This window comes from Bradyrhizobium oligotrophicum S58 (assembly GCF_000344805.1).
Taxonomy (GTDB): Bacteria; Pseudomonadota; Alphaproteobacteria; order Rhizobiales; family Xanthobacteraceae; genus Bradyrhizobium; species Bradyrhizobium oligotrophicum.
In genome coordinates, this window is the sequence record NC_020453.1 from 2,172,669 (window position 1) to 2,630,878 (window position 458,210).

Sequence of the window (458,210 nt, forward strand, 5' to 3'; positions counted from 1 at the left end):
ATGTCGATCTCAAGGGCGGAGCGCACAAGCAGCCGGATTTTCTCGCGCTCAATCCGTTCGGCCAGGTCCCGGTGCTGGTCGACGGCGACGCCGTCGTGCCCGACTCCAATGCGATCCTGGTCTATCTCGCGACTCGCTATGATGCCTCGGGCCGCTGGCTGCCGCGCGATCCGCTCGGCCAGGCGCAGGTTCAGCGCTGGCTGTCGGCCGCTGCGGGCCCGCTCGCCTTCGGCCCGGCCGCGGCGCGGGTGGCGACCCTGTTCGGGGCGCCGCTCGACATGGCGAAGGCGCATCAGCTGGCGGATGCGCTGTTCGCCGTGATGGAGCGAGAGTTCGGCGCCCGGCCATTCCTCGTCGGCGAGATGGCGACCCTCGCCGACATCGCGCTCTACAGCTACACCGCCCACGCGCCCGAGGGCGGCGTGTCGCTGTCGCCGTATCCGAACATCGTGGCGTGGCTGGCGCGGCTCACCGCGCTGCCCGGCTTCGTGCCGATGCCGGCGAGCCCGATTGCCGGGGCGGCCTGATCGGGGCCGCCGGCCGGCCCGTCGCTTACAGGAAGCAGCGGCGCTCGTCGCGCAGCTTGAGCTGGATGTTGGTGGCTTCGACGAAGGTCGGCACCGGCTTGGAGACGATCTTGTAGGTCGACGGCCATTCGACCGGCTTCGACTGCAGGTCGGTGTTCCAGATCTGGCAGATGCCGGTGTTGTCCCAGCGGATCACGTAGTAGCCGCTCTTGGGCGCCGGCGCGGCAAAGGCGGGGGCAGCGATCGAGCTGGCCGCAAGCGCGGCGGCAGCAGCCAGAGTGGTCAAGCGACGCATCGTCAATCTCCTGAAACGAACGAACAAAAGCATCCACTGGCTGCACGCGGCAGCCTTGCTCGCTGGCGCGTGACAGCCATCGCGAAGTGGTGCGACAAAAGCGCACGCGACGCAAGCCACCACGATCGTCCGTTCACAGTGATGTCAGGGAGTTCGGGCAGATGCGCATCCGGTGTGGACATCGCGCATCAGCGCAATGCCTCACAGCGTGCACCGTCCCTCCCGGCGCAGCTTGACCTGCAGGGTGACGGCGTCGTTGAACGTCGGCACCGGACGGCTGATGACCTTGTAGCCCGACGGCCATGCGATCGGCTTGAACGCGAACGCCTCGCTCCAGACCTGGCAGACGCCGGTGTTGTTCCAGCGCAGGATGTAATAGCCGGCCTGCGCCGGCGCGGCGGCAGCGAGCATCGCGGCGACTGAAGCTGCTGCAAGAATGAGGGTGGTGAAACGAGGCATCGTGAAAACTCCGGCAACAAACTGGCCCCAGCCGTGGGGCGCCTTGTCGGAGCCGTCTCGATCAATTTGAAGGCGCGGACGATCACTTCGTGCGGCAAATCCGCGCGAGCAGAGGTGTCTGACCGTAGTGCATGGCAACGGTTGCCGAGTCTCGGTGGGATGCACTCACGATCGTGATGTCAACATGCGTCGCACTGGCAGCGGCGGCGGAACCTCCCGGCCGGCCCTGGGGCGGGACGTGAGGCCGAGATCCGTGCCGCTGATGACCGGCCGCGCCGCGAGCGGCTGCGCCACTGCGCGCCGGCGGAGGAAGTGCCGCTCCAGCAGGGCATAGGAGAAGGTTGCGGCGACGATCGACAGCGGCAGGCCGATCAGCAGCCGCAGTTGCCAGGACAGGCCGTAGTCGTTCAGGAAGTTCAGGATCGGGAGATGCCAGAGATAGACGCCGTAGAAGATCCGCCCGAGAAACACGGCTTCCTGCCGTTCGAAGATGCGATGGCAGATCGTGCCGCTGCTGCGGGCGAGCATGGTCAGAGCGAGGATGCCGGGGAGGACGCCGCAGACCATGCTGCCGAAATAATAGTAGTTGAGGTTCGGCCCATAGGCGGGCCAGAACAGGAAGGTGATCGCGATCCAGTAGATCAGCAGCGGCCATGCCAGCTTCGGCCACAGACGGTCGAGCGCCAGATAGGCGCCGGGCGGCACGAGCCGCAGCACCACGGCCATCGCGCACCCGGCCATCAGCGCGTCGGCACGGGTGTCGAATGCGGTGTAGAGACGCCGCCACTCTGCGCCGTCCAGCAGCAGCGACACCCGCCACGCCCAGATCGCCGCCGCAATGGCGCAGATCGCCCCGACCAGCCGCCAGCTCACGCCGAAGCGCTTCACCAGCAGCGCGAAGGTCAGCGGCCACAGCAGGTAGAACTGCTCCTCGGTCGACAGCGTCCAGGTGTGGCCGATGTCCTCGATGGTCTTGGGGTCGAACACGTACCAGTAGTTCGAGACGTAGGTGAGGGCGATCGCGACGCGGCCGAGCGCCGGCAGGAACGACGGCCGCAGCAGCCAAGTGAACAGCAGATAGGCCGCCAGCATCAATAGCAGCGGCGGCACGATGCGGGCGAAGCGCCGAGCGTAGAACTGCCGGAACGCGACGCGGCCGTGCCTGTCGACGTCCCGCAGCAGCAGGCCGGTGATGTAATAGGCGCTCGCCACGAAGAACAGATCGATATAGAGCACCGCGCCCGGCACGGTCTGGGAGGAGACATGGGCCGCGACCACGCCCAGCGTCATCAGCCCGCGCATGCCGTCATGCGAGGCGACGTATCCGAGCGGATAGACCTGGACCTGCCAGGCCTCGCGAACGGAGTTCCACAGCGGTGCCGTGGCTGCGCGCACCATGCGGGAGATCGTGTGGACCGGCCGGACAGCAATCATTTAATTTTTCGGGATTGTGAATTTAATGTGGTATTATATTTCAGAATATTCAATTTTAAATCGATGGCAAGCGATTAAATGTGGCAGCCGTGATTGCATGGCTGATTGCTTGGCGATGCAGGCGGAGTTCCACAGGCGAGCTTGTCATTGCTCGCACGCGCGCCCGCGATGAGCGAACCGCCGTAGGGTGGGCAAAGCCGCCGCCCGCAGGGCGGCAGCGTGCCCACCATCGAGCAGCGAACTCGTCGACGACGCGGTGGGAACGGCGCCACCGCGATCTCAAGGTTGGGAGAGAGTCGGGCTTCGCATTGCCCCCACTCGACAAAATTGAGGCTGCTCGGCGTGCTGCGCGATACAGCGCCCTCTCCCCTTGCGGGAGAGGGCATCTCCGATCCATCCACGCGCGCGGTTGGGTGAGGGGTGTCTCTCCGCGAATGACCGTGCGGAGAGATACCCCTCACCCAACCGAGCTTGCCGCGCTGTCATACAAGCCCTCTCCCGCAAGGGGAGAGGGCGCATTCATGCGCACCGCACTTGGCTTCCGAGCCAAGGGCAGCAGAATGACGAGTTCAACAATTGCTACGTCGGAGCGATCGCCGCAACGCCCTCGATCTCGATCAGCATCTTCGGATCGGGCAGCGCCGCGACCACGCAGGTGGTCCGCGCCGGGTAGGGCGCCGGCCCGAACGCCTCGGCATAGAGACGGTTCATGGTCGCAACGTCCGAGGCGCGCGTCAGCAGCACGTTGACCTTGACGAGATCGCGCAAGGTCGCGCCGCCTTCGGTCAGCACACGGGTGAAGTTCGTCACGACGTTGGCGAACTGCCCCTCGAAATCATCGGGCAGGTTGCCGTCAGCGTCGAAGCCGGGAATGCCGGAGACGAAGAGGAGATCGCCGATCCGTGTGCCGAACGACAGCGGCGGGGCCTTGATGTGTGGTGGGGCGGGGATGTGGTGGATTGGGGGCATGACGACTTCTCAATTTCGCTATTAGTCAGTATTGAGCTTCGGTCGCCCGTCAGCGGCGGCGAGCATCATCCAATGGGCCCATTCACGCCGAATTCGTTACTTTATTTCTGAGACGCGCCTGCACGCACGAGCCAAACTATCATTTACGGCAGATGCAGCTTTGACATCCCAATTGTTCTGGATGAATTCTGATATGCGGGCGTTGTATGCCGGACCAACCGGCGAAGTGTATCCTGAAGGTGGAACGAGATCCTGCAGTATCTCGCGGCTACGGCTTCGGCGAGCCAGTTGGATGAGTAGCTCCTTTGTGTTTCGAACCTTGTCTCCGACAACAGGTATTGCACTAGCAGAGACGTTCAGGAATGTCGCCAAATTGTGCCTGTCGGCCAGTAGCCAGCTCTCGACCTCATGAAATGCGAATCTAACATGAATGTTGTCTGGATGTCGTGTATGAAACCACTGCTCAATGGCATTGCCCGGGCAAATTGTTCCTAGTTCATCTCCATCTAAGAAGATCAAAAACTTGAGTGACACGGCTGATCTGCGGATCTGAGCAATCCGACTTTGAAAATACGAAAAGCCACGCCGTCCCATGACGTTTGAAACAGTAAGGGTGGAGTTTTCGACGGCGATAATTTTCTGAGCCGCTTGTTCTATAAGCGTATCTTCTGAAAACAGGATGATCTCAGTCATCTACTTGAGCAAACAAATCTATCTGAGTTGGGGCGGTTTTAGGGAGTACGGCCTCGCTAATGGGGAAGCCAGATTTTACAAGCTGGAATGCATCGAAAACCTCTCGAAGGTTGACTGCCTTGGTTGCCTCACCTGAGGTGTCCAGCAGTATCACTTCCTCGGCGGCTATACCTGGATCAGAGAGTAAGTCGACGCTATGAGTGCTGAGGATCACCTGCCGGCGACGTTGTCGCTGAAGCCGATAGATCAGCGGTGCCAATTTAGAGACAATAGCAGAATTTAGCGAGAGTTCGGGCTCTTCAAGTAGAAGCAGAGCGTCGTCTTCGAGAAGAGCCCACAGTAGCCCGATCAATCTCAAGGTGCCGTCAGAAAACTGATCCTCTCTCTGCCAACCTGCATTTGCACGCCAATGCTTGTAAAGAGCAGCAAGATGAGGGCGCCCGGTCGCTTCGTCGCGTTCGAACTTCAGCTGTTCCAGATTCGGTACCGCGATCTTTAGCGCTCGTTCAATTCGGCTGAGCCGGCTTTTCTGTGATCTAGCTGGGGTTTTCGCTACGCGGTCGAGAAAGCCTTGGCCAAATGGGTCTGTTTCGATAGTGCGACCTTGGATTTCATCATTAAATCGGAGCAATTGCGGAACTAGGTGGAGGTAGGTTGTTGATGCAAAAAATCGAGCTACATCGCGAAATTCGACATTGTTATTGACCTGTTCGATATGTGTTTGAATCAACCTCTCTGGGTCGGAGCCGTCGTCCTTGTCTGGACGCTCAAGGATCATTTTGCCGTCCTTGTACACGATCTCTTTTTGTACGATTGGTCGACGAAACCCGCGAGGCTCTTGCGCGATCGAGAGAATGTAACGCCAGCTCTCATCGGAGTCTAATGACGGCTTTAGCGTGACGTCGATCTCGATGTGGGGGTTTTGTCGTGCAGACAGGCATCTGACCTTCGAAAGATTGCCGCGCGATTGGATGGCCTTTTGTAGCCCGCCCCCTTGCGAAGAGCAGACATCTCGAAGAAAGCGGAATACGTCCAGAAAGTTGGACTTTCCGGAAGCGTTCGCGCCCAAAACAAAGGTGCGTTCGCTCAGGTCGACTTCCGATGTTCGGAAGTTGCGCCAGTTTTGTATAGCAAGGTGCGTGACTATCAAAGCGCCCTTCCTCAATCGACCCATAACACCCAGAGGTAAACCCGAGAAGTCTTACACCATGCCCCTATTTAGCCAAGGCAAATGTGGGGCATGGCGAAGGTCTTAAAGATCTATCGGTGACTTGATCTGCGAGGGGACGTCAGGACAACGCCTTGTTGCTCTCCTTCACCTTCTCCGCATCCAGATACACGCTGCCGCCCATTTCCTTGAACTTGGCGCTCATCTGGGCCATGCCGTCCTCGATGGTGCCGCTGATGGTCATGCCGACCGTCGCCGGATCGTTGAGCGTGGCGGCGTAGTCGCGGACGTCCTGGGTGATCTTCATCGAGCAGAATTTCGGGCCGCACATCGAGCAGAAATGCGCGACCTTGTGGGCTTCCTTCGGCAGGGTCTCGTCGTGGAAGTGTTTTGCGGTTTCCGGGTCGAGGCCGAGATTGAACTGGTCGGTCCAGCGGAAGTCGAAGCGGGCGCGGGACAGTGCGTCGTCGCGCAGCTGCGCGGCGGGATGACCCTTGGCGAGATCGGAGGCGTGGGCCGCGATCTTGTAGGTGATGACACCCACCTTGACGTCGTTACGGTCAGGGAGACCCAGATGCTCCTTCGGTGTCACGTAGCACAGCATGGCGCAGCCGAACCAGCCGATCATGGCCGCACCGATGCCGGAGGTGATGTGGTCGTAGCCCGGCGCGATGTCGGTGGTCAGCGGCCCCAAGGTGTAGAACGGCGCCTCGCCGCACTCCTTGAGCTGCTTGTCCATGTTGATCTTGATCTTGTGCATCGGCACGTGGCCGGGGCCCTCGATCATGACCTGGCAGCCCTTGTCCCACGCGATCTTGGTCAGCTCGCCAAGAGTTTCCAGCTCAGCAAATTGCGCGCGGTCGTTGGCATCGGCGATCGAGCCGGGGCGCAGGCCGTCGCCCAATGAGAACGAGACGTCATACTTGCGCATGATGTCGCAGATCTCCTCGAAGTGCGTATAGAGGAAGCTCTCCTTGTGATGCGCGAGGCACCACTTGGCCATGATCGAGCCGCCGCGGCTGACGATGCCGGTGACGCGGCTGGCGGTGAGGTGGATGTAGGCGAGCCGCACGCCGGCATGGATGGTGAAGTAGTCGACGCCCTGCTCGCACTGCTCGATCAGGGTGTCCTTGTAGAGCTCCCAGGTCAGCTGGACCGGGTCGCCGTTGCACTTCTCCAGCGCCTGGTAGATCGGCACGGTGCCGATCGGCACCGGCGAATTACGCAGGATCCATTCCCGCGTGGTGTGGATGTTGCGGCCTGTCGAGAGGTCCATCACGGTGTCGGCGCCCCAGCGGATCGCCCACACCATCTTGTCGACTTCCTCTTCAACTGAAGAGGTCACCGCCGAGTTGCCGATATTGGCGTTGATCTTGGTGAGGAAGTTGCGGCCGATGATCATCGGCTCCAACTCGGCGTGGTTGATGTTGCAGGGGATGATGGCGCGGCCGCGCGCGATCTCCGAGCGCACGAACTCAGGCGTGATGAAGGCGGGGACTTCCGCGCCGAAGCTTTCGCCGTCGGCGAGCGCGGCTTCGGCGCGCTCGAGCTGGGTCTTGCGGCCGAGATTCTCGCGCTCGGCGACGTAGATCATCTCCTTGGTGATGATGCCGGCGCGGGCGAATTCGAGCTGGGTGATCTTGTGGCCGTCGAGCCCGCGCAGCGGCTTGTGATGCGCGGTGAAGGCCTTTGCGGCCTTGTCGGCGCCGACATTGCCATTGTCCTCGGGCTTGATGTCGCGGCCGACATACTCCTCGACGCCGCCGCGCTCGCGCACCCAGGCGGTGCGGGCGCGCGACAGGCCGGCGTTGACGTCGATCGTCACGGTCGGATCGGTGTAGGGGCCGGAGGTGTCGTAGACCGGCAAATTGGGCTCGCCGGCGCCTTCGGAGAGGATGATTTCGCGCAGCGGCACGCGCAGGTCGGGCGCCGAGTCCGGGGTCGCGTGGATCTTGCGCGAGGACGGCAGCGGGCCGGTGGTGACGGCGGGCAGGGTGGTGTCGGGATTGGAGCGGATGTTCATGGGATCCTCCTTGTCAATTGTTGTTGTCGGAGTGAATGGGGAACGTCATTGCGAAGAGCGTGAGCGACGAGGCAATCCAGAGCGGCGCGTGGCTCTGGATTGCTTCCGCCTCCGTCCTGCGGGCTTCGGCGGACACGTCGCTCCGCTCGTACTGACGGAGAGAGCGCACCGCGCTTGCTGCCCGCTCGCATCGAGCCGAGAGTGGTGATGAGTTGTTGGCGTGAGGGGCGCACGCTGTTCAGGCTCCCTCCCCCCTTGCGGGGCGCGACGAGCTGCGCTCGCGCTGAGAGGGTTGGGGTGGGGGGTACAACACGGGCGGTCTTCGTGTGGACCCCCACCCCCGACCCCTCCCCGCAAGGGGGAGGGGAGTAGAGCGTGCGCATGGCTCGCCTCAGTGCGCAATCGCTCTCAGACGCATTCGCAAATGCTGCGCGCATCATGCCGGCTCCTTCACCGCATCGAGCCAGGCGCGGACGCGGGCGTCGGGGTCGGCGTTCTGGGTGACGTCGCTGACGACGGCGATGGAGTCGGCGCCGGCAGCGAAGATGTCCGCGGCCTGCTCCAGCTTGATGCCGCCGATCGCGACCAGCGGGATGGTGCCCACACGCTTCTTCCACTCGGTGATTTTCGGGATGCCCTGCGGCGCGAAGCGCATCGCCTTCAAGGTGGTCGGGAAGATCGGGCCGAGCGCGACGTAGTCCGGCCTGGCGGCGAGCGCAGTCTCCAGCTCGGCATCGTCATGCGTGGAGAGCCCGAGCGTGACGCCCGCTTCCTTGATCGCGGCGACGTCGGCGTCGGCGAGGTCCTCCTGGCCGAGATGGACGTGCTGTGCGCCGGCGACGATGGCCGCGCGCCAGTAGTCGTTGACGATCAGCTTCGTCGCCGTGCCCCTGGTGATGGCGAGCGCGTCGGTGACGATCTGCAGCGCCTCGCCGTCATTGAGGTCCTTGGCGCGCAGCTGCACGGTGCCGACGCCGAGTTTTGTCAGGCGCTCGACCCAGGCGAGGCTGTCGACGACGGGATAGAAGCGATCAGGATACGGCATGCCAGAACGGTGTCCCAACGACAGGGGTGGAGGGCGAGGCGAAATCGCGGGCGTCCATCAGCCCGGCCTCGTAGGCGGTGCGGCCGGCCTCTACGCCGAGCCTGAAGGCGCGCGCCATCGCGACCGGGTCAGCGGCCTTGGCGATCGCGGTGTTGAGCAGCACGGCGTCGTAGCCGAGCTCGAGCGCCTCGGCCGCATGCGACGGCGCGCCCAGGCCGGCGTCGACGACGAGGGTGATGTCGGGCAGGCGGTCGCGCAGCAGCTTCAAGGCATCGCGGTTGATGATGCCCTTTGCGCTGCCGATCGGCGCCGCCCAGGGCATCACGACCTTGCAGCCGGCATCGACCAGCCGCGTCGCGACGGAGAGATCCTCGGTGCAATAGGGGAAGACCTCGAAACCGTCCTTGATCAGGATGGTGGCGGCTTCGACCAGGCCGACCACGTCCGGCTGCAGCGTGTCGTTGTCGGCGATCACTTCGAGCTTGATCCAGGCGGTGCCGAACAATTCGCGCGCGAGCTTGGCGGTGGTCACCGCCTCGCGCACGCTGCGGCAGCCGGCGGTGTTCGGCAGCACGGTGACGCCGAGCTCGCGGACCAGCTTCCAGAACGCATCGCCGGACTTGCCGCCGGCGGCCTCACGCCGCAGCGACACGGTGACGATCTCGGCGCCCGAGGCGCGGATCGCGTCCTGCATGATGGCCGGCGAGGGGTAGAGCGCGGTGCCGATGAGCAGGCGCGAGGTGAAGGTCTTGTCGTAGAAGGTAGGCATTAGTTGTCTCCGTCATTCCGGACGGTGGTCGCCGCAACTGGAGGTGTCATCCCCGCGAAAGCGGGGATCCAGTATTCCAGAGGCAGCGCAGTTAAGCTGCGGCGCCGCGGCGTACTGGATCGCCCGGTCAAGCCGGGCGATGACAGCTGTGGATGGGGCGCGCGCTGTTTCCCCTTGTCGTCCCGGCGCACGCCGGGACCCATACCGCGTGATGTCGCATTTGGGCACGCGGGGAGAGATCGTGCGTCATTACGGTCGCCTGTGGCTATGGGTCCCCGCTTTCGCGGGGACGACAGCTGTGGGTGACGTGAGAGCGAGCACTCCGTCGGCATCATCACCCTCCCTGCCGCGGCGTGATGATTTCGATCTCGTCGCCGGCCTTCAGCGTGGCTTCGGCCCAGCGGCTCTTCGGCACGACGTCGTAGTTCAGCGCAATCGCAAAATGGGTGCCTTCGTAGTCGAGCTCGGCCAGCAGCGCGGCCACCGAGGTCGCAGCGATGTCGCGGGCCTCGCCATTGACGGTCACGCGCATCGCATCACCTCGTTGTCGATCTGGCCGTGCGCGACGTAGTTCAGCGTCGCCTGCGCTAGCGCCGGCGCGATCAGGAAGCCGTGGCGATAGAGGCCGTTGACGCAGATCTCGCAGCTACCCTTGATGGTGATGCGCGGCAGGTTGTCGGGATAGGCCGGCCTGAGCCCCGAGCCGAATTCGAGGATGCGCGCCTCGCCGAACGCGGGGTGCACCGCATAGGCGGCGCCCAGCAGCTCCAGCGCGGAGCGCAGCGAGACGCCGGTGTCTTCGGCCTCGAGCGAGGTTGCGCCCAGCATGAACAAATTGTCTTCGCGCGGGATCAGATACAGCGGCCAGCGCGGATGCATCAGCCGCACCGGGCGCGCCAGCTGCACCTCCGCGGTCTCGATCAGGATCATCTCGCCCTTGACGCCGCGCAGCTCCGGCTCGGCGTCGCGCGCCTCCAGCCCGCGGCAGTCGACGACGAGCCCGTCGAGATCGGACGCCTTGACGTCGCTGTTGAACACCACCCGGCCGCCGGCCTCGACGATGCGCTGATGCAGCTTCGGCAGCACGCGGCGCGGCTCGACATGACCCTCGGCCGGGAAGAACAGGCCTTCGCGGAAGCGGCCCTCGAGCGACGGCTCGAGCGCGGCGAGCGCTGCGGCGTCGAGCCGCTGATAGTCGGAGGTGCGCCGGGCGAAGCGGTCGTAGTCGCTGCGGTCGCGCGCATGCGCCACGACCAGCGAGCCGTTGAACGGCGTGTCCGGCAACTCGCGCCGCCACAGCTCGAGCGAGGCAAGCCCGAGCCGGCTGATGATCGGCTCGGCGACCTCGCTCTCGCAATAGGGCGCCAGCATGCCGCCGGCCCAGTGGCTGGTGGACAGCATCAGCTCGGCGTCGCTGCGCTCGTGCAGGGTGACATCGTGGCCGGCCCGCGCGAACAGCAGGGCTTGCCAGGCACCGGCAATGCCGGCGCCAATGATGGATACGGGAGAATCCCCGCGCGTGGTTGTCTGCTGCATCCCTGTCCCTTCGCCGGCATGACCCGGATCAGGTTCAAAGGGTCACCGCATCACGCTGCGGTATCTCAGCTCCCCCTCGGAGCTCCCCTCGGAACGCGCTTAAAATAGACCGATACGGCGCCGTGTCAACGGAGTGTCACGGAAAGACTGGGACGGGCGGTGAGGAACCAAATGCCGTCAGTGCGCCCGCGCGTGACGGCCGGTCGCGATCTTCGGGGTGATGTCGAGTGGCGCGCTGGTCCGCTCGGAGCGGCCGGCGGGACGGGCGTCGGCGACGCGCTGCCGCTTGGCCTCCTCGTAATAGCCCTTGGCGAAATAGTGCACGGTGCGATCATGATCGCCATGGGCGGCGCGGTAGGCGCCGGCGAGATAGCGCACGCCATAGGTGAGATTGGTGTTGGGATCGTGCAGCCCCTGCGCGTCGCCGGTGTAGCCGAGGCCGCGCGCGGTGCCGAGCTTGATCTGCATCAGGCCGATGCAGCCGCAGCTGCCGACCAGGTCCTTCTGGTACTTGCTCTCGCGCACGATCACGCGATGGATCAGCGCTTCGGGAATGTTGTTGGCGGCGGCGTGCACGGCGACCAGCGCGTCGATGTGCGGATGTCCGGTGTTCATGTGCTTGGGCCTCGCATCGGCCGCCTTGCGGTCGGTGTCGCGGGTCTCGGCGGCGGGCGCGTCGGCCGGGACGGCATCGGCCTCGGCCGGCGCGGCAGCATTGGCGTCCATCGGCGGGGTGGTGTCGGCGCCGCTCACGGCCTCGATCGCCTCGACCTCGCGCGCCGCCTTGGTGACGGCGCTGCGCGCGGCAAGCTCCTTGATGCCGTCGGAGCGGACATGGGCGAGCTTGATCGCGGTGCTGCCCTTCGCAGCGGTCTTGCCGGTCTTGGACTTGGCGGTATCGGACGCGGCGCTCGCATCTTCGGCCGCGGCAAACGGCACGTGGCCGGCCATGGCAAGGCCCGCGATGCAGGCCGTCAGCACAAGACGTCTCATGTGTCAGGATCCCCCGGGAACCACGCGCGTGCCAAGCAGCCCCCCGGCACACATTTACACTTTACGCACCGTAATTGGTGCGAACGCCGGGCGATAATGTGGCAGAAATGAGGCTCTCGGCGTTCGGGCGGGCCGGGCAGATACGGGCTCGGAGGCGGGTTTACGCCGCATTAGACCGGCCATGCTTGGCTGGAACGAGTCTACCACCACCGAGATCCACGCCAGAGATGACGCTGTCCGTCACCCACACCGAAGCGACCGCCCGGCCGGCTCATGCGCTGCTGCCGCTGTGGGTCGGCGCCGGCGTGTATGCATTGGTGCTGATCTCCGGCAACCGCCTGCTCAACGATCCCGACACGTTGTGGCAGGTCACGGTGGGGCAGTGGATCATCGATCACCGCGCGGTGCCCGAGGTCGACGTCTATTCCTTCACCATGCGCGGCGCGCCCTGGATCTCGACGCAATGGCTGGCGCAGGTCGCCTATGCCGGCGCCTACGCGCTCGCCGGCTGGAGCGGACCGGTGGTGCTGGCGGCCTCGGCGATCGCGCTGGCGTTCGCGCTGTTCGCGCGCGCGCTGGGCCGGCATCTGCGCGACGGCACGACATTGCTGTTCGTGGTCGCGGCGTTCCTGCTCTGCCTGCCACATCTGCTGGCGCGGCCGCATGTGCTGGCCTTCCCGATCCTGGTCGCCTGGATCGCCGGGTTGGTCGATGCGGCCGATCGCAAGGATGCGCCTTCCCCGGCGCTGGTGCTGCTGATCGCGCTGTGGGCCAACCTCCATGGCGGCTTCGTGTTCGGCCTGTTCTTCATCGCGCCCGCCGCGCTCGATGCGCTCGTCAATGCCGATGCCTCGGCCCGCCGCGGCCTGGCGCTGCGCTGGGCGGCCTTCGCAGCGCTCGCACTGGCGGCGAGCTGCTGCACGCCCTATGGCTGGAACGCGCTGCTCGCCTCGCAGAAGATCCTGGCGCTCGGACAGGCGCTGCCGCTGATCGTGGAATGGAAGGCGACCGACTTTCAGGGGCTCGGCCCGTTCGAGATCTGCGTGCTGCCGGCCCTCGGCTTTGCCCTGTTCCACGGCATCAAACTGCCGCCGGTGCGCATCCTGATGCTGCTCGGGCTGCTGCATATGGCGCTGGCGCAGGCGCGCGCTGCCGAGATTCTTGCGCTCGTCGGCCCGCTGGCGCTGGCGGCGCCGCTGGCTCGGCAGATTGGCACGCAGCCCTTGTCGATGATCGCGGGCGGGGCGCGCGCATCGCTGACGTCGGCCGTCGTGCTCATGCTCGGCGCTGCCACCATCGCATCGCTGCCGATCCTCAGCTACGCGCCCAATTTGCGCGGGACGCCGGTTGCTGCCGTCACCGAGCTGAAGAAGCTCAACCTGACGCGGGTCCTCAATGACTATGATTTCGGCGGCTACCTGATCTCGACCGGTGTTGCACCCTTCATCGATGGGCGCACCGAGCTCTATGGCGAAAAGTTCTTCGTCGATCACAACGCCGCATCCGGCCTGATGGAGCCGGACAATCTGTTCCGCCTGCTCAGCGACTACGACATAGAGGCGACGCTGCTGCGCACGCAGAGCGCGGCGACCAAGCTGCTCGATCACGTCGACGGCTGGCAGAAGGTCTATGCCGACGACATCGCCACCATCCATCTGCGCAAGGCGGGTGCCCGTCATCGTGCGGAACCGGCGGTCGATGCCGGCGGCAATTGAATCAAAGGCATCGATCGCATCCGCGTGAGGTCGGATGCCGCGCGGCATCCCGGCGCGTGCAAATCAGTCCGCGGGCGCTTATGATGGTCGCTGTCAGTTCGACAGCAAGCCTGACTCATTCAAAAAAACTGAACAGACAGGGAGCGCGTCATGGCCGTGAAGGCAGCCGGCATTCAATCACCTGACATTCAATTCAGTGACACCGACCACCCGGAGTTCGCAGTCCGCGTCCTCGACCTGCCGCGCAACAATCCCTGCGCCCAATGCGCCGAGCCGATCGCCCTGCCGTCGTGGGTCGAGAGGGATGGCCGGCGCACCGCCTATCTCTGGCACTGCCGCCTCTGCGACTACCGCTTCGAGACCATCGCCTTCTACGCCGAGCCCGTCGACCAGGATGGTGCACTGGCGGCGTAGTTGGTTCAGGCGTGCGCGGGGCTCAGCAATTCAATGGGACTCAAACGGAATACTGAACAGACGGTCTATCGTTGATGCCGATGTAAGCACGGCCGTGGCGGCTTGCTCCGCTCCACCTCGCCCCGCTTGCGGGGAGAGGTCGGATTGCATCGAAGATGCAAGCCGGGTGAGGGGGTACAGGTCTCACCACATACACTTCCCGTGCGGCTGCCCCTCACCCCAACCCTCTCCCCGTAAGAACGGGGAGAGGGAGCTGACCGTCACCGCGGCAAGTAGTGTGCATTGTTCGTCAAGAACTGAGCCAATGCCGTTTTCGCGACGTCAACCACATCCAGCAGAACCGTCACAGATTAGCACTGCCGCGCTGCGGTGAGGCGGCTTGTCGCGCAACGTGACGAAATCGTGGTTCCGGCGGAACGCCGAGTGTCGATTGCAGTTCTCTAGTCACCATTCACTGAGAGGAGACACCACATGGTGATGAAGACTGTTGCGGCCGGCCTCGCCGGTTCCCTGCTGCTCGCGACCGCGGCGTTCGCCGCGGAGAGCACCACCACGACCACCAGCACCACGACCCGTGCGGACACCACGGCGGCGTCCTATCAGGGGGACTGGCGCAGCTCGAAGCTGGTCGGCGTGAAGGTCTACAACAACAACAACGAGAATGTCGGCTCCATCGACGATCTGCTCGTTGACAAGAGCGGTAACGTCAAGGGCGTCGTGATCGGCGTCGGCGGCTTCCTCGGCATGGGCGAGCACCTCGTTGCAGTGTCGTTCGACCAGATCAAGTTCTCGGATCAGCCGGTGCAGTCGAACACCGCCTCGACCGCTCCGGCCGCTGGCACGACGTCGTCGACCAATCCGCCGGCCTCGACCACGACGACCGGCGCCGCCACCGGCACCTCGTCCTCGTCGTCGATGAGCTCGAAGAGCCGCTGGTATCCCGACCACGCGATGATCAACTCGACCAAGGACCAGCTGAAGGCGATGCCCGAGTTCAAGTACTCGGAGTAATCGCGTCACCGACGAACAGCTGATCGTCGACGCGGCGCGCCCGGCTTGCCCGGGCGCGTTCGCGCGTCAGGCTGCGGGACGCAAGGTGGTCTGGCTCAGCGGCAGCTCGATGCGGGCGATCAGCCCGCAGGGCTTGCGATCATGCAGCGACAGCTCGCCGCCATGCGCCTGAACGATGGCTTTGGCGATCGACAGGCCGAGCCCGAAGCCGGTCGCTTCATCCATGTTGCGGGCATCGTCGCCGCGTACGAACGGCTCGAGCATGTCGGGCTTGAGCGCATCCACGATCCCCGGACCGTCATCCTCGACGTCGATCGTGAGGCACTTGCCGGACACCGTCAGCCTGACGACGGTTTCCTTGCCGAACCGCGCGGCATTCTCCACCAGATTGGTGACCGAGCGCATCAGGTCGTCCGGCCGCACCGTCGCCATCGCATGTGTCGGGCCGACATAGATGACGTTGTGGCCGACATCCGCGAACTGATCGGCCACGAGCTGCAGGATGCTGGCGATATCGACCAGCGTCATCGGCTCGAGCTTGCGGCCGTTGCGCAGGAACGACAGCACCGAGCCCAGCATCGCATGCATCTGATCCAGATCGGCCAGCATGCGGCTGCGCTGCAGCTCGTCCTCGACGAATTCGCAGCGCAGCCGCATGCGGGTGAGCGGCGTCCGCAGGTCGTGACTGATGGCCGCCAGCATCTTGGTGCGGTCGTTGATCAAAGCGGAGATGCGCTGGCGCATCCGGTTCAGCGCCCGTGCGAGCGAGCGGATTTCTTCAGGACCGCGCTCGGGCAATGCGGGAGCATCGCCATCGAGGCTGAAATTCTCGGCCGCCTTGGCAAAGCTCGACAATGGCGAGGTCAGCGCGCGTGCGGCCCACAGGCCGAGCAGGGTCATGCTGATCAGCGCGAACATGATTGTCGTGAGCCAGGGCGCGCCCCAGAATGGCGGCCGGTGCGGCCGGTCGGGTGTTTTGGCCGAGATCATGTCGCCATCGGGCAGCGCGAAAATGACCCGGCGCACGCCTGGTCCCGGCGGCGTCATGAAGATGCGATAGCCGGGACCCAGGCCCCGAAAGCCGCCGGGCCCGTGAGGTCCGACCTCGGGAACGCCCTGAGGCCCGAAGCCCTGCTCGGCAGCGCGCGGTGCGCCTTCGGCATCCGCGCCCGGTTCGGGCGCTCGTCCTGGCGCGATCGGCAGCGGGCCGGAATGGGTCTTGATGTCGAACTCGGGATAGGCGTGCGCGATGTCGGCCATCAAGCGAGGCCGGTCGCCGGCAGGGGCGCGTCCGAGCACATGGACGACGGTTGCGAGCTGAAACGGGCCGGCCTCGTTCTCGCCTTCCGGCTGCTCAGCGCGATAGATCAGGAACGTCGCAGTGATGATGGCGTGGAGCGCGACGATCGAGATGGCCACCAGCGCCGTGATCTGGCCGCGGATTCCCTTGAGGTTGAGAAAGCCGAACGACATCATGACACTGCCACCCGATTCCAACCGGTCAATGGCTTTGCGGCGCCGTCACCACTTCGACGACGGGCGTGAACATGTAGCCGCCGGAACGCACGGTCTTGATCATGGTCGCCTCCTGCGGATCCGGCTCGATCTTGCGGCGGATGCGACTGACCAGCACGTCGATCGAGCGCTCGAACGAGCCGGCGCTGCGCCCTTGCGTCAAATCGAGCAGGCTGTCGCGCGACAATACGCGGCCGGGCCGCTCGCAGAAGGTGCGCAACAGATCGAACTCGGCGCTCGTCATCGCAACGCGGGCGCCTTCGGGATTGCGCAGCTCGCGCAGGCGGAAATCGATCTTCCAGCCGAGGAAGCCGAGGGCCGTGGCGCCTTCGGTCGCGCTCGCGGTCATCGCCGCGGCCTGCCGCCGCAGCACGGCGTTGATGCGGGCGAGCAGCTCGCGCGGATTGAACGGCTTTGGCAGATAGTCGTCCGCGCCCATCTCCAGCCCGAGGATGCGGTCGACGTCCTCGCCGCGCGCGGTCAGCATGATGATCGGCACCTGCGATTCCGCGCGCAGCTTGCGGCACAAGGTCAGGCCGTCCTCGCCGGGCAGCATCACGTCGAGAATCAGCAGGTCGATGCGATGATCGCCCATGATGCGGGTCATCTCGCGGCCGTCGGTCGCGGTGGTCACGTTGCAGGCGTTGTTGCGCAGGTATTTCGCGATCAGCGTGCGCGTCTCGCGGTCGTCTTCCACGACGAGAATGTGAGGTTGTGTCTGGGCCATGCTGATCAATTGACCTAGAATCGCGGCGTTTTGCGAAGAATTTTGTTACGGGATGTTTCCTGGCGGCAACGTCCGGCAAGGCCTGGACACCGCCTACATCCGTGTTGCGGCTTTCGTGTGGGCGCGTCAAGCCTGACGGGGGGCGGAGGGGTGCTGCGGTGGGGCTGACTGCACCAGACTACCGAAGCACTGCCGCAGTTCGCGCGCGGATCAGATCAACCTCCCGTAGCGGTGCGCCTTTAGACTCGTGCACCCAGCTTCCGACCCGAGCGACGCTGCGCTCCCTCTCCCCGTTCTTCAGGGGGGAGGGCTGGGGTGAGGGGACCCGCACGGGCGGTCTGAATCCATATTTGGGGATTTGTGACGAACGAGCCGGGGACGCTCGATCACCTCGGAGATGCGCGCGGCTGACTAGGGAAGGTGCTACTAACTAAGCCTGCCCGTGCGGCTGCCCCTCACCCCGACCCTCTCCCCGTAAGAACGGGGAGAGGGAGCCGACCGTCTTTGCCGCTCCGCTTGCGGTCTGAGGAGAGCTAGATGATCGTGCGCGCTGCGCTCAGATCAGTTCGACTTCACCAGCGGGCAGCCGCCCTTGTCGAGCGGACGGAAGGCTTCGTCGCCCGGTACGGTTGCGATCAGCTTGTAGAGATCCCAGTCGCCCTTCGACTCCTCGGGCTTCTTGACCTCGAACAGATACATGTCGTGCACCATGCGGCCGTCGATCCGGATCTTGCCGTTCTTGGCGAAGAAGTCGTTGACCGGCGTCGCGCGCATCTGGGCCATCACCTTGGGCGCCTCGTCGGTGCCGATGGCTTCGATCGCCTTCAGGTAATGCGTGGTCGCGGAATAGAGGCCGGCCTGGATCATGGTCGGCATGTGCCCGACCTTGTCGTTGAAGCGCTTGGAGAACGCGCGGGTCTCGTCGTTCATGTCCCAGTAGAACGCGTCGGTCACGATCAGCCCGGAGGTCGATTTGATGCCGAGCGAGTGCACGTCGGTGATCTCCATCAGCAGCGCGATCATCTTCTGGCCGCTCTGGGCGAGGCCGAATTCGGCGGCCTGCTTCAGCGCGTTCTGGGTGTCGCCGCCGGCATTGGCGAGGCCGACCACCTTTGCCTTGGAGGCCTGCGCCTGCAGCACGAAGGACGAGAAGTCCGACGAGTTCAACGGGTGGCGGACGTCGCCGAGCACCTTGCCGCCGGCCTCCTTGACGACGTTGGCGGCGTCGCGCTCCAGCGCCTGGCCGAAGGCGTAGTCGGCGGTGATGAAGAACCAGGTGTCCTCGCCGCGCTTGACCATCGCCTTGCCGGCGACGTTCGACAGCGCATAGGTGTCATAGGTCCAGTGCACGGTATTGGGCGAGCATTGCGTGCCGGTGATGTCGGAGGAGCCGCCGCCGGAATTGATGTGGATCTTGTTTTTCTCGCGCGTCAGCGCCGAGATCGGCAGCGCCACCGAGGAGGTGGGCACGTCGAAGATCGCATCGACCTTCTCGTTGTCGTACCAGTTGCGGGCGATGTTGACGCCGACGTCGGGCTTGTTCTGGTGATCGGCCGAGATCACCTCGACGTTCTTGCCCTTGACCTTGCCGCCGTAGTCCTCGACGGCCATCTGGACGGCCACCAGCGAACCCTTTCCGGTGGCGTCGGCATAGAGGCTCGACATGTCCGTGAGCACGCCGATCTTGACGACGTCGTCCGAGATCGTCTGCGCCCGAGCGGTTCCACAGAGCGCCGCGAGCGCGATGGCGGCAGCGATCGCTTGCACCGGATGTTTCATTGTTTCTCTCCCGAGATTATTGTTGTTGGTGCGGGGATGTCTAGCCGCGTTCGCGGGCGCGCGCAAAGCGGGGCGGTGCATGGGACCGTTGCGCGGTTGGGGACTACAGGCCCGGCAGCGCGTTGATCCGGACCGTCATCGTGCCCTCGGCCGATGCGATCACGCGAAGCACGCTGGCATCGAAGGCGATGTCGGTGAGGGCGAGATTGTTGACGTCGGTATCGACGCGGATGCCGTTCTCGTTCTTCTGCAACTCGGCGATGGCGCTCGCGATCTTCTCGCGGAGATTGTCGGCGAACGGCTTGAGATCGATCACCGACCGCTCCAGCAACGCGCGCTGCAGATGCGGAACCGCGGCGCGGGCGGCGGCGCCGAGCAGGCCGAAAGCGGCATCCGATTCGACCGCGAGCTGCAGATCTGCAAGACGCAGAATCTGCTGCGCCTGATCGACCACGGGGCGTCCCCAGATGTGCACGGTCGCCTCGGCGCCGAGGCCGAAGAAGCTTTCCTTCTCCTTGCCCTTGACCTGCAACGAGATCAGCAGCCGGTTGCCGGACGGGACGACGGTGGCGTGCTTGACGGTGACAGCGACAGGACCGGAGCCGTCCTCGGGAAACGTCCGCCCGGAGAGTTGCGAGTCGACGAGCTTGTTGAGTTCGGTGAATGGGACATCGATCGGAACGGCGACGTTGATGCCGCCCGCGGTAGGCGGAATGATGGTGATCTTGTCGGGGAAGGGGCACTCCGGCTTGGTCTCCGCCGCCGTCACCCGGGTCTCCGCTTCGATCCCCATCGTGACGCTCGCCGTCGTGGAGTCGATTGCAGGCTGCGCGGCCAGCGCGCGTGTCGGCTTGATCTCGAGCCAGACCGCCGGCAATCCCGGAGCGGTGCCCTGGAGCGGCACCGAGCGGCAGGCGCGCGCCCACTGCGCCTGCGCGCTGCGCCTCATCGTCGGGTCCTTGCGAAGCCTGTCGCTGAGCACGTTGAGCTGATCATTGACGGTCTTGTCGATGACCGGCTTCATCTGCGCGGGCACGTTGACCCTGGCTCCGGCCACGGTCAGCGCGGTGTCGCCGAGATTGACTTGGGCCGTGAAATTCGGTTCGACGTACCAGGAAGCCGCCAGCCGGGGCCGCATCGCGATGATGACGTTGCCCTTGATGTCGGCGGTGGCGTTCAGGTTCTTGATGTTGATGCCGCCGATCTGCTTGGCGGCATCCGATCCGAGCAGGCCGCCGATGGCATCGCCGAGCGCGCCGGTGGCCTTGGCCGACAACGACCCCGTGACGTTGAGCCGGCCGGAGAGCGGCGTCGCCAGCGACAGCGTGTCCTGGCTGCCGGTCGCGGCAATGGCGCCGCGGTTGACCGTCCAGCCGATGTCGGCGTTCTGCAGCACCTGGGCGGCGGGGTTGTCGGCCTTGCCGGCAAAGTTGCGCGGCGTTGCTCTCTCGGCGGCATCCCGGATCGCGCCGAGCGAGATCGAGACCGGCGCCATGATGATCGAGTTGCGCGTCGCAGGCGGCAGCGGCGCCAGTTGGGCCAGCTGCGGTGCGGGCGTGCTGCCCGAGAACAGGAAGACTTCCGCAATGATGATGCCGATGAGGACGACGGCGGCAAGGCCGGCGGCGCCGATCAAGATCAGCCGCAGCGGCGGCGAGCGTCGCGGCGGCTGTTGTGATTTCGGAGCGAGCGGATGCGGCCTGCTCTGCCAATCCGGTCGCTGCATCGGAAGCTTCATGTCGGATCCACGGACACCCGCTGCCGCGATGCCGGCTCGTTCCGGCAACGGCGAGATCGCGGTTAATGCGAAGTTGCCAAGCTTACAGGGCCGGACGGAGGCGCGCCAGAGCAACCGCTGACGGAAGCGAGCCATCAATCGGCCGTGATGGTGAATGACGCGGGCCGCGCAAAGAAGTGACCGCCGGGCTTGCGGCCACGGCGGTCCAGTCAGGGAGGATCAGGGAGGCGAGGAAAGGAACGTCAGGCGTGGGTCAGCGTGTGACTCGGCCGAGATCGGCGCGGCGCTCCATCGGCAGCACGATCACCTTGGCGCCGACATTGACGCGCGAATAGAGATCGATCACGTCCTGATTGGTGAGGCGGATGCAGCCTGACGACACATGCGTGCCGATCGTGTCCGGCGCGTTGGTGCCGTGGATGCGATAGACGGTGCCGCCGAGATACATCGCGCGTGCCCCGAGCGGATTGCCGGGACCGCCGGCCATGTGGCGCGGCAGATAAGGCTGGCGCGCGATCATTTCCGGTGGCGGCGTCCAGTCCGGCCATTCGGCCTTCCTGGTCACCGACTGAACGCCGGACCAGGTGAAGCCGTCGCGGCCGACGCCGATGCCGTAGCGCATCGCCTGGCCATTGCCGAGCACGTAGTACAAATACTTGTTGGGTGTGTCGATCACGACCGTGCCCGACGCCTCGCGGGTCGCGTAGTTCACGACCTGGCGGCGCAGGCGCGCCGGCAACTCATAGGGCGTCGCCTCGTCCTCGCGCGGCGTGATCAGCTGTGGCGCCACTGCAGGCGGCTCGTAGCTCGATACCGGCGGCGGCAGCAGGAATGGGAACGGGAGCGGCGCGGGAGATGCTGCCTGCGTCGGAGTCGCTGCCACGATTGCGCCCGCGACCAGCATACCGAAGAGAATGAGTGATTGCGGTCGGACTGTGCCTGACGTGAACATGAACGTCCCCTTGTTTGATCACTCTTTGCCGCGGCCGTAGTGCCGGCCTGCGATTTGAAATCAGTCGCCTGTCATCATTTTTGGGGCGCCTTGACCAGCGCCTGATCTTGCAACTGATAGGGGAGAAAAGTTTCGTTGCGTTTGCACGCTGCAGGCAAAACGGTTTCGTCGGCTTAACCGTTTGTTTCATGACGGTTTCAAGACAATTCCTGCGCCAAACGGCTGGAGATCGCGGGGAAAACGGCGGCAGGAGGCAAAAAGAACCTTCGACAGTTCGATGACGTCACACGCCTGAAATAACAATGTCGGAATTTGCGGACGTTCAGAATCGCTGCAACTTTCCGGATCGCCTTATGCGCATCTTAATCGCAACCGACGCTTGGCACCCGCAGGTCAACGGCGTGGTGCGCACGCTGACGTCACTGTCCCGCGCGGCTGCAGGATTAGGTGCCGACATCACCTTCCTCACGCCGGAGGGGTTTTCATCGTTCGGCGTGCCGACCTATCCGGGGCTGCGGCTCGCCGTGACCAGGGCCGGCGAGATCGCCCGCCGCATCGAGGCGGCCGCGCCCGATGCGATCCATATCGCGACCGAAGGCACGATCGGCTGGGCGGTGCGCCGCTACTGCCTGCGCCACGGTCTGCCATTCACGACGTCCTACACGACGCGTTTTCCGGAATATGTCTCGGTGCGCACCGGCATTCCCGATGCGGTCGGCTACTGGGTGATGCGCCGCTTCCACGATGCCGCCGCCATGACGATGGTGGCGACCAATTCGCTCCGGCAGGATCTCGCCTCGCGCGGCTTCAAGAAGCTCGGCTTCTGGACCCGCGGCGTCGATACGCAATTGTTCAATCCGGACGCGCCCGTCGCGCTCGATCTGCCGCGCCCGGTGTTCATGACCGTCGGCCGCGTCGCGGTCGAGAAGAACCTCGAGGCGTTTCTGTCGCTCGATCTGCCGGGCTCGAAGGTCGTGATCGGCAACGGCCCGCAGAAGGCGGAGCTGGAGCGCCGCTTCCCGACGGCGCATTTCCTCGGCGAGAAGACCGGCAAGGATCTGACCGCGCACATGGCCGCGGCCGACGTCTTCGTGTTTCCGAGCCTGACCGATACGTTCGGCGTGGTGCAACTGGAATCGCTCGCCTGCGGCACGCCGGTGGCGGCCTTCCCGGTGACGGGTCCGCTCGACGTCATCGCCGATCATCCGATCGGGGCGATCGACTGGGACCTGCGCGCGGCGTGTCTGAAGGCGCTGACGATGTCGCGTGAGACCTGTCGCGCGTTCGCGCTCGACCGCTCCTGGGAGAACAGCGCGCGCCAGTTCATCGGCAACCTCGCCGTGCTGCAGCCGTCGCGTGTCGTGCGTCCCACGCCGGTGCTCGCCGGTCAGAGCGCGGTGCGCGGCTGACGGCGGATATCGTGTCACTCGATCAATTCCAAAACCAAGTGAGATGTAACGATGGCAGACACCATGAAGCTCGACGGCGCGCGGGAGCTCGATTTCGACCGCGAGCAGGTCGAGCAGGCCTATGACCGCTGGGCGCCGATCTATGACCTCGTGTTCGGCGGCGTATTCGAGAAAGGCCGCAAGGCCGCGATATCGGCCACCAACAAGCTCGGCGGGCGTGTGCTCGAGGTGGGCGTCGGCACCGGCATCTCGCTGCCGCTCTATGCGCCCCATGTCCGCGTGTTCGGAACCGACATCTCCGAAGCGATGCTCGGCAAGGCCATGCGCCGCGTCGCCGATCAGCGGCTGAAGAACGTCGAGGGGCTCGCGGTGATGGATGCCGAGCAGCTCGATTTCCCCGACGATTCCTTCGACGTCGTGATGGCGCAATACGTCGTCACCGCCGTGCCGAACCCGGAGGTCGCGCTCGATGAGTTCGCCCGCGTGCTGCGTCCCGGCGGCGAGCTGATCATCCTGACCCGCGTCAGCGCCGACGACGGCATGCGCCGCGTCATCGAGCAGGCGCTGCAGCCGGTGGTCCGCCGGCTCGGCTTCCGCACCGCCGAGTTCGGCTGGTCGCGCTACATGCGCTGGCTCGCCGGCGCGCAGCGCATGGAATTGGTCGAGCGCCGCCTGATTCCGCCGCTCGGCCATTTCTCGCTCGTGCGTTTCCGCAAGCAGGATCTCGCTGCCGCAGCCTAAAGGCGCGGCAGCCTCCTACCGCCACGCGCGGCCACCCCCGTAGTTCCAACGTTTTCCTGCGTCCGATCGTGTGACATCTTGATGATGTCACGAGATCTACATCGAATCCCTGTACACGACCTGCAACTCATTCTTCGGAGCAACCATGATCAAGCATTTCCTGGAGCAGCTGCGGATCCAGCGCTGGGACGACCATCGCTACTATCACCACAGCCGCATCAATCAGAGCCTGCACTTCGTCAGCGCGGTCAGCTTCATGATCGCCTATGTGATGATGGTGTTCGACCCCTTGATCTCGGCCCTGATCGGCTGGCTGGTGTCGATGACCTCGCGCCAGGCCGGCCACTTCTTCTTCGAGCCGAGGGGCTACGACCACGTCAACCAGGCGACGCACGAGCACAAGGAAGAGATCAAGGTCGGCTACAATCTGCAGCGCAAGGTCGTGCTGATGTCGATCTGGGCCGCGGCCCCCGTGGTGCTCTATCTGCAGCCGACCTTGTTCGGCCTGCTGCCGCCCTGGACATCGGCGATGGATTTCGCCCGCGAGACCGCCAAGCTGTGGCTCGTGATCGGCATCGGCGGGCTGCTGTTCCGTACCATCCACCTGTTCTTCATCCGCGACGTCGAGACCGGCCTCGTCTGGATGACCAAGATCCTCACCGACCCGTTCAACGACTTCATGCTCTACCGCAAGGCGCCGATCGCGCTGCTGCGCGGCGAACTGATCGATCCGGGTCTGGATCTGATGGGCGAGGGCCTCGAGGAGCAGCACGCCTGACCCGGCCGATGCGTCAGAGTTGCGCGATGCCCGGGCCGGTCCCGGGCATCGGTGTTTTTGGGGAAGCTCTCGTGAGATCGATCGCGCACGAAGCCAAAGCGGCGGTGCTACCCTCCCCTGGAGGGGCAGGGTCGACGCGTGCGCAGCGCGCGTCGGGGTGGGGTGATCTCTCCACTTGCTCGCCCGCACCTCACGTGCGGAGGGGCTGTCACCCCACCCCGGCGCGCATTTCGCTTCGCTCATGCGCGCTGACCCTGCCCCTCCAGGGGAGGGTGGCAGAGACCTCAGCGTCCGAATGCGGCGCCGAGCATCTCTTTGAGGATCTGGCGCTTGATCGCCTTGTTGGTGAGGGTGCCGTCGTTCCACCACCAGCCGTCCTGCTTCATCTTGTCAGCGGCCGTGACGAAGCGCTTGGTGACCTCGGCAAAATCGGCGTCGGTGTAGTTCAGGCTGAAGATGAAGCGGCCGGTGCCGACCCAGCTCAGCGCCAGGCCCTCGGCGCGCAGATAGTATTGCAGCATCCAATTGTAGCGCGACGGCACGGTGTACTCGACCAGCCAGATCGACTGCAGATTGGACACGCGCACCGGCAGCTCGCGCTCCGTCAGCATGGCGTTGAGCTGACGGGCGCGACCGTTCCAGGTCTCGTCGAGACCGTCATAGATGGTGCGGAAATTCGGGCTGTCGAGCCGGCTCAGGAATTCGTCCATCGCCGTCATCACGTAAGGATGCGAGTTGAAGGTGCCGCGGGCGAAGCAGATGTCGGCGGGCCGGTCGTCGCGGAAGCGCCGCATGAACTCGTGCTTGCCGCAGACCACGCCGATCGGCAGGCCGCCGCCGAGGCTCTTGCCGTAGGTGACCATGTCGGCCTTGACGCCAAAATACTCCTGCGCGCCGCCCGGCGCGAGCCGGAAGCCGAGGAAGACCTCATCGAACAGCAGCACGATGCCACGTTCGGTGCAGACCTCGCGCAGCTGCTTCAGCCAGACCGTGTAGGCCTCGCGGTCGTACTTCCCCTTGCGCGAGGAGTCGACCAGCGCCGAATCGCCGGGCGCATTGCCGTTCGGATGCAGCGCCTGCAACGGGTTGACCAGCACGCAGGCGATGTCGCGCCGCGTCCGCAGGACATGCAGTGTGCGGTCGGACATTTCGGCGAGCGTGTAGGTCTCGTGCGGGGCGATCGGGTTGCCGACGCCGGGCTGCACGTCGCCCCACCAGCCGTGATAGGCGCCGGCGAAGCGCACCAGATGGTTGCGCCCGGTGTGGTAGCGCGCGAGCCGCACCGCCTGCATCACGGCCTCGGTGCCGGACATGTGGAACGAGACCTCGTCCATGCCCGACAGGTCGGTCAGCCGCTTCACGTTGTCGGCCACGACCGGATGATAGAGACCGAGCACCGGTCCGAGCGCACTCGCGCGCCGCTCGGCGGCCGCGATGCATTCCTTGTAGAAGTCGTAGCCGAAGATGTTGACTCCGTAGGAGCCGGTGAGGTCGTAGAACTGATTGCCGTCGAGATCCGTCAAGGTGACGCCCGACGAAGCCTGCATGAACGAGCCGGCGCCGAGTTGCTCCTTGACCAGTCGGCTGTACTGGAACGGCACGCGGTAGCTCTGGGTGAACTGCAGGTCGGAGATGCGGCTCGCGGCCTCGGCCGTCAGGGCGCGGCTCTTGGCGAACCTCTCCTGGAACAGCGCGCCGAGCCGGAAGAAGCCGTCCTGTCGCCGGGTCGCGATGTCGGTCGGCGCGCCGTCGGAGCGGAAGAACGTGTCGATCTCGAACTCATAGCGCGGGATCAGCTTGGAGATCCGGCGCGACATCTTGGAATGCCCGGCGAGCGAGCGGTGCTTGGCGCGCGACAGCGCGATCCGGGCGGTGACTTTCGGGGCGACGCCAGCCGTCACGGCGGCGCCGACGGCCAGCGATACATAAGGAATCGAGTTTTCCATCATGTCCACCAGCGCTAACCCCTCCTGCTGACAGATTCATGACAGTCAAAAGCCTGATCGCCTCCTTTACCCAACAGGAAGACCTCAACTTCCTGCTCACCAACCGCGTGCCGCGCGCCGCGCTGACCCGCTTCATGGGCTGGTTCTCCAAGATCGAGAACCCGATTGTAGCGGACGCCGCGATCGCGCTGTGGAAGCTGTTCTCCGACCTCGATCTCTCCGAGGCCAAGGAAACGCATTTCAACAGCCTGCACGCCTGCTTCACGCGCGAGCTCAAGCCGGGCCTGCGGCCGTTCGATTCCGATCCTGCCATCGTCACCGCCCCGTCGGACGGCATCATCGGCGCCCATGGCCTGATCAAGGACGGCGAGCTCTATCAGATCAAGGGCGCGCCTTATCGCTTGAGCGAGCTCGTCGCCGATCCTGCCGTGGTCGAGACCCATCGCAACGGCTGCTTCGTGACCTTGCGTCTGACGTCGAGCATGTATCACCGCTTCCATGCGCCCGCCGACATGACGCTCGAGCATGTCAGCCTGATCCACGGCGATGTCTGGAACGTCAATCCGATCGCGCTGAAGCGCGTCGAGCGGCTGTTCTGCAAGAACGAGCGCGCCGTCATCCGCACGCATCTTGCGTCCGGCGAGCCGTTCACGATCGTGCCGGTCGCGGCGATCCTGGTCGCGAGCATCCGCCTGCATGCGCTCGACCGCGTATTGAACGCGCAGACCGAGCGGCCGCTGGCCTACGCCTGCAACAACAATGTGCGCAAGGGCGACGAGCTCGGCTGGTTCGAGCATGGATCGACCATCATCCTGCTCGCGCCCGGCGACTTCACGTTCTGCCCCAATGTCGTGGAGGGCGCGCGCATCCGGGCCGGCCAGCCACTGTGGCGCCGGCGCGTCGCCGCCGGCGCAATGTAAGGAGCCCGCCGCCGAAATCTCGATTTCGCCGTTGCGCATCACCATATCGTAGCGTTGAACTGGCGAATCAGCGGGCTACAACCCGCAAGTGCGGGAGCGGCGATGGCGAGAGCGCAGATCATGGCGGCGGGTGGCATCGTGCTGCGGCGGGAGCAACCGCCGCGGGTCGCTGTCGTGCGCCTGCGCAAGCGCGACGAATGGGTGCTGCCGAAAGGCAAGCTCGACGACGGCGAGACGCCGCGCGACGCTGCCAAGCGCGAGGTGCTGGAGGAGACCGGGCACAAGGTCACCGTGCACGAGTTCCTCGGCACCCTGGTGTATGACACCGGCACGCGCGCCAAGGTCGTGCACTACTGGCGGATGGAGGCTGCGGATGAACCGTCGCAGCCGCTGATGAATGACGTCCGCGCCGTCGACTGGCTGCCGCTCGATGCCGCGGTCGCGCGGCTGTCGCGCGATCATGAGAAGACGTTTCTCGAGACGGTCGGGCCCTACGCACTCGCAGGCCTGATCCGCAAGACCAGGGCGAAGTCCGTGCCGGAGGTGGCGGCCAGGACGGCGGTCGAGACGGCTGTTGTCGACAAGGACGCCATCGAGAAGGACACGGCGGCGGTCGCTGCAAAGCCCGCGGCGGCGCGGAAGCGCCGCAGCCGAGTCGTTGAGGAGCCGGCTCCAGCGCAGGTTCCGGAGCCGGTCGGCGTCGCGGTGGCCGAATCCAACGAGCCGTCCACCGAGATCGCGGCTGCGGCTCCCGACCTCGATCAGTCGGAGCCGGTTGCTTGGGATGCGACCACGGCGGTGGCGGAGGCGGCCGAGACGGTCGCCACGCAGCCCGAAGAGCCTGAAACGAAGCGCGGGCCGGCGGATCTCGAACGCATCGAGGCCGTGGCGGCCGCGATCAAGTCGCTGGTGCCCAGCCCGGCTGTGCCGCAGGCCGAGGGCCGCGGCCTCGGTGAGCGGCAGACGGACATGCCGAACGCGGACGCAGAGACCGCACCGCGCGAAGATGCAGACGCCGACGCGCAAGACGGTCCGCCGCGCCGCAGCCTTGCGCAGAAGATGCGGGCGTGGCTCGGCCGCGCCGCCTGAGCCGCTCGACGAACATCGGTTGAACGCCAACGGGTTAGGCCGCACATTCGTGCGGGCGCCGGGCGTTGTTCGTTTGTGCCTCGCGCTGCCCGAAAATTGCTGAGAACCAATCGCGCCATCGCGGGTTGATGCCGGTCGTCACCGGAGACACCGCATGAGCACGCCGCCAGCGCGCGACACCGCCGCGCCCACCGCAAAGCCAGCACCGCTGTCCGTCACGCTTCGGATCAATGGCCAGCCGAGGACGCTGTCGGTGACGCCGTGGACCACGCTGCTCGACCTCCTGCGCAACCATCTCGATCTCACCGGGACCAAGAAGGGCTGCGATCACGGCCAGTGCGGCGCCTGCACGGTGCTGATCGACGGCCGGCGCGTGCTCTCCTGCTTGACGCTCGCGGTCATGAGAGACGGCGCCGAGATCACGACGATCGAGGGATTGGCCAAAGGCAATGAGCTGCACCCGCTGCAGCAGGCCTTCATCGATCACGATGCCTTCCAATGCGGCTATTGCACGCCGGGCCAGATCTGCTCGGCCGCCGGCCTGATCGCCGAGGGCAGGGCGACGACGAAGGAAGAGATCCGCGAACTGATGAGCGGCAACATCTGCCGTTGCGGCGCCTATCCCAACATCGTCGGCGCCATCGAGCAGGCGATGGGAGGCAGCCGATGAACAATTTCGATTACGCGCGCGCCAGCGACGTCGCGGAAGCCGTCAGGCTCAAGGCGGCGACGCCGGAGGCGAAGTTCATCGCCGGCGGCACCAACCTGATCGACCTGATGAAATATCATGTCGAACAGCCGCGCCAGCTGATCGACATCAGCCGCCTGCCGCTGACGAATGTGGAGGAGACCAGCGCCGGCGGCGTCAGGATCGGCGCGTTGGTGCCGAACAGCACGCTCGCCTATCACCCTGCCATCGAGAGCCGCTATCCGCTGCTGGCGAGCGCGATCCTCGCCGGCGCCTCGGCGCAGTTGCGCAACATGGCCTCGACCGGCGGCAACCTCCTGCAGCGGACACGCTGCGCCTATTTCTATGACGTCGCCACGCCCTGCAACAAGCGCACGCCCGGCGCCGGTTGCTCGGCGATCGACGGCCTCAACCGCGGTCACGCGATCCTCGGCACCAGCGCCGACTGCATCGCGACCCACCCCTCCGACATGTGCGTGGCGCTCGCCGCGCTCGACGCCACGGTGCACGTCGCGGGTGCCTCGGGCGGGCGGGTCATCGCCTTTGCCGATTTCCACCGGCTGCCCGGCGACCGGCCGGACCTCGACAACACGCTGCATGCCGACGAGATCATCACCGCGATCGAACTGCCGCCGAAGGGCTTCGCTGCGAACTACAGCTATCTGAAGATCCGCGATCGCCTGTCCTACGCGTTTGCGCTGGTCTCGGTTGCCGCTGCGCTCGAACTCGACGGCGGTCGTATACGGGAGGCGCGGCTTGCGCTTGGCGGCGTCGCCCACAAGCCGTGGCGCAACGAGACCGCGGAATCCGCGCTGCGCGGGCAGGTGCCGGATCGCGGCGCGTTCGGCCGCGCGGCCGACATCCTGCTCCACGATGCGAAGGCCTACGCGCACAACGCGTTCAAGCTCCCGCTGGCGCGGCGCGCCATCGTTCGCACCCTGACCCAGGCCGCGAGCGCGACGCCACAGATTCAATCCATCAAGTCGATCCGGTGATCCCATGACAGCTCACATCGGCAGCGCCACCTCACGCGTCGACGGCCGCGCCAAGGTCACCGGTGCCGCCAAATATGCCGCCGAGTTCACCGCGCCTGACCTCGCCTTCGGCGTCGTCGTCAATTCCACCATCCCGAAGGGGCGGATCATCAGCATCGATACCAGCCGCGCGCTGGCCGTCGACGGCGTCATCGACGTGCTGACCCACGCCAACCGGGTCAGGATGGCAGATAAGGATGACGATTATCGCGACGAGGTGGCGCCGGAGGACGGCTCGCCCTATCGCCCGCTCTACGATGACAGGGTGCACTTCAACTTCCAGCCGGTCGCGCTGGTGGTGGCCGAGGACGAGGACACCGCGCGTTTCGCGGCGACGCTGGTCGAAGTCGCGTATCAGGCCGAGAGCTTCGCCACCGACCTTCATGCCCGGCGCGAGCAGGCCTTCAAGGTCGACAAGCCGGTCAAGCCGCGTGGTGACGCGACCAAGGCGCTCGCCGGCGCAGCCGTGCGTCACGATGCCGATTATGGCGTGCCGATCGAGTATCACAATCCGATGGAGCTCTACGCCTCGACGGTGCTCTGGCGCGAGGGCGGCAAGCTCGTGGTCTACGACAAGACCCAGGGCGTCCAGAACGTGCAGCGCTACGTCTGCAGCGTGTTCCAACTAAAGGACGACGATGTCCAGGTGATGTCGCCGTTCGTCGGCGGCGCGTTCGGCTCCGGGCTGCGTCCGCAATACCAGGTGGTGCTCGCCGCCATGGCGGCGCTCAAGCTGAAACGCGCCGTGCGCGTCGTGCTCAGCCGCGCCCAGATGTACGGCCTGTGTTATCGCCCGGCGACGATCGAGCGGCTGGCGCTCGGCGCCAGTGAAGACGGCGCGCTGGCGGCGCTGACGCATGAGGCGATCGCGATGACCTCGCAGCACGAGGCGTTCTCGCGCAACGACATCGGCTGGGGCGACGTGCTCTACACCTCGGACAACTCGCGCGCCACCCACCGGCTCGCCAGGCTGGACGTGCCGACGCCCGGCGACATGCGTGCGCCCGGCGCGGCCAGCGGCGTCTACGGGCTGGAATGCGCGATGGACGAGCTCGCCGTGGCGCTGAAGATGGATCCGCTCGAATTGCGCCTGCGCTGCTATTCCGATCGGGATCAGGACAAGAACCTGCCGTTCTCCAGCAAGCGACTGCGGGAGTGTTATCAGCAGGGCGCCGAAGCTTTCGGCTGGTCGGAGCGCAACCCGGAGCCGCGGTCGATGCGCGACGGCCGTGAGCTCGTCGGCTGGGGCATGGCGAGCGGCGCCTGGGAGGCGCTGCAGATGCCGTTCGCGACGCGGATCGTCATGACGGCCAACGGTCATGTCGAGGTCGCGAGCGCGACCTCCGACATCGGCACCGGCACCTACACGATCATGGCGCAGGTCGCCGCCGACATGCTCGGCGTGCCGCTCGACAGCATCACTGTGAAGCTCGGCGACTCCACGCTGCCGAAGACCCCGGTCGAGGGCGGCTCGTGGACTGCGGCTTCGATCTCGCATGCGATCGTCAATGCCGCCGCCGATATCCGCGCCGAGCTGCTGAAGATCGCGCAGGGCATGCCGGAATCGGCGCTGGAGGGGCTGGGGACAGACGAGGTGACTCTCGCGGACGGAGCGATCGTGGCGATCGCCGACCGCAGCCGTTCGGTGCCGATGGCGGATGTCATGCGTCACGGCGGCATGGACCGGATCGAAAAGGAGCGGGGCTCGGAGTTCGAGGACGACGACGAGCACGCCCACAACACCCATTCGGCCATCTTTGCCGAGGTCAAGGTCGATGAAGAGTTGGGCGTTATCCGGGTGACGCGCATCGTCAATGCGGTCGCCGCCGGGCGCATCCTCAACACCAAGACCGCGGCGAGCCAGATCATGGGCGGGGTGGTCTGGGGCATCGGCATGGCTCTGCACGAAGAAGCGATGATCGATCACCGCTTCGGGCGCATCATGAACGCCAATATCGCCGAATATCACGTGCCGGTGAACGCCGATGTGCATGACATCCAGGTGATCTTCGTCGAGGAAGAGGACCGCATCATCAACAAGCTGGGAATCAAGGGCGTCGGTGAGATCGGCATCGTCGGCGTGCCCGCAGCGATCGCAAATGCCGTCTATCACGCCACCGGCAGGCGTGTGCGCGATTTGCCGATCACGTTGGACAAGCTTGTGGGGTGAGGTGAGGGCGGCTTGACCCAGCTGCGTCCGCGCACGAGGATCGCTGGACGGTTTGTCAGATCGTCCAGCAGTGGCGTCCAACATGCTCTCCGATCTGGCCGCTCTGGCGGCTGCCTTCAGCATCGCAGTCAGCAACGTCATCGCGCCGTCGGCGGTTCGCCACCTCGGTCCGGTCCGATTCAACGCCGTCCGTCTCGCGGCGGCGCTCCTGTCCATGCTAGCCCCGGTGACGCTGCGAGGCCGATGGGCCGCGCCGTCCCATCATCAGTTGCTGTTGCTGGCGGCATCGAGCCTGCTCGGCGTCGTTGTCGCCGACTCCTGCTTTTATGCAGCGCTGGCGCGGCTGGGGCCGCGCCTCACCGCGGTCGTCTATGCGAGCTGGACCGCATTCGCCGCCGTGCTCGGCTATCTCCTGCTGGATGAGACGCTGTCGACGATCAAGATCATCGGCGTCGGGTGCATCCTGGGCGGGGTCTGCGTCGCCATCATCTTCAGGCAGCCCGGCGCCATCTCTGACGAGACGCATGGCTCGCTGCGCACGGGACTCCTGTTCGGTCTCGCGGCGGCGCTGTTCGCGGCGGCTGCGGTCCTGGTCGCTCGTCCGGTGATGGCTGCGGGTCTGGATCCGGCGTTGGCCACATCCATTCGTGCTGCGATCGGATTGGCAGGCCTGCTCACCTTGTCCGTCATGCCGGGCGGCCGCAGTTCGCTCCCGGTCGATCGATCAGTCATGATACGCTCGGCGCTCAGCGGCGTGCTCGGGATGGGCGTCGGCATGACGCTCGTTCTGTTTGCGCTGACCAGCCGGCCTGTCGGCATCGTTTCCAGCCTGTCGTCGACGACGCCCGTCATGATCCTGCCGCTGCTGTGGTGGAGCACCGGGCTCAGGCCCGCGCCGGCAGCCTGGCTGGGCGCTGCGCTGGCCGTAACAGGTGTCATCGCCATCGTCAGCGGCTTGTGAGTCCACGGCCGCCGCCCACACGCGCGCCGTACTCTCTCCTTGGTTGGTGCGGTTTCGAAACATCTCTCCACGCTTCCGCCCCACGCTGTCCGAAATCCCGGAGGAGAAGAATGCGCCGCCCGCGACAGGGCGGCGATGGTCGGCGTGAGGCGAGAGAAGCATGGTCGAGATCGACGTCGCGGCTGTCGTGAGATCATGCACTCCGGGTGCCGTCCGCCTGACGATGCTGTGCGCGGCGCTCGGCCTGTCGGGCTGCGCCACGGCGCCGATGACGCAGAGCGGCGCGCTCGCATCCTATCAGTCGCTGGCGGAGTCGAACGGCGTGCTCGCCAAGTCGCTGCTCAACGTCGACAAGGACAATGTGCTGGCGGCGCAGACCGTGCGCATCATGCCGACATCGTTCTCGGGCGAGGCCGGCGCGGTGCTGACGGAGCAGCAGCGGCAGCTCGTGGCCAATGCCGTCGATCGCGCGCTGTGTCTCAATCTGAGTGAACGCCTCACGGTCGTGGCGCCCAATCAGAGGGCCGATTTGACGACCCGCACCTTCATCACCCAGGCGACGCCGACCGATCCGGTCGCCGCCGGCGCGTCCAAGGTCGTGTCGGCTGTGCCCGGCGCGCTCGGCGTTCCCGTCCCGGTGCCGCGGCTGCCGATCGGGCTCGGCAGTCTCAGCGTCGAAGCCGAGGCGCTCGACCGCAAGGGCCGCCAGCAGGCCGCGATGGTGTGGGCGCGCGGCGCCAACTCGTTCACCAACTCGCCGGTGCTGTCCCAGGCCGGCGATGCCTACGATCTGGCAAGCTCCTTCAGCGCCGATTTCGGCCAGATGCTGGTGACCGGCGAGACCCCGTTCGGCAAGGCCCCGAAGCTGCCGTCGATCGCACGGATCGGGGCGGCCCTCGGCGGCAAGCCGAAGAACGCCGCCTGCGAGGCGTTCGGCCGGGATCCCGGTGTCATCGGCATGGTCGCGAACCGTCTCGGCGCCCCGCCGGAATGGGTCGACAAGGGCGCGGCGGCAAAGGATGCACAGGCGAGCACGCAGATGGCGAAGCAGTAGCGGCGCGGACGAATATCGTGCGAGGCCTCCATCCGAGGGGCTGTGTTCAATGGCAGTCGGTTGAGTAGCCGATAGCTCGCTCTCACTTCTGCTCATGAGGTGTTCAAAGCTTGCGGCTTGCTCGGTGCACCTCGCCCCGCTTGCGGGGAGAGGTCGGATTGCATCGAAAGATGCAATCCGGGTGAGGGGGTACAGTTCTCACCACGAACACTTCCCGCGCGTCTGCCCCTCAACCCTCTCCCCGTGAAGAACGGGGAGAGGGAGCGCCCTGCCGTTGCTGCGACGAATCGACTCTCTCTTCCTTAGCGCTCATCGACGCCTCGACCTACTCCCTCGCCAGCGCGATCGCAGGATCTAGCCGCGAGGCGCTGCGGGCGGGCATGTAGCCGAAGCCGATGCCGATCGCCATCGAGGTGACGGCGGCGCCGACCATGGCGAGCGGCGAGTAGATCAGCTGGAAGCCGACATCGAGCGCGTTGAAGACCGTGCCGAAGCCGACCGCGAGCGCAAGGCCCAGCGCGCCGCCCAGCAGACACACCAGCACGGCCTCGATCAGGAACTGCATCAGGATGTCGCTGCGCCGCGCGCCGACCGCCATGCGCACGCCGATCTCGCCGACGCGCTCGGACACCGACACCAGCATGATGTTCATGACGCCGATGCCGCCGACCAAGAGCGAGATCACGGCGATGGCCGCCACCAGCAGGGTCAGCACCTGCGTCGTGCTCTCGACGGTCTTGCGGATGTCGTCGGTATTGAGCACGAAGAAGTCCTTGGTGTTGTGCCGCTCCGTCAGCAGCGCCGTCGCGGCGCGCTCGGCCGCTGCCATCGGCGTCGCCTCATCGACGCGGACGCTGATGCTGCGTAGCACCTGGTTGCCGAGGAAGCGGGCCTGCACCGTCGTGTAGGGAAGGTACACGATCGGGGTGGAGCTGGAGCCGAACCCGGCCTGCTGCTGCTTGGTGACGCCGACGATGCGGCAGGGCACCTTGCCGATCAGGATCACGCTGCCGAGCGGGCTGACGTCCGAATCGGGAAACAGCGCCTTGCGCGCATTGTCGTCGATCACGGCATCCTGGGCGTAGGAGCGCACGGTGTCGGCATCGAGATAGCTGCCTTCCGCGAGCTCGGTGTTCTTGACGCGGAAATACTGCTCGCCGACGCCGGAGATCTGGGCACTGACCTCGATGGCGCCGAACCGCAGCGTGCTGGTGGTCGAGACCGTCGGCGAGATCGCATCCACATAGGGCTGCTGGGCCATGACCTTGGCATCCGCGAGCACGAGCGTCCTGATCTTGCTGGAACGGGTGTCGCCGAAATCCTTGCCTGGAAAGAATTCCAGCGTGTTGGTGCCGAGCCGGTTGATGTTCTCCAGCACCCGCGCCTGCGAGCCGCGGCCGAGCGCCAGCACCATGACGACGGAGGCGACGCCGATGATGATGCCGAGCATGGTGAGGAAGGCGCGCAGCCGGTGCGCATTCATCGCGAGCAGCGCCATCCGCGTCGCCTCGCGGAAGCGGTCGAGATGACTGCGCCACCATGACGGCGCCGGCGATCCGGCGCCCTCGATCGCAGCGTCGGCCGCCGGCTCGGGCGTGCGTGGATTTGGCTTGTCCGAAATGACGCGGCCGTCCTGGAGCTCGATGATGCGGCGTGCGCGCTGCGCGACGCCGGCGTCATGCGTGACGATGATGACCGTGCGGCCGGAGGCGCTGATCTCGTCGAGGATGCGCAACACCTCCTCGCCGCTGGCGCGGTCGAGCGCGCCGGTCGGCTCGTCGGCGAGGATCACGTCGGGATCGTTGACAAGCGCGCGGGCGATCGAGACCCGCTGCTGCTGGCCGCCTGAGAGCTGCCCCGGCCGGTGGTCGGTGCGGCTGCCCATGCCGAGCCGCTGCAGCAGCGCCTCGGCCTTGCGACGGCGCGTGGCCGGGCCAAGCCCCGCGTAGACGGCAGGCACTTCGGTATTCTCGGTGGCGGTGAGCTCGCCGAGCAGATGATAGCGCTGGAAGATGAAGCCGAAATGCTCGCGTCGCAGCGCGGCCAGCTCGTCCGGATCGAGCGAGCCCATTTCGCGTCCGGCGATCCGGTAGCTGCCGGACGTCGGGCGATCCAGGCAGCCGAGGATGTTCATCAGCGTCGACTTGCCGGAGCCGGACTGACCGATGATCGCGACCATCTCGCCGCGCGCGATCTGGATGTCGACGCCGCGTAGCGCGTGGACGGTGCCTTCGCCGGACGCGTAGCGCCGCCCGACATTCTGCAGGTCGATCAGCATCTCCGTCATCACGGGCCTCCGGGCGGCGGCATCGTGGTTCGCTTCGCGCTCTCCTCGGGCGCCGATATCACGACCCGCTCGCCTTCGTGCAGGCCGGATTCCACCTCGGCCCTGATCTTGTTGTTGAGGCCGATCCGCACCGCGCGTTTTTGCAGCGTGCCCGCGCCATCGAGCACGCGGACGTTATAGCTGCCGTCCGCATTGGCATTGCCCAGGGCCGACGAGGCGATCGTCGGCACCTTCCGCGCTTCGCCGAGCAGGATGTGGACCTCGGCCGTCATGTAGGTCATCAGCCGCCCCTCGGGATTGGCGACATCGAACACGCCGTTGTAGTAGATCGCCGACGACGTCGAGGACGACGACGTGCTGCTGCTCGATGTCGTGGTCGAGCTCGAGGAGAAGCTCGAATCGCTCTTGATCGATTCCGGCGCCGGCTCGATATATCCGAGCGTGGCCTGGTAGCGGTGATCGGGGTCGCCGAGGATGGTGAAATAGATGTTCTGTCCCGGCCGGACCCTGACGACGTCGGCCTCGGAGATTTCCACGCGCACGGTCATGGTCTCGACCTGGCCGAGCACGACGATGGTCGGCGCCGACTGCACCGCATTCACGGTCTGGCCCTGCTGGGTGACGATCGACAGCACGGTGCCGTCGATCGGCGCGGTAATCTTGGTGTAGCCGAGATTGACGCGTGCGGTCTCGATCGCCACCTCTGCCTCGACGATCTGCGCATCGAGTTGCGCGATCTGGGCCTGGGTCTGCTTGGCGGTCGCCTCGGCGCTGTCGTAGTCGGCACGCGACGACGCCTTCTGCGCCAGCGTGACCTGCTGCCGCGCCAGATTCGCCTCGGCCAGCGCCAGGGTGGCGACCTTCTCGTCACGCTGGGCCCGCACGCTGCGCAGGCTCGCCTCGTTGGTGCGCAGCGTGTTCTGTTGCGTCAACGAATCGATCTCGGCGATGAGATCACCGGCCCTGACCTTCTGTCCGAGCTTGACGTTGAGCGCGACCAGCCGCCCCGATGCCTGCGCGCCGACCGCCACCAGCTTGACGGGCTTCAGCGTGCCGGTGGCGAGCACGGTCTGCTCGATGTCGCCGATCGTGACCGGCGCCGTCACCAGATTGGCGTTGGGATTGCTCGTGAACCGGGTGACGAGCAGGACCGCGAGCGCGAGCGCGACAAGCAGGCCGATGATCAGCACAAGCCGGCGGCGCGGCCGCTTCGGCTTCGGCGCGATGCTGTCCTCCGTCGCGACCGGTCGGGGGATGTGGGGCAGGGGTGCGTTCATCGTATCACTTGGGGATTCACCTGGTCTCGACGGTCTGCATCAGATGCGGGCCGGTGCTGTTGTCGACGATTTCGGGCACCGAGCTGTCGATTGCTCCCCTCCAACCGCCGCCCAGCGCCTTGGCCAGCGCCACGTAGTTCTTTGCCAGAGTGGCACGGCTCGCGAGCAGGCTGTCCTCGGCGGTGAATTGCGAGCGCTCGGCATCGAGCACGTCGAGGAACGTGCTGGAGCCGGTCTGGTAGAGTGAGCGCGACAGCCGCGCGGCCTCGCCATAGCGCCGCGCCGATTCGCTCAGGCTGCGAATGCGGATGCGCTCCTGGCCGAGGCTGACGATGGCGTTCTCGACGTCTTCGAGCGCGCTCAGCACGGCGCTGCGCCAGGCGACGTGGTATTCGTCGCGCTGCGCCTCGGCGACCTCGACGGCGGCCAGCAGCTTGCCGCCATTGAAGATCGGTACCGACAGGCTCGGTCCGATCGACCAGCCGATCGTCGAGCTCTTGCCGAGATCGCCGAGCTTGAGCGCCGTGGTCGACACCGTGCCGGTCAGGCTGACATCCGGGTACAGCGCCGCGGTCGCCTGTCCGATCTTGGCCGTGAACTGCGCGAGCTGCCGCTCCGCCTTGCGGACGTCGGGACGCATCACCAGCACGTCGGCCGGGATGCCCTTCGGCAGCGGCAGGCGCGGCGTTGGGATCGGCGTCGCGCGGGCGAGCGTCTGGCCGAGCGCGGTCGGGTCGCGGCCGAGCAGGACGCCGAGCCGGTGCACGGCCTGCTGATAGCTGCTCTCATAGGTCGGAATGGTCGCTTCGGTGCTGGCGGCGAGCGCGCTCGCCTTGGCGGTGTCGACGGCGGAGGCCGAGCCGGCATTCTGCTTGCGCTCGGTCAGTGCCGCGGTCTCGCGTTGCGAGGCCGCGGTGCGCCGGGCCAGCGCCGCACGCGCCTGATAGGCACGCGCATCGATGTAGTTGGAGGCGACGTCGCCGATCAGCGTGAGCAGGGTCGCCCGTAGATCGTCCTCGGCGGCGTCGACGCCGTAGCTTGCGGCTTCGACAGCGCGGCGGTTGGCGCCGAACAGATCCAGCTCCCAGCTCGAATCGAAGCCGGCCTGGTACTGGCTGTAGGTGCTCGGCGCGATGGCGATGCCGCTCGTCGAGCTGCCGGCGCTGCGGCTCTCCGTCGCCGTGCCCGTGCCGCTGATGGATGGAAACAGCGCGCCGACGGCTTGGCGCTGCGTCGCCCGCGCCTCGCGGATGCGCGCCTTGGCGGCGGCGACGTCGAGATTGCCGGCCACCGCTTCGCCGATCAGCTGATCGAGCAGGCCATCGCCGAGGTTGCGCCACCAATACGCGAGCTTCAGCGACTGCGCCGGCTGGTTGCGGTCGCTGCTCCAACGTTTCGGCACGCCGAAATCCGGCGTCACGTAATCGGGGCCGACAGCGCAGCCGGTGAGCAGCGGGGTCGCGAGACAGAGGGCGAGCAATACGGGCTTCACGGCGGGCTGATACTATCGCGGTTCGGAGGAGGCCGCGTCGGCCGGTCTGCCACGCCGCAGGTCTTCCCTGTTGATGTTTGTCTGATGTTCGAAGCCTAAGCTGGTTAACGATTGCCCGGGATTAAGTCGCGTCAAGAAATGTTTCCGCCTTAACAATACAGCTTACTTTCGCCACGATCGAACGCCGCTTCGGGCTGTTCTTTTCGACTCAAATCGACCATGTTCCGCGCATGATGTCGTCACACGATACCGCCGTGACTCTGGATGCAAACATACCGGCTGCGGCGCGCATCCTATGCGTCGAAGATGACCGGGAGATTGCGGCGCTGCTGACCGAGCTGTTGCGGGAGCACGGCTTCGCGCCGCGCTTCGTGTCCTCTGCGGCCGCCATGAACGACCTCCTGCAGCGCGAGCAGGTCGATCTCATCATGCTCGACGTGATGCTGCCGGACGAGGACGGCATGAGCATCTGCCGCCGCCTGCGCCAGATCTCGACCGTGCCGATCATCATGGTGACCGCGAAGGGCGAGGATATCGACCGCATCCTCGGCCTCGAGCTCGGCGCCGACGACTACGTGGTGAAGCCGTTCAATCCGCGCGAGCTGGTGGCGCGCATCCGCGCGCTGCTGCGCCGATCGCAATTGCATCCCGCGCTCATCGCCGCGCGCCAGGCGCCGATGACCTTCGAGGGCTGGCGCATCGAGCCCGCGACGCGCACGCTGTTCGATCCCGACCGCGTCAAGATCACCCTGACCAGCGCCGAGTTCGACATCCTGCTGGCGTTCTGCCGCAACGCTGGCCGCGTGCTGTCGCGCGAGCAGCTGATCGAGCTGGCGCATGGCGGGCAGGCCGGGCCGGTCGAGCGCAGCATCGACGTTCACATCAGCCGCATCCGCCAGAAGATCGAGCCCGGCGCCAAAAGCTGGACCCTGATCAAGACAGTGCGCCTCGGCGGCTACGTCTTCACGCCAAGAGTCGAGACCATCGATGATGCCAGATAGATCGATGACGCCAGATAGCAAGCCGTGCCCGCGCCTCGGCCTCACCACGCAGATCGTGACCTTGGCGTCGCTGTCGGTGCTGTTCGGCATGGTGCTGATGATCGCGGCGGCGCTGCTGTTCCTCGATCCGCCCGACGAGCAGGAATCGCCGGCCTATGGCATCGCGCGCGTGGCCGAGGCGGTGCACTTCGTGCGCGCCGCGAACGATCCGGTCGCCGTCGACAGCAGCCTGTCGAGCCTGCGCAGCTCGGGCATCCAGGTCGAGCTGGTGCCGCTGACCGCGCTCACGCTGCTCGATAAGCCCGTCAGGAATGTGCCATGGACCTCGCGGCTGGCCCGCCGTCAGCTCAGCGTGCTGCGGGACGTCACCCTGCTCCACGGCGTCAGCTATGGCGCGGCGCCGCCGACCCAGATCATCGTCCAGGTCGACGGCGAGCGCGCGCTGGTGTTCGACGACGTGCCGCGCCTCGACTTCTGGTCGATGGTGCTGAAGCCGACGGCGGTGTTCCTGTTCCTCATCCTGATCCTCGGCGTGCTGCTGTCGATCTACGCGGCGCGCGCGATCATCCGGCCGCTGTCGGAGATGGCGCGCGCGGCGGCGGCGTTCGGTCGCTCGCCGGCCGCGCAGGAGCCGCTGAGCCGGCGTGGCCCCCGTGAGATCGCCCAGGTCGCCGAGGCGCTGAGCGAGATGCAGGCGCGCATCCGCGCGCTGCTCGACGACCGCACGCGGATGCTGGCCGCCATCAGCCACGACCTGCGCACGCCGCTGACGCGGCTGCGGCTGCGTTCGGAGCGGATCGGGCAGGGCGACATGCGCAACGCGATGCTGCGCGACATCGACCAGGTCAGCCGCATGCTCGACGAGACGCTCGATTATCTGCGCGACGACACCAAGGCCGAGCAGCCGGCGCGGATCGAGCTGTCGAGCCTGCTCGAGACGATCTGCTGCGACTTCGCCGATGTCGGCCACGCCGTCAGCTATGACGGGCCGCAGCGCCTGGTCTGCGAGGGCCGGGCGCGGGCGCTGTCGCGCGCCGTCACCAACGTGGTCGAGAACGCCGTCAAGCATGGCAGCGAGGTCATCGTCAGCCTGTCGGCGCCGGCCGACGGCATGATCGCGATCGAGGTCGCCGATGACGGCCCGGGCATTCCGCAGGCGCTGCAGGCGCGCGCGCTGGAGCCGTTCGTCAAGCTCGACCAGGCGCGCTCGGCCGGCGGCTTCGGCCTCGGCCTGTCGATCGCGCAGGAGATCATGAAGAAGCATGATGGCGGCATCGCGCTGATGCCGAACGCGCCGCACGGCCTGCGGGTGCGGCTGTCGCTGCCGCTGCGCCTCGCGATGCCTGCAGCGATCCCAGCCAAGGTGGCTTGAGCTTGCACGATCGCAAAGCACAGACCCGCCGTGTCGGCGGGGCTGTGGGCGCGGGTGAAGCGACGGGGGTCAGCTGACGCGCTTCCAGGTCTGGCCGCCGCAGAACAGGCCGCCGAAGGCACAACCCTGGACCCGCAGCGTGTTCGGATTCCTCAGCACGACGGTGGAGTCGTAGTTGCCGCCGCCATCCGGATCATGGATGCGGCCGACCCATTTGCTGTCCTTAGGCTTCATGTTGATCAGGATCTTCTCGCGCGTCTTCTCGGCAAAGCCGCAGATGTTGGCGCCGCATGGCTCGATCACGACATTGCCCTTGCCGCCTTCGGTCGCCCACAGGCCGAGCGGCGAGGTCGGGTCGGCCGCCGGCGCCGGCTGTGCGGCGGGCGCGGCAGCGGTGGTCGCAACGGGAGCCGGAGCCGGTGCGACGGCGGCCGGCAGCGGCGGCGCGACTGTCGCGGTCGCTGCGACCGGGGCCGGCGGCACCGGCAGTTGCGCCGTCGCAGCCGGTGCGACTGGTGCGGGTGCTGCGGCCGGCGGCGGCGTGGCAGGTGTCGTGGCGATCGGCACGGGCGCGTTGACGACCGGTGGAGGTGCAACGGGCGTGGCCGCAGCCGGGGCTGACGCTGCGGGCGCGCTGCTCGCCGCCGCATCGTCGTCGTCGAGCTTTGCCGATTTCAGCCCGCTGAGATCGACGCCGGAGACCTGCAGGCATGACAGCGACTGACAGTTGCGGGGCACGGTGACGCGGATCTTGTGGCCGTCGAAGTCGAAGGCGATCGAGCTGCCGGCCTGCGCGGTGCCGCTCGCGATCAGAATGGCTGCAGCGGCGAGATACACGGTCTTCATGGATTGAGCTCCCTCGGGACGGCGTCGTAAACCTGAGGGGAACTCTAGGCGCACGTGGTGGCGCCATCTGTGACGAAGGTCACAGCCGTCGGAAGCCATGTTAGAAGATGACTTCTCTGAAGATGATGGAGCGGCGCGACGGCATGCCGCCGGGCCGACCGCAGCTCGTCAGCTCTCAAAATCGGATGGTGGTGATCAGAACAGGCCGACCACGATCGCGCCGACGAATGCAAACGCGACATACGCGACCATCATGCTCAGCCGACCGGCAAGGGTCATGACACGGCTCCGTTTCGCATCTCTTGCGCGTCTGACGTGTACGCGCTCCCGGCGCTCGCAGAGCGCGCGCGAGACATATCCGATCCGCATCGGCAAAAAAGACAGCGCGGCTGTCGTTCCCCGTAAAACGACCGCCTTTCACGTCGTGATGGTTTGCGCCCCGTAAATCGACGGCATTGACAGGTCCTTAAGCAAATTGCCGCAAACCTCTGCATATGACGCGCGGAGTTCGTTTGTATCTCGTCGGCTCCATCGTCCTTGTTTCGCTAGCGGGTTGCGGCCGTGGATTCTTCCAGGAGCGCGAGCCGTGGCGGGCCGAGGCCGAGATCGCCTGCCTAAAATCGGGTGCGGTGAAGGAGGGCGCGGACATCGTCCGCATCGATCCGATCTCCGGCCCCGGCATGTGCGGCGCCGACTATCCGCTGAAGGTGGCCGCGCTCGGTGAAGCGAGTGCGAGCTATGGCTTCGCCGATGAGAGCCTGCGTCCGCCGGCCGCGATCGGCGGCCAGCCGCGCTGGCCGGTCAATCAACAGCCGCCCGGCTATCCGCCGCCCGCGACCTATCAGCCGCAGGCCGCGCCACAGCCCGCCTATCCCGCCGCGACGTCGCAGCCGCCGGCCTATGGCGCCCCTCCCGGCGCGCCGCTGCAGCTCGAGCCGCCGATCGCCGAGGATGACGCCAACCTGCCGCCCGACGCGTCCTATCCTGCCGCGCCGTATCGCGCGCCGCGCACCGCCTATCCGTCGCAGCAGCCGGACGCGTCGCCGCGGCTCGGGCCGTCGCGCGGCGATGTGGTCGGCGCCGTCGGCCCGGTCGCGGTGAAGCCGACCGCGACGCTCGCCTGTCCGATCGTCTCGGCGCTGGACCGTTGGATCGCGGAATCCGTACAGCCGGCCGCCCAGCGCTGGTTCGGCACCAAGGTCGTCGAGATCAAGCAGATCTCGGCCTATTCCTGCCGCGGCATGAACGGCAATCCGAGTGCGCATATTTCCGAGCACGCCTTCGGCAATGCGCTCGACATCGCCGCCTTCACGCTCGCCGACGGCCGCCGCATCAGCGTCAAGGACGGCTGGATCGGCCTGCCCGAGGAGCAGGGTTTTCTGCGCGACGTCCAGGGTGGGGCGTGCCAGCAGTTCACCACGGTGCTGGCGCCGGGCTCCAACGTCTATCACTACGACCACATCCATGTGGACCTGATGCGCCGCGCCAGCCGCCGTTTGATCTGCCAGCCCGCCGCGCAGTCCGGCGAGGCGGTGGCGGCGCGCGCGCAGCAGCGGCGTTATGGCTATGGCCAGCGCGAGCCGGACGTGACCAGCTCGATCCAGTCGCGCAAGCAAGCCAAGTCGATTGGCCAGCTGATCAACGAGGAAGACGAATTCCGGGACTATTGAGGATGAGCGAAGGGCGAATCGAGAATCGCGAATAGGGCGCCACGTTCTGTTCGCGACTCCCGTTCGCCCCTCGCCGATCCTGTGCGTGGCTGTGGATTTCTTTCGCCGTCAGCCGCGCCAGATGGCGCTCTGTCCCGCCCCGAAACGGAAACGCCGCGAGCACGGCAAACGCATTAGGAGTTCGTTGACCAGCTTTGCCGTCCGCCATTGGCCGACACTAGACCTGCCACAGTCGCGAGGAACAAGGCGCGCGGGGTTCTGGTTGCTGCCGGATTGGGAGAGGCGGATATGGCATTGTATCGCATCAAGGCGATTGGCTCGGGCTTCGAGGTCGGCACCGAGGAGCAGCCCGTGCTGGTCTGCCGCTCGCTGAAGATCGCCCGCCGCGCCGTCGCCGATGCGCAGCGCCTGGCGCGCATGCCGCCGAAGCCGATCCCGTGGCGGGTGCCGCCGGAGAGCGAGACGACCGCTGTGGGAGCGGACGATGCCGCGCGCGGCGAGGATCCGGATTTCGAAATCGCAATCGTGGCGGATGGTCCGCCATTGTGCTGTTGACGAATCCTGTCGCATCATGGCCCAGGGCAAGGCCGCAGGCCTTGAACGGGGCATCTCGATATTGGCTTTCGTCATCTTGCCCAGGCGGCGGTGAGCTCCCCTCCCCCTTGCGGGGAGGGGTCGGGGGTGGGGGCCCGCGTGCGCCGAACGTCGTGCGGTGCACCTCTCAGATATCGACATTTGCATGTGTTCGGCGTCGTTAACCCGACGCACTATCGATCGCTGAGGCCTTTGATAGAGCCGTAGCTCTCATCACGAAGAGCTGGACTCGTGGACCCCCACCCCCAACCCCTCCCCGCAAGGGGGAGGGGAGTTCACCGCCGTCGCGGCGATAGCGGCGCGGATCAAAACGTCCCCGCCACCGTGACGCGGAACGTCAGTGGCTCGATCGGGTGCAGGACGCGGTCCATCACGCCGGTCTGGCAGACCTGGGCCGGCACGGTCGACGTTCCCCCGCTGGGGTAGCACGCCTGGTAGAGCTGATCGGCGGGCACCTTCAGCAGCGAGCCGTAGCCGTAGGAGATCTGGTTGGCCTTGGTGTTGAACAGGTTCAGCACGTCGAGCTGGATGCGCCAGCCATTGGCGTCGCGGAAGCCGATGCGGCCGTTGAAGACGCTGGTCGCGGTCGAGCGGAAGTAGTTGTCCTCGGTCAGCGGCGTCGCGCCGAGATAGCGCCAGCGCACGCCGCCGAACCATCCGGTCTTTTCGCCGAGCGTGATGCCGGCCGAAGCGATCATCGAGGGCGCGTTGGGGATGTAGTTGCCGGGCGCGTTGCCGCGCAGCACCTCGGCCGGCGCGCCCAAACCGACCAGCTGGGCATAGGTTGTGGCCTGGCCGTCATCGGTGCCGACGAAGCGCGCATGGGTCATCGCCAAATCGGCATCGATGTCGATCCACGACGCCGGCCGATAATGGTTGGTGAACTCGAAACCGTAGCGCCGGCTCGGCCGGCTGGGCTCGGTGTCGCCGGCATCGCCGGAGAACAGGATCTCCGAATCCTGGTTGAGCATGAACAGGCTCAGTGACGAGTCGAGCCTCGGAATGATGCGCGTGCGGACGCCGACCTCGGCGCCCTTGGTGCGCACCAGCAGCGGCGACGACTCGATCCGGTTGCCGGGCGCGTTCGGATCATCAGTCGTAGTTGCGCCGCGGGCGTCGTTGCTGTGCATGCCGTAGCCGGCGCCGAGGAAGAACTCGGTCTGATAGAACGGCCCGAGCACCATGCGGAATTTCGGGCTGCCAAGGCTTGCCGACGCATCGCCGGTGTTGTTGCCGTTGATGAGCGAATACACGTGGGTCTGATAATAGTCGCCGCGGTAGCCGACCGTGGTGCGCAGCCAGTCGGTCCAGCGCACGGTGTTCTCGACATAGAGCCCGACGCTGCCTTCGCCGACCTTGTCGCTACGGACCGAGCTCAGATAGGCCCGCTGCGCCGTGTAGCTGAGCGCCAGCGCGATGTCGTCATAGCGGGTCTGGACGCCGACGGTCGTCTCCATCGGCCGGCCGGCGAAGCTGCCGTCCAAGGTGCGCGACGCGTTGGCGCCGAGCATCAGCCGGTCGTCGTGCTGATGAAACTGGTCGCCATTGACCGGATCGCGCAGCGCATAGGTGAAGTTGTTGTAGAGATCGAGCTGGCTCTTCACCACGTAGGCGTTGGCCTTCCACGACCCCGCATCGTCTGACCCGGCGATGCGGCCGGACAGCGCGAAGCGGTTGGTCTTGCCGCCATCGGTCGGATCGACCGCGTCATAGCGGCCGAGCAGGCCGGAGGTGATGGCGCGCTCCGGCACCTGGTCGGTCGAGGTCCAGCGGTTCGCATAGGCCATGCCGGTGATGGAAAAGCCGTCGGTGGCGGTGCCCTGGCTGTAGCGCACCAGGCTGTTCAGCTTCTTGGCATCGTCGGGTGTGGTCCAGGGGCCGTCATAGCGGCCGGCTTCGCCGGCGATCAGAAGGTGGCCGTCGCCGACATGGACCGAGTCCATGCCGAAGAAGCGGCGATAGCCGAAGCTGCCCGCCGTCATCTGCGCGATCGCCTTGGGCACGCTGTCGACCAGGCCGATATGGACGCTGCCGACCGAGGCGAAGTCGCCTTCGTCGGCAAAATAAGGACCCTTGCGCACGTCGACGCGGCCGATCGTCTCCGGCATCAGCCAGTTGAGATCGGCATAGCCCTGGCCATGGGCATGGGTACGCATGTTGACCGGCACGTCGTCGACGAACAGCGCGAGGTCGGTGCCGTGGTCGAGATTGTAGCCGCGCAGAAAATACTGGTTGGCCTTGCCCTCACCCGAGTGCTGCGTGACGATCAGGCCGGGCACGGCTTCGAGCACCTCGCCGGGCCGGGTCGCCGGGCGGGCGTTGATCTCCTCGCCGCTGATGACGACCTCGCTCGCCATGCCCTGCGGGCGGGGCGCGCCGGAACCGACATTGGGTGCGCCGGACGGTGCCGCCGCCGCCGTGGCGGCCGGCGTCAGATTCGTCGCTGCACGGGCGGCGCCGGGCTTCGGCCGCTGTGCCGCGCGCCTGGTCTGCGGCTTCGGCTTGGCCGCGCGTCTGGGGGCATCGACGTCGACCGTCGGCAGTTCGGCGGGAGCGCGGTCCGGATGTGCGTTTGCCTGCTGCGCCAAGGCCGCCATCAGCACGCCAACACTCGCCCCACGCCACCGCATCGTCACGCCCCTCGATCTCGTCATCAGGCGTGCGCCATCATCTGCCGTGAGCCTTCATTGGCCCGCGACACGCTCACTTGGTTCGCCCTGATGTCGGGTGTTAAAGAACGCTAGGGTGACACCAGTATGATGTCAACGTAAAAACATCATACTCATCTGGTGGATAGGCGCTTGCCGCGCAACTCAGGGAGACGGGACATGCAGCGCCTGACGATCACCATCGACGACGACCTGCTCGCCGAGGTCGACGCCTTCATGGCCCGGCGCGGCTATGACAACCGCTCGGAGGCGTTTCGCGACCTGCTGCGCAGCGGCTTGGAGACGGCCGACACCGGTGCCAGCGACAGCCGCCACTGCATCGCGACCCTGAGCTACGTCTACGACCACGCCGCGCGCGAACTGCCCAAGCGCCTGACCCAGGAGGCGCACGATCATTCCGGCCTCGCCCAGGCGACCCTGCACGTCCACATCGACCAGGAAAGCTGCCTCGAGGTCACCGTGCTCAAGGGCGAGCGCCGCGAGGTCAAGGCCTTCGCCGACCACGTCATCGCCGAACGCGGCGTCCGCCACGGCCACGTCGCACTGATGCCGATCGAGGCGGCGCATGATCATGGGCATAATCACAGCCATTCGCACAGCCACAGCAGCAGTCACAGCCATTCGCATTCCCACACCACGAAGAGCGGGAAGAAGTAGCGCAGGCCGACACGATGGTTCGAGTTCGTAGGGCGGATTAGCGTTAGGGCAATCCGCCATCTTAAGAGCGACGAAGGAAGCAGTGCCGGACCAGGCTTCGCTGATCCGCCCTACGCGCTATTTTTGGGAGCGGAGACTATGGTGGAAAGATCATCGATTGGATTTCAACTCTGATCGGAAAGTATTGAAGGCGCCTCAGCTGTGTCGCCGGATTTGGTCAGTCGAGCCAATGTCACCAGTTGCCGCATCCATTGCATTCTCGGCCGGGCCGGATAGCCACCCCACGTTTTTCCCGGCGGAACGTCATTCATGACGCCCGAGCCCCCGGCCACGCGCCCACCCCTGCCGATCGTGACGTGGGACGCAATCGCAACCCTGCCGCCAAGCACGACAAAATCCTCGAGCGTCACGCTGCCACTGAGACCCGACTGCGCGACGATGACACAATGGCGACCAATGACGACGTTGTGGCCGATCTGACAGAGATTGTCGATTTTCGTCGCCTCTCCGATGATCGTGTCCCTGATGCCGCCACGATCGATCGTCGTCCCGGCGCCGATCTCGACGTCGTCCTGGATGATCACGCGTCCCGTTTGCGGAACTTTCTGCTGCCTGGCACCGGCAATGTAACCAAAGCCGTCCTGCCCGATGCGGCATCCGGGATGGATCACCACGCGCTCGCCGATAAGCGTATGCGTGATTGAACATCCCGCGCCGATTGAGCAATCGCGGCCGATCAATACGTCCGGACCGATGACGGCGGTCGCGGCGATGATGCTTCCTGCTCCAATCTCGGCCCGAGGCCCGATCACAGCTCCCGGATCAACCGTTATTCCGCTCCCGAGGCGTGCAGTCGGATGGATGGTTGAGCCCTGAGCGATGTCGTTGGCCTCGAACGGGGAGGTCGGACGCAGGGATTGAGGGTAGAGTTCACGATGGACGTTGACAAAGGCGCGATAGGGCCGCTCCGTGGGCAGCAGGATCAGGGTGCTTGGCGCCTGACCTTCGAAGCGCTGGAGCATGAGGCAGGCTGCAGCGCGCGTCGTCGCCAAGGCGCCGGCGTATTTGTTGCTTTCGATGAAAGTGAGGTCAGTCGGCCCGGCAAGTTCGAGGGGCGCAACATCTGTGATCACGTGCGAAAGTCGCGCAGCATCGTGGCATTCGGCGCCCGTCAGCAAGATGATCTGGGCCACAGTCAAACCCGCGGGGCGACCGAAGAATCTTCGTTTGTCCATATCCCAGCCTTGGTTGAAAACTGTATCGGGAGCGATACCGGGCATCTCGTTCGGGGGACTGGCGTCGCAGACCTATGATGTCACATGTTTCGGAGGAAGCGACGAGTCTAAACCTGCCGAGCAGCATGAAGTGAAGCAGCACGACGAGAGTATGACGTGAATGATGCGTAGCAACGTTGCGAAACGGAGCCATGGTAGATCTTGAGGTCGCTCTTCTCGTTCAGGGCCTTCGCGGACTCTAGGCTCCAGCCAGATTTCCAGTTTAGGAAGGTGTATCGGCTGAGAATGGTGGGCACGGCGCCGTTGCCTCGCGATGACGCCGCGCGGCTTGCGATCGCGCGCCGTAGCTTGGCGTCGCTCGTCCCGTTGATGACGATGGTGCGAGACGCCGCAGGTCCTTCGGCAGACGTTGGGGCGGGTTCACTCCAGAAACACGTCATCTGGTGCGTTGACGCAAACATTCCGCCGCTGCTGTGCCCTGCCAGCAGAAGCGGGTCAACTTGACCCGATCGCGAGTCCACAGATCGCCGTGCTGCCGGTGGTTAATCGAACGTCCGGTCATTCCAAGAGCGAACGTCGATGGAGGTCTCATGCTGCAGCCGTTGTGGACTTGCCTTGCCCGGCGGCCTCGTGCCCCTGTTCCGTTGCCCCCGTCGCTTCGACGCACAGCCTGACGGTCTCACCGATGCTCGTCGCGACGAGGTCGGCTTTGGCGCCTTCCCGCAGCAATTCCAGGGCAGCCGGGTCAATGTTTTCGACCCAGCAGCCCAGGATGATGATGGCCTTCGGCAATTTCCGCCTCAGACGTCGGACGGAATACCGCATGTGCGCCGCACCGCGGGCATCGAGATAGACCAGGCAAACGATCGCGACGCCGGTCGTATCGAGGCGGAAGACATTGGTCGTGGCAAGCGATGTTGCCGCTTCGACTCGCGCCGCGAGGCCGTGCTCCGTCGAAAGCTGAGCCAGCATGATCGCAGCCGCCTCGTCGATCAGGGTGCGCCCAGCGACGCACAGGACGGGATGCTCACCCTGCCAATCCGGCGCGAGAGCTTCCTTGCGCAGGTAAGGCAAGTGTTCATTGGTTGCATTTTCTGCAACGCCTTCCACCGCCGACCATGCTTCTGCATCGGTGGTCGAATTGCTCTTCACCGCCGGCCGGTCGTCCTGATCGGAAAGATCGCTCGCAAATTCGCTGACGGCGTCTCGAATCTTCGTGAGACGTTCCTGGTCGAGCGCATTGCGTTCGGCGTCGGCCTGCGCCAGTTGCAAACCCTTCAGGGCGACCTCGTCATAGTAGGATGCCAGCGAGCGCTCTTTCAAAAACTCTTCGGCCTTTTCGGCCGCTTCCGTCGGATCCCCCGCCAGCATCCGCTGATAGAATATTTCCGGAGGAGAAAGCGCTGGCCGATCGCCGAACATGACGTCGAGAAATTCCAATCGTTCAACATGCCGCCCGAGCACCACGAGGCAAACTGTGAGGGGGGTCGCGAGCACGAGCCCGATCGGCCCCCACAGCGCTGTCCAGAACGTTGCCGACGCGACCACGGCAACGGGAGAAAGCCCCGTGCTGTGGCCGTAGACCATCGGCTCGACGACATGGCCCACGACCGGTTCCACGACAAGAAACAGAGCGAGCGTCCAAAGCAGCATCGACCAGCCGGGATCGATCGCGACCGCCAGCGCCAGCGGAAATGCCGCCGCGATAACGGCGCCGATATAGGGGACGAAGCGAAGCGCACCCGCGAGGATGCCCCAAAGGATCGCACTTGGAATTCCGATGAGCCACAGGCCGGTGCCGATCACCACGCCGAATGCGCCGTTCAGGATGAGCTGTGTCAGAAACAGCTTGCTGAGGCGGCTCGCCGCATCGTCCAGCGCAGCCGTCGTACGCTGCAGATCCGACGAGCCGGCCAGGCGAATAAAGCGGTTACGAAGATCCTCGCGCTGAATCAGAATGAAGATGACGAAGATGATGATGATGCCGGTGGTCGCGAGCGGATGAATGAGCGGGGAGATCAAGGTCCGCAGACTTTCCAGTGCGCCGGGATCGGGCTGGCGCAGCTCGACCGGCACCGGTCGCGCGGGGGCATTCGGGCCGGCCACGGGCGCAGGCGCCGAGGCGGCGTCCTTCGGTTTATCAAGTTCCTTGCCGAGATCCTTCAGCATGTCGGAAGCGCGCTCCAGCGTGCCTCTCCCGGCTTTGGTATCCCGAAACGACTGAATCTTTTCGCTGATCGTCGACTGGTACCGGGGAAGGTCACCTGCGAGTTGTGTCAGCTGGGTGGCGAGAAGGCTCCCCATCGCGAAGATCAGCATAAAGGCAACGATGACCACGCCCACGACGGCCAACCCCCGCGGAACATGGATACGCTGCAATAGTTCGACCAGCGGCGCCAGCACGAAGCTGAGGAGAATAGCCAACGCAACGGGCACAAAGATGTCCCGGCCAAAATAGAGCATCGAGATGATGATGACGGCCAGAATTGCGGTCGCGACTGTACTGAGCAGTGCCATCAGTTCTTCAGTGCTGCGCGGCTTGAAGGGCTGTCTCGCTACAGGCCTCATTTGCTATCCCTGTCCCGGCGTCCGCTGAGCGCGCACTGATTTGAGCTGCAAGAGCGCCGGACGATACTGCGGAGGACAGCCGCTCAAGGTACTGGTCCACGCGGTCTTCATGAGCAGCGGCCGTACTCCGGACTCGCGGTCGAACGCCAACCGCTCCGCCCTGAAAAGGTTCCGGCTGCGAGCTATGAGGTTGCACGATGCTCAGTTCTCTCGGCCACTGTCTCCTGTTGGGCCCGGCTCGGCCGCTCGGTTCGGGCCGGACGTCCGATACAGGCAGGTGCAACGGTTTGGAACGATGGACACGGCGCCATTGCATCGTCACCCGCGGCTGCAGCGGAGTAAGGCGCCTTTGCCCGCCCTTACGCGCGTTGCATTGTCCACGTCATTGCGTTTCATGGCGGCCATATTGCTAAGGGTGGAGGGCGGTCGGGAGGCCTGATACCTTGGCGCAATGTTCGCTGGCGCAGACATGGATCGAGCCGATGGCTCCTTGAAGAGGTGACGTCATCATGAGCATGGGTTTAGACCGCAAGCCGCAGGTACGCCGGACGCCGCCGCCGTCGGAAAGTGTCGTTGCGAGCTGGTACGAGAACGCCAGTCTGCTCGATAGCTACAGCATCGACTTGAGTGCATCGGACCAGTCGAGCATGCGCGAGCTGGCGAGGCGGACACTCGTCAATCCACCCGCGTGGCAAAAGGCGTTGATCGCGCTGCGCGACGCCATGGTGACGCCCTTCGGCATCAAGACCTCCGATACGGTCAGGACGTCCCCGGACGGCCATGAACGGGTGGACTTCTTTCCGGTGCAATGGGAGGGCAAGGACGAAATTGTCCTCGGTACGGATGACCGGCACCTGGACTTCCGGCTATCTCTGCTCCGACGCCATTCTCCAACAGGCACGTTGCTCATCGCGACAACAATTGTGCATACCCACAATGCCCTCGGCTTCACCTATCTCAACGCGATCAGGCCTTTTCATTACCTCGTGGTCAGGGCCAACCTGGCGCGCTGTGCACGAACACAACTGCAGGTGCTTCGGTGAGAGCGGTGGGCACGCGCCGTCTGATGTCGACGCTTTGCTCGCCCTACGGACGTATGCCGATAAAGCACTCCGCTGTCATACCCCGCGAAGGCGGGGTATCCAGTACGCCGCGGCCTCTCAGTCTAGTCACAAGCGTCTCGGAGTACTGGATCGCCCGGTCAAGCCGGGCGATGACAGTTGAGGTCGTGACGCAGAGCTTGCCACCACGTCGTCATCGCGAGGAGCGAAGCGACGAAGCGATCCAGTCTTGCTTTGTCGCTCCTGTATCGCTTCGCTGCCGCTCGCGATGACGAAGATGCCAGCTAGCTCGCATGAGCCTAAGCGCGGATTCCGCTGCGCACGTCCGGCTACGCTCATCACGAAATCCCCTGCGCGCAAAAATTAATTTCTCTCGTCGCATCAAGCTGATTTGCCCTGTCCAGTCTCTCCGCGAAAAATATTCAGCTTCCATTTTTCAGAAATTAATGTTTGTCTATCCCCATCCCGCCTCGATCGAAGAGGGACGTTTCGCGGTCGTCACGAGCGTTGGAGGTGGGGAGCGGTGGCCTGTCGGCGCGGAGCGCGCTTGATCGCGAGCGGACGAACGCGACCGGCAGGACGGTGAAGTCGTATGGTCCTGGCGCCCCGATGCTGGCGTCAAGTTGGCGACGATGCGTAAGCATCGCGCCGACGACGGTGGCTACAAGCCCGGACACCGGGGAGAGTACGTATAAATCGTAAGCCCATCGCGCAGGGAGGGCCGGGTGATCTCGGCTGAACCTGTGGTACCTGCCGCCTGCATTTTTTTCCGCAGGCGGGCCACGGGCGCGGCCAGCGCCCGGCCTTCCCTGCACCCTCCGATCGATTCGAGGGTGACCTGACAGCAAGCCTCGGACGTCAGTCGTCGCGAGAAGGAGAGCGCATGTCTGATGTTGAGGTCACGGCGGGGCGGGGGTGCGATGCGGCCGGGTCGTCAGCGCTTCGTGCCATAGGCGGCGAGGAACATCCGCACCGCGCTCGCCACCACCCTCTGCACGTCGTGGGGCGGGGGGGCGGGCGCTCCCTGGAAGATGAAGGGCAGGAACAGCGTGGCCTGGCACATCATCTGGAATTGCGACGCCGCGAGATGACAGTCGTCGATGAAGAGTTCCTTCGCTTCGACCCGGGCCTGCAGATAGGCCGCCAGCCTGCCGATCGTCCCTTCGATGACGCAATCATAGTAGCGGTGGCCGACCTCCGGCATGCGCTCGGCAATCGCCATCACGGTGCGGATCGCCGATCCGCCGCCGGGCCGGCAAACCACCGCGATCCAGGCTTGGCCGAATTCGCGCAGCATCGTCTCGGCATCGCGGGCCGGATCGAATTGGACGTTCAAGGTGCCGCGATGCACGGTCTCGTCTTCGACAATGGCGGCGAACAGCCGGGATTTGTCGCTGAAATAGACATAGAGCGTGCCCTTGGAGACCCCGGCGACGCGGGCGATCTCGCCCATGCTGGCGCCGTCGAAACCCAAGTTCATGAACACCTTGCGGGCGCCCTCGAGGATCTGGCGCCGCTTCGAGGAATCCTCGTCCGGCATCACCTGGGTAGTGTTCGGATCTGTCTCAATCATTGGTTTAGATTGTTCCCGAAGATTGCGCCGGTCCCAACGTCGCAGAAGCAGGTCAACGACTATGTTGCACCGGCTAAGATATAGATTGACCGAACCGTTCGGTCAATGATAGTCATGGATTGACCGAACGGTTCGGTCAGATTTTACGGGGGCCTTGCGGCCCCGCTGTCATGGGTGGGAGTCTCTGATGGCCGCTGCGAGAGAACAGGCTGTGCGAGCACGCCGTCCGGATGCGGAGGACGTGCCGAGCCAGGCCACGCGCGAGGCGGCCCGTCCGCACGCGAACGAGGCTGCTCAGCGCAAGCCGGCCGATGCGAAGGCTGCCGATCTCAAGGCAGACGTCACCACCGAAGCTCCGCGCGAATTGCCGGCAGCGCCGGCTGGCGCCCCTGCCGGCGACAAGCCGCAGGCCGGACCCGCTGCTCCGCCAAAGTCGGGCAAGCGCAAGCGCGTGCTCGCCGGCATCGGCCTGCTGCTGGCGCTCGCCGCGGCCGGCTATGCGACGCATTATTTCCTGGTCGGCCGTTTCATGGTCTCGACCGACGATTCCTATGTCCGCGCCAACAACACCATGCTCGGCGCCCGGGTCGCCGGCCACATCCAGGAGATCGTGCCGCGTGACAACTCGGTCGTCCGCAAGGGCGACGTGATTTTCCGGATCGACGACGGCGACTACAAGATCGCGGTCGACGCCGCGCGCACCAGGATTGCGACCCAGGAGGCGACGATCGCGCGCATCGGCCGCCAGGTCGCCGCGCAGCAGAGCGCCGTCGAGCAGGCGCAGGCCAATCTGACCTCCTCCGAGGCGGCGATGAAGCGCGCCGGGCTCGACTATGAGCGCCAGCAGGCGCTGAGCAGCAAGGGTTTTGCTTCGCATGCCACCTTTGAGCAGTCGGAAGCCTCGCGCGACCAGGGCATCGCGGCCGTCAAGGCGGCGCAGGCCGCGTTCGATGCGGCGCGCGACAATGTCGAGGTGACCAAGGCGCAGCAGGCCGAGGCCCAGGCGCAGCTTGCCGAGCTGAAGACCTCGCTCGCCAAGGCCGACCGCGATCTCGAATTCGCCACCGTGCGCGCCCCGGTCGACGGCACCTTCTCCAACCGCCTCGTCAACATCGGCGACTTCATCGCGGTTGGCCAGCGCCTCGGCAACGTGGTGCCGCTTGATGACGTCTTCATCGATGCGAATTTCAAGGAAACCCAGCTCAAGGGCATCCGCCCGGGCCAGCCGGTCACGATCAAGGTCGACGCCTATGGCGCGCGCGGCTTCAAGGGCGTGGTCGACAGCATCTCGGCGGCGTCGGGCTCGGTGTTCACCCTGCTGCCGCCGGACAACGCGACCGGCAACTTCACCAAGATCGTGCAGCGGCTGGCGGTGCGCATCCGCGTGCCGAAGGACGTCGCACGGCAAAACCTGCTGCGCGCCGGCATGTCCGTCTACGTCACCGTCGACACCACCGACGCCAAGGACGCCGACGGTGACGCCGACCTCGACTCGCCGATGATGATCCATCCGCAATGATGCGGGTGAGTTTGAACTAACAGGATCAGGGTAGATAGGAGCGGCATCGGCAGTGAGCTCCCTCCCCCCTTGTGGGGGAGGGTTGAGGAGGGGGGTACTCCGGGCGAGACCGCCGTTGTCGGCCCCCTCCCCCAACCCCTCCCCACCTAGCGAAGCTCCGCTTCGCGCGGGGGGAGGGGAGCGCACCTCTCGCGCGGCGCGGTCCTCGACCCAAGCGGACTCATTCGACCATGGCCACCGCAACGACAGCCGACACCACCATGAGCGCGCCGGCGGACCGCATCGCGCCGCGGCGGCTGATCGCGTTCCTGATCATGGTGTTCGGCATGTTCATGTCGATCCTGGACATCCAGATCGTGTCGGCGTCGCTGACCGAGATCCAGGCGGGACTGTCGGCGAGCTCCAGCGAAGTGTCGTGGGTGCAGACCGCCTATCTGATCGCCGAAGTGATCGCGATCCCGCTGTCCGGCTTCCTGTCGCGCGCGCTCGGCACGCGGATGTTGTTCGCGATCTCGGCGGCCGGCTTCACCATCTCCAGCTTCCTGTGCGGCTTCGCCTCGTCGATCGAGCAGATGATCCTGTGGCGCGCCCTGCAGGGCTTCCTCGGTGCCGGCATGATCCCGACCGTGTTCGCCTCGGCCTACACGGTGTTTCCGCGCAGCAAATTCCACATCGTCGGTCCGATCATCGGCCTCGTCGCCACGCTCGCGCCAACGGTGGGCCCGACGGTCGGCGGCTACATCACCGACGCGATGTCGTGGCACTGGCTGTTCTTCGTCAACATCCCGCCGGGCATCCTGATCACGATCGGCGTGCTGGCGCTGGTCGATTTCGATGAGCCGCATTTCGAGCTGCTCGACCGCTTCGACTGGTGGGGCCTCGTGTTCATGGCGGGCTTCCTCGGCTCGCTCGAATATGTGCTGGAGGAAGGTCCGCAATATGAATGGCTGCAGGACAATTCGGTGGCGATCTTCGCCGCGGTCTGCGCCGTCTCGGCGGTCTGCTTCTTCTGGCGGGTGCTGACGGCCAACGAGCCGATCGTCGACCTCCGCGCCTTCGGCGACCGCAATTTCGCGGTCGGCTGCCTCTTGCAGTTCTGCATCGGCATCGGCCTCTACGGCCTGACCTACATCTATCCGCGCTATCTGGCCGAAGTGCGCGGCTACAGCGCGCTGATGATCGGCGAGACCATGTTCGTCTCCGGCGTCACCATGTTCCTGATGGCACCGGTGGTCGGCCGCCTGATGCTGAAGGTCGACATGCGGCTGATCATCGCCTTCGGCCTCGTGATCTTCGCGATCGGCTCCTACCAGATGACCGGGATCACCCGCGACTACGACTTCTGGGAGCTGTTCCTGCCGCAGGTCTTGCGCGGCGTCGGAATGATGTTCGCGATGGTGCCGACCAACAATATCGCGCTCGGCACCTTGGCGCCCGACCGGGTCAAGAACGCCTCCGGCCTGTTCAACCTGATGCGCAATCTCGGCGGCGCGGTCGGCCTCGCCGTGATCAATCAGGTGCTCAACGACCGCACCGACCTGCACATCTCCCGGCTGCACGAGCGCGTGAATTGGGGCAACGCCACCGCGGTCGAGACGCTCAACATGCTGCAGCAGAAGCTGCAGGGCATGGGCGACTCGGCGCTGATGGCGATGAAACAGCTGTCGCAGATCGTGCACCGGCAGGCCGTGGTGATGGGCTATGGCGATGCGTTCTTCATGCTGACCTGCTTCTACATCGCGCTGAGCTTCATGGTGATGCTGCTCAACAAGCCGAGCTCGCCGATGGCCGGCGGCGGCGACGCACACTGATCGGTGAACCCACGCGCGAGGCGCGTGGGTTGCCAAATCATGCCGCTGCTGCTATGAAGCTCGAATTGTCGCTCGAACCGGGGAGATTTGCATGACTACATCGCATCTGCAGATCGCATGCACCCGCTCGATGCCCGCGATTTCGACGCCTGTGCTTTTCACGCCCGCGCGTTCGATGCCGGTCCTGGTGTTCCGCCGCTCGCATTGAGCGCCACACCTTCACTTCCCAACGCCTAATTACTCATTCGCAGACCGCGCGCTTGGTGCGTCTGCTTCATTTGGAGCCGGCTGGCGCTGCGAGCGCGGCCGGATGATGCCATGACCGTCGAAGTCACCCGCCTGAAGGCCGACAAACGTCCCGCCGCGATCCGCGTCGTGATCCCGTTCGTGACCCGCCACTGGCTGAAGCAGCCGCGCATGACCCTCGGCATCGCCGTGGCGTTGCTCGGCGCCACAGCCGCCGACCTGTTCATGCCGCTATTCTCCGGCCGGCTGGTCGATGCGCTGACGCTCGGCCCGGCAAATGTCGATGCCCGGCACGCCGCGCTGATCTCGTTCGGCGCCATCGTCGCGCTGGGCTTCGCCTCGATCGTGCTGCGGCTGTGGGGGCTGCAGCTGATCGTGCCGTTCACCCTGCGCATCATGTCCGATGTCGCGCGAGATGCCTTCGTGCGCGTGCAGCGCTTCTCGACCGACTGGCACGCCAACAGCTTCGCCGGCTCGACCGTGCGCAAGATCACCCGGGGCATGTGGGCGCTCGACCTCTACAACGACACCATCCTGCTGGCGCTGCTGCCGTCGCTGTCGGTGCTGCTGGGCTCGATGGTGCTGCTCGGCCTGCATTGGGGCGCGCTGGGCGGCGTCATCGCAGTCGGCGCGGTGCTGTATGTCTCCATGACGGTCGCGTTTTCGACCCGCTACATCGCGCCGGCGGCGCGCATCTCCAACGCCTGGGACACCAAGGTCGGCGGCACGCTCGCGGATGCACTGAGCTGCAACTCCGTCGTGAAGTCGTTCGGCGCCGAGGCGCGCGAGGACTTCAGGCTGATGCGCGTCGTCAGCCGCTGGTCCCGGCGCGTCAACCGCACCTGGCTGCGCTACAACACCACGGCCGCGGTGCAGCTCGGCGTGCTCCTGTGCCTGCGTTCGTCGGTGATCGGCGGCGCCGTGCTGCTGTGGATGGCGGGCAAGGCCTCGCCGGGCGACGTCACCTATGTGCTGACCAGCTACTACGTGATCCATGCTTACCTGCGCGACGTCGGCATGCACATCAACAACCTGCAGCGCGCGGTCAACGACATGGACGAGCTGGTCGCGATCCACAGCGAGCCGATCGGCATCGTCGATGCCGAAGGTGCCAAGCCGATCGCAGTGACCGGCGGGCACATCGTGTTCGATGCGGTGACGTTCCACTATGGCGGCCATCGCACCCCGCTCTACGACCGGCTGTCGGTGGACATCCGGCCGGGCGAGCGGATCGGCCTCGTCGGGCGCTCCGGCTCCGGCAAGACGACCTTCGTCAAGCTGGTGCAGCGGCTCTATGACGTGACCGATGGGCGGATTCTGATCGACGGTCAGGACATCGCGCGGGTGACGCAGGACTCGCTGCGCAGCCAGATCGCGATCGTGCAGCAGGAGCCGATCCTGTTCCACCGCTCGCTGGCGGAGAACATCGCCTATGGCCGGCCGGGTGCCAGCCAGGCCGCGATCGAGCAGGCTGCGCGGCTTGCCAACGCGCATGAGTTCATCACGCGCCTGCCGAAGGGCTACGGCACGCTGGTTGGCGAACGCGGCGTCAAATTGTCCGGGGGCGAACGGCAGCGGGTGGCGCTGGCGCGGGCCTTCCTGGCGGACGCACGCGTGCTGATCCTGGACGAGGCGACGTCGAGCCTGGATTCGGAGTCGGAGGCGCTGATCCAGGAGGCGATGGAGCGGCTGATGAAGGGCAGGACGGCGATCGTGATCGCGCATCGTCTGGCGACCGTGCGCAGCCTCGACCGCATCCTGGTGTTCGACCGCGGCCGCATCGTCGAGCAGGGCAGCCACGCCGCGCTGGTCGGCAAATCGGGCGGGCTCTATCGCAGCCTGTTCGAGCGGCAGGCGATCGAGTTCGGCCAGCTCTCGGCGGCAGGATGATCAAAATGGTGAGGGGCCCGGCGCTGTCGGCGCCGAGCCCCTCATGAACATATCAGCCGGCCTGTAAGCCGGGTTCTGTAGGGCACCGCCACGCTTGCGCATGACGATACGCGACGGCCATTCCTCTGGGATCGCGCTTGCGCGAGACCTCGGGCAACCTACCCGGACGGCGAGCCTGACATCGCTCCCGCGGACGTCATCGCCTGGCGGTCGTCTGCCTGGGGCGATTGTCTCCGCGTGGCCGTCCCTATTCGGTTTTGCTCCCGGTGGGGTTTACCATGCCGGTTCCGTTGCCGGCCCCGCGGTGCGCTCTTACCGCACCTTTTCACCCTTACTGCCTCCCTTGCGGGAGGAAGCGGTTCGTTCTCTGTGGCACTGTCCCTGGGGTCGCCCCCGCCGGACGTTATCCGGCACCGCATGTCGATGGAGCCCGGACTTTCCTCCCCGGCGGCCTTTCGGCACCTGCCGGAGCGGCCGTCCGGCCGACTGATGGAGCCTGAATGGGACCTCCGGCGCGGCACGTCAAGCCATCGATGCGCCAGCGAAAAATATTATGCTCATCGTGTCGTTCCCCGGACGCGCCGTTCGACTGGATGTCGGCGACCCAGCCGAACGCAAGGAGCAAATCCCATGCAATATCTGTTGATGATCTATCAGAACGAGGTCGAATACGCGAAGCGTGACAAGAACACCGAGCAGGCGATGCTGGCCGAGTACCAGACCTTCACCCAGTCGATCATCGCGAGCGGCAATTACAAGGGCGGCGACCGGCTGCAGCCGACCACGACGGCGACGACGGTGCGGGTTCGTGACGGCAAGATGCTGACCACGGACGGCCCCTTCGCCGAAACCCGCGAACAGCTCGGCGGCTATTACATGATCGAGGCCAAGAATCTCGACGAGGCGATCGGCATTGCTGCCCGGATTCCGGGCGCCCGTATCGGCTCGATCGAGGTGCGGCCGATCTGGCAGTACGATCATTGAGGCGGCCGGCGCTACGGGCCTGCGAAAATGTCATCGATGACGCCTGACGCGATCGAGACGGTGTTCCGCGACGAGGCCGGCCGCGCGCTCGCGACCCTAATCAGGCTCGTCGGTGACTTCGATCTGGCCGAGGACGCGTTGCAGGATGCGTTTGCGGCAGCGCTGCTCAAATGGCGGGGGTCTGACGCCCCCGCCAATCCGCGCGCCTGGCTGGTCAATGTCGCCCGCAACAAGGCGATCGATCGGATCAGGCGACGGCGCAACTTTCGTGGCAAGGAACAACAGATCGTGCACGCGATCGAGCTCGATGCTGCGGACGAGGAGGAGGCCGCGCCGCCGGATCTCGACGACGACATGCTGCGGCTGATCTTCACCTGCTGCCACCCGTCGTTTGCGCCGGAGGTCCAGGTGGCGCTCACGCTGCGCACGGTGTGCGGCTTGACCACGGCCGAGGCGGCTCGCGCCTTCCTGAGCACCGAGGAGGCGATGTCGCAGCGCCTGGTGCGGGCCAAGCAGAAGATCCGCCTCGCCGGCATTCCCTACGAGGTGCCGGGACGCGACGCACTCGAGGAACGACTTCGCGGCGTCCTGACCGTGATCTATCTGGTGTTCACCGAAGGCTATCTCGCGACCTCCGGCACCGAGCTGATTCGCCACGATCTCGCCTGCGAGGCGATCCGGCTCGGGCGGCTGCTTCTTGGCCTGATGCCGGACGCAGGGGACATCAAGGGCCTGCTCGCCCTGATGCTGCTGCACGATGCGCGCCGGGCCGGACGCACCGATGCGGCGGGCGACATCGTCCTGCTGGAGGAGCAGGACCGCTCGCTGTGGAATCGTGAGCAGATCGCAGAAGGCCTTGCGTTGGTCGAACAGGCGCTTGGCGTCAAAGGGCGTCCGCAGCCCTATACGGTCCAGGCGGCGATTGCCGCACTCCATGCCCAGGCGCCCAGCTACGATCAGACGGACTGGCGCCAGATCGTCGGACTTTACGAGGTGCTGCTGCGGATCGCGCCATCGCCCGTCATCGAACTCAATCATGCGGCTGCGGTCTCGATGGTCGACGGCCCGGCGCGGGCGCTCGGGCTGGTCGATTCACTGGCCGCGCGCGGCGGCTTGAAGCAGTACGACCTGTTGCCGGCGGTGCGGGCGGACCTGCTGCGGCGGCTCGATCGGCGCGAGGAGGCCCGCGCAGCCTATCTCGCGGCGAGCGACGCAACGCAGCTTGCACCGCTCAAGCGTCTCTATGCCAGCCGGCTCGCCGAGCTCGATGCGGGGTGAATCAGACGCGTGGCGCCGAATCCTCTGCCGGCAGGCTCGTCAGCAGCGCATGCAACGTCCACAACGTGGAGCGGTCAGCGATGCCGTCGATCTTTTCGGGGCGGAAGTGCCGCTGGAATGCGGTGACGACCTCCATGGTGAGGCCGTCGAATTTGCCGGTGATCGGCACGCCATAGCCATATCTGGCGAGCGCCTTCTGCAGGCCCTTGACGTCATCGCCGATGCTGCCGAGCTTCAGCGTCTCGCCCTTGGTGATCGCCGCCGGCTGCACCCAATGGCCGACGCCCGAATTTGCCAGCGAGTGCCACGGGAATTTCTCGCCAGGATCCTTCTTGCGCGACGGGGCGACGTCGGAATGACCGAGCACGCGGTGGGCCGGCACGTTGCGGCGGAGCATGATGCCGCGGCACAGCGCGATCACGGCCGCGATCTGCCGCGGCGGAAAATCCGGATAGCCCCAATCGTGACCGCGATTGACGATCTCGATGCCGATTGAGCAGGAGTTGATGTCCTCCTCGCCGCCCCAGGAGGACAGACCCGCGTGCCAGGCGCGCAGCGCCTCCGGCACGCATTGCACGATGCGCCCGTCCTCCAGCACAATGTAATGCGCGGACACCTCGGTGCCGGCAGTGCACAGCTTGGTGATCGCGCCGTCGACGTCGGGCATGCCGGTGTAGTGCAGGATGACCATGTCCGGCTGACGCCCGCCCTTGCGCTCGCCGAAATTCGCCGACGGGATCACGTCGGACGCGATCGACGAGTCCGGCGTGAACAGGGGCAGGTCTGAAATGCCCTTGGGGATCGGCAGCGCACGGGGGCGCTTCGATTCCGGCTTGTCGGAGGAGCTTGGCATGAACGACTCGAAGCGGACGGCGACGGCAATGGCTCAAATCGAATAGGGCAGGCACTACTCTTTTACATGTGCCAGCCGCAATCGAAATCGCATCCCGACCGATCATATTGATCGAGAGGAGGAGAGCGGCTCATCCGCGATCGATTCTGCCGTCCCCACTCAGCCGTGCCCAACATCCGCCACAGACCGTCAACGGTTTGTTAACGCTAAACGCCGTTACTAAGTGGTGAAGAGCCAAGCCGGCTTTCGGGACGGCAGCGCCACCATGCAAGGTCCTGCACGGGAGATCGCGGTGACGAGCGGTGCCGGGAACACCCGGCGGCGCGCGACCGCTGTCGGATCGGGGATGCCGCCGGCACGACCAATGCGTGCCGGCGTTCGCGCATGGGGTTGGCGGGGCATCGACCGTCCCGGGAGATGGCTTGGCGAGTTGACGGGGCGCGAGGATCGAAGGCGCGATGGGCTCGCTGCCGAGCAAAGTCAGTCTGAAACAGCGGCATCCTCGCGGGGGTGGCGCGTGAGCACGGCTGACCAGCGGCACATCCCGGTGCTGGGTCCGGAAGCGGTCGAGATGCTCGCACCGCGCGACGGCGGAACCTATCTCGACGCGACGTTCGGCGCCGGCGGTTACACACGCCTGATCTTGCAGACGCCGGGCACACGCGTGCTCGGAATCGACCGCGACAGCACCGCGATCGCCGGCGGCGCCGGTCTCGTCGCGGAAGCGGGTGGTCGCCTGACCCTGGTCGAAAGCCGCTTCTCGGCGATCGCCGATGTCTGTGTGTCGCAGGGCCTTGCCCGGATCGATGGCATCGTCATGGACGTCGGCGTGTCGTCGATGCAGCTCGATTCTGCCGCGCGTGGCTTCTCGTTCAGGTTCGACGGTCCGCTCGACATGCGGATGGGCGGTGCGGGACCGACCGCCGCCGACATCGTCGCGCACGCCGCCGAGCGCGACTTGGCTGACGTCATCTACATCTTCGGCGAAGAGCGGCATTCGCGTGGCGTGGCGCGCGCGATCGTCGCCGCGCGCAAGGAACAGCCGATCACGACGACGCGGCAGCTCGCCGACATCGTCGCGCGCGTGGTGAGGTCCAAGCCGGGCGACATTCATCCGGCGACCCGGACATTCCAGGCGCTGCGCATTCTCGTCAATGAAGAGCTCGATGAGCTCGAACAGGCGCTGTCTGCGGCCGAGCGCATCCTGGCGCCGGGCGGCCGGCTGGCCGTCGTCTCGTTCCATTCACTTGAGGACCGGATCGTCAAGACGTTCCTCGCCGAGCGCAGCAAGACCGGCGGCGGCTCGCGCCATCTGCCGGAGATCGCCCAGGAGACGCCGAGCTTCCACCTGCTGAACCGCAAGCCGGTCGTGGCTGCGGAGACCGAGATCGAGGCCAATCCTCGCGCGCGTTCCGCCAAGCTGCGCGGCGCGGAACGCACGGCAGCGCCGGCGCACGTCCCGCCATCGTCGTCGCCCTGGCCGCGCCTGGCCGATGTCCTGCGAGGAGGGTGAGCGATGCGGCTCCTGCACCTCGTCGTGATCTGCTCGCTGATCTTCGCGGCGGCCTATGTCTATCGCATCAAGATGGACTCGACCGCGCGCGTCGAGCGCGTGCTGCAGCTGCGCGCCGAAATCCGCGAGCAGCGCGAAGCCATCGCGATCCTGCGCTCGGAATGGGCCAAGCTCGATGCGCCGCTGCGTTTGCAGGGGCTGGTCGAGCGGCATCTGCCGCTGAAGCCGCTCAATGCCACGCAGTATGACAGCCTGAAAAATCTGCCGGAGCGTCCGCCGCGGTTCACCCGTCCGGACAATCCGGATCCGATCGGATCGATGATCGATACGATCGACGCGATCAATGAAGAGCCGCCCGTGACCGGATCCGTGCCTCGTCCGGAGGATCAGCAATGACCGATCAGCTTCGGCCTCGCGTCAAGCCGCAGGAACCCTGGCGACAGCGACTGGTGCGCACGCTGCTGTACGGGCGCAATGTCGATCGCACCGCCAAGGCGCGCGCGCGCGTCGGCCTGGCGATCATCGCCTTCGCCGCCGTCTATGCCGTCATCGGCGGCCGGCTCGTGATGTTCGCAGTCGGCTCCGACGGCCCTAGCGCGCGGCGGGCTGCGCAGCAGGACGCCATTGCCACCGCGCGCCCCGATATCGTCGACCGCAACGGCGCCGTGCTGGCGACCGATGTCAAGACGCCGAGCCTGTTCGCCGAGCCACGCCGCCTCATCGACAAGGATGAGGCGATCGAGCTGCTCACCGCGACCTTGCCCGATCTCGATACGAACGAAGTGCGCGAGCGCATGATGTCGCGCAAGGGCTTCGTCTGGCTCAAGCGCGAGATGACGCCGAAGCAGCAGCAGGACATCCATCGCCTCGGCCTGCCGGGCGTCGGCTTCTTGCGGGAAAACAAGCGCGTCTATCCGACCGGCAACGAGGTTGCGCATCTGATCGGCCTGGTGAACATCGACAACCAGGGCATCGCCGGCATGGAGAAGTGGCTCGACAATCAGGGGCTCGCCGACCTGCACCGCGCCGGCTTCGCCACCGATCGCCTGCAACGGCCGATCGAGCTCTCGGTCGATCTGCGCGTCGAGCATGCGCTGCGCGACGAACTGCTCAAGGCCAAGGACAAGTTCAAGACCAAGGCGGCCTCCGGTCTCGTCGTCAACGTCAGGACCGGCGAGATCATCGCGATGGTGTCGCTGCCGGACTTCGATCCGAACAGCCCGAAAGAGGCGCATGATCCGGATCGGATCAACCGCCTGACGACGGGCGTCTACGAGATGGGCTCGACTTTCAAGGCCTTTACCCTGGCGATGGCGCTGGACAGCGGCAAGTACGATCTCAACTCGCTGTGGGATGCGCGCGGGGCGCTGCATTACGGCAAGTTCGCGATCCATGACGACGAGCCGAAGGGGCGCTTCCTCAACATGAAGGAGGTGTTCTACTTCTCCTCCAACGTCGGGGCGGCCCGGATCGCATTGGCGCAGGGCGTGGAAGCGCACAAGGCTTTCCTGCGCAAGATGGGCCAGTTCGACCGGTTGCGCACCGAGCTGCCGGAGAGCGCCTCGCCGATCCTGCCCAAGCGTTGGAGTGAATTGAACACGATCACGATCTCGTTCGGTCACGGCATGGCGGTGGCGCCGCTGCAGGGCGTGATGGGCGTCAGCGCGCTGGTCAATGGCGGCTACCTGATCCCGCCGACCTTCATGAAGCGCACCGAGGCCGAGGCGATGCAGATCGCCAAGCGCGTCATCAAGCCGGAGACCTCGGAGAAGATGCGCTACCTGATGCGTCTGAACGCCGAGATCGGCACCGCGAAACATGCCGACGTCAAGGGCTATTACATCGGCGGCAAGACCGGCACCGCCGAGAAGGTGATCAACGGCCGCTATGCCAAGAAGAAGGTGCTGACCCTCTTCACCGCCGTGATCCCGGCAGACAAGCCAAAATACCAGCTCCTGATCATGCTGGACGAGCCGCAGCCGCTCAAGGAAACCTACGGCTTCATCACCTCCGGCTGGAACGCGGTGCCGACCGCCGGCAATGTGATCTCCCGGATCGGGCCGTTATTGGGAATCGAGCCCCGTTTCGATCTGCCGCCGTCCGACCGCCAAATTCTTGCGGCATCGCGGCTGACACAGTAAGCCGTCTCGAATCGCAGGCTTTGGAGCTGCCGCCGACCGGGCGGAGCCAGGACTGGTACGGAACCAGGATGAAAATTCACGACCTCCTGGGCGATCAGGCAACGCTCGACGCCCGCATCGCCGCAGTCGAGATCTCCGGCCTCGCCGTCGACAGCCGCGCGGTCCGGCCCGGCGACCTGTTTTTTGCCCTGTCCGGCACCAAGACCGATGGCGCCCGCTTCATCGCGGCCGCTATCGCGGCCGGTGCGGTCGCCGTGGCCGGTGCGGCGGGCACTGGAACAGGGCTGGCCGTTCCATTCATCGCCCTGGCGAACCCGCGGCGGGCGCTCGCGCTCGCTTCGTCTCGGTTCTATCCACGGCAGCCGGCGACGATCGCCGCCGTCACCGGCACCAGCGGCAAGACATCGGTCGCGGCGTTCACGCGGCAGATCTGGCAGAGGCTCGGTCACAGCTCGGCCAGCATCGGGACCATCGGGCTGGTATCGGACAAGCGCACTGTCTACGGCTCGCTGACGACGCCCGATCCGATCGCGCTGCATCGGCAGATCGACGAAATCACGCAGGATGGCGTGACGCATCTGGCGTTCGAGGCTTCCTCGCACGGGCTCGATCAATTCAGGCTCGACGGTGTCAGGGTGTCGGCCGGCGGGTTCACGAACCTGTCGCGGGACCACATGGACTACCATCCCGACCTTGCACATTATCTCAATGCCAAGCTCAGACTGTTCCGCGATCTCGTTCCGCCAGGCGGGCCGGCGGTGATCTCAGCCGATCATGAATGCTCGCCGGAGGTCATCGCCGCGGCGGATGCGCGCGGGCTTCGTCTGATGACGGTGGGGACGCACGGCGACGGCGCGGGGGCGGGCATCCGGCTGGTGGCCGCAGCGGTCGATGGATTCGCGCAACAACTCGAAATCCAGCATTGCGGCCGCATCTATTTCATCCGGCTGCCGCTGGTCGGCGCGTTTCAGATCGAGAATGCGCTGGTCGCCGCCGGCCTTGCCATCGGCACCGGCAGTGATCCGCAAGCGGTGTTCGAGTCGCTGGAGAAGCTCGAAGGCGCCAAGGGCAGGCTCGAGCTGGTCGGCGAGCACAATGGCGCACCCATATTCATCGACTACGCGCACAAGCCGGATGCGCTCGCCAAGGCGCTGCATGCGCTGCGGCCCTATGCCACGCGAAAACTCGTTGTCGTGTTCGGCGCCGGCGGCGACCGTGACACCGGCAAGCGCCCCTTGATGGGCGCGATCGCGGCCGAAGAGGCCGACAGCATCATCGTCACCGACGACAATCCGCGCAGCGAGGATCCGGCCGCGATCCGCGCCGCGATCCTGGCAGCCGCACCCGGCGCGCGCGAGATCGGCGACCGCGCCGAGGCGATCCGGGTTGCGATCAGCGAGCTGCAGCCCGGCGATGCGCTGGTGATCGCCGGCAAGGGCCACGAGACCGGACAGATCATCGGCAGCAATGTTCTGCATTTCAGCGATCATGAAGCGGTCGCGGACGCGTTGGCATCGAGGGCATCATGACGAGGGCGCTGTGGACGGTGGCCGAGGCGGCGCGCGCGCTCGGCCTCGCCGGTGACTATCCGGAAACCCCGATCGATTTCGTCACGCAGGACAGCCGCGCGGTGAAGCCCGGCAGCCTGTTCGTCGCGCTCAGCGGCACACCGAGCGGCGGGTTCGTGTCGAGCTTTGCCTCCAGCCGCGACGGCTGGGAGTTCGCGGCGAATGCCGAGGCGGCCGGCGCGGTCGCGATGATCGTGCCGCACAGGATCGAGGGCATCACGGTTCCGCAACTCGTGGTGCCGGATACGCTGATCGATGGATTGTGGGCGCTGGCGCGCGGCGCACGGGCGCGCTTCCACGGCCCCGTGATCGGGCTGACCGGCAGCGCCGGCAAGACCTCGACCAAGGAGTTCATCGCGGCCTATCCCGGTGCCTCTGCAAGCCCGTCGAGCTTCAACAATTTCTGGGGCGTGCCGCTGACGCTCTGCAACGCCGATCCCAACGCTTCGGTCTGGGTCGTCGAGATGGGCATGAACCAGACAGGCGAGATCGCCCGGCTGACGGAGCTGTCAAAACCGACGGTGGCGCTGGTCGTCAACGTCCAGCCGGTGCACCTGGAGAAGCTCGGCAGCCTGGAAGCGATCAGGAAAGAGAAGGTCTCGATCGCGTGCGGCCTGCCGGCGGATGGCGTTCTCGTGCTGCCGGCCGATCTTGCGGCGCCGGAATGGACGGGCAAGGTGATCCGCTTCGGCGGCGATGCGGAGGTGCGCGAAGTCTCGCACATCGCGCGCGGCGAAAGCTGGGATGTGACAGCTGACATCGCCGGCCGCCGCGTCGCATTCGCGCTGACGCCGGGCGCGCCGCATCGCCTGCACAATGCGCTGGCGGCGCTCGCATCCGTGACGGCGGCCGGACTCGATCCCGCGTTGCTGGCGCAGGAACTCGGGCAGGTCGGCATCATGACGGGGCGCGGCGTCGAGCAGACCGTCGGCGACATCGTTCTGATCGACGACAGCTTCAACGGCAATCCCGCCAGCATGGCGGCCGCACTCGACAGCCTGCAGGCCCGGCCGGTGCGGGGACGTCGGATCGCCGTCATCGGCGACATGCTTGAGCTCGGTGCCGAAGCGCCGGCCTATCATGCCGATATGGTCGGGCATCTCGCTGATATCGACGGCGTCTATTGCGTCGGCCCGCTGATGCGTCACCTGTTCGACAACCTGCCGCGGGAGAAGCGGCTCGGCTGGCACGAGGATCCGGTGACACTGGATGCCGGGCAGGTTGCGGCACTGCTGGCTCCGGGCGACGTCGTGGTCATCAAGGGCAGCAAGAAGATCTTCTGGGTCAACAAATTCGTGTCGAAGCTCGCAGCGGCGCTGCCGGGCAGAAGTTGAAATCCGGCGATATCGCGGCGCGGCAGAGCGATTTCTTTTCACCGGTGGTCAGGGCAGCCATGCCGGACGGATCATTCCCGTCAGGCTATGATTCGCACCCCGGCCCCGATCATGGTTAAAGAGACCGGGCCAGATTCGCGAATGCGAATCCGTGTTCGCGGTCTCGGTGAGGCGGCATAGGCGGGTTGGATGTTCTACTGGTTGATCGAGCTGACGAATACGTTTCCGAGCCTGTCGGTGTTTCGCGGGCTGCTGAACGTGTTCCGCTACATTACGTTCCGGACCGGCGGCGCCGTGGTCACCGGCGCGCTGTTCGTGTTCCTGTTCGGCCCCTGGATCATCGATCACCTGCGCTTGCGCCAGGGCAAGGGACAGCCGATCCGCACCGATGGCCCGCAATCGCATATCATCAGCAAGAAGGGCACGCCCACCATGGGCGGCCTGATGATCCTGTCCGGCCTCGTCGTCTCTACCGTACTGTGGGCCAACCCGCTCAATCCGTATGTCTGGATCGTGCTCGCGGTGACGCTCGGCTTCGGCTTCGTCGGCTTCTATGACGACTATCTGAAGGTCACCAAGCAGTCGCATTCCGGCTTTGCCGGCCGTGCACGGCTGCTGATCGAGGCCGCGATCGCGCTGGTGGCCTGCTATGCGCTGGTCAGGCTCGGGCGCGATCCATCCTCGACCGGGCTCGCCATTCCGTTCTTCAAGGATCTCGTCATCAAGTTCGGCTGGCTGTACGTTCTCTTCGGCGCCTTCGTCATCGTCGGCGCCGGCAATGCCGTCAACCTGACCGACGGGCTCGACGGCCTCGCGATCGTGCCGGTGATGATTGCCTCGGCGAGCTTCGGCCTGATCGCCTATCTCGCCGGCAACGCCGTGTTCTCCGACTATCTGCAGATCCACTATGTCGCGGGCACCGGCGAGCTCGCCGTGCTCTGCGGCGCGGTGCTTGGCGCCGGTCTCGGCTTCCTCTGGTTCAACGCCCCCCCGGCCTCGATCTTCATGGGCGACACCGGCTCGCTGGCGCTCGGCGGCATGCTCGGCTCGATCGCGATCGCGGTAAAACACGAGATCGTGCTGGCCGTGATCGGCGGCCTGTTCGTGCTCGAAGCGGTGTCGGTGATCGTGCAGGTGGCGTCGTTCAAGCTGACCGGCAAGCGCATCTTCAGGATGGCGCCGATCCACCATCATTTCGAGCAGCTCGGCTGGACCGAGCCGCAGATCGTGATCCGGTTCTGGATCATCTCGGTGATGCTGGCGCTGGTCGGCCTGTCGACCCTGAAGCTGCGCTGACATGATCCCCGTCACCTCGTTTGCCGGCAAGACGGTCGCCGTATTCGGGCTCGGCGGCTCGGGGCTGGCCTCGTGCCACGCGCTCCGTGCCGGCGGCGCCGAGGTGATCGCGGCCGACGACGGCGCCGACCGGATGACGGACGCCGCGAAGGCGGGTTTCATCACCGCCGATCTGCGCACCGTCTCCTGGGCGCACTTCGCCGCTTTGGTGCTCGCGCCGGGGGTGCCGCTGACCCATCCCGTCCCGCATTGGAGCGTGCTCAAAGCGCGCGAGGCCGGTGTCGAGGTGATCGGCGATATCGAGCTGTTCTGCCGTGAGCGCCGGCGCCACGCGCCGGATGCGCCGTTCGTCGCCATCACCGGCACCAACGGCAAATCGACGACGACGGCACTGATCGCGCATCTGATGCGGGTCGCCGGCTACGACACCCAGATGGGGGGCAATATCGGCACGGCGATCCTGTCGCTGGAGCCGCCGCGGATGGGCCGCGTCCACGTCATCGAGATGTCGTCCTACCAGATCGACCTGACGCCCTCGCTCGATCCGAGCGTCGGAATCCTGCTCAATGTCAGCGAGGATCACATCGATCGCCACGGCACCATCGCGAACTACGCCGCCGTGAAGGAGCGGCTGGTGGCGGGAGTCAAACCTGCGGGCACCGCGATCGTCGGCGTCGACGACGGTTTTTCGCGCGCGATTGCCGACCGGCTCGATCAGTCCGGTAAGCGTGTTGTCCGCATCTCGGTCAAGAACCCGCTGGCCGACGGGCTTTATGTCGAGCACGAGGCCATCATGCGCAGCGCAGGCGGGGCGCGCAGCGAAATCGCGCGACTCGGCGGCATCGGCTCGCTGCGCGGCCAGCACAATGCGCAGAACGCAGCTTGCGCTGCGGCGACCGCGCTTGCGCTAGGCGTAAAGCAGGACGTACTGCAGCAGGGCCTGCGCAGCTTTCCGGGGCTGGCGCATCGGATGGAGCAGGTCGGTCGGCTCGGCAACGTGCTGTTCGTCAACGATTCCAAGGGCACCAACGCGGACGCGACCGCGCATGCGCTGTCGTCCTTCGCCGAGATCTTCTGGATCGCCGGCGGCAAGCCCAAGGCGGGCGGCATCACCAGCCTCGCAGGCTTCTTCCCGCGCATCCGCAAGGCCTATCTGATCGGCGAGGCGGCCTCGGAGTTCGCCGGCACGCTCGGCGACAACGTTCCGCACGACATGTCGGGCACGCTCGAGGTCGCGGTCGCCCAGGCGGCCGCCGACGCGGAGGCCTCGGGATTGAAGGACGCCGTGGTGCTGCTGTCGCCGGCCTGCGCCTCGTTCGACCAGTTCCGCAACTTCGAAATCCGCGGCACGCATTTCCGCGAACTGGTGCAGGCGCTGCCGGGCGTGGAGCGGGTGGTTTAATCGCTCTCCCACCAACCTCTGCTGTCGTCCCCCGCGAAAGCGGGTGACCCAGTATTCCAGAGGCCGATGTGCTTTCGCCGCGCTGCCGCGGCGTACTGGATCCCCCGCTTTCGCGGGGGATGACGAGTCTTTGTTGGATCACCCGCCTGCTCTAATTGATGGGAGTAGCTTAACCCTTCGATAACCATCCTGGGCGCCAATGGGCTGATTCCTTAAGGCCTCAGGTGGACGCCCGATGCTCTCCCGTGAAGAACGCAATCCGCTGTCCGACTGGTGGTGGACGGTCGACCGGCCGCTGCTCGGCGCGATCCTGGCATTGATGCTGTGCGGGGTGATCCTGTCACTCGCGGCGAGCCCGCCGGTGGCGACCCGGATCGGGCTCGACCCGTTCCACTTCTTCAACCGCCACGTCCTGTTCCTGCTGCCGTCCTTCATCGTGCTGATCGGCGTCTCGTTCCTGTCGCCGCGCCAGATCCGGCGCAGCGCGCTGGTGGTGTTCGCGATCGCGATCGTGCTGATCGTGCTCACGCTCGCCATCGGCCCGGAGGTGAAGGGCTCACGGCGCTGGATCACGCTGGTGGGTGTCAACATCCAGGCCTCCGAGGCGGCAAAGCCGGCCTTCGTCGTGGTGTCCGCCTGGCTGTTTTCGGAATCGGCGCGGCGGCCCGACATGCCGGCGACGACGATGGCGCTGACGCTGCTGCTGATGCTGGTGTCGCTGCTGGTCATGGAGCCGGATTTCGGCCAGACCATGCTGATCCTGATGGTGTGGGGCTCGCTGTTCTTCATCGCCGGCATGCGCATGATCTGGGTCGCCGGCCTTGCGGGGGCCGCGGCCGCCGGGCTGTTCGGCGCCTACCTGCTGGTCCCGCACGTCGCCGGCCGCATCAAGCGCTTCATGAATCCGGCCTCCGGCGACACCTTCCAGGTCGACACCGCGATGGAGGCGTTTTCGAACGGCGGCTGGTTCGGGCTCGGGCCGGGCGAGGGCATCGCCAAGCGCAGCCTGCCGGATAGCCACACCGACTTCGTGTTCGCGGTCGCCGCCGAGGAATTCGGGATCATTCTCTGCCTGGCGCTGGTCGCGCTGTTCGCCTTCATCGTGATCCGCACGCTGTCGCGCGCCTATGCCACCGAGGATGGCTTTTCGCGCTTCGCAGCCTCGGGCCTGGCGATCCTGTTCGGCATCCAGGCGGCCATCAACATCTCGGTCAACCTGCAGCTGATCCCGGCCAAGGGCATGACCCTGCCGTTCGTCTCCTATGGCGGCTCCTCGATCGTGTCGCTCGCCTATGGCGTCGGCATGATGCTGGCGCTGACGCGGCAACGGCCGCGGATCGAGGCCGAGGCGACCGACGCGGCCGGCTCACTGCGCAACTATGCGTAAGCCGCCTCGCTCGCATTGACGACACATTGCCTGTAAACATCAGCGCATGACCTCATCTGCGCCTCTCATTCTGCTCGCGGCCGGCGGCACCGGCGGCCATCTGTTTCCCGCCGAAGCGCTCGGCGTCGAGCTGATCAAGCGCGGCTTTCGCGTCCGTCTGGTCACCGACGCGCGCGCCTTGCGCTACAGCGGGCTGTTCACCAAGGACATGATCGACGTGGTGCCGAGCGAGACGGTGCGCAGCCGTTCGCCGATTGCGCTCGCGCGCACCGCGCTGCTGCTCGGCACCGGCACCGTGGCTGCTTTCAACCTGATGCGGCGGTTGAGGCCTGCGGCCGTCATCGGCTTCGGCGGCTACCCGACCGTGCCGCCCTTGCTCGCCGCTCGTCTTGCCGGCGTGCCCAGCCTGATCCATGACGCCAATGCCGTGCTCGGCCGCGCCAATCGTTTCCTGTCCTCGCATGTGAAGGCGATCGCGACCTCGCTGCCGGGCGTGCTCGACCGTGATCCCGCGTTGTCGGCCAAGACGACCACGGTCGGCACGCCGATGCGTCCTGCGATCCTCGAAGCTGCGGCCGTGCCTTACATGCCGCCGGAGACCGCGGGTCCGCTGCGGCTCCTCGTGGTCGGCGGCAGCCAGGGCGCGCGTGTGATGAGCGACATCGTCCCCGGCGCGATCGAGCGGCTGGAGCCGGCGCTGTGGAGCCGGCTGGTGCTGACCCAGCAGGTCCGCCAGGAGGACATGGCGCGGGTGCGCGCGGTCTACGACCGGCTCAAGATCAACGCCGAATTGCAGCCATTCTTCACCGACCTGCCGGCGAGGCTGGCGGCCAACCACCTCGTGATCTCGCGCTCCGGCGCCGGGACCGTGGCCGAGCTCGCCGCGATCGGCCGACCCTCGATCCTGGTGCCGCTGCCCGGCGCCATCGACCAGGACCAGTTCGCCAATGCCGGCGTGCTGTCGGACGCGAACGCCGCGATCCGGATCGTGCAGTCCGAATTCACGCCCGACCGGCTGGCCTCGGAGATCTCGGCGCTCGCCGCCGAGCCCGCGCGGCTGGCCGGGATGGCCCAGGCGGCGCGCGCGGCGGGGCGGCTGGATGCCGCAGAGCGGCTGGCCGATCTGGTGATCAGGACGGCCGGCCTCTGAGACTCCCCGGGCGGCGGGCTAGATGGCAGAAAATCGGCCAAAATCCGGCCGGAACTGCTGAAAATTCGTGGTTTTTCCGGCTTTTGCGGGCTTGTCCCAACCTGCCATGTCTTGCATGAAGGGCGCATGATTCGGAGCGCGCGGCCGGACCTCGGCCGGGCGTTCCGCGACACCATGGACGGGATGCCTCATGAGATTGCCGCGCGAGATCGGACCCATCCACTTCGTCGGGATCGGCGGCATCGGCATGAGCGGCATCGCCGAGGTGCTGTGCAATCTCGGCTACACGGTGCAGGGATCTGACGCGTCTGACAACGCCAATGTCGCGCGCCTGCGCGAGAAGGGCATCACTGTCAGCGTCGGCCACAAGGCTGAGAACGTCGCCGGCGCTGATGTCGTCGTCGTGTCGACCGCGATCAAGCGCGACAATCCGGAACTGATGGCGGCGCGCGCCCAGCGCATTCCCGTCGTCCGCCGCGCCGAGATGCTGGCCGAACTGATGCGGCTGAAGAGCTGTGTCGCCATCGCCGGCACCCATGGCAAGACCACGACCACCTCGATGGTGGCGACCCTGCTCGATGCCGGCGGCCTCGATCCGACCGTCATCAATGGCGGCATCATCAACGCCTACGGCACCAATGCTCGGCTCGGCGCCGGCGAATGGATGGTGGTCGAAGCCGACGAGAGCGACGGCACCTTCCTGAAGCTGCCGGCAGATGTCGCCATCGTCACCAATGTCGATCCCGAGCATCTCGATCACTTCAAGACCTTCGATGCCGTGCAGGAGGCCTTCCGCACCTTCGTCGAGAACGTGCCGTTCTACGGCTTCGCCGTGATGTGCATCGATCATCCGATCGTACAGGCGCTGGTTGGCAAGATCGAGGACCGCCGCATCATCACCTACGGCACCAATCCGCAGGCCGACGTGCGGCTGGTCGATCTGACGCCTGCGGGGGGCGGCTCGCTGTTCAAGGTGGTGTTCCGCGATCGCAAGACCGGCGCCACGCATGAGATCGCCGACATCATGCTGCCGATGCCGGGGCGGCACAACGCCTCCAACGCCACGGCTGCGATCGCCGTGGCGCATGAGCTCGGCCTGTCCGGTGAGGCGATCCGCAAGGCGCTCGCGGGCTTCGGCGGCGTCAAGCGCCGCTTCACCCGCACCGGCGAGTGGAACGGGGTCACCGTCATCGATGATTACGGCCATCATCCAGTGGAGATCGCGGCCGTGCTCAAGGCGGCGCGCGAATCCACCAACGGCAAGATCGTCGCGGTGGTACAGCCGCATCGCTACACCCGCCTGCAATCGCTGTTCGAGGAGTTCTGCACCTGCTTCAACGACGCCGATGCTGTGGTCGTGGCGGACGTCTACGCCGCCGGCGAAGCGCCGATCGAAGGCATCGATCGCGATCATTTCGTGCTGGGCCTGCGCGCCCACGGCCATCGCGAGGTGGTGCCGCTGCCGAAGGCTGCTGACCTCGCCGGCATCGTCAAGGACCTCGCCAAGTCAGGTGATCTCGTCGTCTGCCTCGGTGCCGGCAACATCACGCAATGGGCCTACGCGCTGCCCGGCGAGTTGAAGGCGCTGGGGTAGGGTGGTGACGTTCCCCGACATCACACCCGAGCTCAAGGCCGCCATGCCGGAGCTGCGCGGGCGGCTGCTTGCGAATGAAATCCTGGCGCCGTTCACCTGGTTTCGCGTCGGTGGCCCGGCGCAGGTGCTGTTCACGCCGGCGGATGCCGACGACCTCGCCTACTTTCTGAAACACCTTCCAGCTGAGTTGCCAGTGTACGTCATCGGCGTCGGCTCCAACCTCATCGTGCGCGACGGCGGGGTACCTGGCGTGGTGATCCGGCTGGCGCCGCGTGCGTTCGGCGAGGTCAAAGCGGACGGCGACATCGTCACAGCCGGCACTGCCGCGCTCGACAAGCGCGTCGCCGAGGTCGCGGCGTCGGCAAACCTCGCCGGCCTCGAATTCCTGTTCGGCATCCCCGGCACGATCGGCGGCGCGCTGCGCATGAATGCCGGCGCCAATGGCGGCGAGACCAAGGACATCCTCGTTGAAGCGATTGCGATCGACTGCCGGGGCGAGACGCACCGCTTCAACAATGCCGACATGAAGTTCACCTATCGCGCGAGCGGCGTCGATCCGGCGCTGATCTTCACGGCGGCCCGCTTTCGCGGCACGCCGTCGTCGCCGGAGGCGATCCGGTCGCGCATGGCCGAGGTGCAGGCGCATCGCGAGACGGCCCAGCCGATCCGCGAGAAGACCGGCGGCTCGACCTTCAAGAATCCGCCCGGACATTCCGCCTGGAAGCTGGTCGATGCTGCGGGCTGCCGCGGCTTCAAGGTCGGCGGCGCCCAGGTCTCCGAAATGCACTGCAACTTCCTGATCAACACCGGCAACGCCACCGCCGATGACATCGAAACGCTCGGCGAGACCGTGCGTGAGCGGGTCAAGGCGAGCTCGGGCATCGCATTGCAGTGGGAGATCAAGCGGATTGGAATCAAGGCGAGCTGATCAGTCCGCTGGTTCAAGTGACTTCAGCGCAGTCGCGATCGCGTTTGAGATCAACCGAGAAGACATTGATGCACACTACGATTCTGTTCGGCGGCTCCAACAAGGAACGGCTCGTCTCGGTCGCCAGCGCCAAGGCGCTGCACGCCGCGCTGCCTGAGGCTGACCTCTGGTTCTGGGAGGCTGACGATACGGTGCATCAGGCCAGCGGCAAGGCGCTGGTCGCGCATGCCAAGCCGTTCGAGGAGGCGTTCACCGCCGATGGCGCCACGGTCGGCACTCTCGGCGAGGCGCTCGATCGCGCCAGGGCCGAGGATCGGGTTCTGGTGCTCGGCCTGCATGGCGGCCGGGCTGAGAACGGCGAGCTTCAACTGATGTGCGAGCTTCGCGGCGTCCCGTTCACGGGCTCGAGCTCCGCGGCCTCGCACCTCGCCTTCGACAAGGTCGCCGCGAAGCGCTTCGCCGTGCTCGGCGGTGTGACGGTGGCGGAAGGCGTTGCGCTCGACGACGCCGAGGCTGCGCTTGCGCGCTACGGCAAGCTGATCGCCAAGCCGGTGAAGGACGGATCGAGCTTCGGCCTGATCTTCGTCAATGCGCTGCAGGACCTCGTCGCCGTCCGCGGCGCCGCCACGACCGAGGAGTATCTGATCGAGCCGTTCGTCACTGGGACCGAGGCGACCTGCGGCGTGCTCGAACAATCCGACGGATCGCTGATCGCGCTGCCGCCGATCGAAATCCTCCCCGCCGACGGCGCCTTCAACTATTTTGCGAAGTACCTCGCGGCGGCGACCAAGGAGATCTGTCCGGGCCGCTTCAGTCCGGAGATCACGGCGGCTTTGCAGGAGGAGGCGATCAAGGCCCATCGCGCCTTGTCCTGCGGCGGCTACTCGCGGACCGACTTCATCGTCTCGAGCAATGGTCCGGTCTATCTCGAGACCAACACGCTGCCCGGGCTGACCGCGGCCTCGCTCTACCCCAAGGCCTTGCAGGCTCAGGGGATCGCCTTTGTCGATTTCCTCAATCAGCAGATTGCCTTGGCCGAACGTCGCGTTCGCCGTGAGGGCGTTCGATAGACGCCCCGAAGGAACCCGGCCCGGGGTCCCCCGGTGGTTCCTGTAACCTGTAAAATGCTTAAGAATTCCGGGCAAGGTCCTCAAAAATCGGAGAAAAAATTTGTCTCTCCGGACCGATTTTACTTTTTGTTTACCAGGACGTCCGAAGGTTAACGCTGGCGCCTCAGTGGTGCTCGGCTGCCTTGAGCTGTCGTGACGAAACGCATCGCGGTGGTCATCACCGTATCGGGGGTCACCAGCGTCCTGGCGGGTCGGGGGCCGAGGAGCGCGGGTCCGCGACGTATTTGCGGGCGCAACAGTAATGAGCTCGTGCAATGGATGGTGCAGGACGCCTCGCTCGATCGCAGAGGCCCCAAGCTGACCTGAAGGCCGCTGCCCTTGGCGCGGCAATCCTGCTGCGCGAGTACGTGTCGGCCCGTCTTCCGCGCGTCAGGTTCGCGGTCGGTGGTGCCAGGCAGCGGCACAATGGCCGGTCGGCCCGCCGTGATCGTGCACCGATGCAGGCCGCACTGGCGCCGATGGTCGAGCGCGAGGCGCCGCCGCGCGTCGTCGCGTTCGTCGAGCGCTATCTGCCGCGTCGCCTCGGCACCGTTGCGACGGTGGCGCTGCTGTTCGGCAGCGTCTGGCTCGGCATCGTCAAGGGCGGCCACGCCCAGGACGTCAGCGCGGCCCTCTCCGACACCCGCAATGCGCTGGCCAATGCGGCCGGCTTCCGCATCACGGCGGTCGCGATCAACGGCCGAAAGCAGCTCACTCAGGACGAGATCCTCGCGATCGGCGGCGTCACCGGCCGCTCCTCGCTGCTGTTCCTCGATGCCGCCGCCGTCCGCGACAAGCTCAAGGCCAATCCCTGGATCGCCGAAGCGACGGTGCAGAAATTCTTTCCCAGTCAGCTGCAGATCGACATCGTCGAACGCAAGGCGTTCGCGCTCTGGCAGCAGGACGGCCGTCTCTCGGTCATCGCCGATGATGGCGCCGTGCTGGAGCCTTATGTATCGCGCCCCTTCCTGACCCTGCCGCTCGTGGTGGGGAAGGGCGCCGAGAGCCGCGCGCGCGACTTCCTCGCTTTGCTCGCGCGCTATCCGCAGGTCCGCGCCGTGACCAAGGCGGCGGTCTTCATCGGTGAGCGGCGCTGGAACCTGCGCACCAAGGACGGCCTCGACATCCGCCTGCCCGAGAACGACGTCGGCAACGCGCTGGCTTCGCTCAGCTGGCTCGATCAGGACGACAAGCTGTTCTCGCGCGACATCGTCGCCATCGACATGCGTCTGCCCGATCGCCTGACCGTGCAACTATCCGACGACGCGGCCAAGGCCCGCGAGGATCTGTTCAAGGACAAGGCGAAGGCCAAGAAGAAAGCCGGTGACGCATGACCGGCTTCGATCGCCAGACCCCGAAGACCCGCCCGATGGGCCAGAAGCGCACCGCGCTGGTGGCCTCACTCGACGTCGGCACCAGCAAGATCGCCTGCATGATCGCGCGGCTGAGGCCGGCACCGCCGAGCGATGCGCTGCGCGGCCGCACCCATGCGGTGGAGCTGATCGGCTACAGCCAGATCCAGTCGCGCGGCGTCAAGGCCGGCGCCGTGGTCGACCCGGTCGAATGCGAGCAGGCCGTGCGTCAGGCGGTCGCCCTGGCCGAGCGCATGGCGAAGGTGCGGGTCGAGTCCGTCCTGCTGCCGGTCGCCGGCGGCCGCGTGATGGGTCACCTGATCGAGGCCACCTCGGACATTCGCGGCGGCGCCGTTACCCAGGCCGATGTCAGCCGCGTCACCTCCACCGGTATGCACCACGCTACCGGCGACGGGCGGGCGGTGCTGCATGCTCTGCCGGTCGGCTACACGCTCGATGGCGTGAAGGGCATCCGCGATCCCCGCGGCATGCTGGCCCGGCAGTTCGGCGTCGACATGAACGTGGTCACCACCGACGCCACCGTGGCCAAGAACCTGATGCTCGTGGTCGAGCGCTGCCATCTCAACGTCGAGGCGATGGCGGCAAGCCCGTATGTTGCCGGGTTGTCGGTGCTGACCGACGACGAGGCGGATCTCGGTGCGGCCGTGGTCGAGATGGGGGCGGGCACCACGACGATCGCGATCTATTCCGGCGGGCGCTTCGTCCATGCCTCCGGTTTTGCGCTCGGCGGGCATCACGTGACCATGGATCTTGCGCGCGGACTATCAGCGTGCATTGCAGATGCCGAGCGAATCAAGACGTTATATGGCACGGTGCTGACTGGCGGGTCCGACGCGCGTGAGTTGATGTCTGTTCCGACGGCCGGTGACAACGAGCGGGATGTTCCGCAGATCGTGTCCCGCGCCACCATCGCGAACATCGTCAGGCACCGCGCAGAGGAGATATTTGAAATGGTCCGCGACCGGCTGAAGGATTCGCCCTTTGCGGCAGAACCCAAGGCGCGCGTCGTCCTCAGCGGAGGCGCCTCCCAGCTGACGGGTCTGGTCGAGCTTGCGACCCGGATCCTCGACCGTCCCGTGCGGGTCGGTCGTCCGCTCGGCTTCGGCCGTCTCCCCAATGAGGCCAAGAACGCCGCCTTTGCGGTGCCCACCGGGCTCCTGGTCTATCCGCAATACGCGCACCTGGAACATGTCGAACCGCGGCATACGCGGCAGGTCGGGACAGGAACCGACGGCTATTTCGGAAAGGTCGGACGATGGCTACGCGAGGGCTTTTGATGACCGAGTTCCGTCCCATGCGAATTTCAACAACACAACCCGCGGCCGGCGGCCGGGGCGAACCCACGCGCGCGTGATCGAGAGGCACCCATGGCACTCACTATTACACCTCCTGATATCCACGAGCTGAAGCCCCGGATCACCGTGTTCGGCGTCGGCGGCGCGGGCGGCAACGCCGTCAACAACATGATCACGGCCGGACTGCAGGGCGTGGACTTCGTCGTCGCCAACACCGACGCGCAGGCGCTGACGATGTCGAAGGCCCAGCGCATCATCCAGATGGGCACGCAGGTGACCCAGGGCCTCGGCGCCGGTTCGCAGCCGGACGTTGGAGCTGCCGCCGCGCAGGAGGTGATCGACGAGATCCGCGATCATCTTTCGGGTGCCAACATGGTGTTCGTGACCGCCGGCATGGGCGGCGGAACGGGCACGGGTGCGGCTCCGGTCATCGCCAAGACCGCGCGCGAGATGAACATCCTCACCGTGGGTGTCGTGACCAAGCCGTTCCACTTCGAGGGCGCGCGCCGCATGCGCACGGCGGAGTCCGGCATCTCGGAGCTGCACAAGGTCGTCGACACGCTGCTGATCATCCCGAACCAGAACCTGTTCCGGGTCGCCAACGAGAAGACGACCTTCGCGGATGCGTTCGCGATGGCCGACCAGGTGCTCTATTCCGGCGTCGCCTGCATTACCGACCTGATGGTCAAGGAAGGCCTGATCAATCTCGACTTCGCCGACGTGAGAGCGGTGATGAGAGAAATGGGCAAGGCGATGATGGGCACCGGCGAAGCTTCCGGCGACAAGCGCGCGCTGACCGCCGCCGAAGCTGCGATCGCCAATCCGCTGATCGACGATTCCTCGATGAAGGGCGCCCGCGGCCTCCTGATCTCGATCACCGGCGGCAAGGACCTCACCCTGTTCGAGGTCGACGAAGCCGCGACCCGTATCCGCGAAGAGGTCGACCAGGACGCCAACATCATCGTCGGCGCCACCTTCGACGAATCGCTCGACGGCCTGATCCGGGTATCGGTGGTCGCGACCGGCATCGAGCAGGCGCAGTTCAACCGGAACGTCACGACGACTGCACAGCCGGCGGCGGCTGTCGCTCCGATTGCCGCCGCCCCGACCGCTCATGCGGGCCTTCCCGAAAGCCGTCTTGCCGACCTGACCGCGCGCCTGCGCGCCGACAATCAGCGGCTGGCGGAACGTGCCGCCAAGCTCGAACAGCAGGCGTCTCAGGCCCCGGCAGCTCCGATGCCGGCGCCGATGGCTCCCGCGCCACGTCCGGCTCCGAATCTCGAGCGCGATACGCTGGCAGCCGTGGCCGCTGCGATGGCGAGCGAGCCTGCGCCGGCTCCGGTGCAGCCGACCTCTTATGGGGATGTCACGGTGCGCCCGATCGCGCAGAAGCCGTCGCTCTTCCCCGAGCCCGAGGCGCAGCGCGCAGCTCCGATCGAGCCGGCTGCTCCGCCGGAGACGTTCATCCCGCAAGCTGCTGAGCGGGTTCCGACCCGGGCGCCGCGCATGCCCAAGTTCGAGGACCTTCCGATGCCGGCTCAGGCCGAGATCCGGCAGGCCAGGGGAGACGAAGGCGACGAGCATCCGCAGAAGACCCGCATGTCACTGCTGCAGCGTCTCGCCAATGTCGGCCTCGGCCGTCGCGACGAGGACAGCGAGCCGCCGATGTCGGTGCGCACCGCGGGGCCTGCGATGCCGCAGATGCCGCCGCTGCCGGAACGCAAGCCGCAGCGGAACGTTAACCAGCAGGTTGCGAGCCACGAATCGCCTGTCTCGGAATATGCCCGCCGCCCGGCGCCTCAGGGCCTGGACGTCCATGGCCGCCCTGCGCCTGTGTCGCCCGCGCCACAGGGCGACGACCATTTGGATATCCCGGCCTTCCTCCGCCGGCAGGCAACCTGAGAATTGTTACAGCCCGGATGGTGCTGAACAGGCCCGGCTCGCGAGAGCCGGGCCTTTTTGCTGGGCTTCAGCGAGTCGTTGTGGACTGTTCAACTAACTGATTTTAAATGATTAATTATTCTTTCGGTGTTTGGATGGGGAACGAGGAGGGTTAAGGCCACGTTCCAGTTTGGTTAAGGGTTGGCGCGAATACGGCAGAGATGGGGTAACAATCCGTAAAGAAGCGTGAGTTGGCGCTCTTGGGGGCTCTCGTTAAGTTCTGCCGTGACTTGGGGATGCCTGAAACTGAGTCGGTTCGCGAGGGCGGCCGGTAAAGGGTTCAGGCGGGGGTCTTGGGCGATCGTCGATGAAATTCAGCCGGCAAACAACGCTTCGTTCGCAAGCCACCGTCACCGGTGTAGGCGTCCACTCTGGTGCGCCGGTCAGCCTGACGATGGGTCCTGCGCCGATCGATGCGGGGATCGTGTTCCTTCGGACCGGCCTTGACGGCGCTGACCGCGAGGTCCAGGCCGCCTTCGGCTCGGTCATCGCTACCGAGCTCGCAACGGTACTTGGCGACCGTAACGGTCCGCTGGTCTCCACCGCCGAGCATGTTCTGGCCGCGCTGCGCGGCATGGGTGTCGATAATGCCCTGATCGAGGTCGACGGCCCCGAAGTTCCGATCATGGATGGCAGTGCCGCGCCGTTCGTGGCTGCGATCGACCAGGCCGGGATCGTCAATCAGTCGGCCCCGCGCCGTTACATTCAGGTGCTCAAGCCGGTCCAGGTGACCATGGGCGCCTCGATGGGTGAGCTGCGTCCCAACAGCTCCGGCTTCCGGGTCGAGGCTGAGATCGATTTCACCAACCCCGTGATCGGTCGCCAAGCCTACCATTTCGAGCTCAATCCGGAACGCTTCCGCCGTGAGATCGCCCGTGCCCGGACCTTCGGTTGCATGAGCGACGTGTCGCGGCTGTGGAGCGCCGGTTTCGCGCTGGGCTCCTCGTTCGACAACACCTTGGTGTTCGACGAGGACCGCTTGCTCAACCCGGAAGGTCTCCGCTACGCCGACGAATGCGCCCGCCACAAGGTGCTCGACGCGATCGGCGATCTTGCGCTGGCCGGCCTGCCGATGCTCGGAACCTACCGATCGGTTCGTGGCGGTCACAAGCTGAACCACGCCGTGCTGACCGCCCTGATGGCCGATCGCACCGCTTGGCGGGTCGTCGAGGGTGAGACCGTGCGTCGTCCCCGCGTGGCGGCAGAGGCCGTCGGCGGAATGGTGGGTGGCATGGTGGCTCCGGCCTACGGCCCGGACGTGTCCTGAGTCCAATTGGACTGAACCAGCTGCGAATCTTTCGGCTCGACGGTCGTGAATTGGCCGTTGCGGTCCGGAATTACATCGTTGGCGGGTAGCCGCGTCGATGTTCCCACGATATTTTCGTTAGCGATCATTGCCGAGCGCTCGCGCCTCGTCCGGGGTGGTGGCCGCTTCTGTAGCTTTTCCAACGGCTTTTGCTGGGGTAACCATGATGCGAGGCGGTAGCCTCGGTGTTGCCTTAATCCGGACGGATTGGCTGCCTATGCGATTGGTTGACGAAGTGTTTTCGGTTAGAGAGGCCGGGGCCGCGGGATGCGTGCCACCAGCGGGGCTCTTCCTTCGCGCTCATGAGACGATGTTCATGGTGCGCGGCGTAGATCAGATCACAGGCATCGGGTTCTAAAGAAGCATGTCGAACCAGCGTCTCACGCGCGAACTCCGTCACCCCACACTATCGGCCGGCCGCGCTCTGCGTCTGAGCGCCTCGCTGGCGCTGTTGGCGCTTCCGTTGGCCGGCTGCGGCACCGGCGGCCTCTGGGACAAGTTCATGGCGAAGGACGACACGTTCGTCGATGAGCCCGCGGACAAGCTCTACAATGAGGGCTTGTACCTCATGAACGAGAAGAAGGACGTGAAGAGCGCGACCAAGAAGTTCGAAGAGGTCGACCGCCAGCATCCTTATTCCGACTGGGCACGCAAATCGCTGCTGATGTCGGCCTATGCCTCCTATCAGGCGGCGGATTACGACGGCTGCATCGGCGCCGCGACCCGCTACGTCACCTTGCATCCCGGCAGCCCGGATGCCGCTTATGCGCAATACCTGATCGCCGCCTCGCATTACGACCAGATCCCGGACATCAGCCGCGACCAGGGCCGGACCGAGAAGGCGATCGCCGCCCTCGAAGAGGTGGTGCGCAAATATCCGACCTCCGAATATGCCACCAACGCCAAGGCCAAGATGGAGGGTGCCCGCGACCAGCTCGCCGGCAAGGAGATGGATGTCGGCCGCTACTACATGCAGAAGCGCGACTACACCGCGGCCATCAACCGCTTCAAGACGGTGGTCACGCAATACCAGACCACCCGGCATGTCGAAGAAGCGCTGTACCGGCTGACCGAGGCCTACATGACGATCGGCATCGTCGGCGAGGCGCAGACGGCCGCCGCCGTGCTCGGGCACAACTTCCCGGACAGCAAATGGTACAAGGACGCCTATAACCTCGTGAAGTCGGGCGGCGTCGAGCCCGAGGAGAACAAAGGGTCCTATATCTCGCGGGCATTCAAGAAGCTCGGCCTGGGCTGAGCTGTCCCTGAGACAGACGATCTTGATCTCGTTATGTTCTCAATTCTTGTTTTGTTCTCAAAATACTGATAGCGTGGAGTCGTTCGCTCAGGGGCTTTCCGCCCCCTTACGAAGGACTCTGGCTCCATGCTGGCGCGACTGTCGATCCGTGACATCGTCCTGATCGAACGACTCGATCTCGAGTTTTCCCAAGGGCTTGCGGTGCTGACCGGCGAGACCGGCGCCGGCAAGTCGATCCTGCTCGATGCCTTTGCGCTCGCTTTGGGAGGGCGCGGCGACGCCAGCCTGGTGCGCCATGGCGCCGACCAGGGGCAGGTCACGGCCGTGTTCGAGATCGGCAAGGACCATCCGGCCGCCAGGATTCTCTCCGCCAACGGCCTGGACGCCGATGGCGAAATGATCCTGCGCCGCGTCCAGTATGGCGACGGCCGCACCCGCGCCTTCATCAACGATCAGTCGGTGAGCGTGCAGACCCTGAAGGCGATCGGCGCCACCTTGGTCGAGATCCATGGCCAGCACGACGAGCGCGCGCTGGTCGATGCGGCCACTCACCGCCGTCTGCTGGATGCCTTCGCCGGGCTGGAACGCGATGTTGCCGCGGTCGAATCGCTCTGGGCGGCCCGCCGGACTGCGGTCACTGCGCTGGAACAGCATCGCGCGGGCATGGAGCGCGCCGCCCGCGAGGCCGATTATCTGCGGCATGCCTCGGACGAGCTGAAGACGCTGGCGCCGAAGGAGGGTGAGGAGACGCAGCTCGCCGCCCGGCGCACCGCGATGATGCAGGGCGAGAAGATCGCGGGCGATCTGCGTGACGCGCAGGATGCGGTCAGCGGCCACCAGTCGCCGATCGCAGCACTGGCCGCGGCGGTTCGCCGGCTGGAGCGGCGCGCGGTCAGCTCGCCGGCGCTGGTCGATCCGGCGGTGAAGGCGATCGATTCGGCGATCAATGCGCTCGAGGAGGCCGACCAGCATTTGACGGTGGCGCTTGCGGCCACCGATTTCGATCCGCTGGAGCTGGAGCGCATCGAGGAGCGGCTGTTCGCGCTGCGCGCCGCCGCGCGCAAATATTCGACGCCGGTCGGCGGGCTCGCCGCACTGGCTGCCAAATATGCTGCCGACGTGGTGATGATCGATGCCGGCGCCGAGCAGCTGAAGAAGCTGGAGGCGGCGGCGACGGCGGCGGATGCCCGCTATGCCGCGGCGGCGGCCAAGCTGTCGGCGGCGCGGACCAAGGCTGCGGAGAAGCTGAACCGGGCCGTCCATGCCGAGCTCGCCCCGCTCAAGCTCGAACGCGCCAAGTTCATGACCCAGGTCGACAGCGATGCGGAGGCGCCGGGGCCGGAGGGCATCGACCGGGTCGAGTTCTGGGTCCAGACCAACCCGGGCACGCGGCCGGGCCCGATGATGAAGGTCGCCTCGGGCGGCGAGCTGTCGCGGTTCCTGCTGGCGCTCAAGGTGGTGCTGTCCGACCGCGGCTCGGCGCCGACCCTGGTGTTCGACGAGATCGATACCGGCGTGGGCGGTGCGGTCGCCGACGCCATCGGCGCCCGGCTGGCGCGGCTCGCGCACGGGGTCCAGGTGATGGCCGTGACGCATGCGCCGCAGGTCGCCGCGCGGGCGGACCAGCATCTGCTGATCTCCAAGGATGCGCTCGATCGCGGCAAGCGCGTCGTCACCCGGGTCAATACGCTCGCCACCCTGCACCGCCGCGAAGAGATCGCGCGCATGCTGGCCGGTGCCGAAGTCACCGCCGAAGCCCGCGCCGCCGCCGACCGGCTGCTGGAGGCGGCGGCCGCATAAGTTGAGGGTTCGGGCCGAACGCTTTGGCTCCGGCGCGCGCATTGTGTAAACCGTCGTTTCGGGGCGGCCCTTGGGCCGCCCCCGGTTTGACGAGCAGACAGTCCGCAGCATGCCCAAGACAACCAAGCCCAAGAAACCCGTCGACGTCGCCGACCTCACCAAGGCCCAGGCCAAGGTGGAATGGAAGCGGCTGGCGATCGAGCTCGAGACCCACGACCGGCTCTATTATCAGGACGATCAGCCGAAGATATCCGACGCTGCCTATGACGAGCTGCGCCGTCGTTTCAACGCGATCGAGAAGCGGTTTCCGGAACTCGTCAGCAGCGAGTCTCCGTCGCAGAAGGTCGGCGCCGCGCCCTCGGGGCGCTTCAAGAAGGTGCGCCACGCGGTGCCGATGCTGTCGCTCGACAATGCCTTTGCCGAGGAGGATGTGCGCGACTTCGCCGGCCGCATCGCGCGCTTCCTCAAGCTCGCTGACGATCGCATCGACTTCTCGGCCGAGCCGAAGATCGACGGGCTGTCGATGTCGCTGCGCTACGAGCGCGGCGAGCTGGTCACGGCCGCGACGCGCGGCGACGGCGCCGAGGGCGAGGACGTCACCGCCAACATCCGCACCCTGAAGGACGTGCCGCACAAGCTGCACGGCCGCGACCTGCCGGACATTTGCGAAGTCCGCGGCGAAGTCTACATGACCAAGCAGGCCTTCCTCGCGCTGAACGAGCGCCAGAAGGAGGCCGGCGATACGGTCTTCGCCAACCCGCGCAACTCGGCCGCCGGCTCACTGCGCCAGAAGGACCCGACCATCACGGCCTCGCGTCCCCTGGGCTTCTTCGCCTATGCCTGGGGCGAGATGAGCGAGATGCCGGCCGAGACGCAGAGCGGCATGATCAAATGGTTCGAGCGCTGTGGCTTCACCACCAATCCGCTCACCAGGCTTTGCCACTCGGTGGAAGAGCTGATCGCGTTCCACCATCAGATCGAGGAGCAGCGCGCAGAGCTCGACTACGACATCGACGGCGTCGTCTACAAGGTCGACCGCATCGACTGGCAGGAGCGGCTCGGCTTCGTCTCACGCACGCCACGCTGGGGCATTGCGCACAAATTCCCGGCCGAGCGCGCCATGACCGTGCTCAAGGACATCGAGATCCAGGTCGGCCGCACCGGCTCGTTCACGCCGGTCGGCAAGCTGGAGCCGGTCGGCGTCGGCGGCGTCATCGTGCAGAACGTCACCCTGCATAATGAGGACTACATCAAGGGCATCGGCAACAAGGGCGAGGTCCTGCGCGAGGGCCGCGACATCCGGATCGGCGACACCGTCGTGATCCAGCGCGCCGGCGACGTGATCCCGCAGGTGGTCGACGTCGTCATCGACAAGCGGCCCGCTGATGCCGGCGAATTCAAGCTCCCGAAGACGTGCCCGTGCCCGTTGCACACCGATGTCGTGCGCGAGGAGATCGCGACCGGCGAGGAGGGTTCACGCGCCCGCTGCACCGGCGAGTTCGCCTGTCCGTTCCAGAAGATCCAGCATCTGCTCCTGTTCGTCTCGCGCCGCGCCTTCGACATCGACGGCTTGGGTGAGAAGCAGATCGAATTCTTCTTCGAGAAAGAATGGGTGCGGGAGCCAGCCGACATCTTCACGCTTGCCGCGCGCAACGCCAGGCTGAAGCTCGAAGAGATCGAGGGCTATGGCGAGACCTCGGTGCGCAATCTCTTCAACGCCATCGATGCCCGGCGCGAGATCGCGCTGGAGCGCTTCATCTACGCGCTCGGCATGCGCCATGTCGGCGAGACCACGGCGCTGGCGCTGGCGCGCGGCTATGGCTCGTGGGACGCTTTCCACGATGCCTGCCTGAAGGTTGCCAAAGGCGACGAGGAGGCGATCGCGGAGATGGACGCACTCGACCAGATCGGCGACACCGTGATCAAGAGCATCGCTGCCTATTTCGGTGAAGACCACAATCTCGGCATCGTCGAGCGGCTGACGAAAGAGGTGAAGATCCTCGATGCCGAGAAGCCGAAGCGCAATTCGCCGATCGCGACCAAGACGGTGGTGTTCACGGGCACGCTGGAAAAGATGACGCGCGACGAGGCCAAGGCGACCGCCGAGCGGCTCGGTGCGAAAGTGTCGGGTTCGGTATCGAAAAAGACGGACTACGTCGTCGCCGGTCCCGGCGCGGGCTCGAAGCTGAAGGACGCACAGAAGCACGGCGTCCAGGTGCTGACCGAGGACGAGTGGTTGCAGCTGATCGGGGAGTAGCAGGTCCCGCGGTGCTGTTTGCTGCGGACGCCGGTTGCAACATCCACGGCTGTCATCATCCGCGAAAGCGGATGATCCAGTATTCCAGAAGCCGTACTGATAGAGTCGATAGGCCTCGGCGTACTGGAACCCGCCTTCGCGGGTATGACACCGAGAGGCACGCGAGTGCGTACAATCCCTCACATCACCCCGGCTTCATCCTCCTCCGCCGTCTCGATCAGCTCCTTCGTCACCTTCATCTGCGTGCGCGGGACCAGGAAGATCATGCTGCAGGCGCAGGCCAGGGACAGCGTGAGCATCGCCGATGTCAGCGGCAGCGTGCTGCCGAAATGGCCGCCGAGCCAGGCGCCGAGCTGCGAGGTCAGCGCGCCCACGCCCATCTGCAGGAAGCCCATCGCGCCGGACGCGGTGCCGGCCGCGCCTGGCCGGACGCTGATGGCGCCGGCGGCGGAGTTCGCCATGACGGCCGCGTTGGCGAACATCAGCAGCATCTGCGTGCCGAACAGCACCGAAGGCACCTGGTTGAAGCCGAAGATGCTCCACGCGAAGTTCAGCGCCGCGCTCGTGAGCTGCAGCACCAGCCCGAACCAGATCAGCCTGTCGAGCGAATGACGCGGCGCGTAGCGCACGCAGAACAGGTTGCCGACGAAATACGCAAAGCCGGTGGTCGCGAACCAGGCGCCATATTCCGCCGAGGAGCGTCCCATCTGCACTTCGACGATGTAGGGGCCGCCGCCGGCAAAGGCGAAGATGATCTGCGACGCCAGCACCTGGCAGAGCATGTAGCCGAGGAAGGCGCGGCTCTTCACCAGCATGGCGATGTCGCGGCGGAAGCTCGCGCCTTCGACCCGGGCGGGGCGTGTCTCCGGCAGCGCCAGCGTCACCGCCGCAGCGATGGCAATCGACAAGGCCGCGACGACGTAGAAGATCGCGTGCCAGCCGAGCGCGATCTCGATCAGGCCGCCGGTCAGCGGCGACAGCATCTGCGCGATCATCATGACCGCGACGACCAGGCTGATCATCGCGCCGATGCGCTCCCGCGGGTAGAGATCGCGAATGATGGCGCGGCTGATCACCATGCCGCTGGCGCCGCCGAGCGCCTGGAAGAAGCGCGCCGCGATCAGCTGGGGCAGGGTGGCGGCGAAGATGCAACTGACGCTCGCGACGATCGACAGCGAGAGCCCTGCGAGCATCACGGGACGGCGGCCGAAACGGTCGGACAATGGGCCGAGCAGCAACTGCGAGATGGCGATGCCGGCCATGTAGAACGACACCGTCATCTGCACGACGGACGCGTCGCGGTCGAACGTGGTTGCCAGCATCGGCAGCGCCGGCACCAGCAGGTACAGTGAGATTGGCGCCAGCCCGGTCATCACGACGAGGAGGATCAGCACCATGCGGGAGGGAGTCTCGCGCTGTGGCGCGGCCACGAGCGGTCTACTGATCATTCCGTGCATGAGAGGCGTTGCTCAGGTCGTTGGCTCGGGTCATTGCCGACGCCTTCGACTGTAGCGACCTGCCGCGCCGCGGAAATGCCTGTTTCCGCATGCGGCCATACCGGGAGCGGGACAGTTGCAACCCGGATCAATCATCGCGCCGCCCGGCATTTCTCAGTGAGCATCCAGAGACGGTAAGGCTCGGGCGAGCCGATGGTGTAGTTCGTGGCATGAGCCGTAGGGTGGGCAAAGGCGCAGCCGCGCCGTCTCCTCATCCGAGATCGTGGTGGCGCCGTGCCCACCGTCCAGCCGATGAATTCCGTGATCGGCGGTGGGCGCGCTGCCGCCTTCGGCGGCCGCCTTGCCCACCCTACAGCTCTTCGCTTGACGGCTAGAGCGGCGCGGTCGCCTGGTCGAGCCAATGCTGGTCGCTCTCGTCGAGCGCAGCTCGGACCGCCTCTCTCACACGCGCGTGGTAAGCGTCGAGCCACGCCCACTCGTCGTGGCTCAGCATCGCGACGTCGATCAGGCGGCGGTCGATCGGCGCCAGGGTCAGCGCCTCGAAGCCGTTCATCGGCTTCTCCGCACCCGCGACGTCCTTCGCCACCACCAGCTCGAGGTTCTCGATGCGGATGCCGAAGGCGTCGGTCTTGTAGTAGCCGGGCTCGTTGGACAGGATCATGCCGCGCTTCAGCGGCGTCGTGCCGAGCTTGGAGATCCGCGCCGGCCCCTCGTGCACCGACAGATAGCTGCCGACGCCGTGACCGGTGCCATGCTCGAAATCGAGACCAGCCTGCCACAGGAACTGGCGCGCCAATGTATCGAGCTGCGCGCCGGTGGTGCCGTCCGGGAAGATCGCGCGCGCGATCGCAAGATGCCCGCGCAGCACGCGGGTGAAGCGGTCGCGCATCTCGTCGGTCGGCGCGCCCACGGCGATCGTGCGCGTCACGTCGGTGGTGCCGTCCTGATATTGCGCGCCCGAATCGATCAGCAGGAGATCGCCCGGCATGATGCGGCGGTTGCTCTTGCGGGTGACGCGATAATGCACGATGGCGCCGTTCGGGCCGGTGCCGGAGATGGTCGGGAACGACACGTCCTTGAGTGCGCCGGTGTCTCGGCGGAAGCTTTCAAGCGCTTCGACGGCATCGATCTCGGTCAGCGCCCCCTTCGGCGCCTCGCGATCGATGAAGGCAAGGAAGCGCGCCAGGGCCACGGCGTCGCGCCGGTGCGCGCGCCGCGTGCCTTCGATCTCGACCGCGTTCTTGGCCGCCTTGAGCAGGCTGACGGGATCGGCGCCGCGCACCGGCTTGCCGCCGGCGCCCTGGATCAGGCGCGTCAGGGCGTCGGCCGCCGTGGCGCTGTCGAGCGCGATCGCCGCGCCTGACTGGGCCAGCTGGGTCAGGCGCAAGGTCAGCGCGTCCGGCTCCGCGACTTCGGCGCTCTGTTCGAGATGATCGCGCGTGATGTTCGAGAGCTTGCGGGAATCGATGAAGATCGTCGGACGCCCGGTCTTCGGCACGACGGCATAGGACAACGGCAGCGGCGTGTGCGAGACGTCGCTGCCGCGGATGTTGAAGGTCCAGGCCACATTGTGCGAATCCGACAGCACCAGCGCCTCGACGCCGAGCCGCTCGATCTCCTGGCGGATGCGGGCGAGCTTGTCCGCCTCGATCTCGCCGGAGAGGTCCGCGCCATGGATCGATACGGCGCCGAGCGGCGGCAGCGGGCGCTCCGTCCAGATGCTGTCGATCGGATTGCCCTCGACCGGCACCAGCTCCGCGCCGGCCTTGGCGCAGGCGGCGGCGAGACGTTCGGCCGCGGCGGTCGTATGCAGCCAGGGATCGAAGCCGATGCGGTCGCCGCTCTGCAGATGGCGGGTCAGCCAGCTCTCCGGCGGCGGTTCGATCAGCGACTCCACCGTCCAGGCCTTGCCGTCGACCTGCTTGCCGGCCTGCAGCGTGTAACGGCCGTCGACGAAGATCGCGGCCGCCTGTGGCAGCACCATCGCGAGTCCCGCCGAGCCGGTGAAGCCGGTGAGCCATGCCAGGCGTTCGTCGGAAGGCGGCACATATTCGTTCTGCTGCTGGTCGGCGCGCGGCACGATGAAGCCCGTGAGCTTGCGCCGGGCGAGCTCTTCGCGGAGCGCGGCCAGTCGCGCCGTCAGCGCGACACCGGTTTCAGGTTCTTCGAACGTCTGGAACACAGCTTCGAACATCGTTCTCATACTTTAGAAGTGGGACTCGTTAAGCGGACAAATACTCCTCCAGGGAGCAGTGCAGTGCACGAAGAATCTCCTTGCATTCGCCTGTGCAAAAAGATTTGCTGTCGTATGCCGGTCATCCAAAAGAGATGCGGCGGGGAAACGTATGGATGTGATGACCACGATCGTAAAGATCATCCACGGTCGCACAATCCGGGGAGTGCCTCAACTCAATGGCGAGGGGATGCACGATGCCTGCTTTTACCTTCGAGAAACTGTCGGCGCCGACGCCACGCGCACCGGCAAACGCGCCTGTCGAGAAGCCGCGCAGCGCGCTGGCAGATCTCGTCAATCGTCTGGTCGAGCCCCGTCTTCGACGCGCCGCTCGTGATCAGTCCGAATCCGGCTCTTCCAACAATCAGCCGAAGACGTAAAAGTCACAGTGCTTGAATTTACAGAACTCCGCCGACAGGCCCGAACCATTGCCGTGAGTTGATCCGCCCTCACTGCCGCTTCTGCAGGAGCAGGCTGCTCCAGCCCTCGATTTTCAGATGCCGCACCGGAACCAGGCCGCGCGCACGATAGGCGGCGAGGACGCCGCGCGCCTGAGGCGTCAACAGGCCCGACAGGATGACGAAGGCTCCGGGCGCCAGATGGCGCTGCATCGGGGCCGCCAGCTGGCGCAGCGGGTTGGCGAGGATGTTGGCCAGCACCAGGTCGAACGGGCCACGGCGGCCAAACTCAGCCGCCGCAAAGCCGGTGGCGCGGATCACCTGGACCAGGGGGCCAGCGCCGTTCAGCCAGGCATTGTCCCGCGCGACCACCACAGATGGTGCATCGATGTCGCTGGCCAGCACCGCGCGATGGGTCGCCTTGGCGGCGGCGATGGCGAGCACCCCGGTGCCGGTGCCGAGGTCCAGCACCCGCCGCGGCGGGCGAATTTTCAACACGTGGTCGAGCAGCAGCAGGCAGCCGCGGGTGGTGCCGTGATGGCCGGTGCCGAACGCAAGCGCCGCCTCGATCTCGATCCCCAGCTTGTTGCCGGGAACGCGCTCCCGGTCGTGTCCGCCATGGACCATGAAGCGGCCGGCCGGCACGGGGACGAGGTCGTCCAGGCTGGCCTTGACCCAGTCCTTGGCTTCGACCACCTCGAACGTGAGACTTTGGGCAACCTCCGGGCCTGCCGCCCCGCCCACCAGCTCGCGCACCAGCGCCTGATCCGGGGGATCGGCGAAGTGAACCGTGACATCCCAGCGCCCGTCCGCCCGCTCGAAGGCGGCAACCGCCGCATCGCCGTCGAAGAACACTTCGGTCAGGACGTCGACCGCCGGCCGCGCGGTGGCTTCATCCGCGACCGAGAAGCTGGCCTTGTGGGTCGGAGGTGGTGAAGCTGATGTCATCTGGATCAAGTCCGCGCTCATTTCACGGCGTGGTTAAGCAATTTGACCGCTGGTGCAAGCTTTTTGCCTGCAACGCGCGGAATTTGCGCAGCTTTCGGTTGTGATCCGGCCCGGGAAACGCCGCCGTTAAAAGTTGCGCGGTAATTGCCGCGAAATATTCGACGAGTTGAACGGGCGTCATTAGACGGCTTTTAGGATTTTACCACCTATGGTTCCGGCCGTGGGAACCGGACAATCCTCGGTTCCAGGCTGGAAACGAGGTACAGATGAAGACTGTTGTCTTGAAGTTCTTGCGTGATGAGTCCGGTGCCACCGCCATCGAATACGGCTTGATCGCAGCCGGTATTTCGCTGGCCATCATCGCGGCCGTGAACGGCCTGGGTAGCTCGCTGAGCAGCAAGTTCGACTCCATCAACACGTCCCTGAAGTAACCGGATCAACGCGGCGTTCTCGAAGGACCGGGCCTGGCGCCCGGTTTTTCGTGCCGGCGCGGACGATGCGGGGCAGCTGATCCGGAGGGCCCACAGGCTTATTCACAGCCTTTGGGCGGGTCTTCCACATGCTTGACCGCAGCTTTTGCACATCTTGCCGACAGACTTGCCCGCAAGCCTTTCCACGGCCTGTTCTCAGCCGAACAGCGCGCGGTGGTCGGTGAGGATGGCCTGCGCCGCGTTATGACCGGGGGCACCCGTGACGCCGCCGCCGGGATGGCTGCCCGACCCGCAGTGATAGAGCCCTCGCAGCGGCGAGCGATAGTCGGCGTGGCCGAGCATCGGTCGGGCCGAGAACAGCTGGTTCAAGCTGAGCGCGCCGTGGAAGATATCACCGCCCAGCAGGCCGAATTGCCGCTCCAGATCCAGCGGCGACAACACCTGCCGGCCGATCACGCTCGCCGCAAATCCGGGCGCATAGCGATCGACCGTCGCGATCATGAGGTCGGCGACCTCGTCGCGGTGATCGTCCCAGGACCGGCCGTCCGGCAGCTCCGGCGCGACATGTTGGCAGAACAGGCTGGCGACGTGCTGCCCGGGCGGGGCGAGCGTGGCATCGAGCGTCGACGGAATCAGCAGCTCGACGATGGGGTCCCGGCTCCAGCCATGGGCCCGCGCATCGAGATAGGCCTGCTCCATGTAGCCGAGGCTCGGGCTGAGGATGATCCCGGCCGACAGATGATCACCCTCGCCGGGCAGGGCGCTGAACGAGGGCAGGCGGCTGAGCGCCACGTTCATGCGGAACGTGCCGGAGCCGTTGCGCCAGTTGCGGATGCGGCTCAGGAACGGCGCGGGCAGGGCGCCGGCCGGCACCAGCCGCGTGTAGAGCAGCTTCGGATTGACGTTGGCCGCGACGTAGCGGGCGCGGATGGTTCGGCCGTCCTCGAGCACGACGCCCACGGCGCGGTCGCGCTCGACGATCACCTCGCGGACGCTGCAATCCACTTCGATCAGCGTGCCAAACTCGTGAAGCGCACGCGCCATCGCCTGCGTGATCGCGCCCATGCCGCCGATCGCATGGCCCCACACGCCCTTCTTGCCGTTCACCTCGCCGAAGGCGTGATGCAGCATCACGTAGGCCGAGCCGGCGGCGTAGGGGCTGGCATAGTTGCCGACGATGGCGTCGAAGCCGAACAGCGCCTTCACTAGGTCGGTCTCGAAGATCTCGTCGAGCATCTCGCCGGCGGAGCGCGTGAACAGATCGAGCAGGTCGCGCTGCTGCTCCAGCGACAGCGCCCGCAGCGTGTTGGCGGTGCCGAGCGCGTTGAAGGCCTCGCGAATCGCAGGCAAGCCGAACTGGGCAACGAGATTCGGCGGCGCCCGCAGCACGAGGCTGCGCAGCACGTCGGCGATGGCCTCGAGGCGAGCCGAGAACGGGCCGATTGCCTCGGCATCGCGGCTGCTGAGCCTCGCCACGGCGGCTTGCGTGCGACCTTCGCCGGTCAAGAGATAGCGGCCATCGGGCGAGGGCAGGAAATTCTGCGCGCGGCGCTCGACGATCTCGAGCCCATGCTCGTGCAGCTTCAGGTCCTTGATCACGCGCGGATTGAGCAGGCTCACCGTGTAGGAGGCGACCGAGTTGCGGAAGCCGGGGTGAAACTCCTCGGTCACCGCGGCGCCGCCGACCACCTTGCGGCGTTCGACCACGTGCACGCGCAGGCCCGCCATCGCGAGATAGGCCGCGCAAGTCAGGCCGTTGTGGCCGGCACCGATGATGATGACGTCGGTTTCGTTCATGTCCGCTTCAAAAAGCCCTGATTAATGACCAACACGTCTCGGCTGCGGGGAACTGCTCCTGGAGATCGTGCTGTCGCCCCGGATCGGCGCGCCGTCAAGGGAAACTCCATTTCCGTGGCTTCTCGCCATACCGCCCCGCGATCCGCTATGTGTCGTCGGCACGGCGCGGTCCGCCCCCACCTGAGGCCAGCCGAGCCGCTGCTGGAGTTGTCATGACCTCAATCGCCTCGTCCGCTGCCGTCGTACAGCCTTCCGCCGCCCGCAATCGGCTCGTTCTCGTCATCTATACCGCCGCGATCTTCGTCAGCGCGCTGCTGCTGTTCTCGGTGCAGCCGCTGTTTACCAAGATGGTGCTGCCGCGGCTCGGCGGCTCGCCGGCGGTGTGGTCGGTGGCGATGGTGTTCTTCCAGACGCTGCTTTTGGCGGGCTATGCCTATGCGCATTTCCTGACCCAGCTGCGCAGCCGGGTGCTCCCGATCGCGATCCATCTGCTGCTGCTCGGCTTCGCCCTCCTGACGTTGCCGCTGTCGATTGCTGGCCATTGGGGCGATCCGCCGACATCGGGCTATGCGCTCTGGCTGCTCGGCCTGTTCACGGTGTCGATCGGCCTGCCGTTCTTCGCGCTCGCCGCCAACAATCCGCTGCTGCAGGCCTGGTTCGTGCGAACAGGCCATCCGGCGGGGCCCGATCCGTACTTCCTCTACGCGTCGTCGAACATCGGCAGCTTTCTCGCGCTGTTGTCCTATCCCCTGCTGATCGAGCCGATCTTCAGCCTGCGCACGCAGAACCTGATCTGGACCGGCGGCTATGGCCTGCTGATCGCGCTGATCGCCGGCTGCGGCGTGCTGCTGCTGCGTTCGCCTGTGACCGTTGCCAGCCTGCTGCAGGGCGATGACAGCGACGCGCCGGCGCCGAGCTGGCTGTTGCGGGCACGCTGGATCTTCCTTGCCGCGGTGCCCTCCGGCCTGCTGATCGCGGTGACCGCGCACATCTCCACCGACGTCGCAGCCGCGCCCTTGCTCTGGGTGCTGCCGCTGTCGCTCTATCTGCTGACCTGGGTGCTGGTGTTCCAATCGCGGCCGCTGCTGCCGCACAAATGGATGCTGGCGCTGCAACCGCTCGCGATCGCCGGCGTCGTGGTGCTGCTCGCTTTCGGCGGGGAACAGAATCTCGCGCTGACGCTCGGCGGCCATCAGCTCTGTTTCTTCGTGATCGCGATGGCCTGTCATGGCGAACTCGCGCGCACGCGTCCGCCGGCAAAATATCTCACCGGCTTCTATGTCGCGCTGTCGTTCGGCGGCATGGTCGGCGGCCTGTTCGCCGGGCTGATCGCGCCCTTCACCTTTTCCTGGGTGGCCGAATATCCGATCCTGCTTGCGCTGGCGGCGCTGTGCCGTCCGGCCGACAAGGCCGAGCGGCTGCCGCAGGTCACGCGTTGGTACTGGATCGTGCTGGCGGCAGTCGCGGTCGCGTTGCTGGTGCCGGCCGGCATGACCGGCAAGGTCACAACCTATCTGGAAGATCATCGCGTTTATGTCGCCGGCGCAGTCGGCGTGCTCGCGGCGCTGCTCGCAGTGCTCTTGAACGGCGGCCGCTGGAAGGTGTTCGCAACGGCGGCGCTTGCGCTCGTCCTGATCCGCGCCTATCCGGCCGACGATGGCCGCGTCGAGACGGTGCGCAGCTTCTTCGGCGTGCACAAGATCGTGGTGACTTCCGATGGGCACTACCACGTGCTGATGCACGGCACGACGATCCACGGCGCGCAGAAATATCTCAATGCCGACGGCTCCAAGGTCGCGGGGCGGCCCGAGCCGATCACCTATTACCACAAGGACGGCGGCATCGGCCGCGCCATCACCGCGATCCGCGAGCGCAAGGGCGCGCCGCTGAAGGTCGCCGTGATCGGCGTCGGCGCCGGCACGCTCACCTGCGCAGCCGAGCCTGGCGAGAGCTGGAAATATTTCGAGATCGACCAGACCATGGTCGATACCGCCAGCGACCCGAAATATTTCAGCTACATCAGGAACTGCGCGCCCGACTTCAAGCCTGTCATCGGCGATGCCCGGTTGACCTTTGCCAAGGAGCCGGACGGCGCCTACGATCTCATCATCGTCGATGCCTATTCCTCGGATGCGATTCCGATCCATCTGGCAACCGAGGAAGCGATGGCAATCTACAAGGCCAAGCTGGCGCCGCAGGGCGCCGTCGTGATGCACGTCTCCAACCGCCATCTGGAGCTCGAAAGCGTCGTCGTCGGCATCGCCGATGCCAACGACCTGAAAAGCTGGGTCTACAATGAGGACTCCGGCCGCGACGACGAGTACATCTTTTCGACCGACGTCGTCGTCAGCGCGCGCGAGGATGCAGACGTCGGCAAGCTCGCATCGTCGGACAAGTGGACCGAGACCGAGCCGACCGACGGCGAGCGGGTCTGGACCGACGACTATTCCAACGTTCTCGGAGCCGTGTATCGGCGGCTGCGCGACGGCGAGTAGCGGGGCGGTCGCTCGTCGCTTCTCCCTCAGATCAGCTCGGCCTCGACTGCATTGAGCCGTGAAGACCGTATATGACCTGCGAGGTGCGTGCCTCGCGGGGGCGATGTTGTGTTGCGTTGCGGCATTGGTCTTCCCAGCCCGCATTTCCCTGAGAATGGCGCCGCACCGCAAAATGCAGCACTTTGGCGCTTTCTGCTCGGGCATCTGTTGCGGGCCGATGACCACCATGCTACCTTGAGGTGCGCCCCTCATCAGAAGTCGATGCTGAGCGTCTTCAGGTGGACGGCGGTTGGGGGACGTGCGCAGCAGAATGGGATGAAGATCCGAGCGGCGAGGCTTTGACTGGATTCGCCGCGCGATCTGTCACCCGATGCTGCCCAGTTTGAACTGAGATGTGTGTTGTCCGTCCGAGCCGAGCGTGCCTGCCGGACAACGACAGAGTGTGTGTTTCTCGATTGCAAAAATGCCGGCTGCATCAAGCAAGCTGGCTCACATGGGAGGGGTTCGATGAAGCGTCTTTGGATTGCCGGTGCGTCTGCCTTGTTGTCGATGGCGCTCGGTCTCGGCTCGGCGGGAGCCGCGGACAAGAAGGTGCTCGCCTTTGTGGTCAACGGCGCGTCCGACTTCTGGAAGATCGCCGAAGCCGGCGTCAAGAAGGCGCAAGGCGAACTGCCCGACTACAACCTGCAGCTCAAATATCCCGAGCAGGCGGCAGCCGCCGTGCAGCAGCGGATGCTGGATGACCTCGTCGCTGCCGGGGCTGCCGGAATCATGGTGAGCGCCGTCGATCCGAAGAATCAGACCGAGCACCTCAACAAGATCGCCGGGCAGACGGTTCTGCTCACCACCGACAGCGACGCACCGCAGTCCAAGCGCGTCGCCTATATCGGCTCGTCCAATGTCGAGCTCGGCAAGGACGCCGGCAAGCTAATGCTGAAGGCGCTGCCGAACGGCGGCAAGTGCGTCGGCTTCGTCGGCCTGCTCGGCGCCGATAACGCCCGCGAGCGCATCGAAGGTGTGAAGGAAACCATCAAGGGCTCGAAGGTCGAACTGGTCGACGTGCGCGGCGACGAGATCGATCAGACCCGGGCCAAGCGCAATGTCGAGGACGCGCTGGCCGCGATGCCTGACGTGAGCTGCCTGGTCGGGTTCTATTCCTACAATACCCCGCGCATCTACGAGGTGCTGAAGGAGGCCGGCAAGCTCGGCAAGATCAAGATCATCGGTTTCGACGAGGATCCGATCACGCTCGGCGGCGTCAAGGACGGCGCGATCGACGGCACGGTGGTGCAGCAGCCGTTCGAGTGGGGCTACCAGGGCATGAAGCTGATGGCGAAGGTGGTGCAGGGCGACAAGTCGGGCGTTCCGGCCAACGGCATCATCATCGTACCCGGCAAGGTCATCGACAAATCCAACGTCGACGACTTCATGGCACAGATGAAGCAGATGCTGAAGAAGTGACGCGACGGCCGGCGTGCGCGAACCCTTCCTCGAGCTCATCGACATCGGCAAGACCTATCCTGGCGTGGTCGCACTCGACCACGCCAGCCTGGCGGTCGTGCCCGGCGAGGTGATCGCGCTGCTCGGCGAGAACGGCGCCGGCAAGTCGACCTTGATGCGCGTGCTCGGCGGCGTCGTGGCGCCGAGCAGCGGCGAGATCCGGATCGATGGCGTGGCGCGGACGAGCTACACCGTGGCGGATGCGATCGCGGCCGGCATCGCCTTCGTGCATCAGGAACTCAATCTGTTCGACAACCTCGACGTCGCTGCCAATGTCTTCATCGGCCGCGAGCCGGTCTATGGCGGGCCGTTGAGGCTGATCGATCGCAAGAAGCTGCGGGCACAGGTGCGCCCGCTGATCGCGCGCCTTGCTGCCGATTTCGAGCCGGACACGCCGCTCGCCGAATTGTCGCTGGCGCAACGCCAGCTGGTCGAGATCATCAAGGCGCTGTCGCTCGATGCGCGCTGCGTCATCATGGACGAGCCGACCTCGAGCCTCACGCTGTCCGAGACCGAGCGGCTGATGCAGGTCATCGCCAGCCTGAAGGCCGATGGCGTCAGCGTCATCTTCATCACCCATCGCCTGAACGAAGTGATGCAATGTGCCGATCGTGCGATCGTGTTGCGCGATGGCCGCATGGTCGGCGCGCTCGCGCGTGACGAGCTCAATCCCGCAGCCATGATCCGGCTGATGATCGGCCGGGACCTGCGCTCGCTCTACGTGCCGCCGGCGGCGCCGCCCGGGGAAACTGTGCTCGACGTCGTGGAGGCCGTCACCGCCACGTATCCCAGCCGGGCCGTCAGCCTGCAACTGCGGCGCGGCGAGATCCTCGGGCTCGCCGGCCTCGTCGGCTCGGGCCGGACCGAGTTGGCGCGCGCCATCTTCGGCGTCGATCCGCTGCTGGCCGGCGGCATCAGTCTCGAAGGCGAGCCGATCCGCGTCTCGTCCCCGCGCGCGGCGATCGATCGCGGCATCTATCTCATCCCGGAAGACCGCAAGGGCTGCGGCCTGCTGCTCGATCTCTCGATTGCCGAAAACATCTCGCTGCCGGATCTCGCGTCCTATTCGAGCCTTGGATTGGTGGACACGGCGCGAGAGCACGAGAATGCCGACCGGCAGCGCGAACGGCTGAAGATCCGGACGACCGATGTGAGGACGTCCGTCAGCACATTGTCCGGCGGCAACCAGCAGAAGGTCGTGCTCGCCAAATGGCTGTCGATGCGGCCGAAAGTCCTGATCTTCGACGAGCCGACCCGCGGCATCGATGTTGGCGCCAAGCAGGAGATCTATGACATGCTGCGGCGGCTGGCCGATTCCGGCGTCGCCATCCTGATGATCTCGAGCGACATGGAAGAGGTGATCGGCGTGAGCGACCGCATCGCGGTGATGCATGAAGGCAAAATTTCGGGCTTCCTGGCCCGCGACCGGTTCAGCGAGCACAACGTGCTTCAGCTCGCCGTCGGCCATACCGTCTGAACGAGGCGCCCGTGCAAAAGAAAGATCTCAGCCTGCTGATCCTGATCCTGGTGGTCGGCGCCGTGGTGGCCTTCATCAATCCGCGCTTCCTGCTGGTCGGCAACCTCTCCAACACCGCCAACCAGGTCGGGATGTTCGGCATCTTCTCGATTGCCGAGGCGTTCGTCATCATCGTCGGCGGGATCGAGCTGGCGGTGGGCTCGGTGATCGCGCTGCTCGGAGTGCTGTTCATCGATCTGATCGTCAACCGCGACGTCGACTGGGTCGCCGCGCTGCTGCTCATCATTGCCGGCGGCGTCGCGATCGGGACCGTGCACGGGCTGCTCACCACCAAGATGCGCATCCAGCCCTTCGTCGTGACGCTGTGCGGACTTTTGATCTATCGTGGCGCGGCGCGCTACTACACCGAGGACGCCACCGCCGGTTTCGGCTATGGCGCGAGCTTTCCGACCTTGGAATGGCTCGCCGCGGGCCGCACCAACGTGCTCGGCTTTCCGTTGCCGCACAGCGTCGTGGCGCTTGCGATCGTGGCCGGGATAGCGTGGCTGGTGCTGCACCGCTCGGTGTATGGCCGCTATTTCTACGCGGTCGGAAAGAATGAGGAGGCGGCGCGCTATTCCGGCATCCGGTCCGATCGCGTCGTCATCGCGGCCTACGTGATCTGCGGCGGGTTGACCGCGCTCGCTGCGATCCTGATTGCGATGTACACCCGCTCGATCTCGCCGGCCGTGCACGGCTCGTTCTATGAGCTCTATGCCATTGCCGCGGCCGTGCTCGGCGGCTGCTCGCTGCGTGGCGGGGAGGGGTCCATCATCGGTGTCGTGCTCGGTACGGTCCTGCTGCAGGTGCTGCAGAACCTCGTCAACCTGCTGGGAATACCGAGTTCGCTGAACTTCGCGGTGATGGGGACGGTGATTCTGATCGGCGTGCTCGCCGATCAGTATTTCGTCCAGCGCCGCAAGCGGGCGCCGTCTGCTCGCGGCCAAGCCAGTTCCGAGGCCGCGCCCGCTTCGCTCGATGGCGTCAGTGCCGAGTGATCGGCATCGGCACAGGCGGAGCCGGGCGCGCCACAGAGGCGGCCCGGCAGCTCGGTTGATCCTGGATCAGTCCTGATAGGTATAGTAGCCGCGCGGCTGATAATATGATCGCGGCTGGTAGTAGCGCGGCTGCGCGTAGCTCGGATTGCCGTTGTCGTAGGAATATTGCGGCTGTTGCTGCGGATAGGCCTGCGCATCATAGACCCGACGGCTGGTGCCGCCCGGCGCCGGATAGCGTGCGCCGGTGTCGCTGCCGTCAGCCGGATAGATGTATCCGTCATCCGGCCGCTGCTGCGGAACGACCTGGCGTCCCGGCAGCAATTGCGGCTGCGGCGTCAGCACGACCGGCTCGCCGCTGTCGTCATATTGCTGGGGTGCCTCGCGACGCGCCACCGCCGTCCCGCGGCGCGGATTGCGCGCCAGCGCCACTTCGGCCGATCCGGTCAGGGTCACCGTGGTGTTGAGCACGCCGTCCTTCTGCACGAGGTCGTAGAGCGTCGTTGCGTTTGCCTTCGAAAGCCGGACGCAGCCATGCGAAGCAGGCGTGCCGAGCCGGCCTTCCGAATCGGTGCCGTGAATGGCGTGACCGACCTTCGTGAAGAAGATCGAGTGCGGCATCGGCGCGTCGTCGAATTCCTTGGAGAAGTGATCGGCTTCCATGCGGAAGGCGCGGAACGCGCCGTTCGGCGTCTCGCGCGAGGGAATGCCGGTCGACACCGGCCAGCGATAGCGCTCGACGCCATCGACTGCGACCGTCATGATCTGGTTGTTCTTATCGACCGTGATGTCGATCTTGGCCAGCGCGGGCGTCGCAGACAGGAAGGCAAAGCCGGCAACGGCAAAAAGAGTGGTACGCATCTAACCTCTGGCCTCCGGGCCCTCGACTTTGGAGAGACCTTCAAACGGGACTACAAAAACGCCGCGGCTCAATCGTCTCGGCCTGCACTATGTCGGAAATCCGCACTTTGTTCCAGCCAAGGGCAGCCTCAACCTTAATGGTGGCCGCTGATCAGGCATAGGCTTCCGCCCGTTCATCTGAGCTGACATTTTCGCGACCGCAGGGCCGCAGCGCCGGTGTTTAGGAGCTCTCTAATCCAGCCATTTTGTCATGGCCGCGCAACTTTTTGGCCGCATCTGCGTTTCAGGAATTCCCTCCATGCGGTTCCCAGGATTCAAAATGTTGACGATGAAAGCGAAGACGGCGGTGCTCGACGACCGTGCGCCGCAGCGGCTGACCTATCTGCTCGCCGCGCTTGCCCTGTTCATCCTGGCGCTGGCCTGGCTGGCGCTGCCGCAGTTCGCCCATGCCCAGGGCATCATCCGTGGCGCCCATGAAGGAGCTCACGAAGGCAATCGCATCGCCGGGCCGGTGGGAGGCGTCGTCGGGGGCGCGGTCGGCGCCGGCGTCGGCGGAGCGGTTGGAGCCGTCGAAGGCGTGCTCGGCGTCCCGCACCGCGCCTATTACCATCGGCACTATCATTGCCGCGGTTACCGCGACGGTTATGGTCGCTTCCATTGCTACCGCTGAGCCGCTGAGCTGAAAGACCGGCGGATCGGTTGCCGGCTCAGTGCTTGAGCCGGTAGCCGGTCTTGAAGATCCACCAGATGACGGTCATGCAGATGGCGAGGAACGTCAGCGTCATGGCGACGCTGATTTCCACCCGGACGTCCGCGATCTCGTAGAAGCTCCAGCGGAAGCCCGAGATCAGGTAGACGACCGGATTGAGCAGCGCGATCGAGTGCCAGGTCGGCGGCAGCATGTTGACCGAGTAGAAGCTGCCGCCGAGAAACGTCAGCGGCGTCACCACCAGCATCGGGATCATCTGCAGCTTCTCGAAACCGTCGGCCCAGATGCCGATGATGAAGCCGAACAGGCTGAAGGTGACGGCCGTCAGCACCAGGAACGACAGCATCCACAACGGGTGCATGATGTGCAGCGGCACGAACAGCCCGGCGGTGGCGAGGATGATCAGGCCGAGAATGATCGACTTCGTCGCGGCCGCGCCGACATAGCCGAGCACGATCTCGAAATGCGAGATCGGCGCCGACAGGATCTCGTAGATCGTGCCGATGAATTTCGGGAAGTAGATCCCGAACGAGGCATTGGCGATGCTCTGGGTCAGCACCGACAGCATCACCAGGCCAGGCACGATGAAGGTGCCGTAGCTCACGCCCTGGACTTCGCTGATGCGCGAGCCGATGGCGGCGCCGAACACGACGAAGTAGAGCGAGGTCGACACCACGGGCGACACGATGCTCTGCAGCAGCGTGCGCCAGGTGCGCGCCATCTCGAATTTGTAGATCGCGGCGACTGCTCGAAAATTCATTGCCGCACCAAGCTCACGAAGATGTCTTCCAGGGATGATTGCTTGGTCTCGAGATCGACAAAGCGGATGCCGGCCGTCCTGAGATCGCCGAGCAGGCTGGTGATGCCGGTGCGCTCGCCCTTGGTGTCGTAATCGTAGGCGAGCCGCCAGCCGTCGTCCGACAGCGCGAGATGATAGGGCGCGAGCGCCTCGGGGACGGCGTCGAGCCTTTGCTGCAGATGCAGGCTCAGCCGCTTGCCGCCGAGCTTCGCCATCAGCTTCGCCTTGTCCTCGACGAGCACGATCTCGCCCTTGTTGATGACGCCGACCCGGTCGGCCATCTCCTCGGCTTCCTCGATGTAATGCGTGGTGAGAATGATGGTGACGCCGGCGGCCTTGAGCTCGCGCACGATGTCCCACATGCCCTTGCGCAGTTCGACGTCGACGCCCGCGGTCGGCTCATCCAGGAACAGCACCTGCGGCTCGTGCGAGAGCGCCTTCGCGATCATCACGCGGCGCTTCATGCCGCCGGACAGCGTGATGATCTTGGCGTCCTTCTTGTCCCACAGCGACAGGTCCTTGAGGATCTTCTCGATCAAAGCGGGGTTCTTCGGCTTGCCGAACAGGCCGCGGCTGAAGCTGACGGTCGCCCACACGCTTTCGAACGAATCCGTGTGCAGCTCCTGCGGCACCAGCCCGATCAGCGCCCGCGCGGCGCGGTAGTCGCCGTCGATGTCGTGGCCGCCGACCGCGACCTTGCCCGAGGAGGCGTTCACGATGCCGCAGATGATGCTGATCAGCGTCGTCTTGCCGGCGCCGTTCGGACCGAGCAGCGCGAAGATCTCACCGCGCTCGATTTCGAGATTGACGTTGTTGAGCGAGGTGAAGCCCGAAGCATAGGTCTTCGACAGGCCGGAAACAGAAATGACGGGAGCCATCACGGGGGATTCGATGCAAGGGGATTCGAAAACGATTCGGGGGGCTGCGCGTTCGACAGGCGCAGGGCGGGCGAAGCGCTGAGATAGGAACGGCCCTGCGCTCCCGCAATCGCGCCAGCCGCGGTCAATCATGTCGTTTGTCGGACTTTTGTGTGGTTGATGTGGCGAGTGTTGCTGCACGGCCACGTCCACGACGCGAACGCGCCCTGCGATGCGGGACGATGTTGCGTCCGCGAGCATCTCGGGTACGGTCGCGCCGTCTCGACATTTCCGCCGCGGAGAAGGACCGATGTCGCCACGCGCCAGCACCGTTCGAACCAATTCGAAGCGCAGCCTTCCTGCGCGCTGGATTGGCATGGTCGCTCTTGCCCTCTCGCTGGCCTTGCCGCTCGGGACCGGATCGGTGCGCGCTGCGCCGAGCCCGTTGGCCGCAAGCGCCGCAAGCACGACCCATGTCTATCTGCTGCGCGGCGTGCTCAACATCTTCTCGCTCGGGCTCGACGATATCGCCGCCAAGCTGGATTCGCAGGGCATCCCGAACACGGTTGCCAATTTCGTGTCGTGGTCGTCGCTGGCCGACGAGGCGGCAACGGCCTACCGGGCCGGCCGCATCAAGACCATCATCCTGGTCGGGCATTCCTCCGGCGCCACCGCGCTGCCGGACATGATCAACAAGCTCGGCCAGCTCGGCGTCCCGGTGAAGCTCGCGATCGGGCTCGATTCGGTGTTCAAGACCAAGCTCGTCGGCGGCAACGCCGAACGCTACATCAATTTCTACATCGCCAGCGGCGCCGGCGAGCCGGTCCGCCGCGACGACGGCTTCCGTGGCAAGCTCGAGAACGTGGACGTCCAGGCGGTTCCCGGCGTCGGTCACGTCACCATCGAGAAGAACCAGATCATGCAGCAGAAGGTGATCGGCGCGATCGACGGGGTCGTGTTCGGTGGGCGGGGCAGGCCGGCTGCGCCGCCGACCCGCATGGCCGCTCCGCAGCGCGCCGCCAGCGCCACCGGTTACCGGTAGCTCGCGGCGGCGCCGACGGGCGCGCCCCAAAATGCTCCCATTCCACGGCGACAAGCGGCCCAGCAGGACTTACCTTTTCCTGCTGCGGATGAGCTTTGCAGGGATGCACGCATGATCGGCGGCAGGGCGCTGATGGCCAGGATCCACCTCGGCCGGGCCATTTCAGGGCCATTCCTGGCCGTGCTGCTTGCGGCCGGTCTCGCCATCTCCGTGCCGCAGGCCGCGGTCGCAGGCGCCGCTTCGGCCACCGCTCCCACCAGGTCGGCCAAGGCGGCCGCTACACCGACGCCAGCCGCCATCCGCCCGGTTCCGGCGCCCCCGCCGCCCGAGATCACCCAGCCGCTGCCGCCACCGCGGGTCTACCTGTTCCGCGGCGCCCTTGGCCCGTTCTTCTCGACCGGCATGGACCGCCTCGCCGAAAAGATCGAGAAGGCCGGGTTCTGGGCGAGCGTCTATGAATTCACGCTGTGCGACCTGATCGCACTCCAGGTTGCCAAGAACTACCGCCAGGAGGGCGGGCCGATCGTGCTGATCGGCCATTCGATGGGCGGGCTGTGCAGCGTCCGCATCGCGATCACGCTGCAGGAGCAGAACATTCCGGTCGCTCTCGTCGTCACCGTCGATCCGGCGCATGCGACCAAGAGCGTGCCGCTGAACGTGCAGCGCTTCATCAACCTGTTCCTGTCCGACAACATTCTCGGGGGCGGCGACGTCAAGCCGGAGCCCGGCTTTCGCGGTCATTACGCCAGCTTCGACATGAAGGATCATGACGAGGTCACGCACATCAACATCGACAAGATGGAGGATGTGCACGCCCAGCTGGTCGCGATGATCAGCCAGCTGTCGCAGACTTCGGCCACCGCCGAGGCCGATCCGGTCCAGCTGCGCTATCTCGTGCCGCCGAAAGCATCCGTGGAGCTGTGGGACAGCGGGGTTCCGGTGCCGGTGCGGCCGGGCGAGACCCTCGACCAGATCGCCGCCAATTATCGCGTTCCGCTGTGGGCCTTGCAGCAGTCCAACCGTGGGCTTGCCACCATGCCGATCGTCCCCGGCCAGCGCATCATCCTGCCGCGCCATCTGCTGCCGCAGGCCGCCAACCAGCCGGTGCCGCAGATGCCAGAGACGTCGGTCCGGCGCTGAGCGTCAGCCCGGCGGCAGGAACGGGATGATCATCGGCACGCGCTGGCGATAGGTGACATAATCCGGGCCGAGCTCCTGGCCCAGGAAGACCTCCTCCATCTTTGCCTTCCAGGCCATGCCGAGCGAAATCAGGAGGGCGCCGAGCACCGCGGTCACGGTGCCCACGGCAAGACCGGTCGCGAGCATGCCGAGGATCAGCCCGGTATAGATCGGGTGGCGGACCATGCCGTAGGGGCCGGTGTCGATGACCTTGTGGCCTTCCTTGTGGGTGATCGCGTTCGACCAGAAGCGGCCGAGATGGATGCGCGCCCACCAGGTGAAGGCGATGCCCGCCAGCGTGACGACGGTGAGCAGGTAGACGCCGGTCTCGCCGGGGTGCCAGAACGGCTTCTCGCCCAGGAGGCGCGAGGTCCAGGGCGTGAACAGGATACCGCCGAGCACGATCAGCGCGTGATAGCGGCTGGTCCTGATCACCGTGACATGCTTTCGGGTCTGCCCCGACCAGAACGAGGCTCCGACCCAGCTGGCGAGCCAGATCAGCCAGATGATGGCCAACAGCGACGTCGGCCAGGTGGTGGTCCATCCGCTGAACGCAACCGACGAGATGGGACTGGCATCACCGGACATGTCTTGGAACCGCTATGAGACGTGGGATCGGCCGCTCTTACCTATTCGGCCGCCGTGCGAAAAGGGTGTTGTTTCTCGTCGAGCCGTTTTCCCGGCTCGGCATCGAGCAGGAAGGCGATGGTCTCGCGCAAGGTCGGCTCGATCGGGCGGGGCGCGTAGCCGAGCTCCCGCTTCGCCCTGTCGATCGACAGGTCCGAGGCCGACCGGGCGATCCTGACGCCTTCAGCGGTGCCCGATGGCGTCTGCTTGGTCAGGTGATCGGAGATGAATTCGAGCATGCCGGCGGACAGCTCAGCCAGCCGGCCGGGCACGGAAATGGCCACATGCTTGCGGCCGCTGATCGCCGCCATCAGCTCGAGGATTCGGCTGAGGCGCAGGCTCTCGCCGCCGAACACGTAGCGGCCGCCGACCTTGCCGCGTTCCATTGCCAGGATCAGGCCTGTGGCGACGTCACGGACGTCGACCAGGTTGACGACGAAATCGAGGTAGAGCTGCACCCGGCTGTCCAGGAAGTGGCGCAACATCTGTGACGGCGGTGTCAGGTTGCTGTCATGCGGCCCGATCGGCATCGTCGGCGTGCCGATCACGACTGGAAAGCCGTCCGCCGCAGCCGCCATGGCGCGGGCCTCGGCCAGGGCCTTCGACCGGGTATAGGCACCCGGCATGGCCTCCGCCGGAGGCGCGGTCGCAGCTGACGCAGCGCCTGCCGACCCCGGATAGTCGAACAGGATCGACTCGGTCGAACAGTGCAGGAAGCGGCGGACCCGGCTGGCGCGCGCCGCCGCCAGCACCGTCTCGGTGCCCAGGCAGTTCACCCGGTAGAAGTCCTCGCGGTCCGGCATCCACATGCCGGGCAGCCCGGCCAGGTGATAGACCTGATCGACGCCGGCGACGGCCTGTCGCACCAGGCCCGCATCGAGCACGGAGCCCTCGAGATACTCCACCTCGGTGATCATGTGGGTAGGACAGCGGATGTCGAGCACGCGCACCTCGACGCCCCGGGTGACGAGCGCCGAGACGAGGTGATGTCCGATAAAACCGCTGCCGCCTGTGACGAGGACTTTCATTAGGGGCGTGAGTGCTGATCGCCTTGAAGATGGTCCGATGCGTGCCGATCCGACGACCAGTCCGGCGCGATGAGGTCGGCCACCGAAGGCCTGAAGCCGAGCGCCATGTACAATTTCGCCATCACGAACATTGGTCCGAGAAAGAGATGCGCCGGATGATCCAGCAGAGACGGATTGTTGCGCTCGAACAGCTTGTGGCCGACGGCTTGCGACACCAGGCCAAGGATCACGAGCGCGGCAAACAGAGCCCACAAGGCCATTCCGTGGACGTGATCGGCAATCATCATGGCCGCAGCAAGGAACAGCACGGCGAAGGCCAGGATGCCCGCACCGAGTGCGGCATCGAGCAGCAGCCAATACAGCAGGACGGGCAGCGCCAGTACGGCGCCCAGGCTGATCGGGATGCCGAACGCGTCGAAATGCCACAAGCTCAGCGGCAGCACCGCCCCGAGGAACAGCAGGATGATCCCGAGCACATGCATCAGGCCGTTGCGCGGATCGCGATGATATTGGACGTAGTCGATCATCTGGCGTCGGAACATGGCGTTCATGTCTGGCTCGCTCGTCAATGAGACCGACGACCGCTCAATCGACGGCCGTAAAGACGGGGCTATACCATCAAGCGGCTGCATCGACAAACCCGGCAATCGCGGCCCAGCCGTCCGCCGCAGGCTGGCGTTGCCGCGCGAGGGTGATAACGGGTTCCATTTGCGTCTCGCGGGCGGCCGATCGCGTCATGTGCTGAAGTGACAGTCGCGCCGAGACGGCCACAGGTTCATGGCCCCCGCGCAGGTCTTACTTGCATCAATTGCGATGCTTGCGCGGAGCCTGCTTGCCCGGCGCCGCCGGCGCAGGGGCCGGAGGTGGGGCGGCCGCCTCTTCGGCGGCCTTGGCGACCGTGATGATCTGGATCTGCTGATTGACGGGCGCGGTCGGCTTCGACGGATCGAGCAATTGCTCCTCGCCGAGCCCGACCGACTGCAGGCGCTTGACCGAGATCTTGAAGGTATTTGCCAGGATGTCGCGGATCGCGTCGGCCCGGCGTTGGCTCAGGATGACGTTGGACTCGCGCTTGCCGTTGGCTTCGACATGGCCGACGATCAGGAACGTGTAGGGCAGGAGGTCGGAATACACCATCGCGTCGGCGATCCGTCCCACGGCCTGGTACGATTCGGGACGCACGATCGGCGTGTCCTGGTCGAACTGAATGTCGACGTTGAAGGCCGGCAGATTCATCAGCTCCGGCGCGATCGGCGTGCGCTTCTGCGGCGGTGGCTCATTGCGGCTGCGAATTTTCGAGCGTTCCTGGGTCTGCTGCTTCAGCGCCGGCAGATCGAGCGTGGGCGCGCTCTCGAAGCGGCTGAGCTGGCGCACGATGTCCTCGCGGGTGATCTCCTGCGACCGCGCCGGCGCGCTCGCGACCATCAACGAAGCGGCAAGCAGGCTTGGGAGCAGTCCTGGCAGCAGTGATGTCGCCGTCCGCTGCATCAGCGATACCCCGCCTCGCCCATCGCCTGCTGGCACCGCGCGTTCACGCCGTTGGCGGTCAGCAGGCACGGAATCGACTTGCTGGTCTCCTTGGTGGAACCGCCGCACAGTTTGACGATCTCGCGCTGGCAGGCATTGGCAACCGTCACCCGTGCCGCGATGCGCTTCTGGATCGCCTCGAAGGCCTTGAAATAGGTGGCCTTGCACTGCGCGGAGACCACGTCCTGGTTGCGCGAGAGGCACTCCTTGAGCCGGTTGGAGTCGAGATTGACGCCGCGGCAATTGGCGGTGATGTCGGCGCCGCAGCTCGATGCGATCAACCCGGCGGAATCGCCGAAGCTCATCGTCTGCGCCATCGCAAGCGACGGTGCACCCAGCAGTACCGCAACAAGAAGCAGAATGTATCCCCGGACCATGGTTGCATCTCATACGACGCAAGCTGCCACGGTCAAGGCCTAACGAAGGCGAAGCTTGAAGTTCGATTGCCACGATCCGCTTGCCGCGCGACGGCAAGCGCACAGTGTCCCTCAGGTCACGCCCGCTCGACGAAGCTGTCGACGACCTTCTTCTCGCCGGCCTTGTCGAAGGCGATGGTCAGCTTGTTGCCGTCGATCTTGACGACGCGGCCATAGCCGAACTTCTGGTGAAACACGCGGTCGTCGAGTGCGAATTCCGACGTGGTGCCGGTCGATTTCGCGACCAGCTCGCCCTCGATGGTCAGCGGTCCGCGCTTGCTCCGGCCAAAATTACCGCCAAAGCCGCCGCCGAAAGGATCGCGCCCCGAGAATGGCGATTGCTCTTCCTTGAAGCCGCCTTCGGTCGCCCCGCGCGCTGCGCCGGGGCGACGCGCCTGCGCGCGCTGCCAGCCCGGCGTGGAATAGCTCGATCCGAAGGATTCGACATTGTCGAAACGCGACGGGCCATAGCCGCCGGCGCCGCCCCAGCCGGAGCCGCCCTTGGATTCCGTGATCTCGACGCTGCCGGCCGGCAATTCGTCGAGGAAGCGCGACGGAATCGTCGTGGTCCAGGTGCCGTGGATGCGGCGGTTGGTGGCGAAATAGAGCTTGGCGCGACGGCGCGCGCGGGTCAGCCCGACATGGGCGAGGCGGCGCTCCTCTTCGAGCCCGGCACGGCCCTGTTCGTCGAGCGTGCGCTGGCTCGGAAACAGACCTTCCTCCCAGCCCGGCAGAAACACGTTGTCGAACTCCAGCCCCTTGGCCGAGTGCAGGGTCATCAGCGACACCGCGTCCTCGTCCGCGGCGCCCTCGCGGTCCATCACCAGCGAGATGTGCTCGAGGAAGCCGTGCAAATTCTCGAACTCCTCCATCGAGCGGATGAGCTCTTTCAAATTGTCGAGGCGCCCGGCCGCATCGGCCGAGCGGTCCTTCTGCCACATCTCGGTATAGCCGCTCTCGTCGAGCACGATCTCGGCGAGCTCGGTGTGCGGCGTCACCTCGCGCTGGGCGCGCCAGCGCTCGAACTGCAGCACGAGCTGGCGCAGGCTCCCGCGCGCCTTCGGCTTCAGCTCGTCGGTCTCGACCACGGCGCGCGCCGCCTCGAACAGCGGGATACGGCGCTTGCGGGCGTGATCGTGCAGCATCTGCACGGTGGCATCGCCGAGCCCGCGCTTCGGCACGTTGACGATGCGCTCGAAGGCGAGGTCGTCGGCCGGCGAGTTGATGACGCGCAAGTAAGCCAGCGCATCGCGGATCTCGGCGCGCTCGTAGAAGCGGGGACCGCCGATGACGCGGTAGGGCAGGCCGAGCGTGACGAAACGGTCCTCGAATTCGCGCATCTGGTATGAGGCGCGCACCAGGATGGCGATGTCGTTGAGATGCTCGCCCTTGCGCTGCAGCTCCTCGATCTCCTCGCCAATGCCGCGGGCTTCCTCCTCGGAGTCCCACGCGCCGGTGACGGTGACTTTCTCACCCTCGACGTCCTCGGTGCGCAGCGTCTTGCCGAGCCGGCCTTCATTGTGCGTGATCAAATGCGAGGCGGCCGCCAAGATGTGGCCGGTCGAGCGGTAGTTGCGCTCCAGCCGGATCACCTTGGCGCCGGGGAAGTCGTGCTCGAAGCGCAGGATGTTGTCGACCTCGGCGCCGCGCCAGCCATAGATCGACTGATCGTCGTCGCCGACGCAGCAGATGTTCTTGGGTGGAGGGGTGGCGCCAGGAACCGCAACGCTCTTCTCGTCATCGCCGGGCCGACGCGCTGCGTCGTGGCCCGGTGATCCATCTTCGTCCGAAGCCGCGATGGATTGCCGGGTCGAGCCCGGCAATGACGAGCCGGACGACGATGGGGCCTGCGACAGCAGCCGCAGCCAGAGATATTGCGCGACGTTGGTGTCCTGGTACTCGTCGACCAGGATGAACTTGAAGCGGTTCTGATACTGCCGCAGCACGTCCGGGTTCTCGCGAAACAGCCGGATGCACTCCAGCAGGAGATCGCCGAAATCGGCGGCGTTGAGGATCTTCAGCCGCTCCTGATAGCTCGCATACAGCTTGCCGCCCTTGCCGTTGCCGAACACGGCGGCTTCGCCAGACGGCACCTGGGACGGCATCAGGCCACGGTTCTTCCAGCCGTCGATCAGCCCGGCCAGCATGCGCGCCGGCCAGCGCTTGTCGTCGATGTTCTCGGCCTGCAGCAACTGCTTGAGCAGCCGGATCTGGTCGTCAGTGTCGAGCACGGTGAAGTTGGACTTCAGCTGCACCAGCTCGGCATGGCTGCGCAGGATGCGGCCGGCGATCGAGTGGAAGGTGCCGAGCCACGGCATGCCCTCGACCGCCTGGCCGAGCATCTCGGCGAGCCGCGTCTTCATCTCGCGCGCGGCCTTGTTGGTGAAGGTCACCGACAGGATTTCACCCGGGCGTGCGCGGCCCTGGCTCAGGATATGCGCGATGCGCGTCGTCAGCACGCGGGTCTTGCCGGTGCCTGCACCGGCCAGCACCAGCACCGGGCCGTCGAGCGTCTCGACCGCGTCGCGCTGCTCCGGATTGAGGCCCGCGAGATAGCGCGCCCCGCCGCTCGCAGCGGCACGGGCGCGCGCGGCGATGCCGCCGGCGACGGGCTGGTGGTCGGGCGCAGGAAAAGGGCTCAGGCGGTTGGGCTCGGTCATCAGCGAATCAGTCTCATCCCTCTGATGCCACCATACGACGGCATCGAGAGGTCTGCAGGAAGGAGCCCTCATAGCAGGGATTGACGGCTATATGGGGCCGTCGGGCGCGTTTTACAGCCCTAAATCGGGCGCTGCGCCGGCTCCACGCGGCTTTTGTTCCTGCGAACCGCGAATTTTTAGCGGCGCACGCCGCCGGAACCTTTGTTCCCGGCCACGATTGTCCCGGCAACGGCGCAAGCTCCGCGTCGCTTTGAACCGCAATCGAGAGACAGAGGTCGTGTCATGTTAAGCTGGGTCGTTACCTTCCTGGTTATCGCATTGATCGCCGGCATCCTCGGCTTCGGCGGCGTCGCCGGTGCCTCCATCGAGATCGCCAAGATCATCTTCTTCATCGCCATCGTGCTGTTTCTGGTGTCGGCCGTCGTGGGCCTCGCCCGCGGCCGCTCCCGCGTGTAGTCGGCCTCATCCCCTGACAAATGAGGTCGGCGAAGGGCGCAGTGCCTCGCAAGGGGCGCTGCGCCCTTTGCGGCTCCTGCGACCCAGTTGGAGCCGGCGTGCCGGGCATCTCGGAGCGCGCGGATCGACTTGGGGGCGGTGCGGACGAAAGGGAGGATCCGATTGCGTCCGTTCGGGGCGTGACCTCGATCCTCGGAAGTGCGGTCCGTTTGCGCCAGCGGATCGATTCGGATCAGCTCGAACAATTGATGATCCTGAGTTCGACGCGACGGTCGAGTGCGTCGCTCGGATCGTCGCGGCCGGTACCGACGATCATTTCTCGAGATCCGCGGCCGCTGGCGATCAGCCGGCCCTCGAGGCTTCTGTCCTCGGCCAGGATCTGATCCCTGACATAAGCGGCGCGCAGGACGGACAGCCGGTCATTGACGCCGGCATATCCCGTCGCGCTGGTATGACCTGCCACTTCGAGGCAGACATGATTGGCGGCGGTTCGTTGCGCGATCTTGCCGATCCAGGCCTGATAGGGCGCGCGCACCTCTGGATCGGCGTAGAGCAACGTCGAGCCCGGCTTGAACAGAAACTTGATCGCGAGCCGATCGCTGTTCTTCAGCCCGAAATCGAGCAGCCGGTCGAATGCCTGCATGGCGAGTTGCGTGCGGCCGAGCTTGAGGGCCGAGAGGTAGATTCCGCTGTAGATGCGCAGCTGCTCGCCACCGTCCATTCGCAGCGCGGTCTGATAGAGCTCGAGCGCGGCCTTGTAGCGGCCGGCATTGTAGGCCTCGATTCCCTCGTTGACCTGAGCCGAGGCGAGGATGTGATTGGTATAGATCTGGTCGACGGCGTCGCCCGGCTTGGCGCCCTGGCAGCTTCTCACATAGGCCTCGGTGGCGGGGTCGTTGGTGTGGACCGGGCTATCCTTGAAGAAGGGGACCGGTGTCGGATCGACGTCGTCGGGCAGCGCGCGCGCGACGCCCTTTGAGACGACCGTGTTACTGTTCAGATCGGCGATCGCAAGGCAGATCCGGTAGGCGTCGCGGGGGCCCGTAGGCAAGCCGTCGTTATTGATCGGGGTGAGGGTGCCGATCAGGACCAGCGGCTTTCGTAACAGCGAGGCCACCGTGAACGGCAGGGTGCGGATCCGGGGGTAGTTGGCCGCGATGAGCGCGGTGATGCGTTGCTGCTCCAGCAACGTTGCTGCCGATTGCACCCGGGTGACGCCGTCGATCAACGGGTCGATCACCAGTTCGAGTTGGCCCGGCGCAGCGTCGTCCTCGAATTTGGACAGCAGGTCATGGGCCGCTTTCGACAGCGCATTTTCGAGCGGCACGGGCGTTGGAGGAGGCGCGATCGCTGCCAATGGCGGCGTTGCCTGTGCCGACGGCGAGATCTCCAGCGCCCGGATCGCCGGAGCCGGACACGCGACGATCAGCCAACAAAGTGCGAGCCCGATCGGGCCCTTGCGAAGAAACACGACGTGCTCTCGTCAGAAGACAGATTTCAACCCATGGAATGATTGAGGAATTTCTTGTCGAAAGCAGGTCGCTCAACCGTGGTTGGTGGATTTTCAAGTTGCACGAATCTTGCGCCCAGCGGGGGGTCTGGCCCAGACTCGCCACACCTTCGCTGGATTTCGAATGCCCCACGGGCGTCCCACTGCCGCTCCTCGATCGCCTGATCCTGTTGAATGCATGACGATCGCGGCGGCTGCGCATTGCGCCGGCGATCGCATTTCGTCGCCTAGATTATGGCGGTCGGATCCAAGGCGTATGGAGGCGCCGCCCAGGTGTTGTCCGATGTTTGCTGAAAGTGTGGCTTGGGCAGGGTCCGTGAATCGTTTGCCGCGTGAGGATGTCTCGGCCGGCCCGCAGCTGTATTCCCAGTGAACTCGTTCGTGCAAGCGCGCTGCCCGATGAACTCCGACGACGCGGTGCTGCAAGTCGAGAACGACCCGCGCGACGCGATGACGAGGCATTGCGGCCTAGCCAGAGGTCCTCCGGGAGCGATTGGCGCGTCGTCTGCGCCTCGCGTTCTGATCGGCGGAGTTCGCACGTCCCATATCCTCTCGTTGGCTCGACGTAACTAACAATGAGCAAGGGAGGTTGGCACCGGATGCCCACGTCGATCTCATTTCGGAGGAAGCTCCGCGTCGCTGTGAACCGCAATCGAGAGACAGAGGTCGTGTCATGTTGAGCTGGGTCGTCACCTTTCTGGTTATCGCATTGATCGCCGGCATCCCCGGCTTCGGCGGCGTCGCCGGTGCCTCCATCGAGATCGCCAAGATCATCTTCTTCATCGCTCTTGTGCTGTTCCTGGTGTCGGCTGTCGTGGGCCTCGCCCGCGGCCGCACCCGCGTGTAGTCGGCCTCATCCCTGACAAATGAGGTCGGCGAAGGGCGCAGTGCCTCTTGCGAGGCGCTGCGCACTTTGCGTTTTGGGCCTGAGCGTTTTGGGCCTCAGTCAGGCTGGTGCGGTCAGGGCCACCTGGACCTTGGCGAGCGCGGGATCGAGCGCCACGGAGGCAAGCCGCGCATCGTTGGAGAGTGCGGTCAAGGTGAGCGTCTGGTCCTGGACACGGAAGATCCGGCACAACGTCGTCGCCTCCGAGGCATCGCGCAGCATCACCGACAGCGGCGCGATGTGGTTCTCGTCGGCGATCTTCTCCGCGACGAGCGCAAGCCGCGTCGCCGCGGCTGCAAGCTGCTCGGTGTGATGGGCGGTGGTATTGGCGGCGAGCGGCAAGCCTTCCTCGTTGGTCAGCAGCACGGTCTCGAAGCGTCCGACATCGGCGATCTTGTCGAGCAGCGGCACCAGCTCGCGCCGCCGTCCCGGACGGCTTGCCAGTTGCGCGAGATCCAGCGAGATGCGCTCGCGTTCGACCAGCGGCGCCAGCACATCCTCGATCGCGCTGCGCAGGCTGGTTTCCCGCTCGGTCGCGTCGAGGCTGCTCCGCTCCTGCAACTGGTCGAGGCTCGCGGCCTGCAACTGCACCTGCCGCCGCAGCAGGTCGCGCGCCAGCACGCCCTGTCGGGCCCCGAACAGATAGCCCGAGGTGAGCAGGAGAATGGCGGCGCCCAGGCCGCTCACGATGGCATAGATCGTCATGGTCGTTTCGCCGCTGTGAGTTGATCGCAATCGTCGACGCCGGCGATGCGCAGCACGGCCTTGCGATCGCCTGCGACCGCACCGGCATCGCCGCGCGCCTCGCCGGCTCCGGCGGCCCGCACCGAGATCCGCCGCGCCGGGATGCCGTCGTGCTTCAGCAGCTCCGCGATGGCCTTCGCCCGCGAATAGCTCAAGAGCACGTTCAGCTCCTCGCTGCCGCTCGCATCGGTGTGCCCCTCGATCACGAGCATCGCGTCGCCGTGTCGCGACAGCGCCTTGTGCAGGATGGCCAGCGACCGCTTCACGTCGGCCGGATCCGGTCGTGCGCTGCCGCGCTCGAAGCCGATCGCCAACGGTGCGAAGCATTCGGTCGTGGCCTTGCGCATAGGGCTCGGCGGTTCTGGAATCGCAACTGTCGGCGGGGGAGCTGCCGCCGGCTCCGGCGGCGCAGCAGGTTTGATCGGCGCCGGTGCTGGTACCGGCATGTCCTGCAGTTTCGGCAGCGGGTCCGCGATGCGCTCCTCGCGCACGGGCACGGGCGGTGCCGCGAGAGGTGTGCTTGCGATCGCGACCCTTGGTGGGCTCGCGAGGCCCTGCTGCCAAAGCGCGGCCGACATCACGGCGATGAGCGTGCCCGCCACGCCGAAGGCAACAGCGAGCCAGGCGGGCGCCTCTTCGCCTGATACGGCGCAGGCATCGACCCGCGCTGCGGCCGGAGGCAACGGCACGCTCCGCGTCAGTGACGCCGCGGACGAGGACAGGTTCGGGGAGGGCGCCAGCATGTCAGCCCGCAGGCACCTTGAACATCGGCGTGATCAGGTCGATGCCGCATTCGAGCCCGGCGCACCACTCGATGAACTGGCGCGACATCGCCGCGTCCGGAAACAGCGCGCCGTGCTGCGGGGCGATGATCTCGATGTCGAGCGGCCGCACCATCTGCGCCCACGCCTTCATGACGCGGTTCGAGCACATGTAGCGGCGGTGGAAGCCTTCCATGAAGCGGATATGCGCCTTGAAGTCGCGCGTGACCGTGTAGTCGATGCCGATCGAAGCGCCGAGGTCGCCGCTGTAGAGGATCTTCGACACGGGATCGTAGAGCTGGAAATTGCCTTCGCTGTGCAGGAAGTGCGCCGGCAGCGCATACAGCTTGCTGCCCGCGAGATCGAACACCATGCCCTGGTCGGGAATGGGCTTCAGCCGGTCGGCGACGATATGGTCGAAGCCGAAATGCGGCACGAAGCGGGTCCATAGCTCGGAGATGTAGGCGTCGGCATCGGTCGTCATCAACCATCCGTTGATGGCGGCCACGATGTCTGGATCCTGGTGCGACAGGAACAGATATTTTAGCCGCCCGCCCGAGAGCTGGCTGAAGGTCTCGCTAAGCACTCTGGAATAGACCTTGTGGCCGCCCGGATCGAGCAGCATGCCGACACGGTCGTGGATGATCAGATGCTGGTTCGCCTGCACCGCGAGGTCGCCGGCGCCGAAATCCTCCAGCAGGATGTTCTTGTGAACGCCGTCGTCATAGAGGACGGTATTGGCCATGAAACTACTCCCGCCGGCGCCGCGCTATCGCAGCGCGCCGGCTCTTTGACTGTGCTACAGCACCTTCTGCAGCGACCTGACGGCTTCGCGCATGTCGAAGAAGGTCAGCCCGAGCTTGCTGTTCTCGTTGGTGAGCGCGAGCAGCAGCGCGCCGCGCCCGGCGCTGACCAGCACCGCATAGCCGGACTCGCCGCGGATGATGACCTCCTGCAGATGGCTGCGCCCGAGCTCCATCGCGGCGCGGCCGCCGAGCGACAGCAAGGTGGCCGTCATGCCGGCGACCCGCGTCTCCTCCATGTCGGCGGCGAGCACGCTCGCGATCATCAGCCCGTCCTCCGAGATCAGCGCGCAGGCTTCGACGCCGAAGGAGTCGCTCTGCAGCTTGCGCAGCACGCGGTTGATTTCATCGAGACGGGACATCGGCTTCTCCTCGACGGCGCGCGGGGCAAACTTGGAATGAAACTGACTTTGAGCCATGGCGGGATCCTGGACGTCATCGACTGTTGAAAGGGAAACGGGGGGACTATCGGCACGTTCGGCAAAAGAAGGGAGCGGATCGTCGGGCACCAGCGCCGTCGGGAGCGCCGGACTGTCCTCCGGCACCGTCAGCGCGCGGGTTTCGATGGTCTCGACGGCGTCGTCGAGCGCGCGTTGCTCCGCCTTGATGCGTGACCTGGAGACGGGCGGATCCATCGCCTGGAGCTGGGTCACCAGCGCCTGGCGTGCCGACTGATAGACTTCGGCCCGACGTTCGGGACGGGAGTCCGGAAGGTTCTCCATCGCGCGCGACAGCAGGATGAAGTAGTCGGCGGTGGTCGCGGGGACGGTCGCCACATCGTCCTGCGGGTCGTGCGCTCTGCTGAGCAGGCTTGCGAGGCGTCCCATCGCTCTCTCGTCAACTCTATGCAACTAACGATGCGTAAGGTTAGGTCGGCACCAGAGACGGCGCGAATGATCTGAATCAAATTAACTAAATTCGTGATGAGGCGGCGCATTCCCGCCTTCTTGTCAGCCGGGTCTGACCATCGTACCGCCTTGCTTGTCTCCGATGCGCCGTATTGCCGCCGCGATCGGCGCAACTGCGCCTCTGTTGCAGCCAGAATCAGCTACGATGACGTTCGGCTGATTGCGGTGCGGGGAGGGAATTGTGAACGTCCTGGAGTATCTGCAGCGCGATGCGGTCGCCCTGGCCGAAGCTGTCCGCGCCGGTGAAACGACCGCCGCCGAGCTCCTGCAGCTCGCCCTCAAGCAGAGCGAGCGGGCGCAGCCGCGGACCAATGCGATCTGCAGGCTGATGGAGCACGAGGCGCGCGGGCAGCTGGCCAAGCCTGCGACCGGCCCCTTCACCGGCGTGCCGTTCCTGATCAAGGACTGCGCGCAGGACTATGCGGGCCTGCCGACCGCCTATGGCAGCAAGGCGCTGTCTGGCGTCGTCGCGGGCGCGCATGCGCATGTGGTGCGGCGGTACCTCGACGCCGGCCTCGTGATCTTCGGCAAGACCAATCTGCCGGAGCTCGCGCTCAAGGGCGTCTCGGACTCGCGCGCCTTCGGGCGCGTCAACAATCCCTGGAATCCGGCGCATACGCCGGGCGGCTCCAGCGGCGGCGCCGCGGCAGCGGTCGCCTCGGGCGTGGTGCCGATGGCGGCCGGCAATGATGGCGGCGGCTCGATCCGGATTCCCGCTGCCTGCTGCGGCCTGTTCGGCTTGAAGCCGTCCCGCGGCCTGGTCTCGTCCGGTCCCGGCTTCGCCGAGTATTGGTATGGCGCGTCCAGCGAGGGCGTGATCTCACGCAGCGTGCGCGACACGGCGCTGGCGCTTGACGTCATCGCGGGCGCAGAGCCCGGCGATCCTTTCCTCTGCGCCGAGCCCGGCGTGGTGTTCGCGAACGCCGCGCTGCGCGATCCGCCGCGCCTGCGCATCGGCATCAGCACGGCCTCGCCGATCGGCACCGAGGTGCATGCCGAGGCGAAGCTTGCGGTCGACAACGCCGTGAAGCTGCTGCAGAGGCTCGGCCACGAGGTCGAGGAGGCCACGCCCGACATCGATGGTGCGGCGCTGGCGACCTCGTTCCTGCACATCTATTTCGGCCAGGTCGCAGCGCTCGTCGCCGATGCACGCGCCAAGGGCGCCAAGCGGGAGGAGTTCGAGCTGCTGACGCGGGTGCTGGCGACGCTCGGCAGCGCGATCTCGGCCGGTGCGCTGACCACGCAGCTGCTCAAATGGAACGGCTTCGCCCGCGCGCTGGCGCGCTTCCATGCGCGCTACGACATGCTGCTGACGCCGACCTTGGCGCATCCGCCGATCCGCCACGGAGAGGGCGATCCGAGCACGGCCGAGCAGACCTTGCTCGACATGCTCGACCGCGTCGGCCTGCTCGGGCTGTTGACCCGCTACGGTCTGCTCGACGGCATGATCGACAAGATCGCCCGCGACAGCCTGCAATATGTCCCGTTCACGCAGCTCGCCAACCTGACCGGCACGCCGGCGATGAGCGTGCCGCTGCACTGGACCGCCGACGGCCTGCCGCTCGGCGTGCAGTTCATAGGCCGGCTCGGCGATGAGCTCAGGCTGTTGCAGCTCGCCCGCCAGCTCGAGCAGGCGCAGCCCTGGTTTGCGCGGCTGCCGGACTGGGTGATGCCGAGCTAGCTATTTGTTCGCCGGCATGCCGATCGCGCGACCGAGTCCCTCGGGGCGCGGCAGTGCGGCGTGGGCCTGCAGCGCGCGGGCGATGTTGTCCTGGATATCCTGCGGGAACGGCGCGACCTTGCGCTTGCTCATGTCGATGTGCACCGACATGCCCTCCGAGGTCGCCGAGACCCAGCCTTCGCCGGCATGGCGCAGCTCCTCGAAGGTGTGCAGCCGCTTCTCGTCGGCCGCGATCAGCCAGACCGCGACCTGCACCGGGTCGCCGAGATGAATCTCACGCAGGTAGCGAACGTGGCACTCGGTGATGAAGGTCGAGCCCTGGCGCTCCTTCATGTAGGCCGGGCCGATGCCGAGCTCGGCCCACAGCTGGTCGATCGCGCGGTCGAACATCACGTGGTAATAGGCCATGTTGAGATGGCCGTTGTAGTCGATCCATTGCGGCTCGATCTGCATGATCGACGACAAAAACGGCCCCGCGGCGGGTGAAGTGGGCACTGCATTATCGCTCATCGGCTCTTCCGTTTGCTCCCTTGACCCCTTGGTCGTCCTTTGCCACGGTCCGCCCAACTCGCGGAGGACATAGTGGCGACGACGATCCCCCATCACGATTTGAAGCGGCCCGCGCCGGAGGCGCTGAAAAGCGCGCTCGACGCGCTCGCGGCCCGCTTCGGCAACAAGCTCATCACATCGCAGGCCGTGCGCGAGCAGCATGGCCATACCACGACCTGGCTGCCGACGCAGCCGCCGGATGGCGTGGTGCTGGCGCAGGAGACCGCCGACATCCAGGACGTGGTCCGCATCTGCGCTGCCCGCGGCGTGCCGGTCATTCCGTTCGGCACCGGCACCTCGCTGGAGGGCCAGGTCAACGCGCCCGCCGGCGGCATCTGCATCGACATGCGCGACATGAACAAGGTGCTGGAGGTGCATGCCGAGGATCTCGACTGCGTGATCCAGCCCGGCATCACCCGCAAGACCCTCAACGAATATCTGCGCGACCAGGGCCTGTTCTTCCCGATCGATCCCGGCGCCGACGCGTCGCTCGGCGGCATGGCCTCGACCCGGGCCTCCGGCACCAATGCGGTGCGCTACGGTACCATCCGCGAGAACGTGCTGGCGCTGAAGGTCGTGCGCGGCGACGGCGAGATCATCAAGACCGGCACCCGCGCCAAGAAATCCGCCGCGGGCTACGATCTGACGCATCTGTTCATCGGCGCCGAAGGCACGCTCGGCATCATCTGCGAGATGACGATCCGCCTGCGCGGCATTCCCGACACCATCGCGGCGGCGTCATGCTCGTTCGAGACCGTGCGCGGCGCCTGCCAGGCGACGATCCTCGCGATCCAGACCGGCATTCCCGTGGCGCGCATCGAGCTGCTCAATGCCGCGCAGGTCAGGGCCTGCAATGCCTATTCGAAGCTGACCCTGCCGGAGACGCCGCTGCTGCTGCTGGAGTTTCACGGCAGCGAGGCCGAGGTCGCCGAACAGTCGAAGAACTTTGCCGAGATCGCCGCGGAGTGTGGCGGCGGCGCGTTCACCTGGACCACCAAGCCCGAGGACCGCACCAAGCTCTGGCAGGCGCGTCACGACGCCTATTGGTCGGTGAAGGCGATCCGCCCCGGCGCAGGCGTGGTCGCGACCGACGTCTGCGTGCCGATCTCGCGTCTCGCCGACTGCGTCGGCGAGACCGAAGAGGATCTCGCGCGGTTCAATCTGACCTCGCCGATCGTGGGCCATGTCGGCGACGGCAATTTCCACTGCTCGCTGATGTGCGACGTCGACGATGCCGACGAGATGGCGCGCGGCGAGGAGTTCATGCATCGCCTGGTCGAGCGCGCCCAGGCGATGGACGGCACCTGCACCGGCGAGCACGGCATCGGCCAGGGCAAGCAGAAGTACCTGAAATCGGAACTCGGCGAAGAGGCGCTCGACGCGATGCGCGCGGTGAAGGCCGCGCTCGATCCGCAGAACATCTTCAACCCCGGCAAGATCATCCCGGCGGGGTGAACGGTTACGGCAGTTCGGATTCGGCGTTTGGCTTGCAGGGCTCTCGCTGCGCGGTCGGTGTCCACCTCGCTCCGCCTGCTCCCTCTCACCGTGAAGAATGGGGAGAGGGAGCGCAGCGTGATCGAGGCGACAGCTCAGATCCAAGGCATTGTTGGCGAACCGCCCAACAAAAAACGCCGCCGCATTCTGGATGCGGCGGCGCTGGTCGTCAGTGCATCAATCAACGGCAGACGCGGCGCGGTCCCCACGGGGTCGGGCGCACCCAGCAGGTGCGCGGGCCGTAGCCACCGTAACCATAATAGGGGCGCGGGGCGGGGCGGCAGCGGCCCCAGCGGTCGGGGAACCAACCGGGACCGCAGCCGCCGGCAACGCGCTCGACATTGCTATCGGCGGCCGCAGGTTGGGCCGGCAGCGTGAAGGCATGAGCTGCCGATCCGCCCAGCATGACGGTCGCGGCGAGCAGGGCGGAGGTGAACAGATTGCGCATTGCAGTGCGGTCCTCTCGTTGGTTTCGAATCAGTGCAGTCCTTAGACGTCGTCGGACAGGTTTTGGTTTCGCAATTTTTTCGAGGCAGCGAAACCTCGTCCTAATACCATAGACCTGTCCATGACACCGATCGTGCGGCGCAGCTCTGCCGATCATGTGGCGCATCGCTGCAGTGTCGCTGTCGTGCAGTCTCTAGCAGATGTTCGCTGCAAGGAACATGAACGGCGATCGAGGTGTCCCGCTGGTTTCTGTCGCAGGCGGCATCACTTGCCGCTCTGTTGCGCCTTTGCTTCCTTCAGGGCCGTCTTGCAGACGTCGGAGAGCTTGTCGAACTTCTCGATCATGCACTGCTTGATGCGGCCGCCGCCCGGCATGATTCCGGAGCAGAGCGTGCGCACGTCGTCGCCGCAGGCCTGGCGCATCGCGCCCGTGCCTTGGGCCCGTGCAGTCGTGATGGACATGGCTATCAACAGCAGCGAAAACAGCTTGCGCATGAACGACGATCCTTGCCTTGCGCCGCGGCCGACGGGCCGGGCGTCATGATGCGGATGTCTCGCCGACAAACTTTGCGCATGTGTGTCGATCGCCACTGCGTTGCGTATCGTTTTGTATCACGCGGTCACACGCAGAGCTTCAAAGCGTCGCCGGTCCCTTCTGGTGATCGCCCTGCAACTTCCGCAGCGCGAGGTCGACGCTGTGGAACACGCGGTCTCTCGGCAGCACGTCGTAGAGGCCGAACCGCTCGAAGGCCGCCTGGGCCCGCAGCGATTCCAGCCGCGCCACGGCGAAGATCGTTCCGGCCTCGTTGCAGAGGCGGATCACCTCGCGCAGCGCCTGCGCGGCGGTGAAGTCGATCTCGACGATGGCGCTCGCCTCGAATACGACGAGCCGCGGCTTTCGACTGCGCAGCATGTGCTGCAGATCGGCGCGGAACGTCGTGGCGTTGAGAAAGCTGAGCGGCGCCTGGAAGCCCACGACGGCAATGTCGGACAGCACTTCGCCCTTGATCTGCGGGTGCGCCGGCCACCAGATCGTCGTCTCGGGCACGCGTTCGAACGCGATCAGATGCGCGCGCGTCGTGCTCCAGATGCCGTGCAGCAGCGACAGCGCAATGCCGAGCGCCACGCCCTGCTCGATCGGCAGCACGACGATGGCGGCGGCCGTCGCCACGATGAGCAGGAATTCGCCCTTGGACGCGCGATAGACGCTGACGATCTGCGACACACGGATGATGCGCAGTGCGACGAATAGCAGCACCCCGCCGAGCGCCGCCTCCGGCACATGCGCCAGCAGCCGCGCGCCGAACAGCACCAGCAGCAGCACGATGACGGCGGCGAGCAGTCCGGCGAGCTGCGAGCGGCCGCCGGTCTCGACCACGATGCCGGTGCGCGGCGGACTGGCGTTCACCGGAAACGCGCCGAACAATCCGCCCAGCAGGCTGCCGGCGCCGGCACCGAGAAAGTCGCGGTCGACATCGGCCGGGCGGCTCGGATCGGAAGGGAACGAGCGCGTGGTGGCCGAGGTCTGCACCATCACCACGACGGCGATCAGGAAGGCGAGAGGGACCAGCTTCGCCCATTGTTCCGGCCCGATCAGCGGCACGGACGGCATTGGCAACGCGCCGGAGATTTCGCCGATGACGGGCACGCCGCGCGTCTCCAGGCCGGCCGCGATCACGAACAGGGTCGAGGCGGCGAGCGCGATCAGCGCGCCGGGAATGCGGGCGCTGATCCGCTCGCAGACGGTGACGGTCGCGAGCACGCCGAAGCCGATGATGATCGTGTACGGGTTGGCCTTGCCGAGCTCGCCCGCCAAGGTCACGATTCGCTCCAGCGTCGGCCCGCTGGGAGAGGGCAGGCCCAGCACGCCCGGCAATTGCGAGACGATGATGTGGACGGCGATGCCGGCCAGGAAGCCGACCGTGACCGGTACCGACAGGAGGTTGGCGATTCCACCCAGCCTGAAGCCGCCCGCGAGCACCAGCATGACTCCGACCAGCAGCGCCAGGCCTGCGGCCAGGCTGCCATATTCGGGCGAGCCGCCGGCTGCGAGCAGCGCCAGCCCGCCGGCGAAGATCGGCGTGATGGTGGAATCGGCGCCGCAGGACAGGAAGCGGTTGGCGCCGAACAGCGCGAAGCCTAGGGAGCCCGCCATGAAGGCGAAGAAGCCGGTCTCGGGCGTGAAGCCGCCGAGTTTGGCGGTCGCCATCTGCTCGGGGATCGCGATCGCCGCCAGCGTCAGCCCGGCGGCGAGGTCGGCGGGCAGGGCGCTGATCCGCCATCCCCGCAGTGAGCGAAGCATCGGCCAGTGATGGTCGCCGTCGTCGGGTGATTGCTCAGTCATGTCGATGTCTCCGCGCGCACGGCAGGAAAGCTGTCCGTCCGCTTACGCAAGGTCGCGATCCCACGGTGGCTGCGGCGCAAAGGCCGCGGCGAGGTAATCGATGAAGGCGCGCACCTTGGCCGAGGGCGTGCGGTCCGGCAGGTAGACCGCGTGCACCGCCAGCAGGTCCGATGGCGGAACGTCGAGCGTCACCGGCACCAGTCGCCCCGCGCGCACCTCGTCGCCGACGATGAAGGTCGGCTGGTAGATCACGCCCTGTCCGGCGAGCGCCGCCGCGAGCAGCGCATCGCCATTGTTGGCGCGCAGATTGCCGCTCACGGTGACATCGACCGCTGTCTTGCCGCCCATGCGCCAGCGCGACGGGCCAGCCGCCGCCAGCGTGTAGCCAAGACAATTGTGGCCGGCGAGATCGGCCGCGCTGCGCGGCGTGCCGTGGGCGGCGAGATAGGACGGCGCGGCGCAGATCATCATCCGGCACGGCGCAAGCCGCCGCGCCACCAAGGTCGAGTCCCTGAGCGTGCCGATCCGGATCGCGAGATCCCAGCCTTCCTCGATCAGGTCGACCAGCCGGTCGTTGAGGCCGAGCTCGACGCTGACGCCGGGATAGAGCGCGGCAAACCGGGCCATCAGCGGCGCGATCTGGCGGGTCCCGAAAGCGAGCGGGACGTTGAGCCGCAACAGCCCGCGCGGCTCGACGCGATCGGCCGCGATCGCGTTCTCGGCCGCCTCGAAGTCGCCGAGCACGCGTTCGGCCAGGTCGAGATAGCGCCGCCCTGCTTCGGTGATCGTCAGCCGGCGCGTTGTCCGATGGAACAGCCTCGTGCCGAGCCGCGTCTCCAGCGCCGCGAGGTGTTTTGTCACCATGGTAGGCGACATGCCGAGCACGCGCGCCGCCGCTGACAGGCTGCCGGAGCCGGCCACCTTCGAGAGCACTTCCAGCCCGGTCAGCCGGTCCAGCAATCGGTTATCTCACTCTAGGGGTACGAGGTGAATTTCCCTTGTACCGGATTATCGCCTGCTGGGGAATGATCCATATCCTGGGGGTCCCCACGGAGGTTTAGATGATCGATTCCCGTACTGCGCCTTATGCTGCGCTCCTGCTCCGCCTCACCCTCGGCGGCCTGTTCCTGGCTCATGCCAGCCTAAAACTGTTCGTGTTCAGCCCGGCCGGCACCGCAAAGTTCTTCGGCAGCATCGGCCTGCCGCCCGAACTCGCCTACCTCGTCATTTCAGCCGAGATTCTGGCCGGCATCGCCCTGATCCTCGGCCTCTACACCCGCTGGGTGGCGCTCGCCGCCGTGCCGATCCTGCTCGGTGCCATCTTCACCGTGCACGGCTCGGCCGGCTTCTTCTTCAACAATCCCAAGGGCGGCTGGGAATATCCGGCGTTCTGGGCCGTGACCTTGGTGATCCAGGCCCTGCTCGGCGACGGCGCCTACGCCCTCGGCGGCCTGCGTGCGAGCCTTGCCGGCGGCCAGCTCCGCAGCGCACATTGATCGTTGTCATGGGTGGTTCACTACCGCCACAATCTCGCTGTCATCCCCGCGGACGCGGGGATCCATAACCACCGGCACAAATGAGTTGAGCACGCTGGTCGACGCGCAGCGTGCCTCAAACCTCGATCACGCGGTATGGGTCCCGGCTCAAGGCCGGGACGACAGTTGTGGTTGGTGCGCGACCTGAGATATCTCTCGAACGAGGAGCGATGACATGACCCTGCCCAGCATCTTCCTGTCGCACGGCTCGCCGATGCTGCCGCTCACGGACTCGGCGGCGCGTGACTTCCTCCTCGGCCTCGGCGGCAGCCTGTCGCGGCCGAAGGCCATCCTGGTGATCTCGGCGCATTGGGAGACCGACATCCCCGTCGTCAATGCCGTCGCCACCAACGAGACGATCCACGATTTCTACGGCTTTCCGCGCGAGCTCTATCAACTGAGCTATCCCGCACCTGGTGCGCCCGATCTCGCAATGGCCATCGCGGCGCGCCTGCAGGCCGCAGGCCTTCCCGTCGGTGTCGACCGCGAGCGCGGGCTCGATCACGGCGCCTGGGTGCCGCTGCTGCTGATGTATCCGCAGGCCGACATTCCCGTGCTGCAGCTGTCGATCCAGACCGAGCGCGGCCCCGCACATCATCTCGCGCTCGGCCGCGCGCTGGCGCCCTTGCGTGACGAAGGCGTGCTCATCATCGGCAGCGGCAGCTTCACCCACAATCTCGGTGAGTTCCGCAAGCGTCGGCTCGACATCGACGATCCCGCGCCATCCTGGGTGGTCGACTTCGCCGACTGGGTGCACAAGGCCGCGATCGAAGGCCGCATCGACGACCTCGTCAACTATCGACGCCTTGCTCCGCATGCCCGCGACAATCATCCGACCGACGAACACTTCCTGCCGCTGTTCGCAGCACTCGGCGCCGCCGGCGAGGGCGCGCGCGTCGAACGCCTGCACAACAGCGCCAATTACGGCGTGCTGCGCATGGACGTGTATGCGTTCCATGGCGCCGACGAGGCGAAGGCCGCGGCTTGAGATGCCGACTTATTAGTTCGACGTGCATCTGCCCGTCGGGCCAATTTGCCCGTCGGGTTACTTTGTCGCAGCAGATTTCGCTTGCGTCGTCGGGCAAATCACCGCGATCTTCTCCCGCATCCCGTCTCACTTCGGAGGGGCGTTGCGCGCGATCGTCACGACACGCGAGGCGGGGAGCGGTGGCCGCGAGACGTCGCAGCATGTCCTTGGCAACATGTCCTGGATGTGCGGACGAACGATGTTCTTGCGGACGTGAAGTTGCAGGGTTCTGATACCTCGACGCTGGTATCCCGCACGATGCGCGAAGGCGCATTGTCGCGCATGGCGGCCAACAAGCCCGAGCGCCAGGAAGCCTGCATATAAGCGTGAAGCCCATCGCGCAGGGAGGGCCGGGTGATCTCGGCTGAACCTGTGGTTCCTGCCCCGTGCAATTTTTCCGCACGGGGGCCACGGGCGCGGCCAGCGCCCGGCCTTCCCTGCGCCCTCCTATTCAGGAGGGGGAGCGGACCTTACATAGTCCGGGCATGTCATGCCGCGGAATTGTAGCAGCGCGTCGGTCCGGTCGATGAATGCGAGATATCTCAGCATCGTCATTGCGAGCGCAGCAATCCAGAATCCCGTCCACAGCCCTGGATTGCTTCGCTGCGCTCGCAATGACCGAGGAAAGGCCAGCGTTTCCAGAGGTGCGCTGCACACATGACCTCGGAGGTAGCTGACATCACCGTGTGCTGCGCAGAAAATCCTTGACCCGTTCGTACGCAGGTGATGCGAAGGATGCACCAGGGAGTGAAAACAACAACAATGCGCCTGCCGTTCTATTATGGCTGGGTCATCGTCGCCGTGACCTTCGTGACGATGGCGATCGGCGTCAATGCGCGCACCGCGTTCTCGCTGTTCTATCCGCCGATCCTCGCCGAATTCGGCTGGGACCGCGGCGTCACCGCCGGCGCCTTCTCCTTCGGCTTCGTCGCCTCCGGCATCGTCAGTCCCTTGATCGGACGGCTGATGGATCGCACCGGCCCGCGTGCGGTGATGGAGATCGGCGTTGCGCTGATGGGCGGCGGGCTCTTGCTGGCGCCGCTGACCACGCAGCCCTGGCATCTCTACGTCACGATCGGCGTCATGGTCGGCGCCGGCAGCGTCTGCCTCGGCTATTCCGGCCAGTCGCTGTTCCTGCCGAACTGGTTCATCCGCCGCCGCGGGCTCGCGATCGGCATCGCCTTTGCCGGCGTCGGCATCGGCTCGATGACCTTGCTGCCCTGGGTGCAGCACATGATCGCGCAGACCAGTTGGCGCGCCGCCTGCACTGCCATGGGCATCGTGGTGCTGGTCGTGCTGGCGCCGATCAACCTGCTGCTGCGCAAGAAGCCGGAGCAGCTCGGCCTGCGGCCCGATGGCGATGCCGCGCCGCTTGCGAGCGCCGCCAGGCCTGTCTCCAACGTCGTCGACGTCGGCTGGGCCGGCATCGATTGGACGTTGCCGCGCGCGCTGCGCACGAGCCGGTTCTGGTGGCTCGCGCTCGGCTATTTCTTCGGCCTCTATGTCTGGTACGCGGTACAGGTGCATCAGACCAAATACCTGCTCGAGATCGGCTTCAGCTCCAGCGTCGCGGTGTGGGCGCTCGGCGCCGTCAGCCTGCTCGGCATTCCCGGGCAGATCGCGCTCGGCCATCTGTCGGATCGGCTCGGGCGCGAGGCGGTATGGGGGCTAGGCTGCCTCGGCTTCGCGATCTGCTTCGCGGCGCTGATCGCGCTCAAGGTCGCGCCGTCACTGCTGCTGATCTATGTGATGGTGGCGACGCAGGGCGCGCTCGGTTACGGCATCACCTCGGTGATGGGGGCGGTCGCGCTCGAAATATTCCAGGGCGCGCATTTCGGCAGCATCTTCGGGACGGTCATGCTGATCGGACTATGCGGCGGCGCTGCGGGCCCGTGGGTGACCGGCGTGCTGTATGATCTCACCGGCAGCTACACGCCGGGCTTTGCGATCGCGCTCGTCGGAAGCTTCGTCTCCGCAGCCGCGATCTGGATCGCGGCCCCGCGCAAGGTCCGCCTCGTCGCCGGCCAGTTGCACAGGTTAAGGACGGCGGCGGGGGCTGCGGCATGATGTGTGGTCTGGCCGACTTGCCATGGCGGCGCGGCCGTGAACTAATCGGCCAACGATCCGGGAGAGGGTGACCAATGAACGAACATGTTCAAGCCAACAAGGCGGCGCCGCTGTTCAACCCGCTGTCGCCGGAATTCATCCGCGATCCCTATCCCTTCTACGCGCAGCTGCGCGACAACGATCCGATGCATGTGACGCCGTTCGGGGCGTTCCTGGCCAGCCGCCACGCGGAATCGAGCCTCGTGCTGCGCGACAAGCGGTTCGGCAAGGATTTCGTCGCCCGCTCGATCCGCCGCTACGGCCCGGACATCATGAACGAGCCGGTGTTCCAAAGCATGAGCCATTGGATGCTGCAGCAGGATCCGCCGGACCACACCCGGCTTCGCGGCCTGGTCGTGAAGGCGTTCACCGCGCGCCGGGTCGAGGACATGCGGCCGCGGATCCAGGAGATCGTCGACCGAACGCTCGATGAGGTCATCCCGCAGGGACGGATGGACCTGATCGAGGACTTCGCCTTCAAGCTGCCGGTCACCGTGATCTGCGACATGCTGGGCATCCCGGAGGAGCATCGCGAGGCGTTCTACAAGAGCTCGCGCGAGGGCGGCCGGCTGCTCGAGCCGGTGCCGCTGTCGAAGGCCGAGATCGCGGAAGGCAATGCCGGCAACGCGGTGTCCAAGGCCTATTTCCAGCATCTGTTCGAGCTGCGCCGGAAGCAACCCGGCGACGACCTGACGACACAGCTGCTGCAGGCCGAGGAGGACGGCGCCAAGCTCAGCCATGACGAGCTCACCGCCAACATCATCCTGCTGTTCGGCGCGGGGCATGAGACCACCGTCAATTTGATCGGCAACGGCCTGCTGGCGCTGCACCGCAATCCGGACCAGCTGGCGCTGCTCAAGGCGCGGCCCGAGCTGATCACCAACGCGATCGAGGAGTTCCTGCGTTACGATTCCTCGGTGCAGCTCACCGGCCGGGTCGCGCTCGAGGACATCGAGGATCTCGGCGGCCGCCGGATCCCGAAGGGGGAAACCGTGCTGTGCCTGCTGGGCTCGGCCAATCGCGATCCCGCCGTCTATCCGGACGATCCGGAGAAGCTCGACATTGTCAGGGCGAATGTGAAGCCGCTGTCGTTCGGCGGCGGCATCCATCATTGCCTGGGGGCTCAGCTCGCCCGGATCGAGGCCGAGGTCGCGATCGGAACCCTGCTGCGGCGGCTGCCGGAGCTGAAGCTCGACGATCCGGACAGCCCGGAATGGCGGCCGACCTTCGTGCTGCGCGGCCTCAAGCGGCTGCCGGCGCACTGGTAACCATCTTCGTTAACGGACTTGTGCAACGGGCGTCGAAATACCGACAGCGCTGTGACTTCGCCATACTTAATCCTATATGATGCAGCGCTCCGGTATCGATGCCCGTGGGGCCAAGGCCGCATCTGTTGGAAGGTTGGGACGCCGGAGCGTTGTCCTTTGAGGGAGACCCCGTGCAGACGACCCTGCTCGGCTTGGCGATTGCCTTCATCCTTGCGCTCCTTGCCGCGCTGATCGGCCCGTATTTCGTCGACTGGAACCAGTTCCGGCCGCAATTCGAGGCCGAGGCGGGCAAGGTCATCGGCGTGCCCGTACGGGTCGCCGGTGCGCTGGATGCACGGCTGTTGCCGACCCCCACCTTGCGGCTGCGCCAGGTCACCTTCGGCGGCGCCAACCATCTCGGCAAGCTGCGGGCCGACAAGCTCGACGTCGAGTTCAGCCTCGGCGACATGATGCGCGGGCAGTGGAAGGCCAACGAGCTCACCATCGGTGGCATGGCGGCCGATCTCGGGCTCGACGCCAAGGGCCGCGTCGACCTGCCGGCCGCCTCGGGCCGGTTCAATCTGGCTGCCCTCTCGATCGACCGTTTCAACCTGACCGGCCGGGTGGCGCTGCACGATGCGGCCAGCCGTTCGACGCTGGAGCTGACCGACATCGTCTTCTCCGGCGACGTGCGCTCGCTGGCCGGCTCGCTGCGCGGCGACGGCGCGGTGTCGATCCGCGGCGCCCGCTACCCGTTCCGGGTGTCATCGAGCCAGGACAAGGACTCCAACGGCCTGCGCGTCCACCTCAACGTCGACCCCGGCGAGCGTCCGGTCATGGCTGATATCGAGGGCCTGATCAGCTTTCCCAACGCCTCGCCCAAGTTCGAGGGCGCACTGACGCTGTCTTCGCCGTCCAGGGAGCAGGGCGCCGACAAGGACAAGCCCGCCAACGATCAGGTCACCAAGGGGCAGGTCACCAAGGGCCAGGCCGCGAAAGAGCCTCCTGCGAAGCCGTCGCCGGCGCAGCGGGCCATCACCAGTCCGGCGAGTCGGGCCGAATCCACACCTTGGCGGATCGCCACCAAGGTCGTGGCCGATCAGGCGTCCGCCAAGCTCGAGCAGATCGAGGTCACCTTCGGCCAAGAAGATCGCTCGCTGAAATTTGCCGGCAATGGCGACGTCCGTTTCGGCGCTGCGCCAGTGCTGAAAGCCTCGCTGTCGGCGCGCCAGCTCGATGCCGACAAGCTGCTGGCCGGTGGCGACGAGGTGAAGGACCGCCGGGCGATCGCGCCGGCGCTGGTGCTGCCGGCGCTGCGCAACTGGATCGCGCAGCTGCCGACCCTGCCGCTGCCCGCCAGCGTCCAGTTCACGACCGAGCAGATCATGCTGTCCGGCCGCCCGGTGCAGAATTTCACGGCCGACCTGCACAACGAGCCGACGGCGTGGAGCCTCGAGAAGGTCGATCTGCGCGCCCCGGGGTCGACGCATCTGACATTCCGGACCATCGGCATTTCCACCTCGGTCACGGCAGGCTTCACCGGCGCGCTCGATCTCGACTCGTCGGAGCCGGATACGCTGGTGGCCTGGCTGCAGGGCCGCAGCGACGGCAGCTACCGCACCCAGCGCCCGCTGCGCCTGCGCGGCGATCTCAACGTGGCGCCGGACCGGGTCGCGATCGACGGCCTGAAGGCCGACATCGATGGCGGCTCCGTCGACGGACGCATCGCGCTCGTCAACCGGTCTGCCGGGCCCGGCTCGCGCTTCGAGGCGGTGCTGAAGGGCGACCGGCTCGATCTCGACGCGGCGATGGCCGTCACGCGTTCCCTGGTCGGCGTCACCGGCGAGTGGCCGGCCGAGGCCAACGTGGCGCTCGATGTCGGCCGCGCCAAGCTCAGCGGCCAGGAGCTGCGTCCGCTCACCGCACGCTTCTCCTACGATCCCAAGACGATTGCCGTCGATCAGCTCAAGTTCGGCCAGGGCGGCGGGGTGACCAGCGAGGGCTCGGGCCGCTTCGATCGTGCTGACGCCACCGGGCGGCTCGTCGTGACCTCGATGGCAGGCTCGCTGAAGGAGATCACCGCGCTGCTGCAGCCCTTCGCACCGCAGATCGCCACGCGTTTCGATGCGCTCGGCACGCCCGCCGGCGCGGCGCGGTTGAAGCTTACGCTGGATATCGCCAAGGATCCCGCCAATGCCGACCGCAGCCAGGCGAAGGCAGTGCTCGATCTCGATGCGCCGCAATTGAAGGGCTCGGCCACGTTGACGGCGAAGCCGTCGGCGGCGGCGCTGCGCAGCTTCGAGGTCGACGCCATCGATCGCACCGAGCTGGGGATCGAGAGCCGGGTTTCGGCCGAACAGGGCAATGTCGTGCTGGCGCTGCTCGGGCTCGATCGCATCGCGGCGGCCGGCAACGGTCCGGCCCAGTTCGACGCCAGCGTGACCGGCAGCTGGCGGGCGCCGCTGCGGGTGAATGCAAAACTGTCCGGCGGCGGCCTCGATGGCGATGCGCAGGGCACCGTCGAGCCATGGGGCGATGCCACCAAGGCCAATGTCAATCTGCGCCTGCGCAGCGCCAATCTGGCGCCGCTGCTCGGATTGAAGCCGCAGGATGCGGCGGCGCAGAACATCCGACTGTTCGGCCGGCTGGGCCTCTCCAACAATCATGTGACGCTCGACGACATCGACAGCACGGTCGGCGGCTCGCGGCTGCGCGGCCGGCTCGCCATGAATCTGGACGACGACAAGCAAGTCGATGGCGAGCTCGGGCTGGACGCGCTCGACGTCCCGCAGGTGTTTTCGGTGCTGGTCGGCGCGGCCGGCCGCGAGCAGGCCGAGCCGCTCGGCGCCGGTCTTCTGAAGGGATGGCGCGGCCGCGTCTCGTTCCAGGCGCTCAGCGGCGCCATCCTGACCGGCATGGATCTACGGCCGCTCGGCGGGGCGATCAAGAGCGATGGCCAGTCGCTCACGATCGAGAAACTCAAGGGCAAGCTCGGCGGCGGCGACGTGAGCGCGTCCGTCGATGCGCGGCCCAATCCCAACGGCCTGGTCCTGAATGGCCGCATCGAGCTCGCCGGCGTCGACGGCGCCGCCTTGCGCTATCGCAGCCTCAAGATGCCCCCGGGCAAAGTCTCTGCGCAGATGACGCTCGCCGCCGAGGGCCGCAGCGTGCAGGGGCTGGTCAACGCGCTCTCGGGCAACGGCACCGTGACGATCGACAATGCGGCGATCCCGAACCTCGACCCCCGCGTCTTCGAGGCGGCGTTGCGCGCGGCTGATGCCGGGCAGGTCGGTGACGACGGCAAGCTCCGGCAGGTGGTCGAACCCATTCTGACGTCGGGCAGTCTGTCGGTCGCGTCTGCCCAGATTCCCTTCATCATCCGTGACGGCCGGCTGCGCGTCGGCGCCACCACGCTCGAGGCGCAAGGCGCGCGTGCGATCGTCTCCGGCGGCTTCGATATTCCGGCCGACCAGGCCGACATCCGCGCCAGCCTCAGCGCGAACGCTGTCGGCAATGCCAATAGCCGTCCCGAGGTTCAGCTGTTTGTCGTTGGCACACCCGACGCGCTGACGCGCGCCGTCGACGTCACCTCGCTGTCGTCCTGGCTGGCGGTGCGCGCGATCGATCGCGAGACGCGGCGGCTGGATGCGATCGCCCGTGGCGAGGTGCCGCCGGCCTATCCATCGTCGACGGCGTCGCTGCCGGGTGGTAATGATGCCGGCCCGGTCGCGCCCGCTGTGCCGGACGTGCCGCTGCCCGGGCGTGATCCGCGGCGCGATCCGCGCGCCAGGCTGGGCGGCCCGCGCGCCGCCGTTCCGCCGCTCGCCGCACCACTGTCGTCGCCGCCTGCAGCCGCGCCACCGCCGGTGCCGCCGGTCGCCGCGAGCCAGTCACAGGTCGCGCCGCTGCCGCCGCCGGTCGAGATCAAGCCGGCGCCCGGCGCGCTGCCGCCGCGTCCCCGGCCGGTGCCGCGTCCGCCCGTTGTGTTGACGCCGCCGGGCAACCCGTGATCTCGCCGCGCGTCGGGCAGGGGCCGCGCCGATGATGACGTTGCGCCAGGTCGAGGTCATCCGCGCGGTCATGGTGACGGGCACCATCAACGGCGCAGCCCGCCTGTTGAAGGTCTCTGCGCCGGGCGTCAGCCGCCTCGTGAAGTACACCGAACGCTCGCTCGGCATCCGCTTCTTCCAGCGCCAGAATGGCCGTTACTTCCCCACCCCCGAGGCGCAGAACATCTTCGAGCAGATCAACAGCGTCTACGAGAAGGTCGACGATCTCAGCTACATCATCTCCAACATCGGCCGCGGTGCGTTGTCGGAACTGCGCATCGGCTCGGTGCCCAGCATTTCCCAGGTGATGGTGCCGCGCGCGATCGAGCGCGTCCGCCGCCGCTATCCTGATCTCGGCATCGACATCAACATCCTGAAGATCGAGGAGGCGATCGACTATCTGATGCTGGGCAAGGGCGAGTGCGTGGCGATGAGCTACCGGCTCGACCATTCCGGGCTCGAATTCCTGCCGCTGGCCTCGGGCGAATTGTTCTGCATCGTGCCGCCGGGCCATGAGCTCGCCGGCCGCAAACAGGTCTCCGCCGCCGAGATGACGCGCTATCCGCTGATCGGCATCGATCCGAACGATCCCTACGGCCGGATCATGGCCGAGATCTTCGCGCGCAACAAACTCGACTACAACATCTCGATCAAGGCGCGCTTCGGCACCACCGTCTGCGCGCTGGTGAAGGCCGGGCTCGGCATCGCCGTGATCGACCAGTTCACCGTCGCCCATGGCGGCTATCCCGGCATCGAGCTGTTGAAGATTGCCGAGCCGACGCGGTTCGACACCTATATTGCCGTCAAGCGCGGCACGCCGCTGTCGCTCTATGCCGAGCACTTCATCGATTGCCTGCGCGCGGAGATGCGCGCACTGGAGCCGGGCCGACGCCAGGTGGCCAAACCGGCGAAAACTGCCCTCGGCAAAAAATAACATGATGTTAGGTTCAGCGGATATTTGGATAATTGTGTTAGCCGGCGGACGCGCTATCGTCCGCGGCGAGATTCATCGCTCGTGCGGCGATCGCGCGAAGCAGCAGCAGAGACTGAAGCCAACGTGCCTGATCTTTCCGCGCTCAAAGCCCGCAAATTCCTGACCGGCTTGATCGGTGCGCCGATCGCGCATTCGGCGTCTCCCGCGATGCACGAACACGCGGCGGCGACGCTCGGCGTGCGCTGCCATTACCAGCTGATCGAGGTCGCCGGCGCCGACCGCGCAGGGCTGGCAACGCTGCTGGAAGGCGTGCGCCGTCTCGGCTTCGCCGGTGTCAACGTGACCTATCCCTACAAGGAAGCCGTGGTCGAGCTGCTCGACGAGCTCGCGCCGAAGGCCAAGGCGATGGGCGCCGTGAATACCGTGGTGGTGCGCGACGGCCGGCTGATCGGGCACAACACCGATACCACCGGATTCGAGCGCGCCGTGGCGCCGCTGGTGTCCGAGACGAAGCGGGGCGTCGTGGCGCTGGTCGGAGCCGGCGGGGTGGGCAAGGCGATCGCCTTCGCACTTGCGAACCTCGGCGTCGCAGGCCTTCGCATCTACGACACCGAGCGCGCGCGCGCCGAAAAGCTCGCAAGCCTGTTGCCGGCGGGCAGAGCGTATACTGTGGTCGACAGCGTCGAAGCGGCGCTGCAGGGGGCCGTTGGCGTCGTCAACGGCACGCCGATCGGCATGCTGCCGAACCGCGGTACGCCGGTGCCAGATCAATTGCTGCATTCCGATCTCTGGGTCGCCGATGCCGTCTATTCGCCGCTCTGGACGCCGCTGCTGAAAGCCGCCAAGGCCAAGGGCGCGCGCGTTCTGCTCGGCCGCGAGCTTGCGATCTACCAGGCCGCCGACGCATTCGAGCTGTTCACCGGCCTCGCGCCATCGACCGAGGCGATGGGGGCGGCGTTCGACAACCACATGGCGGAGAGATATCCGGCGGTTGACGCCGCCTGAGTAAACCGGCCAATACGCGCCGGACCAGTCGTTCAAGCAAGAAACGCAAACAAGCGTTTGGAAACAGAGGAGGAAACAAAATGAGATCGATCATCCTGGCTGGCCTGTGCTCAGCCGTGCTGCTGTCCGGAGCCGCCTACGCGCAATCCGGCGCCCCCATCAAGATTGCCAACGTCGCCGAGCTCTCGGGCGGCGGCGCCACCGTCGGCAACAATTGGAAGAACGGCATCGACCTCGCCGTCGAGGAGATCAACGCCAAGGGCGGCATCCTCGGCCGCAAGATCGAGGTCAGCCACGCCGACTCGCAGTCGAACCCCGGCGTCGCGCGTGCGCAGGTGCAGAAGGCGCTCGACGGCGAGCCCTACGTGCTGCTCGGGCCCGGCTATTCCGGCTCGGTGAAGGTGACGGCACCGCTGGCGGCCGAGGCCGGCATCACCCAGATCATGGGCGGCGAGGCGGCCGAGCTGACACAGGCTGGCAACAAGTTTCTGTTCCGCACCTCGTTCGGCCAGCAGTCGTCGATGCCGAAGGTCGCCAAATACGTCAACGACGAGTTGAAGGCGAAGTCGGTCGCGGTGGTGTGGGTCAACAATGATTTCGGCCGCGGCGGACGCGACGTCATCACCAAGGAGTTCAACCGTCTCGGCATCAAGGTCGCAGCAGATCTCTCGACCGAAGCCGGTCAGGCGGACTTCGCCGCGGACGTCAGCAAGATCAAGGCGGCAGCTCCAGACGCGGTCTTCATCTACGTCAACGAGGAAGAGAGCGCGCGCATCCTGAAGGAGATCAAGCGTCAGGGCGTGACCGCGCCTTTGATCGGCGAGACCACGCTGGTCGGCCAGAAGGTGATCGAGCTCGCAGGTGACGCCGCCAACGGGGCCCGTGGCCATGTCGGCCTCACCACCGATGCGCCGGTGGAGGCCATCAAGGCGTTCCGCGACCGCTTCGTGAAGAAGTATAACTACGTCCCCGATCACAACGGCCTGAAGGGCTATCTCGCGATCTACATGGTCAAGGCCACCACCGAGAAGATGGGCAAGGTCGACTCCAAGGCGTTCGCCGACACACTGCACGGCCTGACCATCAAGACCGCGACCGAACCGAACATCCTGATGGATGTCACCTTCGACCAGAATGGTGACATCGATCGCCAGGGCTTCCTGGTCGAGGTGGTCGAAGGCAAGCAGGTCGTCAAGCAGGTCTTGCCGAAGCTGAACTGAGGACAACGGTCGACTGGCGGCGCGGGTGGGGATGCCCGCGCCGCCGTCACCCAAGGGTTCACGGGGAAACGATGTCCAATCTGCTCGATCTGATCGTGGCGGGCCTCGCCACCGGCGCCATCTACGCGCTCGTCGCCGTCGGCTTTACGCTGTTGTGGCAGACCTCGCAGACCATCAACTTCGCCCAGGGCGAGTTCGTGATGTTGCCGGCCTTCCTGATGCTCGCGGTGATGCATCTCGGCGTGCCGTTCTGGCTCGCGGTGCTCGTCGGCATCCTGCTGTCGGCGCTGCTGCTCGGGCTCGGTTTCAAGCTGCTGCTGGTCGATCCGATGCTGCGCCATGGCGTGCTGCCGCTGGCGATCGCCACCATGGCGCTGGCGATCGGGATCAAGGAGGCGGTGAAGCAGTTCTTCAGCGCCGAGGCCTCGCCGTTTCCGTCGATCGTCCCCGCCGGCGATATCAGCGTCCTTGGCCGGGCCATCTCGCTGCAGAGCCTCGGCGTGCTCGCCGTCGCGATCCTGGCCGTCATCGGCCTGACCACGCTTTTGAACCGCACCTCGCTCGGCCATCAGATGCAGGCGGCGGCGCAGAACCCAACGGTGGCGCGCATCATCGGCGTCCCCGTCGAGCGCATGATCCTGTTGACGTTCCTGATCAACGCCGTGCTGGTGGCGCTGGCCTCGCTGCTGATCACGCCGATCTATCTCGCAAAATTCTCCAGCGGCGAGGTGCTGGGGCAGGCGGCTTTCATCGCCGCGATCGTCGGTGGCTTCAACCAGGTGCGCGGCGCCATTGCCGGCGGCCTGCTGATCGGCATCGTCGACAACCTCGCAGCTGCCTATGTCTCCACCCAGTATCGCGCCGCCGTGCCCATGGTGCTGCTGATCCTGATGATCCTGTTCCGGCCGCAAGGCCTGCTCGGCCGAGCCGAGGAGCGCACGGTATGACCAAGCACAGCAGACTGCTTCTCGCCGCGCTGGCTGTCATCGTCATCGCCGGGCTGATCATCATCCCGATGAACTTCAACCGCTACGGCCTGTACATCCTGAGCCAGTGGGCGGTGATGACCATCGCCGCCATGGGGCTCAATCTCACGCTCGGCTATGCCGGTCAGGTGTCGCTGGCCCAGGGCGCGTTCGTCGGCATCGGCGCCTACGGGGCCGCGATCCTGACCACGCATGGCTGGCCGCTGATATCCGCGCTCGGCTTCGTGATCGTGATCTGCTTTGCCGTCGGCTGGCTGCTGGGTTATCCGGCGCTACGCGTGCAACATCACTATCTCGCCTTCGTCACGCTCGCGTTCTCGACCCTGGCCTTCCTGGTGTTCCGCAACGAAAGCTGGCTCACCAACGGTATCTATGGCATCAGCAACATTCCGCGGCCGGAGATCTTCGGCTTCCCGACCCGCAAGCCGCTGCCGTTCTATTATCTCTGCCTCGGCTCGCTCGGGCTCGTGACGCTCGCCATGTGGTGGCTGATCCGCTCGCCCTGGGGCCGCGCCTTCATGGCGCTCCGCGAGAACCCGATCCGGGCGCAGTCGCTCGGCATCGACACCAGGCGCTACACCTTGATGGCGTTCGCGATCGGCTCCGTGCTCGGCGGCATCGCCGGCGTGCTGTATGCGCCGCTGACGCAATATGTCGATCCGGTGCCGTTCAACCTGCAGCTCTCGCTCGATCTCCTGATGATGGTGATCGTCGGCGGCTCGGGCTTCATGTTCGGACCCTTCCTCGGCGCCATGATCGCGGTGCTGCTGCCGGAGTGGTTGCGCTTTGCCGAGGGCTATTATCTGATGCTCTATGCGGCCGCGGTGATCGTGCTGCTGATCTATTCGCCCTCCGGCATCCTCGGCATTCTTGATCGCTATCTCAGCTCACGCCGGACCCAGGCGGCGTCGGCGTTGCGCGCGGCGGCTCAATCCAAGCTGGAGGCCGCGCAATGACCGCAGTCCTCGACGTCCGCGACGTCAAGAAGAGCTTTGGCGGCATCACCGCCGTCAACGGGGTCAGCTTCGACGTGCAGGAGGGCGAGATCCTCGGCCTGATCGGGCCCAATGGCTGCGGCAAGTCGACCCTGTTCAACTGCATCCTCGGCCAGCTGGTGCCGAGCGCGGGCGAGGTCAGGGTCGACGGCAAGCTCGTCACCGGGCAACGGCCGTCGGATCTCAATCGCCTCGGCGTCAGCCGCACCTTCCAGCTTCTGCAGGTGTTTCCGAAACTGTCGGTGCGGGACAATCTGATCCTCGCCGGTCAGGAGCATCGCGGCAGCATGCTGTCGCGCCTGCTCGGCCCGTCGGATGCGGGCCTCACAACAACGGCCGACCAGATGATCGGCTTCTTCAAGCTGGAGCATCTCGCCAACGAGCCGGCCGGGGGCCTGTCCTACGGCCAGCAGAAGCTGCTCGATGCTGCGATGGCGTTCATGGGCGGACCGCGGCTGGTGCTGCTCGACGAGCCGGCCGGTGGCGTCAACCCGACCATGCTCGGCGATCTCAAGGAGCGGCTGATCGCGATCAATCGCGAGCGCCGCGCCACCTTCGTCGTCATCGAGCACAACATGGAATTCGTGATGTCGCTGTGCTCGCGCGTGATGGTGATGGCGGAGGGCAAGGTGCTGGCGATCGGCAAACCCGACGAGATCAGGGCGAACCCTGCCGTGATCGAAGCCTATCTCGGACATTGACGGAGACGGCCGTGAGCGATCCCATTCTCGACGTCCAGAACCTCGTCGGCGGCTACGGCAAGATGACGATCCTCAATGGCACCAATTTCTCGGTGCCCAAGGGATCGATCACCACCGTGATCGGACCGAACGGCGCCGGCAAGTCGACCGTGTTCAAGGCGATCTTCGGCCTGCTCAAGCTGCGCGAGGGCAAGGTGGTCTTCAAGGGCCGCGACGTCACCGGCTTGAGCCAGCGCGCGCTGCTCGGCGCCGGCATCTGCTACATCCCGCAGGGCCGCAACATCTTCGGCGAGCTGTCGGTCCGCCACAACATCGAGCTCGGCGGCGTTGCTGCTGCCCGTGACTTCGATTTGGCTGCGCGTGTCGAGGCTGCGCTCGACGTCTTTCCGGTGCTGCGCAAGAAGGCGGACCGCCAGGCCTCGACCTTGTCGGGCGGCGAGCAGAAGCAGCTCGAGATCGCCCGCGGCCTTCTGCTGGAGCCGCAGCTGGTGCTGATCGACGAGCCCTCGATCGGCCTGTCGCCGCTGATGGTGCAGCAGACCTTCGACATGCTGAAGCAGCTGCGCGACCGCGGCGTCTCGGTGCTGCTGATCGAGCAGAATGCGCGCTCGGCGTTGGAAATCTCCGACTACGGCATCGTGCTCGAGCTCGGCCGCACCCGGATCATCGACAAGGCCGACCGCGTGCTTGCCGATCCGCGTATCGGCCAGCTGTTCCTGGGCGGCGCGATGGAGGAGACGGCGGCATGAACAAGCGCTCGATCGCAACGGTCTCCATCTCTGGCGCCCTGGACGAGAAGCTCAAGGCGATCGCGGCCGCAGGCTTCGATACGGTCGAGATCTTCGAGAACGATCTGGTCGCGTTCGGCGCTCGGCCGCGCGAGATTGGCCAGATGTGCCGCGACCTCGGGCTTGCGATCTGCGCCTATCAGCCGTTCCGCGATTTCGAGGGCATGCCGGAGCCGCAGCGCGCGCGCACCTTCGTCCGCGCCGAGCGCAAGTTCGACCTGATGCAGGAGCTCGGCACGGATCTGCTGCTGATCTGCAGCAGCGTGTCACCGGCCTCGCTCGGCGGCATCGATCGCGCCGCCGCCGATTTCCACGAACTTGGCGAGCGCGCGGCGAAGCGGGGTTTGCGTGTCGGCTACGAGGCGCTGGCCTGGGGCCGCCACGTGCACGATTATCGCGATGCCTGGGAGATCGTGCGCCGCGCCGATCACCAGGCGATCGGCGTCATCCTCGACAGCTTCCATGCGCTGGCACCGGCGCTGCCGACCAACGCGATCCGCTCCATTCCCGCCGACAAGATCTTCCTGGTGCAGCTGGCCGACGCGCCCAAGCTTGAACTCGACGTGCTGTCCTGGAGCCGGCATTTCCGCAGTTTTCCGGGGCAGGGCGACCTGCCGGTCGGCGCGTTCATGGAGGCCGTTGCGGCCACCGGCTATGCCGGGCCGCTGTCGCTCGAAATATTCAACGACCAGTTCCGCGCCGGCTCGGCGCCGCGAACGGCGCTCGACGGCATGCGCTCGCTGCTGCTGCTGCAGGACGATCTCGCCGGGAAGATGCCTGCCGCGGCGGAGCCGCGCTTCGAGCCCCGCGTGAGAAGCCACGGCATCGGCTTTGTCGAATTCGCCGTCAGTGAGGACAAGGCCGAGTCTCTCGCGCGTCTGTTCAGCCAGCTCGGCTTCCGCAACACAGGGCGGCACCGCAGCAAGGCTGTGCAACGCTGGTCGCAAGGCGCGATCGAGCTGGTGATCAATTGCGAGCCGGCGAGCTTCGCGCATTCGCACTACGTCACGCACGGCCCGGGTGTCTGCGCGCTTGCGCTGGACGTCGACAGCGCCGATCGTGCCATGGCGCGGGCGCAGGCCTTGAAGACCCGTACCTTCGTGCAGCCGGTCGGGCCGGGGGAGCTGGAGATCCCGGCGATCCATGGCGTCGGCGGCAGTCTGCTGTATTTCCTGGACGCCAAGGGCAAGAACTGGGACGTCGATTTCGAAGCGGTCGCCGGCGATGAGGGCAACGACCGTCTCGTGGCTGTCGATCATATCGTGCAATCGATGCCGCATGAGGAGATGCTGTCCTGGCTGCTGTTCTATGCCGGGCTCATCGACTTTTCGCGCCTGCCGCAGATGGAGATCGCCGACCCCAGGGGCCTCGTGCAGAGCCAGGCCATCGTCAATGGCGATCGCAGCCTGCGCTTCATCCTTAACGGCTCCACGGCGACCCGCACGCTGTCGTCACGCTTCATCTCGGAATTCTTCGGCTCCGGCGTCCAGCACATCGCGTTCTCCTGCGACGACATCTTCGCGGCCGTGGCCGAGATGCGCGCCCGCGGCGCCGGTTTCCTCGACATTCCCGACAACTACTACGACGACCTCGAAGCCAAATACGATCTTGCGCCCGAGACCATCGCCGCGCTCCGTGCCAACGAGATCCTGTACGACCGCGACGGCGACGCGGAGTTCTTCCAGGTCTACACCCACATCTTCGAGGAGCGCTTCTTCTTCGAGATCGTGCAGCGGCGCAACTACCAGGGCTTCGGCGCTCCCAATGCCGCGATCCGTCTCGCGGCGCAGGCGCGCGAGGTGCGGCCGGACACGATGCCGCGGCTGTAGATCAGGGCTCCGGCCCGATGCCAGGCAGGCGCATGATCGTCTCGGCAAGATGCTCGATCACCAGCCGGACGCGCGCGATGCCGGCGCGCTCCGGCACGATCAGCATGTTCAGCGGCACCGAGGGCAGGCGATGCTCGGGCAGGATCACGGTCAGCCTGCCCGCAGTGATGAGATCGTCGACCAGCCAGCCATGCGCCGCAGCGATGCCGCGCCCGGCCAGCACGGCTTCGCGCACGGCGAGGCCATGATTGGTGCGGAAGCGTCCGATGAACGGCACCTCATGGTGCTGGCCATCAGGCGCCACCAGGGTCAGAACCTCGCTGCCGGCGACGTTGGGCATGCGGATGGCGTCATGGCCGATCAGCTCTTCCGGCGTGTGCGGCGTACCGCGCCTCGCCAGATAGCTGGGTGCAGCGACGAGCAGCCGGTGCGAGTGGCCGAGCGCGCGCAGCTTCATCGAGCTGTCGGCGAGCGGCGCGAGCCGCAGCGCGATGTCGACCCCCTCGCGCACCAGGTCGATGCGCTCGTCGGTCAGGTTGAGATCGACCGCGATGTCCGGATAGCGGTCCTGGAATGCGAAGACGATCCGGGTGACGTGCAGGATGCCGAACGCCGCCGTGCAGGAGATGCGGATCATGCCGCTGGCCGCGCCACGCGTGCCGCGCGCCTCGTCGCCGGCCTGTTCGATCAGCCGCAGGATCTGGACACAGTTCGCATAGTAGCGGCTGCCCTCGTCCGTCAGCGTCACGCGCCGCGTGGTGCGGCTCAGCAGCGGCACCCCGATGGAGTCTTCCAGCTCCTGCAGATGACGCGAGATCGTGGACTGGCCGACGTTGAGCTCGCGCGCCACCGCGGACAGGCTGCCGCGCTCGGCGACCCTGACGAAGCTGCGCATGTGGGCGATGCTGACGTCTGATTTATCCATAATACGGCATGATATTATCGATATACACTATGTAGTGGATAAATGAGGGCGCGTCTATGTCATGGCCTGCTCCAGCAAAGGATCGACACCATGAACGTCCTGCTCGTTTTCGCCCATCCAGAACCCCGCTCTCTCAACGGCGCCCTGCGCGACATCGCCGTCGCCGAGCTCAAGGCCCAGGGCCATGAGGTCCGGATCTCCGACCTCTATGCGATGGGCTGGAAGGCGGCCGCCGACCGCGCCGACTTCCCGCAGCTCGAGCCGGATGCGCGCCTGAACGTCGCCACCGCCTCCGGGGAGGCCTTCAAGACGCATGCGCTGACCGACGACGTCCGGGCCGAGCAGGACAAGCTGCTATGGGCCGATGCGGTGATCCTGCAGTTTCCGCTGTGGTGGTTCACGATGCCCGCGATCCTCAAGGGCTGGGTCGACCGCGTCTACTCCTACGGCTTCACCTATGGCGTCGGCGAGCACAGCGACAAGCGCTGGGGCAACCGCTACGGCGAGGGCGTGTTCGCCGGCAAGCGCGCGATGCTGGCGGTGACGACGGGCGGCTGGGACGAGCACTATTCGGACCGCGGCATCAACGGGCCGATGGACGACCTCCTGTTTCCGATCAATCACGGCATCCTGTTCTATCCCGGTTTCGACGTGCTGCCCGCGTTCGTGGCGCACCGGGTGAACCGCCTGGACGATGCAGGTTTCGTGAGGATCGCCGAACAGCTGCGTGAGCGGATGCGGACCCTGTTCACCGCCAAGCCGATCCCGTATCGGCGGCAGAACCACGGCGACTATCTGATCCCGTCGATGCAGCTGCGCCCCGAGCTTGGCACGCCAGATGCGCGCGGCTTCGCGCTGCACGTAGACGCCGTGCAGTGACGCCGCCGGGCGCGGGGAAAATTAGCCCGCGCCCATCGCGACCGCGATGTGGTAGGTTGCGTAGCTCGCGGCGTAAGCAAGCGCGAACATGTAGAAGAAGGTTACCGCCATCCAGCGCCAGCTGCCGGTCTCGCGCCGGATCACCGCCAGCGTCGAAGCGCATTGCGGGGCGAAGATGTACCAGGCGAGCAGCGACAGCGCCGTCGCGAGGCTCCATCGACTGGCCAGCACCTGGCCGATCTGCTCGGCCGCCTCCTTGCCGCCTTCGATCGCATAGACCGTGCCGAGCGCCGCCACTGCGACCTCGCGGGCGGCCATACCGGGCACCAGCGCGACCGCGATTTGCCAGTTGAAGCCGACAGGTTTCAGCAGGGGCGCGATGGCCTGACCGATCATGGCAGCGAGGCTGTAGTTGATCGCGGGTTCTGTTGCACCCTCCGGCGGTTGCGGGAAGGAGGCGAGGAACCAGATCAGCACCATCATCGCGAAGATCGTGGTGCCGGCGCGCTGCAGGAACATCTTGGCGCGGGTGTAGACGCCGATCGCGATGCTGCGCAGCCGCGGCATCTTGTAATCCGGCAGCTCGAGCATGAACGGTGCCGGCTGATAGTCGCGCATCAGGAAGAACTTGACCAGGAACGACACCAGCAGCGCGCTGATGATCCCGGCCGCATAGAGCCCAAACATCACGAGGCCCTGCAGGCTGATCAGGCCCCAGACCCTGGTCGGCGGGATGAAGGCCGAGATGATCAGCGTATAGACCGGGATGCGCGCCGAGCAGGTCATCAGTGGTGCGATCAGGATCGTGGTGAGCCGGTCGCGGCGGTTGTCGATCACCCGGGTCGCCATGATGCCGGGGATGGCGCAGGCGAAGCTCGAGAGCAGGGGGATGAAGGCGCGGCCGTGCAGCCCGGCGCCACCCATGATGCGGTCCATCAGGAACGCCGCGCGCGCCATGTAGCCGAAATCTTCCAAGAGCAGGATGAACAGGAAGATAATGATGATCTGCGGCAGGAAGACGATGACGCTGCCGACGCCCGAGATCACCCCATTCTGCAGGAAGCTCTGCAGCAGGCCTTCAGGCAGCAGCTCATGGACCACCTGGCCGAGCGCGTCGAACGATGCCGACAGCACCTGCATCAGGGGCTGCGCCCAGGCGAAAACGGCCTGGAACATGACGAACAGGATCGCCAGCAGGATGAAGAGGCCGCCGACCGGATGCAGCGCGACCGAATCGATCCGGGCGGTCCAGGTGTCGGGCCGTTCGGGGAGGCTGACGGTTGCGGCGATGATGCGATCGGCTTCGCGCTGGGTCGCGCGCAGCTCCGGCACGGTGAGGGGACGCCAGGTGTTGGCGCGATCCCCCGTGGCCGCGGCCGCCTGGGCCAGCAACTGGTCGGTCAGCTGCAGCAGATCGTCGGTGCCGCCCTTGCGGACGGCGATCGAGGTGACGACCGGTACGCCCAGCGCCTGCGACAGGCCGGCGACATCGACCGTCACGCCGCGCCGCTTGGCGATGTCGAACATGTTGAGCACGAGCGCGAGCGGGCGCCCGGTGCTCTTGAGCTCGAGCAGGAGGCGAATCGTCAACCTGAGATTGGTGGAATCGGCGACGCACAGCACGAGGTCGGGCAAAACCTCGCCCGTGGCGCGTCCGAGCACGAAATCGCGGGTGATTTCCTCGTCCGGGCTGCGGCCGCGCAGCGAATAGGTTCCAGGCAGGTCGACGAGCGAGACCTGGCGGCCCTGTGGGGTGACGAAGGCGCCTTCCTTGCGCTCGACCGTGACCCCGGGATAGTTCGCGACCTTCTGGCGGCTTCCCGTCAGCGCGTTGAACAGCGAGGTCTTGCCGCTGTTGGGCGTACCCACCAGGGCCAGATGCAGCAAGGAGCTTTCCATGAGGGAGGCTTTCCGCGGCCTACGCCACGATCACGGCCATGGCTTCGCGACGGCGGACCGCGACGGTGATGTTGTCCACGCGGACGGCGATCGGATCGCGCCCGACGATCCCTTCATGCAGGATTTCGACGCGGGCCCCCTCGACGAAGCCGAGCTCGATCAGCCGGCTCTCCAGCTCGATGTCGGGCAGGGACGACGTCGTGCCACCAGCAGCAAGATGCTGGATCGTTCCGGTATAGCCCCGCCGGGCCAGACCGAGCGGCAGAGGCGGCCTTGTATCGCAGATTTCGCTCATAGCCTGTATTTTCAATCGCGTGCCAAGAGGTCAAGCGCGGCATGTTCAATGCCGCGGCATCTTAGAGCGATTTTAAACAGGCCGGGCGGGCCGCCCTCTGATCTGCCTCAAGGAGCTGCGGCAGCGGCCGTGTGCCGGCTGTCCACCGCCGCCTTCGGCTCGAGGCCCGAGGAGGCCGCGGCGCGGCTCTTGAAGTGGTCGAGAACGAACAGCCGGATCGCGGATGACAGGTTGCCCTGCTGGCGATTGTTGTCGATCTCTCCGACCAGTTCGGACAGGGTCATGTTACGGAGACCCGAAATCTCCTTCATGCCGTTCCAGAACGCCTCTTCGAGGCTGACGCTGGTCTTGTGGCCTGCGACCACGATTGAACGTTTTACGACGGGCGACTTCATCACGCGTCCTCGCCATTGATACGATGTTGATCGAGTAATTCGTTCGCGCGCGTTTCGCGTTGTGCGTCAGTTGCGCGTTCGGACTTCGTCCTGCCATGACGAGCGCGGTTGCTTTCGGCGACCTTCGCTGCCTGATCGCGCTCTACGCGCTTTCTGAAACGCTTCAAGTTGATGACGTCTCCCATGCTCGCTCCAATCATCTAAGACATCGAACATTGCAACGAGAGAGTGCGCGTTGCGCAGATGAGCCTAGGCGTTATCCAGACAATCACGTCATCGCTCCCCTGATAGTTCGATCGCCATTCGCGTCATTGCGAGCGGGTCTTGTACTCACCAAACGCAGCAGAACTTGTAGTCGAGAGTATCCTTTAGGGGTTAACAGCGAGAATTGCATCACCCCCCGTAGTACTACGGGACTACCGTCAAGCTCGTCCGGGCTTGGTCATCTTTTCGGGCTGCACGAGGCGATCGAACTCGTCTTCAGACACGAAGCCGAGCCGCGTCGCTTCTTCCTTCAACGTCGTGCCGTTCTGGTGCGCCGTCTTCGCCACCTTGGCCGCGTTGTCGTAGCCGATCTTCGGCGCAAGAGCCGTGACCAGCATCAGAGAACGCTCCATCAGCTCACGAATCCGCTTTTCGTCGGCACGAATTCCGGCTACGCAATGTTCGCTGAATGAACGAGCGGAATCAGCTAGTAATTGTATGGACTGCATCATGCAATGTCCGAGCAATGGCTTGTAGACGTTCAATTCGAAGTGGCCCTGGCTGCCGGCCACGGTGATCGCAGTATGATTGCCGAACACCTGGCAGCACACCATCGTCAGCGCCTCGCACTGAGTCGGGTTCACCTTGCCCGGCATGATGGAGGAGCCCGGCTCGTTCTCGGGCAGAATCAATTCTCCCAGCCCCGACCTCGGGCCCGATCCGAGCAGGCGGATGTCGTTGGCGATCTTGAACAGACCGGTGGCCGCCGCATTGAGCGCGCCGTGCGCGTAGACATAGGCGTCGTTCGACGCCAGCGCCTCGAATTTGTTGTCGGCGCTGGTGAACGGCAGTCCGGTGATGCCGGCGACGTGCTTGGCGAACAGCTTTGCGAACTTCGGATCCGCGTTGAGGCCGGTGCCGACAGCGGTGCCGCCCTGGGCGAGCGGCAACAGGTCGCGGGCCGCCGTTTCGATCCTCGCGATGGCGCTCTCGACCTGTGCAGCGTAGCCCGAGAATTCCTGGCCAAGCGTCAGCGGCGTCGCATCCTGGGTATGGGTACGGCCGATCTTGACGATGTCGGCGAACGCATCCTGCTTGGCGCGCAGCGCTGCCAGCAGCTCTGACAGCGCCGGCACCAGATGGCCGGAGATCGCTTGCGCTGCCGCGATGTGCATTGCGGTCGGGAACGAGTCGTTCGACGACTGGCTCATGTTGACGTGATCGTTGGGGTGCACGGGCTTCTTGCTCCCGCGTTCGCCGCCCAGCAGCTCGCTGGCGCGATTGGCGATCACCTCGTTGAGGTTCATGTTGGTCTGGGTGCCGGAGCCGGTCTGCCAGACGACGAGCGGGAAATGATCGTCGAGCTTGCCGTCGATGACCTCCTGCGCGGCGTGGACGATCGCCTCCGCCATGCGGGGCTCGAGCAGCCCGAGCTCGCGATTGGTCTCGGCGGCTGCGAGCTTCACGAGCGCCAATGCGTGCACGAGGCCGGTCGGCATCCGGTCGCGGCCAATGCGGAAGTTCTGCCGGCTGCGCTCGGTCTGTGCGCCCCAATAGCGGTCGGCAGCAACCTCGATCGGGCCGAAGCTGTCGGTCTCGACGCGCGTCGATCCGCCGGATGATGAATCAGCTGATTTTGCCATGAAGCATGCCCATGATTGGTCGTGAGCCGGCCCGCGCCGGTTCAGCATGCTTCAATCTATGGCAGAGACCGCCGTTCCGCGCGCGGCGAATGCGCCTACTTCTTGCGGAAGCGGTCGAGACGGACGACCTCGGCGCCCTCTCCAGGCGTCGCCGGAGGGACTGGCTTGTCCTCATCCGCGTCCGTCGCCGGTGGAGGCAGCGCTGAAGCAATGGCCGCGGGTGCGGTCGACGTCGGAAGCTTCGGCGTGGGCGGGGTCTCGGCGATCGCTTCCGACGGCTCGAACTGCAGTCCAAACTGCACCGACGGATCGAAGAAGCTCTTGATGGCGTGGAACGGCACCACCAGCCGCTCCGGGATGCCGCCGAACGACAGGCCGACTTCGAAACGATCCTCTGAAACCACCAGATCCCAGAACTGGTGTTGCAGGATGATCGTCATCTCCTCCGGATATTGCGCCAGCAGCCGCGGCGACAGCTTCACGCCGTCGGCCTTGGACACGAAGGTGATGAAGAAATGATGCTCGCCGGGGAGGCCATGCGCGGCTGCATCGGTCAGCACCCGGCGCAACACCCCGCGCAGTGCGTCGCGCGCCAACACGTCGTATCGAATGTGATCCGTCGCCATGATCGGTCCTGTATCGTGATGGGCCGCGCCCCGCCCGTGTCGGATCGCCGCGCCTGGTGGGCAGCAGCAGTCCCGACTCGCATTCGGCACATCGTACCCCGGCCGGGCGCCGAGGTCAGCAGCCAAGCCGGTCCGACATATGGGAACGCGCACAAGCCCGCGGAAGTCCGGATGTCAAGGAATGAACGGGGAGGGTGCGAAAAGAGGGGGCAGAAGGAAACCGGTGCGGGTGAAAGTGGAGGCTTCTGTTGCCAGGTGCCTCCGAACCCCGCCTAACGGAGCTTAACCCGTTAGGACTTTAAGGTGGTCTTTCAAACTGCGTTACGCAGCCTGAGCAACCGGAGCAAAGTTGTCGTTGGCAACTATTGCAGTAGCCCGATAACGGCGGAACAATACCGGGAAAAAGCTCGCCCTTTACGCCCTCGTCGATCCTATTTCGCCCCCGCCAAAACCCGCGCCAAACATCAAGTCTGACCGCGGGCTTTGGTGGAGGCGCCGGGTACCGCCCCCGGGTCCGAATGGTTTATTTCGACGGCGATTTATTTCCATAGCCGGCAAGCCGGCACCCCCTATATAGGCCGCCCGCCGGCGGATGCACAGAGCGCAGAGGCTTTTGACCGCGACAAAAATGTGGGCTGTGGCGGGGAACCTGTCGTTCGACCTTGGCAGCCGCGAATTTGTGCTCCTAGAGTGCGGCATGACCGCCGAGACCGCGCCGGCCGCTCCCGTGACGGCCGACATCGCCAAACACCCGCCCAGCCTTCGCACGCTCTTCTTCGCATTTGCGAAAATGTCGCTGTCCGGCTTCGGCGGCGTGCTGGTGTTCGCCCGGCGCGCGATCGTCGAGGAGCACCGCTGGATGACGGCGGAGGAATTCAACGAGACCTTTGCGCTCTGCCACTTCATGCCGGGGCCGAATATCGTCAATTTGTCGCTGGTGTTCGGTTCGCGGCTGCGCGGCATTGCCGGCGGGCTCGCGGCCTTTGCGGGTCTACTCGGCCCGCCGACGCTGCTGGTGACCGGCTTGGCGGCCATCTACGGTCATTTCGGGCAGGTCGATGCGCTGAGGCGCGTGCTGGCCGGCGTGTCATGCGTGGCGGTCGGCCTGCTGGCCTCGGCCGTGTTCCGCATGATGTCGCCGCTGCTGAAGAAGCGCGACGTTCTCGGGCTCATGGTCATGCTCGCCGTTTTCGCCGCGATCGGGCTGGCGCGCCTGCCGCTGCCTGCAGTGTTGTTGGCGGCGGTGCCGCTCAGCCTTGCCGTCACCTACGCAAAGCTGCGGTGGGCGCGATGAGCGGTGACGACAATCCGCTGTTTCAGCTGTTCTGGACGTTTGCGCTGATCTCGTTGTTTGCGATTGGCGGCGCGAATGCCGCGATTCCGGAGCTCCATCGCATTGCTGTCGACGTTCGACATTGGATGACCGACAAGCAGTTTGCGGATGCCTTTGCGATCGCGCAATTGTCGCCCGGGCCCAACGTTCTGATCGTCACTTTGATCGGCTATTCCGTCGCAGGCGTCGCCGGTGCGGCGGCCGCCACTGTCGCGATGTGCGGCCCGACGGCAGCGCTCGCCTATGTCGTCAGCCGGTGGCTGTCGAATGTGCGCGACGCGCGCTGGCCCGCTGTACTGCAGGCCTCGCTGGTCCCGCTCTCGATCGGCTTGATGGCGGCGAGCGCATTGATCCTGGTGCAGGCCTCGGACCGGACGTGGCCGGCATTCCTGTTGACGGTGGTTGCCGCTGCCGTTGCATCGATCACGCGGGTCAATCCGCTCTGGCTCTTGGCCGCAGGAGGTTGCCTCGGTTTTGCTGGCCTTCTGTAGGTAAAGTCGCTAGGCAAAGAGTACGGTTGGCCGGAGACCGCTCCGGGCCAGCGAACGAGAACAATGTCGGCCGCCAAGGCCGATTGGGGAGGGCAAGGCATGGCCGACACCACGGGCCAGTTGTCGGGCGGGACGGCCAGTGTGCCGGCCGCACGCAACGTGACTGGCGCATCGATCATTCTGCTCCTTGCCTTCGCCCCGCAACTCGTCGAACTCGCCATCTCACTCGTCGGCCTCGTCGCAGCGGTTTCGGCGCGTTCGCCGCTGCAGGTCGTGGCGGCGCATGGCGCCGCCCTGGTCGAATCCTTGCCGATGCTGCTGGGCCAGTGGGCTGATGGCGGCAAGGTCACGCTCCGATCGGATGCGCTGCTCGCGCTGATCTACACCTACCCGCTCATTGCCATCGCGGTGTTCACCTTTCTCGCGCGGCCGCGCGCTCCGCAGGATTATTTCGGCGGCGTGGCGCTGATGGCGATCGCGCTGTTCGCGTTGTGGGCCGCGAGCGATCTGTCCGGCATGCGCGGATTCACGTTCGGCCCGGGGACCGCGCCGCGCATGCTCGGCGTGCTGCTGTTGGCAATGGGGGCTGCCGTCGCCGTGATCGGTCTGGTGACCGAGGGGCCGGCGCTTCAGGTCTATCACTGGCGCGGGCCGTTCTTCGTTTCCCTCGCCATCCTGACATTTGCCGTGGCGATCCGCCCCTTGGGGCTGATCGTCGCTGCGCTCGCGGCTTTTCTGATCGCCGCGCTCGGAACGTCGGAAACACGCTGGGGCGAGACGCTGATCGTCGGCGTCGTCCTGACGCTCGGCTGTGCGCTGCTGTTCCCCTACGTGCTCGGCCTGCCGATGCCGTTGTTCCCGCGTTTCCTGGTGCAGTGAGGCCGGCATGTTCGATCTGTTTCAGAATCTCGTGCTCGGCTTCAGCGTCGCCCTCAGCCCGATCAACCTGCTGCTCTGCCTGGTCGGTGCGCTCGTCGGCACGCTGGTCGGTGTGCTGCCCGGCATCGGAACCATCGCGACCGTTGCCATGCTGCTGCCGATCACCTTCGGCCTGCCGCCGGTCGGCGCGCTGATCATGCTCGCCGGCATCTATTACGGCGCGCAATATGGCGGCTCGACCACGTCGATCCTCGTCAACATCCCGGGGGAGGCGACCTCGGTCGTCACCACGCTGGACGGCTTCCAGATGGCCAAGCAGGGGCGCGCGGGTCCGGCGCTGTCGATCGCGGCGATCGGCTCGTTCTTCGCCGGCTGCGTTGCGACCGTGCTGATCGCAGTGCTCGGTGCGCCTCTGACGAAGCTCGCGCTGCTGTTTGGGCCGGCCGAGTATTTCTCGCTGATGGTGCTCGGCCTGATCTTCGCGGTCGTGCTTGCCAAGGGCAGCGTGCTCAAAGCGGTGGCGATGATCGCGCTCGGCCTGCTGCTGTCGATGGTCGGCGCGGACCTCGAGACCGGCGCCTCGCGCATGGCCTTCAACATCCCCGAACTCGCCGATGGGCTCGGCTTCGCCACCGTGGCGATGGGCGTGTTCGGCTTCGCCGAGATCATCCGCAATCTCGACGGCGGCGCCGAAGCCGATCGCGAGCTGGTGCAGCAGAAGATCACGGGGCTGATGCCGACGCGCAAAGACCTCCGCGACTCCGCGCCGGCGATCGTTCGCGGCACCATTCTCGGCTCCATTCTCGGCATCCTGCCGGGCGGCGGCGCCGTGATCGCCTCCTTCGCCGCCTATACGTTCGAGAAGAAGATCGCGCGCGATCCGTCGCGTTTCGGCCGCGGTGCGATCGAGGGCGTCGCGGCGCCGGAGAGCGCCAACAACGCCGCGGCACAGACCTCCTTCATTCCGCTGCTGACGCTGGGCATCCCGCCGAACGCGGTGATGGCGCTGATGGTCGGCGCGATGACCATTCACGGCATCCAGCCCGGGCCGCAGGTGATGCAGAAGCAGCCGGATCTGGTCTGGGGCATGATCGCGTCGATGTGGATCGGCAATCTGATGCTGATCATCATCAACCTGCCGCTGGTCGGCATCTGGGTGCGGCTGCTCCGCGTGCCGTACCGGCTGATGTTCCCCTCGATCGTGGTGTTCTGCGCCATCGGCATCTACTCGATCAACAATGCGCCGGTCGACGTCATCCTGGCCGGCGCCTTCGGCCTGTTCGGCTACTGGCTGATCAAGCACGATTTCGAGCCGGCGCCGCTGCTGCTCGGGATGGTGCTGGGCACGCTGATGGAGGAGAACCTGCGCCGCACCTTGCAGATCTCGCGCGGCGACTGGTCGGTCTTCCTCACGCGCCCGCTCTCGGCCACTTTGCTGGCGATCGCGGCCGCCCTGCTGGTCCTGGCTGTGCTGCCGGCGCTGCGCCGCAAGCGCGACGAGGTGTTCGTCGAGGGGTAGGGGGGAACTTTTGTTTCCGTTCCCGAACCGGCTTCGACAGAAGCCAGCTTCCTGGGTATAATCACCTGAATGTTGTGTCGGAGGAGCTGCTCCTCCGCTACAGCTTGCGCTTTCAACGGCAAGCATCCGTCATGCACCAATATCACGACCTGCTCGAACGCATCCTGGCCGACGGCGCGGAGAAGCACGACCGCACCGGCACCGGCACGCTGTCGGTGTTCGGCCACCAGATGCGCTTCAACCTGGCCGCCGGCTTTCCGCTTCTGACCACCAAGCGGCTGCCGCTGAAGGCGATCGTGCATGAGCTGCTGTGGTTCCTGAAGGGCGACACCAACATCGGATATCTGCACGACAACGGCGTCACGATCTGGGACGAATGGGCCGATGCCAAAGGCGATCTCGGCCCCGTCTACGGTTATCAGTGGCGCTCGTGGCCGACGCGGGATGGCGGCCACATCGACCAGATCGCGAACGTGATCGACATGATCAAGCGCAATCCGGACTCGCGCCGGCTGATCGTCACGGCGTGGAATCCGGCCGACGTCGAGAAGATGGCGCTGCCGCCGTGCCACTGCCTGTTCCAGTTCTACGTCGTGAACGGAAAGCTGTCGTGCCAGCTCTATCAGCGCTCGGCCGACGTCTTCCTCGGCGTGCCCTTCAATATCGCCTCCTATGCGCTGCTGACGATGATGGTGGCGCAGGTGACCGGCCTGAAGCCCGGCGAGTTCGTGCATTCGTTCGGCGACGTGCACCTTTATTCCAACCACATCGAGCAGGCGCGGCTGCAGCTGAGCCGCGCGCCGCGGTCGCTGCCGACCATGACGCTCAATCCGGACGTGACGGACATTTTCGGTTTTCGCTACGAGGATTTTACGCTCGCCGGCTACGATCCGCATCCGCATATCAAGGCCGCGGTCGCGGTGTAGCGCATGTCTCTGTCCATCCGCCGCGCCTGCCGCGACGACATCGGCGTCGTATTCGCACTGATCAACGAGCTCGCCGACTACGAGAAGCTCGCGCACGAGGTCGCCGCGAGCGAGGCTGACATCGCGACCGCGCTGTTCTGCGACCATCCGATGCTGTTTTGCGACATCGCCGAGTGGGACGGCGAGGTCGCCGGCTTTGCGGTCTGGTTCGTCAACTTCTCCACCTTCGCTGGAAAGCCCGGCCTCTATATCGAGGACCTGTTCGTGCGCCCCGCCTTCCGCCGCAACGGCCTCGGTCAGGCGCTGCTCGGCCATCTCGCACGCACCTGCATCGACAAAGGCTGGGCGCGGCTGCAATGGTCGGTGCTCGACTGGAATGCGCCTTCCATCACGTTCTACAAATCGCTCGGTGCTGAGCTGATGGACGAGTGGACGCCGTGCAAGGTGACGGACGCTGCGCTGGCCCGGCTTGCGGAGAGGGCGCCATGATTGAGACCGTTCTGATCGTCGCGATCGCCGATAATGGCGTGATCGGTGCTGAGAACGCGATTCCGTGGCGGCAGAAGAGCGATGTCCAGCGCTTCAAGGCGATGACGATGGGACGGCCGATCGTGATGGGCCGCAAGACCTTCATCTCGTTTCCGCGCCGGCCGCTGCCGGGCCGCACCAACATCGTGGTCACGCGCGACGCCGAGTTTCGCGCGCCCGGTGCGATCGTGACGCACTCGGTCGACGAGGCGCTCGTGATCGCCCGTGGTGATGCGCTGCGGCGTTCAGCCGCGGAGATCGCCATCGTCGGCGGCGCCGAGATCTATGCGGCGACGATGCCTTCGGCCGACCGGCTGGAGATCACCGAGGTGCATGCGAGCCCGCCGGGCAACACCCTCTTTCCGTCGATCGACCCCGCACAATGGGAAGAGGTGGCGCGCGAGCGCCATGCCTCGGGTCCGGACGATCAGGCCGAATATTCCTACGTCACCTATCGCCGGAAACGGTGAACGTCGTGCCCGCGGACGGACGCGGCGGCCACTTCAAGACCCTCCGTTAATGATGAAGTCGCGTCGTCGGGCCGCTCCGGTCCGTCCGGACCGCGGCAAACCAGCGCTTCGGCCGCTGTTTACATTGACAAAACCCGGTTCGGGCTTAGCTGGAGCGCTACATTGTAAGGGGCGTGGCCGTCCCTTATAAACCGGCCACTGTCGGGGGCCGGCGTTTGTACACTATCAGCCTCTCGGAGGAGATCGATCGATGGCGTGGAAGAATCAGGGCGGAGGCCCGTGGGGTCCGGGTCCGAAGGGGCCCTGGGGCTCGGGGCCGCAACCGGTCGGTCCAAGGCCACCCGACCTCGAAGATCTTCTGCGGCGCGGCCAGGACCGGTTGCAGCAGTTCATTCCCGGTGGCGGCTTCGGCGCCGCCGGTGTCATGCTGATCGTGCTCGGGGCGGTTGCGATCTGGCTGCTGTCCGGCTTCTACCGGGTGCAGTCCGAGGAGCTCGGCGTCGTCCTGCGCTTCGGCAAATATGTCCGCGACGAGCAGCCCGGCCTGCGCTACCACCTGCCTTATCCGATCGAGACCGTGCTGCTGCCCAAGGCGCTGCGCGTCAACTCGATCTCGATCGGCTTCACCGCCAATGACGATCCCGGCCGGCGCGGCCGCGGCGGGCGCGACGTGCCCGAGGAGAGCCTGATGCTGACCGGCGACGAGAACATCGTCGACGTCGACGTCACCGTGCTGTGGCGCATCAAGCCGAAGGGCGCGGCCGACTTCCTGTTCAACATCCAGAATCCCGAGGGCACCGTGAAGGCGGTGGCCGAGAGCGCGATGCGCGAGGTGATCGGGCGCTCCAACATCCAGCCGGTGCTGACCGGCGCCCGCACCCAGATCGAGCAGAGCGTGCTCGAGCTGATGCAGAAGACGCTCGATACCTACGGCTCGGGCATCCAGGTCGACAATGTGCAGATGCAGAAGGTCGACCCTCCGGCGCAGGTGATCGCGGCGTTCCGCGACGTGCAGGCGGCGCGAGCCGATCTGGAGAAGGCGCAGAACGAGGCCCAGACCTACGCCAACAAGGTGGTCCCCGACGCACGCGGCCGGGCCGCTCAGATCCTGCAGGTCGCCGAAGGCTACAAGGAGCAGGCGATCGCCGAGGCCAAGGGCCAGAGCGCGCGCTTCCTGAAGGTCTATGACGAGTACAAGAAGGCGCCCGACGTGACCCGCGAACGCATCTATCTCGAAACGATGGAACGCGTGCTCTCGGGATCCGAGAAGCTCGTGCTCGACAGCGGGCCCGGCGGCGGTCCCGTGCCGCTGCTTCCGCTCGGCGATCTCGCGCCGCGCCGCCAGGCTGCCCCGAGCACCGCGCAGCAGGGAGGCGTCCGATGAGGTCCCCCGTCACAGGCATCGTCGCGCTGGTCATCGCCCTCGCGCTGGTCGTCATCGGCTACAGCTCGCTGTTCACCGTGGCGCAGACGGAGCAGGCGCTCGTCGTGCGGTTCGGCAAGCCGGTCGACGTCGTCACCGAGCCGGGCCTGAACGTCAAGGCGCCGTTCATCGACAACGTGATTTCGATCGACAAGCGCATCCTCGACCTCGAAAACCCCTCGCAGGAGGTCATCGCGTTCGACCAGAAGCGCCTCGTGGTCGACGCCTTCGCCCGCTACCGGATCAAGAACGCGCTGCAGTTCTACCAGCGAGCCGGCACGATCCAGAATGCCAACGTCCAGCTCGGCACCCTGCTCAACGCCGCCCTGCGTCGCGTGCTCGGCGAGGTCACGTTCACCCAGGTGGTGCGCGACGAGCGTGAAACCTTGATGCGCAAGATCCGCGACCAGCTCGACAAGGAGGCCGATGCCTACGGCATCCAGGTGGTCGACGTCCGCATCCGCCGCGCCGATCTGCCGGAGGCCAACAGCCAAGCGGTTTACGACCGCATGAACAGCGAGCGGCAGCGCGAAGCCGCTGAATTCCGTGCGCTGGGCGGCCAGAAGGCTCAGGAGATCAAATCCAAGGCTGATCGTGAGGCGACCGTGATCGTGGCTGAGGCCAACTCTCAAGCGGAACAGACCCGCGGCTCCGGCGATGCCGAACGCAACCGGCTGTTCGCTGAGGCCTATGGCAAGGACCGCGACTTCTTCGCCTTCTACCGTTCGATGACGGCGTATGAGAACGGCCTGAAGTCCGGCGAGACACGCTTCCTGCTGCGGCCCGATTCGGAGTTCTTCCGTTACTTCTCCAACCCCTCGGGGAAGGTGGGCACGGAGACGCCGTCATCGGCATCCAACGCGACGGCGGCCGCGGCGCAGGCTCCCAAGCCCTGATCAAGCCCTGATGCCGTCTGATCTTCGTCCGGCGTGGCTGATCCCGGCGAAGAAAGAGTTGACACCGACGGGGCGAAGCCGTTGCTTCGCCCCGTCTGATATCAAGAAGGTCGAACGGGAGGTCCGGGTCCGATGAGGTCCATTGCGTTTTCCGATTTCCTCATCGGATTAGGTATCCTGTTCGTGCTCGAGGGCCTGATGTTCGCAGCAAGCCCGGAGTGGATGCGGCGAGCGATGAAGACGGCAATGACCACGCCCGACAATGTGCTGCGGGCGGTCGGGATCGGCTCGGCGGTGGCGGGCTTGGTCCTGATCTGGGTCATCCGGCGCCCGATCTGAGCCGGCCACCTCTGTCGCAGCGCCCTGGCGTCACGGGACCCCGGCTAGCCTCGGCCATTACGTTCCGCCGCCCGGCCAACGCCATTGTGAGGCGATAGCCGCGCCATTTTGCCGTATTAGGTCGCCTTCAATGATGAATTCGGCGCCCTGGCCGGCATGCTTGCGTCGTGGCCCGGTTCCTGCGCACTGTACCGATCGAATTTTGCCGACTTTCTGGAGATCCGCCTGATGACTGCAACCCTTGCTCTCAGCCGTCGCCTGCGTCCGATTCTGGCTGCGGCCGTTCTTGCCGCCGGCTGGGCGCTCGCGCCGGCGCCGGCCTCGGCGCGGGGACCCGAGGGGATCGCCGACGTCGCCGAGAAGGTGATCGACGCCGTCGTCAACATCTCGACCTCGCAGACCGTCGAGGCCAAGGGTGGCTCCTCGGAGAACCGCGGCGCCAATCCGCAGGTGCCGCCGGGCTCGCCGTTCGAGGAGTTCTTCGACGACTTCTTCAAGAACCGCCGCGGCGGTCCGGGCGGCCGCGGTGGTGCCGACAACTCGCCACGCCGCACCAACTCGCTGGGCTCCGGCTTCATCGTCGACGATTCCGGCGTCGTGGTCACCAACAACCACGTCATCGCCGATGCCGACGAGATCAACGTGATCCTCAACGACGGCACCAAGATCAAGGCCGAGCTCGTCGGCGTCGACAAGAAGACCGACCTCGCGGTGCTCAAGTTCAAGCCGCCGCGGCAGCTGACCGTCGTCAAGTTCGGTGACTCCGACAAGCTCCGGCTCGGCGACTGGGTGGTCGCGATCGGCAACCCGTTCAGCCTCGGTGGCACGGTGACCGCCGGCATTGTCTCGGCCAAGAACCGCGACATCTCCTCGGGCCCCTATGACAGCTACATCCAGACCGACGCCGCCATCAATCGCGGCAATTCGGGCGGCCCGCTGTTCAATCTCGAGGGCGAGGTCATCGGCGTCAACACGCTGATCATCTCGCCGTCCGGCGGCTCGATCGGCATCGGCTTCGCGGTGCCGTCGAAAACCGTCGCCGGCGTCGTCGACCAGCTGCGCCAGTTTGGCGAGCTGCGCCGCGGGTGGCTCGGCGTCCGCATCCAGGGCGTTACCGACGAGATCGCCGAGAGCCTCAACATCAAGCCGGCGCGCGGCGCGCTGGTCGCCGGCGTCGACGACAAGGGCCCGGCCAAGCCCGCCGGCATCGAGCCCGGCGACGTCGTCGTCAAGTTCGACGGTCACGACATCAAGGAGCCGAAGGACCTGTCGCGCATGGTCGCCGATACCGCCGTCGGCAAGGAGGTCGAAATCATCGTCATCCGCAAGGGCCAGGAGCAGACGCTCAAGGTCAAGCTCGGCCGTCTCGAGGACAACGAGAAGGTCCAGCAGGCGGCGATCAAGAAGGACGAGCCGGCCGAGAAGCCTCAGACCCAGAAGGCGCTCGGGCTCGATCTCGCTGCGCTGTCGAAGGATCTGCGCACGCGCTACAAGATCAAGGACAGCGTCAAGGGTGTCGTCGTCACCGGCGTCGATCAGGCCTCCGACGCCGCCGAGAAGCGGCTGTCGGCCGGCGACGTCATCGTCGAGGTCGCGCAGGAGGCGGTGACCTCGGGCGTCGACATCAAGAAGCGCGTCGACCAGCTCAAGAAGGACGGCAAGAAGTCGGTGCTGCTGCTCGTCTCCAACGCCGACGGCGAGCTGCGCTTCGTCGCGCTGAGTTTGCAGTAGGGCGGCACCATCATCCGTCATTGCGAGCGAAGCGAAGCAATCCAGAGTCACGTCCTCGGCTCTGGATTGCTTCTTCGCTTCGCTCCTCGCAATGACGGTAACTAATAGTCCCGTAGCCCGGACGAGCGATAGCGACATACGGGTTCGTCCGAACCGCCGGCGATGATCCCGGATATCGCTTTCGCCTTCGCTCTGCGAGCTTCGGCTGACGCTCATCCGGGCTACGGACCTGCTTCCACACGCATCGCTCTCGCGCGTCACGGCTTGTCCGGGACGACAGAGCAGGGGAGGATGGATTCACGCTTCAAACAGCTTAACGATCAATCAGGGACATAGCAGCGCGGTCTCGCGGCAAGTGATGCCCGAGGTCTGCGATCAGTTCGTCCCTCGCGAGAATGCAGAGGGCGCAGGGAATGCCGGGTGAAGGCCTCACCCATGGCCCGCCTGCGAAAAAAAATGCAGGCGGCAGGTACCACAGGTGGTGCCGATCACCGGCATTCCCTGCGCGACGGTCTTCACGCTTATACGCAGTCTCCCTGGTGCGCCGGGCTTGTTGGCCACCATCCCCAGCGCAATGCGCTAGCATTGCGTCGAGTTGATACCAGCGTCGGGGTATCAGGACGCTGCGACTTCACGTCCGCAAGCGATCGTTCGTCCGCGCCCTCGTGAGAAGACGCTGCGATCTCCCGCGGCCATCGCATCCCCACCTCGCGTGTCGTGACGATCGCGCGCAACGCCCCTCCGCAGTGAGGCGGGATGCGCATAGACAATCATGGTTTCTGTAAAATAGCAATAGATTTATTTTTATCAGAATCCATGCCCGCACTTTGCTCGCGGTCGGACAGCATCGCTGCTTCGCGGGCGAGCCAGTTCGCGAACAGTCTGACGCGCGCGTCGGTGCCCAGGATGGCCGGCCAGCGAATGACATGCACCTTGCTGGACGGCATGTCCCAGTCTGCCGAAAGCACCCGGGTCAAGCGGCGCTCCGTCAGCGCGTCGTGCACGAGCAGCGACCGTCCCAGTGCTACTCCGACGCCCTCGATTGCCGCAGCCAGCGCCAAGCTGATCGTATCGACCCGCATTCCGGCCGGAGCCTCCGTTCCCAGCCCGAGTCGCTCGAACCATACGGGCCAAGACCATTCCGCGCCATCATCGCGCCCGGCGCGTCCCTTGTGGATGATCGGAAGGTTGGCGAGCTGGCGCACGGTGTGAAGCGGGCGGCCGCGCCGCAACAACCGCGGCATGGCGACCGGGAAGACCTGCTCCCTGAACAGCAACCTTTGTGTCGAGCTCGCGCGCGCCGTCGCCTTCGGGAGCCACAGCACCTGAAGATCGACATCGGCGGCGCGCGCCTGGGCTTCGCTTTCGGCGACGACGAGTTCGACGCCGACCTTAGGATGCTTCGACATGAAGCCGGGGAGGCGTCGCACCAGCCAGTGGTGCGACAGCGCTGCGCCGACGCCGACCTTCAGCACGGCGGGCTGCGCTTCTGCGCGGTACCGTGCGCGCAGCGTCGCCATCTCATCGAGGAGACTCACGATGTCCGTGAGCAGCGACGCGCCGGCCGTCGTCGGCGACAGCCCGGTGCCGCTGCGGTGATTGAACAGTTTGGCACCGAGATAGGTTTCGAGCTTGCGCAGGCGGTGGCTCACCGCGCTCTGCGTCAATCCAAGCTCGGTGGCCGCCAGCGTCATGCTGCGGTGACGCGCGGCGGCCTCGAAGGCGACGAGGCCATCAAACGGGGGAAGCGATCGCATGCGCCCAACTATGAAGGAGATTCATGCTGACGTGAATGGGCAGGTCGTTCATTCCTGAGGCGTCGCCGATCATGAGTGAGGCCGTTCAATGCGGACTGAGCGTTCAGTGCTGCTCGACGCTGACAGCGAGATCCAGCCGTCGATGTGGCCGGCGGTCGCCGTGAGCCTGGCAGCGTTCCTCACGAATTTCGATGTGACGGCGGTGGTTGTCGCTTTGCCCACGATCGCAACCGAGCTTCGACTAGGGATCGCCGGCCAAGCCTGGATGATGGACGCATACAGTCTGGCCTTCACGGCGGCGCTCGTGGTGGCCGGTGGTCTCGCCGATGGCTTTGGCCGCCGGCGGGCGATGCTGGGCGGCAATCTCGTGTTTGCCGCGGCATCCGTGGCGTGCGCTTTGGCGGGCGATGGTCTGACCCTGGGGCTCGCGCGGGGTCTGCAGGGAGTCGGGGCGGCCTTCGTGATGACGGGTGGCATCGCGCTCATCGCGGGACTGTACCCGCAGGCGGGTGCGCGCAGCCGCGCCTTGGCGTGCCTCGGCGTCGTCTCAGGCATCGCGATGGCGCTCGGGCCGAGCCTTGGAGGCGCGATCTCCGGATGGCTCGGCTGGCGCTGGATATTCCTGGCCAATCTGCCGGCGTGCCTGCTGGCCGCATTGAGCATTCCCCGGCTCGTTCCGGAGACGCGTCGTTCGGCGCAGCACTCGCTGGACTACGTCGGCATGGGCCTCCTCAGCGCCGCGCTGTGTGTGCTCGTCACCACGCTGCTGCACGTCGATGGGCGATTTCGCATGGTTGCCGGCTGTGTCCTTGCTGCGCTCTTGCTGGCGATGTTCGTTTGGCAGCAGCAGCGCCGCGCGCAGCCGATCTTCGACCCTGCCATTTTCGCCAACCGCGCGATGGTCGCGGTCGCGCTGCTGTTGAATGCGGTGTCGCTCGGCTATTGGGCCATCCTGGTCTACCTGCCGGGCTTTCTCGGGACGACGTTCGGCTGGACCGTGGCTGAATGCGGATTTGCGATGCTCGCGGCGACCCTGCCGATGCTCGTCGTGCCGCCGATTGGTGCGAAGCTGGTCATCTGGTGGGGATGGCGACGGCATTTCAGCGTCGCGCTCGCCATCATGGCTGTGGGCAATCTCGTCTTCGTCGGCGCGCTGGCTGCACCCGATCCGGGGCTGCAGTCGTGGCTCGTGCGCGTCGCAATGGGGGTGATCGGGCTGGGGGCCGCGCTGGCCCATCCTCAGCTGTCGGGAGCGGTCGTTGCGCTGGTGCCGGCAGATCACGCCGCGATGGCGGCGGCGGTGACGGTGATCATGCGCCAAGCCGGCTTTGCGATCGGCATTGCCGTGCTCGGCGCGGTTCTGGGAAGGTCAGGCGCAGTCCTGGACTACGCGTGGGTCTTTCTGCTTGCTGCGTCGGTCTGCACCGCGGCCGGCCTGTCGGCACTCCTGCTGCTGCCTCCGGCCCCGGTCGTGCGGACCGGCGCGGAGAAGCAGCAGCAAGTGGCGTGATGGACCGAGACGTCGTGTCGCTTAGTTGCGTGCGCTGCCGACGGTGGTCGGAACGACGAGCGCGGCGCTGCGGCGGTGATGGGTGAGCACGGCGAGCTGCAGCGGGGTGGCGGGCATGCCGGCGCGGGTCAGATCGGCGACGGGAGCCTGCTCCTCGGCAGCCGAAGCGCCGACGACGGAGAGCTGATGCGGGGTCGCCGGGATCGAGGTGATTGCGTAGCTCGGCAGCTCGCCGGCAACGGCAGCGCCGCTCAGCAGCGCGAGGGCAACGAGGGAGCCGGGAATGATGTGCTTGATGGTCATCGGGAGGTCCTTTTGTGACGATGATCGATTGCATCACGTGCAACCGCTTTCGTTTCCTTGGACACTCCCTTGCGCTGTCAGCTTTATATGCGCTGCAGCATGATTTGACAATTCATCGATTGGTGATGCGGTTAAAATCGCAGCACTACCCCTGCCTTCATACGACGCGCGAATGATCTGATTTGCGATTCGAAATGAGATTGGAATGGAGTTGCGCGTGAATGTACTGGATTGAAACAAAATCCTGCGCGACTCCTCGTGAGACGAATGAGCTCGGGTTGTTGGATGGCGAGTCCCGCCTGAAATTGCAAGTCAGGCATGAGATACGATTGCTATCGTCGAGCATTCGCAATTTTCAGCTCGTTGTCACAATCGGCTGAGATCGGTCGATCCGTCGCGGCCGTAGCACGATCCCTGCTCATCCGGCCGTCATTCTGGGGCATCGCGCAGCGATGAGCCGGGAATAAAGCCGAGCGGTGATTGTCTCGAAGACAAGCGCCGCCGACACGTCGAATCCTCGTTGCCGCCTGGGGTTATGGATTCGGGGCTCGCGCCGCGCGCGCCCCGGAATGACGCCGGAGAGGTGGAGGGGGCAAAGACGCGGCAACGCTATCGTCGCCGGGTCCGCTCGATCATGCGCCGTGCCCGCCATTCGCTCCGTCCGCGCGGACCGACGGTGGGCACGCGACCGCCCTGCGGGCGGCTGCTTTGCCCACCCTACGCGAGACGGCTGTGCGGCTCTGTTACTCCACGAACTCTGCGCGCGTGTAGCCCTGCGCATAGAGCAAAGCGGTGAGATCGCCATGGTCGATGCGGGCTGATGCTGCGGCCGAGACAGCGGGCTTGGCGTGATAGGCGACGCCGAGGCCGGCCGCCTCGATCATCCCGAGGTCGTTGGCGCCGTCGCCGACGGCCAGCGTGTCGATCTCGTCGAGATCGAACGACTCGCGCAGCTCGAGCAGGGTGGCGAGCTTGGCGTCACGGCCGATGATCGGCTCACGCACCTCGCCGGTGAGCGTGCCGCCATCGACGACGAGCTCGTTGGCGCGGTTCTCCTGGAAGCCGATCTTGGCCGCGATCTGGCGCGTGAACAGCGTGAAGCCGCCGGAGATCAGGCAGGTATAGGCGCCGTGCGCGCGCATCGTCATCACCAGGTGGCGGCCGCCGGGTGTCAGCTTGATGCGCTTGGCCAGCACCTCGTCGACCACGCTCACCGGCAGGTCCTTCAGCAGCGCGACGCGCTCGCGCAGCGCCGGCTCGAACGCGATCTCGCCGCGCATGGCGCGCTCGGTGATGGCGGCGACGCGCGGCTTCAGCCCGGCGAAATCGGCGAGTTCGTCGATGCATTCCTGGCCGATCATGGTGCTATCCATGTCGGCGAGAAAAAGCTTCTTGCGCCGGAAGGCTTCCGCCTGCACGACGATGTCGATCGGCATGTCGCCGCGCAGGTCGCGCAGGCGTGCCTCGAGCTTGTGGACCTCGCCGTCATGGGCGAAGGGGATGTCGATCGCGACCTCGTCGAACAGCCAGCGCGGCGTGCCAGGCTGTGGCAGCACGGCCAGGAAGGCCTCCACGATCGTGGTATCAAGCGCGGGATCGGCGGGATTGCAGATGAAGGTGGCGACGAGAGACATCAGGTGACTTTGCCAGGGATCAACAAAGCCGTGCTTATCGCAGGGCCGACCGCCAGCGGCAAGTCGGCGCTGGCCATGGAACTTGCGCAAAAAGCGGGCGGGGTCGTCATCAATACCGATTCCATGCAGGTCTATCGTGATCTGAGGGTGCTGACGGCAAGGCCGACACCGGAGGAAGAGGCCGCTGTGCCGCATCGGCTCTATGGCCATGTCGATGCCGGATTGAACTACTCGGCAGGCCACTATGTCCGTGACGCCGCAGAGGTTCTCGACGAGATCAGGCGGGGAGGGCGGCTGCCGGTCTTCATCGGCGGCACCGGGCTCTATTTCAAGGCGCTGACGCGGGGGCTGTCGGCAGTGCCGCCCGTGCCGGATGCGGTGCGCGACGCCGTGCGTCTCCGGCTCGACCGTGACGGGGTCGAGGCGCTGCATGCGGAGCTTGCGAGGCGCGATCCGGCTGCGGGCGAGCGGCTGAATGCGCGGGACCGCACCCGTGTTGCCCGGGCGCTCGAGGTGATCGAGGCGACCGGTCGGCCATTGGCTGACTGGCATGCCGAGACGACGCCCCCGCTGCTGCCGGAGGGCAGCTATCAGGCCGTGTTCATCGCGCCGGAGCGCGAGGCGCTCTATGCGCGCATCGACGCGCGTTTCGACGCCATGCTGACCGGTGGAGCATTGGAGGAGGTGGCGCGGCTAGCCGCGCGCGGGCTCGACCCACTGCTGCCGGCGATGAAGGCCCATGGCGTGCCGGCGCTGATCCGCCATCTCCGCGGAGAGATCTCGCTGGAGGCGGCGGCTGTCGTCGGCAAGGCCGACACCCGCCACTACGCCAAGCGGCAGTTCACCTGGTTCCGGCATCAATTGCCGGAGTTCGAGTGGAGGACGCCGGAGCAGGCACGGGCGTGGGTGGCGTCCGTTTGATCGTCATCGCGAGGAGTGCAGCGACGAAGCGATCCACGCTGTCGCGTAGCCCTGGATTGCTTCGCTTCGCTCGCAATGACGGCAGCTATGACGAAATTACCGCTCGCCGAACGGCAAAATCCGCGTTAACGTAGCAAAATTGCGCTGACAAGCCCGGCTTTGCCTTGACATTGGGGCCGCCCCGGCTATGTTCGCGCAACCTTTGGGAAGCCAGATCGGCGTCATGCGCAACATTATTACCGCCCTCCTTATCGTAGTCGTACCCAGGCGCATCGCCGGGGATGGCTAGCGGCCATCCATGATCCGAGCGGTGCGCAGGGCCTTCCAGGGCCCTTTTTTATTGCCTGGAGCTCAACGACCCGAACTGAACGACCCTGACCGAAACGACCCTGAACCAAGCGACCGAACCGAAACGACCGACCCAGACGAAAGCCTCTGACAGAAGCGATCCGGAGCCCACCATGACCGACAAGAGCCACGATCCGAACCAGATGACCGGCGCCGCGATGATCGTGCGCGCGCTCATCGACCACGGCGTGCAGCACCTCTTCGGCTATCCCGGCGGCGCAGTGCTTCCGATCTATGACGAGATCTTTCAGCAGAGCGAGGTTCAGCACATCCTGGTCCGCCACGAGCAGGGCGCCGGCCATGCCGCCGAAGGCTACGCCCGCTCGACCGGCAAGCCCGGCGTCGTGCTGGTGACCTCCGGCCCCGGCGCCACCAACATGGTGACGCCGCTGGCGGATGCGCTGATGGATTCGATCCCGCTGGTCTGCATCACCGGCCAGGTGCCGACGCACCTGATCGGCAACGACGCGTTCCAGGAGTGCGACACGGTCGGCATCACCCGGCCCTGCACCAAGCACAACTGGCTGGTCCGCAACGTCAACGATCTCGCCAAGGTGCTGCACGAGGCGTTCTATGTCGCCACCACGGGCCGTCCGGGCCCGGTCGTGGTCGACGTGCCGAAGGACGTGCAGTTCGCGACCGGCACCTATCATCCGCCGCGCAAGTCGGACGTGCACATCTCCTATGCGCCGCGCGTCAAGGGCGACGCGATGCAGATCCGGAAAGCGGTGGCGTTGCTGGCCGGCGCCAGGCGCCCGGTGATCTATTCCGGCGGCGGCGTCATCAATGCGGGACGGGAAGCCTCGAGGCTGTTGCGCGAGCTGGTCGAGGTCACCGGCATTCCGATCACCTCGACCCTGATGGGGCTGGGCGCCTATCCCGCCTCGGGCAAGAACTGGCTCGGCATGCTCGGCATGCACGGCACCTACGAGGCCAACATGGCGATGCATGATTGCGACGTCATGCTGTGCGTCGGTGCGCGCTTCGACGACCGCATCACCGGCCGCACCGATGCGTTCTCGCCGAACTCGAAGAAGATCCACATCGACATCGACCCGTCCTCGATCAACAAGAACATCCGCGTCGACGTGCCGATCATCGGCGATTGCGGCGACGTGCTCGCCGACATCCTGCAGGTGTTCAAGGCCGAGGCGAAGAAGCCCGACATCAAGTCGTGGTGGCAGGAGATCGCCACCTGGCGCGCGCGCAACTCGCTGGCCTACAAGGCGAACCGCGACGTGATCATGCCGCAATATGCGATCCAGCGGCTGTTTGAGCTGACGCGCGGGCGCGACACCTACATCACCACCGAGGTCGGCCAGCACCAGATGTGGGCGGCGCAGTTCTACGGCTTCGAGGAGCCGCACCGCTGGATGACCTCCGGCGGCCTCGGCACCATGGGCTACGGCCTGCCGGCGGCGATCGGCGTCCAGGTCGCCCATCCCGACAGCCTGGTCATCGACATCGGCGGCGACGCCTCGGTGCAGATGACGATGCAGGAGATGTCGACGGCCGTGCAGTACGAGCTGCCGGTCAAGATCTTCATCCTCAACAACCAGTACATGGGCATGGTGCGGCAGTGGCAGCAGCTCTTGCACGGCAACCGCCTGTCGCATTCCTACTCGGAGGCGCTGCCGGACTTCGTCAAGCTCGCCGAGGCCTATGGCGGCGTCGGCTTGCAGGTGTCGAAGCCCGGCGATCTCGACGGCGCGATCAAGGAGATGATCTCGGTCAAGAAGCCGGTGCTGTTCGACTGCCGCGTCGCGGCGCTGGAGAACTGCTTCCCGATGATCCCGTCGGGCAAGGCGCACAACGAGATGATCCTGCCGGCGGAAGCGTCCGATCCGGCCGCCGCGTTCGCCGGCGGCAAGGCGCTGGTGTGAGGACTGACTGTGCGCACGACGCCAACCCAAAACTGCACTGTCATCGCCCGGCTTGACCGGGCGATCCAGTACGCCGCGGCCGCCGTGAGTCCCATGACGGCCGCGGCGTACTGGATGCCCGCGTTCGCGGGCATGACGGCTCATGTGAGGAGGCGGCTGTGTTCACACTAGCTGAGCTCGAAGCCGCCCATGCCATCGTCGGCGCCGCGGTGCCGGCGACGCCGGCGCATGCGTGGCCGCTGCTCGCCGAGCGGCTCGGCACTCATGTCATCGTCAAGCACGAGAACCACACGCCGGCTGGCGCCTTCAAGGTGCGTGGCGGGCTGGTCTATGTCGACGCTCTGAAGCGCACGCATCCCGGCGTGCGCGGCCTGATCACCGCGACGCGCGGCAATCATGGCCAGAGCATCGCCTTCGCCGGCCGCCGCAACGGCCTGCCGGTGACGATCTACGTGCCCAAGGGCAACTCGGTCGAGAAGAACCGCGCGATGGCGGCGTTCGGCGCCGAGCTGATCGAGCATGGCAGCGATTTCCAGGAGGCGCGCGAGGAGGCCGGCCGGCATGCCGCGCGCGAGTCCTTGCAGATGGTGCCGTCGTTCCATCCCGATCTCGTCCGTGGGGTCGCGACCTACGCGCTCGAGCTGTTGCGCAAGGCGCCTGCTCTCGACGTGCTCTACGTGTCGGTCGGGCAGGGCTCCGGCATCTGCGGCTGCATCCTGGCACGTGACCTGCTCGGGCTGAAGACCGAGATCGTCGGCGTGCAGTCGACCGAGGCGCCGTCCTACGCGCTGTCGTTCGCCGCGCGCACCGTCGTGACCACCAACAGCGCCGATACGCACGCCGACGGCCTCGCCACGCGCAGCCCGGATGCGGATGCGCTCGCCATCATCCTGAAGGGCGCGTCGCGCATCCTGCAGGTCAGTGATGCCGAGATCGCCGAGGCCGTCCGCATCTTCTGGACCGACACCCACAATCTCGCCGAAGGCGCCGGTGCAGCGTCGCTGGCGGCCGCGCTGCAGGAGAAAGGCAAGCTCGCCGGCAAGCGCGTCGGCCTGGTGCTGACCGGCGGCAACATCGATCTCGATCTGTTCAGGCGCTGGGTAATGCCGGCTGCCGCCCATGCCGAAGCGGGAGCCTCATGATGCACGCTCCGCTCACCACACACACCACTGTCATCGCCCGGCTTGACCGGGCGATCCAGCACGCCGCGGCCATCGTGAGTCTCACGACCGCCGGCGTCGACTGGATGCCCGCTGGAGCCTGTCATCGGGCTCGCCGAAGGCGAGACCGGTTGGCGGGCATGACAGCAGAGGGAATAAGGGGACACCAATGAACCAGCCAGCCTCCGCCTACTTCATCGAAGACCGCCACGATCCGAACGAGACGCATACGCTCTCCGTGCTGGTGCAGAACGAGCCCGGCGTGCTGGCGCGGGTGATCGGTCTCTTTTCCGGCCGCGGCTACAACATCGAGAGCCTCACCGTCTCCGAGACCGAGAGTCAAAAACACCTCTCGCGCATCACCATCGTGACGACGGGCACGCCGATGGTGATCCAGCAGATCAAGCACCAGCTCGACCGCATGATCCCGGTCTACCGCGTCGTCGACATGACCTTGACCAAGCGCGCGATCGAGCGCGAGCTCGCGATGGTCAAGGTGCGCGGCATCGGCGAGCCGCGCGTCGAGGCGCTGCGGCTGGCGGATGCGTTCCGGGCCCGCGTGATCGACGCCACCACCGAGAGCTTCGTGTTCGAGATCACAGGCAACACCGACAAGATCAGTCAGTTCATCGATCTGATGCGTCCGCTCGGCCTGGTCGAAGTGGCGAGGACCGGCATTGCGGCGATCGGGCGGGGACCGGAAGGGATGTGAGCCATGCTGGCGCGCGACTGGTACTACAACGAACGGAACCGGATCGGGCTCGATCACGCCGTGGCCTCGATCTACGGCTCGGGAGATGATGCCGACGAGCGCGCGCGCGCCGCATTGAAGATGCTCGGCGTCAAGCCGGGCTGGCGGGTGGCGGACATCGGTTGCGGCAACGGCGTGCTGGCGACGGAAGCGGCGCTGATGGGCGCTGTCGTGGACGCCATCGACATCTCGCCGGCGATGCTGGCGCTGACCCGGATCTACACCCGCGACCGCCGCACCGCCGTGCGGATGCATTCGGCGGGCCTGTTGTCGTTCGCCTACGAGCCCAATTCCTATGATCTGATCGCCAGCGAGTTCACGCTGCACCATCTGCCGGACTTCTGGAAGGCGGTGGCGCTGGCGCGCATCTTCGCGGCGCTGAAGCCGGGCGCGCAGTTCTTCCTGCGCGACATCGTCTATGTCAGCATGCCCGACGGCACCGAGCGCTCGGTCGAGCAGTGGGCCGACTACAACATCAAGAACCACGATCTCGGCCGCGACAGCGTCATCACCCACATGCGCGACGAGAACTCGACCTTCGCCTGGGTGATGGAGCGCATGCTGACCGAGGTCGGCTTCATCACCGTCTCCGCCGACTACCACGCCCCGATGCACGCGACCTATGTGCTGCAGAAGCCGGCGGGGCAGGGGTAGGCGCTGATGTTTCTGCGAAACGGTGAGGTGGCCACGCTGCCACCCTCCCCTGGAGGGGGAGGGTCGTTTCACATCGCGCGAAGCTGCGATGTGAAACGGGGTGGGGTGATGCCTCCACGCGCGAGCTGTGCCTGGGGCCCACCCCACCCCGATCGCGCATTGCATGCGCGATCGACCCTCCCCCTCCAGGGGAGGGTGAAGAATCGCCGTGAGGCGGGAGTGCACTAGATGTCCCAGCAGCTCCTCATCGCCTTCATCGCGTTCGCCTTCGTGATGGCGTTCACGCCGGGGCCGAACAACATCATGCTGCTGTCGTCGGGCGTGACCTACGGCTTCCGGCGCACGGTGCCGCACATGATGGGGGTCAGTTTCGGCTTCGCGTTCATGGTCGGCGCGGTCGGCTTTGGCCTTGCCGCCGTGTTCATCTCCTATCCGGTGCTGCAGACGGTGCTGAAATATCTCGGGGCCGCCTACCTGATCTATCTCGCGGTCGCGATCGCGCTGTCGGGTGCGACCAAGCCTGACGAGCACAATTCGCGCGGTCCGATGTCGTTCTGGGGCGCGGCGCTGTTCCAGTGGGTCAACGCCAAGGGCTGGGTGATGGTGATCAGCACCATCACCGCCTATGCGGCGATCGCGCGCTTTCCCGCCAATGTCGCGCTGCAGGTCGCGATCAGCTTCGTGATGGCGGTCGGCTCGACCATCACCTGGACGCTGTTCGGGACCGCGTTGCGGCCGCTGCTGAGCTCCGAACGCGCCGTGCGCGGCTTCAACATCCTGATGGCGGTGCTGCTGCTGGCCTCGCTCTATCCGGTGTTCATGGACGCATGAAGGGGGGCGCCGCCATGCGAGTTCGGGGTTTCCAAGCGCCCCCAAAATGCTCTAGACACGGGCCGGATTTCGTTCGGGCGTCGGCCGCCGTGCCCCACCCAAGCGCCTGACTCATCAGCCAATTCCGGCCATCTCAAAGAGGAAACGACAATGCGTGTTTACTACGATCGCGACGCCGATCTGAACCTGATCAAGGGCAAGAAGGTCGTCATCGTCGGCTACGGCGCCCAGGGCCATGCCCACGCGCTGAACCTGAAGGATTCCGGCGTCAAGGACGTCGCGATCGCGCTGTACAAGGGCTCGAAGTCGGCCAAGAAGGCCGAAGCCGCCGGCTTCAAGGTGATGGAAGTCGCCGAGGCCGCCAAGTGGGCCGACCTCGTGATGATGCTGACCCCGGACGAGCTGCAGGGCGACATCTACCGCGAGCACCTGCACGACAACATGAAGCAGGGCGCCGCGCTGGTGTTCGCCCACGGCCTCAACGTCCACTTCAACCTGCTCGACCCCCGCGCCGATCTCGACGTGCTGATGATCGCGCCGAAGGGCCCCGGCCACACCGTTCGTTCCGAGTACCAGCGCGGCGGCGGCGTGCCCTGCCTGATCGCGATCGCCAAGGATTCCTCGGGCAACGCCCATGACCTCGGCCTGTCCTACGCCTCGGCGATCGGCGGCGGCCGCGCCGGCATCATCGAGACCACGTTCAAGGAAGAGTGCGAGACCGACCTGTTCGGCGAGCAGGCCGTGCTGTGCGGCGGCCTGGTCGAGCTGATCAAGGCCGGCTACGAGACCCTGACCGAGGCCGGCTACGCCCCGGAGATGGCCTATTTCGAGTGCCTCCACGAGGTCAAGCTGATCGTCGACCTGATCTATGAAGGCGGCATCGCCAACATGAACTACTCGATCTCCAACACCGCCGAATATGGCGAGTACGTCACCGGACCGCGTATCATCACTCCGGAGACCAAGGCGGAGATGAAGCGCGTGCTCGACGACATCCAGTCCGGCCGCTTCGCGCGCGACTGGATGCTGGAGAACAAGGTCAACCAGTCCTCGTTCAAGGCGACCCGCGCCCGCCTGTCGCAGCACCCGATCGAGGAGGTCGGCGCCCGTCTGCGCGACATGATGCCCTGGATCAAGAAGGGCGCCCTGGTCGACAAGAGCAAGAACTGAGCTCTTGCGACGACGACTTGGAATGGAAAACGGCGGGCCAAGGCCCGCCGTTTTTTTGTTTGGCAAGTAGGTCTCCAGGTTCCGTCAGGAGGCCGCCCGGCGCGAGGCCGGCGGCGTGAGTAGACGGACGATCTCGCTGACGGCGACCAGGCCGACCAACCAGGCGGCGCTGGTCAGGCCGAGCCGTGCGACGATCGCGAGCGTGAAGCTCGCGGCGCCGCCGAGCATGGCCGTGGCGGCGAGCAGCACGAGCTCATAGGCGGCGTAGGCGCCGATGAGCGTGACGGCAAACGCGACCGGCGCTGGCGCTGTGCGCAAGGCCGCCAGCGCGATGCGTGCGACGATCGTGGCGCCGAGCGCCGCGACGCCGATCACGGCGCCCCAGGCCAGCGTGGTGGGATCGACCGGATAGTGCAGGGCGCCGAAGCCGATGCCCTGGTTGACGAGCCAGGCGCCGAGCACCGCCGGCAGTGCCGTGCGCAGCGGCAGCATCGCGGCTGCAACCACTGCGAAAGCTGCGAACGGCGTCGCGCAGGCGAACACGAAGCTGGCCAGCGCGCAGGCCGAGGTCAGCAGCGCGAAGCAGAACGCGGCGGCATGCCGCTGCGGAACGGGCGCGAGGCGAGCTTCGGAGCGGGAGGGCGTGAGGATGTCGAGAGCCATGGAACGTCTCCTTCTGTTGCGATTGTAGTCCATTTCGGCAGCTTCTGTCAGCCGCCGGAATTTCTGTCGGCGCCGTCACTGCACTCCGTAGCTCGCGACCCGGATGCCGCCGAACACGCCAAGGCCCGGCGCCAGGAAGCCGGTCGGGTTCTGGTAGTGGCGGTTGAACAGGTTATCGATCCGGCCGAACAGCTTGACCTGATCGGAGACCGCGTAGTCGCCGCGCAGGTTCACGACCGTGGTGCCGGGCGCAGTGAGCCCCGTGGTCATGCCGTCGCGACTGACGTCGAGCCAGTTGCCGAGGCGCAGCACGGTGGCCGATACGGTCAGCGCATCGAGCGGCGTCCAGACTGCGGTCGCGCTCCATTTCTCCCTGGGACGGCGCAGCAGCTGCTGGCCGGTGGTCGCGTCGATCGCGCGGGTGAACGTGTAGTCCGCGCGCAGCGAGATGCGATCCGTGAGCTTAGCCGCCACGAAGCTTTCGCTGCCCTCGGTCGTCGCCAGCCCGACATTCGCATTGGAGGTGAAGGTGGCGTTGAAGTCGATCAAATTGGTGATGCTGTTGTGGAAGTAGGTCGAACCGAAGCGGACGCGACCCTCGAACAGCGGCTGCTCGAAGCCGGCATCGTAGCCTGTGCTCTCCTCCGGCTTCAGGTTGGGATTGGCGAAGAAGTTGAACGCTGGAAAATCCCGGTGCAGCTGGCTCAAGGTCGGCGCCTTGAAGCCGGTGCCGTAGCTCGCCTTCAGCTTGGTCTCGGTGACCGGCAGGATCACCGCAGGTGCAATCCGATAAGTCCCATGCGCGCCGAACTGATCGTTGACGTCGTTGCGCAGGCTCGCGACCACGAACCAGCGCTCCGCAAACTCCGTCTGCAGCTCGATGAAGCCGGCCTTGTTGCCGTTCTCGGCCGAGAGATCCGTGGTTGTCAGCCGCTCGGTCTGCTGCTCCAGGCCGACGACCAGATTGTTGCGCGGCGCGAGCTCGGTCACCGCGTGCCAGTCATATTTGATGCGCTCGCCCGTCGCGACCGCCGCCACGGGATTGCCGGCGGTCAAATCGGATGACCAGTCGTTGACGTAGTTGACGCCAAAATAGTTCCTGATGCGGCCCCCGAGCAGCGACCACACGGCTTCCTCGCGCGTGGCCAGCTGATGGACGGTGTGGTTGCTCCTGATGGCGTCGGGAAAGCTCGGAAAGCCGCTGTCGCCGGTGAACAGCAGGGTCGCATCGGTGTAGCGGACCACCGAGTTCAGCGTCCAGGCGTCGTTGAGGTCGACGCCGAGCTTGGTCGAGGCGGTGACATTGTCGTAGGCGTTGCCGATCGCCTTCTGTCCTGCCGGCAGCAGTTGCCACGGCGTCACCGGCACGTCGCCGGCGTGCAGATGCGCGACATTGACCGCGTAGTTGACATTGTCCTTCGAGCCGCTCAGTCCCGCGCTCTGGTTGAAGGTCTTGAACGATCCGCTCTCGAGCGAGGCGGTCGCCCGCGCCGGGCCGTCGCCCTTGCGCGTGATCACCGAGATGACGCCGCCGATCGCGTCCGAACCATAGAGCCCGCTCTGTGGTCCGCGCAGCACCTCGAACTGCTGGATGTCAGCGGCGAGCAAATGGGCGAAATCGAACGCGCCGTTGCTGTTGGTGACGTCCCCGACATCGATGCCGTCGATCAGCAGCTTGGTGTGGTTGGCGTTGGTGCCACGCATGAAGACGTTGGTCTGGCCGCCCGGACCGCCGGCCTGGACGACGTTCAGCCCGGGAATGGTGCTCAGGATCTCCGGCACGCTGCGGAATTGCTGGGTCGCGATGTCCTTGTCAGTCACCACCGTGATCGCACTGGCGACATTGGCGGCCGGCGTGACGATGCCGGTCGGGCTGACCACGACGGGCGTGCTGGCCGGTGTAGCCGGAATCGGCGGTCGCGCGGCGGTGCGGGCCTGAGGCTCGCGCGCCCCGGCTGGCTTCGGAGCTGACGGCCTGCTGCGCGGCAGGTCGACCTCGACCGGAGGCAGCAGATTGGGCGAGGCGGATTGCTGCGCGATGGCCGGGCAAGGACCGAGCAGCGCAACCGACGAGAGGACGCAGAACGACGACAGAACGGCGCGATGGCGCCTGGCATAGGGAACGGGAGACACGAGTGACCTCGGCATGACGTCAGTGGCACGTCACCGCGAACGAGGCCTCATGCCGGCATCTTCATGCACGGCGTGAAAACGATGCCAATAACTCCCCGACCGGCATCTTCGCGTGTGACCACGGCTGACGGCAGGTCTCCTGGCTCGCGGGTCATCACCTCCACGCCGCCTTCCCGGGACCGAGATTTCCCAGTGGCCTATGACGCGAGATTCGCCGCTTACAGTTGCGGGGGCAGCTGCGGCTTTCGGATGGTCCCGGGTGGGATCCGTCCGTCACCGCATTCCCTTTTGAGCCCCGGTCGGGGGCACCGTCGCGATAAGCGTAGAAGCCGGCCGGAGCCGGAGTCAATCGATCCCTCGGGTTTTCCCACGACCGGCGGGGATTGTTGCCGAAGCACCACGCCGGTCTCGTCGAGGATGCGATGCACTTTCGACTTTCGGTTCGTGGGAGATCGCGGTTATAATGTTACCAGACACCGTCTTCGCGTTGGCGCGCCGTGTGGCGCGGCCTCGGCGAGCAGGACTTGCAATCAAGGAGCCTCATCGTGGCAACAGCGACGTCCCTTCCGGTCACTCTGCCCACAGCCATTCCCGTGCGCGAGATTCTGCCGTGGGCGATCTTCGGCGGCCTGATGCTCGCTTTGGGCATCTATTTCGTCGGCGTCGAGGAGGGCGCGGCTGCGCTGTTCAACAGCGCATATGTCCACGAGTTCGTCCATGACGGACGGCATCTGCTCGGGTTCCCCTGTCACTGAACGGCCAGCATCGGCACGTCGAAGCGGCGCTGTCGCACGCCGCTCGTGACGGCGAGAGCAGCGCATCTGTAAGAGACGATCGATGACGGGGCGACTGCTCCTGCGCGGAATGCTGGCCGGCCTGGTCGCCGCGCTGCTCTCCTTCGGCTTTCTCAGGCTGGCTGGCGAATCATCTGTCGCGCGCGCGATTGCCTTCGAGACGGTGCTTGATGAGGCGAAGGCCAAAGCCGCGGCGGAAGAGGCCGCGGCCAAGGGCCGGCCCGCGCCAGTCGCGGAGGCCGAGCCTGAGCTGGTCAGCCGGGCTATCCAGGCCGGTGTTGGACTATTGACCGGCGTTGCCGTCTACAGCACGGCGTTCGGCGGGCTGTTTGCCCTGGCCTTCGCACTCGCCTTCGGCCGCATGGCCGATCTCGGTCCGCGGGCGACCTCCGCCTTGCTCGCCGCGGCCGGCTTCGTCGCCGTCTATGTGACGCCCATGCTCAAATACCCGGCCAATCCGCCGTCCGTCGGCCTGGCCGAGACGATCGGGATGCGGACCAGCCTGTATTTCGCGATGCTCCTGATCTCGCTCGCCGCGATGATCGCCGCCGGCATGTTGCGCCTCCGCCTGCTGTCGCGGCTCGGCGCCTGGAATGCGGCCTTGATTGCCGCAGGCGTCTATGTCGTCGTCATGACCGGCATAGGCTTCGCGCTGCCGGTCGTGGACGAGGTGCCTGAAGGTTTTCCGGCCGCCGTGCTCTGGCAGTTCCGTATTGCGTCTTTCGGCGGACAGGCGATCATGTGGGCGACGCTCGGGCTGCTGTTCGGCGCCCTCGCTGAGCGCCAGATGGCGCAGCATGGCGCGCGCGCTTGAATGGCGCCGGTATCGGCAGGCATGACGACGCGCCTGCATCTGATCTGCGCGGCCGCGACGGCATCGACGGCTGCCGTTGCCTTCGCTGCCGATGAGCCGCTCGATCCGCGCGGACGAGACAGCCTCGCCCGGCTGGCCGGCCGGCTGCCGTCCTGTGAGGTCGTCCTGCGCAGCCCGGCCCGTTGCGCCGCTGAGACTGCCGAAGGCTTGGCCCTCGACGCCAAGCCCGAGCCTGCGCTGCGCGACTGCGATTTCGGCCGCTGGGCGGGACGATCGCTCGCGGAGGTCCAGGCGCAGGCGCCGGAGGCCGTTGCCGAATGGCTGCAGAATCCGCGCGCGGCTCCGCATGGCGGCGAGTCCTTCATGGACGTGATGACGCGCGCCCGCGCGTGGATGGAGGGCCTGCTCGCCGTCGATGGCGCGGTCCTTGCGGTCACGCACGCGCTGGTCATTCGTGCTGCGATTGCGCATGCGCTCGGCGCCGGCCCCGAGGCCTTCGGGCGCATCGACGTCGCGCCGCTGACGCGAACAAGGCTCTCGGGCGTCGGCGGGCGTTGGACGCTCGCAGCCCTGGTCCCGTTGAAGGACGACCGATGACGGCGCGCAGCGAACGGTGTGTCATCGCTCGCCGTTGGAGAAACGGTCTCATCGTCGCGGCCGCGATCTTCGCAGCCTCAGCGCCAGCCCATGCGCACCATCCGCGGCCGCAGCAGGGAACGCTGATCGGGGTCGAGATTCCGGCCATCGGCCATGGCGAGATGCTGGCGGTCGCGACCTATCGGTCAGACATCCTCGATCTGGCGCGGGGGCAGGTCCGGACCGATCCGACCTTGCGCCGGCTGATGGGCTTCGTCAGCCTGCAACATTTCGCCTGCCTGTGGGGTCTGGTCCCCGGCAGCCTCACCGACGAGGCGAGCCCGTTCAACGAATGCTCCCATGCCTATGTCGCCGGAGCGCGTGCGCTGCTGGCGCATATGGGCACGATGCCGGGCGATCAGTCCGCAGCCAAGGCGCTCGAAGCGAGGATCGCGGCGGATATCGCGGCAGATCCCGTCTTTGCCGCGCTGTGTGCCAACAGCAGCGAGACGTTCGACAGCGGCGTGATCATCGGGCCGGAGTGGGGGCTGGCGCCGTCTCATCTACCGACCGTCCTGACCGGTCTTTTCCTGCTGGCTCTCGCCGCCGGCGGAGCCTGGCTGCTGTGGCGTTGCCTGCCGGTGGCCAATCGTCCGGCGTCGTCAGGGACGAGATAATCTTAGCGCCTCATTGTGCTGCGTGGGCGTGGTCGTAGCGGGGATCCATAATCACCGGCGTTCGCTTTGCGACGGACGATGACTTTAGATCTTCTCCGCCAACCCACATCACGCGGTATGGGTCCCGGCTTTCGCCGGGACGACGGCGGAGTTTGGGGAGACGCCGCGGGGCCTCGCTGCGGTAGAAGGCGAGCAAGCCGCTCACTTCTCCACCTTGTTATGCACCATCCAGAACCGCAGGGTGCGCTGGGCGGTGTCGAGCGACAGCTTGCCATAGTCGCGCTCGGCGAGCTTGAGCGTGTCGGTGTCGATGGCGTGCTTGATCGGGCGGTGGGTCAGGATCTTCGCCACCACCGACCAGGCGAGCCCGGCTGAGCGGCAGGGAATGAGCACGATGTCGGTGCGCGGGCCTTCGAGCACCTTGGCCATCATCTCGGTCGGCACGTTGTTGAGCAGGCCGAGGGCGGCCGCCACCTCGCCGAAGCGGCGGGTCTCGGCGAAGAAGGCGATAGCGGTGTCGTTCAGCTCGTTCAGCCCCTTCATGCGCTTGACGGCCTCTTCGGCCAGAGTGAAGTCGCGCCCGACGAGGCCGCCGTCACTGCGCGCAACGTCGGCGATGGCCTTGATGACCTTCTTGATCTCCTTCTGCAGCGCCGGCGGCGCCGAGGCCATCAGCTTGGCACGGACGGATTCGGTGGCCCGGCGCAGCAGGTCGCGCAGATGCTTGTTCGGCAAGTCGACGCGCAGACCGATGATCTCGCTGAGTTCGTCGTCGTCCTCCGCGTGCGCCATCATTCCCGAATAGCCGGTGTCGGAGAAGCGTGCGGTCTGGTTGTTGGCGAGCTTGCGGATGACCTGGCGTTCGCCGCGATCGACGATGATGTCGGTCACGGCCTCGGTCAGATGCGGGCGTCCGGAGATCGCCATCAGGTGGTCCTGGCCCTTGGTCGAGGCGACCTCGACCAGCGTATGTTCGGTCAGCCGGGTCGAGTGCATCAGGACGTTCTCGGCGACGGAGATCTCGTCGTCGCGGGCCAACTGCTGGATCAGGTCGACGGGCGCATAGTCGACCGGCGCGAGATGCTTGCTGAGCTCGGCCCGCGCGCGGGTCTCGACCCGCGAGACCAGCATGCAGAGCACGTTGTCGAACACCTTGATCTGGTCCTCGCTGAGGCGTTCGCCATCGTGCAGGAACAGGTTGGTGACCTGGCGCAGCGTGTGGACGCGCTTCTCGGACGAGCCGCCGCGAACGGCCTCTTCGAGCTCGGCGATGATGGAGTTTTCTGAGTGTGGAAGCTGTTCTGGCTGATGCACGCTTTGCGCCCGTCTGGTCCGGAATGCCGGCGCAGCAGCGATGCACGTCTGCCACGCTGCAGGCTCTCGGCGGGGGCAGTTTTCGGCACGGGCGATAACAATGTGTTAGGCCAGCGGGAGGTAGTACTCCGGAGAAACACGGATACGGAAAATTAAGACGGAGCGTCTAAAGGGAAAGAGGAGCCGGACCTCGGCCTTGACGCGAATTGCCGGGAATTGGACGCAACGAGGTGCGAGCACCCTCGTCCAGCACGGGCCGAAGCGACGGCGTGTGACGGAAAGGTTAACGATCTCATAAGGTCAGACGCCTCTCTTCATCCAGTCTCGCCGTCGCCCTCGATCTCACGTCAGTTGTCATCCCTTCAAGGATTGAAGTTTAAATCACATTCTTGACGCGGTCGCCTTTGCCGCATCTCGGCCCGTCCTGCATGTCCGCGAGGCGCCGAACGACGTGCGCGCTCGTGTCAAAAAACAGCGCCAGCGTTGAGCCTCATCCCGTGCGATAATCGGTTCGCAAATCTTTGAGGTCGCCATGAAATCCGTCGTCGTCACCGGGGCATCCACCGGCATTGGTTTCGCCTGTTCGAAGCTGCTGCTCGCACGCGGCTTCCGGGTGTTCGGGAGCGTTCGCAAGCCGGCGGATGCCGAGCGTCTGCGAAGCGAGCTCGGTGCCAACTTCACCCCGCTGCTGTTCGACGTGACCGACGAGGCGGCGGTGAAGGCTGCGGCCGCCGAGGTGCGCGCCGCTCTCAATGGTGAGGCACTCGCTGGCCTCGTGAACAATGCGGGCATCGCGGTCGCCGGCCCCGTGACGGAGCTGCCGATCGACCAGTTTCGTCATCAGATGGAGGTCAACGTCATTGGTCCCGTGATCGCGACCCAGGCGTTCGCGCCGCTGCTCGGGGTTGATCCGGCGATGACGGGCGCGCGCGGACGGATCGTGATGATCAGCTCGGTCGCGGGTCGCAACGGCAATCCGCTGATGGCGCCTTATTCGACCTCCAAGCATGCGGTCGAAGGGCTGGCGGAGAGCCTGCGCCGCGAATTGATGCTGTTCGGCATCGACGTCATCATCATTGCGCCGGGGGCGGTGAAGACGCCGATCTGGGCCAAGGCGGAGGAGGTCGATCTGTCGCCGTATCAGAGCTCGCCGTTCTATCCGGCGCTGCAGAAGGTGCGCGGCTTCATGCTGCAGCTCGGCAATACCGGACTGCCGGCCGAGACCATCGGCGAGCGGGTGTACGAAGCCCTGACCGCGCCGTCGCCCAAGGTTCGCTACGAGATCGCGCCCGATCCGCTGCGGCAGTTGATCGTGCGCGCGCTTCCCAAGCGGACAGTCGACCGCATCATCGCCAAGCGGCTCGGCCTGACCTCGGCGACCAAGGCCTGAAGCGGACGATGACGACGAGCGGCAAGACCCAGGCGGAGCTCACGCGCCTGGTCGAGGACGCGATCCGGGCACAGCCGGGATGCGAGACCGCACGCGTGCCGGCCGTCCAGGCCATCGAAGTGCGCAGCGGCCGCAACTGGGAGATCCCCCACGTCGTGCTCGGCGACAGCCTGATCAGCGACGTCGACCGCGCGGTCATGAGCGTGCAGCGCCGGCTCGGGCGGGAGTTTCATCTGATGGGCGATCCCGACGCCGCGGAGCCCGCATCGGACGCCGCCGGGGCGCCGCACACCGCCTCGGAGGAATCCTGAGGCTGCGGCTCAATTCAGCAGGCCCTGCCGCAACGCCAGCCGCACCAGCTCGATATCCGTGGCGACGCCGAGCTTGTCCTTGATCAGCGAGTGCAGATTGGCGACCGTCTTCGGGCTGAGATGGAGCGCCGATGCGATATCCTCGGTGCTGCGTTCGGCGAGCAGCATCTGCATCACCTCGAATTCGCGCGCCGTCAGCACGTCGGCGGCCGCCCGTTCGCCGGAGAGACGGCTGAGCGCAAGCTCGTGATCGATGTCGGGGCTGATCGCGATGTGGCCGGCGAGCACGTCCATGACGGCGCGCAGGAGGATCTCCGGCGGGCTGCTCTTGGTGACGTAGCCGCGCGCGCCGGCGCGGATCGCCTGCACGGCGAAGCCTGCATTCTCATGCATCGTGAAAACCAGGATGCGCGCGCCGCGGTCCCATTGCCGGATGCGGCGGATGCCTTCGATGCCGCCGACACCCGGCATGCTCAAATCCATGATGACGAGATCGGGCCTGACCTCCTTGAACAGCCGGTAGGCTTCGGCGCCGTCGGCGGCTTCGGCGACCACCCGCAGGCCCGGCTGCTTCTGCAGCATCGCGCGATAGCCCTCGCGAACGACGGCATGGTCGTCGACCAGCAGGATGGTGCCGGCGGGCGTGCTCATGCGGCGCAGGCCGCTGCCGGCTGGGTTTGCTCAAACGAGGGGGCGGGCACTGCCGGGAGAGGGATCACGACGCTGAGCTGTGCGCCGCCATTCTGTCCGGCCGCGAAGCTCATCTTGCCTCCCAGCGTCGCGACGCGCTCGCGCATGCCGAGCAGGCCCATGCCTGATGTCCCGACGGTCTCGGAGGCTGGGCCATCGTCCTCGACGGTGAGTGCAATGGCCGCGCTGCCGTCGCCGGGCCGATCATGACGCGCCAGCTGCAGCCGCACGCGCGTCGCCCCGGCGTGCTTGGCGGCGTTGGTGAGCGCCTCCTGGGCGATGCGATAGAGGTTGATGGCGATCATGTCGGAGACCTGGTCGATGCCGCCCGACAGCTCGATCTCGAACCGGGTCGGTCCTTGCTGCCGCCTGTTCCAGCCTGCGACCAGGCCTTCGAGGCTGGCGGCCAGGCCGAGCTGGTCGACGTCGGGCGGGCGCAGCCGCACCAACGTGCCGCGCAGCATGTCCATCATGTCGGCGGCGGCGCGGGCGATGCTGTCGCATTCGCCAACCAGGGCCGGGCAATCCTGCGCGGCGCTGTGACGGATCGAGGCCGCGAGCGCGCGGATCGCCGCCAGCGACTGGCCGAATTCATCATGCAGCTCGCGCGCGAGGTGGCGGCGCTCGTCGTCCTCCAGCGCAATCAGGCGCCGGGTCAGTTCGCTGCGCTGGGCGAGCGCCGTCTCCAGGCCCTCCGCAAGCTGGTTGAAGGCGTCGCGGATCGCGGAGAGCTCGGCGAGGTCGAACGGCGGCAATCGCGCCGACAGATCATTGGCGGCGATCCGTTCCAGGCCGGCGCGGATCAGCCGAGTCGGGCGCAGCGCGCGCGCCAGCGCGGTGTAGGCCAGCACGCACAGCAGCACCAGCGCCGTTCCGAGCACCGGCAGCAGCCGGCCGAGCTCACGCCAGGCTTCCGCGGTCATGGCGCCGGCATCGGTCCAGACGACGGCGTCGCCGGTCTTGCCGTCGCGAAACACGACCGGCCGCGCCGCTTCCCGGCCGGGATCGAACAGCTGCCGATACAGCAGCGTGAAGGCGCGGGGCGGATCGTTCGTCTGCGCTTCGGCGCCGCCGCAGATGCGCTGCACGATCGCGCCGTCGAGGCCGCGATAGGCGATGCAGACGCCGGGTCCGATCGCTGCGGCCGCGACCGCATCGAGATCGGGAAAGCCGGCCTGCGGGCTGTTGACCCAGTGCATCTTGCTCTGCTGCAATTGCAGCGTCCGGGCCGTGATCTCGGCGATCCGTTCGTTGCGCAGATGCGCCGAGCGGTCGATGTCGAACAGGACATAGGCTGAGATCGCCGCGAAGCACAGCGCCGACACCACGGCGATGCGCAGGGTCAGGCGGTATTTGAGATCGTAGCGGGTCAACATTGTCAGCGCGTCCAAGCGAGCCCCGGCCCGAGCGGCATTTAACGTCAGAACATCGGGGGCAGAAAGCGCCACGGCCCGCTCGTCGCCACGCCGTGAAATTTTCCCGTGGCTCGCCGTGACCGCGCCCCGTTCTGCCGCAGGGCCGCGCGTCTAGCCTCGGGTGATGCAAAACAAGTCGCTCGGGGGTCCCATGTCGAACCGTCGCTTCCTCCATTGCCTCGTTCTCGCGCTCACCCTCGCGGCCGGCCCGGTCCGCGCCGAGACCGCCTCGAACCGCGTTCCGGCCGTGCTGGTCGACGATTTCAGCTATCTCGACACCTCCGGCGAGCCGGTCGACCAGACGGCAGTGCATCAGCGGCGGCTGGAGGCCTTCATCGCCGCGCTCCGGCGCGACGTCGCGGCCGACGCGCGGCTGCGCCTGGTCAGTCCCGTCTGCGGCGCCTCCTGTCCTCCGGCCGATGCACCGCCTGCCGTCCGGCTGCAGATGGCCGCCGGGGCCGGCGCCGACGTCGTGATCACCGGCGGCGTGCAGAAGCTCTCCACCCTGGTGCAATGGGCGCGGGCGTCGGCGATCGAGGTCGCGTCCAACCGGGTGCTGTTCGACAAGATCTTCACCTTCCGGGGCGACTCCGACGAGGCCTGGGAGCGCGCCGAGATATTCGTCTCGCGCCAGGCCCGCGACGCGCTGGCGCCGCCGGAGCCGATCCGGTTGGTGCTGCTGCCGTTCGAGCTCGAGGACACCAGCGCCGGTGCCGCGCTCGGCGAAAGCGAGTCCGACCAAAAGGGGCTGCAGGAAGCGACCGCTGCGGTGCGGCAGCTGCTGGCGCAGTCCGGCCGCTATCGCCTGGTCGAGGCGTCCGGCGAGATCAAGCAGGGGCAGCCGATGCGCGAATGCGATGATTGCGAAGTCCGGGCTGCCCGCGCGCTCGGCGCCCAGCAGTCGCTGCTCGGCATCGTCAGGCGGATCGGCCGCACCGAATACATCATCGGCTTCCGCGTCCGCCAGGCAGACAGCGGTGCGCTCGTCGCCGCAGGCGACAGCGGGCTGCGCCTCGGCGCCAACTATTCATGGAGCCGCGGCGCGGCGCGCCTGGTGCGCGAGCGGCTGCTCGAGACCGGCGGCGCGCAGCGTTGAACCGGCCGCGCCGACAATGTGCCGGAGCGGCGGCCGGGCCGCTTCGCGCCGCGAGACGACACGCCGCTCTCCGTGCGATTCCGGACTGTTGTTATTTGTGACGATTTCATTACGGTCGCATGACAGGGTAGGGTGTCCTTGAGCTGCCGGCATGCGCCGGCGAAGGGCGCCTCCTGTCGATCGCCTGATGTCACTGACCCCGAACCACGAACCGATCACGACGCTCGCCGCGGCCAGCGCGACACGTTCAGCCGCCGTGCGGCTATCCGCAGTCGCGGCGCCGCACGTGGCTGCGCTGGCCTTGATGCTGCACACCGAGACCGATTTCGGCTCGCGGCTCGGCTTTGTGCTGGCGTGGGGTATCCTGAACGGCTTCTGGCTGGTGCTGCTGCGGCGGCCTGCGGTGTCGGGCGCGCTGGCGCTGACCATGGTCGTGGTGCTGGTGCTGCTGTCGCAGCTGAAGCACGCCGTGGTCCAGATGACCGCGAACTTCGTCGACGTGATGCTGATCGACCATGACAGCGCGGCGTTCCTGTTCACGATCTTTCCGAACCTGAAGCTCTCGGTGCTGGTGGCGGCGGCCGTCGTGCTGCCGTTGATGGGATTGCTGTGGTGGGCCGACCCGTTCCGCGTCGCCCGGCTGCCGGCGCTCGCCGGCAAGCTCGCCTGCCTAGCGGCGCTGACGCTGTATTCGCTCAACTGGCGCGACGAGGCCTGGCGCGGCTATTACGACGACGGCTATCTGTCGAAGTTCGCGCGTTCCGGCGTCACCGCCGTCTCCGACTTCCTCGCCAACGGCTTCATGGAATCCGATGCCACGGCCGACCGCCGGCTGGCGGCCTTCGTTCCGGATTCCTGCCATCCGGCCGGGCAGCGGCCGAACATCGTGCTGATCCACGACGAATCCAGCTTCGACATCCGCTCGGCGCCGAGCATCAAGGTGCCCGCCGGCTATGGCAGCCACTTCAAATCGTTCGACGGCAAGGCGCGCCAGTTCATGGCCGAGAGCAATGGCGGGCCGAGCTGGTTCACCGAGTACAACGTGCTCGCCGGGCTGTCGTCGCGCTCGTTCGGCCGCTTCGCCTATTTCGTGACCCGGATCGCCGCCGGCCGGGTCGAGCGCGGGCTGCCGCTGGCGCTGCGCCAATGCGGCTACGACACCGCCTCGATCTATCCGGCCAACGGCGCCTTCATGAGCGCGCGCAACTTCCAGACCACGATGGGTGTGGATCGCTTCCTCGATGCGCGCGATCTCGGCGCCAAGGGCGTCGAGCCCGACGGCTTCTTCTACGACGCCGCGCTCGACCTGATGCAGCAGCGGCAGCGCGGCAAGCCGCTGTTCATGTTCGTCTATCTCGCCGCGAATCATTTCCCGTGGGAGACGACGTTCCGGCCCGACCTGACGCCGTCATGGCGCGCGCCCGGCAATCTGCCGGCGATCGATGAATATCTGCGGCGGCAGGCGATGAGCGCATCCGACTATCAGCGCTTCGTCGCCAGCCTGAAGAAGCGGTTCGGCGACCAGCCGTTCCTGATCGTGCGCTATGGTGATCATCAGCCGGAATTCTCGCCGCACATCCTCGATCCCAAGCTCGACGAGGCCGGCATCGGCGAGAAGCTCGAAAGCTACGATCCGCGCTACTACGCCACCTATTACGCGGTCGACGCGGTCAATTTCGAGCCGCGCCAGAGCGCGGTCGTGATGGACAGGATCGACGCCGCCTACCTGCCGCTGGTGACCCTGGAGGCGGCCGGCATTCCGCTCGATCCGTCCTTCGTCGAGCAGAAGGAGATCATGCTCCGTTGCAAGGGCGTGTTCTATGGCTGCGGCGACGGTGCCGAGGCGCGCCGCTTCAACCGCATGCTGATCGACGCCGATTTGATCCGGGGGCTGTAACCGGCCGGCGCAGACGCCGACCGGGCGGGGCGGGTTTCTGCGCCGCTGCTACTCCGTGGCCGCGTCGGTGACGATGCCGCCGATGTTCTGCCAGTGCGCGCCGTCGAACTGGATCATCTGCAGCTGCTTGTTGACGCGATAGTCGGTCGGCGAGGTCGTGATGCTGATGCCGGGCAGCAGCATGCCGAGCTCGACATGGTCGAGATGGGTGGCCTGCTTCAGCACGTTGTCGCGCGTCAGCTCGTCGCCGCACTGCTTCAGCACCTGGACCAGCAGCTCGGCGGTGATGTAGCCATAGACGTTGAAGTTCGAGCCCTTGTCGCCGTCGGGATAGTACTTCTCCATGAAGGCCAGATAGCGCTGCACGCCGGGGTCGTTCTTGAAACCTTCCTCGAGCGGGTCCTTGACGTAGCCGACGCTGATCAGGTCCTTGGCATTCTCGAGCCCGGCAGGCTTCAGGGTCGCGCCCAGCGAATTGGCATTGATGTCGACGATGTGAACCGGCTTCCAGCCGAGCTCGGCGACCTTCTTGATCGCCTGCGCCGCCTGCTTCGGCGTGGAGGCGCTGAACAGCAGGTCGGCGCCGGCGTCCTTCAGCTTCAGGATGTGGGAATCGATCGTCGGCTCGGTGATCTCGTACGATGATTCGGCCACGATCATCTTGGCGGCCTTGTCGCCGAGCCCGGCCTTCAGTCCGGCGAGATAGTCGCGGCCGAGATCGTCGTTCTGGTAGAGCACGCCGATCTTGGCGTCGGGATGAGTCTTGAGGATGTATTGGCCGTAGATGCGGCCCTCGACGACGTAGCTTGGATTGAAGCCCATCGTCCAAGGAAAGTTCTTGGGATCGGTGAAGCGCGAGGCGCCGGTGGCCGCGAACAGCTGCGGCACTTTCTTCGCGTTGAGATATTTCTGCACGGCGACGTTCGGCGCGGTGCCGATGATCTGGAACGTCAGCAGCACCTCGTCGCTCTCGACCAGCTTGCGCACCTGCTCGACCGTCTTCGGCGGCGAATAGGCGTCGTCATACTGGATCAGGTTGATCTTGCGTCCGTTCACGCCGCCCTGGTCGTTGACCATTTTCATGTACGCGGCCTGCGCCTTGCCGATGGTCGCATAGGCCGAGGCCGGGCCGCTCAGCGGCACGGTCTGCCCGACCTTGATCTCGCCGTCGCTGGCGCCGGTATCGTACTTCTTCTCGGCTGATAGCGCCGGCGCCGTCCAGGCGAGCGACAGCAGCGCGAGCGCGGCCAGCGCGGTGGTCCCATTCCTCATGACGTTCGACTCCCTTACTACTTTTTGTGAAACTCATTCGGCCTTGATGGCGGCGTCGCGGATGACCGCGCTCCATTTCTTGGTTTCGTCGGCGATGAACTGGCCGAACGCCGCAGCGTCGCGCGGCTGTGCGTCGAGCCCCTGGGTGAGAAGCTTCTGCTTCACGTCCGGCGCGGCGAGATCGGCGAGGATTTCGCGTGACAGAAGGTCGACGATGGCCTGCGGCGTGGCTGACGGCGCCATGAAGCCGTACCAGCCGGACGCGACCACGTTCGGCAGGCCCTGCTCGCGCAGCGTCGGCGCCTGCGGATAGATCGCGCTTCGCTCGGTGGCGGCGACCCCGAGCACGCGGAAATGTCCGGACTGGATATAGGGCAGCGCGGTGCTGATCGCGGTCAAGGTCGCATCGACGCGGCCGGCAAGCAGCTCGGTGTACGCCATCGAATCGCCGCGGAAGGGAATGTTGAGGCCGGTGACGCCGGCGTCGCGGAACAGCAGCTCGGCGGCGAGATGCGGCTGCGATCCGGCCCCCGGCGAGGCAAAGGTCAGGCCCTCGGGCTTCGACTTGCCGTAGGCGAGCAGCTCGGTCAGCGTCTTGAACGGCGCGTTGGCGCTGATCATCAGGAAGATCGGCGCGACGATGGTGCCGGCGACTGGGCGCAAATCCTTGGCCGGGTCGTAGCTCAGCTTGCCGAACAGCGCCTCGGCGGTGACGTAGGGCGCGGCGGCGTAGAGCAGGGTGTAGCCGTCGGGCGGGGCGCGGGCGACGACGTCGTTGGCGATGCGGCTGCCGGCGCCCGGCTTGTTCTCGACGATGAATTGCTGGCCGAGATGGTGCTCGAACTCTGTCGCCAGGATGCGCAGCGAGATGTCGCTGGCGCCGCCGGCCCCATAAGGACATATCAGCCGCACCACCCGTGCGGGCCAATTGGCCTGCGCCATGGCGCGGTGGCTGAGCGCCAGCGCAGCCCCGGCGCCGAGAAGGGCACGTCGCGTCATTCCAGGTGGTCTCATGGCGCTTCTCCCTGAATGCTGCATTTTCCTGCCTGTGTTGCTCCGGCGCGTTCTTCGCTGGCGCCTTGAGGTCGTTGTCGTTGCTCTGTCGGGTGGCGTCAGATCACCTTGCGCCGGGCGAGCTCTTCCATCTCCTCGTCGGACAGGCCGAGCCAGCCCTGGTAGACCTCGCGGTTGTCCTGGCCGACGTCGCCGGCGGCATGGCGCAGCGTCGCCGGATCGTTGCTGAAGCGCGGCACGACGTTCGACATCGCCACCGAGCCGAAGTCGCGGTCCGGCACACGCGTGATCATCTCGCGCGCCTTCGCCTGGGGATCCGCCGCGATCTGGTCGATCGCGTAGATCGGCGCAATCGTGCCCTTGGCCGCGGTGAAGCGGGCGAGGACGTACTCGAGGTCGTGCGAGGCGCACCAGGCGGCGAAGATCGCGTTGAGCTCGGTCGCATGCGTCACGCGCGAGGCGTTGTCGGCAAAACGCTCATCGTCGATCAGGTCGGGACGATCGATGGCGCGGCAGTTGGCGGCGTAGAGCGCGTTGGTCGAGCCGGCCAACGTCACCCAGCGGCCGTCGCGGGTGCGATAGACCGCAGCCGGCGCCGAATAGCCATTGGCATTGCCGATCCGGCTGCGGCTGAAGCCGAGCTGGTCATGCTCGACCGGCAGCACGTCGAGCAGACGAAACACCGCCTCGGTCAGCGCGAGGTCGATCTCTTCGCCCGGCGCCTCGGGATCAACAGCCCGCTTCCACAATGCGGCCAGCACGCCGAGTGCGCCGAACGCGCCGCCGATGGCGTCGCCGATCGGATAGCCCGGATGCGTCGGCTCGCCATCGGCCTCGCCGGTGATGTAGGTGAGCCCGCCCATCGCCTCGAAGATGCGGGCAAAGCCGGGGCGGTCCCGATACGGTCCATCCTGGCCGAAGGCGGTGGCGCGCAGGATGACGAGGCGCGGCTGGATCGACCACAGCACCTCCTTCGGCAGTCCCCAGCGATCGAGCGTGCCGGGACGAAAGTTCTCGATCAGCACGTCGAAGCGCGGCAGCAGCCGCTTGAACAGCGCGAGCCCGTCCGGCGTGCGCAAATCGAGCGTGGCGAAGCTCTTGTTGCGGTTGGCGGTCTTCCACCACAGCGGCTTGCCGTCCTTGAACGGCGGAAAGGTGCGGACGCCGTCGCCTTGGCCCGGCATCTCGATCTTGAGCACGTCGGCGCCGTAGTCGGCGAGCAGCGTCGCCGCGAACGGCGCCGCGATGATCGTCGCTATATCGAGAACCTGCAAACCCTGGAGTGGCCCGGCCATGGCGTCCCGTACCTGTCTCAGCCGAGTTCGGCAGCGAGCGCCGCGCGCGGCGCGATCTCGGGCTCGGCTTCGTTGATGAGGCCGCGGATGCTGGCCGCGAGCGCCGTGATGCGCGGGCCGATCTCGGCCTCGAGCTGGCCCGGCTGCAGGCGGAAGGCGGGTATGCCGCAATTGATCGCGAAGGCGCGGCCGGAGCTGGCCGCGTAGTGCAGCGGCGCAGCGACCGCGTGAATCGCGGGCATGTATTCGCCGACGCAGGTGCAGAAACCGCGCTCGGCACATTGCGCGATGCCGCCGAAATAGGGCTCGCGGAAGCTGGTCCATTGCTGCGGATGATCGGCAGCGAGCTGGGCGTCGAAGCGCGTGGCCTCGGCGCGCGGCAGGACGGCTGCCGCCGCGCGTCCCATGGCGGTCGCGACCACGGTGATCGGCATGCCGATGTCAGGAACATGCGGGCCGACGTCGCCGGAACGTGCCGTCTCGACATAGACCACGGCGCTGCCGTCGAGCAGGCCGATCGACACTGTGCCGCGCACGCTCGCTGCGAAATCCTGCATCAGTGGCCGTGCGATCTGCCGGAACGGCATGTCGGCGAGCAGCGGATGCGCCATCCGCAGCGCGCGGACGCCGAGGCGATATTTCGCGAGGTCCTTGTCGAAGGAGAGATAGCCAAGCTCGGTCAGCGTGTGGGTCAGCCGGGCGACGGTCGGCCGCGGCATGCCGATGCGTACCGATATGTCCATGTTGCCGAGCACCGGTGATCCGGTCCCGAACGCCTCCAGCACGAGGAGGCCCTTCGCCAGCGTCGTGGCGAAAGCGGCGTCGCCGGCACTGTCGGCCAGCATCGTTTCAACGGCACGGTCGCGAACGGGGAGAGGGGATCGTGAGGCAGCAGACATGAACGGCAGAATGATCGATCGTCTTGGTGGAGTCCATATATTTGTAAAAGATGGATACGATCGTCCACTATGTGGACAATTCCACGTGGTGAGCGCGTTCGCCGTTCAACCAGCCGGGTTTTCTCCCCCGATCGTGGGTTGTGGGGCAGCCGCAGGCCCGCTACCGCTGCCGCCTCAACGTGTGGGAGGCAAATCCATGTCGACGTCAGTCAAGCAGATGCTCGAAGCCGCCAACGCCGCGGTGCCGAAGATCACGCCCGCCGAGGCGCAGGCGATGATCGCCAAAGGCAACACGCTCGTGCTCGACGTGCGTGATGCGCCGGAGGTCGAGAAGAGCGGCAAGATCGAAGGCGCGCACCACGTCTCGCGCGGCATGCTCGAATTCCGCGCCGATCCGGACTCGCCCTATCACGACAAGAACTTCGCCAAGGACAAGAGCGTGATCATCTACTGCGCCTCCGGGGGTCGCGCCGCATTGTCCGGCAAGACGCTGAAGGACCTCGGCTACGACAAGGTGTTCAACGCCGGCGGCTTCAAGGACTGGGCCGACTATGGCGGCGCGGTGGAGAAGCCGATCGAGCCGGGGATGTGAGATCACGCGCGCTGCGACGTCTGCATCGCTGCGATGGCAACGAGCGCGGCAGCCAAACCTGACGCCGCGCCGACGCCGAGCGCCCAGCGCGGACCGAAACTGTCGGCCACCCAGCCGACGATCGGCGCGCCAATCGGCGTGCCGCCAAGGGCGACGCCGACGCGCAGCGCCATCACCCGGCCGCGCATGGAGGGCTCGGTCGCGAGCTGCATCAGGCTGTTGGTGGTGTTGGTGAACATCAGCGCAGCGACGCCGATGACGACGAGCGCGGCGCCGAACAGCCAGATGGTCGGAGCGAGCGCAGCCAGCGTGCAGCCTAGCCCGAACAGGCCGCTGCCTGCGAGCAGCGCGCCAAATCTCGGTCGGTGCTGGCTGGCGTTGAACAAGGCGCCGGCGACCGTGCCGACGGCCATGACCGAGGACAGCAGGCCATAGCCGCGCGCATCGCTGTTGAAGACCTTGATCGCCATGGTCGAGACGAAGATCTGGAAGTTGAGTCCGAACGTCCCGATCAGCGCCAGCATGATCAAGGTGGCCCGAAGCTCCGGCTGGGACCATGCATAACGAAAGCCGGCGGTGACGCTCGCCAGGACGTTTCCCTTGGCGTGCAGCGCGCGCGGGTTGGGACGCAGATCGGCGGTGCGGAGCAGGCTCAACGACGCCAGCACGGCCATGAACGACGCGCCGTTGATCAGGAAGGCCCAGCCGGTGCCGAACGCCGCGATCACCATCCCGGCGATTGCAGGGCCGATCATCCGCGCGGCGTTGAACGATGTCGAGTTGAGCGCGATCGCGTTGGGCAGATCATTGTCGCCGACCAGCTCGGCGACGAAGGTCTGGCGCACCGGTGCATCAAAGGCTGCCGCGCAGCCGAACAGGAATGCGAACACGTCGACATGCCAGAGCTGGACGACGCCGGTGACGGTGAGGACACCAAGGATGAGCGCGAACGCGCCCATCGTCGCCTGGGTGGCAATTAGTATCCGCCGCTGATTGAAATGGTCGGCCACATATCCGGTCAAAGGCAGGAGCAGGAGCTGCGGTCCGTATTGCAACGCCATCACCATGCCGACGGCGGAGGCGTTGTGCGACGTGAGCTGGATCAGCACCAGCCACGTCTGGGCGGTGCGCTGCATCCAGGTGCCGATATTGGAGACGAATGCGCCGGCCGCCCAGATCCGATAGTTGAAATTGTGCAGCGACCGGAACATGCCCGGCGCCGGGCCCGTCATGATCGCTCCCGCAGGTCGCCGCCATGGAGCGAGCCGAAATGTCGCGCGAGCATCAGGCCGATTGCGAGCGAGCCGAGGCCGAGGGCCACGACATCGCTTGTGTTCCTCAGTTCGAAATCGCCGACGCGGCAGACCAGCAGATAGCCGACGGCGACGTTGAACAGGCCCCAGAGCACGTTCACCGTCGACGAGGAGAGGCCGCGCCCGGAGGGTTTCGCGAACGGGCTCTGGAACGGCTGTCCCATCAGGCCGGCGACGACATGCGGAACAGCGTTGGCCAGGAAGACACCGCCGAAGAAATAGGAAACGAGATCGAGCCAGCTCATGTCAGGGGTTCCTCGCGCCGAGCAGTCTGATGATGTCCGCGGACGTGCCGGTCTCGCCCAGTCGCGGAAAGACGTTGGTGAGGCTGTACTGATGCGCCTCGGGGCGCGTGTCGGTCATGGCGTCGACGGCGAGCGTGACGTTGAAGCCCTGCTCGTACGCCTGCCGCGCCGTGGATTCGACGCCGGTGCCGGTCGCCACACCGGCGACGACCACCTGCGTCACGTCGCGCGCCCTCAATCGTGCTTCCAGATCGGTGCTGGCGAAGGCGCCCCAGGTCCGCTTGGTCACCACGATATCGTTCGGTTGTCGGTTCAGCTCGGGGACGAGATCGGTCCAGTCCGCAGGGAACGGCGCAGTGCGATGTGGCGTCCGCTCGGTCCGCCCCGGCGCGGTGCCGGCGACGTTGACCAGCACGACAGGAAGCCCGAGTTCGCGGAAGCGTTCCGCCATGGCACAGGCGCGCGCAATGATCTCACCGACCGGATGCAGCAGGGGCCCGCCGACGATGCCTTTCTGCAGGTCGACGACGATCAGCGCGGTGTTCGGATCGAGCTGCGTCAGCGCCATCACTCATTGCCTTTCGATGGAAGGGATTTGCGCAATGCGCGCCTCAGTCATCGACGAGCCGTCGGAGCAGCGCGATGGTTGAAGCGAGTTGCTGCTGCTCCGCCGGCGAAAGCCGTGCGGCGATGGTGCGCGACAGCCAGTCCTGCCGTGCGGCGCGTCCTTCGTCGATCCAGATGCGGCACGCTTCCGTCAACGAAAGAATGGTCTGTCGGCCGTCGCCCGGGTCGGGCGATCCGCGCACGAGGCCGGCGCGTTCGAGCGCCGCGATAATGGGGCCCATGGATTGCGGCCGCATGCCCTCGGTCCGCGCGAGGCTGGAGGCCGTCGCGGGCCCGTCTTTCTCGAGGCGAAGCAGCACGGACACCTGAGACGGCGGTAGATCCCCGGCGTCAGCCTGCTCGCGCAGTCGGCGTTTCAGTTTGCCGGCAACCGCACGCAACTCGCCAGCCAAAGCACGGGCAGCGGACGGGGGGACTTTTTGGGACGACTGTCGGTTCACGTCACAAGGCTATGGCAGTCCAACTATGAAGTCAATCTTATAAGTTTAACTGAACATATGGGCACGGTTCCGGGAGGCGTTGCGGCGAACGCGTTCGCTCTGCAGGAGCCTGGATGGTGCTCGTGACGTCAGGAAGCGGATGATCTACTTCCCGATCTTCGTCCACAGCCAGCGCGCCACCGCTTGCGGGGACGACTCGGCATCACTACCGGACGCGCGCAGATTGGCCTGCTGCATCGTCGCGATGTCGATGCGGCCGAGCAGCGGCCGGAGTGCGTCCTGCAGCGCGCGGTCATCACTGCGCTTCGGCGACAGCAGCAGGATCGCGTCATAGGGCGGGATTGCGTGCTGGGGATCGTCGAGCACCACGAGATCATATTTGGCGATCAGGCCGTCGCTGGTGTAGCCGGCGATGATGTCGACCTCGCCTGAGGCCACCGCCGCATACATGAAGTCCGGCTGCATCTGGCGCTGGGCGCGAAAGGCGAGCCCATAGGCGTCGCGCAACGCAGCCCATTCGGGGCGTGAGAAGAACTCGTAGTCGCCGGCGATCGACATCGTCGAAGTGTGGCGGGCGAGGTCGGCGATGCTGCGGATGCCGAGCGCCTCGGCCTTCTTGCGCGGCATCACCAGCGCGTAGGCGTTCTCGAAGCCGAGCTCGCCGAGCAGGGTGACCTTGTCCTTCGCGAGGTCCTGCTTCAACGCTGTGAGCAGCGCCTCGCGCGGCAGCTGCTCCTTGTGATGAAACTGATTGGCCCACAAGGTGCCGGAATAGTCGACATAGACGTCGATGTCGCCGTTCTTCAACGCCTCGTAGATCACGCTGGAGCCGAGCCCGGCGCGCGACGTCGCCGAAAGACCGGCGGCCTGCAGCCGCTCGCTGATCAGCGCAGACAGCACATATTGCTCGGTGAAGGTCTTGGCGCCGACCACGTAGCGCGCGGAGCCGCCGGCGAGGGAGGGCAGCAGGCTGGCCGCCACCATCAGCGCGATCGTTGCCGTCCCCAGGCCGACGCGAGCCCGGCTACGCGTACGCAGGCCGTGCTCGATCAGCGCCAGCAACTGATCGACCGCGAGCGCCAGCACGGCGGCGGCGACGCAGCCGAACACGACCAGCACCCAGTTCTGGGTCTGCAGCCCCGCAAAGATGTAGTTGCCGAGCGAGGTCTGGCCGATCGGCGTCGACAGCGTCGCGGTGCCGATCACCCAGACCGCCGCTGTGCGGATGCCGGCCATGATGACCGGCAGCGCCAGCGGCAGCTCCACCATCGTCAGCGCCTGGCGTTCGGTCATGCCGACGCCTTTCGCTGCCTCGATCAGGCTGGCGTCGACGCCGTTCAGCCCGGTGATGGTGTTGCGCAACACCGGCAGCATCGAATACAGCGCCAGCGCCAGCACCGCCGGCAGGAAGCCGAATGCCGAGAATGACAGGCCGAACCAGCGCAGCGTGAGTGCGGCCAACGCCAGCAACAGCGGATAGAACAGCGCGAGCAGCGCCAGTCCCGGCACGGTCTGCACCACGCTGGCCGCGCCGAGCATGACATTGCGCAGGGCAGGGCGGTTGCGCGCGAGCAGTGCCAGCGGAAAGCTGACCGCGAGGCCAAGCGCGAGCGCGGCGATGCTGACGCGCAGATGGCTGCCGAGATAGTCGGCGAGATGCGACAGCGCCTCGGCGAAGCGCGGATCGGACAGAACGCTCATGCCGCGCCGCCTTCGGGCAGTAGCGCCGCGAGCCGCGCGGCCTGCCGGCGCGGCGTCGTCATCAGTTCGGCGACATAGGGCTCGCGGCTGACGGCGAGCTCGGCCGCGGTGCCGACCTCGATCAGGCGTCCGCTGCGCATCACGGCGATGCGGTCGGCGAGCAGCAGCGCCTCGGTGATGTCATGCGTGATCATCACCGTGGTCAGCTTCAACCGCTCATGCAGGGCGCGGTAGTCGTTGCCGAGCGCATCGCGCGTCAAGGGATCGAGCGCGCCGAACGGCTCGTCCATCAGCACGATCCGTGGGCTGGCGGCAAGCGCTCGCGCCACGCCGACGCTGGCCGCCGGAGAGCTCGTGCGGCAGGCGGTCGCGATGAACCGTGCGGTCGAGCTGGACGAGGTCGAGCAGCTCGTCGACGCGGCTCGCGATCTCGGCTGGCGGCGTACCCAGCAGCCTGGGGGTGATGCCGATATTGGCGGCAACCGTCATGTGTGGAAACAGTGCGCCGTTCTGGAACACGGTGCCGATGCGGCGGCGCAGGCCGACCGGCTCGAGACCGCCGATATCGTCGCCGGCTATGCGGATCGTGCCGCTGTCTGCGTCGATCAGCCGGTTGGTGAGCCGCAGCAGCGTGGTCTTGCCCGAGCCGGAGCCGCCGACGATGGCCAGGAACTCGCCCTCGGCGATCTCCAGCGAGACGTCGTCGACCGCGGCCACCGCGCCTGCCGGGCCGGGGAAACTCTTGCGGACGTTGGCGTAGGCGATGAGGGGCGTGCGCTGCATGCGGCCTTGGTGGGCGAGGTGGCCTGGAGGGCTCAGGCAGACCACCTAGCACGTCCGGCGCTTGCGTTGAACTTCGCCGCGCAAGCGGCTAAGCCGTCCCGGCCATTTTCGGGGAGGAACTTGGACGTGACGCAGTCAACGGCCGCCGCGGTCTCGCTCGACGGGACCACGGTCGCATTCCGTCTCGCCGGCGGACGCAGCTACACCGCCGTCGAGACGGCGGATCTGGCCGTCGCCGACGGCGAGTTCGTCGCCATCGTCGGACCGACCGGCTGCGGCAAATCCACTCTTCTCAATGTGGCGGCGGGGCTGCTGAAGCCGGCCGCGGGAAACGTGCGCATCTTCGGCAAGCCGCTCGGCGGCCTCAATCGCGATGCGGGCTACCTGTTCCAGGCCGATGCTCTGTTCCCGTGGAAGACGGCGCTCGAGAATGTCGCGATCGGGCTGGAGGTCGCGGGCACGGCGCGCGCCGAGGCCACGGCGAAGGCGCAGCAATGGCTGACATCGGTGGGCCTCGGTGCATTCGGCAACCGCTATCCGCACATGCTGTCGGGCGGCCAGCGCAAGCGTGTCGGGCTCGCCCAGGTTCTGATCCGCAATCCCCGCATCATCCTGATGGACGAGCCGTTCGGTCCGCTGGACGCGCAGACGCGGCAGATCATGGGCAATCTGCTGCTCGACCTCTGGAGCGCTGATCGCAAGGCGGTGCTGTTCGTGACCCATGATCTCGAGGAGGCGATCGCGCTCGCCGACCGTGTCGTCATCATGTCGGCGGGACCTGCCTCGCGCATCATCGGCGACTGGCGCGTGTCCCTGCCGCGCCCGCGCGACATCTTCGAGGTGCGCATGAAGCACGAGTTCCACGAGCTGCATCGCGATATCTGGCAGACGCTCAAGGCCGAGGTCGAGAAGACCTACAAGCAGGCGGAGGCGGTGTGATGTCGCGTTCGGCTGTCCGCCAAGCACTCAGGTCGGACTCCCCTCCCCCTTGCGGGGAGGGGGCGGGGGTGGGGGTCCCAGGAAAGACTTCCCGTGTGGACCCGCCACCCCGACCCTCCCCAGCAAGGGGGGAGGGAGCACACCGCCCGTGCGGCGCGCACATTGTTTACGCCATCTACAGCGGAGCAGCCTGAATGTCGCGTCTCGGTCTGCTTGCGCTGCAGCTGCTCGTCGCGATCGTCACGATCGCGCTGTGGCAGTTCTTCGCCACGGTGCCGGTGTTCGGGCGCATCTGGCTGCCGCCATTCTTCTTCTCCAACCCGCAGGACGTCTTCACCCAGGTGATCAAATGGTTCGCGACCGGCACGATCTGGAAGCACCTCGCGATCACCTTGTGGGAATCGATCCTGGCGTTCGCGATCGGCTCGCTCGGCGGCGTGCTGGTCGGCTTCTGGTTCGCGCGCAAGCCGCTGGTCGCCGCCGTGTTCGATCCCTACGTCAAGATGGCCAATGCGCTGCCGCGCGTGGTGCTGGCGCCGATCTTCACGCTGTGGCTGGGCTTAGGGATCTGGTCCAAGGTCGCGCTCGGCGTGACGCTGGTGTTCTTCATCGTGTTCTTCAACGTCTACCAGGGCGTCAAGGAAGTCTCGACCGTGGTGCGCGACAATGCCCGCATGCTCGGCATGAGCGAGCGGCAGCTGATGCGCCACGTCTATTGGCCGTCGGCGCTGTCGTGGATGTTCTCGTCGCTGCACACCTCGGTCGGCTTCGCGGTGGTCGGCGCCGTCGTCGGCGAATATCTCGGCTCGGCGGCCGGACTCGGCTATCTGATCCAGCAGGCCGAAGGCATCTTCGACGTCGCCGGCGTGTTCGCCGGCATGTTCGTGCTGTCGGCCTTCGTGATTTTGATCGACGTCGGCGTGACACTGGTCGAGCGGCGGCTGTTGGTATGGCGGCCGGATGCGGCGGATGGCCGGTGATAGGCGTGTTGGCGCGCCACCCTCCGCTGTCGTCCCCGCGAACGCGGGGACCCATACCGCGTGATCTCGCGGTTGAAAAAGACTGGTCGTCCCGCGTGCCACAAACGACGGCCGGTGGTTATGGGTCCCTGCGTTCGCAGGGACGACAGCGAGTTTGTGGCGGCCTTCTCAATCCACGCGCACCGTCCTAATCTGACCGACAACATGAACGGAGGAAATCAATGAACAAGATGTTGGGCCGGGTCACCGGCGCGCTGCTGGCGCTGACGTTGAGCACCGGTCTCGCCTCGGCGGCATCCAAGGTCACGATCGCGATCGGCGGCGGCGCCTGCCTGTGCTATCTGCCGACGGTGCTGGCCAGGCAGCTCGGCGAGTATGACAAGGCCGGGCTCGACGTCGAGCTGGTCGATCTCAAGGGCGGATCGGATGCGCTGAAGGCCGTGCTCGGCGGCAGCGCCGACGTCGTGTCGGGTTACTTCGACCACTGTGTCAATCTCGCGGCCAAGAAGCAGCAGATGCAGTCCTTCGTCGTCTACGACCGCTATCCCGGCCTCGTGCTGGTGGTGGCGCCGTCGCACAACAAGGAAATCAGCTCGGTCAAGGATCTCGCCGGCAAGAAGGTCGGCGTCAGCGCGCCGGGCTCGTCGACCGACTTCTTCCTCAAGTACATGCTGAAGAAGAACGGCCTCGATCCCTCGGGCACCGCGGTGATCGGCGTTGGCCTCGGCGCCACGGCGGTGGCCGCGATGGAGCAGGGCCAGATCGATGCGGCCGTGATGCTCGATCCTTCGGTCACGGTGCTGCAGGGCACGCATCCGGACCTGAAGATCCTCTCTGACACCCGCACCCAGCACGACACGCTCGAGGTGTTCGGCGGCGAGTATCCCGGCGGCGCGCTGTATTCGACGGCGGCCTGGATCGCGGGCCACGACAAGGAGACGCAGGCGCTGACCAATGCGATCGTGGCGACGCTCAACTGGATCCATGCGCATACGCCGGAGGAGATCATGGCGAAGATGCCCGAGGAGCTCGTCGGCAAGGACAAGGCGCTGTATCTCGCGGCGCTGAAGAACACCATCCCGATGTATTCGGAGACCGGCAAGATGGACCCGAAGGGCGCCGATGCCGTGCTCGCCGTGTTCAGCACCGGCTCGCCCGATGTCGCCAAGGCCAATGTCGATGTCAGCAAGACCTTCACCAACAAGTTCGTCGAACAGGCGAAGGGCGCGAAATAGCGGATGACAGACGTCGTCATCCGCCGCGTCACCGCGCTCGACCTCAAGGTCGAGCCCTGGGACTGGCCGTTTGCGAACCAGCGCCGCGACGAGATCGCGGCGCATTTCGCCGAGCGCCAGCGCGAGAAGCCGGGCCTGTGGAACGGACGCGTGCTGCTCGGCCGCAATCCGCGCTTCACGGATGGCCTGTTCGCGGCGAGCTATTTCGAGACCGACTTCGCCAGCCTGTTGGCCTGGCGCGACTGGGGCTTTGCCGATCGCACGGCCTTCAACGGTTTCGGCATGGGCGCTCTGCGCGCCGCCGACGGCGCCTTCGTGCTGGGTGAGATGGGGGCGCACACCGCCAATGCAGGGCGGCTGTATTTTCCCGCCGGTACGCCCGATCTCGCCGACGTCAGCAATGGTGCGCTCGATCTCGCCGCAAACGTCGCGCGCGAGGTCGAGGAGGAGACCGGGCTCGCGCCGTCGGACTACCAGGCGGCAGCGCATTGGGACTGCGTCGTGACCGGCGCCACCATCGCGCTGATGCGCGTGCTCGACGCTCCGCAAGCGGGTGACGAGCTGCAGCGCCGCATCGAGGCCAATCTGGTCGCGCAGGACGAGCCGGAACTCTCGCGCATCCAGCTGGTTCGCAATCGGGGCGATCTGAGCGCGGCGATGCCGCGCTTCGTCACCGCCTTTCTCGAGACCCAGTTCAGCGACACAGGTGGCTGCTCATGACCAAGAAGGCGCGCACGCTCGCGACCGAGCTCGACGGCTTCATCTCGCCGTTCCGGATCGATGGCGGCCACAAGTTTCACCTCAAGTCGCACAAGACCAAGGTGAAGGGCGGCCTCGACAAGGAAGAGGGCGAGGCGATCATCGAGCAGAACCGCAAGCGGCTCGCCGACTTCCAGGAGAAGCTCTACGCGCAGGACCGCTGGTCGGTGCTGGTGCTGCTGCAGGGCATGGATGCTTCGGGCAAGGACAGCGCCATCAAGAGCATCTTCGAGGGCGTCAATCCGCAGGGCTGCGAGGTGACGTCGTTCAAGCAGCCGACGTCGAAGGAGCTCGACCACGACTTCATGTGGCGCAGCGCCATCGCGCTGCCCGAGCGCGGCCGCATCGGCATCTTCAACCGCTCCTACTACGAGGAATGCCTGGTCACGCGCGTGCATCCGGAGGTCCTCAAGGCGGAGAAGCTGCCGCCGAGGCTCGTCACCAAGAACATCTGGCGCGAGCGCTTCGAGGACATCTCCGCGTTCGAGCGCTATCTCTCGCGCAACGGCACCGTGATCCTGAAATTCTTTCTCAACATCTCCAAGGAGGAGCAGCGCGAGCGTTTCCTCGACCGGCTGGAGCAGCCGGCGAAGAACTGGAAGTTCTCGATGGGCGATGTCAACGAGCGCGCCAAGTGGCACCGCTACCAGGCGGTCTACCAGGACATCGTGCGCCACACCTCAACGCCTTATGCGCCGTGGCACGTGGTGCCGGCCGACCACAAATGGTTCGCCCGCGTCGTGATCGGCTCGACCATCGTCGCCGCGCTCGAAAGCCTCGACCTGCATTTCCCGCGCGTCGATCCGGCCGCGCTCGACGAGTTCAAGGCCGTGCGCAAGGCGCTGGAGACCGAAGGCAAGGGCGGGAAGAAGAGCTGAGAGTAAGGGGCAGGCTGAGGCAGACGGCCAACCACAGTCTCTCGTCATTCCGGGGCGCGCGTAGCGCGAGCCCGGAATGGCGGAAGAGAGACCGCGTGCGATCAACGAAGCCCTGCGTCGAGTTCGCTCCGGCTTGGCATCACCTCACGCCGCGCCGGCCTGACGTTGGTCGGTGGCATCCATCGCCAGGAACTGCCGCGCGAAATCCGCCGCCGGCATCGGCCTGCCGAAGTGATAGCCCTGGCCGTGCTCGCAGCCGAGGCGGAGCAGGAAATCGGCCGTCGCCTGGTTCTCGATGCCCTCGGCGATCACCGACAGGCCGAGCTGCTTGCTGAGGCTCACCGTCGAGCCGACGATCGCGGCGTCGTCGGCCTGGGTCAGCACGTCGCGGACGAAGGAGCGGTCGATCTTGAGGCCGTCGAGCGGAAACTTCTTGAGATAGCTGAGGCTCGCATAGCCGGTGCCGAAATCGTCGAACACCAGGCTGACGCCGAGGGCCTGCAGCCGGTTGAAGGTCTGCAGCACGCCGGGCTCGTCGTGCAGCAGGATGTCCTCGGTGACTTCGAGCTCGAGCAGCCCCGGCGACAGGCCCGTCACCGTGAGCAGCTTGCTGACGAAGGCCGCGAGGTCGCCCGACTGGAACTGTGACGGCGACAGGTTGACCCCGACGCGAATGTCATGGCCGGCGAGCTGCCAGTCCCGCGCCTGCCGGCAGGCGGTCGCCATGACCCAGGTCGCAACCGCCTCGGACAGCGGCGAGGTGTTGACGACGGGAATGAAATCACCGGGAGGCACGAGGCCGCGCGTCGGATGACGCCAGCGGATCAGCGCCTCGGCGCCGATGACGTGGCCATGCAGCAGCTCGACTTGCGGCTGGTAGAACAGCTCGAATTCCTCCCGCTCGACGGCGAGCGCGAGCTCGGCCTCGAGCGTCAGCCGCTGCTCGAGCTCATGGCGGATCGCGCTTTCGAAGATCACATGGCTGCCGCGGCGGTCCGTCTTGGCGCGACAGAGCGCGAGGTGGGCGTTGCTGAGCAGCTCGTCGGCATTGTGGCCGCCGTCTGGATGCACCGCGACGCCGAGGCTGACCTTGACCCGCTGCTGCCGCGCGCCGGTCTCGAGCGGCGATTCGAACAGCTGCGAAAGATGCCCGGCGAGCTCGGCCACGGTGCCGCCGATCGCGGAGCAGGGAATGGCGACCGCGAACTCGTCGCCGCTCAGCCGGGCGACGCGGCCCATGCTCCCGATCTCGGCCCGGAGCCGCTGGGCGGCGGCGCGCAGCACGCTGTCGCCGAAGGCGTGGCCGAGCATGTCGTTGATCTCTTGGAACGCGTCGAGCCCGATCACCAGCAGCACGACCTGGTCGGAGGCGGCGTCGGCCGTCTCGATCATGGCGGCGAGATCGGTCTGCAGCGTGTTGCGGTTGATCAAGGCGGTGAGCGTGTCGTGCTCGGCCAAATAACGAATGCGTTCCGCCTCGCGCTTGCGCACCGAGATGTCGCGCAGGATCACGCCATATTGCAGGCCGTCGGCGCCCTGCCAGGCGGAGAAGCTCGCCTCGACCGGAAACACCTCGCCGTCCTTGCGGCGGCCGTCGAACTCGACAGTGGCGCCGCCGGGCAGCAGTGTCGCCGGCAGCGCCGCCTCCTGCCGTGGAAACAGGTCGTGCGTGTCGCTGCCGTCGGCGCGCAGGCGCGCGAAGGGCTGGCCGATGATCTCGTCGGCGCCGTAGCCGAAGATCGCGACCGCGCCCGGATTCCACACCGTGATCCGCTTGTCCTGATCGGTGCACACCAGCCCGTCGCCGATCGACATCGCGATCCGCTCGAAGCGGCTTTCGGCGACGTGGCGCAGCAGGCCGCGAAAATCGATCTCGTCGAGCGCGGTCGCCGCGAGGTAGGCTATGAGCGCGATCTGCAGCAGAGAGGTGTCGAACACCAGCGCATAGCGGTCGTGCAGCACCAGCGCCACGGCTTCGATGACGATGCTGATCATCGCGATCAGGAGCGCGCGCCGGGCCGCCGAGAGGTGCCGCCAGCTCGCCAGCATGATCATGACGATCAGCAGCAGGCCGGCGACGGTGGCCGCAGTCGATGTCGCGAGCAGGGTGCGATGCTGGATGATCGACTCCGCCGCCAGCGCCTGCAGCACGACGCCGGGCAGAACGCGGCCATTCGGCACGCTGTAATAGTCGCCGAGCTCGATCGCGGTTGCGCCGACGATCACCCGCTTGTCCTTGAGCCGGGCCAGCGCCGTCTCGTCGCCGCGGAGGACGTCGACATACGACACTTTGGGCAACGACGACGGGTCGATGCCGTAGTCGACCAGGAACGCGTTGTCCTTGACCGCATCGCTGCCGGCGAGGAACGCTCCCATGGTTTGCAGGAAAGTCCTCCTGCCGCCGGTCTCGCAAAATTCGCCGAGAGCGTAGCTTCTGACGCGGCCGTCACGCGCGACCTCGATGTTCACGAAGGCCGACCAGGCCAGCTGTTCGAACTGCGGCAGCGGCCGGTTGACGTGAATGGACGTGTCCTTGCCCGCCGCGTCGAGCTGCTTGAAGGCCGGCAGCACGACCGAGCCCTTGGCATTCTGCAGTGCGTTGAGGAAGGCCTGATCGCCGGCGGCGTCGGATGGCGTGCTGAAATCGACGTCGAAGGCGACGTCGCGGACGCCGGCTCGCTGCAATTGCTCCAGCAGGCGCGCATGTTGGGTCCGCGGCCATGGCCAGACGCCGATGGCCTCGATCGAGCGCGGGTCGATCGCGACCACCGCGATCTCGCCGCTGGCAGGGCGGTCGTCGAGGCGAAAGCGCAGATCGACGAGGGCGTGGCTGAGCAGCTCGTAGCTGCCGGACAGGCCGACCGTCAGCAGCGCAACCACGACCAGAATATGCGGCATGAACCGCCTGAACATGCCCCCTCCCGAACGCCCGCGTGCCACGCCTACACCCGCTTTCGCGATCCCGAACTCATCTTGCCGCCAACTGCAGGGCTCCGCGCCGCGTGACGACGTGTGATGCCCGGGATGGTCACATCAATTCTTGTTATGGCCATAAGCGTAGGCGTTGCCATTGCCATGGCCGCTATTGCCATGGCCGCTGTTGCCATTCCCGCCGTTGCCGCTGTTTCCGTTGCCGTTACCGTTGCTGTTGTTGCCGCTATTTCCGTTGTTGCCGCTATTGCCACCGGCGCCGCCGTTCCCATTGTTGCCGCCGCTGTGGCTACTTCCATTGTTGCCGCTGCCGTTGGTCGTCGCGAGGTTGGTGCTGGCGGAGCCGCTCGGCGAGCCGACTGCCGCGGTCACGGCGGCTGCGACCGAGGAGTCGCCCGACGTGCCGCCTGCGGTCGCCGCATTGCTCGTCGAATTGCCGTTGTTGCCTCGCGCATCATTCCAGGCGGTGCTCCGCCCTGCGCCGACGGTCGGCGCATGGGCGCCATGGGCGAGGCCGCGCGTCGCCTTCTGGATGTTGAGATTGACCTCGCCGATCGACGCCGAGATCCGCACGACGTTCGGCCTTGCTGCAACGGAGGTCGTGGCGGAATGTTGCGGCGAACCGGCCAATGCGCCCGAGCGCACTGCGGCGCCATTGGCGTTCAGTGCGTGGATCACGCTGCCCTTGGCTTCGCGCGGCGCATGCAGGCCGTCGCGCGGCACCGGAACGCGATCGATCGTGGGCGTGCGCGGGCGGCCCTGCTCGATCGGGCTGAAGGTGCCGGAACCGGACAGGCTGAGGCCGGACCGGCCATTGGTGAAGGCGGTGGCGGCCTGGCCGGGCTGGACCTGGGCGATCTGCCCGGTCTTGAAGTCGGACACCTGCACCTGGCCGCGGCTGACCTCGACCTTGGTGCTGCGGCCTGAGATCGTGACACTGAACTGGGTGCCCTTGACCACGGCTGCGAGATAGGGCGTCTCGACCTCGAAATGCTGGACGTTGCGCTTCTCGACGTCGAGCAGAATCGAGCCGGCGCGCTGCAGGATGGTCGTCGCCAAACCGTCCTTCGGCGCGGCAGGCAGGCCGACTTCGGAGTTCGGCGCGATCACGATGGTCTCGGCGCCGCGCGTCAGGCGCACGCGCCCGGTCGGCCCGGTGCGGATCGTATCACCCGGCTTGAGCGGCTCCTCGGAACCGAGCGACACCTGCGCCGCGCCCGGCGTGGTCACCCAGACCTCACCCGAGGATTTGCTCAACAGCCACGGCTCACCGTCGGCGGCGAACGCGGCCGGCGCTGCGCCGAAAAGGCACGCAGCGATCAGTCCTGGTATCAGGAAACGCTTGGATGACATGGCACGAACTCGCGTCGTTGGCGGCTTTTGAAACTAATCGAAATGTTTCAAGAGACCCTTAGGAGTTGCGGCCGCGTTTTCTTCACGCATTTACGCTTCATTGACCTTAACAAACTAAAAACGGAGCATGCGTGCTGGGTGTGTCGAGGGAACTGGGAGGATTGCGGGCCGGCGCGACAGGGCGACCGTATCGCACGGGTTGCGACGGCTGCGTGGAACCGTGTTCGCCGCCGTCTCCTTGTCCGCGTCGCTGGTCGCCGCCACGGCGCATGCGCAGCAGGTCAGCCAGCCCGGCTTCGATCCGCGGCAGACCGAGAAATATTTCGACGATCAGCAGTCACGTTCAGCGCAGCCGGTGCCGGCGCGGCCGCGCGCGCCGCAATTCGCAACCCAAGAGGGCGGTGGCGATCGTAAGCCTTTGTTCACCATGCGTGGCGTCAGGCTGACGGGAGCCACCGTGCTTACGGCCGAACAGATCGCCGCCGCCTATCAGCCCTATCTCGGCAAGCCGGTCTCGCAGGCCGATCTCGCCGGCATCGCCGCCGGGATCACCGATCAGTACCGCGCCGCCGGTTTCCATCTCAGCCGTGCGATCATTCCGCCGCAGGACATCAGCGACGGCACGGTGCGGATCCAGATCCTCGAAGGCAGCATCACCGAGGTCAGCCTGAAGGGGGCGGGTGCGGAGGAGTTCGGCGTCCGGCCGATGCTCGGCCCCGTGCTCGCCGAGCAGCCGTCGCGGCTTGCGACGCTGGAGCGGCAACTGCTGCTGATCAATGGCCGTGGCGGTGTCCGCATCGCCGATTCCGCGATCGAGGAGATCGGCGGCACCACCGGCCGTTTCCGCCTGGTGATCGAGTTGCAGACCTGGCACGTCTACGGCTTCACCGGGATCGACAATCTGGGCTCGTCGACCGTCGGTCCCTGGCAGAGCTACGCCACAGCCGCCTTCAACTCCTATCTGCTGCCCGGCGATACGCTCACGGCCAACCTGTCGACCACGCCGGGAGATCCGCGTCAGCTTGCCTTCGGGCGGCTGGCCTACGACGTCCCGGTCGGTACCGACGGTGCTCAGATCGGCGCCTCCGCACTGTACAGCGAGGTGCGGCCGGGTGACCGGCGACGGCTGTTCAATGACAACACCGTCACCGAGACGTTCGAATTGCGCGGCGGCATCGCGCCGATCCAGTCGCAAAGCGCTTCGCTCAAGCTGACTCTCGCGGCGGCATTCAGCGATGTCACCGAGCGCGACCTGTTCGGCATCTGGTATCGCGATCGCACCCGCACGCTGACCTTCACCACCGACTATCGCTGGAAGGATGATGTCGGCGGCGACAGCTATCTGACATTGGCCTACCGCCAGGGGCTGAACGCGTTCGGCGCCACGCCGGCGGATGATCCGCTGGCCTCGCGCGCGGGCGCATCGCCGAGCTTCTCGGTCTTCAACGGCTGGTTCGCGCGCTATCAGACATTGTCGGACGCCTGGTCGCTGAAGCTTGCGGCCGCCGGCCAGATCGCCTCGGGGCCGCTGTACAATTCGCAGCAATTCTATCTCGGCGGCCTCGCCTATGGCCGCGGCTATGGCAGCGCCGAGATCAGCGGCGACAACGGCGTCGCCGGCACCTTCGAGGTCCGCTTCGAGCAGAAGCCGAACTGGCAATATCTCACGAGCTACCAGCTCTACAGCTTCTTCGACGCCGGGCTCGCCTGGAACGACGGCTTTCGTCCGGCCGACGGCGTCGCGCTGACGTCGGTGGGAGCCGGCGTCCGCTTCACCTTCCCGAACGACTGGCGCGCCGATCTCGGCGTCGCCGTCCCGCTCGGCTACCGTGCGCCGGACAACACGACGCGCAGCGCGCGGCTGCTGCTCTCGCTGTCGAGCACGCTGAAGCTATGCCCGCAGCGCGGACAGGGGCCGTGCATCTGAGAACTTGCGCGATGGGGGCGGCTGCAGAGGTCCACTTCTCCCATTGGGAGAAGTCGGATTGCATCGTCGGATGCAATCCGGGTGAGGCGCCAGGCTCAACGAACGGGACGAGATCCCTCGGCATAGAGGTTTCAACGGATTGGCGAAGCAGCCTTGCCGGGTCTCCAACGCGCGCACGGCCAGCATACCCCAGATTGCTGCCGACTTGCTGCGACGCCTAGATCGGCAGCCTCGGGTCACAAGCGGTCTTCCGGTCGACAGCCTACTTCTGGTTGAGTCTTGGGAGCGGACATCGCCGGGCGCCGACCGGAGGTCCGACATGGAGCCAAGAGGCGACATCGGCTCGCCACTCTTTCAGAGTGCTCCACATCAGGCCTAATCACCTCCTTTGGGATGGATGCGGCGATCATCCAGCCCTCCGTTCCAACGCTCCATGACTTTCTCGTTGAAGCGCGGCTTATCAAACCTGACCTGGCCGTTGTCCTCGATCAGAAAAATATCATCTCGGCGCGCGACAGCATCCAGGAAGCGGCTCGACCGAATGCTAAGATTGACCTCGCCGCGATGTTCAAAATGACTGTGCAGCATTTCAAATGAGAACATCGCAATACAATAATTGTCAAAGGTCTCGAATTTTGAGAAGTCGGTAGCTGCACATTCTTCCAAGGTCAGTACTGGGTAGAAATAAGGCCCGAACACGAGCGGCTTTGGTTGGAGAGGCTTGAGAATACCAATTTCCTGCAACGTACCGGCGGGCCACTCCCAGCAGCTCAAGTGTCCATGGTCAAAGGCCTCGCGTAGCGAGCCGTCCTTATCAGAAAGCGATTGCATCCATCCTTCTGCGCGGTCGAGATCCATTTTCCGATAAACCTCGAACAAAAACTCGTACACGAGCGCGGCTACTGTCGCGTTTCTCATTCCCGACCTCTAGGGACTTAGCCATCAGGATTATTTGGCTCTTACTAAGAAATGCGTTGTTATTTGATCTCAAATGTCCGCATGGGGTCGAAAGCAGCTTGGCGGTCCCCTACTGCTTACTTCCGGCCGAGGCCCGGCGGCCGACATTGCGTGCGCAGGCCAGACGGCCCGAGACGGATCGTAAATCGTTCCGAACAGGCAGGCATCGCGACTGCTGCGCCCCAGATAGCTGCCGACTTGTTGCATCGCGCGAGTTGGTGGAGTCGGGCAAAAGCAGGCTGTGCGCTCCACCAGTCTCATTTCGGCTGACAGAAGATGCGACGTAGTCTGCCCGGGGCGACCGATCGTGCCGAGGTGCTGGACCCGCCCCCGGCGCTATGCGCCGACCTCTCCCCGATGGAGCGAGTTGAAACGAAATCGCGGCTGACCGCTCGGGTCAACCGAATGCATCAGACTAGACCGGCTTGCCATGGCCGTGGAACAGCCGGCCCTTCTCGGTGATCAGCACGATCACCAGCGCGCTCGACGTGCAGGCCAGGAAGCCGGTCGCGAATGGCAGCGGCGTGCCGTCGAAGGCCTGACCGACCGCGGCGCCGGCGGCCATTCCGAGCAGGGTCGTGATCGAGCCGTACAGCGAGGAGGCGGTGCCGGCATTGGCGCGCTGCGGCTCCATCGCCAGCGCGGTGAAGTTCGCGAACATCAGTCCGAACGTGAACATCATCCCGGCCGACAGGGTCATGAACAGCCACAGCGGCAGCACGTCGAGCATCGCCGTCACGAAACATGCCAGCGCGATCAGCACGCAGCCGACCAGTGCACCATGCGAGATGACGCGCATGCCGAGCCGCCCGACGAGGCGGGCATTGAGGAAGCCGGCGATGGCGATGGTCACTGCGATCGCTGCGAAGGCCACCGGGAAGTAATGCCCGAGATGATAGACGCCGGTGAACAGCTGCTGCGACGACAGCACGTAGCCGAGGATGGCGCCGAAGATGCCGCTCGCGGCGAGCGCGTAGCCGAGCGTCTGACGGTTGGTCAGGGTGTTACGGAAGGAGGCCGAGATCTCGGCAACGGAGAACGGCTTGCGCTCATTTTCCGGCAGCGTTTCGGGCAGCCGTGCCGCGGTCCATAGCAGCGCGATGATGCCGTACAGGGTCAGCACGACGAAGATGCCGCGCCATTGCGTCAGCAGCATCACCGCCTGGCCGAACGAGGGCGCGATCACGGGGATGGCGATGAACACCATCATCGCCAGCGAGACCACGCTCGCCATCCGGCGCCCGGCATAGCAGTCGCGCACGATCGAGGTCGCGATCACGCGCGTCGCGGCGGTGCCGAGGCCTTCGAGGACGCGGGCCAGCAGCAGCAGCTCGAACGAGGGGGCGGCAAGTGCAAACACGCTGGCAATCGCATACACCACCATGCCGCCGATCAGGACGGGGCGGCGGCCGTAACTGTCGGACAGCGGGCCGATCACGAACTGGCCGAGGCCGAAGCCGATCACGAACGCCGACAGCACCGTCTGTAGCCGGTTGGCGACATCGATGTGGAACGAGGCGCCGATGTTCGGCAGCGCCGGCAGCATCATGTCCATTGCCAGCGGGTTGAGCGCCATGATGGCGGCGATCACGATGACGAATTCGGTAAAGCCCATCGGCCGGTGACGGACGATCTCGATGGTGTCGGCACTGGTATCAGCCAAGGCGCGGGCCTTCCATGGTGGGGTAACGCGGGAGATGATGCCCATAGGTATCGGGTTTGCTGCGTCGCACAAGGCGTGTTTCGGAATGGCTGGTCGTCGAGGCCTACCGTTGGCGCGATTGTGACCGGGCGTGACGCGCCGAAAATTGCGCCATTCTGGCGGCGATGGTAACGCCCGTGTGAACGAAGGCGGGTTCGCGCGCGGATGAAGAGCTACAAGATCGTCGTCTATGTCCCCGAAGCCGCCGGCGAGGCCGTGCGCAGCGCCATCGGCGAGGCCGGCGCGGGGCGCATCGGCAACTATGATAACTGCTCGTTTACCGTGAAAGGGATCGGCCGCTTCCGGCCGCTGGCCGGCGCGAATCCCACAATTGGCACGGTCGGCAAGCTCGAAGCCGTCGAAGAGGATCGCATTGAGACCGTCTGCGCCGAGGACAAGCTCAAGGCCGTGATCAAAGCAATCCGCGCCGTGCATCCCTATGAGGAGCCGGCAATCGACGTCTATCCGATCGAGGTGGTGGAGTAGCATGGCGGCGCTTGTTTCGATGTCGCGCGGCGCGCGCGCGGTGCTGGTCGCAGCGGTCATGGTCGCTGCGGTCATGGCGATGTCGTGTCAGGCCGCGATCGCCGAGGACGCAGCGCCCGCCGAGCAGATCTCGGCGTTCCGGCTCAAGCATGGCGAGGGCCGCGTGATGCGCGACGCCACGCTCGACCGCATCGCCATGGAGCAGGCGCGCGCGATGGCCGACAAGGACGATCTCAGCCACGAGGTGCTCGGGCCGTTCACGCGCCGGGTCGCGCCGTCCAACGCCGGCCGCGCCGCCGAGAACATCGCCTATGGCTACGACAATTTCGACAAGACGCTCGGGCAGTGGATCAACTCGGCCGGCCATCGCAAGAATCTGCTGCTGCCCAAGGCGACCAAGGTCGGCATCGCCAGCGCCAGAACGGTCAGCGGCAAGCGCACCTATTGGGCGATGGTGATCGCGGGCGACTACGATGCGGACAAGCCGAAGACCGGCCCCAAGACCAAGGGCAAGCCGGCGGTGGCGCAGACCGCGCCCAAGGCGGATGCAAAATCGGTGCGTTGGGGCGCGAAGCCTCCCGCTTCGAAGGACTGCCATCTCTCCATCAAGGTGATCGGACTCTGCATCTGAGCCCCTCAGCGCGGCTTCTTCAGGTGCAGATAGCCGGGATCGAACTCGCCGATCTCGCACAGCCGGCCCCAGTTGTGGACCATCAGCGTGCCGCTGCGGAAATTGGCTGCGTGGCTGGCGCGCAGCTCGACGAGCGTGCGGTTGACGGTCGCGATCGCCATCCCCAGGGCTTCGCCGAGCTGGATCAGGCTGACGGGCAGCTGCAGCTGATCGCCGTGGACGTGGCCCAGCGCGCGGGCGCGGTAGAACAGCTCGCAGAACAGATGCGCCATGCGCGCCGGCTTGGCCCGCGCGCTGTTGTTGGTGATCGCCTCGCGGAAGATCGCCGCGTCGATCAGCGTCTCGCGCCAGATCGCGAAGCCGAGCGCCGGCCGCCGGGTGATCGCCCGGGTCAGCTCCTTGTGGCCGATGCCGGCCACGGTAGCGGGCCCGATCGCGCAGACCGCGTGGTCCATGCGATCGAGGAACAGCGCCTGCGCATCCGGCCAGTCGCCCGCCATGTGAAACGAGAGATATTGCCGGCCGCCGCCGCTGAGCAAATGATAGCGCGCCACCCACCCTGACAGGACCACCATGGATTTCTCGGGCTCGTCGCCCTGCCGGATCAGGTCCTCATGGTCGGCCAGCTGACGCGGCGCGAAGCCCAGATTCCTGATCTCGGCGACATCGTCGCTGGAGAGCCGGGAATGTTCCCGGAGCTTGTTGACGACGATCTTGTCAACATCCATGGGGAAATCGGGCCTGTTTGATTATCATCCGTATCAAAAGAGACGATGTGGCTCCTGGTTCCTCCTAAAATTGGTATGTTATAATGAGGTGCGGAGGGTGTTGCCGGTCGCCGCATCGGGAGAACAGCCGTGCCCCACATCGCGTTCCTCTACCGGCTCCGTCGCTTGTTCGGCGGCACGGGGCCGCACATCGAGACCATTGCCGCAGCGCTGACCGAGGGGCGCCTGAAGCAGCCGGCGCATCCGATGTCGGATCAGGAGCTGTCGCGCGCGATCCGCGAGTTCCAGAGCCTGCCGCCCACCGAGGCGAGCCTGAAGAAGCTCGCGCAGCGGCTCGGCGATGCCGAGAGCAAGCCCAATTAGCACGCGATCGGCGCGCGCGTGTCCGGCTGCAGCAGGAACAGCAACAGCCGCACCAGCTCGTCCTCCAGCTCGGTCGTCTCGATCCACCGATGCTCGCACATCACTGCGGCCCTGATCGGTCCGAGCGCGGCGCGGATCAGGATGTAGCGGCGCGCAGCAGGAATCGCCTCGCTCTCGAGCCCGACCGCCTCGATCAGGCGCCCGGTCATGCGGTCGACCATGTCGTGCAGCGCCTTCTGCAGTTCGGCGTCGTTGCCGAACAGCACGAGCAGATGCCGCCGCACGCGGTGGCGGCCGGCGAATGGCGCAAAGCCCTGCCGCACGGCCGCGCGCACGATCGCCTCGCGCCCGAGGCCACGATGCGCCTCGAGAGTGTCGGCGAACTGTGCCTCCTGGCGGACGAACTCGCGCAGCACAAGCGCGCGGAGCAGCGACGTCTTGTCCTTGAAGTAGCTGTAGAGCGTGCCGATCGAGAAGCCGGCGCGCTCGGCGATGGCGTTGGTGTTGAGGCCCTTGCCGCCGCCGCTCTGCAGAAGTTGAGCGGTTGCCTCGAAGATCACATCCAGCGTCTGCCGGGTGCGCTTCTGGACCGGAGTTTTTCGAAGGATCTCAGGAGTTTGCTGCATCAATCCGATCTCGGGTCGCGGACGTGGGAAATCGAGTAGGCGTTGCCGCCGGGCCGGGCTAAGTCAGAGCCCGCATGCGGGGCCGGATAGTGATCGATGAGTTCACGGCCGAGCCTGCTTGCACCCGGCTGAACCTCATTTGAACGAAGGACTGATTGCCATGCTTCGCCTCGTACTTCCGTTTGTTGCCCTCATCGCCGTGTCCTCCTGTCTTCTGTCGCAGAGCGCGCTCGCCGGCAACCGCCCCGCTGCCGAGTCCTGCGCCGCCAAGTTGTCGCCGGTCGCGAAGCAGATCTACGACGCGAGCGCGCCGGCGATCGGCCCGGACAGCGTCGTCAAGGATGTCATCGTCGAGCGGGTCCGGCCGCTGGTGATGGCCGGCAAGTTCGATCGCGACACCGCCCGCGCCAACGCCACGCCGGCCGGCGAATGCCTGGTGCTGCTCAAATAGGTCGCGCGGCAGGGCGCGAGGTTGGAGGCTGCGGCCTGACATGAGGTCGCACCCCCAGCCCGGGCGGCAGGTTTCTCCGGGGGACCCCGGCTTGGCAATGCCGTCCGACTCGCGCATCAATAGGTGATGCTCGACCTTCTCACCCGACACTGGGTCGCCGGTGCCGTGTTCATGGCCGCAGCGCTGCTGGCGCTGGTGCCGCTGCTGGCGGCCGACTGGCCGTTGGCGCTGCTGCTGATCTTCCTGCATTCGCCGGGCTACATGATCCACCAGGTCGAGGAGCATACCGGCGATCGCTTCCGTACTTTCGTCAATCAGGTGATATTCGGCGGCCGCGAGGCCCTGACCACGGGCGACGTGCTCTGGGTCAATTGCGGCGCGGTCTGGGGCATCGACCTGATCGCGCTCTACATGGCCTGGATCGCCGGCCCGGCCTGGGCGCTGGTCGCGCCCTATCTGATGCTGGTCAATTCGATCGGCCATATCGGCCCGGCGCTGCGTTTCCGCAGCTACAATCCCGGCCTCGTCACCGGCATCGTCCTGTTCATTCCGCTCGGCCTCGTGACCGTGCTCGCCATCCCCGCGACCGCGGCCCAGCATGCCCTCGGCTTCGGCGTGTCGCTGCTGCTGCACGTCATCATCGCGGCCAACGCCATCCGCCGGGCGTCGCATGCTCGCGCCGTGGCCTGAGCACGGGTCTCATTCGCCCGGAACGAGCTGGATTGCCGGCGACGGCCGTGGCGGGCGGCGCAACCGTCTGCGCGACACATAGAGCAGCACGCCGGTGACGCTGAACAGCGGCATCAGCGCGCCGGCGAGCATGAAGACGAGCTGGCCCGGCCAGCCGAGAATGCTGCCGCGGTGGATATCCAGGATGCGCGCAAGCACGCGCTCGCCCGCCGTCTTGTCGGCATAGCGCTCCGCCGCCTGCAGCCGGCCCGTCGCGCCTTCGATGCGGAATTCGTCGCGCACGCCGTCATGGGCTTCGCGCGGCCATGCTCGCACGCGCACCGTCGTGCCGGCGGCCGGCAGCGTGATCTGAATGGCGGCGAAGCGGTCGCCGGTTTCGCGCAGCACTGTCGCCCATACCAGATCGAGCGCCATCGGCTTCGGCTCCGGTCTGGACTCCGAGCGGCCCTCGCGCGGCGCTTTCGGCATGGGCGGCGGGGCCGCGGCGAGCAGCCAGGTGAGACCGTCCTTGTACCAGTTATAGGAGTAGGACAGCCCGGTCAGCGCCATCACCAGGTAGACCGGCAGCAGCCACGTGCCGATCACGGTGTGGAGCGAACGGTGCAGGCCGCGACCGCTGAGGCCGAGCTGCGGCTTCAGCCATGAGGTCGCGCTGCCGGCGCGTCGCGGCCAGCGCAGCACAAGGCCGGTGATCAGCAGTATCACGAGGCCAAGCACTGTCGCGCCGGTGATCTGGCGGCCGGCACCGTTGCCGTCGCCGGGCAGCAGCAGCCAGCGATGCAGCCGGCGCACGGTGGCGAAGAACGCTTCGCCGCGGGGCGTGCCGAGCACGCGCGCGTCATAGGGATCGACCAGCACCGAGGACGGTCGTCCGCCATTCTCGCCGCGCGCAAAGCGGATGTGCACCGCCGCAGTGGGATCGCGCGACAGCGTGATCGCGGCCACCTTGCCGGCATCCGGATCGGCCTGCAGCCGGGCGACGAGCTCAGCCGGCGCGAGCGGCGCGTCGCTACGCGCCGTCACGTGGGCCAGCGAGGCGTCGAGACCGGCCTGGATCTCGTCCTCGAAGCCCATGATCGCGCCGGTGACGCCCATCGAGGCGAGCACCAGCGCCGCGGCGAGGCCGAGGACGGAGTGAATCTGCAGCAGTGCTGGCTTGATATGGAATCCCGTCAAGCGGCGTCCTCCCCGTCCTGTCGCTAGAACTTCACCGTCGCCGACAGCGACACCCGCCTGGCGTCGCCGACCGCGACGTTCAGCGCGCTCACCGCCGACGGGTAGTAGACGTTGTCGAACAGGTTCTTGACGTTGAGCTGGTAGATCACCGGCAGGTTCTGGTGCCTGGTCTCATAGCTCGCGAAGATGTCGGCCACGACGTAGGACGGCAGCACGAAGCTGTTGGCGGCATCGCCGGCGCGGTCGCCGACATAGCGCGCGCCGCCGCCGAGCCTGAGCTTACCGGGCACGGCGATGCCGAAATCGTAGACCAAGTAGAGGGAGGCGGTGTTGAGCGCGACGTTCTGCAACCGGTTGCCGCGGTAGACCGGGTCATCCGTGACCCTGGCATCGGTGTAGCCGTAGCTGCCGATCATGCTCCAGGCGTCGGAGAGCCTGCCGGTGACGTCGATCTCGGCGCCGCGCGAGCGCACCTTGCCGGCCGTGGTGTATTCGACGACGTTGCTGGCGTTGGTCTGCGACACCAGCACGTTCTGCTTGTCGATGTCGTAGACCGCGACGGTGCCGGACAGCCGCTTGTCGAGGTCGAACTTGAAGCCGGTCTCCCAGGCCGTGCCTTGCTCCGGCGCGATGTTGGAGCCGAGCACGACGCCGCCCGACAGCGGCGCGATGGTCGAGTTCGGCTTCAGCGACTGCGTGTAGCTGGCATAGAGCGAGAATTGCTCGTTCAGCTTGAGGATGGCGCCGCCGAGCGGCAGCACCTTGTCGGCGGCGACGTCGGTGTTGGCCGTGAACGGCCGGCCACGGCCGGCGATCTGCTCATAGTCCATGTAGCGCACGCCGCCGACCAGCGCGAGCCTGTCGGTAAGATGCAGCGTATCCTGCAGGAACAGCGAGTACGTGCCGAGCTTGTCGGTCTGGTCGCTGTCGGCCGGCGAGATCGTCGTGCCCGGCTGCAGCAGGCCATAGACCGGATTGTAGACGTTGAATGAGGTCGAGTTTGAGACAGGCTGGCGGATCAGGTCCTGTCGATAGATCGTGCGATATTGCGCGTCGCCGCCGAACAGCACCTCGTTGCGCAACCCGCCGATCCAGAAGCCGCCCTGCACGTAGGACGTGCCGTAGCTCACCCGGCTCAGCGATCCCCACGTACCGTCATTGCTGCGGGTCTCCACGCCCTTCGCATCAATCTTGGTGATGCGCAGCTGGTTGGCGCTGAAGCTCTCGGTGTTGTAGCTGTAGGCCGCGTTGAGTTTCCAGTCCTCGTTGAGCTTCTGCTCGATCGAGGCCTGCACCAGGTCGGACTGTCCCCACATGTTGTTGAAGGGCTCGTCGAGCCGCCGCGTCGCCGGGATCGCCAGCGGCGCGCCGTTGACGAAGGCGGTGCCGCGATCGAACGGGGTGATGAACTCGCGATGTTCGTAGTTGAGCTGCACCGTCGTCGTGTCGCCGTACCAGGCCAGCGACGGCGCCGCCAGCATCTCGCGGTGGCGGCCGAAATTACGCCAGTAGTCCTCGCTGACGCCGTAGCCGATGAAACGATAGGCGAGGCCGCCATCGCCGATCGGGCCGGTGACGTCGATCGTGCCGTCGGCGCCGGTCCTGCTGTTGGCATAGGCCGAGCCGAGCAGCGTGACCGAGCCGTGCTGATACAGCTCGGGCCGCTTGCTGATGGTGTTGACGATGCCGCCGGGATCCATGATGCCGTACAGCAGCGAGGCCGGTCCCTTCAGCACCTCGACGCTCTCGATGGCGGCATTGAGGCTGCGACCCTGCACCAGCGGCATGCCGTTGCGCATGATCGAGCCGTCACGGTTGTCGCCGAAGCCGCGCCGCATCACCGCGTCCTGGGTGCCGGCGAGCGTGTTGGCCTGGGTGACGCCGCTGATATTGGCGAGCGCATCGTCGATGTTGCGCGGCAGCTGGTCTTTCAGCACCTGCTCGGGCACGACGTTGACCGATTGCGCCGTGTTCAGCGGCGAGGCGCCGGTTCGCAAGGTCGTCGCGCTCGGCATGGCGCGGTAGTTGAGCTTGGCGGCGTTCAGCACCGCGGCCTCCGCTGCCGCGCGTTCCGCGCGCGTCGGCGGAGGCGGAGCCTGCTGGACCGTTCGTCGTGACGGCAGCGCCTGTGCGCGGCGCTGCTGCGCGCCGGCGGTGGCGCTCGGAGGCTTGCGCTTCGCGGTCGGCGCATCCACCGTCACCGGCGGCAACGTCGCCTGGGCATGCACGGGGGCAGGAGAGCAGAGCAGATCGGCAGTCAAGGCGCCCATGATAGCAAGCGCGCCGCACATCCCGGTACGATCGCGAGGATCGCGCCGGCCTTCACACTTCGTCATCGTTCACGTCACTTCCACGTCGAGTCGTTCAGGCGTCGGCCCGAACGACGTTCGATCTATCAACCCGGCGGATCGAAGGACATGGCGCGTGTAGTTGAATTGCTCTAAGCAGTGCGGAGTTTACGCGTCGACGAGTTGTTCCAAGCCGCGCGGAATTGCGGCGTGGTGGCGTATTCCCGCGTTTTTCGCTTCGATTTCCGTCGGCGTCGACGGCGCTAGCAATGGCTCGTGCGAGCGATGCGCATGGGTGCCATGCGCGGCTCCGCCGCGGCGGCCCTCTACTGCCGTTGCAGAAGGCCGCCAGTCTCAATTTTCGGAACGGCGGAGACGACGAACAACAATCCTCATCGCTTCGGATTGATCGTGCCCGAATGCGGGCTCATCGTGCCGGTGGTGCCGTTCTCTGTCCCGGTGACATCGTCGCTCATGCCGGTCGCGCTGCCGGTGCGGCCGCCGGTCGCGCTGGTGTCGGTGCCGGTCGACGAGCGGCCCATGTTCGCACCGGTGGTGCCGGTGTCGGTCGAATGGCCCATCCCGGGACTCGTCGCCGTGCCCGAGCCGCCGGTGCCGGTATTGGCGCCGGCGCCGCTGCTGCTCTGGGCCAGCGCAAGTGAGCTCGTCAGCGCGAAAGCCGCGGCGATGCCGATGGTGGTGATCGTCTTCATGCGATGCCTTTCTCTCCTTGAGCGGAGCTAACAGCGATTGCGTCGTGCCGTTCCTGACAGACAGACTGCCTTCCGCCGGATCGGCTGGCCGCGCCTCAGCCGCGGCCCTTGTTGTCGTTGTGATCCTGAAACTGCTCGGTCTCGACGCAGCGGCCGTCCTGGCCGCGTTCGCGCGAGCTCTCGGTCTTGTCGCGGTTCGACAGCACCATGTTCTCGCCGACGAGATCCTCCTGCAGGTCGGTCATGGCGCCCGAGCCATCGCCCTTGCCCTTGAGGTGCGGTCCAGGCGCAGAGCTGCCGTTGCTCGGTTGCGCCGCGAGCGGCCGCTGCCGGTGCTGCTCGCGTTCGATCTCGCGGGCGAGCTCGCCGGAATCGGGATTGTCCGGCTTGCGTTCGAGCGTGCGCAATTGCTGCTCGTGGGTCTTGCGGCCCTGCAACGCGCGACGGCGCGGCGGCTGGTCGCGGTCGGATTGCGGCGGCCCGCGGCGGCGGTCCATCACCTCGGCCTTGTCGATGCCGCCCTGCGCATTGGTATCGTTCTCGACATCGCCCTGGATCGTGTTGACGCCTTCGAGCTCCTGGAGATCATCGAGGCTCGCCTGCGCCATCGTCACGCCCTTGGAGCCACCAATCAGCGGATTGCGAACGAGGTCGACATTGGTCGGGCGCGGCAGCTTCCGATGCTTGTTGCTCATTGGTTGCTCGCTCCATGCGCCGGATGCGTGTTTCCGCCCTTCGCTTCCGGCCGTGCGTAGGGCGTGAGTCGTGCTTGCCGCCGCCGGTGGAGACGCGGCTGTGCCGACGGCCGACACGACAGGTTCCTCGCGTTCCCCTCCCGGCTGTACCTGACTGTCGTTTGCGAAGGACCAACGCGCGCCCCGGAGCAGAGTTCTAAATACAAAAGGGATTGATCGGTGTGTTCCGGCCGGGTCGCGATGCCCTCGGCCGTCAACCGCGGCTCTGACGACGCAGGTCATGTGCGGGAGGATGTCGACGAGCGTGTGGTGCGCCGCGCTTGGAGTTTCTCAGCAGCGCTGCGGTGACATGTTGGCAGGCACAGCGCCGAGCCGGTGCTAGCCTGCCTTCACGTCTGGCGTGACGTCCTCGACATGATGAAGGATGAAAGCGAGGCGTCCCTGCTCGTCATGGAGAGGCGTGTTGATCGGCTGCCAGTGCCGTTCCACGAACACGCCTTCGGCATTGCGGATGTCGTAGCGCTGGATCGGCATTGCGTGCGGCTGCCCGGTCTGCACCACCGTGCGCAGCGAACCGTAGAGATTGTTGACGCCGTCGGCGAGCGGATCATCGGGATTGTCCGGAAACACCTCGAAGAGCGATTTGCCTGCGATCATCTGCCGCTCGGTGAAGGTCACGGCGGCATAGGCTGCGTTGATGTCGGCGATGTACAATCCTGGTCCTGGGTCGATCAGCATATAAGGGTGAGGCGAGGTGTCGAATTCCCGCTGGAAATGCCGCTTGATCGCAGTCGCGTCGGCGACCGGCCGTCGGTGCAGATTCGACGACGAGGGATCGGCGCCCACGTCCGCGGCTTCGAGCAGGGCCAGCTCACGCCTTGTGCTCGCAAGCAGCACCCGCAGCGTGCGCAGCAAGACGGCGTCGGTCGATTCGGCCAGCAATTTCTCGAAATGAGCGACGTTCTGCTCGCAGATGAAACGTTTCATCATCGCTCTGAATCACTTTTCCCCGGCCGGAACCCAGTCTAGCCGGGCGCAGCCTCTATGTCATGGCTGGTGCCGAAGCGGCGCCGGCATGCCGCAGGGCGTGAATTTGGCGCGGCAGCTGGACTCGCCGTCGCGCCGTCCTGATCATGGCGGCCCCCGGCGCAATCTCACGCGGCGGGCGAAGTGAACGTTGCCGCGGCTAGTGGACCACATTGCCTTCGATCGTCACGTCCTTGCCGTATCGTCCCCGGGTCTTCATCGTCAGTTTGTCGCCGACGAAGGTGAGGCGCCAATTTCGCTCTTCGCCCTGGCCAATGAATTGCACGTCGACCGCAAACGTCGTGGCGTCGACCCAGCTGCCTTTCATGGCGCGGTAGGTGTAGGGCTGCCAGGGATGGCTCTGGGCGGTCTTGCGGAAGGTGCCGTCGAGCCCGATCGGGCTTTGCAGGTGCAGAATGCCGTTCTCCGAGCCCCGCTCCGGGATATCCCATGCGACATGCGGATCGGCGTCCGTCAGATACAGCGTCATCGCCCTGATGCCGACCGGGCTGGGCGGGAACGTGTAGGTCTTGCCTGAGATGGCTGCCGCGATCTCCGGCACTGCGCCGACCGGGCTCCGAGCCTCCGTGGCCACCTCCTTGACGGCAGCCGCGAGGTTCGCCGCGGCTTCCGGTGCGGCGGGCAAGGCGCTGTCCGATTTGACGGCTGCCGAAATCTCGTTCGCAAGCTTGCGGAACGGACAGAAGTCGCGCGCGGTCATCACTGCCACGATATCGGGATCGGGCAGCACCATGATGACCTGGCAGTGATAGCCCACGGTCATGAAGACGTTGCGATCCGGCAGCGCCCAGAACTGGTCCGCATAGCTCAGGCCCGGATCGAACGCCGCGTTCATGCTGATCGTGGCGTGGCTGACGGCCTCGATCCAGTCGGGCGGCAGCAATTGCTGGTCGCCCCAGCGCCCGCGGCGCAGATAGAGATAGCCGATCCTGGCCATGTCGCGCGGCTTCAGCGCCAGCCCGAAGCCGCCGCCGGACACCCCCTGCGGATCCTTGAACCAGGCGTGCTCCGTGATGCCGAGCGGGGCGAACAGTCTTTCGGTGGCGAAGTCCTCGGCGCTCCGGCCGGTGAGCCTGGTGACGAGCGCGGAGAGCAGATGCGAGTTGCCGCTGTCGTAGTAGAAGGTCTCCCCCGGCGCATGGGCCATCGGCCGGTCGAGAATATATTGAACCCAGTCGGGGCTTGACGTCATTTCGACAATGGATCTCTCGGCACCGCCATTATAGCCCTCGTCCCAGTCGAGGCCCGAGGTCATGTTGAGCAGATGCTGCACGGTCATCGCCCGCTTGCGCGCGTCGACATTGGCGATCTTGCGATCATGGAAGAAATCGAGCACCGGGTGATCGAGGCTGTCGAGCCTTCCGTCCTTGTGCAGCATCGCGATCAGCGTAGAGACCACCGCCTTGGTCGAGGAATTGATGATGTGCAGATCGTCCGCCTTGTACGGGTCGTAGGCGGCGTCGAGCACGATGCGGCCATGGCGCGTGATCAGCAGGCTGTCGAACCGCAGCGTCTTGCCGAAAGCGACCAGCTTCGCCAGCGCCGCGGAATCCATCCCTTCGTCTTCCGGCGTGGCGGTCTGCCAGTCCGCTTGCGGAAAGCCGGCTGTTTGAGCGCCCTCGGCCATCGCAGGCCTGATGAACAGACCGCCGAGCAGCAAAGCGGCGGCAAAGCTGACACGCAACATGTTGCATTCCCCCCGGACCAACAATGCCTATCAACGCCATCGGAGCGCCGCGATCAATCAAAGATTGCGTGATATAACTGTGCCGCAGCGAAAACGGCGGGTCGGCGTCGCACGCGCAGGGCCGTTGGATTCGCACTCATCTAGCGATCCTGCAGTTCAAAACGCCGAATGGCATGCCTGTGATCCCGCGTTCAAAAAGGTTGTGGAGAAACCTAAGACCATACGCCACCCCTAGCTTTGTGGGCGTCGCACAGTTCTGGGTAGTGCCAAATCATGCACTTCATGTCGTTGCGACGAATGAGCGCCTGCGCTGACTTGCGCGTGGCCTGTTCAAAGCTGCTGTACTTTTCTTCGACCCACTGCCGTAGGTGCTCCCATTGTTCTTCCCCATGCACCTGAGGCCGATCTTCAAGACACCACCATTCATCCATCGTGAGATGGTTTTTCCGATATTCCAAAGCCCAGAAGTCTGCGGCTTGAAGTGGTCGAATGTCCCGGAAGGTAAGTTCTTTCGGCAGCCCTACCGTGACTAGCTTGTCGTAAATTCCGTCCGGTCCGTAGTAAGCGTCCATGTCGGCATACTGCTGAGCTTTGGCCAGTTTTGATTTGACCTTTTCCACGTGATCGAAGATTGGCTCGACTGGACGCCCGGCCGATCTCGAACGCCGACAAGGTATCCCCCAGGGCGCGGGCCGCGTAGGAAGCCTCGGCGGCGGCCCGCGCGGTGGTGTTGTTGGCGAGATTGATGCCGTAGATCACCTGCCAGTCGGCCTGTTTGGCGAAGGCGGTGAGCGCGTCGACCATCTCGGACTGGATCGGCGCCAGTCCGGGTACGCCACCGAGCCACGCGCAGCGGTCCACGGCATTGGCGCCGATACGCAGGACGCCGGGGCCGAGCAGCCGGTACAGCCCCAGCAGGTCGTCATTGCCCGGCGTGAACATCGGTTGTCGTAGCTTGTCCTTCTCGTAGCTCAGGCCAACAAAGCGGCTGGTCATGGTCACGCCGGGCCTGCCGCGATCGAGGCGAACGCCGACCTCCATGTGCGCCGTGCCGCGCGGCGATTTCGCTGCGGCCGGGAAGGCGGCCGGCATTGCGGTCGAACCGGCGGCGCTGCGGTCGGCCGTGCCGCCGAGAAGGCCGCCGATCCCGATGCGCGACAACAAGGCGATCAGTTCACGGCGTGCCAGCATAGGATCGGACATGGATATCCCCTGATCGCGTGTGCGCCGCGGCTACGGCCCGCGCCGTTAGATCCGCGGCGAAAACCCGTCTGCCGCAGCATCGCGTTTTGTTGAAGGGACGTGATGACATATCTCACGAGACCCGACGCTCTAGCCGTCACAGGGCCGAGCTTTCTTGGCTACTGTCATAGGGAGAAAACAAATGACCAAAGTCATCTTCATGTCGGCCGCGTTGATCGCAGCAGCCGTCATCACGACCCAAGCCCAGGCCGCCCGCAACAGCAATGCCGCGGCACGGCACACCATGAACAAAACCCACACCATGACGGACCACACCATGACGGATTGTGTGCGGGCGCCGAATGTGGGCGCGTTTGCCACAGCTCCCTACACCAAACCTCCCTGCATGCCCAACAGCATGAATTGATGAGCAGGCCATTGCTGACCTTACTGCGTCACAGGGCCTGGGGCGCTGCCTTTCTCAGCGTTATTCCGAGGCGACGCGCCAGCATCGAACTGTGGTGCGCAATTGCGCACCTGAGCATATCGAGAAATCCTGGTTCAGCCCTGACGGGCTGCCCCCGAATGACGGCGCTTATGGCGCAGTAGGACTAAGCAGGACAAGTCGGGCTGGCGGACATCGCCGGCCTGACCATGCACTCGTTTTTGGGCAACGGCGGAATCCGGTTTTGGCAGTAGCGCGATCAATTGTATGCGCGTGAGATGCCGATTCAGAACTTCTTGACTTTGTCTGCCAGTAGCTCGTCGTACAATCGGTCGATCTTGCGCATCTGATCGGGCGTGACATCCTGTAGATGCCGCGATCTCAGGTCGTTCTCCGTTGGCTGGTAATTCCGCCCATCGTGAATTGGCCATCGTCCACTGTGAAATGACGATGGCGCGTCAGCTGCAAGCGCGGTGGGGACACTGATTGCAATCGTCCCCACCGCCAACAATGTGCAAACGGGAATAGCATGTCGTGATCTGCGAGCTCCCATTGCGAGTCTCCGTGCCGAGGGGATAGCGATCGATGGAGCGAACATCGGCAGGCTCGCTCGTCCTTTGAGATTGAAATGTCGCCGACCTAATCCAACAACACGACGTGATACTCCGTAGGGTGGGTCGCCCAAGCAAGACCCCCGCTTCTGGCCAAGGCGACCTTGCTGCACAAGTCGCTGCGAAATAGCGCGGTCTTTCGGCATATTCTGCTGTCGTCCCGGCCTCGCGCCCGGACCCATATGCCGGGAAGATGTGATGAGGTGGACGAGGCTGCACCCGTGTCACCAACGACATCTGGTGGCTATGGGTCCTGGCGTTCGCCCGGAAGACACTGTGCCTGGGACTGGCCGCGTGCCCGGGGTGCCCGTCGGGCAACTCAGTTGCGCGATTTGACGTTCGCGACCGCTGCAAAGACCACGAAAGCAGCCGCAAAATTTCTGCGCCGACCAGGAATTTTTCGCCGCGATTTCAATGCGTCACGCGAGGTCAACGCATCCGGCAAAAATCAATCTATTTCTTTTTTTCAGAAGCTATGATTGGATGCGTCATCCCGCCTCGTCGAAGAGGGGCGTACGCGTCGTCACGATACGTGGAGTGCGGGGAGCGATGGCCGTGAGACGCCGGTGGACGACCGGTGTCTTTGCGGACGGTGAAGTCGCGTGGTCCTGGCACCCCGAAGCTGGTGTCAAGCAGGCCGCGTTCATGACGAGCGCGCCGGTGACGGGGGCAATCAAGCCGGTCCCCGAGGAGAGCGCGAAGTAAGCCGTAAAGCCGTTGCGCAGGGGAGGCCGGGATGTCCTGGCCGGACCTGTGGTTCCTGCCCCGTGCACTTCTTCACGCACGGGGGCCGCGGGTGTCGGCAGACGCCCGGTCTTCCCTGCACCCTCGATCTAACGAGGGTTTCGATTGTCGAGGATCACCTCGGGCACGATCGTGCCGCGGGAATGATGAGGTGCGTTCTGATGCGAACGATTTGCCGAGGTTTGATAAGAGTGAGGTGGGCGCCCGTTGCATCGATCACCGCCGTCATTGCGAGCGGGGCCTCACACTCAACTGTCTTCGTCCGCGCAGGCGGACGATCCAGTATTCCAGAGGCGGTCGTGGTTCGCCGAGACGACACGGCGTACTGGATACCCGGCCTTTGCGGGGTATGACAGCGGTGGGTGGGGCTGGCGACGGGTGGGGCTGGCGACGTGGGCATGACATGCGTGCGGCTGGCATGGCGCCGCCCGACACGGGGCTCGGCATCACGCCAACGTTCCGCCCCCAATACGTCACCCGTCCTGACCCTTATTCGGCGTTGCGAGACCCTGGCAATCCCGGTAAAAGCTCGGGTGAGGGCACCTCGGCAACAATCCGTCAACGGTTTTGCCGCACAGTTTTCGTGTTCTCGCAAAAGGGTTTGGCAATGCTGATTCGCAGCGCAGAGATCGAGGCCATCGCCGGGGCAGACGCCCGGTCGATCGCGCTCGCTTTGCTGCAGCCTGCTCGCGGCCTGACCGGCGCGCTCGAGCTTCTGCTTCTTAGCTGCCCCTGAGGGCCGGCTGGGCGGAATGCGCCTGGGCACTCAGGGGATTGCTTCGAGACCGAAACACCCTTCAGCGCCCAAGCCTTCAGGGATCAAGTCTTCAGAGATCCTGAACGCCAAGCGCACCACATGACAATCGAGGAACAGCAGATGTCCAATCCCGTCCAGTCCGACAAGGACCGCGTCGTCATTTTCGACACCACCCTGCGCGATGGCGAGCAGTGCCCCGGCGCCACCATGACCTTCGAGGAGAAGCTCAACATCGCGGCCATGCTGGACGAGATGGGCGTCGACATCATCGAGGCCGGTTTCCCGATCGCGTCCGACGGTGACTTCGAGGCGGTCAACGAGATCGCGAAGCGGTCCAAGAACGCCGTGATCTGCGGCCTGTCGCGTGCCGGCGCCAAGGACATTGATCGCTGTGCCGAAGCGATCCGCCCGGCCAAGCGCGGCCGCATCCATACCTTCCTGTCCACCTCGCCGGTACACATGAAGTACAAGCTGCAGATGGACCCGCAGCAGGTGTTCGAGCTGGTGATCTCCTCGGTGACGCGCGCGCGCAACCACACCGACGACGTCGAATGGTCGTCGGAGGACGGCACCCGCACCGAGTTCGACTTCCTGTGCCGCTGCGTCGAGGCCGCGATCAAGGCCGGCGCCACCACCATCAACATTCCGGACACCGTCGGCTACGCGGTGCCGGAAGAGTATTACGACCTGTTCAAGCGCGTGCGCGAGACAGTGCCGAACTCCGACAAGGCGGTATTCTCGGTGCACTGCCACAACGACCTGGGCATGGCGGTCGCGAACTCGATGGCCGGCGTGCGCGCCGGCGCCCGCCAGATCGAATGCACCATCAACGGCATCGGCGAGCGCGCCGGCAACGCGGCCCTGGAAGAGGTCGTGATGGCGATGCGCGTGCGCAACGACAAGCTGCCGTTCTGGAACAAGATCGATACCACCCAGCTGACCCACGCCTCGAAGGTGGTGTCGGCCGCGACCTCGTTCCCGGTGCAGTACAACAAGGCCATCGTCGGCCGCAACGCGTTCGCGCATGAGAGCGGCATCCATCAGGATGGCATGCTGAAGAACGCGCAGACCTACGAGATCATGCTGCCGGAGACCGTCGGCGTGAAGCAGACCTCGCTGGTGATGGGCAAGCATTCCGGCCGTCACGCCTTCGTCCACAAGCTGGAGGAGATGGGCCACAAGCTGTCGAGCAACCAGGTCGAGGACGCCTTCGTCCGCTTCAAGGCACTGGCCGATCGCAAGAAGCAGATCTATGACGAGGACATCGAGGCCTTGATCGACGAGGGCATGGTGAGTGCCCATGATCGCATCAAGCTGCTGTCGCTGTCGGTGATTGCCGGCACGCGCGGTCCGCAGCGCGCCACCATGAAGCTCGACATCGACGGCGTGACGAAGATCGAGGAGAGCGAGGGCAACGGTCCGGTCGATGCGGTCTTCAACTGCATCAAGTCGCTGGTGCCGCACGAGGCCAAGCTGGAGCTGTATCAGGTCCACGCCGTGACCGAGGGCACCGACGCGCAGGCCGAGGTCTCGGTGCGGCTGTCGCAGGACGGCCGCTCGATGACCGCGCGCGCGGCCGATCCGGATACGCTGGTGGCTTCGGCCAAGGCCTATCTCGGCGCGCTGAACAAGCTGGTCATGAAGCGCCAGCGCGACGTGGCGCAGGGTGCAGGTGCGGCAGCCGCTGCGGCGAGCTGATTTTACGAGGTCGTTCCGGGGCAGCGCAAAGCGACCGCCCCGGAACGACTGCTATTGCGCTGCAGCACGGGAATCCCGGGTCTGCGGCTAACGGTCAATGGCAATCCAGCCGGCGACCCGCTAACAATGGCCCTGGCATACAAAGCGGGGGCGTCATTGCAATGCCCCCCCGGGGATCATCGGGAGGACACCTTGCATCAACTCAAATTCTGCCACCTCGTCGCCACCGCTGCTTCGCTCGCGGTTCTCGCGCTGGCCGGCCCGGCCTCGGCGGCCGACAATCCGATCGTGATCAAGTTCAGCCACGTGGTGGCGTCGAACACGCCGAAGGGGCTTGCCGCCGACAAGTTCAAGGAACTGGCCGAGAAGTACACCGACGGCAAGGTCAAGGTCGAGGTCTACCCGAACTCGCAGCTCTACAAGGACAAGGAAGAGCTCGAGGCGCTGCAGCTCGGTGCGGTCCAGATGCTGGCGCCGTCGAACTCCAAGTTCGGCCCGATCGGCATCAAGGAATTCGAGGTGTTCGATCTGCCCTACATCCTGCCCGACCTCGCCACCTTGCGGAAGGTGACCGACGGTCCTCTCGGGGCCAGGCTGCTCAAGCTTTTGGAACCGAAGGGCATGATCGGGCTGGCCTACTGGGACAACGGCTTCAAGCAGATGAGCGCCAACAAGAAGCTGGTCGATCCCGCCGACTACAAGGGCCTGAAGTTCCGCATCCAGTCGTCGAAGGTGCTTGACGCGCAGTTCCGCACGCTCGGCGCCATCCCCCAGGTCATGGCATTCTCGGAAGTCTACCAGGCGCTGCAGACCGGCGTCGTCGACGGCCAGGAGAACACGCCCTCGAACATCTATACGCAGAAGATGCACGAGGTGCAGAAGTACATCACGCTCACCAACCACGGCTACATCGGCTACGTCGTGGTCGTGAACAAGAAGTTCTGGGACGGCCTGCCGCCGGACCTTCGCGCCGCCTGCGACAAGGCGATGAAGGAAGCCACGGCCTATGGCAACAACCAGTCTGCCAAGGAGAATGACGACGCGCTGGAGGAGATCCGCAAATCCGGCAAGTCCGAGCTCGTCAAGCTGACGCCGGCGCAGGACGAGGCGATGCGCAAGGCGATGATGCCGGTCTACAAGGACGTCGCCGGGCGTGTTGGCCAGCCGCTGATCGACGAGTTCCTGAAAGAGACCCGCGGCACCACCAACTGATGCCTTGAACGAGAGATGCGCGGGCCGGCGGCCCGCGCTTGGTGATGGCGAAGCGGCCTGGCGGGGCGCCAGGAGAAGCAGACGGCGCAGTCAAGCGTCGCTTGACGTTTGATTGTGGGGGGAGGGGACTTGGGCTTCCTGTTGCGCATCCTCGATCGGCTCGAGGAAATCCTGATCGCATTTCTGATCGCGGCGGCGACCTCGATCATCTTCCTGGCGGTGCTGCATCGCTATCTGGTCGGCGTGCCGCTGCTCTATCCGCTCCTCTTCCCCATCGACATGTCCTGGGCGCAGGAGCTCTGCATCTACATGTTCGTGTGGATGGCGAAGTTCGGCGCCGCCTATGGCGTGCGCACCGGCATCCATGTCGGCGTCGATGTCGTGGTCAACATGCTCAGGCCGTCGCTGCGCAAGGTGACGGTGTTGTTCGGCCTGCTGTGCGGGGCGCTGTTCACCTCCATCATCGGCACCATGGGTGCCAAGTTCGTCTATGGTCTGTCGCAGACCGACCAGGTGACGCCGGATATGGAGCTGCCGAGCTGGCTGGTCTATCTCTGCATCCCGCTCGGCTCCTACCTGATGTGCTTCCGCTTCCTGCAGGTCGCCTGGCACTATCTCCGCCACGACGAGCTGCCGCATCACGACCACGCCTATGTCGAGGGCGTCGACGCCGCCGGCCCGGAGGCCGCGCGATGAGCAGCCTCCTCATCTTCAGCCTGCTCATCTTCCTGATGCTGACGGGCATGCCGATCTCGATCGCGCTCGGCCTCACCGTGCTGTCCTTCGTCTTCTTCATGACCAACGTGCCGACCGAGTCGGTCGCGCTGAAGCTGTTCACGGGCATCGACAATTTCGAGATCATGGCGATCCCGTTCTTCATCCTCGCCGGCAACTTCCTGACTCATGGCGGCGTCGCCCGGCGAATGATCAACTTCGCGACCTCGATGGTCGGGCACTGGTATGGCGGCCTCGGCCTTGCCGGCGTCATGGCCTGTGCGCTGTTCGCGGCCGTGTCCGGCTCGTCGCCCGCGACCGTGATCGCGATCGGCTCGATCATGCTGCCGGCGATGGTCCGCCAAGGCTTTCCCAAGCGCTTCGGCGCCGGCGTGATCACGACATCCGGCGCGCTCGGCATCCTGATCCCGCCATCGATCGTGATGGTGGTTTATGCGGTCGCCACCGGCGGCAGCATCGCGCTCGATCCCGCCGGCCACCGCGTCTCCTCGGCCTCCGTCGGTCAGCTGTTCATCGCCGGCGTGATCCCGGGCCTGATGCTGGCGAGCCTGCTCGGCTTCACGACCTTCTACCGCGCCTGGAAGAACGACTATCCGCGGATGAAGCGGGCGAGCTGGGCCGAGCGCTTCATTGCGTTCCGCAAATGCGTCTGGGGGCTGTTGCTGATCGTGATCGTGCTCGGCGGCATCTACACCGGCAAGTTCACGCCGACCGAGGCCGCCGCCGTCAGCGCCGTCTATGCCTTCGTCATCGCCGTGTTCGTCTACCGTGACATGTCGCTGAAGGACGTGCCGAAGGTCCTGCTCGGCTCGGCCAACATGAGCGCGATGATCCTCTACATCATCACCAACGCCGTGCTGTTCTCGTTCCTGATGGCCAACGAGAACATTCCGCAGCAGATCGCCAACTGGATGGCGTCGGCCGGCGTCAACTGGGCGGTGTTCCTGCTGGTCGTGAACGTCCTGCTGCTGCTCGCCGGAAACGTCATGGAGGCCACCTCGATCGTCCTGATCATGGCGCCGATTCTGTTCCCGGTGGCGGTCAAGCTCGGCATCCATCCGGTGCATCTCGGCATCCTGATGGTGGTCAACATGGAGGTCGGCATGTGCCACCCGCCGGTCGGGCTCAACCTCTACGTCGCCTCCGGCATCGCCAAGATGGGGATCACCGAGCTGACCATTGCCGTCATGCCCTGGCTGCTGACGATGCTCGGCTTCCTCGCGCTCGTCACCTACGTGCCGGAAATCTCGCTGTGGTTGCCGCGCATGCTGGGGATGCTTTGAGACGCAGCAACAAACTGAAACTGATTTGCAAAAACAGAAAGGGATTTGAAGCAATTACATCTTCGTAAGGTCGTACACTCTGTCCAAACTGTAAGTTGAAGGCGAGGCAAGGCAAGCTCATGCTGTGCCAGCTTTCCAAGGAGGTTGGCATGAGAAAGTTCACCATTGCCGCTGTCGCCGTGCTCGCCATCGCCGGTTCGACCGCAGTCTACGCCCAGCGCGGCTGGTTTCATGATCACATGCATCATGCGCGCATGAATCCGGAAGATCGCGCCGCCATGCTCGACGCGCGCATCGCATCCGTCCATGCCGGGCTGAAGCTGACGGCGGACCAGGAGAAATTGTGGCCGCCGGTCGAAAGCGCCGTGCGCGATCTCGTCAAGCTGCGCTTCGACCGTGCCAATGCGCGGATGAAGCCGGCCGACGACGCGCAGGACAAGGACGTCGATCCGGTGGCGCGGCTGCGCGAGCGGGCGGACACCATGGCGGTGACGGCGGACGCCATGAAGAAGGTCGCTGATGCCGCGGACCCGCTCTACAAGACGCTCGACGACGGCCAGAAGCGCCGGCTGTCGATGCTGACCCGGCCGATGGGGCGCATGATGGGTCCGGACGGCCCCCGGCACCACCGCTGGATGGAGCGCGGTGAGGGCGGCCCCGAGGATGGCCCGCGGTTCGGCGAGCATCGATTCGGCCCGGGATCGATGGGCCGCATGGGCTGGTCCGAGGAGGAGCGCGAGTCCGGACGGCTCTGAGCGCCGGTTAACGATCCTTCTGATTTCATTTGGGGAAAACCGCCGCCCGCCGGCGGTTTTTCTGCATCGAACATGCCGAAAAATCGTCTCTGATCGCTGGACATCCCGGAATCGCTTTGCTAAACGACCGGCTCTTGCGAAGGCTTTCTCCGGAAGCAAGCTCCGGGCGCATAGCTCAGTTGGTAGAGCAGCTGACTCTTAATCAGCGGGTCCTAGGTTCGAGCCCTAGTGCGCCCACCAAGCCTTTCAAGGACTTATGCCGAAACGCTGTTTGAAGTTGAAAAACTGAAACGGTTTTTCAAACGGTGTTTTTCGAGATCCTGCTCTCAATAATTTGAAAAGCGGACCAGAGGACGTGCGGCCGGCCAGCCGCGACCTTCGGTGTTGTCCAGCTCCAATCTCTTTGAACGTTAAGAAGCTGCTTGACGTCCGAATGGCGTATGCTGGACCACCAGAGGGTGACCAGAATTGAGGCCGGAAAATCCCTCAGCCATGCGAGGACTTGGCGGAGGTTGTGGCCGACGGCGGTGAGGATGACGTTGATGGCCTCACCCTCACGGCCCTTGAGATGGCTGCGGCCGAGATGCCCATTGCTCTTCATGTGGCCGAAGATCGGCTCGATGGCTGGGCAGCGGCACAACTCGCGTTCGATAACGTCGAATACGCCGCGCTTCTGCCCGGAGATGAAGACGCGGCGGACGTTCCGTCGTATGGCGCTACCCCTGTCCACAAGGCACTCTCGATGGCGCATCAGGTTAGCTTCTCGGTCGCCTCAATAATGCTTCCGAGCGAATAGCCGTCGTAGGGATTGCCGGGAGGGGACTGCGCATGGAGCACGAACCGGCTGCCCGGCTTGCGGCCGTTGGTGGTGACGATCGAAGCCTTGACGCCGAACTCGTAAGGCGCGGATGCCTTGCCCTTGCGGATGCATTCGACCTCCGGCGCGTGGACGGAATAGAGCTTCCAGCCGTGCTGGCGCTGCTGCTGTGACCTGACCTGGTTCGCGCGGGCCCGCGGCGTCTCGAACACTGCTTCGAGTTCGCGGCGCAATTGCCGACGATGGCGCTTTCAAGGGAATCCCAATCTGCAAGTTTCAGGCTTCCGAGCTTCGTCTCTGCCAACGCCTGCAATCGGAAATGCGCCAATATCCAGAAATCCGATTCCGGACCAGATACCTATTTTTTATCAAAAGACGACTAACCAGTTTGTCGAGGGGCACGCCGAACGAACTCAAGGCGCGCATTGTTGCTGCGTTCGAAAGCAGGTGCGTTTCGGCCGGTAGGTCGGAGGGATGATGATGCGAACGCCAATCGATCTTGACCTCGTCGGCATTCAATCGGTCACGCCATTTGCGGAGCGGGTGCGGCGACAACTGCGTGGCCGCGGCGTGGCGCGGATGCCCATCCAACTCAAGTTTATCGCCTCAACATGCATTGCCCAGAACGCCTGGGACGCGCGATTGCGTACATCCGGGGTGACGGTTAACCTGCTCTGCTTCTGCTTTCGGAGCGTCGTTTCTCGCTCGTCCCGGGCGCGGCGCAATTCCGTCTGATATTCTGTGAGTTTGCACACCGTGTCCTGGCCAACGAGCCGCTTCATACAACGCCTAAACACGGTCTCAGTGGGGTGCTGCTGACGGCAATATGTGCGGATCCTAAGACGACTTCCACGCCACGCTCAAGGTGCAGCGACCATCATTCGCGATGCGCTTTGTTCTCGAATGTTTGGGTCTCACGGTCTCACCGGAGATTCGTCACAGCCGCGGAGGGCCCGAAGTGAGCGGCAATGTACGATCCGAAAGCAGCGGACGGTTCAAACGGTTACGGGGCTACGGTCAAGTGCCGTCCGTAATCGACCTGACCGTCCAGCTGCTGACGGGGCAGCGGCGGCCATGCAGAATGAGCGCTCTCACCAACACAGGAGGCGCGCCATGGAGTTCTTCTGCGGACTGGATGTCGGCATGGATCAGACCGCGATTTGCGTGGTCGACGACAAGGGCGCCGTGCTGCTGGAGGTCGCGGTGACGACCGACCCGGCAACAATCAAGGGAGCACTGTCGCCGTATCTCGCCCGCCTGCGGCGGGTCGGCCACGAGGCCGGCGCGCTGTCGCCATGGCTGCATCCAGAATTGCTCCGTGTCGGCCTGCCGGCGATCTGTCTGGAGACCCAGCATGTGCGCGCCGCGCTGCATGCGCAGCGCAACAAGACCGACCGTGCGGACGCGCTCGGCATTGCACACATCATGCGCACCGGCTGGTTCCGGCGCGCGCGCATCAAGACCGCGCTGGGCTATCTGCTGCGACTGCAGCTGACGCATCGCCGTAATCTCAAGCGCAAATTCCTCGATCTTGAGAACGCGATCCGGCACTCGTTGAAGGCCTTCGGCATCCGACTCAACCGCATCGGCCGCGGCGGATTTGCGCAAGCCGTGCGCGACGCGGTGGCCGGCGGCGCGCTGATCAGCGAGCTGATCGACGCCATGCTCAATGCACGCGCGGTGCTATGGAAGGAGTACTGCCGGCTGCATGGCATGGTCGTCAAGCTGGTTGCCGGACACGAGCAATGCCGGCGCTTCATGCAGATTCCAGGCGTCGGGCCGATCGCCGCGCTGAGCTTCATGACGGCGATTGACGATCCATCGCGATTTAGGCGTTCACGCGACGTCGCGGCGTATCTTGGATTGACGTCGCGGCGCTGGCAGTCGGGCACCTCGATCGATGTGCAGGGGCAGATCAGCAAGGCGGGCGACGCCGATGTGCGGCGCGCGCTCTACGAGGCAGCGAGCGCGCTGCGCAAGGCGGTGGTCGCGGTGGCGGGCAAACTGGCCGTGATCATGCACGCGATGTGGTGCGACGGCACGACGTATTGCGGCGATCAGGCGGTCAGCACCGCCGACGCTGCCTCGCATGCCCAACGCAGGGACCGCAGGCTGCTGGGAGGGCTGGCATGAGCCAAAGCAACAACCATGCAGCAACGAACAGGCGTCGCGGACGACGCGCGAATTGATGGAGCTCCGCTGTCAGCGGATGAGGACCGGTGCAGATCCAAGACGACGGAACGCACGCTATCTTGCCTGCGACGCGGTACCCGAAAGGGCGGCGCGATCGCGCGAAATTGCCTGTGACGTGGCTCCGTCAGACCGATGGAAAATTGCGCCGCAACGGCTATGCTGCTGCCATCGTGCAGCCGCGCCACGCCGTCGCTGAGCGCGGAAAGCTGCACGGCGCACTGGGACTCCTCGCTGTCGAAGAGCTGCAGATCAGACCGCGCTGCAGGCGTGTTTTTGACGATGAAGATGGAGAGCACCGATGGCGAAAACGACGAAGACGATCGCGGCTGAAAGGCAGAGCAAGCGACGGTCGTAAGTTCTTGTATTCACTCATCGCAGCATGGCACCGCTCCGGGACAGATAGTGTTGTTACAAGAAGAAAGTCCTGAGAGATCAACGTCCGGAATGGCACTAATCGGAGCTTGGCGAGCTGTTTCGCAGAATTGGGACATACTTGGCCATGAGCGGATGGACGGACGCTGGCAGACCACCGGAGCTCAGTTAAGGCTGCCGCCTTCTCGTCGCTCCAGGCGATGCCCATTGCGGCTTCGTGGCAGCCGGTCAACATGATGGGCGACAGAGCGAGTTCGGCTGCGACGCCCGGTAGCAAGATCGGTGTCGACGTCTTCGCCACATGCGCGACCAGTTAGTCCGAGAGCCGCTCCAGCACGTCGCGCACCAGCCCCTGCAGAATGTCTAGCTTGTAGGCCGTCATCGGCAATGGTTTGGCACCCGAGCTTGCCGCTTTTGCCGCTTCTGCGATCGATGCCGCATTAGTACCCTTGCCACTGAGCTGGCCTTCTGCCGCGGTGAGGCGAAGCGGCACGGGCGCGACGCCGCCTGCAGCAAGACGCACGAGCTGGAACTTGCCGCCGGCGATCACAACGCGGGCGCAGAGTTCCACCAGGGGCCATTCCGCGTAGGTCCGGCCAATTGCCCGTTTGTAGGAAGCGCGCTCGCCCTCGAGCGGAGCAGGAAGCGCAGTGCTCTTGATCATCTCGCCTGCAGTGAGTGTATGATCGGCGTGCGAGACCGAGCCGTCACCGAGCAGGTCGGATATCGTCAATCCGCTGCGCCGGTCCGTGGTGATTTTCGCATCATAGGCGAGCAGAGCCGCTGCCATGGTCGAGGGGTGCGGCGCGACGCATTCGCCGAGATCGAAGGCAACGCCATAAAGATGATTGCCAGACCGAGCAGGGCAGGTGTTGCCGCTTTTCTTCAGGCAATTGATGTCGGCACGGCGGAAATACCAGCAGCGTGAACGCTGCGCGAGATTGCCGCCGAGCGTTGCAACATGGCGCACCTGTGGCGTGGCGAGCCCTTGTGCGCTCGCCGCAATACCGGGATAAGCTGCGGCGATGCGTGCGTCGGTCGCAATCGTGGCGATGGTAGTCAGCGCGCCGATCTGAACGGTGCCGTCGGCCTCCCAGGTGATCGTCTTGTCGCCGGTGTGCGAAATATCGATCGGGATTCCTTGCGACACGCCGCTGCGGCGGCGTTCGCTGAAGTCGGTACCCCCAGCGCGGAATTCAGGCGTGGGGTTGGGCGTGATGACGGCGACACTCATGCTGCATCCCTCCCTTTTAGCGCGGCGACCAGACGATCAGGCCGGAACGGAATTTCGGTCAGTCTCACGCCGATCGCATTGCGGATGGCGTTGGCGATCGCGGGTGAGGTCGGCACGGTCGCGACTTCGCCGATCCCGACGCTGCCGCCCGGCACATGCTCGAAACCGGATTCGTCGAAATGCACCTCCAGCTTCGGCATGTCGGCGATCCCCGGAATGCGGTAATCCTCCATGCTGCCGCTCAGGATGTGGCCGCTCAAAGGATCGGTCTCCCGCGTCTCATAGAGTGCGTAGCCGATGCCCTGGATCACCGCGCCTTCGGCCTGGCTTCGCGCCAGCGTCGGTGCGGCGAGCTTGCCGACCGCGAGGCCCGTATAGGCGTTGAGCACGCGCACATGCCCAAGCCAGGTATCGACCTCGACTTCCATCACCTGCACCGAGCTCGGCACGCCGGCGCCGACCACCATGTGGTTCATCAGACGCAGCACCCAACCGAACACCCGGCCCATCATTCCTGCCTGGTGTAGCGCAGGCCTGACTCCGGGCGGCGGCTTGCCGTCCTCCTGGCGTCTCGCCGACACGGCGATATCGGGAGAAGCCGCGATCATCTCGCGCCATGGGGCGTTCGAGCCCGGAGCAGGCGTTCGAGACGCGGTGCGCCTGATTTCTGCTTTCAGCTTTTCGATGGCAAGCAACGTGGGCGGAACCACCGAAGCGGTGACACGGCTGCCGCCGGAGCCCGGTCCGGGCGGCAGGTTGGAGCGGCCGATGCGAACTTCCACATCCTGCGGCTCGAGATCGAACGCCTTGGCGACGGTGTTGGCGAGCACGCTGCGCGTGCCCGTGCCGATATCCTGCACCGCGCAGCTTGCGACGATACGGCCACCCTCGACAGCGAGCTCGACCGAGGAGCCGGTCTGCCAGAGATACAGCCAGTAGCCGGTGGCGACGCCGACCCCGCGCCGGAAGCGGCCGGTCTGTGAGGCGGCCGGCTTGCGGCTCTTCCAGACATCGAGGCCGGCAGCCCAGTCGTACAGGCGCTGACGGTTGGGATCGGGATCCCAGAGCTTGCGCAGGTGAATCGGATCGATCTTCATCCGCAGCGCCGCTTCGTCGACCGCCTGCTCCAGCGCAAACGACATCGGTGGACCGCCGGGGCCGCGGAACGGCGCGCCTGGCGGCAGATTGCTGAGCACGTCGAAGTCAACGAGCTCTTTTGCTTCGGCCGGATAGATCAGCCGGGCCAGACCGGCGATCAGCGAGTTCACAGAAGCGCCGGTATCGGCATGAGCGGTAAACGACAGCGCCTTGAGGCGGCCTTCCGCCGAAGGCAGCAACGACAGCTTCAGCTCGGCGGCCGGACGATAGCCGGTGACGGAAAGCTCCTCCTCACGATCGAAGGCGACACGCACCGGCGCCTTCGCCGCGCGCGCAAGCTCGATCGCGGCGATGGTCTCCAGCCCGACGCTACCCTTGGAGCCGAACCCGCCACCGACATGATCGGCGATGACACGCACCTTGTTGTGCGGAAGGCGGAAACGCTTGGCGATCTTCTCCATGCTGTCGTGAATGGCCTGAGTCGAGATGTGCACGGTGAGCTGATCGCCGTCGAACCTGGCCACGGCCGCATGTGGTTCGAGGCTTGCGTGCTGTTGCGTCGAGACGCGGAAGGTCTCCTCGACCAGCAGCGGATTGCGTTGCTGGCGCGCCTCGTCGAGCCAGCTCTTGGCCTGCTTGGCTTTCTGCGAGAACGGCGCCGAAGGTCCGCGCACATTGCCTTTCCACGACACCGGAGCACCGCCGGCGCCCTCGGACACGTTGCCGGCACGCTTGCGGTCCTTCTTTTCGAACACGACTGGCGCGTCGTCGCGTCGCGCTGCATCGAGCCCGATCACGGCGGGTAAAGGCGATGCCTTGAAGCTGATCGCGGCGATAGCCCTCAGTGCGGTGCGGCGATCCTTGGCCGCGACGGCTGCAATCGGCGCGCCGACGAAGCGGACCATGTTGTCGTCGTCGAGCAGCGGAACGACCGCGGCAACGCCGGCCATGGCGCGCGCCGTTGCCAGATCGAGATCGGTGATCCTCGCATGCGCGACGTGCGAACGTAGGATGACGCCTTCGAGCTGGCCATCATGGTGGATGTCGACGGTGTAGCGGGCCAGTCCCGTCACCTTGTCGCGGGCTTCCAGTCGCGGCGCGATGGGATCGATGCCGTCGAAGCGGCCCGAGCATGCTTCGCCGACGGCGCGATAAATGCCTTCATAGGCGCCGCAGCGGCAGAGATGCCCCGATAGCGCAGCGGCGATCTCCCCGCGCGAGGGGGGCGCTGTGCCCTTGGTTGCGCGCCAGCTATCGTGGAACGCGGTGGCTTCGACGACAAAGCCGGGCGTGCAGAAGCCGCATTGGAGGGCGTCGTGCGCCATGAACGCCTTCTGCACCGGGTGCAACCCGGCTGCTCCGACGCCCTCGATGGTTGTCACCGATTTGTCGGCGGCCGCCTGCGCCGGCAAAAGGCAGCTCACGACGGGTGTGCCGTCGAGCAGCACGGTGCAGGCGCCGCAGACGCCGGAGCCGCAGACGAGCTTGGTGCCGGTGAGGTCACCATCGCGGATCACGTCGATCAAGAGCGCATCCGGATCATCGGGCAGCACCAGAGGCCGTCCGTTGATAGTCGTGCTAGTCATTTTCGAGCTCCCGCTTTGCGTAGGGACTTCTTTGCGGACGACGCCATCGCGCCGGCGATCAGCATGCGCAGCATGGTCTCGAGCTGTTTCAGGAACGCGTCGAACGGCTGCATGGAAGGGAAAGCGGATTTGGTGCCGTGGACCGCCATCTCGACGCAGCGGGCGAGCTCCCGCACGCTGACACCGCTTTCGAGAGTGAGCTTTCGCTTGCGGCACACCCGCGCGATCGTGGTTGCAATTTCGTCGGCGAAACGGATGGAATAGCTCTGGTAGAGGTCGCGCGCCTGCGCGAGGTGCTCGGAAAACAGCTCCTCAGTATGAGGCGAGTCGTTGAGCGAAGCGAGCATCGACTGCATGCGCGCGCCGATCTCGGCAACCAGGATGTCGGCAAGCTCGTAGCCCGCTTCCTCTGCCGCCTTCGCCGCCGCGATTTCGGCAGCGAGCCCTTGCTCGTAGAGCCGCTCGATCAATGCGCGAAACAGGGTCTCCTTGGAGGCGAAGTGATGATAGAGCGCCTGCCGCGTCAGTCCGGCTTCCTCGGCCGCCTGCTCGATCGAGGAGCGGCGGAAGCCGTGGCGCCGGAACACGCGCATGGCGGCGTCGAGGATCCGATCCTGGGGAGGAGCCTTGGCCTGCATCTTGTCAGATTTGACAAACGCGAATGAAATGTCAAATCACAGTTTGATGACGGTGTTCTACGCCGAAGAGCCAAAGGCGCTCAAAGGACACAGAGCATTCTCCAGAGGAGCAGGCGGTCATCTGGGTCCGTCTTCCGCGGAGCCTTCATCGAACCTGACTATGGTTGCTCTGACTATTCCGGCAATTGGCCCTTCGCGACGAAATCCGCCTCTGACCTGCGCCGCTGTAGAGCCGGGGCGGAAGACAATGGCCATTGGTGAGCACCATCTAATCTGATCCGTCTGTTTCCTGTTTCTGAGCGAGCGGAGCGATTTCCGCATGAATTCCTGGTTAGAGCATTCCCGTCAGGGTCGCGGAAGAACAGCGTGCGATGTTCGAATGGCTGATCAGTCGGCGGTGAAAGGACCGATATTCCCCGATCCTCCAAGGTGGCTGCACAAGTGTCTACGTCCTGTGGCAGCGACGCTGCGCTCATGCACGGAAATGCGGTTGATGAGTCGGCGGGGAAGTAAGTCGATCCCTCCCTCGTCCGAGCATTACGCGCGCCGTAGTTGAGGCTCGTCCGGCAAGGGCCAAGGCCGAAAGCAGTTCACGGTGAAGCGGAATCAACAGTCGTCGTCCCGTCTTCTGCTGCGCGACGGCTATCTTGTTTTCGGGCGTCATATGGGACGAGGCCACGCGGACGACGTCCGATCGTCGCTGACCAGGGCGTCCGGCAGCCCATCGGGGCACGTCAAGCTTGGTGCGAATTTGAGGTGCGTACCGCATTTATGGAGCGGATAAGCCCCTCAGCTGGTACGATGTACTCAGGTTGGCTGGGTGGAAAATCGGTTGGCTCCGCCACGAGGCGAGCGCGGATCGCCAACCTCCAATGCAATCCCGATCAGTGGATTGCCCATCAGCTCTATAATACTCGCAGCTCGGCGTTAGGCGACTGCTCCGCACGCCCCGGTACGTTGCTCAACGCCAGCTGCCGCAGGCATCCGAAGAGTTGCAACCACACAGAGACAATAACAACGTTGACAACCGTTGTCTAAATGAGGTACGTACCGCAAATTGGTCGGGCGCGTCGCTGATTGTGCAGCGTTGGTTCGGTCGCCTCGGGGAGTGGCGTCAAGACGCGCTGATGCGAAATTTCAAGTACTCGCCTGTGTTGAGCCGATGTTGTCGGAGCCTTCTCGCGGTCTGATCGGACCGGAGACGAGGGCGGCTGGCATCGTCGGGGCGGAGAACGCTGTGTGAATTCGGGCGGCAACAGGCCGAAGCTCTCGATTGTCACATCGCCGCATCCATGACCGGCGGTCCGGCTTCGCGCCGGCTTGCGGGGAGGATGCCGTTTGCGTCGGCGCTTGGTCGCGCCGGCTCTCGAGTGTCGCACGATCTGCAAAAAAAAATCGGGGAGAGCGCCAATGGTCAAGATCATCTCGATGCTCACGAACAACGATCTGACGGTCGAAAACGCCAGGGAAATGTTCGAGGCCTCCAATCATGCTCCGACCCAGTTCTGGGGCTTCAAGGACACCGGCATCTCGGCTGATCGTGCCGGCGAGCTGGCGAAGCTGATTGCAGACAAAGGCAAGACGATCGTGTTCGAATCGTTCGGCGAAACGCGGGACGACTGTCTGCGTGCAGCCGAATTCGCCATCCGCAACAAGTGCAAATATCTCATCGGCTGCCAATTCCACCCCTCCGTGGTCGCCCTTCTGCAGGGCTCGCCCGTGGTCTACTTCCCGACGATCGGGCGCCGTGCGGGCGTGCCGCGCTATCTCTATGGCAGCACCGAGGACGTCGTTCAGGACGGTCAGCGCGTCCTGGCGAGTGGCGCAGACGGCATCTGCCTGTCGATGTACCGCTACAAGGATGGCGATCCTCATGACCTTGGGGCGGCGGTCCTGAAGTCTGTCGGCGCCCACGCGACCATCGTCAGCGGCAGCATCAACACCTTCGAGCGCCTCAAGCAGGTGCGGAAACTGAGACCCTGGGGCTTCACCATCGGCTCTGCTTTGTTCGACGAGGCTTTCGGCAAGGGGCTGACCTGGCCCGAGCAGATCTCGGTCCTCGATGCCGTGCTGACCTGCGACGCCGGCGCAGCGCTGAGCGCATGAACCCAGGCGGATCGGTCCCACCCGACCGCATCCGCACTTCGAAACACGCCAGAGCCCATCGCTCATGCGCAGCAGATCGATAGCGTCGGCGCCAAAGGTTGGAAGCATCAAAATGAAGTCCATGAAATTTGGCATCATCGTTGGAAGCCGCGGTTTCTTTCCGGGCCATCTCGCGGCGACCGGCCGCGAGCATATGATCAGCGCGCTCGAGCGTGCCGGTCACGGCTGCGTGGTTCTTGGCACGGGCGATACCGAACATGGCGCGGTGCAGTCCTTCGAGGATGCCCGCAAATGCGCCGCGCTGTTCAAGAGCCGCGCTAGCGACATCGACGGCATCATCGTCACGCTTCCCAATTTCGGTGAAGAGCGGCCGATCGCCGACACCTTGCGCCTGTCCGGCCTCAACGTGCCCGTCCTGATCCAGGCGACCCCCGACGATCCCACGAGGATGTCGATCCAATGGCGCCGCGACAGCTTCTGCGGCAAGATGTCGGCCTGCAACAATCTGCGTCAGTATGGCATCCGCTATTCGCTGACCAAGTCGCACTGCGTTGATCCGCTCAGCGACGAGTTTCAGCAGGATCTCGCCCGCTTCTCGGCGATCTGCCGCGTCGTCGGGGGACTGCGCGGGCTGCGCATCGGCGCCATAGGCGCGCGGCCGCAGGCCTTCAACACCGTCCGCTACAGCGAGAAGCTGCTCGAGAGGGCGGGGATTTCCGTCATCACGCTGGACCTTTCAGAGATTCTCGGCCGTGTGTCGCGACTGAGCGACGACCACGCGATTGTCACCGAAAAGCTCGATGCCATCCGAAACTACATCGACATCAAGGGCGTGCCCCACGCCGCCATCCTCAGGCAGGCAAAGCTCGCAGCGGTGACCGAAGAGTGGATGCGGGAGGCCGATGTGTCCATCAGCGCGATCCAATGCTGGACCTCGCTGGAGGAAAACTATGGCGTCGTCCCCTGCACGATGATGAGCATGATGAGCTCGAAGCTGATGTCGAGCGCTTGCGAAGTCGATGTCTGCGGGCTGATCGGCATGCACATGCTGGCCCTGGCATCCGGGACGCCGAGCGCACTGCTCGACTGGAACAACAACTACGGCTCGAACGCCAACAAGGCCGTGTGCTTCCACTGCAGCAATCTGCCCAAGGAGTTCTTCAAGAATTACCGGATGGACTTCCAGGAAATCATTGCCGGCACTGTCGGCAAGGACAACACCTACGGAACGGTCGACGGCTCGATCAAGTCCGGCCACATGACCTTTATCCGCGTGAGCACCGACGACACATCCGGGCGGATCTGCGGCTATGTCGGGGAAGGCAAGTTCACCGAGGATCCGCTGGAAACCTTCGGCGGCGCCGGCGTGGTCGAAATCCCCGAAATGCAGAAACTGCTGCGCTATATCTGTGAGAATGGCTTCGAGCATCACGTCGCCGCGAACTTCTGCTCGGCCAGCGATGTGATCGTCGATGCGACGCGCAACTATCTCGGCTGGGATTTCCACCTGCACGACGGCAAGGCCTGACGCCGGCTCCAGGGGGCCGGCCTCGGCCGGCTTCGACATACGCCATCTTTTTTCGGAAACCGCTGGAGCGGCAGGCGCTGCTTGGGATGAGGTGCCGATGATACAGCCGATGCTCAACAAGTTGTCGGAGGCGACGGACCGCTGGAGCGTGATGCCAGAGCGCATCGCCATCATCGGCACCGGGCCACGAGGAATTTCCGTGATCGAGAGGCTCGCCGGCAGGCTCGCGGAGAGCTCAACGCTTCGGTCCCTGGTGGTTTATGCGATCGACAGCGTGGAGGTCGGTTGCGGCCGCCTATGGCGCACCGATCAGCCCGACTGGCTGCTGATGAACACCCGCTGCAAGAACGTGACGATGTTCCCGAACCCGCCGGACGGAGCGGCCTGGCGTGCGGGCTATGGACCGACATTCATGGAATGGTGGCGGCAGATCGACGTCAATTATCCCGGTCCGTCGGGATTGGCGCCCCGGGGGCTTTACGGGAAGTACCTGAAGTTCGTCCTCGACGTGGTCGAACTGAATCTGCCCGAGCAGATGCACATCGAACGGGTGCGGGACAGGGTCACTGACATCGACGAGCATGCCGGCGAGTATGTGCTGACCTTCGAATCCGGGCGCGACAGTCTCCGTGTCGACCGTCTCGTCGTCTGTTCGGGCTATCCTCTCAGCAAGGCGAAATCGGCGAGTCAGGAATCAACGCCGTCATCACGGCACCTGACCTGCTTCGACGTGCTCGAGACCTTTCAAAGCGGCTTGTCCCTCCCGGCGGACTTGTCGGGGCAGGCCATCGGCCTCAGGGGGCTCGGCCTGTCCTTCTACGACGTGTTGTCGGAACTGACACTCGGTCGTGGCGGCCGGTTTGTTCATGGCGACGATGGGGATGTCCGATATTTGCGAAGCGGCCGCGAGCCGAGGCTGATCGTGGCGGGATCGCGCAGCGGTTTCCCCTTGCCCATGCGCGGCAGGGACGATCGCCCCGCAGGGCTCGGCTTTGCGCCGCGATTCTTCACCGAGACACGCATTGCTGACATCCGTGCCGAGGGCCCGGCATGCTTCCGCACCAGCTACCTGCCCTGGCTCACGGCCGAAGTGAACTTCGCCTATCTCGAAAAGACACTCGCGCCCGATCGCTTCGACAGCTTCCGCAAGCAGCTTGACGCGGGCGACGCATCCACCGCGACCATCATGCCGTTGATGTCGGAGGTAGCTCACTCCTTTGGCGTCGAAGGTCTGCTCGACCTTGAAGCGATGGCCGCGCCGTTCAGGGGCATGTCGTTCCCGACCCAGGACGCCTTCAGGCGGGCGGTCGTTTCGCTGGTTCGCCAGGATGTCGCCCGCTCCGAGGCGGGCGAGTTCACCGATCCGGTCAAGGCCGCTCTCAATGTTCTCCGTTTCATCAGACCCCATATCCGCAAGGCCGTGGACCTGGGCGGGCTGACCCACACGTCCCACCACGAATTCATCACCAGGATCGGTCCGACCATCGCTTTCCTCTCGACCGGCCCTTCCCTGACACGGGCCAGGCAACTGCTCGCGCTGATCGAAAGCGGTCTGTTGGAATTGCTTGGTCCAGGTGCGAGCTTTCGCGCGAAGGATGGGGCAGGCTTCGTCGCCTCGTCGGATGCAGTCGAGAACTACAGTGCTGATATCGATGTCCTGATCGACGCGTATGTGCCGGCGCCGAATGTCGACGTCGACGACAATCCCGCCATTCGCAGCCTGGCCGATGCCGGACTGCTGAGGAGCTTCATGGGAACAGGCGGCGTGCAAGTCACCGCCAAGCCGTTCCATCCGGTCACCAGGGACGGCGAAGTCAAGGACCGCATCCACGTGCTCGGAATACCGACCGAGGCTGCCAGGTGGTTCCTGCATGTCGGCGTAATCGAGCCGGGCGTGTGGGACGAATTCATCGACGATGCCGACGCGATCGCAACGGCCGCCATCGAAAAACTCGTCCCGAGCAATCCGGGACCGGATGAGCGGGGCAGCGAAAAGAGCAGAGAGGGCGCTACGCGGACTCCGAACAAGTATCTGAGCTGACGCAAACAGCGCTGACGGCGACGCAGCAACAGGGGTGGACGAGATGCAGAACCGGGTTTTTGGACACGTCGACGGGGTCGACATCCACGAGGTCACCCTGCGCTCGGACAATGGCATCGAGGCCAGGATCCTGACATGGGGTGCGGTCGTACGAGACCTGTTGATTCCCACAGCCCGGGGCCCGCAAAGGGTGGTGGTCGGTTACGACACACTGGAAGATTATGTCGCCGACACGGCTCATGCCGGGGCGATTGCGGGGCGCTTCGCCAACAGGATCGGGAACGGTCGTTTCGAAATTGATGGCCGGGACTGCCAGCTGCCTCTCAATCAGGACGGCAAGCATACGCTGCATGGAGGTGGCGACGGTCAGGGCTTCAGCCGGAGGCCATGGACGCTCGAAGCCCATGATCCAACGTCGGTGACGATGTCGCTGCGCTCTCCGGACGGCGACGCCGGTTTTCCTGGCAATCTCGACGTTCGCTGCGTCTATCGTCTGCTAGGTCCCGCGACCCTGCAGGTTGAACTGGCCGCAACGACCGATGCCCCGACGCTCTGCAATCTCGTGAGCCATGGCTACTTCAACCTCGAACTGCCGGCCGGCTTTGCCGACGCTGCTGTGCCAAACGCCATCGACCATGAATTCGTGGTGGAGGCGGATTTCTATACGCCGGTCGACGACGACCTCATTCCGACCGGCGAAATCCGTTCGATCTCCGGTACGCCATTCGACTTCCACCGGCAAAGACCGCTGCGCAATCCGGAAAACGTCACCTATGACATTGGCTTTGTGTTGCGGCGGCAGCCCTTGCCGGGAAACGATCTGGTCCATGCCGGAACGCTGTTCGGGCCACGAACGGAAATGGCCCTCGACGTTTTCACGACCGAGCCGCACCTCCAACTCTACGATGGCGGCAGCTTCAAGGGGCCGGCCGTCGGCCTCGACGGCGCGCGTTACAGCAAGCATTGCGGCATCTGCCTCGAGCCGCAACGCTATCCTGACAGCCCCAACCATCGACACTTCTCCGACGCCGTGCTGCGACCCGGCGACACCTATCGGCAGGTGACGGAATATCGTTTCCGCGCATCGTGACACGTAACGAAGGGCGAGCAAGATGGGATTCTCCTTCACGAACCAGGATCAGCAGACCCTTGTCCTGATGCAGGCTGTTGCGGAAGCAACAGCACAGGCGGCCGGCCGCTTGGCTCTGTCCTATCTGCGTCAGAACAAGCCGCTCGAGATTGAAACCAAGGGTCCGCAAGATTTCGTCACGGCGGTCGACAGGGCCGTCGAGCTGCTGATTAGGAAGCGCCTGCAGGAAGCCTTCCCCTATCACGCCATCCTTGGCGAGGAGTTCGGGCTCGATCGGGAAGGCGAGCGGATTGTCTGGGTGCTCGATCCGATCGACGGCACCTCGAACTTCATGCGCGATCGCCCGAGCTGGTGCGTTTCGATCGGGGCTGCGATCGAGGGCCAACCGGTGCTGGGCGTCATCTACGATCCGGTCAAGGACGAACTCTACAGCGCTGCGGCGGGTCGGGGCGCGACGCGCAACGGCGAGCCCATCACCGTGAACATGGAGAGCTCGGCCGGCAAGTCCGTATTCGGCGTGGGCTTCACCCGCGGCAAGAGCGTTGCGGCACACGCTCGGCAGATCAATCACATCCTCGAACATGGCTGCGAGTACCGGCGGTTCGGTTCATCGGCCATGATGCTCGCCCAGGTCGCTGATGGTCGGCTGGACGGCTATGCCGACGCGCGGACCAGCGTCTGGGACGTGATCGCCGGGCTTGTCCTGGTGCGCGAGGCGGGCGGGGTGATCGAAAGCTTCATTGAAAGCGGCGCGCAGGACGGGGCGATCCTGGCTGCCGCGCCGGCTGCCGCCGAAACGGCGTCACGTCTGCTTGCCATCGACCTTCAACACGACCTGCGGCAACCCGCCTGATGGTCAGCGGCGGGAACGCCGCGATCGCCAATGCACCGGAAATTTGCCTGGAGGAGACATGCAAGGTCAGCAGATAACGGGTCTGCACAAGCCGGAGACGGTTGCGGAAGCGCTTGCCGCGCTTTCGGACCTGGGTGGCGGCGGGACGGTCATGGCCGGAGCTACATGGATCATGCGGGCGCCATTCCGTCGGGAGCCGATGAAGCCGGCCTATGTCTCGCTTGCGCAGATTCCCGAACTGCATCGCATCGCGTTCACCCAAGCCCATGTGAGGATTGGCAGTGCTGTCACCCACGCCCAGCTCGTACGCGAACTCCAGGCGATTCCAGAATTGGGCGGACTGGTGTCGGCGGCCGGCGATTCGGCCAACCCTGCCGTCCGTCAGGCAGCAACCGTAGGCGGCAACTTGTGTACGGCGGATTTCGCTGCCGCCGACCTGGTCCCGGCACTGCTTTGTCAGGATGCCGAAGTCGAGATATTGACGATGGAAGGTCGCCAGTTCCTGAGCCTCGATGCCTTCCTTGGCCTTCGAGAGAGGCTTGAACGGGCCTATCTGCTCGTGTCCGTGCTGGTCCCGCGGCGCCCACTTGCCTCCGCCCATGCGCGCTTGCCGCTCAGGAAGGCCGGAGACTATCCGGTGGCCATCGTCAGTGTTGCCGTTGAACGTCGGCCAGACGGTCACATGCGAGGCGCCGCCATCGCCGTCGGATCGGTCGAAGCCGTCGCCCGGCGATGGCGCGGCCTGGAACGGGCGGTTGCGGGCCTGCCGCTCGATGCGTCGCGCATCCACCAGCTTGCCCTCGATCTGGCCGACGAGTTTGTCGGTCGGGACGGGCCTGAGGTGCCCGGATGGTATCGCGTCAAGGTGCTGCCGACCCTGGTGCGTCGCGCCTTCGCAACGCTGCAGCAACACTAGCCGGAGCGGGGAGACATGGCGGTCTGCATCAAGGTGAACGGTGAAGAACGCAGTTTCGACGGAGACGTGGTGACGCCGCTCCTGGATGTTCTGCGCAACAGCTTCTTCCTGACCGGCGCCAAGGACGTCTGCCGGGAAGGCTTCTGCGGCGCCTGCATGGTCCACGTCGACGGGGTGGCCGTGATCTCCTGCCTGACCCCGGTGGGACTGGTCGACGCCAAGAGCGTGTTGACCATCGAAGGGCTGGGCGATGAAGGTGATCTTGTCCCCCTGCAGCGGGCCCTTGAGGAGGGGGACGCGGTCCAGTGCGGCATGTGCTTTCCCGGCATCGTCATGAGCCTTACGAACTTGCTCGCGCAGCAGCCTTTGGCCACGCGCGACGACATCAAGCGCGGCCTCTGCGGCAACGTCTGTCGCTGCACCGGCTACGAACGCATCGTCGATGCCGCGCTGACGCTCGCGAGGAACGAGAGGCACGCAGATGTCTGAGGCAGAAGCGCTGGCTGCGGTGGTCAATTTCGCGAGGCGTGACGCCCGCGACAAGTTGCGTGGACGCACCCGCTACATGGTGGATCAGGTAAGGCCAGGGACGCTGCACGGCTTCGTGCTGCGCGCAACCGTGCCGTCGGCGCGGATCGTGAACATCGACACGTCCGTCGCGCGCAGGATGCCCGGCGTGAGGGCTATCGTCACCGCAGAGGACGCGCCCGGCAGGTTCGGTATCGGCATTGCCGACCAGCCTCTCTTTGCAAGCGACGTTGTGCGCTATCACGGCGAGCCGATCGCCGCCGTTGCGGCGGATACGCTTTGGCAAGCGCGGGAAGCGGCGGCTGCCATCGACGTCAGGCTCGAGGCGATGCCTGCGGTCCTGACCATGGCCGAGGCCCTGTCCAACCATGCGCACCTCGTGCACCGGGATTGGAAACGCTACGAAGTGCTGCTCGAGGCTGAGGGCGGCAGGCGGGGCGGCAATATCGCCTGGGAGGCGACGGTTGCACGCGGAGATACGGCAGCGGCCTTCGCCCGCAGCGACGTTGCAATCATCGAAAGCAGCTTCCGGGTCGGTCGGCAGAGCCACATGCAGCTGGAGCCGCGCGGGGCTATCGCCTCCTATGAGGACGGAAGGATTCACCTGGTCGCCTCGACGCAGGCGCCCTGGACCGTCAAGAACGTGACAGCGCGTGCACTCGGTCTTCCTCCCTCCCGGGTTCGTGTCACCGTGCCGCCCGTCGGTGGTGGCTTCGGAGTGAAGTACGGCTGTTCGATCGAGCCCTATGCGGCTGCGCTTGCGCGCGCAGCGGGGAGGTCCGTCGCCCTCATCAACTCACGACAGGAAGAACTGCAGACCTGCCCGTGCCGGGAAAACGCCGACATCCACATCCGTTCGGCAGTCACCCCGGCGGGAGATATCGTCGGCCGCGAGGCCACGGTGCTGATGGATTGCGGCGCCTATGGCGGCGAGCAGATCTATCTGACGACGATGACCGCACATACGCTTGGATCGGCCTATCGGCTCGGCGCCGTCAAGATGACCAGCCGCGCGGTCTATACCAACACCGCCCCCAATGGGGCGTTCCGCGCCTGCAACGGGGTCTACAACGTCTTCGCACTCGAACGTCATACGGACGAAATCTGCAGCGCCATAGGCATGGACCCGCTGGAGTTCAGGCGCCGCAACGTGCTTGGCGACGGGGACATCGGATCGACCGGGCAGGTCTTCGAGGGAAATGTCCTCGGGCCGATGTTGGACCGCATGCAAGCAATGTCCCGCTCCCAGCCATCCAAGCGAGCCGAGGTTGGGGAGCGCCTCTACGGCAAGGCGACCACGGTGGGAACCTGGTTCGTCTTTGTCGGGCCCTCCGCGGCCACCGTCAACCTCAACCCCGATGGCAGCGCCACGCTGGTGACGGCCGGGGTCGAAATCGGGCAGGGCACCATGATGCAATCCCTGCCGCAGATCGTCGCGGCCAAGCTCGGCATCCGCCCCGAAGATGTCGTGGTCAATGCCGCCGACACCGATGCGGCGGGCTTCGACGTGGGCGTAGGCGGCGGGCGGACCACGGTGTCGCTCGGTGCCGCCGCCTCGGTCGCATGCGACGAGGTGCGCCGGAAGCTGCTCGAGGTCGCAAGCAGGATGCTGCAGACGAGCCCCGAACAACTGGTACTCCAGAATGGACATGTGGAATTTGTCGGGAGAGCTGGCGGGGGCATCCCGGTCGCCAGCATCGCCGAGCATGCCCAGGCGGTCGGCGGCCCGATCTCCGGCAGCGGCGCGTTCACGCGCGCAGGCGTGCCCGCCATGACGGGGTGCGCGGCCGGTCACTTCCTGGATGCTGTCGACATTCCCGTCTTTGCCGTCCACGAATGTGAGATCGCGATCGATCCGGAGACCGGGCATGTCGAGGTCCTCAGCTATCGGGTGGTGCAGGACGTCGGACGGGCGCTCAACCCGAGCGCCATTCACGGCCAGATTCAGGGTGGCGTGACCCAGGGACTCGGCTACGCGCTGCACGAAGAGGTGACCATCAATCCCGACGGGCAGATCGCCCAGTCGGGCTTTGGAAGCTACAGGGTCCCGCTGGCGCAGGACGTCGTCCCCGTGGAGATCGCGCTGCATGAAGGCGCCCCGTCGATGGGGCCGTTCGGGACAAAGGGAGCGGGCGAAGTGCCCATCCTGAATGTCGGCGGCACCATCGCCTGCGCCATCGCCAACGCCACCGGCAAGAGGGTGCAGGAACTGCCGCTGACCCCGCCACGGGTCCTGAGCCTGATGCTCGACAGGACAGAACAACTCGATCTGCGGCACGCGCCGTTCTAGCCGCTCGTCGCACAGCGCATCGAGCCATCGCAATGGATCGCCGGATTGGAGTGTAGAACGAACATGGCCGCGACAAAGACCGCCAAGATCGTGCCGGACAATGATCATGTCGTCCGGTTCCTGAGCTCCTGGAGCTACCGCGCCAACGCATTCCGAATTGCCGATCGGCTGGTGGCCGAAAACATCACGGACCGGACATCCATCCTCGGCGTCGCCGAAGGCGACGAAGTGCTCGCCGAACTCGTCGCCTTCCTTGCGGAGGCGCGGCGCTTCGTCCGGACCATCGACCGGACGCTCAGCATCGGCATCGTCTTTGCCGTGTGGAAGGAGGTTCGGCGCCTGCAGCCGTATTCCGCAGACAATCCGACCGGCGAAGACGCCTTGCGCGCCAAGGTGGCGGAGCTGGAGTGGCTGTTCCGCGACACGCCGGTGACATGGAGCATCTACATCGTCGACGACGAGTGTCCCGACGGAAGCCTCGAGGTCGCACGGACAATCGTCGACGAGGCAGGATGGAAGAATATCTTCCTGCTCAAGCTCCGCGACGCCCTGCCGTCCTCTGAGCTGCCGCTGTCCAAGCTCGACAGCGCGACGTCCTCGACCAAGGGCGGGGCGATCCTCCATGGCATGCAGCGGGCCGCGAAGGACGGGCACGACTATGTCATGTACACCGACTGCGACAACAGCAATCATCTGGGTCAGATCGGGCTCTTCCTGCACGAGCTGGTGGGCAAGGGAAAAAAGGCCGCGATCGGCGACCGCCGGGCCACGCGCATTTCCGAATGGCAGACGACGCGCGAGAGCGAATCCTACGCCAACTACATCTTGAAGCGCGTCCACGCACTGCTGGATTTCGACCTGCTTCTGGGGGACGTCACCTGCCCGTTCAAGATGTTCGAACGGGAATATCTCCTCGGCCTGCTCGAACGCATGGACGTTTTCGACTTCTGCGTCGATTTCGACGTCGTCGGCTATCTGAAGACCAGCGGCGCGCCGGTTGCGATCGTGCCCATCGTTTCGGTGGACTCCGACAGCGAGACGACCTGGATCGCGCTCACCAATGTCAAGGTGTGGTGGCAGAAACTGCACGGCTTCATCTATGTCATCGAAAAGTACAAGCTGGCTCACAATGAACACGCCGCCAGCCTGGTTCGGGAAAAGCTTTGGACGCAGGACAATATCCGGAAGGTCCTCGAGGTCGCTGCCGGTGGTGTGACCTCCAATGGTCGCCGCCTGACCGCGGAGGAACAGCTCGCGATGCCTTTCGCGGAGGTCGACGGCTGGATTCGGTCTGCACTGGCAACTGGCGCCACCTGAACGCATCTCCCGGTGAAGATCGCTCAACACGATGGTCACACCTCCGAAGTGCGAGTCACACAAGCTCAATCAAGCGGTTGTGCCAGGATCGTGTGAGATATCCGGCCAGCGCTGCGCCCGGCCGCATCGGCAGCGGCTGTCTTGCCCCGCCAACAGGCTGATGACGCCTATCAGAACGGCCAGCGTCGCCTGCGTTGTGGGGCGCCGCGCCGCCGCCGTCGGCTCCAGCCGGGCCGCCCCACGCAACTCCACCCAGCGCCGCAACACGGAATCGCGGCAACGTGGCTGATGCAGCGCGGCGCGGACCCATGGCAGGCCGCGGGCTATCTCGGCATGTCGCTCGAGCTCCTGCTGAATACCTATGTCACCATCATCCGGACTATCTGTCCGATACTGTCGAGAAGATCGCGAAGCGTGATTCCGTTCCCAGGCAAACGGTGACGACGCCGGGTACGGTGATTGCCTTGCAACGGGCCAAGTTGGAATGAACGCCTCGCGATCTTGAGCGACGCGAACCGCCGACGGCACGTCGCTTGCTGGATCGTAGCTCATCTGCTGCGCGAGACGGTGCTATCGTTAGGCAGGGCTGCGTTCTCGGCCAGGAGTTCTCTTACATCGTCGAACCTTTCCGATGCTGGCGTGAGCCAGGGGCGCCGAGCCTTGCGACTTCCGCACGAACGAAAAGTGGACGTATCTGGTGCGGTTTCTGGTGCGGCGAGCCCGCTGCGGGCAAGGCGCAAAATTGTGAGTTCGTCGACGTTCTTCCGTTTCTAGTCTTCGATCAACTTTGCTGGTCCTGGCAGGTTGTCAGACCTCCCCAAGGTGCCAACACTTCGGCAGTGTGGTGGCCGACGCCGCTCGTCCAGGCCCCACCACAACGACAAGCAGGGCCAGGCTGAGCCTGGATCTCGCTCAATGTCGACGGCGGAGCGGTATTCGCCGTACTCCATCGCTCGCCGATAGGTTTCGGCAAGCTTGCAGAGCAACACAGCGTTCATGACGTGACCTATTGCGTCGTCGAGGCCGGCAATGCAGGCGGTTTCATCGCAGCCACAGTCGTTCCGGCAATCTCGCAATCCGCCATGAGCTCCGGGCTGTGATCGCCGACGCCCGGCTTGCCTGGACGCTCGCCGATGGATGTGTTGCCGAGGGTTGGACACGTGCACATCACGGTCGACGACGCGACCTGGCACTTTATCGACGCGTCCGGCGAAACGGTGGTCCTTGTGGGACTGGCTCCGGGCCCGCACCGCGTCCTGTTCGAATTGGCGGACCCGACCCACCGCGCGATCGACAGTCAAACGGTGCGTTTCATCCTACCGGAGTGAGATCGGCGGATGTTGTGGAAACGAAGAAGCGCCGAGCAGAACCGCTGCATACGCCAAGCGGCCTGGGGCGCAAATGCTGTGCGCGACGTCTCAGGCTTGTTGACCGAATACAAAGCTGCGGCTTGGGCCAGCGTCGCTAGTGGCTAGTTGTAGAGCCGGCGCAGCGCCTTGATGGCCTCTCGTTGCTCGTCGATTTGCTGCTGGATCGCCTTGCGAAGCTCCATCTGCCGATAGGCGTCGCTGGCCATGCTCTCCGTGCGGCGATGAAACGGATTCCCATGTAGGCGAGATCGCAGCCGAGCAGCCGTGCCGCGGCGAGCGCTACGCCGTCTGCTACGCCGCCGGCAAGAACGATCGCTTCGTCGAAGATTGCGCGGACGGCTCGGACGAAGGAAAATGGATTTGCCCAGCCGGTCCGGCCGCTCGCCCGGCACTCAACAGGATCAGCCCATCCGCCCCGGCCTTGATTGCTTTCTCCGCGTGATTCACAGACGCGATATCGGCGAATACGAGACAGCCTACATCGTGCAGCGGTCCAACGGCCGCTGCAGGAGACCCGACGCTGGTGATGATCATCTCCACCTTGTGGCGGACGAGACAAGCAAGCTCTTCCTGGAAGCGCGGCTGCCGCACGATCAAATTGGGGCAGTGTGGTGCAGCCTGATGACCCGAGTCTGCAACGCCATGCTCGATCGCGCTCAGCCAGTGATCGAGTTCTTCGACCGATCCAGCGTTGGCAGTGGGGAAGGCGCCGATCAGCCCCGACCGGCAAACCGCCGTGACGAGGTTGACGCCCGATACCCGGAGCATCGGAGTGGCCATCAAAGGCAGGCGCAACCGCGATGCGATCTTCGAGGGCAGGCCGGTTCAGTTCGTGAGAGTCATGTCGCCTTAAGTTGCTCTTGGAAGAGCTATCCTGCGCTTGCGCCGAGCTCTGTCATTGGAGTCTAAGCGCCAGCGCTGCACACGACAGGACCCTTGGAGCACCTTGCTCCAAGGGCCGTTCGCGAAGGGATGGTGCTGCCATGATAGCGAAGCCCCTTCAGACCCAACATGAAGGTGGTCGTGTCGATGATTTCATCGTGCCCCGCAAGTCAGAAGCCTCGAAGCGTCGCAAATTCCGATAAGTCGGCGCGCTCCGTGCGAAGGCTGTTGATGGGATGCTCAGCATCCGCGTAGCCGAGAGCCATGCCGCAAAAGATCATGAGATGAGGCGGCAAAGCGATGAATTCGGCTATCGTCCTGTGCCAGATTGCCCACGCTTCCTGCGGGCAAGTGGCCAATCCCTTTTCGAAGGCCAGCAACATGACGGATTGCAAGTACATGCCAAGATCAGCCCACTGTCCCGGCTCCATCTCGCGATCGATGGCAAAGAACAAGCCGACCGGAGCGCCGAAAAATCCAAAATTCTTCGCGAGCTGCTTCAGGCGCACGGCCTTGTCCTCGCGTGGAATTTCAATTGTGCGATAAAGATCTTCGCCGTTCTTGAAGCGTCGGGTCCTGTACGGCTCCTTCAGCTCGGGTGGATAGATGTTGTATTCTGCTTTTTCGCCCATTGGGTTGATCTTCATCCGCTCGGCGACGAGCGACTTGAACCGTTCGAGCTCTTGACCAGCCAGCGCCCAGACATGCCAGGGCTGAAGGTTGCCGCCCGAAGGCGAACGACCGGCCGCCAGCAGGATATCCTTCACGATCTCTCCCTGGACGGGCTTATCCAGAAACGCGCGGACCGACATTCGTGAGTTTAGGGCGTCGGAAACTTTCATAGGTTGTCCTCATGCAAAGCGTCGAAGGCGATCGTCAATCGATCCGAACAACCATCTTTCCCAGTGCGGAACGCGTGGTCATTGCCTTGAAGGCATCGCGGAAATCCTGAAAGGCGAAGATCTTCCCTACGACCGGAAGGAGTGTCTTTTCGCTCAACCAGGCGAATAGCTGGGCAATCAGTTGGTCGCGCACGTCCGGTTCGCGGCGGCCTATCTGAGCGAGGTCGACGCCCAGCAATGCGCCTCCTTTCAGAAGTGGTAAATTGAACGGCAGCGCGGGAATGCTGCCGGCCGCAAACCCGACGACAAGATGACGCCCATTCCAGGCGATCGAACGGAATGCCTGCAGACTCAGGTCACCGCCCACCGGGTCAAAGATCACGTCGACGCCGCGGCCACTGGTGAGAGTCTTTATCTCGTCACGCCAGCCGTCGACGGTGTAGTCCACCACTGCGTCGGCGCCGTACGCCGTCGCAAACTGCCGTTTCGCCTCAGTCGATGCGGCTGCTATGACCGAGGCGCCCAATAGCTTTGCTACTTGTACCGCGGCGATGCCAACCCCGCCGGCTGCGCCAAGCACCAGCAGCGTTTCGCCCTGACGAAGCGTTCCCCGCACCTTCAGCGAATAGAGCGCTGTAAGATAATTCGCAAAAAACGAAGCGCCAACTTCCGGTGCCACGTCTTCCGGCCTGACGAAAAGCGCTGAAGCTGGGAGGCAAATATACTCAGCAAGCCCACCGGATCTGGCCATACCGATAACCGGCGTCCCTGGTGCAAAGCCTTCCACGTCCGGGGCGACTGCATCGACTGTGCCGGCAAACTCTGTGCCCGGTGTGAAGGGCAGGGGATCCCTGGTCTGATATAGGCCTCGGACCTTCAAGCCGTCCACAAAACCAACGCTTGCAGCCTGTATCCGGACACGAACCATCCCAGGCGTTATGTCCGGTTGAGCCACATCCTTTAGAGCGACATTGTCGATGGCTTCGTAGTTCTCGACGACGACTGCTTTCATGATAGCCTCTTACGGAATTCGATTGCGTGTAATCGATCGAGCGCAAAATTTTCGTTTCTCTTCGGTCGAGGCGGCCGCAATGACGCGCCCACCGAATATCTTCTCCAAATGTATCGCGGCGGTTCCGACGCCTCCGGCTGCGCCCGGGACGAGCATCTGTTCGCCAGCTTGTAGCTTGCGCGCTCTGTCAGCGCATATTGGACCGTGAGATATCTGCGCAAAACGAGGCCCAGCCTCCGCGGAAGTGCCATCCTGCAGGATTCGTACTGCTTCCGCTGGAACGGCAACGTACTCCGCGAGTGCGCCCGAGCGAACGATTCCCATGACCTGCATGCCCCCGGGGCATACTCGGTCACCCCCTCTCCGACGCTTCGTGTGATAGAGGCCGAGCACCTTGAGGTCATCGACGAAGCCGATTCCCAGGGCTCGCAGACTCACGCGCAACGATGGCGTGAGCCTAGGCACGGGATCTGCTTCTCGCATTTGCGTTGGGAAAGCACAGTACCGAGCTCACCTCAATTGGTCCCGGCGCTTCCGACTTCGCCGTCGATCAGCTCTCCGAGAGGCTGCCACCTCTGACCGTCGAAGCGAATGAGTTGCATCTGTTCGATCGGAAAATAATCTTTGGCAGATGTATTGATCTTGATGCCGGGCAAGAGCATCGGAACGTCCACGTCCCTTAAGTTCGCGGCCTGCCGCATGATGTTGTTGCGCGTGAGGTCGTCGCCGCATCGCTTGAGGACCTCGAGCAGCGTGTGCGCAACGGCGTAGCCATAGACGGTGACGCGGTCTGCCTTGTCCCCATCTGGAAGATACCTGTCCATGAACGCATTCCAATCTCTCGCGGCCGCGTCGTTGCTCCAGGCGGGATCGCTGGGGTCCTTCAAATAGGCATTTGAGATGATCCCTTTGGCGTTCTCCAGACCGGCAGGACGGAGCACACTCGCCACGGACGTGGAGACGCCCGCGAGGAAGACGACCGGCTTCCACTCGAGTTCTGCAAGCTTGCGGATGGCCTGAGCGCTTGCTTTCGGCGTGGTCCAGGACACGAAAATGTCCGCGCCGGAGTTTTTCAGCCGCGCGATGTGAGCGTCGATCGTCGGTTCCGACAATTCAAATGACGATTCGGCGACGATCATCGAGGCTTTTTCTCCCAGCCCGTCGCGCAAACCCTTCACCTCGTCGCGCCCTCCGTCGTCATTCTGCCAGAGCATGGCAATCTTCGCGTTCGGATAGTTCTGCAGGATGTATTTTGCGTAGGCGCGCCCTTCGCTCTGGAAATTTGGCTGCCAGCCCATGGTCCATGGAAAATGGTCCGGATCGCCCCAGCGGGTCGCATTGCTTGCGACAAAGAGCTGCGGCACCTTCCGCGCGTTCAAGAACTTCTGGATCGCCGCGTTCGAGGGCGTTCCGACCGACTGGTAGATCATGAGTACCTCGTCGCTCTCGACCAGCTTTCTCGCCTGCTCCACGGCCTTCGGAGGACTGAACGCGTCATCGTAGCTCATGAACGTGATCTTCCGCCCATTGATGCCGCCTTCATCGTTGACCTTACGGAAAAACGCTGCAGCGAGGCGACCGATGATGCCGTAGGCCGATGCGGGCCCGCTATAGGGAGCGAGATTTCCGATTTTGATCTCTTGGTCTGTCGCGCCCGGATCGTACTTCTTTTCGGTTGCATTGGCCGGTAAAGCCGCGAGGCTCGCCGCCAACCCAACGGCGGCGAAATGAGGCAGGTATCTTCGTGGCATGGTTGATCCTCCCATCGACATAACTCAGCTCGGTTACGGCCGTGTTGAAAAAGGGGTAGGCCGGGACTTCGGCCGTCAATCAGCCGACAACGCCAGATACTTTCAGGCGAGCAATCTCCTCGTCGGAATATCCAAGCTCCTCCAGGATTTCCCCACTGTGCTGGCCCAGTTCCGGTGCGGGGCTTGGGGGCCTTTTTGTGACACCGCTTATTCGGAACGGGCTGTCCACGATTGCGCCACGCCCCGGCATCCACTCGGCTCTGACAAGCGCGCCGGCATGATACATCTGGTCGTCGCCGACCAGATCTCCGGCCTTGGCCACGATCGCCGCGGTCAGGTCAGCCGCCTGAAAGATGCGTTGCCAATCGGACGAGATGCGGCTCGCAAACAGGTCGTCGAGAAGTGCCACAAGCTCGGCCGCATTGGCGCGCCGTGTTGCGAGCGCCGAAAAGCGTGAGTCCTCGATCAAGGCGGAGCGGTCGATTGCGTCGCAGAAGCGCGGCCAGTCGCGTTCCTCCTGCACCAGGCTGATCATGAACCAGCGGTCGTCAGCGCACCGATAAAAGCACGTCAAAGCGTTCCGGGTGGCTTTTCGGGGGAGGCGGTACTGGATCTCGCCACCGCACAGGACCGCCTGGATCGATGCCGCATTCGACCAGACTCCGTTGGCAAGCAGCGATGACGTGACGTAGCTTCCGCGGCCCGTGCGCTCCCGGTGAAGAAGCGCCGTGACAATCCCGGCGTAGAGGGTGACCGCCGTTGGTTGATCGCCCATCCCCAGCGTGGGTGCCGCAGGAGAGCTCTCGAGGTCGGGACGTACGTTGTCGGCCAATCCCGATCGAGCCCAATAGGCATGGGCATCAAAGCCCGGTCTTTCGGCTTCGGGGCCTGTCTCCCCGTAGCCGGTGAGCGCCGCATAGACGAGACGCGGATTGATTTCCGAAAGCTGCTCATAGCTGATCCCGAGCCGAGTGCGTGAAGCCGGGGACTGGTTGGTAATGAAAACATCGGCGGAACGCACGAGCTGCCCCAGGATGGTTCGACCAGTCTCGGTCTTGAGGTCCAACCCCAGCGTACGCTTGCTGCGCGCGGCAACTGTCCACGCGTAGTTATGGTCGGCTTTTGGCAGGTTAGGAAGACGACCGAGGACCCGCTGCGGATCGCCGACGCCGACCGGCTCGATCTTGACGACGTCCGCACCGAAGTCCGCGAGGATCACGGCCGCCGCCGGGCCGGCGACAAAGGTGGCGCTGTCAATGACTTTCAGACCCTGGAACACGGCAGCCACCAGATCCCCCCTGCCGCCAAGCAGACTTGTTGCCGGCCATCCAGATGACAGCCAGATCATTTGATTGGGCATCCACCTAGCACGCTTGACGCAAAGGTTCAACCATTCATAATCTGGGCCTGGAGAGTTCGATGTCCTATGGCCCCGTCCGTTCGATTTCCGTGATGCACCGGCGCTTCACGTCGCCGGACGAGTGGCACTCCGCTATCGAGCCGCACTTCGCGGGAAGCCGCTACACGAGGCGGGCGCATTCGTTCTCCGTGTGGGGACGACTTGAGCGACTGTGCGATGCACTGCTGGTTGACAACTATGTCGCCGCATCTGGACTGGGCCCCGCCAACGACACGTACGGATTTTCGATCGATCCGACCGAGACGGGAAGCTGCTTTATTTTGCTGCAGCGATTCGGAAGCGCATTCGTGAAGCAGTCTGATCGTGCGACGGAACTCCGGGCCGGCGAATGGGCCATCTTTGACGCTTCCGTGCCGACTTCATTTCTGATTCCGGACGGCAGTCGAACGATCGGGGTGACCGTTAGTCATCGATATTGCGAACATTGGCCGCGCACTCAGCTTGGCGGAACCCGCCTGGAGAGGTCGGCTGAGAGCCGGGTTGCACTCTCAATGATTTCCGAGGCGTTGGGATCTGCCGAATGGCCGAATTTGCGCGTTCAGGCTTCGATGGAAGTTCTGTTTATGGATGCTGTGGAGGCAAGTCTGCCTGCGAGCGCTGCCAAACGGAGCGCCTTCATCCCGAACGCTGCGAAAATCGACCAGGTGAGACAGGCCATTGAGGTTCAGTTGAGTAATCCCGATCTCGGCCCCGACGGCATCGGCCGATCTGTCGGCCTGTCCCGCCGCTCGCTGTACCGGCTGGTCCGTCGGATCAATCAGACGCCTATGGGGTTGGTCCAAGAGCTACGTCTCGCGCGAGCTGCGCGATTGTTGCGAGACCGCGCGGAGGAACCTCAGAGCATCACCGACGTGTCGTACCTCGTCGGCTTCGTCGACCCCGCGCATTTCAGCCGGGTGTTCCGGGCACGATACGGGCAATCGCCCAGGCAATGGTCGTCGTCCCGCACCGACGGGCAGGCCCCTGCGAGATAAACTTGGCACCGTGCGTCAAGTGCCTGGCGCTGTGAGGCAGGTTTGATTTTCGTGCCGATGTTAGGGTGTCAGAAAATAATCAAACATCTGGAGGAGACCGATGGTCGGACGGATCGATGACCAGGTCGTAGACCCTGCCACGTACGGAACGCCCCACAAGTACGACGAAATCTTCGCCGAACTGCGGCGAAGCGACCCCGTGCGATGGACAGAACCTGCCGGCTATCGGCCGTTCTGGACCATCGCGAAGCACAGCGACATCCTCGAAATCGAGCGGCAGAACGACAAATTCATCAACGATCCGCGTACTAGCCTCGTGCCGATCGAGGAGGAAGAAAGACGAGTCCGCGCGGGGAACGCGAAATTAGTCAGGACGCTCATCACCATGGACGAGCCCGACCATCGTGCTTACCGCGGCATCACACAGGCGTGGTTCATGCCAGTGAACCTGCGCAAGATCGAGGGGGAGATTAAGAATCTTGCCGGAGAGTTTGTCGCTTTGATGGACGAGCGCGGTGGCCGGTGCGATTTCGTCAACGACGTCGCGCTTTGGTACCCCCTGCGGATCATCATGACGATCCTCGGCGTTCCGCGCGAAGACGACGCCAAGATGCTCAAGTTCACGCAAGCTCTGCTCGCTTCGTCGGACAAGGATTTGTCGGGAGGAAGCAACAACTTCCAAAGCCGCCAAGTCGCGGCTCAGGAGTTTTTTGCTTACTTCGGCGCTATCGCGGAGGACCGTCGCAGGAACCCGAAGGACGATCTCGCCTCGATAATCGCCAATGCGTCGGTCGGCGGCAATCCGGCCGGAGTCTTCGAGAGCCTCTCGTACTACCTGGTGATTGCGACCGCGGGCCATGATACGACAAGTTCGGCGATGGCCGGTGGATTGCATGCGTTGATCGAGCATCCGGCGGAGTTCCGTCGGTTGCGCGAGTCGCCGGAGCTGCTGAATTCCGCAGTCGAAGAGATGTTGCGCTGGACCTCGCCGGTGAAGCACTTCTTCCGCACGGCGACTCAGGACTATCAGCTTCGGGGCAAGCAGATCCGTGCCGGCGATTCGCTCATGATGTGCTTTCCATCCGGTAATCGCGACGAGGAGGTTTTCGTCGATCCTTTCGCGTTCCGGGTCGATCGGACGCCCAACCGCCATATCGCTTTCGGGCACGGCGTGCACCAGTGCCTTGGCCTGAACCTTGCGCGGATGGAGATGAAAGCGCTGTTCACGGAAATTGTTGCTCGGGTGGACTCGATCGAACTGGCGGGGGAGCCCGCGTGGATTGAGGCCAATCTGGTCAGTGGCCCGAAGCGGTTGCCGATCACGTACCGTATGAAGAGCTGCCCGGTGCAGTGATCACGCAATCGCGTGCCGGATGGTCGGGTGCCGTGCGTTGCCGCGGGGGCGCCCCGACATCATCTTTCAGACCGACTTCAGGAATCAGAAATGAGTGAAGCGATTATCTTCGATGCGATCCGCACGCCGCGAGGCAAGGGAAGGAGGGACGGCGCGCTGTACGAAGTGGGGCCGGTTCAACTCCTGGCCGGGCTGATGCAAGAGCTGGAGCGGCGGACTGAAATCGATACCGCGCTGATCAACGATGTTCTGATCGGCTGCGTGCAGCCGTATGGCGAGCAGGGTGGCGTGATCGCCAAGACCGCCGCGCTCGCCGCTGGATGGTCCTGGACGGGGCCGGGCCTTCAGCTCAACCGCTATTGCGGCTCGGGCCTCGATGCCGTGAATCTGGCAGCGCAGAAGATCCGTTCCGGGTGGGACGACTTGATCGTTGCCGGTGGCGTCGAATCGATGTCGCGCATGGGCATCGGCGCAGCACCGAGTGTGCGTGATTATCAGCCGCGGTTGTCGTTCGAGCTAAAGATGATTCCGCAGGGTGTGAGCGCGGACTTGCTGGCCACGCTCGATGGTCGGGCGCGCGAGGATGTCGATGCCTACGCGCTGCGCTCGCAACAACTGGCGGCGCAAGCGCGCGCCGAAGGCCGCTTCGATGGATCTCTTGTGCCGGTGCGCGATATCAATGGCGTCGTCCTGCTCGCGGCGGACGACGCAATCAGGGCAGATGCGACGATGGAGGGGCTGGCGAAGCTCAAGCCGTCCTTTGCCGAGATGGGCGAGTTCGGCGGTTTCGACGCCATCGCAATGTCGAAATATCCTCAGGTCGAGGAGATCAGGCACGTTCATACGGCCGGAAATTCCTCGGGCATCGTCGACGGCGCTGCGCTCATGCTGATCGGCAGCGCCGAAAAGGGGAGCGAACTCGGCCTGAGGCCACGCGCGCGGATCATCGCGACGGCCGCGCTCGGCGTCGAACCGACGATCATGCTCATTGGGCCTGCACCGGTCGCGGAAGCGGCGCTCCGCAAGGCGGGGTTGAGCTTCGAAGACATTGATCTCTACGAGGTCAACGAGGCGTTCGCGAGCGTAGTGTTGCGCTTCCTGGATGAAACGAAGGTGCCGCTGGCGAAAGTCAACGTCAACGGCGGCGCGATCGCGCTTGGGCATCCGTTGGGCGCAAGCGGATGCGTGCTGGTTGGGACGTTGCTCGACGAGTTGGAGCGGCGCGAGCTGAAGCGCGGCCTTGTCACATTGTGCGCAGCTGACGGCATGGGCGTCGCAGCTGTCATTGAACGTGTTTGATCGGGGATTCGGAATGACCGCCATCGACTATGCTAGGGATGATCAGGGCATCGTCACGCTGACCATGGATATGCCGGGTCAGGCCGTGAACACCATGACCCAGGCGTTCCGTGACGCTTACCGTGAGGCGGTGGAGCGGATCGAGCAGGAACGCGAGAAGATCATCGGGGTCATCCTCACCTCGAACAAGCCGACGTTCTTTGCCGGCGGAGATCTCAAGGGGCTGCTCGCTGCTAATGACGCCGCGGCGCTCTTTGCCCGTGCCGAAGCCACCAAGGCGACGATGCGTCGGCTGGAGAAGTTGGGAAAGCCCGTGGTCGCGGCCATCAATGGTGCTGCGCTCGGCGGCGGTTTCGAGCTCGGCCTCGCCTGTCATGCGCGGTTCGCCATCAACGACGGAGGCCTTCAACTCGGTCTTCCGGAGACCACTCTCGGGCTCATTCCGGGTGCCGGAGGTATCGTGCGCCTGGTCTGCATGCTGGGGCTCGAAGCTGCGATGCCGCTCGTCCTCGACGGCGTAGTCCTCGGTGCGGAACGCGCCCTTGAACTGAAATTGCTGAATGGGCTCGCGCGGGACGAAGACGAGTTGCTCGCGGAGGCGCGCAGTTGGATCTTGGACAATCCCGATGCCAGCCAGCCGTGGGATCGCAAAGGCTTTCGCATTCCAGGATCGACGCCCGATGCCGCGGCGCCGCTGGCTTGGCTGCGAACCGCGCCTACGCTGCTGATGAAGAAGCACCGCCTGCGTTACCCGGCCCTGGAAGCCGCGATGTCTGCGGCGGTCGAAGGGGCTGCCGTCGATTTTGACACGGCATCTCGGATCGAGAGCCGTTACCTCGCGAAGGTCGCGGTTGGTGGCGTTGCCAAGAACATGATCCGGACGTTGTTCTTCCAGATGAACGAAATCAAGGCCAGGAAGAGCCGGCCGGAGGGCATTCCCGACGCCAGTTTCGCGCGAATCGGAGTGTTGGGTGCCGGACTGATGGGCCGTGGCATCGCCCAGGTCGCCGCTCAACGGGGCATCTCCGTCGTGTTGAAGGACGTTAGCCGGGAGCAGGCGGAAAAGGCAAAATCGCAGATCCAGAGCGGACTTGAGAGACAGGTCGAGAAAGGCCGATTGTCGGCGGATCGCATTAGTGCTGCCCTTGCCTTGATCAAGCCGACCGGGAGCCCGAGCGATCTTGCAGGATCAGAATTGATCATCGAAGCGGTGTTCGAAGATCGTGACCTCAAGCGAAGCGTCACTCAGGAGGCCGAGCCATATTTGGCGCACGGGGGTATTTTTGCGTCCAACACGTCGACGCTTCCGATCACGGGGCTCGCGCAAGCCTCGGCCAGTCCGGCGAACTACGTCGGATTGCATTTCTTCTCTCCCGTAGATCGGATGCCGCTCGTCGAGATCATCAAGGGAGCGACGACCTCGGCGGAGACTTTGGCCCGGGCCTACGACTTCGTACGGCAGATCAACAAGACGCCGATCGTGGTGAACGACAGCCGCGGCTTCTTCACGAGCCGCGTGTTCGGAACCTTCACGCGCGAAGCAGGCGCGATGCTGGCCGAGGGCGTGGATCCTGCAGCAATCGAAAACGCGGCGATCTGGGCCGGAATGCCCGCCGGCCCTCTCGCCGTCATGGATGAAACCTCTCTTGCGCTGGCTTGGAGTGTTCGCCTCCAGACCATCGCTGACCTCCAGGCCGCGGGTAAGTCGGCGCCTGCCCATCCTCATTGGGCCGTTGTCGACAGAATGGTCAACGGGTTGAAGCGGCCCGGTCGAGCCGGAGGCCGCGGCTTCTATGAATATCCCGCCGGTGGCAAGAAACGCATCTGGCCCGGCTTGCGTGAGCACTTTCCGCCGAGTTCGGCACAAATTCCTCTCGAGGAGTTGTCCGACCGTTTTCTCTTTATCCAAGCCATCGAAGCCGTGCGCTGCCTCGAGGAAAAAATCATCGAATCTTCCCGGGACGCAAACATCGGTGCGGTGCTAGGCATCGGTTATCCACGGTGGACCGGCGGACCTCTTCAATACATCGACATGATTGGCCCGAAGCCGTTCGCTCTACGCGCCTCCGAACTCGCTACGAAATACGGCGACCGCTTTCATCCGCCGCGCATGCTGGTGCAGATGGCCGACGGTGACGGCCGATTCTGCGCCTGACGAGGGCAGGCCGGGAGCGGAGAACCTCGCGTCGTATCGATTGTGGGTGCGGCCAGCCCAAAGGCCGGGAATAGGCCGATTGCGAGCGAGTCTCTCTTCCCTTCTCGCCGGCGGAGGCCGGCAAAGGGCTCGTTGGGCCGAACAGGGCTTGCGGCCATCACAGCCACAAGGTATCAATGGTCCAACCAATAAAGGGGGAGGGCAGTGGTCATGGCAAGACGAGTCGTCGCCGCGGGACTGGGCTTGTTCCTGTGTAGCGGTTTGGCGTATGGCGAGCCGCTGAAGATCGGTGTCTTGACCGACATGTCGGGCGTCATCGCCGATACGGTCGGTCGCGGCTCGGTCATTGCCGCGGAGCTGGCGGTCAGCGACGCCGGCGGCGTGGTCCTTGGTCGACCGATCGAGATCGTCTCGGCCGACCACCAACTGAAGCCGGACGTTGGTCTGACCATCGCCCGACGGTGGTTCGACGAGGACCATGTTGACGCGATTGCCGACGTTCCCGTGTCCACCATCGCTCTCGGAATCCAGAATCTCGCGCATGCGAAGGGAAAGATCGCCCTGATCTCGGGAGCCGGGACCCTCGATCTCTATGGCAAATCGTGCTCGCCGACAGGCTTTGTGTGGACATTCGATACCAGCGTTTTGCCGCGCGCCACCGTTCTGAGCGCAGCCGAGTCCGGCGTGAAGAAGTGGTTCGTAGTCGGGCCCGACTATTCCTTTGGACACCAGATGGAGCGGGCCGTCGCCGACGTCGTGAAGGAGACCGGGGGACAACTGGTCGGCACGCGGCGCGCGGCGATAGGTACGTCGGATTATGCCTCGCTCCTTCTGGCGGCGCAGGAAGCGCGACCGGACGCGATTGCCTCGTCCTTTGCCGGCCACGACGGCGTCCTTCTCATCGAGAACGCTGTTGAATTCGGCCTGCTGCAGAAGGGAATGCGCATAGCGAGCCTGATGTTGTTCGACTCCGACGTGCACAGCCTCGGCTTGGACCGCATGAAAGGCATCTATACGACGACAGCATTTTACTGGGATACGGACGACAACACCCGCAGCTTTGCGAAGCGGTTCAGTGAGAAAATGGGACGACCGCCGTCCGCCCTTCAGGCCGGAGTCTATAGCTCGGTCACGCACTACCTGAAGGCCGTCAAGGCTGCGGGCTCGACATCCGGACCGGAGGTCGCAAAGAAGATGCACGAGCTGCCGATCTCGGACCTCACGACCCCTTCGGCCAGGATCCGGGCAGATGGCCGCGTGATGCGCGACATGCTGCTGGTCCAGGTCAAATCGCCGGAGGAATCAAAGGCCCCGTGGGACTATTTCAAGATCGTCCGGCGCATGAAAGCCGAAGAGTTGATGCCGGAGGCGCCCAATCCGGACTGCAAACTGGCAACGCAGTAGCCGATCGGTTTCCAGAACGACGGGCAGGCGGCCGCGAGAAGTCGAGCGCTTCACCAAACGTGCTCCCACGCCCCGGACAGAACATTGTTAGAGGGATGATGACATCGCCACTGATTTTTCTCGATGGAACGGCTCGCGCGCGCGAAGAGGTGCTGAGCAATGCCGCACGTGCGGCCAGCGGGCTGCATGCTTGCGGAGTCTCCGAGGGCGACACTGTTGCGGTCCTGCTGCGCAACGACTTCGCTTTTGTCGAGGCGACCCACGCCGCTGCGTTGATCGGCGCCTATTGCGTGCCGATCAATTGGCACGGCCGGGCGCAGGAGGTCGGTTATATCCTTGGGGATGCGAAGCCCAAGGTCCTGGTGGCTCATGCCGATCTGCTCGCGGCGGTGCGCAGCGAACTCGGGGAGGCCTTGCGCGGCATTCTGGTGCTGAGCGTACCGACGCCGCCCGAGCTCGTTCGGCAATTCGGCGTTCAACCAGGTGCCGAGGAGCCGGTGGGATCGGACCGCTGCTGGCCGGCTTGGCTGGCGGATTTCCAGCCCTGGAGCGGTGCCCCGCCGCGCAGCCGCGCGACGCTGATCTACACGTCCGGTACGACGGGGAACCCGAAAGGCGTGAAGCGCGAGCCTGCGACGGTTGAGCAGGCCAAGGCGTATGGAGAGCTGATGCGCGCCGTCTACGGCATCGCGCCCGGCGTGCGCGTGTTGATCGGGGGTCCACTCTACCATGCGTCACCGAACGCCTGTTTGCGTCAGGCCATCGCACAGGCCGAGATCATCGCGTTCCAATCCAAATTCGAGCCGGAAGAAACGTTGGCGCTGATCGAGCGGGAAAGGATCACGCATGCGGTGATGGTTCCCACCATGTTCGTCCGCCTGATGCGTCTGCCGGAACAGACCCGCCGCCGATACGATGTGAGCTCTCTGCGATGGGTGATCCACACGGGCGCGCCCTGTGCGCCGGAGATCAAGCAGGCCCTGATGGACTGGTGGGGGCCGGTCATCTACGAGACCTATGGCGGAACGGAGGTCGGAGCGGTGATGCTGAGCACGCCGGACGATTGGCTGGCTCATCCCGGCAGCGTCGGGCGGCTCACGCCGGGCGCCCGGATTGCGCTGTACGGAGAAAACGGTAAGCCGGTCGCGCCGGGCGAGGTGGGCGAGATCTACGTTCGTCAGGACTCGCTGGCGGATTTCGTCTACCTCAACGACGAGGCCAAGCGAAAATCGGTCGAGCGCGACGGCCTGATCAGTGTCGGCGACGTCGGTTATCTCAAGAACGGCCGGCTGTATCTGTGCGATCGGCGGTCGGACATGGTGATTTCGGCGGGCGTCAATATCTATCCGGCGGAGATCGAATCGGCTCTGATTCAATGTCCTGGAGTGCGCGATTGTGCTGTGTTCGGCATTCCCGACGATGAGTTCGGCGAGTCGCTGGCTGCCGCAATCGAGCCTGAACCGGGCAGCGAACTCACGACCGAGCAGGTTCGCGACTATCTGTCCGAACGTATCGCCAAATACAAGGTGCCGCGCCGGATCGATTTCCATGGAGCTCTTCCTCGCGAGGAAAGCGGGAAGATTTTCAAGCGCCGGCTCAAGGAACCCTTCTGGAAGGACACGGGCCGGCGCATCTGACCGCTATTTTTCCGTCGCGCGGGGGGGCGCAGCACGCTGCGGCCGCAATCCCTTTCTCGGATACTGACGTTTCGGCCGGCTGTGAGCGGACGCATCGCGCGTCGGCGAGAGCGGGTCAGCCTGACGATCCGAATGCGCCCGCCGTTCTCAGTTCAGCAATGCGTTCGGGCCCATAACCGAGAACGTGCTCCAGCACCTCGGTCGTATGCTGCCCGAGAGTCGGGGCGGCGATCGGGTCGAGAACAGGCGTTTCGCTGAAACGCAATGGGGATCCGATGTTCGGTATGTCGCCTGCTGTCGGATGCGGAATGGACGACGCGAGCGCACGCTCGGCCATTTCGAAAGAGCTGAAAGCGTCTTCGATCGTTCTGACGACGCCGGCCGGCACGCCCGCGGCCTGCATCTTGGCGGCCCACCGTTCGCTGGAGTGGCCGGCAAGAATCCCTTCGATGATGGCGGTCAACTCGTCGCGATGCGCCATCCGGTCGCGGTTGCTTACGAAGCGAGGATCCTCGGCCAGGTCGGGCCGCTCCAGCACGTTCGTGACAAGGCGACGAAAGGTTCGATCATTCGCGCAGGTGACATAGAGCGGGCCGTCTGCCGTCTGGAAGGTGCCCGTCGGCGTGCTATCGGCGCTGCGGTTGCCGGCGCGAGTCGGATTGCGACCCGTCGCAAGATAGTTCATCGCGTGAAAGCCCAGCATCAGCGCAGCGGTATCGAACAACGCTGTCTCGACACGCTGCCCCAGCCCAGTGTTCTGGCGTGCGGTCAAGGCGCCGAGCACGGCAATCGCGGCCGTCATGCCAGTGGAGATGTCCATGATCGCGGGGCCGGTGCGGACACCTGGCTGGTCCGAAAAACCGTTCATCGACATGAAGCCGGTCTCGGCCTGGATCACCGGATCGAAGCCCAGACGATCAGCCATTGCGCCGTCGCGGCCATAGGCCGAGACGCTGCAATAGATCAGGCGAGGGTTGAGTTTATGCATCGCATCGTAGCCGAGGCCGAACCGCTCCATCACCCCGCGCGAGAAATTCTCCACCAGGATGTCGGCCGACGCGACGAGTTCGGTTGCGATTTTTTGCGCAGCTTCGTTCGTAAGATCGAGCGCGACGCCTTTCTTGTTACGATTGACCCAGAGGAACGGCACGCCTTCACCGCCGAGGTGAGGTTGGAAACGGCGAAAATCGTCCCCATTCGCCGCGTTCTCGATCTTGATTACGTCGGCGCCCATGTCCGCAAGGAAGAGCGTGCACATGGGTCCCGCGATGAAGTGCGAGAAGTCGATGACACGCAACCCCTGAAGCGGCGAGGGCGCGCCCGGCACTCTCAGGCGCGGCGGCGGAAGCTGGGGACGGCCTGTCGTGGTCACATGTCACCTCCGGGGCGAACAGCTATCGCGGCAGTCCGAGCCCGCGTTGGGCAATCAGGCTGCGCTGGATTTCATTGGTGCCGATGCTGATGACCCACATCAGCGAGTGCCGGAGCATCTGTTCAATGCGCCCGCGCAAGACCGCGCCCGGGCTGTGTTCGCTGAGCAGCGCCTCCGGCCCCAGCAGGTCCAGCGCGGTCTCGCCGAAACGCTCCATCAGCTCGCCGGAATAGACCTTGCTGACGGCAGCCTCGTCCGGCGGCGTCTCGCCCTTGTCCACCTGCTCGGCACAATAGACCATCATGCGCCGCCCGGCTTCGATCTCGGCCGCGAGCGCGCCGATCCTGGCGCGCACGAGCGGATCGTGCCGCATCGGGCTGCCCCGGTGCTCAGCGGTCCGGAGATGCTCGCACAGCAGTTCGAAGATGTGGGCGGCCTTCAAGACGATGCCGCCGCCGATGAAGCCGCGTTCGGTCGCCAGTGCCCCGGTCAGGACCTTCCAGCCTTCGCCCTCGGCACCGATCCGATTTTCGGCAGGTACCCGCACGTCGTCATAGAAGATATTGGCGAAGGTGCCGCCATACATCGTCTCTGACGGGCGGATCGTGATGCCGGGCGTCGTCATGGGAACGATGAACATCGTGATCCCCGCATGAGGCGGGGTCGCGTTCGGATCGGTCCGGGTCGCGAGCAGCATGTACTCGCCCCAATACGTCGTGGTCCAGATCTTCTGTCCGTTGATCACATAGTGCTCGCCGTCACGGACCGCACGCGTCTTCAGCGACGCCAGGTCGGAGCCGGCCTGTGGTTCGCTGTAGCCCATGCCGTAGATGGCGTCCCCCCGCAGAATTTCCGGCAGGTATCGCTGCTGCTGCTCCGGCGTGCCGTAGACCTGAAGCATGGCCGCCTGCACGGGCGCGCCGGCACGCGGGGCTTCGGCGTGCTCCATCTCCTCCATGAAGGCGATCTGCTCGAAGGCGCCACGCTCCTGTCCGCCGAACCGCTTCGGCCAATTGAGTCCGATCCAGCCGGTCATGCCGAGCGCCCTGGCGAACTCGCGGTCATATTCGCGTTCGCGAAAGGAGAGCTGCTCGTGCCGCGCACGGCGCTCGCCCGACCAATAGGCGTCGAGCCAGGCTCGCACCTCACGGCGGAAGGCATTGCCGGCCGGTCCCAGATCGTAGTCCGGAAACCGGACTTGCCCGTCGCGGTCGAGAAAATGGCTTGCGAGTTGCTCGACCGGCGGACGTTGGCCGCCATGGCGAAGCAGGCTGACATGGACCTGTCGGAAGTGCCGCGGAGCCTCATGCTCCTCGCTATAGCCAATCGCGCCGAAGGCGTGCTGGGTCTCGAGCGACACCTGGCGAAGAGAACCGCTAGCCGTCGCCAGGGCTGCGGCTGCGAACCAGCGCCATTGCGCGGCTTCCAAGTCATATTGAGCGGCGGCATTCGCGATCGTGGGCTGAACCGCGCGCAAGGCGATGTGGCAGTTCGCGAGCTTGTGCTGAATGGCCTGGAAGCGCCCGATGGGTTGCCCGAACTGCCGACGTTCGCCGGCATAGGCAACGGCCTGCTCGAATGCGCGCTGGGCTGCACCGAACGCCCGCGCGGTCTCAGCAACGGCCGCGACTGTGAGCAGGTCCCGGACCTCGGCGTCCGTGAACGGCACCAGGACGATCGGAACTGCATCGATCCGAACCCGCCACCAACCGGCCTTTCCCATCATCGGGGTCGGCTCGGGGGTAACACCTTCACTGGTGTTGATGATGGCCAGCGCCGGGCCGGGCACGAATATGGCCAGATGCGTAACGATGTCGGCGGATTCGACGAAGCCCAACGCCGCAATCAGGCGGTCGGATTCCATTTTCGCCGACCCTGCGGCTCCTTCATGGTCGAAGCCTGCGAAAGACACGACGACCACCGCGTCACCGCGATGGAGATCATCTACAAGCGAAGTCAAGGCATGGGCATCGCTGCGGGCTCGAAGCTGCATGAGGTTGATCAAGGCTGCATCCGCGAGCGGTGCACGGCAGCTGGCGCGGCCGGCCTCTTCCTGGACCAGCACGATCTCGCGCAAGCCGCCTTCGGCGGGAGAGGCCGCAATCTGGGTCAAGCCCTGAGCGGCCAGTTGCTTCCAGAGCCTTGGGGGCACCTGAGCAGCCTTGTCCCACAGGTCCTCGAAGAATCCCCGGACGGCTTCTTGCAGGATCCGGCGATCCTCGTCCGACGGCAACTCCCGCAGCATTCTGGTGGCCACTCCCCTTTTGGTCCTACCATTCTACATTTGTGAGAAGTCGGGGTCAACGCCAACGCGCTATGGCGAGAATCGTCAGCTTCGCCTATATTTCCTTGCAGCTTCGAACCATCGGGTGGATATGAGCGCTTCACAATTGCCGGCCAAGTCCAACGCAGAGGCTGCGCCGATTGCGCAGTTCCAACGAATTAAATCGTCCCGCGCGTTCGATGAGATTGCCGCTCAGATCCGAACGGAGCTTTCCTCCGGCAGACTTACGGTCGGCAACCGTCTGCCTTCCGAGCGTGCGCTGTCGGAGCAATTTGGCGTCTCTCGCAATACCCTTCGTGAGGCCTTGCGCTCGCTCGAGCATGCCGGTCTCATCCGCCTGCAGAAGGGCGCCCGCGGGGGCGCTTTCATCAGCCAGCACAGCGGCGAAGCCATCGCGACCGGGTTGATGGACATGTACCACGTCGGTACCATCCAGCCCGCACAGTTGACCGAGGCCCGCATCTGGCTCGAATCGGTCGTTGTCCGAGAAGCGTGCCGGCGCGCAACGGCCGCAGACATCGAGATGCTGAACCGTAATATCGATGAAGCGCAGGAAGCGCGCCGCCGGGGCGACTTCGCAGGCCGCGCGGAGAGGCACATCGAATTCCACAGAATGCTCGCGCGTCTCACGGACAATCCGATCATGGTCATCGTCATGAACGGGGTGCTCGATGTGCTCACTCATTTCGTGCAGCGGATCGGCGAGTATGACAACAGCTTCGTGTTGCCGTCGCGGCGCCGCTTCATGGAACATTTTGCTGCAGGCGACGCCGAAGCTGCCGTGGCCGAGATGGAATCCTGCCTGAAGCGGCTGCAGCGAAGCTATATGTCGCGCATTCAGGCGGCCGAAGGTGTGTCGGCGACCAAAGCCGCTCCACGCTCCCGCCGGTCTCCCCCGGCCGCCCAGCGCTAATCCACTCATCGCGCCAACTCGCCCCATCGTCTTTTAAGCAGCCTGCAGGTGGCCGCTCCCGATGGAGAGCGGACACCCGCGGCCGGCCGACCACGACTCACGTCCGAATGCCAATCCGATCCGCGGGGCTCATCACCGCCGGCCGTGGGTCCGTTGACACGGCATCCGACCCTCGCTAAATTGCCAATGGTTCAACCAATAGGTCGCGGGCAAATGACTGCAAATCCGTCCCTCGGAGAGACGCTGGCGGTGTTGCTGGCGCGGGATATCGCCGATGGCGAGAAGGTCATCATCGGAACCAATTCCGACATTCAGCTTGCCGCCTGCAATCTCGCGCGCCGCCTGCAGGCGCCGCGCTTGTGGTGGATCTCCGGTCCGGGCGGAATGGTCAATCCGACGCGCGATCATCTGCTGTCGACGGCCGACTACGAGAACCTCGAGTCGGCGGAGTCCTGGATGGATCTGCCGGTCATGATCGACTTCATCGACTGGAAGATCCACTTCTTCGATTTCGCCATCCTGTCGGCACTGCAGGTCGACCGCTTCGGCAACATCAATACGGTGGTGGTCGGTGATCAGCGTAAGCCGCGCGTACGCGGGCCGGGAACCGTCGGCATCAGTGCGCTTTGCGGTCTCGCCAAGCGGTTCTATGTGTGCCTGACGCGTCACGACCGCAGCGCGTTCGTGCCGCGGGTCGATTTCCTGTGCGGAGCCGGTCACATGGAAGGCGGTGATTCCCGCGAGCGCATGGGACTGCCGCCTGGCGGCCCCAGACTGGTGCTGTCCCCGCTTGGAGTTTTCGATTTCGTGCCGGACAGCAAGGCCATGCGCGTGAGGTCGATCAGCCCCGGCGTGACGCTCGAGCAGATCCGCGACTCCACGGCCTTCGACATCGTCGTCGAGGGCATGCCCCCCGTGACGACCATGCCCACCGATCAGGAGCTCGCGCTGCTGCGCGAGCATGTCGATCGGCGCGGCGATCTCCGGCGCAAGTTTCCCTGACCGTGCAGCGGATCTCCTCCCATCAGACTGACAGGCAAGCCGAAGTCCCATGACAAAGAGCAAGATCGTTTCCGTCGATGAGGCCGTAGCCGAGATCCCGGACGGAGCCAAAGTTGCCCTTGGCGGTTGGATATTCAATTCGCAGCCGATGGCGCTCGTGCGCGCGTTGATCCGCAAAGGTTCTCGCGACCTGCATTTGATCCCTGCGCCCGGCTCGATCGCGCCGGACATGCTGATCGGTGCGGGATGTGTTGCCTCCACCGTCTGCGTCTTCATCAGCTTTGAGCAGTTCGGCCTGGCGCCGCATTTCCGTCGCCAGTCCGAGAACGGGACGCTCAAGGTTTACGATCTGGACGGGCCTGCTATTGCGGGGGGATTGCGGGCGGGAATCTGCGATCTGCCCTACATGCCCGTGCCGGACCTCGGCACCGATCTGCCGAAATTTGCGCCCGAACATTATTGGCCGCTCCCGTCCAAACCTGGCGAGCGCAGGATGCTCGCCGTCGCGGCCGTCAAGCCGGATGTCTGCCTGCTGCACGCGCAGCAGGCAGACGAGCATGGCAACGTTCAGCATCTCGGGCCGCCGTTCTTCGACGCGATGATCGCCCAGGCGTCCCGGCGGGTCATCGTCTCGGTCGATCGCATCGTGTCGACCGACACGATCAGGCGCAGCAATCATCTGACCAAGCTGCCGAGCGCCATGGTCGACGCGGTCGTCGAGGCGCCATTCGGCGCGCATCCGACCGCTTCACCTTCGCTCTATCGCTCCGATGAAGCGCATCTGAAGGACTATGTGAAGAGCAGCGCCAGTGCCGAGACATTCAGCGCCTATCTCGATCGCTACGTGCGGAGCGCCTCGTCCAGCGCTTATCTCGATACGATCGGTGGTAGCCGGCTGGCGGCGCTTGCCGTATCAGAAACCAATCTGAAATGAGCGTCGATATGGCAATCGGACCGGCCCGGCCAGGAATCCTCGACGGAATCCGCGTCCTCGACTTCACCGCGATGATGTCCGGCCCTTATTGCACGCGGTTGATGGCGGACATGGGCGCAGAAGTAATCAAGGTAGAGCCCCCGGAGGGCGATCACATCCGGTTGCGTCCGCCGCTGCGGGACGGGCGAAGCGCCTATTTCGCCCAGCTCAATGCCGGTAAGAGCAGCATCGCCCTGGATCTCAAGCAGCCCGCGGCCCGCAAGCTGATCTACGATCTGGTGCCCCGGTGCGATGTGCTCGTGGAGAACTACCGTCCCGGCGTCATGCAGCGGCTCGCGCTGGACTACGAAACCCTTGCGAAGATCAATCCCAGGCTCGTGTACTGTTCGATCTCTGGGTTCGGCCAGGAGGGCTCGTGGTCCGGACGGAGCGCGTATGCGCCGGTGCTGCACGCAACCTCGGGCTACGACATGGCGAACCTCGATTATCAGGAGGGGAATGTCGAGCGTCCGCTGAAGAACGGAATCTTCATCGCCGATGTTCTCGGTGGCTCGACGGCATTCGGAGCCATTCAAGCCGCACTGTTTCGGACGCTCAAGACCGGGCAGGGCGACTATATCGACGTATCGCTGCTCGACGCCATGGTCGGCATGCTGGTGTACGAGTGCCAGGAAGCGCAATTCCCGGCCGAGCGCCGCCGGCCGGTCTATCGACCCACGCAGGCGAGCGATGGCTTCCTGCTCGTCGCCCCCGTGAGCCAGAACAACTTCGAGGCCTTGGCGCGCGGCGTCGGCCATCCGGAATGGATCAGCGATGCGCGCTTCGCAACCAGCAGCGCCCGCGAGCATCACTGGTCCGAATTGATGAACCTGCTCGACGGCTGGGCGGCATCGCGAACTTCAGCGGAATGCGAGGCGACCCTCACCGAAGCCGGCGTGCCGTGTTCTCAATACCGGACCATCCGTGAGACAATGGCGCTGCCGCCTATCCAGGAGCGCGGCGTCTTTGAGGAGATCGATGACGGCGCCGGGCCGCTGCTCATTCCAAACCCCGCATTCCGGTTCGCGCAGAGCGCGGCCAATGTCCGGAACAAGGTGCCTGCGCTCGGCGAGGATGGGCCAAGGTTGTTGCAGAGCCTCTTGGGACTGAGCCCGCAGGAGATCGCGGCGCTGCGCGAGGACAAAGTTCTTCGAGGCGCGGAAGAGAGGATCGTCGCGGCAGCCGAGTAGCCGCGACGGCGCATCAGGAATGTCGAAGTCGTCGATCGCCTGCCGCTGGGCTTCCTTCCTGAACCCGCGAGCACGGCGACATGAAGGAGGGACCGGGGTTGAGCGCTGCGAATTTTCCAATCCCCGACAACATCGTCGCCGTGCTGACGGACCCTGCAGCCTACGGCACTCAACGCATCTTCGATGCCTATCGCTGGCTGCGCGTCAATCAGCCGCTCGGGAAGGCCAGTCCGCGCGGGTTCAACCCTTTCTGGGTCGTGACGCGCCACGCGGACATTCAGACCATTAGCCAGCAGAGCCAGCTGTTTCGCAGCAGTGATCGCCCGGTGGCGTTGCTGAGCAGCAAAGCCGAAGCCAAGATCGAGGCGGCGACGGGGGGCAACGGCCTCCTCCGCACCCTGGTGCAGATGGATGCTCCCGATCATCCCAAGTTCCGGGCATTGACGCAGAAATGGTTCACGCCGGGTAATCTGCGTGCGATCGAAGGCAGGATTCGCGACATCGCAAGAAGCTATGCGGATCGCCTCACCGCGTCCGGCCAGCATTGCGACTTCGTGTCCGAAATCGCGCTCGGGTTTCCGCTGCGGGTGGTCATGACGATTCTGGGCGTCGATCCGGATCATGAGCCCAAGATGTTGCGCTTGACGCAGGAGTTCTTCGGCACCAAGGACCTGGATAACGCGCGCAAGGGTCGAAACGACGGTGCCACGGCTCTATCGGATGTCGTATTGGAGTTCGGCGAGTTCTTCTCGTCTGTGGTTGCGGACCGGCGCGCCAACCCGTCCGATGATCTTGCAAGCGTCATCGCCAACGCGCAGATCGACGGCGAATCGATCTCGGACCTGGATGCGCTCAGCTATTTCGTGACCATCGCGACCGCCGGCCACGACACCACATCGTCCTCGAGTGCAGGCGGGATGTGGGCGCTTTGCGAACATCCGCAGCAGTTCGAAAGGCTGAAAGCCAACCCTGGCCTGATCCCGGGCTTCGTCGACGAGGCGATCCGCTGGACCACGCCGGTCAAGCATTTCATGCGCACGGCCGCCGAGGACACCGAACTGGACGGCCGCTCCATCAGGCGCGGCGATTGGCTCATGCTGTGCTACGCCTCTGCGAATCGCGACGAGGCCGTCTTCCAGGATCCCGACACGTTCCGGATCGATCGCTCGCCGAACCGCCATCTCGCCTTCGGCTACGGAGCCCATCTGTGTCTGGGGCAATATCTTGCCAAGCTCGAGATGCGGATCCTCTTCGAAGAATTGTTGCAGCGGATTTCCTGCGTTGAGCTCGACGGCGAAGGAGCAACGACCGTGTCCTGGTTCGTCAACGGGCCCAAGCGCCTCCCGATCCGCTTCCAACTCCGTTGATCCATCCCCTACATCTCGCTTCCGCATGATTTGACGGCACTGCGCAATTTGTAACGGAGAAGACGAGCATGAAGATCACAGCCGCAGTTGCAGTTGCGCCGGAGCGACCGTTCGAACTGATCAGCTGTGATCTGTCCGATGATCTTGCGCCCGGAGAGGTGCTCGTCCGCATCGAGGCTTGCGGCATCTGCCATACCGATCTCGCGGTGAAACTGCAGCACATTCCCGTGCCGCTCCCCAAAGTTCTCGGTCATGAGGGCGCGGGCGTGATCGAACGCGTCGGTCCTGGCGTGGTCGGGCTGGCCGAGGGAGATCACGTGCTGATGAGCTTTGGCTCGTGCGGCGCATGCGGGCAGTGCCAACTCGGCGCGCCCGGCTATTGTGATGAGTTCGGGATGATCAACCTGTTCGGCCAGCGGCGCGGTGGCTCTGGCCTCCGTTACCGCGGCGCTGAGCTTGGCGGCTATTTCTTTGCGCAATCGGCGTTCGCAGCCCATGCCATTGCCACCGCCAGGAACGTGGTGAAGGTCGGCAAGGATCTGCCGCTCGCGCTGCTCGCGCCGATGGGCTGCGGGATCCAGACCGGCGCGGGTGCGGTAATGAACGTGCTGGCCCCTCGGGCTGGTGCGTCGATCGCCGTGTTCGGCGTCGGCGCGGTCGGGATGGCGGCGATCATGGCCGCCAAGCTGGCGGGCTGCGGCACGATCGTTGCCGTCGACATCCGCGATGAACGTCTTGCCCGTGCGCGTGACATCGGAGCAACCCACATCGTGGATGGCCGGACACCCGATCTGGCCAAGGCCGTTGCCGCGCTCGGCCGCGGCCGCGGCGTCGATCACTCGCTCGACACCACGGGCGTACCCGAGGTGGTCGCCGCTTCGATCGCGTGCCTGCGGCAGCGGGGCTCATCCGCCCAGGTGGCCGCGCCGCCCCGCGGGACGCGGTTTCCGGTGGAGGCAAGCGTTCTGGTCGGCGGAGGTCTGTCAGTGCGGGGCGTCGTCGAGGGTGATGCCGTGCCCGCGATCTTCCTGCCGCGGCTCGTCGACTTCTTCCGCCAAGGGCGGCTGCCGCTCGACAGGATTGTCAGCTTCTATCCGTTCGAAAAGATAAACCAGGCCGTCGAGGACATGGAAACCGGCGCAACCGTCAAGCCGGTGCTTCGGATGAACTGAACAGGCAAAACAGGGGAGGACGCCATGCAAGATACGAGTTTAGATCAGGCGATCGTCGACCACGAAACTTACGGTGCTCTCGACAGGCAGCATATCCTGTTCTCGACCCTTCGCAAGGAGGATCCCGTGCATTGGACTGAACCTCCGGGCTTCCGTCCGTTCTGGACCATCAGCAAGCATCAGGACGTCATCGAGATCGAACGGCAGAACGAGAAGTTCATCAACGCGCCCCGCACCAAGCTGTTGTCCATCGATTTCGAGACAAAGGTCCGGGACGCGATGGCAGGCCGACCAATGCTGGTCCGCGCGATCAATCAGATGGATAATCCGGACCATGCCAAGTACAAGAAGATTACGCATGCCTGGTTTCAGCCGCGTGAAGTGCGCCATCTGGAGGACAGGATCGCCGTGATCGCACGGACCAGTGTCGACCAGATGCTTGAAAAGGGGACCGAGTGCGACTTCTATAAAGATGTCGCAGGGTGGTATCCGCTCAGGGTCATCATGCTGATTCTCGGAATTCCGGATGAGCATGGCCCGCGATTGCTCGATATCACCCGAGCTTATTTCGGCGGTGGCGATGCGGAGGTGCAGCGCGGCAACGACCTGATCGATGCCACCTTCGCCTATGTGAACTTCTTCAAGGAAGTGGCGCGGGAACGACGGCGGAACCCCACGGACGACCTCGCGAGCATCATTGCGACGGCCGAGGTCGACGGCGAGCCGATAGGCGAGTTCGAGACCTCGTCGTATTATGTGGCGCTCGCCAGTGCTGGTCACGACACGATCAGCGCAACGCTCTCCGGCGGTCTGCTCGCCTTGATCGAGAATCCCGGAGAAATGCGGAAGCTGAAGCAAAATCCCGATCTTATTCCTGCCGCTGTCGAGGAAATGGTGCGCTGGGTATCTCCGGTGAAGCATTTCTTCCGGACCGCGACCGAGACCTATACGTTGCGCGGCAAGACCATCAAACAGGGCGATCATCTGCTGCTGGCCTATCCCTCTGCAAATCGGGATGAGGATGCCTTCGAGTCTCCCTTTGCATTTGTCGCCGACCGGACTCCGAACCGCCACGTCGGCTTTGGTTTCGGCATTCACGCCTGCCTTGGACTATATCTCGCCAAGGTCGAAATGATCGCCTTCATGCGTGAGCTGCTCTCGCGCGTCGACGGGATCGAACTTGCTGGCGAGCCGGCCTGGACCGAGACATCGTTCGTCGGCGGTTTGAAGCGGCTTCCGATCCGTTTCTCGCGACTTCATTAGGCGATGGCCGATCTGCGCGCCCGGAACGCGAGACCGGCAGGCGACATGAGTGGAGCTCAATGATGGATCTGACGCCGAGCGAAGCGCAGCGGATGCTGCGACATAGCGCCGAACGGTTTATCGCTGAACATTACGATCAGGCGGCACGTCGCCATGCGATGCAGGATCCCATGGGATTCAAGCGCGAGAACTGGCGCAAGCTTGCTGATCTGGGCTGGCTCGGGCTTCCGTTTCCAGAGGAGGTTGGCGGTTTCGGCGGAGGACCAGTCGAAGTCGCGATCCTGATGGAGGAGTTCGGCCGCGGGCTTGCGACCGAGCCTTATCTGTCGACGGTGCTGCTGGCTGGGACCCTGATCGCTGAATGCGGCACGCAAGAGCAGCAGATGGTCCTGCTGCCGGCCATCATCAACGGCGAGCGTCTGTTGTCCTTCGCTCACTACGAGTCGGACGCAAGGGCAGGTCTTTCCGAAATCCACACTGTGGCGCAGGCCGACAACCAGGGTTGGATGCTCCACGGCCGGAAGATGGCCGTGCTCGACGCGGTGTCTGCTGATGTCCACATGGTGTCGGCGCGTTTGCCCGATGTCCAGGGTGCCGGACTTGCTCTGTTCCTCGTGCCGAAGGATGCCGCGGGAGTGCGGCTGCGCGATGCACCACGGCTCGGTGGGGGCCGCGTCGCGGAGCTGACATTCGAACGGACTCTGCTTCCGCCCGATGCGCGGCTCGGAACCGGCGGGGACGTGCTGCCGGCGATCGAGGGCGTCGTCGATCGAGCGATTGCCGCGCTCTGCGCCGAGGCCGCCGGCATGATGCGAAGCATGTTCGACGCCACGCTCGACTACACAAAGGTGCGCAAGCAATTCGATCGGCCGCTCGCGGCCAACCAGGTGATCCGTCACAGGCTGGCCGACATGTATGTTCAATGCGAGGAGGCCCGAGCGATGGCGGCGCGCGCGGCTCTTCCCGTGGGCGCCGATAGCGATTCGACGCAGCGGTCGCTCGCCGCGTCCGGCGCCAAGGTTAAGGTCGGCCGCTGTGCGCGCAACGTTGCGGAGCAAGCGGTGCAACTCCACGGCGCGATGGGCGTCACGGACGAGCTCGATCTCGGCCTTTATTTCAAGCGGCTGCTCGTATTCGAAGCGCTTTTCGGGAGCGTGGACTATCATCTGCAGCGTCACGCTAAGCTGTTTGGCAACTCCCGATCGGAATGAGATCAGTCATGTCGCTGTCGTTCACGCCCGATGAATTGCGGTTCAGAGATGAGGTGCGCGCATTTATCGCGGCGCGTCTTTCGCCCGAACTGCGGCGGGCCAGCTCTCTCAATGTCTCCTTCTTCTCCTATCCCGACATCGTCACGCCATGGCAAAGGGCGTTGCACGAGCGAGGCTGGGTCGCACCCGGTTGGCCCCAGGAGCATGGTGGCCCCGGCTGGACCGCGACGCAGCGATGGATCTTCGAATCCGAGTGTGCCGCAGCAGGCGCGCCGCAGCTATCTCCCATGGGCATCAAAATGGTCGGGCCCGTCTTGATGCGCTTCGGGACGTCGGAGCAAAAGAAGTTCTATCTGCCCCGCATCCTCAGCGGCGAAGATCGGTGGTGCCAGGGCTATTCGGAGCCAGGCTCGGGATCGGACCTTGCCTCGCTGAAGACGCGCGCCGTTCGCCATGGCGATCATTACATCGTCAACGGCACCAAGATCTGGACAACGCACGCGCACTTCGCAAACCGCATGTTCGCGCTGGTTCGAACCAGCGATGAACCGCGGCAACAGGACGGCATCAGCTTCCTGCTCATCGACATGGCGTCGCCCGGCATCACGATTCGCCCGATCACGATGATCAGCGGCGACCATGATGTCAATCAGGTGTTCTTCGACGGTGTGGAAGTTCCGGTGACCAATCTCGTCGGCGAGGAGGGACGGGGCTGGACGTGCGGCAAGTATCTGCTGGAATTCGAGCGGGGCGGCGGAATCAACTCGCCGAAACTGAGACATGCGCTTGAGAAGGTGCGGGAACTGGCCAACTCCGACCTGTCTTGCAAGGCGATATCGCACCCGGAGATCGCGACCAAACTGTCGGACATCGAACTCGACGTCCAGACATTGGAGTTCCTCGAGCTGCGGGTGTTGTCAGCCTTGCAGAGAGGCGAAAATCCAGGACCGGTGTCGTCGGTCCTCAAGCTGCGTGCGAGCGAGATCCACCAGGCCATCTCGCGCGTGGGAGTTGAAATGATCGGGCAAAATGCACTGGTGGAGGAAAGGCGCCGTCCTCTCCATGCTCTCAATGACGAGCCGATCATCCCGGAAGAATTGCTAAGCGTGGTGGCACGTCATCTCAACGGCCGCGCCAACACGATCTTCGGCGGGAGTTCGGAAATCCAGCGCGACATCATCGCCAAGCAGGTGCTCGGGCTTTGAGGAAATCACCATAAGAGGTGATGCGGCCGCCCGGAGATCGTCCTGCAAGGTACCTCAGACCATGGCGGGGATCTGGCATGCTTCCGCATATTCCCGCTTCAGCTTCACAATCAGATCCGCGACGGTCGGAATCTCGTCGATCAAATCGATTCCTTGACCCGCGCTCCACAGGTTCTTCCAGGGCTTTGCGCTCTCAGGCAGATGGTCGTGCCGCATGCCCTTGCCCATCGGGTCGGGCAAGGCGTCCGGATCGAGGCCCGCAGCGCGCAACGACGCGGCCAGCCAGTTCGCGGCGACGCCGGCAACCTTCTCCGTATAAATCAGGTCTGCGGACGTCTGCGATACGATCATGCGCTTGTATTCGTCGGGCGCCAGCGACTCGTTCGTAGCGATGAACCTGGTCCCGAGATAAGCTAGGTCGGCACCGAGCACTTCTGCCGCGCGTATGGTGGCGCCGTCGGAAATGGCGCCGGCCATGACGATCGTTCCGTTGAAGATCGAGCGGACCTTGCGGATCAATGCGAGGTGGCTGATCGTGCCGGAGTGGCCACCGCCTCCAGCGCCGATGCAGATCAGGCCATCGACGCCGGCGGCCATGGCGCGCTCGGCGAACGGGATGCTGGTGATGTCGTGGAAGACCTTTATCCCACGATCATGCGCCTGTTGCACGATGATCTTGGGATTGCCGCCGACGGTGATGACGATGTCGACATTTTGTTCGACGCACAGATCGAGGTGGCTCCCGATCTGGTCTTCCGGCGTCTTTGCAGACAGGTTCACGGCGAGCGGACCGACCGGTCCCGGCGCCTGCGCGGCGTGTTCGCGCAAATCCGCGGAGATCGTGCGCAGCCACTCAGCGAACTCGTCGAACGAGCGGGCGTTTTGGCGTGGCAGGGCGCCAATCACGCCCGCCTTGCAGGCCTCGCGGACGAGATCAGGGCCGCTGACAAGGAACATCGGTGCGCAAACGGCGGGCAACGAAAGCGTTCGCCGAAGCTTTGGGTCAAGCGCCATGAAGCTGCTCCTGGGCCGTTCGTCAGCCCTGTTCCGGGGCGAACATCGGGATCATCGTCCCGTCCTCCGCGGGCTTGAATACGACGTGGACACGTTGCCCGATGCGCAGCGAATCGAGATTGCAATCGACGATATTGCTCAACATCGTGATGCCCTCGTCGAGCCGCACATATGCGATCGCGTAGGGTGTGGGGCCGGCACGGCGGGTGACGCTGACGCTATAGATCTCACCCTTGCCGGTGACATCGCTCCATTCGGTGTCTCCGAGACAATAGGGACAAAGCGGCCGCGGATACCAATGCGGCTTGCGGCAGGAAACGCAGACCTTCACGCGGAACGCCCCGACTGCCGTTGCGGCAAAGAATGGCGCGGTTGCGGGGTCGTGCACCGCTAGGCCGAGCGGGCGGTCCTGATACATCGTCGTCATCTCACGCGCGCTCCATGATCAGGGTGGCACTGCCATGGCGCGAGCCGAGCAAGCCGCCTGTGCCTTGGGCGAGGGCAAGGTTGCAATCCGGGACCTGCACTTTGGCGTGGGTTTCGCCGCGCAGTTGGCGGACGGCCTCGATGACCTTGGTGATGCCCCCGCGATTGGCGGGATGGTTGTTGCAAAGTCCGCCGCCGTCGGTGTTGAACGGCAGCTTGCCTACTCCGGAAATCAGATTGCCATCCGCAACGAAAGCTCCGCCCTTGCCTTTCTCACAGAACCCGAGATCTTCGATCTGCATCAGCACGGTGATGGTGAAGCTGTCGTAGATCGAGGCATAGTCGATGTCGGAAGGCTTGACACCGGCTTCCTCGAACGCGCGAGGACCGGACCATGCTGCTCCCGAAAACGTCAAGTCGACCTGCCCGTTCAACTGACCCTTGATCGCTTCGCCAGCGCCGAGAATATTGACGACGGGTCGCTTGAGCGAGCGCGCGATCTCCGGGCGGACGACGACCAGGGCACCACCGCCGTCACTGACGACGCAGCAGTCGAGGCGATGCAAGGGATCGGAAATCATCGGCGAGGCGAGGACATCGTCGACCGAGACCTGATCGCGCAACATCGCATTCGGATTATACTGCGCGTGGGTTGCGGCCGCGACCTTGATCCATGCCAGCTGTTCGCTGGTCGTGCCGTACTCGTACATGTGCCGGGCCGCCGCCAGCGCATACATGTTGACCGTCACGGGAGCATAAGGCGCCTCCCAGGGCACGTCGGGTGTTCCCGCGCCGACGAGTCGTGGCGCTACGCCGCTTGATCCCTCGCTTCGCGGCCGCCCCGCGAGCGTGATCAGAGCCACGTTACACTTGCCCATGGCAATCGCCTGGGCGGCATGCGAGACGTGAATCAAATAGGCGGACCCGCCGGTGTCGGTGCTGTCCACATGGCGGGGCCGCAGTCCCAGATAATCCGCCATGCTGTTCGCGCCGAGTCCTGGCGCGTCGCCTGCGCAGAAATAGCCATCGACATCCTCAAGGCGCAGGCCAGCATCTTCCAGGGCTCCGCGCGCACATTCAGCGTGCAACTGGGCGACCGTCTTATCCGGTGCTTTTCGGGTCGGGTGCTCATAGGCGCCTGCGATGCAGGCCTTTCTTCGAATACTCATCAGGTCTCTCGCGCTCGCGTCAGCCCGTGGCCGCTCATCTGCATAGGGCATCGTTGACCACGACCGGCGGGCTGTATATCATTGGTTCAACCAAAGACCAAGGCTGTATCTGTTTCTTGGCGGGGGACCAGACCCGGGGGAGCGATGGTTGATTATGCAAAGACGCGGGCTTGGCGTTCCAGCGAGGTCCGCCACGTCTACACGGCGAGAGACACCATTCTCTACGCGCTCGGTGTCGGTGCCGCGAGCGGCCCATTGGACGAGCGGCAACTGCGCCTCGTCTACGAGAAGGATCTCGTGCCACTTCCGACCATGGCGACCGTTCTAGCCTCGCCGGGTGCCTGGATGAGGGACAATGCGGAGCTCGGAATCAATTTCGCGAAAATGGTGCATGGCGAGCAATCCGTGCAGATGCATGCTGCGCTTCCTTCGAGCGGAATTCTGGTCGGCAAGAGTCGTGTCGCGCGGCTCGTCGACAAGGGCGAGGGCAAGGGCGCCATCATGTACGTCGAGAAGGAACTGTGGGACGAAACGGACAAACGATTGGTGGCCGTCAGTGAGCAGGTGCTCTTCCTGCGCGGCGATGGCGGCTTCTCACAAGTTTCCGGCGGCGATGAACCCGCCGCCGCTCCGCCGCCCGTCCCGGATCGTACGCCGGACCGCGTCGTCACCTTGCCTACGCGCCCGGACCAGGCGGTACTTTATCGTCTGTCGGGAGACCTCAACCCTCTGCATATAGACCCCGCGGTTGCCAGCAAGGCCGGTTTCCAGAAGCCCATCCTGCACGGGCTTGCGAGCTATGGATTTGCCTGTCGCGGCCTGGTGGAGAGCTTCTGCGACGGAGATCCCGCACGGCTGAAGACGATCCGGGCGCGCATGTCTGCGCCGGTCTTTCCTGGGGACACGATCCGGCTCGAATGCTGGCGCCTCGACGACCGCATCGCATTTCAGGCGCGGGTCGTCGAGCGCGACGCGCTGGTCCTCAGTCATGGCTGGGCCACGACCTGATACGGCCGGACGGCACGTGCAAGATGATGGACTTCACCAGAGACTAAGGAACTGCGAATGACGAAGAACATGGTGTCGCTACAAGGCCGGACGATCGTCGTCACCGGCGCCGCGCAGGGGATCGGCAAGGCAACGACAGACTTGGCCATCGAACTTGGGGCAAATGTCGTGGCCGTCGATCTCAACGGCGAGGCGCTAGGGCCGGCTTTGGCGGGCTTTCCTGCGGAGCGGGTGATGAAGGTCGTTGGCAGCGTCACCGACGCTGAGCTGGCGGCAAGCACCGTCGCAGATGCCGTCGACAGGTTCGGTTCGGTGAACGGACTGGTCAACAATGCCGGCATCATTCGCCCCGCGCTGATCGAAAAGATGAGCATGCATCAATGGCAGGAGGTCATCGACGTTCATCTCACCGGCGCGTTCCTCTGGTTGCAGGCGGTGGGACGCCATCTGGTGCAGCGCGCGAAGGACGGCGACGCCTCGGGAGGAGCCATCGTCAACGTCTCGTCTGACGCGGGGCGAAAGGGATCGGTGGGCCAGATCAACTATGCCGCCGCCAAGGCCGGACTGCTCGCCATGACCATGACCGCAGCCCGGGAGTGGGGCAAATACAACATCCGGGCCAATTCGATCTGCTTTGGCGTGGTCGAAACGCCGATGACCGAGGTCGTGCGCGGCGAGAAATTCCGCGATGGTATCTTGGGGCAGATCCCGCTTGCACGCTGGGCAACACCGGACGAAGTGGTGCGGACCGTATGCTTCCTGCTCTCCGATGCGTCCTCGTACACGACAGGCCAGCACATCGGAGTCAACGGCGGCTTCCACATCAGTCTTTGACCTTACGCCTTCGTCGCTCCCTTGGCGTCTCTGCATTGAGGGGTGCCGAAAGACGAAGGCGAAACTTGCGGTGGGGCGCGCACGAGACGCGACCCACCGGCTTTTTTTTCCTAATCCGCCGTCATCGGCTCGCCGGACAAGGTCCAACTGGTCCCATCGAAAACGGCGATGCGCAGAGTCTTGAACGGCGTGTAGTCGCCGGGCTTGGTGCCGATGGTGATGCCCGGCAGCATCATCGGCAACCGTTCGCCGTGCAGGGATGTTGCCTGCCTGATCAGATTTTCCCGGGTCAACTGGTCGCCGCACGCTTTCAAGACGGCACCTAGCGCGTTGACGTTCATGTAGGCGACGAGCACCGAGTAATCGTCGGGATTGACGGACGGCGCATACTTCTTCAGGAAATTCTTATAGGCCTTGACCTCATCGTCGTCTGTCCAAGCCGGATCGCCCGGCTGCTTGAGAAATTGCGTGGTGACCAGACCGCGGGAGGCGTCGAGGCCGGCCGGCTTCAGCACGGTCTCGACTGAGGCTGTCGAGCCACCGATGATGTGCAGCGGATGCCAGTCCAGTTCATGCACCTTGCGGATCGACTGCGCTGCGGCCTTGGCCGACGACTGTTCGATCAGCGTGTCGACGCCGGCGGATTTCAACTGAACGACCTGGGAATCGATGGTTGGGTCGGAAACTTCGTAGGACACCTGGGTAACGATCAGAGACGCCTTTGCGCCGAGTCCCGCGCGCAGACCCTTGAGATAGTCCCTCCCGAAATCGTCGTTCTGGTAGAGAACGCCGATCTTTGCCTCCGGCTTCGCTGTGAGGATGTATTTGGCCATGACGCGGCCTTCGGTCTCGAAGTCGGGATAGAGCGGAACGGTCCAGGGAAATTGATTGGGATCGTTGAAGCGGCGTCCTCCCGCCGTGATGAAGAGTTGCGGCACCTTCTTGGAATTGAGATATTTCTGGATGGCGACGTTCGGCGCGGTCCCTATCGTACCGACCTCGGCAAGGACGCCGATATCCTCGATCAACTTTCGGGATTGCTCGACGGCTTTCGGCGCACTGTAGGCGTTGTCGAGTTGGGTGAAGCTGATCTTGCGTCCATTGATCCCGCCACGCTCATTGAGCATTTCGAAATAGCCGAGCACCGCCCGTCCGGCCCCTGCGCCAAACGCGGAGGCCGGGCCGCTGAGCGGCGTCGATTGACCGAGCTTGATCTCGGTGTCGCTGGCTCCCGGATCATAAGTCTTCTGGGCATGCGCGGCAGAGAGCGACAGGAGAGTGGCTGCGATTAGAGAGCACGATGTCAGGACCGATGCGCGGCTCAAGGGTGTTCCTCCAGGTCTGCGTTTCTTGATTTGGCGGCTATCGAAGCAGTTCGCGCGCGATCACGAGGCGCTGGATCTGGTTCGTTCCCTCGAAGATCTGGGTCAGCTTGGCATCACGCATCATCCGCTCGACCGGATAATCCATGGTGTAGCCATAGCCGCCGAAGACCTGCACCGCGTCGGTCGTCACCTTCATTGCCATGTCGCTGCTGAAGCACTTGGCCATGCTCGCGAGCAGGTTGAGGCGTTTCCAGTCGCCGGCGTCTCCGGCGCGGGCGCATTCGTAGACGAGCGCACGTGCTGCCTCGATCTGCATGGCCATGTCGGCCAGGATGAACTGGACGCCTTGAAATTCCGAGATGCTCTTCTTGAACTGCTTTCGTTCCTTGGCGTAGGCGAGGCTCGCTTCGAACGCGCCTTGCGCGAGGCCGACGCATTGGGCGCCGATCGTCGGCCGATTGAGGTCGAGCGCGCGCATCGAGGCTTTGAAGCCCTTGCCTTCCTCGCCGACGAGGTTTTCGGCAGGTACGCGGACGTTGTCCAGGAAGATCGGCGTATTTGGCGCCCCGCGGAAACCCATCTTGCGCTCATGGCGACCGAAGCTGATGCCGGGCATCTTCTTCGGCTCGAGAATGAATGCGCTGATGCCGTCCGAGCCGGGGCTGTCGCTGGTGCGCGCCATCAGAACGATGTAGTCGGCGGCAACGCCGTAGCTGCACCACTGTTTCCTGCCGTTGATGACGTAGCTGTCGCCGTCCTTGCGCGCCCGCGTATTGAGGGCCGAGACATCCGATCCCGCCTGAGGCTCGGAAATGGCGATAGCCGTGACGATGCCGCCCTCGGCAATGATCGGCAGAAATCGCTTGCGCTGCTCTTCCGAGCCGAAGTGCAGCAGCGGCATGATGAACATGGTGTTGAGGCCGGCAATCGACGCGCAGGCCGGCGAGACCTTCGAGATCTCCTCACGTGCGATGCACATCATGGTGAGATTGCCGTTGGGACCGCCATACTGCTCGGGCACCCAGAGTTGCATCAGCCCCATCTCTCCGAAAATCTTGACGATCTCCTCGGGGAAGCGATCCGTCGCGTCGATCTCGGCCGCAATAGGGGCCACGTGTTTCGCGACGACTTTCTGAACGCTGTCGCGAAAGGCGACCTGCTCCTCGGTGAAGGTCATGATGGCGGCGTTCTCCTGACGCAAGATTGTATAGGTCAATGGTTGGACCAATATAGCGGTGACCTGCCGTACTGGCAAGTCGGTCGGGCGCCGAAAGGCTTTCCCGCGTCTGCCTCCGGCCATCGTCCGGTCGCGCTCGCCAGGCGAGGCGAGAGATCGGCCCTGGGAGGTGGCCGCGTGGTCTTGGACAACGCGTATACATTTCTCGCGCTTGGGCCGATCGCCAACCCTGGCCGGTGCGCAGGGTGCCGATTGGCGGCGAGATGCTTATGCCGGCGGCTGCCGAGGGGAGGTTCTGTCGCGGCCGGTCGAAACATCGCCGGACGCGATCGCCGAGCCCGCCAAGGCGAGTGTAGTCGGCGAGCGTGGTCGGCGGGCGTGTTCGACGGGCGGCACAACGCGGCGACGGCATCGCCGCGGCCACCGGTTCACTCGTCCGGCGTGCCGGCGACGGAAGAGGCCTTTGCGATTGCCAGCAGGCACTTCAGGAAATGAGCCCGATCTTCCTTGCGCAGAGGCGCCAGCATCAGGTTCTGCAGCTCGGCCGCCGCCGGGACGACCGCGAGCAAAGCGTCCTCACCCTTGGCGGTAATCTGGATCTGAATGGAACGGCGATCTTCCGGATTGCTCTTCTTTGAGACCAGCCGCCGCCCGGCCATGCGCTTGAGCATCTCGCTGAGAGTATTCCGGTCGCAACTGATGCGGTCGGCGAGAACGGACGCCGTCATGGGACCCTGCTGGTAGAGCGCCATCAGCACGCCGAACTGCCGCGGCGTGATGTCGCTCTGTCGCGTCAGGCTCTGGTATAGACCATCATACCGGGCCTCGAGCAGCCGCAACAGGAAGCCGATGCCGCCTTCCAGTTGCCAGGTGCGTGCAAGCTCTCCTGCCGAAGCCTTTTCCGTACGTTTGCTTGCGGTCATCCGGTCTCAATCTCGCTTTGGCGTCCGCGGTTAACAGCTTGTTCCGTCGAGCTCAACCCTGCCGCAATGCAGCGCAACCCTGGAAGCTTGAACCATTGCAGACAGAGCGGAATAATAGTACGTATACGTATCAAGTGGAGAGCTCGTGGCGGCAATCAGGGAGGTCACCTTGCATCTGCGCGAATTGCTGGCGATTCCTTATCTGCTCGAAGCGGAAGCCGTGGAGAGGGAGCCTGGAGAATGGCTGATCCGCCTCACTTACCCTGAACTGCAGGGCTGCGCGGCGGAAGGCGCGGTGGTCGAGCATGCGCTCCGGGATCTCGAACGCCGACGGATCGACATCATCGTCGGCCTGGTCGAGCAGGGCCGGCTGCCTCCGATACCCCGCCAACCCCTCGCAACATCCGATCCAGTCTGGACAGTACGCGATCTCGGCCTGTCGGAGCGCGTCACTGCACGGCTCACCACGTCAAACCCATGACCGCGACCTGATGCCACCGATTCGAATGGAGACCTGTCATGCTCTCACATGAAGATAATGAGCGGCTGGTGAGAGTGGGGAAGGGCACGCCGCTTGGCGAACTCTTCCGTCTCTACTGGATTCCATGTTTGCCTTCGGCCGATCTGACCCAGGACGGACCGCCGCGGCGGATCCGGTTGCTCGGCGAGGATCTGGTCGCTTTCAGGAATTCCGAGGGGCGCGTGGGCCTCGTCGACCAGGCTTGCCCACACCGGGGCGCTCCCCTGATCTTCGGCCGCAACGAGGACTGCGGGTTGCGTTGCGTCTATCACGGTTGGAAGTTCGATGTGACGGGGGCCGTCACGGATATGCCGGCAGAGCCGTTGCGCAGCCGTCTCAAGGAGCGGGTGCGCATCAAGGTGTACCAGTGCCGCGAGCGCAACGGCATGATCTGGACGTATATGGGCCCAGACCAGGCCGATCCTCCGCCGCTTCCGAACGTCGAATGGAACCTCGTGCCGCAGGAGCAGGTGCATGTCAGCCTGCGCGTCCAGGAATGCAACTGGCTGCAGGCGGTGGAGGGCGAGATCGATTCGGCGCACGCGCCGCTGCTCCACGGCCGCCTGGACGCCCAGGGCACAACGAGCGCGTGGATCCAGAAACGGGACCTTCGCCCGACATTCGAATGCATCAAGCGGGATTTCGGGATGAGCATCGCTGCGCGGCGCAACTACGACGCCGACACGCTCTATTGGCGCGTGAACCAGTTCATGCTGCCGTTCTACACGCTGGTCCCGCCGCTGTCTCCGTTTCCGGATCTCAGCGGGCACGCCTGGGTGCCGATCGACGACGAGACCACGCTCTGCATCATGTTCTCATACCATCCTTCCGAGCCGCTCCACCCCAAGACACGGCAGATCTTCGCGGAAGGGCACAATGGCCGCGAAAGCGGACACGCCAGTCGCAACGCGCTCGTTCAGCATCCCGTGACCGTCCCCTATGCCGGCTACTGGACCAAGTACAATCCGCAGAACGGCTTCCAATTCGACTACGAGTCCCAGCGCACGACCTGGTTCTCGGGCTTGCCTGGGCTGTGGGTGCAGGACGGTGCCTGCCAGAGCGGCGTCTCGCCGATCTTCGACCGAACGAGCGAAAATCTCTGCGCGAGCGATACCGGCATCGCGATGACGCGCCGCTACATCCTCGAGGCACTGGGCGCCTATCGCGATCATGGCACCAGGCCAAAGGGCGTGGCTGACCCCGACGTGTTCATGGTGCGAGCCGTGTCCTTGCGGCTTCCTCGGGAGCAGTCCTGGGCCGACGTCGGCGCGCCGTTCATGCAGGCCAGGCTCGGCGCCGATTTCGGATACGAGATATGAGTCGGAGGTCGCCTCAACGCGCAGAGGATGTGCGCCATGGCTGAGCGTGTCATCTCGGTTCGCGTCAAGCGGATGACCGACGAGGCCGAACGCATCAAGTCCTACGAGTTGGTGCCGCTGGACGGAGGCGGGCTCGATCCGTTTACGGCCGGCAGTCACATCGATCTGCACCTGCCGAACAAAATGATCCGGAGCTATTCGCTGTTGAACGATCAGCGCGAGCGGCATCGCTACGTGGTCGCGGTCAACAAGGACGCCGCGAGCAGGGGCGGGTCGAGCTTCCTCCACGATCATGTCAGGGTCGGAGACACTTTGACGGTTTCGGCTCCCAAGAACAATTTTCCGCTCTACGAAGATGCGGAGTTATCGGTCCTGATCGCCGGGGGCATCGGCATCACGCCGTTACTGTCGATGATCCGCCGGCTCGAATTTCTGGGACGCCGCTGGGACCTGTTCTATGCCGCGAAGGCGCGTGCTGCCGCGGCGTTTCTCGATGAAATCGGAAGCTTGCGACCCAACGTCCATCTCAATCTGCAAGTCGACGTCGACGACGAGCGGTCGGGACGGATGTTCGACGTGGCGTCGATCGTCAAACAAGCGCCCGCGCAAGCTCATCTGTACTGCTGTGGCCCCGCGCCGATGCTGAAGGCGTTCGAGGCCGCCGCTGCCGACCGTCCCCAAAATAGCGTCCACGTCGAGTATTTCCAGGCCAGGGAGACCCCGGTGCTCGAGGGTGGCTTCGAGGTCAGACTGGCCAGGAGCAATCGCACCATCGCAGTGGAAGCGGGTAAAACCATTCTGGATTCGCTCCTCGAGGCCGGCCTCACACCCAACTACGCCTGCAGCCAGGGCGTCTGCGGCACCTGCGAGACGCGTGTGCTGGAAGGAACACCGGACCATCGCGACCAATATCTGAGCGAGGAAGAGCAGGCCTCCAACAAGACGATCATGATCTGCTGCTCAGGCTCTAGGACACGCACGCTCGTTCTGGACCTCTAGCCGCACTCGCAGTTGGAATTCTTCCCGTAAGCTATTGATCTGCAATGGCCGGAAACTGGCGCAGTTGGAAAAAATCTCTTGAGAAATCAATCGCGATAGCGTGTCTCTTAATCAGCGGGTCCTAGGTTCGAGCCCTAGTGCGCCCACCAAGCCTTTCAAGGACTTGCCCAAATAGGACGCGGAACGGTACGCCCGGTTTTCAAGAACCTGTTCGCTGTCCGTGCGCTCCGTCGCCGATGCAGGTAGGTTGTCTTGCGGCGATGAGAAGTTGCGCGCAGCTTTGTCCTGCACATTCGCCGCAAACCAGAGTCGAACATCCCGGATCGGACCGCATCCGCTGCTCGCTCTCACGTCCGACTGTACATGCAGCTCAACTTTTGGATGGCAGACTCCGCGGGTTCAAGACGGCCGCCAAGGTCATGCGCGTCGAGGATCTCCTGTACCCGTCCTCAGTGAATGGCCTGGCATGGCGGCGATTTCGGGGAGGGAGCAGCCTGATGGCGCCAGGCGCGTCACGGCAGTCCGTGTAGGTCATGGAAGTGCAGATCCTTCGATGTTCTCTTGATGGTCCTGTCCGGGGGCAGGGCACGCGGTCCTCGGACACAGAACTGCGGAGCCTTGTTGACGCATCGGGGACCGCAGCAGCGTACGATGACGGGGGGGCCTGCTGGCGATCGTCGTGGCGGCTGCGGCCGTCACGGTGGGCGCAAAATCTGGTGGTCTGGTCCGACCGTCCGAGTAAGATACCCCGTGGGGAAACGCCGAAGGCTCAGTGCAAGCTGGGCTAGCTGAGTGCGTCCAACGAGCAAATCCACGGAAGAGGGAGCTTGCAATGAGGATGATCAAGGGACCGGGAATCTTCCTGGCCCAGTTCGCTGCGGATGCGGCGCCGTTCAACTCTTTCGATTCGATCTGCGGATGGGCGGCCTCGCTCGGTTACGAGGGAGTCCAGATCCCGACCTGGGATGGCAGGCTGTTCGATCTTCACAAGGCCTCGGAGTCGCAGGACTACGCCGACGAGATCAAGGGGATCGCGGCGCGCCATGGACTGGCGATCACCGAGCTCTCGACCCATCTGCAGGGCCAGCTCGTGGCCGTTCACCCGGCCTATGATGCGGCGTTCGATGGTTTCGCCGCGCCGGAGGTGCGCGGCAATCCGACGGCGCGCACGAGATGGGCCGTCGACCAGGTCAAGCGCGCGATCGTGGCGTCGCGGCGCCTCGGGCTCACGGCACACGCGACCTTCTCCGGCGCGCTGGCCTGGCCCTACATCTATCCGTGGCCGCAGCGTCCGCCTGGCCTGATCGAGGCCGCGTTCGACGAACTCGCAAGACGCTGGCAGCCGATCCTCGATCATGCCGATGAGCACGGGGTCGATCTCGCCTACGAGATCCATCCGGGCGAGGATCTGCACGACGGCGTCTCCTACGAGATGTTCCTGCAGCGGGTGAACAACCACAGGCGCGCCAATCTGCTCTACGATCCCTCGCACTTCGTCCTGCAGCAGCTCGATTACCTCGACTATATCGACATCTATCACGAGCGTATCAAGGCCTTCCATGTCAAGGACGCCGAGTTCAATCCGACCGGGCGCCAGGGCGTCTATGGCGGGTTTCAGAGCTGGGTCGATCGCGCCGGCCGCTTCCGCTCGCTCGGCGACGGCCAGGTCGATTTCGGTGCGATCTTCTCGAAGCTGACGCAGTATGACTACGCGAGCTGGGCGGTGCTCGAATGGGAGTGTGCGTTGAAGCATCCCGAACAGGGTGCGCAGGAAGGGGCAGGGTTCATCAAGAGCCATATCATTCGCGTCACCGAGAAGGCCTTCGACGATTTCGCGGGCTCGGGCGCGGACGACGCGGCCAACCGTAAGATGCTTGGCCTGTCCTGAGCGGAGAACACAATGGCGATCGAGGCAAGCAATGAAGCCGGTCGACATGATCGTATCCGGCTCGGAATGGTCGGCGGCGGACAGGGCGCCTTCATCGGCGCGGTCCACCGCATCGCCGCACGCATCGATGACCAGTTCGAACTGGTGGCCGGTGCGCTGGCCTCCGATCCGATCCGGGCCAAGGCGTCGGCGAAAGAGCTCGGGCTTGTCGACGATCGCGCCTATGGCTCCTACGAAGAGATGGCGAAGGCCGAAGCTGCGCGGGCAGACGGCATCGAGGCGGTCGCGATCGTCACGCCAAACCACATGCACGCGCCGGTCGCGAAGGCTTTCCTCCAGGCGGGCATCCACGTCATCTGCGACAAGCCGCTGACGACCACCGTGGCCGAAGCCGAAGAGCTGGTAGCGTTGGTGAGAACGACGGGCCGGGTATTCGTGGTGACGCACAACTACACGGGCTATCCCATGATACGACAGGCCAGGGCCATGGTCGCGAATGGCGAGCTCGGCGAGATCCGGCTGGTGCAGGCTGAATATCTTCAGGACTGGCTGACCGAGCGGCTGGAGGCAAGCGGCCAGAAGCAGGCGGCGTGGCGCACCGATCCGGCCCGCTCCGGCGCCGGCGGCTGCATCGGCGACATCGGCACGCATGCCTACAATCTGGCCTGCTTCGTCAGCGGGCTCGCGCTCGACGAACTGCTCGCCGAGCTCTCGACCTTCGTCGAGGGACGGCGCCTCGATGACGATGTCCAGATCCTGCTCAGATGGAAGGGCGGCGCCAAGGGCATGCTGTGGGCGAGCCAGGTCGCAGTCGGCAATGAGAATGCTCTGACGCTGCGGGTCTACGGCAGCAAGGGCGGACTCGAATGGGCTCAGGAGAATCCGAACCAGCTCTGGTTCACGCCGCATGGCCGGCCTAAGCAGCTCCTGACCCGCGGCGGCGCCGGCGCCATCGGCGACGCCGCCCGTGTCACGCGCATCCCCTCCGGCCACCCCGAGGGCTATCTCGAAGGCTTCGCGACGATCTATGCCGAGGCCGCGCGTGCCATCCACGCGGCGAGAGCCGGCAGGAAGCCAGATCCTGACATCCTGTTCCCAAGCGTCGAGGACGGTCTCGCTGGGGTCAAGTTCATCGATGCCGCGGTGAAGTCCTCGGCCGGCAAAGGCGTGTGGGTTCGCATCGGGTGAGCCGCGAAGAAAAGCGAACGCATACGCTTGTCTGATCTTGGCGGCGCACGGCCGGACGCGTCGCCTCGCTCGGTCACCGTGAGCCGTTCGGTGGTGTGAGCGGAGACGTTACGTGCCGGACGGTTGCCGGAGGCGCCCGCATCATGCTCGTTGATGACGGTCACAACGGCTTCGCCAGAGCGCGCGAGCCTGACCGTGCCGGCAGCTGCTCCCTCCACGCTGTTCGACACGTTCAGCCAATCGCGCCCCCTAGGGCAAGTCGCGCAATCAGCGCGCGGCTTGTGCCGGCGCCGATGCAGCGGCCTCGTCCTTCATCGACGCGGCCTCCGTCTTGCCGCGCCTCAGCATCTTGTGCCAGAGCTCGCGGTAGCGGTCCGCATTGAAGGTGAGAAGCGTGCCGTTGTCCTCGAAATGAGCCTCGAACACCTTGCCCAGCGCGTAGGTGTAGGCGCCCAGCACCGTGGGCATGGCGATGACGCCGCAGGCTGTTCCGATGATCGGGACGAGCTTGATCAAGGTCAGCGACAGCGCGCCGCCCGCGAACGTGCCGCCCGAGCTCGCCATCAGGCTGCCGACCACCGACTTGCCGAGGTTCTCGGTATAGGGCACGTCGTAGAGCTTGGACAGGCGCGCCAACAGCGCGAGCTGATTGGCGAGCGCGGCGCCAAGATCGATGCCGGGCGCCGGGATCAGGCCTGCCGCCATCGAGATCAGCACGTGATCCCTGATGATCTCGTGGGCCCTCACTTGGCGGGCTTCCGGCGACAACGTGGGGTCTGCGACCGAGTTCGCCGGCTTGCCGTCGTCGTTCTTCACTTCGTTAAGCATGACCCGATCCTCCCGATACATCGCTCTGCAAGCGGTTGAGATAACGTTCCGACGAATTGAGGCGGTACAGCGCGCCGCGCGCAATGAGCGGTGCGGTCTCCGGCTGCGCATCGACGATCGGGGCGATCACATGGTCGAACCACGCGTTGCCGTGATCGGCGTCGATCTTGTAGTGCACGTGGTAGTAGTCGAGCCCCGCCGGGTCGAGGCCGAGCCGCTGCCAGGCGTCTACGACGTGGCCGAAGCGGAACGGTACCACATATTCGGTGACGCCGTAATAGCCGATCGCCTTGTGGAAGTGGCTGCGCTGAAGCACCATCGTCATCGAGAGATTGCCGCAGGCGATCGACTCGGTACGCAATTGCCGGCGCACCGCCGACGGCGTGATGCCGAACACGTCGAGCACGGTCTGGAACAGCTTGGTATGGATGCGAGCGATTTCGCCGTTGCCCATCTCGTCCCAGTAGTTCTTGGCGATCTCCATCTTGGCGACGTCGGGCGTGCCGAGCTGAAGCAGCGCCATCGCGTCGTCGAAGCGGGGATCGAGCGTCGTCTCCTGGATGGAGTAGTATTCGAGGTCCCGCCGCGTCGCGCGGCGCATGAACTCGGTGTAGAACGGGTGTGCCGTGGCCGGATGCTGCTCGACGAGTTCGCGCAGCCAGCGCGCCAGGGCCGTTCCGGTGCGCGGGGCGCTCGCCACCAGCTTCGCATCGACCGCACGGTCCTCGAAACCGAGCAGATAGCTCTCGATCAGCTCGGCGATGTCGTCGGCCTCGGCGCTCGGCCGCCGCTCGATGCCGGCTCCCGTCGGCACGCGCAGGCGCTCCGCATAGAGCTGCGCCAGCAGCACCTGTGCCGCCCGCAGGCAGTCGGCATCATCGTCGCGGAAGCCGCTGCGGCAGACCCGGTCTAGGGCTTCGAGCCGGCGGGCGCGCTCGGCGAGGCGGCTGAAGATCGTGCCGCTGGTGGGAGTCGTCGGAAAGCCGCCGACACTCTCGATCTGGTCGGCGAGGGCGGTGACGTCGGCCAGGTCCTGCCCCCGTTGATCCGCAAGAGACGAAGCCGGGTTTGCGAGCGATAGCTGGCTCATGGCGCTGATCCCATAGTTGCTGATCCCATGATGGAAGAGTCCTCCGTTGTGGATGGTACGCCTGTCTGCGACAGGGCCTCGGCGATCTCGACCAGCGCCGTGCCGCTCATCAGTGCGCCATGTGTGCCGGCGACGAGTCGCACCGTGAGATGAGTGGCGGTGCCGGCCCAGTAGTTGTCGGCTTGCGCCTGCGTCGCCTGCAGCATCTGCAGGAAGCCCGGCGGATAGTCGCCCTGGCGATGCGGCGGCGGCGCTTCGGGCTGGGACGCCTTGAGCAGCAGCACCGGCCCGTCGTAGCGCTTCGGCCGGAACGCGGCGAGCATCGCGTTCTCGAGACTGATCACGCGCTCCATTCGCCTGCGGGTGACGTCGGGCATGTCGCGATAGAACGGAACGTCGAGGAAGGCTGCGCGTCCAGCGGCATCGAAGTCGGCGAGCCACGCCCGGCGGCCCTCGTGGGCGCCGAACGAGTCGAGCAGGAAGAGATGCGCGACGGTCTCGCCGGCGGCGGCGAGCTGACAGCTGATTTCGTAGGCAACGGTGCCGCCGAACGACCAGCCGCCGAGCAGATAGGGACCTGCCGGTTGCACGGCTCTGATGGCCGCGAGATAGCGTCGCGCCAGCGTTGGAATGTCGGTGACGTCAGGACCGTCGCCGTAGAGATTCCAGGATTCAACCGCGCACAGCCCGATGTTCTCGGCGAGCCGCGGCACCAGCGCGGAATAGGCCTCGGCGCCCGCGTGTCCCGGATGGATCAGGAACAGGGTCCTGTCGCCGCGCTTGAGCATGACGGTCGGCTCGAAATCGGCGCCGACGCCTTCCTTGCGCAGGGCCGTCGCCTGATCGGCGATGGTGCGCGTGCTGAAGATCCACGCCACCGGGAAGCTGCGGTGGAACAGCGCGTTGATGCGCGCTGCGAGGCGGACTGCGAGCAGGGAATGGCCGCCGACGGCAAAGAAGTCATCGTCGATGCCGAAATGCTCGATGCCGATGACCTTCGCCCAGAGCTCGTACAGCTGGCGCTCGATCGCATCGCGCGGCAGCAACACGTCGCCGCGGACATGACCAGGATCGAGATCGCGCGCCACCAGTGATTTGCGATCGACCTTGCCATTGATGGTGAGCGGCAGCGCCGGAAGCTTCACGAACAGCGACGGCACCATGTAGGACGGCAGGTGCGCCGCGAGCTGGCTGCGCAACGTCTGGGGCGTCAGCGCAGCGCCTGTGTCGGGAGCCTCGACGTAGAACGCGACCAACTGGCGGCTGCCGCCGACATCGCGGACGACGGCGACGCAATCGCGGATGCCGGTGAGGCGGCCGAGCGCGGTCTCGATCTCGCCCGGCTCGATGCGATAGCCGTGAATCGAGAGCTGATTGTCGTCGCGGCCGAGCACCTCGATGCTGCCGTCGGGCCGGTGGCGCGCCAGATCCCCCGTATAGTAGGCGATGACCTCCCGGTCAGGCAGAGCCAGGGTGACGAAGCGCTCCGCGGTCAGGTCCGGACGGCCGTGATAGCCGCGCGCGACGGCGTCACCGTACACATACAGCGAGCCGGCGATGCCGTGCGGCAGCGGACGGCGGCGGCCATCGAGAATGCAGATGCCGACATTCTGCACCGGCCGGCCGACCGGCACGTTGGCGCCGAACGTCTCGGTGGTCAGGACCTCCTGCCACAGTACCGAGGTCGCCTCGGTCGAGCCATAGCGGTTGAACAGGCGCACCGACGGCATCGTCGCGCGGAAGCGCCGGGCGAGCTCCACGGGCAGGATCTCGCCCGAGCAGATGCAGTAGCGCAGGTGCGGCAGCCGCTCGGCGATCGCCGGCAAATTGTCGAGCAGCGATGCCAGCAGCGACGGCACCGGTTCGAGCCGGGTCACGCGATGGCGGGCGAGCTCGCCGGCCATCCGGAGGGGATCACGGACCACCTCGTCCGAGAGCACGACGAATGGAATGCCGCAGGCAAGCCGGCTGAAGATCTCCCACACGGCGTCGACGAAGTTGATCGAGCTGATCTGCGAGCCGACCTCATCGTCTGCGAGCGGCAATGTCCGCCACAGCCAGTGGAAGCGGTTGAGCACCGCCGATTGCTGGACCATGACGCCCTTGGGCCGTCCGGTCGAGCCGGAGGTGTAGGCGATGTAGAGCAGGGGATCGGCGGCCGGTGCCCGCACCGGATCGGATGACGGTTCACTATCGAGGGCCGCGTCGTCGATGGCGATGACCTGGCCGGGATAGTGCGGAAACTTGGCTGCGAGCGCCGCGGTCGTGACCAGGACTGGCGCCTGCGAGTCCGCGAGCATGAATGCAAGCCGCTCATCCGGTACGTCGGGCTCGAGCGGCACATAGGCGCCGCCGGCCTTGAGGATGCCCATCAGGCCGACGATCAGCGGAATCGAGCGCTCGATGCTGATGCCGACCGCCGTCTCCGCGCCGACGCCGAGCCGTTGCAGGCGGTGCGCGAGCCGGTTGGCGCGCGCGTTCAACTCGCAGAAGCTGATCGAGGCCGCGTCGTGCATGACGGCCTGTGCCTGTCGCCGCTGAGGCACGACCGCCTCGAACAGGTCGGCGAGTGAGCGGTCGCGTGGATAAGGCGCGGCCGTGATGGCATCCGCGAACGCGGCGCGCCGCTCCGCCTGGGTCAGCAGCGCGGCGTCTGCAAGCGGACGCTCCGGATGGGCCGCCAGCCATCCGAGCGTCTCCGAGAGATGGCCGAGCATGCGCTCGATCACGCGATGGTCGAAGCAGGCGGCGTCATAGGAGGCCTGCACCAGAAGCTCGGCGGCCGGCACGATCACGAGCGCCAGCGGAAAGCTGGTCTTGATGTCGCCGCGCATGTCGAGATAGCCCCCGCCCGGCGCCTGGCCGATCCCGTCATCCGGATAATTCTCGAACACGATCAGGGCATGGAACAGCGGCGTGCCGTTCGGAACTGCGCTCTGCCGTTGAATCTCGGTCAGCGACAGGTGGCCGTGGTGAATGACGTTGCGAGTTGCCGCCTGGACGGCGTGGAGATTCTCGAGAACGCTGCGGTCCTGGTCGAGGACGAGGCGCAGCGGCACGGTATTGATGAACAGGCCGATCATCCGCTCGACCTGAGGCAGGTCGGGCGGGCGGCCCGACACCGCGATGCCGAACACGATGTCGTCCTGGCCGCTATAGCGTGCGAGCACCGATGCCCAGGCGAGCTCGATCAGCGTGTTGAGCGTCACCCGATGCTGTCGCGCGAACGCCGCCAGCGAGGCGCTGCGCGCGCGTTCGAGCACCAGCCGGCGGCGCTCGAGCTGCTCGATCGGACGACGGATGTCTAGCAGCCGGTGGTTGATCGCGAGCGGCGTCGGCGCCTCGATGCCGGCGAGATGCGCGCGCCAGAACGCATGGGCCGCGCCGCGGTCCTGCCGCGCCAGCCAGGCGATGTGACGCTCGAACGGGGGCGGCGCTGCCGGCAGGTCGATGGTCTCGCCGCAGGCCTGACGATAGCGCAGCGCGACCTCCTGCAGGATGAGCGGCAGGCACCAGCCGTCCATCAGCAGATGATGTGTCGTCCACACCATCGCCCAGCTGTCGTCGCCTAGCCGGATCAGCCGTAGCCGCATCAGGCCAGGCTGGTCGAGCGCGAAGCCGCGGCGGCGGTCCTCCGCCAGGAAGGCCTCGAGCCGGTCGGCGCTTTCGCCGCGCCAGTCGGCCTCCTCCCAATTGAGCGGGACCGTCGCATAGACGGCCTGCAGCGGGCGGGCCACTCCCTCCCACACGAAGGCGGTGCGCAGGATTCCGTGACGCGCGACGAGTCCGTCCCAGGCGCGCCGCAATGCCGCGGTGTCGAGGCGGCCCTCATGGCGCCACGACAATTGCACGCAGTACTGGTCGGAGCCCGGCGCATAGAGCGCGTGGAACAGCAGGCCTTCCTGCAGCGGCGACAGGCCGTACACGGCCTCGACACGGCCGGCGCGCCACAACGCGTCCAGCGTCGCTTGTGACACCTCGGGCGCGAGCGGGCAATCGCTCGGCGTGATACCGCCGGAGCCTGTGAGGCAATGCGCGACGATCTCGCCGAGCGCTGTCTCGAAGGCAGCCGTCAGATGCTCCGCGGTGGTCCGCGCACAGCACATGCGGCTGAATTCGACGATCACCTTGAGCGCGCCGTCGGCAACGTAGGCGCTGATCTCGATCGGATGGATGAGGCGGTTGCGCGGCGAGACCGCCGCGCCGGCCTGCTCGTCGGACAGCCTGACGACGCGCCCGCGCAGAGCATCGAAGCGACCGAGATAGTTGAAGCCGATGCGCGCGCAGGCACGGGCCGCGAGGGTCGCAGCGCGCGGGTCGTCGGCGAGGAATCGCAGCGCGCCATAGCCGATGCCCTTGTCGGGGACAGCGCGCAGAATCTCCTTCACGGCTTTGATGGCTGCGCCGATATCGCGATCGTCGGGCAGTCTGAGATGAACCGGAAACATCGACGTGAACCAGCCGACGGTTCGCGACACGTCGAGCGCTCCGACGCATTCCTCGCGTCCGTGGCCTTCAAGGTCGACCACGACGTCGCCGAGGCCGGTCGATGCGCGGACAGCGAGCGCCAAGGCAGCCAGCATCAAATCGTTGATCTGGGTCCGGTAGGCCGCCCCGGCGCGGGTCAGCAGTTGTCCAGTGGCGGCGGTATCGAGCGTGAAGGCGACACGATCGGCGTCCGCCACGCAGCCCGGATCAGCGCCTCCGTCGAGCGGCAAGGTGGATGCAGCCGCACCTACGCCGAGCCAGTAGTCCCACTGACCTGCAGCAATGGTCCGGGCGTAGCGCACCAGCGCGCTTCGCCAGGCTGCAAACTGTGCTGCGGGTTTGGTGGGGATGTCGCCTGTCAGCAGCCGATCGAGGTCCTCGATCAGGATACGCCAGGAGACGCCATCGACGACGAGATGGTGGATGGCGAGCAGGAGCCGGCGCTGTCCATCGGGGTGACCGATGAACACGGTTGCGCGGGCGAGCGGGCCGCGGTCGATGTCGAGACTGGCCTGAACCCGATCCGCTTCATTGCGAAGCGCCGCAGAGGGATCCGCACTGGTCGACAGATCGAACTCTTCGACCGGCCAGGCTGCCTCGCCCGTCGTCTCCCGCCAGCCTTCGCCTGGGATGTCCTGGAAACGGCTGGCGAACACCGGGTGGAGATCGGCCAGCGCGGACAATGCGTCGCGGAGGCGCGCGGTGCTGACGTCGGCCTCGACATGAAACAGGAACGCCTGGTTCCAGTGATTGAGCTCGGCGTGACCGACCTCGAAGAACCACTGCTGGATCGGCGCCAGCGGCGTGCGCCGGGGATCGACCTCGGGCTCCTCCACGATCGCCCGAGGCTGGGCGGCATCGTGCTTCAATCCGGCCGCGAGCGCTCGAATGGTCGGCGCTGCAAACAGCTGGCTGGCAGTCAGCTCCAGCCCCATCTGCCGGGCCAGGGCGATCACCTGGATGGTGAGGATCGAGTCGCCGCCGAGCGCGAAGAAATCCTCGTCGATGCCGACGTGGTCGAGCTTCAGCACGGCGCTCCAGACCTGGGCCAGCGTCGCCTCGGTGTCGTCGCGCGGGCCGCTGAGATCGCGTCCGTCATGCGCGGCGATTTCGGGCAGCGGAAGCGCCTTGCGATCGATCTTCCCGTTCGGCGACAGCTTCAACCGGTCGAGGCGCACCAGCACGGCCGGCACCATGTAGCTCGGCAGAACCCCGGCGAGCTGCGCGCGCACCTCTTGCTCACTCGGACCGCCGGAGGGAGCCGCGTAGTAGCCGACGAGGCGGCGTGCGGCGCCACTATTGACGACGATGACCGCGCTCTGCGTCACGCCCGCGCATGAGGCGATGACGGCTTCGATCTCGCCCGGCTCGACGCGATAGCCGCGGATCTTGACTTGTGTATCGATGCGGCCGAGACATTCGAGCTGTCCGTCCGGCAGCATCCGCCCGAGATCGCCAGTGCGATAGATCCGGCCATTACGTCCGGCCAGCCGATCGGGAAGCGACTGGAACGGATTGTCGATGAAGCGCTCGATGGTCAACTCCGGGCGGTTCAGGTAGCCGTTCGAGACGCCTTCGCCGCCGATGTAGATTTCGCCGATGGCACCCAGCGGGACCGGGCGCAGCCGCTTGTCGAGCAGATAGGCCGTCTGGTTCTGGAAGGGCACGCCGATCGGAGCGTTGCCGGTGCGGCCGGTATCCCGTTCGACATAGTAGGCGATCGAGCCGATCGTCGTCTCGGTCGTGCCGTAGCCGTTCACGACGGCGATGCCGGGCACCGCCTGCTTGATCCGCCACATCGCGCGCTCGAGCGGCGGCTCGACCCCGACCATCAACCGCTTCAAGCAATAGTTCACGCCATCGGATTCGATCAGCGGCGTGACCGCATTGAGCAGGTGGGGCGGCAGGTAGCAGTTCTGGATCCGCTGGTCGCGCAGATAGCGCGCGAAGCGATCGGCATCGAGGATGGTGTCCTTGTCGAGCAGATGGACGGCTGCACCAAATAGCAGATTGCTGAAGATCTCGTAGACCGTGACGTCGAAGCTGAGGCTGCTGGTCAGCGTTCCTCCATCGCCGGGCGCGATCGTGCGCTTGTTCTGCCATTCGTGGCAAAAGTTGATGACGGCGCGGTGCATGCAGGCGACCCCCTTGGGTCGTCCGGTCGATCCCGACGTGTAGATGACGTAGGCGGGATCCGTTGGCCCCGCGCCGGCAATCGGAGGATGTTCGTCGCCCGCTCCATCCATCGCCTCGATGATGAGCAGTTGGAGTCGGGGTGACTGGAGCACGGTGAGGTCGTGAGCCGCCTGCGGGCTCGCCAGCACGAGATCCGCGCCGCTGTCCTCCAGCATGAAGCTCAGCCGCTCGGCTGGATAGTCCGGATCGAGCGGCACCCAAGCGCCACCCGCCTTGAGGATGGCGAGAATTGCGACCACCATTTCGATGGTCCGGCCACAGCACAGCGCGATCGGTCGCCCCGCCGGACTGCCTGTCGACGGCGCGTGCACGGCGACGATGCGATGCGCCAGCCAGTTGGCGGCGCGATCGAGCGCGGCGAAGTCGAGGCGACGGTTGCCTTCGACGACCGCGGTCAGCGATGGATGGCGCTGCGCGACGTCTGCGAACAACCCATGCAGCGTCGCGTCGCAGGGGTAGGGCACCCAGCGGTCGTTCCAGGCAACCAGCAGATCGTGGCGCTCGGCTGCGGAGAGGAATTCGAGATCACCCAATGGGCGCTCGGCGTGCGCGATCAGCCAGGCCAGCGCCCGGTCGAGATGCTCGGACAGTCGCGCGATGGCCTCGGTGTCGAAACTGTCGGCGTCATAGAGGAGGCGAAGCTCGGTCGACGTGCCCGGCAGCACGGCCAGGGTGAGCGGATAGTTGGTCTTCTCGTCGATGCGCAGCTCGGCCACCTCGGCTGGCAGTTCGCCCGGATAGCTCTCGAACACCAGCAGCGATTGAAACAGCGCGCTGCCAGCCTCGAGCTCGCTCCATCCCTGGATGGTTGCGAGCCCGACGGTGGCGTGCCGCTCGACATGATGTGTCGCGGTCAGAACGGACTGGAGATTGTCGAGCACGCTGCTGTCGTGATCGAGGGCCAGTCGCAGCGGCACGGTGTTGATGAACAGGCCGATCATCTGCTCGACCTGCGGCAGCTCGGGCGGGCGGCCCGACACTGCGATGCCGAACACGACGTCGTCCTGGCCGCTGTAGCGGGACAATACGGAGGCCCAGGCGAGCTCGATCAGCGTGTTCAAGGTCACGCGATGCCTGCGCGCAAACGCGGCCAGCGCGGCGCTTCGGCTCTGATCGAGCACGAGCCGGATCTGCTCCAGCCGTTCGATCGGACGGCGGACGTCGAGCGGCCGATGATTGATCGCAAGCGGCGTCGGCGCCTCGATGCCGGCCAGATGCTGGCGCCAGAACGTTTGTGCGAGATCGCGGTCCTGCCGCGCCAGCCACGCAATGTGACGCTCGAACGGCGGCGGAGCCGGTGGCAGATCAATCGCTTCGCCGCAAGCCTGGCGATAGCGCAGCGCCACTTCCTGCAGGATCAGCGGCAGGCACCAGCCGTCCATCAGCAGATGATGCGTGGTCCACACCATCGCCCAGCTGTCGTCGCCCAGGCGCATCAGCCGCAGCCGCATCAATCCGGGCTGTTCGAGCGCGAAGCCGCGGCGGCGATCATCCGCGAGAAAATCCCGCAGCCTGGCGTCGCTCTCGCCGCACCAATCGGCCTCCTCCCAATCGAGCGGCGCGGTGGCATAGACGGCCTGCAGCGGCCGTGCCACGCCCTCCCACACGAAGGCGGTGCGCAAGACTCCATGCCGCGCGACGATCCCTTCCCAGGCGCGTTTCAAAGCTGCGCTGTCCAGACGGCCGCGATGCAGCCACGACAACTGCACGCAGTATTGATCCGAGCCCGGCGCATAGAGCGCGTGGAACAGTAGTCCTTCCTGCAACGGCGACAGTCCGTACACCGCCTCGACCGGGCCGACGCGCCACAGGGCGTCGAGAACGTCGTCCGGGACATCGGTCGCGGGGCCGGGGGCAGCATCGTCGGGGGACGACACCACGAGTGCAGCGGGCGCGCGCGAAATCACCTCGGCAAGCCGGGCGATGGTCGGATTCTCGAACATCGCCTGCGCCGTCAATGCGATGCCTGTGGCCCGCGCAGCGGCGCAGACCTGGATCGTCATGATGGAGTCGCCGCCGAGTGCGAAGAACTCATCGTCGATGCCGATGCGCGGCAGCCGCAGCACCTTGCACCAGATGTCCGCCAGCGTGGATTCCAGCGGCGTGCGCGGCGTCCGTCCCTCCTGCGCGACATCAGCCTGCGGTGGCGGGAGCGCGCGCGGATCGAGCTTTCCATTCGGCCCTGCCGGCAGCGCATCCAGACGGACGAGCAAGGACGGCACCATGTAGGCTGGCAGCCGCTCGCGCAGCTCTTGACGCAGAGCACGCTCATCGACGTCGGGGGCGGACGCGTAGTAGCCGACCAGCCGGGATTGCCGGCCGTCCTGGTGGACGAGCACATGAGCGGCGTTCACGCCTGGATGTTGCTCCATCACGCGCGCGATCTCGCCGGGCTCGATGCGCAAGCCGTTGAGCTTGATCTGCTCATCGACGCGGCCGAGCCATTCGATGCGTCCATCGGGACGCCATCGCCCGATGTCGCCGCTGCGATAGAGCCGGCCGCGGCCCGCGGGATCGGCGATGAACTGGCGGGCCGTCAGCTCGGGTTGCCCGAGATAGCCGCGCGCCAAGCCCGCACCGCCGATGCAGATCTCACCGGGCACACCGATCGGGCACAGCCCGCTGGCGCGGTCGAGGACCCTGATCAGAACGTTTGCAATGGGACGGCCGATCAGGTTCGGCACGATCGGTTCGTGCACCTCGTCGGCGGTCGCCAGCACCGTGGCTTCGCTCGGCCCGTAGGCATTGATGACGCGGCATTGCCGGCGCCAATAGGACAGCACGTCCTGCGGACAGACTTCGCCGCCGATCACGAGCGTGCGCGGCGCCATGTCGGCGCGTTGCGGCAGCTGTCGCGCGATCGTGGCCGGAAGCTCGATGAGGTCGATGGCGTGATCGCGGATCATGGCGCCGAGCGCTTCGGGCTCGGCCATCAGCCGCTGCGGCACCAGGTGAAGCGCAGCGCCGGCGGCGAGCGCGGTTGCCGTCGCTCCGATGGAGACGTCGAAGCTCATGGCGACGTAAAGCATGACCCGGTGGCCGGCCTCTAGGCGAAACAGCTCGCGTTGCGCCTGCACGAGGTTCGACAATGCGGCGTGCTCGATCAGTGCGCCCTTCGGCCGCCCGGTCGTGCCGGAGGTGTAGATGACGTAAGCGAGGTCCTGCGGGCCCGGCCGCGAGTCCGAGGCGGCCTCGTTCAGCTCGCCACAGGGCGAGTCGATGAAGACGCGCGGCACCGGCGTGCCGCCGAAAACATCGGCCGTCTGCGCGGTGACGATGATCAGGCGTGGCGCAGAATCCTGCACCATGAAGCGGAGGCGGTCGGCAGGCAGATCGGGCGCGAGCGCAAGATAGGCTCCGCCGGCCTTGAGAACCGCGACGAACGCCACCACCAATTCGACGCTCTTTGGAACGGCCACGCCGATGACGGCGTCGGCGACCGGCACGCCCGATGCTTCGATGCGCGTTCGCAGACTATGGGCAAGCGCGCTCGATCGGCGATCGAGCTCGGCATAGGTCAAGGTCTCATCGCCGATGACGGCAGGGAGGTCGGCGCAGGATGCGACGCTGCGCGCGAACAGGTCGACGAACGTCGTCCCGTCCGGCGCGACCGTCCCCGCCACGCAGCCGAATGCGAGAAGTCCCGCGCGCTGAGCGGGCGGAAGGACGTCGAGGCGATCGAGCGGAATCGTGCTCGTCCGAACGGCCGTGTCCGCCAGATGCAGGAGCTGCTCGGTCAGCCGTTCGATCGTCGCAGGATCGAACAGATCCGTGCTGTACTCGATCTCGGCCGCCAGTCCCTCCGGCGCCTCGGTCAAGGTGAGCGTCAGATCGAATTTCGCCGTGCCGGTGTCGATGAACGAGGTCTCGCAAACGAGGCCGGGCAAGCGCAGATTGGTGAGCCCGTCGGCGAAGGTCTGATAGACGAAGGCGACCTGGAATATCGGGTTGCGGCTGGGATCGCGTGGCACCGCCATCCGGTTGACGATCAGATCGAACGGTGCTTCCTGGTGAGCGTCGGCGTCGAGCAGTTCCGAGGCGACGCGGCTCATCAAGGATGCGAACGTCGGATTGCCGGAGAGATCGACCCGCAGCGGCAGCGTGTTGGCGACATAGCCGATGAGATCGGCAACGGCAGCATCCCGGCGATTGGCAAAGGGCATGCCGACGACGATGTCGTCCTGCCCGCTCCAGCGCGACAACAGCAGCACGAACACCGCGAGCCAGCCGGCGCAGGACGTGGCGGATCGATCGATCGCAGCGCTGCTCAGCGCTTCGGCAAGCTGGGTGGGCACTGCGAAGCGGTGGGTCCGCCCCTCGCCGCTGAGGCGCGGTGGGCGCGGCCGGTCGGCCGGCAGATCGAACGGCGTGAACCCGGCCAGCCGTCGCTGCCAATGATCCAGCGCGGTCTCGATGACCTTGGGCAACGTCCGCCGTTGCCACAGCGCGAACTCGGCGAACTGCAGTGGCGTGTCGGGAAGATCGGATGGTCTGCCATGCAGCGCCGCGTCATACAACGCGGCGAGATCGCGTTGCAAAATGACCAGCGACCAGCCGTCGTTGATGATGTGGTGCTGGTTGATCAGCAGCACGTGATGGTCGTGAGTCAGTACGAACAGGCTCGCGCGCCAGCACGGTCCTGCCGTCAGATCGAACGGCCGTCCCGACTCTGCGTTCAGTCGGGCCTGGAGGTCGCCATCCGCGATCGCTTCGATCTCGAGATGGATCGGGCCGGGCGCGAGGATCCGCTGCGCCGGCTCGCCATCGTGCTCGATGATGGTCGTGCGCAGGATCGCATGGCGCGCCACCAGCATGGTCAGCGCCTGCTCCAGGGCGGCGACGTCCAGCGGCCCCCGGATATCGGTCGCGAGCGGCACGTTGTAGGCGGTGCTGTGGCCGTTCTGCAGGCGGTCGAGGAACCACATCCGCTGCTGGTTGAAGGACAGCGGCCACATCCGGTCGGCCAGATGCAGCATGATGGAGTCGCGGCGCGAGCCGATCTCGCCGCGCAGCGTCTCCGGAAGCGGTCGGTTTGCCAGATTGATCAGGCTCAGAGTCTCGCCGCTGCGTCGTAGCAGGAAGCCCTGCGTCGCGAGGCGGTCGACGAGATCGGATGTATCGGAGTCGATCAGTGACATCACAGCCGCTCCATCACGACATGGCGGCCGGCCGGACGCGCGGCGTCCGACTTGATGTGATGCGCGAGATCACACAGCACGGCATGCTCGAACACGGCCCGGAACGTCAGGCCGACCTGCAGGCTTTGTTCGACGCGGAGCATCATCTCGCCCGCCAGCAGCGAGTTGCCGCCGATGCGGAAGAAGTGATCGGTCCGCGCGATCTGTGGCCGCTTCAGCACGGTGCCCCAGATCTGCGCGAGCGTGCGCTCGACCGGATCGGCGATCACGGCCTGGCCGATCTCGGCCGGCTCGACCTCAGGCAGCTGCCGGCGGTCGAGCTTGCCGTTGGCCGAGAGCGGCAGCGTGCCGAGCACGACATAGTGGTCGGGGATCATGTAGTCGGGCAGCCGCTGGCCGAGCGCTTGACCCAGCCGCGCGACGTCGATGGCCGGTCCGCGCGGCACGAGATAGGCGACGGTCAGTTCGCGGCCGCCGACGTCCCGCCGTGCGACCACGGCCTGCGCCACACCGGACTGCTCCAGCAGCGCGGCTTCGATTTCGCCGAGCTCGACGCGAAAGCCGCGGATCTTGATCTGGAAGTCGCGCCGGCCGAGGAATTCGATGACTCCGTCCGGAAGCCGGCGCGCGACATCTCCGGTGCGATAGAGTCGCGCCATGTGCCGGTCGGATCCGGCAAACGGATTGTCGATGAACCGCTCCTGCGTCAATGCCGGCCGATTGATGTAGCCGCGGGCCACGCCGATCCCGGCGATGCACAGCTCACCGGGCACACCCGGCGGCACCGGACGCAGGCCGGCGTCGAGCACGTGGAGCGCCATGTTGTCGATCGGTTGTCCGAGTGGCGCAACCGCGTGGCGCTCGGTATCGCCGCTGTCGCAGGACCACGCGCTCACGTCGATCGATGCTTCGGTCGGGCCGTAGAGATTGTGGAGTGCCGCGTGTGGCAGCAAGGCGCGGCAGCGCGACGCGACCGCGGTCGGCAGCGCCTCGCCGCTGCAATAGACGCGTGCGAGCGAGGTCAGCTCGCCAAGGCCTTCATTGCCGAGGAATACAGCCAGCATTGACGGCACGAAGTGAATGTCGGTGATGCACCGACGCCTGATCAAGCTGGCGATCTGATGCGGATCCTTGTGCGCGTCAGGGGGAGCGACCACGAGCTCTGCGCCGACGATCAGCGGCCACAGAAACTCCCACACCGAGACATCGAACGTGTAAGGTGTCTTCTGCAGCACGCGCTGCGTAGGCTGCAGTCCATACTGCTTCTGCATCCACACGATGCGATTGGCGACGCCGCGATGTTCGAGCATGGCGCCCTTCGGCCGCCCCGTCGATCCTGACGTGAAGATGACGTAGGCAAGATCATCCGGGGCCGGCGCGGGCCCATCGATCCCTGGACCGTCCGCCATTCCGTCCGCATCGACCGTGAGGCAGGCGACGCGGTCGGGCAGGGCGCTCTCGAGGCCCGGTGCGACGAGGGCAAGGACCGGAGCGGCATCTTCGATCATCTGGCTCCGGCGCGGCTGCGGATCCTGCGGATCGAGTGGCAGGTAGGCTGCGCCCGCCTCCAGTGTCGCGAGGATGGCGACCACCATCGCGACGCCGCGCTCGAACAACAGCGCTACGACCGCGTCGCCGGTGGGGCGCTGCATCTCGGCACAGCGGGCGCGAATCTGGCGCGACAGGGTCCGCACGCGATGGCGTAACTCGGTGTAGTCGAGGCAGATGTCATCGAACGAGACGGCCGGTCGCCCGGCATGCTGAAGCGCGGCCGCGTCGAGCAGGGCGACCAGGGTGAGGTCGCGCGCCGCCGGGACATCCGCGCCGCGGCTGCTTGCCACGATTGCGCCAACCGCCTCTTCAGAGAGCAGCGGCAATTCGGTGATCGCGGTGGCCGGTGCAGAGCAGCCGGCGCGCCATACGCTCGCAAGCGAATCCGCCAGTGCCGCCACGAATACAGGCTCCAGCTGCTCCCCATTCCATTCGAGCCAGGCTGCGCGCACGACGGGAGCCCGGCCCTGGCTCGGTGCGAGTTCGACGCGCAACTGCAAGGGGCCGTCTGGACCACGGACGTCGTCGCTCAGGATCGCGATCGGAACGTGCCGGCTCCATTCACTCCTGCCGGCGCGTTGCGGCGTATCGGCCAGCATGGGTGCGGCCCGAGCATCCACGAGGAACCGTTCGGTGTCGAGGACGAGGCCGGCAAAGGAGCGATGTCCGTCGGTTGCGAACGTCGCCGGCACCAGGCGCGCAGCAAACGGATCGGGACGTGTCGGTAGGCCGACGGCGATGCTAACGGCTGCAGCGTCGAGGAGGCGGGCCGTCGTCGCCACTACGGCAGCGATCAGCCATGGCAGCGTAGGGCCTGCCACGGCCTCGTTTGCGCCGGGCGTGAGCAGGGCGGTGCGCTGGATGTTGGATGCGGGGGTGGCGGTGCGCGACGACCTGCGGTGCGTGAGCGACTCCAGGAACGCGAAGCCCGCCGGCACGGTCGCCTCGATCGCCGTGATCCAGCGCGCGTCCGCCGCGCACATCCGCTGCCAGCATGCGCGATCGTACGGCGCTTCAATTTGTCGTTCGCCCACCGTGAACAGCGCTGCGATCGAGGCTGCATCGAGCTCGCCGCCATCCGCATGGCGCAGGCCGCCGAGCCTGACGCTCTCGCCACGCGCCGCGATCACCACACCGTCCGCCTCGACGGTGAGCAGCCGCCCCGATGCCGCATCGCAGGGGCCGGCCAACTCGATACTGCCGACGGTCAGCCCAGCGCCGTTCGCGGTCAGCCGGAGACCGGCATGCGTGCGGCGCGAGCCGAAATCGACCCCCCTCGGCAGCGCCGCCAGGATCGCGGCGTCGAGATCGAAGTGCAGCCGGTGCAGGGCGGCCAGAACTGCATCGTCGACCGGCGTCTGGGGGGACGACTCCGCTTCAGGCAGCTCACCCTCGCGCGCCAACGCGGTGGCGAGTTCGGCAAATCCCTCCAATGCCAACCGGTGGCAGCGGTCGACGACGGCTCCGGCCGTGTCGCGCGTCGAGATCGGCACCCGCATCGCCCAGGCGACGCGCTGCTCATTCATCCAGGCCAGCTCGAAGAACGGGTGGGCAGCTGCAACCGCAGCGGCAATCAGCTCCGCCGGGTCGCCGTGCCGCGCCTGCAGTCTCAGGGCCAGCGTTCCCGGCGCCGATCGCGGTACGACGTTTCGCAGCAGGTCGGCGTGGACGATGAGATCACACGTCGAGAGACCCGACGGCATCGACATCGCGGTCGTGATGCGCTCCTCGCGCGCCCAGGCAAGCGCTCGCGGATTGCCGGTGATCAGGCAGACGATCTGGTGTCCGCAGTCCCGCAGGTTGCGGGCGATCTCCAGCAGAAAATCGTCATCGCCATGAAGAATGCAATCGAGGCTCCGCATTGTGGTAGAACCCGCCTCCTGTCGACTGCTTCACGCTCGCCCTGCGATGCCGCGCTGCCGTGGTCGTGCCGCGTCAAATCAACTGCTTTTCCGCGAACGTCGCGCGGATCACCTGATCGTCGAGCACACCGCAGTTGCGCAAGAACGTCACGACCTTGTCGACGATCGGATTGACGTTGCGATAGGTCGCGAGATCCTGTTCGAGATGGGTGGCGGCAATGACGGTCTCGATCTCGGCCGCGCTGAGCCCGATGGTTGCGAGGATCTTCATGTCGAACTGCTTCTGCAGCGACAAATTCAGATAGTCGCCAAGGAAGTCCGGCAGGATGACGCCAATGGCACGGCGCTGATCGGTGGTCAGGACGCTCCACAGATGTCTGAGCACGTCGGCAAAGATCAGGCAGTGACGGACCTCGTCGACCATGTGGTCGCTGTTGACGGCGTGAAAGGTCTCGTTGAGCCCTTCCTCACGGTGCACGTCGATCAGCTCCTTGGTGACGGAGTTCTCGGCGATGCAGACGGCGATCGTCCTGAGCGCGGGATGCAGCTCAGCCGGCAGCTTCACGAGGGCATTGGCGATCGCCTGCTCGATCGCGAGCGTCGGCGGCAGAGTCAGCGGATCGACCCCCGTCAGTCGTCGAACCTGCTCCATGAAGTCGATCGCAACGTAGGCGTGATAGCCCTCATCGATGAGCACGGTAAGCACGTCGGCGCGCAGATCGGCCGGGAATGGCCATGGCAGCCGATCGTTCGCGATTGCAAGCGCGACCTCGTTGACCACCCTGGTCTCCACGAAGGCGATGTCGTTGAGAAACTTGTAGAGGGACTGCAGCAGCACGCGCTGGCGCGCGTCGTGACCCTTGGCGGTGACCAGGGCATGCAGCGCAATCGGTTGGCGTGCAATTGGATAGAAATGCTCATCCGGGCTCCAGCCGCGCAACACGCGCCGGGGCCGTGACCTGATCGACGACGATTTTTCCCAATGAGCCTGGCGCCTCGACGAGGCGGGCGGCGTGTCGACGTTGATGCCCATCCGCAGTCCTCTTTGTCCTCGAACCGTTGTCGTCGAACCGCTTCGGTGATTGGCTTGGCGTGGTCTGTGGCGAGAGCGATGCGAATTTATATCCAGGACGTCAAAGCCGCTGTGACGTCAGCGATCCGAAACGGCCGCTCAACTCTCCGTCCAATAGGATGACGCCTCGACAATTCCCAATTCAACAAAGACGACAATCAGCAAGAACGAACGACACGCTAACGAGTGATACACTGACGATGCGTCGTCGATCGAAAATCGATTCACGAGACAGATCGACGAAAATTGTTATCGAGCACCAAGTCATTCTGGCACTGCGCTACCCCGGGATTGGATGACCTGGCGCTACGCAACTTGACGCGACACCGCGAGATGATTGAACGACATTCTCGCGTAGAGGGCATAATGATAGCAACTCAAGAATCAATATATGCGGCCCTGATTGACGTCAACCGAAAGCTATCAACCCACGGTCGTCCATCGCGTACAATTCACCTGAACTCTTCAAACTTGAACTGTTGGACGAACTCATTCTGAAAAGATCGTGGATAACGCACAGGCTCGCGATTTCCATGAGCAACGGCTCGTGACGCAGCCGCTCGTCATCACGCATCGATGCCAGTCGATCGGTCAGGCGGATCACCTTGGCCGGATCGAAGAACGGCATCGACGCCAGGGCCGAGCCATGCAGGACGTCGCGGATCATGGCGCCGAACGGATGCTTGGGATCGGTGGCGCTCGGCGGTGCGACGAATGGATGCTTCTGGCGTTCCACGACGTCGTCCGGCAACAGCGGACGCATCGCCTCGCGCAGGGCATATTTTTCAAGGCCGTCGCGAATCTTCATGTGGCCCGGCATCCGCCACGCGGTTTCGACCACCTTGTGGTCGAGGAAGGGCAGCCGCGCTTCGACGGAATGCGCCATCTCCATGCGATCGCCAAGCGTGACCAGCACATAGTTCGGCAAGGTGGTCTTGAGCATCAGCGCGAGCCCGAGATCGACGGTGCCCAGTGCAGGAAAGTTCAGCGGCTCCATATAGTTCAGCATGGCCCGGAGCGGTCGCTCGGCAGACCACGAGGCGCGCAGGTCGTCGCGGAACAGTTCGGAGATGCCGAGAAGGTGAGCCATCTGATGGCGCAGCCATGTCGGGACCGTCCCGAACGCCTGCGCGACCAGCGGCAGGTCCTCCGCGGTGGCGTGCTTCGGTGTCACCGCATAGGTCGCGCTGTCGCGGCTCGCGACCAGCGCTTGCATCGCAGCGCCTCCGCCGAGCGCATCCACACGCGAGGGTGCATAGCCGGCGAAGATCTCGTCGGCGCCTTCGCCGGTCAGTACGACCTTGTAGCCGGCCTCGCGCACGGCCTTGCTGAGAATGAATTTTGCAGTGCCGTGCGGATTGAAGCAGGCGACCTCGCTGTGCCAGAGCGAGGCGGCGAAGTTGTCGGCCAGCGCGGCGCCGCTCACCGGCACCTGGTGGAAGCAGGCGCCAAGCCGGTCAGCGAATGCTTGCGCGCGCGAACTCTCATCATAGGCGGCATCGTCGTAGGCGATCGTGAACGCATCGGGCGCCCGGTTCGCAGCACCGGCCGCGAGCGCCAGGACCGACATCGAATCGATCCCGCCACTGAGATAAGAGGCGACGGGAACGTCGGCGCGTAGCCGCCACCGCGTCGCCCGTGACATTTGATCTCGTACCTCGTCGAGCGTGGTACGCTCGTCGGTCATCGGTGATGCGGCCGATGCGAACGGGTCGTGCCAGTAGCGCCGGACGCTGACACCGTGCCGGGTGGCTGAGAGGTAGCAGCCCGGAGGGACCTGCCGAATTCCGGCAAACAGGGTCCCGTCCTGCAGGGCATGGGCCGCGTCGAGATAGCCATCGACATTCCACTGCGGCCGAAGCCCGAGCGCCAGCAGGGCCTTTATCTCTGAAGCGAGCAGGAGGCGGCCGGAATCGACCGCATAGAACAGGGGCTTGATGCCGAAACGGTCGCGCGCCGCAAGCAGGCGGCCGGCATTGGCATCCCACAGGATGAAGGCGAACTCGCCATTGAGGTCGTCGAAGCAGCGCTCGCCGGCTTCGGCATAGAGCCACAATGCGATCTCGCTGTCGGAGCGCGACCTGAACCGGGCGCCGCGGCTCGTGAGCTCGTTGCGGATGCGCTCATAGTCGTAGAACTCGCCATTGACGACGAGATGGAGCCGATCGTTTGGATGATGCAGTGGCTGCTCGCCGGTGGCGAGATCGATGATGCTCAGCCGCGTGTGGCCGAGCGCGACGCGCGAATCATCAGATATCCACAGACCCGTTCCGTCTGGTCCCCGATGATGCAGCGTACCGATCGCCCGATTGATGGCCGAGCGATCGATTGGCGTATCCCAGCACCAGAGCCCGACCAGTCCGCACATTGTGAGTCAACTTGTCTTCTGCGGCGGGCGGTTGGGTTCGCTGAACACGACGAGCAGGAGAAGAACGACGAAGGGTGTGAGAACGAGTGACAAGACGAACATGACCCATGGCCCGGGGCGGGTGTGACGGGCGAGAAATCCGACAAACAAACACAGAAGAATATAAAACGCGATGAAGATCACCGGCATGTTCTGCTCTCGCGTGAAGTCATCATGTCAGAAAATCATTACGTCAGAAGGTCATCACGTCAGAAGGTCATCATGCCAGAAGGTCGTCATGCTCGTGTGAACTGAGCCGATCGGCAAGTTGACGCATCATGTGTAGCATGAGGTCCGATTGATTGACAATAATTCGACGGCTACCTACAGTCGAGTTCAGGCAGAGTCCATGCCGAACAGAATGAAGGCTCGATCGGCCGCAAGTTCGTATTCCGGCGCTTCCGTTTGTCATTACCCCGCGTGTTTCGACGGTCGTCGCCATGGCGGCCGTCGGTTATCGTCTTGGCTGTCAGTCCCGCGCATGCGCATCGTCATCCGTGCGCCGGAAGGCAACAGATATTTGGTGCGAGGCTGGGCGTGGCGAGAAAGACCCTCAAGCTGTACGGGCTGCAGCACCTCGACATCTTGCGTCACTACCGGGATATCTCGGACCGAGCCCTGCATGAATTCTCGGTGGTCGGAAAGGTGCTGCCGTTCCGGGTCAACAATTACGTTCTCGATGAGCTGATCGACTGGAGCCGGCCGGATGAGGATCCGTTCTACCGGCTGACGATGCTGGACCGGCGAATGCTCGCGACGTCCGATTTCGACGCCGTCGAGCGTGCGATGCGTAACGGCGCCGGCGCCACGCTGGCTGACGTCGCGGCCGCGATCCGTCGGCGTCTCAATCCGCATCCCGCCAATCAGATGACGACCAACGTTCCGCTGTTGAACGGTAGCGGGGTGTCGGGCCTGCAGCACAAATACGCCGAGACCTGCCTCGTGTTCCCGTCGAGCGGTCAGACCTGCGCGGCCTATTGCTCATTCTGTTTCCGCTGGCCGCAATTCGTCGGCGATCGCAGCCTGCGGATGGCGACCGATGAGAGCCAGCGATTCGTCTCCTACCTCCGGGAGCACAAGGACGTCACCGATGTGCTGCTGACCGGCGGCGATCCGTTGATCATGCGCGCCTCGGTGCTGCGACGCTATGTCGAGCCGCTGCTCGGGCCCGAGACCGCCCATGTCACGACGATTCGCATCGGCACCAAGATGCTGGGCTTCTGGCCGTACCGGTTCACGACCGACGACGATGCCGATGATCTGATTCGTTTGCTCGAGGAGGTCGTCCAGTCGGGCCGGCATCTGGCGATCATGATGCATATCAGCCACCCCCGCGAGCTGGAAACACCGGCGGCCCGCGACGCCATCCGACGGCTGCTGGCGATCGGGGCCGTGCTGCGCAGCCAGTCACCGGTGGTTCGCGGGGTCAACGACGACACCCAAACATGGCGCGAGCTGTGGACCAGCGAGGTTCGGCAGGGAATCTTTCCGTACTACATGTTCGTCCTGCGCGACACCGGACCGCGGGCCTTCTTCGAAGTGCCATTGTCGCGCGCACTCGACATCTATCGCGGCGCCGTCAGTCAGGTGTCGGGGCTGGCGCGGTCGGCGCGCGGTCCGATCATGTCGACCGACATGGGCAAGATCTCCGTCGACGGCGTGGCCGATTTCGGAGGTACGCGGACATTCGTTCTCAGCTACGTCCAGGCGCGGGATGCCGAGTGGGTCAAGCGTCCCTTCTTCGCCCGCTACGACGATACTGCGACCTGGGTCGACGGCCTGCAGCCGCTGACGGCCTCCGATCGCATGTTTCTGTCGCGTCCTGAGCCGCGGCTGGCAAGGGCTCACCATTGACCTCGTGATGCGTGCACAGGAGTTGCTCCCGTATGGGGCCGATACCGAGCTACACCGCACTGATCCGTGAGAAGTCCGATGCTCGGCGCGAGGCGGTCAGTCTCATCGGCATGACGGCGCTGTCCGGCGTCGCGATGGGCGCCTCGATGGCGGTGGTCAATGCGGTGGTCGGCCAGGGCGAGGGGGGCGCGACGTTCCCCAACCTTCTTCTGTTCGCCTTGCTCGCGACGATCTTCCTCTGGTCACGGAACTACGCGCTGTCGCGCACGGCAATCATCGTCCAGGCGATGCTGACCCGGATCCGCGAGAGCATCGTGCGGAAGCTGCGCGACGTCGACCTGCAGGCGATCGAGGCGATCGACCGGGAGCGGCTGATCAAGACGTTGTCGCATGATTGCTTCGTGATCTCCGAGGCCAGCGAGTCGATCGTCATCGGCGCGTCCTCGGCGGTCATGCTGCTGTTCTCGGCCTTCTATGTCGCGACGCTGTCGCTGTTCGCGTTCATCCTGCTGTGCGGGCTGGTCTGTGCGGCCATCTTCCATTACCGGCGCAGTCAGCGGTCGAGCCGGGCGATCCTCGACGCCGCGAGCGAAAGCGAGAACCGGCTGTTCGAAAGCATCCGCCATCTGGTGTATGGATTTCGTGAGGTCAAGATTGCGCCGGAGAAGGGCAATGACCTGCTCGACAACTACATTCTGGACTATGGAACGCAAGCGGAGGCGCTGCGCATCCAGTCGCAGCGCCAGTTTCTGAAGGGGCTGGCATCGAGCCAGACCTTCTTTTATGTGCTGCTGGCGTCCATCATCTTCATCCTCCCGCAATATCAGGTCGACCGGCTGATCATCCAGAAGATCACCTACATCATCCTGTTCATCGCGGGGCCGATGGAGGTGTTCGTGCGGGCGCTGCCTGCCGCGATCAAGGCCAACGCAGCCGCCGAGCATATCTGGTCGGTCGAGGCGTGGCTCGAAGGGGCGGACCGGGATGCCCCGGCGGCGGCGCTCGCGCACGATCTACAGTTCCAATCGATCGGCTTGCGCGAGCTGACGTTCCAGCATGGCGAGGCCGAGGCGGGGCAGGGCTTCCGGGTCGGTCCGATCGAGCTGTCGCTGCGGCCCGGTGAGATCGTCTTCATTGCCGGCGGCAACGGCAGCGGAAAATCCACGCTGCTGTTGCTGCTGCTGGGGCTCTATCGCCCGCTCGGCGGCCAGTTGCTGTGGAACGGCGCGGCGGTGCGGCCGCACAACGCCGCGCGGTATCGACAGCTGTTCTCGGTCGTGTTCGCCGATTTTCACCTGTTCGACCGGCTGTACGGCCTGCGCGCCACCGATCCCGGACGGGTCAACGAACTGCTGCACCGGTTCGGACTGGATCGGAAGGTCAAGTTCGTCGATGGTGCGTTCTCGACGCTCGACCTCTCGACCGGGCAGCGCAAGCGGCTCGCCATGATCGGCGCCCTGCTCGAGGAAAAGCCGATCATGGTGTTCGACGAGTGGGCTGCCGACCAGGATGTGACGTCCCGGGAATATTACTACACGAAGCTGCTGCCGGAGCTGAAGGCGCAGGGCAAGACGATCGTGGCGGTGACGCATGACGACCGCTATTATGGCGTCGCGGATCGGGTGATCTACATGGAGCAGGGCAGCATCCGCTCGCAGGAGGCGCGGGTATGAAACACGTCTCGATGCCGGATCTGCACATGGGCGGTGGTAAGCAGCTGCGCTCCAGGATCAGGACGGTCCTGCTGGTGATGCTCGCCATCCTGAGCTTTCTGGTTCTTTATTCCTGGTGGCACATCTTCATCGTCATTCCGCCCGGCTACGCCGGCGTCAGATATTCGCTGTTTTTCGGGGGGACCAGCGACAACGTCGTCTATGGCGAGGGCCTGCATCTGCAATGGCCGTGGAATTCGGTCCGCATCTACGACGTCAGGCTGCTTTCGCGCAGCTACAAGGTCGAGGCGCTCAGCCAGGGCGGATTGACGATCTCGGTCGATGTGACCGTGTTCGCCAGGCCGATGCCGGGCATGCTCACGGAGCTCAATCGCCAGCTTGGTCCCGATTATCTGGAGAAAATCATCGAACCGGCGATCAGTGGCGGCGTGCGCGACGTCGTCGGCAAGATCACCGGCGATCAGCTGTACCTGCTCTCCAACCAGGAGCTGGAAAGTCGGGTTCTGAAAGAGGCCGTCAGCGAGTTTCCCATCGATCTCGTGCATCTCGCCAAGGTGATCATTCGGCGTGTCGAGTTGCCGCAGCAGATCAACGAGGCGATCGACCACAAGCTCGCGGAGGAGCAACGCGCTCAGGCCTATACATATATCCTGCAATCCGTAGAGGGTGAGGCTGCGCGCAGGCGCATCGAAGCAGCAGGCATTCGCGACTTCCAGACGATCGTCGGCTCTAGCCTGACGCCGGCTCTGCTGACGTGGCACGGTATCGAGGCGACGCTGCAACTCGCCAAATCGAGCAACGCAAAGGTCGTCATCGTCGGTAACTCATCGAAGGATCTGCCGCTCATTCTCGGCAGCGATCTGTTCAAGACCAGCGAGGCGCTGTCCGGCGAGAAGTCGGAGGCGACGAGCGCGGCCGCGCAAGCGAAGCCGGTCGAGCCAGCGCAGGCAGCCGCGCCATCGCAGCCTGCTGCACCTGTGCGGCCCGCGGCGTCGCCGCCGCCCTCGCCGCCGCAGCCGCCTCCGCCGCCGGCGCCTCCGCAGCCGGTCTCGCCGTTGCAACCGGCATCGCCAGCACAGCCCGCGGCGCCTCCGCCGCCGACGTCGCAGACGCTGCTGTTTCCGCTGACACAGCCGCCAGCCGCTCCTGGGCGTCAGCCGGGCGGCGCGCGAACGCAGGCCGGCCGTGGGCAACCGCCGTCGCCCTGGAACGCGCCGCCGCGTCCGACGGTGCTGCCACCGGTCCCGTTTGGACTGCCCATTCTCCGAGACCCGCTAGGGGCTGATCAGGGTCGATAGAGCCGCACGACGTCGCGGGTTATCCCCTCCCTTGCGGTTCGCGCGGAGTTCGAACGCGATCTGGCAAAGACGGGCAGTCGTGCAGAGCTGTGATGTCAGGCGCTGGTGGCGATGCGCCTGCTCGACGTTTCCGAAGCGCGCCAGCTTGCGCAGCAGGGGAGCATTTCCGGCGCGATGATCGGCGGCACCCTGTTCGGCTGCGGCATGATCCTGGCGCGCGGCTGCGCCAGCCGCCTGCTGGTGCTCTCGGCCAACGGCAATCTGCGGGCGCTGCTGTCGGCCTGATCTTCGCAGTGACGGCGCAGTCCACCTATCACGGGCTGCTCTCACCGCTGCGTGAGTGGCTCACCAATCTCTGGCTCGTTGATGGCGGCCCGTTGCGCGACATCATGAGCTTGTTCGGCGGCGGCACGCCCGAGAAGCTCGGCTTTGGCATGCTGTGGTTCCTGGCCGTGCTCGCCGCGGTGTCGAAGTTTCAGGTCGGACCGAAGGTCCTGCGCTCGGCGGCAGGACGGCAGGACATCCGCCACTATGCTGGCGGCATGAACGGCTGGCAGACGCGCGGCGGTTCGGTCGCGTAGGCGGCCGGTCAGACCCGGTCAAAACTGACCTGGCCTGACGGACCACATTGGTGTCTGACTGCGGTCGTCACTTGCTTGCCGCTTTCCGTGCATCGGCGATCGCCTGCTTGAAGGCCTGGGCGTTGGGGGCGCCGGGCACGCGGAAATGGCCGATGATGAACGCCGGCGTGCCTTGGAAGCCAAGGCCCGTCGCCTGCTCATGGTTGCGTGCGAGGATGGCGTCGATCTCGGCGCGCTTGGCCTCAAGGTCGGCCTTGGCGCGGGCAAGATCGATTCCCGCGCCGGAGAGCGCAGCATCGACCTTGGCCTCCGACAGCTTCTCATTCAGCGAGATCAGCACCTCATGGGCCTCGGCGAACTTGTCCTGATATTTCGCCGCCAGCGTGAGGCGCGCGGCGTAGATCGAGGTGCCGCCGAAGATCGGCCAGTCCTTGAAAACGAGCCGGACGTGACCGTCGTCGCGAACGACCTTGGCGAGCTCCGGGCTGATCTTGCGGCAATACGGACATTGATAGTCGAAATATTCAACGATCGTGATGTCGCCATCGGCGTTGCCGACGGCGGGGATGGCCGGATCGTGCAGGATGCGCGCTTCGCTCAGAATGTCGCCGTCATCGTCTTCGGCGCGGGCCTGGATCGGCAGGATGGCCGCTGTCAGCAGCAGCAGCGTCGCGATCGATGCGACTAAAGTCTTCATGGTCATGTCTTGTCCTTCGCTTGCGGGATGGTGGATGCGGTATCGATGGCGTCGATCACGGTCTGCGAGGTCAGCAGTTCGGGAAGCACGATGCCGGCCGGAGCTCCCGGGCCGAACACGGCGTTGAACGGCAGGCCGTAGCGGCCAAAGGACCGGAGATAGCTCGCGATCGCGTCGCTGGGGGAGGTCCAGTCCGCCTTGACGGCAACGACCCCCGACGTGAGACGACTACGCACGGCGGTGCTGTCGAGCACGAGCTTCTCGTTGACCTTGCAGGTGACACACCAACTGGCGCCGATGTCGACGAACACGGTGTGGCCGGCGCGCACCCGCGCCGCGATGTCGGCGGGCACCAGCGGCTGCCAGGCGATCGGGGCCGGTCGGCCTACGCTTTCCGGTTGCACGAGATAAGTCGCGGCCATCGGCGCCAATCCGATCGTGACGGCGACGCCAGCTCCGGCGATCGTTCGCCGCAACGGGAAGCGAAACGCCGCCATGATCAGCGCGGGCGCGAGCAGCGCGGCGGCGAGGCTGGTCGCGATCGCTGGCCCACTGATGTCCGCGAGCACGATCAGCAGCCACAGCGCCGTTGCAGCCATCGCGATCGCTGCAACGGCTCGCAGCTTCAGCATCCAGCGGCCGGGCCGCGGGAACAGCGCGGCAAGGCGTGGCGCGGCTGCCAGACAAAGATATGGCGCAGCCATTCCGAGCCCGAGCGCGGTGAACACCAGCAGGATCTGCGGCGCAGCCTGCGACAGCGCGAAAGCGACGGCGGTGCCGACGAACGGCGCCGAGCATGGCGTCGCCAGCAGCGTCATGACGAAGCCGTTGACGGCATGACCCGCCGTCGTCCTGTGGCTCGCGGCGTTGCCGAGACGGCCGGCGATCCACCACGGCAGATTGATTTCGAACAGACCGAGCAGGTTTGCGCCGAACGCAGCGAGCACGATGATCATCGCGATGAGGAAAGCGGGCTGCTGAAACTGCAGGCCCCAGCCGACTTCGGCGCCCGTTGCCTTGAGCGCCGAGAGAATGACAGCGAGGGTCAGGAAAGAGGCGACGATGCCGGCGGCCGTCGCCAAAAATGCCCGGCGTGGCGAGCTCAAGTGCCCTGAACCGTGATCGACCAGCGAAACGAGCTTCAGCGACAGCACCGGAAATACGCACGGCATGAAGTTGAGGATGAAGCCGCCGAGCAGCGCCACGCCCAGGATGGCCCAGATCGATGCCGCCGCGGGACGCGGCGTTGCGTCGCCTCGTTCGGCCGAGGCAGCGGGAGCGGTTTCACCTGCATCCACCGGAAGCGAGGCTTCGATCGATCGGTCGCCATCGACCAGCGTGACCCGCAGCCGTGGTTTCGGACCGGTCTTGTCGAGGCCTTGTACCGGCACGATGATCCGTACGTTGTCATCCGATATCGTGCTCACCTGCGCACGGCCGCCGGTTACGGCGTCGTTGCCGTCGAGGAAGACGTCCGGCGCGCGCAGCGGTGGCGTGGCCTGCACCTCGAGCCGCAGCTGCGGCTTGGGTTGGCGATCGATGCGCAGTCCGGTGATGGAAAGACCGGGCGAGGTCTCGCGCGGGACGCTCTGTCGCCATTCGTCGATCAGCGCCTGATCATTCGGCAGGCGTGTGGTCGCCGGAATGTCGGCCTCGAGATGAGCCTCCTGCTGCGTGCAGATGACCGAGCACACGAACAGGACGGCCTTCAGCGTGAGATGCGCGGGCGCCGTTCCGTCCTGGAGCCGCACCCGCAACGGAAACAGCACGTGTTCGTCATAGCCGAACGTATCGATGTCCTGCTCGCTGAAGCGGCGCGGCGCCGGCCATTCGACGGTGACGTCGGCGACATTGCGCGAGCCGGTCCAGTCGAATTCGGGCGGTGCGCCGGCGTCGCCGGCCGAGCGCCAATAAGTATGCCAGCCTGCGCCAAGCCTGACGTCCAGCCCGGCCCATGCCGTGGCCGTGCCGCCGTCTGCGCGCGTGACGTCGCCGACGAGCAGGCGCGTGTCGGCGTTCGGCTCGGGCCGCAGATTGCCGGCCAGGGCGGCGGTCGTTGCAAGATGGAGCGCGCCCAGCAGGCCGAGCAAGCCAAGATGACGGATGGACATGATGATCTCCCCACGCGCTGTCGCGCATGTTCTCGGCAGTCGTGCGGCGCGGTGCGGCGCAAGGCGAGCCCGGTGACAGGCAGCCTGAGCCGTTCGCTCGACGCGCGATCGATGATGGATATTCGTTCGCTCGCGCCGCGGCGTTACGCTGCGTACGCGGTCGCGATGGTCACGTGTAGCGACAGGGCGGCCGGTAGGGCGAGGAGGCGTTGCATTGCGCCGCCAGCGCATCATCATAAGGGCGCCACGACAGCGTCCGAGTGGCGGCAACCGGCTGTGCCGTTGCACCGTCGTCCGCGGGGAAGGCGGTGAAGCTCGCCCCGGCAAATGGACAGGTGTTGACGGTCCCCGGGAGAACGGCTTTCTTGCAGGGTTTCGGCACGCTCGTGGTCGTACGTGACCAGTGCTGCGCGGTGATACCATTGCCGCTCGATGTGGCTGCGGCGGCGTCGAACGTTCCGAGCATAGGAGCCAGGCTCATGACCAGCACGATCAGCGCTGCTACGAGGCGGCGCATCATCACCGGCATCTTGAGACCACGGCGCCTCATCTTGGATCACCTTCTCCGGCCCCACTGGTTGCGCGGACCGCCCGGTCTTGGCAACTGACATCTTCGTGACGCCGTACCGTGCAGCGCGGGCTGGCGTCGAACGTGAACGTCCTCAGAGCACGTTGATCGGCACCTTCAGGAAGGTCTTGCCGGTCGCGTCCGCAGGAGGAAGATGGCCGGCGCGGATATTGACCTGCAGCGAGGGAATGATCAGGCGCGGCATCCCGAGCGTCCTGTCGCGGGTCTCGCGGAGCGCGACGAACTCATCCTCGGTCATGCCGTCTCGGACATGAATGTTGTGCAGCCGTTCCTCGCCGACGGTCGTTTCCCAGCGCACGGCGCGGCCGTCCGGGCCGTAGTCGTGGCACATGAACAGGCGGGTCTCGCGCGGCAGCGTTTCGAGGATCTTGCGGATCGATTGGTAGAGCGTGCGGGCATCGCCGCCGGGAAAGTCGGCCCGTGCCGTGCCGCCATCGGGCATGAACAAGGTGTCGCCGACGAAAGCCGCATCGCCCATGACATGTGTCGCGCAGGCCGGCGTGTGACCGGGCGTGTGCATCACGACGGCGGTCATCTGCCCCACATTGTAGGTATCGCCGTCCTTGAACAGCCGGTCGAACTGGCTGCCGTCGCGGCGAAACTCCGTGCCCTCGTTGAACACCTTGCCGAACGTCTCCTGCACGATGAGGATATGTTCGCCGATGCCGATCTTGCCCCCGAGCTTGTCCTGGATATAGGGCGCGGCCGAGAGATGATCGGCATGCGCATGCGTCTCGATCAGCCATTCCGGCTGCAGGCCGTTCATCCTCACATAGTCGATCAGCACGTCGGCGGAACGGGTGCCGATGCGGCCGGCTGCGTAGTCGATGTCGAGAACGGGGTCGACGATGGCGCAGGACGGCGATGACGGGTCCTTCACCACGTAGCTGATCGTGCTGGTGTCCGGATCGAAGAAGCCTGCGACCTTCGGCTGCACGCGGAGGTCGATCGGATAGGACATGGCTGCTGCTCCGCGTTGAGGCTCCTGGGCGGCGCCGCCGCCCAGGCGTCGTTGATCGTCGTTCACGATCTAAGATGTCGGATTGGACTTCGTTCCGCAGGTGTTGATGCCGAGCATCGCGTAGGGCGGGCACCAGCCGACCAGCGCGGTGCCGAGCGGGATCAGGCCAAGAAGGCCCCACATCGTCTGCGGTCCGATGACGGTGAGGCTGAGGACTGCCAGTCCGACGACGATCCTGAGCAGCCGGTCGATCCTGCCAATATTCTGTGTCATGTCTTGCTCCCCTTTTGACTTACCATGATGAACCGTAGAGCGCGGTGCGGCGGTGGTATGTAACTAAGTCACCAAGCCGGTCGGCGCTTAGCCATGATGCGCAAGCCGCGAAAGCGCCGGGCCATCGGTGATCTCGACCGTGCCGCGAGCTATTCGCAGCCAGCCGCGCCTGGCGAATTCATTGAGCTGCCGGCTGATGACCTCACGTGCGCTACCGAGCTCGTTGGCAAGATCCTGGTGCGTTGCGACCACCTGTAGCTTCGTTCCGGCGAGCGCGAGCAGCTTCTGCGCCAGCCGCACATCGATCCGCTCGAACGCGACCTCCTCGATGACGCGAAACAGATTTGTGACCCGGCGGCTGAACGCGGTGAAGACGAACTGGCGGAATTCGCGCGAGCTTGCGATCAGCCGGTCGAACAGCGCGCGCGGAATCGCCACGGCGCGGATCCGCGTCTCTGCGACGCCCTCGGCCTGGTATTCCTCGTACCCCATCAGGCACGCGGTGGTCAGCGCGCAGCTCTCGCCCGCCTGGACGCGGTAGAGCACGATCTCGCGGCCGGACTCGGACGTCTGCTGCACGCGAATGGTCCCCTCCAGCAGCAGCAGGAAGGACTCCGGCGCCTGGCCGGGGCCGAAGATGCGGCTGCCTTCGGGGAGTTCGACAATGAGGCTGGCGTCACGCAGCTGCGCGAAGACCTCGTCCGGCAATTGCCGCAAGGGCGGGAACGCGTGCGTCCAGTCTTGCTTCGGCGACATCACGGAATCCGGCTGTGGCAGGCCTCGGCATTCCTGCCGCGGACACCGGTATCCTGATCGCTGTCATCGCCGCTTGAGCTACATCAACATTGAAGCGGAGCGATTGCGTGCGCCCGTCGTTGCGCGTCCTCAGAGGAGGTCGGCGATCGAATGGCCCTGCAGCTCGATGCTGAGCCCCTGCATGCCGAGATCGGTGATCTCGCCGCCCATCGCCTTCAGGCTTTCCTCGCGGATCAGCGACATCAGCCCGCGCCGTAGCGCCAGGAATTCAGACGACATCATCATGGCCTGCTGGCGCGGCCGTTCCAGCGGAATCTTGATCTCGGCCTTGATCGAGCCGGGGCGGGCCGTCATGCAGTAGACCCGGTCGGACAGGAAGATCGCCTCGTCGATGTCGTGGGTGACGAACAGCACCGAGATCTTCAGCCGTTGCCACATGTTGGTGAGGATCTGCTGCATGATGATCCGGGTCTGGGCGTCGAGCGCGCCGAACGGCTCGTCGAGCAGCAGCACCTTGGGACCGGTGGCGAGCGCACGCACGATGCCGACGCGCTGTTTCATGCCGCCGGAGAGACGCTCGGGATAATGGTTCTCGAATGCCTCGAGGCCGGCGAGCCCGAGCAACGTGCGCGCCGCGCGTGCGCGCTCGAACTTCGGCATGCCGCGCATCTTCAGCCCAAACTCGACGTTCTCGCGCACCGTCTTCCAGGGAAACAGCGAATATTGCTGAAACACCATGCCGCGTTCGGCGCTCGGCCCGGTCACGGCGTTGCCGTCGACCGTTACGACGCCGCTGGTCGGCTCGAGGAAGCCCGCCACGGCGTTGAGCAGCGTCGACTTGCCGCAGCCCGAGGGGCCGATGATCGAGACGAACTCGCCAGGCTCGACATGGATCTGGGTGTCGGTGACGGCCTCGACCGCGCCGTCGATGGTCTCGTAGCTCAGGGCGAAGTTGCGGACCTCGATATGGCCCTGTCTCATATTCGCTGCGGCTTGGCTCATCGCGACCTCCAGGGCATCACCAACTGTCCGGCAGCGCGGATCACGAGGCTCGAGCCGAGCCCGAGCACGCCGATTGCGATCATGCCGAGCGCGATGTCGGCATATTGGACCAGCGAGTACGCCTCCCAGGTGAAGTAGCCGATGCCGAACTGTCCGGAGATCATCTCGGCCGCGATCAGCGACACCCATGCGACGCCCATGCCGACGGTGAGGCCGGTGAAGATGTGTGGCAGCGAGGCCGGGAAGTAGACCTCGCGGAAGATCGCGGTCTCCCGCGCCCCGAGGCATTTGGCGGCGCGTACGAGCACGGGATCGACCAGCGTCATGCCGTGCAGCGTGTTGAGCAGGATCGGGAAGAACGAGCCGAGGAAGGTGATGAACACGATGCTCTGTTCGTTGGTCGGCCACAGCATGATCGCCATCGGCACCCAGGCGATCGCGGGGATCGGGCGTAGCACCTCCGCGACAGGAAAGACGATCTCGTGCACCAGCCTGAAGCGGCCCATGATCAGTCCAAGCGGCACGCCGACGATCGCAGCCAGCGAGAACCCGATGAAGATCCGGCGGCAGCTGAGCAGGATGTGCATCAGGAATTTGGGATCATGGATCGCCTTGGTGAAGCTCGCATAGACCGCCAGCGGCGCCGGCACGTTGGTGAACTTCACGACGAAGACGACGCGGTAGGTCGTCAGCAGGTGCCAGGCGATCAGGAACATGAGCAACGATGCGGTGCCGATCAGCAAGGCGCGCAGCCTGTCCTGGTTGAGGCGAAACCAGCGCACCGCACGAGCGGAGAATTCCGGCCGGCTCGGCGGGATCGCGGCGCCAGGCGTGGCGGTTGCCGCGGCCTGGTCGGGCGACGCCATGAAAGCGGGGCTGCTCAAGTCTTGCCTCCCGTCACGGCCAGCTTCACGGCATCGTCCAGCCCCATCACCTTGCCGCCGATCTTGGCGGCATAGGCCTCGGCGTCCTTCTTCAGGAGGAACGGTGCGATCTCGCCATTGGCGGCGGCGAAGAAGGCCTGGTCGGCGAACAGCTTGATGCCGCGCGCCGTGTCGAAGACGTAGGCGACGTTGATCTTCTTGCCCTTGGCCTTGAGGTCGGCGTAGGCGCCGAGCGTGCAGGCCGCGCTGCTGAAGGCTGTGATGCCCTCGCCGTCGACCCAGACCTCGCCCGCCTTGCGCGGCTCGGTGATCGGCTTGTTGCAGAACTTGTCCTCGCCGGAGACCTCGTAGTTCGCTGTGCTGGCGAGATCCTTGTCGTAGTCGAGCTTCAATTCGGCATAGGCCTTGCGGATGTAGCTGTCGTCGACCCACTTCTTCGGATCGAACTCTTTCATGCGGCCGAGGCTCTGCAGCACCTTGACGTCGGTGGTGGCGGCATCCACCAGGGCCGGCTTGATCGTCGGATCGGTGGTCATGTTGCCGCCGGGGCCGAGGAAGATGTAGACCACCTCCTTGTTGATCCCGGTCCATTCCTGGATTTTTTCAGCCGCCGCCTTCGGATCCTGGCGCAGCCACTGGTTGGCGGCGATCACCGCCTTGATATAGGCGACGACGACCTCGGGATATTTCTCCGCGAAGTCGGTGCGGACCACGACACCGTGGAATGTCGGCAGGTTGGTCTGGACGCCGTCGAAGATCTTGCGCGCGAAGCCGCGGAACGGCAGCAGCTCCGCGAACGGCACGAAATCGGCGTGGGCGTCGATCTTCTTTTCCTGCAGGTTGGTCGAGCCGACCTCGGGCGTCTGGCTCACCAGTTGGAAGAAGTCTGCGGGATAGCCGCCGTCCTGGAGCGCCTTGAGGACCATGCCATGCGCCGCCGAGCCGAAGGGAACGCTGACCAGCTTGCCTTTGAGGTCGGAGAGTTCGTAGTAGGGCGAGTCCTTGTGAACGACGATGCCGTTGCCGGAGCCGGCGAGGCTATAGGCGGCGACCGCGATCAGCCGGCTCTTGCTCTCGGGATTGTTCTCGAAGGTGAAGCCGTTCACGATCAGCGGATAGTCGCCCATCATGCCGAACTGCAGCTTGTTCGCCATCATCCCGTTGGTGACGGGCGGACCCGAGGTGAAGTTCTGCCACTCGATCTCGAACTTGATGTTGGCGTATTTGCCGTCCTTGGGGAGATACTTCTCCAGCAGATGAAGCTGCCGCACGATGGTGCCGGCGGTCACCGTGTTGCTCGTGGTGTCCTGGGTACCTATCCCGATTGTGACCGTCTCTGCTGCGGCCGGTTGCGCCGCGATCCAGGACAGGCAGGTGACGGACAATAGCAGCGCGTGATAGCGGCGGACCATTCTCATCCCCGTTCGGTTGGATGGCTGATGGCGCCATGATGATTGCGGCGTCCGCGAGCGCAAATCCGGACTTCAGCAGCGGGTAGATTAGTTGCCGTCAAAATCCGGTTGCGTACTCCTTGGGCAATTTCGCTCATGACAGCCGCTTGCATGAGCAGGCCGCCTAGTCGACCGCCTGACCGCGCATCTCGTCCAGAAGATCGGGCCGGCAGACCACGATCTGCGAGCGCCGGGTCTGGACGATTCGCTTCTCCTGCATCCGCTTGAGGCTGATCGTCACCCACTGCCGCGTCGCGCCGACCATGTGGGCGATGTCGGCATGGGTAAACGCCGCGGCGATGACCTTGCCGTCGGGATCGTCCACGCCGTAGAGGTCGACCAGATGCAGCAGAAGATGCGCGAGCCGCTCGGTGATCGAACGCGTTCCCAGCATCTGCGCCAGGGCGGAGTAGCACTTGCCCTTGAAGCTCAATCCCTCGATCAGTCCGACCGCAAGGTTGGGCATCTCCGCGACCAGCGTTCGCAGTTCCCTGCCTGGAAGCTGAATGACGCTGGCATTGCTGGCGGCGACGCCCGACCATTGATGCACGCCGGTATCGAACACCTCCGGACCGCCGACGAAGTTGCCGACATGCCAGTAGGCCAACGTGATCTCACGGCCCTGTGGTGAGGTGTAGAACACCCGGATGCGGCCGCTCTCGACGAGAAAGATGCCGTCGTGCTTGGCGCCCTGACTGAACAGCGTCTGGCCGCGATTGAGCACCTTGCGGCGTCCCTGTTTGAGTACCTGCTCACGCTCGCGCAGGCTCAGCCTTTCGATCAGCGACGGTGGTCCGCCGATGGATTGCTGGCTTTCGGTCAGCAGCAGTGACGAACTGGTCACCGCGCGCGCCGATGGCGGCGGCGAGGGCACGGCGTCCGCAGCTGGTTTGGCCGCCTGCAGCAACATGTCTTGCCTCCGCATTGATCACACTGATCAGAAGCGGAGCAATGTTCGTGCCATCCGAGACGGCTGGCTGCAGCTCAGCTGCCGGCAAGTTCCGACAGGTATGATGTCGGATAAATGCCGCGATTGTGGCCGTCGGAAAACGCGATGTTCAGGCCGTAGCCGAGATCTCCGACCGCGACGATGCCGATCCCCGGGAATTGCGCGGGGAAGCGGCCGTCGAAGCGGGCCCGCTTGCAATGCGCGCACATGCAGGCCAGGCGCAGCCGTTCGGCCGATACCACGGCAGGAGCGCCGCTCGCACTCCGCAGCAGCAATGACGTGAGGTCGGGACTGACCTCGCCACCCGCGATGTCGGCTGCGATCATGTTGCCTCCTGGTTGTGCCAAGGCCCTCGAGTCATCTTGAGGCAAGCGGTTAGGGGCGCCCAGCAACTAATTGCCTGATCGGGGTGAATGTCGGCGCTCTCCATCGCCGGCCCTCGACAGCCGGGTTGGCAATCTTTGCAACTAATCGACCGGCGCGGCGCGTTCCAAATTGCCGAGCCGCGCCGTTTCCGCGACATCGTCGCCATCAACCGGCGCAAGGCGCGTTTCCGCGCCTCGAGGAGACGATGATGAGCGCTTTTCAGACCGCAACGGTGTTGTCGGTCCGGCACTGGACCGAGTCGCTGTTCAGCTTCACCGCCACCCGCGATCCCGGGTTCCGCTTCCAGAACGGCCAGTTCGCGATGATCGGGCTGGAGGTCGACGGCCGGCCGCTGATGCGCGCCTACAGCATGGCGAGCGCCAATCACGAGGAGGAGCTGGAGTTCTTCAGCATCAAGGTGGCGGACGGGCCGCTGACGTCACGGCTGCAAAAGATCAAGGAGGGCGATCGCATCCTGGTTGGGCGCAAGGCGACGGGGACACTGATCGCGGGCAACCTGATTTCCGGCAGGCGTCTGCTGCTGCTGTCGACCGGAACCGGTCTGGCGCCCTTCGCCAGCCTGATCAAGGATCCCGACATCTACGACACCTATGAGACCATCGTGCTCGCCCATGGCTGCCGCCATGTCTCGGAGCTGGCCTATGGCGAGCAGCTCATCGAGAGCCTGCACCGTCACGAGGTCTTCGGCCCGCTGGTCCGGGACCGGCTGCTCTATTATCCGACCGTCACGCGTGAGCCGTTCCGCAACCGCGGCCGCATCACCGACCTGATCGCATCGGGGCAGATGTTCGCCGACATCGGCGGCCCCGATCTCGACCTCGAGACCGACCGCGTCATGCTCTGCGGCAGCCCGGCGATGCTGGCCGAGCTCCAGGCCATGCTGCAAGACCGCGGCTTCGTCGAAGGCAACCACAGCACGCCCGGCCATTTCGTGGTCGAGAAGGCGTTCGTCGAGCGCTGACCGCGCCGTTTCGGGCAATTTCGCTCCGGCGACAACTAATTGCTATCGCCGGACGCGCCGCTGAACAACTCTGATCCGGACCGGTGGTTTTCCGGCCAAGCAGGAGCTTAGAATGGCAATGGATGAGATCGTCGACGGCCTCTCGGAGGTGTCCTGCGACGTGCTGGTGATCGGCGGCGGCACCGCCGGCCCGATGGCCGCCCTGAAGGCCAAGATGAAGAATCCGAAGGCCAACGTCGTTCTGCTGGAGAAGGCGAACGTCAAGCGCTCCGGCGCGATCTCGATGGGCATGGACGGCCTGAACAACGCGGTCATCCCCGGCTATGCGACGCCGGAGCAATATACCAAGGAGATCACGATCGCCAATGACGGCATCGTCGATCAGAAGGCGGTCTATAAATACGCCCAGAGCTGCTACGGGATCATCGAGGAGCTGGACAGCTTCGGCATCCGCTTTCTCAAGAACGAGAACGGCGACTATGCCGTCAAGAAGGTGCACCACATCGGCACCTACGTGCTGCCGATGCCGAACGGCGAGACCGTCAAGAAGGCGCTGTATCGCCAGCTGCGGCGGGCGCGCATCCTGATCTCCAACCGCTACATGGCGACGCGCCTGCTCAAATCGAGCGACGGCCGCATCGCCGGCGCGGTCAGCGTCAACACCCGCACCGCCGAGATTCTCGTGATCAAGGCCAAGGCGGTGATCCTGTGCATGGGCGCCGCCGGACGGCTCGGCCTGCCCACCTCCGGCTACATGTTCGGCACCTACGAGAACGCCGCCAATTCCGGCGACGGCTATGCGATGGCCTATCACGCCGGTGCTGCGCTCGCCAATCTCGAATGCTTCCAGATCAATCCGCTGATCAAGGACTATAACGGTCCGGCCTGCGCCTATGTCGCCGGTCCCTTTGGCGCCTACACCGCCAACAACGAGGACCGTCGCTTCATCGAATGCGACTATTGGTCGGGCCAGATGATGCTGGAATTCTACAATGAGCTGCTGTCGGGCAAGGGGCCGGTGTTCCTGCAGCTGAAGCATCTGCACGACAAGACGATCGAGGAGATCGAGACGACCCTGCACAAGGTCGAGCGTCCGACGCGCGGCCTGTTCCAGCAGGGCCGCGGCGTCGACTACCGCAAGGAGTCGATCGAGATGCACATCTCCGAGATAGGCTTCTGTTCCGGCCACAGCGCGTCGGGCGTGTTCGTCGACGACAACGCCCGCACCACCGTCCCCGGGCTCTATGCGGCCGGTGATATGGCCAGCGTACCGCACAACTACATGCTGGGCGCTTTCACCAACGGCTCGTTCGCCGGGCTCGACGCGATGGAGTTCGCCGACAATCATGATTTCGGCGACATCGATGCTGCCGAAATTGCCTTGGAGCGCGAGCGCGTGCTGGCGCCGACGAAGCGCGAGGATGGCATTCCGCCGAACCAGATCGAGTACAAGACGCGGCGGCTGGTCAACGACTATCTGCAGCCGCCGAAGGTGACGCGCAAATACGAGCTCGGCATGCGTCGGCTCGCCGAGGCCCGCGAAGACATGCAGGAGCGCATGATCGCGCGCAACGCGCACGAACTCCTCCGCGCGCTGGAGGTGCAGTCGATCATGGATTGCGCCGATATGGCGGCCCATGCCTCGTTGTTCCGCGAGGAGAGCCGCTGGGGGCTCTATCACTGGCGCACTGATTTCCCGGACAAGGACAACGAGAACTGGTTCTGCCACACGCTGCTGAGCAAGCAGGACGGCCGCATGACCAGCGAGAAGCGAGCGGTGCAGCCCTATGTCGTGCCGATCGCGGACGACGAGAAGGACCTTTACGACAAGCAGCGCATCCGCGCCACCGCCTGACGATCAGAAGGAGAACGAGACATGCCTCTTGCAACCTATCAGACGTCGGTTCCGGTCGTGGTCGACGACGCCAAATGCATTGCCGACAAGGGCTGCACGGTGTGCGTCGACGTCTGTCCGCTCGACGTGCTCAGGATCAGCGACATGACCGGCAAGGCCTTCATGGCCTATGACGAGTGCTGGTATTGCATGCCCTGCGAGGCGGATTGCCCGACCGGCGCCGTCACCGTCAACATTCCCTATCTGCTGAGGTGATCATGTCGAGCCCGTTCGAATCCTACGACGATCTCGACGACGCCGACGAGCGGCTCGGCGCCGCCGATCCGGCGGAGCGACGGGTCGCGATCATCGCGTTGGGACATTCCGGCGATGCCGCGGCGGTCGCACATCTCGCGAGGATGGTGACCGATCCCGACGCCGGCGTGCGCCAGCAGGTTGCGATGGCGCTCGGCGAGTTCGACGGGCCGGAGGCGGCCGAAGCGCTGGTGCAGCTGCTCGTCGATCCCGAGCGGATCGTCGCGTCGGCTGCCGCCGAGAGTCTCGCCGAGTTCAAGGATCCCGCGTCGGCCGACGCCATCCTGCCGCTGGTGAAACACGCCCATGCCTTCGTTCGCACGGGAGCGCTGCGCGCGCTGAAGGAGCTGCGGCGCAAGGATACGCTGAAGCCGGCGCTGGAGGCGCTGCAGGATCCGGATGCCGCGGTCCGCGTGCAGGCGATCGGCGTCATCGGCTTCCTCAAGCTGGAAGAGTCGATTCCCGCGCTGACGGCGCTGATCGGCGATCCCGACGCGCATGTCCGGCGCGCCGCAGTCAGCGCGCTCGCGTTCTCGCACATGAAGATCGCGGCCGAGACCATCACCCGGGCGCTCAAGGATTCCGACTGGATGGTGCGAGAGATGGCAGCCGAAACGCTCGGCCTCAACATCAATGGCGCGGTCGCGGCTGATCCGCTGATCCACTGCTTGGCGGACGAGTTCTGGCAGGTGCGGTTGAAGGCGATCCGCAGCCTCGGGCGAATGAAGATCCTGCATGCGGTGCGGCCGATCGGCCATTGCATCACCCATGAGCAGGCCAATCTGCGGAAGGAGGCGGCGGCTGCGCTCGGCGAGATCGCCGCGCTTGACGGCGAGCCGTTCCTCGCTTTGGTCGCCAACGATCTCGATCCGGACGTGCGCAAGAACGCGAGATGGGCGCTGCATCAGATCGCCGCGAGCAAGGCCCGGGCTGGCTCCTAGCAATCGCAAGGCCTTCCCAATTCGTCAGATGGCTGACGCTTTGTCGAATTCGTCGAGTGCGCTCCGAACCGATTCGACCAGATCGAGCGCCACTGGCGAAGGGCTGCGCTGCGGCGGAAACACCGCGGCGAATTCGAAATCGATGCGTGGGGTGAACGGCCGCATCTCGACGCCGCGGCCGTCGAACTCGCGCGCCGTGAACGGATCGCAGATCGCCACGCCGAGACCGGACGACACCATCCCGCACATGATCTCCGACAGCGTCGTCTCGACCCGCAGCACCCGTCTGATGTCCTCGCGATGAAAGATCTGGTCGATCAGATGCCGGCTGGTCGAGCCGGCCGAGAGTGAGATGAAGGTCTCGCCCTCGAAATCGCGCGGCACCAGGCTGGCCTTGGCGGCCAGCCGATGCCCGGTGGGCAGCACCGCGACGCGCGCGAGCGCCGGCAGCTTGATGCTCGGCAGGCCGGCATGCGCGATCGGCACTTCGGCGAAGCCGACGTCACATTGCGCGTTCAGCACCCAGTCGATCACGATCGGCGAGATCACGCCGAAGAAGGCGAGGTTGAGGTTCGGCCGCTCCTGCAGGAAGCCGCCGGCCAGTCGTGGCAGATATCCGTTCGACAGCGCGGGCAACGCTGCGATGCGCAGCGTCCCGGTGCGCCGGCCGCGGATTTCCTCGGCGGCCGCGGTGATGCGATCGAGCCCGACGAAGGAGCGCTCGACCTCCATGTAGAGCGCGGTCGCCGCCGCGCTCGGCACCAGGCCCGTGCCGCGCCGTTCGAACAGCTCCATCCTCAGCAGCGCTTGGAAGTCGCGCAGCAGCCGACTGACGGCTGGCTGGGTGACCGCCATCAGCTTGGCCGCTTCGGTGACGCTGCCGGTCAGCATCATTGCCCGGAAGGCTTCGACTTGCCGCGAATTGATCCTCGCCATGGCCATTCATAACATTTGAGTATGAAGATGGCGTCATTATTCATTGGACGATCAAAGCCTCCACTGCGATCTTTTTTGGCAGGGTGAGGGGTGGCTCGTTTTTTAGGCTGTTCAGCTTCAGGTTCCCTGAGCTGCTGGCGCAATCGACCAAGCTGATCTCCCCAGATGGTTTTGAAATACCGTCGTGGATTCAAGGTAATGGAGATCGGTCCAATGAAGCACCTCAACCTCCTGGTGGCGGTCAGCGTCGCCGTCCTGGCGCCGGCCTCCCAGGTCTCGGCTCAGCAGAAGACGCTCTATGTCGCCGGTTATGGCGGCTCGTTCGAGAAGACGGTCCGCGAGGAGGTGATCCCGCCGTTCGAGCAGGCCAACGGCGTCAAGGTCGAATACGTCGCCGGCAATTCCACCGATACGCTCGCCAAGCTGCAGGCGCAGAAGGGCAATCAGCAGATCGACGTCGCGATCCTCGACGATGGCCCGATGTACCAGGCGATCCAGCTCGGCTTCTGCGACAAGGTCACCGGACTGCCCGGCGATCTCCTCGACATCGCGCATTTCAAGGACGACAAGGCGGTCGCCATCGGCCTCGTCGCGACGGGGCTGATGTACAACAAGAAGGTGTTCGCCGAGAAAGGCTGGGCGGCGCCGAATTCGTGGAATGACCTGAAGGATCCGAAATACAAACAGCAGCTCGTCATCCCGCCGATCAACAACACCTACGGACTCAACGCGCTGTTGATGCTGGCCAAGATGAACGGCGGCAGCGAGACCAATGTCGATGCCGGCTTCAAGATCTTCAAGACCGATATCAATCCGAACGTGCTCGCCTACGAGCCGTCGCCGGGCAAGATGACCGAGCTGTTCCAGTCGGGCCAGGCCGTCATCGCCGTGTGGGGCAGCGGCCGCGTGCAGAGCTTCGCCAACACCGGCTTTCCGGTCGATTTCGTCTATCCGAAGGAGGGCGCCGTGAGCCTGCTGACGACGGCGTGCCCGATCGCCAAGGCCTCGGTCTCGCCATTGGCGTCGAGCTTCATCAAGCTGCTGCTCGATCCGAAGATCCAGCTCACGATGCTGAAGGAATATGGCTACGGCCCGGTGGTGAAGTCGGTCGTGGTGCCCGAGGGCGTCGGCGCCATGGCGCCGATCGGCGAGCGGGCCGCCAAGGTCTATGCGCCCGATTGGACCGTGGTCAATGAGAAGCGCGAGGAATGGACCAAGCGCTGGAATCGCGAAGTCGAGCGCTGATGGTTTGCCACGCCTCCTCGCCCAGACGGCAGTGAGCTCCCTCGCCCCGTTCTTACGGGGAGAGGGGTGGGGTGAGGGGCAGCCGCACGGGCGGTGTACGTCGTTGGACCTGTACACCTTCACCCGGATTGCATCTTGCGATGCAATCCGACCTCTCCCCGCATCCGCCTTCGCTCTTCGAGCTACGGCGGACAAGAGCGGGGCGAGGTTGCAGCGAGCGCGTTGATAGACCGAGATGATGTCTGCCGATGCTGACCATTGTCTTGCCACCGGATCCAAGTCCAGAGTTAGTTCGGAACCCCTTCATGTCCCTCCTCGAACTCGACCGTGTCGGAAAATCGTTCGGCCCGAACACGGCCGTCGAAGAGTTCAGCCTCGGCGTCGCCAAGGGCGAGTTCATCTCGTTCCTCGGCCCCTCCGGCTGCGGCAAGACCACGACCCTGCAGATGATCGCGGGCTTCCTCGATCCCTCGCAGGGCGCGATCCGGCTCGAAGGCAAGGATCTCGTCGCGGTGCCGCCGGCGAAGCGCGGGCTCGGCATCGTGTTTCAGAGCTACGCGCTGTTTCCGCACATGACGGCGGCCGAGAACGTCGCGTTCGGCCTGGAGATGCGCAAGGTCGCGCGCAACGAACGCGAGGAGCGCGTGCGATCGGCTCTCACGCTGGTCGGCCTTGCCGGCTATGAGGACCGTCATCCCCGTCGCATGTCCGGCGGCCAGCAGCAGCGCGTCGCGCTGGCGCGGGCGCTGGTGATCCGTCCGAGCGTGCTCCTGCTCGACGAGCCGCTGTCCAATCTGGACGCACGGCTGCGCGAGGACATGCAGATCGAGCTGCGCCAGATCCAGCGCAATCTCGGCACCACCACCATCCTCGTCACCCACGATCAGATCGAGGCGATGTCGCTGTCCGACCGCATCGTCGTGATGAGCAAGGGGCGGATCGAGCAGATCGGCACGCCGCAAGAGGTCTATGAGCAGCCGGCCTCGGCCTTCGTCGCGCAGTTTCTCGGCAAGACCAACGAGTTTGCTGCGACGGTCGCTCGCACCGCAGACCAGGCCAAGCTCGTTGCGGGTTCGTGGAGCGCGCCGGCGCCTGTCGGGGTCTCCGGGACCGTGACGGTCACCGTCCGGCCTGAGCGCATCAGCTTCGGCGACGCCGGTCTCGCGGGGCGCATCACCAGCCGGATATTCCAGGGCAATCACTGGCTGTTCCAATGCGACACCGAGTGCGGGCCCGCGATCGTGATCCGGCAAAATGACGGTCAGATGCAGCCGGAGCAGGGCGCCGCGGTGCATCTCGTCTGGCAGGACGCGGACATGAGCCTGCGCGCCGCGAAGGCTGCGGCATGAGCGCGATGGTCGCGTCCAACTCGTCCGACACGCGCGCCGGCCTCTCGCTGGCGCTGCCCGCCTTGATGCTGTTCACTGGCGTCGTCGTGATTCCACTCGCGATGACCGTGATGCTGTCGTTCCACGATTGGGGCCAGTACAAGGGCATCGAGCCGGTCTTCATCCTGAAGAACTGGATCGAGATATTTGACGATCCTTACTATGCCGAGATGTTCTGGCGCACCTTCCGGGTCGCGCTGCTGGCGACCTTGATCACCGCGGTGTTCGGCGTGCCCGAGGCCTACATCCTCAACCGCATGCAGGGGCCGTGGAAGGGCCTCTTCCTGCTGGTGATCATCGGCCCGTTGTTGATCTCGGTGGTGGCGCGCACCCTCGGCTGGGCGCTGCTGTTCGGGGGCAATAACGGTCTGGCCAACAAGCTTCTCATGACGCTTGGCCTGATCAACTCGCCGGTCAGATTCATGTTCACCGAGACCGGCATGGTGATCGCGCTGGCGCATGCGATGATGCCGTTCATGGTGCTCGCGGTGTGGACCGCGCTGCAGCGGCTCGATCCGCAGATCGAGAATGCCGCGCTGTCGCTCGGCGCCAACTCGCTGACCGTGGTCCGCCGCATCGTGCTGCCGCAGATCATGCCGGGCGTTCTGTCGGGCGCGATCATCGTGTTCTCGCTGTCGGCAAGCGCTTTCGCCACGCCCGCGATCATCGGCGGCCGCCGGCTCAAGGTCGCGGCCACGCTCGCCTATGACGAATTCCTGAACACGCTGAACTGGCCGCTCGGCGCCGCCGTCGCCGTGCTGCTGCTGATCGCGCTGGTGCTGATCGTGGTCGGTTCCAACGCGCTGATCGAGCGCCGCTACCAGGAGATGTTCCGATGAGCCGGAATGGTCCTCTGGCGCTGATCTTCCACGCGCTGTTCGTCGTCTTCATGCTGGCGCCGATCGTGGTCGTCTGCTGGGTCGCCTTCACGCCGGAAGGTTTTCTGTCGATCCCGATCACCAGCTTCTCGCTGCGCTGGTTCAGGGCGCTGGCGAACTATCCGGAATTCGTCCACGCATTTGGCGTGAGCCTGTGGCTCGGCGCGCTGTCGTCCTGCGTGGCGCTGCTGTTCGCGGTGCCGGCGGCGCTGGCGCTCAGCCGCTATCGCTTCCGCGGCCGCGATGCGCTGTCGGCACTGTTCCTGTCGCCCTTGATGATCCCGCATGTCGTGCTCGGCATCGCCTTCCTGCGCTTCTTCACCTCGGTCGGCATCGGTGGCACGTTCGTGGCGCTGGTGATCGCCCATGTCGTCGTCGTGTTTCCGTTCGCGCTGCGGCTGACCTTGGCGTCGGCCACGGGCATGGACCGCTCGGTCGAGATGGCCGCGATCTCGCTCGGCGCCGACGGCTGGACCATGTTCCGCCGCGTCACCCTGCCGGCGATCCTGCCGGGCATCGTGTCCGGCTGGATGCTCGCCTTCATCCAGTCGTTCGACGACCTGACCATGACCGTGTTCCTGGCGACGCCCGGCACCGAGACCTTGCCGGTGCGCATGTTCCTCTACATCCAGGACAACATCGATCCGCTGGTGACGTCGGTGTCCGCCAGCGTCATTGCCGTCACCATGACCGTCCTGATCCTGCTCGACCGCTTCTACGGGCTCGACCGCGTGCTGACCGCCAAAGGCGGCGACGCAGGACGATAGGAGAGACCATGAAAAGAGACTACGACGTCGCCGTCGTCGGCGGCGGCCTGCTCGGCTCTGCGATTGCCTGGGGACTCGGCCGGCTTGGCCAGCGCGTCGCCGTGCTCGACGAAGGCGACATCGCCAAGCGCGCCTCGCGCGCCAACTTCGCGCTGGTGTGGGTACAGAGCAAGGGCCTGGGCATGCCGGCCTATACCGGCTGGACTGTGCGTGGCGCCAAGGCGTGGCCGCAACTCGCCGAAGAGCTGAAGTCGCAGACGGCCCTCGACGTGGTGCTGCAGCAGAATGGCGGCTTTCATCTCACCCTTGGCGAGGCCGAATACGAGCAGCGCACGCAACTCGTCGCCCGCATGCACAACCAGGCCGGCGCCGCCGACTATCAAATGGAGATGCTGCCGGCGGCAGAGGTGAAGAAGATGCTGCCGCTGATCGGGCCGGAGGTCTCCGGCGGCAGTTTCTGTCCCTATGACGGACACGTGAATTCGCTGCGCACCTTCCGCGCGCTGCATGCCGGCATGAAGCAGTTCGGCGTCGACTATCTGCCGGAGCGCGCGGTCAGTGCGATCATGCGCGAGGGCGATGAGTTCAGGCTGACGACGGCGCTAGGCGAGGTGCACGCCGCCAAGGTCGTGCTCGCGGCGGGCAATGCCAACCAGACGCTGGCGCCGATGGTCGGCCTGTCAGCGCCGATGGGACCCACGCGGGGCCAGATCGTCGTGACCGAGCGCACGGTGCCGTTCCTGCCGCATCCGCTGACCACGATCCGCCAGACCGACGAGGGCACGGTGATGATCGGCGACAGCAAGGAGGATGAGCTCGACGACCGCGTGCAGAACTTTTCCGTCAACGCTGTGATGGCCGATCGCGCTCAGCGCACCTTTCCGCATCTGGCGCGGCTCAACGTCGTCAGGAGCTGGACCGGCATCCGTGTGATGCCGAAGGACGGCTTCCCGATCTACGAGCAGTCGGAGACTCATCCGGGCGCCTTCGTCGCCTGCTGCCATTCCGGTGTGACCTTGGCCGCCAACCACGCCTTCGAGATCGCGCGCATGGTCAAGGACGGCGCGCTCGATGCGGAGCTGGTCGGTGCCTTCACGGCGAGCCGCTTTGCGAGCGAAACTGGAGCGGGCGGCAGTGGCTATTACTGATGTTGATAGGCCGAACGTGGCCACGGAGATGACGATGTTCAAGCGAGCAGACGGCGATGCCAGGCGGCCGGTGACGATCCATGTCGAAGGCCAGGCGGTCACCGCGCGCGAGGGCGACACGGTGTCGGCGGCGCTGCTCGCCTCAGGCCTCGACGTCCGCCGCTCGACCGCGGTCAGCGGCGCCAGGCGGCTGCCTTACTGCATGATGGGCGTGTGCTTCGATTGTCTCGTCACCATCGACGGCGTCGGCAACCGCCAGGGCTGCCTCGTCCCTGTCGCCGACGGCATGCAGATCGAAATCCAGAAGGGCAAGCGGGAGATCGGCAAATGAGCGCGGCGCCGAAGCGAGATCAATATGACGTCGTGGTGATCGGCGCCGGCCCCGCAGGGCTTGCTGCGACAGCCACCGTGGCCGATGCCGGATTGTCCACTCTGCTGCTCGACGAGAACGCCGGCCCGGGCGGACAGGTCTGGCGCGCGATCAACTCCACGCCAGTGAAGACTGAAGCGTTGCTTGGCACGGACTACTGGTCCGGCGCTGGCATCGCCAAAGCAGCAAGTGAGAGCGACGCCGAGATCATCCACCGCGCCACCGTGTGGAGCCTCGACCGCAACCTCGAACTCGGCATCTCCGTGGGTGGCGGCTCGGCCTTCATCAAGGCCAGGCGCGTCATCATCGCGACCGGCGCGCAGGAGCGTCCGTTCCCGATTCCCGGCTGGACCCTGCCGGGCGTGATGACGGCCGGCGCAGCGCAGACGATGCTGAAATCGTCCGGGCTGGTGCCGGATTGTCCGGCCGTGATCGCAGGGCAGGGCCCGCTGCTGTGGCTGCTCGCCGCCCAGATCCTGCGGCTCGGCGGCCGCATCGACCGTGTGCTCGACACCACGCCGCGCGCCAACTACATCGCCGCCCTGCCGCACGCCTTTGCGTTCATGACCTCGCCTTACTTCTTGAAAGGTCTGGCGATGATGCGCGAGGTCAAGGCCAAGGTGCAGGTGGTCAAGGGCGTCACCGAATTGTCCGCAAGCGGCGACGGCAAGCTCGCTTCCGTCACTTACGTCGCCGCCGGCCCGCGCGAGACGATCCCGGCGGATCTGCTCCTGTTGCATCAGGGCGTGGTGCCCAATGTCAATCTGGCGATGGCCGCCGGTGTCGAGCATCGCTGGAACGAACTGCAGCTATGCTGGACGCCTGTGCTCGATGCTGACGGCAACAGCTCGATCCCGGGCATCGCGATTGCCGGCGACGGCGCCGGCATCGGTGGTGCGCAGGCTGCCGTGTGGCGCGGGCGCATTGCGGCGGTAAGTGCAATCAAGGCGCTTCGGCCCGCCGCAAAGGTCATTGACTATTCGTCGCAATTGAAGCGGGCCGAGCGCGGCCGCGCCTTTCTCGATGTCCTGTTCCAGCCGGCGAAGCAGTTTCGCATCCCGCAAGGCGATACCATCGTGTGCCGCTGCGAGGAGATCACCGCCAAGGATGTGCTCGACTCCGTCGCGATCGGCGCCACCGGGCCGAACCAGCTCAAGGCCTATCGCCGCACCGGCATGGGCCCATGCCAGGGCCGGCTGTGCGGCTTGACCGTCACCGAACTGATGGCGGAGGCGCGCGGCAAGAGCCCGCAGGAGATCGGCTATTATCGCCTGCGTGCGCCGGTGAAGCCGATCATGCTGTCGGAGCTGGCGAACCTTCCCAAGAACGAAGACGCGACCAAAGCCGTGGTGCGCGGATGACGGTGAGAAAGGATGCCATCATCGTGGGTGGCGGCATCCACGGCTGCTCCACCGCGCTGCATCTCTGTCTCGCCGGCTTGAAGCCGGTGCTGATCGAGAAGGACTATGCCGGCCGCCATGCCTCCGGCGTCAATGCCGGCGGCGTGCGGCAGCTCGCGCGCGACGTCGCCGAGATTCCGCTGTCGATCCGCTCGATGGCGATCTGGGAGAACATCAGTGAGCTCGTCGACGATGATTGCGGCTTCGAGAGCTTCGGCCAGGTCCTGGTCGCCGAGAACGACGCGGAGCTCGACGCCTGCCGTGCCCGCGTCGCCGATCTCAACGGACGCGGCTTCGCTCATGAGGAACTGATCGACGGTACGGAGTTGCGCCGCCTCGTGCCGGCCGTGGCCGAGAGCTGCCCGGGCGGCGTGGTGTCGCGGCGCGATGGCGCCGCGCAGCCCGCGCGCACGACGGCGGCGTTTCGCCGCAAGGCCGAGCAGCTCGGTGCACTCGTGCGTGAGGGGATTGCCGCGACCAGCATCCGGAAGGAGCATGGTCTTTGGCATGTCGACGCTGGCAGCGAGACGTTTGCCGCACCGGTGCTGGTCAACGCCGCCGGCGCCTGGGCCGGACGCATCGCGGCGCAGTTCGGCGAGCCGGTGCCGGTCGAGACCATCGCGCCGATGCTGATGATCACCTCGCCCGTCGCGCACTTCATCGATCCCGTCGTGATCCTGCGCGGCCGCAAGCTGTCGTTCAAGCAGTTCCCGAACGGCACGGTGCTGATCGGCGGCGGGCATCTCGCCACCCCCTATCAGGACCGCAACGAGACGGTGCTCGACTGGCGCAAGCTGTCGGATAGTGCGAGTACGGTGTCCGAGCTGTTCGAGGTGATGCGCAACACCACCATCGTGCGTGCCTGGGCCGGCATCGAGGCGCGCATGCGCGACGACATTCCGGTGTTTGGCCCGAGCGCACGGCACGAGGGGCTGTATCACCAGTTCGGCTTCTCCGCGCATGGCTTCCAGCTCGGCCCCGGCGCCGGCGCCGTGATGGCCGAGCTGATCGTCAGCGGCGGCACCCAGACCCGCGTCAGCGATCTCAGCATCGCGCGCTTCCGCGACCCCATCCCGTCACCAACCACATGAGGACATAATGACCGTCACCCGCAAGATCCGCTCCGCCATCCATCACCGCATCGTCGAGGCCAACGGCTTCGTCTTCGTCGGCGGCACCATCGCCGACGACACCTCGGTGTCCATGGGCGAGCAGACCCGCAACATTCTCGGCAAGATCGACGGCTTCCTGAAAGAGGCCGGCACCGACAAGACGCGCGTCGTCTCCGGCCAGATCTTCGTCACCGATCTGTCGAAGAAGAAGGAGATGGATGCGGCCTGGACCGCATTCTTCGGCGACGATCTGCCGGTCCGCGCCACGGTCGGCATCTCCGATCTCGGCGGCGGCGCCCTGATCGAGATCGTGGTCACCGCAGTCAAGGGCTGAGCGCCGCGCCGCATCGGGCGGTCTGCTAATGACGCGCGGGGCTCGCTCCGCGCGTCATTTGCTTTCCGGGGCGATTCGATTGAACATGGGGTGCCCTCCATCGCATTCGCCACCGAAAGCCGACATCATGAACGAACAGCGTAGCCTGCCGCGTCCATCCGCTGGCTTGAATGCAGTGTTCGCTCACGTCGAGAACCAAAAGCAGGATTTCCTCGCCCGCGTGATGGACTATGTCCGGCATCCCTCGATCAGCGCTCACAATATCGGCATCGCCGAAGTCGCCGCACTGCTGGTGACGATGCTGCAGGAGATCGGGCTCGAGGCGGAGACGGTGCCGACGGCGGGCCATCCGATGGTGCTCGGGCGCTGGCAGAACAAGCCGGGCGCGCCGACCGTGCTGCTCTATGGCCACTACGACGTGCAGCCGCCGGATCCGCTCGAGCTGTGGGTGAGCCCGCCGTTCGAGCCGACCATCCGTGACGGCCGCATCTATGCGCGCGGCATCGGCGACAACAAGGGCCAGCACTTCGCGCAGTTGATGGCGATCGAATCTCATCTCAAGGTTCACGGCGAGCTGCCGTGCAACGTGATCGTCCTGCTCGAAGGCGAGGAGGAGATCGGCAGTCCGCGCATCGCCGAGTTTGTCGCCGGACATCGCGAGAAGTTGAAGGCCGATTACGTGGTCACCGCCGACGGCCCGATGCATCCGTCGGGACGGCCGACCATGACCTATGGCGTCCGCGGCATGTGCTCGTTCGAGCTGCGTGCGAAACATGCCAGGCGAGACGTGCATTCCGGCAATCTCGGCGGCATCGTGCCGAATCCGATCTGGACCCTGGTGCATCTGCTCGGGACGATGAAGAATGCCGCCGGCGAGATCACGATCGACGGTCTGCACGACGCGATCGTGCCGCTGAGCGCGCTCGACGTCGCCGCGGTGGAGCGTCTGCCGCTCGATCTCGATGCTGCCAAGGCGAGCCTCGGTCTCACGCGTCTCGATGCCCCGGCGGAGCGCGGCTATTACGAGCGGCTGATGTTCCATCCGACGCTCACCATCAACGGCTTCCACGGCGGCTATGGCGGCCCCGGCAGCAAGACGGTGCTGCCGTGCGAGGCGGTCGTCAAATGCGACATCCGCCTGGTCGAGGCGATGACGCCGGACGATGTGCTGGCGAAGGTGGAAGCCCACGTCAAAAAACATTCCCCCGAGGTCGAGTTCATCCCCCGCGGCGGCATGCTGCCCTCGCGCGTGCCGCTCGATACGCCCTATGGCGCCATCATCCGCGACGCGATCGAATTGGCGCAAGGCGTGCCGCCGCTGGAATTTCCCTGCACCGGCGGTAGCCTGCCGGACTACGTCTTCACCAAGATCCTGGGCGTGCCCGCTTTCGTCGTTCCCTATGCCAATGCCGACGAGGCAAACCACGCGCCGAACGAGAACATGACGATCGACTGCTTCTACAATGGCATCCGTACCGGCGCCGCGCTGCTCGACCGCGTCGGCGCAAGCAAGAGCTAGCGTCGGCGGAACCTGTGATCACGATTCCTGCCGCAGCGCAGAACTCGTCATCGCGTGGCCACGAACCGATGGCATTGAGACCGCGTTCCGTCGCGTTACGGTCGAATCAGCCGCACGCGGCGAGATCGCGCATGGATTAACGCAGTTGATATCGCCTAATCTCGCAGGGGATTAGTAACCGTCGCTTCAGGGCTCGGAGCTGCCGCATGCACGACCCCGTTGACCAGCCGAGTATTCAGCCGAGTTCCGGCACGCCAAGCGCGGACAGCGGGCTGGACTCTGCGGCGCAAGCCACCGCGGTTCCATTGATCCAACTCGACCAATCTCCTGCGATCGAGCCCGAGACGAACCACGATCACGCCGCTGATGATGGCGGCTCACTCCATGAGAACGGCCACCACAAGCGTCCTCTCGCGACGCCGACGATGTGGCGTTGATAACGACCTCGTGTTCGCGTCCATCAAGACTCGTCAGGACACGATGCAGTCGGGTATGGCCAATCTGTTGGTCATGAGACATGCGATGTCCGGCGACGAGATCCTGAAAAACACCCTCGCCAACAATGCGTTCGAGAACTTCGAGATCGCCGCCTACAAGTCGTTGCTTGCGCTGTGCCGGGCCGCCGGTGTCGAAGACGCGCGCGGCCCGCTCACGCAGTCGCTGCAGGAAGAGGAGCGGATGGCGGAGTGGGTCGATTCCAATGTCGAGAAGGTCACGCTGGAATTCGTTCGGCACGAGGAGCGTCAGGCTGCAGCCTGATCGTTGAGTGGTATCTCAGTCTGGCAGGGAACCGGCCTTCGACACCGCAACCTCCGGTATCATCCGGATACCCACGACTCACCTGATCTAGTAAACCGAATGCAGCCCTTCTTGGGGCGTTTCCTCCCTGGACTTGGGCCGCCTGCACCGAAATGTGTGGGCGGCTTCTTTCTTTTTGGACGAGCCAGCTCAGGTGCTCCGGTCCCGCAGTCGGGCCCAGGGGCGCTGTTCGGCGTCGCGATCTTCAAAGCTGGCGATATCGCCGGTGAGCGACAGAGTGAGGTCGAGATCGTCCCAGCCGTTGATCAGCCTCGTGCGCCAGGTCGGATCGACCGAAAACGAAAACGTGCGGTTGCCGAGCCGGATCAGGCCATCGTTGAGGTCGACGGTGATCGCTGCTGCCGTGGTTTGTAGCAGCGCGAGAATCTCTTCCGCATCGGCGTCGCTGACTTTCGCCGGCAGCAATCCGTTGTTGACGGCATTGGAGGCGAAGATGTCGCCGAAGCTCGGCGCGATCACGCAGCGGAAGCCGAAATCGGCCAGCGCGTAGACCGCGGCCTCGCGCGAGGAGCCGGCGCCGAAATTGCGCCTGACGACCAGCACTCCGGCGCCGGCGGCGCTCGCCGCGTTGAGCGGAAAGTCGGGCCGCGTCTGGCCCTTTTCGTCGAACCGCATGTCGTAAAGCAGATATTGCCCATAGCCGTCGGCGCGCGAGCGCTTCATGAACCGCGCCGGGATCAGCTGATCGGTGTCGATGCTGGCGAGCGGCAGCGCGCAGGCATTGGTCGTGAGGATCTCGAACGGCTTCATGCGTCGCTCCTCAGGAGCGGTCGCACGTCGGTCAAATGGCCGGTCACGGCTGCGGCCGCGACCATGGCCGGCGACATCAGATGCGTGCGCGCGCCGGGACCCTGGCGGCCCTTGAAGTTGCGGTTGGTCGTGGACGCGCAACGCTCGCCGGCCGGCACCAGATCGCCATTCATGCCGACGCACATCGAGCAGCCCGAGCCCACCCAATCGAGGCCGGCAGCGATGAAGATGCGGTCGAGGCCTTCCTGCTCGGCCCGCTGCTTGACGAGATGCGAGCCGGGCGAGACCATCCCGGGTACGCGGGCCTTGCGGCCGGCGAGAATACCGGCGGCGGCGCGCAGGTCCTCGATGCGGCCATTGGTGCAGGAGCCGATGAAGACGCGGTCGATTCTGATCGTGTCGAGCGCCTGGCCCGCCGTCAGCCCCATGTAGTCGAGCGCCTCGCGCACATGGCCCGCGCGTGAGGCGTCGTCGAGGCTGGCTGGATCCGGTAGGCGCGCGCCGATCGGCAGCGCATCCTCCGGGCTGATACCCCAGGTCACCGTCGGCGCAACGTCGATGCCATCAAGAGCGATCTCACGATCGAACACCGCGTCGGCATCCGTCGGCAGCTCGCGCCACGCCGCGACGGCGCGCTCGAGCAGCTCGCCCTCCGGCGCGAACGGCCGTCCCTTCACATAAGCGAAAGTGGACTCATCCGGCGCGATCATGCCGCAGCGCGCGCCGCTCTCGATCGAGAGGTTGCACAGCGTTAGCCGTCCCTCCATCGACAGCGCGCGGATCGCTGAACCCGCATACTCGATTGCATGCCCCTGCGCGCCATCGGCGCCGATTCTGGCGATGATCGACAGCGCGATGTCCTTGGCGGTGATCCCCGGCGCAGTCGCACCATCGATGATGATGCGCATCCGCCTCGGCTTCGTCTGCCACAGGCATTGCGTCAGCAGCACATGCGCGACTTCCGAGGCGCCGATGCCGAAGGCGAGCGCGCCGAACGCGCCGTGCGTCGAGGTGTGGCTGTCGCCGCAGACCATGGTGAGGCCGGGCAGCGTGAGACCCTGCTCGGGCCCGACCACGTGGACGATGCCCTGGCGCGGATCGTCGAAGCCGAAGATGCTGATATTGTTGGCCCGGCAATTATCGTCGAGCTGGCGGATCATGCCGGCGATATCAGGCGCGATCGCGCTCAGCACCCGGGTGCGCGTCGGCACGTAGTGATCGGCGACGCCGATGGTGAGATCGGGCCGGCGCACCTTCGCGCGCTTCTCCTTGAGCTTGTTGAAGGCGTGGAACGAGCCTTCATGCACGAGGTGGCGGTCGATGAACAGCAGTTCCGCGCCATCCTCGCGGTGCGTCACCACATGCGCATCCCAGGCCTTGTCGAACAGTGTTCGCGGCTGCCCTGCGTCGTCCGTCATCCCCCGGGCGTCCTCGGCCGATCTCGTCGTCACCGCGCAATGCTCACGTCATCACTCCCTGCAGCCGTGGTTGTTCCCGTCCTGCGCAGATGGCCGATGTTGCGACAAATCGCGCGATCCTCCCAGGAATCGATTCATGGCTCGATCCTTGCTCCCATGGCGGCGGACCGGTTGACCCAAGCTGTCATGTTTTCTATACACCCCATGTATTGAAAGCAAGATAGGTCGAAATCACTGGGGGTCACCCGCCTTGCGCGCTGCGTCCGAGCCACTGAAGGCACGACGGATCTACCTTCTGCTGAAGGACAAGATCGCATCCGGCGAGCTTGCGGACGGCGAGCGGTTGCCCGGCGAATTCGCGCTGGCCGAGGAGCACAGCGTCTCTCGCGTCACCATCCGCCAGGCGCTCGATCTGCTCGCCGGCGAGGACCTGATCCAGAAGAAGAGCGGGCTCGGCACCTTCGTGCATCGTCCGCCCTCCAAGGTACGGACGGTCCTCGCCGACGTCGCCAACGTGTTCGCGCATCTGATCGAGATGGGCCGCACCACGGACGTGCGTCTGCTGTCTTTCGACTATGTCACGCCGCCCGATCAGATTCGCGAGGCCTTGCAGCTCGCGCCAGACGAACGCTCGCAGCGCTCGGTGCGCGTCCGCCTCGTCGACGGCGTGCCGTTCTCGTATCTCATTGCCCACGTGCCGGAGCGCATCGGCCGGCTCTATTCGCGCGATGATCTCGCGCGCATGCCGCTGCTCGAATTGATCGAGCGTTCCGGGCTCACCAGCGCATCGGCGCGCCAGGAGATCAGCGCGGTGCTGTCGAGCCCCGATGTGGCCGCGGCCCTCGATGTCGACGTCGGCATGCCGCTCGTGGCCTTGCGCCGCACGGTCTACGGCAAGGACGGGCAGCCGATGGAGCATCTGCAGGCGCTCTATCGGCCCGATCGCTACACATTGCAGATGAACCTCGAACGGACGGGCGATGAAGGGCACCGGCACTGGAGCCCGACTGCCGAGGTGTACCGCAGGGAGCGGCCGCGCCGGCGGCCGCCAGTCAGGAAAGTGGGGAAGTCATGACGCGCAGCTCGAAGTCACTGTCACGCCGCACCGTGCTCAAAAGCGGTGTCGCGCTCACCTCGATGCTGGCGGCGCCCGGTCTGCTCCGCGCCGAGCCGGCGCCGGTGAAGGTCGGCCTGCTGCAGCCGATCTCCGGCGCGTTTGCGCTCGATGGTGATCTCGCCAAGATCGGCGCCGAGTTCGCCGTCAAGGAGATCAACGATGCCGGCGGCATCAAGGCGCTCGGCGGCGCCAAGCTCGATCTCGTGGTCGGCGACAGCCGCTCCAATGCGGAAGCCGGTGCGCAGGCGACGGAGGAGCTGCAGTCGGCCGGCGTCGCCGCCGTGCTCGGCGGCTTTGCTTCCGGCATTGCGCTGACGGCGACGCAGGCCGCGGCACGCTACGATCTGCCCTTCGTCGTCGATTGCGCTGTCGCCGATACGATCACCGAGCGAGGCCTGAAGAACACCTTCCGCTTCAACCCGAACTTCAGCATGGCGACCGCGGTCGCGCTGAAGAACCTGGTCAAGCTCAACGACGATGCCGGCAAGCCGGTGAAGACGGTGGCGATCGTGCACGAGGACGGCCTGTTCGGCTCGGGCCTCGCCAAGATCATGCAGGAGAAGCTGCCGCCGCTCGGCTTCCAGATCGTCGAGACCATCGCGCATCCGACACCGGCGCGCGACATGACCAACGTCGTGCTGCGGCTGCGTGCGCTCAATCCCGACCTGATCGTGCCGTCGCACTACTTCAACGAGTTCGTGCTGATGGCGCGGACCCTGCAGCAGCAGCGCGTCCGTGCGAAGGGCATCTACGCTGTGTTCGGCGGCGCCGCGTCGAGCTACCGCTTCGTCAACGAGTTTCCGGAAGCAGCCCAGGGCGTGATGGATTGCAACCATTGGGGCGATCCCAAGAGCCCGATCACGGCGAAACTCCGCGAGACCGTGACCGCGGCCGGCAAGTTCTACGCCTACAACACGCCGATCAACTACTCGCTGGTGAAGGTGTTCGCCCAGGCCGTCGAGAAGGCCGGCAGCGCCGACCGCGCCAAGATCATCGAAGCCTTGGCAGCGAACGAGTTCGACAGCGGCATCATGCCCTACGGCAAGACCAAGTTCGACGCCAAGGGCCAGAACTCGAGCGCGCTGCCGCTGAACACGCAGGTGCAAGGCAAGGACATCAAGGTGATCTATCCGGCGGAGTATGCCGACGCGAAGCCGGTGTTCCCGATCAACGGGTGATCGGGAGCGCTAGCCGCTCAGTTCGATGTGACGTCATTCGCACGTTGGGTTCGAGCTCTTCCCGCACGAGCAGTGCGCTCCCTCTCCCCGTTCTTACGGGGAGAGGGTTGGGGTGAGGGGCAGCCACACGCACCGGCCGTGCGGAGAGTCCCCCTCACCCGGATCGCATCTGGCGATGCAATCCGGCCTCTCCTCGCAGGCGGGGAGAGGCTACAACGACCAAGCGGCAGAAGAGTCGCGTACCAAGTAGATCGCCCACGGCGTCTGCTGAACCAGAGGATGCGATGTACTCGCCCCAGATCGTCGTGGAGGCGCTGTTGAACGGGCTGATGCTGGGTGCGATCTATGCCTTGATCGCGCTTGGCCTGACCTTGATCTACGGCGTGCTGCACATCGTGAATTTCGCCCACGGCGCGCTGCTGACGGTGGCGATGTTCATGGTGTGGCTCGCCTGCGCGCGCTTCGGGCTCGATCCCTATCTGGCGATCCTGTTCGTCGCACCTGCCATGTTCGCGCTCGGCTATGCCTTGCAGCGCTTCATCATCGGCCCTGCCAGCCACGGCAAGGACAATGGCATCCTGCTGGTCACCCTGGGTCTGTCGATCATCATCGAGAATGCGCTGCTCGCGGCGTTCCAGTCCGACACCCGCACCATCACCACGGATTACTCGTTCCGCGTCGTCGAGCTCGGCCCGCTGCTGCTGTCGTTCCCGCGCGTCGTCGGCTTCGGCGTCACCATCGCGACCACGCTGCTGCTGTGGCTGGTGTTGCACCAGACCGACATCGGCAAGGCGATCCGCGCGGTGGCGAAAGAGAAGCTCGGCGCCAGCCTGGTCGGCATCAGCGTGCCGCATGTCTACGCCATGACCTTCGCGATCGGCTGCGCCTGCCTCGCGGTGGCTGCGGGCCTGCTGATGCCGTCCTTCTATGTCAGCCCGAAGACCGGCGCGGCGTTCGTGCTGGTCGCCTTCACCATCGTTGTGCTCGGCGGCATGGGCTCGATCCCCGGCGCGCTGATCGGCGGCCTCCTGATCGGCGTCGTCGAAGCGGCGTCCAGCCTGTTCCTCGGCGACAGCCTTGGCCAGATCGGAATCTTCCTGATCTTCATCGTCACGTTGCTGGTGCGCCCCACCGGCCTGTTCGGAGCGCGCGCATGACCAAGCCGCGCCTCACGACGCTCGCCATCATCGTTGCGGCACTGGCCGTGATCCCGTTCGCCGGCCTGTCCGGCGCGCTGCTGAACCTGATGATCTTGATGATGATCATCGCTTTGGCGGCGCAGGGCTGGAACATTCTCGGTGGCTATGCCGGCCTGTCGTCGTTCGGCCACGCCGCCTTCTTCGGCGCCGGCGCCTACGCGATGGCCGTGCTGCAGACCCGCTTCGGTGTCAATGCCTGGATCGCGCTGGTGATCGGCATCGCCTTGGGCGCGCTGGTCGGCGCCTTCATCGGCTTCCTCAGCTTCCGCTCCGGCCTCAAAGGCTCGTATTTCGCGCTGATCACGCTGGCCTTTGCCGAGGTCGCGCGCATCATTGCCAATAGCTGGAATTTTACGGGCGGCGCCGCCGGCATCCTGATCAAGCTGCAGACCGGGCTGCCCTATCTGCAGTTTTCCGACCGCCGCTACTTCCTGCTGATCACCATCGGCTTCGTCGCGATCGGCCTCGTCGTCAGCTGGTGGCTGGAGCATTCGCGCTTCGGCGCTTATCTCGTCGCGCTGCGTGAGAACGAGCAAGCGGCGCAGGCCCTCGGCGTCGACGTGTTCGCGGTCAAGATGAAGGCAATCGCGATCTCAGGCGCGCTCACGACCGCCGCCGGCTGCCTGTACGCGCAGAACTACCTGTTCATCGACGCCAATGTGGCGTTCGGGTCGTGGATCTCGATCGAAGCGCTGTTCGCGGCCATCGTGGGCGGCTCCGGCACGGTGCTCGGTCCGCTGATCGGCGCGATCGTTCTACTCAGCCTGGGCGAGCTGACCAAAGGGGTGTCCCACGGCATACCCGGCATGGACCTCATGGTGTTCGGCGTCATCCTCGTGCTGTCGGTGGCGTTCTCGCCGAACGGGCTGGTGATGCTGATGAAGAGCCTCGGCCTGCGCGCGCCGTCGAAAGCGAAGGAAGCGTGATGCTCGAGGTCAAGTCCCTCACCAAGCGCTTCTCCGGCCTCGTCGCCGTCGACCAGGCATCGCTGTCGGTCACGAAAGGCTCGATCACCGGCCTGATCGGCCCGAACGGCGCCGGCAAGACCACGCTGTTCGCGATGGTTGCAGGCTTCCTGCAGCCCGATGGCGGCAGCGTCAGCTATGACGGCCGCGACATCACGCAGCTGGCGCCGCATGTGCGGGCGCGCGCGGGCATCGCGCGCACCTTTCAGATCGTGCAGCCGTTCGAAGGCCTGAACGTGCAGGAGAACATCGCCGTCGGCGCCTATCTGCATACGCCCGACGCCAATGAGGCGCTGCGTCAGGCCGCTGATGTTGCCAAGCGCGTCGGTCTCGGCGCTGACCTGACCAAGGCGTCGTCCGATCTCACCGTCGCCGGCCGCAAGCGTCTCGAGGTCGCGCGTGCGCTCGCGACCGGGCCGAAGCTGCTGCTGCTCGACGAGGTGCTCGCCGGTCTCAACCCTTCGGAGATCCGCGACGTGCTGCCGCTGGTGCGCGACATCCGCGACCAGGGCGTCACCATCCTGATGATCGAGCACATCATGCAGGCGGTGATGAATCTCTGCGACAAGGTCTATGTGCTCTCGCAGGGACGCATGATCGCCGAGGGCGAGCCCAAGGCCGTGTGCGAAGATCCGCAGGTCATCGAGGCCTATCTCGGCCATGGCGCTGCCGAGCGGCTACGCGCGGAGCAGGCCCATGCTTGAGATCCGCGATCTCCGCGCCGGCTATGGCGGAACGGAAGTGCTGCGCGGTGTCAGCCTCGACGTCAGCGCGGGCGAGGTCGTCGCCGTGCTCGGCTCCAATGGCGTCGGCAAGACGACGTTGAACAAGGTGCTCTCGGGCGTGGTGCCGGCGACTGTCGGCACCATTCGATTCAATGGCGCGGCGCTGGAGCATGCGACCGCGCCTGACATCGTGACAGCCGGCCTGATCCATGTGCCGGAGGGGCGCAAGATCTTCCCCAACCTGTCGGTGCGCGAAAATCTTGAGCTCGGCGCCTATTGCCGGCCGCGGCGCGGGCGCGCCGAACGCATCGAGCAGATCTATGCGACGTTCCCGAAGCTGAAGCAGCGCGCGCGGCAATATGCCGGCACGCTGTCCGGCGGCGAGCAGCAGATGCTGGCGATCGGCCGCGGCCTGATGGGTGAGCCGAAGCTCTTGATCCTCGACGAGCCGTCGCTCGGCCTGTCGCCGCTGATGGTGGAGGAGATGTTCGCGCTGATCGCGCGGCTCGCAGCGTCAGGCCTTGCCATCATGCTGGTCGAGCAGAACGTCGTGCAGTCGCTCGAATTGGCTGGGCGCGCCTACATCATGGAGAACGGCATCATCACGCTCTCCGGCCAGGCCTCCGAACTGAAATCCAATGCCGAGCTGAAGCGCGCCTATCTCGGTCTGTGAGACCCGGCGCTTCAGCGAATAGTTGAGACAAACAAGGAAACGACAATGAGCCTGAGATCCACTCTGGCACTAGCCGAGCCGACGATCGCGCCCGGCGTCTATGACGCGCTGACGGCGAGCATCGCCGCCGAGGCCGGCTTCAAGGCGCTGTATCTGACCGGCGCCGGCATCGCGTATACCAAGCTCGGCCGTCCCGACATCGGCCTGGTCTCGATGATGGAGGTCGCCGACACCATCGCAATGATCCGCGACCGCGTCGACGTGCCGCTCGTGGTCGACGCCGACACCGGCTTCGGCAATGCGCTGAACGTACAGCGGACGGTGCGCCTTTTCGAGCGCATGGGCGCTTCCGCCATCCAGCTCGAGGACCAGACCACGCCGAAGCGCTGCGGCCATCTCACCGACAAGACCGTGATCAGTGCCGGCGAGATGGTCGGCAAGATCAAGGCCGCACTCGATGCGCGGCTGTCGGCCGACACGCTGATCGTCGCGCGCACGGATGCGCTGGCGATCGAGGGCATGGAGGCGGCGATCGAACGTGCCGAGCGCTATGCCGAGGCCGGCGCCGACGTGCTGTTCGTCGAGGCGCCGAAGAGCAGCGAGCAGTTGTCTGTGATCGCCGGACGGCTGGCGTCGAAGCGGCCGCTGCTCGCCAACATGGTCGAGGGCGGCTCGACGCCGATCCATGCCGCGGCCGAGCTCGGCACGCTCGGCTTCAAGCTCGTGATCTTCCCCGGCGGCATCGTCCGCGCGCTCGCCTTTGCCGCGCGCGCCTACTATCAGTCGCTGGCGCAAGCCGGCTCGACCAAGCCGTTCGCCGACCGCATGCTCGATTTCAACGGCCTCAATGCGATGCTCGGCACCGCCGACATCCTGGCCAACGGTGCGCGCTATGCACCCACCGACGCGGAGGCGCAGGCATGACGACTCTGGATCCGATCACGCTCGCGGTGCTGAAGGGCCGGCTGGAGCAAATCGCCGACGAGATGGACGCGACGCTGTATCGCTCGGCGTTCAATCCGACCATTGCCGAAGCGCGCGATGCCTGCCACGGCATCTACCATTCGACCACCGGCGACACCCTGGTGCAGGGGCAGGGCGGCCTGCCGATCTTCGTCGGCGCGATGGCCTTCGCCGTTCGCGCCGTCATCGCCAAGGTCGCGAAGGATGGCGGGCTCACGGAGGGCGACACCTTCATCTTCAACGATCCCTATGACGGCGGCACGCATCTCAACGACTTCCGTCTGGTGCGGCCTGTGTTCCGCGATGGCCGGGTGTTCTGCTGGATCGCCTCGGTCGGCCATTGGCTGGACATCGGCGGCAATGTCGCCGGCGGCTACAATCCGAAAGCGGTCGAGAGTTTTCAGGAAGGCATGCGGATTCCGCCGGTGAAGCTGATCGCGGCGGGGCGCATGAACCACGACATCATCGGCATCCTCGAAGCGAATTCGCGCGTGCCGATGTCGAACTGGGGCGACCTCAATGGCCAGCTCAACGCGCTCGATCTCGGCGAAGGCCGCCTGCGCGCGCTGCTCGACGACTACGGCGACAAGACCGTCTCCGATGCGTTCGAGGCGTTCTCGGATCGCGCCGAAACCCTGATGCGCGCAGCGATCGCGTCGCTGCCAAACGGCACCTATTCGTTCGAGGACGTGCTCGACAATGACGGCATCGTCGACGAACCGCTGACGGTTGCGCTCGACGTCACCATCACTGGCGATACGCTGACGCTCGATTTCACCCGTTCGTCCGGCGCCTGCAAGGGTCCGATCAACATCTCGCGCTCGACCACGATCGCCGCCTGCTACGTCGCGCTCAAGCACGTATTCACGGAGGTGCCGGCCAATGCCGGTTGCCTCAGGCCCATCTCGTTCAAGATCGTCGACGGCTCGCTGCTGGCGGCCGGGCCGCCGAAGCCCGTCGCGGGCTATACCGAGACCATCCTGCGCCTGATCGGCGTCGTGCTCGGCGCGCTCGCTAAGGCCGACCCATCGCGCGCGACGGCGGCGCCGTTCGGCACCATCAACGCGCTGTCGATTGCGGGACACCGCCAGGACAACAGCCGTTTCGTGATGTTCTCGTTCTTCGGCGGCGGCCTCGGCGGCAATCCCGCGACCGACGGCCTCAACCACGCCAACAACCCGATCTCGACCGCGACCATCCCGCCCGTGGAAATTCTCGAAGCAGCCTATCCCGTCATGTTCACGCAATGGGCGTTGCGCCCGGATTCCGCTGGCGCGGGCACGCATCGCGGCGGCGTTGGTGCGGTCTACGAGGTCGAACTGCTGGCCGATGCCGACGTCGCGCTGCTCGGCGAGCGCGGCAAGGCGGCGCCGTTCGGCGTCGCCGGTGGCGGCAGTGCGGCGCTCAATCGCTTTACTTGGCAGACCGATGATGGCGAAGCGAGCCCGCCGATGGTTTCCAAGATCACCGATCTGCATCTGAAGGCAGGCAAGCGCGTGCGGCTGGAGACACCCGGAGGCGGCGGCTGGGGTCCGCCGGAGGCGCGGCCCGTCGCCGCTGTCGCGCATGACGTCGCGCTCGGTTTCGTCTCGCCGGCAAAGGCGCGCGAGGTCTACAAAGTCGCAGTGGCGGCTGACGGCGCGGTCGATGAAGCCGCGACGCGCAGCTTGCGCGCAGGAGGTGCGGCATGAGCAGGCTCGGCACCATCGTCGGCGTCGATGTCGGCGGCACCTTCACCGATCTGTTCTATTTCGACGAGGCGAAGCGGACCTTCCGCACCAACAAGGTGCCGTCGAACCGCGGCGACGAAGCGACAGGCTTCCTCGAAGGACTGCAAGGTTTCGGGGCGGTGTCGCATCTCACCTCGATCGTGCACGGCACCACCGTTGGCACCAACGCACTCCTGGAGCGCAAGGGCGCGCGCATCGGCCTGATCACCACGCGGGGTTTTCGCGACGTGCTGGAGATGCGCCGCCGCGACCGCCGCAACACCTGGGGCCTGTGGGGCGACTTCGTGCCCGTGGTCGAGCGTGACATGCGCGCCGAGGTCGACGAGCGTGTGCTCTCCGACGGCACCATCCGCACCGCCGTCGATGTCGCACAGGTCAGAGCGACCGCGCAGGAGTTGCTGGCCAAAGGCGCGCAGGCGCTCGCCATCGTGTTCGTCAACGCTTTCGCCAATCCCGACAATGAGCGGCGCGCGCTCGAAGCGGTGCAGTCGATCTGGCCGAACGACAACGTTGCCTGCTCCAGCCAGATCCTGCCTGAAATACGCGAGTTCGAGCGGACCTCGACGACGGCGCTGAACGCCTATCTGCAGCCGGTGGTCGGCTCCTATCTGCAGAAGCTGCAGAACGCGCTGGCGGGCGAGGCGTTCGACGGCCGCTTCCACATCGTGCAGTCCAATGGCGGCGTGATGTCCACCGACGCGGCACGGCGCTTCCCGATCCGCACCGCGCTATCGGGGCCTGCGGCCGGCGTGATCGCCGCGGCGGAGATTGCGAAAGCAGCGGGCTTCCCCAACGTCATCACCGGCGACCTCGGCGGCACCTCGTTCGACGTGTCGCTGGTGGTTGACGGCGCGACGTCGCTGGCGGCGCAGACTACAATCGATTTCGGCCTCGTCGTGCGCACGCCGATGATCGAGATCACCACCATCGGCGCCGGTGGCGGCTCGATCGCCCATGTCGATGCCGGCGGCCTGCTGCAGGTCGGCCCGGAGAGCGCGGGCTCGCGTCCCGGTCCGGTCTGCTATGGCGGCGGCAACGAGCGGCCGACGCTGACCGATGCCAATGTCGTGCTCGGCCGCATCAATGCTGGCAGGCCGATCGGCGGCAAGCTGAAGGCCCTCGATGTCGAGGCTGCCAAGCGCGCCATCGCCAAGCATGTCGGCGAACCGCTTCGGCTCGGCGTGATGGAGGCGGCGGAAGCGATCGTGCGCATCGCCGACAGCAAGATGGCCGGCGCCATCCGGCTGATGTCGATCGAGCGCGGCCATGATCCGGCGCGTTTCGCGGCGGTGCCGTTCGGCGGCGGCGGCGCGCTGCACGTCTCGGCGCTGATCAAGGATGTCGGGCTCAAGGCGGCGCTGGTGCCGCGCTATCCCGGCGTCACCTCGGCGCTCGGCTGCGTCATCGCCGACATCCGCCACGACCAGGTGCAGACGCTCAACATGTTCGTCGACGGCCTCGACATCGCGGCGCTGATGCGCTGGATGCTGTCCGAAGCCGAGCATGCGCAAGGCGTGGTCAAGGATGCGCGGCTCGCCATCGAGCGCGTCGACACCTTGTTCGAACTCGACATGCACTATGTCGGCCAGACCCACACCATCCGCGCGACTTTGCCGGCCGAGATCCGTGATGGTGCGATCGCGCTCACGATCGATGACGTGCGCAGGGCGTTCGAGACGGCCTACCAGAAGAGCTTCAGCCGGCTGTTGCCGGGCGTGCCGATCAAGATCGTCAATTTGCGCACGGCGGCGATCGGCGTGCGCCCGCGCTTCGACCTTGCGACGCTCGCGCCGGACGCGACCGCCGATCTGGCCAAAGCCAAGCTCGGCAGTCGTGACGTCTGGTTCGACGGCAGGTGGTGGGACACGGCGATCTACGCCCGTCTCGATCTTCCCGTCGGCAGCGAGATCGCGGGCCCTGCGATCCTGGAGCAGCCGGATGCGACGACCGTGATCGCACCTGGCTTCAACGCGCGGGTGGACAAGTTCGGCAACGTCATCGTGGAGCTGATATGAGCGATCACAAAATCCCGGCAGCGCAGAGCGCGCTGCTGATCGTCGATCTCCAGAACGACTTCCTTGATCCCAAGGGCGCATACGGCCGTGCCGGCCAGACGGCGGCCGACATCGCAGCGTTGCCCCCGCGGCTCAAGCCGTTCGCCGACCTGATGCGCGCCAGGGGCGGCTTCGTGATCTCGACGCAGTTCACCTTGGTGCCGGGCAAGGGCGGCGAGCCGATGATCTCGCCGCACCTGAAGCAGCTGCGGCCATTCCTCGCCAAGGGCGACTTCCTGCCCGGCGCCTGGGGCCATCAGCTGGTCGACATGCTGCAGCCGGCCGACGTCACGATCGAGAAGATCGCCTATTCGGCGTTCTACATGACGCGGCTCGAATGGGTGCTGCGCAAATGCGGCATCGAGAAGCTCTACGTCGCAGGGATCGTCACCAATGGCGGCGTGGCGTCGACGGTGCGCGATGCGCATATCCGCGACTTCGAGACCGTCGTGCTGGAGGACGGCTGCGCCGCGTTCACCGCGGAGACGCATGCCACGGCGATCGCGGCGCTCAAGCCGGTGTGCCGCGTCGCTTCAATTGCGGAGGTGATGAAGGAGCTTGCCGCGGTATGAGGCAAGTCGCCGAGTACGGCCACCTGCGGGGCGTCATGGTTCTCAAGGCGATGCGAGAGCATCGCCTGAACGCGCCGAAGACGGCGCTCCTCACCATGAGGGGGATAGTATCGCCGCAACCAGAGTCCTCGTCCTGTGGTGCTCGCCGAAGGCGAGCGTCTCGAAGGACGGCCGCAGGCGCGATGAGGAGGGCACATGAGTGCGATCGAAATCATTGATCGCACGCCCGAGCTCGCGGTCGATTGCCTGATCATCGGCGCCGGCGCGGCGGGGCTCGTCGCGGCGCTATCGGCGAGCGAGAACGGCGAGAGCGGGCTGGTGCTGGAGCGCGATGCCGTGCCGCAGGGCTCGACGGCGCTGTCTGCCGGCTTGATACCGGCAGCCGGCACGCGCTGGCAGGCGGCGCTCGGCATCGACGACAATCCGGCGCGCTTCGCGGCGGACATCATGCACAAGGCGCATGATGAGCCGGATGCGGCGATGGTCAAGCTTGTCACGGGCACGATCGGCCCGACGCTCGAATGGCTCGCTGATCGCCATCAGCTGCCGTTCTCGCTGGTCGACAATTTCAGCTATCCCGGTCATTCGCGCTATCGCATGCACGGCCTGCCGAGCCGCGCGGGGCGCGAGTTGATCGACCGGCTGCGCAGCGCCGCCGAGAGCGCCGGTATCGACATTCTCTGCAACGCGCATGCGACGACGCTGCTGCTCGATCGCACGCAACGCATCGTCGGCGTGCGGTTCACGAGGCCCGATGGCAGCAGCGACGAGATCGGCTGTCGCCGTCTCATCCTCGCCTGCAGCGGTTATGGCGGCAATCCGGCGCTGGTCGCCCGGCATATCCCCGAGATGGCCGGTGCGACTTATTTCGGCCATGCCGGTAACCAGGGTGATGCTCTGACCTGGGGTGAACAGCTCGGCGCCGCGACGCGTCATCTCGGCGGCCATCAGGGCCACGGCTCGGTGGCGCATCCGGCGCGCATTCTCATCAGCTGGGCTTCGATCACCGAAGGCGGCTTTCAGGTGAATGCGATGGGGCACCGCTTCTCCAACGAGGCGTCGGGCTATTCCGAGCAGGCGGCCCACGTGCTGGCGCAGCCGGACGGCATCGCCTGGACCATCTTCGATGCGCGCATCGCCGGCATTGCGGCGCAGTTCGAGGATTTTCGTAGTGCCGTCGCGCATGGCGCGGTGCTCGAAGCCGACGATGTCGCGGGCCTTGCAGCCGTCATGCGGGTGCCGGCCGATGCGCTCGCAGCGACATATGATGAGGTGAGCGAGGCCAAGGCACAGCAGCGCGTCGATCGCTTCGGCCGCAGCTTCGCCGGCGTGCCGCAGCTCACGCCGCCCTATCGCGCCGTGAAGGTCACCGGCGCGCTGTTCCACACCCAGGGCGGCCTCGTCATCGATGATCGCGCGCGTGTGTTGCGCAACGACGGCCGCGCGATCGACAATCTGTTCGCGGCCGGCGGCGCTGCCTGCGGCGTCTCCGGCGCCGATGCCTCGGGCTATCTCTCCGGCAATGGCCTGCTCACCGCCGTCGCGCTCGGCCGCGTCGCCGGTCTCGCGCGCTGAGCTCAGTCACCGCCGCGCCGCCTGCCAGCGCAGCAGGTGGCTCTCGGCTGCACCCATGGTGAGCGCGGTGACGTAGCCGATCACGCCGAGCAGCATCACGCCGGCGAACAGATCGGCGGAGCGGAATGCGCGCGCCGACAACAGCACCCATTGGCCGAGGCCATCGAGGCCGGCCAGCATCTCGCAGACGACGGCGAGGATCAGCGCGACCGTCAGGCTGAGCCGCATGCCGGCAAGGATGTCGGGTGCCGCCGAGGGCAGCGCGATCTTGAAGATCACCGCGAGCCGCGACATGTGCAGCACCCGCGCCACCTCATAGAGCCGCGGCTCGACCGCAGCGAAGCCGTGGATGGTCCCGAGCAGCAGCGGCCATAGCGAGCCGAACGCGATCACGAACAGCGCCATGCCCTGGCTCAGTCCGAGAAAGGCGATGGCGACCGGAATGATGGCGGACACCGGCAGCGGCCGCAGCAGCTCCAGCGTCGGCGCGACGTAGATGCGCATCGCCCTGGACGAACCGATCATCGCGCCGAGCGCGATGCCGGCGACCGAGGCGAGCAGCCAGCCATAGGCCATGTGCGTCAGCGTGCCCGTGAGCTTGGTCAGCAGATCGCCGCTCGTGAAGCCGCGCAGCAGCGAGGCCCAGGCGCGATCGGGGCCGGGCAGGAACACCGGCGATATCAGGCGCTGATCGGCCGCGAACTGCCACAGCGCGATCTCGCCGGCTGCGACCACGAAGCTGGCGACGCGCCAGGCGATCGCAGACCATCTCATGCCTGCTCTCCCATCACCGCCGCGCGTCCGAACAAGCTCCGCTGCGCAGCCATCAACGCGGTGTTGAGCGCAAACCCGGTCACGCCGATCCAGACGAGATAAGCGAGCATCAGGTCCGGCCGCAGCGCCTGCTGCGCGGTCATGATGCCGGCGCCGAGGCCGAGCGGATTGATGGCGATTTCGACCGTAACGGCGACGATCAGCGCAATGCCGGCGGCGAGGCGGAACGCGAGAAATATACGGGGCAGCGCGGCTGGGATGACGATCTTCCTGATACGATCGAGCTGCGTCAGCCGCAGCACGCGAGCCACCTCGATCAGCCGCGGCTCGATACTGCCGACGGCGGCGCGCGTCACGATCAGCACCGGCCAGACGCAGGCAAAGCCAACGATCGCGATCTCCATGCGATAGCCGAAGCCGAGCGCGATCAGCGCGATCGGCAGCAGCGCCACCGAGGGGATCGGCCTGATGGCCTCGATCGTCACCTCCATCAGTCGATTGAAGATGTGCGACAGGCCGAGTGCGATGCCGAGCACCAGACCGATGGCGCCGCCGAGCGCGAAGCCGGCGAACGCCGAGGCGAGCGTGTCGCGCGTTGCCACGAGCAGCGAGCCGTCGGTCAGCGCCCCCATCAGCGCGAGCACGATCGCGCTTGGCGGCGCAAGGGAGTCGCTCTGCACGCCGGCGAGCCGCATCCAGGCCTCGAACGCGAGCAGCGCCGTGAGCGGCAGCAGCACGGGCTTGATGCGCTCCGGCATCGTCATTCGCTTGCCTCGATGAAGTCGAACAGCGCGCGCCGCAGCCGCAGGAATTCCGGATGCTCGCGGGTTGCCAATTGGTCGCGCGGCCGCGGCAGGTCGATGGTCATCGTGAGGCCGATGCGGCCGGGATGCGGCAGCAGGCCGACCACGCGGTCCCCGAGATAGATCGCTTCCTCCAGATCATGCGTGACGAACACGACGGTGGCGCCGGTGGAGGCGACCAGCGCCAGCATCTCGTCCTGCAGGGCTTGCCGCGTCATCGCGTCGAGCGCACCGAACGGCTCGTCCATCAGCAGCACCTTCGGATCCTGCGCGAGGCAGCGCGCGATCTGCAGCCGCTGCTGCATGCCGCCGGACATCTCCGTTGGATATTTCGCCGCATGGCCGGCGAGGCCGACCTTGGCCAGCAGCTCGGCGATGCGCGCCTCACGCTGCGCCGAGGGCATGCCGATGGTCTCCAGCGCCAGCGACACGTTGCCGGCCGCTGTGCGCCACGGCAGCAGCGCCTTGCCGTAGTCCTGAAACACGACCGCGATCTCGCGCCGCGGCGCGCGCATCGCCTCGCCCTCGAAACGCACGGTGCCGCCGGTCGGCTGATAGAGGCCGGCGGCGAGCCGCAGCGCCGTGGTCTTGCCGCAGCCGGAGGCGCCGACCACGCACAGGATCTCGCCCGGGGCGACGTCCAGGCTGATCGTGTCGATGATCGCCTTGCCGCCGAGCACCAGCGAGACATTGTCGAACGCGATCTGCGCCCGAGCAGGCGAAGGAGATGATCGCACCAGGGCAAGGGCAGGCTCTGCCATCTCAGGCTCCCTTCGGCTCGGGATAGACGATGTCGACCGTCGAGCGCAGATGCGCCGCGAGCCGCGACTGCGCCGCTGTTGCGTCACGCGCGAGCACGAGGTCGGCGAGCGCCTCATGTTCCCGGATGAAACCGCTGCTGTCATCGAAGCTGCGCATCATGACGCGGCGATAGCGATAGGCCTGGTCGTAGAGATCGGAATGCGCCGCGAGCAGGCGACGCGATCCGCACGCGCCAAGCAGCGCGGTGTGAAACGCCTTGTGCAACTGATCGAACTCCGGGGCGCCTTCGCGGAATTCGGTTTGCATGCGCTGGATGTAGCGGCGCATCTGATGCAGCGCGGCGATGATGCCGGCCTCCCATTGGTCGCTGCCGTTCAGCATTGCGAGCCGCAGCGCCTCCTTCTCCACCACGGTGCGCAATCGCGTGATGTCGACGAGATCATCGCGGCTGACCTCGGCCACGCGAAAGCCGCGCTGGCCGATGCTGACGATCAGGCCGCGCGACACCAGCCGCGACAGCCCTTCGCGCACCGGCGTCGGCCCGATCTCATAGCGCTTGGCGAGCTCGACGATGCCGAGCCGCGAGCCTGGGGCGAGCACCCCTGCGACGATGTCGCGCTCGATCAAAGCGGCGGCGCGCTCGCTCAGTGTGTCGCCGCTTGCCGGCTCGGTCTGCAGGATCGGGGTCGACGCGGTCATCAGTCGAGGATCAGCTTCTTGAGATCGAGCTTGCTCTGTAGCATCTTCTGGGCCGACATCACGTCGACCCACCACGCGAGTTGCTCGGGCTTGAGCACCGGTTCGGCGGAGTTGGGCGTCGTGAGCTTGACCAGTTCCAGCGGCTGCTTGGTGAATTTTGCGATTGCGGCCGAGGCCTTCTCCCGGTCGTTGTTGACGATCGGCGCGGCCTCGGCGATCGCCGCGCGGAATTTCTTCACGGTCTCCGGGTTCTTCTCCGCCCATTCGCGCGATGCCGCGTAGAAGATGATCGGCTCGGTGCGGGCGAGCTCGGCGGCGTAGCGGGCGCCGACGGTGCCGAGGTTGGCATTGGTCATGCGCATCACGAACGGCTCGGCCGTCAGCACCGCATCGACGCCGCCCGACTTGATGGTGTCGGCCATGGTCGGGAACGTCACCTCGACGAAGTTGACGCTCTTCGGATCGACGCCCTTCTCGACCAGCCATTTCACGAACAGCACCTGCAGGAACGCGCCGATGCCGGGGGCGCCGACCTTCTTGCCCTTGAAGTCCTGCGGGCCGTTGATGGTGATGCCGTTGCGAACGAAGGCGGCGATGGCATCGTTCGAGGTTTTGTTCATGATCGAGGCGCCGGAGACCGCGACGAGGTCGAGGCCGCCGTCGGCCGCCTGCAGGAACACGGTGGAGGTCGGGCCGCCGATCTGGATCGAGTTGGAGAGGATGGCGGCGGGGATGTTCGAGTTGATCCCGATCAGCACCATCTCGGCATCGAGCCCGTGCTTCTTGAAGATGCCCTCGTCGACCGCAACCATGGCCGAGGCGCAGTCGGAGGTCGCGGTACAGCCGATCTGGATCTTCTCGGCGCGTGCCGTGGCGGATGCGAGTGCGAGCGTCGTCAGCACCAAGCCGACAACAGCACTCCTGAGCCGATGACGCATCGTTGTCTCCTCGCCGGAGGACCCGTCTCGGCCCCCTCTTGTTTATCGATATTTTCTATGTTTGTATATTTTCAGATAGAACACAAGGGGAGGCCGGTGTGAAACTTGCGACATTTCGAACCGAGGGCGGGGAGCGGATCGGCGTGGTCCATGGCGGCGACACCAGACTGTTTGACCTGGCCGCGGCCGCTGAACGCGCCAGCGCGGGCAATCCGGCCTTCGTTTCGATGCTGTCGCTGATCGATGCCGGCGAGGCTGCGCTGGACGACGCGCGCGCACTGGTCGAGCGTTACGGCAGCGACGAGAGTCTGTCCTACGACGTCGCCGCGACCGAGCTGCTGGCGCCGGTACCCGAGCCGCGACAGATGCGCGACGGCATGTCGTTCCCGCTGCACATCCTGCAGGCGCCTCGCGGCCAGCGCAAACTTGCGGCGCGGCAACGCGGCGACACGGATGAACTCGCGCGCATCGATGCCGAGCCGCTCGGCGAACTGCCCGAAGTCTATCGCAAGGTGCCGATCTTCTACATCACCAACCGCTTCAGCGTGCGCGGCCCCAACACGACCGTGAAATGGCCGCGCTACAGCAAGGTGATGGATTACGAGCTGGAGTTCGGCGTCATCACCAAGGGCAGGGGCAAGGACATCCCGGCGACGAAGGCAAGCGACCACATCTTCGGCTTCACCATCTTCAACGACTTCTCCGCGCGCGATACCCAGCGCGTCGAGATGGACGGTCGGCTCGGCCCGTCCAAGGGCAAGAGTTTTGATGGCGGCAACGTCATGGGGCCATGGATCGTCACACCCGATGAGATCGGCGATCCCTACCGCCTGAAGATGGAGGCGCGGGTCAATGGCGAGGTGCGCTCGCGCGGCACTAGCGAGGGCATGCTGTTCCCGTTCGAGGAGTTGATCGCCTATATCAGCAAGGACGAGACCCTGATGCCGGGCGAGTTCATCGGCTCCGGCACCGTCGGCAACGGCTGCGGGCTGGAGCTCGGCTGGTATCTCGAGCATGGCGACGTCATCGAGCTCGAGGTCGAGAAGATCGGGATCTTGAAGAACAAGGTCGAACGGCAGGACAGCTGAGGCCGGCGACAACTCACGCGACAACGACAACAACAATGAGAGAGGACCGCCCATGGCCCGCAAGCTGATCGACATCTCCGTCCCCTTGCAGAACGACGTGCCCGCCGATCCGCCCGGCAACCATCCGACCATCACCTATATCGATCACCAGCAGGGGCTGCCGCGCATGCTGCAGTTCTTCGACGGGCTGAAGGCCGAGGATCTGCCGGACGGGCAGGGCTGGGCGGTCGAGCAGGTGAATCTCTCGACCCACAATGGCACGCATCTCGATGCGCCCTGGCACTTCCACCCCACCATGAACCGCGGCGAGCGCGCCTGGACCATCGACGAGGTGCCGCTGGAATGGTGCCTGCAGCCCGGCGTGAAGCTCGACTTCCGCCATTTTGCGGACGGCTATGTGGTGACGGCCAAGGATGTCGAGGACGAATTGAAGCGCATCGATCATACGCTGTCGCCGCTCGAGATCGTCGTCGTCAACACCGCGGCCGGTGCGCGCTTCGGGCAGGCCAACTACGTCAATTCCGGCTGCGGCATGGGTTACGAGGCGACGATGTATCTGCTCGAGCGTGGCGTGCGTCTCACCGGTACCGACGGCTGGAGCTGGGACGCGCCGTTCGTGTTCACCGCGCAGAAATACGCCGAGACCCACGACGCCGCCTTGATCTGGGAAGGCCACAAGGCCGGCCGCCACATCGGCTATTGCCATCTCGAGAAGCTGCACAATCTGGAGCAATTGCCGTCGACGGGGTTCACGGTGTCGTGCTTCCCTGTGAAGATCGAGCGTGCCTCGGCGGGCTGGACGCGAGCGGTGGCGATTGTGGACGGGTGAGGGGAGCTTTGAGTCTGCGTCCCGCAAGCCACTCTTTGACTTCATCACAGGTCGAGCGGCGATGGCGGTGTACCTCGCCCCGCTTGCGGGGAGAGGTCGGATTGCATCGAAGATGCAATCCGGGTGAGGGGGTACAGGTCTCTCCACGCACTCTCCCGGTGCGTTTGCCCCTACCAACACTTCCCGTGCGTCTGCCCCTCACCCCAACCCCCTCCCCGTGAAGAACGGGGAGAGGGAGCGCACCGTCGTTGCGGCGGGAGCTCGTCTCCAATTTCTAGAGATGTCTGAATCTCGTAGCCGTAAGAACGGGGAGAGGGAGCGCGCTGTTGTCGGCGCGACAGCCGGGACAAATTGTTCGCACTTGTTGTTGTGAGAAACCGTTCGTTCGCTGGCAAGCGGTTGCTGCCCGACGGGCGACTCGGCCTGTGCCCAATGAGCGAATCGCACCTCTTAATCGGCTGCTGAGGCTCGCTCGACAGATCCGATTGCCATGCGCCGAAAACGAAAATTCCGCAGCACCCTCAGCACGATCACCACTGTCCAGACCGTCGCCCGAAAATATTCTTATTTCGCTTTATTGGAATTCATGCTCTCCTCCCGCTATCCCGTCCCATGCAGAGGGGCGTACGCGTCGTCACGATACGTAGGGGCGGGGAGCGGTGGCCGCGAGCTTGTCAGGTGCTTTGCGCTGGACGATTGGCAGCTCGTGGACGTTCAAGCCGTGTGGTCCTGGCGCCCCGACGCTGGCGCTAAGTTGGCGTGACATGACGTGTCACACTGACGACGGGGGCAACCAAGCCGGTCCCCGAGGAGAGCACGGAGCAGACGTTAAGACTATCGCGCAGGGAGGGCCGGGTCGTCCGGCTGAACCTGTGGTTCCTGCCCCGTGCAATTTTTCCGCACGGGGGCCACGGGCCTCAGTCGAGGTCCGGCCTTCCCTGCGCCCTCGCGTCTTCTGCGAGGGTCTCGAGCATCCCCTCGGACGCGTGTTGCGCCGCGAGAGCGACGGCGCGTGAGCGCATGAGTGGCTGAGCGCATGGTGGCGCTGGCATACTGGATATGCTTATCAGTCAAGTGCGCCGAAACCGCGCAAAAGACAAACAAGCCGCCGGTCGCAACGGCCGATTCCAGGAGGAACCCAGATGGCAGACACCTCACGCCGCAATCTTCTCGCCGCCGGCAGCGCCGCCGCCGCCGCCGCGATCCTGACGGACGCGCGTCCGGCTGAAGCGCAAACCGGGCCGAAGCCGATCTTCGCCATTCCCGCGATCTCAATTCCGATCGTCGGCGAACCCGGCGTATTCCCGGTCCGCCGCATCTATTGCATCGGCCGCAACTATGCGGCGCATGCCATCGAGCGCGGCTCCGATCCGAACCGCGAGCCGCCGTTCTTCTTCCAGAAGCCGACCGACGCGATCCAGAACGTCGCCGTCGGCGAGGTCGTCGATCATCCCTATCCGTCGCTGACCAAGAACTATCACCACGAGGTCGAACTCGTCGCTGCGCTGAAATCCGGCGGCACCAACATCCCGGCCGAACAGGCGCTCGATCACGTCTATGGCTACGCGCTTGGCCTCGACATGACCCGGCGCGACCTGCAGAACGGCATGGCCGCCGAGAAGAAGCCGTGGGAGATCGGCAAGAGTTTTGATCATGCCGCCGTGCTCGGCCCGATCCATCCGGTGGCGAAGGTCGGCCATTTCACCAAGGGCGCGATCTCATTGGCCGTCAATGGGACGGTCCGGCAGAACTCCGATCTCACCAAGATGATCTGGAGCGTCGCCGAGCAGATCGCGAAGCTGTCGGAGGCGTTCGAACTGAAGGCTGGCGACATCATCTATTCCGGCACGCCGGAGAATGTCGGCCCGGTCGTCAAGGGCGACGTGCTCTTGTGCAAGCTGGAGGGCCTGCCGGACATGTCGATCAAGATCGTTTGAGGGCGAGGTCGGGTTGCGTCGTGGTCCCCCAGTGCAGCTTCTCTGCGATGCTCATCAGGACGAAGCTCATTGCGGCGGCGGCGCGCCCCCTCTCCCCGCACGCGGCGGGGCGATCGCATATAAAGGTGTGACGCTGCTGGGACGAGCAATCCTGCCAGTTAGTTACTCCGTCATGCCCGGGCCCATCCCGGGCATCCACGTCGTTCTCAGGAACGCCGACGACGTGGATGGCCGGGAGAAGCCCAGCCATGACGACCTGGAGAGATGCGCGCAAAACTCCGGTCGTCATATGCGATCGCCCTGCCGCGCGCGGGGGACGCGGCAGCGAGCGTTGCTGCACGCGATCCCCACAATTGCGGCAGGTGCAATCATCCCTCCGGATGGTGCACCTGCCGCCGCGGCACTCGCGGTGCCGCGCCTCTCATCGCGTGCCGACTGCCTTCCATCGTTGTTCCCGCGCAAACAGGTGCTGCCAGCCGTTCGCAAGTTTGTGGCCCGACAAAGAGCCGCCGCGCACCGCCCTCTATCGTCGCTTGCAGCAGGCAGGCGAACGAGGGCAGACGTGGCCATCACCATCGAGATCGATCACGCCAACACGCGGCGCATGGCGCAGGGGCCGGGTCGGAGCCGATCCCAGGCGCCTGCGCGCAGATCGCCGCAGACCGCGGGCGGCCCGGTGGTTCCGCAGGGCGTCAAGGGGCCGATCCGGCGGCTGAAATGGCTGATCCTGATCCTGACGCTCGCCGTCTACTACGTCACGCCGTTCGTGCGCTGGAACCGCGGGCCGAACGCACCGGGTCAGGCGGTGCTGCTCGACTTCGCCCACGGCAAGCTCTACCTCGGCCCGGCCGAGATCTGGCCGCAGGATCTCTATCTCATCACCGCGGCGATGCTGCTGGCGACGTTCATCCTCGTCCTGGTCAACGCGCTGGCCGGCCGCCTGTGGTGCGGCTTCGCCTGTCCGCAGACGGTGTGGACCGACCTGTTCCTGCTGGTGGAGCGGCTGGTCGAAGGCGACCGCCGGCAGCGGCTGAAGAATATCGGCGCGCCGCTGACCGCAAAGCGTATTGCGCAGATCGTCACCAAGCACGCGCTGTGGATGGCAATCGCGCTCGGCACCGGTGGCACCTTGATCTTCTACTTCACCGACGCGCCGGAACTGGTGCGCGATGTCCTGCATGGCGAGATGTCGGTGACGGCGCTGACCTGGACCTTGGTGTTCGCCGGCACGACCTACGGCCTCGCAGGCTTCGCGCGCGAGCAGGTCTGCACCTTCATGTGTCCCTGGCCGCGGCTGCAGGGCGCGATCTGGGATCCGGAAGCCTTCACCGTCAACTACCGCGATTATCGCGGCGAGGTCAGGATGTCGGCCAAGAAGGCCGTCGAGGCGCGCTCGCAGGGGCTGCCCGCCGGCGACTGCGTCGATTGCGGCGCCTGCGTTGCGGTCTGTCCGATCGGGATCGACATCCGCCAGGGGCCGAGCTTCGCCTGCATCAATTGCGGCCTGTGCGTCGACGCCTGCGACGGCGTGATGGCCAAGCTCGACCGGCCGCGCGGCCTGATCGACTACGAGAGCTGGCGCAATATCGAGCGTGGCCGTGTCGGCGAGCCGCGTGTCTCGCTGCTGGTCCGGCCGAAGACGATTGGGCTCGCGCTCGCCTGTGTCGCTCTGGCCGCTGTCATCGCGGTGTCGTTCGTCACCAAGACCACCGCCGTGCTGTCGGTGCAGCACGATCGCGATCCTCTGGCGGTGCGGCTATCCGACGGCGCGGTGCGCAACGCCTACACCGTCAAGCTGCTTAACAAGTCGTCGGCGATGCAGAGCTTCAGGCTCGGCATCAGCGGCGTCGATGCGGCGCTCGCCATCGTCGGCCATGCGACAGCGGATGCGATCGAGGTCGAGCCGGATGGCTCGGAGACGCTGCGCGTGACCCTGACCATGCCCGAGCCTGTGGATGGCGACGTCACCTTTCAGGCTGTCGATCCGAACGGGCAGGTGTTGCTGACCGCGCGCGACCGCTTCATCAACCGATAGAGGAGGGTCTACAGATACGCCTTCGGCAGCAGCATGTGGATGCCCTTGTTGCCGTCGACCAACTGGGTGACGCGCAGATTGCCGGCCAGCGAGCACAGCATGTAGGCCTGGTTGCGCGACAGGTTGGTGCGGGCGCAGACATGCTTGACCATCTCGCGTACCGCCTGCTTGGCGGCGTCGTCGAGATCCTCGTCGAGGCCGATCGACATCAGATGCGTGGCGTTCTCGGCGAACGGCCAAGTGATGTCCATGTCCTTGCGCACCGTCAGGCGGAAGGTGCCGGTGACGCCGGTCTCGAGCGCAGTGATGCAGACCTCGCCGTCGCCCTGCACGCCGTGGCCGTCGCCGGCGAAGAACAGCGCGCCCTCGTTGAAGACGGGCAGATAGAGCGTCGTACCCGGTCGCAGCTCCTTGTTGTCCATGTTGCCGCCAAAACTGCGCGGCACCGGCGAGCCGCACCGCCCCCACGCCGGCGGCGGCGCGGTCGCGACGATGCCGAAGAACGGATCGAGCGCGATCTCGGTGCCCCAGGGCATGATGCAGACCTGCCGGTCATGATCGACCTTGGGGTGGATGGTCTCGTACTCGGTGAACTCGTCGGGCAGGGTGCCGAGCAGCGGCAGGATCGAGACGAAGCCCCAGTCCTGGCTGACCTTGACGTCGAGGATGTCGACCTGGAGCGTATCGCCGGGCTGCGCGCCCCTCACGTAGACGGGACCGGTGATGAAATGCGGTCCAGGCCCCTGGATCATGGTGTCGAGTGCGGTGAGATAGGCGGGCGGAACGAGGCTCCGATCCTCCGGCAAGGTCTCCTTGCCGCCGGCCGGGAACGAATGCAGCGTCACCGTGTCGCCGGAGCCGACCTCGAGCACCGGCGGCGTGGTGCTGTCGAGATAGCCCCACACCATGCTCTCATGGGTCGCGGGAATTTCGTGGCGTTTGGACATGGGCTGGCTCCGGGGGACTCGGTCAGCACTGATTTCAAGGCAGGATATCGCAGCGGGCAATGCCAAAAACTGGTCAGCCTTGCTCACGGCACCGGCACGGCTGCGTCGTTCCGGCATCTCATGTCAATTTTGCCAATTGGCGAGCGTGAGCGATCTGGCCGCCACGATGCAGCGGCAGCTCGGCCGGCGACATCCGCAGCATGCGAATGGGCCGTGCCGTCGCGAGGCCGAGGCGTCGCGCCACTACCAAGCTCATGGCATTCATGCGAGAATAGCGTTGATGGCCGTGCCGGGATCCCTGATCATGCGTCGTTCCCTGCACACCGAGCACGAGATACTGGTTTTGCTTGGCGAGGCCGAGTCGGGTGTTCCGATTGCCGAAATTTGCAGCACCGCGGGCGTGTCGCTGCGCACCTTCTATCGCTGGCGCCGGCGCTATGGCGGCCTGAGCAGTCCTGCCCTGCGTCATCTGAAGGAGCTGGAGATCGGTCACCAGCGGCTGCGCGCGCTGGTGACCAAGCTCGTCGAAGGCCGGGCGAATGCCCCACCAGCCTCCGTGAAAGCCGCGCCGCAGCTGCTGCGCCAGGATTGCGGCAGCACGCCCCACGGCGGGGCCGGTGCGCCGGGGCAGGGACGTGGCGCCGTGATCGGCCGCTATGCTTCGGTGCGCTACGGCCGCTAACTCACCACTGTTCTGCTAGAGCGATCATCGGCCGGATCGCTCCGGCCGATGGCATGTTCATCGCCTCAGGTCGCGAGCTGATTGCCGATCGGCAGCGCGCGCAGGCGCTTGCCGGTGGCGGCAAAGATCGCGTTGGCGAGCGCCGGTGCGAACGGCGGCACGCCGGGCTCACCGACGCCGCTCGGTGGCGTATCGGCATCGGCGGGCACGATGTGCACGTTGGTGATCAGCGGCGCCTCGTCGATCCGGACCACCGGATGGTCGTCGAAGTTGCGCTGCTGCACCCGGCCGTTCTTGAAGCTGATCTCGCCATATTTGGCGAGGCTCAGTCCCATGATCGCAGCGCCCTCGAGCTGCGACTGGATGCGTTCGGGGTTGACGAACGTGCCGCAGTCGATCGCGCTGTCGACCTGGTGGACCGTGAGCTTGCCCTTGTCGTCGACCGAGACCTCCACGATCGTCGCGATGTAGCTGACGAAGCTGCGATGCGCGGCGATGCCGAGGCCGTGGCCCTTCGGGACCGAGCGGCCCCAATTGCCTTTCTCAGCCACGAACTCGACGACCCGGCGCAACCGCCCGGTGTCGATCGGGTAGCTCTCATAGGGCTCGCCATAGTTCCAGAGATCCTTCACCGAGGTGAGCTTGAGCACGCGCGGACTGCCGATCAGATCGAGCAGCGTGTCCTTCTGATCGCGCCCCGTGGCGTTCGCGATCTCGCCGACCATCGACTGCACGGCGAAGGCGCGTGGGATGTTCGAGACCGAGCGGAACCAGCCGATGCGCGTCATCGCCTTCACCGCTGGGTTTTCGCATTGGATGTTGGCGATCTCGAACGGCATGTCGACGAGACCCATGCCGAGCTCGAACGGCGCGGCGTGGTCGGCGCCGGCCGCGAAGGTCGACAGGATGGTCGGCGCGACGCTGCGGTGACGCCAAGCCACCACCTTGCCGCTCTTGTCGAGCCCGGCCTCGATGCGCTCCACCGACACCGTGTGCAGGAAATCGTGATGCAGGTCGTCATCCCGCGTCCACTGCACCTTCACCGGCGCACCCAGCGTCTTCGACAGCAGGGCAGCCTCGAGCGCGAAGTCGCACTTGGATTTGCGCCCGAACCCGCCGCCGAGCAGCGTGACATTGACGGTCACGTTCTCCGGCGGAATCTGCAGCGTCTTGGCGACGTCCTCGTGCGTGCCGCCGGGGCTCTGCACCGGCGCCCAGATCTCCGCCTTGTCACCCTTGACGTCGGCGACCGCGACTGGCGGCTCCATGCTGGCATGGGCGAAATGCGGCAGGTAGTACTCGCCGGTGATGACCTTGTCGGCCGACTTCAGCGCGGCCTCGACGTCACCTTCCTGGCGCACCACGAGGCCCGGCTGGCGCGCGGCAGCTTCGAGCTCGGCGCGATAGGCGACCGAGTCGTAGCTCCCATTGGCGCCGTCCTCCCACTCGACCTTGAGCACGTCGCGGCCCTTGATCGCAGCGCCGGTGTTGCGCGCGATCACAGCGACGCCGCCGAGCGGCTGGAACTTCGACGGCCAGGGCCAGCCCTTGACCTCGATCACCTGCTCGACGCCGGGCACCTTCAGCGCCTCCGCCGGGTCGAACGACTTGACCTTGCCGCCGGTCACCGGCGGCCGGGCGATGACCGCGTATTTCATGCCGGGCAGGCGGACATCGGCGCCGTAGCGCGCCTTGCCCACGGTAATGTCGTGCAGATCGACGATGCTGACCTGGCCCTTGCCGAGATAGCGGAAGTCCTTCGGCGACTTCAGCTGGATGGTGTCGACCGCAGGCACCGGCAGGCTGGCGGCATCGGCCGCGAGCTCGCCGAAGCCAAGGCGACGGCCGCTCGCGCTGTGAACGACCTCGTGGTTGACGGCCTTCACTTCGCCCGCTGGGACGCCGAGGCGTTTCGCCGCCGCGGCTTCGAGCATCGCGCGCGCCATGGCGCCGATCTGGCGCATCGGCAGCAGATAATGCCGCGTGCTGCGCGAGCCGTCGGTATCCTGGTTGCCGAACTTCACCTCGTCACCGGGCGCCTGCACGACGCGCACGCGCGACCAGTCGGCTTCCATTTCCTCCGCCACGATCAACGGCAGGCTGGTGCGAACGCCCGTTCCCATCTCGGAGCGGTGGGCGAGGATCGACACGATGCCGTCGGGCGCGATCGAAACGAAGACCTTGGGATCGACCACGGTGCCGTGCGGCATCTTGCCGGCGCCGGTCTCATAGGCGGCGAAGGCCGGGCGCGACAACAGTGGTGCGGCAAGCACGAAACCGCCGGCGAGGCCCAGCGTCTGCAGGATGGCGCGACGCGAGACGTTCTCGACCTTGAGATGCCGCTCGAAGCCGCGGCGCGAAGCAGACTTTGCGATAGCGGGATTGGCGATAGCGGGATTTGCGATGATGGTCATGATCACACCCCCGTCGAGGCGAGATGAACGGCATTCTCGATGCGCTGATAGCAGCCGCAGCGGCAGATGTTGCCGGCCATCGCGTCCCTGATCTGATCATGCGACGGCTTCGGATTCTGGTTGAGCAGCGCCGCCGCCTGCATGATCTGCCCGGCCTGGCAGAAGCCGCATTGCGGGACGTTGACCTGGCGCCACGCCTTCTGCACCGGATGGTCACCGGTCGGATGCAGGCCTTCGATCGTGGTGACCTCACGGCCCGCGACATCCGACACCGCGGTGATGCAGGCGCGCGCAGCCTCCTTGTCGACCAATACGGTGCAGGCACCGCACAGCGCCGCGCCGCAGCCATATTTCGAGCCGGTCAGGCCGAGCTCGTCGCGCAGATACCACAGCAGCGACAGGCTCGGATCGCCATCCCAGGCTTGTTCCTGTCCATTGATTTTCAGCTTGATCATCTTTGCCCTCGCTCCATCGGATCAATCGTCGTCATTTCTGATCTCTGGTGGACGCGCGCGGGACCACATGTCCCTGGTGCGCGCGCCGGCTCAATTGAGAGTTGTTGGAAAGCCGCTCATGATAGCAGACCGGGACGGGTGTCGGTCTACACAGGCGCGTGTGTTGCTAAAACTCGCGGCGACCGTGTGCGGGTGCAGTATTGCAGACCCGCGACGTCGTACAACGCAGCGCAAAAAGCTGGATGGGCAAAAGCAAGATGCGCAACAGAGGTGCTGCGAAAAGAAAGAATGCCTCGCCGGCACGAAGGCAGGCGAGGCACCAAGTCTTCAGGAAGGAACGCTTCAGTTGTTACGCTTGGTACGCTGCGGCCATCAGGCCGCCTTTGCTTTCGCCACGTGGGTGGCAATCGCATCCATGAGGGCCGGCGACAGGCAGTCATAGGGCTCCAGCCCCAGCTCCTTCAGCCGCGCCCGGATCTCGCCCATCTGCTCCGGCTTCACCCCCGACTCGATCACCGAAGACACGAAGGCTGCGAAGCCCGGCGCTGCCGAACCCTGTTCCTGGAACAGCTCGGGGTGAATGAAGTCGAGGCCGTAGAACGGGTGGCCCGTATTTTCGATGCGGCCATACATGTGCGTGCCGCAGCCGGTGCAGGCATAGCGTTGAATGACGGCGGCGGGATCGACGATCTTGAGCTTGTCGCCGTTCTCCAGCACCGTGACGTTCTGCCGCGGCACCACGGCGACGACCGAGAACGTCGCGCCGGAGGGTTTCCAACACTTGGTGCAGCCGCACGCGTGGTTGTGCGCGACGTCGCCGGTGATTCCGACCTTGACCGGCCGGTCATGGCATTTGCAGACCAGCGTGCCGCCGGCGAAATGGCCGCTTCCTTGTTTGACGCCGTTGTCAACGGACGGGTGGATGTGGACAGTCATGGCGCAATCCTCCTCAGTTTTGCGTGCTTGGGGTCAGAACACGACGACGGAACGGATCGATTTGCCCTCATGCATCAGGTCGAAGCCTTTGTTGATGTCTTCGAGCTTGAGCGTGTGGGTGATCATCGGGTCGATTTCGATTTTCCCGTTCATGTACCAGTCGACGATCTTGGGAACGTCGGTGCGCCCGCGCGCGCCGCCGAACGCAGTACCCTTCCAGACCCGCCCGGTGACGAGCTGGAATGGACGGGTCGCGATCTCCTTGCCGGCTTCGGCGACGCCGATGATGATCGATTCACCCCAGCCGCGGTGGCAGGCTTCCAGTGCCTGGCGCATCACGGTGGTGTTGCCGGTGCAGTCGAAGGTGTAGTCAGCGCCGCCATCGGTGAGCGCGACCAGATGCTGGACGATGTCGCCGGTCACTTTCTTCGGATTGACGAAGTGCGTCATGCCGAAGCGGCGGCCCCATTCTTCCTTGGAGTCGTTGAGGTCCACGCCGATGATCTTATCGGCGCCGGCCATCTTGGCGCCCTGAAGCACGTTGAGGCCGATGCCACCGAGGCCGAATACGATGACGTTCGAGCCGGGCGTGACCTTTGCGGTGTTGACGACGGCACCGACGCCGGTGGTGACGCCGCAGCCGATGTAGCAGCTCTTGTCGAAGGGCGCATCCTCGCGAATTTTCGCGACCGCGATCTCCGGCAGCACGGTGAAATTGGAGAAGGTCGAGCAGCCCATGTAGTGGTAGATGGCCTGGCCCTTGTAGCTGAAGCGCGAGGTGCCGTCGGGCATCAGTCCCTTGCCCTGCGTGGCGCGAATCGCGGTGCAGAGATTGGTCTTGCGGCTGAGGCAGCTCTTGCACTGCCTGCATTCCGGTGTGTACAGCGGAATGACGTGATCGCCGGGCTTGACCGAGGTCACGCCGGGGCCAATCTCACGGACGATGCCGGCGCCCTCATGGCCGAGAATCGAGGGGAAGATGCCTTCGCTGTCGAATCCGTCCAGCGTGTAGGCATCGGTGTGGCAGATGCCGGTCGCTTTGATCTCGACCAGCACTTCACCCGCCTTCGGGCCCTCGAGGTCAACCTCGACGATCTCCAGCGGTTTCTTGGCTTCGAAAGCGACCGCGGCGCGCGTCTTCATGTCTTCAACTCCTCTTTCAGTCTCTCAGGCCCGCGACGCTGTCCGGGGAAAGGGTCCAGTCGCGGTCCACGTCGTCAGCTACTTCTTGCCCATGCAGGCATTCTCTGCCTCGGTGTAGGCAGGCGGCTTGTCCTCGTGCTTGCCGGGACGGACACGTCCCACCGCATCGTTGCTGCGAGCACGCAGGTAGATGTAGAGATCGTCCATGTAGCAGGCGACGTTTGGATTATCGCCGAACGCCGGCATGACGTTCTCCTGGGCCGTGCTGATGTTCTTGCGACCGCTCGCGACCACGCCAAGAAAATCGCCGTAGCTCATGTTCTTGACGGAGTCCCTGAGTGCGGGGGCATAGGTCGAGCCCATGCCGTCGGGGCCGTGGCAGACGTGGCATTCGGAATGATAGCGGCGGTATCCGGAGTAGGTGTACCAGTCGACCGATCCATCGGCGCCCACCTTGTAGGTCGGATTGCCATCCTTGTCGAAGTACTTCCCGTCCTCGGATTTGACGGCCGCAGGATCTCCCGGACCTTCCGCCCAGGCGTTTTCGGCGACAGTCATTCCGCCGGTTGCCAGGCTCACAGCCGCGGCGACCGCAAAACATATTCTACGCAAGGGCGTTTTCCCTTAATTTTTTGGAGTAGGCGAACCGGCGCATGGAGGACATCCATGCGCCGGCCAGGATTGCCTAGCTTACTGCGGGAGCGAGAACACGGTGAGCGCACCACCGAGGGCGGTGTAGTTGCTCAGCGCTGCGTAGCCACCGACTGCACCGAGACCGGCGGTCGGATCCGTCAGGCCCGCTGCGAGACCGATGCCGGCCCAGCCGCCGACACCCGAGAGCACGGCAACGTACTGCTTGCCGCCATTCTCGTAGGTCGTGACGTTGCCGATGATGCCGGACGGAGTCTTGAACTTGTAGAGCTCCTTGCCCGTCTTGGCATCGACCGCCTTGAGGTAGCCTTCCAGCGTTCCGTAGAACACCACGCCACCAGCCGTTGCGAGCGCGCCCGACCACACCGAGAACGGCTCCTTGTTCGACCAGGCGATCTTGCCGGTCTTGCCGTCCCAGGCGATGAAGTTGCCCATATGGGTCTCACCCGCCGGCGGGTACATCGACAGCGTCGCGCCGACATAGGGCTGACCTGCGGTGTAGCTCACCTTGAAGGGTTCGTAGTCCATGCAGACATGGTTGGTCGGTACGTAGAACAGCTGCGTATCCGGCGAGTAGGCCGCAGGCTGTTCGTCCTTGGTGCCGAGCGCCGCCGGGCAGATGCCCTTGGTGTTGACGTCTTCACCCTGCTTGTCGGTCGAGTACTGATCGACAACCTTCGGACGACCGTAGGTCGCGGAGTTCTTGTCCATGTCGACGCCGCTGGTCCAGTTCACCTTCGGGTCGTACTTCTCGGCGACGAGCAGTTCGCCGTTGGTGCGGTCGAGCGTATAGCCGAGGCCGTTACGATCGAAGTGCGTCAGGAGCTTGCGCGGCTGGCCGTTGATCGCCTGGTCCGACAGGATCATCTCGTTGACGCCGTCATAGTCCCACTCGTCGTGGGGCGTCATCTGATATACCCACTTCGCGACGCCGGTATCGGCATGGCGTGCGAAGACCGTCATCGACCATTTGTTGTCGCCGGGACGCTGCTTCGGATTCCAGGTCGAGGGGTTGCCCGACCCGTAATAGACCATGTCGAGCTGCGGATCGTAGGACACCCAGCCCCAGGTGCAGCCGCCGCCGGTCTTCCACTGGTCGCCCTGCCAGGTCTTCAGGCTCGAGTCCTTGCCGACCGGCTTGCCGAGCGCCGTGGTGTTGGCGTCGAACAGGATCTGGTCATCCGGACCTTCGGAGTAGGCCTTCCAGACCTGCTTGCCGCTCTTGATGTCGTAAGCGGTCATGCTGCACTGAACGCCGAACTCACCGCCGGACGTACCGACCAGGACCTTGTCCTTCACCACCAGCGGAGCCGAGGTGCCGGTCTGTCCCTTGCTCGGATCGCCGTTGACGGCGGTCCAGACATGAGCGCCGGTCTTGGCATCGATCGCGACCAGCTTGTCGTCGGCCTGATGCAGGAAGATCTTGCCATCACCATAGGCGACGCCGCGATTGACCGTATCGCAGCACATCACCGGAATGACGTTCGGATCCTGCTTTGGCTCGTAACGCCAGACGATCTTGTTGTCCTGCGACAGATCGAGCGCATACACCTTGTTCGGGAACGGGGTATGCACATACATCATGTTGCCGACGATGAGCGGACCGCCTTCGTGGCCGCGCAGCACGCCGGTGGAGAAGGTCCACGCGACCTGCAGCTTGCCGACGTTCTGGGCGTTGATCTGGTTCAGCTTGGAGTAACGCGTGTTGGCGTAGTCTCCCGCCGGCATCACCCAGTCCTTCGGGTTTGCCGACATCTTGACCAGCTCTTCGCTGGCCCATGCGCCACCCGCGGCAAGTGCCGCGACTGACGTCAGACATGTTGCGAGTAGAACTCTTCGCATCGTCTTTCCTCCCGGGTTCAACTGAGGTTCCGCATCACGCGGCCCAGTATTGCTTCTTCGGCATCATTGATTATCCACTTCCCAACCGGGAAACTTGCCCAAAAGAGAAAAGAGCTTGCTCAAGAGTGAAGCGGATAGAAGTTTTTGAAGGAGATTTTGCTTTGCTGGCCCGCAACATGACGCACATTCTTGTTGCACAGCATCAATTTGCGGCGTCGTGGTTCCACTGAGGGTTGACGTTTCGCTTGACGGCACAGAGGCGAAGGCGGAGGATCGAACAGGGACATTGCCGGGGCTGATGCACCACGAATTTTGGTCGACCTCAAAAAGGGAGTAATTCCGCTCCACTCTCGCCCGCCCTGCTTGGCGGGACGTCGCGTTTCGATCAAGAATCGGTGGATGGACATGTCCGATACGATCCGCTCGCTTAGTACCTCGGGGTTCTCACCGAAGAGCCAGATTCAGCGTTGGTCAGATGCACTGACCGATCTCTGCGGCCGTTTCGATGTCGACCCGTTGGAAGGCGCGTCGTTCGAGGGACGCATCAATTTCACCACTGTCTCGCGCCTGAAGCTGTGCCAGATCGAAGCCAGCCAGCACCGCATCGCGCATACCTATGCGCGCGCGCAAAAGACCGCGCACCCCTACATCAAGATCCTGTTTCAGACCTATGGAATCTCTTATTTCGAGCAGGATGGCCGCCAGATCGAGATCGGCCCCGGTGATTGCCTGGCCTATGACGTCTCGTCGCCGCACACGATCGTCAGCCCCGCGGTGACGCGCCATGATGTCGTGATCGTGCCGAAGGAACTGCTGCAGGAGCGTGGCTTCCGGTCGGAGAAGATGCCGGCCTACAAGCTGTCTGCGCGGAGCGGCACCGGCAAGATTGCGCATGACGTCACGCACGCCGCCTTCGACGAGGCGACCCGGCTGTCGGCCAACTCGGCGGCCAGCGTCGCCGAATCGCTGATCGATCTGTTGCTGTTGCCGCTGCGGGAAGCGGATCGGATGCTCGACCGTGCGGGACCCGAAGCGGTGTACATTCGGGCGCAGGCGTTCATTCGTGAGCATCTGCGCGACCCTGATCTTTGCATCGATCAGATATCGGCCTCCCTGGGCTGTACCAAGCGCTACCTTCACATGGTGTTCAGCGATCGGGGAATGACGGTCAGCGACTACATCTGGCGCGCCCGGCTGCAGCATTGCCGCCAGGAGTTGGAGACGCAGAGCGGCAAGACTATCACAGATGTCGCGTTCTCGTGGGGCTTTTCGAGCTCCTCGCACTTCAGCCGGGTGTTCCGCAAATATTTTGGCGTCGTGCCGTCGTCGGTTCACAAGACGGCGGCGGGCGCGCGCTAGCGCGCTCCGCTCCGGATGATCCTCTGGAATGCATCGCCGAGAATGATCGGCTCACGCGGCGGAAGATAGGTCAGGCCCGCCGCACGTCCCAGATTGGCCAGAGCTCCCGAGGCATCCAGCTCCGACAGGACCTTGTCGACCGACCCCAGCAATTCCGCAGAACTCGATAGTCCGACATAGCCGCGGTTCACGCCGATCGGGTAGCTGTAGCCGGAGGCGGCGAGCTTGGTCTCGGGATGGGCGGCCCGATAGGCATCGAAGCGTCGGCTATCGAGCAGGGTGGCGTCGAATTTGCCCTGTTCGAGCGCGCCCAGCAGATCATCCCGCGTGGGGATCAGATGGGTGATGTCGTCGATCAGGCGTCCCTTGTCGAAGGTCATCAGGATCGCGTCCGCCAGCGTCCCGCTTTCGATCGCGAGCCGCAGTCCGGCGAGATCTCCGATATCGCTGATCCGGCGCTGTGCCGCGGCAGGGCCGAGAACGACCGTCAAGGTCGAGAACATATAGGGCTTGCCCGGCATCAGCGCGCCGAGCGGAATGCGGCGGCGGCGGTCGTCGCGGGTCGCGCCCTCGAAGTCCGGCAGTTTCGCCGTCTTGACGCCCGGCGCGACCAGTCCGTCCTGTGTGAAGGCATAGCTGCCGAGCAGCGAACAGCGCCCGTCCGAAAGCAGCGCATTTGCTTCCAGCGCGGGGCTGGAATCTTCGTCCAGCTTGCTTTCGTACCATTGAATTTCAAGCGTCTTGCCGAGGCGCTCGGCGATCGCCTGGCCCAGCAGGACATCGAAGCCCGCGCCCGGCTTGCCGCGATGATGGACCGAAAGTGGCGGAAGATTTTCGTCCAGACAGATGCGAAGCACATCGTCGGCGGCCCGAGCCGCCGTCGACGCTGCCAAAATGAGGAAGGCAGCCGCCCACCAAGTGAGTCGGCGCATCATTGCGTTCTCCGGCTGGAGACATAGGCCCAGAGCGCGGTGATCTCGTCGTCACTGAGGATGTCGCCCCATGGCGGCATGCGGCCGTTCTTGCCTTGCTTCACCGTCGTGACGAAACGAGGCTGGTCATCGGGAAACCGGCGCAGGTCAGGTGTGATCGTGCCGGAATTCACCATGTTCGGGCCGTGGCAGTGCGAGCATTTTTGCGCAAATGTCGTCTTGCCGAGGTCGACCGGGTTGTGTGCAGCGCTCTCGTCTTGTTGTTGGGCCAGGGCTTGTTGCGTGAAGACGGCCGCCGAGAACAGGGCCGAGATCGCCACGACGGCGGCGAAGGTCGCCGCCGTTCTCATGAACATGTTCTGTCTCACGGGCAATCCGCGCTCAGTTCTTGACCGCGAAGACCCACAGCGAGCCGCCTGCCGGAACGTTGGCGAGGCGTTCGTCACCGGAGAACAGCGAGTACACGCCGCCATAGCCGGAGGTGACAGCGACGTATTGCACGCCGTCCTGCTGCCAGGTGACGGGCTGGCCTTCGATGCCGGAGCCGGTCTGGAACTGCCACAGCTTCTTGCCGCTGTCGGCGTCGAACGCTTCGAACTCGCCGGTGAGCTTGCCCGAGAACACCACGCCGCCGGCGGTCGACAGCACGCCGGAGAAGCGCGGGATGTCGCTCGGCTGCTCCCACTTGGTCTTGCCGCTCATCGGATCGATGGCCTTCAGCTGACCGCGCGGACCTTCCGGCCAATCCCAGAGGTCCGTCAGGTCCATGCCGAGGTACCACTCGCCGGCCTTGTAGGTCGCAGGCTCGGTCTTGTAGTGACCGCCGAACACCAGCGTATTGGCGTAAGCCAATCCGGTCTGCGGATTGAACGACATCGGCTCCCAGTTCTTGCCGCCGAGGATCGAGGGATAGACCACGACCTTCTTGCCCTCGCGCGCATCACGCGTGACGTCGGTCTCGACCGGCTTGCCGGTCTTCATGTCGATGCTCGAGGCCCAGTTGACCTTCACATAGGGATTGGCTGCGAGCAGTTTGCCGTTGGTGCGATCGAGCACGTAGAAGAAGCCGTTGCGGTTGGCATTCATCAGCACCTTGGTCGGCTTGCCTTCGACGTTCATGTCGGCAAGCACCATCTCGGCAACGGCGTCATAGTCGAACGGGTTGTTCGGCGAGAACTGGAAGTGCCATTTGGTCTTGCCGGTTTTCGGATCCAAGGCGAGCACCGAGCAGGTGTAGAGGTTGTCGCCAGGGCGCACCGCCGCGTTGAACGGGCCGGGATTGCCGACGCCCCAGAACACGGTGTTCTGCTCGGGATCGTAGGAGCCTGTGATCCAGGTCGAGCCACCGCCGAGTTTCCAGGTATCGCCCTTCCAGGTGTCGCCGCCGGGTTCGTCCGGACTAGGCACCGTGTGGGTGCGCCACAAATGCTTGCCGGTCGCCGGATCCCAGCCGTCGATGAAGCCGCGGGTGCCGAACTCCGCACCGGAGATGCCGGTCAACACGACGCCATCGGCGACGAGCGGTGCGACCGTCATCGAGTAGCCTTCCTTGATGTCGGCGGCCTTCTGACGCCAGAGCTCCTTGCCGGTCTTGGCGTCGAGCGCAATCACATTGGCATCGAGCGTCGTGCGGAAGAGTTTGCCATCGAACAGGGCCGCGCCGCGGTTGATGATACCGCAGCAGACCACGCGCGGCGTCTCGGCGGGATAGTCGATCTTGCTCTTCCAGATCTGCTTGCCGGTCTTGGCGTCGACCGCCATCGTTGCATTATGGGTCGTGACGTAGAGGACGCCCTGGTAGACCAGCGGCTGAGACTCCTCACTGCGATCGTCGGAGAAGCTGTAGTTCCAGACCGGGACCAAGCTCTTGGCGTTGTCCTTGTTGATCTGCGTGAGCGGGCTGAACCGCTGCAGATTATAGCCCATGCCGTAATTGAGGACGTTCCCCGTATCAGTTGCACCCTTGACCAACTGATCGGCACTCTGCGCGCTTGCACCATGTGATGCAAAAATAGCGAGGCCTGCGGCCAGCGCGATCCGCTTCATTCATTTCCTCCAGGATTTTTATGCGCGCCTATCCTGACGCTGCGGGAACAACACTCCCCTCGAAATCGGGAACCGTCAATATGAAATGGTGGCAGGCGCCATCGCCCGATCGGGAAGCCGTCAAGGCCCGTCACCGAAGAGCACGCCAAATCCTTGCGATCACTTGGTGATCAGCAGCGGCATGATGGCACCTGTTTCATGCTGCTTTGCGGCATGAACATTGCTTCACTGCAACATGCCGGGACAACAGAGGAGTAGGCGGATGAGACGAACCATCCTTTGGCTCGGCATGCTGTGTTGCCTTTGGGTGAGTGCGAGTGCGCGTGATCTCGGTCAATGGGGAGCAGTAGATCCTGCATTGCGCCAATGGTACGAGGCCCTGATGCAGCCCGACGTGCCGACGGCATCGTGCTGCGGAGAGGCTGACGCGTACTTCGCCGACGAGATCCATGTCCGCGATGGCAAGACCTATGCGATCATCACCGACGATCGTCCCGACGAGCCGCGCGGTCGTCCCCATGTCGATATCGGTACGGAAATCGAGGTCCCGGATCACAAGCTGAAATGGGACAAGGGAAATCCGACGGGGCACGGCATCATCTTCCTGAGCCGCAATCGATATGTGTTCTGCTACGTACAGCCGGGCGGCGCGTGAGCGGCCTTTACCGCCACTCTGCCACAGGCGGAAAACGCGGCGCCTCTGCGGTCGAGGACCCCATGGGGAGCGGTGCGATCATTGAGGCGAAACGTTGTCGATTCGAGCCGTTGCATCCGATTGTTCAACTAAGCGACCACTGCCAAAATGCACCTGGCATCTGTCGAGCCTTGCGTTCCCCGGGACACGATCCTAGCTTCGGCGTTGGCGTGAGCAATGCGCCAGTCAATGATAGTCTGAACTTGGGAGTTTGAAATGGCCTGGAAGACCCCGAAAATCGTCGAAGTGCCGGTGGGCATGGAAATCAACATGTATGCCTGCGCAGCGCGCAAGTAACGACTAGCGATCTGCCAAGCCTCTTGACAGCGAACTTCGCCATCGAGCGGCTTGGCAGATCCGTTATTGGGGATGATCCGCGAGATTGTCCCGGCGATCGGCTCATCGGCCGATCCGAACTGGTGCCTGGACCTCTCGACCGATCCGCTCGAACGATCAGACGTCCTGCGTGTCGAAAATATACAGGTCGACACCGCCATCGGCGAAGTTGGGCAGATCTCCGGCCGCTGCCTTGCCCTCCGCCGAGCCCATCCCTGCCTGCAGCGCAGGCATCGAATCGAAGACCAAGGTGGCAACGAGGTGGATATTGGTGGGGCCCGCCGGGCCATTCACCGGTCCCCGGCTGATGTCGTAGCTCTTCAAGCCCGGAATCTTCTTGGCCAGCGGCACGTGGATGGTCATGTAGTGCTTGTCGAACGCCTCGGCGCTCTTGGGGGTCTTGTAGAGTACGAGAACCTTGGGCATCTGCTTCCTCCGCATTCGCTTTTCTGAGGTCGATCGACCGACGCCATTGCAGCCGATCTGCCGGTTCGGATCAAGCGTCAGGACCCGGTTCGCTTATGGATGGTCGCTCCCGCCTCAGTTCCGCTCACATAATGTGTGGCGCGCCGAGAAACCGATGCGGCCCGATCTCGTATTTTCAGGTAGTCTGCAACGTCAGGCTTATCGAAGGATCCCGAGCCATGAGCCCCATCGACCTCGTCATCACGGTCTGCGCGGTGCTGTCGCCTACCACCTGTGAAGAGCAGCATCTGGTTTTCGCCAATGGTGGCGCGTCGCTGCAGCAATGCGCGATGAAGGCGCCGCCCTACATTGCCCAGTGGATCGGCGAGCACCCGAAATGGACCGCGGTGCGGTGGCGCTGCGAATATCCGCACAGCAACGACAAGGCCTGAGGCCGGTTTGGCCGCGGCTGTGTTGGCTGCCTACTTGGTGCACTCCTTGAGGTCCTTGTCGGCCACCGAGACCACGGCGTCGGCCTTGATGTCGAGGCCGCGCACGAAACATTGCCGGTCGCCGGCATAGCTCACCTTGGCATCATAGCGGCCCGGCTCGACGCCGGTGAGCTTCAGCCGCTCGTCGTGATCGAGCTCCTTGTCCTTGTCGCTCAGCGTCTGATTCGGACCCCAGTTGTTCTGGCCGGCGGGCGACAGCTGAAAGCCGGTCATCGTCGCGGTGGTCAGATTCCAGAGCCGGATGCCCTTGCTTTGCGCGACGGCGGCGAGCGGCAGGCCGAACAGAATGATGGCCGTCACTGCGAGTGCGCGTCTCATGGCGTTTCCCTGGGGTCCGATGTCCTTTGCCCTGACTATGACATGGAAAAATCCCGGCGCGCCAGATCGGCCTTGATCGCCGCAACCGCGTCGTTGCTGCGCTGCGCGCGCGGCACCTCGATCGGGACGGCATGCAGCAGACGGGCAGGGCGCGCGGACAGCAGGAAGATGCGGTCGCCGAGCCGCACCGCATCGTCCATGCTGTGCGTGACCAGAAGCGTGATCATCGGCCTGGAGGCCACGAGCATCGCAATCTCGTCGCGCAGCCGCGCCGCGAGCGCATCGTCCAGGGAGGCCAGCGGTTCGTCGAGGATGAGGAAATCCGGCTCGACCGCAAAGGCCCGCGCCAGCGCCACGCGACGGGCGAGGCCGAGCGACAGCTCGCCGGGAAAGTGAGTGCGATGCGCGTCGAGCTCGAGCACGCCGAAGATCGCGGCCAGCCGGTCATCCGTGACATCAGGCGCGGCCAGCCGGACATTGTCCTCGACGGACCGCCACGGCAGCAGCCGCGGCTCCTGGAACACCATCGCCAGCCGGGCGCCGTCGGGGCGCGCGACGTGGCCCTGATAGTCGCTGTCGAGACCGGCCAAGATCCGCAGCATCGTGCTCTTGCCGCAGCCGGAGGGGCCGACGACGACGCCGACCTCGCCCCGCTGCAGCGCAAACGCGATGCCGCCGATCACCTCCTGGCGCTTGCCATTGGCGCTGGTGAAGCTCTTGGACCTGATATCGACCTCAAGCCGCACGGAGCCGCCACCTCGATGCGCGCAGCTCGAACGGCTGGACGATGACGGCTTCGATCACCAGCACCACCGCGGCGAAGCTGAGCGAGTAGGCGAGCAGCAGCGGGATGTCGAACAATTGGAAGGCCACGCCGATCTCGAAGCCGATGCCGTTGGGCCGTCCGAGCAGCTCGGCGACCAGTACGATCTTCCAGACCAGCGACAGGCCGGAGCGGGCCGCAGCGGCGATATAAGGCGCCAGTTGCGGCAGCAGGACGTGGCGCAGGATACGGCTGCGTGGGAAGGCGAACACCTTCGCCATCTCATCCAGCGATGGATCAAGCGCGCGGGCACCCTCGCGCAAGGTGACGACGGCCGTCGGCAGCTTGTTGATCGCGATCGCGGCGATGGCCGCGACCTCGGTCAGCCCGGCCCAGATGTAGGCGAGCACGATCACCACCAGCGCCGGCAGATTGAGCAGCAGGATCAGCCAGGGATCGCCGAGGCGATTGGCGAGCCGGCTGCGCCCCATCAGATATCCGAGCGCCGAGCCGAGCGCCATGGACAAGGTGAAGGCGAGGACGACGCGGGCGAGCGTCGCGCCGAGATGCAGAAACAGCGCGCCGGACTTCGCTTCCGCGACCGCGGCTGCCAGGACCACGGAGGGCGGCGGCAGCTTGGCGCTGCCGGCGACGGTCGCGGCCACCCACCAGGTGGCCAGCAGAAGCGCAAAGGACAACAGCCGCAGCACTAATCCCTCGCATCCGCCCTGTAGTAGGTGCCGGGACTGAGCTCAGTGGCGGGGCCGACCAGATCGCGGCCGCCGATCGAAGCGAGCACGCCGTAGAGAATGCGGGCGTCGGCCTCTTCCTCGGCCACCGGCCGGCGCGGAATGCCTTCGCGATAACGGTCGCGATAGGCGCGCAAGGTGGCTTCATCGGGCGCGCCGGTCAGCAGCGATATCGTCTGCCACTCGGCATCCGACGTTGCCAGGATCTCCTTGGCCTTGGCCGTGACGGACAGGAAACGTGCAACGAGATCGCGATGCTTGGCGGCCCAGTCCTCGTCGAAGACATAACCGATCATCGCAGTGCGGCCCTTGGCGCCGAACGGCGCCAGGAGATCCTCGACACCGGCGAGACGGCGAAAGCCCTTCGCCTCCAGCGCCGCACAGAAATTCCAGTAGTTCAAGCCGGCATCCATCTCGCCATCGGCCAGCTTGGCCGCCAGCAGCGGCGGCGCGCCATAGGTGATGGTCGCCTGCGACTTCAGGTCGACGCCGTCGCGCTTGAGCGTGGCCTGCAGCAGGAGCCAGCTCTTGTCGAGCGGGCCGCCGGCCACGGCGAGCTTGCGTCCCTTGAGATCGGCAAGGGTCTTGAGGGGGGAACTGGCAGGGACCATCACGGCGCCGAGCGCGCTGGAATAGGGATAGAATGTCAGCTTGGCGCCGAGCGTGCGCTCGCGCGAGACCCAGAGCCAGTCCGACACCATGATGTCGGCATTGCCGGCACGCAGCGCGATCTTGCCGGCCTCGGGGCTTGCGAGCTCGACTGCGTCGATCGCGATATCCGCCTGTTTGTCGAGCTGATGGGCGCGGATGACGGCCAATTCCCATGCGAAGGTGCCCGTCTTCTGCACCGCAACCTTGACGGTCTCGGCGGCGCAGCATGCGGAAACCGGCAGTACGGCGCAGGCGAGTATCGCGATCAACAAACGACCGATCTGCGTCATGGGCGCGTCTGCATTTCCTCGAGATGTGTTCTTTTCAGCCTCATTCCCTTAGCATAGCTTCGGCTGCGATGCCGCGGAGGACTGTCATGCGTTGCGCTGTTTCGGTAGGACCGATTGTCGCCCTCAATCTCGTGTTGATCGGGATCAGCGGGGTCGCTCGTGCCGAGGACCTCAACGATTACCCGACCTCGGCGCGCGCCGAATATGTGTTCGGCTGCATGAAGGCCAATGGCGAAACCCGCCAGGCAATCTCGCAATGCTCCTGCTCGATCGACATCATCGCGTCGATCATCCCCTATGAGCGCTACGTCACGGCAGAAACCGTGCTGAGCATGTCGCAGGTGCACAGCACGCTCGGGACCCAGTTCAGAACCTCCGAGCAGGCGGCCAACGCGCTGAACGATCTCCGGCGCGCGCAGGCCGAGGCCGAAGTTAGATGTTTCTGACGCCCTGACGCTCCAGCGGATCATCAGGTTCCTGAGCCGTCGGCAGGCCACTCATGCTCGAACACGTGCCCCTGCGTATCCCTGGCTTCGGCGCGGAATTGCTTGGCGCCGCTGGAGACGTAGGTGAAGCGGATGTTCGGGTCCTCCGAGATCGAGATGCCGCCTTCGACCGACAGCACCAGGCTGCCGTCCTGTGACAGCGTCAGCCGGTCGATGAAGAAGGCGGGGATGTAGAGCTGCGTCAGCTGGTCCATCTGCAGCCCGGAATTGTTGGGATGCCCGACCATGACCTGCGCTTCGCGGACGCCGCTCGTCGCGCCGTCGCCGCTCTGCGTGAACTGCCGGTAGCGCATCTGGCCGATGCGCGCCTTCGCCTCGTCCGGATTTTTCGCCGCCGGCGCCGAGCAGCCGCCAGAGGCCTTGACGAAGGTCTTGACCACATAGAGCTGGCCGTCGCTCAGTTCGGCCACGGCATGCACGTCGGTGTAGTTGTTGACGCGGACGCGGGTGGAAATGGCTGTCACATTGGCGTCGGCGCCGAGCGTGAACTTGGCGGCCATCGGCGCCGGGTTCTGGTCGATCACCAGCGTGATGGTTCTGATCCGACGCTCGTCGGCCGGCGACAGCTTGCTGCGCAGGGTGACCGGGACCACCGACGCATCCTCGGCGCGGGTGGGCATCTCGATCGCCAGCACGTCGGCGCCGTCCTGCATCGCCTTGTTGTTGAAGATATCCTGAACCAGTCCCGGCCAGGGATCGTAAGCGTCGGCGGCGTTCGCAGGTGCGAAAGCGAATGCGAGACATGCGCCGAGCAGCAGTGTGGACGGCAGACGGATCATGGCGCAGTCCTCCTCAAGCGGTCTGGAGTGCTAACAATCATAGCGCGTTGCTGGCCTCATTCCCATTCCATTTCTGAGAATGCCGCGGTCGCGTTGCGGGCATTGTAATCGTCGAACAGCTGCCATTTGCCGCGCTCTGACCCGGCGGCACCGGCAGCGTCGGCGATCGGCTTGCCCGCCTTGATCAGCCCGCGAACGTCGCCAGCCAATGTGTCGAGGTAGCGGCGCTCGTCGCTGAGCGCCAGCGGCCACGGGCTGACGGGGCCGTGGCCCGGTACCACCCGATCGGCCGGGAGCGCAGCGAGCGTGTCGATATCGGCGATCCAGCCGCGCAGGCTGCCGTCCATCACCGGGATGTGACGCAGGAAGACGAGATCGCCGGCGAACAAGCTCCGGCTCTGGTCGTCGAAGACGGTCAGGTCGCAGTCGCTGTGCGCGGTACTCCAGGCCTTCAGCGTGAGGGTGCGCCCGCCGAGATCGAGCGCCATCTGGTCGTCGACGACGATCGAGGGGGCAACGAGACGGACCTCGTCGATCAGCTCGGCGCCCATCAGGCGGCGGAAGGCCTCGATGTAATGCGGACCGCGGACGGCGAGCGCGCGGGAAAGATTTTTGGCGCCCACGAAGCTCGTGCCGTTCCCCTGAAACGCGGCATTGCCGAACATATGATCGGGATGGGCATGGGTGTTGATGACGTAGCGGACCGGCTTGCTGGTGTGGGCCCGGACCGCGGCCAGCAAAGCGCGCCCCTCGCGCACGCTGCCGCCGGTGTCGATCACGGCGACGGCGTCATTGCCGATGATGAAGCCGACATTGGCGATGGCGCCCTCATTTTCCGCATTCATCAACTCCGTCCGGCCGATATGGACGAAGACGCCGGACGCGATCTCGCTGACCTCGAGTTCCCCGGAGGCGGCATGCAGTGCGCCGGCGAGCACCAGCGCGCAGCAGAGCGCGAACCCCACCATGAGCTGCCGTATCATCGGCTCGCCTCGCATGCTCGGAAGGGGCTCGTTGGATTGCTCGAGTTGCGCCGCAGCATGCGGTCAACTCTTCGCGATGTCGGCAGCTGTTGCGCTCGCGAGGCCGGCAGCCTAGCATTTTCAAAAATACCTCGATGCGCTCCATAGGGATGGAAATACGGATGACGAAGCGTCACGTTGATGTCCGCTGGCTGTTGGCTCTGGCCGCGGGAATGACCTTGCTGGGATCGGCGCCTTCGCGCGCGCAGAGCAATGACGGTTTGGACCTGTCGATCGAGCTGGTCGATCCCAAAGTGCTCCGGGTCTGCGCCGATCCGCGCAACCTGCCGTTCTCCAACGAAAAGGGCGAGGGGTTCGAGAACAAGCTCGCCGAGTTCTTTGCCGCCAAGCTGCAGAAAAAGGTCGACTACACGTTCTTTCCGCAGGCCACCGGCTTCGTGCGCATGACGCTCGGCTCGCATCGCTGCGACGTGATCATGGGCTTCCCGCAAGGCGACGACCTGGTGCAGAGCACCAGTCCCTACTACCGGACGTCGTACGCGATCGTGACCAAGCCTGGCTCCGATCTGGCCGACGTCACGACCTTGGAGGACGCCAAGCTCAAGGGCAAGCACATCGGCATCGTGGCGGGCACGCCGCCGGCCACCAACATGGCGCTGGCCGGGCTGATGACGACGGCAAAACCCTATCCGCTGATGATCGACACCCGCGTCGATTCCTCGGCCGAGGCGATGATCAACGACCTCAAATCGGGTGAGATCGACGCCGGCGTGCTGTGGGGGCCGATGGCCGGCTACTACGCCAAGCAGGCGAGCCCGCAACTGCACGTGACGCCGCTGGTCGGCGAGACCAGCGGGCCGAAGCTGATCTATCGAATCGCCATGGGGGTGCGCGGCGCCGACCAGAACTGGCGGCGTCAGCTCAACAAGCTGATCCAGGAGAACCAGGGCGAGATCAACAAGATCCTGCTCGACTTCGGCGTGCCGCTGCTGGACGAGGGTAATCATCTGATCACCGCCGAGGCTGCGGCCAAGTCGTCGCCATGATCGGTCGGCTCGCCGCCGTGGCGTTGGCAGGCGCGCTGCTGATCGCCGCGGCGGTGCGGGCCGATGATCTGGTGGCTGAGCCGGACAGCTATCGCACCGAGAGCTACCGCGCACCCGTGCCGACCACGCTGGCCGGGGCGCGGGTGCTGTCGACCCAGGACACCGAGGCGATCTGGCGCGCGAAGTCCGCCGCCTTCGTCGACGTGCTGCCGCGGCCGCCCAAGCCGAAAAATCTGCCTCCCGGCACAGTGTGGCGTGAGCAGCCGCGCCAGGACATTCCCGGCAGCATCTGGCTGCCCGACACCGGCTATGGCGTGCTGGCGGCCGCCACCGAGGATTATCTGAAGCGTGGGCTTGCTCAGGCGTCTGGGGGCGATCTCGGCCGCCTGCTGGTGTTCTACTGCCTCGAAGATTGCTGGATGTCGTGGAATGCCGCCAGGCGCGCGCTGACCTACGGCTATCGCAATGTCGCCTGGTATCCCGACGGCACCGACGGCTGGAGCCGCGCCAACCTGCCGCTGCAGCAGATTCAGCCCGAGCCGCGGCCGGAGGAGTAAGCGGATAGCTTGGTAGCTCCAAAGGCCATCGCCAGCTGTCTTGCTCGTCATGCCCGGGCCTGACCCGGGCATCCACGTGTTGCCGCGTAGAACGACGTGGATGGCCGGGCCTTCGCCGCGCCGAAACGGCTGCGGCCGCGCAGGCGGGACAAGCCCGGCCATGACGATGAAGGATTGGTGCGCTCCCTCTACGCCGTCATGGTGATGAGCGAGCGGCATCGGCAGACCTACTCCATGTCCTGCTGGATCTCGCGGGCCAGGGCGAACAGCCGCTGGTCGATCGCGGTCGGGACCTCGCAGACGAACTTCATCACGCGACGGCGATCCTCGAAGATGCGCGTCTCCCAATTCACCTGGTTGGCCAGCTCCTCGACCTTGGCCTGATCCGGCGTGGCGCCGCTCTGCAGCTCTTGCAGCGCGATGGTGTCGCCGCGCACCTTGTCGACCGCCTCGCGCTGCTTGCGCATGACGCGCTCGAGCCCGTTCATGACCGATGTCCGCTGCGCATTCAGCGTATCGAACAGGCCGGCGAACAGCAGCTTGCCCTTCCGCGCCTTCTCCTCAGGCGTCCCGGTAAGGAAATCGGCGACGTCCTTCTGCGCCTCTTCGAGCGGAATGCGGCGCGCGGCGAGCTTGGCGACGAGGGGCGATACCTTAGCATCGTCCTTCCAGCTCGCGCCGACGTCGTCGATGGCTGGGCCGGACCAGACCGCCGCGATCGAGATCTCCGGCACCTTGGCCTGCGGACAGGGCCAATCCGGATAGCGGGGGTCGGCGGCCAGCGCGGTGCTTGTCGATGCCGACAACGACAGGATTGCCGCCAACAGATATCTCGACCTCATGCCTCGCCTCCGGGACCACGCCGTACCAAACCACGCGAAGGATCGTAGGCGATGATCGCGCCGATCATGAACACGGTTGTGCAGCCTGCGACCACAGCCAAAGAAACCCAGTTCATCTTGCCATACAATGCGAACCGGATGAGCTCGACCGCGTGGGTAAAAGGATTGGCTTCGCAGAGGTAAGCGAGCCACGGGCTGCCTTCCTCGACGCGCCACAGCGGGTAGAGCGCCGACGAGGCAAAGAACATCGGGAAGATCACGAAGTTCATGACGCCGGCAAAATTCTCCAGCTGCTTGATGCCCGAGGAGATCAGCATCCCCAGCGCGCCGAGCATCAGGCCGGACAGGATCAGCGCCGGCAGCACGGTCAGATAGCCCATCGGTGGCGGCGTGATGTCCCAGAACCAGGCGATCGCCAGGAAGGCATAGACCTGCAGCACCGAGACGGCCGTGCCGGCGAGCAGCTTGCAGAACAGGAGATAGCCGCGCGGCAGCGGGCTCACGAGAAGCGTGCGCATGTTGCCCATCTCGCGGTCGTAGACCATCGACAGCGACGACTGCATGCCGTTGAACAGCTGGATCATCGCCATCAGGCCGGGGGCGATATAGACCTCGTAGAGGATGTAGGTCTCGTAGGGCGGGATGATCGAGATGCCCAGCACCTGGCGGAAGCCGGCGGCGAAGATGAAGAGCCAGACCAGCGGCCGGACCAGCGCCGAGACGAAGCGCTCGCGCTGATGCAGGAAGCGCAGCCCTTCGCGCCAGACGATGCCAGTCAGGCAGGTGACGTATTCGCCGGCCGAGAAGCCGCTGCGTGTCGGCGCGGGCGCGTGCACGGTGGTGACGGTCATGCGTCCGAGCTCCTTGCAGGGCGGGCCTGTGTCGTCAGTCGCGCAAAGGCTGCATTGACATCCGACGCTCCGGACTCCGCGATGACCTGCGGCACCGGTCCGCGTGCCAGCACGCGGCCCTGATGCAGCACGACGAGGTCGTCCGTGGCCGCGATCTCGTCGAACAGGTGCGTCGCCCAGAGCACGCCGATACCTTGCTCGGTCACCAGCTGGCGGACATGTCCGACAATGTCGGCGCGCGCCTTGACGTCGAGCCCGACAGTGGCCTCGTCGAGCAGCAGCAGGCGCGGCCGGTGCAGCAGGGCGCGGGCGATCTCCAGCCGGCGCATCTGGCCGCCGGAGAGGTCGCGCACCTTGCTGCCGGCGCGGTCGGCGAGACCGATCCGCGTCAGCAGCTTCTCGCTGCGCGCACGGGCTTCGCGGCGCGAGATGCCGTGCAGCGCGGCGTGATAGAGCAGGTTCTGCGTCAGCGACAGATCGAGATCGAGCGTGCGCGGCTGGAATACGACGCCGAGCAGCCGCAGCGCTTCGCCGGGCGTGCGGCCGATGTCATGGCCGAAAATACTGATGTGGCCGGTCTGCACCGCGAACAGCCGCGTGATCAGCGAGAACAGCGTGCTCTTGCCGGCGCCGTTGAGGCCGAGCAGGGCGGTGAAGCTCGCGGGCTGCACGGCGAAGCTGACGTCGTTCAGCGCCTTGCGAGCGCCGTAGGAATGGCTGACGCCGGCGACCGACAGCGCCGGGACCTGGTCGGAGACCGGCTGCTGTGCAGAGCTCGTCGTATCGAGAGCGGGTGCGTTCTGCGTCATCATGGCTGTGCAATCGTGATGCCCCAGGGCAGTTCGCCGACCTGGATGGTCTTGATCACCTTCTGCGCGGCGACGTCGATCACCGAGACGTCGTTGGAGACGCCGTTGGTGACGAGCAGATATTTCTCGTCCGGCGTGAACTCCATGTGCCAGACGCGCTGGCCGACCAGCAGATATTTCTTCACCTCGTGGGTGGTGCCGTCGACGACCGCGACCCGGTTGGCCGGGCCAAGCGCGACGAATCCGGTCTTGCCGTCCTTGGTCAGGGCGATGCCGACCGGCTGGATCGCCTCGCTGCGCAGCCCGGGGATGGCGAACTTGATCTTGCCCGTGACCTCGCGCTTGGCCGGATCGATGATCGACACCGTGCCGCCGATCTCGGCGGACACCCACAGCTCCGAAGCGTCGGTCTTGAACTCGGCATAGCGCGGCCGCGCATCGACCAGCACGTTGGCGACGATCTGGCGCGTCGCCGTGTCGATGAAATGCGCCATGTTGGTGGTCTCGGAGGTGCAGATCAGGATCTTGCCGTCCGGGCTCAGCATCATGCCCTCCGGCTCGACGCCGACCTGGACGTCGCCGATGCGGATGCGCTTCTCGAGGTCGATGACAGTAACGGTGTTGTCGTTCTCGTTGGCGACGTAGAGCGTCTTGCCGGCGGCGTCCTGCGCGAACAGCTCGGGATCGGGACCGGAGGGCAGGGTGTCGACGATCTCCTGCTTCTTGGCATCGATCACCTGGATCGTATCGTCGTCACCGACCGCAACCATCACGAACTTGCCGTCGCGCGTGAACGAAATGCCGCGCGGACGCTGGCCGACCTTGATGGTCTTGGTGACGGTCCAGCTGTCGGTGTCGATCACGGAGACCGTGTTGCCCTTCTCGTTGGAGATGAAGGCAACGTAGGCGGCGGCGGGGGCGATGGGTGCGAGGGACAGGGCGGCGCTGAGCAGGCAGGCTGCCATGCCGAGGCACCTGCGAAGTCGTGGCCGTCCTTCGAGACGCCCGCCTCCGGCGGGCTCCTCAGGACGAGGGCTGCGTTGACAGGAAAATTCTAGCCTCGCTTTGTTGCCGCATGCGCGCTCAGGACCCTCATGGTGAGGAGCGCCGTCTTCGGCGCGTCTCGAACCATGAGGCCCCGGAGTAGCAGCCATATTGCTCTGGTGTGTCGGACGAAGCACTTTCATCAGCATGATCAGATCCGACATCATTGCAGCTTGCACTTGGTTTCGGGGCGGTCGACACCGAGGGTGTCGAGCTCGGAGAATTGATGCAGAAAACCCTCTTGCGGCGAGACCGAAACGATCATGCGGCCGTCGGCGAGCAGGATCGGCTGGCGCAGCTGCAGGTTCCAGTCGCGCAAGGAGAGGCGCGTACCCTTGAAGGCGGCGATGGTGAAGTTCGGGCCCTTGAGGTAGTCGGTCATCGCCTTGGCGTCGCCGGAGTTGGTGCGCGATGCCGCTTCACCGACCATGCGCACGGCCATCCAGGCCTGCATGTCCAAGGCGTCCATGCGACGGGACGCCAGCTTCATGAAGCGGTTCTGCAATTGCGTCGCGCCCCACTGGTCTTGCGACGGATCCCAGCTGGTGGGACGCAGGCCCGCCGAGCCTGCGACCGGGCGGGGATCCCAGGTGCGATACGGCAGATAGTTGGCGAACACTTCGCTCTCGTCGGCGGCGACCAGCACGTCATAGGCCGGCGCCTTCTGCGTGAACACCGGCATCTGGCGCTGAATGAGCGTCACGCCGCTATCGGTCCGGCGGGCGCCGCCGCTGTCCTCGAATGTGCGCTCCTCCACGATCTTGGCGCCGAAGCGGGTGGCGGCGCGGCGCAGTGCGTCGGCGAACAGTTTGTCCTTGTCGTGCGAGCCGGTCACGAGCAGCCAGCGCTTCCACTGCTTCCAGACCAGATATTGCGCGAGGCCATCGGCCAGCATCGAGCGGGTCGGCGCGACATGGATGACATTGGCGCGGCAGTCCTGCTCGCGCAGCCGGTCATCGGTGGCACCGACATTGAGCAGGGTGATGCCGCGTCCACGCAAGGCATCTGCGACCTTCAACAGCGCATCGGCCGGGAGATCGGCAAGGATGAAGCCGGTCTGGCCGGCGAGCTCGTTGGCCGCTTGGCCTGCGTCCTCGTCATCCTTGACGCGGCGGTCGATCAGGGTGAAGCGCTGGTTGAGGAACTTGCCGGTGGTGTTGTTGTCCTCGATTGCCAGCCGGGCGCCGGCCACGCCGTCATCCGCTGCCGGCTGGTCGAGCGGCGACAAGGTCTGCGGCACGCTGGCACGGCCGAGATAGCCGATCGCAATGTCGACCGGCTCCGCGGCAGAAGCCGCCGTTGCGGCAGCAATGAGGCCGATCGCGCCGATCAGAGATCGAGCCAGAACTCCCAGGACCACATGTCCTCCCATTGTTCCCTCGTCCTTTTTCGGCGAGGTTTCGTCTTGCAAGATGACCGAATTGGCCTAGCTTTCAACCCCGCTTTTGGCCGCTCTTGCATCATTTCGGATCACGACCTTGAAACTCGCTCTTGTTCTTACGTCTTTGATCCCCTTGCTTGCGACACCGGCTCGTGCCGAGCCGCCCAAGGTCGCGGTATTCGATTTCGAGCTGATCGACACCAGCCTGCAGGGCGAGGTGCAGGGACCGCGCGCGGACGAGCAGCAGCGCCTGGCGCATGCGGCCGAGCAGTTGCGATCGGCGCTGCAGGACTCCGGACGTTTTCGCGTGCTCGATATCGCACCCGTTAACGATGCGGCGCACCACAGCAATCTGCAGGCCTGCGGCGGCTGCGACGTCAAGCTCGCCTCCGACATCGGCGCCGATCTTGCGATCACCGGAACGGTGCAGAAGGTTTCCAACCTCATCCTCAACATGAACATCTATCTGCACGACGTTCACAGCGGCAAGTCCGTCGCGGCTGTTACGGCCGACATGCGCGGCAACACCGATGAATCCTGGACCCGCACCATGGCCTGGCTGATCCGCAACCGCCTGCTGGCGCCGAACTACGGCGCGCCGCAGGCGCAGTAGACAGGCCCCGCGACTCGCCGGCGCCCGCGGCACGCCCTCTCGATGAGGCGGGACAGCGCGATACAACCGTGAATTCCGAAAAATCGAAGACGAATCTTTTTCGCCCGCGGACTGGACACGAGTGATCGTCTCGCGCGGCCTGCGAAAATTGCTCTGCGCGCGCACGGGATGATCGGACGGGGGCGACGATCAAATCGCTGCCGCGGGCGCGTGACCGCGCCCGTCGGGCAAATCATGGCCGCAGCTGATATCAGCGTCCGAGCCGCGCCGCGTGCCAGCGCAGATGGTCGGCCATGTAGGTCGAGATGAAGTAGTAGCTGTGGTCGTAGCCGTCCTGCTTGCGCAGCAGCAGCGGAATGTTGGCCTTGTCGCAGGCCGCCTTGAGCAGCTCGGGACGCAGCTGCGGCACGAGGAACTGGTCGGCGGTGCCGACATCGACCAGCAGGTCGGAGACGCGGGCGCCGTCCTCGATCAGCGCCACGGCATCGTGCTTGCGCCACGCCGCCTTGTCGGCACCGAGATAGCCTGATAGCGCCTTCTCGCCCCACGGCACCTGCGACGGCGCGACGATCGGCGAGAACGCGCTGGCGGCGCGATAGCGGTCGGGGTTGCGCAGCGCCACGGTGAGCGCGCCATGGCCGCCCATCGAATGGCCCATCACCGACTGCCGACGCGGATCGACCGGGAAGTTCGCCGCGACCACGCTCGGCAGCTCCTCGGTGACATAGCTCCACATCCGGTAGTTCTTCGCGAACGGTGCCTCGGTGGCGTCGACATAGAAGCCGGCGCCGAGGCCGAAATCATAGGCATTGTTGGGATCGCCGGGCACGCCATCGCCGCGCGGCGAAGTGTCGGGCGCCACGAAGATCAGGCCGAGCTCGGCGCAGGCGGCACGGAACTCGCCCTTCTCGGTGACATTGGCGTGGGTGCAGGTCAGGCCGGACAGATACCAGACCACCGGCAGCTTCGCGCCATCGGCATGCGGCGGCACGAACACCGAGAAGGTCATCTCGGTCTTGGTCTCCTGGCTGGCATGCCGGTAGACGCCCTGGACGCCACCATGGGATTTGTTCTGGGAGACGGTCGTGAGCGTCATGGGATCACCTGTTCGGCAATGATGTCAGGCCGGCGCTGATGTCGCCAACCTGTTTCAGGCTGCGTCGTTCATTCGAGAGAAGTCAAGCGACGCCGTTCTCGATGGCCAAACGCACCAGCTCCCCGGACGTTCTCACGCCGAGCTTCTGGCGGATGATCGAGGAGGTGTTGGCGACGGTCTTGTAGGACGAGTGGATCAGCCAGGCAATCTCGGATAGGCTCTTGCCGGCGCTCAGCAGCCGGAGGATCTCGAGCTCGCGCGAGGTCAGCTTGGCCAGCGGGCTCTGCGCCACGGCCGCGCCCGCGAACGCGATGCTGCGCGCGATCGCCGGCGGCAGATAGCTGCCGCCGCGCGCGACCTCACGGATCGCCTCGGCCAGATCGTTCGGATCGCCGCTCTTGGACACGTAGCCCTTGGCGCCGAGGTCGATCGCCCGCGCCGCGAACACCGGATCGTCGTTCATGCTGAACATGATCAGCCGGGCATTGGCGTCACGCGCCAGGATGCGGCGCGCCAGCTCGAAGCCGGACACGGTCGGCAGGTTGATGTCGACCACGCAGACGTCCGGGCGCTCGGCGACGAAGCTGATCTCGCCGCTCTCCGCATCGGCCGCCTCGAGCAGCACGAGATCGGGATCGCCCGACAGCAAAGCACGGCAGCCGGAGGCCACAATGGGATGATCGTCGACGATCAGTACGCGCATGGCCTTGGGGTCCCGGACTTCCGACTCGCGTCATTATTGCAGTGCATCATGGATGCGTGCAGCGCGATGTTGCATGATGTTGCAATTAGATCGCTGGCGGATTTGTCTGTCAATGTGAGCATGCTGAAACCCGGTGGCTTTGAGGCGGAGAGAATGTGGCAGAATTGGTCGTTGCGGACCCGCATCAACGTGCTGCTCGCTTTGGTGCTGACGCTCGGGCTCGCCATCAACATCGGCCGGCTCGTGCTGGAGGCGGCGCCGCGCGTGCTGGCCGAGGACCAGAGCGTCATCAGGCTGACGCGCGCCTTCATCGAAACCATCATGGACGAGGTCAATGACGCGCCGGACCCGGATGCCCGGCTGAACCGGATCGTCGGCGATCTCGGCCAGCTGCGTCACGTCAGTGTCATCAGGCAGGCGACGCCGGTGCAGCCGCCGCCCCCTCCGGGCGTGGGCCGGGCGGCCCCGGCGTGGTTCATCGCGCTGGTGCATCCCGACAAGACGTCGGTCAGCATGCCCGTCGTCGTGGCCGGCCGGACCGATACCCTGGTGATCACCTCGCATCCCGACGATGAGATCGCCGAGATCTGGGACGGCATCGTCACCCAGCTCGTCGTCGGCTCGCTGGTCGGGCTGGCCTTGTTCGCGATCACGATGCTGGTGGTCGGGCGCGCGCTGGCACCGCTGGCGGATCTGTCGGACGCGATGAGCCGGATCGAGGCCGGCGCCTATGACGCGCGCGTCAAGCCGGGCGGCGCGCCCGAACTCGCCGCACTCTGCGCCAGGCTCAACCATCTCGCCGGCGCCCTCGGCGAGGCCGTGGAGGAGAAGCGCCGGCTCGCCGAGCGCACCGTGTCGCTGCAGGATTTGGAGCGCAAGGAGATCGCGCGCGAGCTGCATGACGAGTTCGGGCCGCATCTGTTCGCGCTGCGCGCGCATGCCAGCGCGCTGATGCGGCTGCCCGAAGGCGGCGCGGTCGATGTCGCCGCGATGCGCCGGCACGGCCAGGCGATCCTCGACCAGGTCAACGCGGTGCAGCAGTTCAACCGCCGCATCCTGGAGCGGCTGCGCCCCGTCGGCCTCGCCGAGCTCGGCCTGCGCGAGGCGCTCGGCGCGCTCGTGCGGCTGTGGCGGGAGTCGCGGCCCGAGGTGGCGATCGAGACCAGCTTCACCGATGCCGTCGTGCGCAGCAACGAGACCGCGGAGCTGACGATCTACCGCGTGGTGCAGGAGGCGCTAACCAACGTGTTCCGCCACGCCGAGGCAAGCGCGGTCGACGTCACCATCGAGCCGCTGCAGCAGACCATGGCGGGCCATCGCCGCAGCTATACGCGGGTGCGTGTCCGCGACGACGGCCGCGGGCTCAGTCCCGGGCACAAGCTCGGCTTCGGCCTCACCGGCATGCGCGAGCGGCTGCTGGCGCTCGGCGGAACGCTGACGGTAGCCTCGACCGGCACGGGTGTCACGATCGAGGCCATGGTGCCGGCGGATGCAGCGTGAGTTCAGCGCTAGGAACCAACGATCCGGCGGCGCATTCAGCGAGCTACTTACGCTTCGCGTGAGCCGCAGTCCGGAGCACGCGCCGGTCGCTTGCGGTGATCACATGACCAGAACCTTGCTTGCGCTGGGCGGCGCAGCCTTGCTGGCGGCGCTGCCGTTCAACACGGCCGTCGCGCGTGACGACGGCCGCTACACCAACTCGCCGCTCAAAGGCTGGTTCGACAGCCTGAGGAGCGGGCGCGGGCCGTGTTGCTCGGATGCGGACGGCTTTGCGGTCTCCGATCCCGACTGGGATATGGAGGGCACGCATTATCGGGTGCGGCTCGACGGCGAATGGATCGTCGTGCCCGACGATGCCGTCATCACCGAGCCCAATCGCGCTGGTCGCACGATGGTGTGGCCCATCAAAGGCTCGCTCGGCACCTCGATCCGCTGCTTCATGCCCGGCAATCTGAGCTGAGCGAGGCCAGCCTGGAGCGGTCGTGGCGCGCAACGCGTGCGCATCATGCGGCGCATGGTCCTGCGCGCCGCCGCGCGCTGGAACTTCGCATGGGCTCCACGATTGCTACCAGATCATGCAGTCGATGTGGCCTGCACGGCCGCTTTCCCATTGCGGACGGTGGGCGTGCACCACGGGCGAGGATCACCATGGAACAGACCGACGACACCCATCTGCAGGAGCGCATCCGCGAGCGCGCCCACACATTGTGGGAGCAGTCCGGACGGCCGGACGGCCGCGAGGATGAGTTCTGGTATCAGGCCGAACGCGAAGTCCGTGAAATGGAGCAGTTGCACGACGAGGCGACGGCGCCGCCGCCGACCATGCTGCCGACCTGAACGTGATCAAACCAGAAAGGATGATCTGATGAGCAAGGAAACGCCGAAGGACGATCCGCGCCAGGAGAGCGACTGGGGATCGATGAAGCAGACCGACAAGCCCTGGGCCGAAAAGCCGGAGAAGGAGCAGCGATCCGAAGCGGCGAAGGACCTGGAGCAGTGGGCAGAGAGCAAGACGCATTGAGGTGAACCGGTTGTTCTCGTCTGCCTCAACGTCGTCATGGCCGGGCTCGTCCCGGCCATCCACGTCGCCCGAAGTCGGGGATCGACGTTGATGCCCGGGCCCGGCAATGACGAGTAGCTCACTGACAGCCATCCTCGGAGCGGAAGACTAGCTCATCGTGTGCGATGGCCCCTGTGGCAAGCGGGGCACGTGAACACCAAGCCGCTTGTCAGACATCGGCTCAGAGCTGCTACCTGGGAAGCGGAGAGATCGGTTGCTTCGGACAGCTGTCATCGGCTGCCATCGACCCGGTCACGCCGTATGCCCGGGATCGACATTGTGCGGCGTCTTCTTCTCACGCAGCGGTGTCATCTTCGCGGGATCCCTCGCGCCCGGCACGCCGGGTGGGCCGAGCTGATCGCGCTGGATGTCGTCCTCGGAGCGGTCGGGCTCGCGCCCGTTGGTCGGGAGATCCTTCGCCATCGTCTGATCCTTTCCTCGCTTCTCATCACGGCAATGCGTGCGATGGCGGACGCGTTCCGTCTGAACGGCGCAGCCGCGGCAGGAACGCCGCCTGTGTCCTGCGATTGAAGCTGCGTCAACCGCCAGGAGAAGCACGATGTCCGATCATCCCGCGCCGCCATTTCCACCGCAGCAGCAAGCCATGCCGGGCACGACCGCAGCCATGCGACCCCGGCCCGATCACGGTGAGACCAGCTACAAGGGCTCGGGCAAACTCAAAGGCATGCGAGCCGTGATCACCGGCGGCGACAGCGGCATCGGCCGCGCGGTCGCGATTGCCTATGCGCGCGAGGGCGCCGACGTCCTCATCGCCTATCTCGAAGAGCATGACGACGCCAGGGAGGTGCAGCAACTGGTCGAGAAGGAGGGACGCAAGGCCGTGCTGATGCCGGGCGACATCCAGAACCCCGCGCATTGCCGGGCCATCATCCAGCGCGCGGTCGACGAGCTCGGCGGCGTCGACATCCTCGTCAACAACGCGGCGCATCAGGCCACCTTCAGCGACATCGGCGACATCTCCGACGAGGAATGGGAGTTGACGTTCCGCACCAACATCCACGCGATGTTCTATCTGACCAAGGCGGCGGTGCCGCACATGAAGCCGGGCAGCGCGATCGTCAATACCGCGTCGGTCAATTCGGACATGCCGAATCCGACGCTGCTCGCCTATGCAACGACCAAGGGCGCCATCCAGAACTTCACGGCGGGGCTCGCACAGATGCTGGCGGAGAAGGGCATCCGCGCCAATGCGGTGGCGCCGGGGCCGATCTGGACGCCGTTGATCCCCTCGACGATGCCCGAGGAGAAGGTGAAGAATTTCGGCCAGCAGGTGCCGATGAAGCGCGCCGGCCAGCCGGCGGAGCTGGCGACGGCCTATGTGATGCTCGCCGATCCCCTGTCGAGCTACACGTCGGGCACGACGGTCGCGGTCACCGGCGGCAAGCCGTTCATCTGAGCATGGGTTCAGCTCGGATTCGAGTGGCGAGTGGGTGAGGGCTGATCTGACAGCGCCTCACCTGGCATCACTTGGACCAGCGGGCGCGCTTCAATTCGGCTGACACGCACCATGCTAGAGTCGCTGGCTTGTCGGATTTGTCAGACATCCGACAGCGCGCGATGCGACATGGCGCGCTGTTTTGTCCTCACGCAAAGGACATCAGCGCGCATGGTGCGGGCTCGGCCTGCACCGGCCATACCGCCGCGGCGGCCGTCTCGCCCTGCCGTTCGTCGAGAATTCGCTTCACCGAGCGTGAGCAGAGGCCGCATTGGACCGAGCAGCCGAGGCAATCATAGACCTGAGCCGGCGAACCGAAGGTGACGTCGGTCGTCGTGACGATGTCGCGAATGGCGGTGTCGCTGATGACGTTGCAGGAACAGATGATCATGGCTGTTGCTCGCTCCTGCCAACGATAAGCAACGGCGATGCCAAGGGGACGTCAGGGGAGAGCCAGAGAACGGCGGCTATTCAGAATCGTTCGAAACGGCCGATATCAGCGGCTGCCGGCCGGTACGGTGGAAGTTGCCCGTAGCCGTCCGATGACGTGCTGACGGATCGCGGTCAGCGTCGCCTGCGCGAGCGCCTGTCCCTGCGCGTCGATGCCGGTCCATTGCGCGTGACGGCCGCGCGAATCGATCTCTGCGAGCGCGATGCCGGCCGGCACGTCGCTGCCGTCGCGCACGACGCCGCGCAGGATGCCGTCATAGGGCGCGATGACGGGAATGCCCGAGAGGTGGCCGACGACAAAGCCCTTGTAGACTCGCGTGCCGATTTCGAGTGGCGTATGCCATCGGCCTTCATGCGGTGAATGCACCAGGCGCTCGGACCCGACGCCGCCGAGTTCGCCGAAATCATCCTTGGCCAGCGTCCAGCCCTCGTGCACGATCTGCCCGAGCCGGTCCGGCCGGGTCTCGATGGCGAGATCGCAATTGGCTGATGGCGAGAAGCCCGGACCGATGCCGACCGAGAGGCGCGTCATGCCGCGCAGATTGGGCGTCAGGTCGCGTGTCTGCATGCGTGCATCGACCAGCACGTCGATGGCGCGGACCGGCAGCAGATCGAGCAGCCCGAGCCAGGTGACCAGGACGTTCCGCGGGGCGGCCAGCGCCTTGAACACGTCCATGGTGTTCTCGATGCGCTCGCCGATCACGTTCTCGATGCGGATCGTGTCGCCGAACAGCGCGTCGTGGAAGGCCATCTTGCGGCGAAGGACCGGCGGATTGGGATCGTGCGACAGCACCACGCAGAAGCCGTCGCGATGCAGATGCACGGCGATCGCGGACGCAATCTCGTTGGTGCCGAGGACCACGGCGAAGCGCAGTGCATTCGTCCCCATGTCCCGGTCCATACGGCGTTGGCGTCCCATGGCTGACAGTCGTGAGACTGGAAAGCCAGATTCCAGTTCTAACAAGCAATCCTGTGAGCAAGAGTCGGACCATCGCGGCGCTTTTCGAAAAGTTCCGCGGTTTGAAGTGCTTGCAATTGGCGCGGAGGAAAGCCGACGCGAGACCTGTCCTGAACCCGCCAATCTGTCGCGAACCCGACAGGAAACGCCGCCTTGTGCGCGGTTTTCGTTGGCCCGGATTCTGCAAAACCGCTGCATGGCCTTCTCGTGCACTGATGCGATCGATCGTGGGGCTCGCCGCCTGGACATGTCGGGCGAATGCAGCAGCCGAAATCTGGCAGCCGGTGATGGCGTATCGGCGCTTGGTCAGGACGGCATGAGGTGAGCCTCGATCTCGACCAGGACGTCCGCGAGCCCGCCGATGACGGGGCTGCGTCCATTGCGTCGTGTCCGTTTCACCGGGACCTGGCGGCGGCCGAGTGGCCCGGGCGTAGCGAGCAGAAGACGCTGGTGCTGACCGGCGGCTCGCGCGGCATCGGACATGCGACGGCCAAACTGTTTTCCGATGCCGGCTGGCGCATTCTCACCTGCTCACGCCAGCCGTTCGACGGCGGGCGCTGCCCCTGGGATTCCGGCGCCGACAATCACGTGCAGTTCGACCTCAGCGACCGCGCGGCGATCCCGCGCGCGATTGCCGAGATCAAGGCGAAGCTCGCCGGCGCGCCGCTGCATGCCCTGATCAACAACGCCGCGATCTCGCCGAAGGCCGAGGATGGCGGCCGGCTCGATTCGCTCGCCACCCCCGTCGAGACCTGGATGACCGTGTTTCACGTCAATTTTCTCGGGCCGATCCTGCTGGCGCGCGGACTGTTCGAGGAGTTGAAGCGCGGGCAGGGCGCTGTCGTGAACGTGACGTCGATCGTCGGCACGCGCGTCCATCCGTTCGCCGGCACGGCCTACGCGACCTCGAAAGCGGCGCTGGCCTGCCTGACCCGCGAGATGGCCCACGACTTCGCCCCGCATGGCATTCGCGTCAACGCCATCGCGCCCGGCGAGATCAAGACCGAGATGGTGTCGCCGGAGACCGAGGCGCGGTTCTCGCCGCTGATTCCGATGCGCCGGATCGGCGCTCCGGAGGAGGTCGCCAAGGTGCTGTTCTTTCTCTGCTCGGATGCGGCGAGCTACGTGACGGGTGAGGAGATTCAGATCAATGGGGGGCAGCACCTCTAGGTTGATCCCGGCGGAGGGATGAGAACACGCCAATGTGAAGAGTCGATGCAAGCGGTTGGCAGTCAAACGGCGAATGCCATGGTGCGGGTGGAAAGTTGGTGTTCAGTTTGACCCTTTGCGATCCCGTCGCAAACAGGGCGCGCCACCCTTGAAACGTAGTCCCGGGACGCCAACACGACATCGTCTGGGCTACGCCTTTTGTCGTATGTATGGCTGTGCAACGCCCACCTTGCGCCGACTGTAAACTAATTTGTTAACATCATGAGAGCCTGCGGTTTTTCTGGTCTTTCTGTTGCACACTACTTCTGCGGCAATGCAGCAAAGTTAGGCACGACAATCATCTGCAGTTAGGGGAGGATGTTAGAACATCTACAATCACGGGCGGCTTCGAGCGAGCCTCCGTGACGATCAGAGAAGCGGCCATGGTCCAAACGGAAACACGTCAGGTCGAAGCGCAGGACGTCCGGTCCCACGCCGCTCCGATCCCGCTGAGCGAGATCGCCCTGACCGGCATTTTCGAAATTTCGAAAATCCTGGCGGCGCCGACGCGGCTTGAAATCACCCTTGCCAATGTCGTCAACCTGCTGCAGTCCTTCATGCAGATGCGCCACGGCGTGGTGTCGCTGCTCGCCGACGACGGCATTCCGGACCTCGCCGTTGGCGCCGGGTGGAGCGAAGGCAGCGACCAGCGCTATCGCGAGCGCCTGCCGCAGAAGGCGATCGACCAGATCGTCGCCACCGCGGTGCCGCTGATCGCCGAGAACGTCGCCGATCATGCGGCGTTCAGCGCTGCCGACGCAGTCACGCTCGGCGCCGGAGCCGATACCCGGGTGTCGTTCCTCGGCGTTCCCATCCGCATCGACCAGCGCGTGGTCGGCACCTTGACGATCGATCGGGTCTGGGATGGCCGCGCCGTGTTCCGGCTGGATTCCGATGTGCGCTTCCTGACGATGGTCGCCAACCTGATCGGCCAGACCATCAAGCTGCATCGCGTCGTGGCGCGCGACCGCGAGCGGCTGATGGCGGAGAGTCACCGGTTGCAGAAGGAGCTGTCCGAGCTGAAGCCTGTGCCGAAGGATCGCAAGAAGGTGCTGGTCGACGGCATCGTCGGCGACAGCCCGGCGCTGCGCGCGCTGCTCGAGAAGATCAACGTCGTCGCCAAGTCGAACGCGCCGGTGCTGCTGCGCGGCGAGTCCGGCACAGGCAAGGAGCTGGTGGCGAAGGCGATCCACGAATTGTCGAACCGCGCCAAGCGGCCTTTCATCAAGATCAACTGCGCGGCGCTGCCCGAAACCGTGCTGGAGTCCGAGCTGTTCGGCCACGAGAAGGGCGCCTTCACCGGCGCGATCAATTCACGCAAGGGCCGCTTCGAGCTGGCCGACAAGGGCACGCTGTTCCTGGACGAGATCGGCGAGATCTCGCCGGCGTTTCAGGCCAAGCTGCTGCGCGTGTTGCAGGAGCAGGAGTTCGAGCGCGTCGGCGGCAACCAGACCATCAAGGTCGACGTCCGCATCGTCACCGCCACCAACCGCAACCTCGAAGAGGCGGTGTCGCGCAATGAGTTCCGCGCCGACCTCTATTACCGGATCAGCGTGGTGCCGATCAAATTGCCGCCGCTGCGCGAGCGGCGCAGCGACATTCCGCAGCTGGCGCGCGAGTTCCTGCGCCGCTTCAATGCCGAGAACGAGCGCGATCTCACCTTCGACGTCAGCGCCATCGAGGTGCTGATGCATTGCGGCTTCCCGGGCAATGTGCGCGAGCTCGAGAACTGCGTGCAGCGGACTGCGACCATGGCGACGGGCTCTGCGATCAGCATGGACGATTTCGCCTGCAGCCGGAACGAATGCATGTCGGCAATCCTGTGGAAGGGCAACACGGTGACGCCGCCGCCACCGCGCGGCCAGCCGATGGTGCCGCTGCCGATCCTCCCGCGCCCCTCGGCGCCGCTCGAGGCTCCCGTCGAGCTGCCGGCGATCGATGGCGATGATCAGGAGTTTTCCGAGAGCATGGACGGCGGACCGGTGCCGGAGCGCGACCGCATCGTGCAGGCGATGGAGCGGTCCGGCTGGGTGCAGGCCAAGGCCGCCCGCCTGCTCGGCCTGACCCCGCGCCAGATCGGCTATGCGCTGAAGAAGCACAACATTGAGGTCAAGCGGTTCTGAGCAGCTTGGCTGGAGGTGCTTCAAGGGCGCGCGGATAGCGCGCCCTTTTTGCGTGAGGCGGCGGGGTCTACGCCAGTGATTCCACTGCCTCGGGTCGTTGGTTTCGACCTTTCGCCGCGTTGACGGCGCGCTCCCCTTTCTCATGCGGCAATCGCGTAGCGATTGTCGGCAAGCGGGGAGGGGGCGGAGGCGGGGGCTACGCCCGCCGAACGATCGTCAGCCCGCTTGTGCGGATGTTACAAAACCTGTTCCGCATGAGCGGAATTTGCATTCCGGCTCTCGATGAGTTCGACGCTCCGCGACGCGTTACTCATGCACTACGATGTGTCATGACTTGCAGGCCGGCTCGCGGCCCCCCCACCCCCGACCCCTCCCCGCTTGCCGACAATCGCTGCGCGATTGCAGCTGGGGGAGGGGAGCTTACCGCCGGCGGGGAGAGAGGTGGGCTCAAACGCGCCAAGGTCCGATGCGCCGCGGGCCTGTCGCACTTGCGACATGCTGTCGGGAGAGCGACAGCTGACCATCCCCGGCGAAGTTTAGAATCCTCCTTAGAAATCAACCAAGTGACCTCTGGCACGGTGCTTGAAAGATACCCCCGTGAATGACGTCGTCCGATGTCGCCGGGATCGGGGAGCTGCACATGACCTACAAGATCATCGCCTCACAATGCACCGTCTGCGGGGCCTGCGAGTTCGAATGCCCGAATGCCGCCATTCGGCTCAAGAACGACATGTACATCATCGACCCGAAGAAGTGCACCGAGTGCGAAGGCCACTTCGACGCGCCGCAGTGCGCGGCCGTCTGTCCGGTGCCGGACACCTGCGTGCCTGCCTGAAGCGGACGCGTGCCGGACATTTTGGAAGCGGAGTGACAGATGGCAGCGGTTCAGGAGACGATCGATCGCGTCAAGGGCATTGACGTCGATCAATATCGCTACGGGTTCGAAACCGTCATCGAGTCCGAGAAGGCCCCCAAGGGACTGTCGGAAGACACCATCCGCTTCATCTCGGCCAAGAAGAACGAGCCGGCCTGGATGCTGGAATGGCGGCTGGAGGCGTATCGCCGCTGGCTGACCATGCAGGAGCCGACCTGGGCGCGGGTCGGCTATCCCAAGATCGACTACCAGGATCTCTATTACTACGCGGCGCCGAAGCCGAAGAAGAAGGTCGCCTCGCTCGACGAGATCGACCCGGAGATCCTGAAGACCTATGAGAAGCTCGGCATTCCTCTGCGCGAGGTCGAGATCCTCGAAGGCGTGGAGCGTCCGGCGGCGGCAGCGGAAACCGATGCCGATGGCGAGCTGGCAGCGCCGCGCAGCAAGATCGCGGTCGATGCCGTGTTCGATTCGGTGTCGGTGGCGACGACGTTCAAGGAGGAGCTGAAGAAGGCCGGCGTGATCTTCATGCCGATTTCCGAGGCGCTGCGCGAGCATCCCGACCTCGTGCAGAAATATCTCGGCACCGTCGTGCCGACCACCGACAACTATTTTGCGACGCTGAATTCGGCGGTGTTCTCCGACGGCTCGTTCGTCTATATCCCGCCGGGCGTCCGCTGCCCGATGGAGCTGTCGACCTACTTCCGCATCAACGAGCGCAACACCGGCCAGTTCGAACGCACGCTGATCATCGCCGACAAGGGCGCCTACGTCTCCTATCTCGAAGGCTGCACGGCGCCGCAGCGTGACGAGAACCAGCTGCATGCCGCGGTCGTCGAGCTGGTCGCGCTCGACGATGCCGAGATCAAATATTCGACGGTGCAGAACTGGTACCCCGGCAATTCGGAAGGCGTCGGCGGCATCTACAATTTCGTCACCAAGCGCGGCGACTGCCGCGGCGCCAATTCCAAGATCTCCTGGACCCAGGTCGAGACCGGCTCCGCCATCACCTGGAAATATCCGAGCTGCATCCTGCGTGGCGACAACTCCAGCGGCGAGTTCTACTCGATCGCGATCTCGAATGGCTTCCAGCAGGTCGATTCGGGAACCAAGATGATCCATCTCGGCAAGAACACGTCGAGCCGGATCATCTCCAAGGGCATCGCCGCCGGCAAGTCGCAGAACACCTATCGCGGCCTGGTCAGTGCGCACCGCAAGGCGTCGGGCGCGCGCAACTTCACCGCCTGCGATTCGCTGCTGATCGGCGACAAATGCGGCGCGCACACCGTGCCCTATATCGAGGCCAAGAATTCCTCGGCGGTGTTCGAGCATGAGGCCACGACGTCGAAGATCTCCGAGGACGTGCTGTTCTACTGCATCCAGCGCGGCCTCAGCCAGGAGGAGGCAGTCGGCCTCGTCGTCAACGGCTTCGTCAAGGACGTGCTGCAGCAGCTGCCGATGGAGTTCGCGGTCGAGGCGCAGAAGCTGATCTCGATCTCGCTCGAAGGCTCGGTCGGATAGGAACGTGTCGCCTCGCGACGAGAACAGAAGGAGTGTTCGATGACGGCCTTGCTCGAAATCAAGGGGCTCCATGCCGAGATCGCCGGCGGGCGCAAGATCATCCAGGGGTTGGATCTCACAGTGAACAAGGGCGAGATCCACGCCATCATGGGCCCGAACGGCGCCGGCAAGTCGACGCTGTCCTATGTGCTCGCGGGCAAGCCCGGCTACGAGATCACGGCCGGCGAGGTCTATCTCAACGGCGAGGATTTGCTGGCGATGGCGGCGGATGAACGCGCCGCCAAGGGCGTGTTCCTCGCCTTCCAATATCCGCTGGAGATCCCCGGCGTGGCCACGCTGACCTTCCTGCGGGCGGCCTTCAACGCCCAGCGCAAGGCGCGCGGCGAGGAGGAGCTGTCGTCGCCGGACCTGATCAAGCGCGTGCGCGAGATCGCCAAGACGCTTAACATTGACGCCGACATGCTGAAGCGGCCGCTCAATGTCGGCTTCTCCGGCGGCGAGAAGAAGCGCAACGAGACGCTTCAGATGGCGCTGCTGCAGCCGTCGCTCTGCGTGCTTGACGAGACGGATTCGGGCCTCGACATCGACGCGCTCAAGGTGGTCGCCAACGGCGTCAACGCGTTGCGCTCGGCCGAGCGCGGCATGATCGTCATCACCCATTATCAGCGGCTGCTCGACTACATCGTGCCGGACATCGTCCATGTGTTCGCGGCCGGCCGCATCGTCCGCACCGGCGCTGCGGACCTCGCGCGCGAGCTCGAGGCGACCGGCTACGCCCAGTACCAGAGCGAAGCGGCGTAAGGGCCGGGGAGCACGAACATGGGCGTCGCGATCCGCAAGACCAAGGCCGAGCTTGGACTGGCCGACCTGTATCAGGGCGCCCGCCGCTATCTGCCGGGCGGCGAGGAGATTACGGCCGTACGTGCGGCGGCGTTCGACCGCTTCAACACGGTGGGGCTGCCGCACCGGCGCGTCGAGGCTTGGCGCTATACCGATCTGCGCACGCAGATGAAGGAAGCCAAGCGGCTCGCGTCGCTGCCGGACGATGCGGCCAAGGCCAGGGCGCGCGAGGCAAAGGACCTGTTCGCCGGCGCCGGCTTCCGCAAGCTTGCCATCGTCGACGGCGCCTTCGTGCCGGAGCTGTCCGACCTCGCTGACCTCGAGCCAGGCCTCACTATCCAGCCGATGGCGGATGCGCTCGCGGCCGACAAGCCGCTGCTGTCGCAGCGTCTTGGCCCGGTGGTGCCGGATGACGATCCGGCGCTCGCGCTCAACACGGCGCTCGCCGCCAACGGCGTCGTGATCCTGGTTGCGCCGGGCACGGCACTGAGCCGGCCGATCCATGTTGCGTTCGTCACGACCAACTGGGTCGCGACCTCGATGTTCACGCGCTCGCAGGTGAACATCGGTGCCGGCGCCAGCGCGACCATCGTCGAGTCGCATCAGGGGCCTGACGGCAGCGACTATCAGGTCAACACCGCAATGCAGCTCGTGGTCGGCGACGAGGCCCGCATCGACCACATCAAAGTCGTCAGCGAAGGCACCAGCGCGCTGCACATCTCCTCGCTGCTCGCCAATATCGGCGCACGCGCGACCTTCAACCAGCTCGGCTTCGTCGCCGGCGGCAGCCTGGTGCGCAATCAGCTGTTCGTGCACATCGCGGGCGAGGGCACCATCGCGGACATCCGCGGCGGCTCGCTGCTGTCGGGCACCCAGCATGCGGACACGACATTGGCGATCGAACACGCTGCCGAGAACTGCCAGAGCCGCGAGACCTTCAAGGCCGTCGTCGGCGATTCCGCCCGGGCGGTGTTCCAGGGCAAGATCACGGTCAACCCCGGCGCGCAGAAGACTGACGCCAAGATGATGTCGCGGGCGCTGCTCTTGTCCGACGAGGCCGAGGCCGACAGCAAGCCGGAGCTGGAGATCTTTGCCGACGACGTCCAGTGCGGTCACGGCACCACGACCGGCGCCATCGATGACGAGCTGCTGTTCTACCTGATGGCGCGCGGTATTCCGCCCAAGGAGGCGAGGGCGCTGCTGATCCAGGCCTTCATCGGCGAGATCATCGAGGGCGCGGCCAATGAGAGCGTGCGGACGGCGCTGACCGAGGCGATGCTGGGCTGGCTCGGACAACGGGAGTAGATGATGCATGCAGCGGTGAACGGAAGCGGCTATGATGTCGGCCGCATCCGTGCGGACTTCCCGATCCTCGGCATGCAGGTGCATGGCAAGCCGCTCGTCTATCTCGACAACGCCGCCTCGGCGCAGAAGCCGCAAGCGGTGCTGGAGCGGATGAACCAGGTCTATACGTCCGAATACGCCAACGTGCATCGCGGGCTGCACTATCTCGCCAACGCCGCCACCGAAGCCTATGAGGGCGCCCGCGCCAAGGTCGCGGCCTTTCTCAATGCCGAAAGCCCCGAACAGATCATCTTCACTCGCGGCGCCACCGAGGCGGTGAACCTGGTCGCGCAGACTTTCGGGCGCGAGCGCATCGGGCCGGGCGACGAGGTCGTGCTCTCGATCATGGAGCACCACGCCAACATCATTCCCTGGCATTTCCTCAGGGAGCGCCAGGGCGCCGTGCTCAAATGGGCTCCCGTGGACGATGCCGGCAACTTCCTGATCGACGAATTCGAGAAGCTGCTCTCGCCGCGCACCAAGATGGTGGCGATGACGCAGATGTCGAACGTGCTCGGTACGGTCGTCCCGGTCAAGGAGGTCATCCGCATCGCGCATGCGCAGGGCATTCCGGTGCTGATCGACGGCTCCCAGGCGGCCGTGCACATGGAGGTCGACGTCCGAGATCTCGATGCCGATTTCTACTGCATCACCGGGCACAAGATCTACGGCCCCACCGGCATCGGCGCGCTCTACGGCAAACGCGAGCTGCTGGCTTCGATGCCGCCGTTCAACGGCGGCGGCGAGATGATCCGCGAGGTGTCGCGCGACTTCGTCACCTATGGCGACCCGCCGCATCGGTTCGAGGCGGGCACGCCGCCGATCGTCGAGGCCGCCGGGCTGGGCGCTGCAATCGACTACGTGGCCTCCATCGGCAAGCAGCGCATCGCGGCGCACGAGCACGATCTCGTCACCTACGCCACCGAGCAGCTGCGCGAGATCAACTCGCTGCGGATCATCGGCACCGCCGCCGACAAAGGCGCCATCGTTTCGTTCGAGATGCAGGGCGCCCACGCCCACGACTTCGCCACCGTCATCGACCGCTCCGGCGTCGCCGTCCGCGCCGGCACCCATTGCGCCATGCCACTGCTGCAGCGCTTCGGCGTGACAGCCACCTGCCGCGCGTCATTTGCGATGTACAACACGCGCGATGAGGTCGATGTCCTCGTGCGCGCGCTGAAGAAGGCGCAGGAGTTCTTTGCGTAGAAGCGGCCTTTCCTACACGTAGATCACGACGAAGCGGCGCCAGTGAATGCGCCCTCTCCCTTTTCAGGAGAGGGCAGCGCCGCTGTCAGCCCTGGACTCACTCGGGCGAGGGGGCGCGTCCGCGAGCGATGATGCTTTGAGTGTGCCGAGAGAACCCCTCACCCGGCAGCCTCCGGCTGCCACCCTCTCCCGCAAGGGGAGAGGGTGCATCGAGGTCGATGCGCGACAGGCGCGATCAATCAAACCAGAAATCAAACAAACAAACCTACGCCGCCGCGGCCAGCGCGGCCTGCGCATCGGCCCTGATGCGGCTCACCATCGAGCGGAAGCCGTTGGAGCGCTGCGGGGTCAGATGCTCGCGGAGGCCGAGCTGCTCGAACAGTGCGATCGGATCCGCGGCCAGGATCTCGGATGCGGTGCGGCCCGACACCATCGCGAGCAGGATCGCGACCAGGCCGCGGACGATGTGGGCGTCGCTGTCGCCGATGAAGTCGAGCGCCGGCGCTGCTGCACTGTGTCGCACCGTGGTGGCGAGCCAGACCTGACTGGTGCAGCCCTGGACCTTGTTGCTGTCGTTGCGGTCGGCGTCGGGGAGGGGCGTCAGGCCGCGGCCGAGCTCGATCACGTAGCGGTAGCGGTCGTCCCAGTCGTCGAGCAAAGCGAAATTCTCGATGATGTCCGCGATGTCGGGCATGCCCCGCGTCGCGGTCTGGGTCATCTTCAACATCGTCCTCTCCTGGTCATCTGCTGATTTCGGTGGGCACCAGCCGCGGCGATTTCGCCAAACCCGGTTCCGTACCGCGCCTTGCGTACACCGACTCCACCGCGTGCGTGACGCCATCGAAGGTGATCGGCTTGGCGATGATGGCTTCGGCCCCCTGGCGCAGGCCGGCCAAGGCCAGCGGAGCCTTCACCGAATCCGCAACGACGACGATGCCGGCGCGATTGAGCTTCCGGGCGAGCATGGCGACCGTCTCGGCGCCGTCATCCGCGATCAGGCTGGATCCGACGAGCACGACGTCGGGCGCCGAGCGGGCGGCCTTCGTCAGCGCGTCGGCGGGTTCCGCGAAGGTGAAGGTCTCATGACGCTCACTGAGGATATAGCCGAGCGCAGAGCGGACCACCTGATCGGCTTCAATGACAAAGACGCGCGCCTTGCTCGACATCGAAATAACTCCTGCTGCCCGCTCGAAAACGGGTTTGATTTATATCAAGCAAACTCCGTACCGCCGCGCCTGGCCGGCTGATCGCACGTGCATCCGAACGGTTTTCGCTGGAGCGCCGCTTGAAGCCTGCGATGACGTGTGTCGTTTCGGACAGCACGGCGTAAGAGCGTCGGGTGAAAACTCCCGATGTCGGGTTTGCAACACGCATAGTCTAGCGCCGACGTTGGCCGCATCTCCTTCAAAAGATGGCCTTTTTAACGATTCCAAAGCTCTGGCACAGCGGTTGCAAAACTCTTGTTCAGGCAAAGGTTGAGGGCTGAGTGCACGCCGACGCTTCGGACGAGCGATGCAATCCTTCCCAATAACCCGTCTGCCGGTTCTGGAGAGAGGACGCGGTCTCGTCATGCAAGGCGCATGCGGGACAAAGCCAATCGGTTGATGGAGAGCAGAATGTCATCACTTCGACAAATCGCATTTTACGGCAAAGGCGGCATCGGCAAGTCGACGACGTCGCAAAACACCCTGGCGGCGCTGGCCGAGATGGGTCATCGGATCCTGATCGTCGGTTGCGACCCCAAGGCGGATTCGACCCGCCTGATCCTGCACGCCAAGGCGCAGGACACCATCCTGAGCCTGGCCGCTGCCGCCGGCAGCGTCGAGGACCTCGAGATCGAGGAAGTCATGAAGGTCGGCTATCGCGACATCCGTTGCGTCGAGTCCGGCGGTCCGGAGCCGGGCGTCGGCTGCGCCGGCCGCGGCGTCATCACCTCGATCAACTTCCTCGAAGAGAACGGCGCCTATGAGGACATCGACTACGTGTCCTACGACGTGCTCGGCGACGTGGTCTGCGGCGGCTTCGCGATGCCGATCCGCGAGAACAAGGCGCAGGAGATCTACATCGTGATGTCCGGCGAGATGATGGCGATGTATGCGGCCAACAACATCTCTAAGGGCATTCTGAAATATGCCAATTCCGGCGGCGTGCGCCTGGGCGGCCTGGTCTGCAACGAGCGCCAGACCGACAAGGAGCTGGAGCTGGCGGATGCGCTCGCCAAGAAGCTCGGCACCAAGCTGATCTACTTCGTGCCGCGCGACAACATCGTGCAGCACGCCGAGCTGCGCCGCATGACCGTGCTGGAATATGCGCCGGACTCGGTGCAGGCCGGCCACTACCGTTCGCTGGCGGAGAAGATCCACAACAACGCCGGCAAGGGCATCATCCCGACCCCGATCACGATGGACGAGCTCGAAGACATGCTGATGGAGCACGGCATCATGAAGGCCGTCGACGAGAGCCAAATCGGAAAGACTGCCGCCGATCTCGCCGCAACGGCGTAACCGTCACCGGTCATCCGGCCCATCATCTTCAGGGGCCGGATGACCTCCGCAATCGATCATCGAGGAAAGCCAGATGAGCGTCACCGAGAAACAAAGCGTTGCCGAGATCAAGGCACGCAACAAGGAACTGATTGCCGAGGTCTTGAAGGTCTATCCGGAAAAGACCGCCAAGCGCCGTGCCAAGCACCTCAATGTCCACGAGAACGGCAAGTCGGACTGCGGCGTCAAGTCGAACATCAAGTCGATCCCCGGCGTCATGACCATCCGCGGTTGCGCCTACGCCGGCTCCAAGGGCGTGGTGTGGGGCCCGATCAAGGACATGATCCATATCAGCCACGGCCCGGTCGGCTGCGGCCAGTACTCCTGGGCGGCGCGCCGCAACTACTACATCGGCACGACCGGCATCGATACCTTCGTGACGATGCAGTTCACCTCCGATTTCCAGGAAAAGGACATCGTGTTCGGCGGCGACAAGAAGCTCGCCAAGATCATGGACGAGATTCAGGATCTGTTCCCGCTGAACAATGGCATCACCGTGCAGTCGGAATGCCCGATCGGCCTGATCGGCGACGACATTGAGGCGGTCTCCAAGGTCAAGTCGAAGGAGTATGACGGCAAGACCATCGTTCCGGTGCGTTGCGAAGGCTTCCGCGGCGTCTCCCAGTCGCTGGGCCACCATATCGCCAACGACGCGATCCGGGATTGGGTGTTCGACAAGATCCCGGCCGACGCGGCGCCGCGCTTCGAACCCTCGGACTACGACGTCGCGATCATCGGAGACTACAACATCGGCGGCGATGCCTGGTCGTCGCGCATCCTGCTCGAGGAGATGGGCCTGCGCGTGATCGCCCAGTGGTCGGGTGACGGTTCGCTCGCCGAGCTGGAGGCAACGCCGAAGGCGAAGCTCAACGTGCTGCATTGTTACCGCTCGATGAACTACATCTCGCGTCACATGGAAGAGAAGTACAATATTCCGTGGTGTGAATACAACTTCTTCGGACCCAGCAAGATCGCCGAATCGCTGCGCAAGATCGCCAGCTTCTTCGACGACAAGATCAAGGAAGGTGCCGAGCGCGTCATCGCCAAGTACCAGCCCCTGATGGACGCGGTGATCGCCAAGTACCGGCCGCGCCTCGAAGGCAAGACCGTGATGCTGTTCGTCGGCGGCCTGCGTCCGCGCCACGTGATCGGCGCCTACGAGGATCTCGGCATGGAGGTCGTCGGAACCGGCTACGAGTTCGGCCACAATGACGACTATCAGCGCACCGCCCAGCACTACGTCAAGGACGGCACGCTGATCTATGACGACGTGACCGGTTACGAGTTCGAGAAGTTCGTCGAGAAGGTCCAGCCGGATCTGGTCGGATCGGGCATCAAGGAAAAGTACGTGTTCCAGAAGATGGGCGTGCCGTTCCGCCAGATGCACTCCTGGGACTACTCGGGTCCCTATCACGGCTATGACGGGTTCGCGATCTTCGCCCGCGACATGGACATGGCCATCAACTCGCCGGTCTGGAAGATGGCCAAGGCGCCCTGGAAGCAGGCGCCCAAGCCGTTGCTGCAGGCGGCCGAGTAATCACCACCGCCCACGGCCTGGCTCTCCTTCGGCGGAGAGCCAGCGCTCCCTGATCGACACAGGAAAATAGAGAGGGTACTCCCATGACGCAGTCTGCCGAACATGTGCTCGATCACTTCGAGCTTTTCCGTGGTCCCGAATACCAGCAGATGCTGGCGAACAAGAAGAAGATGTTCGAGAATCCGCGCGATCCCGCCGAGGTCGAGCGCATTCGCGAATGGGCCAAGACGCCCGAATACCGCGAGAAGAACTTCGCCCGCGAGGCGCTGACCGTCAATCCGGCCAAGGCCTGCCAGCCACTCGGCGCCGTGTTCGTCGCGGTCGGATTCGAAGGCACGATGCCGTTCGTGCATGGCTCGCAGGGGTGCGTGGCCTACTATCGCAGCCATCTGTCGCGCCATTTCAAGGAGCCGAGCTCCTGTGTGTCGTCGTCGATGACCGAGGACGCTGCGGTGTTCGGCGGCCTCAACAACATGATCGACGGCCTCGCCAACACATACAGCATGTACAAGCCGAAGATGATCGCGGTCTCCACCACCTGCATGGCGGAAGTGATCGGCGACGACCTGAATGCCTTCATCAAGACGTCGAAGGAGAAGGGCTCGGTTCCAGCCGAATACGACGTTCCGTTCGCGCATACGCCCGCTTTCGTCGGCAGCCACGTCACCGGCTACGACAATGCGCTCAAGGGCATCATCGAACACTTCTGGGACGGCAAGGCCGGCACCGCGCCGAAGCTCGAGCGCGTCCCGAACGAGAAGATCAACTTCATCGGCGGCTTCGACGGCTACACCGTCGGCAATCTCCGGGAGATCAAGCGCATCTTCAAGACGATGGGAATCGACTACACGATCCTCGGTGACAACGAGAACGTGTTCGATACCCCCACCGACGGCGAGTTCCGCATGTACGCTGGCGGCACCACGCTGGAGGATGCGGCCAACGCGATCCATGCCAAGGCGACCATCTCGATGCAGGAATATTGCACCGAGAAGACGCTGCCGATGATCGGAAACCACGGCCAGGAAGTGGTCGCCTTCAATCATCCGGTCGGCGTGACCGGCACCGACGCCTTCATCATGGCGCTGTCGCGCATCACCGGCAAGGAGATCCCGGAAGAGATCGCACTCGAGCGGGGCCGCCTGGTCGACGCGATCGCGGACTCCAGCGCGCACATCCATGGCAAGAAGTTCGCGATCTACGGCGATCCGGACCTCTGCCTCGGCCTCGCCGCGTTCCTGCTCGAGCTTGGCGCTGAGCCGACCCACGTGCTCGCCACCAACGGCAACAAGCACTGGGCCGAGAAGGTGCAGGCGGTGTTCGACAGCTCGCCGTTCGGCAAGAACTGCCACGTGTATCCCGGCAAGGATCTCTGGCACATGCGCTCGCTGCTGTTCACCGAGCCGGTCGACTTTCTGATCGGCAACACCTACGGCAAGTATCTGGAGCGCGACACCGGCACGCCGCTGATCCGCATCGGTTTCCCGATCTTCGATCGCCACCACAAGCATCGCTATCCGGTGTGGGGCTATCAGGGCGGCCTGAACGTGCTGGTCACGATCCTCGACAAGATCTTCGACGAGATCGACCGCAACACCAACGTGCCGGCCAAGTCGGACTACAGCTTCGACATCATTCGCTAAGTACGGTGCGCGGCGGCTCCTCAGAGCTGCCGCGCTTCGATCTGGAGGACGAGGCTCACGGGGAAGGCAACGAAAGCCTGAGCCTCCTCTCTCAAAGACGCGCACGCGGTCCGCCAACAGGAGAAGCCAATGAGCTCGCTGTCTGCCACGATCCAGAACGTCTTCAACGAGCCGGGTTGCGGCAAGAACGCCAACAAGTCCGAGGCCGAGCGCAAGAAGGGCTGCACCAAGCAGCTGCAGCCGGGTGGCGCGGCCGGCGGTTGCGCCTTCGACGGCGCCAAGGTCGCACTGCAGCCGCTGGCTGACGTAGCCCATCTCGTGCACGGGCCGATCGCCTGCGAAGGAAATTCCTGGGACAACCGTGGTGCAGCCTCGTCGGGCTCGCAGCTCTGGCGCACCGGTTTTACCACCGACATCAACGAGACCGACGTTGTGTTCGGCGGCGAGAAGCGGCTGTACAAGGCGATCAAGGAAATCATCGAGAAGTACGACCCGCCGGCGGTCTTCGTCTACCAGACCTGCGTGCCGGCCATGACCGGCGACGACATCAATGCCGTCTGCAAGGCGGCGTCTGCGAAGTTCGGCAAGCCCTGCATTCCCGTCAATTCGCCTGGCTTCGTCGGGCCGAAGAACCTCGGCAACAAGCTCGCCGGCGAGGCTCTGCTCGACCATGTCATCGGCACGGTCGAGCCGGAGGTCACGACGCCCTACGACCTCAACATCATCGGCGAATACAATCTGTCCGGCGAATTGTGGCAGGTGAAGCCGTTGTTCGACGAGCTCGGAATCCGGATCTCCGCCTGCATCTCCGGCGACGGCCGCTACAAGGACGTGGCCTCGTCGCACCGCGCCCGCGCCGCGATGATGGTGTGCTCCAAGGCGATGATCAACGTCGCCCGCAAGATGGAGGAGCGCTACGGCATCCCGTTCTTCGAGGGTTCGTTCTACGGCATCCAGGACTCCTCGGATTCGCTGCGCGAGATCGCGCGGCTGCTGGTCGAGCGCGGCGCGCCGGCCGATCTGCTCGACCGCACCGAGGCGGTGATCGCGCGCGAGGAAGCCAAGGCGTGGGCCGCGATCGAGCCGTTCAAGCAGCGGCTGACCGGCAAGAAAGTGCTGCTGATCACCGGCGGCGTGAAGTCGTGGTCGGTGGTGGCGGCGCTGCAGGAGGCCGGCATGGAACTGGTCGGCACCAGCGTCAAGAAGTCCACCAAGGAGGACAAGGAGCGCATCAAGGAGCTGATGGGCCAGGACGCGCACATGATCGACGATATGGCGCCGCGCGAAATGTACAAGATGCTCAAGGACGCCAAGGCCGACATCATGCTGTCCGGTGGCAAGTCGCAGTTCGTGGCGCTCAAGGCCGCGATGCCCTGGCTTGACATCAACCAGGAGCGATCGCACGCCTTCATGGGCTACATCGGCATGGTCAAGCTGGTGGCGGAGATCGACAAGGCGATTTACAATCCGATGTGGGCCCAGCTGCGCAAGCGAGCTCCGTGGGAGACCGCCAGCAACACCTGGCAGGCCAAGGCGATCGCGCAGGCCAATGCCGAAGCCGCGGCGCTCGCGGCTGATCCCGTCGCGGCGGAAGCCGCGCGGCGCGCCAAGAAGATCTGCCACTGCAAGTCGGTCGATCTCGGCACCATCGAGGATGCCATCAAGGCGCACGCTCTCAACGACGTCGCCGGTGTTCGTACCCATACCAACGCCTCGGGCGGCTGCGGCGCCTGCGCCGGGCGGGTCGAGGACATCCTGGCCCGCGTGAGCGCGCCCGCCGAACTGCTGCAGGCGGCGGAGTAGGGCGGACGCTCATGGCCAAGGTCACCATTGGAAAGAAGGCCTGCGCGGTCAATCCGCTCAAGATGAGCCAGCCGATTGGCGGCGCGTTCGCCTTCCTCGGCCTGCGCGGCGCGATGCCGCTGCTGCACGGCTCGCAGGGCTGCACTTCGTTCGGACTGACGCTGTTCGTGCGCCACTTCAAGGAAGCGGTGCCGATGCAGACCACCGCAATGAGCGAGGTCGCGACCGTGCTCGGCGGCTATGAGAATGTCGAGCAGGCGATCCTCAACATCCATAAGCGGCAGAAGCCGGAGATCATCGGCATCTGCTCGACCGGTGTGACCGAGACCAAGGGCGACGACGTCGATGGCTACATCAGGCTGATCCGAGAAAAGCATCCGGAGCTCGCGAGCTATCCGCTGGTCTATGTCTCGACCCCGGACTTCAAGGACGCGTTCCAGGACGGCTGGGACAAGACCGTGGCCAAGATGGTCGAGGTGCTGGTCGACAAGCCGACATCGACGCGGCGCGATCCCGCGCGGGTCAATGTACTGCCCGGCTGCCATCTGACGCCTGGCGATATCGAGGAGCTGCGCACCATCATCGAAGATTTCGGCCTGGAGCCATCGTTCCTGCCGGATATCGGTGGCTCGCTCGACGGCCATATCCCCGACGAGTTCACGCCGACCACGATCGGCGGCATCGGGTTGGAAGAGATCGCGATGATGGGCAGCGCGAGCTGGACGATCGCGATCGGCGCGCAGATGAAGCGCGCGGCGGAAGCGATGCAAGTCAGGACCGGCGTGCCGTACCGGCTGTTCGAGCGTCTGTGTGGGCTGCTGCCGAACGACGAGCTGATGACGTTCCTAAGCGAGATCTCGGGACGACCCGTGCCGGCGAAATATCGCCGGCAGCGCGGCCAGCTCGCCGACGCCATGCTGGATGCGCACTTCCACATCGGCGGCCGCAGGCTCGCCATCGGCGCCGAGCCAGACCTGCTGTTCGACGTCTCGAGCATGCTGCACGAGATGGGCGCGCAGGTCGCAGTGGCGGTCACCACGACGCAGTCGCCCCTGCTGGAGCGCATGCCGTGCGACGAGGTGCTGATCGGCGATCTCGAAGATCTCGAGAACCTGGCCAAGGCGCGTGACTGCGCTCTGATGATGACGCATTCGCACGGCCGCCAGGCGGCGTCGCGGCTGAAGATCCCGTTCTATCGGATCGGCTTCCCGATGTTCGACCGGCTCGGGGCAGGGCATCTGCTGACGGTCGGCTATCGCGGCACTCGCGATCTGATCTTCGCGCTGGCCAACCTCATCATCGCCGATCGCGAGGACAACCACCAGCCGACGCCCGACACTTGGCTCGATCCTTGGGCCGAGGCCCAGCAGGCACCGTCGCCGGACTCCGCCGTCGTGGCGCCACTGCATTGACGTTTCAGGAGAAAGGACCGACGACATGAAAGTCGCATTCGCTACCCAGGATCTGAAACGCGTCGATGCCCATTTCGGCTGGGCCAAGAACATCGCGATCTATGACGTCGACCCCGATGGACATCGTTTCGTCGAGGCCGTCGAGTTCGACGGCGATCTCAAGGAAGACGGCAACGAGGACAAGCTGGCGCCGAAGATCGAGGCGATCAAGGATTGCGCGATCCTCTATGTCGCTGCGATCGGCGGCTCCGGCGCGGCGCGCGTCGTTGCCAACAACATCCATCCGATGAAGGTCACCCAGCCCGAGGAGATCAGCGATCTCCTGGGCAAGCTGCAGGCCGTCTTGGCCGGCACGCCGCCGCCCTGGCTGCGCAAGGCGCTGGCCAAGGGCCAGGAACGTGTTCTCGATTTCGAGGAATGAGGAAACCAACATGTCCGATACCGCGGTAGCCGTCGAAGCCGTCCCCGCCGAGCAGCGTCCTTTCGTCAAGGAGCTGATCAAGGTCTGGCGCGCCCAGGACACGCACGGGGCCTGGGAAGGCAAGAAAGACATCGACCTGCTCGAGCCCTACATCCTGGACAAGGAGAAGCGGCGGGCCCTGCCGATCATCGGCGATCCCGATCCCGAGACGATCTGGCGGCTCGAGCTGTTCTTCAACGCGATCGCGCTGTCGATCGAGAAGGCTACCGGCGTGATGATCTCGCCGATGCTCAAGATGAGCCACGAAGGCTTTGGACGGATGGTGCTGATCGGCGGCCGGCTGATCGTGGTCAACAAGCAGCTGCGCGATGTGCACCGCTTCGGCTTCGACAATCTCGGCAAGCTGGCGGACGAGGGCGACAAGTTCGTCAACGCCGGCGTCGAGATGATCGAGAAGTTCAAGGACGTCGCGAATTACTAACGGCGAGGATGAGAGATGAGCGACCTGGACACCCTGAAGGCCGAGATCAAGAAGCTCTCGGCGCGCGCCATGGATGCCAAGATGAACTTGCACGATCTGTCGGAGGAACTGCCCATCAATTGGGACCAGATCCTGCCGACAGCTCAGAAGGCCCACGAGGCGTTCGCCGAGCTGGAGAAGAAGCGGGCCGAGCTGAAGAAGCTCGAAGCCGCGTGAGCCTGCACAAGGACCCGTCATAATGTCCAATTCAACCCGCGACGGCCGCGACTGGCGGCCGGATTATCTGGTCGCCATCGATGCCGGCAAGTGTATCGGCTGCGGCCGCTGCTACAAGGTGTGCGGCCGCGAGGTCATGACCTTGAAGGGCATCAACGACGAGGGCGAGTTCGTCGAACTCGACGACGACGAGGATGACGAGGTCGAGAAGAAGATCATGGTCATGCACGACACCGGTGCCTGCATCGGTTGCGGCGCCTGTGCCAGGGTCTGCCCGACCAACTGCCAGACGCATTCGCCGGCGGCCTGAGATTGTGGAGCGTGCTGCCGTGCTGCGGATGGAGGCGAAATTCACGATCGGTCAGGTGACCCGGCACCGCGTCTATGATCTGCGCGGTGTCGTGTTCGACGTCGACCTGTCGTTCTCGGAAGGAGAGGGCTGGCGCGCGATCTCGATGGATGCCAGGCTCGACAAGGAGCAGCCGTTCTACTACCTGCTCGCCGAATCCGGCGAGAGCAGCTACATCGCCTATGTTCCCGAGCAGAACCTGGTGGCGGACGTCACGGGCGAGCCCGTCAAGCATCCCGACATCGGCGAGCTGTTCGATGTCGATGATGGCGGCGGCTACCACTACCGCGGGCGGATGTTTCAGTAGTCGTTTGATCAACCGTCATTGCGAGGAGCCGCAGGCGACGAAGCAATCCAGAGTCGTCGTGCCGCCCTGGATCGCTTCGCTTCGCTGCGCTCGCGATGGTATCAGTAGGGTGTTCAAAGGCGCCTGGGCGGTCTCTCAATCGAGCTCGGTTTAACGCGCCGTGCCCACCATCCGTCCGCGCGCGCGGAACGATCATGGTGCGCACGCCATCGCGCGGCGCTATGCGCCGCCCGACGCTTTGCCCACCCTACGATGCAACGCCTACTCGATCCCCTGTTCCCGGGCCTTCCACATCGCGGCGATCCGGAAGCGTTCGTTGATGGCGGCGGGGTTGGCGAGGATGTCGGCCTGGGCGGCGGCGAAGGCGCCCTCGACGATCGCGGCCTCGTCCTTGGTCAGGGTGATGCGGCCGGCCATGTGGGTCGCGTCGGGCGCGGCCTCCCAGATCTTGCGCCGGTTCGGGTGCAGCTTGACCTCAACCAGTTCGAACGCCTCGAGTTCGCCATCCAGACAAATCGCGAGACCGATCACCTCGACCTTGCGGCCGTCCTGCGTGGTCTTGACCAGGGTCTTTGCCATGCTCGTACTCCCGTCGTTGCTATCAGCTGAATCACGCAGCCGCCGCCGTGTCGTCGAGCTCGCTCCATTCAGCCCAGGAGCCGTCGTAGACGGCGGCATCGGGAACGCCCAGCCGATACAGCGCCAGCGCCAGCATGCAGGAGGTGATGCCCGAGGCGCAGGTGGCGACGATCGGCCTGCCGAGATCGACGCCGGTGGCCGCGAAGCGTGCGGCGAGCGCGTCGGGCGCCATGAGGACGCCGGTGTCGGGATTGACCAGATCGGCCCAGGGCAGGTTGACCGCGCCGGGGATGTGGCCCTGGCGCTTGAATGTGAACACATCAGCCTGTGTCCCGTCGAACTTGCCGGGGCCGCGCGCGTCAACCAGTTGCGCGCTGCCGCTCCGTAGCTGGCCCTGCACGCCGGCCGACGTCGCGACCAGCTTGGGCTTGAAGTCCGCCGTGAAGCTCGCTGGCGCCGGACGCACCGGTGTCATTTCCGCCGGCCGCTTCTCCTTGGTCCATTTGCCGAAGCCACCATCGAGCAGCGCGACGTTGTCGTGCCCGAACACGCGGAACATCCACCAGACGCGTGCCGCGGCCGAGCCGCCATAGTGGCGGTCATAGACGACGACGCGGTCGGAATTGCCGATGCCGAGCAGTCCGACCTTGAGCGCAAAATCCTCCGCAGCCGGCAGCATGTGCGGCAGCAGGGTCGATTTGTCGGCGACCTGGTCGATGTCGAAATGCACCGAGCCCGGCAGATGCCGGCCGCGATATTGCGTGCGGCCGTCGAGATTGGTGCTCGGATGATGCCAGGTGCAGTCGAGGATCTTGATGCCGGGATCGGTGAGGTGCTGCGCCAGCCATTCGGAGCTGACCAGGGCGTCAGAGGTGTCGGTGCTCATGCGTTCGCTCGCGATGTCGTTGATCCCAAAGAGATGGTCGATCCGATGACGGCCGTGGCGCGTCAGAGCGTCTTCGGCATCGGGTAGCCCGTGCGTGGGTGGGTGTCGTAGTATTCCGGACGCTCGGGCCAGCCGCCTTCGGCGATGATCCTGAACGTCGCAACCGTGACCGGCGCGCCGGGCGAGCACGACACTTCGGTGAACTTGATCTCGCGTTCGCCCGGACCGGCCGAGAAATCGGCGACCGTGGTGCCGTCGGCCTTGCGGGCGCGCGCAAAGCCGGGCGTGCCGACCGTGGTGGCGGGCACGGCCGCTGCCACGAAGTTCGGATGCTCGAAGCCGTCCGTCGCCGGGCCGAAAGCGGGAGAGCCGAAGGTGAAGGTCGCGAGGACGCCGCTGCGATCGACCGGCTTGTCGGCCGTCGTCGGGCGCGCCACCGAGTAGACCGTCAAGGTGCCGCCATCGAGGGCCGCCTTGATGTCGTCGAGCGAGCTCTCGACGAAGTCCAGTGTCACGTTCATGTCGATCTCCTTACAATGGCGCGTTTGGGCGCGTTTGCAGGAGAAATTTTCAAGTTCTGTGCCAGTCTTTCGCAGGAGCGAAGACGCGAGGCGAACAGGCAGAGTTGCGCGAATCTTGCAACGTGTCTTCTCAGCGAGCCGACCGTCGCTCTCGCCGTGCTGAAAGCGGCATTGTCGGACATGCGCCAGACATCGATGAGGCCTGACATGACGACCGACGTCGCCTACGCCATCTGCAGCTTCAACGACATCCCGAGCCGCCGCGCCATCGGCTTCCAGCTCATGATCGTGGCGGAGGACGGCAGTCACCGTCCCTGGCCGATCTTCATCATCCGCTGGGGCAAGCAGGTGTTCGGCTATCTGAACCTATGCCCCCACGACAAGGTCAATCTCGACTGGGAGCGCAATCAGTTCCTCGATGGAAATGGCCTGCGGATCCTGTGCGGCAAGCACGGCTCGCTGTTCGAGATCGGCACCGGGATGTGCGTCGACGGTCCGTGCAAGGGCGAGAGCCTGACGCCGGTCGCGCTGACGGTGCTCGATGGCGACATCTGCGTGACCGGCGTGACGCTGGTCGAGGATGACGACGATGGAGAGGACGAGACCGGCCTGCAGTGCGAGGAAGGCTGAGGCCAAAGCGGTCGGTGAAGCCCGGAGACAGGGCCGGGGCTTCACCTTGCACCTCAAGATCAGCTGAAGATCCGGTGGATCTCAGACCGGCCGGTTCTCGTTGCGGTTCTTCACCGGCTCCATCTTGGCCAGCGCATCCGCGTAAGCGATGACCTCGTAGGCCTCGTTGAAGGCCTTGGCGGCGTCGAGTACATAGTCGAGCTTGCCCGCGGTATCGAGCTTCTTGATGTCGTTCTTGTCGATTCCCAGCAGATCCATCATCTCTTTCCAGACCGTCGACTCGTCGCAGGGCAGGACATAGAAGGTGACGTCGCCCATCTTGATGCGATACTTCGCCAGAAGGTCGATGTTGTTGCAGAACATGAAGTAGCTGCCGTCGGGCCTCAACAGGCCCTTGAGAACCTCGACGGCCGTCTCGAGATAGGCGAGCGAATGGATGTAACCGACCAGCACCGGAATGGTCGGCTCGCCGTCATTGACGATCGTCAGCACCTGCTCGACCGAGAAGTCGGGCGGACGCTTCTCGTCCGCGACCTGGGTCTGGAATTTCAACGCGATGTCGCCGCGGAAGCCGAACCGTCCCGGCTTGGTGGTTGGCGCCTTCAGCACGGCGTTGAGCAGCCGTCCTTCCTTGTCGAGCTGCGCGAGCGCGGTGGTCTCGATCGCAACCGTCTTCTCCAATGTCGTCATCAGCAATCCCCTCGCATGGTCTCTTGAGCCGTCTCGCCGCACGGCGCGGTCAAAAGGGGCGTGATGCAAATTGTCTGCCGGTGTAGCTCACGCGTTGATTTGCTTGGCACTTTTGCCTGTCGTGAAAGCGCATTGTCGGATTTGCGCCCCGACATCCTTCCGACACGCCGGCGACGCGCCGCGCGGCGGTCGTGTCGGAAAGCCGACACGCGTCGGAAACGCCACAGGAGCGAAGCAAAAAGCCGAGTTCTTTCAGCCTATTGCCGATGGCACGAGACTTGCCAATCCTGTTCGCAGCAGCCGAATGGGAAAGGCGAGACGATGATGATCAACCTGACCGACAGCGCAATCAATGCGGTTCGCAACGCGATCACGACCTCCGACAAGCCGGTCGACGGCCTCAGGATCATGGTCGAGGCCGGCGGCTGCGCCGGGCTCAAATACAACATGGGTCTCGTCAGCGGCAGCGAGGCGGAGGACACCGTGATCGAGCGCGAGGGCGTGCGCGTGCTCGTCGATCACAAGAGCCTCGAATATCTCGAGGGAACGACGATCGATTTCGTCATCGCGCTGGAGGGCTCCGGCTTCACCTTCGAAAATCCGAACGCAAAGTCCAGCTGCGGCTGCGGCAAGTCGTTTGCGTGACCCCCAAGACATTCGAGAGAAGTGACATCATGCTGGTCGAATCCCAGGGCATCGTCGAAGCGCCGGCCCAGATGAGCGAGCGCGAGCGGATCATACGGGCCGTGATCGAGGAGGTTCGTCCGAACCTCAAGCGTGACGGCGGCGATTGCGAGCTCGTCGAGATCGATGGCAACAAGATCATGGTGAGGCTCGCGGGCGCCTGCATCTTCTGCAAGCTCGCCAGTGCGACGCTCGAGGGCATCCAGGCCCGCATGATCGAGAAGCTCGGCGAGTTCGTTCGCCTCGTGCCCGTCGCCGGCCCGCCGAAGGCGCGGCATTAAGGAGCGGCCTTGCGTCCGGTCTATCTCGACAACAACGCGGCGACACGCGCGGATCCAGAGGTCGTCGCGGCGATGTTGCCGTTCTTCTCGGACCAGTTCGGCAATGCCTCGTCCTCGCATGCGTTCGGCAGCGAGGTCGCAGGCGCCATCAGGCAGGCGCGCAAGAGCCTGCAGGCGTTGCTGGGCGCCGCCTTCGACCATGAGATCGTCTTGACCTCGGGCGGCACCGAGTCCGACAACACGGCGATCCTGTCGGCGCTGGAAACGCAGAGCGGCCGCGACGAGATCGTGACCACGGCGGTCGAGCATCCGGCGATTCTGTCGCTGGTGGAGTATCTCAGGGATAGACGCGGCCTCACGGCGCATCTGATTGGCGTCGATGCCGCCGGCTGCCTCGATCTGGAGGCCTACAAGCGCGCGCTGGGGCCGCGCACTGCGATCGCCTCGGTGATGTGGGCCAACAACGAGACGGGCACGCTGTTTCCGGTTCCTGAGCTGGCGAAGCTCGCGCACGAGGCCGGCGCGCTGTTCCACACCGACGCCGTGCAGGCGGTCGGCAAGATCGCGATCGATCTGAAATCCGCCGATGTCGATATGCTGTCGCTATCCGGCCACAAGCTGCATGGCCCAAAGGGCATCGGCGCGCTGTATGTCAGGAAGGGAACGCCCTTCGCACCGCTGCTGCGCGGAGGTCCGCAGGAGCGCCGCCGCCGTGGCGGCACCGAGAACGTGCCGGCTATCATCGGCCTCGGCAAGGCGGCCGAACTCGCCGGACAACATCTTGCCGACGAGCAGGGCCGCGTGTGCGCGCTCCGCGACCGGCTAGAGCAGGGCATCATCCAGAGCATCGGCCGTTGCGCCGTGCTCGGCGATCCCGAGCACCGGCTGCCGAACACCGCGAATATCGCCTTCCAGCATCTGGAAGGCGAGCCGATCGTGATGCGTCTGAACCAGGTCGGCATCGCCGCCTCGCTCGGCTCGGCCTGCGCATCCGGTTCGATGGAGCCGTCGCATGTGCTGCGCGCGATGAACGTGCCGCCGGATCTCCTACGCGGTGCCGTGCGCTTCTCATTGTCGCGCGACACCACGGAAGACGACATCAAGCGCGTGCTCCAAGTGCTGCCCGACATCGTCGGCCGGCTGCGCGAGACCTCGCCGGCCTGGCTGCAGCATCACCCCTCGTCATCGGCGGACCCTCTTCGATCCACGGAGCTCACGTAATGAAAGTCATGATCCGCCGCTCGCCGGAAACGGGCCTTTCCATCTACGTCCCCAAGAAGGACCTGGAGGAGCCGATCGTCGAGACCGAGCACGAGACCTTGTGGGGCGGCTGGATCAAGATCGCCAATGGCTGGGTGCTGGAGCTGCCGCAGATGGCCGCCGACACGCGACTGCCCATCACGATCAATGCGCGCAAGCGCGGCGGAGAGGGAGACGAGTGATGAACGCGCCATTTCCTCATATCGACATCGTCAAGCAGGCCGACGCCGAGGCGCTGCTCAAGGACGTCGTGGCCAAGCTCAGGAACAGCCAGGTCGTGCCCTATCTCGGTCCGGCCGTGTCGGAGCCGTCAGGCACGGCGGTGCCGATGAGCCCCGAAGCGCTGGCGGCCTTCTTCGGCACCAAGGTGGCGCTGCCGCGCCGCGCCAAGGGCAATGCCTGGGCCTCAGCCCAGCACATCGAAAGCACCAGGCATCGATCGAGCGTCACCGCGCTGATGGCGGAAGCCTTCGCCGTCCCGGTTGCGCCCACGCCGCTGCAGCAACATCTGGCGTCGCTGCCGCTGCCGATGATCGTCGACAGCTGGTATGACGGCGCGATGCGGACGGCGCTGTCCCAGCGCAGCGATTGGGGTGAGGTTCAGGGCATCACCCGCGCCCATATCGGCGAGGATCGCTGGTATCGTTTCTATGATGCCGCCGGCGCCGAAGCCAGCCGTGACGGCGCCCAGGGCTGGACGACGCTGCTGTACAAGCCGCATGGCGGCATCGTCCCGGCCAAGAACTTTCTGATCACCGACGCCGACTATGTTGAGGTCCTGACCGACATCGACATCCAGACGCCGATCCCCGACACCGTCAAGGATCGCCGCACCGACCGCAGCTTCCTGTTCATCGGCTGCCGCTTCAACGACCAGCTGCTGCGGACCTATGGCCGCCAGGTCATCAAGCGCTCCGGCACCGAGCATTATGTGCTGGTCGAGCCGGACTCGCTTTCGAAGAACGAGCTCAAGTTCTTCATTGCCGAGCGGCTGACGCCGATCGCGATCCCGCTGGCGCGCGCCACTGAGATCATCATCGGCGGCTGAGCGAAACACTCGATCGGATCATCGGGCAGCGCGGCGCAAGCCGCGCTGTTTCGTTGTTCCATCCGCCTTCGCCGCGTGCTGGCGTGAGTCTGTAACGTTTCTAACATCGGCCGAAGCGAGAGCCTCTCGCATGTTGACAAGGCGACAGCTGCGGTTGCTTCGCTAACGCGTTGATAGTCCGACGAAATGATCGTGTCCGCGGCGTGGCACGCGAGTTGCTGATCCCTAAGCCAAGGCGGTTTGCGGCTCGCCAGCAACGTTTAGGAGCGGACATGGACGCGTCAGTGCAGCACGAACAGGCGACGATACCGGACGGCGAGCAGCTGAGCTCGGTGATGCAGACCATCGCGGAGCACAAGGGCTGCGGTACCTCGGGCGGCAGCGGCAAGGCGAGCTGCGGCTCGGGCGCCGGCGAGAACGACCTGCCGCCGGATATCTGGGAGAAGGTGAAGAACCATCCCTGCTATAGCGAAGAGGCGCATCATCACTATGCGCGCATGCACGTCGCCGTGGCGCCCGCCTGCAACATCCAGTGCAACTACTGCAACCGCAAATATGACTGCGCCAACGAGTCGCGTCCCGGCGTGGTCAGCGAGAAGCTCACGCCCGAGCAGGCCGCCAAGAAGGTGCTCGCGGTCGCGTCGACCATTCCGCAGATGACCGTGCTCGGCATCGCCGGCCCCGGCGATCCGCTCGCCAACCCCGAGAAGACCTTCAAGACATTCGAGCTGATCGCGCGCACCGCGCCCGACATCAAGCTGTGCCTGTCGACCAATGGTCTTGCGCTGCCCGACCATGTCGACACCATCGCCGGCTTCAACGTCGACCACGTCACGATCACGATCAACATGGTTGATCCCGAGATCGGCGCCAAGATCTATCCCTGGGTGTTCTGGAAGCACAAGCGCTACACCGGCGTCGAAGCCGCCAAGCTGCTCACCGACCGCCAGCTGCAGGGCCTGGAGATGCTGACCGAGCGCGGCATCCTCTGCAAGGTCAACTCGGTGATGATCCCGGGCGTCAACGACAAGCATCTCGTCGAGGTCAACAAGGCAGTGAAGTCGCGCGGCGCCTTCCTGCACAACATCATGCCGCTGATCTCCTCGCCCGAGCACGGCACCGTGTTCGGCCTGACCGGCCAGCGCGGCCCGACCGCGCAGGAGCTGAAGGCCCTGCAGGACGAGTGCGAAGGCGAGATGAACATGATGCGGCATTGCCGCCAGTGCCGCGCCGACGCTGTCGGCCTGCTCGGTGAGGATCGCTCCGCCGAGTTCACCACCGACAAGATCATGGCGATGGAGGTGAACTACGACATCGACAGCCGCAAGGCCTATCAGGAAGCGGTCGAGAGCGAGCGCGTGGCCAAGGTCGTCGCCCGGCAGGAGGAGCTTGCCTCGCTCGCCGGCCAGTCCAGCGACATCAAGCTGCTGGTCGCCGTCGCCACCAAGGGCTCCGGCCTGATCAACGAGCATTTCGGCCACGCCAAGGAGTTCCAGGTCTACGAACTGTCCACGGCAGGTGCGAAGTTCGTCGGTCACCGCCGCGTCGACCTGTACTGCCAGGGCGGCTACGGTGACGAGGACAGCCTGGAGACCGTGATCCGCGCCATCAACGACTGTCATGCGGTGTTCGTCGCCAAGATCGGCGGCTGCCCAAAGAGCGACCTGCAGGCGGCGGGCATCGAGCCGGTCGACCAGTTCGCCCACGAGTTCATCGAGAAGTCCGCGATCGCCTGGTTCAAGAACTATCTCGACAAGGTCAATAGCGGCGAGATCCAGCACGTCGTGCGCGGTGACGCTGAAATTCGCCAGGGCGCCCTGATCTCGGCCGCGTGACGTCCAATTCCGGCGGCACTGCGGTGCCGCCGGTCCCTTTCGACAGGAGCATCTGATGACTTTGAAGATCATCGCCTCGCAGTGCACGAGCTGCTCGGCCTGCGAGCCCGAATGTCCGAACGTGGCGATTTCCGAAAAGAACGGCACCTTCGTGATCGACCCCAAGAAGTGCACCGAGTGCCTCGGCCATTTCGACGAGCCGCAATGCGCCGCCGTCTGCCCGGTCGACAACACCTGCGTGATCGACAATTCGTTTCCGCGCTATCAGCCGCCGGCTTGAGGGAGAGCGAGATGAACTTCACTCTCACGCCAGCCGCGCAGAAATTCATGCGCATGATGCTGCGGGCCGACGGGATCACTGGCTCGGGCTTCCGGCTCGCCGTCTCTCCCGGCGGCTGTTCCGGTCTCGCAGCCGACATCAGCGTGCTCGCCACGCCGCAGCCCGGCGACGCCGTGGTCGAGCGCGACGGCGTCAAGTTGTTCCTGCCGGCGGAGAGCCGGCTGTTGCTGGACGGCGTCACCATCGACTTTACTGACACCGCGACCCAGACGGGGCTCGTGTTTCACGATCCGAAGCAGGTCTCGTGCTCTAGCCACGCCTTGAAGGCGCTGCAGTAGCGGGGAACAGCGCCATGCCCACCGATGCCCGGCCCAGCTCCCAGACCGCCATCGAGGACGCGCTGCTTGCCGACGCGTTGCTCGGCGGTGGGCTGCCTGAGGAGGCTGAGCACCACCTGTGGCAGGCGAGCCAGAGCTACCATTTCGACGAAGTCGCCGAGGGACATTTGAAGGAGGCCGAGGCGCTGGCGCCGGATCATGCCGCAGTGCTGATCGGCTTTTACCGCTTCTATTTCTACAAGGGGCGGCTGGCGGACGCGCTGCGGATCGCCAAGCGGTGCCTGGCAAAGGCCGCGGTTGAGAACCATCTGCCGCCACATTGGCGCGACGTCCGGCCCGAGCACGCGGAATTTGGCAGTTTCGACCACATGCTGCCGCGCTTCTTCATGTTCACCTTGAAGGGTTACGCATACCTGCAGATGCGGCTCGGCAATCTCGTGGAAGGGCGGCTCGCAGTGCAGAAGCTGCTCGACCTCGATCCCAGCGACAAGATCGGCGCGCGCGTCCTGCTCGAGGTCGTAGACCGGGTGGAGCTCGACGATGAGTGACGACATCGACGAGGCTGTCGACTGGCAGGGCACCGATATCAGTTGTGCGGGCTGCGCGCATGAGGCGCTTGAAGCATCGGGGCGCTGCCGTCTCAAACATGCTTGCGTGCACGATCGCTATGCCCGGCGCATCGACCGGTTCTTCAACTGGAATCCGGCGCTCGCCAACGACTACGTCAAGCATCCCCATTTCGAGGTGCGCGCGATCGCGGCCAAGCACGCCAGCCCGTTTTATCTGACGCCGCTGCTCGACGATCCCGAGGAGACGGTGCGCTGGAACGCAGCTCGGCGGCTGCCGAAGCGGCTGGTGCTGCGGCTACGCCATGATCCGCATCGCGAGGTCCGCATCCGCATCGCGACCGTGCTCGATCCGGAAGACCTGATGCCGATGATGTTGGACAACGACTACTACGTCCGCCTCGTCGTGGCACGGCGGATCGTGCCGTCGGTGCTTGGCCGCATGATGGGCGATCCGGAGGCCGAGGTTCGCCGCGTCGTCGCCCGCCGCATTCCGACCGATTGGCTGCTTGGCATGATCAGCGACCCCGACGCGCGGGTGCGGCTGGAGGTCGCGGAGCGCCTTGCGCCGGATCTTCTCACTGCGATGTGCAAGGATGCCGACTGGCGCGTGCGCCATGAGGTTGCGAGCCGCATTGCGATCAGCGAGCTCTCCGAACTGGCGCGCGACGAGGATCCGCTGGTGCAGGAGATGGCGCGCGGCCGGCTTGCGAACCGTTCCGGAGCTGCGATGGAGAAACCGGCATGAGCAACATCGTTCGTGACAGCGAAGTGGTGGAACTGTCCGCGCCGCCATACTTCACTTTCGGTGAGAAGGTGAAGGCGAAGCGCACCATCCGCAACGACGGCACCTACGCGGGCAAGGAGATCGGCGAGATCCTCGCGAAGAAGGGCGAGATCGGCTACGTCGTCTCGATCGGGACCTTCCTGCAGCAATTCTACATCTACGGCGTCGAGTTTCTCGAAAGTGGAAACCGCGTCGGCATGAAACGCAAGGAGCTCGACCCCGCCATGCCGCGGGAAGAGCTCGAAGACGATTTGCCGCTGCCGGGAGCATACCAATCATGATCGAGCCGCGCCTGCCTAAATATCAATGGGGTCAGCGCGTGAAGGCGCGGATTGATCTCGTCAACGACGGTTCGTTCCCGAATGCGCCCACTGAGGCGAAGCTCGTCGGCATCGGCGACATGGGCGAGATCGTGCAGGTCGGAACGCATACGGAAGCGAACATGCCGATCTATCTCGTCGAGTTCGGCGAGCACCTCGTGGTGGGTTGTCTCGAAGAGGAGATCGTCCCGGTAGAGGGGTGATGATCATCCATGGCCGCAACAGCGCTCAAGCCCAGCCTCATCCTGCCTGCGCATCCCAACGAGCTGGATCGCAGGCGGATCGAGCGCGCGCTGAAGTCGCGCAAGCGCTACCGCTATGTCGAGCCGACGGTCGCGCCGGTCGATGAAGGTTATCACGTCCAGAGTCCGTGCTGCTCGCGCAACATCGATAAGGACGGCGGCGTGGTCGACGTCGCCTTGCTGCGCCACGATCCGACGAATGCGATGTGGAAACTATTCTGGAGAGATCATGCCCAGGGGATCTGGGAGCTGCACAGCGTGCACAAGCGGTTGACCGCGGCGGTCGACGAACTGAACGCCGACCCCGAGCGGATATTCTGGCAGTAGAGCGAAGAGGACGGGCGACATGGCACTTGCCGACCAGGAACTGAATGAGATCGAGCAGGTCCTCGCCGGACCCGACGCTGGAGGCTTCGCCTATGGCGAACTGCGCCGGCGCTTTCCGCATCTGGTCCTGACGCGCTGCGATGCCTCCGACGTGACGGAAGAGCCGTTCCGCAGCTACCCGGCGTTCGACCTGCATCTGCTCGATGCCAGCGATCATTGCGCCGGGGTCACCGACGACCCCGCGAAAGCGACCGGCTTGATCCTGGCGAAGCGGAGCGGATCATGACCAAGCCCTATCTCGTGCATGACGCCGATCGGCAGGAGCAGGACGAAGCCGAGTTGACGCCGGTCGGCTCCGACTTCATTCCGTTGTCCGATCCCGATATCACGACGGCCGAGATCGCAGCGGTGGAGGCGACATTGCGCTCGCCGCGCCTGTCATCGGGGCCGCTGGTCGAGGAGTTCGAGGCCGCGTTCGCCGCTTATCTCGGGCGCAAATATGCCATCGCCGTTCCAAGCGGGACGCTCGGCCTGCTGCTGGTCCTCAAGGCGATGGGGATAGGAGGTGGCGACGAGGTGATTGCATCGTCCTATTCGTTCCGCGAGGTCGCTCATGCGATCAGCATCGTCGGCGCCAAGCCGGTGTTTTCCGACATCGACTACTATTCCGGGACGTTGGCGCCCAGCAAGATCGAGGCGCGTATCACGGACAGAACCAGGGCGATCCTCGCCGGCAACACCAACGGTCATCCGGCCAAATGGACCGAGCTGCAGGCGATTGCGAAGACGCACGGTCTGCCGCTCATCGAAGATTCGACCGAGGCGATCGGCTCGAAATATCAGGGTGCGCTGGTCGGCACCTTCGGCGCCGCCTCGGTGTTCGACTTCTCGCAGCCGTTCGCGCTGACCTGCGGCGAGGGCGGCATGGTCGTGACCGACGATGTCGACATCGCCGTTGCCGTGCGCCGCCACCGCTCGCACCGGCTCGACGAGCGCGCATCGGTGGTGGTCAGCAGCAGCGCATCGCATCAGGCCGTGATGAGCGACGTCACCGCGGCGCTCGGGCTGGCGCAGCTGAAGCGGATCGATGAGATCCTCGAGCGGCGCAAGCTGGTCGAGCAGATCTACTACAGCGAGGTGCAGTCGTTCGAGGGTATCAAGGACCCTTATGTCGGCCCAGATGTCACCGAGGTGAACTGGTTTCTCTACCAAGTCCATCTGGGCACGCGGTTCTCGAAGTCGAGCCGGGATTCGATCGTCGAGGATCTCAGGGTCGAGCAGATCGAAGCCATCGCCTATTCGAATCCACTGCATCTGCAGCGGCACTATTTCGACATGGGTTACCGGCGCGGCGACTGCCTCGTGACCGAGAAGGTCGCCGACCGCGTGGTGGCCTTGCCGTTCCACGTTCATCTGACTTCCGACCAGATCGCCTTCATCGTCGCGACCATGAAGGACGCGTCGGTCAATGTCGGAGCGGGCGCGGCGATCTACTGACGAGTTCTGACCTCAAACTGGAGAAGGAGAATCCAAGTGGCGACATTGACGGTAATGCCATCAGGCAAGACGATCGAGGTGGGGGAGGGCACGACGATTCTGGCGGCGCTGCTCGGCGCCGAGGTCGAGATCCCGCACAAGTGCGAGGGCCAGGCGAAGTGCGGCTCGTGCCACATCTTCCTGCAGGAAGGTCGCAAGGGTGTCTCGAAGGTCTCCAAGCTCGAGAACGAGAAGCTCGACAGCATCGTCGGCGTCGGCTCGAAATCCCGGCTCGCATGCCAGGCAACCATTCTGGGCACCGAGAACGTCAAGATCGAACTGCTCGGCTTTGGCTCAGGTCTGTAACAGGAGGGATCACATGGACAGCATTACGCTTCACGTCCGGTTTGCGTCGGATGGAACGGTCGCCGAAATCAGCGAGCGGCCGGTCGGGCTGACGCCGCAGCAGTGGTTCGACAAGTTGAGCGAGGCGATCGGCATGAAGGCCTATCAGACCTTCGCCGGCGGTCGCGGCGTGTTCAAGGTCGCGCGCGACCAGATCGAGGCGCTGAAGACCGCGGCCGTGGCGTGACAGCTGCACGGCGGACCCATGCTTGAAGCGGCGGCGTGATGACGGATACAAAGCGGGATTGCCGGTTCTTTGTCTCGTATACCGGCGTCAAGCTGCCGCTGCGGCTGGTCACGGCGATCACGCCGGAGCAGCTGTCGAACCGCAACACGTTCATCCGCGGCTATTTCGATGCCGCGGGTGCGCTGACCGGGTTCGAAAAGATCGTCTATGGCGAGATCGAGCTCACGCACAGCTACAGCTACCATGCCAATGGCGTGCTGAGCCGCGCCGAGATCGTGATGCTCGACGAGGAGCCGGTGACGCTGAATTTCGACGAGAACGGCGCGCCTGCGGCCGCGCAAGATGCTGCGTGAGCGGGAGGGGCCGTGACTGTCGCCAAGCTGATCGAGGCTCTTGCCAGCATGCCGAAGGACGCTATCGTGCTGATGGACAGCGGCGCCGGATTGTCGCGTGTCGATGCGCTGGAGCTCGTGGACGAGCAGGGGCCCGGCGCGCCGGCTGAGGTCATCCTGCAGCCAAGCTTGGACGAGTAGAGACAGGAACGGCCGAATGACGGATGCTGGGACGTCAGAGACTGGAACTTCGAAAGCGGCACCGGTGGTCACGCCCTATGAGCGGATCGGTGGCGCGGTCGTGGTCGATCGTCTCGTTGAAGCCTTCTACCACCGGATGGACACGCTACCCGAGGCGAAACAGATCCGCGACATGCACGGCACCAATCTTGGGCCGATCAAGCACATCCTGAAGCGGTATTTTTCGGAATGGCTCGGCGGCCCAAAACTGTATTCGCCGGAGAAGGGCCATCCCCGGCTGCGCCAGCGCCATATGGGCTTTGCTATCGGCAATGCCGAGCGCGACGCCTGGCTGCTGTGCATGCGCGGCGCGCTCGAGGAGACGGTCAGCGATATCCAAGCGCGGCAGGATGTCGACGCCGCCATGACCAAGCTCGCCGACTGGATGCGCAACCAGGCCGGCAATCCGCACGACGCCCGCGCGGGACGGCCGTGAGCTGATGCTCGTAGTTGGTAGGGTGGGCAAAGCGAAGCGTGCCCACCGTAACGCTGCCACCCGACGAGACTGTTCGAACGGTGGGCACGGCGCACTTCGGGCGGTGTGTTTCACGACCGCCGGTGGCGCCTTTGCCCACCCTACGGATCAACGGCTGCGTAGCTAATACAGCGGCACGCCGAAGAAGTTCTCGTCGTCGCCGCCCCAGGCGCGATGCAGCGCCAGGGCGTTCTGCCATTGCGCCATCTCGGCATCGCTGGCGCTGCGGTGGGTGACCTTGCCGTCCGGCTTCTCGGCCAGCAGATAGGGCTTGCCGTTGCGAATGAAGCGGTTGAGATCCCTGGTGTCGTTGGGGCGCACGACGCAGCGCGGAGTCTCGTCGATCAGGATGGTGGTCGGCAGCATCGTTGCGCTCTCCATCGCTCCATGGGTTATTGCTCGGTGGCCATCAGTCAGCCGGTGGTCCCATGTCGTCGTCGGCCTTCTTCTTCTTTTTCTTGTCGGTCTTGGCGAGTGCGTAGGCGCCGGCATTCTTCAGCGTGATCGGGGGCTGGCCGACGACATATTGCGAGATCCACGCCATGGTTCGCTCATGCGCCAGCGCGGCGGCGGCCTCGTCGTACGTCTCACCCTCGCCATCGAACGCGTGGGAGGCGCCGGGATAGGAGAAGGCGCTGACTTCGGGATGATAGGCGCGGAACATGCTGACGTCCGTGAAGGGGACGACGGCGTCGGCCTCGCCGAAATGCAGCAGCGTCGGCACTTTGCGCTTGGCGCCGGCCGCATCGACCACGCCGGTCGCGTAGTAGCTCACGGCGCAGGCCAAGCCCGACACGCGGTTGGCCGCGTTGTAGGCCAGACCGCCGCCGCCGCCGAAGCCGACCAATGCGACCTTGCCGCAATCCTTGACGCTATCGACCGTCGACTGAATCTCGGCCAGCAGAGCCGCCGCTGGATCCTGCGCGGCCGCGGCGGGCTCGCTGTCAGTTTCGGTCGCGGTCGTCACCGGGGGCGATAACTCGGGCGCGATCACAACGTAGCCGCTGGCTGCGAATGTGCCGGCGAGTTTTCGCACCTTGCCCGCGGCGTTGGCGCAGTCCGGCAGCACGACGATGGCGCCCTTCGGCGTCTCGGCGGGATCGGCGCGAAACGCCTGGAATGTGTGTCCGTCGCTGGCGGTCAGCCTGACCGTGCTCTCCGTGGGCATGCGATGCTCCTGCTTCTTTCGGCGCGGTAGCCGCGCGTTACAACAAACCCAGCTCCAACGCGGTCTCTTCGGACATGCGCGACTTGTCCCACGGCGGCTCGAACACGAGCGTGACTGTGACCGAGACGACGCCGTCGACGGACTGAACCGCTTCCTCGACCATCCGGACGATCTCGCTCGCGACCGGGCAGCCTGGCGCCGTCAAGGTCATGTCGATCTCGATCGCGCCGCCACCCTGGTGAGCGATCCGATAGATCAATCCGAGATCGTAGACATTGACCGGAATCTCGGGGTCATAGACCGTCCGCAAGGCGGCGATCACACTCTCGGCGGCATCCTGGGAGCCGGTCGACAGGGCGGTCTGCGCCGTGGGAGGAGGGGGCGCGGCGTGCATGGTGGTCATGCGTTGGTTCCTCTCTGGATTCTGGTTCGCTCCGGGCGATGGTCGTTCGGCTTCGTGTCCGTATTGCGCGTTGCTTCAAGCATGATGGTGTCTCACTCCGAGCCGATCCCCTCGGCGAGCGCGGCGACGACCGGCCATCCGACGGCGCCGGTCGGGTCGAGCCGGCGCAACGCGCCGAGCATGTTGGCCGCGCTGGTGGAATCGTTGTTGCGCAGGTGAATGAAGGCGAGGGCTTTCAGCGTGTAGAGCGCGAAGCGGCCGGCGCCATCGGGCAGCGGATCGTGCGGCACCCAGCGCCGCCAATCCGCAGGCCAGCCGGCCTGGCGCGCAGCCTCCGCGAGACCGAGCTCGGCGACCGCCTTCGCCTCGTCGAGATGGCCCTGATAGGTGTGAATCTTATAGAGACAGAAGTAGGTCGGCAGCTGCTGTGGCGCGGCGGCCAGCGCCTGTCGAAACAGCCGGTCGGCCCGGACGTGGTCGCGGCGGTACGCCGCCACGCCCTGCTGCAGCAACGCATCGATCTCTTCAGGCAGGTCGCCGAAGTTGATCGTGTCGGGTTCACTGACGAGTTCGAGCATTGCATTGACCTCGATCAAAGCTTTGCAAGACGCGGACCGTTCTTACGCAGGCGCAGCAGGCGCGGGCGTCGGTACGAAGCGCGCGGAAAACGCGGCGGATGTTGCATTTTCAACGCTCGATCTTTGCTGCGCTGTCAGCGATGTCGCAAAGACGACGCGCCTCGTGACGGCTTCGGTGCAGCACGGGCGTCGAACGACGATGAGCCGGCGAATACGACCTGCAAAGGATTGGTTCGGAGCTTGCATGACGCCCTGCCAATCCAGCGGGAGACACGGCGATGGCGATGGCAGCAACTGATATCGAGCGTCTGATCAAGGACGCGTTCCCGGATGCAATCGTCGTGATCGAGGATCTGGCCGGCGACGGCGACCATTATTCGGCGCGCGTCACCTCACAGGCTTTCGCGGGAAAGAGCCGGGTGCAGCAGCATCAGATGGTCTATTCGGCCCTGAAGGGCCAGATGGGCGGCGTTCTGCATGCGCTCGCGCTCGAGACATCATTGCCGAAATGATCGGCGCTGCCGAACTGATCGGTCGCATCCAGGGATGAAAGGATTACGTCAATGTCGACATCCGAACGCATTCAGAAGCTGATCGACAGCAATGATATCGTTCTCTTCATGAAGGGCGTGCCGGCGGCACCGCAATGCGGCTTCTCGTCCGCGGTGGCACAGATCCTGGCAAAGCTCGACGTGCCCTTTGAAGGCGTCAACGTGCTGGCCGATCCCTTCATCCGCGAGGGAATCAAGGAATTCTCCAACTGGCCGACCATTCCCCAGCTGTATGTGAAGGGCGAGTTCGTCGGCGGCTGCGATATCGTGCGCGAGATGTTCCAGGCCGGTGAGCTCGCGACCCTGCTGGCCGACAAGGGCATCAAGGCGCCGGCGTCATGAGCGATTCTGAAGTCGCCGAGGCCGATGACGAGTTCGAGGTTCCGCAGCTCTACAAATATCACGCCTTCGTCTGTCTGACGCAGCGGCCACCGGGACATCCGCGCGGCAGCTGCGGCGCGCTCGGCGTGCAGCCGCTGTGGGACCGGCTCACCAAGACCATCGAATCGCAGCGGCTGACGGATATCGGCGTCACCGCCGCCGGGTGCTTCGGCTTCTGCAGTGCAGGCCCGATGATGGTGGTCTATCCCGATGGCATCTGGTATCGGCCGACCAAGCCTGAGGACATCGACGAGATCGTCGAGTCCCACTTCAAGCAGGGCAAGCGCGTCGATCGCCTCGTGATGGTCCTGAAGCGCTGAACGTGTGGACCGGAGCCGCTCAGCGCGGCTCCGGACATGGTGTAGACGGTTCGGGTCGCGTGCAGCCCTGGACATCGTCCAGGTCATCGTCACGCTGAAGCAGCGACAGCACCGGCTGGCGGTCGAAGCCGGCGCAGCACTGGCCATCGGCTTCGATGAGCGGGCGGCGGATCAGCAGTGGGTCCTCGAGCATCAGATCGATCGCTGCGACGGCGCCGATCGTCTCCGGCTCGATCTCGCCGGATTTGACGCGCGGCGAGGCTGGGTTGAACCAGGCCCAGACCGGCGTCTCGGCAAAAAACGCACGCAGCCGCTCGCCGGTCCAGGGCTCGGTCAGAAGATTCCGGGCGACCACCTCATGGCCGGCGCGCGCCAGCATCAGCTTCTGGCGCGCATTGGTGCCGCAACCCGGCTTCTCGTAGAACACGATCGTCGTCACGTCAGATGCCACCGAGCTGGACCAGCGTCGCGCCGCCGGCGCGGCCGAGAATGGTGTCGACCTTCTTGCGCACCGTTTCGATCGTGAGCGGCTTGACCACGGCGCCGTGTGCACCGGCCTTGAGCCCTTCGATCGCGATTGCCTCGTCGGACTTCGCGGTGACGATCAGGATCCGAACGCCCTTGAATTTGGCAGCGATCTCCCGGATGAGCTCGGGACCGCGTTGCTTCAGAAATGAGACGCCGAGCAGCACCACGTTCGGCGCTAGCCAGTCGACGCCCTTCTCATAAGCCTCCTCCGGTGTCGCCAGCTCATGTGTCTCGATTTCATCGTGTAACATGAACTGCAGGGCCGCACGCGTGATCTCGTCGTCATCGATCACGAACACGCGCCGCTGGTCCACCGCTTTCGCCGTTTCAACGCCGATCTGCATTGCATCCTCCTCAAGTCTCTGCCGCAAGGCTGCACAGGAGGACTAGCAAATCTCGTTCCGCACCTTGCGCGGCTGCAGAGCGGCTCCGTTGTGTCGTTTCGGACAGCGCGGCGCGTCATCGGATCTTGCGAGGCATTCCGATGTCGGGTTTGCAACACGCCGCGATCGGCTGCGGATTGCTCCTCATCGCCTTCAAAACATGGCCATTTTCGTTGTTCGCAAGCTCTGGCACAGCGGTTGCAAAACTGTTTGCCAGGCAATGGTTGAGGGCTGAGTGCACGCCGACGCTTCGGACGAGCGATGCTCTCCTTCCCAACAACCCGTCTGCCGGTTCGGACACATGAGAGGACGCAGTCACGCCTCGCGAGAAGCGGGCGCGACTTAGGCAATCGGTTGATGGAGAGCAGAATGTCATCCCTGCGACAAATCGCATTCTACGGCAAAGGCGGCATCGGCAAGTCGACGACGTCGCAAAACACCCTGGCGGCGCTGGCCGAGATGGGTCATCGGATCCTGATCGTCGGTTGCGACCCCAAGGCGGATTCGACCCGCCTGATCCTGCACGCCAAGGCGCAGGACACGATTCTCAGCCTGGCCGCTGCCGCCGGCAGCGTCGAGGACCTCGAGATCGAGGAGGTCATGAAGGTGGGCTATCGCGACATCCGTTGCGTCGAGTCCGGCGGTCCGGAGCCGGGCGTCGGCTGCGCCGGCCGCGGCGTCATCACCTCGATCAACTTCCTGGAAGAGAACGGCGCCTATGAGGACATCGACTACGTGTCCTACGACGTGCTCGGCGACGTGGTCTGCGGCGGCTTCGCGATGCCGATCCGCGAGAACAAGGCGCAGGAGATCTACATCGTGATGTCCGGCGAGATGATGGCGATGTATGCCGCCAACAACATCTCCAAGGGCATTCTGAAATATGCGAACTCCGGCGGCGTGCGCCTGGGCGGCCTGGTCTGCAACGAGCGCCAGACCGACAAGGAGCTGGAGCTGGCGGATGCGCTCGCCAAGAAGCTCGGCACCAAGCTGATCTACTTCGTGCCGCGCGACAACATCGTGCAGCACGCCGAGCTGCGCCGCATGACCGTGCTGGAATATGCGCCGGACTCGGTGCAGGCCGGCCACTACCGTTCGCTGGCGGAGAAGATCCACAACAACGCCGGCAAGGGCATCATCCCGACCCCGATCACGATGGACGAGCTCGAAGACATGCTGATGGAGCACGGCATCATGAAGGCCGTCGACGAGAGCCAAATCGGAAAGACTGCCGCCGATCTCGCCGCAACGGCTTAAGCAGTCTTGGTACCGGCCTTCCTCCCGTCGGAGGGCCGGTACCTCATTGCATGTCCCATCGGCAGATACAGCAGGGGATCGCGACATGGCCATCGCAACTGGATCAACATCCGTTGGTGGAAGCCTGCAACCGCTGCCGGGCAGCACAGCCTTCCTGGACGACGACAGGCGGCGTCACGGGCGCGAGATCTACCGCCTGTTGACGGGCACCGATCCCGCCGAAGCGCTGATCGACAGCGACGCCAGTTTCGACCGCCACGTGATCGCATCGATCCTCGCGGTCTCCGCGATGGAACACGGCGCGCTGGCGGAGCGCGTTGGGCTTTCGACCGTCGAACTGATTGCCTTGCTGGCGCGGCTGTTTCCCGCAGCATCGATCGATTCCTCCTGGCTGCCGGTCACCGGCGCCGCGGCGGCGCCCGATGACGATGAGGTCGCGATGGTGCGCGACCTGCTCGCGGCACAGCGCTCCACAGCGGGCGACGTCGGTCGGTGGCTCACGGCCATGGTGGCGCGCCGCGCCATGGAGCCGAACCATCTGTGGGAGGACCTCGGTCTGCGCGAGCGCTCCGAGCTGTCGCGGCTGCTGCTGCGCCACTTCGCACCGCTGGCCAGCCGCAATACCAGGAACATGCGCTGGAAGCGCTTCTTCTACCGCATGCTGTGCGAGGACGATGGCTTCGTGATGTGCACGACGCCGATCTGCACCCAGTGCAACGACTTCCAGCTCTGCTTCGGCGAGGAGAGCGGCGAGAGCCGGATGGCCGAGCGCCGCCGCGAGGTCGCGCTCCAGGAGGCGGCAAGCGCCGCAATGTGAGTTTCGAGGACTGCGATGATGTTGATGGAAAGCCAGCTCCGATCGCCGTGCACCGTTGATGGTGAGCTGTGCTCCGTCGCGGAAAGCTGCGAAGCGGGCGAGATCCTGATGCGCCGCTGCGAGGACGCGCTGCGCCGGGCTGGCCTGCGCCCGACGCAGCAGCGTCAGCAGCTGAGCCGCATTCTGTTCGGCAATGGCGACTGTCACATCACCGCCGATGCGCTCTATGCCGCGGCCGTCGCGACCGGAATGAAGATCTCGCAGGCGACGATCTACAACACGCTCAATCAGTTCGTTGAGCTCGGATTGCTGCGGCAGATCGGGGTCGATGGCTCCAGATCGTTCTTCGACACCAACACGACCGTGCATCCGCATTTCTTCTACGAGGACGAGGGCGTGCTCGTCGACGTGCCCGGCCATGTCGCATTCGACCAACTGCCCGAGCCGCTGCCGGGCTACGGCATGGAGCGGATCGACGTCATCATCCACCTGCGCCGCAAGCGCGACGCCTGACGGCGTCGGCCGGCTTGCCGCATCGCGGCTGTGCGCAGGGCCCGCCGCCTCCTGCGTTGGATTCCCGACCCTGTTACGAATCCGACAATTCCCTCGTAGGAAAAATCATCATCTTCTCAATGGATTGGAGTGATTTCCGGCCGTGGCATGGCCGTTGCTCAGTGACTTTAAGGCCGCGACGGAGTGTCTCGTTCCAGCGGTCGACACAGGTTGCGACGGAGCAAGTGAATGCCTGACGTCCCCGGACAGCGCGGGCCGCACACCGCCCAGGATGCCGGCTCTGCCGCGAGCCGGATATTTGGGAGCCCGATGCCGCGGGTGATCCTGAACGATACGACCTTGCGTGACGGTGAGCAGGCCCCAGGGGTGGCCTTCGCCCTCGGCGAGAAGCTCGCGATCGCGCGCGCCTTGGCGCGTGCCGGCGTGCCGGAGATTGAGGCCGGAACGCCGGCGATGGGGGCGGATGAAATCGCCGCGATCCGCGCGATCGTCGAAGTCGGTCTGCCGGCGACCATCATCGGCTGGTGCCGCATGCGCGAGGCTGACGTCGACGCGGCGATCGCCGCCGGTGTGTCGATGGTGAATGTGTCGATTCCGACATCCGACATCCAGATAGCGGCCAAGCTCGGCGGCGGCCGCAGCGCTGCGTTGGAGTTGCTCAAGCGTGTGGTGGGCTATGCACGGGAGCGCGGGCTGGCCGTTGCCGTCGGCGGCGAGGATTCGTCACGTGCTGATGTCGGGTTTCTGGCGGAGGTGATCGCGACGGCGAAGTCGCTCGGCGCGCGCCGCTTCCGCGTGGCGGATACGTTGAGCGTGCTCGATCCCGATGCGACCTCCGCGCTAGTTGGCGCTCTGCGGGCGACGACGGACCTCGAGATCGAGTTTCATGGCCATGATGATCTCGGGCTCGCCACGGCCAACACGCTCGCCGCGATCAAGGCCGGCGCGACCCACGCGTCGGTCACCGTGATCGGCCTCGGCGAGCGCGCCGGCAACGCGCCGCTCGAGGAGGTCGCAGTCGCCTTGCGGCAGCTCTATCGGCGCGACACGGGCATTGTGCTCGCTGAGCTGGATCATGTCGCGAACGTCGTGGCGGCGGCGGCCGCGCGCGCCATTCCGCTCAACAAGGCGATCGTCGGCGAGCACGTCTTCACGCATGAATCGGGCATTCACGTCGACGGTCTGCTGAAGGATCAGCGGACCTATCAGGCGCTCGATCCCGTGCTGTTCGGCCGCGCCAACCGCATCGTGATCGGCAAGCATTCCGGGTTGTCGGCGATCACCTCGCTGCTGTCAGATCTGCGCCTGCCTGTGAGTGCCGACCAGGCCCAGCGGATCCTCGCTCGCGTGCGCAAGCATGCGGTCGCCCATAAGGGGCCCGTACCGAAAGAGGCGGTTGCCGCGATCTGGCGCGAGGTCTGTGATCACCCGCTTGCGAGCTTTGCCTGATCATGAGCGATATCGTCGATACGCCGATTGCCAAGCCCATCGCGGCCGCCGCGAGCCCGCCCTCGCTGCTCCGCCTGATCCGCGAGGACATCGGCTGCGTCCGCTCGCGCGATCCGGCGGCGCGCAGCGAGGTCGAGACGCTGCTGACCTATCCCGGCATCCACGCACTGATCTGGCACCGCCTGGCACACCGGCTGTGGGCGCGCGGCTGGCGTTTTCCGGCGCGGCTGCTGTCTTGGCTAGGGCGCTTCTTGTCGAATGTCGACATCCATCCGGGCGCGGAGATCGGGCGCCGTTTCTTCATCGATCACGGCGCCTGCGTCGTGATCGGTGAGACCGCGGAGGTCGGCGACGACGTCACGCTCTATCACGGCGTCACCCTGGGCGGCACGTCATGGTCGCCGGGCAAGCGGCACCCGACGTTGGAAGACGGGGTCGTCGTCGGCGCTGGCGCCAAGATCCTCGGACCGATCACGATCGGGCCTCGCACCCGCGTCGGCGCCAACTCCGTCGTCATCCAGAGCACGCCGCCTGACGTCACGGTGGTCGGCATCCCCGCCAAAGTGGTGCGGCCCGAGTTCACGCATCGGCGCACCGTCGGGCGCATCGATCTGGATCACCATCTGATGCCTGATCCGGTCGGCGAGGCACTCTCAGTGATGCTGGACCGCATCGATTTCCTCGAAGCGCAGCTGGCTCACATCAGGCAGAAGGTGCGCCAGGGGCCGCCACTGCCGGCGCCGACCAGTGCCTGCGAGGTTGATCCGATTCTGACCCAAGGAGCCAAGCAATGACTGCGGCAACACCGAACGTTCTCGAGGAACTGAAACAGACCTCTGCAGCCGAAGAGTTCTTCAAGCTGTTGGGGGTCGAGTACGATCCCAAGGTTCTCAACGTCTGCCGGCTGCATATTCTCCGGCGAATGGGCCAGTATCTCGTCAGCGAGGACTTCTCGGATGTTTCCAACGAAGATGTCGCAACCCGTTGCAAATCATTCTTGGAGCAGGCCTATCAGGACTTCGTCGTCTCGACGCCGCTCGATCAGCGCGTGTTCAAGGTGCTCAAGGAAGCGGTGGCACCCCCGAAGCCGGCTCCCAAACCGTTCGTGTCGTTGACGACCCTCAAGTAGCGGACGAACTGACGATCACGCCCCCAAGTGCCGCCAGCTACAACTGGCGGCACTTCTGCTTTCAAGCGAGCTTCGTGCTTTCAAGCTCCTGTCGCATTCCCGACGCGTGTTGCTTGCGACGTGTCGGACTCTGCGGCAATCCTGAGCAGCAAATCAGGATGCTTTGCCAAGTCGCTGAAACAGCGACAGGATTCGTTCCGATCCAAACTGGTACGACAATTGCTGTCCTCATCGCAGGCCCACACACCGGAGTGATCGCATGCATATCGTCGTCTGCATCAAGCAGGTTCCGGACTCTGCGCAGATCCGCGTTCATCCCGTCACCAACACCATCATGCGCCAGGGTGTGCCGACCATCATCAACCCCTACGATCTGTTCGCGCTCGAAGCCGCGCTGCAGCTCCGCGACAAGCTGGGTGGCGAAGTGACCGTGCTGACGATGGGGCCGCCGTCAGCCGAGGACTCCCTGCGCAGGGCGCTGACCTACGGCGCCGATCGCGCCGTGCTGCTCACCGACCGCTTCTTTGCCGGCGCTGACACGCTGGCCACGACCTACGCGCTTGCGACTGCCATTCGCAAGATCAGCGAAACCTTCGGCGCGCCGGACATCGTGTTCACCGGAAAGCAGACGATCGACGGCGACACGGCGCAGGTTGGTCCTGGGGTCGCCAAGCGGCTCGGTCTGTTGCAGCTGACCTATGTGGCGAAGATCAGCGAGGTCGATCCGGTCGCGCGCACGATCGAAGCCGAGCGTCGCTCCGAAGGTGGTGTTCAGGTGCTCAAGACCAGGCTGCCGTGCCTGGTCACGATGCTGGAAGCGACCAACGAGATCCGCCGCGGCGCGATGGCCGACGCGCTGCGTGCCGCGCGCGCGAAGATCGTGACCTGGAGCGCCAAGGATGCCGGCGTCGAGGATCTCTCGAAATGCGGCCTGAAGGGCTCGCCGACAATCGTGAAGCGCGTGTTCGCGCCGTCTGCGCGCGCGGAGAAAGCGACGTTTGTCGATTTCTCGACGCGCGCGCCGGCCGAAGCACTGATCGAGGAACTGTTCAAGCGCCAGCCGAAGCTCGAAGCCGAGCTCATCACATCGGCGCACGGCTTCTGACTTCGCCATCTGACATCGCTTTTCAGACATCGGGCTTCTGACGGATCAACGGGACGACGACCATGAGCGAACCCACCAAAGCACCGCCTGCCGCAGCCGGTCGCGCCGCGACCAAGAAGGAGCTGCCGGAGCATTTCAAGGCCTACAAGCACGTCTGGGTGTTCATCGAACAGGAGCGCGGCCAGGTCCATTCGGTCTCCTGGGAGCTGATGGGGGCGGGACGCAAGCTCGCCGACAAGCTGAAGGTCGATCTTGCCGCGGTCGTGATCGGACCGCCGGGCGAGGCGGTCCAGCATGCCGCGGCGGAGTCGTTCTGCTACGGTGCCGATCTTGCCTACATCGTTGCCGACGATGTTCTCACCGACTATCGCAACGAGGCCTATACCAAGGCGCTGACCGACGTCGTCAACACCTTCAAGCCGGAGATCCTGCTGCTCGGCGCCACCACGCTCGGCCGCGATCTCGCGGGCTCGGTGGCGACGACCTTGCTCACCGGCCTGACCGCCGACTGCACTGAACTCGACGTCGACGCCGACGGGTCGCTCGCGGCCACGCGGCCGACCTTCGGCGGCTCGCTGCTCTGTACGATCTACACGCTGAACTATCGGCCGCAGATGGCGACCGTGCGTCCGCGCGTGATGCCGATGCCGGAGCGCTTGGAGAAGCCAGCGACCCGGATCATCGAGCACAAGCTCGGCCTGGTCGAGGAGGACATCGTCACCAAGGTGCTGTCCTTCATCCCGGACCGCGACTCGGCGAAATCCAACCTCGCTTATGCCGACGTCGTGGTCGCCGGCGGTCTCGGACTTGGCTCGCCCGAGAACTTCCAGCTCGTCAAGGGGCTCGCCGCGGTGCTCGGCGCCGAGTTCGGCTGCTCGCGGCCGCTGGTGCAGAAGGGCTGGGTGACCTCGGACCGCCAGATCGGCCAGACCGGCAAGACGATCCGCCCGAAGCTCTACATCGCGGCCGGCATTTCCGGCGCGATCCAGCATCGGGTGGGCGTCGAGGGCGCCGACCTGATCGTCGCCATCAACACCGACAAGAACGCGCCGATCTTCGACTTCGCCCATGTCGGCATCGTCACCGACGCGATCCGGCTGTTGCCGGCACTCACCGAAGCCTTCCGGGCGCGGCTGTCGCCGCATTCGCGCGATCGCATCGCAAGCTAGAGAGAGGAGCAGGGCAATGATCGAGGAACGGTTCGACGCGATCGTCGTGGGCGCCGGCATGGCCGGCAATGCTGCTGCGCTGACCATGGCCAAGCGCGGCATGAAGGTGCTGCAGCTCGAGCGCGGCGAGTATTCCGGCTCGAAGAACGTGCAGGGCGCGATCCTTTATGCGGACATGCTGGAGAAGCTGATTCCGGATTTCCGCGAGGAAGCGCCGCTGGAGCGGCATCTGGTCGAGCAGCGCTTCTGGATGCTCGACGACAAGTCCCATGTCGGCCTGCACTACAAGTCGGACGATTTCAATGAAGAGAAGCCGAACCGCTACACCATCATCCGGGCGCAGTTCGACAAATGGTTCTCGTCCAAGGTCAAGGAAGCCGGCGCCACCGTGCTGTGCGAGACGACCGTGACCGAACTGGCGCAGGACGCCTATGGCAAGGTCATCGGCGTCAGGACCGACCGGCGCGATGGTGAGATCCATGCCGATGTCGTCGTGCTCGCCGAAGGCGTCAACGGCCTGCTCGGCAGCCGCGCCGGCCTGCGCGACCGGCCGAAGCCGGAAAACGTCGCGCTGGCGGTCAAGGAGATGCACTTCCTGCCGCGTGAGACGATCGAGGCGCGCTTCAATCTGAAGGGCGATGAAGGTGCCGTCATCGAGGCCGTCGGCACGATCTCCCGC

General features: G+C 65.2%; 418 protein-coding genes, 1 tRNA gene, 2 other RNA genes, 4 pseudogenes and 2 riboswitches (2 of these 427 cut by a window edge). Of the genes and pseudogenes, 252 read left to right on the forward strand and 173 right to left on the reverse strand.

Features of this window, described 5'->3' with window-relative positions; genetic code table 11:
* Positions 1-527: the 3' portion of a glutathione S-transferase family protein gene (locus tag S58_RS09285; protein WP_042339064.1), read on the forward strand. It extends 97 nt beyond the left edge of the window; only the last 527 of its 624 coding nucleotides appear in the window; the start codon falls outside the window, past its left edge; its stop codon occupies positions 525-527.
* Positions 528-552: 25 nt separating this feature from the next.
* On the opposite strand, the gene S58_RS09290 is transcribed toward S58_RS09285, so the two are convergent.
* The 12 genes from S58_RS09290 to S58_RS09340 form a co-directional block, all read right to left on the reverse strand.
* On the reverse strand, positions 553-822 hold the full coding sequence (locus S58_RS09290) for a hypothetical protein (protein WP_015665031.1): 270 nt from the start codon (positions 820-822) through the stop codon (positions 553-555).
* Positions 823-1,023: 201 nt separating this feature from the next.
* The gene (locus S58_RS09295) at positions 1,024-1,281 is read right to left on the reverse strand and encodes a hypothetical protein (protein WP_015665032.1); all 258 of its coding nucleotides are present in this window, start codon (positions 1,279-1,281) and stop codon (positions 1,024-1,026) included.
* A 165-nt stretch (positions 1,282-1,446) separates the two neighbouring features.
* Complete coding sequence (locus tag S58_RS09300; protein ID WP_244440735.1) at positions 1,447-2,679, reverse strand: acyltransferase family protein; 1,233 nt, start codon at positions 2,677-2,679, stop codon at positions 1,447-1,449.
* Positions 2,680-3,294: 615 nt separating this feature from the next.
* On the reverse strand, positions 3,295-3,684 hold the full coding sequence (locus tag S58_RS09305) for a RidA family protein (RefSeq protein WP_015665034.1): 390 nt from the start codon (positions 3,682-3,684) through the stop codon (positions 3,295-3,297).
* A 96-nt stretch (positions 3,685-3,780) separates the two neighbouring features.
* Entirely contained in the window at positions 3,781-4,377 is a 597-nt protein-coding gene (locus S58_RS37410) for a hypothetical protein (protein WP_144058290.1), read from the reverse strand.
* Complete coding sequence (locus tag S58_RS09310; protein WP_042340667.1) at positions 4,370-5,527, reverse strand: AAA family ATPase; 1,158 nt, start codon at positions 5,525-5,527, stop codon at positions 4,370-4,372. Before S58_RS09310 ends, S58_RS37410 begins: the two co-directional genes overlap by 8 nt.
* A gap of 139 nt (positions 5,528-5,666) precedes the next feature.
* Complete coding sequence (thiC, locus tag S58_RS09315) at positions 5,667-7,568, reverse strand: phosphomethylpyrimidine synthase ThiC (protein WP_015665036.1); 1,902 nt, start codon at positions 7,566-7,568, stop codon at positions 5,667-5,669.
* A gap of 436 nt (positions 7,569-8,004) precedes the next feature.
* Positions 8,005-8,613: a thiamine phosphate synthase gene (locus S58_RS09320; protein ID WP_015665038.1), complete on the reverse strand. Its 609-nt coding sequence runs from the start codon at positions 8,611-8,613 to the stop codon at positions 8,005-8,007.
* A complete protein-coding gene (locus tag S58_RS09325; RefSeq protein WP_015665039.1) occupies positions 8,600-9,382 on the reverse strand; it encodes a thiazole synthase in 783 nt (260 codons plus the stop codon). The genes S58_RS09320 and S58_RS09325 overlap by 14 nt, the downstream gene beginning before the upstream one ends.
* A 334-nt stretch (positions 9,383-9,716) precedes the next feature.
* Positions 9,717-9,914, reverse strand: a complete 198-nt coding sequence (gene thiS, locus S58_RS09330) for a sulfur carrier protein ThiS (RefSeq protein WP_015665040.1) — start codon at positions 9,912-9,914, stop codon at positions 9,717-9,719.
* On the reverse strand, positions 9,905-10,918 hold the full coding sequence (locus S58_RS09335; protein ID WP_015665041.1) for an FAD-dependent oxidoreductase: 1,014 nt from the start codon (positions 10,916-10,918) through the stop codon (positions 9,905-9,907). The genes thiS and S58_RS09335 overlap by 10 nt, the downstream gene beginning before the upstream one ends.
* Positions 10,906-11,017: riboswitch (TPP riboswitch) on the reverse strand. (Overlaps the previous gene by 13 nt.)
* A gap of 78 nt (positions 11,018-11,095) precedes the next feature.
* Complete coding sequence (locus S58_RS09340) at positions 11,096-11,911, reverse strand: lytic transglycosylase domain-containing protein (protein ID WP_042339067.1); 816 nt, start codon at positions 11,909-11,911, stop codon at positions 11,096-11,098.
* 227 nt (positions 11,912-12,138) lie between these two features.
* On the opposite strand from S58_RS09340, the gene S58_RS09345 reads away from it, so the two are divergent.
* From S58_RS09345 to S58_RS09355, 3 genes are all read left to right on the forward strand, one after another.
* Entirely contained in the window at positions 12,139-13,626 is a 1,488-nt protein-coding gene (locus S58_RS09345; protein ID WP_015665043.1) for a hypothetical protein, read from the forward strand.
* Between the two features lie 150 nt (positions 13,627-13,776).
* Positions 13,777-14,040 carry a hypothetical protein gene (locus tag S58_RS09350; protein WP_015665044.1) on the forward strand — a complete coding sequence of 88 codons (264 nt, stop codon included), beginning with the start codon at positions 13,777-13,779 and terminating at the stop codon, positions 14,038-14,040.
* Between the two features lie 471 nt (positions 14,041-14,511).
* Positions 14,512-15,051, forward strand: a complete 540-nt coding sequence (locus S58_RS09355) for a PRC-barrel domain-containing protein (RefSeq protein WP_015665045.1) — start codon at positions 14,512-14,514, stop codon at positions 15,049-15,051.
* A gap of 66 nt (positions 15,052-15,117) precedes the next feature.
* Here the strand turns inward: S58_RS09355 and S58_RS09360 are convergent, their stop codons facing one another.
* From S58_RS09360 to S58_RS09380, 5 genes are all read right to left on the reverse strand, one after another.
* The gene (locus S58_RS09360) at positions 15,118-16,527 is read right to left on the reverse strand and encodes an ATP-binding protein (RefSeq protein ID WP_015665046.1); all 1,410 of its coding nucleotides are present in this window, start codon (positions 16,525-16,527) and stop codon (positions 15,118-15,120) included.
* Between the two features lie 25 nt (positions 16,528-16,552).
* Positions 16,553-17,293 carry a response regulator gene (locus tag S58_RS09365; protein WP_015665047.1) on the reverse strand — a complete coding sequence of 247 codons (741 nt, stop codon included), beginning with the start codon at positions 17,291-17,293 and terminating at the stop codon, positions 16,553-16,555.
* A gap of 561 nt (positions 17,294-17,854) precedes the next feature.
* Positions 17,855-19,072 (reverse strand): ABC transporter substrate-binding protein, encoded by a 1,218-nt coding sequence (locus tag S58_RS09370; protein WP_015665048.1) that lies wholly within the window; start codon positions 19,070-19,072, stop codon positions 17,855-17,857.
* Positions 19,073-19,175: 103 nt separating this feature from the next.
* Positions 19,176-20,810 (reverse strand): DUF4403 family protein, encoded by a 1,635-nt coding sequence (locus tag S58_RS09375; RefSeq protein ID WP_042339068.1) that lies wholly within the window; start codon positions 20,808-20,810, stop codon positions 19,176-19,178.
* A gap of 253 nt (positions 20,811-21,063) precedes the next feature.
* Entirely contained in the window at positions 21,064-21,762 is a 699-nt protein-coding gene (locus tag S58_RS09380) for a L,D-transpeptidase (protein ID WP_015665050.1), read from the reverse strand.
* 353 nt (positions 21,763-22,115) lie between these two features.
* Between S58_RS09380 and S58_RS09385 the strand changes: the two genes are divergently transcribed.
* From S58_RS09385 to S58_RS09395, 3 genes are all read left to right on the forward strand, one after another.
* Positions 22,116-23,171, forward strand: a complete 1,056-nt coding sequence (locus S58_RS09385; RefSeq protein WP_015665051.1) for a glycosyltransferase family 4 protein — start codon at positions 22,116-22,118, stop codon at positions 23,169-23,171.
* Between the two features lie 51 nt (positions 23,172-23,222).
* Positions 23,223-23,912 (forward strand): class I SAM-dependent methyltransferase, encoded by a 690-nt coding sequence (locus S58_RS09390; protein WP_015665052.1) that lies wholly within the window; start codon positions 23,223-23,225, stop codon positions 23,910-23,912.
* Positions 23,913-24,057: 145 nt separating this feature from the next.
* Positions 24,058-24,690: a hypothetical protein gene (locus tag S58_RS09395; protein ID WP_015665053.1), complete on the forward strand. Its 633-nt coding sequence runs from the start codon at positions 24,058-24,060 to the stop codon at positions 24,688-24,690.
* Between the two features lie 284 nt (positions 24,691-24,974).
* Here S58_RS09395 and S58_RS09400 read toward each other — a convergent pair whose 3' ends face one another.
* Positions 24,975-26,639 carry an aminotransferase class III-fold pyridoxal phosphate-dependent enzyme gene (locus tag S58_RS09400; RefSeq protein ID WP_377811995.1) on the reverse strand — a complete coding sequence of 555 codons (1,665 nt, stop codon included), beginning with the start codon at positions 26,637-26,639 and terminating at the stop codon, positions 24,975-24,977.
* Positions 26,640-26,674: 35 nt separating this feature from the next.
* Between S58_RS09400 and asd the strand changes: the two genes are divergently transcribed.
* The 7 genes from asd (at position 26,675) to S58_RS09435 (ending at position 34,552) form a co-directional block, all read left to right on the forward strand.
* The gene (gene asd, locus S58_RS09405; protein ID WP_015665055.1) at positions 26,675-27,556 is read left to right on the forward strand and encodes an archaetidylserine decarboxylase; all 882 of its coding nucleotides are present in this window, start codon (positions 26,675-26,677) and stop codon (positions 27,554-27,556) included.
* Between the two features lie 102 nt (positions 27,557-27,658).
* On the forward strand, positions 27,659-28,645 hold the full coding sequence (locus tag S58_RS09410) for an NUDIX hydrolase (protein ID WP_015665056.1): 987 nt from the start codon (positions 27,659-27,661) through the stop codon (positions 28,643-28,645).
* Positions 28,646-28,799: 154 nt separating this feature from the next.
* Positions 28,800-29,315, forward strand: coding sequence for a (2Fe-2S)-binding protein (locus tag S58_RS09415; protein WP_015665057.1), 516 nt, complete (start codon positions 28,800-28,802; stop codon positions 29,313-29,315).
* On the forward strand, positions 29,312-30,328 hold the full coding sequence (locus tag S58_RS09420) for an FAD binding domain-containing protein (protein WP_015665058.1): 1,017 nt from the start codon (positions 29,312-29,314) through the stop codon (positions 30,326-30,328). Before S58_RS09415 ends, S58_RS09420 begins: the two co-directional genes overlap by 4 nt.
* A 4-nt stretch (positions 30,329-30,332) precedes the next feature.
* Positions 30,333-32,537 (forward strand): xanthine dehydrogenase family protein molybdopterin-binding subunit, encoded by a 2,205-nt coding sequence (locus S58_RS09425; protein WP_015665059.1) that lies wholly within the window; start codon positions 30,333-30,335, stop codon positions 32,535-32,537.
* A gap of 82 nt (positions 32,538-32,619) precedes the next feature.
* Positions 32,620-33,498, forward strand: coding sequence for a DMT family transporter (locus S58_RS09430; RefSeq protein WP_015665060.1), 879 nt, complete (start codon positions 32,620-32,622; stop codon positions 33,496-33,498).
* A 160-nt stretch (positions 33,499-33,658) separates the two neighbouring features.
* Positions 33,659-34,552, forward strand: a complete 894-nt coding sequence (locus S58_RS09435) for a DUF3313 domain-containing protein (RefSeq protein ID WP_015665061.1) — start codon at positions 33,659-33,661, stop codon at positions 34,550-34,552.
* A 325-nt stretch (positions 34,553-34,877) separates the two neighbouring features.
* Here S58_RS09435 and S58_RS09440 read toward each other — a convergent pair whose 3' ends face one another.
* The 3 genes from S58_RS09440 to S58_RS09450 are packed head-to-tail and all read right to left on the reverse strand — an operon-like array spanning position 34,878 to position 39,608.
* On the reverse strand, positions 34,878-36,839 hold the full coding sequence (locus S58_RS09440; RefSeq protein WP_015665062.1) for a MacB family efflux pump subunit: 1,962 nt from the start codon (positions 36,837-36,839) through the stop codon (positions 34,878-34,880).
* Positions 36,839-38,116 (reverse strand): efflux RND transporter periplasmic adaptor subunit, encoded by a 1,278-nt coding sequence (locus S58_RS09445; protein ID WP_015665063.1) that lies wholly within the window; start codon positions 38,114-38,116, stop codon positions 36,839-36,841. The genes S58_RS09440 and S58_RS09445 overlap by 1 nt, the downstream gene beginning before the upstream one ends.
* Before the next feature lie 16 nt (positions 38,117-38,132).
* Complete coding sequence (locus S58_RS09450; RefSeq protein ID WP_015665064.1) at positions 38,133-39,608, reverse strand: efflux transporter outer membrane subunit; 1,476 nt, start codon at positions 39,606-39,608, stop codon at positions 38,133-38,135.
* Between the two features lie 230 nt (positions 39,609-39,838).
* Between S58_RS09450 and S58_RS09455 the strand changes: the two genes are divergently transcribed.
* Together S58_RS09455 and S58_RS09460 are read left to right on the forward strand one after the other, a co-directional pair.
* Positions 39,839-40,609: a response regulator gene (locus tag S58_RS09455; protein ID WP_042339072.1), complete on the forward strand. Its 771-nt coding sequence runs from the start codon at positions 39,839-39,841 to the stop codon at positions 40,607-40,609.
* Positions 40,610-40,613: 4 nt separating this feature from the next.
* Positions 40,614-41,981 carry an ATP-binding protein gene (locus S58_RS09460; RefSeq protein WP_015665066.1) on the forward strand — a complete coding sequence of 456 codons (1,368 nt, stop codon included), beginning with the start codon at positions 40,614-40,616 and terminating at the stop codon, positions 41,979-41,981.
* Between the two features lie 69 nt (positions 41,982-42,050).
* Here the strand turns inward: S58_RS09460 and S58_RS09465 are convergent, their stop codons facing one another.
* On the reverse strand, positions 42,051-42,827 hold the full coding sequence (locus S58_RS09465) for a DUF2147 domain-containing protein (protein WP_015665067.1): 777 nt from the start codon (positions 42,825-42,827) through the stop codon (positions 42,051-42,053).
* Between the two features lie 494 nt (positions 42,828-43,321).
* On the opposite strand from S58_RS09465, the gene S58_RS09470 reads away from it, so the two are divergent.
* Positions 43,322-44,497, forward strand: coding sequence for an extensin-like domain-containing protein (locus S58_RS09470; protein ID WP_042339076.1), 1,176 nt, complete (start codon positions 43,322-43,324; stop codon positions 44,495-44,497).
* 288 nt (positions 44,498-44,785) lie between these two features.
* Complete coding sequence (locus S58_RS09475) at positions 44,786-45,052, forward strand: hypothetical protein (protein WP_015665069.1); 267 nt, start codon at positions 44,786-44,788, stop codon at positions 45,050-45,052.
* A gap of 344 nt (positions 45,053-45,396) precedes the next feature.
* Here S58_RS09475 and S58_RS09480 read toward each other — a convergent pair whose 3' ends face one another.
* Complete coding sequence (locus S58_RS09480) at positions 45,397-47,745, reverse strand: TonB-dependent receptor (protein ID WP_244440736.1); 2,349 nt, start codon at positions 47,743-47,745, stop codon at positions 45,397-45,399.
* A gap of 174 nt (positions 47,746-47,919) precedes the next feature.
* Between S58_RS09480 and nikR the strand changes: the two genes are divergently transcribed.
* Positions 47,920-48,417: a nickel-responsive transcriptional regulator NikR gene (gene nikR / locus S58_RS09485; RefSeq protein WP_015665071.1), complete on the forward strand. Its 498-nt coding sequence runs from the start codon at positions 47,920-47,922 to the stop codon at positions 48,415-48,417.
* A 164-nt stretch (positions 48,418-48,581) separates the two neighbouring features.
* Here the strand turns inward: nikR and lpxD are convergent, their stop codons facing one another.
* Together lpxD and S58_RS09500 are read right to left on the reverse strand one after the other, a co-directional pair.
* Positions 48,582-49,652, reverse strand: coding sequence for a UDP-3-O-(3-hydroxymyristoyl)glucosamine N-acyltransferase (lpxD, locus tag S58_RS09490; RefSeq protein ID WP_052351244.1), 1,071 nt, complete (start codon positions 49,650-49,652; stop codon positions 48,582-48,584).
* Between the two features lie 588 nt (positions 49,653-50,240).
* Positions 50,241-52,169 carry an AI-2E family transporter gene (locus S58_RS09500; RefSeq protein ID WP_015665074.1) on the reverse strand — a complete coding sequence of 643 codons (1,929 nt, stop codon included), beginning with the start codon at positions 52,167-52,169 and terminating at the stop codon, positions 50,241-50,243.
* Positions 52,170-52,729: 560 nt separating this feature from the next.
* On the opposite strand from S58_RS09500, the gene S58_RS09505 reads away from it, so the two are divergent.
* Positions 52,730-53,263 (forward strand): DUF2867 domain-containing protein, encoded by a 534-nt coding sequence (locus S58_RS09505; RefSeq protein ID WP_015665075.1) that lies wholly within the window; start codon positions 52,730-52,732, stop codon positions 53,261-53,263.
* 952 nt (positions 53,264-54,215) lie between these two features.
* On the opposite strand, the gene S58_RS09510 is transcribed toward S58_RS09505, so the two are convergent.
* Entirely contained in the window at positions 54,216-54,854 is a 639-nt protein-coding gene (locus S58_RS09510; RefSeq protein ID WP_015665076.1) for a TetR/AcrR family transcriptional regulator, read from the reverse strand.
* 187 nt (positions 54,855-55,041) lie between these two features.
* On the opposite strand from S58_RS09510, the gene S58_RS09515 reads away from it, so the two are divergent.
* The 3 genes from S58_RS09515 to S58_RS09525 all read left to right on the forward strand — a co-directional run bounded on the left by S58_RS09515 (position 55,042) and on the right by S58_RS09525 (position 60,320).
* The gene (locus S58_RS09515; RefSeq protein WP_015665077.1) at positions 55,042-56,373 is read left to right on the forward strand and encodes an HlyD family secretion protein; all 1,332 of its coding nucleotides are present in this window, start codon (positions 55,042-55,044) and stop codon (positions 56,371-56,373) included.
* A gap of 230 nt (positions 56,374-56,603) precedes the next feature.
* A complete protein-coding gene (locus S58_RS09520) occupies positions 56,604-58,184 on the forward strand; it encodes a DHA2 family efflux MFS transporter permease subunit (protein WP_015665078.1) in 1,581 nt (526 codons plus the stop codon).
* Between the two features lie 318 nt (positions 58,185-58,502).
* On the forward strand, positions 58,503-60,320 hold the full coding sequence (locus S58_RS09525) for an ABC transporter ATP-binding protein (protein ID WP_015665079.1): 1,818 nt from the start codon (positions 58,503-58,505) through the stop codon (positions 60,318-60,320).
* Between the two features lie 48 nt (positions 60,321-60,368).
* Here the strand turns inward: S58_RS09525 and rnpB are convergent.
* Positions 60,369-60,810, reverse strand: an RNA gene (gene rnpB, locus S58_RS35945) — RNase P RNA component class A.
* A gap of 140 nt (positions 60,811-60,950) precedes the next feature.
* Here rnpB and S58_RS09530 point away from each other — a divergent pair.
* On the forward strand, positions 60,951-61,304 hold the full coding sequence (locus S58_RS09530) for a YciI family protein (RefSeq protein WP_015665080.1): 354 nt from the start codon (positions 60,951-60,953) through the stop codon (positions 61,302-61,304).
* A 36-nt stretch (positions 61,305-61,340) separates the two neighbouring features.
* Positions 61,341-62,582, forward strand: a complete 1,242-nt coding sequence (locus S58_RS09535; protein ID WP_015665081.1) for an RNA polymerase sigma factor — start codon at positions 61,341-61,343, stop codon at positions 62,580-62,582.
* Between the two features lies 1 nt (position 62,583).
* Here the strand turns inward: S58_RS09535 and S58_RS09540 are convergent, their stop codons facing one another.
* Complete coding sequence (locus S58_RS09540; protein WP_015665082.1) at positions 62,584-63,435, reverse strand: peptidoglycan recognition protein family protein; 852 nt, start codon at positions 63,433-63,435, stop codon at positions 62,584-62,586.
* Between the two features lie 346 nt (positions 63,436-63,781).
* On the opposite strand from S58_RS09540, the gene rsmH reads away from it, so the two are divergent.
* The 19 genes from rsmH to ligA all read left to right on the forward strand — a co-directional run bounded on the left by rsmH (position 63,782) and on the right by ligA (position 90,087).
* A complete protein-coding gene (gene rsmH, locus S58_RS09545; protein WP_377811996.1) occupies positions 63,782-64,948 on the forward strand; it encodes a 16S rRNA (cytosine(1402)-N(4))-methyltransferase RsmH in 1,167 nt (388 codons plus the stop codon).
* A 3-nt stretch (positions 64,949-64,951) separates the two neighbouring features.
* Positions 64,952-65,344 (forward strand): cell division protein FtsL, encoded by a 393-nt coding sequence (ftsL, locus tag S58_RS09550; RefSeq protein ID WP_015665084.1) that lies wholly within the window; start codon positions 64,952-64,954, stop codon positions 65,342-65,344.
* Entirely contained in the window at positions 65,341-67,089 is a 1,749-nt protein-coding gene (locus tag S58_RS09555) for a peptidoglycan D,D-transpeptidase FtsI family protein (RefSeq protein WP_015665085.1), read from the forward strand. Before ftsL ends, S58_RS09555 begins: the two co-directional genes overlap by 4 nt.
* A 68-nt stretch (positions 67,090-67,157) precedes the next feature.
* Positions 67,158-68,618 carry a UDP-N-acetylmuramoyl-L-alanyl-D-glutamate--2,6-diaminopimelate ligase gene (locus tag S58_RS09560; RefSeq protein ID WP_042339092.1) on the forward strand — a complete coding sequence of 487 codons (1,461 nt, stop codon included), beginning with the start codon at positions 67,158-67,160 and terminating at the stop codon, positions 68,616-68,618.
* On the forward strand, positions 68,615-69,991 hold the full coding sequence (locus tag S58_RS09565; RefSeq protein WP_015665087.1) for a UDP-N-acetylmuramoyl-tripeptide--D-alanyl-D-alanine ligase: 1,377 nt from the start codon (positions 68,615-68,617) through the stop codon (positions 69,989-69,991). Before S58_RS09560 ends, S58_RS09565 begins: the two co-directional genes overlap by 4 nt.
* A 189-nt stretch (positions 69,992-70,180) precedes the next feature.
* A complete protein-coding gene (gene mraY, locus S58_RS09570; RefSeq protein WP_015665088.1) occupies positions 70,181-71,287 on the forward strand; it encodes a phospho-N-acetylmuramoyl-pentapeptide-transferase in 1,107 nt (368 codons plus the stop codon).
* A gap of 1 nt (position 71,288) precedes the next feature.
* A complete protein-coding gene (gene murD / locus S58_RS09575) occupies positions 71,289-72,689 on the forward strand; it encodes a UDP-N-acetylmuramoyl-L-alanine--D-glutamate ligase (RefSeq protein ID WP_015665089.1) in 1,401 nt (466 codons plus the stop codon).
* A 235-nt stretch (positions 72,690-72,924) separates the two neighbouring features.
* Positions 72,925-74,076 (forward strand): putative lipid II flippase FtsW, encoded by a 1,152-nt coding sequence (gene ftsW / locus S58_RS09580; RefSeq protein ID WP_015665090.1) that lies wholly within the window; start codon positions 72,925-72,927, stop codon positions 74,074-74,076.
* Positions 74,077-74,122: 46 nt separating this feature from the next.
* A complete protein-coding gene (gene murG / locus S58_RS09585) occupies positions 74,123-75,226 on the forward strand; it encodes an undecaprenyldiphospho-muramoylpentapeptide beta-N-acetylglucosaminyltransferase (RefSeq protein ID WP_015665091.1) in 1,104 nt (367 codons plus the stop codon).
* A gap of 190 nt (positions 75,227-75,416) precedes the next feature.
* Positions 75,417-76,820, forward strand: coding sequence for a UDP-N-acetylmuramate--L-alanine ligase (gene murC, locus S58_RS09590; protein ID WP_015665092.1), 1,404 nt, complete (start codon positions 75,417-75,419; stop codon positions 76,818-76,820).
* 4 nt (positions 76,821-76,824) lie between these two features.
* Entirely contained in the window at positions 76,825-77,748 is a 924-nt protein-coding gene (gene murB / locus S58_RS09595) for a UDP-N-acetylmuramate dehydrogenase (protein ID WP_042340673.1), read from the forward strand.
* A gap of 68 nt (positions 77,749-77,816) precedes the next feature.
* Complete coding sequence (locus S58_RS09600; protein WP_015665094.1) at positions 77,817-78,818, forward strand: D-alanine--D-alanine ligase family protein; 1,002 nt, start codon at positions 77,817-77,819, stop codon at positions 78,816-78,818.
* Between the two features lie 314 nt (positions 78,819-79,132).
* A complete protein-coding gene (locus S58_RS09605; protein WP_042339099.1) occupies positions 79,133-80,191 on the forward strand; it encodes a cell division protein FtsQ/DivIB in 1,059 nt (352 codons plus the stop codon).
* On the forward strand, positions 80,188-81,507 hold the full coding sequence (gene ftsA / locus S58_RS09610; protein ID WP_015665096.1) for a cell division protein FtsA: 1,320 nt from the start codon (positions 80,188-80,190) through the stop codon (positions 81,505-81,507). Before S58_RS09605 ends, ftsA begins: the two co-directional genes overlap by 4 nt.
* 90 nt (positions 81,508-81,597) lie before the next feature.
* Positions 81,598-83,427 (forward strand): cell division protein FtsZ, encoded by a 1,830-nt coding sequence (ftsZ, locus tag S58_RS09615; protein WP_015665097.1) that lies wholly within the window; start codon positions 81,598-81,600, stop codon positions 83,425-83,427.
* A 346-nt stretch (positions 83,428-83,773) separates the two neighbouring features.
* The gene (lpxC, locus tag S58_RS09620; protein WP_015665098.1) at positions 83,774-84,733 is read left to right on the forward strand and encodes a UDP-3-O-acyl-N-acetylglucosamine deacetylase; all 960 of its coding nucleotides are present in this window, start codon (positions 83,774-83,776) and stop codon (positions 84,731-84,733) included.
* Positions 84,734-85,136: 403 nt separating this feature from the next.
* Positions 85,137-86,030 (forward strand): outer membrane protein assembly factor BamD, encoded by an 894-nt coding sequence (locus S58_RS09630; protein WP_015665099.1) that lies wholly within the window; start codon positions 85,137-85,139, stop codon positions 86,028-86,030.
* A 126-nt stretch (positions 86,031-86,156) separates the two neighbouring features.
* On the forward strand, positions 86,157-87,830 hold the full coding sequence (gene recN, locus S58_RS09635) for a DNA repair protein RecN (protein ID WP_015665100.1): 1,674 nt from the start codon (positions 86,157-86,159) through the stop codon (positions 87,828-87,830).
* Positions 87,831-87,939: 109 nt separating this feature from the next.
* The gene (gene ligA / locus S58_RS09640) at positions 87,940-90,087 is read left to right on the forward strand and encodes an NAD-dependent DNA ligase LigA (RefSeq protein WP_015665101.1); all 2,148 of its coding nucleotides are present in this window, start codon (positions 87,940-87,942) and stop codon (positions 90,085-90,087) included.
* Between the two features lie 179 nt (positions 90,088-90,266).
* Here ligA and S58_RS09645 read toward each other — a convergent pair whose 3' ends face one another.
* The 3 genes from S58_RS09645 to S58_RS09660 all read right to left on the reverse strand — a co-directional run bounded on the left by S58_RS09645 (position 90,267) and on the right by S58_RS09660 (position 95,123).
* Positions 90,267-91,544 carry a multidrug effflux MFS transporter gene (locus S58_RS09645; RefSeq protein WP_042339109.1) on the reverse strand — a complete coding sequence of 426 codons (1,278 nt, stop codon included), beginning with the start codon at positions 91,542-91,544 and terminating at the stop codon, positions 90,267-90,269.
* Between the two features lie 370 nt (positions 91,545-91,914).
* Positions 91,915-93,738: an aminopeptidase P family protein gene (locus S58_RS09650; protein WP_015665103.1), complete on the reverse strand. Its 1,824-nt coding sequence runs from the start codon at positions 93,736-93,738 to the stop codon at positions 91,915-91,917.
* 488 nt (positions 93,739-94,226) lie between these two features.
* On the reverse strand, positions 94,227-95,123 hold the full coding sequence (locus S58_RS09660; RefSeq protein ID WP_042340674.1) for a 50S ribosomal protein L11 methyltransferase: 897 nt from the start codon (positions 95,121-95,123) through the stop codon (positions 94,227-94,229).
* Between the two features lie 266 nt (positions 95,124-95,389).
* On the opposite strand from S58_RS09660, the gene S58_RS09665 reads away from it, so the two are divergent.
* A complete protein-coding gene (locus S58_RS09665; protein ID WP_015665105.1) occupies positions 95,390-95,554 on the forward strand; it encodes a Flp family type IVb pilin in 165 nt (54 codons plus the stop codon).
* Positions 95,555-95,749: 195 nt separating this feature from the next.
* Here the strand turns inward: S58_RS09665 and S58_RS09670 are convergent, their stop codons facing one another.
* Positions 95,750-97,351, reverse strand: coding sequence for a phytoene desaturase family protein (locus tag S58_RS09670; RefSeq protein ID WP_015665106.1), 1,602 nt, complete (start codon positions 97,349-97,351; stop codon positions 95,750-95,752).
* A 212-nt stretch (positions 97,352-97,563) separates the two neighbouring features.
* Between S58_RS09670 and S58_RS09675 the strand changes: the two genes are divergently transcribed.
* The 4 genes from S58_RS09675 to S58_RS09690 all read left to right on the forward strand — a co-directional run bounded on the left by S58_RS09675 (position 97,564) and on the right by S58_RS09690 (position 103,860).
* Positions 97,564-99,846, forward strand: coding sequence for a spermidine synthase (locus tag S58_RS09675; protein ID WP_015665107.1), 2,283 nt, complete (start codon positions 97,564-97,566; stop codon positions 99,844-99,846).
* A 507-nt stretch (positions 99,847-100,353) separates the two neighbouring features.
* Positions 100,354-101,307 carry a sugar-binding protein gene (locus S58_RS09680; RefSeq protein ID WP_015665108.1) on the forward strand — a complete coding sequence of 318 codons (954 nt, stop codon included), beginning with the start codon at positions 100,354-100,356 and terminating at the stop codon, positions 101,305-101,307.
* 13 nt (positions 101,308-101,320) lie between these two features.
* The gene (locus S58_RS09685; protein WP_015665109.1) at positions 101,321-102,823 is read left to right on the forward strand and encodes a sugar ABC transporter ATP-binding protein; all 1,503 of its coding nucleotides are present in this window, start codon (positions 101,321-101,323) and stop codon (positions 102,821-102,823) included.
* 11 nt (positions 102,824-102,834) lie between these two features.
* Positions 102,835-103,860: an ABC transporter permease gene (locus S58_RS09690; protein ID WP_015665110.1), complete on the forward strand. Its 1,026-nt coding sequence runs from the start codon at positions 102,835-102,837 to the stop codon at positions 103,858-103,860.
* 66 nt (positions 103,861-103,926) lie between these two features.
* Here S58_RS09690 and S58_RS09695 read toward each other — a convergent pair whose 3' ends face one another.
* Positions 103,927-104,718, reverse strand: coding sequence for a L,D-transpeptidase (locus tag S58_RS09695; RefSeq protein ID WP_015665111.1), 792 nt, complete (start codon positions 104,716-104,718; stop codon positions 103,927-103,929).
* Positions 104,719-105,037: 319 nt separating this feature from the next.
* Here S58_RS09695 and S58_RS09700 point away from each other — a divergent pair, with 319 nt between their 5' ends.
* On the forward strand, positions 105,038-105,388 hold the full coding sequence (locus S58_RS09700; RefSeq protein ID WP_042339118.1) for a hypothetical protein: 351 nt from the start codon (positions 105,038-105,040) through the stop codon (positions 105,386-105,388).
* Positions 105,389-105,425: 37 nt separating this feature from the next.
* Here S58_RS09700 and S58_RS09705 read toward each other — a convergent pair whose 3' ends face one another.
* Together S58_RS09705 and S58_RS09710 are read right to left on the reverse strand one after the other, a co-directional pair.
* Entirely contained in the window at positions 105,426-106,187 is a 762-nt protein-coding gene (locus S58_RS09705) for an ABC transporter permease (protein ID WP_015665113.1), read from the reverse strand.
* Positions 106,184-107,104, reverse strand: coding sequence for an ABC transporter ATP-binding protein (locus tag S58_RS09710; protein ID WP_015665114.1), 921 nt, complete (start codon positions 107,102-107,104; stop codon positions 106,184-106,186). The genes S58_RS09705 and S58_RS09710 overlap by 4 nt, the downstream gene beginning before the upstream one ends.
* A gap of 289 nt (positions 107,105-107,393) precedes the next feature.
* Between S58_RS09710 and S58_RS09715 the strand changes: the two genes are divergently transcribed.
* Together S58_RS09715 and S58_RS09720 are read left to right on the forward strand one after the other, a co-directional pair.
* Positions 107,394-108,125: a hypothetical protein gene (locus tag S58_RS09715; protein WP_015665115.1), complete on the forward strand. Its 732-nt coding sequence runs from the start codon at positions 107,394-107,396 to the stop codon at positions 108,123-108,125.
* Positions 108,126-108,236: 111 nt separating this feature from the next.
* On the forward strand, positions 108,237-109,265 hold the full coding sequence (locus S58_RS09720; RefSeq protein ID WP_015665116.1) for a LysM peptidoglycan-binding domain-containing protein: 1,029 nt from the start codon (positions 108,237-108,239) through the stop codon (positions 109,263-109,265).
* A gap of 3 nt (positions 109,266-109,268) precedes the next feature.
* On the opposite strand, the gene S58_RS09725 is transcribed toward S58_RS09720, so the two are convergent.
* The 6 genes from S58_RS09725 to S58_RS09750 all read right to left on the reverse strand — a co-directional run bounded on the left by S58_RS09725 (position 109,269) and on the right by S58_RS09750 (position 115,562).
* The gene (locus tag S58_RS09725) at positions 109,269-109,892 is read right to left on the reverse strand and encodes a methyltransferase family protein (RefSeq protein ID WP_015665117.1); all 624 of its coding nucleotides are present in this window, start codon (positions 109,890-109,892) and stop codon (positions 109,269-109,271) included.
* 41 nt (positions 109,893-109,933) lie between these two features.
* Positions 109,934-110,959 carry an NAD-dependent epimerase/dehydratase family protein gene (locus S58_RS09730; protein ID WP_015665118.1) on the reverse strand — a complete coding sequence of 342 codons (1,026 nt, stop codon included), beginning with the start codon at positions 110,957-110,959 and terminating at the stop codon, positions 109,934-109,936.
* Positions 110,959-111,510, reverse strand: coding sequence for an Mpo1-like protein (locus S58_RS09735; protein WP_015665119.1), 552 nt, complete (start codon positions 111,508-111,510; stop codon positions 110,959-110,961). The genes S58_RS09730 and S58_RS09735 overlap by 1 nt, the downstream gene beginning before the upstream one ends.
* A 253-nt stretch (positions 111,511-111,763) precedes the next feature.
* Positions 111,764-112,447 carry an OmpA family protein gene (locus S58_RS09740; RefSeq protein ID WP_015665120.1) on the reverse strand — a complete coding sequence of 228 codons (684 nt, stop codon included), beginning with the start codon at positions 112,445-112,447 and terminating at the stop codon, positions 111,764-111,766.
* Positions 112,447-112,863, reverse strand: a complete 417-nt coding sequence (locus tag S58_RS09745; RefSeq protein WP_015665121.1) for a hypothetical protein — start codon at positions 112,861-112,863, stop codon at positions 112,447-112,449. Before S58_RS09745 ends, S58_RS09740 begins: the two co-directional genes overlap by 1 nt.
* A 116-nt stretch (positions 112,864-112,979) precedes the next feature.
* Positions 112,980-115,562, reverse strand: a complete 2,583-nt coding sequence (locus S58_RS09750) for an ATP-dependent helicase (protein WP_015665122.1) — start codon at positions 115,560-115,562, stop codon at positions 112,980-112,982.
* A 282-nt stretch (positions 115,563-115,844) separates the two neighbouring features.
* Here S58_RS09750 and S58_RS35980 point away from each other — a divergent pair, with 282 nt between their 5' ends.
* Positions 115,845-116,018 carry a DUF1328 domain-containing protein gene (locus S58_RS35980; protein ID WP_015665123.1) on the forward strand — a complete coding sequence of 58 codons (174 nt, stop codon included), beginning with the start codon at positions 115,845-115,847 and terminating at the stop codon, positions 116,016-116,018.
* 232 nt (positions 116,019-116,250) lie between these two features.
* Here S58_RS35980 and S58_RS09760 read toward each other — a convergent pair whose 3' ends face one another.
* On the reverse strand, positions 116,251-117,489 hold the full coding sequence (locus S58_RS09760) for an OmpA family protein (RefSeq protein ID WP_015665124.1): 1,239 nt from the start codon (positions 117,487-117,489) through the stop codon (positions 116,251-116,253).
* 712 nt (positions 117,490-118,201) lie between these two features.
* Here S58_RS09760 and S58_RS35985 point away from each other — a divergent pair.
* Positions 118,202-118,375: a DUF1328 domain-containing protein gene (locus tag S58_RS35985; RefSeq protein ID WP_015665125.1), complete on the forward strand. Its 174-nt coding sequence runs from the start codon at positions 118,202-118,204 to the stop codon at positions 118,373-118,375.
* Positions 118,376-118,474: 99 nt separating this feature from the next.
* Here S58_RS35985 and S58_RS09770 read toward each other — a convergent pair whose 3' ends face one another.
* The 4 genes from S58_RS09770 to S58_RS09785 are packed head-to-tail and all read right to left on the reverse strand — an operon-like array spanning position 118,475 to position 121,549.
* Positions 118,475-119,119, reverse strand: a complete 645-nt coding sequence (locus tag S58_RS09770) for a hypothetical protein (RefSeq protein ID WP_015665126.1) — start codon at positions 119,117-119,119, stop codon at positions 118,475-118,477.
* A complete protein-coding gene (locus S58_RS09775) occupies positions 119,116-119,901 on the reverse strand; it encodes an OmpA family protein (RefSeq protein WP_015665127.1) in 786 nt (261 codons plus the stop codon). Before S58_RS09775 ends, S58_RS09770 begins: the two co-directional genes overlap by 4 nt.
* A gap of 1 nt (position 119,902) precedes the next feature.
* Positions 119,903-120,664, reverse strand: coding sequence for an oxygen-binding di-iron domain-containing protein (locus tag S58_RS09780; protein WP_015665128.1), 762 nt, complete (start codon positions 120,662-120,664; stop codon positions 119,903-119,905).
* Between the two features lie 54 nt (positions 120,665-120,718).
* Complete coding sequence (locus S58_RS09785; protein ID WP_015665129.1) at positions 120,719-121,549, reverse strand: roadblock/LC7 domain-containing protein; 831 nt, start codon at positions 121,547-121,549, stop codon at positions 120,719-120,721.
* 262 nt (positions 121,550-121,811) lie between these two features.
* Here S58_RS09785 and S58_RS09790 point away from each other — a divergent pair, with 262 nt between their 5' ends.
* On the forward strand, positions 121,812-123,311 hold the full coding sequence (locus tag S58_RS09790; protein ID WP_015665130.1) for an amidase: 1,500 nt from the start codon (positions 121,812-121,814) through the stop codon (positions 123,309-123,311).
* Here the strand turns inward: S58_RS09790 and S58_RS09795 are convergent, their stop codons facing one another.
* Complete coding sequence (locus S58_RS09795; RefSeq protein ID WP_015665131.1) at positions 123,312-123,821, reverse strand: thioesterase family protein; 510 nt, start codon at positions 123,819-123,821, stop codon at positions 123,312-123,314.
* A 72-nt stretch (positions 123,822-123,893) separates the two neighbouring features.
* Between S58_RS09795 and S58_RS09800 the strand changes: the two genes are divergently transcribed.
* A complete protein-coding gene (locus S58_RS09800; protein ID WP_015665132.1) occupies positions 123,894-125,315 on the forward strand; it encodes an FAD-binding oxidoreductase in 1,422 nt (473 codons plus the stop codon).
* A gap of 220 nt (positions 125,316-125,535) precedes the next feature.
* Here S58_RS09800 and S58_RS38950 read toward each other — a convergent pair whose 3' ends face one another.
* The 4 genes from S58_RS38950 to S58_RS09820 form a co-directional block, all read right to left on the reverse strand.
* Entirely contained in the window at positions 125,536-125,802 is a 267-nt protein-coding gene (locus S58_RS38950; protein ID WP_015665133.1) for a GCG_CRPN prefix-to-repeats domain-containing protein, read from the reverse strand.
* 263 nt (positions 125,803-126,065) lie between these two features.
* Complete coding sequence (locus S58_RS09810) at positions 126,066-126,296, reverse strand: hypothetical protein (RefSeq protein ID WP_015665134.1); 231 nt, start codon at positions 126,294-126,296, stop codon at positions 126,066-126,068.
* 139 nt (positions 126,297-126,435) lie between these two features.
* Complete coding sequence (locus S58_RS09815) at positions 126,436-128,145, reverse strand: SulP family inorganic anion transporter (protein WP_015665135.1); 1,710 nt, start codon at positions 128,143-128,145, stop codon at positions 126,436-126,438.
* A gap of 42 nt (positions 128,146-128,187) precedes the next feature.
* Complete coding sequence (locus S58_RS09820; RefSeq protein ID WP_015665136.1) at positions 128,188-129,105, reverse strand: LysR family transcriptional regulator; 918 nt, start codon at positions 129,103-129,105, stop codon at positions 128,188-128,190.
* Between the two features lie 101 nt (positions 129,106-129,206).
* Here S58_RS09820 and S58_RS09825 point away from each other — a divergent pair, with 101 nt between their 5' ends.
* The 13 genes from S58_RS09825 to S58_RS09890 all read left to right on the forward strand — a co-directional run bounded on the left by S58_RS09825 (position 129,207) and on the right by S58_RS09890 (position 146,567).
* Positions 129,207-129,641, forward strand: a complete 435-nt coding sequence (locus tag S58_RS09825; RefSeq protein WP_015665137.1) for a DoxX family protein — start codon at positions 129,207-129,209, stop codon at positions 129,639-129,641.
* Positions 129,642-129,855: 214 nt separating this feature from the next.
* A complete protein-coding gene (locus tag S58_RS09830) occupies positions 129,856-130,668 on the forward strand; it encodes a DODA-type extradiol aromatic ring-opening family dioxygenase (RefSeq protein ID WP_015665138.1) in 813 nt (270 codons plus the stop codon).
* Between the two features lie 801 nt (positions 130,669-131,469).
* Complete coding sequence (locus S58_RS09840) at positions 131,470-132,774, forward strand: MFS transporter (RefSeq protein WP_015665139.1); 1,305 nt, start codon at positions 131,470-131,472, stop codon at positions 132,772-132,774.
* Between the two features lie 74 nt (positions 132,775-132,848).
* Positions 132,849-134,081, forward strand: a complete 1,233-nt coding sequence (locus S58_RS09845; RefSeq protein ID WP_015665140.1) for a cytochrome P450 — start codon at positions 132,849-132,851, stop codon at positions 134,079-134,081.
* A 170-nt stretch (positions 134,082-134,251) separates the two neighbouring features.
* Complete coding sequence (locus S58_RS09850) at positions 134,252-138,070, forward strand: AsmA family protein (protein ID WP_015665141.1); 3,819 nt, start codon at positions 134,252-134,254, stop codon at positions 138,068-138,070.
* A 31-nt stretch (positions 138,071-138,101) separates the two neighbouring features.
* Positions 138,102-139,043, forward strand: a complete 942-nt coding sequence (locus tag S58_RS09855; RefSeq protein ID WP_015665142.1) for a LysR family transcriptional regulator — start codon at positions 138,102-138,104, stop codon at positions 139,041-139,043.
* 123 nt (positions 139,044-139,166) lie between these two features.
* Positions 139,167-140,048 carry a shikimate dehydrogenase gene (locus S58_RS09860; protein ID WP_015665143.1) on the forward strand — a complete coding sequence of 294 codons (882 nt, stop codon included), beginning with the start codon at positions 139,167-139,169 and terminating at the stop codon, positions 140,046-140,048.
* Positions 140,049-140,128: 80 nt separating this feature from the next.
* Positions 140,129-141,268: an ABC transporter substrate-binding protein gene (locus S58_RS09865; protein WP_015665144.1), complete on the forward strand. Its 1,140-nt coding sequence runs from the start codon at positions 140,129-140,131 to the stop codon at positions 141,266-141,268.
* 71 nt (positions 141,269-141,339) lie between these two features.
* Positions 141,340-142,215: a branched-chain amino acid ABC transporter permease gene (locus tag S58_RS09870; RefSeq protein ID WP_015665145.1), complete on the forward strand. Its 876-nt coding sequence runs from the start codon at positions 141,340-141,342 to the stop codon at positions 142,213-142,215.
* Positions 142,212-143,210 carry a branched-chain amino acid ABC transporter permease gene (locus S58_RS09875; protein ID WP_015665146.1) on the forward strand — a complete coding sequence of 333 codons (999 nt, stop codon included), beginning with the start codon at positions 142,212-142,214 and terminating at the stop codon, positions 143,208-143,210. The genes S58_RS09870 and S58_RS09875 overlap by 4 nt, the downstream gene beginning before the upstream one ends.
* On the forward strand, positions 143,207-143,950 hold the full coding sequence (locus S58_RS09880; RefSeq protein WP_015665147.1) for an ABC transporter ATP-binding protein: 744 nt from the start codon (positions 143,207-143,209) through the stop codon (positions 143,948-143,950). Before S58_RS09875 ends, S58_RS09880 begins: the two co-directional genes overlap by 4 nt.
* Positions 143,951-143,961: 11 nt before the next feature.
* Complete coding sequence (locus S58_RS09885) at positions 143,962-144,699, forward strand: ABC transporter ATP-binding protein (RefSeq protein WP_015665148.1); 738 nt, start codon at positions 143,962-143,964, stop codon at positions 144,697-144,699.
* Positions 144,696-146,567 (forward strand): bifunctional sugar phosphate isomerase/epimerase/4-hydroxyphenylpyruvate dioxygenase family protein, encoded by a 1,872-nt coding sequence (locus S58_RS09890; RefSeq protein ID WP_015665149.1) that lies wholly within the window; start codon positions 144,696-144,698, stop codon positions 146,565-146,567. Before S58_RS09885 ends, S58_RS09890 begins: the two co-directional genes overlap by 4 nt.
* 1 nt (position 146,568) lies before the next feature.
* Here S58_RS09890 and S58_RS09895 read toward each other — a convergent pair whose 3' ends face one another.
* On the reverse strand, positions 146,569-147,492 hold the full coding sequence (locus S58_RS09895; protein ID WP_015665150.1) for a LysR family transcriptional regulator: 924 nt from the start codon (positions 147,490-147,492) through the stop codon (positions 146,569-146,571).
* A 90-nt stretch (positions 147,493-147,582) separates the two neighbouring features.
* On the opposite strand from S58_RS09895, the gene S58_RS09900 reads away from it, so the two are divergent.
* Positions 147,583-148,371 carry an NAD(P)H-dependent oxidoreductase gene (locus S58_RS09900; RefSeq protein WP_015665151.1) on the forward strand — a complete coding sequence of 263 codons (789 nt, stop codon included), beginning with the start codon at positions 147,583-147,585 and terminating at the stop codon, positions 148,369-148,371.
* Positions 148,372-148,392: 21 nt separating this feature from the next.
* Here the strand turns inward: S58_RS09900 and feoB are convergent, their stop codons facing one another.
* From feoB to ssrA, 7 genes are all read right to left on the reverse strand, one after another.
* Positions 148,393-150,270, reverse strand: a complete 1,878-nt coding sequence (feoB, locus tag S58_RS09905) for a ferrous iron transport protein B (protein ID WP_015665152.1) — start codon at positions 150,268-150,270, stop codon at positions 148,393-148,395.
* 19 nt (positions 150,271-150,289) lie between these two features.
* Positions 150,290-150,565 (reverse strand): FeoA family protein, encoded by a 276-nt coding sequence (locus tag S58_RS09910; RefSeq protein ID WP_015665153.1) that lies wholly within the window; start codon positions 150,563-150,565, stop codon positions 150,290-150,292.
* 107 nt (positions 150,566-150,672) lie between these two features.
* Positions 150,673-150,960, reverse strand: a complete 288-nt coding sequence (locus tag S58_RS09915; RefSeq protein WP_015665154.1) for a ribbon-helix-helix domain-containing protein — start codon at positions 150,958-150,960, stop codon at positions 150,673-150,675.
* Positions 150,960-151,145 (reverse strand): DUF4169 family protein, encoded by a 186-nt coding sequence (locus S58_RS36305; RefSeq protein WP_083938550.1) that lies wholly within the window; start codon positions 151,143-151,145, stop codon positions 150,960-150,962. The genes S58_RS09915 and S58_RS36305 overlap by 1 nt, the downstream gene beginning before the upstream one ends.
* A 237-nt stretch (positions 151,146-151,382) precedes the next feature.
* Positions 151,383-152,807 carry a class II fumarate hydratase gene (fumC, locus tag S58_RS09920; RefSeq protein WP_015665155.1) on the reverse strand — a complete coding sequence of 475 codons (1,425 nt, stop codon included), beginning with the start codon at positions 152,805-152,807 and terminating at the stop codon, positions 151,383-151,385.
* 95 nt (positions 152,808-152,902) lie between these two features.
* Positions 152,903-153,433 carry an SspB family protein gene (locus S58_RS09925; RefSeq protein ID WP_015665156.1) on the reverse strand — a complete coding sequence of 177 codons (531 nt, stop codon included), beginning with the start codon at positions 153,431-153,433 and terminating at the stop codon, positions 152,903-152,905.
* A gap of 234 nt (positions 153,434-153,667) precedes the next feature.
* Positions 153,668-154,036: a transfer-messenger RNA gene (ssrA, locus tag S58_RS35990) on the reverse strand.
* Positions 154,037-154,130: 94 nt separating this feature from the next.
* Between ssrA and S58_RS09930 the strand changes: the two genes are divergently transcribed.
* The 11 genes from S58_RS09930 to S58_RS09980 all read left to right on the forward strand — a co-directional run bounded on the left by S58_RS09930 (position 154,131) and on the right by S58_RS09980 (position 163,968).
* Entirely contained in the window at positions 154,131-154,727 is a 597-nt protein-coding gene (locus S58_RS09930) for a chromate transporter (protein WP_042339133.1), read from the forward strand.
* Positions 154,724-155,257: a chromate transporter gene (locus tag S58_RS09935; protein WP_015665158.1), complete on the forward strand. Its 534-nt coding sequence runs from the start codon at positions 154,724-154,726 to the stop codon at positions 155,255-155,257. The genes S58_RS09930 and S58_RS09935 overlap by 4 nt, the downstream gene beginning before the upstream one ends.
* 99 nt (positions 155,258-155,356) lie before the next feature.
* On the forward strand, positions 155,357-156,136 hold the full coding sequence (locus S58_RS09940) for a tripartite tricarboxylate transporter TctB family protein (protein ID WP_042339135.1): 780 nt from the start codon (positions 155,357-155,359) through the stop codon (positions 156,134-156,136).
* A gap of 7 nt (positions 156,137-156,143) precedes the next feature.
* On the forward strand, positions 156,144-157,655 hold the full coding sequence (locus tag S58_RS09945) for a tripartite tricarboxylate transporter permease (protein ID WP_015665160.1): 1,512 nt from the start codon (positions 156,144-156,146) through the stop codon (positions 157,653-157,655).
* Positions 157,656-157,786: 131 nt separating this feature from the next.
* A complete protein-coding gene (locus tag S58_RS09950) occupies positions 157,787-158,581 on the forward strand; it encodes a thymidylate synthase (protein WP_015665161.1) in 795 nt (264 codons plus the stop codon).
* 3 nt (positions 158,582-158,584) lie between these two features.
* Positions 158,585-159,070, forward strand: a complete 486-nt coding sequence (locus S58_RS09955) for a GNAT family N-acetyltransferase (RefSeq protein ID WP_015665162.1) — start codon at positions 158,585-158,587, stop codon at positions 159,068-159,070.
* Entirely contained in the window at positions 159,067-159,579 is a 513-nt protein-coding gene (locus S58_RS09960; RefSeq protein WP_015665163.1) for a dihydrofolate reductase, read from the forward strand. The genes S58_RS09955 and S58_RS09960 overlap by 4 nt, the downstream gene beginning before the upstream one ends.
* A gap of 250 nt (positions 159,580-159,829) precedes the next feature.
* On the forward strand, positions 159,830-160,963 hold the full coding sequence (hflK, locus tag S58_RS09965; protein ID WP_015665164.1) for an FtsH protease activity modulator HflK: 1,134 nt from the start codon (positions 159,830-159,832) through the stop codon (positions 160,961-160,963).
* The gene (gene hflC, locus S58_RS09970) at positions 160,960-161,898 is read left to right on the forward strand and encodes a protease modulator HflC (RefSeq protein WP_015665165.1); all 939 of its coding nucleotides are present in this window, start codon (positions 160,960-160,962) and stop codon (positions 161,896-161,898) included. Before hflK ends, hflC begins: the two co-directional genes overlap by 4 nt.
* Positions 161,899-162,030: 132 nt before the next feature.
* Complete coding sequence (locus tag S58_RS09975; RefSeq protein ID WP_008960820.1) at positions 162,031-162,237, forward strand: DUF2065 domain-containing protein; 207 nt, start codon at positions 162,031-162,033, stop codon at positions 162,235-162,237.
* Between the two features lie 228 nt (positions 162,238-162,465).
* Positions 162,466-163,968 carry a Do family serine endopeptidase gene (locus tag S58_RS09980; protein ID WP_015665166.1) on the forward strand — a complete coding sequence of 501 codons (1,503 nt, stop codon included), beginning with the start codon at positions 162,466-162,468 and terminating at the stop codon, positions 163,966-163,968.
* Between the two features lie 770 nt (positions 163,969-164,738).
* Here the strand turns inward: S58_RS09980 and S58_RS09985 are convergent.
* Positions 164,739-165,725 (reverse strand): LysR substrate-binding domain-containing protein, encoded by a 987-nt coding sequence (locus tag S58_RS09985; RefSeq protein ID WP_015665167.1) that lies wholly within the window; start codon positions 165,723-165,725, stop codon positions 164,739-164,741.
* A 106-nt stretch (positions 165,726-165,831) separates the two neighbouring features.
* On the opposite strand from S58_RS09985, the gene S58_RS09990 reads away from it, so the two are divergent.
* Positions 165,832-167,235, forward strand: coding sequence for an MFS transporter (locus tag S58_RS09990; RefSeq protein ID WP_015665168.1), 1,404 nt, complete (start codon positions 165,832-165,834; stop codon positions 167,233-167,235).
* Positions 167,236-167,256: 21 nt separating this feature from the next.
* Here the strand turns inward: S58_RS09990 and S58_RS09995 are convergent, their stop codons facing one another.
* Entirely contained in the window at positions 167,257-167,538 is a 282-nt protein-coding gene (locus S58_RS09995; RefSeq protein WP_015665169.1) for a hypothetical protein, read from the reverse strand.
* Between the two features lie 743 nt (positions 167,539-168,281).
* Complete coding sequence (gene serB / locus S58_RS10000) at positions 168,282-169,172, reverse strand: phosphoserine phosphatase SerB (RefSeq protein WP_015665170.1); 891 nt, start codon at positions 169,170-169,172, stop codon at positions 168,282-168,284.
* 3 nt (positions 169,173-169,175) lie between these two features.
* Here serB and miaA point away from each other — a divergent pair, with 3 nt between their 5' ends.
* The 7 genes from miaA to ilvC all read left to right on the forward strand — a co-directional run bounded on the left by miaA (position 169,176) and on the right by ilvC (position 176,890).
* Positions 169,176-170,093: a tRNA (adenosine(37)-N6)-dimethylallyltransferase MiaA gene (gene miaA / locus S58_RS10005; RefSeq protein WP_015665171.1), complete on the forward strand. Its 918-nt coding sequence runs from the start codon at positions 169,176-169,178 to the stop codon at positions 170,091-170,093.
* Positions 170,094-170,554: 461 nt separating this feature from the next.
* Positions 170,555-172,324, forward strand: coding sequence for an acetolactate synthase 3 large subunit (locus tag S58_RS10010; protein WP_015665172.1), 1,770 nt, complete (start codon positions 170,555-170,557; stop codon positions 172,322-172,324).
* Positions 172,325-172,482: 158 nt separating this feature from the next.
* Positions 172,483-173,466, forward strand: coding sequence for a threonine dehydratase (locus tag S58_RS10015; protein ID WP_015665173.1), 984 nt, complete (start codon positions 172,483-172,485; stop codon positions 173,464-173,466).
* A gap of 187 nt (positions 173,467-173,653) precedes the next feature.
* Positions 173,654-174,196 carry an acetolactate synthase small subunit gene (gene ilvN, locus S58_RS10020; protein WP_015665174.1) on the forward strand — a complete coding sequence of 181 codons (543 nt, stop codon included), beginning with the start codon at positions 173,654-173,656 and terminating at the stop codon, positions 174,194-174,196.
* 3 nt (positions 174,197-174,199) lie between these two features.
* Positions 174,200-174,889, forward strand: a complete 690-nt coding sequence (locus tag S58_RS10025) for a class I SAM-dependent methyltransferase (RefSeq protein WP_015665175.1) — start codon at positions 174,200-174,202, stop codon at positions 174,887-174,889.
* Positions 174,890-175,117: 228 nt separating this feature from the next.
* Entirely contained in the window at positions 175,118-175,720 is a 603-nt protein-coding gene (locus S58_RS10030; protein WP_015665176.1) for a LysE family translocator, read from the forward strand.
* Positions 175,721-175,870: 150 nt separating this feature from the next.
* Positions 175,871-176,890, forward strand: a complete 1,020-nt coding sequence (gene ilvC / locus S58_RS10035; RefSeq protein ID WP_015665177.1) for a ketol-acid reductoisomerase — start codon at positions 175,871-175,873, stop codon at positions 176,888-176,890.
* Between the two features lie 84 nt (positions 176,891-176,974).
* On the opposite strand, the gene S58_RS10040 is transcribed toward ilvC, so the two are convergent.
* Together S58_RS10040 and S58_RS10045 are read right to left on the reverse strand one after the other, a co-directional pair.
* Positions 176,975-177,553 (reverse strand): hypothetical protein, encoded by a 579-nt coding sequence (locus S58_RS10040; RefSeq protein WP_015665178.1) that lies wholly within the window; start codon positions 177,551-177,553, stop codon positions 176,975-176,977.
* A 75-nt stretch (positions 177,554-177,628) separates the two neighbouring features.
* Positions 177,629-179,686, reverse strand: coding sequence for a TonB-dependent receptor plug domain-containing protein (locus S58_RS10045; RefSeq protein ID WP_015665179.1), 2,058 nt, complete (start codon positions 179,684-179,686; stop codon positions 177,629-177,631).
* Between the two features lie 112 nt (positions 179,687-179,798).
* Positions 179,799-180,014: riboswitch (cobalamin riboswitch) on the reverse strand.
* Positions 180,015-180,231: 217 nt separating this feature from the next.
* Between S58_RS10045 and S58_RS10050 the strand changes: the two genes are divergently transcribed.
* The 4 genes from S58_RS10050 to S58_RS10065 all read left to right on the forward strand — a co-directional run bounded on the left by S58_RS10050 (position 180,232) and on the right by S58_RS10065 (position 182,547).
* Entirely contained in the window at positions 180,232-180,441 is a 210-nt protein-coding gene (locus S58_RS10050) for a CbtB domain-containing protein (RefSeq protein ID WP_015665180.1), read from the forward strand.
* A gap of 82 nt (positions 180,442-180,523) precedes the next feature.
* On the forward strand, positions 180,524-181,294 hold the full coding sequence (locus S58_RS10055; protein WP_015665181.1) for a CbtA family protein: 771 nt from the start codon (positions 180,524-180,526) through the stop codon (positions 181,292-181,294).
* A 21-nt stretch (positions 181,295-181,315) separates the two neighbouring features.
* Entirely contained in the window at positions 181,316-181,891 is a 576-nt protein-coding gene (locus tag S58_RS10060; protein WP_042340675.1) for a histidine phosphatase family protein, read from the forward strand.
* Positions 181,888-182,547 carry a hypothetical protein gene (locus S58_RS10065; protein WP_015665183.1) on the forward strand — a complete coding sequence of 220 codons (660 nt, stop codon included), beginning with the start codon at positions 181,888-181,890 and terminating at the stop codon, positions 182,545-182,547. Before S58_RS10060 ends, S58_RS10065 begins: the two co-directional genes overlap by 4 nt.
* 201 nt (positions 182,548-182,748) lie before the next feature.
* Here the strand turns inward: S58_RS10065 and S58_RS10070 are convergent, their stop codons facing one another.
* On the reverse strand, positions 182,749-183,861 hold the full coding sequence (locus S58_RS10070) for a DUF2336 domain-containing protein (RefSeq protein ID WP_015665185.1): 1,113 nt from the start codon (positions 183,859-183,861) through the stop codon (positions 182,749-182,751).
* Positions 183,862-184,393: 532 nt separating this feature from the next.
* Between S58_RS10070 and S58_RS10075 the strand changes: the two genes are divergently transcribed.
* Both S58_RS10075 and S58_RS10080 read left to right on the forward strand, forming a co-directional pair.
* Complete coding sequence (locus tag S58_RS10075) at positions 184,394-185,251, forward strand: SDR family oxidoreductase (protein WP_015665186.1); 858 nt, start codon at positions 184,394-184,396, stop codon at positions 185,249-185,251.
* Positions 185,252-185,259: 8 nt separating this feature from the next.
* The gene (locus S58_RS10080) at positions 185,260-185,562 is read left to right on the forward strand and encodes a hypothetical protein (protein WP_015665187.1); all 303 of its coding nucleotides are present in this window, start codon (positions 185,260-185,262) and stop codon (positions 185,560-185,562) included.
* A 9-nt stretch (positions 185,563-185,571) separates the two neighbouring features.
* Here the strand turns inward: S58_RS10080 and S58_RS10085 are convergent, their stop codons facing one another.
* Together S58_RS10085 and S58_RS10090 are read right to left on the reverse strand one after the other, a co-directional pair.
* Entirely contained in the window at positions 185,572-186,213 is a 642-nt protein-coding gene (locus tag S58_RS10085; RefSeq protein ID WP_015665188.1) for a response regulator, read from the reverse strand.
* Positions 186,210-187,628, reverse strand: a complete 1,419-nt coding sequence (locus tag S58_RS10090) for a sensor histidine kinase (RefSeq protein WP_042340676.1) — start codon at positions 187,626-187,628, stop codon at positions 186,210-186,212. The genes S58_RS10085 and S58_RS10090 overlap by 4 nt, the downstream gene beginning before the upstream one ends.
* Before the next feature lie 190 nt (positions 187,629-187,818).
* Here S58_RS10090 and S58_RS10095 point away from each other — a divergent pair, with 190 nt between their 5' ends.
* Together S58_RS10095 and S58_RS10100 are read left to right on the forward strand one after the other, a co-directional pair.
* Positions 187,819-188,763 carry a DUF2380 domain-containing protein gene (locus tag S58_RS10095; protein ID WP_015665190.1) on the forward strand — a complete coding sequence of 315 codons (945 nt, stop codon included), beginning with the start codon at positions 187,819-187,821 and terminating at the stop codon, positions 188,761-188,763.
* 187 nt (positions 188,764-188,950) lie between these two features.
* Entirely contained in the window at positions 188,951-190,660 is a 1,710-nt protein-coding gene (locus tag S58_RS10100; RefSeq protein WP_015665191.1) for a sulfatase-like hydrolase/transferase, read from the forward strand.
* 48 nt (positions 190,661-190,708) lie between these two features.
* Here S58_RS10100 and S58_RS10105 read toward each other — a convergent pair whose 3' ends face one another.
* The 4 genes from S58_RS10105 to S58_RS10120 form a co-directional block, all read right to left on the reverse strand.
* The gene (locus S58_RS10105) at positions 190,709-191,932 is read right to left on the reverse strand and encodes an ABC transporter substrate-binding protein (protein WP_015665192.1); all 1,224 of its coding nucleotides are present in this window, start codon (positions 191,930-191,932) and stop codon (positions 190,709-190,711) included.
* Positions 191,933-191,965: 33 nt separating this feature from the next.
* Entirely contained in the window at positions 191,966-192,946 is a 981-nt protein-coding gene (locus S58_RS10110) for a Bug family tripartite tricarboxylate transporter substrate binding protein (protein ID WP_042339156.1), read from the reverse strand.
* A 98-nt stretch (positions 192,947-193,044) separates the two neighbouring features.
* Positions 193,045-194,241 (reverse strand): CaiB/BaiF CoA transferase family protein, encoded by a 1,197-nt coding sequence (locus S58_RS10115; protein WP_015665194.1) that lies wholly within the window; start codon positions 194,239-194,241, stop codon positions 193,045-193,047.
* A 17-nt stretch (positions 194,242-194,258) separates the two neighbouring features.
* Positions 194,259-195,086, reverse strand: coding sequence for an IclR family transcriptional regulator (locus S58_RS10120; RefSeq protein ID WP_015665195.1), 828 nt, complete (start codon positions 195,084-195,086; stop codon positions 194,259-194,261).
* A gap of 250 nt (positions 195,087-195,336) precedes the next feature.
* Here S58_RS10120 and S58_RS10125 point away from each other — a divergent pair, with 250 nt between their 5' ends.
* Positions 195,337-195,732, forward strand: a complete 396-nt coding sequence (locus S58_RS10125) for a rhodanese-like domain-containing protein (protein WP_015665196.1) — start codon at positions 195,337-195,339, stop codon at positions 195,730-195,732.
* Positions 195,733-195,734: 2 nt separating this feature from the next.
* Here S58_RS10125 and S58_RS10130 read toward each other — a convergent pair whose 3' ends face one another.
* From S58_RS10130 to S58_RS10155, 6 genes and pseudogenes are all read right to left on the reverse strand, one after another.
* Positions 195,735-196,964: an MFS transporter gene (locus tag S58_RS10130; RefSeq protein WP_015665197.1), complete on the reverse strand. Its 1,230-nt coding sequence runs from the start codon at positions 196,962-196,964 to the stop codon at positions 195,735-195,737.
* Positions 196,961-197,290, reverse strand: a complete 330-nt coding sequence (locus S58_RS10135; protein ID WP_015665198.1) for a hypothetical protein — start codon at positions 197,288-197,290, stop codon at positions 196,961-196,963. Before S58_RS10135 ends, S58_RS10130 begins: the two co-directional genes overlap by 4 nt.
* 1 nt (position 197,291) lies before the next feature.
* Positions 197,292-197,858, reverse strand: a complete 567-nt coding sequence (locus S58_RS10140; protein WP_015665199.1) for an isochorismatase family protein — start codon at positions 197,856-197,858, stop codon at positions 197,292-197,294.
* A gap of 43 nt (positions 197,859-197,901) precedes the next feature.
* Positions 197,902-198,357 carry a MarR family winged helix-turn-helix transcriptional regulator gene (locus tag S58_RS10145; RefSeq protein ID WP_015665200.1) on the reverse strand — a complete coding sequence of 152 codons (456 nt, stop codon included), beginning with the start codon at positions 198,355-198,357 and terminating at the stop codon, positions 197,902-197,904.
* 144 nt (positions 198,358-198,501) lie between these two features.
* On the reverse strand, positions 198,502-200,058 hold the full coding sequence (locus tag S58_RS10150; RefSeq protein WP_015665201.1) for an ABC transporter permease/substrate-binding protein: 1,557 nt from the start codon (positions 200,056-200,058) through the stop codon (positions 198,502-198,504).
* Positions 200,055-200,841, reverse strand: a pseudogene (locus S58_RS10155) (ATP-binding cassette domain-containing protein). Before S58_RS10155 ends, S58_RS10150 begins: the two are co-directional and overlap by 4 nt.
* Positions 200,842-200,967: 126 nt before the next feature.
* On the opposite strand from S58_RS10155, the gene S58_RS10160 reads away from it, so the two are divergent.
* The 5 genes from S58_RS10160 (at position 200,968) to S58_RS10180 (ending at position 205,632) form a co-directional block, all read left to right on the forward strand.
* Entirely contained in the window at positions 200,968-201,780 is an 813-nt protein-coding gene (locus S58_RS10160; protein WP_015665204.1) for an ABC transporter ATP-binding protein, read from the forward strand.
* 194 nt (positions 201,781-201,974) lie between these two features.
* Positions 201,975-202,760, forward strand: coding sequence for an ABC transporter permease (locus tag S58_RS10165; RefSeq protein WP_015665205.1), 786 nt, complete (start codon positions 201,975-201,977; stop codon positions 202,758-202,760).
* Between the two features lie 221 nt (positions 202,761-202,981).
* Positions 202,982-203,995: an ABC transporter substrate-binding protein gene (locus S58_RS10170; RefSeq protein WP_015665206.1), complete on the forward strand. Its 1,014-nt coding sequence runs from the start codon at positions 202,982-202,984 to the stop codon at positions 203,993-203,995.
* A gap of 3 nt (positions 203,996-203,998) precedes the next feature.
* A complete protein-coding gene (locus tag S58_RS10175) occupies positions 203,999-204,715 on the forward strand; it encodes a hypothetical protein (RefSeq protein ID WP_015665207.1) in 717 nt (238 codons plus the stop codon).
* Positions 204,712-205,632, forward strand: coding sequence for a polyphosphate kinase 2 family protein (locus tag S58_RS10180; protein WP_015665208.1), 921 nt, complete (start codon positions 204,712-204,714; stop codon positions 205,630-205,632). Before S58_RS10175 ends, S58_RS10180 begins: the two co-directional genes overlap by 4 nt.
* Before the next feature lie 144 nt (positions 205,633-205,776).
* On the opposite strand, the gene S58_RS10185 is transcribed toward S58_RS10180, so the two are convergent.
* Positions 205,777-208,545: an EAL domain-containing protein gene (locus tag S58_RS10185; protein ID WP_015665209.1), complete on the reverse strand. Its 2,769-nt coding sequence runs from the start codon at positions 208,543-208,545 to the stop codon at positions 205,777-205,779.
* A 120-nt stretch (positions 208,546-208,665) separates the two neighbouring features.
* Positions 208,666-209,916 carry a FecR family protein gene (locus tag S58_RS10190; RefSeq protein ID WP_015665210.1) on the reverse strand — a complete coding sequence of 417 codons (1,251 nt, stop codon included), beginning with the start codon at positions 209,914-209,916 and terminating at the stop codon, positions 208,666-208,668.
* A gap of 127 nt (positions 209,917-210,043) precedes the next feature.
* On the opposite strand from S58_RS10190, the gene S58_RS10195 reads away from it, so the two are divergent.
* Entirely contained in the window at positions 210,044-211,843 is a 1,800-nt protein-coding gene (locus S58_RS10195) for a ShlB/FhaC/HecB family hemolysin secretion/activation protein (RefSeq protein WP_083938552.1), read from the forward strand.
* Positions 211,844-212,218: 375 nt separating this feature from the next.
* On the opposite strand, the gene S58_RS10200 is transcribed toward S58_RS10195, so the two are convergent.
* Positions 212,219-212,761, reverse strand: coding sequence for a hypothetical protein (locus tag S58_RS10200; protein ID WP_015665212.1), 543 nt, complete (start codon positions 212,759-212,761; stop codon positions 212,219-212,221).
* 454 nt (positions 212,762-213,215) lie between these two features.
* A complete protein-coding gene (locus S58_RS10205) occupies positions 213,216-214,463 on the reverse strand; it encodes a multidrug effflux MFS transporter (protein ID WP_042339161.1) in 1,248 nt (415 codons plus the stop codon).
* A 204-nt stretch (positions 214,464-214,667) separates the two neighbouring features.
* Between S58_RS10205 and S58_RS10210 the strand changes: the two genes are divergently transcribed.
* On the forward strand, positions 214,668-214,988 hold the full coding sequence (locus tag S58_RS10210; RefSeq protein ID WP_015665214.1) for a Nif3-like dinuclear metal center hexameric protein: 321 nt from the start codon (positions 214,668-214,670) through the stop codon (positions 214,986-214,988).
* Position 214,989: 1 nt separating this feature from the next.
* The gene (locus tag S58_RS10215; protein WP_015665215.1) at positions 214,990-215,619 is read left to right on the forward strand and encodes a CAP domain-containing protein; all 630 of its coding nucleotides are present in this window, start codon (positions 214,990-214,992) and stop codon (positions 215,617-215,619) included.
* 5 nt (positions 215,620-215,624) lie between these two features.
* Here the strand turns inward: S58_RS10215 and S58_RS10220 are convergent, their stop codons facing one another.
* Positions 215,625-216,347: a Crp/Fnr family transcriptional regulator gene (locus S58_RS10220; protein WP_015665216.1), complete on the reverse strand. Its 723-nt coding sequence runs from the start codon at positions 216,345-216,347 to the stop codon at positions 215,625-215,627.
* Between the two features lie 129 nt (positions 216,348-216,476).
* Here S58_RS10220 and S58_RS10225 point away from each other — a divergent pair, with 129 nt between their 5' ends.
* Positions 216,477-216,710: a hypothetical protein gene (locus S58_RS10225; protein ID WP_015665217.1), complete on the forward strand. Its 234-nt coding sequence runs from the start codon at positions 216,477-216,479 to the stop codon at positions 216,708-216,710.
* Here S58_RS10225 and S58_RS10230 read toward each other — a convergent pair.
* Positions 216,707-217,336 carry a TetR/AcrR family transcriptional regulator gene (locus S58_RS10230; RefSeq protein ID WP_015665218.1) on the reverse strand — a complete coding sequence of 210 codons (630 nt, stop codon included), beginning with the start codon at positions 217,334-217,336 and terminating at the stop codon, positions 216,707-216,709. The two genes, S58_RS10225 and S58_RS10230, sit on opposite strands and share 4 nt — an antisense overlap.
* Before the next feature lie 160 nt (positions 217,337-217,496).
* Between S58_RS10230 and S58_RS10235 the strand changes: the two genes are divergently transcribed.
* Together S58_RS10235 and S58_RS10240 are read left to right on the forward strand one after the other, a co-directional pair.
* Positions 217,497-217,787 carry a hypothetical protein gene (locus S58_RS10235; protein ID WP_015665219.1) on the forward strand — a complete coding sequence of 97 codons (291 nt, stop codon included), beginning with the start codon at positions 217,497-217,499 and terminating at the stop codon, positions 217,785-217,787.
* A gap of 126 nt (positions 217,788-217,913) precedes the next feature.
* Positions 217,914-218,477, forward strand: a complete 564-nt coding sequence (locus S58_RS10240; protein ID WP_015665220.1) for an HXXEE domain-containing protein — start codon at positions 217,914-217,916, stop codon at positions 218,475-218,477.
* Positions 218,478-218,486: 9 nt separating this feature from the next.
* On the opposite strand, the gene S58_RS10245 is transcribed toward S58_RS10240, so the two are convergent.
* From S58_RS10245 to S58_RS37435, 7 genes are all read right to left on the reverse strand, one after another.
* Positions 218,487-219,653 carry a PepSY-associated TM helix domain-containing protein gene (locus S58_RS10245; RefSeq protein WP_015665221.1) on the reverse strand — a complete coding sequence of 389 codons (1,167 nt, stop codon included), beginning with the start codon at positions 219,651-219,653 and terminating at the stop codon, positions 218,487-218,489.
* A 23-nt stretch (positions 219,654-219,676) separates the two neighbouring features.
* Positions 219,677-221,989, reverse strand: a complete 2,313-nt coding sequence (locus tag S58_RS10250; RefSeq protein WP_083938553.1) for a TonB-dependent siderophore receptor — start codon at positions 221,987-221,989, stop codon at positions 219,677-219,679.
* A gap of 344 nt (positions 221,990-222,333) precedes the next feature.
* On the reverse strand, positions 222,334-222,654 hold the full coding sequence (locus S58_RS37430) for a hypothetical protein (protein WP_015665223.1): 321 nt from the start codon (positions 222,652-222,654) through the stop codon (positions 222,334-222,336).
* A 95-nt stretch (positions 222,655-222,749) separates the two neighbouring features.
* A complete protein-coding gene (locus S58_RS10260) occupies positions 222,750-223,349 on the reverse strand; it encodes a hypothetical protein (protein WP_015665224.1) in 600 nt (199 codons plus the stop codon).
* A 378-nt stretch (positions 223,350-223,727) separates the two neighbouring features.
* The gene (locus S58_RS10265) at positions 223,728-224,336 is read right to left on the reverse strand and encodes a PAS domain-containing protein (RefSeq protein WP_042340677.1); all 609 of its coding nucleotides are present in this window, start codon (positions 224,334-224,336) and stop codon (positions 223,728-223,730) included.
* 199 nt (positions 224,337-224,535) lie between these two features.
* Entirely contained in the window at positions 224,536-226,083 is a 1,548-nt protein-coding gene (locus tag S58_RS10270; protein ID WP_015665226.1) for a serine hydrolase domain-containing protein, read from the reverse strand.
* 423 nt (positions 226,084-226,506) lie between these two features.
* The gene (locus S58_RS37435) at positions 226,507-227,286 is read right to left on the reverse strand and encodes a hypothetical protein (RefSeq protein ID WP_015665228.1); all 780 of its coding nucleotides are present in this window, start codon (positions 227,284-227,286) and stop codon (positions 226,507-226,509) included.
* A 181-nt stretch (positions 227,287-227,467) separates the two neighbouring features.
* On the opposite strand from S58_RS37435, the gene S58_RS10280 reads away from it, so the two are divergent.
* The 8 genes from S58_RS10280 (at position 227,468) to S58_RS10315 (ending at position 235,745) form a co-directional block, all read left to right on the forward strand.
* Entirely contained in the window at positions 227,468-227,692 is a 225-nt protein-coding gene (locus S58_RS10280) for a hypothetical protein (RefSeq protein WP_015665229.1), read from the forward strand.
* A gap of 1,791 nt (positions 227,693-229,483) precedes the next feature.
* Entirely contained in the window at positions 229,484-229,801 is a 318-nt protein-coding gene (locus tag S58_RS38280) for a hypothetical protein (protein WP_162472341.1), read from the forward strand.
* 141 nt (positions 229,802-229,942) lie between these two features.
* Complete coding sequence (locus S58_RS10290) at positions 229,943-231,520, forward strand: 2-isopropylmalate synthase (protein ID WP_015665231.1); 1,578 nt, start codon at positions 229,943-229,945, stop codon at positions 231,518-231,520.
* A 192-nt stretch (positions 231,521-231,712) separates the two neighbouring features.
* Positions 231,713-232,732 carry a TRAP transporter substrate-binding protein gene (locus tag S58_RS10295; protein WP_015665232.1) on the forward strand — a complete coding sequence of 340 codons (1,020 nt, stop codon included), beginning with the start codon at positions 231,713-231,715 and terminating at the stop codon, positions 232,730-232,732.
* A 129-nt stretch (positions 232,733-232,861) separates the two neighbouring features.
* Positions 232,862-233,428 (forward strand): TRAP transporter small permease, encoded by a 567-nt coding sequence (locus S58_RS10300; protein ID WP_015665233.1) that lies wholly within the window; start codon positions 232,862-232,864, stop codon positions 233,426-233,428.
* The gene (locus S58_RS10305) at positions 233,425-234,750 is read left to right on the forward strand and encodes a TRAP transporter large permease (RefSeq protein ID WP_015665234.1); all 1,326 of its coding nucleotides are present in this window, start codon (positions 233,425-233,427) and stop codon (positions 234,748-234,750) included. The genes S58_RS10300 and S58_RS10305 overlap by 4 nt, the downstream gene beginning before the upstream one ends.
* A gap of 149 nt (positions 234,751-234,899) precedes the next feature.
* On the forward strand, positions 234,900-235,505 hold the full coding sequence (locus S58_RS10310) for a Spy/CpxP family protein refolding chaperone (protein ID WP_015665235.1): 606 nt from the start codon (positions 234,900-234,902) through the stop codon (positions 235,503-235,505).
* Between the two features lie 164 nt (positions 235,506-235,669).
* A tRNA-Lys gene (locus S58_RS10315) sits at positions 235,670-235,745 on the forward strand.
* A 211-nt stretch (positions 235,746-235,956) separates the two neighbouring features.
* On the opposite strand, the pseudogene S58_RS37440 reads toward S58_RS10315, so the two are convergent.
* Positions 235,957-236,570 (reverse strand): annotated as a pseudogene (locus tag S58_RS37440) (IS5/IS1182 family transposase); the annotation flags it as partial.
* A gap of 232 nt (positions 236,571-236,802) precedes the next feature.
* Here S58_RS37440 and S58_RS38105 point away from each other — a divergent pair.
* Together S58_RS38105 and S58_RS10325 are read left to right on the forward strand one after the other, a co-directional pair.
* A complete protein-coding gene (locus S58_RS38105; RefSeq protein WP_160167590.1) occupies positions 236,803-237,057 on the forward strand; it encodes a hypothetical protein in 255 nt (84 codons plus the stop codon).
* Between the two features lie 378 nt (positions 237,058-237,435).
* Positions 237,436-238,455 (forward strand): IS110 family RNA-guided transposase, encoded by a 1,020-nt coding sequence (locus S58_RS10325; protein ID WP_015665238.1) that lies wholly within the window; start codon positions 237,436-237,438, stop codon positions 238,453-238,455.
* A gap of 745 nt (positions 238,456-239,200) precedes the next feature.
* Here the strand turns inward: S58_RS10325 and S58_RS10330 are convergent.
* The 4 genes from S58_RS10330 to S58_RS39460 form a co-directional block, all read right to left on the reverse strand.
* On the reverse strand, positions 239,201-240,121 hold the full coding sequence (locus S58_RS10330; protein WP_015665239.1) for an FAD binding domain-containing protein: 921 nt from the start codon (positions 240,119-240,121) through the stop codon (positions 239,201-239,203).
* Positions 240,118-242,805: a molybdopterin-dependent oxidoreductase gene (locus S58_RS10335; RefSeq protein WP_015665240.1), complete on the reverse strand. Its 2,688-nt coding sequence runs from the start codon at positions 242,803-242,805 to the stop codon at positions 240,118-240,120. The genes S58_RS10330 and S58_RS10335 overlap by 4 nt, the downstream gene beginning before the upstream one ends.
* Entirely contained in the window at positions 242,802-243,443 is a 642-nt protein-coding gene (locus tag S58_RS10340; protein WP_015665241.1) for a TetR/AcrR family transcriptional regulator, read from the reverse strand. Before S58_RS10340 ends, S58_RS10335 begins: the two co-directional genes overlap by 4 nt.
* Positions 243,444-243,616: 173 nt before the next feature.
* On the reverse strand, positions 243,617-243,919 hold the full coding sequence (locus S58_RS39460; protein WP_083938557.1) for a VOC family protein: 303 nt from the start codon (positions 243,917-243,919) through the stop codon (positions 243,617-243,619).
* A 934-nt stretch (positions 243,920-244,853) separates the two neighbouring features.
* On the opposite strand from S58_RS39460, the gene S58_RS10345 reads away from it, so the two are divergent.
* The 11 genes and pseudogenes from S58_RS10345 to S58_RS10390 all read left to right on the forward strand — a co-directional run bounded on the left by S58_RS10345 (position 244,854) and on the right by S58_RS10390 (position 257,440).
* On the forward strand, positions 244,854-245,549 hold the full coding sequence (locus S58_RS10345) for a hypothetical protein (protein WP_015665242.1): 696 nt from the start codon (positions 244,854-244,856) through the stop codon (positions 245,547-245,549).
* Positions 245,550-245,661: 112 nt separating this feature from the next.
* Positions 245,662-247,077 carry an L-fucose/L-arabinose isomerase family protein gene (locus S58_RS10350; RefSeq protein ID WP_144058292.1) on the forward strand — a complete coding sequence of 472 codons (1,416 nt, stop codon included), beginning with the start codon at positions 245,662-245,664 and terminating at the stop codon, positions 247,075-247,077.
* 109 nt (positions 247,078-247,186) lie between these two features.
* Positions 247,187-249,118, forward strand: a complete 1,932-nt coding sequence (locus S58_RS10355; RefSeq protein ID WP_052351205.1) for an FAD/NAD(P)-binding protein — start codon at positions 247,187-247,189, stop codon at positions 249,116-249,118.
* A gap of 43 nt (positions 249,119-249,161) precedes the next feature.
* Positions 249,162-250,208 carry an aldose epimerase family protein gene (locus tag S58_RS10360; RefSeq protein ID WP_015665245.1) on the forward strand — a complete coding sequence of 349 codons (1,047 nt, stop codon included), beginning with the start codon at positions 249,162-249,164 and terminating at the stop codon, positions 250,206-250,208.
* Between the two features lie 22 nt (positions 250,209-250,230).
* Entirely contained in the window at positions 250,231-251,061 is an 831-nt protein-coding gene (locus S58_RS10365; protein ID WP_015665246.1) for an inositol monophosphatase family protein, read from the forward strand.
* 58 nt (positions 251,062-251,119) lie between these two features.
* Positions 251,120-251,977, forward strand: a complete 858-nt coding sequence (locus S58_RS10370; RefSeq protein WP_015665247.1) for an FAD binding domain-containing protein — start codon at positions 251,120-251,122, stop codon at positions 251,975-251,977.
* Between the two features lie 15 nt (positions 251,978-251,992).
* On the forward strand, positions 251,993-252,466 hold the full coding sequence (locus S58_RS10375) for a (2Fe-2S)-binding protein (RefSeq protein ID WP_015665248.1): 474 nt from the start codon (positions 251,993-251,995) through the stop codon (positions 252,464-252,466).
* Entirely contained in the window at positions 252,459-254,795 is a 2,337-nt protein-coding gene (locus S58_RS10380; protein ID WP_015665249.1) for a xanthine dehydrogenase family protein molybdopterin-binding subunit, read from the forward strand. The genes S58_RS10375 and S58_RS10380 overlap by 8 nt, the downstream gene beginning before the upstream one ends.
* Positions 254,796-254,858: 63 nt before the next feature.
* Positions 254,859-256,112 carry a glycosyltransferase gene (locus S58_RS35795; protein WP_015665250.1) on the forward strand — a complete coding sequence of 418 codons (1,254 nt, stop codon included), beginning with the start codon at positions 254,859-254,861 and terminating at the stop codon, positions 256,110-256,112.
* Positions 256,113-256,385: 273 nt separating this feature from the next.
* Positions 256,386-256,600, forward strand: a pseudogene (locus tag S58_RS38960) (site-specific integrase); the annotation flags it as partial.
* 645 nt (positions 256,601-257,245) lie between these two features.
* Positions 257,246-257,440: a DUF6130 family protein gene (locus tag S58_RS10390; protein ID WP_015665251.1), complete on the forward strand. Its 195-nt coding sequence runs from the start codon at positions 257,246-257,248 to the stop codon at positions 257,438-257,440.
* Positions 257,441-257,773: 333 nt separating this feature from the next.
* Here S58_RS10390 and S58_RS10395 read toward each other — a convergent pair whose 3' ends face one another.
* From S58_RS10395 to S58_RS10415, 5 genes are all read right to left on the reverse strand, one after another.
* Positions 257,774-258,250 carry a nitronate monooxygenase gene (locus S58_RS10395; RefSeq protein WP_144058293.1) on the reverse strand — a complete coding sequence of 159 codons (477 nt, stop codon included), beginning with the start codon at positions 258,248-258,250 and terminating at the stop codon, positions 257,774-257,776.
* Positions 258,251-258,534: 284 nt separating this feature from the next.
* Positions 258,535-259,206 carry a nitroreductase gene (locus tag S58_RS10400; protein ID WP_015665252.1) on the reverse strand — a complete coding sequence of 224 codons (672 nt, stop codon included), beginning with the start codon at positions 259,204-259,206 and terminating at the stop codon, positions 258,535-258,537.
* 34 nt (positions 259,207-259,240) lie between these two features.
* Positions 259,241-260,218, reverse strand: a complete 978-nt coding sequence (locus S58_RS10405; protein WP_015665253.1) for an NADPH:quinone oxidoreductase family protein — start codon at positions 260,216-260,218, stop codon at positions 259,241-259,243.
* Positions 260,219-260,733: 515 nt separating this feature from the next.
* Positions 260,734-261,969, reverse strand: coding sequence for an ABC transporter substrate-binding protein (locus S58_RS10410; RefSeq protein WP_015665255.1), 1,236 nt, complete (start codon positions 261,967-261,969; stop codon positions 260,734-260,736).
* 79 nt (positions 261,970-262,048) lie between these two features.
* Positions 262,049-263,317, reverse strand: coding sequence for a CaiB/BaiF CoA transferase family protein (locus S58_RS10415; protein ID WP_160167591.1), 1,269 nt, complete (start codon positions 263,315-263,317; stop codon positions 262,049-262,051).
* A gap of 71 nt (positions 263,318-263,388) precedes the next feature.
* Between S58_RS10415 and S58_RS10420 the strand changes: the two genes are divergently transcribed.
* From S58_RS10420 to S58_RS10445, 6 genes are all read left to right on the forward strand, one after another.
* Positions 263,389-264,363: a helix-turn-helix domain-containing protein gene (locus tag S58_RS10420; protein WP_015665257.1), complete on the forward strand. Its 975-nt coding sequence runs from the start codon at positions 263,389-263,391 to the stop codon at positions 264,361-264,363.
* A gap of 100 nt (positions 264,364-264,463) precedes the next feature.
* The gene (locus S58_RS10425) at positions 264,464-265,717 is read left to right on the forward strand and encodes a cytochrome P450 (protein WP_015665258.1); all 1,254 of its coding nucleotides are present in this window, start codon (positions 264,464-264,466) and stop codon (positions 265,715-265,717) included.
* A 90-nt stretch (positions 265,718-265,807) separates the two neighbouring features.
* Positions 265,808-267,016: an acetyl-CoA C-acetyltransferase gene (locus tag S58_RS10430; RefSeq protein ID WP_015665259.1), complete on the forward strand. Its 1,209-nt coding sequence runs from the start codon at positions 265,808-265,810 to the stop codon at positions 267,014-267,016.
* Between the two features lie 13 nt (positions 267,017-267,029).
* Entirely contained in the window at positions 267,030-269,171 is a 2,142-nt protein-coding gene (locus S58_RS10435) for a 3-hydroxyacyl-CoA dehydrogenase NAD-binding domain-containing protein (protein WP_015665260.1), read from the forward strand.
* Positions 269,172-269,381: 210 nt separating this feature from the next.
* Positions 269,382-270,575 (forward strand): ABC transporter substrate-binding protein, encoded by a 1,194-nt coding sequence (locus S58_RS10440; protein WP_042339174.1) that lies wholly within the window; start codon positions 269,382-269,384, stop codon positions 270,573-270,575.
* 98 nt (positions 270,576-270,673) lie between these two features.
* Positions 270,674-272,212, forward strand: a complete 1,539-nt coding sequence (locus tag S58_RS10445; RefSeq protein ID WP_015665262.1) for an acyl-CoA synthetase — start codon at positions 270,674-270,676, stop codon at positions 272,210-272,212.
* 115 nt (positions 272,213-272,327) lie between these two features.
* Here S58_RS10445 and S58_RS10450 read toward each other — a convergent pair whose 3' ends face one another.
* Entirely contained in the window at positions 272,328-273,584 is a 1,257-nt protein-coding gene (locus S58_RS10450; protein ID WP_015665263.1) for a CaiB/BaiF CoA transferase family protein, read from the reverse strand.
* Between the two features lie 22 nt (positions 273,585-273,606).
* Positions 273,607-275,829 (reverse strand): acyl-CoA dehydrogenase, encoded by a 2,223-nt coding sequence (locus tag S58_RS10455; RefSeq protein WP_015665264.1) that lies wholly within the window; start codon positions 275,827-275,829, stop codon positions 273,607-273,609.
* Positions 275,830-275,959: 130 nt separating this feature from the next.
* Here S58_RS10455 and S58_RS10460 point away from each other — a divergent pair, with 130 nt between their 5' ends.
* The 9 genes from S58_RS10460 (at position 275,960) to S58_RS10500 (ending at position 286,164) form a co-directional block, all read left to right on the forward strand.
* Positions 275,960-276,781 carry a FadR/GntR family transcriptional regulator gene (locus S58_RS10460; protein WP_042339176.1) on the forward strand — a complete coding sequence of 274 codons (822 nt, stop codon included), beginning with the start codon at positions 275,960-275,962 and terminating at the stop codon, positions 276,779-276,781.
* Positions 276,782-276,994: 213 nt separating this feature from the next.
* Complete coding sequence (locus S58_RS10465) at positions 276,995-277,783, forward strand: CoA-transferase subunit beta (RefSeq protein ID WP_015665266.1); 789 nt, start codon at positions 276,995-276,997, stop codon at positions 277,781-277,783.
* A 49-nt stretch (positions 277,784-277,832) separates the two neighbouring features.
* Positions 277,833-278,717 (forward strand): CoA transferase subunit A, encoded by an 885-nt coding sequence (locus tag S58_RS10470; RefSeq protein WP_015665267.1) that lies wholly within the window; start codon positions 277,833-277,835, stop codon positions 278,715-278,717.
* Positions 278,714-279,946 carry a CaiB/BaiF CoA transferase family protein gene (locus S58_RS10475; protein WP_015665268.1) on the forward strand — a complete coding sequence of 411 codons (1,233 nt, stop codon included), beginning with the start codon at positions 278,714-278,716 and terminating at the stop codon, positions 279,944-279,946. The genes S58_RS10470 and S58_RS10475 overlap by 4 nt, the downstream gene beginning before the upstream one ends.
* 80 nt (positions 279,947-280,026) lie before the next feature.
* On the forward strand, positions 280,027-281,313 hold the full coding sequence (locus S58_RS10480) for a cytochrome P450 (RefSeq protein WP_015665269.1): 1,287 nt from the start codon (positions 280,027-280,029) through the stop codon (positions 281,311-281,313).
* A gap of 158 nt (positions 281,314-281,471) precedes the next feature.
* Positions 281,472-282,485, forward strand: coding sequence for an NAD(P)-dependent alcohol dehydrogenase (locus tag S58_RS10485; RefSeq protein WP_244440740.1), 1,014 nt, complete (start codon positions 281,472-281,474; stop codon positions 282,483-282,485).
* A gap of 24 nt (positions 282,486-282,509) precedes the next feature.
* Positions 282,510-283,748, forward strand: coding sequence for a cytochrome P450 (locus tag S58_RS10490; protein ID WP_015665271.1), 1,239 nt, complete (start codon positions 282,510-282,512; stop codon positions 283,746-283,748).
* A 62-nt stretch (positions 283,749-283,810) separates the two neighbouring features.
* Positions 283,811-284,959: an acyl-CoA dehydrogenase family protein gene (locus S58_RS10495; RefSeq protein WP_042339180.1), complete on the forward strand. Its 1,149-nt coding sequence runs from the start codon at positions 283,811-283,813 to the stop codon at positions 284,957-284,959.
* A gap of 8 nt (positions 284,960-284,967) precedes the next feature.
* Complete coding sequence (locus tag S58_RS10500) at positions 284,968-286,164, forward strand: acyl-CoA dehydrogenase family protein (RefSeq protein ID WP_015665273.1); 1,197 nt, start codon at positions 284,968-284,970, stop codon at positions 286,162-286,164.
* 54 nt (positions 286,165-286,218) lie between these two features.
* Here S58_RS10500 and S58_RS10505 read toward each other — a convergent pair whose 3' ends face one another.
* From S58_RS10505 to S58_RS10515, 3 genes are read right to left on the reverse strand one after another with little or no spacing between them, the layout of a single operon-like run.
* On the reverse strand, positions 286,219-287,178 hold the full coding sequence (locus S58_RS10505; protein WP_015665274.1) for an NAD(P)H-dependent flavin oxidoreductase: 960 nt from the start codon (positions 287,176-287,178) through the stop codon (positions 286,219-286,221).
* Between the two features lie 22 nt (positions 287,179-287,200).
* A complete protein-coding gene (locus S58_RS10510) occupies positions 287,201-287,605 on the reverse strand; it encodes a Zn-ribbon domain-containing OB-fold protein (RefSeq protein ID WP_015665275.1) in 405 nt (134 codons plus the stop codon).
* 1 nt (position 287,606) lies between these two features.
* Positions 287,607-288,773: a thiolase domain-containing protein gene (locus S58_RS10515; protein ID WP_042339184.1), complete on the reverse strand. Its 1,167-nt coding sequence runs from the start codon at positions 288,771-288,773 to the stop codon at positions 287,607-287,609.
* 144 nt (positions 288,774-288,917) lie between these two features.
* On the opposite strand from S58_RS10515, the gene S58_RS10520 reads away from it, so the two are divergent.
* A complete protein-coding gene (locus tag S58_RS10520; protein ID WP_015665277.1) occupies positions 288,918-289,781 on the forward strand; it encodes a MaoC/PaaZ C-terminal domain-containing protein in 864 nt (287 codons plus the stop codon).
* Between the two features lie 57 nt (positions 289,782-289,838).
* A complete protein-coding gene (locus S58_RS10525; protein ID WP_015665278.1) occupies positions 289,839-290,615 on the forward strand; it encodes an SDR family NAD(P)-dependent oxidoreductase in 777 nt (258 codons plus the stop codon).
* Between the two features lie 110 nt (positions 290,616-290,725).
* Here S58_RS10525 and S58_RS10530 read toward each other — a convergent pair whose 3' ends face one another.
* The 3 genes from S58_RS10530 to S58_RS10540 form a co-directional block, all read right to left on the reverse strand.
* A complete protein-coding gene (locus S58_RS10530; protein WP_015665279.1) occupies positions 290,726-291,940 on the reverse strand; it encodes an ABC transporter substrate-binding protein in 1,215 nt (404 codons plus the stop codon).
* 37 nt (positions 291,941-291,977) lie between these two features.
* Positions 291,978-293,117, reverse strand: coding sequence for an acyl-CoA dehydrogenase family protein (locus tag S58_RS10535; RefSeq protein ID WP_015665280.1), 1,140 nt, complete (start codon positions 293,115-293,117; stop codon positions 291,978-291,980).
* A 428-nt stretch (positions 293,118-293,545) separates the two neighbouring features.
* The gene (locus tag S58_RS10540; protein ID WP_015665281.1) at positions 293,546-294,040 is read right to left on the reverse strand and encodes a MarR family winged helix-turn-helix transcriptional regulator; all 495 of its coding nucleotides are present in this window, start codon (positions 294,038-294,040) and stop codon (positions 293,546-293,548) included.
* Between the two features lie 169 nt (positions 294,041-294,209).
* Between S58_RS10540 and S58_RS36335 the strand changes: the two genes are divergently transcribed.
* The 5 genes from S58_RS36335 (at position 294,210) to S58_RS10565 (ending at position 299,954) form a co-directional block, all read left to right on the forward strand.
* Positions 294,210-294,521 (forward strand): hypothetical protein, encoded by a 312-nt coding sequence (locus S58_RS36335; protein WP_015665282.1) that lies wholly within the window; start codon positions 294,210-294,212, stop codon positions 294,519-294,521.
* 38 nt (positions 294,522-294,559) lie between these two features.
* Positions 294,560-295,879 (forward strand): Rieske 2Fe-2S domain-containing protein, encoded by a 1,320-nt coding sequence (locus S58_RS10550; RefSeq protein ID WP_015665283.1) that lies wholly within the window; start codon positions 294,560-294,562, stop codon positions 295,877-295,879.
* A 72-nt stretch (positions 295,880-295,951) separates the two neighbouring features.
* Positions 295,952-296,878 carry a PDR/VanB family oxidoreductase gene (locus S58_RS10555; protein ID WP_244440742.1) on the forward strand — a complete coding sequence of 309 codons (927 nt, stop codon included), beginning with the start codon at positions 295,952-295,954 and terminating at the stop codon, positions 296,876-296,878.
* Between the two features lie 832 nt (positions 296,879-297,710).
* A complete protein-coding gene (locus S58_RS10560; RefSeq protein WP_042339190.1) occupies positions 297,711-298,766 on the forward strand; it encodes a sugar phosphate isomerase/epimerase family protein in 1,056 nt (351 codons plus the stop codon).
* A 12-nt stretch (positions 298,767-298,778) separates the two neighbouring features.
* The gene (locus S58_RS10565) at positions 298,779-299,954 is read left to right on the forward strand and encodes a Gfo/Idh/MocA family protein (protein WP_015665286.1); all 1,176 of its coding nucleotides are present in this window, start codon (positions 298,779-298,781) and stop codon (positions 299,952-299,954) included.
* A gap of 267 nt (positions 299,955-300,221) precedes the next feature.
* On the opposite strand, the gene S58_RS10570 is transcribed toward S58_RS10565, so the two are convergent.
* From S58_RS10570 to S58_RS10600, 7 genes are all read right to left on the reverse strand, one after another.
* Positions 300,222-300,782 carry a YcjF family protein gene (locus tag S58_RS10570; RefSeq protein WP_015665287.1) on the reverse strand — a complete coding sequence of 187 codons (561 nt, stop codon included), beginning with the start codon at positions 300,780-300,782 and terminating at the stop codon, positions 300,222-300,224.
* Positions 300,775-301,872: an iron-containing redox enzyme family protein gene (locus S58_RS10575; protein WP_015665288.1), complete on the reverse strand. Its 1,098-nt coding sequence runs from the start codon at positions 301,870-301,872 to the stop codon at positions 300,775-300,777. The genes S58_RS10570 and S58_RS10575 overlap by 8 nt, the downstream gene beginning before the upstream one ends.
* The gene (locus tag S58_RS10580) at positions 301,869-313,694 is read right to left on the reverse strand and encodes a non-ribosomal peptide synthetase (RefSeq protein WP_015665289.1); all 11,826 of its coding nucleotides are present in this window, start codon (positions 313,692-313,694) and stop codon (positions 301,869-301,871) included. Before S58_RS10580 ends, S58_RS10575 begins: the two co-directional genes overlap by 4 nt.
* Complete coding sequence (locus S58_RS10585; protein ID WP_015665290.1) at positions 313,694-317,107, reverse strand: amino acid adenylation domain-containing protein; 3,414 nt, start codon at positions 317,105-317,107, stop codon at positions 313,694-313,696. Before S58_RS10585 ends, S58_RS10580 begins: the two co-directional genes overlap by 1 nt.
* Before the next feature lie 73 nt (positions 317,108-317,180).
* Entirely contained in the window at positions 317,181-318,140 is a 960-nt protein-coding gene (locus S58_RS10590; protein ID WP_015665291.1) for a diiron oxygenase, read from the reverse strand.
* 448 nt (positions 318,141-318,588) lie between these two features.
* Positions 318,589-320,547 carry an asparagine synthase (glutamine-hydrolyzing) gene (asnB, locus tag S58_RS10595; protein ID WP_015665292.1) on the reverse strand — a complete coding sequence of 653 codons (1,959 nt, stop codon included), beginning with the start codon at positions 320,545-320,547 and terminating at the stop codon, positions 318,589-318,591.
* A 6-nt stretch (positions 320,548-320,553) separates the two neighbouring features.
* Positions 320,554-320,736 (reverse strand): hypothetical protein, encoded by a 183-nt coding sequence (locus S58_RS10600; protein WP_042339193.1) that lies wholly within the window; start codon positions 320,734-320,736, stop codon positions 320,554-320,556.
* A gap of 387 nt (positions 320,737-321,123) precedes the next feature.
* Between S58_RS10600 and S58_RS10605 the strand changes: the two genes are divergently transcribed.
* The 4 genes and pseudogenes from S58_RS10605 to S58_RS38780 all read left to right on the forward strand — a co-directional run.
* The gene (locus S58_RS10605; RefSeq protein ID WP_015665293.1) at positions 321,124-322,440 is read left to right on the forward strand and encodes a KamA family radical SAM protein; all 1,317 of its coding nucleotides are present in this window, start codon (positions 321,124-321,126) and stop codon (positions 322,438-322,440) included.
* Between the two features lie 32 nt (positions 322,441-322,472).
* Positions 322,473-324,113 carry a cyclic peptide export ABC transporter gene (locus tag S58_RS10610; RefSeq protein WP_015665294.1) on the forward strand — a complete coding sequence of 547 codons (1,641 nt, stop codon included), beginning with the start codon at positions 322,473-322,475 and terminating at the stop codon, positions 324,111-324,113.
* The gene (locus tag S58_RS10615; protein WP_015665295.1) at positions 324,110-325,411 is read left to right on the forward strand and encodes a prohibitin family protein; all 1,302 of its coding nucleotides are present in this window, start codon (positions 324,110-324,112) and stop codon (positions 325,409-325,411) included. The genes S58_RS10610 and S58_RS10615 overlap by 4 nt, the downstream gene beginning before the upstream one ends.
* Before the next feature lie 96 nt (positions 325,412-325,507).
* A pseudogene (locus S58_RS38780) lies at positions 325,508-325,917 on the forward strand (YeeE/YedE thiosulfate transporter family protein); the annotation flags it as partial.
* A 142-nt stretch (positions 325,918-326,059) separates the two neighbouring features.
* Here the strand turns inward: S58_RS38780 and S58_RS10625 are convergent.
* The 11 genes from S58_RS10625 to S58_RS10675 form a co-directional block, all read right to left on the reverse strand.
* Entirely contained in the window at positions 326,060-326,695 is a 636-nt protein-coding gene (locus tag S58_RS10625; protein WP_015665298.1) for a DsbA family protein, read from the reverse strand.
* On the reverse strand, positions 326,692-328,800 hold the full coding sequence (locus S58_RS10630) for a protein-disulfide reductase DsbD family protein (RefSeq protein ID WP_015665299.1): 2,109 nt from the start codon (positions 328,798-328,800) through the stop codon (positions 326,692-326,694). Before S58_RS10630 ends, S58_RS10625 begins: the two co-directional genes overlap by 4 nt.
* A 169-nt stretch (positions 328,801-328,969) precedes the next feature.
* Positions 328,970-329,350, reverse strand: a complete 381-nt coding sequence (locus tag S58_RS10635; protein ID WP_015665300.1) for a hypothetical protein — start codon at positions 329,348-329,350, stop codon at positions 328,970-328,972.
* Positions 329,351-329,462: 112 nt separating this feature from the next.
* Positions 329,463-330,350, reverse strand: coding sequence for an MBL fold metallo-hydrolase (locus tag S58_RS10640; protein WP_015665301.1), 888 nt, complete (start codon positions 330,348-330,350; stop codon positions 329,463-329,465).
* A 69-nt stretch (positions 330,351-330,419) separates the two neighbouring features.
* Complete coding sequence (locus tag S58_RS10645) at positions 330,420-330,623, reverse strand: YgaP family membrane protein (protein WP_015665302.1); 204 nt, start codon at positions 330,621-330,623, stop codon at positions 330,420-330,422.
* Positions 330,624-330,710: 87 nt separating this feature from the next.
* Positions 330,711-331,379, reverse strand: coding sequence for a Crp/Fnr family transcriptional regulator (locus tag S58_RS10650; protein ID WP_015665303.1), 669 nt, complete (start codon positions 331,377-331,379; stop codon positions 330,711-330,713).
* 129 nt (positions 331,380-331,508) lie between these two features.
* The gene (locus S58_RS10655) at positions 331,509-332,381 is read right to left on the reverse strand and encodes an ABC transporter ATP-binding protein (RefSeq protein ID WP_015665304.1); all 873 of its coding nucleotides are present in this window, start codon (positions 332,379-332,381) and stop codon (positions 331,509-331,511) included.
* Positions 332,378-333,265, reverse strand: coding sequence for an ABC transporter permease (locus S58_RS10660; RefSeq protein ID WP_083938564.1), 888 nt, complete (start codon positions 333,263-333,265; stop codon positions 332,378-332,380). The genes S58_RS10655 and S58_RS10660 overlap by 4 nt, the downstream gene beginning before the upstream one ends.
* Positions 333,262-334,677, reverse strand: a complete 1,416-nt coding sequence (locus S58_RS10665; RefSeq protein ID WP_015665306.1) for an ABC transporter substrate-binding protein — start codon at positions 334,675-334,677, stop codon at positions 333,262-333,264. The genes S58_RS10660 and S58_RS10665 overlap by 4 nt, the downstream gene beginning before the upstream one ends.
* A 163-nt stretch (positions 334,678-334,840) precedes the next feature.
* A complete protein-coding gene (locus tag S58_RS10670) occupies positions 334,841-335,626 on the reverse strand; it encodes a Crp/Fnr family transcriptional regulator (protein WP_015665307.1) in 786 nt (261 codons plus the stop codon).
* Between the two features lie 74 nt (positions 335,627-335,700).
* Positions 335,701-335,991, reverse strand: a complete 291-nt coding sequence (locus tag S58_RS10675; RefSeq protein WP_015665308.1) for a gamma-butyrobetaine hydroxylase-like domain-containing protein — start codon at positions 335,989-335,991, stop codon at positions 335,701-335,703.
* 87 nt (positions 335,992-336,078) lie between these two features.
* Between S58_RS10675 and S58_RS38110 the strand changes: the two genes are divergently transcribed.
* The 5 genes from S58_RS38110 to S58_RS10695 all read left to right on the forward strand — a co-directional run bounded on the left by S58_RS38110 (position 336,079) and on the right by S58_RS10695 (position 340,103).
* Positions 336,079-336,240, forward strand: a complete 162-nt coding sequence (locus tag S58_RS38110; RefSeq protein ID WP_160167592.1) for a hypothetical protein — start codon at positions 336,079-336,081, stop codon at positions 336,238-336,240.
* Positions 336,240-337,013 carry a ferredoxin--NADP reductase gene (locus tag S58_RS10680; protein ID WP_015665309.1) on the forward strand — a complete coding sequence of 258 codons (774 nt, stop codon included), beginning with the start codon at positions 336,240-336,242 and terminating at the stop codon, positions 337,011-337,013. Before S58_RS38110 ends, S58_RS10680 begins: the two co-directional genes overlap by 1 nt.
* 112 nt (positions 337,014-337,125) lie before the next feature.
* Positions 337,126-338,868: a fumarate reductase/succinate dehydrogenase flavoprotein subunit gene (locus S58_RS10685; RefSeq protein ID WP_015665310.1), complete on the forward strand. Its 1,743-nt coding sequence runs from the start codon at positions 337,126-337,128 to the stop codon at positions 338,866-338,868.
* 21 nt (positions 338,869-338,889) lie between these two features.
* Positions 338,890-339,123, forward strand: a complete 234-nt coding sequence (locus S58_RS10690) for a 4Fe-4S dicluster domain-containing protein (protein ID WP_006609939.1) — start codon at positions 338,890-338,892, stop codon at positions 339,121-339,123.
* 2 nt (positions 339,124-339,125) lie between these two features.
* Positions 339,126-340,103, forward strand: a complete 978-nt coding sequence (locus tag S58_RS10695) for a HEAT repeat domain-containing protein (protein WP_015665311.1) — start codon at positions 339,126-339,128, stop codon at positions 340,101-340,103.
* Positions 340,104-340,127: 24 nt separating this feature from the next.
* Here the strand turns inward: S58_RS10695 and S58_RS10700 are convergent, their stop codons facing one another.
* On the reverse strand, positions 340,128-341,039 hold the full coding sequence (locus tag S58_RS10700) for a LysR substrate-binding domain-containing protein (protein ID WP_042340690.1): 912 nt from the start codon (positions 341,037-341,039) through the stop codon (positions 340,128-340,130).
* A gap of 213 nt (positions 341,040-341,252) precedes the next feature.
* Here S58_RS10700 and S58_RS10705 point away from each other — a divergent pair, with 213 nt between their 5' ends.
* The 12 genes from S58_RS10705 (at position 341,253) to S58_RS10760 (ending at position 351,959) form a co-directional block, all read left to right on the forward strand.
* The gene (locus S58_RS10705) at positions 341,253-342,284 is read left to right on the forward strand and encodes an ABC transporter substrate-binding protein (protein ID WP_015665313.1); all 1,032 of its coding nucleotides are present in this window, start codon (positions 341,253-341,255) and stop codon (positions 342,282-342,284) included.
* A gap of 305 nt (positions 342,285-342,589) precedes the next feature.
* Positions 342,590-343,633 carry an ABC transporter ATP-binding protein gene (locus S58_RS10710; RefSeq protein WP_015665314.1) on the forward strand — a complete coding sequence of 348 codons (1,044 nt, stop codon included), beginning with the start codon at positions 342,590-342,592 and terminating at the stop codon, positions 343,631-343,633.
* Positions 343,634-343,638: 5 nt separating this feature from the next.
* A complete protein-coding gene (locus S58_RS10715; protein WP_377811997.1) occupies positions 343,639-344,511 on the forward strand; it encodes an ABC transporter permease in 873 nt (290 codons plus the stop codon).
* Positions 344,508-345,317 carry an ABC transporter permease gene (locus tag S58_RS10720; protein ID WP_015665316.1) on the forward strand — a complete coding sequence of 270 codons (810 nt, stop codon included), beginning with the start codon at positions 344,508-344,510 and terminating at the stop codon, positions 345,315-345,317. The genes S58_RS10715 and S58_RS10720 overlap by 4 nt, the downstream gene beginning before the upstream one ends.
* 8 nt (positions 345,318-345,325) lie before the next feature.
* On the forward strand, positions 345,326-346,465 hold the full coding sequence (locus tag S58_RS10725; protein WP_015665317.1) for an NAD(P)/FAD-dependent oxidoreductase: 1,140 nt from the start codon (positions 345,326-345,328) through the stop codon (positions 346,463-346,465).
* Between the two features lie 34 nt (positions 346,466-346,499).
* Positions 346,500-346,796: a (2Fe-2S)-binding protein gene (locus S58_RS10730; RefSeq protein WP_015665318.1), complete on the forward strand. Its 297-nt coding sequence runs from the start codon at positions 346,500-346,502 to the stop codon at positions 346,794-346,796.
* On the forward strand, positions 346,793-348,196 hold the full coding sequence (locus S58_RS10735) for an NAD(P)/FAD-dependent oxidoreductase (protein ID WP_015665319.1): 1,404 nt from the start codon (positions 346,793-346,795) through the stop codon (positions 348,194-348,196). The genes S58_RS10730 and S58_RS10735 overlap by 4 nt, the downstream gene beginning before the upstream one ends.
* Complete coding sequence (locus S58_RS10740; RefSeq protein WP_015665320.1) at positions 348,193-349,326, forward strand: NAD(P)/FAD-dependent oxidoreductase; 1,134 nt, start codon at positions 348,193-348,195, stop codon at positions 349,324-349,326. The genes S58_RS10735 and S58_RS10740 overlap by 4 nt, the downstream gene beginning before the upstream one ends.
* A 7-nt stretch (positions 349,327-349,333) precedes the next feature.
* The gene (locus S58_RS10745; protein WP_015665321.1) at positions 349,334-349,681 is read left to right on the forward strand and encodes a RidA family protein; all 348 of its coding nucleotides are present in this window, start codon (positions 349,334-349,336) and stop codon (positions 349,679-349,681) included.
* A gap of 127 nt (positions 349,682-349,808) precedes the next feature.
* On the forward strand, positions 349,809-351,200 hold the full coding sequence (locus S58_RS10750; protein WP_042339197.1) for a M20/M25/M40 family metallo-hydrolase: 1,392 nt from the start codon (positions 349,809-349,811) through the stop codon (positions 351,198-351,200).
* Between the two features lie 206 nt (positions 351,201-351,406).
* Positions 351,407-351,637, forward strand: a complete 231-nt coding sequence (locus S58_RS38290; RefSeq protein ID WP_015665323.1) for a hypothetical protein — start codon at positions 351,407-351,409, stop codon at positions 351,635-351,637.
* A gap of 10 nt (positions 351,638-351,647) precedes the next feature.
* Entirely contained in the window at positions 351,648-351,959 is a 312-nt protein-coding gene (locus S58_RS10760) for a DUF892 family protein (RefSeq protein WP_015665324.1), read from the forward strand.
* A gap of 189 nt (positions 351,960-352,148) precedes the next feature.
* Here S58_RS10760 and leuD read toward each other — a convergent pair whose 3' ends face one another.
* Both leuD and leuC read right to left on the reverse strand, forming a co-directional pair.
* On the reverse strand, positions 352,149-352,769 hold the full coding sequence (gene leuD, locus S58_RS10765; protein WP_015665325.1) for a 3-isopropylmalate dehydratase small subunit: 621 nt from the start codon (positions 352,767-352,769) through the stop codon (positions 352,149-352,151).
* On the reverse strand, positions 352,766-354,187 hold the full coding sequence (leuC, locus tag S58_RS10770; RefSeq protein WP_015665326.1) for a 3-isopropylmalate dehydratase large subunit: 1,422 nt from the start codon (positions 354,185-354,187) through the stop codon (positions 352,766-352,768). Before leuC ends, leuD begins: the two co-directional genes overlap by 4 nt.
* Positions 354,188-354,437: 250 nt before the next feature.
* Between leuC and S58_RS10775 the strand changes: the two genes are divergently transcribed.
* From S58_RS10775 to S58_RS10825, 11 genes are all read left to right on the forward strand, one after another.
* Positions 354,438-355,262, forward strand: a complete 825-nt coding sequence (locus S58_RS10775; protein WP_015665327.1) for a GntR family transcriptional regulator — start codon at positions 354,438-354,440, stop codon at positions 355,260-355,262.
* Positions 355,259-356,482, forward strand: a complete 1,224-nt coding sequence (locus tag S58_RS10780) for an ABC transporter substrate-binding protein (protein ID WP_015665328.1) — start codon at positions 355,259-355,261, stop codon at positions 356,480-356,482. The genes S58_RS10775 and S58_RS10780 overlap by 4 nt, the downstream gene beginning before the upstream one ends.
* 284 nt (positions 356,483-356,766) lie before the next feature.
* Positions 356,767-357,639, forward strand: coding sequence for a branched-chain amino acid ABC transporter permease (locus S58_RS10785; RefSeq protein ID WP_015665329.1), 873 nt, complete (start codon positions 356,767-356,769; stop codon positions 357,637-357,639).
* The gene (locus S58_RS10790) at positions 357,636-358,607 is read left to right on the forward strand and encodes a branched-chain amino acid ABC transporter permease (protein ID WP_015665330.1); all 972 of its coding nucleotides are present in this window, start codon (positions 357,636-357,638) and stop codon (positions 358,605-358,607) included. The genes S58_RS10785 and S58_RS10790 overlap by 4 nt, the downstream gene beginning before the upstream one ends.
* Positions 358,607-359,350 carry an ABC transporter ATP-binding protein gene (locus S58_RS10795; RefSeq protein WP_015665331.1) on the forward strand — a complete coding sequence of 248 codons (744 nt, stop codon included), beginning with the start codon at positions 358,607-358,609 and terminating at the stop codon, positions 359,348-359,350. The genes S58_RS10790 and S58_RS10795 overlap by 1 nt, the downstream gene beginning before the upstream one ends.
* Positions 359,343-360,044, forward strand: coding sequence for an ABC transporter ATP-binding protein (locus S58_RS10800; RefSeq protein WP_015665332.1), 702 nt, complete (start codon positions 359,343-359,345; stop codon positions 360,042-360,044). Before S58_RS10795 ends, S58_RS10800 begins: the two co-directional genes overlap by 8 nt.
* A gap of 45 nt (positions 360,045-360,089) precedes the next feature.
* Entirely contained in the window at positions 360,090-360,968 is an 879-nt protein-coding gene (locus tag S58_RS10805) for an isocitrate lyase/PEP mutase family protein (protein WP_015665333.1), read from the forward strand.
* On the forward strand, positions 360,965-362,698 hold the full coding sequence (locus S58_RS10810) for a hydantoinase B/oxoprolinase family protein (RefSeq protein ID WP_015665334.1): 1,734 nt from the start codon (positions 360,965-360,967) through the stop codon (positions 362,696-362,698). The genes S58_RS10805 and S58_RS10810 overlap by 4 nt, the downstream gene beginning before the upstream one ends.
* Complete coding sequence (locus S58_RS10815) at positions 362,695-364,752, forward strand: hydantoinase/oxoprolinase family protein (RefSeq protein ID WP_015665335.1); 2,058 nt, start codon at positions 362,695-362,697, stop codon at positions 364,750-364,752. Before S58_RS10810 ends, S58_RS10815 begins: the two co-directional genes overlap by 4 nt.
* Positions 364,749-365,363, forward strand: a complete 615-nt coding sequence (locus S58_RS10820) for a cysteine hydrolase (protein ID WP_015665336.1) — start codon at positions 364,749-364,751, stop codon at positions 365,361-365,363. Before S58_RS10815 ends, S58_RS10820 begins: the two co-directional genes overlap by 4 nt.
* Positions 365,364-365,558: 195 nt before the next feature.
* Complete coding sequence (locus S58_RS10825) at positions 365,559-366,938, forward strand: FAD-dependent oxidoreductase (protein ID WP_015665337.1); 1,380 nt, start codon at positions 365,559-365,561, stop codon at positions 366,936-366,938.
* Between the two features lie 6 nt (positions 366,939-366,944).
* Here S58_RS10825 and S58_RS10830 read toward each other — a convergent pair whose 3' ends face one another.
* Genes S58_RS10830 through S58_RS10850 form a run of 5 tightly spaced genes read right to left on the reverse strand, consistent with a single transcriptional unit; the run spans position 366,945 to position 370,914 of the window.
* A complete protein-coding gene (locus S58_RS10830) occupies positions 366,945-367,712 on the reverse strand; it encodes an ABC transporter permease (RefSeq protein WP_015665338.1) in 768 nt (255 codons plus the stop codon).
* Complete coding sequence (locus S58_RS10835) at positions 367,709-368,476, reverse strand: ABC transporter permease (protein ID WP_015665339.1); 768 nt, start codon at positions 368,474-368,476, stop codon at positions 367,709-367,711. Before S58_RS10835 ends, S58_RS10830 begins: the two co-directional genes overlap by 4 nt.
* Positions 368,473-369,276: an ABC transporter ATP-binding protein gene (locus tag S58_RS10840; protein WP_015665340.1), complete on the reverse strand. Its 804-nt coding sequence runs from the start codon at positions 369,274-369,276 to the stop codon at positions 368,473-368,475. Before S58_RS10840 ends, S58_RS10835 begins: the two co-directional genes overlap by 4 nt.
* A gap of 1 nt (position 369,277) precedes the next feature.
* Positions 369,278-369,976: a GntR family transcriptional regulator gene (locus S58_RS10845; RefSeq protein WP_015665341.1), complete on the reverse strand. Its 699-nt coding sequence runs from the start codon at positions 369,974-369,976 to the stop codon at positions 369,278-369,280.
* Positions 369,976-370,914 (reverse strand): ABC transporter substrate-binding protein, encoded by a 939-nt coding sequence (locus tag S58_RS10850; RefSeq protein WP_015665342.1) that lies wholly within the window; start codon positions 370,912-370,914, stop codon positions 369,976-369,978. The genes S58_RS10845 and S58_RS10850 overlap by 1 nt, the downstream gene beginning before the upstream one ends.
* 98 nt (positions 370,915-371,012) lie before the next feature.
* Here S58_RS10850 and S58_RS10855 point away from each other — a divergent pair, with 98 nt between their 5' ends.
* From S58_RS10855 to ccoG, 4 genes are all read left to right on the forward strand, one after another.
* Entirely contained in the window at positions 371,013-372,002 is a 990-nt protein-coding gene (locus S58_RS10855; protein ID WP_015665343.1) for a fumarylacetoacetate hydrolase family protein, read from the forward strand.
* 52 nt (positions 372,003-372,054) lie between these two features.
* On the forward strand, positions 372,055-372,831 hold the full coding sequence (locus S58_RS10860) for a cyclase family protein (RefSeq protein ID WP_015665344.1): 777 nt from the start codon (positions 372,055-372,057) through the stop codon (positions 372,829-372,831).
* Positions 372,832-373,973: 1,142 nt separating this feature from the next.
* Positions 373,974-374,768, forward strand: a complete 795-nt coding sequence (locus tag S58_RS10865; protein WP_015665345.1) for a fumarylacetoacetate hydrolase family protein — start codon at positions 373,974-373,976, stop codon at positions 374,766-374,768.
* 562 nt (positions 374,769-375,330) lie between these two features.
* Positions 375,331-376,803 carry a cytochrome c oxidase accessory protein CcoG gene (gene ccoG / locus S58_RS10875; RefSeq protein WP_015665347.1) on the forward strand — a complete coding sequence of 491 codons (1,473 nt, stop codon included), beginning with the start codon at positions 375,331-375,333 and terminating at the stop codon, positions 376,801-376,803.
* Positions 376,804-376,811: 8 nt separating this feature from the next.
* Here ccoG and S58_RS10880 read toward each other — a convergent pair whose 3' ends face one another.
* The gene (locus S58_RS10880; RefSeq protein ID WP_015665348.1) at positions 376,812-377,750 is read right to left on the reverse strand and encodes an acetamidase/formamidase family protein; all 939 of its coding nucleotides are present in this window, start codon (positions 377,748-377,750) and stop codon (positions 376,812-376,814) included.
* Here S58_RS10880 and S58_RS37465 point away from each other — a divergent pair.
* Complete coding sequence (locus tag S58_RS37465; protein WP_160167593.1) at positions 377,749-378,432, forward strand: transposase; 684 nt, start codon at positions 377,749-377,751, stop codon at positions 378,430-378,432. The two genes, S58_RS10880 and S58_RS37465, sit on opposite strands and share 2 nt — an antisense overlap.
* A gap of 65 nt (positions 378,433-378,497) precedes the next feature.
* Here S58_RS37465 and S58_RS10890 read toward each other — a convergent pair whose 3' ends face one another.
* The 6 genes from S58_RS10890 to xoxF5 all read right to left on the reverse strand — a co-directional run bounded on the left by S58_RS10890 (position 378,498) and on the right by xoxF5 (position 385,873).
* Positions 378,498-380,846, reverse strand: coding sequence for a xanthine dehydrogenase family protein molybdopterin-binding subunit (locus S58_RS10890; RefSeq protein WP_015665350.1), 2,349 nt, complete (start codon positions 380,844-380,846; stop codon positions 378,498-378,500).
* Between the two features lie 2 nt (positions 380,847-380,848).
* Positions 380,849-381,301: a (2Fe-2S)-binding protein gene (locus tag S58_RS10895; RefSeq protein ID WP_015665351.1), complete on the reverse strand. Its 453-nt coding sequence runs from the start codon at positions 381,299-381,301 to the stop codon at positions 380,849-380,851.
* Between the two features lie 372 nt (positions 381,302-381,673).
* Entirely contained in the window at positions 381,674-382,237 is a 564-nt protein-coding gene (gene gfa, locus S58_RS10900) for an S-(hydroxymethyl)glutathione synthase (RefSeq protein ID WP_015665352.1), read from the reverse strand.
* A gap of 33 nt (positions 382,238-382,270) precedes the next feature.
* Positions 382,271-383,380 (reverse strand): S-(hydroxymethyl)glutathione dehydrogenase/class III alcohol dehydrogenase, encoded by a 1,110-nt coding sequence (locus tag S58_RS10905; RefSeq protein WP_015665353.1) that lies wholly within the window; start codon positions 383,378-383,380, stop codon positions 382,271-382,273.
* 78 nt (positions 383,381-383,458) lie between these two features.
* Positions 383,459-383,938 carry a c-type cytochrome, methanol metabolism-related gene (locus S58_RS10910; protein ID WP_015665354.1) on the reverse strand — a complete coding sequence of 160 codons (480 nt, stop codon included), beginning with the start codon at positions 383,936-383,938 and terminating at the stop codon, positions 383,459-383,461.
* Positions 383,939-384,070: 132 nt separating this feature from the next.
* Positions 384,071-385,873 carry a lanthanide-dependent methanol dehydrogenase XoxF5 gene (xoxF5, locus tag S58_RS10915; RefSeq protein ID WP_015665355.1) on the reverse strand — a complete coding sequence of 601 codons (1,803 nt, stop codon included), beginning with the start codon at positions 385,871-385,873 and terminating at the stop codon, positions 384,071-384,073.
* A gap of 405 nt (positions 385,874-386,278) precedes the next feature.
* Between xoxF5 and S58_RS10920 the strand changes: the two genes are divergently transcribed.
* Entirely contained in the window at positions 386,279-387,232 is a 954-nt protein-coding gene (locus S58_RS10920; RefSeq protein ID WP_042340693.1) for a helix-turn-helix domain-containing protein, read from the forward strand.
* Here the strand turns inward: S58_RS10920 and S58_RS10925 are convergent.
* Genes S58_RS10925 through S58_RS10935 form a run of 3 tightly spaced genes read right to left on the reverse strand, consistent with a single transcriptional unit; the run spans position 387,229 to position 390,210 of the window.
* Positions 387,229-388,164 (reverse strand): substrate-binding periplasmic protein, encoded by a 936-nt coding sequence (locus S58_RS10925; RefSeq protein WP_083938802.1) that lies wholly within the window; start codon positions 388,162-388,164, stop codon positions 387,229-387,231. The two genes, S58_RS10920 and S58_RS10925, sit on opposite strands and share 4 nt — an antisense overlap.
* Positions 388,164-388,520, reverse strand: coding sequence for a c-type cytochrome (locus tag S58_RS10930; RefSeq protein WP_042339206.1), 357 nt, complete (start codon positions 388,518-388,520; stop codon positions 388,164-388,166). The genes S58_RS10925 and S58_RS10930 overlap by 1 nt, the downstream gene beginning before the upstream one ends.
* Positions 388,521-388,545: 25 nt before the next feature.
* Positions 388,546-390,210, reverse strand: coding sequence for a methanol/ethanol family PQQ-dependent dehydrogenase (locus tag S58_RS10935; RefSeq protein ID WP_015665359.1), 1,665 nt, complete (start codon positions 390,208-390,210; stop codon positions 388,546-388,548).
* Positions 390,211-390,592: 382 nt separating this feature from the next.
* Here S58_RS10935 and S58_RS10940 point away from each other — a divergent pair, with 382 nt between their 5' ends.
* Together S58_RS10940 and pqqA are read left to right on the forward strand one after the other, a co-directional pair.
* A complete protein-coding gene (locus S58_RS10940) occupies positions 390,593-390,865 on the forward strand; it encodes a hypothetical protein (protein ID WP_015665360.1) in 273 nt (90 codons plus the stop codon).
* A gap of 255 nt (positions 390,866-391,120) precedes the next feature.
* Positions 391,121-391,201, forward strand: coding sequence for a pyrroloquinoline quinone precursor peptide PqqA (gene pqqA / locus S58_RS10945; protein ID WP_009031067.1), 81 nt, complete (start codon positions 391,121-391,123; stop codon positions 391,199-391,201).
* 156 nt (positions 391,202-391,357) lie between these two features.
* Here pqqA and S58_RS10950 read toward each other — a convergent pair whose 3' ends face one another.
* Positions 391,358-391,666, reverse strand: a complete 309-nt coding sequence (locus S58_RS10950) for an EthD family reductase (RefSeq protein ID WP_015665361.1) — start codon at positions 391,664-391,666, stop codon at positions 391,358-391,360.
* A 218-nt stretch (positions 391,667-391,884) separates the two neighbouring features.
* Between S58_RS10950 and S58_RS10955 the strand changes: the two genes are divergently transcribed.
* Positions 391,885-392,097 (forward strand): hypothetical protein, encoded by a 213-nt coding sequence (locus S58_RS10955; RefSeq protein WP_015665362.1) that lies wholly within the window; start codon positions 391,885-391,887, stop codon positions 392,095-392,097.
* A 30-nt stretch (positions 392,098-392,127) separates the two neighbouring features.
* Here the strand turns inward: S58_RS10955 and S58_RS10960 are convergent, their stop codons facing one another.
* From S58_RS10960 to S58_RS10975, 4 genes are read right to left on the reverse strand one after another with little or no spacing between them, the layout of a single operon-like run.
* On the reverse strand, positions 392,128-392,475 hold the full coding sequence (locus tag S58_RS10960) for a hypothetical protein (protein ID WP_015665363.1): 348 nt from the start codon (positions 392,473-392,475) through the stop codon (positions 392,128-392,130).
* Positions 392,476-392,510: 35 nt separating this feature from the next.
* A complete protein-coding gene (locus S58_RS10965) occupies positions 392,511-393,221 on the reverse strand; it encodes an ABC transporter ATP-binding protein (protein WP_015665364.1) in 711 nt (236 codons plus the stop codon).
* Positions 393,211-393,948, reverse strand: a complete 738-nt coding sequence (locus S58_RS10970; protein WP_015665365.1) for an ABC transporter permease — start codon at positions 393,946-393,948, stop codon at positions 393,211-393,213. The genes S58_RS10965 and S58_RS10970 overlap by 11 nt, the downstream gene beginning before the upstream one ends.
* A complete protein-coding gene (locus S58_RS10975) occupies positions 393,948-394,928 on the reverse strand; it encodes an ABC transporter substrate-binding protein (RefSeq protein WP_015665366.1) in 981 nt (326 codons plus the stop codon). Before S58_RS10975 ends, S58_RS10970 begins: the two co-directional genes overlap by 1 nt.
* A gap of 86 nt (positions 394,929-395,014) precedes the next feature.
* On the opposite strand from S58_RS10975, the gene S58_RS10980 reads away from it, so the two are divergent.
* Entirely contained in the window at positions 395,015-395,374 is a 360-nt protein-coding gene (locus S58_RS10980) for a hypothetical protein (RefSeq protein ID WP_015665367.1), read from the forward strand.
* Between the two features lie 23 nt (positions 395,375-395,397).
* Here S58_RS10980 and S58_RS10985 read toward each other — a convergent pair whose 3' ends face one another.
* Positions 395,398-396,213: a quinoprotein dehydrogenase-associated SoxYZ-like carrier gene (locus tag S58_RS10985; protein ID WP_015665368.1), complete on the reverse strand. Its 816-nt coding sequence runs from the start codon at positions 396,211-396,213 to the stop codon at positions 395,398-395,400.
* A gap of 56 nt (positions 396,214-396,269) precedes the next feature.
* Entirely contained in the window at positions 396,270-397,196 is a 927-nt protein-coding gene (locus S58_RS10990; protein WP_015665369.1) for a quinoprotein relay system zinc metallohydrolase 2, read from the reverse strand.
* Positions 397,197-397,357: 161 nt separating this feature from the next.
* Between S58_RS10990 and S58_RS10995 the strand changes: the two genes are divergently transcribed.
* Together S58_RS10995 and S58_RS11000 are read left to right on the forward strand one after the other, a co-directional pair.
* Positions 397,358-398,242: a substrate-binding domain-containing protein gene (locus tag S58_RS10995; RefSeq protein WP_015665370.1), complete on the forward strand. Its 885-nt coding sequence runs from the start codon at positions 397,358-397,360 to the stop codon at positions 398,240-398,242.
* Positions 398,239-398,799 (forward strand): PQQ-dependent catabolism-associated CXXCW motif protein, encoded by a 561-nt coding sequence (locus tag S58_RS11000; protein WP_015665371.1) that lies wholly within the window; start codon positions 398,239-398,241, stop codon positions 398,797-398,799. Before S58_RS10995 ends, S58_RS11000 begins: the two co-directional genes overlap by 4 nt.
* Positions 398,800-399,026: 227 nt before the next feature.
* Here the strand turns inward: S58_RS11000 and S58_RS11005 are convergent, their stop codons facing one another.
* The 5 genes from S58_RS11005 to S58_RS11025 all read right to left on the reverse strand — a co-directional run bounded on the left by S58_RS11005 (position 399,027) and on the right by S58_RS11025 (position 403,717).
* A complete protein-coding gene (locus tag S58_RS11005) occupies positions 399,027-399,641 on the reverse strand; it encodes a hypothetical protein (RefSeq protein ID WP_042339214.1) in 615 nt (204 codons plus the stop codon).
* The gene (locus S58_RS11010; protein WP_015665373.1) at positions 399,638-400,492 is read right to left on the reverse strand and encodes an ABC transporter permease; all 855 of its coding nucleotides are present in this window, start codon (positions 400,490-400,492) and stop codon (positions 399,638-399,640) included. The genes S58_RS11005 and S58_RS11010 overlap by 4 nt, the downstream gene beginning before the upstream one ends.
* Positions 400,489-401,301, reverse strand: coding sequence for an ABC transporter ATP-binding protein (locus S58_RS11015; RefSeq protein ID WP_042340695.1), 813 nt, complete (start codon positions 401,299-401,301; stop codon positions 400,489-400,491). Before S58_RS11015 ends, S58_RS11010 begins: the two co-directional genes overlap by 4 nt.
* Positions 401,301-402,266, reverse strand: coding sequence for a YVTN family beta-propeller repeat protein (locus S58_RS11020; RefSeq protein WP_015665375.1), 966 nt, complete (start codon positions 402,264-402,266; stop codon positions 401,301-401,303). Before S58_RS11020 ends, S58_RS11015 begins: the two co-directional genes overlap by 1 nt.
* A gap of 242 nt (positions 402,267-402,508) precedes the next feature.
* Positions 402,509-403,717 (reverse strand): ABC transporter substrate-binding protein, encoded by a 1,209-nt coding sequence (locus tag S58_RS11025; protein WP_015665376.1) that lies wholly within the window; start codon positions 403,715-403,717, stop codon positions 402,509-402,511.
* Positions 403,718-403,823: 106 nt separating this feature from the next.
* On the opposite strand from S58_RS11025, the gene S58_RS11030 reads away from it, so the two are divergent.
* A complete protein-coding gene (locus S58_RS11030) occupies positions 403,824-404,339 on the forward strand; it encodes a DUF3280 domain-containing protein (RefSeq protein WP_173424421.1) in 516 nt (171 codons plus the stop codon).
* Between the two features lie 250 nt (positions 404,340-404,589).
* On the opposite strand, the gene fghA is transcribed toward S58_RS11030, so the two are convergent.
* Together fghA and S58_RS11040 are read right to left on the reverse strand one after the other, a co-directional pair.
* Complete coding sequence (gene fghA, locus S58_RS11035) at positions 404,590-405,435, reverse strand: S-formylglutathione hydrolase (protein WP_015665378.1); 846 nt, start codon at positions 405,433-405,435, stop codon at positions 404,590-404,592.
* 82 nt (positions 405,436-405,517) lie between these two features.
* Positions 405,518-406,138, reverse strand: a complete 621-nt coding sequence (locus S58_RS11040; RefSeq protein WP_015665379.1) for a response regulator transcription factor — start codon at positions 406,136-406,138, stop codon at positions 405,518-405,520.
* 153 nt (positions 406,139-406,291) lie between these two features.
* Between S58_RS11040 and S58_RS11045 the strand changes: the two genes are divergently transcribed.
* The 4 genes from S58_RS11045 to S58_RS38380 all read left to right on the forward strand — a co-directional run bounded on the left by S58_RS11045 (position 406,292) and on the right by S58_RS38380 (position 408,659).
* Positions 406,292-407,638 carry a histidine kinase gene (locus tag S58_RS11045; protein ID WP_015665380.1) on the forward strand — a complete coding sequence of 449 codons (1,347 nt, stop codon included), beginning with the start codon at positions 406,292-406,294 and terminating at the stop codon, positions 407,636-407,638.
* 103 nt (positions 407,639-407,741) lie between these two features.
* Entirely contained in the window at positions 407,742-408,098 is a 357-nt protein-coding gene (locus S58_RS11050) for a hypothetical protein (protein ID WP_015665381.1), read from the forward strand.
* 188 nt (positions 408,099-408,286) lie between these two features.
* Positions 408,287-408,475: a DUF2934 domain-containing protein gene (locus S58_RS11055; RefSeq protein ID WP_015665382.1), complete on the forward strand. Its 189-nt coding sequence runs from the start codon at positions 408,287-408,289 to the stop codon at positions 408,473-408,475.
* Between the two features lie 28 nt (positions 408,476-408,503).
* Positions 408,504-408,659 carry a hypothetical protein gene (locus S58_RS38380; protein ID WP_015665383.1) on the forward strand — a complete coding sequence of 52 codons (156 nt, stop codon included), beginning with the start codon at positions 408,504-408,506 and terminating at the stop codon, positions 408,657-408,659.
* 291 nt (positions 408,660-408,950) lie between these two features.
* On the opposite strand, the gene S58_RS38385 is transcribed toward S58_RS38380, so the two are convergent.
* Positions 408,951-409,121: a hypothetical protein gene (locus S58_RS38385; RefSeq protein WP_015665384.1), complete on the reverse strand. Its 171-nt coding sequence runs from the start codon at positions 409,119-409,121 to the stop codon at positions 408,951-408,953.
* A gap of 136 nt (positions 409,122-409,257) precedes the next feature.
* On the opposite strand from S58_RS38385, the gene S58_RS11060 reads away from it, so the two are divergent.
* Positions 409,258-410,115: an SDR family oxidoreductase gene (locus tag S58_RS11060; protein ID WP_015665385.1), complete on the forward strand. Its 858-nt coding sequence runs from the start codon at positions 409,258-409,260 to the stop codon at positions 410,113-410,115.
* A 187-nt stretch (positions 410,116-410,302) separates the two neighbouring features.
* Here the strand turns inward: S58_RS11060 and S58_RS11065 are convergent, their stop codons facing one another.
* Together S58_RS11065 and S58_RS11070 are read right to left on the reverse strand one after the other, a co-directional pair.
* Positions 410,303-410,545, reverse strand: a complete 243-nt coding sequence (locus S58_RS11065; protein WP_015665386.1) for a (2Fe-2S)-binding protein — start codon at positions 410,543-410,545, stop codon at positions 410,303-410,305.
* A 105-nt stretch (positions 410,546-410,650) separates the two neighbouring features.
* Positions 410,651-411,493 carry a xanthine dehydrogenase gene (locus S58_RS11070; protein ID WP_173424422.1) on the reverse strand — a complete coding sequence of 281 codons (843 nt, stop codon included), beginning with the start codon at positions 411,491-411,493 and terminating at the stop codon, positions 410,651-410,653.
* Between the two features lie 390 nt (positions 411,494-411,883).
* Between S58_RS11070 and S58_RS11075 the strand changes: the two genes are divergently transcribed.
* The 7 genes from S58_RS11075 (at position 411,884) to S58_RS11105 (ending at position 420,679) form a co-directional block, all read left to right on the forward strand.
* Positions 411,884-412,732, forward strand: a complete 849-nt coding sequence (locus tag S58_RS11075) for an SDR family NAD(P)-dependent oxidoreductase (RefSeq protein WP_015665388.1) — start codon at positions 411,884-411,886, stop codon at positions 412,730-412,732.
* Positions 412,733-413,154: 422 nt separating this feature from the next.
* On the forward strand, positions 413,155-414,894 hold the full coding sequence (gene nifA, locus S58_RS11080; protein ID WP_015665389.1) for a nif-specific transcriptional activator NifA: 1,740 nt from the start codon (positions 413,155-413,157) through the stop codon (positions 414,892-414,894).
* 640 nt (positions 414,895-415,534) lie between these two features.
* The gene (locus S58_RS11085) at positions 415,535-415,729 is read left to right on the forward strand and encodes a 4Fe-4S dicluster domain-containing protein (RefSeq protein ID WP_006609648.1); all 195 of its coding nucleotides are present in this window, start codon (positions 415,535-415,537) and stop codon (positions 415,727-415,729) included.
* Between the two features lie 39 nt (positions 415,730-415,768).
* Positions 415,769-417,289 carry a Fe-S cluster assembly protein SufB gene (sufB, locus tag S58_RS11090; RefSeq protein WP_015665391.1) on the forward strand — a complete coding sequence of 507 codons (1,521 nt, stop codon included), beginning with the start codon at positions 415,769-415,771 and terminating at the stop codon, positions 417,287-417,289.
* 39 nt (positions 417,290-417,328) lie between these two features.
* Positions 417,329-418,090 (forward strand): Fe-S cluster assembly ATPase SufC, encoded by a 762-nt coding sequence (gene sufC, locus S58_RS11095; protein ID WP_015665392.1) that lies wholly within the window; start codon positions 417,329-417,331, stop codon positions 418,088-418,090.
* 18 nt (positions 418,091-418,108) lie between these two features.
* Positions 418,109-419,434, forward strand: coding sequence for a Fe-S cluster assembly protein SufD (gene sufD, locus S58_RS11100; RefSeq protein WP_015665393.1), 1,326 nt, complete (start codon positions 418,109-418,111; stop codon positions 419,432-419,434).
* A 3-nt stretch (positions 419,435-419,437) separates the two neighbouring features.
* On the forward strand, positions 419,438-420,679 hold the full coding sequence (locus S58_RS11105) for a cysteine desulfurase (protein WP_015665394.1): 1,242 nt from the start codon (positions 419,438-419,440) through the stop codon (positions 420,677-420,679).
* Positions 420,680-420,944: 265 nt separating this feature from the next.
* Here S58_RS11105 and S58_RS11110 read toward each other — a convergent pair whose 3' ends face one another.
* Both S58_RS11110 and S58_RS11115 read right to left on the reverse strand, forming a co-directional pair.
* Entirely contained in the window at positions 420,945-421,406 is a 462-nt protein-coding gene (locus S58_RS11110; protein WP_015665395.1) for a SufE family protein, read from the reverse strand.
* A gap of 13 nt (positions 421,407-421,419) precedes the next feature.
* The gene (locus S58_RS11115) at positions 421,420-421,845 is read right to left on the reverse strand and encodes a response regulator (RefSeq protein ID WP_015665396.1); all 426 of its coding nucleotides are present in this window, start codon (positions 421,843-421,845) and stop codon (positions 421,420-421,422) included.
* Positions 421,846-422,295: 450 nt separating this feature from the next.
* Between S58_RS11115 and nifH (S58_RS11120) the strand changes: the two genes are divergently transcribed.
* The 10 genes from nifH (S58_RS11120) (at position 422,296) to hspQ (ending at position 431,391) form a co-directional block, all read left to right on the forward strand.
* Positions 422,296-423,183, forward strand: a complete 888-nt coding sequence (gene nifH / locus S58_RS11120; RefSeq protein WP_015665397.1) for a nitrogenase iron protein — start codon at positions 422,296-422,298, stop codon at positions 423,181-423,183.
* Between the two features lie 73 nt (positions 423,184-423,256).
* On the forward strand, positions 423,257-424,759 hold the full coding sequence (nifD, locus tag S58_RS11125) for a nitrogenase molybdenum-iron protein alpha chain (RefSeq protein WP_015665398.1): 1,503 nt from the start codon (positions 423,257-423,259) through the stop codon (positions 424,757-424,759).
* A gap of 83 nt (positions 424,760-424,842) precedes the next feature.
* Complete coding sequence (gene nifK, locus S58_RS11130; RefSeq protein WP_015665399.1) at positions 424,843-426,402, forward strand: nitrogenase molybdenum-iron protein subunit beta; 1,560 nt, start codon at positions 424,843-424,845, stop codon at positions 426,400-426,402.
* Positions 426,403-426,531: 129 nt separating this feature from the next.
* On the forward strand, positions 426,532-428,205 hold the full coding sequence (gene nifE, locus S58_RS11135) for a nitrogenase iron-molybdenum cofactor biosynthesis protein NifE (RefSeq protein WP_015665400.1): 1,674 nt from the start codon (positions 426,532-426,534) through the stop codon (positions 428,203-428,205).
* Between the two features lie 11 nt (positions 428,206-428,216).
* Positions 428,217-429,617, forward strand: coding sequence for a nitrogenase iron-molybdenum cofactor biosynthesis protein NifN (gene nifN / locus S58_RS11140; RefSeq protein ID WP_015665401.1), 1,401 nt, complete (start codon positions 428,217-428,219; stop codon positions 429,615-429,617).
* A gap of 25 nt (positions 429,618-429,642) precedes the next feature.
* The gene (gene nifX / locus S58_RS11145; protein WP_015665402.1) at positions 429,643-430,038 is read left to right on the forward strand and encodes a nitrogen fixation protein NifX; all 396 of its coding nucleotides are present in this window, start codon (positions 429,643-429,645) and stop codon (positions 430,036-430,038) included.
* Between the two features lie 10 nt (positions 430,039-430,048).
* Positions 430,049-430,519 (forward strand): NifX-associated nitrogen fixation protein, encoded by a 471-nt coding sequence (locus S58_RS11150; protein ID WP_015665403.1) that lies wholly within the window; start codon positions 430,049-430,051, stop codon positions 430,517-430,519.
* A gap of 15 nt (positions 430,520-430,534) precedes the next feature.
* Complete coding sequence (locus S58_RS11155; RefSeq protein ID WP_006609662.1) at positions 430,535-430,735, forward strand: CCE_0567 family metalloprotein; 201 nt, start codon at positions 430,535-430,537, stop codon at positions 430,733-430,735.
* Positions 430,736-430,757: 22 nt separating this feature from the next.
* Positions 430,758-431,045: a ferredoxin III, nif-specific gene (gene fdxB, locus S58_RS11160; protein WP_015665404.1), complete on the forward strand. Its 288-nt coding sequence runs from the start codon at positions 430,758-430,760 to the stop codon at positions 431,043-431,045.
* 19 nt (positions 431,046-431,064) lie between these two features.
* Complete coding sequence (hspQ, locus tag S58_RS11165; RefSeq protein WP_015665405.1) at positions 431,065-431,391, forward strand: heat shock protein HspQ; 327 nt, start codon at positions 431,065-431,067, stop codon at positions 431,389-431,391.
* Between the two features lie 261 nt (positions 431,392-431,652).
* On the opposite strand, the gene S58_RS11170 is transcribed toward hspQ, so the two are convergent.
* The 3 genes from S58_RS11170 to S58_RS11180 form a co-directional block, all read right to left on the reverse strand.
* A complete protein-coding gene (locus S58_RS11170) occupies positions 431,653-431,970 on the reverse strand; it encodes a hypothetical protein (RefSeq protein WP_015665406.1) in 318 nt (105 codons plus the stop codon).
* A gap of 31 nt (positions 431,971-432,001) precedes the next feature.
* Positions 432,002-432,856: a sulfurtransferase gene (locus S58_RS11175; protein WP_015665407.1), complete on the reverse strand. Its 855-nt coding sequence runs from the start codon at positions 432,854-432,856 to the stop codon at positions 432,002-432,004.
* A gap of 62 nt (positions 432,857-432,918) precedes the next feature.
* On the reverse strand, positions 432,919-433,377 hold the full coding sequence (locus S58_RS11180; protein WP_015665408.1) for a hypothetical protein: 459 nt from the start codon (positions 433,375-433,377) through the stop codon (positions 432,919-432,921).
* A 207-nt stretch (positions 433,378-433,584) separates the two neighbouring features.
* On the opposite strand from S58_RS11180, the gene S58_RS11185 reads away from it, so the two are divergent.
* Positions 433,585-434,007 carry a Rieske (2Fe-2S) protein gene (locus tag S58_RS11185; RefSeq protein WP_015665409.1) on the forward strand — a complete coding sequence of 141 codons (423 nt, stop codon included), beginning with the start codon at positions 433,585-433,587 and terminating at the stop codon, positions 434,005-434,007.
* A gap of 81 nt (positions 434,008-434,088) precedes the next feature.
* Here the strand turns inward: S58_RS11185 and S58_RS11190 are convergent, their stop codons facing one another.
* Positions 434,089-434,697, reverse strand: coding sequence for a hypothetical protein (locus S58_RS11190; RefSeq protein ID WP_015665410.1), 609 nt, complete (start codon positions 434,695-434,697; stop codon positions 434,089-434,091).
* Positions 434,698-435,021: 324 nt separating this feature from the next.
* On the opposite strand from S58_RS11190, the gene S58_RS11195 reads away from it, so the two are divergent.
* The 20 genes from S58_RS11195 to S58_RS11285 all read left to right on the forward strand — a co-directional run bounded on the left by S58_RS11195 (position 435,022) and on the right by S58_RS11285 (position 445,741).
* Positions 435,022-435,342, forward strand: coding sequence for a HesB/IscA family protein (locus S58_RS11195; RefSeq protein ID WP_015665411.1), 321 nt, complete (start codon positions 435,022-435,024; stop codon positions 435,340-435,342).
* Positions 435,343-435,371: 29 nt separating this feature from the next.
* On the forward strand, positions 435,372-435,662 hold the full coding sequence (locus tag S58_RS11200) for a NifU family protein (protein WP_015665412.1): 291 nt from the start codon (positions 435,372-435,374) through the stop codon (positions 435,660-435,662).
* A gap of 9 nt (positions 435,663-435,671) precedes the next feature.
* A complete protein-coding gene (gene nifS / locus S58_RS11205) occupies positions 435,672-436,883 on the forward strand; it encodes a cysteine desulfurase NifS (RefSeq protein WP_015665413.1) in 1,212 nt (403 codons plus the stop codon).
* A complete protein-coding gene (gene nifT / locus S58_RS11210) occupies positions 436,883-437,104 on the forward strand; it encodes a putative nitrogen fixation protein NifT (RefSeq protein ID WP_015665414.1) in 222 nt (73 codons plus the stop codon). The genes nifS and nifT overlap by 1 nt, the downstream gene beginning before the upstream one ends.
* Positions 437,104-437,970: an SIR2 family NAD-dependent protein deacylase gene (locus tag S58_RS11215; protein WP_015665415.1), complete on the forward strand. Its 867-nt coding sequence runs from the start codon at positions 437,104-437,106 to the stop codon at positions 437,968-437,970. Before nifT ends, S58_RS11215 begins: the two co-directional genes overlap by 1 nt.
* Positions 437,971-438,242: 272 nt before the next feature.
* The gene (gene nifB / locus S58_RS11220) at positions 438,243-439,805 is read left to right on the forward strand and encodes a nitrogenase cofactor biosynthesis protein NifB (RefSeq protein ID WP_015665416.1); all 1,563 of its coding nucleotides are present in this window, start codon (positions 438,243-438,245) and stop codon (positions 439,803-439,805) included.
* Positions 439,806-439,860: 55 nt separating this feature from the next.
* Positions 439,861-440,085, forward strand: coding sequence for a YfhL family 4Fe-4S dicluster ferredoxin (locus tag S58_RS11225; RefSeq protein ID WP_015665417.1), 225 nt, complete (start codon positions 439,861-439,863; stop codon positions 440,083-440,085).
* A gap of 11 nt (positions 440,086-440,096) precedes the next feature.
* The gene (locus S58_RS11230; protein ID WP_015665418.1) at positions 440,097-440,423 is read left to right on the forward strand and encodes a HesB/IscA family protein; all 327 of its coding nucleotides are present in this window, start codon (positions 440,097-440,099) and stop codon (positions 440,421-440,423) included.
* A gap of 14 nt (positions 440,424-440,437) precedes the next feature.
* Complete coding sequence (locus S58_RS11235; RefSeq protein WP_015665419.1) at positions 440,438-440,971, forward strand: hypothetical protein; 534 nt, start codon at positions 440,438-440,440, stop codon at positions 440,969-440,971.
* Positions 440,964-441,737, forward strand: coding sequence for a 4Fe4S-binding leucine-rich repeat protein (locus S58_RS11240; RefSeq protein ID WP_015665420.1), 774 nt, complete (start codon positions 440,964-440,966; stop codon positions 441,735-441,737). Before S58_RS11235 ends, S58_RS11240 begins: the two co-directional genes overlap by 8 nt.
* Positions 441,734-442,057 carry a nitrogen fixation protein NifZ gene (locus tag S58_RS11245; protein WP_015665421.1) on the forward strand — a complete coding sequence of 108 codons (324 nt, stop codon included), beginning with the start codon at positions 441,734-441,736 and terminating at the stop codon, positions 442,055-442,057. Before S58_RS11240 ends, S58_RS11245 begins: the two co-directional genes overlap by 4 nt.
* Positions 442,054-442,299 (forward strand): nitrogen fixation protein NifZ, encoded by a 246-nt coding sequence (locus S58_RS11250; protein ID WP_015665422.1) that lies wholly within the window; start codon positions 442,054-442,056, stop codon positions 442,297-442,299. The genes S58_RS11245 and S58_RS11250 overlap by 4 nt, the downstream gene beginning before the upstream one ends.
* A 9-nt stretch (positions 442,300-442,308) precedes the next feature.
* Positions 442,309-442,665, forward strand: coding sequence for a DUF3024 domain-containing protein (locus tag S58_RS11255; protein WP_015665423.1), 357 nt, complete (start codon positions 442,309-442,311; stop codon positions 442,663-442,665).
* Positions 442,666-442,684: 19 nt separating this feature from the next.
* Entirely contained in the window at positions 442,685-442,951 is a 267-nt protein-coding gene (locus S58_RS11260) for a hypothetical protein (RefSeq protein WP_015665424.1), read from the forward strand.
* On the forward strand, positions 442,948-444,162 hold the full coding sequence (locus S58_RS11265; protein WP_015665425.1) for a DegT/DnrJ/EryC1/StrS family aminotransferase: 1,215 nt from the start codon (positions 442,948-442,950) through the stop codon (positions 444,160-444,162). The genes S58_RS11260 and S58_RS11265 overlap by 4 nt, the downstream gene beginning before the upstream one ends.
* 36 nt (positions 444,163-444,198) lie before the next feature.
* Entirely contained in the window at positions 444,199-444,507 is a 309-nt protein-coding gene (locus S58_RS11270) for a 2Fe-2S iron-sulfur cluster-binding protein (protein ID WP_015665426.1), read from the forward strand.
* 13 nt (positions 444,508-444,520) lie between these two features.
* Positions 444,521-444,733 carry a hypothetical protein gene (locus S58_RS11275; protein WP_015665427.1) on the forward strand — a complete coding sequence of 71 codons (213 nt, stop codon included), beginning with the start codon at positions 444,521-444,523 and terminating at the stop codon, positions 444,731-444,733.
* A 38-nt stretch (positions 444,734-444,771) separates the two neighbouring features.
* The gene (locus S58_RS11280; protein WP_015665428.1) at positions 444,772-445,086 is read left to right on the forward strand and encodes a DUF6156 family protein; all 315 of its coding nucleotides are present in this window, start codon (positions 444,772-444,774) and stop codon (positions 445,084-445,086) included.
* Between the two features lie 12 nt (positions 445,087-445,098).
* Positions 445,099-445,266, forward strand: a complete 168-nt coding sequence (locus tag S58_RS38390) for a hypothetical protein (RefSeq protein ID WP_015665429.1) — start codon at positions 445,099-445,101, stop codon at positions 445,264-445,266.
* A gap of 16 nt (positions 445,267-445,282) precedes the next feature.
* Positions 445,283-445,741 (forward strand): group II truncated hemoglobin, encoded by a 459-nt coding sequence (locus S58_RS11285; protein WP_042339226.1) that lies wholly within the window; start codon positions 445,283-445,285, stop codon positions 445,739-445,741.
* A gap of 162 nt (positions 445,742-445,903) precedes the next feature.
* Here the strand turns inward: S58_RS11285 and S58_RS11290 are convergent, their stop codons facing one another.
* From S58_RS11290 to S58_RS11305, 4 genes are all read right to left on the reverse strand, one after another.
* On the reverse strand, positions 445,904-446,146 hold the full coding sequence (locus S58_RS11290; protein WP_042340697.1) for a hypothetical protein: 243 nt from the start codon (positions 446,144-446,146) through the stop codon (positions 445,904-445,906).
* A 43-nt stretch (positions 446,147-446,189) separates the two neighbouring features.
* A complete protein-coding gene (locus S58_RS11295) occupies positions 446,190-446,948 on the reverse strand; it encodes a dienelactone hydrolase family protein (RefSeq protein WP_015665432.1) in 759 nt (252 codons plus the stop codon).
* 37 nt (positions 446,949-446,985) lie between these two features.
* Positions 446,986-447,351: an iron-sulfur cluster assembly protein gene (locus tag S58_RS11300; RefSeq protein ID WP_015665433.1), complete on the reverse strand. Its 366-nt coding sequence runs from the start codon at positions 447,349-447,351 to the stop codon at positions 446,986-446,988.
* A 92-nt stretch (positions 447,352-447,443) separates the two neighbouring features.
* Positions 447,444-447,929: a tetratricopeptide repeat protein gene (locus S58_RS11305; RefSeq protein ID WP_015665434.1), complete on the reverse strand. Its 486-nt coding sequence runs from the start codon at positions 447,927-447,929 to the stop codon at positions 447,444-447,446.
* A 278-nt stretch (positions 447,930-448,207) separates the two neighbouring features.
* Between S58_RS11305 and S58_RS11310 the strand changes: the two genes are divergently transcribed.
* Genes S58_RS11310 through S58_RS11320 form a run of 3 tightly spaced genes read left to right on the forward strand, consistent with a single transcriptional unit; the run spans position 448,208 to position 449,181 of the window.
* Positions 448,208-448,441, forward strand: a complete 234-nt coding sequence (locus tag S58_RS11310) for a BolA/IbaG family iron-sulfur metabolism protein (RefSeq protein ID WP_015665435.1) — start codon at positions 448,208-448,210, stop codon at positions 448,439-448,441.
* Positions 448,442-448,492: 51 nt separating this feature from the next.
* On the forward strand, positions 448,493-448,822 hold the full coding sequence (gene grxD, locus S58_RS11315; protein WP_015665436.1) for a Grx4 family monothiol glutaredoxin: 330 nt from the start codon (positions 448,493-448,495) through the stop codon (positions 448,820-448,822).
* On the forward strand, positions 448,819-449,181 hold the full coding sequence (locus S58_RS11320; RefSeq protein ID WP_015665437.1) for a (2Fe-2S) ferredoxin domain-containing protein: 363 nt from the start codon (positions 448,819-448,821) through the stop codon (positions 449,179-449,181). The genes grxD and S58_RS11320 overlap by 4 nt, the downstream gene beginning before the upstream one ends.
* A gap of 19 nt (positions 449,182-449,200) precedes the next feature.
* On the opposite strand, the gene S58_RS11325 is transcribed toward S58_RS11320, so the two are convergent.
* Complete coding sequence (locus S58_RS11325) at positions 449,201-449,620, reverse strand: ArsC/Spx/MgsR family protein (RefSeq protein WP_015665438.1); 420 nt, start codon at positions 449,618-449,620, stop codon at positions 449,201-449,203.
* A gap of 1 nt (position 449,621) precedes the next feature.
* Complete coding sequence (locus S58_RS11330; RefSeq protein WP_015665439.1) at positions 449,622-450,053, reverse strand: response regulator transcription factor; 432 nt, start codon at positions 450,051-450,053, stop codon at positions 449,622-449,624.
* 408 nt (positions 450,054-450,461) lie between these two features.
* Here S58_RS11330 and nifH (S58_RS11335) point away from each other — a divergent pair, with 408 nt between their 5' ends.
* The 9 genes from nifH (S58_RS11335) to S58_RS11375 all read left to right on the forward strand — a co-directional run.
* On the forward strand, positions 450,462-451,349 hold the full coding sequence (gene nifH, locus S58_RS11335; protein WP_015665397.1) for a nitrogenase iron protein: 888 nt from the start codon (positions 450,462-450,464) through the stop codon (positions 451,347-451,349).
* Positions 451,350-451,434: 85 nt separating this feature from the next.
* Positions 451,435-452,166 carry a nitrogen fixation protein NifQ gene (locus S58_RS11340; RefSeq protein WP_015665440.1) on the forward strand — a complete coding sequence of 244 codons (732 nt, stop codon included), beginning with the start codon at positions 451,435-451,437 and terminating at the stop codon, positions 452,164-452,166.
* Positions 452,167-452,184: 18 nt separating this feature from the next.
* Complete coding sequence (irrA, locus tag S58_RS11345; RefSeq protein ID WP_042340698.1) at positions 452,185-452,679, forward strand: iron response transcriptional regulator IrrA; 495 nt, start codon at positions 452,185-452,187, stop codon at positions 452,677-452,679.
* A 309-nt stretch (positions 452,680-452,988) separates the two neighbouring features.
* Positions 452,989-454,128, forward strand: coding sequence for a homocitrate synthase (gene nifV, locus S58_RS11350; protein ID WP_042339231.1), 1,140 nt, complete (start codon positions 452,989-452,991; stop codon positions 454,126-454,128).
* 2 nt (positions 454,129-454,130) lie between these two features.
* Positions 454,131-454,922: a serine O-acetyltransferase gene (cysE, locus tag S58_RS11355; protein ID WP_015665443.1), complete on the forward strand. Its 792-nt coding sequence runs from the start codon at positions 454,131-454,133 to the stop codon at positions 454,920-454,922.
* Entirely contained in the window at positions 454,919-455,257 is a 339-nt protein-coding gene (nifW, locus tag S58_RS11360; RefSeq protein WP_015665444.1) for a nitrogenase stabilizing/protective protein NifW, read from the forward strand. The genes cysE and nifW overlap by 4 nt, the downstream gene beginning before the upstream one ends.
* Before the next feature lie 259 nt (positions 455,258-455,516).
* Positions 455,517-456,362: an electron transfer flavoprotein subunit beta/FixA family protein gene (locus S58_RS11365; RefSeq protein WP_015665445.1), complete on the forward strand. Its 846-nt coding sequence runs from the start codon at positions 455,517-455,519 to the stop codon at positions 456,360-456,362.
* Between the two features lie 62 nt (positions 456,363-456,424).
* Positions 456,425-457,531 (forward strand): electron transfer flavoprotein subunit alpha/FixB family protein, encoded by a 1,107-nt coding sequence (locus tag S58_RS11370; protein ID WP_015665446.1) that lies wholly within the window; start codon positions 456,425-456,427, stop codon positions 457,529-457,531.
* A 16-nt stretch (positions 457,532-457,547) separates the two neighbouring features.
* Positions 457,548-458,210 carry the 5' portion of an FAD-dependent monooxygenase gene (locus tag S58_RS11375; RefSeq protein ID WP_015665447.1) on the forward strand. Its footprint extends 645 nt past the window's final position, so the window shows 663 of its 1,308 coding nt (coding positions 1-663); its start codon is at positions 457,548-457,550; its stop codon lies off the right edge, out of view.

Excerpts from the sequence above, each read along its gene's own strand:
- S58_RS37430 (WP_015665223.1), bottom strand. The coding sequence starts at position 222,654 with ATGAAGACGATCACCACCATCGGCATCGCCGCGGCTTTCGCGCTGACG.
- S58_RS09560 (WP_042339092.1), top strand. The coding sequence starts at position 67,158 with ATGAAAATTCACGACCTCCTGGGCGATCAGGCAACGCTCGACGCCCGC.
- S58_RS09740 (WP_015665120.1), bottom strand. The coding sequence starts at position 112,447 with ATGCAGCGGACGGCGACATCACTGCTGCCAGGACTGCTCCCAAGCCTG.
- S58_RS10685 (WP_015665310.1), top strand. The coding sequence starts at position 337,126 with ATGGCAATGGATGAGATCGTCGACGGCCTCTCGGAGGTGTCCTGCGAC.
- sufC (WP_015665392.1), top strand. The coding sequence starts at position 417,329 with ATGACGGCCTTGCTCGAAATCAAGGGGCTCCATGCCGAGATCGCCGGC.
- S58_RS11285 (WP_042339226.1), top strand. The coding sequence starts at position 445,283 with ATGACGGATGCTGGGACGTCAGAGACTGGAACTTCGAAAGCGGCACCG.
- S58_RS11240 (WP_015665420.1), top strand. The coding sequence starts at position 440,964 with ATGAGTGACGACATCGACGAGGCTGTCGACTGGCAGGGCACCGATATC.
- S58_RS10880 (WP_015665348.1), bottom strand. The coding sequence starts at position 377,750 with ATGTCCAAACGCCACGAAATTCCCGCGACCCATGAGAGCATGGTGTGG.
- S58_RS10805 (WP_015665333.1), top strand. The coding sequence starts at position 360,090 with ATGAGCCTGAGATCCACTCTGGCACTAGCCGAGCCGACGATCGCGCCC.
- S58_RS38110 (WP_160167592.1), top strand. The coding sequence starts at position 336,079 with ATGTCGGCGCTCTCCATCGCCGGCCCTCGACAGCCGGGTTGGCAATCT.
- S58_RS09530 (WP_015665080.1), top strand. The coding sequence starts at position 60,951 with ATGCAATATCTGTTGATGATCTATCAGAACGAGGTCGAATACGCGAAG.
- S58_RS10795 (WP_015665331.1), top strand. The coding sequence starts at position 358,607 with ATGCTCGAGGTCAAGTCCCTCACCAAGCGCTTCTCCGGCCTCGTCGCC.
- S58_RS10690 (WP_006609939.1), top strand. The coding sequence starts at position 338,890 with ATGCCTCTTGCAACCTATCAGACGTCGGTTCCGGTCGTGGTCGACGAC.
- S58_RS09650 (WP_015665103.1), bottom strand. The coding sequence starts at position 93,738 with ATGTTCGAAGCTGTGTTCCAGACGTTCGAAGAACCTGAAACCGGTGTC.
- S58_RS09725 (WP_015665117.1), bottom strand. The coding sequence starts at position 109,892 with ATGTCCGGTGATGCCAGTCCCATCTCGTCGGTTGCGTTCAGCGGATGG.
- S58_RS10325 (WP_015665238.1), top strand. The coding sequence starts at position 237,436 with ATGGAGTTCTTCTGCGGACTGGATGTCGGCATGGATCAGACCGCGATT.
- S58_RS10890 (WP_015665350.1), bottom strand. The coding sequence starts at position 380,846 with ATGACCATCATCGCAAATCCCGCTATCGCCAATCCCGCTATCGCAAAG.
- S58_RS10095 (WP_015665190.1), top strand. The coding sequence starts at position 187,819 with ATGTCGAACCGTCGCTTCCTCCATTGCCTCGTTCTCGCGCTCACCCTC.
- S58_RS09500 (WP_015665074.1), bottom strand. The coding sequence starts at position 52,169 with ATGGCACTGCTCAGTACAGTCGCGACCGCAATTCTGGCCGTCATCATC.
- S58_RS10665 (WP_015665306.1), bottom strand. The coding sequence starts at position 334,677 with ATGGTCCGCCGCTATCACGCGCTGCTATTGTCCGTCACCTGCCTGTCC.
- nifV (WP_042339231.1), top strand. The coding sequence starts at position 452,989 with ATGCCGCGGGTGATCCTGAACGATACGACCTTGCGTGACGGTGAGCAG.
- S58_RS09290 (WP_015665031.1), bottom strand. The coding sequence starts at position 822 with ATGCGTCGCTTGACCACTCTGGCTGCTGCCGCCGCGCTTGCGGCCAGC.
- S58_RS09730 (WP_015665118.1), bottom strand. The coding sequence starts at position 110,959 with ATGAAAGTCCTCGTCACAGGCGGCAGCGGTTTTATCGGACATCACCTC.
- S58_RS10090 (WP_042340676.1), bottom strand. The coding sequence starts at position 187,628 with ATGTTGACCCGCTACGATCTCAAATACCGCCTGACCCTGCGCATCGCC.
- S58_RS09750 (WP_015665122.1), bottom strand. The coding sequence starts at position 115,562 with ATGACCGAGCCCAACCGCCTGAGCCCTTTTCCTGCGCCCGACCACCAG.
- S58_RS10310 (WP_015665235.1), top strand. The coding sequence starts at position 234,900 with ATGAGAAAGTTCACCATTGCCGCTGTCGCCGTGCTCGCCATCGCCGGT.
- pqqA (WP_009031067.1), top strand. The coding sequence starts at position 391,121 with ATGGCCTGGAAGACCCCGAAAATCGTCGAAGTGCCGGTGGGCATGGAA.
- nifH (WP_015665397.1), top strand. The coding sequence starts at position 422,296 with ATGTCATCACTTCGACAAATCGCATTTTACGGCAAAGGCGGCATCGGC.
- S58_RS11260 (WP_015665424.1), top strand. The coding sequence starts at position 442,685 with ATGGCACTTGCCGACCAGGAACTGAATGAGATCGAGCAGGTCCTCGCC.
- S58_RS09350 (WP_015665044.1), top strand. The coding sequence starts at position 13,777 with ATGGCCGTGAAGGCAGCCGGCATTCAATCACCTGACATTCAATTCAGT.
- S58_RS10330 (WP_015665239.1), bottom strand. The coding sequence starts at position 240,121 with ATGAGTGTCGCCGTCATCACGCCCAACCCCACGCCTGAATTCCGCGCT.
- S58_RS09680 (WP_015665108.1), top strand. The coding sequence starts at position 100,354 with ATGAAGCGTCTTTGGATTGCCGGTGCGTCTGCCTTGTTGTCGATGGCG.
- S58_RS11175 (WP_015665407.1), bottom strand. The coding sequence starts at position 432,856 with ATGAGCACCGACACCTCTGACGCCCTGGTCAGCTCCGAATGGCTGGCG.
- S58_RS10420 (WP_015665257.1), top strand. The coding sequence starts at position 263,389 with ATGTCCTATGGCCCCGTCCGTTCGATTTCCGTGATGCACCGGCGCTTC.
- fumC (WP_015665155.1), bottom strand. The coding sequence starts at position 152,807 with ATGGCAAAATCAGCTGATTCATCATCCGGCGGATCGACGCGCGTCGAG.
- S58_RS38385 (WP_015665384.1), bottom strand. The coding sequence starts at position 409,121 with ATGGCGAAGGATCTCCCGACCAACGGGCGCGAGCCCGACCGCTCCGAG.
- S58_RS10140 (WP_015665199.1), bottom strand. The coding sequence starts at position 197,858 with ATGGCGCTGACGCAGCTCGATCCGAACACCGCGCTGATCGTCGTCGAC.
- rsmH (WP_377811996.1), top strand. The coding sequence starts at position 63,782 with ATGCCGCCGGCACGACCAATGCGTGCCGGCGTTCGCGCATGGGGTTGG.
- S58_RS09950 (WP_015665161.1), top strand. The coding sequence starts at position 157,787 with ATGCACCAATATCACGACCTGCTCGAACGCATCCTGGCCGACGGCGCG.
- S58_RS10335 (WP_015665240.1), bottom strand. The coding sequence starts at position 242,805 with ATGACTAGCACGACTATCAACGGACGGCCTCTGGTGCTGCCCGATGAT.
- feoB (WP_015665152.1), bottom strand. The coding sequence starts at position 150,270 with ATGGAAAGCTCCTTGCTGCATCTGGCCCTGGTGGGTACGCCCAACAGC.
- S58_RS11235 (WP_015665419.1), top strand. The coding sequence starts at position 440,438 with ATGCCCACCGATGCCCGGCCCAGCTCCCAGACCGCCATCGAGGACGCG.
- S58_RS11215 (WP_015665415.1), top strand. The coding sequence starts at position 437,104 with ATGAACGCGCCATTTCCTCATATCGACATCGTCAAGCAGGCCGACGCC.
- S58_RS36305 (WP_083938550.1), bottom strand. The coding sequence starts at position 151,145 with ATGGGAGACGTCATCAACTTGAAGCGTTTCAGAAAGCGCGTAGAGCGC.
- S58_RS09735 (WP_015665119.1), bottom strand. The coding sequence starts at position 111,510 with ATGAACGCCATGTTCCGACGCCAGATGATCGACTACGTCCAATATCAT.
- S58_RS09305 (WP_015665034.1), bottom strand. The coding sequence starts at position 3,684 with ATGCCCCCAATCCACCACATCCCCGCCCCACCACACATCAAGGCCCCG.
- S58_RS10195 (WP_083938552.1), top strand. The coding sequence starts at position 210,044 with ATGCGTGCTGGGTGTGTCGAGGGAACTGGGAGGATTGCGGGCCGGCGC.
- S58_RS10810 (WP_015665334.1), top strand. The coding sequence starts at position 360,965 with ATGACGACTCTGGATCCGATCACGCTCGCGGTGCTGAAGGGCCGGCTG.
- S58_RS10820 (WP_015665336.1), top strand. The coding sequence starts at position 364,749 with ATGAGCGATCACAAAATCCCGGCAGCGCAGAGCGCGCTGCTGATCGTC.
- S58_RS10410 (WP_015665255.1), bottom strand. The coding sequence starts at position 261,969 with ATGCCACGAAGATACCTGCCTCATTTCGCCGCCGTTGGGTTGGCGGCG.
- S58_RS11185 (WP_015665409.1), top strand. The coding sequence starts at position 433,585 with ATGACGACCGACGTCGCCTACGCCATCTGCAGCTTCAACGACATCCCG.
- S58_RS09845 (WP_015665140.1), top strand. The coding sequence starts at position 132,849 with ATGAACGAACATGTTCAAGCCAACAAGGCGGCGCCGCTGTTCAACCCG.
- S58_RS35985 (WP_015665125.1), top strand. The coding sequence starts at position 118,202 with ATGTTGAGCTGGGTCGTCACCTTTCTGGTTATCGCATTGATCGCCGGC.
- S58_RS10815 (WP_015665335.1), top strand. The coding sequence starts at position 362,695 with ATGAGCAGGCTCGGCACCATCGTCGGCGTCGATGTCGGCGGCACCTTC.
- S58_RS09515 (WP_015665077.1), top strand. The coding sequence starts at position 55,042 with ATGGCCGCTGCGAGAGAACAGGCTGTGCGAGCACGCCGTCCGGATGCG.
- S58_RS10905 (WP_015665353.1), bottom strand. The coding sequence starts at position 383,380 with ATGAAGACGCGCGCCGCGGTCGCTTTCGAAGCCAAGAAACCGCTGGAG.
- S58_RS11225 (WP_015665417.1), top strand. The coding sequence starts at position 439,861 with ATGACTTTGAAGATCATCGCCTCGCAGTGCACGAGCTGCTCGGCCTGC.
- lpxC (WP_015665098.1), top strand. The coding sequence starts at position 83,774 with ATGAAATTCAGCCGGCAAACAACGCTTCGTTCGCAAGCCACCGTCACC.
- S58_RS09855 (WP_015665142.1), top strand. The coding sequence starts at position 138,102 with ATGATGACGTTGCGCCAGGTCGAGGTCATCCGCGCGGTCATGGTGACG.
- S58_RS09980 (WP_015665166.1), top strand. The coding sequence starts at position 162,466 with ATGACTGCAACCCTTGCTCTCAGCCGTCGCCTGCGTCCGATTCTGGCT.
- S58_RS09645 (WP_042339109.1), bottom strand. The coding sequence starts at position 91,544 with ATGCACGGAATGATCAGTAGACCGCTCGTGGCCGCGCCACAGCGCGAG.
- S58_RS09825 (WP_015665137.1), top strand. The coding sequence starts at position 129,207 with ATGATCGATTCCCGTACTGCGCCTTATGCTGCGCTCCTGCTCCGCCTC.
- S58_RS11310 (WP_015665435.1), top strand. The coding sequence starts at position 448,208 with ATGGCGATGGCAGCAACTGATATCGAGCGTCTGATCAAGGACGCGTTC.
- S58_RS09395 (WP_015665053.1), top strand. The coding sequence starts at position 24,058 with ATGATCAAGCATTTCCTGGAGCAGCTGCGGATCCAGCGCTGGGACGAC.
- S58_RS09535 (WP_015665081.1), top strand. The coding sequence starts at position 61,341 with ATGACGCCTGACGCGATCGAGACGGTGTTCCGCGACGAGGCCGGCCGC.
- S58_RS11010 (WP_015665373.1), bottom strand. The coding sequence starts at position 400,492 with ATGACCGTCACCACCGTGCACGCGCCCGCGCCGACACGCAGCGGCTTC.
- S58_RS10290 (WP_015665231.1), top strand. The coding sequence starts at position 229,943 with ATGTCCAATCCCGTCCAGTCCGACAAGGACCGCGTCGTCATTTTCGAC.
- thiS (WP_015665040.1), bottom strand. The coding sequence starts at position 9,914 with ATGCGCGTGACCGTCAATGGCGAGGCCCGCGACATCGCTGCGACCTCG.
- S58_RS10715 (WP_377811997.1), top strand. The coding sequence starts at position 343,639 with ATGGTCGCGTCCAACTCGTCCGACACGCGCGCCGGCCTCTCGCTGGCG.
- S58_RS10850 (WP_015665342.1), bottom strand. The coding sequence starts at position 370,914 with ATGCGTCATCGGCTCAGGAGTGCTGTTGTCGGCTTGGTGCTGACGACG.
- S58_RS09415 (WP_015665057.1), top strand. The coding sequence starts at position 28,800 with ATGAGCACGCCGCCAGCGCGCGACACCGCCGCGCCCACCGCAAAGCCA.
- S58_RS10975 (WP_015665366.1), bottom strand. The coding sequence starts at position 394,928 with ATGACGCAGATCGGTCGTTTGTTGATCGCGATACTCGCCTGCGCCGTA.
- S58_RS10120 (WP_015665195.1), bottom strand. The coding sequence starts at position 195,086 with ATGCTGGCCGACAGTGCCGGCGACGCCGCTTTCGCCACGACGCTGGCG.
- S58_RS09935 (WP_015665158.1), top strand. The coding sequence starts at position 154,724 with ATGAGCGGTGACGACAATCCGCTGTTTCAGCTGTTCTGGACGTTTGCG.
- fdxB (WP_015665404.1), top strand. The coding sequence starts at position 430,758 with ATGTCCAATTCAACCCGCGACGGCCGCGACTGGCGGCCGGATTATCTG.
- S58_RS10505 (WP_015665274.1), bottom strand. The coding sequence starts at position 287,178 with ATGGCGCTTGACCCAAAGCTTCGGCGAACGCTTTCGTTGCCCGCCGTT.
- S58_RS10800 (WP_015665332.1), top strand. The coding sequence starts at position 359,343 with ATGCTTGAGATCCGCGATCTCCGCGCCGGCTATGGCGGAACGGAAGTG.
- asnB (WP_015665292.1), bottom strand. The coding sequence starts at position 320,547 with ATGTGCGGACTGGTCGGGCTCTGGTGCTGGGATACGCCAATCGATCGC.
- S58_RS10055 (WP_015665181.1), top strand. The coding sequence starts at position 180,524 with ATGACGGGGCGACTGCTCCTGCGCGGAATGCTGGCCGGCCTGGTCGCC.
- S58_RS10400 (WP_015665252.1), bottom strand. The coding sequence starts at position 259,206 with ATGAAAGTTTCCGACGCCCTAAACTCACGAATGTCGGTCCGCGCGTTT.
- S58_RS10445 (WP_015665262.1), top strand. The coding sequence starts at position 270,674 with ATGACATCGCCACTGATTTTTCTCGATGGAACGGCTCGCGCGCGCGAA.
- S58_RS09770 (WP_015665126.1), bottom strand. The coding sequence starts at position 119,119 with ATGACGATCTATGCCATCGTGAGCGGCCTGGGCGCCGCCATTCTCCTG.
- S58_RS10860 (WP_015665344.1), top strand. The coding sequence starts at position 372,055 with ATGGCCCGCAAGCTGATCGACATCTCCGTCCCCTTGCAGAACGACGTG.
- S58_RS11280 (WP_015665428.1), top strand. The coding sequence starts at position 444,772 with ATGACGGATACAAAGCGGGATTGCCGGTTCTTTGTCTCGTATACCGGC.
- S58_RS09360 (WP_015665046.1), bottom strand. The coding sequence starts at position 16,527 with ATGATGTCGTTCGGCTTTCTCAACCTCAAGGGAATCCGCGGCCAGATC.
- S58_RS10980 (WP_015665367.1), top strand. The coding sequence starts at position 395,015 with ATGCGTTGCGCTGTTTCGGTAGGACCGATTGTCGCCCTCAATCTCGTG.
- S58_RS09975 (WP_008960820.1), top strand. The coding sequence starts at position 162,031 with ATGAGGTCCATTGCGTTTTCCGATTTCCTCATCGGATTAGGTATCCTG.
- S58_RS11255 (WP_015665423.1), top strand. The coding sequence starts at position 442,309 with ATGGCCGCAACAGCGCTCAAGCCCAGCCTCATCCTGCCTGCGCATCCC.
- S58_RS10185 (WP_015665209.1), bottom strand. The coding sequence starts at position 208,545 with ATGTTCAGGCGGTTCATGCCGCATATTCTGGTCGTGGTTGCGCTGCTG.
- S58_RS10105 (WP_015665192.1), bottom strand. The coding sequence starts at position 191,932 with ATGAGGAATGGGACCACCGCGCTGGCCGCGCTCGCGCTGCTGTCGCTC.
- S58_RS09665 (WP_015665105.1), top strand. The coding sequence starts at position 95,390 with ATGAAGACTGTTGTCTTGAAGTTCTTGCGTGATGAGTCCGGTGCCACC.
- S58_RS10995 (WP_015665370.1), top strand. The coding sequence starts at position 397,358 with ATGACGAAGCGTCACGTTGATGTCCGCTGGCTGTTGGCTCTGGCCGCG.
- asd (WP_015665055.1), top strand. The coding sequence starts at position 26,675 with ATGACAGTCAAAAGCCTGATCGCCTCCTTTACCCAACAGGAAGACCTC.
- S58_RS10110 (WP_042339156.1), bottom strand. The coding sequence starts at position 192,946 with ATGAGACCACCTGGAATGACGCGACGTGCCCTTCTCGGCGCCGGGGCT.
- gfa (WP_015665352.1), bottom strand. The coding sequence starts at position 382,237 with ATGACTGTCCACATCCACCCGTCCGTTGACAACGGCGTCAAACAAGGA.
- S58_RS09460 (WP_015665066.1), top strand. The coding sequence starts at position 40,614 with ATGACGCCAGATAGCAAGCCGTGCCCGCGCCTCGGCCTCACCACGCAG.
- S58_RS10010 (WP_015665172.1), top strand. The coding sequence starts at position 170,555 with ATGACCGACAAGAGCCACGATCCGAACCAGATGACCGGCGCCGCGATG.
- S58_RS37465 (WP_160167593.1), top strand. The coding sequence starts at position 377,749 with ATGGGCTGGCTCCGGGGGACTCGGTCAGCACTGATTTCAAGGCAGGAT.
- S58_RS09440 (WP_015665062.1), bottom strand. The coding sequence starts at position 36,839 with ATGACGGAGATGCTGATCGACCTGCAGAATGTCGGGCGGCGCTACGCG.
- murD (WP_015665089.1), top strand. The coding sequence starts at position 71,289 with ATGATCCCCGTCACCTCGTTTGCCGGCAAGACGGTCGCCGTATTCGGG.
- nifX (WP_015665402.1), top strand. The coding sequence starts at position 429,643 with ATGAAAGTCGCATTCGCTACCCAGGATCTGAAACGCGTCGATGCCCAT.
- S58_RS10240 (WP_015665220.1), top strand. The coding sequence starts at position 217,914 with ATGCTCGACCTTCTCACCCGACACTGGGTCGCCGGTGCCGTGTTCATG.
- S58_RS09955 (WP_015665162.1), top strand. The coding sequence starts at position 158,585 with ATGTCTCTGTCCATCCGCCGCGCCTGCCGCGACGACATCGGCGTCGTA.
- S58_RS10175 (WP_015665207.1), top strand. The coding sequence starts at position 203,999 with ATGACAGACGTCGTCATCCGCCGCGTCACCGCGCTCGACCTCAAGGTC.
- S58_RS11320 (WP_015665437.1), top strand. The coding sequence starts at position 448,819 with ATGAGCGATTCTGAAGTCGCCGAGGCCGATGACGAGTTCGAGGTTCCG.
- S58_RS10745 (WP_015665321.1), top strand. The coding sequence starts at position 349,334 with ATGACCGTCACCCGCAAGATCCGCTCCGCCATCCATCACCGCATCGTC.
- S58_RS10415 (WP_160167591.1), bottom strand. The coding sequence starts at position 263,317 with ATGATCTGGCTGTCATCTGGATGGCCGGCAACAAGTCTGCTTGGCGGC.
- S58_RS10350 (WP_144058292.1), top strand. The coding sequence starts at position 245,662 with ATGAAGTCCATGAAATTTGGCATCATCGTTGGAAGCCGCGGTTTCTTT.
- S58_RS09420 (WP_015665058.1), top strand. The coding sequence starts at position 29,312 with ATGAACAATTTCGATTACGCGCGCGCCAGCGACGTCGCGGAAGCCGTC.
- S58_RS09475 (WP_015665069.1), top strand. The coding sequence starts at position 44,786 with ATGGCATTGTATCGCATCAAGGCGATTGGCTCGGGCTTCGAGGTCGGC.
- S58_RS38380 (WP_015665383.1), top strand. The coding sequence starts at position 408,504 with ATGAGCAAGGAAACGCCGAAGGACGATCCGCGCCAGGAGAGCGACTGG.
- S58_RS09840 (WP_015665139.1), top strand. The coding sequence starts at position 131,470 with ATGCGCCTGCCGTTCTATTATGGCTGGGTCATCGTCGCCGTGACCTTC.
- S58_RS10075 (WP_015665186.1), top strand. The coding sequence starts at position 184,394 with ATGAAATCCGTCGTCGTCACCGGGGCATCCACCGGCATTGGTTTCGCC.
- S58_RS10935 (WP_015665359.1), bottom strand. The coding sequence starts at position 390,210 with ATGAAGCGGATCGCGCTGGCCGCAGGCCTCGCTATTTTTGCATCACAT.
- S58_RS09345 (WP_015665043.1), top strand. The coding sequence starts at position 12,139 with ATGACGCTGTCCGTCACCCACACCGAAGCGACCGCCCGGCCGGCTCAT.
- S58_RS10570 (WP_015665287.1), bottom strand. The coding sequence starts at position 300,782 with ATGCTTAACGAAGTGAAGAACGACGACGGCAAGCCGGCGAACTCGGTC.
- S58_RS09995 (WP_015665169.1), bottom strand. The coding sequence starts at position 167,538 with ATGACCATCAAGCACATCATTCCCGGCTCCCTCGTTGCCCTCGCGCTG.
- S58_RS10940 (WP_015665360.1), top strand. The coding sequence starts at position 390,593 with ATGCAGCCCGACGTGCCGACGGCATCGTGCTGCGGAGAGGCTGACGCG.
- S58_RS10475 (WP_015665268.1), top strand. The coding sequence starts at position 278,714 with ATGAGCGTCGATATGGCAATCGGACCGGCCCGGCCAGGAATCCTCGAC.
- S58_RS10925 (WP_083938802.1), bottom strand. The coding sequence starts at position 388,164 with ATGCGCCGACTCACTTGGTGGGCGGCTGCCTTCCTCATTTTGGCAGCG.
- S58_RS10600 (WP_042339193.1), bottom strand. The coding sequence starts at position 320,736 with ATGCCGGTGATCTTCATCGCGTTTTATATTCTTCTGTGTTTGTTTGTC.
- S58_RS10080 (WP_015665187.1), top strand. The coding sequence starts at position 185,260 with ATGACGACGAGCGGCAAGACCCAGGCGGAGCTCACGCGCCTGGTCGAG.
- S58_RS10360 (WP_015665245.1), top strand. The coding sequence starts at position 249,162 with ATGCAGAACCGGGTTTTTGGACACGTCGACGGGGTCGACATCCACGAG.
- S58_RS11005 (WP_042339214.1), bottom strand. The coding sequence starts at position 399,641 with ATGAGGTCGAGATATCTGTTGGCGGCAATCCTGTCGTTGTCGGCATCG.
- S58_RS09880 (WP_015665147.1), top strand. The coding sequence starts at position 143,207 with ATGACCGCAGTCCTCGACGTCCGCGACGTCAAGAAGAGCTTTGGCGGC.
- S58_RS10390 (WP_015665251.1), top strand. The coding sequence starts at position 257,246 with ATGGATGTGTTGCCGAGGGTTGGACACGTGCACATCACGGTCGACGAC.
- S58_RS11230 (WP_015665418.1), top strand. The coding sequence starts at position 440,097 with ATGAACTTCACTCTCACGCCAGCCGCGCAGAAATTCATGCGCATGATG.
- S58_RS09705 (WP_015665113.1), bottom strand. The coding sequence starts at position 106,187 with ATGAATTTTCGAGCAGTCGCCGCGATCTACAAATTCGAGATGGCGCGC.
- hflC (WP_015665165.1), top strand. The coding sequence starts at position 160,960 with ATGAGGTCCCCCGTCACAGGCATCGTCGCGCTGGTCATCGCCCTCGCG.
- S58_RS09915 (WP_015665154.1), bottom strand. The coding sequence starts at position 150,960 with ATGAAGTCGCCCGTCGTAAAACGTTCAATCGTGGTCGCAGGCCACAAG.
- S58_RS10135 (WP_015665198.1), bottom strand. The coding sequence starts at position 197,290 with ATGAGCTGGCTCGATCTCGTTTCCTATTTCTTCGGCGGTGTCTTCCTG.
- S58_RS10190 (WP_015665210.1), bottom strand. The coding sequence starts at position 209,916 with ATGTCATCCAAGCGTTTCCTGATACCAGGACTGATCGCTGCGTGCCTT.
- nifA (WP_015665389.1), top strand. The coding sequence starts at position 413,155 with ATGGTCCAAACGGAAACACGTCAGGTCGAAGCGCAGGACGTCCGGTCC.
- S58_RS38105 (WP_160167590.1), top strand. The coding sequence starts at position 236,803 with ATGCGAACGCCAATCGATCTTGACCTCGTCGGCATTCAATCGGTCACG.
- S58_RS10655 (WP_015665304.1), bottom strand. The coding sequence starts at position 332,381 with ATGAGCCAAGCCGCAGCGAATATGAGACAGGGCCATATCGAGGTCCGC.
- S58_RS10525 (WP_015665278.1), top strand. The coding sequence starts at position 289,839 with ATGACGAAGAACATGGTGTCGCTACAAGGCCGGACGATCGTCGTCACC.
- S58_RS10085 (WP_015665188.1), bottom strand. The coding sequence starts at position 186,213 with ATGAGCACGCCCGCCGGCACCATCCTGCTGGTCGACGACCATGCCGTC.
- S58_RS10575 (WP_015665288.1), bottom strand. The coding sequence starts at position 301,872 with ATGAGCCAGCTATCGCTCGCAAACCCGGCTTCGTCTCTTGCGGATCAA.
- xoxF5 (WP_015665355.1), bottom strand. The coding sequence starts at position 385,873 with ATGCGAAGAGTTCTACTCGCAACATGTCTGACGTCAGTCGCGGCACTT.
- S58_RS10785 (WP_015665329.1), top strand. The coding sequence starts at position 356,767 with ATGTACTCGCCCCAGATCGTCGTGGAGGCGCTGTTGAACGGGCTGATG.
- murC (WP_015665092.1), top strand. The coding sequence starts at position 75,417 with ATGAGATTGCCGCGCGAGATCGGACCCATCCACTTCGTCGGGATCGGC.
- serB (WP_015665170.1), bottom strand. The coding sequence starts at position 169,172 with ATGTCTCTCGTCGCCACCTTCATCTGCAATCCCGCCGATCCCGCGCTT.
- S58_RS10750 (WP_042339197.1), top strand. The coding sequence starts at position 349,809 with ATGAACGAACAGCGTAGCCTGCCGCGTCCATCCGCTGGCTTGAATGCA.
- S58_RS38950 (WP_015665133.1), bottom strand. The coding sequence starts at position 125,802 with ATGCGCAATCTGTTCACCTCCGCCCTGCTCGCCGCGACCGTCATGCTG.
- S58_RS09715 (WP_015665115.1), top strand. The coding sequence starts at position 107,394 with ATGTCGCCACGCGCCAGCACCGTTCGAACCAATTCGAAGCGCAGCCTT.
- S58_RS09630 (WP_015665099.1), top strand. The coding sequence starts at position 85,137 with ATGTCGAACCAGCGTCTCACGCGCGAACTCCGTCACCCCACACTATCG.
- S58_RS10100 (WP_015665191.1), top strand. The coding sequence starts at position 188,951 with ATGTCACTGACCCCGAACCACGAACCGATCACGACGCTCGCCGCGGCC.
- S58_RS10565 (WP_015665286.1), top strand. The coding sequence starts at position 298,779 with ATGGCGATCGAGGCAAGCAATGAAGCCGGTCGACATGATCGTATCCGG.
- S58_RS09660 (WP_042340674.1), bottom strand. The coding sequence starts at position 95,123 with ATGACATCAGCTTCACCACCTCCGACCCACAAGGCCAGCTTCTCGGTC.
- grxD (WP_015665436.1), top strand. The coding sequence starts at position 448,493 with ATGTCGACATCCGAACGCATTCAGAAGCTGATCGACAGCAATGATATC.
- ftsA (WP_015665096.1), top strand. The coding sequence starts at position 80,188 with ATGACCGGCTTCGATCGCCAGACCCCGAAGACCCGCCCGATGGGCCAG.
- murG (WP_015665091.1), top strand. The coding sequence starts at position 74,123 with ATGACCTCATCTGCGCCTCTCATTCTGCTCGCGGCCGGCGGCACCGGC.
- mraY (WP_015665088.1), top strand. The coding sequence starts at position 70,181 with ATGTTCTACTGGTTGATCGAGCTGACGAATACGTTTCCGAGCCTGTCG.
- S58_RS09525 (WP_015665079.1), top strand. The coding sequence starts at position 58,503 with ATGACCGTCGAAGTCACCCGCCTGAAGGCCGACAAACGTCCCGCCGCG.
- S58_RS09480 (WP_244440736.1), bottom strand. The coding sequence starts at position 47,745 with ATGACGAGATCGAGGGGCGTGACGATGCGGTGGCGTGGGGCGAGTGTT.
- S58_RS09865 (WP_015665144.1), top strand. The coding sequence starts at position 140,129 with ATGAGATCGATCATCCTGGCTGGCCTGTGCTCAGCCGTGCTGCTGTCC.
- S58_RS09815 (WP_015665135.1), bottom strand. The coding sequence starts at position 128,145 with ATGACTGAGCAATCACCCGACGACGGCGACCATCACTGGCCGATGCTT.
- S58_RS10030 (WP_015665176.1), top strand. The coding sequence starts at position 175,118 with ATGTCCCAGCAGCTCCTCATCGCCTTCATCGCGTTCGCCTTCGTGATG.
- S58_RS09875 (WP_015665146.1), top strand. The coding sequence starts at position 142,212 with ATGACCAAGCACAGCAGACTGCTTCTCGCCGCGCTGGCTGTCATCGTC.
- S58_RS11065 (WP_015665386.1), bottom strand. The coding sequence starts at position 410,545 with ATGATCATCTGTTCCTGCAACGTCATCAGCGACACCGCCATTCGCGAC.
- S58_RS10370 (WP_015665247.1), top strand. The coding sequence starts at position 251,120 with ATGCAAGGTCAGCAGATAACGGGTCTGCACAAGCCGGAGACGGTTGCG.
- S58_RS11055 (WP_015665382.1), top strand. The coding sequence starts at position 408,287 with ATGGAACAGACCGACGACACCCATCTGCAGGAGCGCATCCGCGAGCGC.
- S58_RS10650 (WP_015665303.1), bottom strand. The coding sequence starts at position 331,379 with ATGTCGCCGAAGCAAGACTGGACGCACGCGTTCCCGCCCTTGCGGCAA.
- S58_RS11110 (WP_015665395.1), bottom strand. The coding sequence starts at position 421,406 with ATGTTGAAGATGACCCAGACCGCGACGCGGGGCATGCCCGACATCGCG.
- S58_RS10540 (WP_015665281.1), bottom strand. The coding sequence starts at position 294,040 with ATGACCGCAAGCAAACGTACGGAAAAGGCTTCGGCAGGAGAGCTTGCA.
- S58_RS09390 (WP_015665052.1), top strand. The coding sequence starts at position 23,223 with ATGGCAGACACCATGAAGCTCGACGGCGCGCGGGAGCTCGATTTCGAC.
- S58_RS10150 (WP_015665201.1), bottom strand. The coding sequence starts at position 200,058 with ATGAGCGTTCTGTCCGATCCGCGCTTCGCCGAGGCGCTGTCGCATCTC.
- S58_RS09745 (WP_015665121.1), bottom strand. The coding sequence starts at position 112,863 with ATGGTCCGGGGATACATTCTGCTTCTTGTTGCGGTACTGCTGGGTGCA.
- S58_RS09710 (WP_015665114.1), bottom strand. The coding sequence starts at position 107,104 with ATGGCTCCCGTCATTTCTGTTTCCGGCCTGTCGAAGACCTATGCTTCG.
- S58_RS11200 (WP_015665412.1), top strand. The coding sequence starts at position 435,372 with ATGCTGGTCGAATCCCAGGGCATCGTCGAAGCGCCGGCCCAGATGAGC.
- nifD (WP_015665398.1), top strand. The coding sequence starts at position 423,257 with ATGAGCGTCACCGAGAAACAAAGCGTTGCCGAGATCAAGGCACGCAAC.
- S58_RS10270 (WP_015665226.1), bottom strand. The coding sequence starts at position 226,083 with ATGTTGCGTGTCAGCTTTGCCGCCGCTTTGCTGCTCGGCGGTCTGTTC.
- S58_RS09370 (WP_015665048.1), bottom strand. The coding sequence starts at position 19,072 with ATGAAACATCCGGTGCAAGCGATCGCTGCCGCCATCGCGCTCGCGGCG.
- S58_RS11020 (WP_015665375.1), bottom strand. The coding sequence starts at position 402,266 with ATGGCAGCCTGCCTGCTCAGCGCCGCCCTGTCCCTCGCACCCATCGCC.
- S58_RS37435 (WP_015665228.1), bottom strand. The coding sequence starts at position 227,286 with ATGTCCGATCCTATGCTGGCACGCCGTGAACTGATCGCCTTGTTGTCG.
- S58_RS09465 (WP_015665067.1), bottom strand. The coding sequence starts at position 42,827 with ATGAAGACCGTGTATCTCGCCGCTGCAGCCATTCTGATCGCGAGCGGC.
- S58_RS10960 (WP_015665363.1), bottom strand. The coding sequence starts at position 392,475 with ATGAGACGCGCACTCGCAGTGACGGCCATCATTCTGTTCGGCCTGCCG.
- S58_RS09505 (WP_015665075.1), top strand. The coding sequence starts at position 52,730 with ATGAGCATGGGTTTAGACCGCAAGCCGCAGGTACGCCGGACGCCGCCG.
- S58_RS09675 (WP_015665107.1), top strand. The coding sequence starts at position 97,564 with ATGACCTCAATCGCCTCGTCCGCTGCCGTCGTACAGCCTTCCGCCGCC.
- nifB (WP_015665416.1), top strand. The coding sequence starts at position 438,243 with ATGGACGCGTCAGTGCAGCACGAACAGGCGACGATACCGGACGGCGAG.
- S58_RS10845 (WP_015665341.1), bottom strand. The coding sequence starts at position 369,976 with ATGACCGCGTCGACCCCGATCCTGCAGACCGAGCCGGCAAGCGGCGAC.
- S58_RS10345 (WP_015665242.1), top strand. The coding sequence starts at position 244,854 with ATGGTCAAGATCATCTCGATGCTCACGAACAACGATCTGACGGTCGAA.
- S58_RS10700 (WP_042340690.1), bottom strand. The coding sequence starts at position 341,039 with ATGGCGAGGATCAATTCGCGGCAAGTCGAAGCCTTCCGGGCAATGATG.
- S58_RS11150 (WP_015665403.1), top strand. The coding sequence starts at position 430,049 with ATGTCCGATACCGCGGTAGCCGTCGAAGCCGTCCCCGCCGAGCAGCGT.
- S58_RS10835 (WP_015665339.1), bottom strand. The coding sequence starts at position 368,476 with ATGACGATGCCGGAGCGCATCAAGCCCGTGCTGCTGCCGCTCACGGCG.
- S58_RS11050 (WP_015665381.1), top strand. The coding sequence starts at position 407,742 with ATGACCAGAACCTTGCTTGCGCTGGGCGGCGCAGCCTTGCTGGCGGCG.
- S58_RS10840 (WP_015665340.1), bottom strand. The coding sequence starts at position 369,276 with ATGGCAGAGCCTGCCCTTGCCCTGGTGCGATCATCTCCTTCGCCTGCT.
- S58_RS11330 (WP_015665439.1), bottom strand. The coding sequence starts at position 450,053 with ATGCAGATCGGCGTTGAAACGGCGAAAGCGGTGGACCAGCGGCGCGTG.
- S58_RS09455 (WP_042339072.1), top strand. The coding sequence starts at position 39,839 with ATGATGTCGTCACACGATACCGCCGTGACTCTGGATGCAAACATACCG.
- S58_RS09555 (WP_015665085.1), top strand. The coding sequence starts at position 65,341 with ATGACCGATCAGCTTCGGCCTCGCGTCAAGCCGCAGGAACCCTGGCGA.
- S58_RS10955 (WP_015665362.1), top strand. The coding sequence starts at position 391,885 with ATGAGCCCCATCGACCTCGTCATCACGGTCTGCGCGGTGCTGTCGCCT.
- S58_RS10250 (WP_083938553.1), bottom strand. The coding sequence starts at position 221,989 with ATGACGAAGTGTGAAGGCCGGCGCGATCCTCGCGATCGTACCGGGATG.
- S58_RS09540 (WP_015665082.1), bottom strand. The coding sequence starts at position 63,435 with ATGCCAAGCTCCTCCGACAAGCCGGAATCGAAGCGCCCCCGTGCGCTG.
- nifH (WP_015665397.1), top strand. The coding sequence starts at position 450,462 with ATGTCATCCCTGCGACAAATCGCATTCTACGGCAAAGGCGGCATCGGC.
- S58_RS10060 (WP_042340675.1), top strand. The coding sequence starts at position 181,316 with ATGACGACGCGCCTGCATCTGATCTGCGCGGCCGCGACGGCATCGACG.
- S58_RS11000 (WP_015665371.1), top strand. The coding sequence starts at position 398,239 with ATGATCGGTCGGCTCGCCGCCGTGGCGTTGGCAGGCGCGCTGCTGATC.
- S58_RS10630 (WP_015665299.1), bottom strand. The coding sequence starts at position 328,800 with ATGTCCATCCGTCATCTTGGCTTGCTCGGCCTGCTGGGCGCGCTCCAT.
- S58_RS10930 (WP_042339206.1), bottom strand. The coding sequence starts at position 388,520 with ATGTTCATGAGAACGGCGGCGACCTTCGCCGCCGTCGTGGCGATCTCG.
- sufB (WP_015665391.1), top strand. The coding sequence starts at position 415,769 with ATGGCAGCGGTTCAGGAGACGATCGATCGCGTCAAGGGCATTGACGTC.
- S58_RS09335 (WP_015665041.1), bottom strand. The coding sequence starts at position 10,918 with ATGCAGCAGACAACCACGCGCGGGGATTCTCCCGTATCCATCATTGGC.
- S58_RS10590 (WP_015665291.1), bottom strand. The coding sequence starts at position 318,140 with ATGGGCATCAACGTCGACACGCCGCCCGCCTCGTCGAGGCGCCAGGCT.
- S58_RS09600 (WP_015665094.1), top strand. The coding sequence starts at position 77,817 with ATGCACACTACGATTCTGTTCGGCGGCTCCAACAAGGAACGGCTCGTC.
- S58_RS10495 (WP_042339180.1), top strand. The coding sequence starts at position 283,811 with ATGGATCTGACGCCGAGCGAAGCGCAGCGGATGCTGCGACATAGCGCC.
- S58_RS10200 (WP_015665212.1), bottom strand. The coding sequence starts at position 212,761 with ATGAGAAACGCGACAGTAGCCGCGCTCGTGTACGAGTTTTTGTTCGAG.
- S58_RS10695 (WP_015665311.1), top strand. The coding sequence starts at position 339,126 with ATGTCGAGCCCGTTCGAATCCTACGACGATCTCGACGACGCCGACGAG.
- S58_RS11170 (WP_015665406.1), bottom strand. The coding sequence starts at position 431,970 with ATGGCAAAGACCCTGGTCAAGACCACGCAGGACGGCCGCAAGGTCGAG.
- S58_RS09700 (WP_042339118.1), top strand. The coding sequence starts at position 105,038 with ATGTTGACGATGAAAGCGAAGACGGCGGTGCTCGACGACCGTGCGCCG.
- S58_RS10520 (WP_015665277.1), top strand. The coding sequence starts at position 288,918 with ATGGTTGATTATGCAAAGACGCGGGCTTGGCGTTCCAGCGAGGTCCGC.
- S58_RS09605 (WP_042339099.1), top strand. The coding sequence starts at position 79,133 with ATGGATGGTGCAGGACGCCTCGCTCGATCGCAGAGGCCCCAAGCTGAC.
- S58_RS11300 (WP_015665433.1), bottom strand. The coding sequence starts at position 447,351 with ATGACCACCATGCACGCCGCGCCCCCTCCTCCCACGGCGCAGACCGCC.
- S58_RS10340 (WP_015665241.1), bottom strand. The coding sequence starts at position 243,443 with ATGCAGGCCAAGGCTCCTCCCCAGGATCGGATCCTCGACGCCGCCATG.
- S58_RS10645 (WP_015665302.1), bottom strand. The coding sequence starts at position 330,623 with ATGACACAGAATATTGGCAGGATCGACCGGCTGCTCAGGATCGTCGTC.
- S58_RS10170 (WP_015665206.1), top strand. The coding sequence starts at position 202,982 with ATGAACAAGATGTTGGGCCGGGTCACCGGCGCGCTGCTGGCGCTGACG.
- S58_RS38280 (WP_162472341.1), top strand. The coding sequence starts at position 229,484 with ATGGCGCCGCCCGACACGGGGCTCGGCATCACGCCAACGTTCCGCCCC.
- S58_RS09870 (WP_015665145.1), top strand. The coding sequence starts at position 141,340 with ATGTCCAATCTGCTCGATCTGATCGTGGCGGGCCTCGCCACCGGCGCC.
- S58_RS11265 (WP_015665425.1), top strand. The coding sequence starts at position 442,948 with ATGACCAAGCCCTATCTCGTGCATGACGCCGATCGGCAGGAGCAGGAC.
- S58_RS10515 (WP_042339184.1), bottom strand. The coding sequence starts at position 288,773 with ATGAGTATTCGAAGAAAGGCCTGCATCGCAGGCGCCTATGAGCACCCG.
- S58_RS09375 (WP_042339068.1), bottom strand. The coding sequence starts at position 20,810 with ATGAAGCTTCCGATGCAGCGACCGGATTGGCAGAGCAGGCCGCATCCG.
- S58_RS10280 (WP_015665229.1), top strand. The coding sequence starts at position 227,468 with ATGACCAAAGTCATCTTCATGTCGGCCGCGTTGATCGCAGCAGCCGTC.
- S58_RS10430 (WP_015665259.1), top strand. The coding sequence starts at position 265,808 with ATGAGTGAAGCGATTATCTTCGATGCGATCCGCACGCCGCGAGGCAAG.
- S58_RS10950 (WP_015665361.1), bottom strand. The coding sequence starts at position 391,666 with ATGCCCAAGGTTCTCGTACTCTACAAGACCCCCAAGAGCGCCGAGGCG.
- S58_RS35980 (WP_015665123.1), top strand. The coding sequence starts at position 115,845 with ATGTTAAGCTGGGTCGTTACCTTCCTGGTTATCGCATTGATCGCCGGC.
- thiC (WP_015665036.1), bottom strand. The coding sequence starts at position 7,568 with ATGAACATCCGCTCCAATCCCGACACCACCCTGCCCGCCGTCACCACC.
- S58_RS10235 (WP_015665219.1), top strand. The coding sequence starts at position 217,497 with ATGCTTCGCCTCGTACTTCCGTTTGTTGCCCTCATCGCCGTGTCCTCC.
- S58_RS11155 (WP_006609662.1), top strand. The coding sequence starts at position 430,535 with ATGAGCGACCTGGACACCCTGAAGGCCGAGATCAAGAAGCTCTCGGCG.
- ilvC (WP_015665177.1), top strand. The coding sequence starts at position 175,871 with ATGCGTGTTTACTACGATCGCGACGCCGATCTGAACCTGATCAAGGGC.
- S58_RS09300 (WP_244440735.1), bottom strand. The coding sequence starts at position 2,679 with ATGGTGCGCGCAGCCACGGCACCGCTGTGGAACTCCGTTCGCGAGGCC.
- nifE (WP_015665400.1), top strand. The coding sequence starts at position 426,532 with ATGAGCTCGCTGTCTGCCACGATCCAGAACGTCTTCAACGAGCCGGGT.
- S58_RS10210 (WP_015665214.1), top strand. The coding sequence starts at position 214,668 with ATGAAGAGCTACAAGATCGTCGTCTATGTCCCCGAAGCCGCCGGCGAG.
- S58_RS10125 (WP_015665196.1), top strand. The coding sequence starts at position 195,337 with ATGTCGACGTCAGTCAAGCAGATGCTCGAAGCCGCCAACGCCGCGGTG.
- S58_RS11015 (WP_042340695.1), bottom strand. The coding sequence starts at position 401,301 with ATGACGCAGAACGCACCCGCTCTCGATACGACGAGCTCTGCACAGCAG.
- S58_RS09470 (WP_042339076.1), top strand. The coding sequence starts at position 43,322 with ATGACGCGCGGAGTTCGTTTGTATCTCGTCGGCTCCATCGTCCTTGTT.
- S58_RS10470 (WP_015665267.1), top strand. The coding sequence starts at position 277,833 with ATGACAAAGAGCAAGATCGTTTCCGTCGATGAGGCCGTAGCCGAGATC.
- S58_RS11245 (WP_015665421.1), top strand. The coding sequence starts at position 441,734 with ATGAGCAACATCGTTCGTGACAGCGAAGTGGTGGAACTGTCCGCGCCG.
- S58_RS11195 (WP_015665411.1), top strand. The coding sequence starts at position 435,022 with ATGATCAACCTGACCGACAGCGCAATCAATGCGGTTCGCAACGCGATC.
- S58_RS09780 (WP_015665128.1), bottom strand. The coding sequence starts at position 120,664 with ATGGCCAATACCGTCCTCTATGACGACGGCGTTCACAAGAACATCCTG.
- leuD (WP_015665325.1), bottom strand. The coding sequence starts at position 352,769 with ATGAAGCCGTTCGAGATCCTCACGACCAATGCCTGCGCGCTGCCGCTC.
- ftsW (WP_015665090.1), top strand. The coding sequence starts at position 72,925 with ATGCTCTCCCGTGAAGAACGCAATCCGCTGTCCGACTGGTGGTGGACG.
- S58_RS10710 (WP_015665314.1), top strand. The coding sequence starts at position 342,590 with ATGTCCCTCCTCGAACTCGACCGTGTCGGAAAATCGTTCGGCCCGAAC.
- S58_RS10895 (WP_015665351.1), bottom strand. The coding sequence starts at position 381,301 with ATGATCAAGCTGAAAATCAATGGACAGGAACAAGCCTGGGATGGCGAT.
- S58_RS10825 (WP_015665337.1), top strand. The coding sequence starts at position 365,559 with ATGAGTGCGATCGAAATCATTGATCGCACGCCCGAGCTCGCGGTCGAT.
- S58_RS10740 (WP_015665320.1), top strand. The coding sequence starts at position 348,193 with ATGACGGTGAGAAAGGATGCCATCATCGTGGGTGGCGGCATCCACGGC.
- S58_RS09960 (WP_015665163.1), top strand. The coding sequence starts at position 159,067 with ATGATTGAGACCGTTCTGATCGTCGCGATCGCCGATAATGGCGTGATC.
- S58_RS11370 (WP_015665446.1), top strand. The coding sequence starts at position 456,425 with ATGAGCGAACCCACCAAAGCACCGCCTGCCGCAGCCGGTCGCGCCGCG.
- S58_RS11115 (WP_015665396.1), bottom strand. The coding sequence starts at position 421,845 with ATGTCGAGCAAGGCGCGCGTCTTTGTCATTGAAGCCGATCAGGTGGTC.
- S58_RS11040 (WP_015665379.1), bottom strand. The coding sequence starts at position 406,138 with ATGCGCGTACTGATCGTCGACGATCATCCCATTGTGGCCTCCGGCTGC.
- S58_RS35795 (WP_015665250.1), top strand. The coding sequence starts at position 254,859 with ATGGCCGCGACAAAGACCGCCAAGATCGTGCCGGACAATGATCATGTC.
- S58_RS10355 (WP_052351205.1), top strand. The coding sequence starts at position 247,187 with ATGCTCAACAAGTTGTCGGAGGCGACGGACCGCTGGAGCGTGATGCCA.
- S58_RS09510 (WP_015665076.1), bottom strand. The coding sequence starts at position 54,854 with ATGATTGAGACAGATCCGAACACTACCCAGGTGATGCCGGACGAGGAT.
- S58_RS10580 (WP_015665289.1), bottom strand. The coding sequence starts at position 313,694 with ATGTCACTGATCGACTCCGATACATCCGATCTCGTCGACCGCCTCGCG.
- S58_RS09695 (WP_015665111.1), bottom strand. The coding sequence starts at position 104,718 with ATGCGTACCACTCTTTTTGCCGTTGCCGGCTTTGCCTTCCTGTCTGCG.
- lpxD (WP_052351244.1), bottom strand. The coding sequence starts at position 49,652 with ATGGACAAACGAAGATTCTTCGGTCGCCCCGCGGGTTTGACTGTGGCC.
- S58_RS10680 (WP_015665309.1), top strand. The coding sequence starts at position 336,240 with ATGAGCGCTTTTCAGACCGCAACGGTGTTGTCGGTCCGGCACTGGACC.
- S58_RS10115 (WP_015665194.1), bottom strand. The coding sequence starts at position 194,241 with ATGGCCGGGCCACTCCAGGGTTTGCAGGTTCTCGATATAGCGACGATC.
- S58_RS37410 (WP_144058290.1), bottom strand. The coding sequence starts at position 4,377 with ATGACTGAGATCATCCTGTTTTCAGAAGATACGCTTATAGAACAAGCG.
- S58_RS09340 (WP_042339067.1), bottom strand. The coding sequence starts at position 11,911 with ATGAGACGTCTTGTGCTGACGGCCTGCATCGCGGGCCTTGCCATGGCC.
- S58_RS38290 (WP_015665323.1), top strand. The coding sequence starts at position 351,407 with ATGCACGACCCCGTTGACCAGCCGAGTATTCAGCCGAGTTCCGGCACG.
- S58_RS11045 (WP_015665380.1), top strand. The coding sequence starts at position 406,292 with ATGTGGCAGAATTGGTCGTTGCGGACCCGCATCAACGTGCTGCTCGCT.
- S58_RS10635 (WP_015665300.1), bottom strand. The coding sequence starts at position 329,350 with ATGAGGCGCCGTGGTCTCAAGATGCCGGTGATGATGCGCCGCCTCGTA.
- S58_RS11365 (WP_015665445.1), top strand. The coding sequence starts at position 455,517 with ATGCATATCGTCGTCTGCATCAAGCAGGTTCCGGACTCTGCGCAGATC.
- recN (WP_015665100.1), top strand. The coding sequence starts at position 86,157 with ATGCTGGCGCGACTGTCGATCCGTGACATCGTCCTGATCGAACGACTC.
- S58_RS10550 (WP_015665283.1), top strand. The coding sequence starts at position 294,560 with ATGCTCTCACATGAAGATAATGAGCGGCTGGTGAGAGTGGGGAAGGGC.
- S58_RS10435 (WP_015665260.1), top strand. The coding sequence starts at position 267,030 with ATGACCGCCATCGACTATGCTAGGGATGATCAGGGCATCGTCACGCTG.
- S58_RS10460 (WP_042339176.1), top strand. The coding sequence starts at position 275,960 with ATGAGCGCTTCACAATTGCCGGCCAAGTCCAACGCAGAGGCTGCGCCG.
- S58_RS10615 (WP_015665295.1), top strand. The coding sequence starts at position 324,110 with ATGAAACACGTCTCGATGCCGGATCTGCACATGGGCGGTGGTAAGCAG.
- S58_RS10215 (WP_015665215.1), top strand. The coding sequence starts at position 214,990 with ATGGCGGCGCTTGTTTCGATGTCGCGCGGCGCGCGCGCGGTGCTGGTC.
- S58_RS10535 (WP_015665280.1), bottom strand. The coding sequence starts at position 293,117 with ATGACCTTCACCGAGGAGCAGGTCGCCTTTCGCGACAGCGTTCAGAAA.
- nifK (WP_015665399.1), top strand. The coding sequence starts at position 424,843 with ATGACGCAGTCTGCCGAACATGTGCTCGATCACTTCGAGCTTTTCCGT.
- S58_RS10585 (WP_015665290.1), bottom strand. The coding sequence starts at position 317,107 with ATGCGGAGCCTCGATTGCATTCTTCATGGCGATGACGATTTTCTGCTG.
- irrA (WP_042340698.1), top strand. The coding sequence starts at position 452,185 with ATGTTGATGGAAAGCCAGCTCCGATCGCCGTGCACCGTTGATGGTGAG.
- S58_RS09810 (WP_015665134.1), bottom strand. The coding sequence starts at position 126,296 with ATGCGCAAGCTGTTTTCGCTGCTGTTGATAGCCATGTCCATCACGACT.
- S58_RS09775 (WP_015665127.1), bottom strand. The coding sequence starts at position 119,901 with ATGCTGGCGCCCTCCCCGAACCTGTCCTCGTCCGCGGCGTCACTGACG.
- S58_RS10130 (WP_015665197.1), bottom strand. The coding sequence starts at position 196,964 with ATGACGGGCCCGGCGCCGGGCATGTTCCGGTCGCTGCACAATTTCAAC.
- S58_RS09365 (WP_015665047.1), bottom strand. The coding sequence starts at position 17,293 with ATGGCCCAGACACAACCTCACATTCTCGTCGTGGAAGACGACCGCGAG.
- S58_RS09795 (WP_015665131.1), bottom strand. The coding sequence starts at position 123,821 with ATGAGCGATAATGCAGTGCCCACTTCACCCGCCGCGGGGCCGTTTTTG.
- S58_RS10735 (WP_015665319.1), top strand. The coding sequence starts at position 346,793 with ATGAGCGCGGCGCCGAAGCGAGATCAATATGACGTCGTGGTGATCGGC.
- S58_RS11180 (WP_015665408.1), bottom strand. The coding sequence starts at position 433,377 with ATGAACGTGACACTGGACTTCGTCGAGAGCTCGCTCGACGACATCAAG.
- nifW (WP_015665444.1), top strand. The coding sequence starts at position 454,919 with ATGACTGCGGCAACACCGAACGTTCTCGAGGAACTGAAACAGACCTCT.
- S58_RS09890 (WP_015665149.1), top strand. The coding sequence starts at position 144,696 with ATGAACAAGCGCTCGATCGCAACGGTCTCCATCTCTGGCGCCCTGGAC.
- S58_RS09985 (WP_015665167.1), bottom strand. The coding sequence starts at position 165,725 with ATGCGATCGCTTCCCCCGTTTGATGGCCTCGTCGCCTTCGAGGCCGCC.
- S58_RS10670 (WP_015665307.1), bottom strand. The coding sequence starts at position 335,626 with ATGTTGCTGCAGGCGGCCAAACCAGCTGCGGACGCCGTGCCCTCGCCG.
- S58_RS11305 (WP_015665434.1), bottom strand. The coding sequence starts at position 447,929 with ATGCTCGAACTCGTCAGTGAACCCGACACGATCAACTTCGGCGACCTG.
- S58_RS10260 (WP_015665224.1), bottom strand. The coding sequence starts at position 223,349 with ATGAGCAACAAGCATCGGAAGCTGCCGCGCCCGACCAATGTCGACCTC.
- S58_RS09425 (WP_015665059.1), top strand. The coding sequence starts at position 30,333 with ATGACAGCTCACATCGGCAGCGCCACCTCACGCGTCGACGGCCGCGCC.
- S58_RS10395 (WP_144058293.1), bottom strand. The coding sequence starts at position 258,250 with ATGCTCCGGGTATCGGGCGTCAACCTCGTCACGGCGGTTTGCCGGTCG.
- S58_RS10040 (WP_015665178.1), bottom strand. The coding sequence starts at position 177,553 with ATGGCTCTCGACATCCTCACGCCCTCCCGCTCCGAAGCTCGCCTCGCG.
- S58_RS10720 (WP_015665316.1), top strand. The coding sequence starts at position 344,508 with ATGAGCCGGAATGGTCCTCTGGCGCTGATCTTCCACGCGCTGTTCGTC.
- ftsZ (WP_015665097.1), top strand. The coding sequence starts at position 81,598 with ATGGCACTCACTATTACACCTCCTGATATCCACGAGCTGAAGCCCCGG.
- nikR (WP_015665071.1), top strand. The coding sequence starts at position 47,920 with ATGCAGCGCCTGACGATCACCATCGACGACGACCTGCTCGCCGAGGTC.
- S58_RS09930 (WP_042339133.1), top strand. The coding sequence starts at position 154,131 with ATGACCGCCGAGACCGCGCCGGCCGCTCCCGTGACGGCCGACATCGCC.
- S58_RS09565 (WP_015665087.1), top strand. The coding sequence starts at position 68,615 with ATGACGAGGGCGCTGTGGACGGTGGCCGAGGCGGCGCGCGCGCTCGGC.
- S58_RS10560 (WP_042339190.1), top strand. The coding sequence starts at position 297,711 with ATGAGGATGATCAAGGGACCGGGAATCTTCCTGGCCCAGTTCGCTGCG.
- S58_RS10610 (WP_015665294.1), top strand. The coding sequence starts at position 322,473 with ATGGGGCCGATACCGAGCTACACCGCACTGATCCGTGAGAAGTCCGAT.
- S58_RS10830 (WP_015665338.1), bottom strand. The coding sequence starts at position 367,712 with ATGAGATGGTCTGCGATCGCCTGGCGCGTCGCCAGCTTCGTGGTCGCA.
- S58_RS09355 (WP_015665045.1), top strand. The coding sequence starts at position 14,512 with ATGGTGATGAAGACTGTTGCGGCCGGCCTCGCCGGTTCCCTGCTGCTC.
- cysE (WP_015665443.1), top strand. The coding sequence starts at position 454,131 with ATGAGCGATATCGTCGATACGCCGATTGCCAAGCCCATCGCGGCCGCC.
- S58_RS10920 (WP_042340693.1), top strand. The coding sequence starts at position 386,279 with ATGTCCGATACGATCCGCTCGCTTAGTACCTCGGGGTTCTCACCGAAG.
- S58_RS10730 (WP_015665318.1), top strand. The coding sequence starts at position 346,500 with ATGTTCAAGCGAGCAGACGGCGATGCCAGGCGGCCGGTGACGATCCAT.
- S58_RS09385 (WP_015665051.1), top strand. The coding sequence starts at position 22,116 with ATGCGCATCTTAATCGCAACCGACGCTTGGCACCCGCAGGTCAACGGC.
- S58_RS10725 (WP_015665317.1), top strand. The coding sequence starts at position 345,326 with ATGAAAAGAGACTACGACGTCGCCGTCGTCGGCGGCGGCCTGCTCGGC.
- S58_RS10555 (WP_244440742.1), top strand. The coding sequence starts at position 295,952 with ATGACCGACGAGGCCGAACGCATCAAGTCCTACGAGTTGGTGCCGCTG.
- S58_RS09380 (WP_015665050.1), bottom strand. The coding sequence starts at position 21,762 with ATGTTCACGTCAGGCACAGTCCGACCGCAATCACTCATTCTCTTCGGT.
- ligA (WP_015665101.1), top strand. The coding sequence starts at position 87,940 with ATGCCCAAGACAACCAAGCCCAAGAAACCCGTCGACGTCGCCGACCTC.
- S58_RS09945 (WP_015665160.1), top strand. The coding sequence starts at position 156,144 with ATGTTCGATCTGTTTCAGAATCTCGTGCTCGGCTTCAGCGTCGCCCTC.
- S58_RS39460 (WP_083938557.1), bottom strand. The coding sequence starts at position 243,919 with ATGAGCGCAGCGTCGCTGCCACAGGACGTAGACACTTGTGCAGCCACC.
- S58_RS09320 (WP_015665038.1), bottom strand. The coding sequence starts at position 8,613 with ATGCCGTATCCTGATCGCTTCTATCCCGTCGTCGACAGCCTCGCCTGG.
- S58_RS11070 (WP_173424422.1), bottom strand. The coding sequence starts at position 411,493 with ATGGGGACGAATGCACTGCGCTTCGCCGTGGTCCTCGGCACCAACGAG.
- S58_RS09430 (WP_015665060.1), top strand. The coding sequence starts at position 32,620 with ATGCTCTCCGATCTGGCCGCTCTGGCGGCTGCCTTCAGCATCGCAGTC.
- S58_RS10065 (WP_015665183.1), top strand. The coding sequence starts at position 181,888 with ATGACGGCGCGCAGCGAACGGTGTGTCATCGCTCGCCGTTGGAGAAAC.
- S58_RS10405 (WP_015665253.1), bottom strand. The coding sequence starts at position 260,218 with ATGAAAGCAGTCGTCGTCGAGAACTACGAAGCCATCGACAATGTCGCT.
- S58_RS10380 (WP_015665249.1), top strand. The coding sequence starts at position 252,459 with ATGTCTGAGGCAGAAGCGCTGGCTGCGGTGGTCAATTTCGCGAGGCGT.
- S58_RS10985 (WP_015665368.1), bottom strand. The coding sequence starts at position 396,213 with ATGATCCGTCTGCCGTCCACACTGCTGCTCGGCGCATGTCTCGCATTC.
- S58_RS11025 (WP_015665376.1), bottom strand. The coding sequence starts at position 403,717 with ATGGGAGGACATGTGGTCCTGGGAGTTCTGGCTCGATCTCTGATCGGC.
- S58_RS10365 (WP_015665246.1), top strand. The coding sequence starts at position 250,231 with ATGGGATTCTCCTTCACGAACCAGGATCAGCAGACCCTTGTCCTGATG.
- ftsL (WP_015665084.1), top strand. The coding sequence starts at position 64,952 with ATGCGGCTCCTGCACCTCGTCGTGATCTGCTCGCTGATCTTCGCGGCG.
- S58_RS10990 (WP_015665369.1), bottom strand. The coding sequence starts at position 397,196 with ATGATACGGCAGCTCATGGTGGGGTTCGCGCTCTGCTGCGCGCTGGTG.
- nifN (WP_015665401.1), top strand. The coding sequence starts at position 428,217 with ATGGCCAAGGTCACCATTGGAAAGAAGGCCTGCGCGGTCAATCCGCTC.
- S58_RS10455 (WP_015665264.1), bottom strand. The coding sequence starts at position 275,829 with ATGCTGCGGGAGTTGCCGTCGGACGAGGATCGCCGGATCCTGCAAGAA.
- hflK (WP_015665164.1), top strand. The coding sequence starts at position 159,830 with ATGGCGTGGAAGAATCAGGGCGGAGGCCCGTGGGGTCCGGGTCCGAAG.
- S58_RS10705 (WP_015665313.1), top strand. The coding sequence starts at position 341,253 with ATGAAGCACCTCAACCTCCTGGTGGCGGTCAGCGTCGCCGTCCTGGCG.
- S58_RS09720 (WP_015665116.1), top strand. The coding sequence starts at position 108,237 with ATGATCGGCGGCAGGGCGCTGATGGCCAGGATCCACCTCGGCCGGGCC.
- S58_RS11295 (WP_015665432.1), bottom strand. The coding sequence starts at position 446,948 with ATGCCCACGGAGAGCACGGTCAGGCTGACCGCCAGCGACGGACACACA.
- S58_RS10500 (WP_015665273.1), top strand. The coding sequence starts at position 284,968 with ATGTCGCTGTCGTTCACGCCCGATGAATTGCGGTTCAGAGATGAGGTG.
- S58_RS09445 (WP_015665063.1), bottom strand. The coding sequence starts at position 38,116 with ATGAACGCACCCCTGCCCCACATCCCCCGACCGGTCGCGACGGAGGAC.
- S58_RS11290 (WP_042340697.1), bottom strand. The coding sequence starts at position 446,146 with ATGCTGCCGACCACCATCCTGATCGACGAGACTCCGCGCTGCGTCGTG.
- S58_RS10780 (WP_015665328.1), top strand. The coding sequence starts at position 355,259 with ATGACGCGCAGCTCGAAGTCACTGTCACGCCGCACCGTGCTCAAAAGC.
- S58_RS11060 (WP_015665385.1), top strand. The coding sequence starts at position 409,258 with ATGTCCGATCATCCCGCGCCGCCATTTCCACCGCAGCAGCAAGCCATG.
- S58_RS09940 (WP_042339135.1), top strand. The coding sequence starts at position 155,357 with ATGGCCGACACCACGGGCCAGTTGTCGGGCGGGACGGCCAGTGTGCCG.
- S58_RS10025 (WP_015665175.1), top strand. The coding sequence starts at position 174,200 with ATGCTGGCGCGCGACTGGTACTACAACGAACGGAACCGGATCGGGCTC.
- nifT (WP_015665414.1), top strand. The coding sequence starts at position 436,883 with ATGAAAGTCATGATCCGCCGCTCGCCGGAAACGGGCCTTTCCATCTAC.
- S58_RS10180 (WP_015665208.1), top strand. The coding sequence starts at position 204,712 with ATGACCAAGAAGGCGCGCACGCTCGCGACCGAGCTCGACGGCTTCATC.
- ilvN (WP_015665174.1), top strand. The coding sequence starts at position 173,654 with ATGAACCAGCCAGCCTCCGCCTACTTCATCGAAGACCGCCACGATCCG.
- S58_RS09295 (WP_015665032.1), bottom strand. The coding sequence starts at position 1,281 with ATGCCTCGTTTCACCACCCTCATTCTTGCAGCAGCTTCAGTCGCCGCG.
- S58_RS11105 (WP_015665394.1), top strand. The coding sequence starts at position 419,438 with ATGCATGCAGCGGTGAACGGAAGCGGCTATGATGTCGGCCGCATCCGT.
- S58_RS10465 (WP_015665266.1), top strand. The coding sequence starts at position 276,995 with ATGACTGCAAATCCGTCCCTCGGAGAGACGCTGGCGGTGTTGCTGGCG.
- S58_RS09910 (WP_015665153.1), bottom strand. The coding sequence starts at position 150,565 with ATGAGCGAAATCTGCGATACAAGGCCGCCTCTGCCGCTCGGTCTGGCC.
- S58_RS10510 (WP_015665275.1), bottom strand. The coding sequence starts at position 287,605 with ATGACGACGATGTATCAGGACCGCCCGCTCGGCCTAGCGGTGCACGAC.
- S58_RS10790 (WP_015665330.1), top strand. The coding sequence starts at position 357,636 with ATGACCAAGCCGCGCCTCACGACGCTCGCCATCATCGTTGCGGCACTG.
- S58_RS11340 (WP_015665440.1), top strand. The coding sequence starts at position 451,435 with ATGGCCATCGCAACTGGATCAACATCCGTTGGTGGAAGCCTGCAACCG.
- S58_RS10375 (WP_015665248.1), top strand. The coding sequence starts at position 251,993 with ATGGCGGTCTGCATCAAGGTGAACGGTGAAGAACGCAGTTTCGACGGA.
- S58_RS09785 (WP_015665129.1), bottom strand. The coding sequence starts at position 121,549 with ATGGGACGCCTCGCAAGCCTGCTCAGCAGAGCGCACGACCCGCAGGAC.
- S58_RS10165 (WP_015665205.1), top strand. The coding sequence starts at position 201,975 with ATGTCGCGTCTCGGTCTGCTTGCGCTGCAGCTGCTCGTCGCGATCGTC.
- S58_RS10480 (WP_015665269.1), top strand. The coding sequence starts at position 280,027 with ATGAAGGAGGGACCGGGGTTGAGCGCTGCGAATTTTCCAATCCCCGAC.
- S58_RS09925 (WP_015665156.1), bottom strand. The coding sequence starts at position 153,433 with ATGGCGACGGATCACATTCGATACGACGTGTTGGCGCGCGACGCACTG.
- S58_RS09895 (WP_015665150.1), bottom strand. The coding sequence starts at position 147,492 with ATGGATAAATCAGACGTCAGCATCGCCCACATGCGCAGCTTCGTCAGG.
- S58_RS11085 (WP_006609648.1), top strand. The coding sequence starts at position 415,535 with ATGACCTACAAGATCATCGCCTCACAATGCACCGTCTGCGGGGCCTGC.
- S58_RS10425 (WP_015665258.1), top strand. The coding sequence starts at position 264,464 with ATGGTCGGACGGATCGATGACCAGGTCGTAGACCCTGCCACGTACGGA.
- S58_RS10230 (WP_015665218.1), bottom strand. The coding sequence starts at position 217,336 with ATGCAGCAAACTCCTGAGATCCTTCGAAAAACTCCGGTCCAGAAGCGC.
- S58_RS11190 (WP_015665410.1), bottom strand. The coding sequence starts at position 434,697 with ATGACGACATTGGAGAAGACGGTTGCGATCGAGACCACCGCGCTCGCG.
- S58_RS10490 (WP_015665271.1), top strand. The coding sequence starts at position 282,510 with ATGCAAGATACGAGTTTAGATCAGGCGATCGTCGACCACGAAACTTAC.
- S58_RS09325 (WP_015665039.1), bottom strand. The coding sequence starts at position 9,382 with ATGCCTACCTTCTACGACAAGACCTTCACCTCGCGCCTGCTCATCGGC.
- S58_RS11275 (WP_015665427.1), top strand. The coding sequence starts at position 444,521 with ATGGACAGCATTACGCTTCACGTCCGGTTTGCGTCGGATGGAACGGTC.
- S58_RS09520 (WP_015665078.1), top strand. The coding sequence starts at position 56,604 with ATGGCCACCGCAACGACAGCCGACACCACCATGAGCGCGCCGGCGGAC.
- S58_RS09435 (WP_015665061.1), top strand. The coding sequence starts at position 33,659 with ATGGTCGAGATCGACGTCGCGGCTGTCGTGAGATCATGCACTCCGGGT.
- S58_RS10640 (WP_015665301.1), bottom strand. The coding sequence starts at position 330,350 with ATGTCCTATCCGATCGACCTCCGCGTGCAGCCGAAGGTCGCAGGCTTC.
- S58_RS09410 (WP_015665056.1), top strand. The coding sequence starts at position 27,659 with ATGGCGAGAGCGCAGATCATGGCGGCGGGTGGCATCGTGCTGCGGCGG.
- S58_RS10865 (WP_015665345.1), top strand. The coding sequence starts at position 373,974 with ATGGCAGACACCTCACGCCGCAATCTTCTCGCCGCCGGCAGCGCCGCC.
- S58_RS10440 (WP_042339174.1), top strand. The coding sequence starts at position 269,382 with ATGGCAAGACGAGTCGTCGCCGCGGGACTGGGCTTGTTCCTGTGTAGC.
- S58_RS09400 (WP_377811995.1), bottom strand. The coding sequence starts at position 26,639 with ATGATGGAAAACTCGATTCCTTATGTATCGCTGGCCGTCGGCGCCGCC.
- S58_RS10305 (WP_015665234.1), top strand. The coding sequence starts at position 233,425 with ATGAGCAGCCTCCTCATCTTCAGCCTGCTCATCTTCCTGATGCTGACG.
- S58_RS09670 (WP_015665106.1), bottom strand. The coding sequence starts at position 97,351 with ATGAACGAAACCGACGTCATCATCATCGGTGCCGGCCACAACGGCCTG.
- S58_RS10265 (WP_042340677.1), bottom strand. The coding sequence starts at position 224,336 with ATGAAACGTTTCATCTGCGAGCAGAACGTCGCTCATTTCGAGAAATTG.
- S58_RS10910 (WP_015665354.1), bottom strand. The coding sequence starts at position 383,938 with ATGACTGTCGCCGAAAACGCCTGGGCGGAAGGTCCGGGAGATCCTGCG.
- S58_RS09900 (WP_015665151.1), top strand. The coding sequence starts at position 147,583 with ATGAACGTCCTGCTCGTTTTCGCCCATCCAGAACCCCGCTCTCTCAAC.
- sufD (WP_015665393.1), top strand. The coding sequence starts at position 418,109 with ATGGGCGTCGCGATCCGCAAGACCAAGGCCGAGCTTGGACTGGCCGAC.
- S58_RS11250 (WP_015665422.1), top strand. The coding sequence starts at position 442,054 with ATGATCGAGCCGCGCCTGCCTAAATATCAATGGGGTCAGCGCGTGAAG.
- fghA (WP_015665378.1), bottom strand. The coding sequence starts at position 405,435 with ATGACGCTCACGACCGTCTCCCAGAACAAATCCCATGGTGGCGTCCAG.
- S58_RS10220 (WP_015665216.1), bottom strand. The coding sequence starts at position 216,347 with ATGGATGTTGACAAGATCGTCGTCAACAAGCTCCGGGAACATTCCCGG.
- S58_RS10675 (WP_015665308.1), bottom strand. The coding sequence starts at position 335,991 with ATGATCGCAGCCGACATCGCGGGTGGCGAGGTCAGTCCCGACCTCACG.
- S58_RS09830 (WP_015665138.1), top strand. The coding sequence starts at position 129,856 with ATGACCCTGCCCAGCATCTTCCTGTCGCACGGCTCGCCGATGCTGCCG.
- S58_RS10625 (WP_015665298.1), bottom strand. The coding sequence starts at position 326,695 with ATGACCATGAAGACTTTAGTCGCATCGATCGCGACGCTGCTGCTGCTG.
- leuC (WP_015665326.1), bottom strand. The coding sequence starts at position 354,187 with ATGACGGACGACGCAGGGCAGCCGCGAACACTGTTCGACAAGGCCTGG.